This is a genomic window from Aeromicrobium sp. Root236 (genome assembly GCF_001428805.1).
In the GTDB taxonomy this organism is placed as follows: domain Bacteria; phylum Actinomycetota; class Actinomycetes; order Propionibacteriales; family Nocardioidaceae; genus Aeromicrobium.
In genome coordinates this window covers 392,849-836,372 of the sequence record NZ_LMIS01000001.1, presented here as the reverse complement: position 1 = coordinate 836,372, position 443,524 = coordinate 392,849, and the positions used below count along the sequence as shown (strand labels likewise).

Annotated in this window: 472 protein-coding genes, 7 tRNA genes, 3 rRNA genes and 3 riboswitches (2 of these 485 cut by a window edge); of the genes, 284 read left to right on the top strand and 198 right to left on the bottom strand. The window is 68.8% G+C overall.

Annotated features, from left to right (window positions below; genetic code table 11):
- The 6 genes from ASE12_RS04295 to ASE12_RS04270 all read left to right on the top strand — a co-directional run.
- On the top strand, positions 1-90 hold the 3' portion of the coding sequence (locus ASE12_RS04295; RefSeq protein WP_056397360.1) for an ABC transporter permease. 1,026 nt of this gene lie to the left of the window's left edge; 90 of the gene's 1,116 nt are visible here — the last part of the coding sequence; the start codon falls outside the window, past its left edge; the stop codon is at positions 88-90.
- Positions 87-872, top strand: a complete 786-nt coding sequence (locus tag ASE12_RS04290; RefSeq protein WP_056397357.1) for an ATP-binding cassette domain-containing protein — start codon at positions 87-89, stop codon at positions 870-872. Before ASE12_RS04295 ends, ASE12_RS04290 begins: the two co-directional genes overlap by 4 nt.
- Positions 873-1,042: 170 nt before the next feature.
- Positions 1,043-2,521 (top strand): hypothetical protein, encoded by a 1,479-nt coding sequence (locus tag ASE12_RS04285; RefSeq protein WP_157412809.1) that lies wholly within the window; start codon positions 1,043-1,045, stop codon positions 2,519-2,521.
- Between the two features lie 47 nt (positions 2,522-2,568).
- The gene (locus ASE12_RS04280) at positions 2,569-3,501 is read left to right on the top strand and encodes an NADP-dependent oxidoreductase (RefSeq protein ID WP_056397352.1); all 933 of its coding nucleotides are present in this window, start codon (positions 2,569-2,571) and stop codon (positions 3,499-3,501) included.
- A 117-nt stretch (positions 3,502-3,618) separates the two neighbouring features.
- Entirely contained in the window at positions 3,619-5,301 is a 1,683-nt protein-coding gene (locus ASE12_RS04275) for an AAA family ATPase (protein WP_056397349.1), read from the top strand.
- Between the two features lie 181 nt (positions 5,302-5,482).
- The gene (locus ASE12_RS04270) at positions 5,483-6,796 is read left to right on the top strand and encodes an HNH endonuclease signature motif containing protein (protein WP_056397346.1); all 1,314 of its coding nucleotides are present in this window, start codon (positions 5,483-5,485) and stop codon (positions 6,794-6,796) included.
- Positions 6,797-6,842: 46 nt separating this feature from the next.
- On the opposite strand, the gene ASE12_RS04265 is transcribed toward ASE12_RS04270, so the two are convergent.
- On the bottom strand, positions 6,843-7,472 hold the full coding sequence (locus tag ASE12_RS04265; RefSeq protein WP_056397344.1) for a hypothetical protein: 630 nt from the start codon (positions 7,470-7,472) through the stop codon (positions 6,843-6,845).
- Positions 7,473-7,535: 63 nt separating this feature from the next.
- Between ASE12_RS04265 and ASE12_RS04260 the strand changes: the two genes are divergently transcribed.
- Positions 7,536-7,901, top strand: a complete 366-nt coding sequence (locus tag ASE12_RS04260) for a hypothetical protein (RefSeq protein ID WP_056397341.1) — start codon at positions 7,536-7,538, stop codon at positions 7,899-7,901.
- Positions 7,902-8,059: 158 nt separating this feature from the next.
- On the top strand, positions 8,060-8,716 hold the full coding sequence (locus tag ASE12_RS04255) for a protein NO VEIN domain-containing protein (protein ID WP_056397338.1): 657 nt from the start codon (positions 8,060-8,062) through the stop codon (positions 8,714-8,716).
- Here ASE12_RS04255 and ASE12_RS04250 read toward each other — a convergent pair.
- Entirely contained in the window at positions 8,713-9,456 is a 744-nt protein-coding gene (locus tag ASE12_RS04250; protein WP_056397336.1) for a hypothetical protein, read from the bottom strand. The two genes, ASE12_RS04255 and ASE12_RS04250, sit on opposite strands and share 4 nt — an antisense overlap.
- 70 nt (positions 9,457-9,526) lie before the next feature.
- Between ASE12_RS04250 and ASE12_RS04245 the strand changes: the two genes are divergently transcribed.
- The 7 genes from ASE12_RS04245 to ASE12_RS04215 all read left to right on the top strand — a co-directional run bounded on the left by ASE12_RS04245 (position 9,527) and on the right by ASE12_RS04215 (position 16,393).
- Entirely contained in the window at positions 9,527-10,474 is a 948-nt protein-coding gene (locus ASE12_RS04245) for an FHA domain-containing protein (RefSeq protein WP_056397333.1), read from the top strand.
- 71 nt (positions 10,475-10,545) lie between these two features.
- Positions 10,546-12,072, top strand: a complete 1,527-nt coding sequence (locus tag ASE12_RS04240) for a serine/threonine-protein kinase (RefSeq protein WP_056397330.1) — start codon at positions 10,546-10,548, stop codon at positions 12,070-12,072.
- Positions 12,073-12,155: 83 nt separating this feature from the next.
- Positions 12,156-12,425 (top strand): hypothetical protein, encoded by a 270-nt coding sequence (locus ASE12_RS04235; RefSeq protein ID WP_056397327.1) that lies wholly within the window; start codon positions 12,156-12,158, stop codon positions 12,423-12,425.
- Positions 12,426-12,511: 86 nt separating this feature from the next.
- Positions 12,512-12,703: a hypothetical protein gene (locus tag ASE12_RS04230; protein WP_056397324.1), complete on the top strand. Its 192-nt coding sequence runs from the start codon at positions 12,512-12,514 to the stop codon at positions 12,701-12,703.
- 50 nt (positions 12,704-12,753) lie between these two features.
- The gene (locus ASE12_RS04225) at positions 12,754-14,010 is read left to right on the top strand and encodes a histidine-type phosphatase (protein WP_056397321.1); all 1,257 of its coding nucleotides are present in this window, start codon (positions 12,754-12,756) and stop codon (positions 14,008-14,010) included.
- Positions 14,011-14,015: 5 nt separating this feature from the next.
- A complete protein-coding gene (locus tag ASE12_RS04220) occupies positions 14,016-14,348 on the top strand; it encodes a WYL domain-containing protein (protein ID WP_056397318.1) in 333 nt (110 codons plus the stop codon).
- A gap of 98 nt (positions 14,349-14,446) precedes the next feature.
- A complete protein-coding gene (locus ASE12_RS04215; protein WP_056397314.1) occupies positions 14,447-16,393 on the top strand; it encodes an Ig-like domain-containing protein in 1,947 nt (648 codons plus the stop codon).
- Between the two features lie 57 nt (positions 16,394-16,450).
- Here the strand turns inward: ASE12_RS04215 and ASE12_RS04210 are convergent, their stop codons facing one another.
- The gene (locus ASE12_RS04210) at positions 16,451-19,042 is read right to left on the bottom strand and encodes a DEAD/DEAH box helicase (protein WP_056397311.1); all 2,592 of its coding nucleotides are present in this window, start codon (positions 19,040-19,042) and stop codon (positions 16,451-16,453) included.
- Between the two features lie 101 nt (positions 19,043-19,143).
- The gene (locus ASE12_RS04205) at positions 19,144-20,424 is read right to left on the bottom strand and encodes a phytase (RefSeq protein ID WP_235508838.1); all 1,281 of its coding nucleotides are present in this window, start codon (positions 20,422-20,424) and stop codon (positions 19,144-19,146) included.
- 126 nt (positions 20,425-20,550) lie between these two features.
- On the opposite strand from ASE12_RS04205, the gene bluB reads away from it, so the two are divergent.
- From bluB to ASE12_RS04180, 5 genes are all read left to right on the top strand, one after another.
- The gene (bluB, locus tag ASE12_RS04200) at positions 20,551-21,201 is read left to right on the top strand and encodes a 5,6-dimethylbenzimidazole synthase (protein WP_056397308.1); all 651 of its coding nucleotides are present in this window, start codon (positions 20,551-20,553) and stop codon (positions 21,199-21,201) included.
- A gap of 29 nt (positions 21,202-21,230) precedes the next feature.
- Positions 21,231-21,743 (top strand): hypothetical protein, encoded by a 513-nt coding sequence (locus ASE12_RS04195; protein WP_056397306.1) that lies wholly within the window; start codon positions 21,231-21,233, stop codon positions 21,741-21,743.
- 39 nt (positions 21,744-21,782) lie between these two features.
- Positions 21,783-22,601, top strand: a complete 819-nt coding sequence (locus ASE12_RS04190) for a dioxygenase (protein WP_056397302.1) — start codon at positions 21,783-21,785, stop codon at positions 22,599-22,601.
- Positions 22,602-22,645: 44 nt separating this feature from the next.
- Positions 22,646-23,434: an MBL fold metallo-hydrolase gene (locus ASE12_RS04185; RefSeq protein ID WP_056397300.1), complete on the top strand. Its 789-nt coding sequence runs from the start codon at positions 22,646-22,648 to the stop codon at positions 23,432-23,434.
- A gap of 96 nt (positions 23,435-23,530) precedes the next feature.
- Complete coding sequence (locus ASE12_RS04180) at positions 23,531-23,803, top strand: excalibur calcium-binding domain-containing protein (protein WP_056397297.1); 273 nt, start codon at positions 23,531-23,533, stop codon at positions 23,801-23,803.
- 11 nt (positions 23,804-23,814) lie between these two features.
- Here the strand turns inward: ASE12_RS04180 and ASE12_RS04175 are convergent, their stop codons facing one another.
- Together ASE12_RS04175 and ASE12_RS04170 are read right to left on the bottom strand one after the other, a co-directional pair.
- A complete protein-coding gene (locus tag ASE12_RS04175; protein WP_056397296.1) occupies positions 23,815-24,201 on the bottom strand; it encodes a co-chaperone YbbN in 387 nt (128 codons plus the stop codon).
- Positions 24,202-24,272: 71 nt separating this feature from the next.
- Positions 24,273-25,928 carry a protein kinase gene (locus ASE12_RS04170; protein WP_056397295.1) on the bottom strand — a complete coding sequence of 552 codons (1,656 nt, stop codon included), beginning with the start codon at positions 25,926-25,928 and terminating at the stop codon, positions 24,273-24,275.
- A gap of 91 nt (positions 25,929-26,019) precedes the next feature.
- Here ASE12_RS04170 and ASE12_RS04165 point away from each other — a divergent pair, with 91 nt between their 5' ends.
- Together ASE12_RS04165 and ASE12_RS19975 are read left to right on the top strand one after the other, a co-directional pair.
- Positions 26,020-27,129, top strand: coding sequence for a sorbosone dehydrogenase family protein (locus ASE12_RS04165; RefSeq protein ID WP_056397294.1), 1,110 nt, complete (start codon positions 26,020-26,022; stop codon positions 27,127-27,129).
- A gap of 81 nt (positions 27,130-27,210) precedes the next feature.
- Positions 27,211-27,387, top strand: a complete 177-nt coding sequence (locus ASE12_RS19975; protein ID WP_157412807.1) for a hypothetical protein — start codon at positions 27,211-27,213, stop codon at positions 27,385-27,387.
- A 163-nt stretch (positions 27,388-27,550) separates the two neighbouring features.
- Here ASE12_RS19975 and ASE12_RS04160 read toward each other — a convergent pair whose 3' ends face one another.
- Both ASE12_RS04160 and ASE12_RS04155 read right to left on the bottom strand, forming a co-directional pair.
- Positions 27,551-27,754, bottom strand: a complete 204-nt coding sequence (locus ASE12_RS04160; protein WP_056214575.1) for a cold-shock protein — start codon at positions 27,752-27,754, stop codon at positions 27,551-27,553.
- A gap of 213 nt (positions 27,755-27,967) precedes the next feature.
- A complete protein-coding gene (locus tag ASE12_RS04155; protein WP_082582070.1) occupies positions 27,968-28,423 on the bottom strand; it encodes a CAP domain-containing protein in 456 nt (151 codons plus the stop codon).
- Between the two features lie 261 nt (positions 28,424-28,684).
- On the opposite strand from ASE12_RS04155, the gene ASE12_RS04150 reads away from it, so the two are divergent.
- Entirely contained in the window at positions 28,685-31,063 is a 2,379-nt protein-coding gene (locus ASE12_RS04150) for an immune inhibitor A domain-containing protein (protein WP_235508837.1), read from the top strand.
- Positions 31,064-31,176: 113 nt separating this feature from the next.
- Here the strand turns inward: ASE12_RS04150 and ASE12_RS04145 are convergent, their stop codons facing one another.
- Together ASE12_RS04145 and ASE12_RS04140 are read right to left on the bottom strand one after the other, a co-directional pair.
- A complete protein-coding gene (locus ASE12_RS04145) occupies positions 31,177-32,439 on the bottom strand; it encodes an MFS transporter (protein ID WP_056397289.1) in 1,263 nt (420 codons plus the stop codon).
- Positions 32,429-32,854 carry a MarR family winged helix-turn-helix transcriptional regulator gene (locus ASE12_RS04140; RefSeq protein WP_056397288.1) on the bottom strand — a complete coding sequence of 142 codons (426 nt, stop codon included), beginning with the start codon at positions 32,852-32,854 and terminating at the stop codon, positions 32,429-32,431. The genes ASE12_RS04145 and ASE12_RS04140 overlap by 11 nt, the downstream gene beginning before the upstream one ends.
- Before the next feature lie 110 nt (positions 32,855-32,964).
- Here ASE12_RS04140 and ASE12_RS19670 point away from each other — a divergent pair, with 110 nt between their 5' ends.
- Positions 32,965-33,669, top strand: coding sequence for a YkvA family protein (locus tag ASE12_RS19670; protein WP_082582069.1), 705 nt, complete (start codon positions 32,965-32,967; stop codon positions 33,667-33,669).
- Between the two features lie 15 nt (positions 33,670-33,684).
- Here the strand turns inward: ASE12_RS19670 and ASE12_RS04130 are convergent, their stop codons facing one another.
- The 5 genes from ASE12_RS04130 to ASE12_RS04110 form a co-directional block, all read right to left on the bottom strand.
- Positions 33,685-34,896 (bottom strand): APC family permease, encoded by a 1,212-nt coding sequence (locus ASE12_RS04130; RefSeq protein WP_056397286.1) that lies wholly within the window; start codon positions 34,894-34,896, stop codon positions 33,685-33,687.
- A 1-nt stretch (position 34,897) separates the two neighbouring features.
- Positions 34,898-35,713 carry an exodeoxyribonuclease III gene (locus ASE12_RS04125; protein ID WP_056397285.1) on the bottom strand — a complete coding sequence of 272 codons (816 nt, stop codon included), beginning with the start codon at positions 35,711-35,713 and terminating at the stop codon, positions 34,898-34,900.
- Between the two features lie 42 nt (positions 35,714-35,755).
- Entirely contained in the window at positions 35,756-36,151 is a 396-nt protein-coding gene (locus ASE12_RS04120) for a DUF1304 domain-containing protein (RefSeq protein ID WP_056397284.1), read from the bottom strand.
- Positions 36,152-36,249: 98 nt separating this feature from the next.
- On the bottom strand, positions 36,250-37,074 hold the full coding sequence (locus tag ASE12_RS04115) for an aldo/keto reductase (RefSeq protein WP_056397283.1): 825 nt from the start codon (positions 37,072-37,074) through the stop codon (positions 36,250-36,252).
- A 51-nt stretch (positions 37,075-37,125) separates the two neighbouring features.
- Positions 37,126-38,778 (bottom strand): FAD-binding dehydrogenase, encoded by a 1,653-nt coding sequence (locus ASE12_RS04110; RefSeq protein ID WP_056397282.1) that lies wholly within the window; start codon positions 38,776-38,778, stop codon positions 37,126-37,128.
- A 66-nt stretch (positions 38,779-38,844) separates the two neighbouring features.
- On the opposite strand from ASE12_RS04110, the gene ASE12_RS04105 reads away from it, so the two are divergent.
- Positions 38,845-39,333, top strand: a complete 489-nt coding sequence (locus tag ASE12_RS04105) for a hypothetical protein (RefSeq protein ID WP_157412806.1) — start codon at positions 38,845-38,847, stop codon at positions 39,331-39,333.
- A 130-nt stretch (positions 39,334-39,463) separates the two neighbouring features.
- Positions 39,464-39,943: a hypothetical protein gene (locus ASE12_RS04100; RefSeq protein ID WP_056397279.1), complete on the top strand. Its 480-nt coding sequence runs from the start codon at positions 39,464-39,466 to the stop codon at positions 39,941-39,943.
- Between the two features lie 62 nt (positions 39,944-40,005).
- On the opposite strand, the gene ASE12_RS04095 is transcribed toward ASE12_RS04100, so the two are convergent.
- Entirely contained in the window at positions 40,006-40,818 is an 813-nt protein-coding gene (locus tag ASE12_RS04095; protein ID WP_056397276.1) for a hypothetical protein, read from the bottom strand.
- A 44-nt stretch (positions 40,819-40,862) separates the two neighbouring features.
- On the bottom strand, positions 40,863-42,116 hold the full coding sequence (locus tag ASE12_RS04090; RefSeq protein WP_056397273.1) for a geranylgeranyl reductase family protein: 1,254 nt from the start codon (positions 42,114-42,116) through the stop codon (positions 40,863-40,865).
- A gap of 43 nt (positions 42,117-42,159) precedes the next feature.
- Here ASE12_RS04090 and ASE12_RS04085 point away from each other — a divergent pair, with 43 nt between their 5' ends.
- Positions 42,160-42,888: a queuosine precursor transporter gene (locus ASE12_RS04085; protein WP_056397272.1), complete on the top strand. Its 729-nt coding sequence runs from the start codon at positions 42,160-42,162 to the stop codon at positions 42,886-42,888.
- A 119-nt stretch (positions 42,889-43,007) separates the two neighbouring features.
- Here the strand turns inward: ASE12_RS04085 and tgt are convergent, their stop codons facing one another.
- Genes tgt through ASE12_RS04060 form a run of 5 tightly spaced genes read right to left on the bottom strand, consistent with a single transcriptional unit; the run spans position 43,008 to position 46,597 of the window.
- Positions 43,008-44,207 carry a tRNA guanosine(34) transglycosylase Tgt gene (gene tgt / locus ASE12_RS04080; RefSeq protein ID WP_056397271.1) on the bottom strand — a complete coding sequence of 400 codons (1,200 nt, stop codon included), beginning with the start codon at positions 44,205-44,207 and terminating at the stop codon, positions 43,008-43,010.
- A gap of 4 nt (positions 44,208-44,211) precedes the next feature.
- Positions 44,212-44,844 carry a M50 family metallopeptidase gene (locus tag ASE12_RS04075; RefSeq protein ID WP_235508836.1) on the bottom strand — a complete coding sequence of 211 codons (633 nt, stop codon included), beginning with the start codon at positions 44,842-44,844 and terminating at the stop codon, positions 44,212-44,214.
- Between the two features lie 26 nt (positions 44,845-44,870).
- Positions 44,871-45,275 (bottom strand): M48 family metallopeptidase, encoded by a 405-nt coding sequence (locus tag ASE12_RS04070; RefSeq protein ID WP_157412805.1) that lies wholly within the window; start codon positions 45,273-45,275, stop codon positions 44,871-44,873.
- A gap of 49 nt (positions 45,276-45,324) precedes the next feature.
- A complete protein-coding gene (locus tag ASE12_RS20315) occupies positions 45,325-45,966 on the bottom strand; it encodes a hypothetical protein (RefSeq protein ID WP_056397270.1) in 642 nt (213 codons plus the stop codon).
- 10 nt (positions 45,967-45,976) lie between these two features.
- Positions 45,977-46,597: an NAD(P)H-dependent oxidoreductase gene (locus ASE12_RS04060; protein ID WP_056397269.1), complete on the bottom strand. Its 621-nt coding sequence runs from the start codon at positions 46,595-46,597 to the stop codon at positions 45,977-45,979.
- A gap of 102 nt (positions 46,598-46,699) precedes the next feature.
- On the opposite strand from ASE12_RS04060, the gene rmuC reads away from it, so the two are divergent.
- The gene (rmuC, locus tag ASE12_RS04055; RefSeq protein ID WP_082582068.1) at positions 46,700-48,043 is read left to right on the top strand and encodes a DNA recombination protein RmuC; all 1,344 of its coding nucleotides are present in this window, start codon (positions 46,700-46,702) and stop codon (positions 48,041-48,043) included.
- A gap of 8 nt (positions 48,044-48,051) precedes the next feature.
- Here rmuC and ASE12_RS19665 read toward each other — a convergent pair whose 3' ends face one another.
- From ASE12_RS19665 to ASE12_RS04015, 8 genes are all read right to left on the bottom strand, one after another.
- Positions 48,052-48,627 (bottom strand): DUF998 domain-containing protein, encoded by a 576-nt coding sequence (locus ASE12_RS19665; protein ID WP_255355476.1) that lies wholly within the window; start codon positions 48,625-48,627, stop codon positions 48,052-48,054.
- A gap of 62 nt (positions 48,628-48,689) precedes the next feature.
- The gene (locus ASE12_RS04045; RefSeq protein ID WP_056397265.1) at positions 48,690-49,865 is read right to left on the bottom strand and encodes a cystathionine gamma-synthase; all 1,176 of its coding nucleotides are present in this window, start codon (positions 49,863-49,865) and stop codon (positions 48,690-48,692) included.
- Complete coding sequence (locus tag ASE12_RS04040; protein WP_056397262.1) at positions 49,862-51,238, bottom strand: cystathionine beta-synthase; 1,377 nt, start codon at positions 51,236-51,238, stop codon at positions 49,862-49,864. The genes ASE12_RS04045 and ASE12_RS04040 overlap by 4 nt, the downstream gene beginning before the upstream one ends.
- Before the next feature lie 44 nt (positions 51,239-51,282).
- Positions 51,283-51,693: a hypothetical protein gene (locus ASE12_RS04035; RefSeq protein ID WP_056397261.1), complete on the bottom strand. Its 411-nt coding sequence runs from the start codon at positions 51,691-51,693 to the stop codon at positions 51,283-51,285.
- 299 nt (positions 51,694-51,992) lie between these two features.
- Entirely contained in the window at positions 51,993-52,526 is a 534-nt protein-coding gene (locus tag ASE12_RS04030) for a DUF6318 family protein (RefSeq protein ID WP_157412804.1), read from the bottom strand.
- Positions 52,527-52,593: 67 nt separating this feature from the next.
- Positions 52,594-53,088 carry a TM2 domain-containing protein gene (locus ASE12_RS04025; protein WP_056397259.1) on the bottom strand — a complete coding sequence of 165 codons (495 nt, stop codon included), beginning with the start codon at positions 53,086-53,088 and terminating at the stop codon, positions 52,594-52,596.
- A gap of 16 nt (positions 53,089-53,104) precedes the next feature.
- Positions 53,105-55,405: a protein translocase subunit SecD gene (secD, locus tag ASE12_RS04020; protein ID WP_082582066.1), complete on the bottom strand. Its 2,301-nt coding sequence runs from the start codon at positions 55,403-55,405 to the stop codon at positions 53,105-53,107.
- Positions 55,406-55,466: 61 nt separating this feature from the next.
- A complete protein-coding gene (locus ASE12_RS04015; protein WP_157412803.1) occupies positions 55,467-55,811 on the bottom strand; it encodes a hypothetical protein in 345 nt (114 codons plus the stop codon).
- Positions 55,812-55,875: 64 nt separating this feature from the next.
- On the opposite strand from ASE12_RS04015, the gene ASE12_RS04010 reads away from it, so the two are divergent.
- Complete coding sequence (locus ASE12_RS04010) at positions 55,876-56,847, top strand: aldo/keto reductase (protein WP_056397249.1); 972 nt, start codon at positions 55,876-55,878, stop codon at positions 56,845-56,847.
- Between the two features lie 158 nt (positions 56,848-57,005).
- Here ASE12_RS04010 and ASE12_RS04005 read toward each other — a convergent pair whose 3' ends face one another.
- Together ASE12_RS04005 and ASE12_RS04000 are read right to left on the bottom strand one after the other, a co-directional pair.
- Positions 57,006-57,596 carry a hypothetical protein gene (locus ASE12_RS04005; RefSeq protein ID WP_056397242.1) on the bottom strand — a complete coding sequence of 197 codons (591 nt, stop codon included), beginning with the start codon at positions 57,594-57,596 and terminating at the stop codon, positions 57,006-57,008.
- 100 nt (positions 57,597-57,696) lie between these two features.
- A complete protein-coding gene (locus tag ASE12_RS04000) occupies positions 57,697-58,743 on the bottom strand; it encodes an NADP-dependent oxidoreductase (protein ID WP_056397241.1) in 1,047 nt (348 codons plus the stop codon).
- Positions 58,744-58,834: 91 nt separating this feature from the next.
- Here ASE12_RS04000 and ASE12_RS03995 point away from each other — a divergent pair, with 91 nt between their 5' ends.
- A complete protein-coding gene (locus ASE12_RS03995; protein ID WP_056397240.1) occupies positions 58,835-59,785 on the top strand; it encodes an AraC family transcriptional regulator in 951 nt (316 codons plus the stop codon).
- Here ASE12_RS03995 and efeU read toward each other — a convergent pair.
- From efeU to ASE12_RS03980, 3 genes are read right to left on the bottom strand one after another with little or no spacing between them, the layout of a single operon-like run.
- On the bottom strand, positions 59,755-60,627 hold the full coding sequence (gene efeU, locus ASE12_RS03990; RefSeq protein ID WP_056397239.1) for an iron uptake transporter permease EfeU: 873 nt from the start codon (positions 60,625-60,627) through the stop codon (positions 59,755-59,757). The genes ASE12_RS03995 and efeU overlap by 31 nt on opposite strands.
- Positions 60,628-60,685: 58 nt before the next feature.
- Positions 60,686-61,963, bottom strand: coding sequence for a ribonuclease D (locus tag ASE12_RS03985; RefSeq protein ID WP_056397238.1), 1,278 nt, complete (start codon positions 61,961-61,963; stop codon positions 60,686-60,688).
- Positions 61,960-62,553 carry a DUF3000 domain-containing protein gene (locus ASE12_RS03980; protein WP_056397237.1) on the bottom strand — a complete coding sequence of 198 codons (594 nt, stop codon included), beginning with the start codon at positions 62,551-62,553 and terminating at the stop codon, positions 61,960-61,962. Before ASE12_RS03980 ends, ASE12_RS03985 begins: the two co-directional genes overlap by 4 nt.
- A 104-nt stretch (positions 62,554-62,657) precedes the next feature.
- On the opposite strand from ASE12_RS03980, the gene hemE reads away from it, so the two are divergent.
- From hemE to hemQ, 3 genes are read left to right on the top strand one after another with little or no spacing between them, the layout of a single operon-like run.
- Positions 62,658-63,698 (top strand): uroporphyrinogen decarboxylase, encoded by a 1,041-nt coding sequence (gene hemE / locus ASE12_RS03975; protein ID WP_082582065.1) that lies wholly within the window; start codon positions 62,658-62,660, stop codon positions 63,696-63,698.
- A 1-nt stretch (position 63,699) separates the two neighbouring features.
- Positions 63,700-65,028: a protoporphyrinogen oxidase gene (gene hemG, locus ASE12_RS03970; protein WP_056397232.1), complete on the top strand. Its 1,329-nt coding sequence runs from the start codon at positions 63,700-63,702 to the stop codon at positions 65,026-65,028.
- Positions 65,025-65,735 carry a hydrogen peroxide-dependent heme synthase gene (hemQ, locus tag ASE12_RS03965; RefSeq protein ID WP_056397231.1) on the top strand — a complete coding sequence of 237 codons (711 nt, stop codon included), beginning with the start codon at positions 65,025-65,027 and terminating at the stop codon, positions 65,733-65,735. The genes hemG and hemQ overlap by 4 nt, the downstream gene beginning before the upstream one ends.
- Before the next feature lie 38 nt (positions 65,736-65,773).
- On the opposite strand, the gene msrB is transcribed toward hemQ, so the two are convergent.
- Together msrB and ASE12_RS03955 are read right to left on the bottom strand one after the other, a co-directional pair.
- Complete coding sequence (msrB, locus tag ASE12_RS03960) at positions 65,774-66,181, bottom strand: peptide-methionine (R)-S-oxide reductase MsrB (protein WP_056397230.1); 408 nt, start codon at positions 66,179-66,181, stop codon at positions 65,774-65,776.
- Positions 66,182-66,283: 102 nt separating this feature from the next.
- A complete protein-coding gene (locus ASE12_RS03955) occupies positions 66,284-66,775 on the bottom strand; it encodes a hypothetical protein (RefSeq protein ID WP_056397216.1) in 492 nt (163 codons plus the stop codon).
- Positions 66,776-66,861: 86 nt separating this feature from the next.
- Between ASE12_RS03955 and ASE12_RS03950 the strand changes: the two genes are divergently transcribed.
- Entirely contained in the window at positions 66,862-67,701 is an 840-nt protein-coding gene (locus ASE12_RS03950) for a PPK2 family polyphosphate kinase (protein WP_200954957.1), read from the top strand.
- A gap of 181 nt (positions 67,702-67,882) precedes the next feature.
- On the opposite strand, the gene ASE12_RS03945 is transcribed toward ASE12_RS03950, so the two are convergent.
- The 5 genes from ASE12_RS03945 to ASE12_RS03930 all read right to left on the bottom strand — a co-directional run bounded on the left by ASE12_RS03945 (position 67,883) and on the right by ASE12_RS03930 (position 73,106).
- Positions 67,883-68,641 (bottom strand): sirohydrochlorin chelatase, encoded by a 759-nt coding sequence (locus ASE12_RS03945; RefSeq protein ID WP_056397207.1) that lies wholly within the window; start codon positions 68,639-68,641, stop codon positions 67,883-67,885.
- Positions 68,638-68,838, bottom strand: coding sequence for a hypothetical protein (locus ASE12_RS19660; RefSeq protein ID WP_082582064.1), 201 nt, complete (start codon positions 68,836-68,838; stop codon positions 68,638-68,640). Before ASE12_RS19660 ends, ASE12_RS03945 begins: the two co-directional genes overlap by 4 nt.
- A complete protein-coding gene (locus tag ASE12_RS03940) occupies positions 68,835-70,520 on the bottom strand; it encodes a nitrite/sulfite reductase (protein ID WP_056397203.1) in 1,686 nt (561 codons plus the stop codon). Before ASE12_RS03940 ends, ASE12_RS19660 begins: the two co-directional genes overlap by 4 nt.
- Before the next feature lie 312 nt (positions 70,521-70,832).
- Positions 70,833-71,456 (bottom strand): hypothetical protein, encoded by a 624-nt coding sequence (locus ASE12_RS03935; protein ID WP_056397200.1) that lies wholly within the window; start codon positions 71,454-71,456, stop codon positions 70,833-70,835.
- The gene (locus ASE12_RS03930) at positions 71,457-73,106 is read right to left on the bottom strand and encodes an acyl-CoA dehydrogenase family protein (protein WP_056397195.1); all 1,650 of its coding nucleotides are present in this window, start codon (positions 73,104-73,106) and stop codon (positions 71,457-71,459) included.
- Between the two features lie 17 nt (positions 73,107-73,123).
- On the opposite strand from ASE12_RS03930, the gene ASE12_RS03925 reads away from it, so the two are divergent.
- The 3 genes from ASE12_RS03925 (at position 73,124) to ASE12_RS03915 (ending at position 76,186) form a co-directional block, all read left to right on the top strand.
- Positions 73,124-74,038: a YihY/virulence factor BrkB family protein gene (locus tag ASE12_RS03925; protein WP_082582063.1), complete on the top strand. Its 915-nt coding sequence runs from the start codon at positions 73,124-73,126 to the stop codon at positions 74,036-74,038.
- A 112-nt stretch (positions 74,039-74,150) separates the two neighbouring features.
- Positions 74,151-75,587 carry an MFS transporter gene (locus tag ASE12_RS03920; protein WP_056397193.1) on the top strand — a complete coding sequence of 479 codons (1,437 nt, stop codon included), beginning with the start codon at positions 74,151-74,153 and terminating at the stop codon, positions 75,585-75,587.
- Complete coding sequence (locus tag ASE12_RS03915) at positions 75,584-76,186, top strand: TetR family transcriptional regulator (RefSeq protein WP_056404515.1); 603 nt, start codon at positions 75,584-75,586, stop codon at positions 76,184-76,186. Before ASE12_RS03920 ends, ASE12_RS03915 begins: the two co-directional genes overlap by 4 nt.
- A 6-nt stretch (positions 76,187-76,192) precedes the next feature.
- Here ASE12_RS03915 and ASE12_RS03910 read toward each other — a convergent pair whose 3' ends face one another.
- Positions 76,193-77,050, bottom strand: a complete 858-nt coding sequence (locus tag ASE12_RS03910) for a hypothetical protein (protein WP_056397190.1) — start codon at positions 77,048-77,050, stop codon at positions 76,193-76,195.
- Between the two features lie 54 nt (positions 77,051-77,104).
- Entirely contained in the window at positions 77,105-78,097 is a 993-nt protein-coding gene (locus ASE12_RS03905) for a LacI family DNA-binding transcriptional regulator (protein WP_056404511.1), read from the bottom strand.
- Positions 78,098-78,279: 182 nt separating this feature from the next.
- Here ASE12_RS03905 and ASE12_RS03900 point away from each other — a divergent pair, with 182 nt between their 5' ends.
- The 4 genes from ASE12_RS03900 (at position 78,280) to ASE12_RS03885 (ending at position 83,342) form a co-directional block, all read left to right on the top strand.
- Positions 78,280-79,203, top strand: a complete 924-nt coding sequence (locus ASE12_RS03900; RefSeq protein ID WP_056397188.1) for a carbohydrate ABC transporter permease — start codon at positions 78,280-78,282, stop codon at positions 79,201-79,203.
- Position 79,204: 1 nt separating this feature from the next.
- The gene (locus ASE12_RS03895; RefSeq protein WP_056397185.1) at positions 79,205-80,107 is read left to right on the top strand and encodes a carbohydrate ABC transporter permease; all 903 of its coding nucleotides are present in this window, start codon (positions 79,205-79,207) and stop codon (positions 80,105-80,107) included.
- Between the two features lie 48 nt (positions 80,108-80,155).
- On the top strand, positions 80,156-81,493 hold the full coding sequence (locus ASE12_RS03890; protein WP_056397182.1) for a sugar ABC transporter substrate-binding protein: 1,338 nt from the start codon (positions 80,156-80,158) through the stop codon (positions 81,491-81,493).
- A gap of 91 nt (positions 81,494-81,584) precedes the next feature.
- Positions 81,585-83,342 (top strand): beta-galactosidase family protein, encoded by a 1,758-nt coding sequence (locus ASE12_RS03885; RefSeq protein ID WP_056397179.1) that lies wholly within the window; start codon positions 81,585-81,587, stop codon positions 83,340-83,342.
- 5 nt (positions 83,343-83,347) lie between these two features.
- On the opposite strand, the gene ASE12_RS03880 is transcribed toward ASE12_RS03885, so the two are convergent.
- Positions 83,348-83,593 (bottom strand): hypothetical protein, encoded by a 246-nt coding sequence (locus ASE12_RS03880; RefSeq protein ID WP_056397177.1) that lies wholly within the window; start codon positions 83,591-83,593, stop codon positions 83,348-83,350.
- A 44-nt stretch (positions 83,594-83,637) separates the two neighbouring features.
- Entirely contained in the window at positions 83,638-83,802 is a 165-nt protein-coding gene (locus ASE12_RS19965) for a hypothetical protein (RefSeq protein ID WP_157412802.1), read from the bottom strand.
- 172 nt (positions 83,803-83,974) lie between these two features.
- On the opposite strand from ASE12_RS19965, the gene ASE12_RS19960 reads away from it, so the two are divergent.
- The gene (locus tag ASE12_RS19960; RefSeq protein WP_157412801.1) at positions 83,975-84,208 is read left to right on the top strand and encodes a hypothetical protein; all 234 of its coding nucleotides are present in this window, start codon (positions 83,975-83,977) and stop codon (positions 84,206-84,208) included.
- Between the two features lie 64 nt (positions 84,209-84,272).
- Positions 84,273-84,497: a DUF2188 domain-containing protein gene (locus ASE12_RS03875; RefSeq protein ID WP_056397174.1), complete on the top strand. Its 225-nt coding sequence runs from the start codon at positions 84,273-84,275 to the stop codon at positions 84,495-84,497.
- A 9-nt stretch (positions 84,498-84,506) separates the two neighbouring features.
- Here the strand turns inward: ASE12_RS03875 and ASE12_RS19655 are convergent, their stop codons facing one another.
- The 4 genes from ASE12_RS19655 to ASE12_RS03860 all read right to left on the bottom strand — a co-directional run bounded on the left by ASE12_RS19655 (position 84,507) and on the right by ASE12_RS03860 (position 85,111).
- Entirely contained in the window at positions 84,507-84,683 is a 177-nt protein-coding gene (locus ASE12_RS19655) for a YegP family protein (RefSeq protein ID WP_082582062.1), read from the bottom strand.
- A 150-nt stretch (positions 84,684-84,833) separates the two neighbouring features.
- Positions 84,834-84,907, bottom strand: a tRNA-Val gene (locus ASE12_RS03870).
- Positions 84,908-84,941: 34 nt separating this feature from the next.
- A tRNA-Cys gene (locus ASE12_RS03865) sits at positions 84,942-85,012 on the bottom strand.
- A gap of 27 nt (positions 85,013-85,039) precedes the next feature.
- Positions 85,040-85,111: transfer RNA gene (locus tag ASE12_RS03860), tRNA-Gly, on the bottom strand.
- A gap of 81 nt (positions 85,112-85,192) precedes the next feature.
- Here ASE12_RS03860 and ASE12_RS03855 point away from each other — a divergent pair.
- Entirely contained in the window at positions 85,193-86,026 is an 834-nt protein-coding gene (locus ASE12_RS03855) for an aminotransferase class IV (protein WP_056397171.1), read from the top strand.
- 53 nt (positions 86,027-86,079) lie between these two features.
- A tRNA-Val gene (locus tag ASE12_RS03850) sits at positions 86,080-86,151 on the top strand.
- Positions 86,152-86,494: 343 nt separating this feature from the next.
- Here ASE12_RS03850 and ASE12_RS03845 read toward each other — a convergent pair.
- The 3 genes from ASE12_RS03845 to ASE12_RS03835 form a co-directional block, all read right to left on the bottom strand.
- Positions 86,495-87,988, bottom strand: coding sequence for an ice-binding family protein (locus ASE12_RS03845; RefSeq protein WP_056397170.1), 1,494 nt, complete (start codon positions 87,986-87,988; stop codon positions 86,495-86,497).
- 361 nt (positions 87,989-88,349) lie between these two features.
- Positions 88,350-89,021 (bottom strand): DUF6766 family protein, encoded by a 672-nt coding sequence (locus ASE12_RS03840; protein ID WP_056397168.1) that lies wholly within the window; start codon positions 89,019-89,021, stop codon positions 88,350-88,352.
- A 257-nt stretch (positions 89,022-89,278) separates the two neighbouring features.
- The gene (locus tag ASE12_RS03835) at positions 89,279-89,665 is read right to left on the bottom strand and encodes a hypothetical protein (protein WP_056397163.1); all 387 of its coding nucleotides are present in this window, start codon (positions 89,663-89,665) and stop codon (positions 89,279-89,281) included.
- A 94-nt stretch (positions 89,666-89,759) separates the two neighbouring features.
- On the opposite strand from ASE12_RS03835, the gene ASE12_RS19955 reads away from it, so the two are divergent.
- Entirely contained in the window at positions 89,760-89,897 is a 138-nt protein-coding gene (locus ASE12_RS19955; protein ID WP_157412800.1) for a hypothetical protein, read from the top strand.
- A gap of 52 nt (positions 89,898-89,949) precedes the next feature.
- Here the strand turns inward: ASE12_RS19955 and ASE12_RS20645 are convergent, their stop codons facing one another.
- A complete protein-coding gene (locus tag ASE12_RS20645; RefSeq protein WP_255355458.1) occupies positions 89,950-90,078 on the bottom strand; it encodes a hypothetical protein in 129 nt (42 codons plus the stop codon).
- Complete coding sequence (locus tag ASE12_RS19950; RefSeq protein WP_157412799.1) at positions 90,075-90,233, bottom strand: hypothetical protein; 159 nt, start codon at positions 90,231-90,233, stop codon at positions 90,075-90,077. Before ASE12_RS19950 ends, ASE12_RS20645 begins: the two co-directional genes overlap by 4 nt.
- A 196-nt stretch (positions 90,234-90,429) precedes the next feature.
- Here ASE12_RS19950 and ASE12_RS03830 point away from each other — a divergent pair, with 196 nt between their 5' ends.
- A complete protein-coding gene (locus tag ASE12_RS03830; RefSeq protein ID WP_056397162.1) occupies positions 90,430-90,762 on the top strand; it encodes a cupin domain-containing protein in 333 nt (110 codons plus the stop codon).
- Positions 90,763-90,766: 4 nt separating this feature from the next.
- Here ASE12_RS03830 and ASE12_RS03825 read toward each other — a convergent pair whose 3' ends face one another.
- Genes ASE12_RS03825 through ASE12_RS03810 form a run of 4 tightly spaced genes read right to left on the bottom strand, consistent with a single transcriptional unit; the run spans position 90,767 to position 93,860 of the window.
- On the bottom strand, positions 90,767-91,144 hold the full coding sequence (locus tag ASE12_RS03825) for a hypothetical protein (RefSeq protein ID WP_056397159.1): 378 nt from the start codon (positions 91,142-91,144) through the stop codon (positions 90,767-90,769).
- Between the two features lie 19 nt (positions 91,145-91,163).
- A complete protein-coding gene (locus ASE12_RS03820; RefSeq protein WP_157412798.1) occupies positions 91,164-91,766 on the bottom strand; it encodes an acetoacetate decarboxylase family protein in 603 nt (200 codons plus the stop codon).
- Positions 91,763-93,265, bottom strand: a complete 1,503-nt coding sequence (locus tag ASE12_RS03815; RefSeq protein ID WP_056397152.1) for an NAD(P)/FAD-dependent oxidoreductase — start codon at positions 93,263-93,265, stop codon at positions 91,763-91,765. The genes ASE12_RS03820 and ASE12_RS03815 overlap by 4 nt, the downstream gene beginning before the upstream one ends.
- Positions 93,266-93,278: 13 nt before the next feature.
- Entirely contained in the window at positions 93,279-93,860 is a 582-nt protein-coding gene (locus ASE12_RS03810) for a TetR/AcrR family transcriptional regulator (protein WP_056397150.1), read from the bottom strand.
- A 57-nt stretch (positions 93,861-93,917) separates the two neighbouring features.
- Here ASE12_RS03810 and ASE12_RS03805 point away from each other — a divergent pair, with 57 nt between their 5' ends.
- Positions 93,918-95,609 (top strand): GMC family oxidoreductase, encoded by a 1,692-nt coding sequence (locus ASE12_RS03805; protein ID WP_056404509.1) that lies wholly within the window; start codon positions 93,918-93,920, stop codon positions 95,607-95,609.
- A gap of 55 nt (positions 95,610-95,664) precedes the next feature.
- Positions 95,665-97,149 (top strand): FAD-dependent oxidoreductase, encoded by a 1,485-nt coding sequence (locus tag ASE12_RS03800; RefSeq protein ID WP_082582061.1) that lies wholly within the window; start codon positions 95,665-95,667, stop codon positions 97,147-97,149.
- Here the strand turns inward: ASE12_RS03800 and ASE12_RS03795 are convergent.
- Entirely contained in the window at positions 97,146-99,494 is a 2,349-nt protein-coding gene (locus ASE12_RS03795) for a PAS domain S-box protein (protein ID WP_056397147.1), read from the bottom strand. The genes ASE12_RS03800 and ASE12_RS03795 overlap by 4 nt on opposite strands.
- 136 nt (positions 99,495-99,630) lie before the next feature.
- On the opposite strand from ASE12_RS03795, the gene thrS reads away from it, so the two are divergent.
- From thrS to ASE12_RS03640, 31 genes are all read left to right on the top strand, one after another.
- Positions 99,631-101,607 carry a threonine--tRNA ligase gene (gene thrS / locus ASE12_RS03790; protein ID WP_056397144.1) on the top strand — a complete coding sequence of 659 codons (1,977 nt, stop codon included), beginning with the start codon at positions 99,631-99,633 and terminating at the stop codon, positions 101,605-101,607.
- Positions 101,604-102,152 (top strand): HIT domain-containing protein, encoded by a 549-nt coding sequence (locus ASE12_RS03785; protein ID WP_056397143.1) that lies wholly within the window; start codon positions 101,604-101,606, stop codon positions 102,150-102,152. Before thrS ends, ASE12_RS03785 begins: the two co-directional genes overlap by 4 nt.
- A 3-nt stretch (positions 102,153-102,155) precedes the next feature.
- Complete coding sequence (pgsA, locus tag ASE12_RS03780; protein WP_056397142.1) at positions 102,156-102,794, top strand: phosphatidylinositol phosphate synthase; 639 nt, start codon at positions 102,156-102,158, stop codon at positions 102,792-102,794.
- A gap of 125 nt (positions 102,795-102,919) precedes the next feature.
- Positions 102,920-104,569, top strand: coding sequence for a sigma-70 family RNA polymerase sigma factor (locus ASE12_RS03775; protein WP_056397140.1), 1,650 nt, complete (start codon positions 102,920-102,922; stop codon positions 104,567-104,569).
- A gap of 83 nt (positions 104,570-104,652) precedes the next feature.
- Complete coding sequence (locus ASE12_RS03770; RefSeq protein WP_056397137.1) at positions 104,653-105,258, top strand: sortase domain-bontaining protein; 606 nt, start codon at positions 104,653-104,655, stop codon at positions 105,256-105,258.
- A 149-nt stretch (positions 105,259-105,407) separates the two neighbouring features.
- Entirely contained in the window at positions 105,408-106,022 is a 615-nt protein-coding gene (locus tag ASE12_RS03765) for a hypothetical protein (protein ID WP_056397133.1), read from the top strand.
- Positions 106,023-106,183: 161 nt separating this feature from the next.
- Positions 106,184-107,203, top strand: a complete 1,020-nt coding sequence (locus ASE12_RS03760; RefSeq protein ID WP_082582059.1) for a diiron oxygenase — start codon at positions 106,184-106,186, stop codon at positions 107,201-107,203.
- 4 nt (positions 107,204-107,207) lie between these two features.
- Positions 107,208-108,926 carry an FAD-dependent oxidoreductase gene (locus ASE12_RS03755; RefSeq protein ID WP_082582058.1) on the top strand — a complete coding sequence of 573 codons (1,719 nt, stop codon included), beginning with the start codon at positions 107,208-107,210 and terminating at the stop codon, positions 108,924-108,926.
- A gap of 34 nt (positions 108,927-108,960) precedes the next feature.
- Entirely contained in the window at positions 108,961-109,854 is an 894-nt protein-coding gene (gene pdxS / locus ASE12_RS03750) for a pyridoxal 5'-phosphate synthase lyase subunit PdxS (protein ID WP_056397131.1), read from the top strand.
- A gap of 356 nt (positions 109,855-110,210) precedes the next feature.
- Positions 110,211-110,744, top strand: a complete 534-nt coding sequence (locus ASE12_RS03745; RefSeq protein WP_082582057.1) for an alternate-type signal peptide domain-containing protein — start codon at positions 110,211-110,213, stop codon at positions 110,742-110,744.
- Between the two features lie 45 nt (positions 110,745-110,789).
- Entirely contained in the window at positions 110,790-111,350 is a 561-nt protein-coding gene (locus ASE12_RS03740) for a signal peptidase I (protein ID WP_056397127.1), read from the top strand.
- Positions 111,337-111,948, top strand: a complete 612-nt coding sequence (locus ASE12_RS03735) for a SipW-dependent-type signal peptide-containing protein (protein WP_082582056.1) — start codon at positions 111,337-111,339, stop codon at positions 111,946-111,948. Before ASE12_RS03740 ends, ASE12_RS03735 begins: the two co-directional genes overlap by 14 nt.
- Entirely contained in the window at positions 111,945-112,898 is a 954-nt protein-coding gene (locus ASE12_RS19650) for a signal peptidase I (protein ID WP_082582055.1), read from the top strand. The genes ASE12_RS03735 and ASE12_RS19650 overlap by 4 nt, the downstream gene beginning before the upstream one ends.
- Before the next feature lie 75 nt (positions 112,899-112,973).
- Complete coding sequence (locus ASE12_RS03725; protein WP_157412797.1) at positions 112,974-113,507, top strand: signal peptidase I; 534 nt, start codon at positions 112,974-112,976, stop codon at positions 113,505-113,507.
- A gap of 398 nt (positions 113,508-113,905) precedes the next feature.
- On the top strand, positions 113,906-114,427 hold the full coding sequence (locus tag ASE12_RS03720) for an alternate-type signal peptide domain-containing protein (RefSeq protein ID WP_056397118.1): 522 nt from the start codon (positions 113,906-113,908) through the stop codon (positions 114,425-114,427).
- Between the two features lie 93 nt (positions 114,428-114,520).
- Entirely contained in the window at positions 114,521-115,075 is a 555-nt protein-coding gene (locus ASE12_RS03715; protein WP_056397114.1) for a signal peptidase I, read from the top strand.
- The gene (locus tag ASE12_RS03710) at positions 115,072-115,707 is read left to right on the top strand and encodes an LPXTG cell wall anchor domain-containing protein (RefSeq protein ID WP_056397111.1); all 636 of its coding nucleotides are present in this window, start codon (positions 115,072-115,074) and stop codon (positions 115,705-115,707) included. Before ASE12_RS03715 ends, ASE12_RS03710 begins: the two co-directional genes overlap by 4 nt.
- A complete protein-coding gene (locus tag ASE12_RS03705) occupies positions 115,700-116,290 on the top strand; it encodes a TasA family protein (RefSeq protein WP_082582054.1) in 591 nt (196 codons plus the stop codon). The genes ASE12_RS03710 and ASE12_RS03705 overlap by 8 nt, the downstream gene beginning before the upstream one ends.
- A complete protein-coding gene (locus tag ASE12_RS03700; protein WP_082582053.1) occupies positions 116,290-117,303 on the top strand; it encodes a signal peptidase I in 1,014 nt (337 codons plus the stop codon). Before ASE12_RS03705 ends, ASE12_RS03700 begins: the two co-directional genes overlap by 1 nt.
- A gap of 31 nt (positions 117,304-117,334) precedes the next feature.
- Positions 117,335-117,934: a pyridoxal 5'-phosphate synthase glutaminase subunit PdxT gene (pdxT, locus tag ASE12_RS03695; RefSeq protein ID WP_056397101.1), complete on the top strand. Its 600-nt coding sequence runs from the start codon at positions 117,335-117,337 to the stop codon at positions 117,932-117,934.
- A gap of 15 nt (positions 117,935-117,949) precedes the next feature.
- On the top strand, positions 117,950-118,711 hold the full coding sequence (locus tag ASE12_RS03690) for a YebC/PmpR family DNA-binding transcriptional regulator (protein ID WP_056397098.1): 762 nt from the start codon (positions 117,950-117,952) through the stop codon (positions 118,709-118,711).
- 4 nt (positions 118,712-118,715) lie between these two features.
- Positions 118,716-119,138: a hypothetical protein gene (locus ASE12_RS03685; RefSeq protein WP_056397096.1), complete on the top strand. Its 423-nt coding sequence runs from the start codon at positions 118,716-118,718 to the stop codon at positions 119,136-119,138.
- A gap of 52 nt (positions 119,139-119,190) precedes the next feature.
- The gene (gene ruvC / locus ASE12_RS03680; RefSeq protein WP_056404504.1) at positions 119,191-119,709 is read left to right on the top strand and encodes a crossover junction endodeoxyribonuclease RuvC; all 519 of its coding nucleotides are present in this window, start codon (positions 119,191-119,193) and stop codon (positions 119,707-119,709) included.
- Positions 119,706-120,296, top strand: coding sequence for a Holliday junction branch migration protein RuvA (gene ruvA, locus ASE12_RS03675; protein ID WP_056397093.1), 591 nt, complete (start codon positions 119,706-119,708; stop codon positions 120,294-120,296). Before ruvC ends, ruvA begins: the two co-directional genes overlap by 4 nt.
- Positions 120,296-121,342, top strand: a complete 1,047-nt coding sequence (gene ruvB, locus ASE12_RS03670; RefSeq protein WP_056397090.1) for a Holliday junction branch migration DNA helicase RuvB — start codon at positions 120,296-120,298, stop codon at positions 121,340-121,342. The genes ruvA and ruvB overlap by 1 nt, the downstream gene beginning before the upstream one ends.
- Before the next feature lie 229 nt (positions 121,343-121,571).
- The gene (gene yajC, locus ASE12_RS03665) at positions 121,572-121,865 is read left to right on the top strand and encodes a preprotein translocase subunit YajC (RefSeq protein WP_056397087.1); all 294 of its coding nucleotides are present in this window, start codon (positions 121,572-121,574) and stop codon (positions 121,863-121,865) included.
- Entirely contained in the window at positions 121,865-123,538 is a 1,674-nt protein-coding gene (gene secD / locus ASE12_RS03660; RefSeq protein WP_056397084.1) for a protein translocase subunit SecD, read from the top strand. The genes yajC and secD (ASE12_RS03660) overlap by 1 nt, the downstream gene beginning before the upstream one ends.
- Positions 123,538-124,635, top strand: coding sequence for a protein translocase subunit SecF (gene secF / locus ASE12_RS03655; protein WP_056397081.1), 1,098 nt, complete (start codon positions 123,538-123,540; stop codon positions 124,633-124,635). Before secD (ASE12_RS03660) ends, secF begins: the two co-directional genes overlap by 1 nt.
- 29 nt (positions 124,636-124,664) lie before the next feature.
- Entirely contained in the window at positions 124,665-125,129 is a 465-nt protein-coding gene (locus ASE12_RS03650) for a hypothetical protein (RefSeq protein ID WP_056397078.1), read from the top strand.
- 24 nt (positions 125,130-125,153) lie between these two features.
- Positions 125,154-125,684, top strand: coding sequence for an adenine phosphoribosyltransferase (locus ASE12_RS03645; RefSeq protein WP_056397077.1), 531 nt, complete (start codon positions 125,154-125,156; stop codon positions 125,682-125,684).
- A 169-nt stretch (positions 125,685-125,853) separates the two neighbouring features.
- Complete coding sequence (locus ASE12_RS03640) at positions 125,854-128,154, top strand: bifunctional (p)ppGpp synthetase/guanosine-3',5'-bis(diphosphate) 3'-pyrophosphohydrolase (RefSeq protein WP_082582050.1); 2,301 nt, start codon at positions 125,854-125,856, stop codon at positions 128,152-128,154.
- 83 nt (positions 128,155-128,237) lie between these two features.
- Here the strand turns inward: ASE12_RS03640 and ASE12_RS03635 are convergent, their stop codons facing one another.
- Positions 128,238-129,473, bottom strand: coding sequence for a DUF349 domain-containing protein (locus ASE12_RS03635; RefSeq protein ID WP_056397074.1), 1,236 nt, complete (start codon positions 129,471-129,473; stop codon positions 128,238-128,240).
- A gap of 228 nt (positions 129,474-129,701) precedes the next feature.
- Between ASE12_RS03635 and ASE12_RS03630 the strand changes: the two genes are divergently transcribed.
- From ASE12_RS03630 to ASE12_RS03455, 36 genes are all read left to right on the top strand, one after another.
- The gene (locus tag ASE12_RS03630) at positions 129,702-130,397 is read left to right on the top strand and encodes an MBL fold metallo-hydrolase (RefSeq protein ID WP_056397072.1); all 696 of its coding nucleotides are present in this window, start codon (positions 129,702-129,704) and stop codon (positions 130,395-130,397) included.
- A gap of 76 nt (positions 130,398-130,473) precedes the next feature.
- Positions 130,474-131,802 (top strand): histidine--tRNA ligase, encoded by a 1,329-nt coding sequence (gene hisS, locus ASE12_RS03625; RefSeq protein ID WP_056397070.1) that lies wholly within the window; start codon positions 130,474-130,476, stop codon positions 131,800-131,802.
- Positions 131,799-133,571, top strand: a complete 1,773-nt coding sequence (gene aspS / locus ASE12_RS03620; protein WP_056397067.1) for an aspartate--tRNA ligase — start codon at positions 131,799-131,801, stop codon at positions 133,569-133,571. Before hisS ends, aspS begins: the two co-directional genes overlap by 4 nt.
- Positions 133,572-133,580: 9 nt before the next feature.
- On the top strand, positions 133,581-134,945 hold the full coding sequence (locus ASE12_RS03615) for a replication-associated recombination protein A (protein ID WP_056397064.1): 1,365 nt from the start codon (positions 133,581-133,583) through the stop codon (positions 134,943-134,945).
- Positions 134,946-134,963: 18 nt separating this feature from the next.
- The gene (locus ASE12_RS03610) at positions 134,964-135,452 is read left to right on the top strand and encodes a hypothetical protein (protein ID WP_056397061.1); all 489 of its coding nucleotides are present in this window, start codon (positions 134,964-134,966) and stop codon (positions 135,450-135,452) included.
- A 109-nt stretch (positions 135,453-135,561) separates the two neighbouring features.
- Positions 135,562-135,834, top strand: a complete 273-nt coding sequence (locus ASE12_RS03605; protein WP_056397060.1) for a DUF6167 family protein — start codon at positions 135,562-135,564, stop codon at positions 135,832-135,834.
- The gene (gene alaS / locus ASE12_RS03600) at positions 135,834-138,491 is read left to right on the top strand and encodes an alanine--tRNA ligase (protein WP_056397058.1); all 2,658 of its coding nucleotides are present in this window, start codon (positions 135,834-135,836) and stop codon (positions 138,489-138,491) included. The genes ASE12_RS03605 and alaS overlap by 1 nt, the downstream gene beginning before the upstream one ends.
- Positions 138,492-138,493: 2 nt before the next feature.
- The gene (ruvX, locus tag ASE12_RS03595; RefSeq protein WP_056397055.1) at positions 138,494-138,940 is read left to right on the top strand and encodes a Holliday junction resolvase RuvX; all 447 of its coding nucleotides are present in this window, start codon (positions 138,494-138,496) and stop codon (positions 138,938-138,940) included.
- A 7-nt stretch (positions 138,941-138,947) separates the two neighbouring features.
- Positions 138,948-140,093: an endolytic transglycosylase MltG gene (gene mltG / locus ASE12_RS03590; protein WP_056397052.1), complete on the top strand. Its 1,146-nt coding sequence runs from the start codon at positions 138,948-138,950 to the stop codon at positions 140,091-140,093.
- On the top strand, positions 140,093-140,896 hold the full coding sequence (locus tag ASE12_RS03585) for a shikimate dehydrogenase (RefSeq protein WP_056397049.1): 804 nt from the start codon (positions 140,093-140,095) through the stop codon (positions 140,894-140,896). The genes mltG and ASE12_RS03585 overlap by 1 nt, the downstream gene beginning before the upstream one ends.
- Positions 140,897-140,906: 10 nt before the next feature.
- Positions 140,907-141,575, top strand: a complete 669-nt coding sequence (locus ASE12_RS03580) for an A24 family peptidase (RefSeq protein ID WP_056397047.1) — start codon at positions 140,907-140,909, stop codon at positions 141,573-141,575.
- Between the two features lie 40 nt (positions 141,576-141,615).
- Positions 141,616-142,023, top strand: coding sequence for a MerR family DNA-binding transcriptional regulator (locus ASE12_RS03575; protein ID WP_056404502.1), 408 nt, complete (start codon positions 141,616-141,618; stop codon positions 142,021-142,023).
- Positions 142,020-142,346 (top strand): thioredoxin, encoded by a 327-nt coding sequence (gene trxA / locus ASE12_RS03570; RefSeq protein WP_056397044.1) that lies wholly within the window; start codon positions 142,020-142,022, stop codon positions 142,344-142,346. The genes ASE12_RS03575 and trxA overlap by 4 nt, the downstream gene beginning before the upstream one ends.
- 48 nt (positions 142,347-142,394) lie before the next feature.
- Complete coding sequence (aroC, locus tag ASE12_RS03565) at positions 142,395-143,573, top strand: chorismate synthase (protein ID WP_056397041.1); 1,179 nt, start codon at positions 142,395-142,397, stop codon at positions 143,571-143,573.
- Positions 143,570-144,082, top strand: coding sequence for a shikimate kinase (locus tag ASE12_RS03560; RefSeq protein WP_056397038.1), 513 nt, complete (start codon positions 143,570-143,572; stop codon positions 144,080-144,082). The genes aroC and ASE12_RS03560 overlap by 4 nt, the downstream gene beginning before the upstream one ends.
- Complete coding sequence (aroB, locus tag ASE12_RS03555; RefSeq protein WP_056397034.1) at positions 144,079-145,170, top strand: 3-dehydroquinate synthase; 1,092 nt, start codon at positions 144,079-144,081, stop codon at positions 145,168-145,170. The genes ASE12_RS03560 and aroB overlap by 4 nt, the downstream gene beginning before the upstream one ends.
- Entirely contained in the window at positions 145,167-146,234 is a 1,068-nt protein-coding gene (locus tag ASE12_RS03550) for a Xaa-Pro peptidase family protein (protein ID WP_056397031.1), read from the top strand. Before aroB ends, ASE12_RS03550 begins: the two co-directional genes overlap by 4 nt.
- Positions 146,231-146,797, top strand: coding sequence for an elongation factor P (gene efp / locus ASE12_RS03545; protein ID WP_056397028.1), 567 nt, complete (start codon positions 146,231-146,233; stop codon positions 146,795-146,797). The genes ASE12_RS03550 and efp overlap by 4 nt, the downstream gene beginning before the upstream one ends.
- The gene (gene nusB, locus ASE12_RS03540) at positions 146,797-147,207 is read left to right on the top strand and encodes a transcription antitermination factor NusB (protein WP_056397025.1); all 411 of its coding nucleotides are present in this window, start codon (positions 146,797-146,799) and stop codon (positions 147,205-147,207) included. Before efp ends, nusB begins: the two co-directional genes overlap by 1 nt.
- Before the next feature lie 106 nt (positions 147,208-147,313).
- On the top strand, positions 147,314-148,264 hold the full coding sequence (locus ASE12_RS03535) for a hypothetical protein (RefSeq protein WP_157412796.1): 951 nt from the start codon (positions 147,314-147,316) through the stop codon (positions 148,262-148,264).
- A 17-nt stretch (positions 148,265-148,281) separates the two neighbouring features.
- On the top strand, positions 148,282-148,884 hold the full coding sequence (locus tag ASE12_RS03530; RefSeq protein ID WP_157412795.1) for a hypothetical protein: 603 nt from the start codon (positions 148,282-148,284) through the stop codon (positions 148,882-148,884).
- Between the two features lie 74 nt (positions 148,885-148,958).
- Positions 148,959-149,537 (top strand): bifunctional pyr operon transcriptional regulator/uracil phosphoribosyltransferase PyrR, encoded by a 579-nt coding sequence (gene pyrR, locus ASE12_RS03525; RefSeq protein ID WP_056397014.1) that lies wholly within the window; start codon positions 148,959-148,961, stop codon positions 149,535-149,537.
- Positions 149,534-150,487 carry an aspartate carbamoyltransferase catalytic subunit gene (locus ASE12_RS03520; RefSeq protein WP_056397012.1) on the top strand — a complete coding sequence of 318 codons (954 nt, stop codon included), beginning with the start codon at positions 149,534-149,536 and terminating at the stop codon, positions 150,485-150,487. Before pyrR ends, ASE12_RS03520 begins: the two co-directional genes overlap by 4 nt.
- Positions 150,484-151,779, top strand: a complete 1,296-nt coding sequence (locus ASE12_RS03515) for a dihydroorotase (RefSeq protein ID WP_056397010.1) — start codon at positions 150,484-150,486, stop codon at positions 151,777-151,779. Before ASE12_RS03520 ends, ASE12_RS03515 begins: the two co-directional genes overlap by 4 nt.
- Positions 151,776-152,927 (top strand): glutamine-hydrolyzing carbamoyl-phosphate synthase small subunit, encoded by a 1,152-nt coding sequence (gene carA / locus ASE12_RS03510; protein WP_056397007.1) that lies wholly within the window; start codon positions 151,776-151,778, stop codon positions 152,925-152,927. Before ASE12_RS03515 ends, carA begins: the two co-directional genes overlap by 4 nt.
- Positions 152,927-156,256, top strand: a complete 3,330-nt coding sequence (gene carB, locus ASE12_RS03505) for a carbamoyl-phosphate synthase large subunit (protein WP_056397005.1) — start codon at positions 152,927-152,929, stop codon at positions 156,254-156,256. The genes carA and carB overlap by 1 nt, the downstream gene beginning before the upstream one ends.
- The gene (gene pyrF, locus ASE12_RS03500) at positions 156,253-157,068 is read left to right on the top strand and encodes an orotidine-5'-phosphate decarboxylase (protein ID WP_056397004.1); all 816 of its coding nucleotides are present in this window, start codon (positions 156,253-156,255) and stop codon (positions 157,066-157,068) included. The genes carB and pyrF overlap by 4 nt, the downstream gene beginning before the upstream one ends.
- Before the next feature lie 36 nt (positions 157,069-157,104).
- Positions 157,105-157,539, top strand: coding sequence for a hypothetical protein (locus ASE12_RS03495; RefSeq protein WP_056397002.1), 435 nt, complete (start codon positions 157,105-157,107; stop codon positions 157,537-157,539).
- 31 nt (positions 157,540-157,570) lie between these two features.
- Positions 157,571-157,909, top strand: a complete 339-nt coding sequence (mihF, locus tag ASE12_RS03490) for an integration host factor, actinobacterial type (RefSeq protein ID WP_056397000.1) — start codon at positions 157,571-157,573, stop codon at positions 157,907-157,909.
- Entirely contained in the window at positions 157,902-158,504 is a 603-nt protein-coding gene (gene gmk / locus ASE12_RS03485) for a guanylate kinase (RefSeq protein ID WP_157412794.1), read from the top strand. Before mihF ends, gmk begins: the two co-directional genes overlap by 8 nt.
- A gap of 19 nt (positions 158,505-158,523) precedes the next feature.
- The gene (rpoZ, locus tag ASE12_RS03480) at positions 158,524-158,814 is read left to right on the top strand and encodes a DNA-directed RNA polymerase subunit omega (protein ID WP_056396994.1); all 291 of its coding nucleotides are present in this window, start codon (positions 158,524-158,526) and stop codon (positions 158,812-158,814) included.
- Between the two features lie 42 nt (positions 158,815-158,856).
- Complete coding sequence (gene coaBC / locus ASE12_RS03475; protein WP_056396991.1) at positions 158,857-160,059, top strand: bifunctional phosphopantothenoylcysteine decarboxylase/phosphopantothenate--cysteine ligase CoaBC; 1,203 nt, start codon at positions 158,857-158,859, stop codon at positions 160,057-160,059.
- Positions 160,060-160,121: 62 nt separating this feature from the next.
- Positions 160,122-161,309: a methionine adenosyltransferase gene (gene metK, locus ASE12_RS03470; protein WP_056396987.1), complete on the top strand. Its 1,188-nt coding sequence runs from the start codon at positions 160,122-160,124 to the stop codon at positions 161,307-161,309.
- Positions 161,310-161,404: 95 nt separating this feature from the next.
- Positions 161,405-163,396, top strand: a complete 1,992-nt coding sequence (locus tag ASE12_RS03465; RefSeq protein ID WP_162255529.1) for a primosomal protein N' — start codon at positions 161,405-161,407, stop codon at positions 163,394-163,396.
- 44 nt (positions 163,397-163,440) lie between these two features.
- Positions 163,441-164,364: a methionyl-tRNA formyltransferase gene (gene fmt / locus ASE12_RS03460; RefSeq protein WP_056396984.1), complete on the top strand. Its 924-nt coding sequence runs from the start codon at positions 163,441-163,443 to the stop codon at positions 164,362-164,364.
- Complete coding sequence (locus ASE12_RS03455; RefSeq protein ID WP_056396981.1) at positions 164,361-165,644, top strand: RsmB/NOP family class I SAM-dependent RNA methyltransferase; 1,284 nt, start codon at positions 164,361-164,363, stop codon at positions 165,642-165,644. Before fmt ends, ASE12_RS03455 begins: the two co-directional genes overlap by 4 nt.
- On the opposite strand, the gene ASE12_RS03450 is transcribed toward ASE12_RS03455, so the two are convergent.
- Complete coding sequence (locus ASE12_RS03450) at positions 165,630-167,042, bottom strand: MFS transporter (RefSeq protein ID WP_056396978.1); 1,413 nt, start codon at positions 167,040-167,042, stop codon at positions 165,630-165,632. The genes ASE12_RS03455 and ASE12_RS03450 overlap by 15 nt on opposite strands.
- A gap of 115 nt (positions 167,043-167,157) precedes the next feature.
- Here ASE12_RS03450 and ASE12_RS03445 point away from each other — a divergent pair, with 115 nt between their 5' ends.
- The 11 genes from ASE12_RS03445 (at position 167,158) to ASE12_RS03395 (ending at position 174,730) form a co-directional block, all read left to right on the top strand.
- A complete protein-coding gene (locus ASE12_RS03445) occupies positions 167,158-167,769 on the top strand; it encodes a TetR/AcrR family transcriptional regulator (RefSeq protein ID WP_235508835.1) in 612 nt (203 codons plus the stop codon).
- Positions 167,770-167,800: 31 nt separating this feature from the next.
- A complete protein-coding gene (gene rpe, locus ASE12_RS03440; RefSeq protein ID WP_056396975.1) occupies positions 167,801-168,463 on the top strand; it encodes a ribulose-phosphate 3-epimerase in 663 nt (220 codons plus the stop codon).
- Positions 168,464-168,509: 46 nt separating this feature from the next.
- Positions 168,510-168,648: riboswitch (FMN riboswitch) on the top strand.
- 107 nt (positions 168,649-168,755) lie between these two features.
- Positions 168,756-169,793 (top strand): bifunctional diaminohydroxyphosphoribosylaminopyrimidine deaminase/5-amino-6-(5-phosphoribosylamino)uracil reductase RibD, encoded by a 1,038-nt coding sequence (gene ribD, locus ASE12_RS03435; protein ID WP_056396972.1) that lies wholly within the window; start codon positions 168,756-168,758, stop codon positions 169,791-169,793.
- Positions 169,793-170,410 carry a riboflavin synthase gene (locus ASE12_RS03430; RefSeq protein WP_056396969.1) on the top strand — a complete coding sequence of 206 codons (618 nt, stop codon included), beginning with the start codon at positions 169,793-169,795 and terminating at the stop codon, positions 170,408-170,410. The genes ribD and ASE12_RS03430 overlap by 1 nt, the downstream gene beginning before the upstream one ends.
- Positions 170,407-171,639 carry a bifunctional 3,4-dihydroxy-2-butanone-4-phosphate synthase/GTP cyclohydrolase II gene (locus tag ASE12_RS03425; RefSeq protein WP_056396968.1) on the top strand — a complete coding sequence of 411 codons (1,233 nt, stop codon included), beginning with the start codon at positions 170,407-170,409 and terminating at the stop codon, positions 171,637-171,639. The genes ASE12_RS03430 and ASE12_RS03425 overlap by 4 nt, the downstream gene beginning before the upstream one ends.
- A complete protein-coding gene (gene ribH, locus ASE12_RS03420; RefSeq protein WP_056396965.1) occupies positions 171,636-172,115 on the top strand; it encodes a 6,7-dimethyl-8-ribityllumazine synthase in 480 nt (159 codons plus the stop codon). Before ASE12_RS03425 ends, ribH begins: the two co-directional genes overlap by 4 nt.
- On the top strand, positions 172,112-172,666 hold the full coding sequence (locus tag ASE12_RS03415) for a hypothetical protein (protein WP_056396962.1): 555 nt from the start codon (positions 172,112-172,114) through the stop codon (positions 172,664-172,666). Before ribH ends, ASE12_RS03415 begins: the two co-directional genes overlap by 4 nt.
- Before the next feature lie 24 nt (positions 172,667-172,690).
- The gene (locus ASE12_RS03410) at positions 172,691-172,954 is read left to right on the top strand and encodes a phosphoribosyl-ATP diphosphatase (RefSeq protein ID WP_056396960.1); all 264 of its coding nucleotides are present in this window, start codon (positions 172,691-172,693) and stop codon (positions 172,952-172,954) included.
- Positions 172,955-173,025: 71 nt separating this feature from the next.
- Positions 173,026-173,871 (top strand): ATP phosphoribosyltransferase, encoded by an 846-nt coding sequence (gene hisG / locus ASE12_RS03405; RefSeq protein ID WP_056396958.1) that lies wholly within the window; start codon positions 173,026-173,028, stop codon positions 173,869-173,871.
- Positions 173,859-174,275 carry a PH domain-containing protein gene (locus ASE12_RS03400; protein WP_056396955.1) on the top strand — a complete coding sequence of 139 codons (417 nt, stop codon included), beginning with the start codon at positions 173,859-173,861 and terminating at the stop codon, positions 174,273-174,275. The genes hisG and ASE12_RS03400 overlap by 13 nt, the downstream gene beginning before the upstream one ends.
- Positions 174,272-174,730, top strand: a complete 459-nt coding sequence (locus ASE12_RS03395; RefSeq protein ID WP_056396952.1) for an SseB family protein — start codon at positions 174,272-174,274, stop codon at positions 174,728-174,730. Before ASE12_RS03400 ends, ASE12_RS03395 begins: the two co-directional genes overlap by 4 nt.
- A 72-nt stretch (positions 174,731-174,802) precedes the next feature.
- Here ASE12_RS03395 and ASE12_RS03390 read toward each other — a convergent pair whose 3' ends face one another.
- Positions 174,803-175,807, bottom strand: a complete 1,005-nt coding sequence (locus tag ASE12_RS03390; RefSeq protein WP_056396949.1) for a GNAT family N-acetyltransferase — start codon at positions 175,805-175,807, stop codon at positions 174,803-174,805.
- Positions 175,808-176,022: 215 nt separating this feature from the next.
- Between ASE12_RS03390 and infC the strand changes: the two genes are divergently transcribed.
- The 7 genes from infC to pheT all read left to right on the top strand — a co-directional run bounded on the left by infC (position 176,023) and on the right by pheT (position 182,994).
- Positions 176,023-176,775 carry a translation initiation factor IF-3 gene (gene infC, locus ASE12_RS03385; protein WP_235508959.1) on the top strand — a complete coding sequence of 251 codons (753 nt, stop codon included), beginning with the start codon at positions 176,023-176,025 and terminating at the stop codon, positions 176,773-176,775.
- Positions 176,776-176,970 carry a 50S ribosomal protein L35 gene (rpmI, locus tag ASE12_RS03380; RefSeq protein WP_056396946.1) on the top strand — a complete coding sequence of 65 codons (195 nt, stop codon included), beginning with the start codon at positions 176,776-176,778 and terminating at the stop codon, positions 176,968-176,970.
- A gap of 42 nt (positions 176,971-177,012) precedes the next feature.
- The gene (rplT, locus tag ASE12_RS03375) at positions 177,013-177,405 is read left to right on the top strand and encodes a 50S ribosomal protein L20 (RefSeq protein ID WP_056214223.1); all 393 of its coding nucleotides are present in this window, start codon (positions 177,013-177,015) and stop codon (positions 177,403-177,405) included.
- A gap of 73 nt (positions 177,406-177,478) precedes the next feature.
- Positions 177,479-178,249 carry an RNA methyltransferase gene (locus ASE12_RS03370; RefSeq protein ID WP_235508834.1) on the top strand — a complete coding sequence of 257 codons (771 nt, stop codon included), beginning with the start codon at positions 177,479-177,481 and terminating at the stop codon, positions 178,247-178,249.
- A gap of 54 nt (positions 178,250-178,303) precedes the next feature.
- Entirely contained in the window at positions 178,304-179,344 is a 1,041-nt protein-coding gene (locus ASE12_RS03365) for an ATP-binding protein (protein WP_056396941.1), read from the top strand.
- A gap of 72 nt (positions 179,345-179,416) precedes the next feature.
- Positions 179,417-180,520 (top strand): phenylalanine--tRNA ligase subunit alpha, encoded by a 1,104-nt coding sequence (gene pheS / locus ASE12_RS03360; RefSeq protein ID WP_056396938.1) that lies wholly within the window; start codon positions 179,417-179,419, stop codon positions 180,518-180,520.
- Positions 180,517-182,994, top strand: coding sequence for a phenylalanine--tRNA ligase subunit beta (pheT, locus tag ASE12_RS03355; protein WP_056396935.1), 2,478 nt, complete (start codon positions 180,517-180,519; stop codon positions 182,992-182,994). The genes pheS and pheT overlap by 4 nt, the downstream gene beginning before the upstream one ends.
- A 4-nt stretch (positions 182,995-182,998) precedes the next feature.
- Here pheT and ASE12_RS03350 read toward each other — a convergent pair whose 3' ends face one another.
- Entirely contained in the window at positions 182,999-183,556 is a 558-nt protein-coding gene (locus tag ASE12_RS03350) for a LemA family protein (RefSeq protein WP_056396932.1), read from the bottom strand.
- A 36-nt stretch (positions 183,557-183,592) separates the two neighbouring features.
- Positions 183,593-185,395 carry a DUF2207 domain-containing protein gene (locus tag ASE12_RS03345; protein ID WP_056396929.1) on the bottom strand — a complete coding sequence of 601 codons (1,803 nt, stop codon included), beginning with the start codon at positions 185,393-185,395 and terminating at the stop codon, positions 183,593-183,595.
- Between the two features lie 97 nt (positions 185,396-185,492).
- On the opposite strand from ASE12_RS03345, the gene argG reads away from it, so the two are divergent.
- From argG to ASE12_RS03295, 10 genes are read left to right on the top strand one after another with little or no spacing between them, the layout of a single operon-like run.
- Positions 185,493-186,926 carry an argininosuccinate synthase gene (gene argG / locus ASE12_RS03340; RefSeq protein WP_056396926.1) on the top strand — a complete coding sequence of 478 codons (1,434 nt, stop codon included), beginning with the start codon at positions 185,493-185,495 and terminating at the stop codon, positions 186,924-186,926.
- Positions 186,927-186,975: 49 nt separating this feature from the next.
- The gene (gene argC / locus ASE12_RS03335; RefSeq protein ID WP_056396923.1) at positions 186,976-188,007 is read left to right on the top strand and encodes an N-acetyl-gamma-glutamyl-phosphate reductase; all 1,032 of its coding nucleotides are present in this window, start codon (positions 186,976-186,978) and stop codon (positions 188,005-188,007) included.
- A complete protein-coding gene (gene argJ / locus ASE12_RS03330; protein WP_056396920.1) occupies positions 188,004-189,155 on the top strand; it encodes a bifunctional glutamate N-acetyltransferase/amino-acid acetyltransferase ArgJ in 1,152 nt (383 codons plus the stop codon). Before argC ends, argJ begins: the two co-directional genes overlap by 4 nt.
- Complete coding sequence (gene argB, locus ASE12_RS03325; RefSeq protein WP_056396917.1) at positions 189,152-190,159, top strand: acetylglutamate kinase; 1,008 nt, start codon at positions 189,152-189,154, stop codon at positions 190,157-190,159. Before argJ ends, argB begins: the two co-directional genes overlap by 4 nt.
- Positions 190,156-191,325, top strand: a complete 1,170-nt coding sequence (locus tag ASE12_RS03320; RefSeq protein WP_056396914.1) for an acetylornithine transaminase — start codon at positions 190,156-190,158, stop codon at positions 191,323-191,325. Before argB ends, ASE12_RS03320 begins: the two co-directional genes overlap by 4 nt.
- 29 nt (positions 191,326-191,354) lie before the next feature.
- Complete coding sequence (argF, locus tag ASE12_RS03315) at positions 191,355-192,281, top strand: ornithine carbamoyltransferase (RefSeq protein ID WP_056396912.1); 927 nt, start codon at positions 191,355-191,357, stop codon at positions 192,279-192,281.
- Positions 192,278-192,793, top strand: coding sequence for an arginine repressor (locus ASE12_RS03310; RefSeq protein WP_056396909.1), 516 nt, complete (start codon positions 192,278-192,280; stop codon positions 192,791-192,793). Before argF ends, ASE12_RS03310 begins: the two co-directional genes overlap by 4 nt.
- A complete protein-coding gene (gene argH, locus ASE12_RS03305) occupies positions 192,790-194,193 on the top strand; it encodes an argininosuccinate lyase (RefSeq protein WP_056396906.1) in 1,404 nt (467 codons plus the stop codon). The genes ASE12_RS03310 and argH overlap by 4 nt, the downstream gene beginning before the upstream one ends.
- A gap of 46 nt (positions 194,194-194,239) precedes the next feature.
- Positions 194,240-195,175, top strand: coding sequence for a class I SAM-dependent methyltransferase (locus ASE12_RS03300; protein ID WP_082582048.1), 936 nt, complete (start codon positions 194,240-194,242; stop codon positions 195,173-195,175).
- Complete coding sequence (locus ASE12_RS03295; RefSeq protein ID WP_056396903.1) at positions 195,172-195,732, top strand: DNA-3-methyladenine glycosylase; 561 nt, start codon at positions 195,172-195,174, stop codon at positions 195,730-195,732. The genes ASE12_RS03300 and ASE12_RS03295 overlap by 4 nt, the downstream gene beginning before the upstream one ends.
- A gap of 30 nt (positions 195,733-195,762) precedes the next feature.
- Here the strand turns inward: ASE12_RS03295 and ASE12_RS03290 are convergent, their stop codons facing one another.
- Positions 195,763-196,434 carry a response regulator gene (locus ASE12_RS03290; protein ID WP_056396899.1) on the bottom strand — a complete coding sequence of 224 codons (672 nt, stop codon included), beginning with the start codon at positions 196,432-196,434 and terminating at the stop codon, positions 195,763-195,765.
- On the bottom strand, positions 196,431-198,023 hold the full coding sequence (locus ASE12_RS03285; protein WP_200954955.1) for a sensor histidine kinase: 1,593 nt from the start codon (positions 198,021-198,023) through the stop codon (positions 196,431-196,433). Before ASE12_RS03285 ends, ASE12_RS03290 begins: the two co-directional genes overlap by 4 nt.
- Before the next feature lie 82 nt (positions 198,024-198,105).
- On the opposite strand from ASE12_RS03285, the gene ASE12_RS03280 reads away from it, so the two are divergent.
- From ASE12_RS03280 to ASE12_RS03265, 4 genes are read left to right on the top strand one after another with little or no spacing between them, the layout of a single operon-like run.
- Entirely contained in the window at positions 198,106-199,101 is a 996-nt protein-coding gene (locus tag ASE12_RS03280) for a tripartite tricarboxylate transporter substrate binding protein (protein ID WP_056396892.1), read from the top strand.
- Complete coding sequence (locus ASE12_RS03275; RefSeq protein ID WP_056396889.1) at positions 199,098-199,616, top strand: tripartite tricarboxylate transporter TctB family protein; 519 nt, start codon at positions 199,098-199,100, stop codon at positions 199,614-199,616. The genes ASE12_RS03280 and ASE12_RS03275 overlap by 4 nt, the downstream gene beginning before the upstream one ends.
- The gene (locus ASE12_RS03270; protein ID WP_056396886.1) at positions 199,616-201,118 is read left to right on the top strand and encodes a tripartite tricarboxylate transporter permease; all 1,503 of its coding nucleotides are present in this window, start codon (positions 199,616-199,618) and stop codon (positions 201,116-201,118) included. The genes ASE12_RS03275 and ASE12_RS03270 overlap by 1 nt, the downstream gene beginning before the upstream one ends.
- The gene (locus ASE12_RS03265) at positions 201,115-201,510 is read left to right on the top strand and encodes a universal stress protein (RefSeq protein WP_056396882.1); all 396 of its coding nucleotides are present in this window, start codon (positions 201,115-201,117) and stop codon (positions 201,508-201,510) included. Before ASE12_RS03270 ends, ASE12_RS03265 begins: the two co-directional genes overlap by 4 nt.
- Positions 201,511-201,598: 88 nt before the next feature.
- On the opposite strand, the gene ASE12_RS03260 is transcribed toward ASE12_RS03265, so the two are convergent.
- Complete coding sequence (locus tag ASE12_RS03260; protein WP_056396879.1) at positions 201,599-202,249, bottom strand: DsbA family protein; 651 nt, start codon at positions 202,247-202,249, stop codon at positions 201,599-201,601.
- A 74-nt stretch (positions 202,250-202,323) separates the two neighbouring features.
- On the opposite strand from ASE12_RS03260, the gene ASE12_RS03255 reads away from it, so the two are divergent.
- The 28 genes from ASE12_RS03255 (at position 202,324) to ASE12_RS03120 (ending at position 230,354) form a co-directional block, all read left to right on the top strand.
- Positions 202,324-202,710: a universal stress protein gene (locus ASE12_RS03255; protein WP_056396877.1), complete on the top strand. Its 387-nt coding sequence runs from the start codon at positions 202,324-202,326 to the stop codon at positions 202,708-202,710.
- Positions 202,711-202,767: 57 nt separating this feature from the next.
- On the top strand, positions 202,768-204,027 hold the full coding sequence (gene tyrS / locus ASE12_RS03250; protein WP_056396875.1) for a tyrosine--tRNA ligase: 1,260 nt from the start codon (positions 202,768-202,770) through the stop codon (positions 204,025-204,027).
- A gap of 494 nt (positions 204,028-204,521) precedes the next feature.
- Positions 204,522-206,039: ribosomal RNA gene (locus ASE12_RS03245) — 16S ribosomal RNA — on the top strand.
- Positions 206,040-206,389: 350 nt separating this feature from the next.
- A 23S ribosomal RNA gene (locus ASE12_RS03240) occupies positions 206,390-209,491 on the top strand.
- 101 nt (positions 209,492-209,592) lie between these two features.
- Positions 209,593-209,709: ribosomal RNA gene (rrf, locus tag ASE12_RS03235) — 5S ribosomal RNA — on the top strand.
- Together the 16S, 23S and 5S rRNA genes form the textbook arrangement of a ribosomal RNA operon.
- A gap of 75 nt (positions 209,710-209,784) precedes the next feature.
- Complete coding sequence (locus ASE12_RS03230) at positions 209,785-210,744, top strand: hypothetical protein (protein ID WP_056396872.1); 960 nt, start codon at positions 209,785-209,787, stop codon at positions 210,742-210,744.
- A 73-nt stretch (positions 210,745-210,817) separates the two neighbouring features.
- Positions 210,818-211,156 carry a single-stranded DNA-binding protein gene (locus ASE12_RS03225; RefSeq protein WP_056396869.1) on the top strand — a complete coding sequence of 113 codons (339 nt, stop codon included), beginning with the start codon at positions 210,818-210,820 and terminating at the stop codon, positions 211,154-211,156.
- A complete protein-coding gene (locus ASE12_RS03220) occupies positions 211,153-212,172 on the top strand; it encodes an HAD-IIA family hydrolase (protein WP_056396865.1) in 1,020 nt (339 codons plus the stop codon). The genes ASE12_RS03225 and ASE12_RS03220 overlap by 4 nt, the downstream gene beginning before the upstream one ends.
- Complete coding sequence (locus ASE12_RS03215; protein ID WP_056396862.1) at positions 212,169-212,414, top strand: hypothetical protein; 246 nt, start codon at positions 212,169-212,171, stop codon at positions 212,412-212,414. The genes ASE12_RS03220 and ASE12_RS03215 overlap by 4 nt, the downstream gene beginning before the upstream one ends.
- 90 nt (positions 212,415-212,504) lie before the next feature.
- Positions 212,505-213,347: a TlyA family RNA methyltransferase gene (locus ASE12_RS03210; protein ID WP_056396860.1), complete on the top strand. Its 843-nt coding sequence runs from the start codon at positions 212,505-212,507 to the stop codon at positions 213,345-213,347.
- On the top strand, positions 213,344-214,258 hold the full coding sequence (locus ASE12_RS03205; RefSeq protein WP_056396857.1) for an NAD kinase: 915 nt from the start codon (positions 213,344-213,346) through the stop codon (positions 214,256-214,258). Before ASE12_RS03210 ends, ASE12_RS03205 begins: the two co-directional genes overlap by 4 nt.
- Entirely contained in the window at positions 214,258-215,943 is a 1,686-nt protein-coding gene (recN, locus tag ASE12_RS03200) for a DNA repair protein RecN (protein ID WP_056396854.1), read from the top strand. The genes ASE12_RS03205 and recN overlap by 1 nt, the downstream gene beginning before the upstream one ends.
- Positions 215,944-216,070: 127 nt before the next feature.
- Positions 216,071-217,207: a putative cytokinetic ring protein SteA gene (gene steA, locus ASE12_RS03195; protein WP_157412793.1), complete on the top strand. Its 1,137-nt coding sequence runs from the start codon at positions 216,071-216,073 to the stop codon at positions 217,205-217,207.
- On the top strand, positions 217,204-218,088 hold the full coding sequence (locus ASE12_RS03190; RefSeq protein WP_056396847.1) for a copper transporter: 885 nt from the start codon (positions 217,204-217,206) through the stop codon (positions 218,086-218,088). The genes steA and ASE12_RS03190 overlap by 4 nt, the downstream gene beginning before the upstream one ends.
- 139 nt (positions 218,089-218,227) lie before the next feature.
- Entirely contained in the window at positions 218,228-219,904 is a 1,677-nt protein-coding gene (locus tag ASE12_RS03185; RefSeq protein ID WP_056396844.1) for a CTP synthase, read from the top strand.
- Between the two features lie 109 nt (positions 219,905-220,013).
- Positions 220,014-220,625: an NUDIX hydrolase gene (locus ASE12_RS03180; protein WP_056396841.1), complete on the top strand. Its 612-nt coding sequence runs from the start codon at positions 220,014-220,016 to the stop codon at positions 220,623-220,625.
- Positions 220,622-221,548 (top strand): site-specific tyrosine recombinase XerD, encoded by a 927-nt coding sequence (gene xerD, locus ASE12_RS03175; RefSeq protein WP_056396838.1) that lies wholly within the window; start codon positions 220,622-220,624, stop codon positions 221,546-221,548. Before ASE12_RS03180 ends, xerD begins: the two co-directional genes overlap by 4 nt.
- A gap of 118 nt (positions 221,549-221,666) precedes the next feature.
- Complete coding sequence (locus ASE12_RS03170) at positions 221,667-222,515, top strand: ParA family protein (protein ID WP_056396836.1); 849 nt, start codon at positions 221,667-221,669, stop codon at positions 222,513-222,515.
- Positions 222,500-222,847 (top strand): hypothetical protein, encoded by a 348-nt coding sequence (locus tag ASE12_RS03165; RefSeq protein ID WP_056396835.1) that lies wholly within the window; start codon positions 222,500-222,502, stop codon positions 222,845-222,847. The genes ASE12_RS03170 and ASE12_RS03165 overlap by 16 nt, the downstream gene beginning before the upstream one ends.
- Positions 222,844-223,746 (top strand): ScpA family protein, encoded by a 903-nt coding sequence (locus tag ASE12_RS03160; RefSeq protein ID WP_056396833.1) that lies wholly within the window; start codon positions 222,844-222,846, stop codon positions 223,744-223,746. The genes ASE12_RS03165 and ASE12_RS03160 overlap by 4 nt, the downstream gene beginning before the upstream one ends.
- The gene (scpB, locus tag ASE12_RS03155; RefSeq protein ID WP_200954954.1) at positions 223,739-224,482 is read left to right on the top strand and encodes an SMC-Scp complex subunit ScpB; all 744 of its coding nucleotides are present in this window, start codon (positions 223,739-223,741) and stop codon (positions 224,480-224,482) included. The genes ASE12_RS03160 and scpB overlap by 8 nt, the downstream gene beginning before the upstream one ends.
- A complete protein-coding gene (locus ASE12_RS03150; RefSeq protein ID WP_056396832.1) occupies positions 224,475-225,200 on the top strand; it encodes a pseudouridine synthase in 726 nt (241 codons plus the stop codon). Before scpB ends, ASE12_RS03150 begins: the two co-directional genes overlap by 8 nt.
- Positions 225,197-226,267, top strand: a complete 1,071-nt coding sequence (locus tag ASE12_RS03145) for a prephenate dehydrogenase (protein WP_056396831.1) — start codon at positions 225,197-225,199, stop codon at positions 226,265-226,267. The genes ASE12_RS03150 and ASE12_RS03145 overlap by 4 nt, the downstream gene beginning before the upstream one ends.
- A 14-nt stretch (positions 226,268-226,281) precedes the next feature.
- A complete protein-coding gene (gene cmk, locus ASE12_RS03140; RefSeq protein ID WP_082582045.1) occupies positions 226,282-226,944 on the top strand; it encodes a (d)CMP kinase in 663 nt (220 codons plus the stop codon).
- Positions 226,941-227,627: a 1-acyl-sn-glycerol-3-phosphate acyltransferase gene (locus tag ASE12_RS03135; protein ID WP_056396827.1), complete on the top strand. Its 687-nt coding sequence runs from the start codon at positions 226,941-226,943 to the stop codon at positions 227,625-227,627. Before cmk ends, ASE12_RS03135 begins: the two co-directional genes overlap by 4 nt.
- The gene (gene der, locus ASE12_RS03130; RefSeq protein WP_056214093.1) at positions 227,620-228,945 is read left to right on the top strand and encodes a ribosome biogenesis GTPase Der; all 1,326 of its coding nucleotides are present in this window, start codon (positions 227,620-227,622) and stop codon (positions 228,943-228,945) included. The genes ASE12_RS03135 and der overlap by 8 nt, the downstream gene beginning before the upstream one ends.
- Before the next feature lie 54 nt (positions 228,946-228,999).
- A tRNA-Pro gene (locus tag ASE12_RS03125) sits at positions 229,000-229,073 on the top strand.
- A 216-nt stretch (positions 229,074-229,289) separates the two neighbouring features.
- Complete coding sequence (locus ASE12_RS03120) at positions 229,290-230,354, top strand: DMT family transporter (RefSeq protein ID WP_056404494.1); 1,065 nt, start codon at positions 229,290-229,292, stop codon at positions 230,352-230,354.
- A 124-nt stretch (positions 230,355-230,478) separates the two neighbouring features.
- On the opposite strand, the gene ASE12_RS03115 is transcribed toward ASE12_RS03120, so the two are convergent.
- From ASE12_RS03115 to ASE12_RS03100, 4 genes are all read right to left on the bottom strand, one after another.
- Positions 230,479-231,642, bottom strand: a complete 1,164-nt coding sequence (locus ASE12_RS03115) for a CHAP domain-containing protein (protein WP_056396825.1) — start codon at positions 231,640-231,642, stop codon at positions 230,479-230,481.
- 160 nt (positions 231,643-231,802) lie between these two features.
- Positions 231,803-232,714, bottom strand: a complete 912-nt coding sequence (locus ASE12_RS03110; RefSeq protein ID WP_056396822.1) for a sucrase ferredoxin — start codon at positions 232,712-232,714, stop codon at positions 231,803-231,805.
- Positions 232,711-233,841, bottom strand: a complete 1,131-nt coding sequence (locus ASE12_RS03105; RefSeq protein WP_235508833.1) for a cupin domain-containing protein — start codon at positions 233,839-233,841, stop codon at positions 232,711-232,713. Before ASE12_RS03105 ends, ASE12_RS03110 begins: the two co-directional genes overlap by 4 nt.
- Before the next feature lie 2 nt (positions 233,842-233,843).
- A complete protein-coding gene (locus ASE12_RS03100) occupies positions 233,844-234,089 on the bottom strand; it encodes a hypothetical protein (RefSeq protein ID WP_056396819.1) in 246 nt (81 codons plus the stop codon).
- A 123-nt stretch (positions 234,090-234,212) separates the two neighbouring features.
- Between ASE12_RS03100 and ASE12_RS03095 the strand changes: the two genes are divergently transcribed.
- From ASE12_RS03095 to ASE12_RS03080, 4 genes are all read left to right on the top strand, one after another.
- Entirely contained in the window at positions 234,213-234,572 is a 360-nt protein-coding gene (locus tag ASE12_RS03095; RefSeq protein ID WP_056396815.1) for a hypothetical protein, read from the top strand.
- Between the two features lie 130 nt (positions 234,573-234,702).
- On the top strand, positions 234,703-238,875 hold the full coding sequence (locus ASE12_RS03090; RefSeq protein WP_056396814.1) for a putative Ig domain-containing protein: 4,173 nt from the start codon (positions 234,703-234,705) through the stop codon (positions 238,873-238,875).
- Positions 238,876-238,980: 105 nt separating this feature from the next.
- A complete protein-coding gene (locus ASE12_RS03085; protein WP_157412792.1) occupies positions 238,981-239,577 on the top strand; it encodes a TIGR00730 family Rossman fold protein in 597 nt (198 codons plus the stop codon).
- Complete coding sequence (locus ASE12_RS03080; RefSeq protein WP_056396813.1) at positions 239,574-239,972, top strand: NUDIX domain-containing protein; 399 nt, start codon at positions 239,574-239,576, stop codon at positions 239,970-239,972. The genes ASE12_RS03085 and ASE12_RS03080 overlap by 4 nt, the downstream gene beginning before the upstream one ends.
- On the opposite strand, the gene ASE12_RS03075 is transcribed toward ASE12_RS03080, so the two are convergent.
- The gene (locus tag ASE12_RS03075; protein ID WP_157412791.1) at positions 239,969-240,334 is read right to left on the bottom strand and encodes an RNA-binding S4 domain-containing protein; all 366 of its coding nucleotides are present in this window, start codon (positions 240,332-240,334) and stop codon (positions 239,969-239,971) included. The two genes, ASE12_RS03080 and ASE12_RS03075, sit on opposite strands and share 4 nt — an antisense overlap.
- Positions 240,331-240,984 (bottom strand): HAD-IA family hydrolase, encoded by a 654-nt coding sequence (locus ASE12_RS03070; protein WP_056396806.1) that lies wholly within the window; start codon positions 240,982-240,984, stop codon positions 240,331-240,333. Before ASE12_RS03070 ends, ASE12_RS03075 begins: the two co-directional genes overlap by 4 nt.
- 50 nt (positions 240,985-241,034) lie before the next feature.
- On the opposite strand from ASE12_RS03070, the gene ASE12_RS03065 reads away from it, so the two are divergent.
- From ASE12_RS03065 to ASE12_RS03050, 4 genes are read left to right on the top strand one after another with little or no spacing between them, the layout of a single operon-like run.
- Positions 241,035-241,268 (top strand): RNA-binding S4 domain-containing protein, encoded by a 234-nt coding sequence (locus ASE12_RS03065; RefSeq protein WP_056396802.1) that lies wholly within the window; start codon positions 241,035-241,037, stop codon positions 241,266-241,268.
- Positions 241,265-242,407 (top strand): hypothetical protein, encoded by a 1,143-nt coding sequence (locus tag ASE12_RS03060; RefSeq protein WP_056396799.1) that lies wholly within the window; start codon positions 241,265-241,267, stop codon positions 242,405-242,407. The genes ASE12_RS03065 and ASE12_RS03060 overlap by 4 nt, the downstream gene beginning before the upstream one ends.
- A 59-nt stretch (positions 242,408-242,466) precedes the next feature.
- The gene (locus ASE12_RS03055; protein ID WP_056396795.1) at positions 242,467-243,495 is read left to right on the top strand and encodes an LLM class flavin-dependent oxidoreductase; all 1,029 of its coding nucleotides are present in this window, start codon (positions 242,467-242,469) and stop codon (positions 243,493-243,495) included.
- Between the two features lie 10 nt (positions 243,496-243,505).
- Positions 243,506-244,543 carry a Gfo/Idh/MocA family protein gene (locus tag ASE12_RS03050; RefSeq protein WP_056396792.1) on the top strand — a complete coding sequence of 346 codons (1,038 nt, stop codon included), beginning with the start codon at positions 243,506-243,508 and terminating at the stop codon, positions 244,541-244,543.
- A gap of 3 nt (positions 244,544-244,546) precedes the next feature.
- On the opposite strand, the gene ASE12_RS03045 is transcribed toward ASE12_RS03050, so the two are convergent.
- Positions 244,547-245,335 carry an ABC transporter ATP-binding protein gene (locus ASE12_RS03045; protein ID WP_056396790.1) on the bottom strand — a complete coding sequence of 263 codons (789 nt, stop codon included), beginning with the start codon at positions 245,333-245,335 and terminating at the stop codon, positions 244,547-244,549.
- 45 nt (positions 245,336-245,380) lie between these two features.
- On the opposite strand from ASE12_RS03045, the gene ASE12_RS03040 reads away from it, so the two are divergent.
- Positions 245,381-246,184, top strand: coding sequence for a spermidine synthase (locus ASE12_RS03040; protein WP_056396787.1), 804 nt, complete (start codon positions 245,381-245,383; stop codon positions 246,182-246,184).
- 27 nt (positions 246,185-246,211) lie between these two features.
- Here the strand turns inward: ASE12_RS03040 and ASE12_RS03035 are convergent, their stop codons facing one another.
- Both ASE12_RS03035 and rocD read right to left on the bottom strand, forming a co-directional pair.
- The gene (locus tag ASE12_RS03035) at positions 246,212-247,003 is read right to left on the bottom strand and encodes a hypothetical protein (protein WP_056396783.1); all 792 of its coding nucleotides are present in this window, start codon (positions 247,001-247,003) and stop codon (positions 246,212-246,214) included.
- Positions 247,004-247,136: 133 nt separating this feature from the next.
- The gene (rocD, locus tag ASE12_RS03030; protein WP_056396780.1) at positions 247,137-248,351 is read right to left on the bottom strand and encodes an ornithine--oxo-acid transaminase; all 1,215 of its coding nucleotides are present in this window, start codon (positions 248,349-248,351) and stop codon (positions 247,137-247,139) included.
- A 118-nt stretch (positions 248,352-248,469) separates the two neighbouring features.
- On the opposite strand from rocD, the gene ASE12_RS03025 reads away from it, so the two are divergent.
- The 4 genes from ASE12_RS03025 to ASE12_RS03010 are packed head-to-tail and all read left to right on the top strand — an operon-like array spanning position 248,470 to position 252,148.
- A complete protein-coding gene (locus ASE12_RS03025) occupies positions 248,470-248,997 on the top strand; it encodes a hypothetical protein (RefSeq protein WP_056396777.1) in 528 nt (175 codons plus the stop codon).
- 38 nt (positions 248,998-249,035) lie between these two features.
- Complete coding sequence (locus tag ASE12_RS03020) at positions 249,036-249,704, top strand: YcnI family protein (protein ID WP_056396774.1); 669 nt, start codon at positions 249,036-249,038, stop codon at positions 249,702-249,704.
- Positions 249,697-250,209, top strand: coding sequence for a copper resistance CopC family protein (locus ASE12_RS03015; RefSeq protein WP_056396771.1), 513 nt, complete (start codon positions 249,697-249,699; stop codon positions 250,207-250,209). Before ASE12_RS03020 ends, ASE12_RS03015 begins: the two co-directional genes overlap by 8 nt.
- Positions 250,190-252,148, top strand: coding sequence for a bifunctional copper resistance protein CopD/cytochrome c oxidase assembly protein (locus tag ASE12_RS03010; RefSeq protein WP_056396767.1), 1,959 nt, complete (start codon positions 250,190-250,192; stop codon positions 252,146-252,148). The genes ASE12_RS03015 and ASE12_RS03010 overlap by 20 nt, the downstream gene beginning before the upstream one ends.
- 25 nt (positions 252,149-252,173) lie before the next feature.
- Here the strand turns inward: ASE12_RS03010 and ASE12_RS03005 are convergent, their stop codons facing one another.
- Complete coding sequence (locus ASE12_RS03005) at positions 252,174-252,791, bottom strand: superoxide dismutase (RefSeq protein ID WP_056396764.1); 618 nt, start codon at positions 252,789-252,791, stop codon at positions 252,174-252,176.
- Between the two features lie 210 nt (positions 252,792-253,001).
- Between ASE12_RS03005 and ASE12_RS03000 the strand changes: the two genes are divergently transcribed.
- From ASE12_RS03000 to gcvP, 10 genes are all read left to right on the top strand, one after another.
- A complete protein-coding gene (locus tag ASE12_RS03000) occupies positions 253,002-253,577 on the top strand; it encodes a CDP-alcohol phosphatidyltransferase family protein (RefSeq protein ID WP_056396761.1) in 576 nt (191 codons plus the stop codon).
- Between the two features lies 1 nt (position 253,578).
- On the top strand, positions 253,579-254,376 hold the full coding sequence (locus tag ASE12_RS02995) for a DUF881 domain-containing protein (RefSeq protein ID WP_056396758.1): 798 nt from the start codon (positions 253,579-253,581) through the stop codon (positions 254,374-254,376).
- Positions 254,373-254,705, top strand: a complete 333-nt coding sequence (locus ASE12_RS02990; protein WP_056396755.1) for a small basic family protein — start codon at positions 254,373-254,375, stop codon at positions 254,703-254,705. The genes ASE12_RS02995 and ASE12_RS02990 overlap by 4 nt, the downstream gene beginning before the upstream one ends.
- Positions 254,698-255,402 (top strand): DUF881 domain-containing protein, encoded by a 705-nt coding sequence (locus ASE12_RS02985; RefSeq protein ID WP_056396752.1) that lies wholly within the window; start codon positions 254,698-254,700, stop codon positions 255,400-255,402. Before ASE12_RS02990 ends, ASE12_RS02985 begins: the two co-directional genes overlap by 8 nt.
- A gap of 17 nt (positions 255,403-255,419) precedes the next feature.
- The gene (gene gcvH / locus ASE12_RS02980) at positions 255,420-255,797 is read left to right on the top strand and encodes a glycine cleavage system protein GcvH (RefSeq protein WP_056396749.1); all 378 of its coding nucleotides are present in this window, start codon (positions 255,420-255,422) and stop codon (positions 255,795-255,797) included.
- 91 nt (positions 255,798-255,888) lie between these two features.
- On the top strand, positions 255,889-256,341 hold the full coding sequence (locus ASE12_RS02975; RefSeq protein WP_056404491.1) for an FHA domain-containing protein: 453 nt from the start codon (positions 255,889-255,891) through the stop codon (positions 256,339-256,341).
- Positions 256,338-257,057, top strand: coding sequence for a MerR family transcriptional regulator (locus ASE12_RS02970; RefSeq protein ID WP_200954953.1), 720 nt, complete (start codon positions 256,338-256,340; stop codon positions 257,055-257,057). The genes ASE12_RS02975 and ASE12_RS02970 overlap by 4 nt, the downstream gene beginning before the upstream one ends.
- Before the next feature lie 4 nt (positions 257,058-257,061).
- On the top strand, positions 257,062-257,538 hold the full coding sequence (locus ASE12_RS02965; protein ID WP_056396747.1) for a bifunctional nuclease family protein: 477 nt from the start codon (positions 257,062-257,064) through the stop codon (positions 257,536-257,538).
- Between the two features lie 166 nt (positions 257,539-257,704).
- Positions 257,705-258,289 (top strand): MerR family transcriptional regulator, encoded by a 585-nt coding sequence (locus ASE12_RS02960; protein ID WP_056214021.1) that lies wholly within the window; start codon positions 257,705-257,707, stop codon positions 258,287-258,289.
- Positions 258,290-258,331: 42 nt separating this feature from the next.
- A riboswitch (glycine riboswitch) is annotated at positions 258,332-258,420 on the top strand.
- 84 nt (positions 258,421-258,504) lie between these two features.
- Positions 258,505-261,324 (top strand): aminomethyl-transferring glycine dehydrogenase, encoded by a 2,820-nt coding sequence (gene gcvP, locus ASE12_RS02955; RefSeq protein ID WP_056396744.1) that lies wholly within the window; start codon positions 258,505-258,507, stop codon positions 261,322-261,324.
- Between the two features lie 49 nt (positions 261,325-261,373).
- Here gcvP and ASE12_RS02950 read toward each other — a convergent pair whose 3' ends face one another.
- The gene (locus ASE12_RS02950; RefSeq protein WP_056396740.1) at positions 261,374-262,123 is read right to left on the bottom strand and encodes an alpha/beta fold hydrolase; all 750 of its coding nucleotides are present in this window, start codon (positions 262,121-262,123) and stop codon (positions 261,374-261,376) included.
- A gap of 83 nt (positions 262,124-262,206) precedes the next feature.
- Between ASE12_RS02950 and ASE12_RS02945 the strand changes: the two genes are divergently transcribed.
- The gene (locus ASE12_RS02945) at positions 262,207-262,788 is read left to right on the top strand and encodes a maleylpyruvate isomerase family mycothiol-dependent enzyme (protein ID WP_056396737.1); all 582 of its coding nucleotides are present in this window, start codon (positions 262,207-262,209) and stop codon (positions 262,786-262,788) included.
- Positions 262,789-262,810: 22 nt separating this feature from the next.
- Here the strand turns inward: ASE12_RS02945 and ASE12_RS02940 are convergent, their stop codons facing one another.
- The gene (locus ASE12_RS02940; RefSeq protein ID WP_056396730.1) at positions 262,811-263,224 is read right to left on the bottom strand and encodes a hypothetical protein; all 414 of its coding nucleotides are present in this window, start codon (positions 263,222-263,224) and stop codon (positions 262,811-262,813) included.
- A gap of 229 nt (positions 263,225-263,453) precedes the next feature.
- Here ASE12_RS02940 and ASE12_RS02935 point away from each other — a divergent pair, with 229 nt between their 5' ends.
- The 4 genes from ASE12_RS02935 to ASE12_RS02920 all read left to right on the top strand — a co-directional run bounded on the left by ASE12_RS02935 (position 263,454) and on the right by ASE12_RS02920 (position 265,399).
- Positions 263,454-264,113, top strand: coding sequence for an alpha/beta hydrolase (locus ASE12_RS02935; protein WP_082582041.1), 660 nt, complete (start codon positions 263,454-263,456; stop codon positions 264,111-264,113).
- A complete protein-coding gene (locus tag ASE12_RS02930) occupies positions 264,110-264,475 on the top strand; it encodes a hypothetical protein (RefSeq protein WP_056396728.1) in 366 nt (121 codons plus the stop codon). Before ASE12_RS02935 ends, ASE12_RS02930 begins: the two co-directional genes overlap by 4 nt.
- Positions 264,468-264,857, top strand: coding sequence for a hypothetical protein (locus ASE12_RS02925; RefSeq protein ID WP_056396725.1), 390 nt, complete (start codon positions 264,468-264,470; stop codon positions 264,855-264,857). Before ASE12_RS02930 ends, ASE12_RS02925 begins: the two co-directional genes overlap by 8 nt.
- Positions 264,858-264,943: 86 nt before the next feature.
- On the top strand, positions 264,944-265,399 hold the full coding sequence (locus ASE12_RS02920; protein WP_056396723.1) for a hypothetical protein: 456 nt from the start codon (positions 264,944-264,946) through the stop codon (positions 265,397-265,399).
- Between the two features lie 22 nt (positions 265,400-265,421).
- On the opposite strand, the gene ASE12_RS02915 is transcribed toward ASE12_RS02920, so the two are convergent.
- A complete protein-coding gene (locus tag ASE12_RS02915) occupies positions 265,422-265,880 on the bottom strand; it encodes a 6,7-dimethyl-8-ribityllumazine synthase (protein ID WP_056396720.1) in 459 nt (152 codons plus the stop codon).
- A 60-nt stretch (positions 265,881-265,940) separates the two neighbouring features.
- Positions 265,941-266,091: riboswitch (FMN riboswitch) on the bottom strand.
- Positions 266,092-266,407: 316 nt separating this feature from the next.
- Here ASE12_RS02915 and ASE12_RS02910 point away from each other — a divergent pair.
- Entirely contained in the window at positions 266,408-267,580 is a 1,173-nt protein-coding gene (locus ASE12_RS02910) for an RtcB family protein (protein ID WP_056396717.1), read from the top strand.
- Positions 267,581-267,672: 92 nt separating this feature from the next.
- Here ASE12_RS02910 and cobA read toward each other — a convergent pair whose 3' ends face one another.
- The 4 genes from cobA to ASE12_RS02890 are packed head-to-tail and all read right to left on the bottom strand — an operon-like array spanning position 267,673 to position 271,835.
- Positions 267,673-268,881, bottom strand: a complete 1,209-nt coding sequence (gene cobA, locus ASE12_RS02905; protein WP_056396714.1) for a uroporphyrinogen-III C-methyltransferase — start codon at positions 268,879-268,881, stop codon at positions 267,673-267,675.
- Positions 268,878-270,188, bottom strand: a complete 1,311-nt coding sequence (locus tag ASE12_RS02900; RefSeq protein ID WP_056396711.1) for a sulfate adenylyltransferase subunit 1 — start codon at positions 270,186-270,188, stop codon at positions 268,878-268,880. The genes cobA and ASE12_RS02900 overlap by 4 nt, the downstream gene beginning before the upstream one ends.
- A complete protein-coding gene (gene cysD / locus ASE12_RS02895) occupies positions 270,188-271,099 on the bottom strand; it encodes a sulfate adenylyltransferase subunit CysD (protein WP_056396707.1) in 912 nt (303 codons plus the stop codon). Before cysD ends, ASE12_RS02900 begins: the two co-directional genes overlap by 1 nt.
- A 31-nt stretch (positions 271,100-271,130) precedes the next feature.
- Complete coding sequence (locus tag ASE12_RS02890; RefSeq protein WP_056404488.1) at positions 271,131-271,835, bottom strand: phosphoadenylyl-sulfate reductase; 705 nt, start codon at positions 271,833-271,835, stop codon at positions 271,131-271,133.
- Positions 271,836-272,135: 300 nt separating this feature from the next.
- Between ASE12_RS02890 and ASE12_RS20310 the strand changes: the two genes are divergently transcribed.
- Both ASE12_RS20310 and ASE12_RS02885 read left to right on the top strand, forming a co-directional pair.
- On the top strand, positions 272,136-272,279 hold the full coding sequence (locus ASE12_RS20310) for a GPGG-motif small membrane protein (protein WP_200935476.1): 144 nt from the start codon (positions 272,136-272,138) through the stop codon (positions 272,277-272,279).
- A gap of 72 nt (positions 272,280-272,351) precedes the next feature.
- Positions 272,352-272,975, top strand: a complete 624-nt coding sequence (locus tag ASE12_RS02885; protein WP_056396703.1) for an L-threonylcarbamoyladenylate synthase — start codon at positions 272,352-272,354, stop codon at positions 272,973-272,975.
- A gap of 3 nt (positions 272,976-272,978) precedes the next feature.
- Here ASE12_RS02885 and ASE12_RS02880 read toward each other — a convergent pair whose 3' ends face one another.
- Together ASE12_RS02880 and ASE12_RS02875 are read right to left on the bottom strand one after the other, a co-directional pair.
- Positions 272,979-274,214, bottom strand: a complete 1,236-nt coding sequence (locus ASE12_RS02880) for a HAMP domain-containing sensor histidine kinase (RefSeq protein ID WP_235508831.1) — start codon at positions 274,212-274,214, stop codon at positions 272,979-272,981.
- Positions 274,211-274,867 (bottom strand): response regulator transcription factor, encoded by a 657-nt coding sequence (locus ASE12_RS02875; protein WP_056396700.1) that lies wholly within the window; start codon positions 274,865-274,867, stop codon positions 274,211-274,213. The genes ASE12_RS02880 and ASE12_RS02875 overlap by 4 nt, the downstream gene beginning before the upstream one ends.
- 173 nt (positions 274,868-275,040) lie before the next feature.
- On the opposite strand from ASE12_RS02875, the gene ASE12_RS20480 reads away from it, so the two are divergent.
- From ASE12_RS20480 to ASE12_RS02845, 6 genes are all read left to right on the top strand, one after another.
- Positions 275,041-275,568, top strand: coding sequence for a hypothetical protein (locus tag ASE12_RS20480; protein WP_056396697.1), 528 nt, complete (start codon positions 275,041-275,043; stop codon positions 275,566-275,568).
- A 92-nt stretch (positions 275,569-275,660) separates the two neighbouring features.
- Positions 275,661-276,692, top strand: a complete 1,032-nt coding sequence (locus ASE12_RS02865; RefSeq protein ID WP_235508830.1) for an efflux RND transporter periplasmic adaptor subunit — start codon at positions 275,661-275,663, stop codon at positions 276,690-276,692.
- Complete coding sequence (locus tag ASE12_RS02860) at positions 276,689-277,375, top strand: ABC transporter ATP-binding protein (RefSeq protein ID WP_056396695.1); 687 nt, start codon at positions 276,689-276,691, stop codon at positions 277,373-277,375. Before ASE12_RS02865 ends, ASE12_RS02860 begins: the two co-directional genes overlap by 4 nt.
- Positions 277,372-278,577 (top strand): ABC transporter permease, encoded by a 1,206-nt coding sequence (locus ASE12_RS02855; RefSeq protein ID WP_056396691.1) that lies wholly within the window; start codon positions 277,372-277,374, stop codon positions 278,575-278,577. Before ASE12_RS02860 ends, ASE12_RS02855 begins: the two co-directional genes overlap by 4 nt.
- Before the next feature lie 28 nt (positions 278,578-278,605).
- On the top strand, positions 278,606-279,289 hold the full coding sequence (locus ASE12_RS02850) for an alpha/beta fold hydrolase (protein ID WP_056396689.1): 684 nt from the start codon (positions 278,606-278,608) through the stop codon (positions 279,287-279,289).
- Positions 279,290-279,309: 20 nt separating this feature from the next.
- On the top strand, positions 279,310-279,696 hold the full coding sequence (locus ASE12_RS02845; protein WP_056396686.1) for a VOC family protein: 387 nt from the start codon (positions 279,310-279,312) through the stop codon (positions 279,694-279,696).
- Here ASE12_RS02845 and ASE12_RS02840 read toward each other — a convergent pair.
- From ASE12_RS02840 to ASE12_RS02825, 4 genes are read right to left on the bottom strand one after another with little or no spacing between them, the layout of a single operon-like run.
- Positions 279,668-280,864 (bottom strand): MFS transporter, encoded by a 1,197-nt coding sequence (locus tag ASE12_RS02840; RefSeq protein WP_157412789.1) that lies wholly within the window; start codon positions 280,862-280,864, stop codon positions 279,668-279,670. The genes ASE12_RS02845 and ASE12_RS02840 overlap by 29 nt on opposite strands.
- A 28-nt stretch (positions 280,865-280,892) precedes the next feature.
- Positions 280,893-281,438, bottom strand: coding sequence for an N-acetyltransferase (locus ASE12_RS02835; protein WP_056396680.1), 546 nt, complete (start codon positions 281,436-281,438; stop codon positions 280,893-280,895).
- A 43-nt stretch (positions 281,439-281,481) separates the two neighbouring features.
- Complete coding sequence (locus tag ASE12_RS02830; RefSeq protein WP_056396677.1) at positions 281,482-282,417, bottom strand: DNA-3-methyladenine glycosylase; 936 nt, start codon at positions 282,415-282,417, stop codon at positions 281,482-281,484.
- Between the two features lie 31 nt (positions 282,418-282,448).
- A complete protein-coding gene (locus tag ASE12_RS02825; RefSeq protein ID WP_056396674.1) occupies positions 282,449-283,066 on the bottom strand; it encodes a DUF1992 domain-containing protein in 618 nt (205 codons plus the stop codon).
- Between the two features lie 140 nt (positions 283,067-283,206).
- Between ASE12_RS02825 and ASE12_RS02820 the strand changes: the two genes are divergently transcribed.
- Positions 283,207-283,470 carry a hypothetical protein gene (locus ASE12_RS02820; protein WP_056396671.1) on the top strand — a complete coding sequence of 88 codons (264 nt, stop codon included), beginning with the start codon at positions 283,207-283,209 and terminating at the stop codon, positions 283,468-283,470.
- A 138-nt stretch (positions 283,471-283,608) separates the two neighbouring features.
- Here ASE12_RS02820 and ASE12_RS02815 read toward each other — a convergent pair whose 3' ends face one another.
- Positions 283,609-284,535 (bottom strand): NAD(P)-dependent oxidoreductase, encoded by a 927-nt coding sequence (locus ASE12_RS02815; RefSeq protein WP_235508829.1) that lies wholly within the window; start codon positions 284,533-284,535, stop codon positions 283,609-283,611.
- A 150-nt stretch (positions 284,536-284,685) separates the two neighbouring features.
- On the opposite strand from ASE12_RS02815, the gene ASE12_RS02810 reads away from it, so the two are divergent.
- Genes ASE12_RS02810 through ASE12_RS02800 form a run of 3 tightly spaced genes read left to right on the top strand, consistent with a single transcriptional unit; the run spans position 284,686 to position 285,988 of the window.
- Entirely contained in the window at positions 284,686-285,147 is a 462-nt protein-coding gene (locus ASE12_RS02810; protein WP_056396667.1) for an SRPBCC domain-containing protein, read from the top strand.
- Entirely contained in the window at positions 285,144-285,485 is a 342-nt protein-coding gene (locus ASE12_RS02805) for a winged helix-turn-helix domain-containing protein (RefSeq protein WP_056396665.1), read from the top strand. The genes ASE12_RS02810 and ASE12_RS02805 overlap by 4 nt, the downstream gene beginning before the upstream one ends.
- A gap of 50 nt (positions 285,486-285,535) precedes the next feature.
- Positions 285,536-285,988 (top strand): SRPBCC domain-containing protein, encoded by a 453-nt coding sequence (locus ASE12_RS02800; protein WP_056396663.1) that lies wholly within the window; start codon positions 285,536-285,538, stop codon positions 285,986-285,988.
- 6 nt (positions 285,989-285,994) lie between these two features.
- Here ASE12_RS02800 and ASE12_RS02795 read toward each other — a convergent pair whose 3' ends face one another.
- Genes ASE12_RS02795 through ASE12_RS02780 form a run of 4 tightly spaced genes read right to left on the bottom strand, consistent with a single transcriptional unit; the run spans position 285,995 to position 289,217 of the window.
- Positions 285,995-286,636 (bottom strand): class F sortase, encoded by a 642-nt coding sequence (locus tag ASE12_RS02795; RefSeq protein WP_056396660.1) that lies wholly within the window; start codon positions 286,634-286,636, stop codon positions 285,995-285,997.
- A gap of 54 nt (positions 286,637-286,690) precedes the next feature.
- Positions 286,691-287,413 carry a VOC family protein gene (locus ASE12_RS02790; RefSeq protein ID WP_056396658.1) on the bottom strand — a complete coding sequence of 241 codons (723 nt, stop codon included), beginning with the start codon at positions 287,411-287,413 and terminating at the stop codon, positions 286,691-286,693.
- A 33-nt stretch (positions 287,414-287,446) separates the two neighbouring features.
- A complete protein-coding gene (locus tag ASE12_RS02785; protein WP_056396655.1) occupies positions 287,447-288,538 on the bottom strand; it encodes a HAMP domain-containing sensor histidine kinase in 1,092 nt (363 codons plus the stop codon).
- Positions 288,531-289,217, bottom strand: a complete 687-nt coding sequence (locus ASE12_RS02780; RefSeq protein ID WP_056396654.1) for a response regulator transcription factor — start codon at positions 289,215-289,217, stop codon at positions 288,531-288,533. The genes ASE12_RS02785 and ASE12_RS02780 overlap by 8 nt, the downstream gene beginning before the upstream one ends.
- Positions 289,218-289,342: 125 nt before the next feature.
- Between ASE12_RS02780 and ASE12_RS02775 the strand changes: the two genes are divergently transcribed.
- Both ASE12_RS02775 and ASE12_RS02770 read left to right on the top strand, forming a co-directional pair.
- Positions 289,343-289,924 carry a M15 family metallopeptidase gene (locus ASE12_RS02775; RefSeq protein WP_235508828.1) on the top strand — a complete coding sequence of 194 codons (582 nt, stop codon included), beginning with the start codon at positions 289,343-289,345 and terminating at the stop codon, positions 289,922-289,924.
- Positions 289,921-291,036, top strand: a complete 1,116-nt coding sequence (locus ASE12_RS02770) for a peptidoglycan bridge formation glycyltransferase FemA/FemB family protein (RefSeq protein WP_082582039.1) — start codon at positions 289,921-289,923, stop codon at positions 291,034-291,036. Before ASE12_RS02775 ends, ASE12_RS02770 begins: the two co-directional genes overlap by 4 nt.
- Before the next feature lie 106 nt (positions 291,037-291,142).
- Here the strand turns inward: ASE12_RS02770 and vanA are convergent, their stop codons facing one another.
- Together vanA and ASE12_RS02760 are read right to left on the bottom strand one after the other, a co-directional pair.
- A complete protein-coding gene (vanA, locus tag ASE12_RS02765) occupies positions 291,143-292,180 on the bottom strand; it encodes a D-alanine--(R)-lactate ligase (protein WP_056396645.1) in 1,038 nt (345 codons plus the stop codon).
- A complete protein-coding gene (locus ASE12_RS02760) occupies positions 292,177-293,190 on the bottom strand; it encodes an NAD(P)-dependent oxidoreductase (RefSeq protein ID WP_082582038.1) in 1,014 nt (337 codons plus the stop codon). Before ASE12_RS02760 ends, vanA begins: the two co-directional genes overlap by 4 nt.
- Positions 293,191-293,327: 137 nt before the next feature.
- Here ASE12_RS02760 and vanX point away from each other — a divergent pair, with 137 nt between their 5' ends.
- The 6 genes from vanX (at position 293,328) to ASE12_RS02730 (ending at position 297,505) form a co-directional block, all read left to right on the top strand.
- Complete coding sequence (vanX, locus tag ASE12_RS02755; RefSeq protein WP_056396642.1) at positions 293,328-293,942, top strand: D-Ala-D-Ala dipeptidase VanX; 615 nt, start codon at positions 293,328-293,330, stop codon at positions 293,940-293,942.
- A 55-nt stretch (positions 293,943-293,997) separates the two neighbouring features.
- Positions 293,998-294,408, top strand: coding sequence for a YciI family protein (locus ASE12_RS02750; protein WP_056396639.1), 411 nt, complete (start codon positions 293,998-294,000; stop codon positions 294,406-294,408).
- A complete protein-coding gene (locus ASE12_RS02745; RefSeq protein WP_200954952.1) occupies positions 294,380-295,561 on the top strand; it encodes a DUF6596 domain-containing protein in 1,182 nt (393 codons plus the stop codon). The genes ASE12_RS02750 and ASE12_RS02745 overlap by 29 nt, the downstream gene beginning before the upstream one ends.
- Positions 295,562-295,653: 92 nt before the next feature.
- A complete protein-coding gene (locus ASE12_RS02740; protein ID WP_056396632.1) occupies positions 295,654-296,229 on the top strand; it encodes a dihydrofolate reductase family protein in 576 nt (191 codons plus the stop codon).
- A gap of 10 nt (positions 296,230-296,239) precedes the next feature.
- Complete coding sequence (locus ASE12_RS02735; RefSeq protein WP_056396629.1) at positions 296,240-296,737, top strand: pyridoxamine 5'-phosphate oxidase family protein; 498 nt, start codon at positions 296,240-296,242, stop codon at positions 296,735-296,737.
- 102 nt (positions 296,738-296,839) lie between these two features.
- Positions 296,840-297,505: a hypothetical protein gene (locus ASE12_RS02730; RefSeq protein ID WP_056396626.1), complete on the top strand. Its 666-nt coding sequence runs from the start codon at positions 296,840-296,842 to the stop codon at positions 297,503-297,505.
- A 12-nt stretch (positions 297,506-297,517) separates the two neighbouring features.
- Here ASE12_RS02730 and ASE12_RS02725 read toward each other — a convergent pair whose 3' ends face one another.
- The 4 genes from ASE12_RS02725 to ASE12_RS02710 all read right to left on the bottom strand — a co-directional run bounded on the left by ASE12_RS02725 (position 297,518) and on the right by ASE12_RS02710 (position 299,895).
- On the bottom strand, positions 297,518-298,063 hold the full coding sequence (locus tag ASE12_RS02725) for a hypothetical protein (protein WP_056396623.1): 546 nt from the start codon (positions 298,061-298,063) through the stop codon (positions 297,518-297,520).
- A 57-nt stretch (positions 298,064-298,120) separates the two neighbouring features.
- Positions 298,121-298,645 carry a GNAT family N-acetyltransferase gene (locus ASE12_RS02720; protein ID WP_200954951.1) on the bottom strand — a complete coding sequence of 175 codons (525 nt, stop codon included), beginning with the start codon at positions 298,643-298,645 and terminating at the stop codon, positions 298,121-298,123.
- A gap of 80 nt (positions 298,646-298,725) precedes the next feature.
- Positions 298,726-299,097: a hypothetical protein gene (locus ASE12_RS02715; RefSeq protein ID WP_056396619.1), complete on the bottom strand. Its 372-nt coding sequence runs from the start codon at positions 299,095-299,097 to the stop codon at positions 298,726-298,728.
- A gap of 159 nt (positions 299,098-299,256) precedes the next feature.
- Entirely contained in the window at positions 299,257-299,895 is a 639-nt protein-coding gene (locus tag ASE12_RS02710; RefSeq protein WP_235508827.1) for a LysE family translocator, read from the bottom strand.
- Positions 299,896-299,957: 62 nt separating this feature from the next.
- Here ASE12_RS02710 and ASE12_RS02705 point away from each other — a divergent pair, with 62 nt between their 5' ends.
- From ASE12_RS02705 to ASE12_RS02695, 3 genes are read left to right on the top strand one after another with little or no spacing between them, the layout of a single operon-like run.
- Positions 299,958-300,440, top strand: coding sequence for a GNAT family N-acetyltransferase (locus ASE12_RS02705; protein WP_082582037.1), 483 nt, complete (start codon positions 299,958-299,960; stop codon positions 300,438-300,440).
- Positions 300,441-300,495: 55 nt separating this feature from the next.
- Complete coding sequence (locus ASE12_RS02700; protein WP_056396614.1) at positions 300,496-301,362, top strand: metalloregulator ArsR/SmtB family transcription factor; 867 nt, start codon at positions 300,496-300,498, stop codon at positions 301,360-301,362.
- A complete protein-coding gene (locus ASE12_RS02695) occupies positions 301,359-301,961 on the top strand; it encodes a dihydrofolate reductase family protein (protein WP_056396611.1) in 603 nt (200 codons plus the stop codon). Before ASE12_RS02700 ends, ASE12_RS02695 begins: the two co-directional genes overlap by 4 nt.
- A gap of 56 nt (positions 301,962-302,017) precedes the next feature.
- Here ASE12_RS02695 and ASE12_RS02690 read toward each other — a convergent pair whose 3' ends face one another.
- The 4 genes from ASE12_RS02690 to ASE12_RS19945 all read right to left on the bottom strand — a co-directional run bounded on the left by ASE12_RS02690 (position 302,018) and on the right by ASE12_RS19945 (position 305,409).
- On the bottom strand, positions 302,018-304,399 hold the full coding sequence (locus tag ASE12_RS02690) for an excinuclease ABC subunit UvrA (protein ID WP_056396608.1): 2,382 nt from the start codon (positions 304,397-304,399) through the stop codon (positions 302,018-302,020).
- 6 nt (positions 304,400-304,405) lie between these two features.
- The gene (locus ASE12_RS02685) at positions 304,406-304,816 is read right to left on the bottom strand and encodes a VOC family protein (RefSeq protein WP_056396605.1); all 411 of its coding nucleotides are present in this window, start codon (positions 304,814-304,816) and stop codon (positions 304,406-304,408) included.
- 58 nt (positions 304,817-304,874) lie between these two features.
- Positions 304,875-305,135: a hypothetical protein gene (locus tag ASE12_RS02680; protein ID WP_056396602.1), complete on the bottom strand. Its 261-nt coding sequence runs from the start codon at positions 305,133-305,135 to the stop codon at positions 304,875-304,877.
- Between the two features lie 85 nt (positions 305,136-305,220).
- A complete protein-coding gene (locus ASE12_RS19945; RefSeq protein WP_157412788.1) occupies positions 305,221-305,409 on the bottom strand; it encodes a hypothetical protein in 189 nt (62 codons plus the stop codon).
- A 111-nt stretch (positions 305,410-305,520) separates the two neighbouring features.
- Between ASE12_RS19945 and ASE12_RS02675 the strand changes: the two genes are divergently transcribed.
- The 4 genes from ASE12_RS02675 to ASE12_RS02660 all read left to right on the top strand — a co-directional run bounded on the left by ASE12_RS02675 (position 305,521) and on the right by ASE12_RS02660 (position 308,424).
- Positions 305,521-306,159, top strand: a complete 639-nt coding sequence (locus ASE12_RS02675; RefSeq protein ID WP_056396600.1) for a hypothetical protein — start codon at positions 305,521-305,523, stop codon at positions 306,157-306,159.
- 92 nt (positions 306,160-306,251) lie between these two features.
- Entirely contained in the window at positions 306,252-307,319 is a 1,068-nt protein-coding gene (locus ASE12_RS02670) for an acyl-CoA desaturase (protein WP_056396597.1), read from the top strand.
- Between the two features lie 57 nt (positions 307,320-307,376).
- The gene (locus tag ASE12_RS02665; protein WP_056396595.1) at positions 307,377-307,793 is read left to right on the top strand and encodes a hypothetical protein; all 417 of its coding nucleotides are present in this window, start codon (positions 307,377-307,379) and stop codon (positions 307,791-307,793) included.
- A gap of 19 nt (positions 307,794-307,812) precedes the next feature.
- Positions 307,813-308,424, top strand: a complete 612-nt coding sequence (locus ASE12_RS02660) for a LysE family translocator (RefSeq protein WP_056396592.1) — start codon at positions 307,813-307,815, stop codon at positions 308,422-308,424.
- A 13-nt stretch (positions 308,425-308,437) separates the two neighbouring features.
- Here the strand turns inward: ASE12_RS02660 and ASE12_RS02655 are convergent, their stop codons facing one another.
- Complete coding sequence (locus ASE12_RS02655) at positions 308,438-308,890, bottom strand: YdeI/OmpD-associated family protein (protein WP_056396589.1); 453 nt, start codon at positions 308,888-308,890, stop codon at positions 308,438-308,440.
- A gap of 51 nt (positions 308,891-308,941) precedes the next feature.
- Between ASE12_RS02655 and ASE12_RS02650 the strand changes: the two genes are divergently transcribed.
- From ASE12_RS02650 to ASE12_RS02640, 3 genes are all read left to right on the top strand, one after another.
- Positions 308,942-309,190 (top strand): DUF2630 family protein, encoded by a 249-nt coding sequence (locus ASE12_RS02650; RefSeq protein ID WP_056396587.1) that lies wholly within the window; start codon positions 308,942-308,944, stop codon positions 309,188-309,190.
- Positions 309,191-309,240: 50 nt separating this feature from the next.
- Positions 309,241-309,885 carry an MBL fold metallo-hydrolase gene (locus tag ASE12_RS02645; protein ID WP_056396584.1) on the top strand — a complete coding sequence of 215 codons (645 nt, stop codon included), beginning with the start codon at positions 309,241-309,243 and terminating at the stop codon, positions 309,883-309,885.
- 67 nt (positions 309,886-309,952) lie between these two features.
- A complete protein-coding gene (locus ASE12_RS02640) occupies positions 309,953-311,488 on the top strand; it encodes a UDP-N-acetylglucosamine 1-carboxyvinyltransferase (protein WP_056213873.1) in 1,536 nt (511 codons plus the stop codon).
- Positions 311,489-311,501: 13 nt separating this feature from the next.
- Here the strand turns inward: ASE12_RS02640 and ASE12_RS02635 are convergent, their stop codons facing one another.
- Entirely contained in the window at positions 311,502-311,957 is a 456-nt protein-coding gene (locus ASE12_RS02635) for a carboxymuconolactone decarboxylase family protein (RefSeq protein WP_056396582.1), read from the bottom strand.
- Positions 311,958-312,040: 83 nt separating this feature from the next.
- On the opposite strand from ASE12_RS02635, the gene ASE12_RS02630 reads away from it, so the two are divergent.
- The 6 genes from ASE12_RS02630 (at position 312,041) to ASE12_RS02605 (ending at position 317,778) form a co-directional block, all read left to right on the top strand.
- Complete coding sequence (locus ASE12_RS02630; protein WP_056396579.1) at positions 312,041-312,913, top strand: sigma-70 family RNA polymerase sigma factor; 873 nt, start codon at positions 312,041-312,043, stop codon at positions 312,911-312,913.
- Positions 312,914-312,981: 68 nt separating this feature from the next.
- Positions 312,982-313,740: a glycerophosphodiester phosphodiesterase gene (locus tag ASE12_RS02625; RefSeq protein ID WP_056396576.1), complete on the top strand. Its 759-nt coding sequence runs from the start codon at positions 312,982-312,984 to the stop codon at positions 313,738-313,740.
- Complete coding sequence (locus tag ASE12_RS02620; RefSeq protein WP_056396573.1) at positions 313,737-315,101, top strand: MFS transporter; 1,365 nt, start codon at positions 313,737-313,739, stop codon at positions 315,099-315,101. Before ASE12_RS02625 ends, ASE12_RS02620 begins: the two co-directional genes overlap by 4 nt.
- A gap of 89 nt (positions 315,102-315,190) precedes the next feature.
- The gene (locus tag ASE12_RS02615) at positions 315,191-315,595 is read left to right on the top strand and encodes an RNA polymerase-binding protein RbpA (RefSeq protein WP_056213854.1); all 405 of its coding nucleotides are present in this window, start codon (positions 315,191-315,193) and stop codon (positions 315,593-315,595) included.
- A 144-nt stretch (positions 315,596-315,739) separates the two neighbouring features.
- Complete coding sequence (locus ASE12_RS02610) at positions 315,740-316,405, top strand: LpqN/LpqT family lipoprotein (protein WP_056396570.1); 666 nt, start codon at positions 315,740-315,742, stop codon at positions 316,403-316,405.
- Positions 316,405-317,778, top strand: coding sequence for a neutral zinc metallopeptidase (locus ASE12_RS02605; RefSeq protein WP_056396568.1), 1,374 nt, complete (start codon positions 316,405-316,407; stop codon positions 317,776-317,778). The genes ASE12_RS02610 and ASE12_RS02605 overlap by 1 nt, the downstream gene beginning before the upstream one ends.
- Here the strand turns inward: ASE12_RS02605 and ASE12_RS02600 are convergent.
- The 4 genes from ASE12_RS02600 to ASE12_RS02585 form a co-directional block, all read right to left on the bottom strand.
- On the bottom strand, positions 317,762-320,731 hold the full coding sequence (locus ASE12_RS02600) for a BTAD domain-containing putative transcriptional regulator (protein WP_200954950.1): 2,970 nt from the start codon (positions 320,729-320,731) through the stop codon (positions 317,762-317,764). The genes ASE12_RS02605 and ASE12_RS02600 overlap by 17 nt on opposite strands.
- Before the next feature lie 207 nt (positions 320,732-320,938).
- Positions 320,939-321,475, bottom strand: coding sequence for a dihydrofolate reductase family protein (locus ASE12_RS02595; RefSeq protein ID WP_056396564.1), 537 nt, complete (start codon positions 321,473-321,475; stop codon positions 320,939-320,941).
- A 37-nt stretch (positions 321,476-321,512) separates the two neighbouring features.
- Entirely contained in the window at positions 321,513-322,007 is a 495-nt protein-coding gene (locus ASE12_RS02590; RefSeq protein ID WP_056396562.1) for a GNAT family N-acetyltransferase, read from the bottom strand.
- Between the two features lie 5 nt (positions 322,008-322,012).
- Positions 322,013-322,579: a GNAT family N-acetyltransferase gene (locus ASE12_RS02585; protein ID WP_056396559.1), complete on the bottom strand. Its 567-nt coding sequence runs from the start codon at positions 322,577-322,579 to the stop codon at positions 322,013-322,015.
- A 122-nt stretch (positions 322,580-322,701) separates the two neighbouring features.
- Between ASE12_RS02585 and ASE12_RS02580 the strand changes: the two genes are divergently transcribed.
- A tRNA-Gly gene (locus ASE12_RS02580) sits at positions 322,702-322,775 on the top strand.
- Here ASE12_RS02580 and ASE12_RS19645 read toward each other — a convergent pair.
- Genes ASE12_RS19645 through ASE12_RS02565 form a run of 3 tightly spaced genes read right to left on the bottom strand, consistent with a single transcriptional unit; the run spans position 322,754 to position 324,893 of the window.
- Positions 322,754-323,341: a sugar O-acetyltransferase gene (locus ASE12_RS19645; protein ID WP_082582034.1), complete on the bottom strand. Its 588-nt coding sequence runs from the start codon at positions 323,339-323,341 to the stop codon at positions 322,754-322,756. The two genes, ASE12_RS02580 and ASE12_RS19645, sit on opposite strands and share 22 nt — an antisense overlap.
- Before the next feature lie 5 nt (positions 323,342-323,346).
- A complete protein-coding gene (locus ASE12_RS02570) occupies positions 323,347-323,865 on the bottom strand; it encodes a cyclophilin-like fold protein (protein ID WP_056404475.1) in 519 nt (172 codons plus the stop codon).
- Positions 323,866-323,873: 8 nt separating this feature from the next.
- The gene (locus tag ASE12_RS02565) at positions 323,874-324,893 is read right to left on the bottom strand and encodes a zinc-dependent alcohol dehydrogenase family protein (RefSeq protein ID WP_082582033.1); all 1,020 of its coding nucleotides are present in this window, start codon (positions 324,891-324,893) and stop codon (positions 323,874-323,876) included.
- A 158-nt stretch (positions 324,894-325,051) separates the two neighbouring features.
- Between ASE12_RS02565 and ASE12_RS02560 the strand changes: the two genes are divergently transcribed.
- A complete protein-coding gene (locus ASE12_RS02560) occupies positions 325,052-325,945 on the top strand; it encodes a helix-turn-helix transcriptional regulator (RefSeq protein ID WP_056396550.1) in 894 nt (297 codons plus the stop codon).
- A 9-nt stretch (positions 325,946-325,954) separates the two neighbouring features.
- Positions 325,955-326,365, top strand: a complete 411-nt coding sequence (locus ASE12_RS02555; RefSeq protein ID WP_056396548.1) for a cupin domain-containing protein — start codon at positions 325,955-325,957, stop codon at positions 326,363-326,365.
- A gap of 18 nt (positions 326,366-326,383) precedes the next feature.
- Here the strand turns inward: ASE12_RS02555 and ASE12_RS02550 are convergent, their stop codons facing one another.
- Genes ASE12_RS02550 through ASE12_RS02540 form a run of 3 tightly spaced genes read right to left on the bottom strand, consistent with a single transcriptional unit; the run spans position 326,384 to position 329,792 of the window.
- On the bottom strand, positions 326,384-327,121 hold the full coding sequence (locus ASE12_RS02550) for a polyprenol monophosphomannose synthase (protein WP_056396546.1): 738 nt from the start codon (positions 327,119-327,121) through the stop codon (positions 326,384-326,386).
- Positions 327,118-328,716, bottom strand: a complete 1,599-nt coding sequence (lnt, locus tag ASE12_RS02545; RefSeq protein ID WP_056396543.1) for an apolipoprotein N-acyltransferase — start codon at positions 328,714-328,716, stop codon at positions 327,118-327,120. The genes ASE12_RS02550 and lnt overlap by 4 nt, the downstream gene beginning before the upstream one ends.
- Positions 328,713-329,792, bottom strand: coding sequence for a Xaa-Pro peptidase family protein (locus tag ASE12_RS02540; RefSeq protein WP_056396541.1), 1,080 nt, complete (start codon positions 329,790-329,792; stop codon positions 328,713-328,715). Before ASE12_RS02540 ends, lnt begins: the two co-directional genes overlap by 4 nt.
- Positions 329,793-329,910: 118 nt before the next feature.
- Between ASE12_RS02540 and ASE12_RS02535 the strand changes: the two genes are divergently transcribed.
- The 3 genes from ASE12_RS02535 (at position 329,911) to ASE12_RS02525 (ending at position 332,914) form a co-directional block, all read left to right on the top strand.
- Entirely contained in the window at positions 329,911-331,449 is a 1,539-nt protein-coding gene (locus tag ASE12_RS02535; protein WP_056396538.1) for a M28 family peptidase, read from the top strand.
- Positions 331,450-331,552: 103 nt separating this feature from the next.
- On the top strand, positions 331,553-331,981 hold the full coding sequence (locus tag ASE12_RS02530) for a PLD nuclease N-terminal domain-containing protein (RefSeq protein WP_200954949.1): 429 nt from the start codon (positions 331,553-331,555) through the stop codon (positions 331,979-331,981).
- 27 nt (positions 331,982-332,008) lie between these two features.
- The gene (locus tag ASE12_RS02525; protein WP_056396536.1) at positions 332,009-332,914 is read left to right on the top strand and encodes a 5'-3' exonuclease; all 906 of its coding nucleotides are present in this window, start codon (positions 332,009-332,011) and stop codon (positions 332,912-332,914) included.
- A gap of 61 nt (positions 332,915-332,975) precedes the next feature.
- Here ASE12_RS02525 and ASE12_RS02520 read toward each other — a convergent pair whose 3' ends face one another.
- From ASE12_RS02520 to ASE12_RS02445, 16 genes are all read right to left on the bottom strand, one after another.
- Positions 332,976-335,702 (bottom strand): RNA helicase, encoded by a 2,727-nt coding sequence (locus ASE12_RS02520; protein ID WP_056396533.1) that lies wholly within the window; start codon positions 335,700-335,702, stop codon positions 332,976-332,978.
- 35 nt (positions 335,703-335,737) lie between these two features.
- The gene (locus ASE12_RS02515; protein WP_056396530.1) at positions 335,738-336,616 is read right to left on the bottom strand and encodes a diacylglycerol kinase; all 879 of its coding nucleotides are present in this window, start codon (positions 336,614-336,616) and stop codon (positions 335,738-335,740) included.
- 16 nt (positions 336,617-336,632) lie between these two features.
- Positions 336,633-337,418, bottom strand: coding sequence for a twin-arginine translocase subunit TatC (tatC, locus tag ASE12_RS02510; RefSeq protein WP_056396527.1), 786 nt, complete (start codon positions 337,416-337,418; stop codon positions 336,633-336,635).
- 45 nt (positions 337,419-337,463) lie between these two features.
- A complete protein-coding gene (gene tatA, locus ASE12_RS20475; protein WP_056396524.1) occupies positions 337,464-337,691 on the bottom strand; it encodes a Sec-independent protein translocase subunit TatA in 228 nt (75 codons plus the stop codon).
- A gap of 21 nt (positions 337,692-337,712) precedes the next feature.
- Positions 337,713-338,669 (bottom strand): YafY family protein, encoded by a 957-nt coding sequence (locus tag ASE12_RS02500; RefSeq protein WP_056396523.1) that lies wholly within the window; start codon positions 338,667-338,669, stop codon positions 337,713-337,715.
- Positions 338,666-339,637 (bottom strand): YafY family protein, encoded by a 972-nt coding sequence (locus ASE12_RS02495; protein ID WP_056396521.1) that lies wholly within the window; start codon positions 339,635-339,637, stop codon positions 338,666-338,668. The genes ASE12_RS02500 and ASE12_RS02495 overlap by 4 nt, the downstream gene beginning before the upstream one ends.
- A gap of 12 nt (positions 339,638-339,649) precedes the next feature.
- Positions 339,650-340,570, bottom strand: a complete 921-nt coding sequence (locus ASE12_RS02490) for an FKBP-type peptidyl-prolyl cis-trans isomerase (protein ID WP_056396518.1) — start codon at positions 340,568-340,570, stop codon at positions 339,650-339,652.
- Positions 340,571-340,639: 69 nt separating this feature from the next.
- Entirely contained in the window at positions 340,640-342,001 is a 1,362-nt protein-coding gene (pafA, locus tag ASE12_RS02485; protein WP_056396516.1) for a Pup--protein ligase, read from the bottom strand.
- A 61-nt stretch (positions 342,002-342,062) separates the two neighbouring features.
- Positions 342,063-342,686 (bottom strand): DedA family protein, encoded by a 624-nt coding sequence (locus ASE12_RS02480; protein ID WP_056396514.1) that lies wholly within the window; start codon positions 342,684-342,686, stop codon positions 342,063-342,065.
- Complete coding sequence (locus ASE12_RS02475; protein ID WP_162255460.1) at positions 342,680-343,423, bottom strand: phosphatase PAP2 family protein; 744 nt, start codon at positions 343,421-343,423, stop codon at positions 342,680-342,682. Before ASE12_RS02475 ends, ASE12_RS02480 begins: the two co-directional genes overlap by 7 nt.
- Positions 343,424-343,681: 258 nt before the next feature.
- Positions 343,682-344,377, bottom strand: a complete 696-nt coding sequence (gene prcA / locus ASE12_RS02470) for a proteasome subunit alpha (protein ID WP_056396506.1) — start codon at positions 344,375-344,377, stop codon at positions 343,682-343,684.
- A 13-nt stretch (positions 344,378-344,390) separates the two neighbouring features.
- Positions 344,391-345,206 (bottom strand): proteasome subunit beta, encoded by an 816-nt coding sequence (gene prcB, locus ASE12_RS02465; RefSeq protein WP_056404470.1) that lies wholly within the window; start codon positions 345,204-345,206, stop codon positions 344,391-344,393.
- Positions 345,206-345,400, bottom strand: a complete 195-nt coding sequence (locus ASE12_RS02460; protein WP_056396504.1) for a ubiquitin-like protein Pup — start codon at positions 345,398-345,400, stop codon at positions 345,206-345,208. Before ASE12_RS02460 ends, prcB begins: the two co-directional genes overlap by 1 nt.
- Before the next feature lie 182 nt (positions 345,401-345,582).
- Positions 345,583-346,356 carry a lytic transglycosylase domain-containing protein gene (locus ASE12_RS02455; RefSeq protein ID WP_056396500.1) on the bottom strand — a complete coding sequence of 258 codons (774 nt, stop codon included), beginning with the start codon at positions 346,354-346,356 and terminating at the stop codon, positions 345,583-345,585.
- 4 nt (positions 346,357-346,360) lie between these two features.
- Positions 346,361-347,863 carry a depupylase/deamidase Dop gene (gene dop / locus ASE12_RS02450; protein ID WP_056396497.1) on the bottom strand — a complete coding sequence of 501 codons (1,503 nt, stop codon included), beginning with the start codon at positions 347,861-347,863 and terminating at the stop codon, positions 346,361-346,363.
- Between the two features lie 4 nt (positions 347,864-347,867).
- Positions 347,868-348,482, bottom strand: a complete 615-nt coding sequence (locus ASE12_RS02445) for a TetR/AcrR family transcriptional regulator (protein WP_056396494.1) — start codon at positions 348,480-348,482, stop codon at positions 347,868-347,870.
- A gap of 58 nt (positions 348,483-348,540) precedes the next feature.
- On the opposite strand from ASE12_RS02445, the gene ASE12_RS02440 reads away from it, so the two are divergent.
- Positions 348,541-349,458, top strand: a complete 918-nt coding sequence (locus ASE12_RS02440) for a DMT family transporter (protein ID WP_056396492.1) — start codon at positions 348,541-348,543, stop codon at positions 349,456-349,458.
- Here ASE12_RS02440 and ASE12_RS02435 read toward each other — a convergent pair.
- The 4 genes from ASE12_RS02435 to ASE12_RS02420 form a co-directional block, all read right to left on the bottom strand.
- Entirely contained in the window at positions 349,453-349,959 is a 507-nt protein-coding gene (locus tag ASE12_RS02435) for a GNAT family N-acetyltransferase (RefSeq protein WP_235508826.1), read from the bottom strand. The genes ASE12_RS02440 and ASE12_RS02435 overlap by 6 nt on opposite strands.
- Before the next feature lie 5 nt (positions 349,960-349,964).
- Positions 349,965-351,689 (bottom strand): proteasome ATPase, encoded by a 1,725-nt coding sequence (gene arc, locus ASE12_RS02430; protein ID WP_056396488.1) that lies wholly within the window; start codon positions 351,687-351,689, stop codon positions 349,965-349,967.
- Between the two features lie 106 nt (positions 351,690-351,795).
- Positions 351,796-352,686, bottom strand: a complete 891-nt coding sequence (locus ASE12_RS02425; protein WP_056396486.1) for a tRNA (adenine-N1)-methyltransferase — start codon at positions 352,684-352,686, stop codon at positions 351,796-351,798.
- A complete protein-coding gene (locus tag ASE12_RS02420) occupies positions 352,683-353,612 on the bottom strand; it encodes a site-2 protease family protein (RefSeq protein WP_056396483.1) in 930 nt (309 codons plus the stop codon). Before ASE12_RS02420 ends, ASE12_RS02425 begins: the two co-directional genes overlap by 4 nt.
- A gap of 65 nt (positions 353,613-353,677) precedes the next feature.
- Between ASE12_RS02420 and ASE12_RS02415 the strand changes: the two genes are divergently transcribed.
- Positions 353,678-354,523 carry a PD-(D/E)XK nuclease family protein gene (locus tag ASE12_RS02415; protein ID WP_056396480.1) on the top strand — a complete coding sequence of 282 codons (846 nt, stop codon included), beginning with the start codon at positions 353,678-353,680 and terminating at the stop codon, positions 354,521-354,523.
- Between the two features lie 20 nt (positions 354,524-354,543).
- The gene (locus ASE12_RS02410) at positions 354,544-355,014 is read left to right on the top strand and encodes a hypothetical protein (RefSeq protein ID WP_056396477.1); all 471 of its coding nucleotides are present in this window, start codon (positions 354,544-354,546) and stop codon (positions 355,012-355,014) included.
- Here the strand turns inward: ASE12_RS02410 and ASE12_RS02405 are convergent.
- Positions 355,011-355,652 carry an HAD family phosphatase gene (locus ASE12_RS02405; protein WP_056396473.1) on the bottom strand — a complete coding sequence of 214 codons (642 nt, stop codon included), beginning with the start codon at positions 355,650-355,652 and terminating at the stop codon, positions 355,011-355,013. The genes ASE12_RS02410 and ASE12_RS02405 overlap by 4 nt on opposite strands.
- Before the next feature lie 239 nt (positions 355,653-355,891).
- Between ASE12_RS02405 and metH the strand changes: the two genes are divergently transcribed.
- Positions 355,892-359,686 carry a methionine synthase gene (gene metH / locus ASE12_RS02400; protein WP_082582031.1) on the top strand — a complete coding sequence of 1,265 codons (3,795 nt, stop codon included), beginning with the start codon at positions 355,892-355,894 and terminating at the stop codon, positions 359,684-359,686.
- Between the two features lie 25 nt (positions 359,687-359,711).
- Positions 359,712-360,563, top strand: coding sequence for a PAC2 family protein (locus tag ASE12_RS02395; protein ID WP_235508825.1), 852 nt, complete (start codon positions 359,712-359,714; stop codon positions 360,561-360,563).
- A gap of 6 nt (positions 360,564-360,569) precedes the next feature.
- On the opposite strand, the gene ASE12_RS02390 is transcribed toward ASE12_RS02395, so the two are convergent.
- Complete coding sequence (locus ASE12_RS02390; RefSeq protein ID WP_056396465.1) at positions 360,570-361,244, bottom strand: hypothetical protein; 675 nt, start codon at positions 361,242-361,244, stop codon at positions 360,570-360,572.
- Between the two features lie 125 nt (positions 361,245-361,369).
- On the opposite strand from ASE12_RS02390, the gene ASE12_RS20195 reads away from it, so the two are divergent.
- The gene (locus tag ASE12_RS20195; protein ID WP_056396462.1) at positions 361,370-361,798 is read left to right on the top strand and encodes a glyoxalase/bleomycin resistance/extradiol dioxygenase family protein; all 429 of its coding nucleotides are present in this window, start codon (positions 361,370-361,372) and stop codon (positions 361,796-361,798) included.
- Positions 361,799-361,802: 4 nt separating this feature from the next.
- Here ASE12_RS20195 and ASE12_RS02380 read toward each other — a convergent pair whose 3' ends face one another.
- Positions 361,803-361,985, bottom strand: a complete 183-nt coding sequence (locus ASE12_RS02380; RefSeq protein WP_056396459.1) for a hypothetical protein — start codon at positions 361,983-361,985, stop codon at positions 361,803-361,805.
- Entirely contained in the window at positions 361,985-363,211 is a 1,227-nt protein-coding gene (gene mshC, locus ASE12_RS02375; protein WP_056396454.1) for a cysteine--1-D-myo-inosityl 2-amino-2-deoxy-alpha-D-glucopyranoside ligase, read from the bottom strand. The genes ASE12_RS02380 and mshC overlap by 1 nt, the downstream gene beginning before the upstream one ends.
- Before the next feature lie 75 nt (positions 363,212-363,286).
- Here mshC and corA point away from each other — a divergent pair, with 75 nt between their 5' ends.
- On the top strand, positions 363,287-364,246 hold the full coding sequence (gene corA, locus ASE12_RS02370; RefSeq protein WP_056396453.1) for a magnesium/cobalt transporter CorA: 960 nt from the start codon (positions 363,287-363,289) through the stop codon (positions 364,244-364,246).
- Positions 364,247-364,321: 75 nt separating this feature from the next.
- Here corA and ASE12_RS02365 read toward each other — a convergent pair whose 3' ends face one another.
- The gene (locus ASE12_RS02365; RefSeq protein WP_056396450.1) at positions 364,322-365,158 is read right to left on the bottom strand and encodes an undecaprenyl-diphosphate phosphatase; all 837 of its coding nucleotides are present in this window, start codon (positions 365,156-365,158) and stop codon (positions 364,322-364,324) included.
- Between the two features lie 48 nt (positions 365,159-365,206).
- On the opposite strand from ASE12_RS02365, the gene ASE12_RS02360 reads away from it, so the two are divergent.
- Positions 365,207-366,160, top strand: a complete 954-nt coding sequence (locus ASE12_RS02360) for an aldo/keto reductase (RefSeq protein WP_056396447.1) — start codon at positions 365,207-365,209, stop codon at positions 366,158-366,160.
- Between the two features lie 11 nt (positions 366,161-366,171).
- Positions 366,172-366,357 (top strand): DUF5703 family protein, encoded by a 186-nt coding sequence (locus tag ASE12_RS02355; protein WP_056396444.1) that lies wholly within the window; start codon positions 366,172-366,174, stop codon positions 366,355-366,357.
- Between the two features lie 4 nt (positions 366,358-366,361).
- Here ASE12_RS02355 and ASE12_RS02350 read toward each other — a convergent pair whose 3' ends face one another.
- Complete coding sequence (locus ASE12_RS02350) at positions 366,362-367,654, bottom strand: M20/M25/M40 family metallo-hydrolase (protein ID WP_056396441.1); 1,293 nt, start codon at positions 367,652-367,654, stop codon at positions 366,362-366,364.
- Between the two features lie 42 nt (positions 367,655-367,696).
- Between ASE12_RS02350 and ASE12_RS02345 the strand changes: the two genes are divergently transcribed.
- Positions 367,697-368,266: a dihydrofolate reductase family protein gene (locus ASE12_RS02345; RefSeq protein ID WP_056396438.1), complete on the top strand. Its 570-nt coding sequence runs from the start codon at positions 367,697-367,699 to the stop codon at positions 368,264-368,266.
- Here the strand turns inward: ASE12_RS02345 and ASE12_RS02340 are convergent.
- The gene (locus tag ASE12_RS02340; RefSeq protein ID WP_056396435.1) at positions 368,263-368,658 is read right to left on the bottom strand and encodes an SRPBCC family protein; all 396 of its coding nucleotides are present in this window, start codon (positions 368,656-368,658) and stop codon (positions 368,263-368,265) included. The two genes, ASE12_RS02345 and ASE12_RS02340, sit on opposite strands and share 4 nt — an antisense overlap.
- A gap of 15 nt (positions 368,659-368,673) precedes the next feature.
- Between ASE12_RS02340 and ASE12_RS02335 the strand changes: the two genes are divergently transcribed.
- Positions 368,674-369,555 (top strand): MoxR family ATPase, encoded by an 882-nt coding sequence (locus tag ASE12_RS02335; RefSeq protein WP_056404467.1) that lies wholly within the window; start codon positions 368,674-368,676, stop codon positions 369,553-369,555.
- Positions 369,552-370,976, top strand: a complete 1,425-nt coding sequence (locus tag ASE12_RS02330) for a VWA domain-containing protein (RefSeq protein WP_056396432.1) — start codon at positions 369,552-369,554, stop codon at positions 370,974-370,976. Before ASE12_RS02335 ends, ASE12_RS02330 begins: the two co-directional genes overlap by 4 nt.
- Here ASE12_RS02330 and ASE12_RS02325 read toward each other — a convergent pair.
- Complete coding sequence (locus ASE12_RS02325) at positions 370,954-371,547, bottom strand: hypothetical protein (RefSeq protein WP_056396430.1); 594 nt, start codon at positions 371,545-371,547, stop codon at positions 370,954-370,956. The genes ASE12_RS02330 and ASE12_RS02325 overlap by 23 nt on opposite strands.
- 60 nt (positions 371,548-371,607) lie before the next feature.
- Entirely contained in the window at positions 371,608-372,369 is a 762-nt protein-coding gene (locus tag ASE12_RS02320) for a 3-hydroxyacyl-CoA dehydrogenase (protein WP_056396428.1), read from the bottom strand.
- Positions 372,370-372,480: 111 nt separating this feature from the next.
- Here ASE12_RS02320 and ASE12_RS02315 point away from each other — a divergent pair, with 111 nt between their 5' ends.
- The gene (locus ASE12_RS02315) at positions 372,481-373,296 is read left to right on the top strand and encodes a phosphatase PAP2 family protein (protein ID WP_056396425.1); all 816 of its coding nucleotides are present in this window, start codon (positions 372,481-372,483) and stop codon (positions 373,294-373,296) included.
- Positions 373,297-373,306: 10 nt separating this feature from the next.
- Here ASE12_RS02315 and ASE12_RS02310 read toward each other — a convergent pair whose 3' ends face one another.
- Positions 373,307-374,821: an MFS transporter gene (locus ASE12_RS02310; RefSeq protein WP_056396421.1), complete on the bottom strand. Its 1,515-nt coding sequence runs from the start codon at positions 374,819-374,821 to the stop codon at positions 373,307-373,309.
- A 145-nt stretch (positions 374,822-374,966) separates the two neighbouring features.
- On the opposite strand from ASE12_RS02310, the gene ASE12_RS02305 reads away from it, so the two are divergent.
- Positions 374,967-375,785, top strand: a complete 819-nt coding sequence (locus ASE12_RS02305) for an MBL fold metallo-hydrolase (protein WP_056396420.1) — start codon at positions 374,967-374,969, stop codon at positions 375,783-375,785.
- A gap of 9 nt (positions 375,786-375,794) precedes the next feature.
- On the opposite strand, the gene ASE12_RS02300 is transcribed toward ASE12_RS02305, so the two are convergent.
- From ASE12_RS02300 to ASE12_RS20305, 3 genes are read right to left on the bottom strand one after another with little or no spacing between them, the layout of a single operon-like run.
- Positions 375,795-376,664, bottom strand: a complete 870-nt coding sequence (locus ASE12_RS02300) for an NAD(P)H-hydrate dehydratase (protein ID WP_056396417.1) — start codon at positions 376,662-376,664, stop codon at positions 375,795-375,797.
- Positions 376,648-377,379: a histidine phosphatase family protein gene (locus ASE12_RS02295; protein ID WP_056396416.1), complete on the bottom strand. Its 732-nt coding sequence runs from the start codon at positions 377,377-377,379 to the stop codon at positions 376,648-376,650. The genes ASE12_RS02300 and ASE12_RS02295 overlap by 17 nt, the downstream gene beginning before the upstream one ends.
- A gap of 40 nt (positions 377,380-377,419) precedes the next feature.
- Positions 377,420-377,824, bottom strand: a complete 405-nt coding sequence (locus tag ASE12_RS20305) for a hypothetical protein (RefSeq protein WP_056396412.1) — start codon at positions 377,822-377,824, stop codon at positions 377,420-377,422.
- A 132-nt stretch (positions 377,825-377,956) separates the two neighbouring features.
- On the opposite strand from ASE12_RS20305, the gene ASE12_RS02285 reads away from it, so the two are divergent.
- Complete coding sequence (locus tag ASE12_RS02285) at positions 377,957-378,529, top strand: 1-acyl-sn-glycerol-3-phosphate acyltransferase (RefSeq protein ID WP_056396411.1); 573 nt, start codon at positions 377,957-377,959, stop codon at positions 378,527-378,529.
- Positions 378,529-378,873, top strand: coding sequence for a hypothetical protein (locus tag ASE12_RS02280; protein ID WP_056396408.1), 345 nt, complete (start codon positions 378,529-378,531; stop codon positions 378,871-378,873). The genes ASE12_RS02285 and ASE12_RS02280 overlap by 1 nt, the downstream gene beginning before the upstream one ends.
- 2 nt (positions 378,874-378,875) lie before the next feature.
- On the opposite strand, the gene ASE12_RS02275 is transcribed toward ASE12_RS02280, so the two are convergent.
- Entirely contained in the window at positions 378,876-380,276 is a 1,401-nt protein-coding gene (locus ASE12_RS02275; protein WP_056396405.1) for a hypothetical protein, read from the bottom strand.
- A 101-nt stretch (positions 380,277-380,377) separates the two neighbouring features.
- Positions 380,378-382,504 (bottom strand): DEAD/DEAH box helicase, encoded by a 2,127-nt coding sequence (locus ASE12_RS02270; RefSeq protein WP_056396401.1) that lies wholly within the window; start codon positions 382,502-382,504, stop codon positions 380,378-380,380.
- 365 nt (positions 382,505-382,869) lie between these two features.
- Between ASE12_RS02270 and ASE12_RS02265 the strand changes: the two genes are divergently transcribed.
- Entirely contained in the window at positions 382,870-383,931 is a 1,062-nt protein-coding gene (locus ASE12_RS02265; RefSeq protein WP_056404465.1) for a DNA polymerase IV, read from the top strand.
- Here the strand turns inward: ASE12_RS02265 and ASE12_RS02260 are convergent.
- From ASE12_RS02260 to ASE12_RS02195, 14 genes are all read right to left on the bottom strand, one after another.
- Entirely contained in the window at positions 383,928-384,491 is a 564-nt protein-coding gene (locus ASE12_RS02260) for a dihydrofolate reductase family protein (RefSeq protein ID WP_056396398.1), read from the bottom strand. The two genes, ASE12_RS02265 and ASE12_RS02260, sit on opposite strands and share 4 nt — an antisense overlap.
- Before the next feature lie 93 nt (positions 384,492-384,584).
- Complete coding sequence (locus tag ASE12_RS02255) at positions 384,585-384,998, bottom strand: DUF1003 domain-containing protein (protein WP_056396396.1); 414 nt, start codon at positions 384,996-384,998, stop codon at positions 384,585-384,587.
- 55 nt (positions 384,999-385,053) lie between these two features.
- Positions 385,054-385,749: a hypothetical protein gene (locus ASE12_RS02250; protein ID WP_157412785.1), complete on the bottom strand. Its 696-nt coding sequence runs from the start codon at positions 385,747-385,749 to the stop codon at positions 385,054-385,056.
- Position 385,750: 1 nt separating this feature from the next.
- Entirely contained in the window at positions 385,751-386,473 is a 723-nt protein-coding gene (locus ASE12_RS02245; protein ID WP_056396390.1) for a hypothetical protein, read from the bottom strand.
- A complete protein-coding gene (locus ASE12_RS02240; RefSeq protein ID WP_056396387.1) occupies positions 386,463-387,185 on the bottom strand; it encodes a TIGR03943 family protein in 723 nt (240 codons plus the stop codon). The genes ASE12_RS02245 and ASE12_RS02240 overlap by 11 nt, the downstream gene beginning before the upstream one ends.
- On the bottom strand, positions 387,178-388,200 hold the full coding sequence (locus ASE12_RS02235) for a permease (protein WP_056396384.1): 1,023 nt from the start codon (positions 388,198-388,200) through the stop codon (positions 387,178-387,180). The genes ASE12_RS02240 and ASE12_RS02235 overlap by 8 nt, the downstream gene beginning before the upstream one ends.
- A 37-nt stretch (positions 388,201-388,237) precedes the next feature.
- Complete coding sequence (locus tag ASE12_RS02230) at positions 388,238-390,298, bottom strand: VWA domain-containing protein (RefSeq protein WP_056396381.1); 2,061 nt, start codon at positions 390,296-390,298, stop codon at positions 388,238-388,240.
- Entirely contained in the window at positions 390,291-391,676 is a 1,386-nt protein-coding gene (locus tag ASE12_RS02225; RefSeq protein ID WP_056396378.1) for a hypothetical protein, read from the bottom strand. Before ASE12_RS02225 ends, ASE12_RS02230 begins: the two co-directional genes overlap by 8 nt.
- A gap of 72 nt (positions 391,677-391,748) precedes the next feature.
- Positions 391,749-392,261 (bottom strand): hypothetical protein, encoded by a 513-nt coding sequence (locus tag ASE12_RS02220; protein ID WP_157412784.1) that lies wholly within the window; start codon positions 392,259-392,261, stop codon positions 391,749-391,751.
- A 44-nt stretch (positions 392,262-392,305) separates the two neighbouring features.
- Positions 392,306-394,225: an alpha/beta hydrolase gene (locus ASE12_RS02215; protein WP_056396373.1), complete on the bottom strand. Its 1,920-nt coding sequence runs from the start codon at positions 394,223-394,225 to the stop codon at positions 392,306-392,308.
- Positions 394,222-394,653: a hypothetical protein gene (locus ASE12_RS02210; protein WP_056396371.1), complete on the bottom strand. Its 432-nt coding sequence runs from the start codon at positions 394,651-394,653 to the stop codon at positions 394,222-394,224. Before ASE12_RS02210 ends, ASE12_RS02215 begins: the two co-directional genes overlap by 4 nt.
- Positions 394,650-395,141, bottom strand: coding sequence for a hypothetical protein (locus ASE12_RS02205; protein WP_056396369.1), 492 nt, complete (start codon positions 395,139-395,141; stop codon positions 394,650-394,652). The genes ASE12_RS02210 and ASE12_RS02205 overlap by 4 nt, the downstream gene beginning before the upstream one ends.
- A gap of 124 nt (positions 395,142-395,265) precedes the next feature.
- Positions 395,266-395,350: transfer RNA gene (locus ASE12_RS02200), tRNA-Leu, on the bottom strand.
- 485 nt (positions 395,351-395,835) lie between these two features.
- Entirely contained in the window at positions 395,836-397,113 is a 1,278-nt protein-coding gene (locus tag ASE12_RS02195; protein WP_235508824.1) for a DUF445 domain-containing protein, read from the bottom strand.
- 52 nt (positions 397,114-397,165) lie between these two features.
- Between ASE12_RS02195 and ASE12_RS02190 the strand changes: the two genes are divergently transcribed.
- From ASE12_RS02190 to hrpA, 3 genes are read left to right on the top strand one after another with little or no spacing between them, the layout of a single operon-like run.
- The gene (locus ASE12_RS02190; protein ID WP_056396362.1) at positions 397,166-398,065 is read left to right on the top strand and encodes a neutral zinc metallopeptidase; all 900 of its coding nucleotides are present in this window, start codon (positions 397,166-397,168) and stop codon (positions 398,063-398,065) included.
- 2 nt (positions 398,066-398,067) lie between these two features.
- Complete coding sequence (locus tag ASE12_RS02185) at positions 398,068-398,832, top strand: CPBP family intramembrane glutamic endopeptidase (RefSeq protein WP_235508823.1); 765 nt, start codon at positions 398,068-398,070, stop codon at positions 398,830-398,832.
- Positions 398,833-398,836: 4 nt separating this feature from the next.
- A complete protein-coding gene (gene hrpA, locus ASE12_RS02180; RefSeq protein WP_056396359.1) occupies positions 398,837-402,436 on the top strand; it encodes an ATP-dependent RNA helicase HrpA in 3,600 nt (1,199 codons plus the stop codon).
- Positions 402,437-402,569: 133 nt separating this feature from the next.
- Here the strand turns inward: hrpA and ASE12_RS02175 are convergent, their stop codons facing one another.
- The gene (locus ASE12_RS02175) at positions 402,570-402,929 is read right to left on the bottom strand and encodes an FKBP-type peptidyl-prolyl cis-trans isomerase (RefSeq protein WP_056396355.1); all 360 of its coding nucleotides are present in this window, start codon (positions 402,927-402,929) and stop codon (positions 402,570-402,572) included.
- Positions 402,930-402,971: 42 nt separating this feature from the next.
- Between ASE12_RS02175 and ASE12_RS02170 the strand changes: the two genes are divergently transcribed.
- Positions 402,972-404,015, top strand: a complete 1,044-nt coding sequence (locus tag ASE12_RS02170; protein ID WP_056396353.1) for a zinc-dependent alcohol dehydrogenase family protein — start codon at positions 402,972-402,974, stop codon at positions 404,013-404,015.
- On the opposite strand, the gene ASE12_RS02165 is transcribed toward ASE12_RS02170, so the two are convergent.
- The 4 genes from ASE12_RS02165 to ASE12_RS02150 are packed head-to-tail and all read right to left on the bottom strand — an operon-like array spanning position 403,993 to position 407,350.
- Positions 403,993-404,322, bottom strand: coding sequence for a DUF952 domain-containing protein (locus ASE12_RS02165; RefSeq protein WP_056396352.1), 330 nt, complete (start codon positions 404,320-404,322; stop codon positions 403,993-403,995). The two genes, ASE12_RS02170 and ASE12_RS02165, sit on opposite strands and share 23 nt — an antisense overlap.
- Positions 404,319-404,768 (bottom strand): MarR family winged helix-turn-helix transcriptional regulator, encoded by a 450-nt coding sequence (locus ASE12_RS02160; protein WP_056396351.1) that lies wholly within the window; start codon positions 404,766-404,768, stop codon positions 404,319-404,321. The genes ASE12_RS02165 and ASE12_RS02160 overlap by 4 nt, the downstream gene beginning before the upstream one ends.
- Positions 404,769-404,798: 30 nt before the next feature.
- Complete coding sequence (locus tag ASE12_RS02155) at positions 404,799-406,019, bottom strand: acyl-CoA dehydrogenase family protein (RefSeq protein WP_056396349.1); 1,221 nt, start codon at positions 406,017-406,019, stop codon at positions 404,799-404,801.
- Between the two features lie 14 nt (positions 406,020-406,033).
- Positions 406,034-407,350 (bottom strand): acyl-CoA dehydrogenase family protein, encoded by a 1,317-nt coding sequence (locus tag ASE12_RS02150; RefSeq protein ID WP_235508822.1) that lies wholly within the window; start codon positions 407,348-407,350, stop codon positions 406,034-406,036.
- 190 nt (positions 407,351-407,540) lie between these two features.
- Between ASE12_RS02150 and def the strand changes: the two genes are divergently transcribed.
- The gene (gene def / locus ASE12_RS02145; RefSeq protein WP_056396347.1) at positions 407,541-408,146 is read left to right on the top strand and encodes a peptide deformylase; all 606 of its coding nucleotides are present in this window, start codon (positions 407,541-407,543) and stop codon (positions 408,144-408,146) included.
- 20 nt (positions 408,147-408,166) lie between these two features.
- On the opposite strand, the gene ASE12_RS02140 is transcribed toward def, so the two are convergent.
- Entirely contained in the window at positions 408,167-408,970 is an 804-nt protein-coding gene (locus tag ASE12_RS02140) for an RNA methyltransferase (RefSeq protein ID WP_056396346.1), read from the bottom strand.
- A gap of 18 nt (positions 408,971-408,988) precedes the next feature.
- Here ASE12_RS02140 and ASE12_RS02135 point away from each other — a divergent pair, with 18 nt between their 5' ends.
- Positions 408,989-409,516, top strand: coding sequence for a YbhB/YbcL family Raf kinase inhibitor-like protein (locus ASE12_RS02135; RefSeq protein WP_056396343.1), 528 nt, complete (start codon positions 408,989-408,991; stop codon positions 409,514-409,516).
- A 51-nt stretch (positions 409,517-409,567) separates the two neighbouring features.
- Here ASE12_RS02135 and ASE12_RS02130 read toward each other — a convergent pair whose 3' ends face one another.
- Genes ASE12_RS02130 through ASE12_RS02120 form a run of 3 tightly spaced genes read right to left on the bottom strand, consistent with a single transcriptional unit; the run spans position 409,568 to position 411,963 of the window.
- Complete coding sequence (locus ASE12_RS02130) at positions 409,568-410,683, bottom strand: SPFH domain-containing protein (RefSeq protein WP_056396339.1); 1,116 nt, start codon at positions 410,681-410,683, stop codon at positions 409,568-409,570.
- Positions 410,684-411,136 (bottom strand): NfeD family protein, encoded by a 453-nt coding sequence (locus ASE12_RS02125; protein ID WP_056396336.1) that lies wholly within the window; start codon positions 411,134-411,136, stop codon positions 410,684-410,686.
- Positions 411,133-411,963 (bottom strand): ABC transporter ATP-binding protein, encoded by an 831-nt coding sequence (locus ASE12_RS02120; protein ID WP_056396332.1) that lies wholly within the window; start codon positions 411,961-411,963, stop codon positions 411,133-411,135. The genes ASE12_RS02125 and ASE12_RS02120 overlap by 4 nt, the downstream gene beginning before the upstream one ends.
- An 80-nt stretch (positions 411,964-412,043) precedes the next feature.
- Here ASE12_RS02120 and serB point away from each other — a divergent pair, with 80 nt between their 5' ends.
- Positions 412,044-413,249, top strand: coding sequence for a phosphoserine phosphatase SerB (gene serB / locus ASE12_RS02115; protein ID WP_056396328.1), 1,206 nt, complete (start codon positions 412,044-412,046; stop codon positions 413,247-413,249).
- Here serB and ASE12_RS02110 read toward each other — a convergent pair.
- Positions 413,246-413,554 carry a transcriptional regulator gene (locus ASE12_RS02110; protein WP_056396325.1) on the bottom strand — a complete coding sequence of 103 codons (309 nt, stop codon included), beginning with the start codon at positions 413,552-413,554 and terminating at the stop codon, positions 413,246-413,248. The genes serB and ASE12_RS02110 overlap by 4 nt on opposite strands.
- A gap of 85 nt (positions 413,555-413,639) precedes the next feature.
- Here ASE12_RS02110 and ASE12_RS02105 point away from each other — a divergent pair, with 85 nt between their 5' ends.
- A complete protein-coding gene (locus ASE12_RS02105; RefSeq protein ID WP_056396322.1) occupies positions 413,640-414,842 on the top strand; it encodes an MFS transporter in 1,203 nt (400 codons plus the stop codon).
- Positions 414,843-414,903: 61 nt separating this feature from the next.
- Here ASE12_RS02105 and ASE12_RS02100 read toward each other — a convergent pair whose 3' ends face one another.
- Positions 414,904-415,119: a dodecin gene (locus tag ASE12_RS02100; RefSeq protein ID WP_056213679.1), complete on the bottom strand. Its 216-nt coding sequence runs from the start codon at positions 415,117-415,119 to the stop codon at positions 414,904-414,906.
- A gap of 82 nt (positions 415,120-415,201) precedes the next feature.
- Between ASE12_RS02100 and ASE12_RS02095 the strand changes: the two genes are divergently transcribed.
- Entirely contained in the window at positions 415,202-415,537 is a 336-nt protein-coding gene (locus tag ASE12_RS02095) for a DUF3099 domain-containing protein (protein ID WP_056396319.1), read from the top strand.
- Entirely contained in the window at positions 415,530-415,718 is a 189-nt protein-coding gene (locus ASE12_RS02090) for an acetone carboxylase (RefSeq protein WP_369797159.1), read from the top strand. Before ASE12_RS02095 ends, ASE12_RS02090 begins: the two co-directional genes overlap by 8 nt.
- Here ASE12_RS02090 and moaA read toward each other — a convergent pair.
- Positions 415,715-416,701 (bottom strand): GTP 3',8-cyclase MoaA, encoded by a 987-nt coding sequence (moaA, locus tag ASE12_RS02085; RefSeq protein ID WP_056396316.1) that lies wholly within the window; start codon positions 416,699-416,701, stop codon positions 415,715-415,717. The two genes, ASE12_RS02090 and moaA, sit on opposite strands and share 4 nt — an antisense overlap.
- Before the next feature lie 69 nt (positions 416,702-416,770).
- Between moaA and ASE12_RS02080 the strand changes: the two genes are divergently transcribed.
- Positions 416,771-417,541, top strand: coding sequence for an SURF1 family protein (locus tag ASE12_RS02080; protein WP_056396313.1), 771 nt, complete (start codon positions 416,771-416,773; stop codon positions 417,539-417,541).
- Positions 417,538-418,194 (top strand): hypothetical protein, encoded by a 657-nt coding sequence (locus tag ASE12_RS02075; RefSeq protein WP_056396309.1) that lies wholly within the window; start codon positions 417,538-417,540, stop codon positions 418,192-418,194. Before ASE12_RS02080 ends, ASE12_RS02075 begins: the two co-directional genes overlap by 4 nt.
- A gap of 26 nt (positions 418,195-418,220) precedes the next feature.
- Here ASE12_RS02075 and ASE12_RS02070 read toward each other — a convergent pair whose 3' ends face one another.
- The 12 genes from ASE12_RS02070 to ASE12_RS02015 all read right to left on the bottom strand — a co-directional run bounded on the left by ASE12_RS02070 (position 418,221) and on the right by ASE12_RS02015 (position 430,180).
- Positions 418,221-418,958: a peptidase E gene (locus ASE12_RS02070; RefSeq protein WP_056396306.1), complete on the bottom strand. Its 738-nt coding sequence runs from the start codon at positions 418,956-418,958 to the stop codon at positions 418,221-418,223.
- A 24-nt stretch (positions 418,959-418,982) separates the two neighbouring features.
- Complete coding sequence (locus tag ASE12_RS02065; protein WP_056213666.1) at positions 418,983-420,581, bottom strand: ABC-F family ATP-binding cassette domain-containing protein; 1,599 nt, start codon at positions 420,579-420,581, stop codon at positions 418,983-418,985.
- 200 nt (positions 420,582-420,781) lie between these two features.
- Entirely contained in the window at positions 420,782-421,408 is a 627-nt protein-coding gene (locus ASE12_RS02060; protein ID WP_056396303.1) for a TerB family tellurite resistance protein, read from the bottom strand.
- A 118-nt stretch (positions 421,409-421,526) separates the two neighbouring features.
- Positions 421,527-421,889 carry a metal-sulfur cluster assembly factor gene (locus ASE12_RS02055; protein ID WP_056213664.1) on the bottom strand — a complete coding sequence of 121 codons (363 nt, stop codon included), beginning with the start codon at positions 421,887-421,889 and terminating at the stop codon, positions 421,527-421,529.
- Positions 421,886-422,350 (bottom strand): Fe-S cluster assembly sulfur transfer protein SufU, encoded by a 465-nt coding sequence (gene sufU, locus ASE12_RS02050; RefSeq protein ID WP_056396300.1) that lies wholly within the window; start codon positions 422,348-422,350, stop codon positions 421,886-421,888. The genes ASE12_RS02055 and sufU overlap by 4 nt, the downstream gene beginning before the upstream one ends.
- A 15-nt stretch (positions 422,351-422,365) precedes the next feature.
- Positions 422,366-423,622, bottom strand: a complete 1,257-nt coding sequence (locus ASE12_RS02045; RefSeq protein WP_056396297.1) for a cysteine desulfurase — start codon at positions 423,620-423,622, stop codon at positions 422,366-422,368.
- Entirely contained in the window at positions 423,619-424,383 is a 765-nt protein-coding gene (sufC, locus tag ASE12_RS02040) for a Fe-S cluster assembly ATPase SufC (RefSeq protein WP_056396293.1), read from the bottom strand. Before sufC ends, ASE12_RS02045 begins: the two co-directional genes overlap by 4 nt.
- Before the next feature lie 5 nt (positions 424,384-424,388).
- On the bottom strand, positions 424,389-424,706 hold the full coding sequence (locus tag ASE12_RS02035; protein WP_056396291.1) for a non-heme iron oxygenase ferredoxin subunit: 318 nt from the start codon (positions 424,704-424,706) through the stop codon (positions 424,389-424,391).
- On the bottom strand, positions 424,703-425,818 hold the full coding sequence (gene sufD, locus ASE12_RS02030) for a Fe-S cluster assembly protein SufD (protein ID WP_235508821.1): 1,116 nt from the start codon (positions 425,816-425,818) through the stop codon (positions 424,703-424,705). Before sufD ends, ASE12_RS02035 begins: the two co-directional genes overlap by 4 nt.
- Before the next feature lie 80 nt (positions 425,819-425,898).
- A complete protein-coding gene (gene sufB, locus ASE12_RS02025) occupies positions 425,899-427,344 on the bottom strand; it encodes a Fe-S cluster assembly protein SufB (protein ID WP_056396281.1) in 1,446 nt (481 codons plus the stop codon).
- Entirely contained in the window at positions 427,341-427,997 is a 657-nt protein-coding gene (locus ASE12_RS02020) for a metalloregulator ArsR/SmtB family transcription factor (protein WP_235508820.1), read from the bottom strand. The genes sufB and ASE12_RS02020 overlap by 4 nt, the downstream gene beginning before the upstream one ends.
- A gap of 77 nt (positions 427,998-428,074) precedes the next feature.
- Positions 428,075-430,180, bottom strand: coding sequence for an MMPL family transporter (locus ASE12_RS02015; protein ID WP_235508819.1), 2,106 nt, complete (start codon positions 430,178-430,180; stop codon positions 428,075-428,077).
- An 86-nt stretch (positions 430,181-430,266) separates the two neighbouring features.
- Here ASE12_RS02015 and ASE12_RS02010 point away from each other — a divergent pair, with 86 nt between their 5' ends.
- Together ASE12_RS02010 and ASE12_RS02005 are read left to right on the top strand one after the other, a co-directional pair.
- Positions 430,267-430,752, top strand: a complete 486-nt coding sequence (locus ASE12_RS02010; protein WP_056396271.1) for a YbaK/EbsC family protein — start codon at positions 430,267-430,269, stop codon at positions 430,750-430,752.
- Between the two features lie 76 nt (positions 430,753-430,828).
- Positions 430,829-431,386: a hypothetical protein gene (locus ASE12_RS02005; RefSeq protein ID WP_200954947.1), complete on the top strand. Its 558-nt coding sequence runs from the start codon at positions 430,829-430,831 to the stop codon at positions 431,384-431,386.
- Between the two features lie 4 nt (positions 431,387-431,390).
- Here ASE12_RS02005 and ASE12_RS02000 read toward each other — a convergent pair whose 3' ends face one another.
- Positions 431,391-432,689, bottom strand: coding sequence for a DUF2786 domain-containing protein (locus ASE12_RS02000; protein ID WP_056396267.1), 1,299 nt, complete (start codon positions 432,687-432,689; stop codon positions 431,391-431,393).
- A 124-nt stretch (positions 432,690-432,813) separates the two neighbouring features.
- Between ASE12_RS02000 and ASE12_RS01995 the strand changes: the two genes are divergently transcribed.
- Positions 432,814-433,869: a DNA polymerase domain-containing protein gene (locus ASE12_RS01995; protein ID WP_056396264.1), complete on the top strand. Its 1,056-nt coding sequence runs from the start codon at positions 432,814-432,816 to the stop codon at positions 433,867-433,869.
- Positions 433,870-433,879: 10 nt separating this feature from the next.
- Here the strand turns inward: ASE12_RS01995 and ASE12_RS01990 are convergent, their stop codons facing one another.
- Positions 433,880-434,122 (bottom strand): hypothetical protein, encoded by a 243-nt coding sequence (locus tag ASE12_RS01990; RefSeq protein ID WP_056396261.1) that lies wholly within the window; start codon positions 434,120-434,122, stop codon positions 433,880-433,882.
- A gap of 84 nt (positions 434,123-434,206) precedes the next feature.
- Here ASE12_RS01990 and ASE12_RS01985 point away from each other — a divergent pair, with 84 nt between their 5' ends.
- The gene (locus ASE12_RS01985; RefSeq protein ID WP_235508818.1) at positions 434,207-434,986 is read left to right on the top strand and encodes a GTP pyrophosphokinase family protein; all 780 of its coding nucleotides are present in this window, start codon (positions 434,207-434,209) and stop codon (positions 434,984-434,986) included.
- Positions 434,987-435,063: 77 nt separating this feature from the next.
- On the opposite strand, the gene ASE12_RS01980 is transcribed toward ASE12_RS01985, so the two are convergent.
- The gene (locus ASE12_RS01980) at positions 435,064-436,161 is read right to left on the bottom strand and encodes an ATP-dependent DNA ligase (protein WP_056396255.1); all 1,098 of its coding nucleotides are present in this window, start codon (positions 436,159-436,161) and stop codon (positions 435,064-435,066) included.
- Positions 436,162-436,211: 50 nt separating this feature from the next.
- Between ASE12_RS01980 and ASE12_RS01975 the strand changes: the two genes are divergently transcribed.
- Genes ASE12_RS01975 through ASE12_RS01965 form a run of 3 tightly spaced genes read left to right on the top strand, consistent with a single transcriptional unit; the run spans position 436,212 to position 438,822 of the window.
- Entirely contained in the window at positions 436,212-437,132 is a 921-nt protein-coding gene (locus ASE12_RS01975) for an ABC transporter ATP-binding protein (RefSeq protein ID WP_235508817.1), read from the top strand.
- Positions 437,129-437,905: an ABC transporter permease gene (locus ASE12_RS01970; RefSeq protein WP_056396251.1), complete on the top strand. Its 777-nt coding sequence runs from the start codon at positions 437,129-437,131 to the stop codon at positions 437,903-437,905. The genes ASE12_RS01975 and ASE12_RS01970 overlap by 4 nt, the downstream gene beginning before the upstream one ends.
- A complete protein-coding gene (locus tag ASE12_RS01965) occupies positions 437,896-438,822 on the top strand; it encodes a heme A synthase (protein WP_056396250.1) in 927 nt (308 codons plus the stop codon). Before ASE12_RS01970 ends, ASE12_RS01965 begins: the two co-directional genes overlap by 10 nt.
- Here the strand turns inward: ASE12_RS01965 and ASE12_RS01960 are convergent.
- Genes ASE12_RS01960 through ASE12_RS01945 form a run of 4 tightly spaced genes read right to left on the bottom strand, consistent with a single transcriptional unit; the run spans position 438,746 to position 442,065 of the window.
- Entirely contained in the window at positions 438,746-439,561 is an 816-nt protein-coding gene (locus ASE12_RS01960) for a hypothetical protein (RefSeq protein WP_157412781.1), read from the bottom strand. The genes ASE12_RS01965 and ASE12_RS01960 overlap by 77 nt on opposite strands.
- Positions 439,562-439,588: 27 nt before the next feature.
- Entirely contained in the window at positions 439,589-440,659 is a 1,071-nt protein-coding gene (locus ASE12_RS01955; RefSeq protein ID WP_056396248.1) for a hypothetical protein, read from the bottom strand.
- 17 nt (positions 440,660-440,676) lie between these two features.
- The gene (locus ASE12_RS01950) at positions 440,677-441,132 is read right to left on the bottom strand and encodes a GNAT family N-acetyltransferase (RefSeq protein WP_056396247.1); all 456 of its coding nucleotides are present in this window, start codon (positions 441,130-441,132) and stop codon (positions 440,677-440,679) included.
- Positions 441,133-441,135: 3 nt separating this feature from the next.
- Complete coding sequence (locus ASE12_RS01945) at positions 441,136-442,065, bottom strand: heme o synthase (protein ID WP_235508955.1); 930 nt, start codon at positions 442,063-442,065, stop codon at positions 441,136-441,138.
- 102 nt (positions 442,066-442,167) lie between these two features.
- On the opposite strand from ASE12_RS01945, the gene tkt reads away from it, so the two are divergent.
- Positions 442,168-443,524, top strand: the 5' portion of a protein-coding gene (gene tkt, locus ASE12_RS01940) for a transketolase (protein WP_056396240.1). The gene runs 818 nt beyond the window's last position; the window shows 1,357 of its 2,175 coding nt (coding positions 1-1,357); its start codon is at positions 442,168-442,170; the stop codon falls past the right edge of the window.

Below are 443,524 nucleotides of genomic sequence, written 5' to 3'. Positions count from 1 at the left end.
GACTTCGTACGGAAGGCCGCGCTGCGGCAAGCGTCCTCGATCCCCGCAAAGGGCCGGACGACGCGCAGCATCGGGAAGGTGAACGCATGAGCACGCCAGATCGTCAGCCGACCATGGAGCTGGAGGACGTCAGCAAGGCGTTCGGGAGCACCCACGCCCTCCAGCATGCGTCGATGGAGCTGTACGCCGGCGAGGTCCACTGCCTGCTCGGCGACAACGGTGCGGGCAAGTCGACCCTGATCAAGGTCATGTCGGGTGTGTACGTGCCCAGCAGCGGCCGCATCCTGGTCGACGGCGCTCCGGTGACACTGAGCAGCCCGCGCCAGGCGCAGGACCTGGGGATCGCCACCGTCCACCAGGACGTCGGGATGATCCCGCTGATGAGCGTCGCGCGGAACTTCTACCTGGGGCGCGAGCCCAACAAGGGTTGGGGTCCCCTGCGCCGGTTCGACGCGTCGCGCGCGAGGGCGACAGCGCTGGCCGAAGTGCACGCGATGGGAATCACGCGGGTGACCAACGCCAACCAGCTCGTCGGCACGCTGTCCGGAGGGGAGCGACAGGCCTTGGGAATCGCGCGCGCGATCCACTTCGGGGCGAAGGTGCTGATCCTCGACGAGCCGACGTCAGCGCTCGGCGTGAAGGAGGCCAGCGTCGTGCTCAAGCAGATCGACTCCGCTCGCCGACGCGGACTTGCGGTCGTGCTGATCACCCACAACGCCAGTCACGCCCTGTCCATCGGCGACCGCTTCACTGTCCTGATCCAGGGACAGGTTGCCGATCAATGGGCCCGCGGGGAGAGAACCAGGGACGAGGTTCTCGACCTCATGGCCGGAGGAGAGTCCGTGGAGGATCTCTTCGAAAAGCTCGGCTGACGCCGGGTCTTCCGGCACGCGGGCCACGAGTGCGTACGTCCGCCGATTCCTCCAGGTCGGCGGGCGTACGCCGGCGAACCCTGGGCCGCGGTAGTCGCGGCGCCCCACCATTTCCTGACAGCAGCACCCCTGACGAGAGGTAGACCACCATGACGATGTCGAGAACACCTATGAGGCGCGGGCGAGCGGCCGCCGTGGGTGCCGTCGTCTCCCTGGCATTCCTCGGAGCCCAGGCGGCCCCGGCCGCGGCGTCGGACAACAGTGTCGTGCCGATCGGGTCGACGATCGTGACCACGGTTCCGACCGATGACCTGACCTTGCAGCTCAAGCACATCCTCACCAACACCAACACGTACGGCGTCACGACGTGGTGGAACACCACCAAGAACTTCGACGCGCAGTCGGGGGACCCCTACCTGAGCTTCGGCGGCACCGACGAACCCAGCATCCGGCCATCGGCAGCCGAGGCCGTCGGGCTGGCCACCGCGCTCCGGTTCGGCGCGTACGACCCGGTCGCGACCGGCGTCCCGACCGCGACCGCGACGGCGCAGGTCGTCAGGCTCGTGAGCTCACTCGCCTTTCGGCACCACTCCAACTCGACCGGCGGCTGGGGCGTCAGCTATGCGCCGGGCACGCCCGGCTCTGCTGGCTGGCAGACCGCGCTGTGGGCGAGCGCGGCGGGAACCGCAGGTTGGCTGATGTGGGGGTCGCTCTCGGCGACCGACCGGGCCTATGTCCAGCACATGGTCGAGTCCGAGGCCAACCGGTTCATCAACTGGACTCCGCCCTACTACCGGAATGCCGCGGGCACGGTGCTCATCCCCGGCGACACCAAGGCCGAGGAGCTGGCCTGGGACGCCAACATCCTGCAGCTGGCGACCGCGATGATGCCCAACCACGCCAACTACGCCGCCTGGATGGATGAACGGCTGAAGCTGTCGCTGGCCGCGGTCGCCAGGCCGGATGACCGCAGCGCGACCAACGGCGCGAAGGTGATCAACGGCAAGCGACTCGATGTCTGGGTGACCGGCAGCAACGCGTTCGACGACGGCACGGTGGTCAACCACGGGATCGTCCATCCGGAATATCAGACGTTCCCGGCCGTCATCGCGTTCGGTGCGATCGACCAGGCGCTGGCGGGCAAGCAGACGCCGTACGCCGATCTGCGGGGCTTCCCCGCGTTCTACAAGTCGTTGGTGACGCAGATCTGGACACCGGGTCCCAAGCCGAGCCAGTACAACGTCGACTCGAGCGTGACGCACAAGGTCGACGGGCCCGGCGGTCCGACGTACGCGGGCACGGCCACGGGTGCGACCGACACGGCCGACATCTACTACCCGATGGGCAACGACTGGGGTCCGGGCAACCGGGCGAACTTCATGTTCATGGACGTGGTGGCGACCACCATCCCGTCCATGTATGGAGCGCTGGATGCCGGCCTCACCCAGGGTGGCAGCTACTGGGCACCCATCCACGCCGAGAAGGTGCTCAACCAGCAGGCCCGCTTCGCCGACGGTCACACGTACGCGCCCGGCGAGAACACCTATGACGGTCGTGAGGAGATGGTCGCGCAATATGCGGGCTACGCCTATCTCTCACGACTGCTGAAGGCGAACGGGAGATTCTCGGTGACCAACGGCACCCTCTGACCCTCGGCCGGACGCTTCTTCTTGCCGTCGGCGGGTAGGCATGACACATGAAGGCCATCACCTACACGACATACGGCGACGCCCCCCAGATCCTCGAGCTCACGGAGGTCGACGAGCCCAAGATCGGACCTGACTGGGTCAAGGTCCAGGTCAAGGCGACCTTGGTCAACCCGGTCGACTGGAAGATGGCGACGGGCGGGATGGACGGCATGCTCGACACGTTCTTCCCGGTCACGCCCGGCTGGGACGTGGCGGGCGTCGTCGAGTCGGTCGGCCCCGCGGTCACCACACTGTCGCCGGGCGACGAGGTCTTCGGGTACGTCCGCAAGGACGCGGTGCACGGTGGAACGTACGCCGAGAAGGTCTCCGCCCCCATTCGTACGCTCGCGAAGAAGCCGGCCGACGCCAGCTTCGCTGAGGCGGCCGCCATCCCGCTCGCGGGGCTGACCGCGTTCCAGTGCCTCGTGCACGCTCTCGACGTCAGCGCCGACGACACCGTGCTGATCCACGGCGCCTCCGGGGGAGTCGGCTCGTTCGCGGTGCAGATCGCCCGCTCGTTGGGCGCCCGGGTGCTGGGCACGGCGTCGGAAGCCAACCACGACTACCTCCGCGAGCTGGGCGCCGAGCCGTTCACGTACGGCGAAGGGCTTGTCGAGCGGGTGCGGGAGGCGATCCCCGAAGGTGTCACCGCGGTGCTGGACCTCAACGGGGGAGACCTCGAGGTCAGCCCCGACCTGCTGGCCGACTCGTCCAAGGCCCGGCTCGTCTCGATCATCGACCCGGTCGTGAACGACATGGGCGGCCAGTACGTCTTCGTGACGCCAGATGCCGATGACCTCGGCGAGCTCGCGACGATGTTCGACGACGGGTCGCTGAAGGTCGAGATCGCCGCGACGTACGCGCTGGCCGACACCCGCAAGGCGTGGGAGCAGAGCCAGGACGGTCACACCCGCGGCAAGATCGTGATCACCGTCGACTGAGGCTCGGCGGAGTCGCGAAAGCGCAGTCCCGGCGGCAACACGTACGTGCCCGGCTGTGGAACGCCGCGCGCAGATGCGAGAGGCTGTTCGCAGGAAGCAACTCGAGGGGGTCGAGCGGTGCGGGAGCAGAAGCGAGCGCGTGAGGCGTTCGACCGCGGGATCCGCTTGCTGACCGCCGACTACAGCAGCGGCCCCGTCGTCGCCAAGCCGCACTTCGAACGAGCGTTGAGCATCGACCCCACGATGGCCGACGCGTGGCTGGGGCTACACGCCTGCGGCGGCGACGCCAAGGTCTGCGCGCGGCAGATGCTGATCAACGTCAGTACGTTCGGGAGCGAGCGTGCCCGGACGGGCCTGACGCTCCGGTCGCGCGACTCGATCGGCAGCTATGTGACCCACAGCCTCGAGACCCTCGACGAGCTGTGCGCGGTCAACGCGGCGTACGACATCTCCGATGGCGATTACGCCCGCGCCGAGATGCGGATCGACCAGATCGGCGACCTCCCACGCGTGCAGACGTTCCTGCGGGCCCGCGTCGCGCACACCCAGCACCAGTTCGAGCTCGCGATCGAGCGCTTCACTGAGTGCCTCGGCGGCGACGTCTACATCGACGTCGAGGCCCACCTGACCATCGGCCAGTCGCTCGCACGACTCGGCAGGTGGCACCCCGCGGCGATCGAGCTCGACACGACGATCGAGCAGCAGACCAATCCGGCGGCGCACGCCGAGGCGAAGTACTGGCGCGGCCTGATCCACCGCGCGATGGGCGAGGAGGCGAGGGCCATGGAGCTGATCCGCGAGGCGTACGCCGAACGGCCGAAGCTCTCCGGCATCTCGCGAGCCATCTCGGACCCGACGTACGGGATCGAGGTCGTCCAGACCGCCACGGCCGGCGTCGCCGAAGCCGTACCGACATCGTCGGCGGCGCCGTCTGAAAACGAGCCCCTGGACGTTGATGCGATCCTGGCGAACATCGACCGCCGCATCGGTCACGAGGACATCAAGCACCAGGTGCTGAGCCTGGCTGCCCAGGTACGCGCGAAGCAGGCCCGCGAGCGTGCCGGGCTGCAGGCGCAGCGCCTGACGGAGCACCTCGTCTTCACCGGACCGCCGGGCACGGGCAAGACCTCGGTTGCGCGCGACATCGCCCAGCTCTATCGCGCCCTCGGGGTGCTGCGCCGGGACGACGTCATCGAGGTCGACCGCTCCAAGCTCGTCGGTCAGGTGCTCGGCGCCACGGCGCTCAAGACCGCCGCGGTCGTCGAGTCGGCGCTGGGCGGGGTGCTGTTCATCGACGAGGCGTACTCGCTGCAGCAGTCCGGGCTGATGGGCGGCGATGCGTTCGGCAGCGAGGCCCTCGAGACGCTGATCAAGCTCATCGAGGACCATCGCGGTGACCTGGTGGTGATCATCGCCGGCTATCCGCGCGAGATGCAGGAGCTGCTGTCGTCCAACCCGGGGTTGCGGTCGCGCTTCACCACGACGATCGCGTTCAGGGCGTACACGCCCGACGAGCTCGTGGCGATCTCGGGGATGATCGCCGCGGACAACGGCGATGTCGTCGATCGCGACGCTGCGCTGTCGTTCCTCGACATCTACATCGACGTGGAGCGACGCGAGCTCACCGACACGCTCGGCAACGGGCGTCTGGCCCGCAACCTGGTCGAGCGTGCGGCGCGCTACCGCGACCTGCGGCTGTTCGGCAACGGCGACCCGGGGGAGCTGAGCGCGGAGGAGCTGTCGCGGCTGACCCGTGACGACATCGATGCGGCCTGGCGGACGTACGCGCTGCCGGAGTGACTGTTTCTGGGCTGTGTGGAGTCACTGTCCACAGGCTCTACGGGCGGTTTGCCGGGGTGTCGCAGGCGTTCTGTAGGCTGGGACTGGGCAGAGTCTGACGCCTGATCTGGACTGCAATTGCAGTGAAAAAGTATGGCTGAAGGTCTTGCCAGACCGTTCGGATTCTGGTTGACTAGAACACATGTTCGAGAAGTCGTCTCCCACCGTCGCGGATGTCGCGCGGCTGCTGGATGCGATCAGTCTCGACACCTACGACCACATGAGCCCGCGCGAGCAGATTGCTGCGTGCGAGGCTCTCGGCCGGCTGGAGTCGCGGGTCAAGGCGCACCAGCTGGCTGCGGCCGCGGCGGCCGACCGCTCGGAGGCGGCGTCGACGATCGGCGCGGCGTCGACGGGCGCGATGATCGCCAACGGCTTCGGTGGCGATCCCGCGGCAGCGGCCAGGCTGCTCAAGCAGGCCAAGAAGCTCGAGGACGTGTCCGCGACGCAGGAGGCGCTGGCCCGCGGCGAGGTGTCCCTCGCGCAGGCTGAGCTGATCGCCGACAAGCTCAAGGATCTGCCCGGCGATCCGACCGAGGCGCAGCGCGAAGGGTGCGAGACCCAGCTGCTCGACGACGCCAAGAAGCTCAGCCTCAAGGACCTCAGCCGCAGGGCCGACCGCATCACCGAGACCTTCGCGCCCCACGATGTCGATGCACATGAGAACGAGACGCTCGCGCAGCGCGAGGCCAGGGCTCGCAAGAACTCCTATTTCTGGATGGCTGACCGCAAGGACGGCACCTACAAGGGAGAGTTCGTCATCCCCGAGGCGCAGGGCGAAATGCTCAAGAACGCCCTCGAGGCACTCAACGCGCCGCAGATCAAGACGGCCGAGGACGACCCGGCGCTCGCGGTCCTTGACGACAAGCCGACCTATGGCCAGCAGATGGCGAGTGCGTTCTGCACATTGATCGAGCACCTGCCGGCTGACAAGCTTCCCGACACTGCCGGTGTCGGCGTGACGGTGACGGTCAACATCGACCTCAAGAGCCTGATCGACGGTCTCAAGGCAGGCACCCTCTCGACGGGCTGCCGGATCTCGGTCTTGGAGGCTCGACGGATGGCGTGCGAGCACGGCCTGCTGCCGATGGTCTTCAACGGCAAGCCGCTCCCGCTCGACTGCGGTCGGGAGCAGCGCCTGTTCAACCGTGCGCAGCGTCGCGCAGCCGAGAAGCGTGACCGCGGCTGCAGCTTCCCCGGCTGCGACCGGCCGCCTTCATGGTGCGTCGGGCATCACGCCCGCAAGCACTGGGCCAAGGGCGGCGCGACCGATCTCGGCGACCTCGTCCTGATCTGCGCCCACCATCACCGGGTGGTTCACGCTGACGAATGGGAGATCCGGTTCGCCGACGACGGCTATCCCGAATACAGCCCACCACCATCGATCGACCCGAGACGAAGGCCATTGCGGAACTCACGATTCCGCGCCGACGTCTCCACCCCCGCTGCCGCCTGAGCCCGTCCCTCCGGGCCCATTCGGCATGCCCTGACGTGTGTCGCGGTCAGACGACGGAGGCGATGTCCTCGACCTGCTCGTCCGCCTTGTGCTTGCGGCCGACGATCAGTGCGGCAAGTAGCGCACCGAGGGTGCCGAGCAGCTCGTCGCTGAGCGTGTCCTCGTACGCCCCGTCGAGCTCGGTGCCGCGCCGGATGAAGGTGTACCACTCGCCGAGCTCCCAGCCCACAGCCAGGATCGCGCCGAGGCCGGTGATCGTGAGGATGAGTCCCCACGTCGGCCCGGTCCAGACGAGGCGCAGCAGCAGGCCGCAGCCCCAGAGGAGCAGCATCCAGTTGAAGAAATGATTGGCGTTGTCCCACCAGTCCACCGAGTCGTACAGGTCGACGGTGTTGCCGGAGACGTCCACCAGGAACGGCGCCATGATCAGGGCGAACGCACCCCAGGGGAGGTCGTCACCTCGGCGTCCTTTCGACAGGCTCAAGGACCGGTTCCTGCGCCAGATCCACATGGCCGGGACGATCAGCATCAGCAGGGGATAGGCGAGCAGTCGATAGCCGAATCCCTTCCCCTCGAACTGGTCGAGCCCGGCGAACGTGCCCACGGCGAGCTGGACGAACGTGAGCGCGAAGATGACGACCGCCGCATAGAAGCCGCGTGTCCTGGGGATCCGCATGGCGAACAGACTCCCACACGAACTCACCGTGCAAGCCCCGTTCCGCTCGCCTAGCGTCGAGGCATGAAGAAGCCGAGCTACAGCGCCCTGATCTCCGTCGCCACTGCCGCGTACTCCGTGTTCGCCCTCGCCAAGCCCCGCCACCTCGGCAACGCGATCACCGCGAGCCCGCTGAAGCAGCCGGACTACGACATCGCGGCGCGTACGTTCGGCGTACGCGACCTGGTCGCCAGCGGACTGGCACTGGCGGCACCGACCACGAAAGCGCGTGAGCAGGCGATGCTGGGCCGCGTCGTGTTCGACCTCACCGACTCGGCACTGTTCACGAACGAGGCGACCACCACGGGCCGCAAGGCCAAGGTCCTCGCGGTCACCGTCGGCTGGGCCGCGCTCAACGTCGCCGCGATCGTCGCCGACCGCAAGCGTTAACGGCAGATTTCCACCGGCATGACGGGCATGCCGGGGTGACGGGTTGTTCGTGAGGGCCCTATCCTGACCCGATGCTGCACATTCGCTTGGGGGAGCTCCGCGCAGTCGACCCGATGAGTGACGATCTCGGTCGCACGCACGTCGGTTATCGAGAAGGCATGACCGAGTCACAGGTCTACGAGGCCAACCGCGGATGCTGGCGGTTGGGACCGCAGGCGCAGGACGAGCGCTACGCGATCTTCAGCTACGACGGCATCGTGCGGCAGGCGCTGGAGATCTCCAGCATCGAGCCGGCACCGAAGCGATCGATGCGCAGCGTCGTGTACGGACGCGTCCTCACCGCCGGGCACCCGATCCACGACCGGTTCGTCGGCCAGCACGCACCGGAGTCGCTCGGCCGCAACCCCATCTCGTACCTCCCCGACGAGGCGCCCGCCGAAGATGCGCTGAAGGTGCGGTTCTCCGGCGTCACCGAGAGCCGTGCGGTCGAGATCATCGCGATGAGCTTCGTGTGTGGTCAGTACGCCGTCGACGGCTGGATCGTCGAGGACGTCAGCGCACTCGGCCTCGGGTGGGACATCACCGCGACCAAGGGGCCGCGCGTGCGCCACATCGAGGTCAAGGGCGTCTCTGGGCCGATCCCCAAGGTTCTGATCACTCAGGCCGAGCTGCAGGCCGCCGGCCACGACCTCGACTGGGTGCTGTCGGTGGTCACGAATGCGTTGACCAGTCCGACCGCCCGCGAGTACCACCCGGGCGACATCCGAAAGTTCGCCGTGCCGCTGGCGTACGAGGCGGACCTCCGCGGCGCTTAGGCGACGTCCATGCCGACGGCGCGCAGCCTTGTGCGTACGTCCTCCAGCAGGCGCTTGGGGAACTCCGACGTACGCCGGCAGCGCTCGACGAGGTAGACGATCTTGTTGAGCCGCGGCCCAGGCATCTCGAGGCCGCGCGACGCCAGCGCCGGGCGCAGCACGTTGCGGTCGAAGGCGCCGTCGCTGTGCTCCTCGGCGCCACGCCACAGTGCGAACGCTCGCTTGAGATCGCCGTGCGCGACAACGCCGTGCTCCGGCGACAGTGCGACGGCGATGGCCGCGACGAGCCAGGCGTCGTCGTGCTGCAGCGAGTCGACGCCGAGCTGCACCGTGCCCGAACCCGCGGGCTGCTGCGCCGACAGGTCGAACTCGACGACGGCGGCAAAGGTGAGGTCGGGGTAGCGCAGCTCGATGCGCGTGCCGCTGTGCGTCAGCGAGATCTTCTGGCCCGGCGCCGGGGTCGTGGACTCGCCGTTGGGGCCGGTGAGCTGGACGACCGCGCCGTTGGCGCGTTGACCACGGTGCACGACGGGCTGCCCGGCCGTCGCGGTGATGACGAGTGCGGGGTCGCTGACGTACGGGAGCCGCACGAAGACGTACGCGGAGCCGTCGATGGTCTCGGCGACGAAGGGCTGCTGCTCCGGCAGGTTCATCCGTCGCGCCAGCACGAACGCCGAACCGGCGTCGAGCCGCGCCTCGCCCGCATACTGCTCGCCGGCCGACCAGGCGATGTGCAGCACCGGAGCTCCTTCGTGGAATGCGTTCCGCCGCGGCTCGACCTCAGCGGCGCGCGACCCTGAAGATGATGCCATGTATGGAACTCTGTCGGGCCTGGCCTCCAACCTGTTGATCCTCGTCGTCTTCGTTGCGGTGGTCTGGGTGGGCTTGCGGATCGCGCAGAGCATCTTCGGCGTGGAGTCCAAGCGCGCAGCGGCCGGAGAGGTCGCGGCCAAGCTCGTGTCCTATCCGACGGGCTCTGCCGCGGTGCTGCGGCGCCGGTTCGTACGCGCGCTGACCGGCCAGCACGTCGTGATGCCGAGCGGTGAGCGTCTGGCGTTCGCCGAGCTGACCGTACGCGTGGCGCCGGAGGACCTGGAGAAGCTCGACCCCGACGGTGACCTGGAGCGGCTCGGCGACGACGGGGCGAAGCTCTACCTCGCGCACGCCGAGCGGTCCGGCTGGGCGGTGCCCGACGAGGTCGTGGTCGTCGTTGAGGTCGACCCCGGACTGCGGTCCGGCTGGATCCCGCCGGCACGGGGGAGCGGCCGCGCCGAACCTGCCGCTGCGGCGCCGTTGCGTACGCCGGTGGGCTGGGACGTCGTGCCGGACGACCTGCCGGTGGTGTCGAGGCAGCCCGTCGTCAGGGACCCCGAGGCGACGATGAACTTCCCGGCACTCGTGCCCGACCTCGAGGACACCGCGCCGACCATGAACGTCGCCGCGGGCCTGACCCTGGAGCGCGACGGCCGGGCGACGCCGATCCCGCTCGGCGGGACGGTGCTGGGCCGGCTGCCCGACAGCCCGGTGCGTTTCGAGGAGCCCGAGGTGTCCTATCGCCACGCCGCGATCCGGCGCAACGGCACCCAGTGGCAGGTCAAGGACCTGGGCAGCACCAACGGCACGACAGTCGACGGCCAGCGCATCGACGACTGGACCGACGTGCGTACCGGATCGGTCATCGCACTCGCCGGGGTACGCCTGACGGCCGTCGCCGACACGTCGGGAACCGTGCATCTCCGGGGCCTGACCAGTCACTAGGGACAATGGACCTGCACGTCGTACCGTCATGGGACATCTCTCGTCGACCCGGAGCAGGAGGATCAGCCCTGATGCCAGATCCTCTCGCCACGTCGCCGAACCCGCCCAGCGTCGTCCCGGTCGAGCAGCGCTTCGAGCTGCTGGGTCGCATCGGCGCGGGCAACCACGGCGTCGTGTTCCGCGCCCGCGACAGCCAGCTGCAGCGCGAGGTCGCGATCAAGCGGTTCTCGCACTTCCTCGCCGACGACCCGCGCGCGATGCGCCGCATCACCCGTGAGGTCGCGACGCTGGCGCGGGTGTCGCACCCCAACGTCGTGACGGTGCACGACCTGGTGCACATGACCGACGGCGACGGCGAGGTCACGCCGCACCTCGTCATGGAGCTCGTCGAGGGCACCTCGCTGCGTGAGCTGCTGGCCACCAGCGGTCCCAGCCTGCGCTCGGTGCTCGTGGTCCGTGGCGTGCTCGATGGGCTCGCCGCCTGCCACCAGGCCGACATCCTGCACCTCGACATCAAGCCCGCCAACGTCCTGGTGACGCAGCGCGGGGGAGTCAAGATCGTGGACTTCGGCATCGCCCGTGCCGCCTCCGACACCACGGCGACGGTCGCCGGCACGCCGCACTACATGGCGCCGGAGCAGTTCGACGGCAAGGCCGACGAGCGCAGCGACATCTACTCCGTCGGCTGCCTGCTGTACGAGTGCCTCACCGGCACACCGCCCTTCGAGGGCACGATGGCGGCGCAGCTGTTGGCGCACCGCAACCACCCTCGTCCCGATCCTCGTGCGCGCGTGCCGCAGGTGCCGGCCGCGCTCGCTGCCGTGGTCATGCGGGCGATGGCGATCGACCCGTCCGCCCGCTACCAGAGCGTCACGGAGATGCTGTCGGCGCTGGCCACGGTGGACCTCGGCGAGCTGGACGCCCTTGCGACAAGCTCAGCGCCCGATGTCCTTTCGACAAGCTCAAGGATCAATTCGGTCCTTGAGCCTGTCGAAAGGACACCATCGGGACCCCTCGTCACCCGGGTGACACGGCTCAAGGCGTACGTCGTCGGGCTCGCGCTCAGTGCCTTCATCGTCGCGCTGATGCCCGGCCTGGCCTGGTTGCTCAGCGAGCTGGTGGCGTCGGACTACCGCCCACCGGCGATGCAGAACAGCGCGGCGACCGCCTGGTGGACGTTGGCCGTGGCAATCGCCGGCCTCTATCTCTTCGTACGCCGCCGTGCCTTCCTCGCGTCGATCGGCGGACCGGCCGTCGGCCAGCCGCAGCCGGGTCGCGTCGTCGACCGGTCGATGCGTTCGGGCCTGAGGACCGCCGCCGGTGCCGCCCTGCGTGGCTCGCTGCCGATCCTGTTCCCTTGGTACGTCCTCCTGATCGCCCAGCTCGCGAAGGGTGTCGGCGTGGAGTGGCCCAACGACCTCTTCAGCTCCGGCTGGGACGTCGCGTGGGTGCTCATGCCGGCCGCGGCGGTGGCGCTGGTGCTGCGCGGCGTCTCGCGGCTCAGGCTCCGATTCGGATCGCTGCTGATGGCGATGGTGCACCTCGGCGGTGCCGGCGCTGCAGCCGTGTTGTTCGTCTCGTACCCGCTCGCGCTCTGACCGCGCATCATCCGTGGGTCGCTGGGTATCCATGTCCTGCGGCGCACCCGCCGCGACACCAGCAACACGAAAGAGGAACCCTCATGGAGATCATCGGCGTCATCATTGCGGGCATCATCATCGGTGCGCTCGGCAAGCTGGTCGCTCCCGGTGACAAGGACAACATCCCGATCTGGCTGACCGTCTTGTGCGGCATCGGCGGTGTGCTCATCGGTTGGGGGATCTACAGCGCCTTCGGCGGCGACGGCAGCGACGGCATCGACTGGGTGCGATGGATCGTCGCGGTGGCGGTCTCCGCGGTGCTCGTGATGATCGCCTCGGCAGTGACCGGGCGACGCACGACCCGCGTCTGACCCAGGTATGAGCGAGAGGGACCCCGGCCGCCGGTCGGGGTCGCTCTCGTCCGGTTGCGGCGTGCCTCGTTGGGTAAGCCGGGGCCATGAGCAAGCTGATGGTGGCAGGAGCGTTCGCGGCGGGATATGTGCTGGGCGCCAAGGCGGGGCGGGAACGCTACGAGGAGATCCGTCGGGCGTACGAGAAGTACGCCGGCAGCCCTCAGGTACGCGAGGCGGTCTCCAAGGTCGAGGAGAAGGTCATGAACATGTACAACGACCCGCCGAAGCCCGCCTGAGCGGACCGAACGCCGCCTAGACTGAGCAGCGCCACCGACCCTGGGGGACCATGCTCAAGCTCATCAGCGTCATCGTGTCGCTGGCTGCCCTGATCGGGCCGGCCGAGGCTGACATCGTCAGCAACGCGCACTACTACGCCAACCAGACGCCGTACGGCGACCCGGCGACCACGTCGGTCAAGGCCCCGCCGGCGGGCTACGAGCTCGTGTTCCTCGAGAACGTCGGACGGCACGGATCGCGCAGCCAGACGACCGCCGACAGCGAGAACCGCGCCCTCGCGGTGTGGAACGCGGCGGCGCGCCAGGGCAAGCTGACGACACCCGGCAAGCTGTTCGACGACGACCTCAGGAAGTTCCGGGCCGCCGAGATCACGATCGGCTACGGCAACCTCAGCGCGATCGGCCGCAAGGAGTGGATCGGGATCGGCCGGCGCACGGCGGCGAGCTATCACGCGTTCCTCACCAAGGCCGCTGCCGACGGCGACGACATCGTGTTCCGGACCACCAGCGTCTATCGCACCAAGCAGAGCGCCTCGTCGTTGCTCAGCGGCCTGCGGGCGGGCGTCCCGGGCCTCGACTTCCAGCCGCGCACCGTCGACGACCACATGCGCATCGAGGACGGCGCGACACGCACGGGCAACGCCGCGATCGCCAGCGTGCTGCGACGGTCGGACGTACGTGCGGCCGCCAAGCACGTCCTCAGCCGGCTCTACAGGTCGTCGTACGTCAACAGCCTCAGCGACCCGGTGGGCAAGGCGCTCGACATCTACGGGATGTACGCGCTCGCGCCGGGCATGCAAGACGACACCACGGTGACGTTCAGCCGCTACGTGCCGCTGGCCGACGCACGGCTGCTCGGCTACGCCAAGGACGCGCAGAACTTCTACCGCTACGGCCCCGGGGTCAAGGGCGAGACCAGCTCGTACCGGCAGGCGCGACCGGTGCTCACGGACTTCTTCAGCGAGCTCGACAAGCGCCTCGCCGGGGGCAAGAACGCCGCGGTGTTCCGCCTGGCGCACGGCGAGACGACGATGCCGTTCGCCGCGCTGACCCGCCTGCCGGGCAGCACCAAGCAGGCGTCGGCGAGCAGCCCGTACTCGTACGCCAACAACTCGTGGCGCGGCTACGTCGCCGGCCGCATGGCGGGCAACGTCGAGTGGGCGGCCTATCGCAACCCCGCGAACGGCGGCGTGCTGGTCACGCTGCGCTACAACGAGCAGCCGGTACGCCTCGCCGCCTCCTGCAAGCCGTCGAGCCTCGACCCGTACTTCTACGGCGTCCACATGCTCAAGACCTGCCTCGGCTGATCATCGTGTCCGACGTGATCATCGACGAGCGGCTCGCGTACGCGATCGAGCACCGCAGGCAGCTGGAGATCCGGTACGTCATGGGGCCCCAGTCGCGTGGGCCGCGAGTCATCAACCCGCACGTCGTGTTCACGGCGTCGACCGGCGCGCTGTCGCTCCATGCCGTCCAGGTGTCGGGCTTCTCGTCGTCGGGCCTCGACGTTCCGGCCTGGCGATCGTTCGACCTGTCACGGGTGTGGGTGATCAAGCTGTTGGACACCACGTTCGAGGTCGACGACGACCTCAACCTGGCCAACGACCTCTACGCCGAGGTCCACCTGGCGGTCGGGCAGGGATGAAGACAGTCGATCAGACATCTTGTGGCGAATCGCTCACACCTCGCGCGATTCGCCCGTAGGGTGGCTGCCGGGAGGGGGTCCCGGAGGAAAGTCACACCATGCGCGCAGCTCGGGGGCTACTCGCCCTGCTCCTTGCAGTCATCCTGTCCCTCACGTTCGCGGCGGCTCACGCCGACGACGACACCGGTGGCGGGACGCCCGAGACACCGACCTCGGCCCAGACGCCCGAACCCACGGAGCAGCCGACCGATCCGGCACCAACTCCCACCGAGACGACGCCCACGCCGGAACCCACCGAGACGACGCCCACGCCGGAGTCACCCGAGCCGAGCGACGATCCCACCGACGGGCCGACGCCGAGCGACGGCCCGACGGCCGAGCCGAGTGACCCGGCGACGGATGTGCCCGCCCCGCGGCCCGACGCGCCGGCCAAGGGCATGGTCGCCAAGCTCGCAGCGCTGCTGGCCGCTCCGGTAGCCAACGACGACCTGTTCGCCGTCGTCACCAACACCGGCGCATTCCCCAGCAATGTCGGCCTCATCAGGCCAGGGCCGTTCGGGGTCTACCGCAACGACGTGCCGACCGCCGGTGGCGACCAGACCCCCAACTCGATCGTGCTCATGAACAACGTCGACCACGGAACGCTCGATCTCAACGGTGACGGCGGCTTCCAGTACGTGCCGGAGGTCGGCTACACCGGCAACGACACGTTCGAGTACCGGTATGCCACCGATGACGGCGAGAGCAACACCGCGACCGTCACGATCGTCGTCGGCAACGGCAGCTACATCGCCACCAACGACGACTACGTCACGGCGCCGGACACCCCGCTCGTCGTGAGCATCCCTGGCGTGTCGTCGAACGACAGCGACGTCGCGTACTTCGGGTTCGCGGTGACCAACGACGTCGACCACGGCACCCTGGCCCAGCCGGGCCTGCTGCCGTCCGGTGGATTCACCTACACCCCCGATCCCGGCTTCGTCGGAATCGACACGTTCACCTACCGGTTCCGACCGCTGCCGTTCGGTCCCTACAGCAACACGGCCACGGTCACGATCATCGTCGGCGACCCGCCGGTGGCCGAGGACAACGACTACTGGGTCAACGCGAACACCCATCTCCACGCCGCAGCTCCGGGCGTCATGGGCAACGACACCGGGACCGGCACGCTCGCCGTGGTCAACGACGTCGCACACGGCACGCTCGACCTGCACGCGGACGGCTCGTTCGACTACAACCCCACGACGGACTTCGTCGGCATCGACTCGTTCACGTACCGCCTCACCGATCCGGTGACGACGCTCAGCGACGTCGCGACGGTGACGATCCAGGTCAGGCCGGTCGCGAGCAACGATGCGTACGAGACCCCCGCGGAGACGTTGCTGACCGTCGACGCGCCCGGCATCTTCGGCGACGACACCCCGAGTGACGGTGCGAACCCGAACCTGACGGACGACGTCGACAACGGGACGCTGACTCTGAGCTCGGACGGCAGCTTCACCTACCTGCCCGACGCCGGGTTCGTCGGGGTCGACACGTTCTCCTACTCGTTCGAGAGCGCCGAGCTCGACAGCAACGAGGCGACCGTGACGATCACCGTCACACCCGTCGCGGTGGACGACGAGCTCACCGTGCCGCAGTGCGAGGACGTCCAGCTCCTCACGCTCGGCAACGATGTCGGCGTGGATCCAGCACTGTCGGTGCCGTCGATCGTCGCGCCCACCGGGCACGGGACGCTCACCGCGGCCGACGACCCCGTCGGTTCGCTCGTCTATGACCCGGACGACGACTTCGTCGGCGACGACACCTTCACCTACACCTTCGAGAGCGCAGGTCTGGTGTCGAACGTCGCCACCGTCACGATCCACGTGACCGCCTGTGACGACGGTGGCGGGGACGAAGGCGACGGCGACACCTCCGACGACGGTGACCAGGCGCTGCCCGACACCGGCTCGCCGGTCTCGCCGTGGATGCTGCTGATCGCCGGCGCCACGAGCGCCGCGGGGATCGCCCTGATCCGCCGCCGAGGAGATGCGCGGGCCTGACCCGGACCCGCTTTCGACGGGCTCAAGGGGCGATCCTCCTTGAGCCCGTCGAAAGTCCTACTTGCGCAGGCGTACGAGGTCGGCCAGCGCGGCGTCGGAGAGCTCGGTGAGCGCACCCTCGCCGCCGTTGACGACGGCATCGGCGAGTGAGCGCTTGGACCGGATGAGCTCGGCGATCGACTCCTCGATCGTGCCTTCGCTGATCAGGCGGTGCACCTGGACGTTCTTGGTCTGCCCGATGCGGTGCGCGCGGTCGGTGGCCTGGTCCTCGACCGCGGGGTTCCACCAGCGGTCGTAGTGAATGACGTGGTCGGCCTTGGTGAGGTTGAGGCCGACACCGGCCGCCTTGAGCGACAGCACGAACACCGGGATCTCGCCGCCCTGGAACCGGTGCACCATCTTCTCCCGCGCGCGTACGGTCGTGGCGCCGTGCAGGAACTGGTGGCCGATCTTCTTCTCCTCGAGGTGGCGCGTCAACAGCCGGCCCATCTGGGCGTACTGCGTGAACACCAGCGTCGCGCCGTCCTCGGCGACGATCTCCTCGACCAGCTCGTCGAACACGCCGAGCTTGCCAGAACGCCCGGTGATGCGGCCGTCGGGCTCGCGGAGGAACTGCGCGGGGTGGTTGCAGATCTGCTTGAGCTGGGTCAGCAGCTTGACCACGAGGCCGCGGCGCTGGATGCCCTGGGCGTTCTCGATCTGCGCCATCGTGCTGCGGACGACCGCCTCGTAGAGCCCGACCTGCTCACGCGTGAGGTTGATGCGGTGGTCGGTCTCGATCTTGGGCGGCAGCTCGGGCGCGATGCCGGGATCGGACTTGCGGCGGCGCAGCACGAACGGCCGGATGAGCTGCGACAGCCCGGTCGCCTTGCCGGAGTCGCGGCGCGACTCGATGGCGCGCGACCAGGTGTTGCGGAACTGTTGGTAGGTGCCCAGGAGCCCCGGCGTGGTCCAGTCGAGGATCGCCCAGAGCTCGCCGAGGTTGTTCTCGACCGGGGTGCCGGTCAGCGCCAGACGCGCCTTGGCCGGGATGCCGCGGATGGCCTGGGCGGTGCGCGCGTGCGGGTTCTTGATGTTCTGCGCCTCGTCGGCGACGACCAGGCCCCAGCCCGGCTGGTGCTCGGACAGCTCGATCGCGTCGGAGCGCATCGTGGCGTACGTCGTGACGAGGAAGCCGTCGGTCACGCCGTCGAGTCGCCGCTTGGGCCCATGATAGCGGCGGACGTTGACGCCCGGCGCGAAGCGCTTGATCTCGCGCTCCCAGTTGCCGAGCACGGAGGCGGGGCACACGACGAGCGTCGGGGACGACGAGATCGCGGTGCGCTGCAGGTGCAGGGCGATCAACATGACGGTCTTGCCGAGGCCCATGTCGTCGGCCAGGATGCCGCCGAGCCCCAGGTCGACGAGCTGCGTCATCCACCGCAGGCCCTGCAGCTGGTAGTCGCGCAGCGTGCCCTCGAGCCCGTCCGGCTGCACCGCCGGCGCGATGTCGCGGTCCTGCACGGCGAGCCGCTTGCGTACGTCCTCGAGCCAGCCGACCGTGTCGACCTCGGTCATCCGGCCGTCGATCTCGAGCTCGCCGGTCACGGTGGCCCTCAAGGCCTCGAGCGGAGAGATCTCGCGCGTGCGCCGCTCCAGCACGCGCTGCAGGCGCGACTTGTCGACGAAGACCCAGCGATCGCGCAGGCGCAGCAAGCCGGTCTGCGACTGGGCGAGCTGGTCGAGCTCGGCCGCCGACAGCACGTCGTCGCCGAGCGCGACCTGCCAGTCGAACGAGAACAGCTGACCCTGCGTGAACGCCGACGGACGATCCGATCGCGGCGTCTCGTCACGGCGTACGACAGCAGACGTCGACAGCTCGCGTACGAGCTCGGGTGGCCAGCGGATCTCGATGCGGTTGGCCATCAGGGTGGGTGCCAGCGCACGGTCGCCGAGGCGGGCCAGCTCGTCGGGGCTGACAGTCGCGGCGCCCCGGGTGTGCGGGTCGCGCAACCGTTCGGCCGGGGACCACCACGGCTCGAGCCGGCGCAGCATCGCCGCGGTCGGCTCCTTGGCGTCCTGCGCGAGCGGGTGGGACGCGGTGCCGCCGAACATGTCGCCGGCGTCGAACGCGGCCCACGAGCCCGATCGCGGCTGCACCCGCAGGCGTACGACAGCGGCCTGGGTCGGCGTGGGCTGCTCGAGGAACGACACCATGAGCGTCCACGAGAACGTGGTCTCGCGCTGGCGCGGCTGCTTGGCGTGCGGTGACACGTACGGCTGACGCTGGGGCGTCGATGCGGCAGCGGGCGCGTCGACGGCGAGGGCCTTGAGGAACGCGTTGATCGTCGTCTGGCCGGCGCCGGCGTTGGGCCCGATGGCCGAGGCCGCGCTCTGGAGCTGGTTGAGCTCGGTGGCGTCCGGAGATCCGAGAGCGCCGCGGGCCATGATGCGCAGGGCCAGGATCGCCGGCGTCGCCCAGGCACGTACGGACGGATCCGCCGACATGACACGGATGCCCTGGCTCAGCGCGCCGATCGACTCGTTGGCCGTGGCCTCGTGGTCACCGTCCGGGGCGTGGAACACGAAGCGCGAATCGGCCGGATCCTCACGTGCCACGAACTCCACGGGGAAGCGCAGGAGCCGGCGCAGATCCGTGGACGTGGGCATCCCTCCATTGTCGCTCACCCCTCCAACTTGCGGTCATGGGGCCACCCGTCCACGGACCCTCGGCGTATGCCCTCGGACCGGCATTTGAGCGTGGCGAGGCGTCAGTGCGTCAGGATCTTCGCGTCGAGGAGCTTGAAGTTGGTGTTGACCCGCGGCTCACCGTCGCTGCCGAGCTCGACCGGCGTGTTGTCGCCGTCCTGCACGACGAGCAGGCCGTGGGGATAGCCGGGCAGGGGAGTGCTGACCGTGTCGGCGCCGTCGCAGTCCTGCGAGCCATCGGCGGCGGGCCCGTCGACGATCGCGAAGTGCTTGAGCGGCCGGAGGGTCCGCCGATCGTACGAGTAGAAGGTGTTGTCGCCCTGGCTCGACACCAGCAGCGTGCCGCTCCGCCTGCCGGTCTCGTAGATCGTGAGCCCCTCGGTGTCGGCGGCGATCCGCCCGCCGAAGCCTGGATCGGCACCCGACGGCGCGCACTCCTCGCTCTGCTCGTCGTACGTCGCCGGGACGCCGAACTCCTTCGTACGCTCGACGCTGCGCGGCTTGCCCTGGAACCGGCCGTGCCCGACCTTGACCCGCCACAGGCCGACGTCCTCCTGCGCGGCATACAGCGTGTTGGCTGCCGCATCGACCACGAGGCCCTCGAGCTGCGGGCCCTCGCCGGGCTCCTCGCACGGTGACCAGGTGCTGCCGTTCGGCAGCCGGAACGTCGATGGGAAGTCGAGCGTGTCGACCTTGGTGTACGTGACCTTGCGGCCGACCGCGGAGAGCTTGAAGAGGCCGACGTCCGTGGCGTGCCGACGTGTGCCGACGACGTACGCGGTGCCGCGCTGCGTGAACGTGGTCAGGCCATAGACCGTGGACTGCTCGTTGACCTCGGCCTGATCGGCGGAGAAGGCCAGGGGCACGGTCGAGGCTGTGACGTCGGTGAGATGGCCGGTGCGCTGGTCGATGAGGTACGAACGGATCTGGTCGCGGCCGCGGTCGCTCGTCACCGCGAGGTCGACCTTCCGTCCGCCGAGCCGAAAGTCGTGCACGATGTCGACGTTGTTGAACCGGCCCGCCTCGTCGTCGGGCCCGGGCGCTGCGGGTGCCTGGATGCTCTGCAGCAGCTTGCCCTTGAGGTCGTACACGTTGAGGCCGGCGTTCTTGGCGGTGCCGATCACGATGCTGCGGGCCTTGTCGTGATGGTTGACCCAGATCGCGGGGTCGTCGGCATCGCCGTTGTTGCCCGTGTCGTCGTCGTACACGCCGGGGGTCTCGGCCGCGGCGGTGACGTTGATGAGGTGATCGGTGGGCCGCGGGTGTGCGAACGCCGGTGTGGCGACGAGGGAGGGGACGAGGACGAGCGTGAGCGCCGCGACGGCGCGTACAGGTGAGGTCACGCGCGAGACGCTAACCAGCGATGCCGACCATGAGGTGTCCCCTAGGTGTGCGCCCGGGAAACAGAGACCCACCGATGGTCGGATCCATGCGTACGACCCTTCGGAGGCCTCTGACATCGTGGGGGAGTGCCGACCCCAGATCACGCGTACGCCAAGGAGGACCGCGAGGCGGTCTATCGCGTCATCGCCGAGCGGCGCGACATGCGGCACTTCGCCGGAGGCGTGGTCGACGAGGGCGTCCTCGCCCGCCTGCTCGGCGCCGCGCACCAGGCCCCGAGCGTCGGACTGATGCAGCCGTGGCGCATCGTCCGTGTCACCGATCCTGCGTTGCGTCAGGCGCTCCACGACCACGTCGAGGTCGAGCGCCGGCACACCGCCGAGGCGATGGGGGAGCGCGCGGACGAGTTCATGCGCCTCAAGGTGCAAGGCATCCTCGACTGCGCCGAGGTGCTGGTCGTCGCTCTGGCCGACGACCGCGAGCGACACGTCTTCGGCCGGCGCACGATGCCGCACATGGACCTGGCTTCGGTGTCGTGCGCGATCCAGAACCTGTGGCTCGCCGCCCGTGCCGAAGGTCTCGGCATGGGGTGGGTGTCGCTGTTCGTACCGGCCGACGTGGCCGAGCTGATCGGTGCGCCGGCCGGGGCGGAGCCGGTCGCGATCCTGTGCCTCGGCCCGGTCACCGAGTTCTATCCGCGGCCGATGCTGGAGCAGGAGAGCTGGACGTCCGTGCGGCCGTTGAGCGAGCTGCTGGCCGCCGACGTCTGGCCCGGCTGACTGTCAGACCTCGGTGGTTGAGTCGAGGCATGGATCCAGACGAACCCGGTTGGCCCCTGCTCGACGACTTCTTCGCGCAGGAGGCGTCAGGTCGCGCCGAGCCGACCGTGCGCCGCTACGTGCGCGTGCGCGATCGGCTCACCCACTACCTCGACACCGCAGACATGGGTCGATGGCTCGGCACCGACCCGGGCACGGTGTTGTCGGCGGAGCGTGAGTTCCACGAGCACGGCGCGTTCTGGCACCTCTACGGTCCCGACGAGCTCGTCTGCGTGCTGCCGGGCTTCCTCCAGGAGCCCTGGCTGCCTGAGGGCCTGGGCGAGGCGCGTACGCAGATCAGTCTCGTGTCGCGGCTGCTCAGCCTCCTGACACGGCAGGGACTGCTCGACATGTCGCTGTTCGCCCACACCTACGAGGACGCCGAGGCCGCGGTCAAGCAGGCCCGCATCGACCTCGAGGCGCGCTCGGCGGCCAGCGCACCCGATGAATGGGCGCAGGACGTCCCGAGCCGCTTCAAGCAGGAGCCGGGACCCCAGTGGTGATGCTATAGTTGAAGCATCAACTACCGGAGGAACGGCACCATGGCGACCTACTCGATCTCGGACCTGGACAACCGGCTGCAGCCCAGCCCGTTGATGCCGGTGCTCTTCGTGGGTCACGGCAACCCCATGTACGCCATCACCGACAACTCGTTCACGCAGAAGTGGTCCGAGGTCGGCCGTGGGCTGCCCGAGGCTCAGGCCATCGTCGTGATCAGCGCGCACTGGCTGACTCCCGGTCAGACCCACATCACCGATGCGCCCAAGAACAAGATCATCTACGACTTCGGCGGGTTCCCCGACGAGCTCTACCGGGTCCAGTACGACACCGTCGGTGACACCGACGTCGCGAGGCTCCTTGCCAAGCAGCTCGTCGACTACGAGGCCGAGCTCGACAAGCAGTGGGGCCTCGATCACGGCACCTGGAGCGTGCTCAAGCACCTCGCACCCGCGCCCGAGGTCCCGATCCTGCAGATCAGCATCGACTACGCCATGCCGCTGCCCGAGCTCTACCAGCTCTACGGCCGGCTGCGGGCGATGCGACGCCGCGGCGTCGTGTTCATCGGCAGCGGCAACATCGTGCACGCCCTCGGCCGGGTCAAGTGGGACGGCGGCACCGCCTGGGACTGGGCCGCGCAGTTCGACGCCGACACCGCCGACGCGCTCCGCAACCGCGAGGTGAGCAAGCTCGTCAATCCCTATGCCACCTGGTCCGAGGCCCGCATCGCGGTGCCCACCGATGATCACTACCGGCCGATGGTCGCCGCGCTGAGCCTGCTCGAGGACGGCGAGGAGATCGAGTTCTTCAACGAGGAGATCGACATGGGCTCGGTCGGCATGAGGTCGTTCATCTCCGCCTGACGGCGCCCGGCTCGTATGCTGTGCGGCACCCCGAAGGAGCCGACATGACAGCAGTCACCATCACCCACATCGGCGGTCCGACCGCTCTCCTCGAGTTCGGCGGTTGGCGCATCCTCACGGACCCGACCTTCGACCCGCCCGGCCGGCGCTACTTCTTCGGCTGGGGCACCATGTCCAGCAAGCTCGTGGGCCCGTCGGTGACGCCCGATGATCTCGGCCCGATCGATGCTGTGCTGATCAGCCACCACCATCACGCGGACAACCTCGACCCCACCGGCGTCTCGATGCTGCCGCGGCTCGGCACCGTCCTGACCACCACGAAGGCGGCGGCGAAGCTCGGCGGCGGGGCGATCGGTCTGGCGGCGTGGGACACCTGGACGTTGGAGGCGTCCGGCAAGGAGACGATCACCGTCACCGCGACGCCATGCCAGCACGGTCCCGTGGGCCTCAATCCGATCACCGGCCCGGTCATCGGGTTCGCGCTCGAGTGGGCGGGGCAGGAGCACGGGGCGTTGTGGATGACCGGTGACACCGTGCTGTTCCGAGGGCTGCGCGACGTCGCCTCGCGCCTCGACATCGGCACGATCCTGATGCATCTGGGCTCCGTGCGCTTTCGCTACCTCACCGGCTGGTTCCGCTACACGATGGACGCCCGCCAGGGCGCCGAGCTGCTGGACCTGGTCAAGCCGTCCGCGGTCGTCCCCGTGCACTACGAAGGCTGGTCGCACTTCCAGCAGGGCCGCGGCGAGGCCGAAGCGGTGCTGGCTGCGTCGCCGTACGCGGACCGCATCACGTGGGTGGACCCCGGCGCCTCGACGGCAGTCGTCGCCTGAGCATGGCTCGTTGGAGCCATCTTTGACCGAACCGGCCCGTTCCGCGTCCACGTGACCGAGGATTCGAGAGTCATTGTCTTCACGGGAGGGAACCCCATGATCATCAAGAAGCTCGTCGTCGCGTGTTGCACCACTGCCCTTGGCTTGGGCATGGTCGCCGCGACGTCATTGCCGGCCGAAGCCGCTGCCAAGTCCTACAGCAGCTGCAAGAAGCTCAACAAGGACTACAAGCACGGGGTTGGCAAGCCCGGGGCCCACGACCACACGTCGGGAACCCCGGTCACCAACTTCACCCGCAACAAGGCGGTCTACAAGAAGAACACCAAGCGCGATCGCGACAAGGACGGGATCGCGTGCGAGAAGAAGTAGCCGCCTAGGCGTCAGGCCTGGCGCGCCTCGGGGGCTTCGGCCTCCTGGGCCGCGATCTGACGACGCACGTCGTCCATGTCGAGGTCCTTGACCGCGGTGATGACCTGCTCGAGGCCGGCGGCCGGAAGGGCGCCGGGCTGCGAGAAGACGAGGATGCCGTCGCGGAACGCCATCAGCGTCGGGATCGAGGTGATCTGGGCGGCGGCGGCCAGCTCGCGCTGGTCCTCGGTGTCGATCTTGCCGAAGACGACGTCGCTGTGCTGCTCGCTGGCGGCTTCGAAGACCGGGCCGAACTGCTTGCACGGACCACACCACTCGGCCCACCAGTCGACGAGGGTGATGCCCTCAGCGCCGATGACGTCGTCGATGGTGTCCTTGGTCAGGGTGACGGTGCTCATGACTGCCTCTCATAGGAAAACTCCGTACGCACTGTTCAACGGTACGTCCGTGGTGGGCATTCCCGGAGTCGTCAGGAGCCGTCCGTCGGCGTGGTCGACGTGTCCGTCGGTGTCGGTTGCGAGGGATCGGGCTGGTCCTTGGGCTTCGGGTCCTTCTTGCCGGCGGGCTTCTTCTCCTCCTTCGGGTCCTTCTTGCCCTTGCCCTTGCCTTCATTCGAGGAGTCCCGCGGCACGACGCCGTTGGAGACGGTCAGCGTCACGGTGGCGCCGGACTTCGCCGTGGTGCTGGGATCGACGTCGATCACGGTCCCCGCAGGCTTGTCGGACTGCGCGAACAAGGGGGTGGCCTTGAGCCCGTAGCGGTCGAGGAGCGCGGCGGCCTCGTCGTACGTCGACCCGACGAGCTTGTCGACCGGGATGCGTACGCGCCCGGTGGCGACCGACAGCGTGACGGTCGAGCCCTCGTCGACATCGGTGCCGGCCCTGGGGGACTGGCGCACGACCTCGCCGGCCTTGATGTGCGCCACGTCGACCTTGCGGATCTCGACCTCGAGCCCGGCCTTCTCTAGCGCGGCCGTGGCGGCACTCTGTGACTTGCCGTCGACGTTGGGCACCGTCACGGTGTCCGCGCCTCCGCCCAGGAGCATCCAGCCGAGCGCTGCAGCGATCAGCACGACCAGCGCCGAGCTGAGGAGCACCATGCGCCGGGGTCGCCCGCGGCGTTCGTGCTCGGCAGCCACCGTGCTCCCGCCAGTCGGGGCGGCGACGAGGGTTGCGGGGTCGTCTCCGGGAGCGCCCACGCTGACGGGCCGCTCCACGATGCCCGGGAGGGTGTCGTCGGGTCGTGCGGCGGCATCGGGCATGGTCGGCTCGCCGCTCATCTCCGGCGCGTGGCCCGGCGGCGCGGGGATCGATGTCGCGAGCGCCGCGGCCTCCACGGACACCGCCGTCGCGGACGACGGTCGTGCGCTGGGCTCCTTGGCCAGCAGCGCGCCGACAAGGGTCGTCGCCTCGTCGGGCACGGTCTCCGGCAGTGCCGGAGCAGCATCGTTCAGGTGGGCCAGGGCTGTGGCGATGTCGCTGTCACGGTGGAACGGCAGGGCGCCGCTGAGACAGGTGTAGGCGACCACGCCCAAGGAGTAGAGGTCCGAGGCGGGGGTGGCCGTACGTCCCGCGGCCTGCTCCGGGCTGAGGTAGTCCGCGGTGCCGACCAGAGCGCCGGTCTGGGTGAGCGGCTCGCCGCCTGCCGCGTGCGCGATCCCGAAGTCCACCAGCATGACCCGGCCGTCGGGGGTCACCAGGATGTTGCCGGGCTTGAGGTCGCGGTGCACGATGCCGGCCTCGTGCGCGACCTCCAGTGCCGCGGCGATCTCGGAGACAATGGCCATCGTCTCGCCGGTCGACAGTGTGCCCCGCTCGGCCAGCAGCGCCGACAACGGCGCGCCGTCGATCAGCGGCATGACCAGGAACGGCACCGGCTTGCCGTCCTCCTCGTCCTCGCCGTAGTCGAACACGTCGACGATGCCGGGATGATGCAGCTTGCCGGCCAGCTGGGCCTCGACCCGCAGTCGCGCCCGGATGTTCTCGTCGTCGGCGAGGTGTGGGCGGATGATCTTGATCGCGACCGTGCGGTCGAGGACCTCGTCGTGGCCCTGCCAGACCTCGCCCATGCCGCCACCACCGATGAGCTTGTCGAGGCGGTATCGACCGCCGAGCAGGGGAGGCATTCCTCAAGATTAATGGCGGATCCGGCACGTCACACGTCGAGGAGACGCTGACGCACTGTCGCAGTTGGGTCGGGACCGGCATGATCGATCCATGGAACGCCGAAGCCTGCTGACCGGCCTCGCCGCGATCGGTGCCGCGACCCTCGTGGGCTGCGGCAGCGACGGGGAGAAGCCCAGCCCGACGCGTACGCCGTCCGGGAGTCCCGCCACGACCACGGCCACGGCCACCCCCACCAGCGTCGACCCCACGATCGCCTCGACGATCGCCACCGGTCTCAACGTGCCATGGGACATCGTGTTCCTCGAGAGCGGCGACGCGTTCGTGTCGCAGCGCGACAAGGGCTCGATCGTCCGCATCACGCCCGGCGGCAAGGTCACCAAGGTCGGCGACGTCGACGGTGCATCAGGTGCCCCCGGGGGAGAAGGTGGCCTGCTCGGGCTGGCGCTGGCACCGGACGACGAGTCGACGCTGTTCGCGTTCGTCACGACCGACTCGGACAACCGGGTCGTCCGCCTGACGCTCAAGGGTGGCGTGATCGCCTCGCAGAAGCCGATCCTGACCGGCATCGGGATCGGCGGCCGGCACCACGGCGGACGCCTCTTGTTCGACGGCGAGGGCAACCTGTTCGTCTCGACCGGGGACGCCGGCGACGGCCCGCTGGCGCAGGACAAGAATTCTCTCAACGGCAAGGTCCTGCGGATCACCCACGACGGCAAGGCGGCCGCCGACAACCCGTTCGGCAACCGCACCTGGTCGTACGGGCACCGCAACATCGAGGGCCTCGCGTACGACGCGGACGGCCGGCTGTGGGCCACGGAGTTCGGTGACAAGGCCAAGGACGAGCTCAACCTCATCGCGCGTGGGGGCAACTACGGCTGGCCGATGGTCGAGGGCCTGTCCGAGGACGACGACCTGGTCAACCCGAAGGTCACGTGGCCCACGGACGACTGCTCACCGGCCGGCCTGGCGATCACCCGGTCGACGGCGTTCCTCGGAGCGCTGCAGGGCGAGTGCCTCTTCGCGGTACCTCTTGACGGCGACCACGCCGGGAAGCCCAAGGCGTACTTCGCCGGCGACCACGGGCGCATCCGCACGGTCGTCACGGCCCCGGACGGTGCGCTGTGGGTCACCACCAGCAACACCGACGGCCGGGGCGACCCGCGGGACCGCGACGACCGGATCCTCCGCGTGACGCTCTGAAGCTACCGGGGCGTAAGGGTTACCCGGCGGGCAAACATGAGGATATCCTCAGGTCAACGCCCGTGAGCAGAGGAGAGCCCCATGGACGAGTCCACCTTCGAGATCGATTCGCAGCAGGTTGCCGAGGCGTCGGCCAGGTTCCCCGCTCATCGCCTCGCTCCCCGGCACGCCAAGCCCGACACCGACATCAGCTATCTCGAGAGCGCTCCGAGTGCCGAGTACGGCCGCCACGCGTGGGACGAGTGCGGGCACCTCTGAGCCACGCCTGACACGCGAAAGCCCCCGGAGCAATGCTCCGGGGGCTTTCGCAGTCCGAATCAGAGGGGCCGGCAAGCCGGCCCCCAAGCTCTCGCGAGCTTGTCGTCCTGCTTAGAGGGGCCGGCAAGCCGGCCCCCAAGCTCTCGCGAGCCTGTCGTCCTACCTAAAGGGGCCGGATGTTGGCGGCCTGCAGGCCCTTCTGGCCCTGCTCGACGTCGAACTCGACCTTCTGGTTCTCGTTCAGCGAGCGGTAGCCGCTGGACTGGATGGCGCTGAAGTGCGCGAAGACGTCTTCGCTGCCGTCGTCGGGGGCGATGAATCCGAAGCCCTTGTCAGCGTTGAACCACTTGACGGTTCCTGTTGCCATGTCTAACTCCTCTTGGCGAGATGTCCCTCACGACCTTCGCGAGTGACTGTCGCGACGTACATCCAACCTTCGAGAAGAACTAGACACCCCGAGAGGAACTCATTCATTCTTACGGCCCAACGTCGTGCAACTGCCGACAAGCCTAGGGCACAGCGAACCCCAAAGGGAAAGCCTTCCGGGTGGTGAATTCCAAAATTCACCACCCGGAAACGCTCACTGCTTTCGACCGAACACCTGCGACACCCACCACACTCCGTCGTCGTCCTGCACGGCCCCGACGCCGATCAAGCGGACCTTGCCGTTGAGCAGGTTGGCCCGGTGGCCGGACGACTTCATCCACGCGCCGACGACTCGGTAACCGCTGCCGAATCCGTACGCGATGTTCTCCGACACCAAGGACAATCCGCAGGCGTCCATGATCGGCTGCATCCTCTGGTGCTTGAGCTCCTTGTGACTGGCCATCCACGCTGCCTGCCGTTCGGCGTAGCGGTCGACGCACGACTGGGCCTTGACCTTGGTCTTGTCGTGATCGACCCGCTTGATGTTGGTCCACCTGATGACGTCGTACTCGTAGGTGTAGGGCGTCATCGCCGAGGCCGGCATAGCCGTCAGGACCAGAACTGCGAACAAAGCTCCCGCAAGAGCGCGCGGGTTCAGTATTTTTTTCATGGGTTCTCCCTCCCACCCACACCATAAATCAGGCGGGGTGGACGGGAGCCGAGAACGTGGAAGTTGGGCTGTCTCATTGCCCTAGTCCGAAGGGACTAGTCCTTATAGTCATCCTGAGCCAAAAGTCAAGACTGCCGTTCTTCCTGAAAATTACCTAAGTTGACCCCGTTGTGCAGGGCGCCTCACGAGGGCGTACGCACCGCAGGCCGGGCAAACCACCCGGCTGCTCCATCAAAGGGAACGAGGGGAACAGTGAAGCGTGTGACGTCAGGCCTAGTCGGCCTCGCACTCGCGGCAGCATTCGGGACGGCCTATACGGCTCCCAGCTCCGCGTCAGCAGCACCGCCGGTCGCCGGTAGCGATCGAGTCACCCACAAGCAGGACGAGCTGCGCAGCCCGATGGAGGACAAGCGCCGCGAGCTGCGTGAGTCCGCCATCACCGGTGTGCTCAACGGTGACCTGAAGCCCGTCGAGAAGGACGGCAGCACCGTCGTCAAGGTCGGTCGCGGCACCAGCCCCGCCGATGCCGCCCGCGCAGGCAACAAGAAGTTCCGCAAGAACTTCAAGGCCCGCGCCGGCGCCAAGCAGCAGGACCAGTACGTCGAGCTCTCGCAGGAGCGCGCCGACAAGATCTTCGTGATCCTCGCTGAGTTCGGCAACCAGCGTCACCCCGACTACCCGGACGTCGACACCGACCCTGACACCCCCGGACCCACGACGTTCGAGGGCCCGCTGCACAACAAGATCCCCGCGCCCGACCGCACCAAGGACAACTCCACGGTCTGGCAGGCGGACTTCAACCGCCAGCACTACCAGGACATGTACTTCAAGACCAACGGCGAGTCGCTCAAGACGTACTACAAGACGCAGTCGTCGGGCCGCTACTCCGTTGACGGCACGGTCTCGGACTGGGTCAAGGTTCCCTACAACGAGGCCCGCTACGGCCGCGAGGACTCCGGCACCTGGTACCTCATCCAGGACGCCGTGACGGCGTGGATCGCGGAGCAGAAGGCCGCCGGCAAGACCGACGCCGAGATCAAGACGGCGCTGCAGGCGTACGACCAGTACGACCGCTACGACTACGACGGCGACGGCGACTTCAACGAGCCCGACGGCTACATCGATCACTTCCAGATCGTGCACGCCGGCGGCGACGAGGCCGACGGTGACCCGCAGCAGGGAGAGGACGCCATCTGGTCGCACCGCTGGAACGCCTTCCTGACCGACGCCGGCATCACCGGCCCGGACTACAACCGCCTCGGCGGCACCGAGATCGGCGACACCGGCATCTGGATCTCCGACTACACGGTGCAGCCCGAGAACGGCGGCCTCTCGGTCTTCGTCCACGAGTACGGACACGACCTCGGCCTGCCGGACGCCTACGCGATCGCCGGTGGCGGCGACAACTCCAACGAGTACTGGACCCTTATGGCCCAGAGCCGCCTCAACGCCAAGGGCGAGCCGCTCGGCACGCGACCGGGTGACATCGGTGCGTGGGAGAAGCTGCAGCTCGGCTGGCTCGACTACGAGGCGATCGGCGCCAAGGAGAAGCGCACGTTGGCGATGGGACCGCAGGAGTACAACACCAAGAAGGCCCAGGGCGCAGTCGTGGTCCTGCCGAAGAAGACCGTCGTCAAGGACAACGGCGCTCCGGCTTCGGGTGCCAAGCAGTTCTACTCGGGCTCCGGTGACAACCTGGCCAACTCGATGACGACTGACATCGATCTGACCGGCAAGACGACGGCGTCGGTGACGGCCAAGATCCGCTACTCGATCGAGGAAGGCTACGACTACGCGTACTTCCAGGCGTCGACGGACGGCGGAGCCAACTGGACCGCGCTGAACGGCTCGTTCAACGGGGCCGCGCTCCCGCCGGACACCAGCGGCAACCCGTCGCTCACCGGTGACCACGCTCCATGGGACGAAGTGCTGATCCCGCTGGACACGTACGCCGGACAGAAGATCAAGTTCCGGGTCTACTACAAGACCGACGGCGGTCTCGCCAAGCCCGGACTGTTCCTCGATGACGTCAAGCTGACGGTCGACGGCGCGACAGTGCTGGACGACGGCGCAGAAGACGGTGGACCGGCGTGGACGTTCAACGGATTCTCGATCGTGGGAGCCACCACGTCGAGCCTCGCCGACAACTACTACGTCATGGGTCACCGCTCCTACGTGTCCTACGACAAGTACCTGTTGACCGGCCCGTACAACTTCGGCTTCACCAACACGAAGCCGGACTGGGTCGAGCACTACAAGTACGGTCACGGCCTGCTGATCTCGTACTGGGACACCTCGATGAAGGACAACAACACGAGCCTTCACCCGGGGTCGGGCCGCAACCTGCCGATCGACGCCAACCCGAGGCCGATCATCAACCTCGCAACGGGTGCACCGTGGCGGCCTCGCATCCAGGTGTACGACGCACCGTTCTCGCTGCACAAGGCGGACTCGATGACGTTGCACACCAACGGCGTCCCGAGCTACATCCGTGGACAGGCTGCCCAGCCGTTGTTCGACGACACCAAGAAGTACTGGTACGCCGAGCTCCCCAGCCACGGGGTCAAGCTGCCTGCGGTGGGCGTCAAGGTGAAGGTCCTCGACGAGGACGGCACCTCGCTGAAGGTCAGGTTCAACTGACCTGAGTGGCCAAGGACTGAGGGGCGCGCATCAGGGGGTGCGCGCCCCTCACTTGTGCCCGGAGGCTGAGCCGCGGCGCCCGCTATGACCTGGGAAGCGGACGCCGCGGCGGTCTAGGAGGTGCGTACGACCTGGTCGATCGCACCGGAGGCGCCGCCGAACTCGTCGGCGACCTCACCGCTGACCTCGTCGTCGTGACCCGCGAGGCTGCGGTCGGCGTCTGCCAACAGGTGGCGGCCGGAGGCGAGCACGCCGATCGCGACGAGCACCGTGATCGCGCCGATCGCGAACGGCACGTGCACGTCGAAGTGCTCGACGAGCTTGCCGGCCGCGAACGGGGCCAGGCCGCCGCCGATGAACCGCACGAATCCGTACGCGGCAGAGGCCACCGGACGCTCGACCGGCGAGACCGTCATGACGGCCTGCGTCATCAGCGTGTTGTTGATGCCGATGAAGATGCCCGCGGCGATGACACAGCCGATCATGAGCACCTGGTTGGTCGGGCTGATCGCCATGACTGCGAGGTCGACGGCGAACAGGCCCAGCGAGCCGTAGAGCGAGGCGGCCGTGCCGAATCGCTGCTGCAGCCACGGAGCTCCGATGACCGAGAAGAAGGCGACCAGGACACCCCAGCAGAAGAAGACCCAGCCGAGCGCCGTGATCGACAGGCCCATCGGGAACGGCGCGTAGCCGAGCATCGTGAAGAAGCCCCAGTTGTAGAGCAGCGCCGTGACGCTCATCGTGAGGAGCCCGCGATGCCCGAGGGCGCGCAACGGCGCGCTGAGGGACGTGCGGTGCTCGGGCTTCGGCGTGGCGGGCAGCAGGAACACGGTGGCGACGAGGGCGATCGCCATGAGCGCCGAGACACCGTAGAACGGGCCGCGCCAGCTGATGTTGCCGAGCACGCTGCCGACGAGGGGGCCGGCGGCGATGCCCAGGCCCAGCGCGGCTTCGTACAGGATGATCGCCCCGGCGAACCCACCACGGGCGCTGGCGACGATCGCCGCCAGCGAGGTGGCGATGAACAGGGCGTTGCCCAGGCCCCAGCCGGCACGGAACGCGACGATGCCCGAGATCGTGTCGGTCGATCCGGCGAGCGCGGCGAACACGACGATGATGACGAGCCCCGTCAGCAGCGTCCGCTTGGCGCCCAGGCGGCTCGAGACCCAGTTGGTGACGAGCATCGCGACGGCGGTGACGACGAGATAGCTCGTGAAGAGCAGGGTCACCTGGCTCTCGGTGGCATCGAGCTGGGTCTTGAGGGCCGGCAGGATCGGGTCCACGAGGCCGATGCCCATGAACGAGATCACGCAGGCGAACGCGACGGCGTAGACCGCCTTGGGCTGCTTGAACAGGGTGGTGGTGTCAGACGACATGAAGCTCCGTGACGTTGTAGAGGGCAGGAAGTGCTGCCTCGACGGCAGCGAGCTCGTCGGGGGAGAGCCCCGCGAGTCGGTCGATGATGACGGCGTCCTGGGCGGCCCGGCGGCGCTCGAGCATCTCGCGGCCGCGCGGCGTGATGTCGATCAGGGCGGCGCGGCCGTCGCGGGCGTCGGCCTTGCGGCTGACCAGGCCGGCGGCCTCGAGGCGCTGCACGAGACCGGTCATGGCCGGCTGGGTGACCGCTTCGCGTTCGGCGAGCGTCGTGATCCGCATGGCCCCCTCGCGTGAGAGCCACGACAGGGTCGAGGCAGCGGTGCGGCTCAGCAGGTCGGTGCGGGTCGAGCGAAGCAGGCCACCGGCGAACTCGCGGAGTGCCTGGGCGAGATGTTCAAGATCAGGTTGCGCCATGCAACCAAGTGTATGACGCAGTTATGCAACATTCAACTTGTGATCGTTGCGTATTCGGACGTGTTGTCGGTCACGCGGGTCTACTCTGCTCGTGACAGGGGAAGGATCACATGAGCGATACCAGCGGCATACCGGCCAAGAAGAGTTCCGCGAAGAAGGCTGCGGCCAAGAAGAGTCCGGCGAAGAAGGCTGCGGCCAAGAAGAGTCCGGCGAAGAAGGCTGCGGCCAAGAAGAGTCCGGCGAAGAAGACGGCCGCCAAGAAGAGTCCCGCGACGAAGACGGCCGCCAAGAAGAGTCCGGCGAAGAAGGCTGCGGCCAAGAAGAGCCCGGCGAAAAAGGCGGCCGCCAAGAAGACGGCGTCGGCGCGGTTGAAGACCACACGACGCGCAGCGACCACAAGGTTGCGGAAGTCTTCCTCCGCCCTGGCGAAGAGTGCCCCCAGCTCGAAGTTCTTCAAGAATGCGCGCAAGAGGGCAGGTTCGATCATCCAAAACCCCGAGAAGCTGAAGAAGCTCGCTGCGGACTCCGCTTCACGGGCCGGCGACAGATCGGGGCCGTTCGAAGAGGTGCTGGGGGATCTGAAGGCGATGATCCGGATGGTCACGTCGTACGCCAAAGGCGACTATCGACAGATCTCGACGGACACATTGTTGCTGGTCGTAGCTGCTCTGGTCTACGTCGTCTCACCGATCGATCTGATCCCTGATGCAATTCCAGGAGTGGGACTGCTGGACGATGTGACGGTTGTCGTTTGGGTTGTCGGCCGAGTCAAGAATGAGCTGGATGCATTTCGCTCGTGGGAGGAAACCCGGTAGGAATCCGTAAGTCTTTCAGTGGCGACGCAGGGCGTAAAGTGCGCCGCCGGTAGCGAGGACGATTGCGCCGACGAGGATCGTCGAGGGCGGCAGGCTCAGGGCCAGCGCCGTGCAACCCGCGAGACCGAGGGCCGACACCAACCGTGGCAGCGTGGCGCGGTTGAGGGTCCACGCCGAGGCGTTGGCGATGGCGTAGTAGATCAGCACGCAGAACGACGAGAACGCCACGCTGGTCACGAGGTCGCCGAAGCAGATCAGCCCAGCGACCACCACCGCGACGGCGATCTCGGCGGCGTGAGGCACCCTCGTGCGTACGCTCACAGCGGCGAGGCCGCGCGGCAGATGGCCGTCGCGAGCCATCGCCAGGGTGGTGCGGGAGACCCCGAGCATGAGCGACAGGAGCGCGCCACCGGCCGCGAGAGCCGCGGCAACCAGGACGAACGGCACGAATCCGTCGGCATCGGCCGCCTTGACTCCCGCGACGAACGGGCGAGCCGAGCCCGCGAGACCGGCGGCGCCGAGCACGTGCAGGAGTGCTACTGCGGCCGTCGCGTAGAGCGCGAGCACGAGGACGAACGTGATGGCGATCGCGCGCGGGATGGTGCGGGCGGGTTCGCGCACCTCCTCGCCGAGGGTGGCCAGGCGGGCATAGCCGGCGAAGGCGAAGAACAGCAGCCCCGCGGCCTCGAGCACGCCGCCGGACGACGTCGGCAGATCCGGGCTCGACGCGGACGATCCCGTGAGCATGACCACGGTGGCGGCGACCACGATGGCGACGACACCCGCGACGAGCGGGATGCTGATGGCGGCCGACTTCTCGACGCCCGCGAGGTTGACCGCGGTGAACACGGCGACAGCAGCCGAGGCGCCGAACCGGGCGTGGTCGGGCCACAGGTAGTGGCCCAGTGCGAACGCCATCGCGGCGCACGAGGCGACCTTGCCCGCGACGAACGACCATCCGGCGAGGTAACCCCACAACGGCCCGAGCTGTTCGCGGCCGTAGACGTACGTGCCGCCGGCGACCGGGTGCCGACGAGCCAGGCGGGCCGACGAGATCGCGTTGCACGCTGCGACCACGGCGGCGAGGGCGAGCGCGACGAGGACCCCGTCTCCGGCTGCGGACACCGCTGGCGGGAACACCACGAACAACCCGGCGCCGATCATGGCGCTCATGCCCACTGCGACCGACCCGACGAGCCCCAGGCGCCGATCGAGCGGTGTGGTCATGTCAGAGGTCGTAGTCGATGACCAGAGGGGCGTGGTCGGACCAGCGTTCGGCCCAGCTCGAGGCCCGGTCGACCACCGCCTCGCGAGCCGCGGCGGCCAGCTCGGGTGTCGCGATCTGGTAGTCGATGCGCCAGCCCGTGTCGGTGTCGTAGGCCTGGCCGCGCATGGACCACCACGTGTAGGGCCCGTCGACGTCGCCGGCGAGGGTGCGGTGCACGTCGACCCAGCCGAGCTCGCCGAAGTAGCGGTCGAAGTAGGCGCGCTCCTCGGGCAGGAAGCCGGCCTTCTTGACGTTGCCCTTCCAGTTCTTGATGTCGCGCTCGGTGTGGCCGACGTTGAGGTCGCCCGTGACGATGCCGTGGTTGCCGGTGGCGCGGATCTCGGCGAGGCGTACGGCCATCTGCTCGAGGAATCGGTACTTGTCGTCCTGGCGGGGCGTGCCGGCCTCGCCGGAGTGCACGTAGGCCGACACGGTCGTCAGGGTCGACCCGTCGGCCAGCGGCACGTCGGCCTCGATCCAGCGGCCCGAGTCGTGGAAGTAGTCGTCACCGTTGCCGACCCGGAACTCCGTGGGCTCGGTGCGGCTGAGCACGGCGACACCCGCCCGGCCCTTGGCGGCGGCCTCGGCGTGGACGACGTGGTAACCGGCGTCGGCGGTCAGCTCACGCACGATCTCGTCGGGCGCGCGGACCTCTTGCAGGGTCACGATGTCGGCACCCCGGTCGGCGAGCCAGTCGCCGAATCCGAGGGTCTGGCCCCTGGTCTTGTTGTGGGCGGCGCGGATGCCGTTGACGTTGACGGTGGCGATACGAAGCACGGGCTCACAGTAGTCGGCGGCGCCGACGGTTCTGACCCCGTGTCAGCTGGCGGCGACGAGCGCCGTGGCGACCGCCAGCAGCGCCGGTACGCCCTGGATCGCGGCGGCGCGGGCGAAGGCCTTGCCCCCGCTGGAGATCAGCACGACGGCGGCGGCCAGCATGCTGCCGCAGGCGAACACGATCAACGTCCAGCCGATGGTGTCGTGGTCGTCGGAGAACGCGACGTACCCGATGCCGACGAACGTGCCGACGGCGAGGAAGAGGTTGTAGAAGCCCTGGTTGTACGCCAGCGACGCCATCGTGTCGGCGTCCTCCTGCGACGCCAGCCCGAACGTCTTCCACGTCTTCGGCTTGCGCCAGTCGAGCGACTCGAGCTTGAAGAACAGCACGTGCAGCAACCCGGCGATGCCGGCGAGGATCAGGGCGAGAGCGGTCATGCCCTGCAACCTAGCGGGTCTGCGAGGTTTTGAAGCGTTGCGCAGGCTCAGGACGCCCGGAACGTGCGCAACGCTTCACAACCTGGCCGCCGCGCGGCCTAGAACTCCTCGTGCGTACGAGGGTCGCCGCCGATGCGTTGCCCGGTGTCGAGCCCGGCGATGCGCTCGAGGTCGTCGTGGTCGAGCTCGAAGTCGAAGATGTCGAGGTTGCTGCGGAACCGTTCCGGCGTGGCCGACTTCGGGATCGGTGCCGCACCGATCTGGGTGTGCCAGCGCAGCACGACCTGGGCCACGGACTTGCCGTGCCGCGCGCCGATCTCGGCCAGCACCGGGTTGTCGAGCAGGTCGCTGCCTCGGCCGATCGGGCTCCAGCTCTGCGTGATGATGCGATAGCCCTCGTCGGCCGCGCGCTGCTCAACCTGCGGGAAGTAGGGGTGCAGCTCGACCTGGTTGACCGCCGGCGCCACCCCGGTCTCAGCCACGATCCGGCTGAGGTGCTCGGGCAGGAAGTTGGACACGCCGATCGACCGGGTCAGCCCCTCGTCGCGCAGCTCGATCATGGCCTGCCACGTCTCGACGTACTTGTCGATGCGCGGGAGCGGCCAGTGGATCAGGTAGAGGTCGACGTGGTCGAGGCCCAGGCGTTCGAGGGATGCGCTCAGCTCGATGCGCGGACCTTGCGAGCCGTGCGCGTTGCCGGGCAGCTTGGTCGTGACGAACAGCTCGTCGCGGGAGACCGGTGAGTCGGCGATGCCGCGGCCCACCTCGGTCTCGTTCTCGTAGCGGGTCGCGGTGTCGAGCAGGCGGTAGCCCGTGTCGATCGCCTCGACGAAGATCTGCGGGTCCTTGATCGAGTACGTCCCGAAGCCGAGCAGCGGCATCTGGCGTCCGTCGTTGAGCTCCACGAGAGGTGCGGTGTCCATGCGTCAAACCTAACCGGGGATGTCCTTTCGACAAGCTCAAGGACCGTGGGCTCAACCGACCTGTTGGGCGGCGGCCCGGCCCGCGGCGCGGCCGCTGAAGATGCAGCCGCCGAGGAACGTGCCCTCGAGCGAGTTGTAGCCGTGCACGCCGCCGCCGCCGAAGCCGGCCACCTCGCCCGCGGCGTACAGGCCGTCGACCGGCGAGCCGTCGGTGCCCAGCACCTGGGAGTCGAGGTTGGTCTCGAGCCCGCCGAGCGACTTGCGGGTCAGGACGTGCAGGCGTACGGCGATCAGCGGGCCCTTCTTGGGATCGAGGATCTTGTGCGGGGAGGCGACGCGGATGAGCTTGTCGCCGCGGTAGCTGCGCGCCTGCTTGAGCGCGGCGATCTGCAGGTCCTTGGTGAACGCGTTGTCGAGCTCGCGGTCGCGCTCGGCGACCTGACGACGTACGTCCTCGACGTCGACGGGCGCGTCGGGCGTCAGGGCGTTCATGCCGGCGACGAGCTCCTCGATCGTGTCGGCGACGATGAAGTCCTCGCCCTTGGACTTGAACGCCTCGACGGGCCCGGTCGCACCCTTGGCCAGGCGCTGCTTGACGAGCTCGCGCACGCTCTTGCCGGTCAGGTCGGGGTTCTGCTCCTGGCCGGAGAGGGCGAACTCCTTCTCGATGATCGCCTGGGTCAGCACGAACCACGAGTGGTCGTGGCCGCTCTGCCGCAGCAGCTTGAGCGTGCCGAGCGTGTCGAACCCGGGAAGCCCTGGGATCGGCAGCCGCTTGCCGGCGCCGTCGAGCCAGATCGACGATGGACCGGGAAGGATGCGGATGCCGTGCAGGGGCCAGATCGGGTCCCAGTTCTTGATGCCCTCGACGTAGTGCCACATGCGGTCGCGGTTGATGTGGCTCGCCCCGGCCTTCTCCGCGATGCCGAGCATGCGGCCGTCGACGTGCGCCGGGACGCCGGAGATCATGTGCTCCGGGGGAGTGCCGAGGCGTTCGGGCCAGTTGGCGCGGACGAGCTCGTGGTTGCCGCCGATGCCGCCCGACGTGACGATGACGGCCTGCGCGGTCATCGTGAACTCACCGATGGACGTACGCGATGTGGGTGCGGCGCGTTCGGCGTCCGTCGGCTCGAGGACCTGTCCGCGTACGCCGGTGACGGCTCCGTCGGTGACGATCAGCTCGTCGACCTGGTGGCGGAAAGCGAACTGCACGAGGCCCTGGTCGTGGCCGCCGCGGACCAGCTTCTCGAACGGCTCGACGATGCCGGGGCCGGTGCCCCAGGTGATGTGGAACCGGGGGACCGAGTTGCCGTGGCCGCTGGCCAGCCCGCCGCCGCGCTCCGCCCAGCCGACGACCGGGAACACGCTGTGGCCGCGCTCCTTCAGCCAGGCACGCTTCTCACCGGCGGCGAAGTTGACGTACGCCTCGGCCCATTGCCGCGGCCAGTGGTCCTCGTCGCGGTCGAACTGGGCGCTGCCCATCCAGTCCTGCATCGCGAGCTCGACCGAGTCCTTGATGCCCATGCGGCGTTGCTGAGGGGAGTCGACGAAGAACAGGCCGCCGAACGACCAGAACGCCTGGCCGCCGATGCCCTGCTCGCCCTCCTGGTCGACGAGGATGACCTTGCGGCCGGCTTCGACAAGCTCTGCGGTGGCGACCAGGCCGGCGAGGCCCGCTCCGACGACGATGACATCAGCATCCATGACGCAGATTGTGTCGTACGTGGGTGTCCCCGCCCGCGTCGGCCGACCCGCAGATAGTCTTCGGCGATGAACCCTCTCGGACTGGTTGCTCGGATTGTGGCAGCAGTGGCGATGGGCGCGGCCGTCGTGTTCTCGTTCGTTCCGCACTTCCTGACGGTGTCGTTCGACTTCGATGGCCCGGGCGGCGGCGGGTACTCCACGGGATTCTCCGCTTGGCATCGCCTGGGCGGTTTGGGCGGCCTGGCTCTGCTCTGTGGCGTGGTCCTCGCGATCGTCGCCGCGTCGCTGCCCACGTCGCAGACGCTGGCACGCCGCCTCCTGGCCGGGATGTCCGGTGCCATCTCTCTCGTGGCGGGTGGGCTGTTCGTCCTGTACCTGCTCGTCGAGCAGCACGATTCGGCCGACGGCATCCGCGGCATGGACTTCGGCCTCGGCTGGTCGGGCTTCGTCGTCCTCGGGCTGACGGCCGTCGCCACGGCGGTGGCCGTGGTCGCGGCACTCCTCGCTGACGAGGTGACCCCGGGCCCCGCTCATCCGCCGCCGCCCTGGGCGTGAAGATCCAGACCTTTTACCACGGCGCGGTTCCTCGCGACACGTTGTACGTGTGGCAGTGAGATGTCTGTCGTATAGGGCCGTTATGGGTCTAGATTCAGCCCTAACATTCATCGTTGGGAGAAGATTTCTTATGGCCACCGACTTCAAGTCTCTGGGCAAGTTCGAACAAGGCGCACTGATAGCTGGTGGCCTGTCCATCATCCTGTCGTTCTTCGGAGCGTACGTACGTGTCAGTGGCGGCGGGGTGTCCAAGAACGTGTCGAATGCGTGGGATAGCTACGCGACGCTCGGCATACTTCTGGTGATCGTCGCCACCGTGATCATCGCGATCAAGGCGTTCGCGGCTGAAAACCTGCCGGACGGTGTTCCGTGGAACTTGGTCGCCCTTGCAGCAGCTGGTCTCGGCACCCTCCTGCTGATCCTGCGTGCTTTCACCTACAGCGACGGAGGATTCACCGGAATCGACGTCGGGCCGGGCTGGTCGGGGTGGGTGCTGTTCATCACGACGATCGCCCTCACGGTCTTCGCGTTCCTGCTCTTCAAGGCCTCGGGCGAGAAGATCCCGGAGATCAACAAGAAGGACACGCCGCCGGCACCGCCTGCTGCGTGATCATCTGAGCTGAACGACGAAGGGCCCGGCTCCGGCCGGGCCCTTCGTCATGTTCTGGAGCGTCAGGGTTCGATCCGGCCACCGCTGAGGAACCGGTAGGTGTAGACGTGCACCAGGATCCCGAAGGGCAGTGTGAAGATCACCCCGACACCACACGCGATCAACCCCGCACCGGTCACCAGTCCCGCAAGGAGCAACGCGACGAGAGCGTTGCCGAAGTTGTTCTTGACCAGCGTGAAGCTCGACTCGATCGCGGCTATCGGCTTCTGATCGCGGTCGAGCAGGAAGTACATGCTGAACCCGGCGAACAGGCCGAACGCGAGGCCGGGCAGGTAGCACAGGATCGTGCCGACGATGCCGCCCAAGGTCGTCAGAAGGGCGAGCAGCAGGATGCGCGGTGCGTTCCGGTACGAGAAGATCGCGCCGACCCCCGGGGTCTCGCCGTCCGCGATCCGCAAGCAGGTCCGGATCATGCCGGCCATGACGACCGAGTAGAAGATCAGCAGCACGAACAACGCCGCGTAGCCCACGCCGAGGGTCGCGAAGTAGTCGCCAGCCCCGTCGAGCTCGCCGGACGAGTCCGTGATGGAGAGCCGGGGGTGATCCACCACTGCGAAGACGGCGCCAATGGCAACGGCATACAGGACGAGTGTCGCGAGCAGCAGCACGAGACCACCCGTGAGCAGCGTCGCCTTGTTGGCGCCGAACTTCTTCCACGCCCAGCTGAAGGCCGCGCCGACCTCGTAGCGCGGGGGTCCGTAGTAGTAGCCCGGAGGCGGCGGACCGTAACCCGGGGGCGGATAACCGGGAGGCGGTGTGCCGTAGCCCGGCGGAGGAGGCTCGTACGGCGGCTGGCCCGCAGGCGGCTCGGTCATGGCGAGAGATTAGCCGTTGCCGGCGGCAACCACATGTGAACGCGCTAAGACGTGAACGGCGGCCGGTCGTCGAGGCGTACGGACTGGCGGCCGGCCCAGCGCCAGAGGCGTGCGGTGAAGTCCCGGTCCTCGTCGGTGACGAAGTTCCCCATCACGCGCAGGGCGAACGTCATGAGCCGGTGCGAGCGCATGCCGACCGGTCCGGCGGTGGGCAGGAGGCGCGGCACCGTGATGAGCCCCGCGAGGCGACGGGCGATCGAGAACGCTTCGCCGTAGTGCGTGGTCAGCAGTGCGGGCCAGGCGTCCTGGAGGTCGGTGTGTGTACGCATGAGCTCGGCGCCGACCCGTCCGGTCTCGAGGCCGTAGTCGATGCCCTCGCCGTTGAGCGGGTTGACGCAGCCGGCCGCGTCGCCGACCAGGATCCAGTTGGGCCCGGCGACGCCGGAGACCGCGCCGCCCATCGGCAGCAACGCGCTCGTGGGCATGCGGAGCTCGCCGCTCAGGTCCCACTCCTCGCGGCGGAGCGTGGCGTAGTACTCCATCAGCGGGCGGATCTGCAGCTCGGCAGGCCGCTTGGCGGTGGCGAGCGCGCCGACGCCGAGGTTCACCTCGCCGTCGCTGAGCGGGAAGATCCAGCCGTATCCGGGGAGCAGCTCGTCGTCCTCGCCGCGCAGCTCGAGGTGTGAGGAGATCCAAGGGTCGTCGCTGCGGCCCGACTTCACGTACGACCGGCCGGCGACGCCGTATGCGGTGTCACGGTGCCACTCGCGGCCGAGCACGCGGCCCAGCGGCGAACGTACGCCATCGGCCACGACGAGGCGGTCGCACTGGATCGTGTGGGGCGTGCGGTCCTTGCCGAGCTGGAAGGTCACCGCGGTGACCTTGCCGGAGGCGTCCCGCTCCGCGTCGACGGCGCGGGCGCCTTCGAGCGGTGTGGCGCCGGACTCGACCGCTACCCGGAAGATCTTGTCGTCGAGCTCGGTGCGCGGCACGGCCGAGCCCCAGTCGGGCAGCGATCCGCCGGGCCAGGGGAGGAGCAGCTCCTGGCCGAAGCCGGCTGCGCGGAGACCGCGGTTGGTGCCGTGTCCGCGTACCCAGTCCTCGAGTCCGAGTCGCTGCAGCTCCGCGATCGCGCGGGGCGTGAGGCCGTCGCCGCAGGTCTTGTCGCGGGGGAACGTCGCGGCGTCGGCGAGCACGGTGTCCATGCCGAATCGCGCCGCCCAGGCCGCTGCCGCCGCTCCAGCGGGACCGGCGCCGACGACGAGCACGTCGGTCCGGGTCGGCAGCTCAGCGGTCATGCATCGATTCTCCCAGAGGTGCCCAGACTGGCAGGATGGGCCCATGACTTCTGCTGCCACCACGGCCGAGCCGGACCGCGAGATCCACTACGCGTCGCGCGGCTCGTCGTACTTCGACGTGATCCTCGCGCTGTTCTGCGTCGTCCTCGTCGTCTCCAACATCGCGGCGACGAAGTCGACCGAGTTCATCTCGGGCCACGACGTGTCGCTCGGGCCGGTGCAGGTGCTGCCGATCATCTCCGACGGCGGCGCGATCCTGTTCCCGCTGGCCTACATCCTCGGCGACGTGATCTCCGAGGTCTACGGGTTCAAGGCGGCGCGGCGGGCGATCCTCGTCGGCTTCGGCACGGCGATCCTCGCGTTCGCCACGTTCCTGGTCGCGATGAAGCTGCCCGGTGCGAGCTTCTACGAGAACCAGGACGCGTTCGAGAGCGTCGTCTGGTCCGGTGTGCAGATCGTCGCGGCCTCGCTCATCGCGTACCTGACCGGCCAGTTCCTCAACTCGTACGTGCTGGTGCGCATGAAGGCCCGCAGCGCCGAACCCGGGCTCTGGCGCCGGCTGATCGGCTCGACCGGGGTCGGCGAGGCTGCGGACACGTTCATCTTCTGCGCGATCGCGGCATCGGCGATCGGCATCTCGACGGGCGGCCAGTTCGTCAACTACTTCGTGGTCGGGTTCGTCTTCAAGTGCGCCGTCGAGATCGTCGTGAGCCCCGTGACGATGCTGGTGATCAACGCGTTGAAGCGCCGCGAGCCCACCTACTGGGTGTGACGGTTTACCAAGAGGTCAGGGCAATCTTCACTCCTCACGGCATACCGCCGCTCCTCATGGTGCGCGCGCCCTGGTGAGTGGCTGTTTGCCCTGACCTCTTGGTAAACCGCCGACGAGGGTCAGCCGTAGAACCGGGCGAGGAACTTCGTCTTGAACTCGGTGAACGTGCCGGCCTCGATGTGGGTACGCATGTCGTCGACGAGGCGCACCGTGAACCGTTCGTTGTGGATGGTCGCGAGGGTCGCCGCGACGTACTCCTTGGTCTTGAACATGTGGTGCAGGTACGCCTTGGAGTAGTGCGCGCACGTGTAGCAGTCGCACTCCGGGTCGATCGGGCCGAAGTCGCGCCGTGACGCCGCGACGTTGAGGTTGTAGCGACCGGTCATCGCGTACACCCGCGACGAGCGGGCCACCCGTGACGGCGAGACGCAGTCGAACGTGTCGCAGCCGTTCTCGACGGCGGTGAACAGGTCGTCGGGCTCGCTGATGCCGAGCAGGTGCCGGGGCTTGTCATCGGGCAGCTCCTCGTTGACCCAGCGCACGATCGTGCCGAGGTTCTCCTTCTCGATCGCGCCGCCGACGCCGTAGCCGTCGAAGTCCAGAGCCACGAGCCCGCGGGCCGCCGCGCGACGCAGGTCCTCGTGCTGAGCGCCCTGCACGACGCCGAACAAGGCCTGCGCGGGCTTGTGGGACCGCTCGTCGGCGAGCCTCTGGTGCTCGACGACGCAGCGCTCAGCCCACGCCTGCGTACGTCTGATCGACTCCTCCTGGTAGCCGCGGGAGTTCATCAACGTCGTCAGCTCGTCGAAGGCGAACATGATGTCGGCGCCGAGCTGGTGCTGGATCTGCATCGACACCTCGGGGGTGAACCGGTGCTTGGAGCCGTCGAGGTGCGAGGTGAAGGTCACGCCGTCGTCGTCGACGAGCGCGAGGCGGTCCTTGCCCTCGGCGATGACGTCGTCGGCCTCGACACCCTTGGCGTCCATCGACAGCGTCTTCTTGAACCCGGCGCCGAGCGACAGCACCTGGAAGCCACCGGAGTCGGTGAACGTCGGCCCGCGCCAGTTCATGAACGTACCGAGGCCGCCCGCCTCGTCGATGATGTCGGCCCCGGGCTGCAGGTAGAGGTGGTACGCGTTGGCGAGCAGCGCCTGGGCGCCGAGGTCGGCCATGGCCTCGGGCAGCACGGCCTTGACCGTGGCACGGGTCCCGACCGGGATGAAGGCAGGCGTTCGGATGTCGCCGTGCGGGGTCGAGATCGTGCCGGTACGCCCGAGGGCGCCTTCGAGCTCCTTGCCGACGGTGAACACGTCCGCCATCCAATCAGGTGAACAGATCGGTGACGCGAACCGCTCCGGCCAGGGCGGCGAGCGTGAGCAGCAGGAAGATCGTGTTCCACACAGCTGCGGGCAGGATCGTGAGACGAGCGAGGATGTCCGCGTCGGTCGTACGCGTCCGCACTCGCCGGCGATGCGCCCAGAGGTCGAGCGTCATGCGGGGTGCGGCGACGAGCAGGAACCAGGCGAACGCCAGGGCGGCGAAGTCCTGCACGCGTTCGGGCGCCTTCCAGATCAGCAGGCCGACGGCTAGCGCGCTGAGCGCGACGACGACGAGGCCGAACCAGTTGCGGATGTACAGCAGCATGAGCGCCAGCGTGGCCAGCCCGGCGTACAGCGCCCACGGGGTGTGACCGGCGTCGATGAGCAGCACCGAGCCGAGTCCCAGGGCCGCAGGAGCGAGGTATCCGGCCGCGGTGGTCGCGATCATGCCGGCACCCCGGGGCTTCCCGCTGGAGACGGTCAGCCCCGAGGTGTCGCTGTGCAGCCGGATGCCGTTGAGGCGCCGGCCGGTGAGCACCGCGACCACGGCGTGCCCTGCCTCGTGCACGAGCGTCACGAGGTGCCGGGTCGTACGCCACACGGGTGGCAGCACGACCAGCACCAGGGCTGTGGCCACGGCGGCCCACTGGGTGTCCAGGTCCGTCAGCCGGTCTGTCGGTCCACGAGCTCGACCCGCGTCGCGTCGCGCTCCGACGCACCCATCGCGGCGGCGACGCGGTGGTGCACCGCGCCCTCGCTGTGACGGCTCTGCCGGTCGAGGGTCAGGCCGAGCGCGGTCTGCGCCCACATGCTCGTGGGCTCCAGCTCGACGAGCTTGCGGAACGCCTCCTCGGCGAGCGGGAGGTGCGCCGCCGCGAAGTGGGCACGGCCCAGCAGCTCCCAGGCGGCCGGGTTGCCCGGTTCGGCTTCGACGACCTTGCGGAGCACCCGAGCGGCATCGCGCGGGAAGCGCGAGTCGAGCAGGTCCTCGCCGTAGCGGAACGCGTCGAAGAGCTCGAGCGACTCGATCTTCTCGTCGCTGAGGTTCGGGGTCATGTAGATGGTCATGAAGCCTCCTTCCAGGGCGTCGGCCGGGTCAACGCCGCCATGACGGGGTTCATTCCGTGGGCTCGGTCGTCTCGGTGGGCGTCGGGGTCGGAGTCGTCGCGCTCGGGTCGGGGGTGGGCGTGGTGGTGCCCGGAGTCGGGGTCGTGGTGGGCGCTGTCGTCGTGGGCGTCGTGGTCGGTGTCTTCGTCGGATCGCTGGGCTTGGGCTTGCCCTTGTGGCCGCCGAGCGAGTCTCCGATCGTGGTGCCCTTGGAGCCGTCGAGGGTCTCGCCGGTCACCAGCTCGTACGTGGAGATGGCGGCGAGCGCCAGGGCCAGCACGACGACGGTCGTCACGATGATGGTCTTCCAGTGCAGGCGCGGCGCCGGCTCGTCGGGCACGAACTCGGCGCGCTCGACCGGTGCGTCCTCGCCGGCCTGCTCGATGGTCTCGGCGATCTCGCCGTCCTCGTCGACGCGACGCTGGATCACGGTGCCCGTCGCTGTGGTGACGAGCAGGGTGCGGCCCTTGTCGAGCGTACGGGCGTAGAGCGCCGACGTGATCGTGACGACGGCGCTGCCCAGTGCCGCACCCACGAGGGTGCCGGCGACACCCAGGCGCGAGGCGATCCAGGCAGCCGTGACGGCGGCCAGCACGCTCGCAGCGAGCTGGAACCAGGAGACCTCACCCAGGAACCCGCGACGCTCAGACATACCGGCCAGCCTAGGGGGCTGACCCGAATACCTCTGATGCCAGCGTTTCTACCTCGTCGAGCCACGCACCGCGCTGCTCGTCGGTCGAGTCGGTGACTGGGCGCAGCACGCGGCGGGTGACCCGCGGACCGCCGAGGTAGGGCGCGACGCAGCGACCCCAGATCGACGCCAGGGGATCGTGGTAGAGCTCGCGCTCCCGTTCATCCGTGGTGTCGGACGTGTTGACGACGAACAGCTCGGCGAGCGGCGCGAGGGGTTCGGGGTATCCGGTGGCCTCGGCGAGGCGGTAGGCCACGCCGGGCACCACCACGCGGTCGATCCATCCGGTGAGGATCGCCGGCGGCATGCCCCACCAGTTGGGGTGCACGACGACGAGGCCCTCGGCGAGGCGGAGCTCTTCGCGGTGCAGCGCGACCATCGGGTCGTTCTCACGGGCGAGGACGGACTCGATCGTCTCGCCGCTGGTGTGTGACTCCTCGGCGGTGAGCACGGGATCGAACAGCTCGGCGTAGAGGTCGTGCGAACGTACCTCGTGGCCGAGATCGAGCAATCGCTCGCCGATCCGTTCCGCCAATGCGTGGCAGTAGCTCGTGGTTCGCGGATGGGCCAGCAGGAGCATCACGGTCGCCATGGTTGACGATTCTGGCAGCCCGCGCGGCGCAGCGTCGCGCGATCGGGCGTGTCATCGGCCTGTCTCCACGATTGTGTCGGTCCCGGTTGCGACACTGACGGCATGGAACTCGTCATCGTGCTTCTCGTGGGACTCGGACTCGGCCTCGTCGGGGGTTGGTTGTTCGGTCGTGCGTCCCGTCCCGGAGAGACCGGCGTCGACGCGCAGGTGCTCGAGGCACGTCACGCGGCACTGATCTCGCAGGTCCGTCATGACGAGGCCGTCGTACGTGCCGAGGTCGAGCAGCAGCTCGCCGCCGCGCAGGCATCGGTCCAGGGGCTCCGCGAGCAGCTCGTCCTGGCCCAGGATCAGCACCGCCAGACAGTCGAGGCGCACCGCCAGGAGACCCGCCAGCGCGAAGCGGCGACGCAGACCGAGAGCAAGGTGCTCGAGAAGCTCGCCCCCGTGGCCGCACAGCTCAAGGACATGCAGCAGAAGGTGCTCGACCTCGAGAAGCAGCGCAGCGAGCAGCACGGCGACCTCGCCGCCCAGATCCGGGCGACGCGGCAGAGCGCCGAGCAGTCCAAGATGGCCGCCGAGACGCTGTCGGCCGCCCTGCGCAACAACTCCGTACGCGGTGCCTACGGCGAGCTCCAGCTCAAGACGCTGGTTGAGTCGGCGGGGCTGCTCAACCGGATCGACTACTCCGTGCAGGAGTCGATCTCCGCGGACTCGGGTGCACGCCGTCCCGACATGGTGATCAAGCTGCCCGGCCGCAAGCAGGTCGCGATCGACTCCAAGGTGCCGTTCAGCGCGTTCATCGACTCGTTCCGCGAGGACATCAGCGAGGCGGAGCGCAAGACGCTCCAGACCCAGCACGCCAAGCAGGTCCGCGGCCACGTCGATGCCCTGGCCGGCAAGGAGTACTGGACCGGCCTGCCGGTCAGCCCCGAGTACACGATCGCGTTCATCCCGAGCGAGGCGATCCTCAACACCGCGCTCGACGCCGATCCGACGCTGCTCGAGTACGCCTTCAGCCGCGGCATCGTGCTGGCCACGCCGGTCAACCTGTGGGCGACGCTCAAGACCGTGGCGCTGACGTGGAAGCAGGAGGACCTCGCCGAGAACGCCCAGGAGCTGGTCGACCTCGGCCGCGAGCTCTACAAGCGCCTCGGCAAGCTCTCCGACCACGTCTCCAAGCTGGGCCGTTCGATCGAGACCACGGTGCGCGCCTACAACGACTTCGCCGGCTCGCTCGAGGGTCGCGTGCTCGTGACGGCTCGCAAGCTCGACGGCATCGACGAGGCGCGCATGCTCGGCGAGGTCAAGCAGATCGAGGGTGACACCCGCCGGCTCACGGCCAGCGAGTTCACCGCGCTCGAGGAGACCGGCATCGCCCGGCCCGAGATCGACTTCGAGCAGGTTGGCCTGCCCGGCGTCGCCGACGACGACGAACGCACCGCCTGAGCTCAGCGCTAGTTCTCAGCGCGTGCGGTGAGCGCTGCGATGACCGCGACCCACACGTAGCCAGGCCACAGGGCCAGGCGTTCGAAGCCGCCGAGTGCGGTCGAACCGTCACCGGCCAGCAACGCCCCGAAGCCGGCGGCCCCTACCGCAGACAGCGCGGCAACAGCCAGCGTGCCCCTTGCGAGACCGGGGCGAGTGCCCCGCAGGCTGAGCGCGGTGAGGAGCAGCGCCGTCGGCTGGGCCAGGAAGACCGGCAGCGCCACGAGACCGTGCAGGGCCCCGTGCTCGTTGACTGGCACGAGCCCCACCCCGACGGACCCGAGACCGGAGACGCACCAGACCAGCACCGCGGCCGCGCCCGTGCGCCCGGGCAGGACGCGAGAACCGAGCAGGAGCGCACCGAGTGCGAGGGTGATGCCGAACCAGACGAAGCCGGCGTTCATTGCGGCGTGCCATGGGGAGCACAGCACGTCGCCGCGAACCGTCCGGCACGAGGTGTTGCCGAGATCGCTGATCGTGGAATCGGCGAACCTGTAGTCATTCGAGGCCCGCAGCCCGACGACGACCTCGGTGACGACGTACAGCGGTTGCAGCGTCCACGCCGCCCTGCCCAGGCCCGTGCCTGGTGGGCGTAACCGTGAGGGGCTTACGGGCGCAATGCTTGCTCCAGGTCGCCGATCAGGTCGCCGATGTCCTCGATGCCGACCGACAGGCGTACGAGGTCGTCGGGCACCTCGAGGAGCGATCCCTCGGTCGAGGCGTGCGTCATCGCACCGGGATGCTCGATGAGCGACTCGATGCCGCCGAGGCTCTCGGCAAGGGTGAACAGCTCGGTGCGGGCGCAGAAGTCGAGCGCCGCCTGCTTGCCGCCGGCAAGGCGTACGGAGACCATGCCGCCGAACCGACGCATCTGCTTCGCGGCGACCTCGTGGCCGGGGTGCTCGGGCAGGCCCGGATAGAGGATCGACGCAATGCTCGAGTGCCCCTGCAGGAAGTCGACGATCGCCTCGGCGTTGTCGCAGTGCTTGTCCATACGCACGGCCAGCGTCTTGGCCCCGCGCATCGTCAGGTAGGCGTCGAACGGGCCCGGCACGCCACCGGCGCCGTTCTGGAGGAACGCGAACGCGGTGTCGAGCTCGTCGTCATCCGTGATCAAGGCACCGCCGACGACGTCGGAATGGCCGCCGAGGTACTTCGTCGTCGAGTGCAGCACGATGTCGGCGCCCAGCTCGAGCGGCTGCTGGAGGTAGGGCGACGCGAACGTGTTGTCGACGACCAGCTTGGCGCCCGCGGCGTGCGAGATCTCGCTGATCCCGGCGATGTCACCGACGTTGAGCAGGGGATTGGTGGGCGTCTCGATCCAGACGGCCTTGGTCTCGGGCCGGATCGCCGCACGGATCGCGTCGAGGTCGTTGACCGCAGCGACCGTGTAGGTGATGCCCCACTGGCTGAACACCTTGTCGATCAGCCGGAACGTGCCGCCGTAGGCGTCGTCGGGGATGACCATGTGGTCGCCGGGCCGCAGCAGCGAGCGGATCGCGCAGTCGGTGGCCGCCATGCCCGAGCTGAACGCCCGGCCGTGCGCGCCACCCTCGAGGGCGGCGAGGTTGGCCTCGAGCGCGGTGCGCGTCGGGTTGCCGGTGCGGGCGTACTCGTAGCCGCTGCGCATGCCGCCGACGCCGTCCTGTGCGAACGTCGAGGAGGCATAGATCGGCACGTTGACCGCGCCGTTCTCAGCGTTGGGCTCGTAGCCGGCGTGGATCGCGCGGGTCGCGAAGCCCTGCCACGCACCCTCGTCCTGGCTGCTCTTCTTCTCGCTCATACGTGAACTCCCAGGAGGTCGTGGCGGGTGAGAACACCGAGCGGCTTGCCGTCCTCGATGACCATGACGGCATCGCTGGTGTGCAGCGCCTCGAGGGCGTCGTCGATGCTCTCGCCGGAGCCGAGCAGCGGAAGTGGCGGCTCCATGTGCTGCGAGACGGCGTCGGTCAGCAGGGCACGTCCCTCGAACACGGCGCTGATCAGCGCGCGCTCGTTGACGCTGCCCGCGACCTCACCGATCACGACTGGCGGCTCGGGGCCGACGACGGGCATCTGGGAGACGTTGTACTCGCGGAGGATCTCGATCGCGTCGCGGATCGTCTCGGACGGGTGCGTGTGCACGAGCGCCGGCATGCCGCCGGACTTCGTACGCAGCAGGTCGCCCACGGTCATCTCGTGCACCGTGCCGTCGAGCGGCTCGCGCAGGAACCCGTAGGACGACATCCAGTCGTCGTTGAAGATCTTGGAGAGGTAGCCTCGGCCGCCGTCCGGGAGCAGCACGACGACGAGGGCGTCCGGGCCGGCCTCTGCGGCGACCTTGAGCGCGGCAACCGTGGCCATGCCGCACGAGCCGCCGACCAAAAGGCCCTCTTCGCGGGCGAGCCGGCGGGTCATCTCGAATGAGTCGGCGTCGCTGACCGCGATGATCTGGTCGGGGATGTCCGGGTCGTACGCACTGGGCCAGAAGTCCTCGCCGACGCCTTCGACGAGATAGGGGCGACCCGTGCCGCCGGAGTAGACGGACCCCTCGGGATCGGCCCCGATGACCTTGACCTTGCCGCCGGAGACCTCCTTGAGGTAGCGGCCGACGCCGGTGATCGTGCCGCCGGTGCCCACGCCGGCGACGAAGTGCGTGACCTTGCCGTCGGTGTCGGCCCAGATCTCGGGGCCGGTGGTCTCGTAGTGGCTCTCGGGGCCGGCCGGGTTGGAGTACTGGTCCGGCTTCCAGGCGCCCTCGGTCTCGCGCACGAGCCGGTCGGAGACGTTGTAGTAGCTGTCGGGGTGGTCAGGCGGCACCGCGGTCGGGCACACCACGACCTGGGCTCCGTAGGCGCGCATGGTGTTGCGCTTGTCCTCGCTGACCTTGTCGGGGCACACGAAGATGCACTTGTAGCCGCGCTGCTGGGCGACCAGTGCGAGTCCGACGCCGGTGTTGCCGGAGGTCGGCTCGACGATCGTCCCGCCGGGCTTCAGGGCCCCCGAGGCCTCGGCGGCGTCGACCATCTTGACCGCGATGCGGTCCTTGGCGCTGCCGCCGGGGTTGAGGTACTCGATCTTGGCGGCCACGGTCGCGGATCCCGCGGAGGTGACCGAGTTGAGGCGGACCAGCGGGGTGTTGCCGATCAGCTCAACGATGTGGTTTGCAATGGGCATGTCGCCATTCTTGCACTCGGCAGCTCAGCGGGATCGGGCCGTCGTCAGGGCTTCGTGAGGACCGGCGCGGCCTCGCGGACGTCGAGCTCGGCGGCCGGGCCGGAGGCCTGCAAGGTCTGCCCGATCGTCTGCCACGCGCCGCCGTCGACGCGGTAGCGGACCCGGTAGGTCACGTCGACGCGTGGGTGCACGTCATCGGCCGGTTCACGGTAGCGATGGGTCACGTCCATCGCCGGGTAGGGCCTGCCCGGTCGGCTCGTCGTGGAGACCGTGCCGTCGTCGTGGACCCAGGTGTAGCGGACGGGCGTGGCGACGAGGTCGACGTCGAAGCCGAGCAACGTGACGCTGCGCTCGAAGGGCCGTGGCCGCGTGTAGAAGATGGTCTCGACGTTGACGAGCGTCTCCTCGCCGGGCTGGATCTGCACCGTCAGGCTCGGCAACCCGATCTCCCGCACCGCCCGGACGATGTCGCCCTCAGTGAGCTCAGCCGCGTCTGGGGCTTCCTCGGGAGGGACATTCCGACAGCCGTAGTTCGGAGTCTCAGGATCGACCCTGCAAAGCAGCGGTGGGCGCCACGCAGGCTTCTTGGCTGCCGCTGCTTTGGGTTTGGAACCGTTCGAACGGCCGTCTCCCGCTGTGACTCGCTGAGACCCCAGCAACACCTGTGCCTCGTTGGGCGCCGGCTTCACGTACGCGTTGTCGCCATCGTCTGCTCCGAAGACGCCAGCAACTATCATGATCGCCACAGCTATGTTCATCGAACGTCACCCAGTCCAATTTGAGTCAGTCGCCAGCCCGCCTGTCCGCGGCTGACAGCGAAACTCACCTTGTTGTCTTTGCCGGTGCTCCGATGTTCAGGTTTGCCTGCGGCTTCCTTGTACGGACCTGGCTCAGTGCTTGCCACGGTCGTGACATACGTGGTCTTCCCAGCCTGCTGAAGTCTCAAGTCGCCGAGCTTCCAGTCGCTGCCTTTGAAGTAGCCGCCGGCTTTGTACGTGTCGCGGTAGAGCTTGATGTAGCTCTGACACCCCTTGCATTCGGGAGATGACAGCCTCGAAAGCTCGCCGACATCACCCGTGTTGGAGGCGTAGTTGAAGACGTCGATGTAGTGCTTGACGAATGCTGCCGCGCCTTCGGGGGTGTCTTCCTTCGCCTGGGCCGGCATCGTCGGCGGGGTCGACGTCGGCGCCACCGAGGTGGCCGAGCGCTTCGGCTCCTTGGGCTCTGGATCCGACGAGCAGGCGCCAAGGGTCAGCAGGACCACCAGAACAATTCCCCCGAATCGCATGCCCGAGAAACTACCGAAACGCGTCCGGTTCTGTCAGCCCCTCAGCAGCGGCTGTGGACAACCGCCGTCACGGTCGCAGCGGACGACCCTGGGAGTCGTTCGGCTCACCGGTGAGCATGAGGACGCCGTCGATCAACGACCACAGTGACCCGATGCCGCACGTGAAGATCGCCACGAGCAGCTGCGCCACGCCGGTGCCGGTGTCGCCGGTGTAGAACCGACCGATGCCGAAGGGCAGCAGGATGTTGAGGAGCCCGGCGATGAGCTTCTGCTTGTCGGAGTACGGCACACCCGTCACCGGGTGCACACCCCACGGAGCGCCGGCGTGGGCGCCGTACGCGTATCCGGGCGGCGGGTAGCCACCGGGCGGCGGCTGATAGCCCGGCGGGGGACCGTAGCCCGGCGGAGGCGTGCCGTAGCCCGGAGGTGGCGGCGGTGTGCCATACCCGGGCGGCGGGGGTGGCGGCTGGTTGACCCGGCCGTAGTCGGGCTCACCATCCTCCAGTGGGACGGTCGGCTCGTTGCTGTCGGACTCGGGCGGTTCCGGCGGTGTCGACGTCATCCCCACACGCTAGCGGCTACACGACCGCGCCCGACGTCGACCGGCCGTCGTCGACGTTCGCGTACGGATCGATGACCCGCTTCGCCGGGTCGGAGGGGTCGTACGGCCAGCGCTCCTCCAGCACCACGGCGAGCGCGGATGCCGTGAAGATGGTCGACAGGATGCCGACCGACAGCCCGAGCAGCAGTGCGATCGCGAAGTCCGTCAAGGAGTCGCCACCCAGCACCGCGAGCGCAGCCAGGATGAACATCGCGCCGAGCCCCGTGTTGATCGTGCGGGGGATGGTCTGCAGGATCGCCTCGTTGACGACTTCACGTAGCGGCCGCTTGCGGTTCTCGCGCGTGTGCTCGCGGATGCGGTCGAACACGACGATCGTGTCGTTGACCGCGAGGCCGATGATCGACAGGACTGCGGCGAGGAAGACGCCGTCGATCGGCTTGCCCCACCACGCGAACACGCCGACCACGGTGAGCACGACCGACGACATCGAGAGCACCGCCGCCGCCGCGTACGTCCACCGGAACCGCCATGCGAGATAGATCATCTGCGCCGCGATCGCGATGCCGAACGCGATCAATGCCTTGTCGCGCAGCTCCTTGCCCAGGCTCGGGCCGACGAGCTCGTCACGCTCCTTCTCCACGCCGCCGGCGATCCCGGACAGCGCCTCCTCGATCTCGAACGCCTGGTCGTTGGAGATGTCGTCGACGCGGACGGTGATGTTCTCCTTGCCGTCCTCGCCCGACGACGACTGCACGACGGCCTTGGGGAACCCGGCCGCGCCGACGGCGTCACGGGCCTCGTCGACGTCGACCTCCTTCGAGGACGAGTACTCCAGCAGCCGCCCGCCGGTGAACTCGACGCCGAGGTTGAGCCCACGCGCCACGATCCCGCCGATCGAGAGCACCGCCACGACGGCGGTCACCGCGATCCACGTGCCGCTGCGCTTCATGAGGTCGGGGCCGTTCTCGGTCAACCACTTCCGGATACGGCCGGTGCCGGCGAGCCCGCTGATCCCTGGCCGCTTGCGCACGTACGCCCGGCGCACCGCCCACTCGCTCAGCACCCGGGCGACGACGAGCGCGGAGACCATCGACGCGACGACGCCGATCGACAGCGTGACGCCGAAGCCCTTGACCGGGCCCGACGCGAAGAAGAACAGCAGGGCTGCCGCGAGCAACGTCGTGACGTTGGAGTCGATGATCGCGGACCAGGCCTTGTTGAACCCGGTGCTCAGCGCGGGAGACAAGCCCGCGGCCGTACGTTCGGCGTACTCCTCCCGCGCTCGCTCGAAGACGAGCACGTTGGCGTCGATCGCCAGGCCGATCGCCAGCACGAACCCGGCGAGTCCGGGCAGGGTCAGCGTCGCGCCGAGCCACACCAGCAGCCCGTACGAGATCAGGGCGTACGCGCCGAGGGCGACCGTCGCCAGCAGACCGACGAGCCGGTAGACGAACATGATGAACAGTCCCGTGAGGATGATGCCGATGATCGCGGCCTCGATCGAGGCGTCGATCGCCACCTTGCCGAGCGTGGGGCCGACGGTCCTCTGCTCGACGATCTCCACCTCGACGGGGAGCGCGCCGCCCTTGATCAGCACCGCCAGGTCCTTGGCCGACTCCTGCGAGAAGCTGCCCTGGATCTGCGTGCTGCTGCCGCCGCCGGAGCTGCACAGCTGGGACACGACGCCGGGGGAGGAGATGACCTTGTCGTCCAGCACGATCGCGACCCGGTTGCCCGCCGCGGTGTTGGCGCAGGCGTCGGCCACGAGCTGCTTCCAGCCGCCGCTTCCGGCGCCGTTGAACTGCACACCGACGACCCACTCGCCGAGCCCCTGCTGCTCCGTCTCCGCCGTCGCGTCCTTGACCCCGGTGCCGTCCAGCAACGGCTTGCCGATGATGACGGGGGCGCCGCTCTCGTCCGGCAGGAGCTGCTCGCCCTTGGCAGCCTTCTCGCCCTCCGCAGGCACACGGAGGACCTCGTGGAACGAGAGCTGCGCGGTCTGCCCGATGACCTTGGCGGCCTCACGCGGGTCCTGCGCGCCGGGCAGCTCGATGATGATGCGCGTGTCGCCGGAACGGGCGAGCGTCGGTTCGGCGACGCCGAGCGCGTCGACGCGACCGCGCAGCACGCCGAGGGCGCGATCGGTCGACTCGGCGTCGGCCTTGGCGCGGTCGGAGTCCTTGGCCTGAAGGACGATCTGGGTGCCGCCCTTGAGGTCGAGGCCGAGCTTGGCCGAGCTCGTCAGGGCGAGGGCTAGGGAGATGGCGACGACGGCGAACGCGGCGACGGCGCGCCACAAGGGTGCACGGGATGACATGGGACAGCTTTCGTGGAACACGCCGATGACGGCGTGGAGGGACGGGTGGGTTGGCGCGGGCTCAGAGAGCCGGCGGCGCCCGTCCGGTGGGCGTGACGAGGTCACGTCCCGTGCGTACGACCAAGGTGTCGGCGGCCGCCAGGGCAGCCGCCGGGCGTACGTCTGAAGCGGTGCTCGGCAGCGTGGCTGCGAGGTCGAGGTGCAGCGGCGTCTGGTGGTGCGAGGCCGGCGGGACGACGTGCTGCGTGCGGGCGGCCTTGACCGCCGAACCGGCATGGCTCACACCCGACACCGTCGAGCGCTGGGCCGACGCGTGGGTCGGCCCGCCGAACGTCACGAGGAGCACGGCGACCAGCGCCGCCGTCAGGGCAGCGGCTGTCCTGCGCGCTGCGGGCCTCGGGAACATCTGGCGAGTGTACGTGAGGTGGGACGGCGGCCGGCCGCGTCCAGCGCCTGCCTAGGCTGGATGCATGAGCAGCCAGCGAACCCTTGGATCCAGCGACATCACCGTCTCGACCGTGGGTGTGGGGTGCAACGCGTTCGGCACCCGCATCGACGCGGAGCAGACCAGAGCGGTCGTCGACGCCGCGTTCGAGCACGGCATCACGTTCTTCGACACCGCTGACGTGTACGGCACCGGGCAGAGCGAGCAGCTGCTCGGCGAGGCACTCCAGGGTCGCCGCGACGAGGTCGTCATCGCGACCAAGTTCGGCATGGACATGCAGGGCGTCAACGGTGACGACAGCGGCCGGCGGGGCGCTCCCGCGTACGTGCGGACGGCCGTCGAGGCGAGCCTGAAGCGGCTCGGCACCGACCACATCGACCTCTACCAGCTGCACACGCCGGACCCGTCCACGCCGGTCGAGGAGACGCTCGGGGCCATGACCGAGCTGGTCAAGGAGGGCAAGGTCCGCGCGATCGGCAGTTCCAACCTGCAGGCCTGGCAGGCGGTCGACGCCGACTGGGTGTCCCGCACCAAGGGGCTCGAGCGGTTCGTGACGGCGCAGAACGAGTACTCGCTCTACAACCGCACGGCCGAGACCGAGCTCGTCCCCGCCTGCCTCGAGCTGGGCGTCGGGGTGCTGCCCTACTTCCCGCTCGCGTACGGCTTGCTGACCGGCAAGTACCAGCGCGAGCAGCAGGCTCCGGAGGGCACGCGGCTGGCAGTCCAGTCCGAACGCCTTGCGACGGCCGACTGGGACCGCATCGAGGCGCTCGAGGCCTTCGCGAAGGCACGCGGCATCTCGATCCTCGAGCTCGCGATCGGCGGGCTCGCGGCGCAGCCTGCGGTGTCCAGCGTCATCGCCGGTGCCACGAAGCCTGAGCAGATCGCGGCCAACGCGGCTGCCGGCGAGTGGACCCCGACCGCCGAGGACCTCGACGAGCTGTCGGAGATCGGGCGTCCCGCCCAGTCCTACACGACGTTCGCGCCGCGGCGCTGACTCGGTGGAGGGTCGCGCCGGGCTGGGAAGCGCCTCACGGCGCGTGGCCGCTCGAAGCGGCTAATGTTGGGACCCGGGGCTACCACAGCCCGACGCGTGCACCAGCCTAACCGAGCAGCGGCGCAACTCAAGTCACCTCGGCAGGCGTGTGATTCAGATCAATGCAGGCGGGCGGAGCGCTCGAGCTCGGCGGCGCGGCGCAGGTGCACCGCGGTGTCGACCAGCTTCGCCGCGCTCTGTGGATCGCCGCTGTCGAGCTGCGCCCGGCCCACGCCGACGATGTGTGCGAATGCCGCCGCCCGGTCGAGCGTCACGTCGAAGTCGTCGCCGACGATGCCGCGTACGACCGTGTCGACCAGCGCGATGACCTCCTCAGGACCCGGGGGATCGACGACCCCCGCGAGCACCTCGTGCACGGGGGCGTACGCCTTGCCGGCGCCGAACTCGCGTGCCGCCTGCTCAGGCTGGCGGTAGACCCAGGTCCGCAACAGGTAGAGCCGCCAGAGCGCGCCCGCGAGACTGTCGGCGGCCGCGTGCGACCAGAGGTCGGCGATGACGCCGAGTCCCTCCTCGTCGGCGAGGTGCAGCACGCGGTCGACGAGGCCCTGGTCGTCACCGGTCCGCGGCCCACGGACCAGCAACGTGGCGATGCGGTGACCGGCGGCTGCCATCTCGGCGGGATCGGCGCCGTCGGCCTGGGCCTCGAACAGGGCAGAGCCCGGCAACGACGGTCGCTTGAACTCGTTCACGTCGGCATCGCCCCCCGCGGAATCCCTCCGGTCATGCGTCAACCGTAACCGCCCGGCCAACCCCTGGCGGATGACGAGCAAGAGTCTTTTCGGGCGTGTCTCAGCTGATGCGGACGAGCATCTTGCCGACGTTCGTCCCGTCGAGGACGCCGAGCAGTGCCTCCGGCGCGCGCTCGAGCCCCTCGACCACCGTCTCGGCGGTGCGCAGCTGTCCCGATGCGAGCCAGGGGACAGCGTGCTCGAGGTACTCCGGGAACGCGTCGAAGTGGTCGGAGACGATCATTCCTCGGAGGGTGATGCGCTTCTTGACCGCCTCGTAGAGGTTGCGGGGCCCTGGAACCTGGTCGTCGGAGTTGTAGCCGCTGATCGCACCCACGAGCGCGATGCGCCCGTGGTCGCGCATGGCTCCGATCGCCGCCTCGAGGTGGTCGCCGCCGACGCTGTCGAGGTAGACGTCGATGCCGCCCGGCGCCGCGGCCGCGAGCTGTCCCGGCAGGTCTCCGGCCCGGTGGTCGATGGCGGCGTCGAAACCGAAGTCGTCGACCAGCCGGCGGGCCTTCTCGGCACCGCCGGCCGAGCCGACGACTCTCCCCGCACCGAGGAGCCGGGCGATCTGCCCGGCCACGCTGCCCACGGCTCCGGCCGCTGCGGACACGAAGACCGTCTCGCCGGCCTCGACCGGCGCGAAGCGCGTCAGGGCGAGGTAGGCCGTCAGGCCGGTCGTGCCGAGCGGGCCGAGGTAGGCGCTCGCCGGGGCCGACGAGGTGTCGATGACGGTGGCCGCGCCGCGGTCGAGCACCGACAGCTCACGCCACCCGGCGAAGTGCACGACCTCGGCGCCGACCGGGATGTCGGCATCCGCGGAGGCGACGACCTGGCCGGCAGCGCTGCCCTCGAGGGGCTCGCCGACCGCGAACGGCGCGATGTAGGACGGTCCTTCGTTCATGCGGCCCCGCATGTAGGGATCGACGGACATGAGGGTGTTGCGCACGAGGACCTGGCCGGGTCGAAGGGCCGGCACCTCGGCCTCGACGAGCTCGTACGTCTCGGCCGTCGGCGGTCCCTCGGGACGGGAGGCCAGCCGGATCTCACGCGACGTGGCGGGGATGGTGGACGGGTTAGCGGATCTGGCGATGTCGTTGGTCATGTCTCCATTGGACCGGCCGACCGTGACGCGGAGAATGGCACGGACGCGCGAATGGATGTTTCTGCGTCTCACGACCAGCTACGCTGGGGCAGTGGACGTGATCACCCGACTGCTGCTGGAGATGCGGTCCAACGGTGCGTTGTTCGACCGGGACGTGCTGTCCGGCCCGTGGTCGGTGCGTTTCGAGGACACCTCCGGCCTGACCCTGGTGACCTTGCTGCACGGCAGCGGGTGGGTGCATGTCGGCGCCGAGCCGCCGGTGCCGATCGCGGCCAAGGACTTCGTGGTCCTGGTCGGCGCCGAGGACGTCGTCGTGAGCGACCAGGAGCTCTGCGGCGGCGATCCGACCGTCATGGTGACGGGCGTCCACGAGTGCCGCGACCACCGAGGGATCGACGTCGCGGACGACGTGAGACTCGGGTCGCACGTGCTGGACGAGCCGGGAGCGGGGACCGCAGCGATGCTCACTGGGCGCTACCAGGTGCGTGGCCGGCTGTCCGACCGGCTGCTGTCGGCGCTCCCGACGGTGCTCGTCGTGCCCGGCGACGGCCGCCCGTGCCCCATCCTCGACCTCACGGTGGACGAGCTGCGTCGTGCTGGTCCCGGCAGCCAGGCGATTCTCGACCGGCTGCTCGACGTCCTCATGCTGACCGCGCTGCGCGACTGGCTCGAGCTCAACGAAAGCCCGGCGCCTGCGTGGTACCAGGCGCTGGCCGATCCGGTCGTCGGGCCGCCGATGAAGGCGATGCACGACCAGCCGGCGGCGGCATGGACGGTCGAGCAGATGGCCCGCATCGCCGGAGTCTCGCGGGCGACCTTCTCCCGACGGTTCAGCGAGCTGGTGGGGGAGACGCCGATGGCCTACCTCAACGGTTGGCGGCTCGCCGTCGCTGCGGATCTGCTGGCGCGGGGCGGATCGACCGTCGACGCGGTGGCCCGCGAGGTCGGATATGCCAACGGCTACGCGTTGAGCGTCGCGTTCAAGCGGGTCTACGGCCTGCGGCCGTCGGACTACAGGCGCGCGGACGTGCTCGTCGGCTGAGCCGCCGGGGCGGGCGACGCTGCGGGCTTGCGCAGGTAGAGCGGCAGGATGACACCGAGATACGCCGCCCAGCAGATGCCCTGCAGCCACGACGGATCGGGCTGGAAGTTGACGGTGCCCTTGAGCAGCGTGCCGTACCAGCTGTCCTTGGGGATCGTCGACGAGATGTCGAAGATCGCGTTGCCCAGGTGGCTGATGCTGCCGACGTCGCCGGTCAGGCGGGGCAGGAAGCCGGCCTCCTGGAGGTCGTACACGCCGTACGCCAGCACGCCCGCTGCCACGATGATCAGCAGGAAGCCGGTGATCGTGAAGAACTTGCCGAGGTTGACCTTGATCGCGCCGCGGTAGATGCCGATGCCGAGCAGGATCGCGATGATGAAGCCGAGCGTGGCGCCGATGAACGGCTGCGGCGAGTAGGCGTTGGCGATCGTGCTCCACATGATCGCCGCGGTCTCCAGCCCTTCGCGGCCGACGGTGAGGAACGCGACGAGCGCGATGGCACCGTTGCCGAGCGCGACGGCCGAGGCCATCTCGCCCTCGAGCTCCTTCTTGAGGCCGCGAGCCGTGCGACGCATCCAGAAGATCATCCAGGTCACCAGGCCCGCGGCGAGGATCGACAGCGTGCCACCCACGCCCTCCTGCGCGCGGAACGACAGCGACTCGAACGCGATCGTGACGAACGTGAAGACCGCGACGACGAGGACGATCGCGGCGGCGACTCCGAGCCACACGTAGCGGATCTCGTGACGACGCTTGGTCTTGACGAGGTACGCGATCAGGATGCTGACGATCAGGCTGGCTTCGAGGCCCTCGCGGAGACCGATCAGGAGGTTGGCGAACACATCCTCGATCGTAACTTAGGTCGCGCTTACCTAAGCCACCGAGAACCTAAGAACTACGTCACACGCTCTCAGCGCGGAGGGCGTGCGTCAGCGGGTCGACGATGAGGCCGATCTGCCAGGCGCGTGCGCCGTCAGCGGCCAACGCCTCGGTCACGGTGTCGACCGTGATCGGCGTCGGCGGCTCCCACGCGAGGTTGCGTACGAGCTGGGGGCTGATGAGGTTCTCGGTCGGCAGGTCGTGCTTCTCGGCCAGCTCGACGACGACCTCACGGCTGCGGGCGAGCCGGTCGGCGGCGTCGGGATTCTTGTCGGCCCAGGCGCGCGGCGGCGGCGGGCCGTCCGTGCGTTGTCCGGTCGTCGGGAGCTCGGACTCGTCGAGCGTCAGGCCGCGTTCGACCGCGTCGTACCACTCGCTCAGGAACCGACGCGGGCCGCGATTCTTCATGATGCGCATCGACTTGAGCGCGTTGGCGTCCTGCGGGGGATTGACCGCGATCTCGAGGATCGAGGTGTCCGGCAGGATGCGTCCCGGTGTGGTGTCGCGGGCCTCGGCGATCGCGTCGCGGGTCTCCCAGATCTCACGGACCAGGCCCAGCGCCCGGCGGCCGCGTGCCTTGTGGATGCCCGACGTACGACGCCAGGGCTCCTTGCGCTCGGGCGGGCCCTGGAACGACAGCAGCGCCTCGAACTCCTCGGCCGCCCACTCACGCTTGCCGGCCTTCTGGAGGTCGGCGTCGATCAGGTCGCGGAGCTCGATCAGCACCTCGACGTCGAGGGCGGCGTAGACGAGCCACGGCTCGGGAAGGGGACGGGTCGACCAGTCCGCCGCGGAGAACTCCTTGGCCAGGCTCAGGCCTAGGTAGTGCTCCACGAGGGCGGCGAGGCCCACGCGCGGCAGGTTGAGCAGCCGCCCGGCGAGCTCGGTGTCGAACAGCGACTCGGGATAGAGCCCGACCTCGGCGAGGCACATGAGGTCCTGCGTCGCCGCGTGCAGGATCCACTCGTTGCCGTCGAAGGCGGTGTCGAGGGGCACGAGGCTGTCGAACGCCGTGGGGTCGATGAGGTGCGTGCCCGAGCCCTCGCGGCGTACCTGCACGAGGTAGGCGCGCTGCGAGTAGCGGTAGCCGGACGCGCGCTCGGCATCGAGGGCGATCGGGCCGGTGCCGGCCGCGATGCGCTCGCAGGTGTCGCGGAGCAGCTCGGGGGTGTCGACGACCGGCGGCAGCGGGTCGCGGAGCTCGAGGCGCGGTGCTTGTGGTGTGACCGGCTCCGGCGTCTCGTCTGCGATGGCGTCGGTCGGGATCTCGTCGGGGGTGGTCTGGTCAGCAGGAGTCAACGGACACCACGCCTGCGCGGTAGGGGGATGACGCCGGGGGCCAGCGGGGGCAGCCCGGCGATGGCGCACAACAGGTTGGACCACGCAGCGGCGTGCGAGTCCATGCCCGGCGTCGGGGCCTCGGTCAGCGGCGTCCACGACGCGCGGACCTCGATCTGTGCGTCGGACCCGTCGGCCTCCATCTCGCCGAAGCCCTCGGAGCGTACGACCGTGACGCTCCCGCTGCCGGCCGTGTAGCCGCTGCCGTAGGCCTCGAGCGCCTCGGTCAGCCAGCTCCAGCCGACGCTGGGCAGCACGGGATCGGCTGCCATGTCGGCGTCGATGTCAGCACGGGCGAACGTCACACAACGGAACGTACCGCCCCAGGCGTCGTTTCCGGCAGGGTCGTGCAACAGGATGAAGCGTCCGGTGGCCAGCTCGTCGTCGCCCACCAGCACGTCACCGCTGATCGCGAACGCGTGCGGGGCGATGCGTTGGGGCGCGGGCATCTCGTCGACCACGACCTCGGGTCGAAGGACGGCTTGGCGTATGAGCTCCACCGCAGCGGTGAACTGCGCGGGGGTGCGGTCGATGTCGCTTCGGGCTCCCACACTGTGATCGTAGGCGTGCCGGGGTCAGCCCGGGCCTCGACACTCCGCACGAGCGAGGTCGCTGCCCGTCTCGGGCGGTCACCGCCCACCTGAGAGAATGCAGTGTGACTGCAACCCTGACTGACAGCGACTTCCTGCGGGCCGCCCGTCGCGACCAACCCGCCCGCACGCCGGTGTGGTTCATGCGCCAGGCCGGGCGCGCGCTGCCGGAGTACCTCGCGATCCGCGAAGGCGTCCCGATGCTCGAGTCGTGCTTCCGCACCGACATGGTCGTCGAGATCACGATGCAGCCCGTACGCCGCTACGGCGTCGACGCCGCGGTCTTCTACTCCGACATCGTCGTGCCCCTCAAGGCGATCGGCGTCGACCTCGACATCGTGCCCGGCACCGGACCGGTCGTCGCCGATCCGATCCGTTCGAAGGCCCAGCTCGACCAGTTCCGCGATCTCGAGGCCGACGACGTCACGCCGATCACCGACGCCGTCACCGCGCTCGTCGGAGAGCTGGGAGCCACGCCTCTGATCGGCTTCGCCGGTGCGCCGTTCACCCTCGCGTCCTACCTCGTCGAGGGCGGTCCCTCGCGTGACCACCGGCTGACCAAGCAGCTCATGTACTCCGACCCGGAGCTGTGGCACGCGCTCCTGAGCCGCGTCGCGGCGATCGCCGGGCAGTTCCTGCGGCTGCAGGTCCAGGCCGGCGCCTCGGCGATCCAGCTGTTCGACTCGTGGGCCGGCGCGCTCTCACTCGCCGACTACGAGACGTACGTGAAGCCGCACTCGGCCGCGGTGCTCGCAGCGGTCGCCGACCTCGACGTCCCCCGCATCCACTTCGGCGTCGGCACGGGTGAGCTGCTGCACGCCATGGGCGACGCCGGCGCTGACGTCGTCGGCGTCGACTGGCGGGTCCCGCTCGACGAGGCCGTGCGCCGCATCGGTCCCGGCAAGGCGGTGCAGGGCAACCTCGATCCGGCGGCGGTGTTCGCGCCGACAGAGTTCCTGCACGCTCGCGCAGCCGAGGTCATCGAGGCTGGACACGCGGCCGAGGGTCACATCTTCAACCTCGGGCACGGCGTGACGCCGGCGATGGACCCCGACGCGCTCACCCGGCTCGTCGACTTCGTCCACGCCTACGAGCCCCAGAGCTGACATGCGCGTAGCGGTCGTCGGCGGTGGCATGTCCGGTCTCGCCGCCGCGTACGAGCTCGTCGACGGCGGCGCCGAGGTCGTCGTGCTGGAGGGGTCCGACCGCCTGGGCGGCAAGCTCAAGCTCGGCTCCGTCGGCGACCTGACGCTCGACCTCGGTGCCGAGTCGATGCTCGCGCGGCGGCCTGAGGCGCTCGACCTGGTGCACGCCGTCGGCCTCGACGAGCGAGTCGTCAACCCGCGTACGATCACGGCGTCGATCTGGACTCATGGGGCGCTCCGGGCCATGCCGCCGACGGTCATGGGCATTCCGGCCGACCTCGATGCCCTCGCCGCATCGGGCATCGCTGGAGTCGACCCTCATGTCGTGCCGGTGCCCGACGAGGACGTCTCCGTCGCGTCGTTCGTCAGCGAGCGCCTCGGCCGCGACGTGCTCGACCGGCTCGTCGAGCCGCTGCTCGGTGGGGTCTACGCCGGGCACACCGATGCGCTGTCGCTGCGGGCGACCACGCCGCAGATCGCCGCGCTGGGTCCGGACCTGCTGGCCGGCGCCACGACGGCGCGAGCAGCCGCAAACGCGACGGGCCCGGTCTTCGCGGGTCTCGTCGGGGGAGTCGGCCAGCTGCCGGCCGCCATCTCTGCGACGCCCGGCATCGAGGTATGCCTCAACGCCACGGTGCGTGCCGTCACGCGTACGTCCGAGGGTTGGCGGCTCTCGGTCGGGCCGACCACCGACGTCGAGCACCTCGACGTCGACGCGGTCGTGGTCGCTGCCCCGGCGCCGGCCGCCGCTCGCCTGATCGCGGAGGACGCGCCCGACGCCGCGTTCGCGCTCGCCGCGATCGAGTACGCCAGCATGGCGATCGTCACGTACGTCTTCGACGAGCCCCCCGCGTTCGGCGGCTCGGGCTTCCTGGTCCCGCCGGTCGACCACACGTTCATCAAGGCCGCCACGGTTTCGTCCAACAAGTGGGAGTGGGTCGCCGACACCGGTCGCACGGTCATCCGCGCCTCGGTCGGCCGGGCCGGCGAGGCGACGCTGCTGCAGCACGACGACGGCGACATCGCCGCCCGCGCTCTGGCCGACCTGCGCACGGCGTTCGGCGGCCTGCCGGATCCACTCGACCAGGTCGTCCAGCGCTGGGGCGGTGGCCTCCCGCAGTACGACGTCGGGCACCTCGACCGCGTCGCCATCGTCGAGCGCTCCATCGCCGCTGTGCCGGGGCTCGAGGTCTGCGGCGCCGCCTACAACGGCGTCGGCATCCCGGCCGTCATCGCCTCGGGCCGGGCGGCTGCGCGACGCATCCTCGACGCTGGGACAATTGGGTCATGAGCGAGCGCGTGGAGAACAAGGGCAAGCTGGCCAAGGAGATCAACGACACGATCCGCTACACGATGTGGTCGGTGTTCCGCCTCGAGCGTCCGCTCGGCGACGCTCCTCGTGCCGCGTTCGCTGCCGAGGTCGACGAGCTCATCGGCAAGCTCGCCGGCGACGACGTCGTGGTCCGCGGGACGTACGACGTCAGCGGTCTGCGCGCGGACGCCGACCTGATGATCTGGTGGCACGCGCCGACGAGCGACGCCCTGCAGGCGGCCTACAACGCGTTCCGGCGCACCGAGCTCGGCTCGCACATGGCGCCGGTCTGGTCGCAGCTGGCCCTGCACCGGCCCGCGGAGTTCAACCGGTCGCACATCCCGGCGTTCATGGCCGAGGAGGAGACGCACCCCTACGTCTGCGTCTATCCGTTCGTCCGCTCGTACGAGTGGTACCTCCTGCCTGACGAGGAGCGCCGCGACATGCTGCGCGAGCACGGCATGCAGGCGCGCGACTACCCGGACGTACGCGCCAACACCGTCGCGTCGTTCGCCCTCGGCGACTACGAGTGGATCCTTGCGTTCGAGGCCGACGAGCTGCACCGCATCGTCGACCTCATGCGTGAGTTGCGGGCCAGCCGCGCCCGGCGCCACGTACGCGAGGAAGTCCCGTTCTACACCGGCCGGGCCCACACCGTCAGCGAGCTCACCGACCTCTGGCCGTGACCCGCTGAGCCTGACGCTTCTGCAGAGAGGCTTTCGGTTCAGGCGTCGGGCTGCAACGACAACGCCACACCATTGATGCAGAACCGCTGGTCCGTGGGCGTCGGGAATCCTTCGCCCTCGAACACGTGGCCCAGGTGCGAGCCACAACGGGCGCACCTGACCTCGGTGCGTACGCCACCGAAGACCGAGCGGTCCTCGATGTACTCGACGCGGTCCTCGGCGAGCGGCGCGTAGAACGCGGGCCAGCCGCAGTGCGCGTCGAACTTGGTCTCGCTGCGGAACAGCTCCGACCCACAGGCCCGGCAGGAATAGACCCCGACGGTCGGGTCAGTCTCGTAGGACGAGCTGAAGGGGCGCTCGGTGCCCTGCTTGCGCAGGACCTGGTACTCCTCGGGGCTGAGCTCGGCCTTCCACTCTTCCTCGGTCTTCTCCACGTCGTACGTCATGTGTCCAGCCTACGACGCGGGGCACGCTCAGCGCTGGGCGTCCTTCGCTCGCAGAGCTCGCTCCCGGTCGGCCGCGGCCGGCCTCCCTAGGAACCGGCGCACTTAGCGCTGAGCATCAAAGGGGACGTGCTCGAGGAGGTGCACGCTCGGGACCTCGAGCTTGCGCTGTGCCCGGGCGGTCCAGTCGATGCGGAGGAACTCCTGCACGATGTGCGGCTCGGTGAGGATGATCGCCTCGGAAGAGCCGGTGTCCTTGACCAGCTGCACGAGGGCGTCGATCGGGTCGTCCTCGGTGAGCAGCGCGGTGACCTGCTGGCCACGTTCGCTGAGGAGCGCGGCGCTGGCGTCGAGCTCGGACTGGCCGGCCTTGACGATCTCCTCCTGCACGTCCTCGATCGCGTCGGACTCGCCGATCGGCACGATCTGCCCGGAGCCGAGGGCGCTCATCGACGATGTCAGGATCGCGTTCGAGCTCTCGACCGGCAGCAGCAGGTGGTAGCGGACGGTGTCTTCGAGCCCTTCGTGCAGGGCGATGATCTGGTCGGCATCGAGGTCGTTGAGCTGGCGCTCGATGAGCAGAGCAACGTCATACATGTGCGGTAGTCCCTTCGTCGCCTTCACCTTACGGTGAGCCGCCGCGCGCGCCCGCGACTGCATCCATGTTCGGGCATACTGCGGCCATGGCCAAGACCCTCGACTCCCTGCTCACGGTGACCGGCGAGGTCGACCTCTCGGCGTACGACTCGCGCGCCACGACCGGGTTCGACGGCAAGAAGGCCGACGCGCTCAAGCAGCTGGCGGCGCTGGGCGAGGAGCTCAGTGACCTGCAGGAGAAGCTGTTCGCCGGAGGACGCGCCGGCACGAGCCCGGCACGGGTGCTCGTCGTGCTGCAGGGCATGGACACGTCGGGCAAGGGCGGCATCATCCGCCACGTCGCAGGCCTCGTCGATCCCCAGGGGCTGGCCATCACGTCGTTCAAGAAGCCCACGCCGGAGGAGCTCGAGCACGACTTCCTGTGGCGCGTCGAGAGCCGGCTGCCCGAGCCCGGCATGATCGGCGTCTTCGACCGCTCGCACTACGAGGACGTCCTGATCGGGCGCGTTCGCCGGCTTGCCGGGCCTGAGGAGATCGAGCGCCGCTACGGCGCGATCAACGACTTCGAGAAGGCGTTCACCGACTCCGGCGGGATCCTCGTCAAGTGCTTCCTGCACATCACCAAGGACGACCAGAAGGAACGGCTCGCCGCCCGCCTCGACGACCCGACGAAGCACTGGAAGTACAACCCCGGCGACCTCGACGAGCGGATGCTCTGGGACGACTACCAGCACGCGTACGCCCTGGCGCTGCAGCGTTGCTCGACCGATCACGCCCCGTGGCACCTCGTGCCGAGCGGTCGCAAGTGGTACCGCAACTGGGCGGTCGCTCAGCTGCTGATGGACCAGCTGCGCGGGCTCGACCTCACGTGGCCCGACGCCGACTACGACGTCGAGGCCGAGAAGACCCGGCTCGCAGAGATGTGAGGCCCGTTCCTCGAGCTCGCACCGTCCCTTGAGCTTGTCGAAAGGATCCTTCCGACAAGCTCAAGGAGCGGGTGGTCGCTCGACCCGTTCGGGGTCACGGGGTTTCGAGGCTACGGCCGCAGGCGGCCTTCGCACCTCAACCAGCGCGACCGGTCGCGCGCTGAGCGCGCTCGGGCATCCCTCAGGCGAACAGGGCTTCGAACGGGACCAGGTCGACGGCACCGACGGCGTAGCGCGCCAGGATGACCCGGGCGACCTCGACGTCGACGCCCAGAGGCTCGGCCACGGCGACAGCGCCGGCCTCGTACGCCAGCTCGGCGACGCGGTCGGGCAGGACGCCCGGCGCGAGGAAGAGCTGACCGACGGCGATGTGCCGCCGCCCGTCGGCACGGTGCGTGCGCACGGCCTCGCCCGCAGCGGGCGGGACCGCGGACGCGAACGCCGCGATCGTGGGCAGCTTGTGGTGAGCACCCCACGCGCGGGCTGCGCGCGAGATCGCCGCGTTGGCGATCGGGTCCGACGAACCGGCACCGGCCAGGACGAGGGCATCGAGCTCACGCACACGGTTCTTCGACAGCGCCTCGCGGAGCCGCTTGTCGAGGACGTGGAAGAACGCGTTCTCGATGCCGAGGACCTTGGTGGCCTCGATCTTGATGCCGTCGTGGCGGGCCAGTGCGCCCTTGATGACCTGCGGCACGTCGACGTTGGCGTGGAACGCCTCGGTCAGCAGCAGCGGCACGACGACGATCTCTTGGAACCCCTCAGCCACGAGCTGGTCGACGACGCGGTCGAAGTCGGGCTCGGCGAGGTCGAGGAACGCAGGCTCCACCCGGAGGTCAGGACGCATGCATGCGACCAACTCCGTAAGGGCTGTGATGGTCTGGGCAGAACGCGGGTCGCGGCTGCCGTGCGCAAGAGCAATGAGTGCTGGTGCGGTCATGATGCATCCTCCTTTCGAGATGGTGCTGTCGGTGATTCGTGGGTGGTCAGGTTGCTGGGGGAGAGCTGGCCGATGAAGCCGAGGCGGAACGCCCGCAGACACGATCGGCACTCCCACTCGCCGTGCGTGTCGCCGTGGGGACGCAGGTCCTCCTCGGCGCAGTAGGGGCAGTGGAACGGGACGGCGCGGGCGGTCATCGGAGGACCTCCTCGTCGGCACGGGCGACCCAGCGCGCGAAGGACTCGGCGTCCGCGCGCTGCTCGAGATACGTACGCGAGAGCTTCTCGATGTAGTCGGGCAGGTGATCGCCGATGACCTTGTGCGCGCGCAGCTTGCGACCGAACCCGGCCTCGAGCCCGAGCGCGCCACCGAGGTGCACCTGGAAGCCCTCGACCTGGTTGCCGTCCTCGTCCATCACGAGCATGCCCTTGAGGCCGATGTCGGCGGTCTGGATGCGGGCGCACGAGTTGGGGCAGCCGTTGACGTTGACGGTGATCGGAGTGTCGAGCTCGGGCACGCGCTGCTCCAGCTCACCGATCAGGTCCTTGGCGCGGTCCTTGGTGTTGACGATCGCCAGCTTGCAGTACTCGATGCCGGTGCACGCCATGGTGTTGCGGCGCCACTGCGACGGCCGCGCGTCGAGGCCGATCCCGGCGAGCGCGGCGACCAGCGACTCGACCTTGTCCTCCTCGACGTCGAGCACCAGCAGCTTCTGCATCGGGGTCGTGCGTACGCGGTCGCTGCCATGGGCCTCGACGATGTCGGCGACCTGGTGCAGCAACGTGCCGGAGATGCGGCCGACGGTAGGCGCTGCGCCGACGAAGAACTTGCCGTCCTTCTGGCGGAACACGCCCACGTGGTCGGCCGGGGTCTCGGGTGCCTCCGGCGCGTCGAGGTCGACGAGCGTACGTCCGAGGTACTCCGTCTCGAGCACCTCGCGGAACTTCTCGACGCCCCAGTCGGCGATCAGGAACTTGAGCCTGGCGCGGGTGCGCAGGCGGCGGTAGCCGTAGTCACGGAAGACGCTGGTGACGGCCTTCCAGACCTCGGGCACCTCGTCGAGCGGCACCCAGGCGCCGAGGCGCTGCGCGAGCATGGGGTTGGTCGACAGCCCGCCACCGACCCACAGGTCGAAGCCTGGCCCGTGCTCGGGGTGGACCGCGCCGGCGAACGCGATGTCGTTGATCTGCGGCACGACGTCGTGCCCCGGGTGGCCGCTGATCGCCGTCTTGTACTTGCGGGGGAGGTTGGAGAACTCCTTGTCGCCGATGAACTGGCTCTCGATCGCCTCGACGGCGGGCGTGCCGTCGATGATCTCGTCCTCGGAGACGCCGGCGACCGGGCTGCCGAGGATGACGCGCGGGCAGTCGCCGCACGCTTCCTGCGTCGACAGACCGACGGCCTCGAGGCGGTTCCAGATCGTCGGGACGTCGCGGATGTCGATCCAGTGGTACTGCACGTTCTGGCGGTCCGTGAGGTCCGCCGAGTCACGGCCGTACTCGACCGACAGGTCGGCGACCGTGCGCAGCTGCTCGAGGTTGAGCTGGCCACCGTCGATGCGTACGCGGAGCATGAAGTACTTGTCGTCGAGCTCTTCGGGCTCGAGGGTCGCGGTCTTGCCGCCGTCGATGCCGGGCTTGCGCTGCGTGTAGAGGCCCCACCAGCGGAACCGGCCGCGCATGTCGCCAGGATCGATCGACTCGAAGCCTCGCACGGAGTAGATGTTCTCGATGCGGGCGCGGACGTTGAGTGGGTTGTCGTCCTTCTTGGACTGCTCGTTGGCGTTCAGAGGCTCGCGGTAGCCCAACGCCCACTGGCCCTCGCCGCGCTTGGGGCGCGGCCGACGGGCTGGTGTGTCGGTGCCGGGTGCTGAAGCCATGAACTTCCCTTGGAGGCAGGGCACACGGCGATCAGGACGATTGCGTCAGGATGATGGTCGCCGCACGCCTGGATTGATCGAAATCAGTGCAGAGGTCGCGCGTTGATCAACGACACATCATGTTGCGGGCGCGACCGAGGTCGACGTGGAGTCGTCCCACGAGCCAGAGGGTCTGCGCAGCAAGCATGGAAACAGTGTGGATGCGCGCCGTGCGCGGCGACAAGCACCGGTCTTAGTATGTGGGACGCGTATCCAAATGTTGAGATCAGACCCGGCGGCTGAGCGTGAAAACGGGTGTGGTTGTGGGCTGGGTCACTCGTGCGGCACGAGGGCAGTCACGGCGTACGCACCGACGATCGACGCCAGGAGAGTCGTCCCGGCGGCGACGAGGGCGACGTCCCACGGCACCAGATCGGCGGTGGCGAGGCCGATCACTGCGGCGGGCTGGAACACCGCGAGCAACCCCAACGGGAGGACGGCGCCGCCCACGATCGCCGGTATGCCGGACAGGGCCTCGGGCCCACCTCCGTCGACGCTGAGCGTCGTCCACGCCCCGATGAGCCCGACGACGGCGGCGCCGACGGCTGCGACGACGAGACCGGGCTGGGTGAAGACTAGGGTGTCGCCGAGCCGGTCGTCGAGTCCGAGCGCCGCGAGGCCACCGAGCACCGCGCCGACCGTGTGGGCCGCGAGAGCAGGCAGGATCGTCGCCCACGGGCGCCGGCCGACGACCGCCAGGGTGAGGACGGCAGCCGGGTTCGCGAGGCCGAGGGCCGATCTCTCGTCGGTGGAGTGCAGTTGGGCGTACCAGGTGAACAGGACCGCCACCGCGGCGACTGCGGCGACCGCGAGCGTGGCGTCGGCGGCTCGCAGGGCCAGTGCGGAGACAAGCGTGATCAGGGCGGACAGCACGGCCGCCATCGTCAGAAGACGCATTCAGTTCTCCAGGTGAGGGGTCGCACGGGCGACGATGCCCGCAAGGTCGAGTCCGCGGGGGAGCGTGCCGAACGTGCCGCCCCAGTCGCCGGCGAGGCGCGAGGCGCAGAACGCGTCGGCGACGGACGGGTCGCCGTGCTTGATGAGGACCGTGCCCTGGAGGGCGACCGCCATGCGCCCGGCGATGCGCCGGGCCCGTACCTCGACGTCACTCAGGTCGGCGAGCTCGGTCAGCACCTCGTCGACGACGGCGTCGAGGCGCGCGTCCTCACCGCGTACGGAGCCGACCTCGGTGATCCACGCGTCGAGGCTCTCGGGCTCGCGGCCGAGCGCACGCAGGACGTCGAGCGCGTTGACGTTGCCGCTGCCCTCCCAGATCGAGTTGAGGGGCGACTCGCGGAACAGGAGCGGCATGCCGGACTCCTCGACGTAGCCGTTGCCGCCGAGGCACTCGAGCGCCTCGGCGACCATGAACGGCGTGCGCTTGCAGACCCAGAACTTCTCGAGGGCCAGGCCGATGCGGCGCAGCGCCTGCTCGTGCGGGTCGTTGAGGTGGTCGACCGCACTGGCGAGCCGCAGCGCGACGAGGGTCGCGGCCTCGCTCTCGACCGCGAGGTCGGCGAGGACGTTGGTCATGGCGGGCTGGTCCGCGAGGGTGGCGCCGAACGCCGCGCGCTGCGACGTGTGCCACGCGGCCTCGGCGAGTGCCTTGCGCATGATGCCGGCCGAGCCGAGGATGCAGTCCATGCGCGTCGCCGACACCATCTCGATGATCGTGCGGATGCCACGGCCCTCGTCGCCCAGGCGCACGGCGAACGCGTCGTTGAACTCCAGCTCGCTCGAGGCGTTCGACCGGTTGCCGAGCTTGTCCTTGAGCCGCACGATCGACAGCGCGTTGCGGCTGCCGTCAGGGCGTACGCGGGGCACCACGAAGCACGTCATGCCGTCGGGTGCCTGGGCCAGCACGAGGAACACGTCGTTCATCGGCGCCGACGTGAACCACTTGTGGCCCGTGATGAGGTACTCGCCGTGCGTCTCCGTCGGCACCGCGACCGTCGTGTTGGTGCGCAGGTCCGAGCCACCCTGCTTCTCGGTCATGCCCATCCCGGCCAGAAGCCCGGCCTTCTGCTCCGGCGGGCGGAGCCCGAAGTCGTACGTCCTGGAGGCCAGCCCCGTCGTCCACTGCTTGGCGAGCGCGTCGTCGGCTCGCAGCGCGGGCACGACGGCGTACGTCATGGTGATGGGGCACATGTGGCCCTGCTCCGTCTGGCCCCACGCGAAGAACCGGGCGGCACGCTGGAGGTGCGCGACGGGGCTCTGGGAGACCCACGGCTCGGCGGTGAGGCCGAACCCGACGCCCTGCGTCATCAGCCAGTGCCACGACGGGTGGAACTCGATCTCGTCGATGCGGTTGCCGTAGCGGTCGGCCGTACGCAGCACAGGCTCGTTCTCGTTGGCGAGGTGCCAGTGCTCGCGGGCCTCCGCGGATCCGGCCAGGCTGCCCAGCGGGGTCAGCGTCTCGACGATCTCGGCACCGTGGTCGCCGCCGAATGCCGCCACGGCGTCGAGCAGGGCGTTGTCGGCGGTCGCGACGTTGTATCCGACGAGTGGGGTCGCCTGGTTCGAAGGTGCACGCTGCAGGGGATCCATGTCGCTACGGTAGAGCCATGGCGGTTGAACCGGTAGGCCGACCGGCGATCCCCGAAGCAGGCAAGAAGCTCGTCGCCCGCACGGTCAGCAGCTGCTTCCGCTACCGCGTCACCGGGCTCGCCGCCGAGGCCGCGTTCTTCGCGATCCTGTCGCTCCCGCCGCTGGTTTTCGGTCTCGCCGGCACGATCGGGTTCATCGCCGAGCGCTACGAGGTCGCCAAGGTCGAGGTGCTCAAGGACCGGGTCATCGACCTCGCGTCCCAGGCGCTGACGCCCGGCACGGTCGACGCGGTCATCACGCCGACCCTCAACGACGTGCTCGGGGGTGGTCGCATCGACGTGATCTCGATCGGCTTCGTGCTGGCCCTCTGGTCGGGGTCGCGCGCGCTCAACGTCTTCATCGACACGATCTCGATCATCTACGGCCTCGGCGGTCACCGCGGCATCGTCAAGACCCGCGCGTTGTCGTTCGTGCTCTACATCGTCGCGCTGCTCGTGGGGATCATCCTGGTGCCCCTGGTGCTGGCCGGCCCCCAGGTCGCCGCAGACCTCCTGTCGGACCGTTGGTCGTTCCTGCGGTTCATCTACTGGCCCGCCGTCCTGCTGCTGTCCGTCGGCTTCCTCACGACGCTCTACCACCTCGCGGTGCCGGTCAAGAAGCGCTGGCGACATGGTCTGCCCGGTGCGGTGTTCACGCTGTTCCTGTGGGTCTTCGGCAGCTACTTCGTCCGGTGGGCGTTGGGCTTCTCGACGGGCGGCACGTCGATCTACGGTCCGCTGGCCGCGCCCATCGCCGTGCTGCTGTGGCTGTACGTCCTGTCGATCGCGGTCCTGATCGGCGCAGCGATCAACGCCGCCGTCGAGGAAGGTCTCGAGGAGATGGGCTGGTGGGGCCACCCACGCAAGGTCCGCCTCCCACCCGAGCCCGCCTGACCTGACTGAGTAGGTGGCGCTCGAAGGCGAGCGCAGGATTCGATCTTCCCAAAGAAAGTGACAGTACGCTATGATTTGATAGTCAACTGTCAGATTCACCTCAGGAGGAGACATGAAGGACTCGCCTCGCCGTTGGTTCGCCCTCGGCGCTCTCACGCTCAGCGTCTTGGTCATCGGCCTCGACGGCACCGTGGTCAATGTCGCGATGCCCACGTTGGCCCGCGATCTGGGCGCATCGTCAGCTCAGCTCCAATGGATCGGTGGCGGCTACCTGCTGGCACTCAGTGTCGCGATGCTGCCGGTCGGCCTCCTTGGTGACCGCTATGGCCACAAGCGCCTGCTTGTTGCGGGGCTGGCGCTGTTCGGCGCGGCGTCGGTGCTGGGCTCGATCGTCCAGACTCCCGCAGGAGTCATCGCGGCGCGGACGGCACTGGGCCTGGCCGCCGCGATGATCATGCCGCTTTCCATGGCCATCCTCCCGCGGGTGTTCGGCAAGGATGAGCTGCCGCGGGCGATCGCTGTCTGGACGGCCGCCACTGCTGTTGGCATGCCGATCGGTCCGATCGTCGGCGGCTGGCTCCTCGACCACTTCGCCTGGCCTTCGGTCTTCCTGTTCAACGTCCCGGTCGTTGTCGTGGCGCTGATTGCCGTGCTGGCGCTGCTCCCCGTCGACGAGCAACTGACTGTGGAGAGGCGACCGTTCGACTTCCTGGGCACGCTCCAGAGCGCCCTTGGCATCACCGCGATCGTCTACTCCACGATCCGGGTTCCAGACCACGGCTGGTTCGATCCTTCAGTGCTGGTCCCCATGGCTGTGGGTCTCGCTCTGATGGTGTTGTTCGTGCGTCGGCAGGCGAACTTCTCAGATCCGCTCGTCGATCTGGCGCTGTTCAGGATCCCGGCGTTCCGCTGGGGCTCGACGCTGGCGGTCTTCGTCAACTTCGCCGTCATGGGCACGCTGTTCGTCGTCCCGCAGTACCTCGCCGGAGGACTCGGACTCGGCGCGCTCGGCACGGGTCTGGGACTGCTTCCGTTGATCGGCGGCCTGATGGTTGCCGCTACCGCGGCCGAGCCGCTCGTCGCGCGTGCCGGCGAGAGGCTGGTCATCCCCGTCGGACTCGCGCTTCTGGGTGTCGGGGCACTCATCGGGGCCTCCACTGACGTGAGCAACGGCTACGGCTTCGCCGCGGTCTGGCTGTCGATCGTCGGCCTCGGTTTCGGTCTGGCTGTGGTGCCCGCGACAGGGCTGGTGTTCACCGTTCTGCCAGCAGAAGGGACCGGGCGTGGAACCAGTCTCCTCGAGTCGATCCAGCAGCTCGGCGCCGTGCTCGGCGTCGCCGGACTCGGCAGTCTGTTCAGCAGCGGGTACGCCAGCCGCCTGCCTGACGTGGCCGACGGTTTCGCGCATGGCATGTCGCTCGTGCTGCTGGTCGTCGCCGTGGTGGCTCTCGCCGGGGCTGCATTGGCCGCCCTCCGGCTGCCAATGCCCGTCGCCTGCGGCGTGGTCACGGCCCTGCCGACAGTCGAGCAGGAAGAATGGGCGGCATGAGCACCTCCCGCGACGCCGCGCCCGGACTGCGCGAGCGCAAGAAGCAGAAGGTGCGACTGGCCATCCGGCAGGAGGCGTACCGACTCTTTGCGCAACAGGGCTATCAGGCGACGACCGTCGACCAGATCGCCGAAGCTGCCGACGTGTCCCCTAGTACGTTCTTTCGCTACTACCGGACCAAGGAGCAGCTGATCCTGTCCGACGACTATGACCCGGTGCTCGCCGAAGCGCTGGCCCGCCGGCCCAAGGGTGAGCCGATCGTGGCGGCGATCCGGGCAGCACTCGCCGAGTCGCTTCTCGAGGTGCTGGCGGCTGACCGAGAAGAGCTGCTCAGTCGGATCCGGCTCACGTTCGACGATCCCGACATCCGCGCTCATGCCATGGAAGAGCAGCTGCGCAACCAGGACGAGGTTGCCCGGGTGCTCGGCCTTCACCTTGACCGGCCCGCAGAAGACCTCGACATCCGATGCGCCGCCGCCATGATCATCGCGATCTCCATGACCGTGATGCGAACCTGGGTCGCCTCTGGCGGTTCAGCGGATCTTGGGGCGCTCTACGAGAAACAGCTGGGTCTGCTCGAGAACGGTCTGCCGTTCTAGCTGAGGTCAGAGCTTGTCGAGCGGGTTGACGGCGGCCCAGGCCACGACGGTCGGGACGATGATCCACACGAGGACCAGCAGGATCGACGCGATGGTCGCGAACAGCTTCGCCCGGTCGTGGGGCGGGTTGCCGGCATCGCCGATGACCTCCCAGAGCGCCTTGAAGGACGCGTCGAGCGCGATGCGCGTACGACTGCGGGCGATCCCGGCCGCGCGGAGGATGCACCAGAACATGCCCAGCCCGATGACGAAGAACGCGCCGGCGAACGTGTACTGCGCCCACGCCTCGCCCGTCAGGCTGTTCTTGATCACCGAGAGCAACCCGGAGATCGCCGCGCCACCGACGAGGAACGCAGGCAGGGGGAGCGAGGACTTGTTGAGGTCGTTCATGATCGCGTCGACCTGGATCCGTGCGGTGGCCAGCAGCTGGTAGTCGTCGGAGCCGATCGGGCTGTTGGCCTCGCGCAGGGCATACAGCTGCCGGAGGTCCTTGACGAGTCGCTTCTGGTGGCTGCGGACGATCGCGGTGATCAGGAGCTGGACGACCTTGTTGGCAACCGGCTTGATCACGCCTGGCACCTTGAGGGCCGATGGCTGGCGAGCACCGTTGCGGTCGAAGACCTCGAGCGCCCGCATGGCCCGGCGGTGCGCCTCGTCGAACCGCGCCGGGTGCTTCAGCGGCTGGCGGCTGCTGAGCTCCTTGAGCATCTGGTCCTCGATGACGCCGGAGCTGCCGAACTTCTCGAGGACCGCGTTGACCTCGGCGTCGTCGTGCTCGCGGAACAGCCGCAACGAGTCGAGCCGGGAGCTCAGCTCGTCCAGGAGGAGGCTCTCCTCCTCGCGGATCGGTTCCTCGATGGCCATACGGCGAACGCTAGACCTCCAAGAGGTCCGCTGTCCCCAGTATGCCCTCGCGTTTCAGTCGCGGCGCGGAGGTGCCGCGGTGCTCTTGCGGACGACGAGACGGGTCGGCACGAGCGTCACGCCGGGCTCGCTGATCCCGTTCTCGACCTGGTCGAGCGCATTGGCCACACAGAGCCGGCCGACCTCGGCGAAGTCCTGGTGCACCGTCGTCAGCGGAGGCAGGTAGGCAGCCGAGTCGGGCAGGTCGTCGAAGCCCACGACCGAGACGTCCTCGGGGACGCGGCGACCACCCTCGTGGAGGGCGTTCATGAGCCCGAGCGCCATCTGGTCGTTCGCGACGAACACCGCGGTGACCGAGTCCTCCTGGAGCAGCCGTTGGCCGGCGGCGTAGCCGCTCTCGGCCGACCAGTCTCCGCGCAGGATCTCCGGGACCGGCCTGCCCGCTTCAGCGAGCGCCTCCCGCCAGGCGGCCAGGCGGCGCTCGCTGGCGAACGACTCCTCGGGGCCTGCGACGTGCCACACAGTCTCGTGGCCGAGCGACAGCAGGTGCTCGACGGCGAGCCGGCCGCCCGTGGACTGGTCGGTGTCGACGACGGGGTAGCGGTCGCCGGCGTTGGAGTCCGCGACCACGACGGGCGCGCCGGGAGGCAGGCCGACGGTCGCGGCGTCGAGGAGGTGGATCTCCATGATCACGATGACCGCGTCGACGGCGAGCTCCTCGAGCCGGCCGAACGCGCCGATGACGGCGGCCTCGGTGGGCATCGCCACAGGGATCAGCGTGATGCCGTAGCCGCGCGCGGTGGCCTCGGCGGCGATGCCCTCCAGGGTCTTGCTGTTGCCGACGTTGGCGAGCGAGAACAGGATCACGCCGATCGTGTGGAAGCTGCCCCACTTGAGGGCGCGTGCGGCGCTGTTGGGCCGGTAGCCCAGCTCCCGCATCGCGGCCTGCACGAGCTCGCGCGTGGCGGGGATGACACCCGGGTGGCCGTTGGAGACGCGTGACACCGTTTGTGACGAGACGCCGGCGAGCTTGGCGACGTCCGCCATCGACACACGCCGGGGTCGGGATGTGCCATTCGAGACGGGTTCTAACTCGCTCACAGGTCTTGACGTTCCTTCCTAGGGGTGTAACGTAACGCGCGTCACAACGATGTTTACGTAAACATATGCGGTTTCGCGCCTCATGTGAAGCACAACGGGCCGAAGGGCCGACGAAAGGACCGGATCTGATGGTTGCCACGGGATCGGTGGTCGCACCTGCGAACAAGGTTGCGGCGTCGCCCCGTCACTTCCGCCGGTCGTGGGCGGGATGGGGCTTCCTAGGCCCGTTCGCCGCCGTGTTCGCCCTGGTGTTCCTCGCGCCGATCGCGTACTCGATCTACCTCAGTCTGTTCCAGGACCGGCTCATCGGCGGCAACAGCTTCGTCGGGGTCGACAACTACAAGCAGGCCCTCCAGGACCCGTTGTTCTGGGAGTCCGTCCGCCGGGTCGGGCTGTTCCTCGTGGTGCAGGTCCCGATCATGCTCTTCATCGCGCTGCTGGCGGCCCTGGCGATCGACGGCGGCCGTCTCTACGGCGCCTCGCTGTTCCGCATCTCGATCTTCCTCCCGTACGCCGTGCCGGCCGTCGTCGCCACGTTGATGTGGGGCTTCATGTACGGCAGCCAGTTCGGCCTGATCGGCAGCATCAACGACTCGTTCGGGGTCTCGCTGCCGGATCCGTTGGGCCCCAAGTGGGTGCTCGCGTCGATCGGCAACATCGTCACCTGGGAGTTCGTCGGCTACAACATGCTGATCTTCTACGCCGCCCTGCGGGTCATACCGGCGTCGCTCTACGAGGCGGCCGCGATCGACGGCGCGAGCGAGTACCGCGTCATCCGGTCGATCAAGCTCCCCGCGATCCGCGGGGCCCTGGTGATCGCGACGATCTTCTCGATCATCGGCAGCTTCCAGCTCTTCAACGAGCCCAACATCCTCCACTACGTCGCGAAGAACGCGATCAACACCCAGTACACGCCCAACATGTACGCGTACTCGCTGTCGTTCTCGGGCCAGCAGTACAACTACTCGGCGACCATCGCCATCATCATGGGCGTCCTCACGATGGTCATCGCGTACACGGTCCAGCTCCGCGGCATGCGAAAGGCCCTCTGACATGGCGACGACCACTGCCCTCCGGCCCAAGCAGCGAGAGCGCGCCGCGAACTCGTTCGCGAAGCCCCGCCGCAGCCCGCTGCTGACCGCGCTGACCGGCCTGATCCTGCTCTACAGCCTGGTCCCGCTCGCGTGGCTCGTGATCAACGCGACCAAGTCGCAGGAGGACCTGCTGTCGTCGTTCGGCCTGTGGTTCGGCGACGGGTTCTCGTTGTTCTCCAACATCAAGGACACGTTCACCTACAACGACGGCATCTTCCTGCGCTGGTTCGCCAACACCTTGCTGTACGTCGTGGTGGGCGCCGGCGGCGCGACGATCCTGGCCGTGATGGGCGGCTACGCGCTCGCGAAGTTCGGCTTCCCGGGCAAGAAGGCCGTGTTCGCCGTGGTGCTCGGCGCTGTCGCGGTGCCTGGAACGGCGCTGGCCGTCCCCACGTTCCTGATGTTCAGCAAGATGGGCCTCACCGACACGCCGTGGGCCGTCATCATCCCGTCGCTGATCTCGCCGTTCGGGCTCTATCTCATGTGGACGTTCGCCACGGACGCCATCCCGACCGAGCTCATGGAGGCGGCCAAGGTCGACGGCGCGTCCGAGCTGCGCACGTTCTTCCAGGTGTGCCTGCCGATGCTCGCGCCGGGGATCGTCACCGTGCTGCTGTTCTCTATGGTCGCGACGTGGAACAACTACTTCCTGCCGCTGATCATGCTCAAGGATCCCGATTGGTACCCCCTCACCGTGGGCCTCAACTCGTGGAGCCAGCAGGCCCTGACCGCAGGTGGAGACGTCATCTTCAACCTGGTCATCACCGGATCGCTCCTGACGATCCTGCCGCTGATCGCGGCCTTCCTTCTTCTGCAGCGCTTCTGGCAGTCCGGGTTGTCGGCAGGAAGCGTCAAGGAGTAACGCCAGCTCGGGCTGGCCACCAAGTTTCGAACCAACGAGAGGAAACACATGAACACCAAGCACGGGAGACTGCTTCGTGCAGTCACCGTCTCCGTCGTCGCGGCGCTCGCCCTTGCGGCGTGCGGCGGCTCCGACGGTGACAAGTCGAGCTCGAGCGCCGGGGGAGCGGCCGACGTCAAGGCGGCGCTCAAGAAGGGCGGGACGATCACGGTCTGGGCCTGGGAGCCCACGCTGACCAAGGTCGTCAAGGACTTCGAGGCCGAGCACAAGAACGTCACGGTCAAGCTCGTCAACGCCGGGACCGGCAACGACCAGTACACCGCGCTGCAGAACGCGATCAAGGCCGGCAAGGGTGTTCCCGACGTCGCGCAGATCGAGTACTACGCCCTGCCGCAGTTCTCCCTCGCCAAGTCCGTCGCCGACGTCAGCTCGTACGGCGCCAGCGGCCTCGACAAGACGTTCACGCCCGGCCCGTGGGCCTCGGTGCAGCAGTCGGGCGGCATCTACGGCCTCCCGATGGACTCCGGACCGATGGCGCTGTTCTACAACAAGACGGTCTTCGACAAGTACAAGGTCGCCGTCCCCAAGACGTGGGACGAGTACGTCGACGCGGCTCGCAAGATCCACGCGGCCGACCCCAAGGCGTACATCGCGAACGATGCGGGTGACGCGGGCTTCACCACCAGCCTCATCTGGCAGGCCGGCGGACAGCCGTTCAAGGTCGACGGCGACAAGGTCAAGATCGACCTCGCCGACGCCGGTTCCAAGCGCTTCGCCGACACGTGGCAGAAGCTGCTCGACGAGAAGCTGCTCGCGCCGACCCCGTCGTGGAGCGACGGTTGGTACAAGGGCCTGGCTGAGGGCAACATCGCGACGCTGACGATCGGCGCATGGATGCCGGCCAACCTCGAGTCCGGCGTCAAGGCCGGCGCGGGCAAGTGGCGCGTCGCACCGATGCCGCAGTGGGAAGCCGGCGCCAACGCCACCTCCGAGAACGGCGGAAGCTCGCTCGCCATCCCGACGGCCAGCAAGAACAAGGCGCTGGCGTACGCGTTCATGGACTACGCCACCGCAGGCCAGGGCGCCCAGACACGCGTCGACGCCGGTGCGTTCCCGGCGACGACCAAGCAGATCAGCGACCCGGCGTTCGTCGACAAGAAGTCGGCCTACTTCGGTGGCCAGGAGATCAACAAGGTGCTGGCCGCGTCGGCCGACGACGTCGTCAAGGGCTGGTCCTACCTGCCGTTCCAGGTCTACGCCAACAGCATCTTCAACGACACGGTCGGCAAGGCCTACGTGTCGAAGACGAAGCTCGCCGATGGCCTGGCCGACTGGCAGAAGAAGTCGGCCTCGTACGGAGACCAGCAGGGCTTCAAGGTCAACTGACCGCTGTACGCCACGCGGGCTGTGAGGGCCTCTCGATCAGGGGCCCTCACAGCCGGTGGGCGGCACCCCTCACTACCCCCGAAGGACCGGCATGACATTCGCGATCGGCGAGCACGACTTCCTGCTGCACGGGAAGCCGTTCCAGATCCTGTCCGGCTCGATCCACTACTTCCGGGTCCACCAGGACCAGTGGTCCGACCGGATCCGCAAGGCCCGTCAGATGGGCCTCAACACCATCGAGACGTACGTCGCCTGGAACGCGCACGCACCCCGGGAAGGCGAGTTCGACCTCTCGGGCAACCTCGACCTCGGGGCGTTCCTCGACGCCGTCGCCGCGGAAGGCATGTACGCCATCGTCCGGCCGGGGCCGTACATCTGCGCCGAGTGGACCAACGGCGGCCTGCCGGCCTGGCTGTTCGCCGACGCGGCGACCGGCGTGCGGCAGGACGAGCCGCGCTACATGGCACACGTCGACCGCTACCTCCAACAGCTCGCGCCGGTCCTCGTGCCGCGGCAGATCGATCGCGGCGGGCCGATCATCCTGGTGCAGATCGAGAACGAGTACGGCGCCTACGGGGCCGAGAAGTCGTACCTGCGCAAGCTCGTGGCGATCAACCGGCGCATCGGCATCACGGTGCCGCTGACGTCGGTCGACCAGCCCGTGGACGACATGCTCGAGAACGGCAGCCTGCCGGAGCTGCACCGCACCGGCTCGTTCGGCTCCCGCTCGCGCGAGCGCCTCGACACGCTGCGGCGGCACCAGCCCACGGGCCCTCTGATGTGCTCGGAGTTCTGGGACGGCTGGTTCGACGACTGGGGCAGCCACCACCACCTGACGTCGGTGGAGGACACCGCCCGGAGCCTCGACGAGCTCCTGGAACGCGGCGCGTCCGTCAACATCTACATGTTTCACGGCGGCACGAACTTCGGCTTCACCAACGGCGCCAACGACAAGGGCACCTATCTGCCGATCGTGACGAGCTACGACTACGACGCACCCCTCGACGAGGCGGGCAACCCGACGGAGAAGTACTGGGCGATGCGCGACGTGATCGCCAAGTACGCCCCGGTCGGCGACGAGAAGCCCCAAGCTGCCCCGGAGCCGCCGGCGTTCACCACCCCGATCCGCAGCGTCCTGCCACTCTGGGACGTGCTCGACGTGCTCGGGGAGTGGACGAGCCACGACACCCCGCCGACCCTCGACTCCCTGGGTCATTACGACGGATTCGCCCTCTATCGCACCACGATCGACGTCACCGGTCCGGCGATCTTCCGGGTCGAGGAGGTCCGAGATCGCGCTCAGGTCTTCCTCGAGGAGGACGGCATCGGGGTGCTGGCTCGCGACCACCACGACACCGCGATCCCGCTGCCGGCGGCCGCGAAGGGAACCCTGGACCTGCTGGTCGAGGACCAGGGCCGGGTCGACTACGGACCTCGCATCGGTGAGCCGAAGGGCCTGATCGGCGAGGCGAGCATCAACGGTCAGCCGGTGCGTGGCTGGTCCGTGCTGCCGCTGGACCTGTCGGCCATCGATCGCGTCGCGCACGCATTGGAGAGCGGCGGTCCGCCGTCGGTCATCGCGGGTCCTGCGTTCGCCGGTGCGACGTTCGACCACCCGGGCTCGGGCGACCTCTACCTCGACACCTCGTCGTGGGGCAAGGGCGTCGTGTGGATCAACGGCTTCTGCCTGGGCCGCTACTGGTCACGCGGTCCTCAGCGCACCTTGTACGTCCCGGGACCGGTGCTGCGCGACAGCGGCAACGAGCTCGTCGTGCTCGAGCTCCAGGCGGCATCCGGCAGCGACGTGTCGTTCGTGTCAGCTCCGGACCTCGGGCACACCGAGGCCTGATCGGCTCAGCGCTGGTCGCGCGGGCCCTGCCGCTTGCTCTCGGCAGCGGCCTTGAAGATCGTCAACACCCTGGTCGAGGCGGCGGCCACGATCGCGACGGGCACGACGGCGTACGCCCAGCCCTTCGACAGCTCGCCTCGGTCCACCAGCACGAGCACGACGATGACCGCGACGACGACGGCTGCGATGACCGACATGGCGATCCACCAGCTGCCGCGAGTCGTGCCCAGGTCGTTCGATGGCGAGTTCACGCCCCGTGAGTACCCCTGCGGCGAGGGGCTCACACGCGTGCGGCTCAGGCTTCGTCGGCGACCGGGTCCTGCGGATGATGACCGTCGGTCCAGCCCATGTCCTGGAGACGCTTCTCGAGCTTGCGACCCGCTGAGGAGCTCATGCGCGACGAGAGCTCGTCCTCAGGAATCGGCGATTCGTACTCGAAGTTCTTGCGCTGTCGTGCCACGGCCCTACCTCCCCATAATCGTCACATCACAGAGATTTCGAAGCCGAGACTAGGGCGGCTTGGTGCGACATTCAAGTCCTACTCCGGAGTCACGTTCCTGCAGGTCATACGCGGTTCGGGTCGGGCTGGGTGGGTACGTCGCACAGCACGCAGAACGAGAGGGGAAACCGTCATGACCGAATCACCGATGCCACCCGCTGACCCCAACTCCACGCCGGAGGATCCCGACGCCGCTCCGGCACCCAATCCGGGTGAGGACCCGGGAGGAGCCCAGCCGCCGGCCGACCCGTACACCGGCTCGGAGCCCGCTCCGGGGGCGGACTCAGGACAGGGCGATCCCGTCGACCCGGTCCAGGAGGGCGCACCGGCCACCGGCCCGGAAGCACCGCAACCGCCGACCGGCTGAGGCATCGTTTCGCCAGGCCTGCGCCGGGTACGCCGATGACGACAGCTACCAGAGGAGGACGCTCATGGCACAGGGCAACGTCGAGACGTACTTCGAGGGGACGGAGTGGCACTGCCGGGTCCAGGGGGACCGACAGCCCTTCCACACCTCCGACACGAAGGAGCGGGCCATCGAGGCCGGGCGCGACGAGGCTCGGGCGCGCAAGGTCGAGCACATCATCAAGGACAGGGACGGCACGATCGAGTCGAAGCACTCCTACGGCAACGACCCGCGCAACGTACCCGGGTAGGGGTGACGGTCAGACCTCGACGGTCGGGGCTCCCGGCGCGTTGTTCTTGACCGACTCGATGCCGCCCAGCGCGCTGGCCTTGGACGAGTAGCCCTCGGACACCGCGATGGTCTCGCCGTTGCCGGCCTTGAGGCGGAATCGGTGCTCGCCGGCCTTGTCCACGTACAGCTCGAACTTGCCTGCCATGTCGTCACGACCTCTCAGAGGCCCTCAGCCGGACGCTGGGGTGCAGCCACAACGTAGTCCTCGCAATGAGGGCGCCGCTGCCAATCGCCCGAATAGCGAGCGAACACCGGCTGAACGAAGAAATCCCTCCGCGAGGGAGGGATTGTCTTGTGGGCGATACAGGACTTGAACCTGTGACCTCTTCCGTGTCAGGGAAGCGCGCTACCAGACTGCGCCAATCGCCCGTGCAGAATTCAGTTGTGATGATGGTGCTGCTCGAGGTGGGTACGGGATTTGAACCCGTGTAAACGGATTTGCAGTCCGTTGCCTCGCCTCTCGGCCAACCCACCGCTGGATGGGTATGGAGACCCGCTCCGAGCGGACGACGGGATTCGAACCCGCGACCCTCACCTTGGCAAGGTGATGCTCTACCACTGAGCCACGTCCGCGCTGCCTCAAATTGAGGCGACACGAGACTTTAGCCGATTCGGGCAGCCGAACCCAAACCGGGGTCGGGGTAGCGTGGCCGCATGAAGACATGGTTGAACGGCGACCTCCTGCAATCACCGGAAGCACCGTCGATTAGTGCCCTCGATCACGGCATCATCGTCGGCGACGGTGTGTTCGAGACCATCAAGATCGAGGACGGCCAGCCGTTCGCACTGACACGTCACCTCGACCGGTTGGTGCGGTCCGCCGAGGGCCTCGGGATCGGCAAGCCGGACGTCAGCGCGATCCGCGAAGGTGTCGCGGCAACCATGGAGAGCCAGGACCTGCCCTTCGGTCGCATCCGGGTGACCGTGACGTCGGGGCCCGGGCCCTTGGGGTCGCCGCGGGGGAGTGCGGGGCTTACCCAGGTCGTCATCACGGAGCCGTGTGAGCGCCCGCCGTCGGTCAGTGCCATCGCGACGGTGCCGTGGCCCAGGAACGAGCGTGGAGCGCTTGCCGGCCTCAAGACGACCTCGTACGCCGAGAACGCCCTGATGGTCGAGCACGCGCTCGCTCGCGGCGCCTCAGAGGCGGTCATGCCCAACACGGCCGGCATGCTGTGCGAGGGCACCGGCTCCAACATCTTCTACGTCGTCGGTGAGCAGCTCATCACTCCGACGCTGCAGGCCGGGCCTCTCGCGGGAGTCACGCGGGCCCTCGTGCTCGAGTGGTGCGCGGCCGAGCTCGACGTCGTCGAGCGCGACGCGCCGATCGACGTGCTGCAGACCGCTGACGAGGTGATCCTCGTCGGCACCACTAGGGACGTACAGGCGATCTCGCGCGTCGACGACCGCGAGGTCGCGGCGCCGGGTCCGATCACCCGCAAGGCGCAGGAGATCTGGGCGCGGGAGTCGGTCAAGGACGTCGACCCCTGATCGGCCTCGTTGGGAAGGCGCGTGGTCGATGGGTTAAGGTTTCTGACGCACGCGGGCGATTGGCGCAGTGGTAGCGCGCTTCGTTCACACCGAAGAGGTCACTGGTTCGAACCCAGTATCGCCCACCCGCGCATAAGGCCCCTGACCAGCGGAAACGTGGTCGGGGGCCTTTCCCATGCCGTCCCGGGCCGCCCACCGCGTGATCTCGTTCACTTCGGTCCGGCGGCGACTGGTGCGAGAATTGGCAGCGGAAACCCGCCTCCTTGTTTGGGGCGGGTTTCCTTGTGCCGGCTGTTCGCTCAACCGGTACGACCACAGGTTACCCAAGCGATCGCAGCCAAAAAGTGATCTGCGCCGCAATGGTGGAAACAGTTCAGCGCCTGATGCGACGTGCGTGCGTGCGCGCGTGCGTGACCGTGTGGTCGTCGGTCACTCCGCGGCGCACCTCAGTGCCGCCTGCGGCGCCTCTCACCGGCGGCTCGGCGCGGAGGTGACGATGAGCACGAGTCCGGCCACGACCGTCGCCATCCCCAGGAGCAACGTCAGCGGATCGGAACCGCCCGTGTCAGGGAGCCCGGTCGTGGTGTCGGCAGCCGTTGCAGCCTCGACGTCGGTGCTCGAGTCGAGAGCCGCCTCGGTCGACGCGCTGTCCACCGTCTCGGCACTGGTTCCCACCGCCTCCGTGTCTGTCTGAGTGTTGACGGAGTCCGTGTCGAATCCCGCGCTGGTCGAGTCGAGGGCGTTGGTGTCGGTTCCCACGTCGAGCGCTGTGATGTCCGTGCCCACCTGAGTTGCTTGCGTGTCGGTCCCGGCCTCGAGCCCGCTGACGTCGGTCCCGGTGTCCGTGGCCTCGGTCGCCTCGAGCGCAGAGATGTCGGTGCCGGCGTCGGTCGCGTTGGTGGATTCAATGGCCGAGATGTCAGTGCCGGCATCTGTGGCATCTGTGGCGTCCGTGGACTCGATGGCGGTGACGTCGGTACCGGCGTCGGTGGACTCGACAGCGGTCACATCGGTGCCTGCGTTGGTCGACTCGACAGCCGTGACGTCGGTGCCGGCGTCGGTGGCGTCGGTGGACTGTACAGCGGCAACGTCGGTGCCGGCATTCGTCGCGTCCGTGGCATCAGTCGCGTCTGCGTCCGTGCCTGCGTCCGTGGCATCAGTCGCGTTCGTGGCCGTGCCGTCAGCGTCGACACCGCCACTGGGTCCGGTGGCGCACCCAGGATTCGTGATCGTGTTCGAGTCGAGGGTGACCGCCCCGAAGTTGGCGAGCAGCCGTCCTTCGAACGTCGCGCCGGTCGTCGCGGTGATCGAGGTGTACGCGAGGACGTTCCCGACGAGGTGGGTCCCCGTCCCGAACGTCGCGGAGCTGCCGACCTGCCAGTAGACGTTGCACGCCTGGGCGCCGTTGGTCAGGATGACCGCGGCGTTCGACGACGTGATCAAGGTCGACGGTGACTTGAAGATGAAGACGCTGTCGTTGCTTCCGGCACCGTCGAGGGTGATCGTTCCGCTCAACGCCATGCTCGTCTCGGCGGAGTAGACGCCGGGCAGGTACGGATCCTCCCGATAGAGGTCTGCCGGGACGGCTGCGCTGGACGGGGCACCCGCCACCAGGTTGTACGCCGTGAGCAGGTTCGCCTTCGCGCCCTGCGTGACGGCGTCACCGGCGTGGTTCGTGGCCGAACCGTTGAAGACGAACGGCGTGTCGGTCGCGACAGTGGGCGTCTCGTACGAGCCGAGGCTGCCGTCCATCGTGGTCACCCCCGTGTTGGTGACGCCTGAGCCGGCGAGCACGGAGAACGACGCGGCCGTGCCGAGGTTCGGTGCGGTGGCCGCTTGCGCGGTGTTCGCGGCGGCTATCAGGAATGGAACGAGAGCGAACAGGCCGATGCCGGCTGACAGTCGAGCGGCTCGTCGGCCACGACTCGGTGTGGTGGTCGTGCGAAGGATGGTGGTGGACATGCGATACCTCAACCATGGCCACGGAAATAGAGAAGGACCACGCTCCTCGTCGTCCGTGCGAGACCAGCGAGGTCGCTGGGGCTGACGGACCGTTCACGGCAGGCGACCCAGGGAGTGAGATCAGCGGGCGCCGCTCAATCAGTGGGAACTGGCCACCCTTCCGGTGTCGTGTCCCACGAAGTAGTCCTGGCACCACGTCCACTCGCGTGGCGCATGGGTGCCAGACTCACTCCTTCACAGTTGCACGGAAGCTCGCATCCCGCTGGAGATTGCCACAGGCTGACACCCCGGTGAGCGGGAGCGCACGCTCAAAGAAAAATGCGGGCATCTCCGCAATTCTGCCTTCAAGCCGAGGGAACGTTCAGCCGCCCTCGGCGCCGGTCGAGGAGTGCGGCTCGCCGACGGCCTTGCTCTCGGCGCTGCCGCGCTGGCGCAGGTAGATCGCCAGGGCCGCCATCGAGCCGACGGCGAGGAACTCCGACTGCCAGTTCTGCAGCGTGCGGGCCCAGAAGTCGGGGTTGGTCAGGTAGGAGCCCCACGAGATCGCGTCGAGACGATCCTGCAGCCGGGTCTCGTTGATCGCCGCCCACCCAGCGATCGACTGCGCGAGCCACGACACCAGGAAGATCGTGCCCATCACGATCGTCAGCGACCACGAGAAGATCGAGGTGCGCACGCCTCCGGCCTTCGCCCACGCGGGGGAGTCGTCCTGCGTGTAGCGCCCGAGCTTCTGCTCCTTGTCGGTGCCCAACCCGCCGTGAGCCGGAGACTCCGGGGAGCCCTTCTGGATGAAGAACACCGTGGCGAGGATGTAGAGCAGGAACTGGAGGTACTCGCTCTGCCAGTTCTCGGTCACGTCGACCGCGAAGTCGGCAGACCGCAGGTAGCGGCCCAGGCTGATCTCCGCCATGCCCGACGCGCTCTGCGAGTCGTTGAACTGCGCCCAGCCGGCGAACGCCTGACCGATCAGCGCAGCGAGGAAGATGAGGAGGAAGAACAGGCTGAGGGAATTGTTGCGGAGGAACGTACGCATCAGGCCTCCTAGGCGTGGACCAGGCCGGTCGTGAGGAAGTAGGCCAACCCCACCCAGATGATCAGCAGGTACACCACGAACAGAGTGCGCATTTAGGGCATCCCTTCCAACTCGATGGCCGGCTCGCGCGGCCCCACATCCCGCCTGGCGGCGTTCTCCTTCTTCGCCGCACAACCCCGGTGCGCCTCGGTCGTCGGCCTTGCCAGCCGGGCGCGGATGCCACGCTCGCTGATCGACCACCAATTGAAAGGCACGCCCTAACCTCCTTGGACCTGGCAGTCGTACGGCGCGCCGGCCTTCGCGGAGCAGCCGGCAGCGGTCACCTTCCAGCCGTCGGGGAACTCGCCGAGGAACACGACGTCGTCGTCGTAGCGGACCTGGGCGGCGGTCCCATAGACCTTGACCTCGACGACGCGGCCGGTGTCGGGGAGCCCGGCGTCCATGACCGCGGTCTCGCACAAGTCGCCGGACTCGGTGAGCTGCTCCTGCGCGTCGTCGCTGAGCAGGTCGCACGCGGCGGCGCCGTCCTCCTGCTGCAAGGTGGCGTGCAGGCGTTCAGCCGTACGCGTGGCGGCGTCGTCGTTGCCTGAGGAGCACCCCGAGGGCAACGCTGCGGCGACGAGGAGTGCAACGGTGATCGACATTCTCACGACCCTCGGCGTACCCACGACGTCGCGTGCCGAATCGCATGGGCCGAGCACCGGCGGGTACGGAAGGCGTCCAACGAGAGGAGCGATCATGACGACTGCACCCGACGAACCGTTGTCGACGCCCGAGCAGCCCGACGCCGAGCCGCAGGAGGCGCCCCAGGTATCCGAGCCGGACGTCGAGGGCGACCCGGACCTCGTCGCGCCGGACCCGGTCGAGGACGCCTGACATACGGAACGCCCCGCGGCTCACGTGAGTCGCGGGGCGTTTCGGTCGTCTCTCAGTCAGGCTCGGCCGGGCGGTCGCCCTCGGGCGGGTTCTCCTCGACCTCGTGCTCGGGATCGGGCGCGAGCCCGGGGTCCATGTCAGGCTCCTGGCGGCGGACGGGATCGCTCGGGTCGATGCTCATCCGTCACCTCCCGTCCCGTCGGCGTCCGGGTTGGTCACGCCGGGCTCGGGGATCACGGTGGATCCGCCGTCGGGGTTGGACGAGGGGGTGATCTCGGGATCCTCGGTCGGCCGGGCCTCGGGATCTGCGCCCGGTTCGATGGGTGACTCGCTCATGCTGTGCTCCCTTCGGTCGCCGGCCTGGAACGAGATCGGCGGGCTGGAGAGTCTGCGTAAGCCTCCAGCCCGCCCGATATCTCGACTGCCGGTCGAGTGACGGGCATGTACCCCAAAGGTCTGGAAGCAAACATCACATCTGGACCATTTCCCGAGATTTCTTGACCATGGTCGTCGCTGGTAACACACTCGACGAATGCCAGACCCGGTCGAGTCCAATCCGTCGCTCTACTCCGTCGTGTTCGAGAACGAGCGCGTACGCGTGCTGGAGTATCGCGACGTCCCCGGCGACCGCACGACCCCGCACACCCACCCCGACAGCGTCATGATCACGCTGAGCGGATTCGACCGCCGGCTCAGCGTCGGCGACCAGGTGCGCGAGGTCTCGCTCGAACCGGGCCACGCCGCCTGGCTCCCGGCGCAGACGCACGCGGGTGAGAACATCGGCAGCTCCGAGACGCACGTGATGTTCGTGGAGCTCAAGGAGCCGGGAGCGCCGTCCAAGGACGCGGCGCTCGGTCCGGCCTGAGTCGTTACTCGCCGGTGCAGGCCGTGTAGGCCTTGCCGTACTCCGGGGTGTCCTGCATCGGTGCGACCTTGGGCTTGCTGATGCGGCCGCCGGTGACGGCGAAGTACGTGTCGGAGTAGGCCACGAGCTTGGTGCCGTCCTGGCACTTCGTGACGTCCTGCAGGCCGTACGCTCCGTCGTCGACGCACCGCGTGTAGTCGGCCGGGAGCGTGGTGCCGTCCTTCCAGATGCTGGCGCAGGCGGGTCCGGTGGGCGCCGGGGTCGTCTTCGTCGCCGACGGCTTCGACGTCTCCTTGTCGTCATCGCCCTTGCCCCCGTCGGACGAGGTGCAGCCCGCAAGCAACAGGACGGCGGTCACGGTCAGGAGGGCGAGGCGAGACATGCTTCGACCCTAACCGGGCCTAGATCCGCCGCCCGAACAGCAGGTGGAACGGCCGGAGGACGAGCGTCAGCAACGGCTTGCGGCCGACGAGGAATCCCAGCGGTCCGTCGGCGGCCAACGACCACCTGGCGGTGGCGAGCCCGAGCCGTGTCCGCCCGGAGACCGGGGAGACCAGCAGCGTGCCGGCCCGGTCCTGCGCGATGCGGAACCCGACCGGGAGGCGGCCCGGCAGGCGGCGTGCGCGGGTCACCGCGAGCGAGCCGATGCCCTGCGCGGCGTACGACGCGTGGGGGGCGACCTCGAACTCGGCGAGATCCTTGGGGATCGACCACAGGCGGCGGCCGCCGTCGCGCGAGGCGACGCTGTTGACCCAGATGTGGGTGATCGACACCCGCGGTCGCCAGCCCTCACGGACCAGCACCGTGGCCATGATCTCGTCGTACGTCAGCGGGCTGGGCTCCTCGTAGACGAAGAACGCGGCGCACACGATGGCGCGACCGAGGACCGTGATCGTCCTGGTCGCCGGCGAGCTCGGCGGCGGCGCGTCGCCCTTGGGCAGCAGCCACACCGCGACGTACGCATGACCGTGCAGGTCCCAGGGCTCCGCTGGGTAGTCAGTCATGCCCACCGGAACGCCGTCGGGTCGAGGACCTTGGTCGCCTGGGCGAACGGTCGGGTCGAGCCGGGCCAGTTCGACGTGATGCGGCCCGAGCGGTGGCGGTACCAGTTGTCGCAGTGCGCCCACGCCGAGTGCTCGAGCTTCTCGGAGAGCTCTCGGTCGTATGCCAGCTCGGCGGCCTCGGTGACCTCGACCGTCCGGTAGTTGCCGGCCTGCATCCGGTCGAGCGTCTGGCGCATGTGCCGGGCCTGCGCCTCGAGCATGAAGATGATCGAGCCGCCGCCCAGGTTGGTGTTGGGTCCGTAGGTGACGAACAGGTTGGGGAAGTTCGGGACGTACATGCCGAGGTAGGCGTGCGCGCCATCGGCCCACTGGGTCGCGAGCTTCTGGCCCTGCGTGCCGGTGATGTCGATCGACTGGAGGAAGTCCTGGGTGTCGAAGCCGGTGGCATAGATGATCGCGTCGACCTCGTGCTCGACGCCCTCGCTGTCCACCACGCCCTTGGGGGTGACCTTCGTGATCGCGTGGGTGACGACGTCGACGTTGTCCTGGGCCAGGGCTGGATAGAACTCGTTGGAGAACAGGATGCGCTTGCACCCGATCGGATAGTCGGGCGTCAGCTTGGCCCGCAGCTGGGGGTCCTTGACCTGCTTGCGGAGGTGCCACATCGCGATCGCCTTGTTGATGCGGCCGACTCGCGACTCGTCGTCGAGGCCGCGGGCGAACTGCTCGGTGAAGACCCACACGCCGCCGCGCTCGAGCCGCTGGGTCATCGGCACGCGCTCGAACAGCTTCTTGTGGAACGGCTTGTAGGGCTTGTCGGGCTTGGGCAGCAGGTAGTTGGGGGTGCGCTGGAACACCAGGAGCTTGCGGGCGTCGCGCGCCAGGTGGGGGATGAGCTGCACGGCGCTGGCACCGGCCCCGACGACCGCGACAGACTTGCCCGTCGCGTCGAACGAATGGTCCCACTCCGCCGAGTGGAACGACGTGCCCGTGAACGAGTCGATGCCCTCGATGCGCGGCGGCACCGGGCGGGACAGCTGGCCGACGGCGCTGACGAGGATGTCGACGGTCTCCTCCGTCCCGCTCCCTGAGTGGCCCCTCCCGCTCCCAGAGGCGCCCGCCACGCTCCCTGAGCCTGTCGAAGGGTTGACCCTCACCGTCCAGTTCGCCGAGTCCTCGTTCCAGTGGGCCGCGACGACCTCGCTGCCGAAGCGTACGAGCGGCGTGATGCCGTACGAGTCCGCGACCGAGCGGATGTAGGCGTGGATCTCGTCCTGCAACGCGTAGCGCCGGCTCCAGTGAGGGTTGGGCTCGAACGAGAACGAGTAGAGCGGCGAAGGGACGTCGCAGCCGGCTCCGGGATAGGTGTTGTCGCGCCATACGCCACCGAGGTCGTCGGACCGCTCCCACAGCCGCAGGTCGGTGTGACCGGCGCGCTTGAGCTCGATCGCGACCGCGAGCGCGCCGAAGCCCGAGCCGATGATGCCGACGGAGGTCATGGGCGACCCTTCTTCACGGGAGCTCCTTCTGGACGAACAACAGGACGGATGCGGTGAGCAGGTCGAGCGCCTCGTCCCGGGTGAACGTACCGCGTTGGAGCCACTCCCGGCAGACCGATTTGGTCAATGCCGCCGTCGGCCGCAGTCGCGCCCGCAGGCGCGGATCGTCCGGCAGTCCCAGGGCGTCGAGCACGAGGCGGGCGGCACGGTCGTCGGCCTCGTCGACGATCGCCTGGATGTCGGAGCTGCCGTGCAGGTTGGCCGCGCCGCTCGCGGCGACCCACGCCTGGCCGTACGTCGTGGCGGCGTCGAGGATCCAGTCCATCGTCAGTCGGGCCCGGTCCTCGATCGGCCGTCCCTCGAGTCCGGTCAGCGGGCGCTCCGGCATCAGGATCGACTCGCGCATGACCGCCAGGAACAGCTCACGCTTGTCACCGAAGTAGTGGTTGATCAGGCCCCGGGCGACCCCGGCCGCCTCGGCGAGCTCGCTCGTGGACACGTCGTCGTACGGCCGGTCGGAGTAGAGGACCCGGGCGGCGTCGATGATCTGCTGCCGCCGCTGGGCGGGCGCGAGGCGTTGCCGGGTCGCGGTCATGGGGGACAGTCTCACCGGCTATTGGCAGAGTGTCAACAAGCCCGTATGCTGCCCGCCATGACTCGGTATGACTATGACGTCGTGGTGGTGGGCTCCGGCTTCGGGGGCAGCGTCGCCGCGCTCCGGCTGACCGAGAAGGGCTATCGCGTGGGCGTGCTCGAGATGGGCCGCCGGTTCGCCGACGACGAGCTGCCGAAGACCTCCTGGCGTACGCGCCGCTACCTGTGGGCGCCGTGGGCGCGATGCTTCGGCATCATGCGGCTGACGCTCCTGCGCGACGTGCTCATCGCGAGCGGCACCGGCGTCGGCGGCGGGTCGCTCGTGTACGCCAACACGCTCTACGAGCCGCTCGACGCGTTCTACCGCGATCCGCAGTGGGCCCACATCACCGACTGGAAGTCCGAGCTGGCCCCCCACTACGCGCAGGCCAAGAAGATGCTCGGCGTCGTGACGTATCCCGGTCGTACGCCAGCGGACGACCTGATGGAGGCGCTGGCGAAGGACTACGGCGTCGGTGAGACGTTCCATGCCGCCGATGTCGGCGTGCTGTTCGGTGACGAGCCGGGCGTCGAGGTCGAGGACCCGTTCTTCGGCGGCGCCGGGCCACGCCGGCGTACGTGCACCGACTGCGGCGCCTGCATGACCGGGTGCCGGCACAACGCCAAGAACACCCTCGTGAAGAACTACCTCCACCTCGCCGAGGCCGCGGGCGCCGAGGTCCTCCCGCTCACCACGGTGACGGACGTACGACCGAAGGACGGCGGCGGCTACGAGGTCCGCACGCGGCGCACGGGCAACCGCCTCCGCCGGCGTACGTTCACCGCCGAGCAGGTCGTCTTCGCCGGCAACGCCCTCAACACGCAGCACCTGCTGCACCGGCTCCGGGCCGGCTCGTTGCCCGGGCTCTCACCGCGCGTCGGCGAGCTGAGCCGCACCAACTCCGAGGCGGTGCTGAGCGCGCGGGCCAGCGACAAACGGGCCGACTACACGCCGGGCGTCTCCATCACGTCCTCGTTCCACCCCGACGAGCACACGCACGTGGAGCCGGTCCGCTACGGCCGCGGGTCGAGCGCGCTGTCGCTGCTCAACGCACCGCTGGTCGACAAGGACCAACCGGGGTCGACGATCCGCAGCATCTGGTCGGTCTATCGCGAGCTCGGGCTCAAGGGCGCGTTCCGGCTGCACAACCCGCGGCGCTGGGCCGAGCAGTCGATCGTCGTGCTGGTCATGCAGTCGCTGGACAACTCGATCACGACATACCTCAAGCGAGGCGTGCTCGGCCGGCGGATGACGAGCAAGCAGGGCGTCGGTGAGCCCAATCCGACGTGGATCCCGGTGGCCAACCGGGTCGCCCGCGACCTGGCCAGGCGCATCGGCGGGTACGCCGGAGGGTCGACCACGGACATGGCCGGCATCCCGCTGACGGCGCACTTCATCGGTGGCTGCGCGATCGGCGAGACGGCCGAGACCGGCGTCATCGACCCCTACCAGCGGGTCCACGGTCACGCCGGGTTGCACGTGTCCGACGGGTCGGCGGTCACCGCCAACCTGGGCGTGAACCCGTCGCTCACGATCACGGCGCAGTCCGAGCGGGCCATGGCGTTGTGGCCCAACAGGGGCGAGCCGGATCCGCGCCCGGCACTCGGCTCTCCGTACGTACGCGTGCCGGTCGTGGCCCCGCGATCGCCTGCGGTCCCGGCCCACGCCCCGGCCGCGCTCCTGCCGGTGCCCGAGGTGCCGGCGAGGTAGAACCCGTTCCCTTTCGGCGCATCTCTCGTTGACTCAGCAAACGAGAGGGCATCCCATGGCTGAGCACGGACTGTCACGACGCGGACTCCTGAGCGGCGCTGCCGCGGGCGGAGCGATCCTCGCGATCGGGGGACTCGGCGAGGCCGCCGAGGCGGCGACGACCTCCGGAAGCCTGCCGACGAGCGTCGACGTCGTGGTTGTGGGCGGCGGCCTGTCGGGCCTCGTCGCGGCGCGCAAGCTGGTCAAGAGCGGCAAGAAGGTCCTGGTGCTCGAGGCGCGCAACCGCGTCGGCGGCCGGCTGCTCAACCACACGCTCACGAACGGCTCTGTCATCGAGTCCGGTGGCGCGTTCGTCGGCCCGACGCAGGACCACGTGCTCGCGCTCGCCAAGGAGCTGAACGTCGCGACGTTCAAGGAATACATCACCGGCAGGAACGTGTACGTCAGCGCCGGCGGCAACACCATGAAGTACACCGGCACGGTCCCGCCCGACCCGCTGATCCTCGCCGACGCCCTGCTGCTGCAGCTGCGGATCGACGAGATGTCGACGCAGGTCCCGGTCGACGCGCCCTGGACCGCCAAGCGGGCAGCCGAGTGGGACAACATGACGGTCGACACCTGGATCCGGCAGAACACCGTGGTGCCCACGGTCCGGGAGGTCCTCAAGGCGTACTTCCAGTCGGCCTTCGGCGTGGACGCGGAGGGCATCTCACTGCTGTTCCTGCTCTGGTACATCGCCACGGCCGGCAACGAGACCAACCCCGGCACGTTCGAGCGTTCGTCCGGAACGCCCGACGCGGCGCAGGACTCGAGGTTCGTCGGCGGCTCGGGCCTGCTGCCGCTGCGAGTCGCCTCGGCCCTGGGCTCGCGCGTGGCCCTGAACGCACCCGTCCGCAAGATCAAGCAGACCAGCACCGGCGTCACGGTCGTCAGCGATCGCGGCACGGTCACGGCCAAGCGGGTCATCGTGGCCGTCCCGCCGCCGCTCGTGCTGGGCATTGACTGGTCGCCGCTGCTCCCACCGCGACGCCTCCAGCTGATGCAGCGGATGCCGATGGGCACGCTGATGAAGGTCGACGCGGTGTATGCCACGCCGTTCTGGCGCGCCAAGGGCCTGTCGGGCTCTGGCGTGCTCAACAGCGGCGTGGTGCGCACGGTGTTCGACAACTGCCCGGCCGACGCCAAGGTCGGCGTGCTGCTCGCGTTCGTCGGTGGCTCGTCGTGGCAGCAGTGCGCCATGCTGCCGCTGGCCGAGCGCCGCAAGCTCGTGCTTGAGGGCTTCGCCAAGGTGGTCGGACCCGAGGCGCTCAACCCCATCGAGTACGTCGAGCACGACTGGACGCATGAGCGCTGGACGATGGGCAGCCCCGTCGCCACGGTCCAGCCCGGTGCCACTGTCGCGTACGGCTCGACGATCCGCGAACCGCACGGGCGCGTGCACTGGGCCGGCACGGAGACCTCGACGTACTGGGCGGGCTACATGGACGGTGCCGTACGAGCGGGGGAGCGCGCTGCGGCCGAGGTCGCCAAGCTCGTCTAGGCGATTGGCACGGTGAGCACGAACGTGCCGGCGGGGTTGTCCGACGTCGGCGCCTCGTAGAACGCGTCGCCGCCGGAGGCCCGGGCCAGCTCGCGGACGATGAACAGCCCCAGACCGGTGCCGCGTACGTTGTCGCCGGTCGCGAACCGTTCGAACAGCCGGGGCAGCACGTCGGTGTCCACCCCCGCGCCCGAGTCACTGACGCGGATGTGTGCCAGACCGTCCGACGCCGCCACCTCGAGGTGCACGGGGGCGGTGCCGTGCGAGATGGCGTTGCCGATCAGGTTGTCGATCGCCTGGCCGAAGCGGCTCGGGTCGACCATGACCTCCAGGTCGGGAAGCTCCCCGACGCGGATGTCGACGTCCTTGCGCGAAGCGCGGGCCCCGTCGACGGCGGTCTCGACAAGTGAGGCGATCGAGGCACGCTCAGGGCGCAGGTTGAGCGCGTCGGAGTCGAGCTTCGACGCGGTGAGGAGGTCGTTGAGGAGCCGGCCGAGGCGCTCGGCGCTCGACGACATGCCGGCCAGCAGGCCTATGCGTTCGTGCTCGCCGAGATCGGCCCAATGGCGTGAGAGCGTGTCGGCAGAGCCGCGCAGCACGGCTGCAGGAGTGCGCAGCTCGTGCGCCGTCACGGCGAGGAACTGGGTCTGGTCGGCGGCAGCCTGCCGGAGCCGTTCGTTGAGCGCCTCGAGGGACTCGTTGATCTGCTCGCGCTCCTTCTCGGCCATCCGCTGCTCGGTGCGATCGCGGGTGACCTTGGCGAAGCCGACGTGATCGCCGACGTCGTTGAAGACCGCCGTGATCACGACGTTGGACCAGTAGCGGGTGCCGTCCTTGCGAACCCGCCAGCCTTCTTCCTCGTAGCGTCCGGTGCTCAGCGCGATCTCGAGCTCGTTCTCGGGATGCCGCTCGGCCTGGCTCTCGGGCAGGTAGAAGATCCGGAAGTGCTGGCCGATGATCTCGCGGCTCGGGTAGCCGGTGCTGCGTTGCGCCCCTGTGTTCCAGCTCATGACGTGGCCCTCGGGGTCGAGCATGAAGATCGCGTAGTCGCTCACCGCTTCGACCAGCAGCCGGAAGCGCTCCTCACTCTGTCGCAGCGCCTCCTGCGACTCCCGAGTCGTCGTGATGTCGCGGGTGACCTTGGCGAAGCCCAGGTGCTGGCCGGAGTCGTCGAACACCGCGGTGATGACGACGTGCGCCCAGAACGTCGAGCCGTCCTTGCGGACGCGCCAGCCCTCCTCGGAGTAGTGGCCGTCGGCGAGCGCCCGCTCGAGCTCGTACTCCGGGTGCCTGGCCTCCTGCAGCTCGCGCGGGTAGAACGTACGGAAGTGCCGCCCGATGATCTCCTCGGCGCGATAGCCCTCGCTGCGCTGCGCCCCCGGGTTCCAGCTCACCACGAGGCCTTCGGGCGAGAGCATGAAGATCGCGTACTCCTCGACCGCGTCGACGAGGAGTCGGAAGCGCTCTTCGCTGAGCCGCAGGCGTTCCTCCGCGGCTCGCTGGGCCGTGACGTCCTGGACCTGGAGGAACAGGTAGAGCGGCGCGCCGGCCTCGTCGCGGATCGCGGCGATCGAGGCCTGGACGTGCCGCGGCTGGCTGGTCCCGCTCACCTCGTGCTCCAGGTGCACCAGGTCCGCGGCGCCGAGCACGATCTCGTCGAGCGCTGTGCTCAGGTGGTCGCCGCGGCCGGAGGTGAGGGTGGCGTAGTCGACTCCGACGAGATCCTCGTGCTTGCGGAGCAGGATCGTGCCGAGCGCGCGGTTGGCCCGCACGATGCTGCCGGTCAACGTCATCGTCGCCATGCCGATGGCGGCCTGCTCGAAGACCTCGCGGAACCGTTCGAGGTGCTCGTCGAGCACGCTCTGGTCGTCGTGGGCGTGGTCCTGGTCGGCACTCACCTGGTCGTCGACCGGGTCGGGTACGACCTCCAGCCGCCGCTCCGAGGGTGCCGAGGGTGCCGAGGCAGGGGTGCCGCTGAGGATCGCGTGCAGGCGGTGCGCCATCTGCTCGATCGGTACCGACTTCTCGAGGAACGCGGCCGCGCCCAGCTCCAGGGCACGATCGGCCAGACCGTTGCTCTCGAAGCCGGTGTAGATGACGACACGGGTCTGGGGAGACACCGTGAGGATGCCGTGCAGCGCGTCGAGCCCGTCCATCGACGGCATCGAGAGGTCGAGCAGCAGCAGGTCGGGCTGGTGGCGGTGCGCCAGCCCGATGGCCTCGACACCGTTGGCGCCGTCGCCGACCACCGTGAGCAGGCCGGAAAGCCTGAACTGGGTCTTGAGGAGCTCGCGTACCCCAGCAGAGTCGTCGATGAGAACGACTGTCGCAGTGGTGTTCCCCATGGTCGCAACTATGGCCCCCGCTGCCACATTTCGCGACCGCTGCGACCACCTCTCTCCACCGAGTCGCACTGCCATAGGGTGGGACCAAGCAGTACGCGCCATCCGTAGGGCGCGTCATACCGAACAGAGGTCACGCATGTCCGACATCCAGATCGTCCTGAACGGCGAGGCACGAGCTGTCGAGACGGGCACCAAGGCGTGGCAGCTGTTCGCCGATGCGCCCGACATCATCGCGGCCCGCGTCGGCGGTGACCTCAAGGACCTCGCCTACGAGCTGAGCGCCGGCGACGAGGTCGAAGGCGTCGCGATCGACACCGCGGACGGCCGCGACATTCTGCGCCACTCGACCGCGCACGTCATGGCGCAGGCGGTCCAGGAGCTCTTCCCCGAGGCCAAGCTCGGCATCGGCCCGCCGATCACCGACGGCTTCTACTACGACTTCGACGTGCCCGAGCCGTTCGTGCCCGAGGACCTCGACAAGATCGAGTCCCGCATGCGCAAGATCGTCAAGGAGGGGCAGAAGTTCGACCGCCGCGAGATCTCCGACGACGATGCCCGGGCCGAGCTCGCCGACGAGCCCTACAAGCTCGAGCTCATCGGCCTCAAGTCCAGCGCCGGTGACGCGGCCGAGGGCGCCAGCGTGGAGGTCGGCGCCGGCGGACTGACGATCTACGACAACCTGAAGCGTGACGGGTCGCTGGCGTGGAAGGACCTGTGCCGCGGCCCGCACCTGCCGACCACCAAGCGCATCCCCGCGTTCAAGCTCATGCGCAGCGCTGCTGCCTACTGGCGCGGCGACGAGAAGAACAAGCAGCTGCAGCGCATCTACGGCACCGCCTGGGAGACCAAGGAAGCCTTGGATGCCCATTTGCACCGCATCGAGGAGGCGCAGCGCCGCGACCACCGCCGGCTCGGCACCGAGCTCGACCTCTACAGCTTCCCCGACGAGATCGGCTCGGGCCTGCCGGTGTTCCACCCCAAGGGTGGTGTGATCAAGCGCGAGATGGAGGACTACGTCCGTCAGCGCCACATCGAGGAGGGCTTCGAGTACGTCGGCACGCCGCACCTCGCCAAGGAGGAGCTGTTCTACACCTCCGGCCACCTGCCCTACTACGGCGAGGGCATGTTCCCCGCGCTCGACGTCGACGGCAACGACTACCGGCTCAAGGCCATGAACTGCCCGATGCACAACCTGATCTTCCGCTCGCGCGGCCGGTCCTACCGTGAGCTGCCGCTGCGGCTGTTCGAGTTCGGGCACGTCTACCGCCACGAGAAGTCGGGCGTGATCCACGGGCTGACTCGCGTACGCGGCTTCGCCCAGGACGACTCGCACTCCTATGTCACTCCTGAGCAGGCGCCCGACGAGATCCGCCACCTGCTCGACTTCATGTTGAGCCTGCTGCGTGACTTCGGCATGCCCGACTACTACCTGGAGCTGTCGACCCGCGACGACTCCAAGCCCGACAAGTTCATCGGCTCCGACGAGGACTGGGCGATCGCGACCAAGGTCCTCGAGGACGTCTGCATCGACAGCGGTCTCGAGCTCGTGCCCGACCCCGGCGGTGCCGCCTACTACGGCCCCAAGGTCTCGGTGCAGGCCCGCGACGCGATCGGTCGCACCTGGCAGCTCGGCACGATCCAGTACGACTTCAACCAGCCGTCGCCGGAGCGCTTCAACCTCGAGTACGTCGCCGCCGACGGCTCGCGCCAGCAGCCCGTGATGATCCACTCGGCCAAGTTCGGCTCGATCGAGCGGTTCATGGGTGTCCTCGTCGAGCACTACGCCGGCGCGTTCCCTCCGTGGCTCGCGCCCGTGCAGGTCGTCGGCATCCCGGTCGCGGAGCGGCACGTCGACTACCTCTACGAGCTCGCGGCCACGCTCAAGGCCCAGGGCATCCGCGTCGAGGTCGACGACTCCGACGAGCGCATGCAGAAGAAGATCCGCAACGCGCAGACCCAGAAGGTCCCGTTCATGGTCATCGCCGGTGACAACGACATCGAGGCCGGTGCCGTGTCATTCCGTTACCGCAGCGGCGAGCAGGAGAACGGCATCGCGCTCGACGACGCCGTCGCCCGCATCGTCGAGGCGGTCAGCACGCGAGTGCAGGTGTGACCGAGGTGGACGAGGGCCAGCAGGACGGCGTGGGGGAGCCCGACGCGTTCGAACGGTTGTGGACGCCGCACCGGATCGTCTACATCAAGGGTGAGGGCAAGCCCACGACCGCCGACGAGGCCGACTGCCCGTTCTGCCGCATCCCGCAGATGGACGACGTCGAAGGGCTCATCGTGCATCGCGGCGAGCACGCGTACGCCGTGCTCAACCTCTACCCCTACAACGCCGGACACCTGCTGGTGTGCCCCTATCGCCATGTGGCGGACTACACCGACCTGACCGACGACGAGACGCTCGAGGTCGCCGAGCTGACCAAGACGGCGATGCGCACGATGCGCGAGGTCACCAGCCCGCAGGGCTTCAACCTCGGCATGAACCAGGGCAACATCGCCGGCGCCGGCATCGCGGCCCACCTGCACCAGCACGTCGTGCCCCGCTGGGGCGGCGACTCGAACTTCCTGCCCGTGATCGGCCAGACCAAGACCATGCCACAGCTGCTGGGCGACACCCGCGAGATGCTCGCGGCCGCCTGGCCCAAGGAGTAACCCATGCTCGAACGCTTCCGCCAGTTCTGGACCAACGTCTGGGCGCCGCTCGGCGACCTGTTGCTGCGCCTTGGCGTCAAGCCCGACTGGGTCACGTGGGTCGGCACGATCGGCGTCTGCTCCGGCGCGCTGATCTTCTTCCCGCGTGGCGAGTTCTTCATCGGCGTCCTGGTCGTCACGGCGTTCGTCTTCAGCGACATCATCGACGGCTACATGGCCCGCAAGTCCGGTCAGTCGTCGAAGTGGGGCGCGTTCCTCGACTCGACGCTCGACCGGTTCGGCGACGCCGCGGTCTTCGGCGGGCTCCTGCTCTACTACACGACCTCGGACGCCGAGGCCGACCTCGGTGATCCTCGGATCTACCTCTACCTCAGCCTCGCGTGCCTCGTCCTCGGGGCGGTGACCTCGTACGAGCGGGCCCGCGCCGAGAGCCTGGGTATGACCGCCAAGGTGGGCATCGCCGAGCGCTCGGACCGGCTCGTCGCGATCCTCGTGATGACGGGCTTCTCAGGCCTGTTCGACGCCCCGTTCCTGCGCGAGATCACGCTGTGGGCACTTGCGGCCGCGAGTGCGGTCACCGTCGTGCAGCGCATGGTGACCGTGCACCGGCAGGCCGTCGCCGATCCGGGCCTCGACAGCTGATCGCGCAAAAGTTGTAAGACCGGGGTCGCTCGCGACTCCTACTGGTGACCCGACCGCCAGGAGAAGAGAGTGACCGATGTCGCGCGTTCGCCGTACGGCCCTGCGATTCTTCGTAGGATGCCAGCGTGAGCGAGCCGATCAGTCCCACGGACGCCGAGCTCGTCGCGGGGGTGCTGGCTGCCGACCGCGACGCGTTCGCCGCGGTCTACGACCGCTACGGCACCAAGCTCTACGACTTCGCCTACTCGATGCTGCGGCACCGCGAGGACGCAGCGGACGCCGTGGCGGACTCCTTCGTCCTCGTCGCGGAACGGCTCAGCCAGCTGCGCGATCCGGAGCGACTGCGGCCGTGGTTGTACGCCATCGTGCGCAGCGAGTGCCTGCGCAAGCTGCGGGCGCGCAAGCGTGTCGCGTACGGCGGCGAGGAGCAGCTGGTTCAGATGGCTGACGACGCCCTCACCCCGGACCAGGAGGCGGAGCGCGCCGCGATGCAGAAGATCGTGTGGGACGCCTCCGCCGGCCTCGCCGACCGCGATCGCGCCCTCCTCGACCTGCACCTTCGGCAGGGCCTCGAGGGCGCTGAGCTCGGCGAGGCGATGGGCGTCTCGGCCTCCAACGCGTACGTCATGCTCAATCGCCTGCGCGCCCAGGTCGACCGCTCGCTCGGTGCGCTCCTGATCGCCCGCCTGGGCCGCGACGACTGCGAGGACCTCGACGACCTGCTGGCCGACTGGGACGGCACGTTCTCACCGCTGATCCGCAAGCGGGTCTCGCGTCACGTCGACGACTGCGACGTGTGCTCGCAGCGCCGCAAGAAGATCCTGAGCCCCTGGATGCTGCTGGCCTCCGTGCCGATCTTCGCGGCCCCACTGACGCTGCGTGACCGCGTCGTGAGCGATCCGCAGCTCGTGGCCTACACCACCCCGACCGGCGAGCCGCTCTCCGTCACTCCTGCGCTGGCCCCGCGTCGACGGCCCAAGGCCGCGGTCACGGCTGCCGCCGCAGCGATCGTCATCATCCTGACCGGCGTAGCCGCGCTGTTCTGGGCCGGCGATGATGACGACCCCTCGCCCAAGGGTGACATCGTGGCGACGTCTCCCACCGACACGCCCTCGGCCGCGCCGACGGCGGAGGCCGGGCCGACCACGACCCCCACGCCGAAGCCGACCAAGGCCACGCCCAAGGCGCCCGGCAACCTCACGGTGTCGACCACCTCGATCGCGCTCGGTCGCAGCGGCAGCAGCTCCACGATCACCCTCACGAACACCGGCGGGCTGCCGGTCGACTACCAGCTGTCGTCCAACGCCGCCTGGCTGTCGGCATCGCCGTCGACCGGACGCGTCGCCGCAGGCACGTCGACCCGCGTCGCCGTACGCGCCGACCGCGGCGACATCGGCGAGGGGAAGTCGTCGGGCCGCCTCAGCGTCTCGTGGGGCACGGGCACCGCGACCGTGAACGTGACGGTCGTCGAGGAGAACAAACCCGTCGTCGGGCGTCCCAGCCTCGGGTCCAGCTCGACCTGCACGAGCAATCCCGTACGGGTCAGCGTCTCCGACGAGAGCGGCATCTCCTCCGTCGTGCTGCGCTGGACCGGATCTGGCGGTGCGAAATCGGGCAGCACGTCGATGTCTCGCTCCGGATCCGTCTGGCGGGCCGACATGGGCGAGTTCTCGCCCGGCGGCAAGGTGACGATGCGGGTGACCGCCACCGACAAGCGTGGCAACACCGCTACGGGCTCGTCGCGCACGGTCACCGTCAACCCTTGCCCGGGCTGAGGCTCGACCGGCAAAAGTTGTAAGAACCGGGACCGCCCGGTGCTCCCACTCGTGTAGGCACACGAGACCCGGAGGCACCTGGCATGAACCGCATCGTCCGTACGACCCTTGTCACCGCAGTCGCAGCGGCGGCCCTTGGAGGGCTCGCCGGCTCCGGCCGCACCCAACCCGAGGCCCGCGCGCCTGAAACGGTGCCGACCCAGGCAGCGCCACCTCCGCCGCCGGTGTCCGTACGCCATGAAGCCCGGCCCGTCGGCCGACCGACGCACCTGACGATTCCCGCGATCAAGGTCGACGAACGCCTGCACGGCGTCGGCCTCAAGGCGAACGGGGCCATGGAGACGCCGGACTTCGGTGACGCCGGGTGGTACGACCTGGGTCCCCGGCCCGGCGCACCCGGTCCGGCCGTCCTCGTCGCCCACGTCCACGGGCCGGCCGGTGATGACGTGTTCGCGCGGCTGCACGAGCTTGCGCCGGGGGACCGGGTGACGGTCACGCGTACGGATGGCAGGTCGACGTTCGTCGTCGAGTCCGTGGAGCAGGCAGGCAAGGACCGGCTGCCGTACAAGCGCATCTGGAACGAGACGGACCGCCCCGTGCTGCGGCTCATCACGTGCGGCGGCACGCCTGATCCGGTGACCCGGATGTATCCCGACAACACCATCGTCTTCGCCCGACTCGCGCCCTGACCTGCGGATCTGTCCGCTGTCGGACACCCTACGAAAAAAACTTCCAGAAAAGTTGCAAGGACTCCCAGGGGGTCGTGCTCCTACATCCGAGCAAGCAACACCACTGACCACCACACATCAGCAGCACCACCAACCACCAGGAGAATGACATGAACAGCACCATCCGCAACCTGATCGTCGCCGCCCCGCTGGCCACCGCCGCACTCACGATGGTTCCGGCCGCCGCCATGGCGACCGAGCCCGGCCCGGTCATCATCGTCCCGCCCCACACGGACCCCCAGCCCGATCTCGACATCAAGGCCCCGGCGCCGAAGCCGACCCCGCCCAAGGGCCCGGCCGATCTCAGTGACGCGCCCAAGCCGGACAAGCCGAAGGGCCCGGGCGACTTCAGCGATGCGCCCAAGCCGGACAAGCCGAAGGGCCCGGGCGACTTCAGCGACGCGCCCAAGCCCCACGGCCCCAAGGGCCCCGGCGACTTCACCAACCCCGCGCCCTGCCCGACGCACGGTGTCGACTGCACGCCCGGCAAGGACGGCGACGAGCCGAACGACGGCGGCAACGGCGGCGGCGAGTCGAAGAACTCGGTCGACGACGTCGTGGACACCCGCGACACCGTCGAGCTGCCGAACCGCATCGACGCGGGCCTCGCGTCGGAGCAGCAGGACGGCGGCCTCGACCTCGCCTGGCTGTTCGCCGGCGGCCTCGCCGTGACCGCAACGGGTGCCGCGTTCGCGGTGCGCAAGCGTACGGGCGGCAACGCCTGACCCGCAGACCGAAGAGCCTCGCACCGTCCAGGGGTGCGGGGCTCTTCGCTGTCGTTCCAGACCCCGACGAGAGCGTGACACTCGCTATGTGACATCGTCGTTGACACATACCCTCGGTATGGCGCATGCTGGCGATAGAACCGACGACGAGGAGCTCCCAGATGTCCCAGACGCTCGACCACGTGGACGACCTGCCCGACATCCCGGTGGACGTGACGCCCGAGCAGTACGCCGACATCCTCGAGGGGCTGTCGCAGGCGTCGGTCGACCGGCACTTCGACGCATTCATCGACGTGCCGTGGAGCGACCCGGACTTCGAGGTGCATCACGACGACCCACGCTGGGTCCTGCCTGCCGACGTGGACCCGCTGGGCGCCCACCCGTGGTACCAGTCGCAGTCCCTGGCCCGGCAGATCGAGATCGGGCAGTGGCGCCAGGCCAACATCCTCAAGGTCGGCCTGCAGTTCGAGAACATCCTGATCCGCGGCATCATGCAGTACGTCTTCACGCTGCCCAACGGCTCCCCGGAGTACCGCTACCTCACGCACGAGGCGACGGAGGAGTGCCACCACACGCAGATGTTCCAGCAGACCGTCAACCGCATCGGCGTCGACGTCGCCGGCATGCCGTGGCTCATGCGCAAGGTCGCCGGCATCCTGCCCTGGGCCGGTTCCGCGGTGCCGTTCGCGTTCTTCATCGGCGTGCTGGCCGGCGAGGAGCCGATCGACCACACCCAGAAGGGCATCCTGCGCAGCGGCAAGGACCTGCCGCCCGTGCTCTCGCGCATCATGGAGATCCACATCGCCGAGGAGGCGCGGCACATCTCGTTCGCGCACCACTACATCCGCCGCAACGCCCCGCGGCTCGGCCGCATCGAGAAGTTCATCATCTCGCTGCTGTTCCCGGTCATCATGCGGGTCCTGTGCGACGTGATCATGGTGCCCTCCAAGGCGTTCCGCAAGGAGTTCGGCATCCCGCGTAAGGTCATGAAGGACCTCTACTGGAAGGCGCCGGAGTCCCGCGAGCGCCTCCAGGACCTGTTCGGCGACGTACGCATGCTGGCCGAGCAGTCGGGACTGCGCAAGAACCGCGTCGCCCGCTGGATGTGGAAGCTGTGCCGCATCGACGGCCGCCCGTCGCGCTACCGCAGCGAGCCGCCCGTCGCGTTCTCTCAGGGCTGACGACGTGGCACATGTCGTCACCCAGGCGTGCTGCGGCGACGCCTCGTGCGTCTTCGCCTGCCCGGTCAACGCGATCCATCCGACGCCCGACGAGGCCGACTTCGGCCTGGCCGAGATGCTGTACGTCGACCCGGTCTCCTGCGTCGACTGCGGCGCCTGCGTCAGCGCGTGCCCGGTCGGCGCGATCGTCCCGGACACCAAGCTGCTGGAGCCGCAGCTGCCGTTCGTCGACGTCAACGCGTTGTTCCACGCTGCCGAGCGGGACTACCCGGTGCAGGCGCCGGTGGCACCGGTCCTCGCCCAGGACCCGCAGCGTGGTCGCCTGCGGGTCGCGATCGTCGGGTCCGGGCCGGCAGCGCTCTACGCCGCCGACGAGCTGCTGAAGCGCCCAGACGTCGAGGTCAGGGTCATCGACCGGCTCCCCACGCCGTACGGTCTGGTCCGCGCGGGAGTCGCCCCCGACCACCAGCACACCAAGGCGATCGACGAGCTGTTCCGCCAGATCGAGGACCAGCCCGGATTCTCGTACGTCCTCGACGTCGAGGTCGGCGCCGACGTCACGCACGACGAGCTCCTCGAGCACCATCACGCCGTCCTCTACGCCACGGGCGCGTCGCAGGACCGGACGCTCGGCATCCCGGGGGAGCGGCTGCCCGGCAGCGGGACGGCCACCGACTTCGTCGCCTGGTACAACGGCCACCCGGACCACGCCGACGACGTCTTCGACCTGAGCAGCGATCGGGCCGTCATCGTCGGCAACGGCAACGTCGCCCTCGACGTCGCCCGCATCCTCGCCACGCACCCAGCCCGGCTGGCCTCCACGGACATCGCCGATCATGCCCTTGCGGCTCTGCGGAGCAGCGCGGTCCGGGAGGTCGTCCTGCTCGGCCGGCGAGGAGCCGCCGAGGCGGCGTTCACGCTGCCGGAGCTGCTGGGCCTGCTCAGCCGCGACGACATCGACATCGTCGTCGAGGGTGCCGACCTGACCCAGCCGGTCGAGGACGTGATGGTCGGCCAGAAGCTGTCTGCCCTGCGCGCCGCGGCGGCCCGCCCGCACCGCGACGGCAACCGTCGCATCGTGTTCCGCTTCACCAGCTCGCCCGTCGAGATCGTGGGCGACGAGCACGTCACGGGCGTACGCGTCTCCCGCAACGAGCTCGCGACCGACGGCGGTGTCGTACGCGCCGTGCCGACCTCCGACATCTCGACGATCACGACCGGGCTCGTGCTGCGCTCGATCGGCTACCGGGGCGTGCCGGTCGCCGGTGTCCCGTTCGACGAGGAGCAGGGGGTCATGCCCAACACCGGAGGGCGCGTGTCCGGGGCTCAGCGGACGTACGCGGTGGGGTGGATCAAGCGTGGGCCCACGGGCTTCATCGGCACCAACAAGACGTGCGCCCAGGAGACCGTCGAGCACGTGATCGCCGACTTCAACGCCGGGCTGCTCGACGAGTCGTTACGCGATGGGTTCGACGCCCTCGTACGGTCGCGCGTACCGGATCGGGTCGACGCCATGGGCTGGCGGGCCATCGATCGCGCCGAGCGGTTGGCCGGTGCGCGACAGGGTCGTCCGAGGCGCAAGCTCACCCACGTCGGCGACCTGCTGGAGGCCGCGGCCAGCGCGCCGACCGAACGGCGCAGGTGGCGTGATCTGGCCCGTCGTCGCAGCGCGCGTCCGACTGTTGTCCGCCGCGTGGGGGCGAGCTCGTCCCGAGTAGACTGAGGGTGATCATCCGGGCACATCAAAGGACACAGCAGTGAGCAACGAGGCAACCGTCGGTACGTCGCGGGTCAAGCGCGGCATGGCAGAGATGCTCAAGGGCGGCGTCATCATGGACGTCGTCAACGCCGAGCAGGCCAAGATCGCCGAGGACGCCGGTGCTGTCGCCGTGATGGCGCTCGAGCGCGTGCCCGCCGACATCCGTTCGCAGGGCGGCGTCGCCCGCATGAGCGACCCCGACCTGATCGACGGCATCATCGAGGCCGTCTCGATCCCGGTGATGGCCAAGGCCCGCATCGGCCACTTCGTCGAGGCGCAGGTGCTGCAGTCGCTCGGCGTCGACTACATCGATGAGTCCGAGGTGCTGACCCCGGCCGACTACGCCAACCACATCGACAAGTGGCAGTTCACCGTGCCGTTCGTGTGCGGCGCGACCAACCTTGGCGAGGCGCTGCGGCGCCTGACCGAGGGAGCGGCCATGATCCGTTCAAAGGGCGAGGCCGGCACGGGTGACGTGTCCAACGCGACGACGCACATGCGTCAGATCCGCGCGCAGATCCGTCGCCTCGGCTCACTGTCCGAGGACGAGCTCTACGTCGCGGCCAAGGAGCTGCAGGCGCCCTACGAGCTGGTCAAGGAAGTTGCCGAGAACGGCAAGCTCCCCGTCGTGCTGTTCACCGCCGGTGGCATCGCCACTCCGGCCGACGCGGCGATGATGATGCAGCTCGGCGCCGAAGGCGTGTTCGTGGGCTCGGGCATCTTCAAGTCCGGCAACCCGGCCCAGCGTGCCGAGGCGATCGTCAAGGCCACGACGTTCTTCGACGACCCCGACGTGATCGCCAAGGTCTCGCGCGGTCTCGGCGAGGCCATGGTCGGCATCAACGTCGACGACATCCCCGAGCCCCACCGACTGGCCGAGCGCGGTTGGTAGGAGCCGCGCGGCTCGCAAGCTCGCCGTTCCAGCGGCTCGTACCTCGCCGCTGCCGTGCTCCGCACGGGCGGCTCTCCTCGCTTCGCTCGTCGCTATGGTCGCGTAGGCCCTCTCCTCGCTTCGCTCGTCGCTATGGCCGGGTGAGTGGCTGACTCAGATTGACGCAACAATCCGCGAAGCATCGAAACGGTCAGGACCATGCGGTCCTGGCCGTTTCTGGTTGTGCTGGCCTCTAGTCAGTTCGAGTCATCTTTCGCCGATCGGCTGCCGGGTGGTGCCCCGACGAGGCACGCTCGTCGTGGGAGATCGACTGCGCGACCCCTCTGGTCGCGCAGTGATGAAAGAGGGAGCAACTCATGAAGAGGTCTACGAAGGGTGCCCTGGCGGCGTCCGCTGCTGGAATCTTGCTGGTCGGCGGGGCTGGATCGCTCGCTTTCTGGAACGACAACGTCAGCGTGCCGGGTGGCGCGATCGCCGCCGGCGAGCTGAAGCTGTCGACGCCTGACTGCGGCGCCGGATGGCTGCTGGACGACGGGGAAGACCCGCTGAACGATCCGTACCAGCCGGGCGACAAGGTCGTCCCGGGCGATGTCATCACCAAGGTCTGCACCTTCGACATCACGGCGACGGGCGATCACCTGCGCGCGACGCTCGGCGTCACCGGCGGAGGATTCGCAGCCACGAACGCCCTGACGGACGATCTCGACGTCGCCGCGACCTACCAGATCGACGGCGTCGACATCCCGGCCGAGATCACCGAGGCCAACGGGGGAGACACCGTCACCGCGACGATCTCCGTCACGTTCGACTCGGCGTCCCTCAACGCGACGCAGACGTTGTCGGCGACGCTCAACGCGGTGACGATCACGGCCCAGCAGGATCACAGCTGATCTGATCCGGTCCGCTCCAGGGGCGGGCCGGCTCGGGGATTCAAAATGTCGACACATCGCAACGAACGACGGGCGAGGGGATGGCTGATCCAGGCCATCTCCTGGTCCGTCATGTCCGCCTTCCTGCTGGTGCTGGTCGTCTCGGTGCTGGTGCCGCGACTCGCGGGCGCCACGCCGTACACGATCCTCACCAGCTCGATGGAGCCCGGCATGCCGCCTGGCACCTTGGTGGTGGTCAAGCCGATCGACGCCTCGGACGTCGCGATCGGCACGGTCGTCACCTATCAGCTGGAGTCCGGCGAGCGAGATGTCGTCACGCACCGGGTCGTCGGCATCGGCTTCGACGGACACGGTGAGCGCATCTTCCGCACCCAGGGCGACGCGAACGACTCGCCCGATCCCGAGGCGGTCAGGCCGGTGCAGGTCAAGGGCGCGCGGTGGTACGCCGTGCCGTACCTCGGCCGCATGACGAACGTGTTCACGACGGCCCAACGGCAGACCGCCGTGGTGATCGTCGCTGTCGGCCTGCTCGGGTACGCCGTCGCGATGTTCACGGCGGCGGCGCGGACGCGAGGCCGCAAGGAAGGCACCCATGTCCAGTCATAGAGGCACCACCCGTCGGCGTCTGCCGTCCGTGCGCGTCCGCGCACTGCTGAGCCTCGGCGTCGCCCTGGGCATCGGCTCGGTGGGCACGTTCGCGTCATGGACCGATGGCGTGCCGATCAGCGGGACCACGTTCACGGCGGGCACGCTCGACCTCCAGGTCAACGACGTCGACTCGTACGCCACGACGACGTTGAGCATGAGCGCCATGGTGCCGGGCACGACGTCGGCGGAGGTCCTGACGGTCAAGAACTTCGGGACCGCTCCGGCGAAGTACACGCTGACCGGCGGCCTCACCGGCACCTATGCGCCGGACTACAGCACCGCGGCCGCGAACGGGCTGCTGTTGACGGTGCGCCTCGGCGGCAGCAAGTCTGGTGCCACGTGCACCGGCGGCTCCGCGCTGGTGACCGACCAGCCGCTGACCAGCACCACGACGACCACGATCCTCGCCAAGCGGCCGAGCACGGCGCTGACCGCGTCGGGCGGCAACGAGGTCCTGTGCTTCCAGGTCAAGCTCTCGGACACCGCTCCGAGCAGCCTGCAGGGCAAGGCGGCCACGGCGACGTTCACCGCAACCGGCACCTCGGACATCTCATGACCCGGCGCCGACTCGTCCGTGGCGCCCGGGAGACCGCGTTGACGACTGGCGCGATCCTCGGAGTCGTGTGCCTCATTGCGACTCTCGCGGGGTGGGCGCTCGGCATCACCCCGCTGGTGTTCCGCTCGGGCTCGATGTCGCCGGCGATCCATACCGGCGACCTCGCCGTCGCGCGTACGGTCGACGCCGGCTCGTTGAAGGTCGGCGACGTCGTGTCGGTCCTCGACGCCGACGGCCACCGGGTGACCCATCGCCTGCGCGGCATGTCCGCCGACGGTGATGCCCGGCAGCTGACCCTGCAGGGCGATGCCAACGACTCCGCGGATGCCGAGGTCTACACGGTGACGCGCGCCGAACGGGTGCTCTTCGACATCCCGAAGGCTGGATATGTCGTCAGCGCCGCCTCGGGTCGGGGCGGACTGTTCGTGCTCGGCGCCTACGTCACCGGGATGCTGGTGCTGGCATTCCGTCGCCGCCCGCCTGACGATCGGCTCAGGCCGGACCGACCCGCGCGTGGGGGAGCGCGCAAGGCAGATCGCAGGACGAGGGTCGCGGCCCGTGCGGCCGTGGTCGCGGTCGCCGGTGCCACCTTGGCCGTGGCGGCTCCGGCGTCCGCGGCGTTCTGGACGAACCCGGCACCCGTCACGGGCACGACCCTGACGGCGTCCACCGTGCCCGCACCGGCAACGTTCACGTGCGGGGGACTCGGAGTGCTCTCGGTGACGTTCAACTGGGCCGCGGTCACCGGCGCGACCGACTACACCTTGCACTACGGAACGGGCGGGGTGACGACGAAGACCGTGGCCGGGACATCGACCAGCATCACCTCGGCGATCAGCGGGGGTACGGCGTGGGTCGTGGCCAACCGCAGCTTCGGCTCGACGACGTGGAGCTCGGTCGCCTCGAACACCCGGAGCTACACCGTCGCCGTCGTCAGCCTCTGCAGCTGACGGGGCGACAGGTCACGGACCGGCGCCGATAGAGTCTTCGGCGGGTGGGAGACCCGAAGGGACGCGATGCCGCACGTGGGACGACGCAGAGCCAGGTCCGGTCCACGGACCGGTGGCTTCTGGCGAACGACCCTGCTCAACGTGGGGGCGGCGCTCGGAGTGGTCTGCCTGCTCGCGGCCGGTCTCGGAGCCGTCCTGGGCGTCAAGCCCATCGCGTTCCGCTCCGACTCCATGGCACCGGCCATCTCCTCGGGCGATCTCGCGCTGGCCAGGAGCGTCTCGGCCGGTGACGTCGGCAAGGGGGACATCGTGAGCGTGTCCGACCGGCAGGGATCCCGGGTCACGCACCGCGTCGTCCAGGTCGAGCCGTACGGCAGCAGCATCCGGCTGACGCTCAAGGCGGACGACAGCGCCGCGCCCGACGCCGAGACCTACGACGTGACGCACGTCGATCGCGTCTTCGCCTCGGTTCCGCTCCTGGGACATGTCGCCGGGGCCGCCGGCGGACTCGTGGTGATCGGCATCGGTGGCGTGTTCGTGGCCTGCCTGGCCGTCGTCGTGTTCGTCCCGCGGCGAAGGATCGGCGGCACGCGCCGCGCGACCGAATGACGATGAAGTCGTGATTTTGCCCTGACACCGCGTATGATTCGTGGTGATCGTCGCGCTGAAGTATGGGAGTGCTTCGCATGGCGCGGCGATGAACAGAGGGAGCACGACCCCTGCACGGACGCTCTGCGTCCCAGACGTGCTTGCCTCCGTCGAACCCGATCGGGAGGGATATCCGAGAGGGAGCGGCGGCGGTGGCGTATCCCCTGGAGATTCGTCTCTCACGCCACCGCCGTCGTCCGACGGACGGTGAAGGTGGCCTGCCATCCCAACGAGCCGAATGTCTAGTCCTTAAGAGCCATTTCGGTTCCCGCGCAGTGTCCTGGTCGTCCACGTCTCGTTTGAGGGTCATAACAAACGCGTGACCGTTCGGGTCGCGCTGACCCGGATGGGACTCCCACATGAAGAAATCCACCAAGGGCGCACTTGCGGCCGCCGCCGCAGGGACGCTGCTTCTCGGCGGTGCCGGATCGCTGGCCTTCTGGAACGCCACGGCCACGGTCGACGGATCGTCCGTCAACTCCGGTTCGCTGTCGTTGACCGGCGCCGACTGCTCGAACTGGGTGCTGGACAGCGGCGAGGAGCCGCAAGGCGGCGACCTCGCCGTCGGCATCGTGCCGGGCGACCAGCTCACCAAGACCTGCACGTACACGATCACCGCGACGGGTGACCACCTCCACGCCACGCTCGGTGCGTCCGGAGGCGGCAAGAGCGGCGACCTCGCTGCTGCGGTCACCGTCACACCGTCGTTCGATGTCAACGGCAGCTCGGTCACCGAGATCACGGATGACAACGACGGCGACACGCTGACGGCCAAGATCGTGCTCGACTTCCCGTATGGCACGGGCGTCGACAACGACACGCAGGGCGACACCGTGAACCTGAGCGACTACGTCGTGACGGCCACCCAGGTCCACAACTGATCGACACGTAGGTATCCCTCCCTGGCAGGGGTGCCGGCCCGAGCCGGCACCCCAACGCCACGGACACCACGACACGATGCGAAGCGGGGAAGCATGAAGAGCGCAGCCGGATGGATCGGCCAGGTCGTCTCCTGGTTCGTCATCTTCGCGATGCTTGCTGTCCTCGCCGTGTGTGTCCTGATCCCGAGGCTCGGCGGTGCAACGCCGTACACGATCCTGACGGGCTCGATGAAATCGTCCTTGCCGCCCGGAACGCTCGTCGTCGTGAAGCCCACGTCGCCGGACGAGATCAACATCGGAGACGTCATCACCTTCCAGATCGAGACCGGCAAGCCGGCCGTCGCCTCGCACCGGGTCATCGGCAAGACCGTGGCTGCCGACGGCAGCGCGCGCCTGATCACCAAGGGCGACGACAATGACGCGGCCGACTCCGACCTCGTACGGCCCGAACAGATCCGCGGCAAGCTCTGGTACTCCGTCCCGGTCCTGGGCCGGGCCAACACGCTGCTCGACAAGTCCCAGCACCAGACCTTGGTCGTCTCGGCCGGTGGCGCACTGATCGTCTACGCCGCATTCATGCTGGTCTCGGCCGCCACTGAGACCCGCCCGCCCCGTGCCTCGCGCCGCAAGACGGAGGTCGCCGCATGAAGCGCCTCATGGCCCTAGCGCTCGCCATCGGCATCGTGCTCATCGGCGGTCCGGCCTCCGCCGCCAACGAGATCGGGCTCAGCCGCAACGGCGTCACGTTCACCTCCTCGCTCAGCGGCTCGTTGTTCGATCCCGCGTTCGTCTGGGTGCCGGGTGACGTCGAGTCCGAGACGTTCTACGTACGCAACCAGGGCGGCGACACGGCTCGACTGACGGTCGACATCCTCGGCAAGCAGGTCAGCGAGCTGATCGAGTCGGGCGACCTGCACGTGACCGCCACCAGCGGCAGCCAGGCCACGACCATCTCCAGCACCGGTGATCACCGGCTCCTGACCGTCCCGGACGTCCAGCCCGAACAGATCGTCCCGGTCAAGATCACCGTCGCGTTCGACGAGGCATCGACCAACGAGACGCAGCTGCTCTCGAGCGACCTCGCCTTCCGCATCAACCTCAAGCAGACCTCGGCCGTCCTGGGCGAGGGCGAAGGCGACCAGGACGGCAACGGCCTGCTGCCGAACACGGGGGCCGCCGCCCCGCTCTGGCTTGCCGGACTCGCCGCCATCTGCATCGGCACCGGTATCGCACTCATCTCACGACGACGCACTCACACAGAGGGAGCCTCCCATGGCTAAGCACTCCACATCCCGACTCCGCCGTGCCGCGAGGGGACTGCGCTCGACGCCGGTCCGCGCGGTGCTCAGCCTCGGCGTCGTGTTCGGGCTCGGCGCCGTCGGCACCTTGGCGTACTGGGAGGACGCCGCGACCCTGACCGGCGGCAACTTCAAGGCCGGCAACCTCGACATCAAGCTGTCGGGAGAGGACAACAACCCTGCCACGTTCACCACGGACTTCACGATGCTCAACATGCAGCCCGGTGACAGCAAGGCGGCAAGCATCTCGGTCCAGAACGCCGGCTCCCTGGCCTTCACCTACACCGCGACCGGCACGGCACCAGGCACACTGAACGCCACCTTGGTCTTCCGGGTCGTCCCGGGCGGCACGGTGTCGGGTGGCACCTGCACGGGTGGCACCGAGACGTTCAACAACAAGCTGGGCACAGGCACGCCGGTCATCACGGCCAACCGGCCCCTGGCCGCGGGCGCGAATGAGTCGTTCTGCGTCAGTGCCTCGATCCCGACCAGCGCGACGACCGGGCAGGGCTTGTCGACCACGGCGTCGTTCGCGTTCACCGCGAAGCAGGTCGGAGCCCCGTAATGAAAGAGCCCAACATGCGGCTCGTCTACGTGCAGAATTCGGAGACCCGAGCCGAGCGCCGTCAGCGCCGTCGTCGTGCGGTGTTCTCGCTGCGCGCCGTTCGCGAGGTCGTGCTGACCGTCGGAGCGGTTCTGGGGGTCCTGTGCCTCCTGAGCGGGGTCGCGGCCATCGCGTTCCACATCAAGCCGATCGTGTTCGAGTCCGGATCGATGTCGCCTGCTGTGGACACCGGCGCGCTGGGCATCTCGCGCACGGTGCCGGCCAGCGACATCAAGGTCGGCGACGTCGTCACGGTCCTCACCGACAAGGGCGTGCGGGTGACTCACCGGGTCACCGACGTCAGCCACAACGGCAGCAAGGCGTCACTGGTGCTCAAGGGCGACGCCAACAACGTGCCCGACGACGACGTCTACGTCGTGAAGTCCGCGCCGCGCCTGATGTTCGACATCCCCAAGGCCGGCTACGTCGTGTCGTTCATCTCCGGCCCGATCGGCATCTTCGCCGGCGGCCTCCTGGTGGGCGTCGTCCTGCTGACGATCGTCCGACCGCGTACGCCGGGCTCGAAGAGCAAGGGTGGCGGTTCGCGCAAGGCATTCTCGGCGGCTGCGGTGATGATCATCGGCACCAGCGTCACCGGCGTCTTCAGCGGAGCCCAGACACAGGCGTACTACACCGACAGCGCCTCGGCCCTGTCGGGGACGTTCAGCCGCGCGGCTGCCGTCGTGATCACGGGCTGCACCACGAGCGGCAACAGTCTCACGATCACGTGGACGGCTCCGGTCAGCCCGACGACCTGGGAGTTCCGCTACGCCTACACGACACCGGCCGGTCAGACCGAGGTCGACTCGTTCGCCGGCTCGTTGCGCACCAGGACGTCGACGACGAACCTCAACAACAAGGCCGGCACCGTGACGCTGGTCGGCATCTTCCCGTCGCCGACAGGGGAGAAGACGTCGTTCACGTACGCGTTCTCGGGCAACGGCAGCAACCGCAACTGCACCCTGGTCCCGTAGGCGCCGATCTGGCCGCCGGTAGGCTCGTACGGTGGCTTCCCCATCGATCGGCGTGTTCGCGCTGCAGGGCGACGTGCGCGAGCACCTGCGCGTCCTGGACGACCTCGGCGTGCCGGCGTTCACCGTGCGCCGCCCCGAGGAGCTCGAGCGCTGCGACGCCCTCGTGCTGCCGGGCGGGGAGTCGACCACGATGTACAAGCTCGCGCGATCGTTCGACCTGTTCGAACCGTTGGCCGAACGCGTCCGCGGTGGCATGCCGGCCTTCGGCACCTGCGCCGGCATGATCATGCTGGCGGACCGCATCGAGGACGGGATCGCCGGCCAGGAGACGCTCGGCGGGCTCGACATCACGGTGCGACGCAACGCGTTCGGACGCCAGGTCGACTCGTTCGAAGGCGACATCGCGTTCGACGGGTTCGGCGAGCCCGTGCACGCCGTGTTCATCCGCGCACCCTGGGTCGAGACGCTCGGCCCCGAGGTGCAGACCCTCGCGACGATCCCTTCCGGCGAGGCCGCCGGTAGAATCGTGGCCGTTCGGCAGGGCAACCTGATGGCGACGTCGTTCCACCCCGAAGTCGGGAGCGACGACCGCATCCACCGTTACTTCGTCGACCTCGTCAAGCAGTCGTAGAAAGAAGGCACCCTCATGTCAGGCCACTCCAAGTGGGCGACGACCAAGCACAAGAAGGCCATCGTCGACGCCAAGCGCGGCAAGATGTTCGCCAAGATGGTCAAGAACATCGAGGTGGCCGCCCGGGTCGGCGGGCCTGACCCCGATGGCAACCCGACGCTCTACGACGCGATCCAGAAGGCCAAGAAGTCCTCGGTCCCCAAGGACCACATCGACCGTGCGATCAAGCGCGGCGGCGGCGTCGGCGACGACGCGGTCGACTACATCACGATCATGTACGAGGGCTACGCCCCCGGCGGCGTCGCGCTGCTGGTCGAGTGCCTCACCGACAACCGCAACCGCGCCGCGATGGAAGTGCGTACCGCGATGACCCGCAACGGCGGCACGATGGCCGATCCGGGCTCGGTGTCCTACATGTTCCACCGCAAGGGCGTCATCATGGTGCCCCAGGAGCAGGAGGGCGGGCCGACCAACGAGGACGACGTCCTGATGGCCGTGCTCGACGCAGGCGCCGAGGAGGTCAACGACCTCGACGGCTCGTTCGAGGTCATCTGCGAGGCGACCGACCTGGTGGCCGTACGCACGGCGCTGCAGGAGGCCGGGCTCGACTACGACTCGGCCGACGCGTCGTTCGTGCCCACGGTGACCGTCGAGGTCGACGTCGACGCGGCGACCAAGGTCATGCGTCTGATCGACGCGCTCGAGGACAGCGACGACGTGCAGAACGTGTTCGCCAACTTCGACGCCTCCGACGAGGTCATGGCACAGGTCCAGTAGCCCCGTGAAGGTCCAGGACCCGGACGGGCAGACCTGGCGGGTACGCCGTCGGTGGCTGCCGTGGCGCCGCAAGGTGCGCGACGTGCCTGATGTGCCCGACTTCGGTTCGTTCCCCGGCGGCGACGGTCCGATCAGTGCGATCCTGACCGTCATCCTCCTGGTGGTGCTGCTTCCCCTGGTCATCATGTTCGCGGTGATGCTGGCGGAGATCCTGCTGCTCCTGCTCCTCCTGCCGCTGTGGCTCGTCGTCCGTGCGCTGCTCGGCGGCAGCTGGCCCATCGAGGTGCTGCGCGGCCGCACGTACGTCCGCACGGAGTCCGTCAAGGGCTGGACCCCGTCCGGCGTACGCATGCACGACATCGCCGAGGCGATCCGCCTCGGCCGTCCCGGCGCGGCTGAGCCCCTCGGCGCGTCGCCCACAGGCTGAAGGGCACGCCGTCTAGGCTGTCGAACATGCGTTCGGTATGCGTGGTGCGGCCATGAGGGTTCTCGGCATCGATCCCGGGCTCACCCGGTGCGGCGTGGGGGTCGTGGACGGCTCCGTCGGCCGTGCCCTGACGATGGTGCACGTGGGCGTCTACCGCACGCCGGCCGACCTCGACACCGCCCGGCGCCTCCACCAGCTCGAGCAGGCGATCGAGGCCGGCATCCTCGAGCACCGACCCGACGTGGTCGCCGTCGAGCGCGTCTTCAGCCAGCACAACGTCCGCACCGTCATGGGCACCGCGCAGGCCAGCGGCATCGCGATGGTCGTGGCGGCCCGGCACGGCATCCCCGTGCAGCTCCACACACCGAGTGAGGTCAAGGCCGCGGTGACCGGCAGCGGACGCGCCGACAAGGCGCAGGTCACCCAGATGGTGACCCGCCTGCTGCGGCTCACCTCGGCCCCGACGCCCGCCGACGCCGCCGACGCCCTGGCGCTGGCGATCTGCCACATCTGGCGTGGGGGAGCGCAGACCCGCCTCCAGGCCGCCGTCGACAAGGCTGCGGTCCGATGATCGCTCACGTACGCGGCCCGGTCGCCGCCGTCACCCTGACCTCGGCCGTGATCGACGTCGGTGGCGTCGGCATGCAGGTCATGTGCACGCCGAGCACCATCGCGTCGCTGCGCATCGGGCACGAGGTGCAGCTGTCGACCTCGATGGTCGTGCGTGAGGACTCGCTGACGATCTTCGGCTTCGCCAGCACCGACGAGCGCGACATGTTCGAGCTCGTGCAGACCGCGAGCGGCGTGGGCCCCAAGGTCGCGCAGGCGATGCTCGCGGTGCTCGACCCCGACCGGCTGCGACAGGCGATCGGCCAGGGCGACCTCGCCACGCTGACCTCGGTGCCCGGCATCGGCCGCAAGGGCGCTGAGCGCATCGTCGTCGAGCTCAAGGACCGGGTCGGCGTCACGACGATCGCGGCCAGCGGAGCGCCCGCGTGGCGCGACCAGGTGCACGAGGCGTTGCTGGGCCTCGGCTGGTCGGCCCGCGACGCCGACGGGGCGCTGGAGCGGGTCGCCGCTGAGCTCGAGCCCGGTGCGACCCCCGACGTCTCCACGGTGCTGCGTGACGCCCTGCGCACCCTCTCGAAGGCCCGCTGATGGACGAGCGCGAGGAGTTCGAGGCGATCGTCGCCGAGGCCGGTCCTGAGGACCGTGCCTTCGAGGCGGCACTGCGCCCCCGCACGCTCGACGAGCTGATCGGCCAGGAGCGCGTGCGAGAGCAGCTCTCGTTGATGCTCGAGGCGGCCGTGGCTCGCGGTCGTACGCCCGACCACGTGCTGCTCTCGGGCCCTCCGGGGCTCGGCAAGACCACGATCGCCATGATCATCGCCCACCAGCTCTCCGCGCCGCTGCGCATCACCAGCGGGCCCGCGATCCAGCACGCCGGCGACCTCGCCGCGATCCTGTCGGGCGTCAACGAGGGCGACGTCCTGTTCATCGACGAGATCCACCGCATGTCCCGGCCCGCCGAGGAGCTGCTCTACATGGCGATGGAGGACTTCCGCGTCGACGTCATCGTGGGCAAGGGCCCGGGTGCCACCGCGATCCCGCTCGAGATCCCGCCCTTCACCGTCGTCGGCGCGACGACCCGCGCGGGGCTGCTGCCGAGCCCGCTGCGCGACCGCTTCGGGTTCACCGCCCAGCTCGACTACTACGGCGCCGACGAGCTGCACCGCATCGTCGACCGTTCGTCCGGCCTCCTCGACCTCGAGGTCACCGATGAGGGCGGCCGCGAGATCGCCTCCAGGTCGCGGGGCACACCACGCATCGCCAACCGCCTGCTGCGACGCGTCCGCGACTTCGCCGAGGTGCGTGCCGGGGGAGTCGTCGACCACACCGTTGCCCGCGACGCGCTGGCGCTCTACGAGGTCGACGAGCTCGGGCTCGACCGGCTCGACCGTGCGGTGCTCGAGGCCCTGTGCCGCAGCTTCGGTGGGGGACCGGTCGGCGTCTCGACGCTCGCAGTCGCCGTCGGCGAGGAGCGCGAGACGGTCGAGGAGCTGGCCGAGCCGTTCCTCGTACGTCTGGGGTTCCTCGCCCGCACGCCACGGGGACGCGTCGCCACGCCCGGTGCCTGGCGGCATTTGGGACTCCCTGTCCCCGCCGCGCTCGACCAATTGCCGCTCGACGACGACCCTCGGTGACCCGCAAGAGCATGAGCGAGCGCAGCGAGTGAAACGCGGACACCTCATGCCCATGCCGCCTTACCTTTGCTTCTTCGAGGGGGCATTGGCATGAGCCACGTCACGGACGCTCCGGCGAGGGGTTAAACTTCCCGAGGCTCCGGCGCTAGACTGCGCGGCGGCCCATGGCACTCAGCCGAGCCGTCCACAGGCGGCGGGCATCTCCGATCTCGTACGGGAGCATCAAAGCGTGAAAGACCTGGGCGTACTCCTGCCCCTCATCCTCCTCATTGCCGGGTTCTACTTCCTGGTGCTCCGTCCGGCGCGGGCGCGCCAGCAGGGGTTTCTCAAGGTGCAGAGTGAGCTCGCCCCCGGCGCGCGCGTGATGATCGCCAGCGGCATCTTCGGTGACGTCGTGGCGGTCGGCGACGACACGATCGAGCTGCGGGTCGCGGTCAACACGGTCATCACCGTCAAGCGCCAGGCCGTCGCGCAGGTCATCCCGGCTGAGACTCCCGAGACCGAAACGAGCACTGAGGACTGATGGCGACCACTCCCAGGAACCGGGGCTCGAAGGCGGCCAGCAACCTGCCTCGCCCCAAGCGCACCCTTGCACTCTTCCTCGTCGCGATCGTCGCGCTCTACGGCCTCGTCGCGCTCCTCAACCTCGACAACAAGAAGAGCGACGACAGCGCCTGGAAGCCCAAGCTCGGCCTCGACCTCGAGGGCGGCACGCGCATCACGCTGCAGGCCAAGGCCACCTCGGGCAGCATCACCAAGCCCAAGCTCGAGCAGGCCCGCGACATCATCGACCAGCGCGTCAATGCGAGCGGCGTGACCGAGGCCGAGGTCACGACGCAGGGCAAAGACCAGATCATCATCGAGATCCCCGGCCAGAAGCGGGCCAACATCGTCGACCAGGTCGGCCGCACGGCCCAGCTCCGGTTCCGCCTCGTGTGGGCCGGCAACCTGACGAGCGCCGCCAAGCCGACCGATACCTCGAAGCAGCAGGACATCATCGACAAGCTCGACTGGTCGAAGCTGACCCTTGACCAGATGCTCAAGGCGGAGACGACCGGCGTCCAGAGCCTCCCCAAGGAGTTCCAGCCGGGCGTAGCGGCGTTGCAGGAGCAGGCCAAGGGATTCCAGTGCGTGTCCAAGGGTCTCAAGGTCGACGACGTGGCCGACCGGCCGCTCGTGACGTGTGATCCGACGAGCGGCGAGGTGCAGGTGCTCAGCCCCGCGATCATCCGCGGCACGGACGTCAAGACGGCTTCGCCCCAGCTGCAGCAGCAGCAGGTCAACTGGTCGGTCCAGCTCAAGTTCAAGAGCAGCGGCAAGGACATCTTCACCAAGGTCAACAAGGCGCTCGTCGAACAGACCAACAACGGCAACGAGCAGGCCAGCCGGTTCGCCATGGTGCTCGACGGCGAGATCATCAGCGCACCGACGACCAACGGACTCATCACCAACGGCAAGCCGGAGATCACCGGCAACTTCGACGCGAACTCGGCCAAGGCGCTCGCCAACCAGCTCAAGTACGGCGCGCTGCCCCTGACATTCGGCCTCAACGGCAGCGAGGAGATCGGCCCGTCGCTGGCCGGCACGCAGCTGCACGCGGGCCTGCTCGCCGGCGTCATCGGACTGATCCTCGTCGTGGTCTACTGCCTCTTCTACTACCGCGGCCTCGGGCTGGTGATCATCGGTTCGCTGCTCGTCGCCTCGGCACTGACGTTCGTGCTGGTCCTGCTGCTCGGTGAGGGCGTCGGGTTCACCCTGACGCTGCCCGGCATCGCCGGACTGATCGTCGCGATCGGCATCACGGCAGACTCGTTCATCGTGTTCTTCGAGCGCATCCGCGACGAGGTGCGCGACGGCAAGTCGCTGCGCCTCGCGGTGGAGGCCGGCTGGGCGCGCGCGAGGAGCACGATCCTGGCCGCCGACGCCGTGTCGATCATGGCCGCGCTGACCCTCTACTACTTCGGCATCGGCGTGGTGCGCGGGTTCGCATTCGCGCTCGGTCTGACGACCCTGATCGACATCGTCGTCGTGTTCTTGTTCACCAAGCCCTTGGTGTCGGTGCTCGCACGGACGAAGTTCTTCGGCCAGGGCCACAAGCTGTCGGGTCTCGACGCAGCGCACCTGGGCATCTCGGGCCGCAAGGTGTCCGAGATCGCTCGAACCGCCCGACCCAGCACCACTGGAGAGGTCAACTGATGGGCCGCATCAGCACATTCGGACAGCACCTCTACGAGGGACGCGTCTCGTTCGACTTCGTCGGACGCCGCAAGCTCTGGTACTCGATCTCGGTGATCATCGTGATCGTCGCCGCCTCGGCGTTCGTGCTTCGTGGTTTCAACTACGGCGTGGAGTTCAAGGGTGGCGTCGAGTTCACCGCCACGGTCAAGACCGCCAACTCCGCGACGTCGGACGACATGGTCCAGGCCGTCGAGGACGCCAACGTCCCCGAGGCGGGCGACCCGACGGTGCAGACCGCCGGCAACGACTCGATCACCATCCAGACTCGTGCTCTGAGTCAGGACCAGGCCACGAAGATCACCCAGTCGCTCGAGAAGGCCGGTGCGACCGACGTCAGCCAGAACCTGATCGGCCCGACGTACGGCAAGCAGGTGGCGACCAAGGCCTTGAAGGGCCTGATCGCGTTCCTGCTCCTCGTCGTGATCTTCATCTGGATCTACTTCCGCGAGTGGCGCATGTCCGTCGCGGGCATCGTCGCCCTGGCACACGACCTCGTCATCACGGGAGGGGTCTATGCGCTGTCGGGCTTCGAGGTGACGCCGGCGACGGTCACGGGCCTGCTGACGATCCTCGGCTACTCGCTCTACGACACCGTGGTGGTGTTCGACAAGGTGCGCGAGAACACGCGAGGCATCCTCAAGTCGACGTCCAAGACGTATGCCGAGCAGGCCAACCTGGCCCTCAACCAGACGCTCGTCCGCTCGATCAACACCTCGGTCACGGCCCTGCTGCCCGTGGGCGCGCTGCTGTTCGCCGGCGCTGCGATCCTCGGCACCGGACCGCTCAAGGACTTGGCGCTCGCCCTGTTCGTGGGCATGCTCGCCGGCACCTACTCCTCGATCTTCATCGCGACGCCGTTCGCGTCACAGCTCAAGGAGCGCGAGCCGGCCATCAAGGCCCAGGCCGCTCGCGTCATGGCCAAGCGCGCCAAGCAGGGTGACGCCCCGGTCGTGGAGACCGCCGCGCCCGTGGTGCACCGTCCTGTCGCCTCCTCGGGAGCCTCGAAGCGTACGCAACCGTCACGCCAGCCGAGGTCCAAGCGCGGCAAGCGATAACTCCGCTGCGGCGGCGACTAGGAGCACCGATGAAGAACTCGATCGCCTGGGTGGGCGCCCTTCTGCTCGTCGGCGTCCTGGCGGCCTGCAGCGGCGGTGACGGCGGCAACGAGGACGACTACTGCGCCGATGCCAAGAAGGCGGCGCCGACGTTCAAGAGCCTGAGCGCCGGCGACTTCGCGGGCGCCAAGGACACCTTCGCGCTGTCGCACCAGCTGGCCGACGAGGCTCCCGACGAGGTCGAGAAGGACTGGGCCAAGATCGACAAGGTCAACACGACCGTCGAGAAGGCGTTCAAGGAGGCCGGCCTGAAGTTCGAGGACCTCAGCCGCGTCGAGAAGGGCGACATCCCCAAGGGGGTCAACGCCTCGCGGCTCCAGAGCCTCGCCAAGGAGATGTCCGCGCTGTCGGGCACCGACTTCACCAGCGCCGCCAAGCGGATCGACGCGCATGCCAAGAAGGTCTGCGACGTGACGCTCCATGTCGGTTCCTAGCCCCCACGAATCGACGGAGAACGCGTGAACGACCTCACCCGGACGATCGACCGCCTCGTGCGCCCGATCGAGGACTGGCCCGAGCCCGGGGTGACGTTCCGTGACATCACACCCTTGCTCGCCGACCCGGCCGCACTGCCGGCCGTGATCGACGGGCTCGTCGAGCTGGCGGAGAAGGTCGGTCCGGTCGACGCGGTCATCGGCATCGAGGCGCGGGGGTTCCTGTTCGGACCCAGCATCGCGGTGCGCCTCGGCGCGGGGTTCGTACCGGTGCGCAAGGCCGGCAAGCTCCCGTCGCACTCGCTGTCCACGTCGTACGAGCTGGAGTACGGTGCGGCGGTGCTCGAGATGCACGTCGACGCGTTGGCGCCTGGGGCGCGGGTGCTGGTCGTCGACGACGTGCTCGCCACCGGCGGCACGATGCTGGCCGCCGCTGACCTCGTACGACAAGCCGGCGCGACCGTCGCCGGCAACCTCGTGCTCATCGAGCTGCTGGCGCTCGGGGGGCAGGATCGCCTCGCACCGGTCGGCTGTGCGAGTCTGCGTACGTACTGACCCCGTCCCAGGAACGAGATCCATGAATCCCCATCAGGTCCGTGTCGTCGCCCTCGTGCTCGTCGCCGTGCTGGTCCTCGCCGCTGGTGCCACCCTGATCGACGGTCTCCTGACCTGACCTGCGCGTTGACCGGCTGGCATACCATTGTCAGACACAGTGAGGAACGCGATGGCTGAACGGATCGAGGCGCCGCCGGCCGAGTCGAAGAACGCCGACTCGGCGCCGGCCTCTGCGCGCGTCCGCAACCGGCTGGCCCGCATCGGCGGCAAGTCCGGATCCGCCGACGTCGTCCTCGATCCGCTGCTCAAGGTCTATCGCACGACGCATCCCAAGGGCGACGTCTCGTCGATCCGCAAGGCGTACGAGATCGCCGAGCGCATGCACGAGGGGCAGACCCGCAAGAGCGGCGATCCCTACATCACCCACCCGTTGGCCGTGGCCACGATCCTCGCCGAGCTCGGCATGACGGCGCCGACGCTGTGCGCCGCCCTGCTCCACGACACTGTCGAGGACACCGACTACACGCTCGAGGAGCTGAGCGCCGACTTCGGCGACGAGGTGCGTCAGCTCGTCGACGGCGTCACCAAGCTCGACAAGGTCAAGTACGGCGACTCCGCGCAGTCCGAGACGATCCGCAAGATGGTCGTCGCGATGAGCCGCGACATCCGCGTGCTCGTCATCAAGCTCGCCGACCGCCTGCACAACATGCGTACGCTCCGCTACCTGCGGCAGGACAAGCAGGAGCGCATCGCCCGCGAGACGATCGAGATCTTCGCGCCGTTGGCCCACCGGCTCGGCATGAACACGATCAAGTGGGAGCTCGAGGACCTCGCGTTCGCGACGCTGCATCCCAAGGTCTACGACGAGATCGTGCGCCTGGTCGCCGACCGGGCCCCGTCGCGCGAGCAGTTCCTGGAGCGGGTCGTCAGCGACGTCGAGTCCGACCTGCGGCACGTCAAGCTCAAGGCCAAGGTGTCCAGCCGGCCCAAGCACTACTACTCGATCTACCAGAAGATGCTGGTGGGCGGCCGTGAGTTCTCCGACATCTTCGACCTGGTCGGCGTACGCATCCTGGTCGACACCGTCGCGGACTGTTACGGCGTCCTCGGCGTGCTGCACGCCCGGTGGAACCCGATCCCCGGGCGGTTCAAGGACTACATCTCGGTCCCGAAGTTCAACATGTACCAGTCGCTGCACACGACCGTGATCGGCCCGCAGGGCAAGCCGGTCGAGCTGCAGATCCGTACGTACGCCATGCACCGACGCGCCGAGTACGGTGTCGCGGCGCACTGGAAGTACAAGGAGGACGCGACCGCGGGCAAGGCCGGCAAGGGTCCCGACAAGGACGACATGCTGTGGCTGCGTGAGCTGCTCGACTGGCAGTCCGAGACCGCCGACTCGGTCGACTTCCTCGACTCGCTGCGGTTCGAGATCAACAACGCCGGTGTCTACGCCTACACGCCGCGGGGTGACCTCATCCAGCTGCCGGCCAAGGCCACGCCGGTCGACTTCGCCTACGCGGTGCACACCGAGGTCGGCCACGCCTGCATCGGGGCGCGCGTCAACGGCCGACTCGTGTCGCTGGAGTCCGAGCTCGAGAGCGGCGACGTCGTTGAAGTCTTCACGTCGAAGTCGCCCGACGCCGGGCCGAGTCGTGACTGGCTCGAGTTCGTCGCCAGCCCCCGTGCGCGCAACAAGATCCGCCAGTGGTTCACCAAGGAGCGACGCGAAGAGGCGATCGAGCGCGGCAAGGACCTCATCGCCAAGCAGATGCGCAAGGAGGGCCTGCCGCTCCACCGCCTGTTCCGCCACGAGACGCTCGACACGGTCGCCAAGGAGCTGCACCTCGCCGACGTGTCGACGCTCTACGCGTCGGTGGGCGAGGGCAACGTCGGTGCGCAGAACGTCGTCGAGCGGGTCATCGACCTCGCCGGTGGGCGTGAGGGAGCCGAGGAGGATCTCGCGGAGGCGACCTCGTTGCCCGGTGTCGGCGTACGCCGGCCGCGCACCGAGAGTCGTGATGCCGGCGTCGTCGTCGAAGGGCTCGAGGGCGACTTCATGATCAAGCTGGCCCGGTGCTGCACGCCGGTGCCGGGTGACACGATCGAGGGGTTCGTGACGCGTACGGCGGGGGTGTCGGTGCATCGCACCGACTGCGTCAACCTGATCGCACTGCGAAGCCAGCCCGAGCGCCTCGTGGCGGTGCACTGGGCGCCGACCGGCAAGAGCACGTTCCTCGTCGCGGTGCAGGTCGAGGGGCTCGATCGCCCCCGGCTGCTCAGCGACATCACGCGGGTCATCTCCGACCAGCACGTCAACATCTTGTCGGCCTCGCTGTCCACCGGCCGTGACCGGGTGGCCAAGTCGAAGTTCACGTTCGAGATGGCCGACCCCAAGCACCTGGGCCACGTGCTCTCAGCCGTACGCACGGTCGAGGGCGTCTTCGACGTCTACCGCCTCACCCAGTAGCCCCAGCCCCGCGATTCGTGAAGCTGCAGGCGCTTCACGGTCGCGGAAACGCCTCCAGCTTCACAAATCGCGGAGATGACGGGTCAGGAGAAGTCGGCCTGGGCCTTCTTGGCCATGTCGAGGAAGGCCTCCTTGGAGGCCTTGTCGGCCTCGAGGTCCTTGACCTTCTTCTTGTCGCCCTTGGCCTCGGCCGCGGCGATCTTCTCGCCGACCTCGTCGATCGCCCGCTGCAGCTTGCCGATCATGTCGTCGGCGCGCGCGGACTTCTCCGGGTCGGTCTTCTTCCACTTGCTCTCGGTCGCCTCGCGCACGGCCTGCTCGACCTTGCGGATGCGTGCCTCGAACTCACCGATCTTGGCCCGCGGGACCTTGCCGGCGGCCTCCCAGCGATCGGCGATGTCGAGCCAAGCCTTGCGGGCGGCGTCGATGTCCTTGATCGGGAGGAGCTTCTCGGCCTCGGCGAGGATCTCGAGCTTCTTCTCGGCGTTGACCTCGTACTCGGCGTCGAGCTTGGCGTTGGCCTCGTCGCGCGCCGTGAAGAACGCGTCCTGCGCGGCACGGAACCGCTTCCAGAGCTTGTCCTCGACGTTGCGGGGCGCCGAACCGGCCTTCTTCCACTCCGTCATGAGGTCGCGGTACTTGCCCGCCGTCGGTCCCCACTCCGTCGACGTCGAGAGCGCCTCGGCCTCGACGATCAGCTTCTCCTTGATCGTCTTGGCGTGCTCCCGCAGCGTCGACTGCTCGCCGAAGTGGGTCTTGCGACGTCGTGTGTACGCCGTGCGGGCCGTGCTGAAGCGGTGCCACAGCTCGTCGTCGGCGGACTTGCTGAGCCGGGGGAGCGCCTTCCACTCGTCGAGCAGGGCGCGGAGCTTGTCGGCGCCGGCCTTCCAGTCGCTGCCTGCGGCGATCTTCTCGGCCTCTTCGGCGATGCGCGTCTTCTCGGTCTGCGCCTCCGCGACCTTGGCGGCCCGCTCGACCTTGCGCTGCTCGCGCTGCTTGTCGATCGCCGGTTGCAGGGCGTCGAGCCGCTTCAGCAGCGAGTCGAGGTCGCCGAGCGCCTGGGCGTCGACGATCTGCGCGCGCACCTTGGTGACGGCCTTCGCCGCGTCGTCGGGGGAGAGTGCGCCACCTTCGAGGCGCTTCTCGAGCAGGTCGACCTCGACCTCGAGCCCCTCGAAGCGTCGTACGTACAACGACATCGCCTCAGCGGGATCACCGCCGGGCCACTGGCCGATCAGTCGTTCACCGTCAGTGGTCTTGACGTAGACATTGCCTTCGTCGTCGACACGACCCCAAGGGTTCGTGGGCGCAGAACTCATGGGCGACAGTCTAGGGTGTGTCCGCCAGTTCACGGTCGGCGCACGCGCCCCCGCATCCCGCCTGCCTGCGTTATCGTCGGTCGCCGCACAACCCCGGTGCGCCTCCCTCCTCTGCCTTGTCAGCCGGGCGCGGATGACGCGTGCCCTGATCGACCGCCAACTGGCGGACACACCCTGGGCGTCAGCCGGTCGCTGGGTGGTCAGTGCGTCTCGCGTACCCTGTCGCACGTGCTTCTCACGTCATTTTCGGCCGGTCCGCTGCAGGCGAACTGCTATTTCGTGTCCCGTGGTCCCGGGACTGGCTGCGCGATCGTCGACCCCGGAATGGACGCCATGAAAGGTGTCCATGCGGTCGTCGCCGAGCACAACCTGACTCCGTCGGCGGTGCTCATCACCCACGGCCACTTCGACCACATGTGGTGCGCCCAGGAGGTCGCGAGCGAGTACGGCTGCCCGGTCTGGATCCACCCGGCCGACAAGCACCTGCTCGCCGATCCCATGGCGGCGATCTCCAACGAGTCCGCGGCGATGCTGCGCGCCCAGCTCGGCATGACGGACATCCCTGACTTCACCGAGCCCGACGACGTACGCGATGCGGTCGACGGCGCGCGCATCGAGGTCGACGGCCTGACGTTCCTCGTCGACCATGTGCCCGGCCACACGCCCGGCACAGTGTTCTACCGCGTCGACTACGACGGCCCTGAGGACGTCTCGCAGGTCATGTTCTCCGGTGACTTCCTGTTCGCCGGGTCGATCGGGCGCACCGACCTCAACGGCGGCTCGCACCCGCAGATGCAGGACAGCCTGCGCGACCGCGTCCTGCCGCTCGACGACGACATCGTGGTGCTGCCCGGTCACGGCGGCCAGACGTCGATCGGCCGCGAGCGCGCCACCAACCCGTTCCTCGCGGAGCTGATCGCATGAGCGAGCGCAGCGAGCGAGTCATCAGGGCACTCATGCCGACGTCTCCGTATCGTGGGTTCTTGACGGGGGCGACGGCATGAGCAAGCTTTCGGGCTTCCCCGAGTTCCTGCCGGCGGAGCGCAACGTCGAGCTGATCGTGCTCGACCACCTCCGGGCGGTCTTCGAGCTGCACGGCTTCGCGTCGGTCGAGACCCGCGCGGTCGAGACGATGGACCAGCTGCTGCGCAAGGGCGAGATCGACAAAGAGGTCTACGTCCTGCGCCGTCTGCAGGCCGGCGAGGGCGACAGCGACTCCGGCATGGGCCTGCACTTCGACCTCACCGTGCCGTTCGCCCGGTACGTCCTGGAGAACGCCGGCAAGCTGGAGTTCCCGTTCCGCCGCTACCAGATCCAGAAGGTGTGGCGCGGCGAGCGCCCCCAGCAGGGCCGCTTCCGCGAGTTCACGCAGGCCGACATCGACATCGTCGCCAAGGACGCGCTGCCGTTCCACTTCGACGTCGAGATCGCCCAGGTCATGGCCGAGGCGTTGTCGGGCCTGCCGGTGCCGCACCTGACGCTCCAGGTCAGCAACCGCAAGGTCCTCGAGGGGTTCTACCTCGGCCTCGGCATCGCCGAGCCCACGACCGTCATGCCGATCGTCGACAAGCTCGACAAGGTGCCGGCCGACAAGATCACCGAGCTGCTGCAGACCGACGCCGGCCTCACCGCTGATCAGGCGGCCCAGTGCCTCGCCCTGGCCGACGTACGCACGACCGACGCGTCGTTCGTCGATGACGTACGCGCGCTCGGCGTCAGCCACCCGCTGCTCGACGAGGGGCTCGAGGAGCTCCGCCAGGTCCTGGTCGGCGCGGCCGGCGCCGAGGGCGTCGACATCGTGGCCGACCTCCGGATTGCCCGCGGGCTCGACTACTACACCGGCACGGTCTTCGAGACCCGCATGGCGGGTTACGAGCACCTCGGCTCGATCTGCTCCGGCGGCCGCTACGACCAGCTCGCCTCCGACGGCAGGAACACCTATCCCGGTGTCGGCATCTCCCTCGGCGTCTCACGGCTCCTCGTGCCGCTCGTCGCCGACGGCCTCACCGCCGATCGCTCGGTGCCCAGCGCCGTCCTCGTCGCACTCGTCGACGAGGAGTCCCGGCAGGCCAGCGTCGACGTCGCCGCGGCGCTCCGTGCACGCGGCATCCCCACGGAGGTCGCCGCGAACGCCCAGAAGTTCGGCAAGCAGATTCGCTACGCCGAACGCCGGGGCATACCGTTTGTGTGGTTCCCCGGCGAGACCCACCAGGTCAGGGACATCCGCGTCGGCGAGCAGAGCGACGCCGATCCCGCGACCTGGACGCCGTCCGCCGCAGACCTCAAGCCTCAGATCCTCAGAACACCTAGCAAGGAGCAGAACACGTGATCCGCACCCACGACGCCGGAAGCCTGCGCGCCGAACACATCGGCCAGCAGGTCACCCTCGCCGGATGGGTGGCGCACCGTCGAGATCACGGTGGTGTCGCGTTCATCGACCTGCGGGAGGCCTCCGGCGTCGTCCAGGTCGTCATCCGCGAGGAGGTCGCGCGTCAGCTGCGGGCCGAGTTCTGCCTCAAGGTCGTCGGCACGGTGCAGAAGCGGCCCGAGGGCAACGAGAACGACGGCCTGCCGACCGGCGAGATCGAGGTCATCGCCGATGACGTCGAGATCCTCAGCGCGGCCGCACCCCTGCCGTTCCCGATCGACGACCACGTCGACGTCGGCGAGGAGGCTCGCCTCAAGTACCGCTACCTCGACCTGCGCCGCAGCGGCCCGGCCGCCGCGATCCGCCTGCGCAGCAAGGTCAACGCCGCCGCGCGCGAGGTGCTCGCCGCCAAGGACTTCGTCGAGATCGAGACCCCGACGCTCACCCGATCGACGCCCGAGGGCGCTCGTGACTTCCTGGTGCCCGCCCGGCTCAAGCCCGGCAGCTGGTACGCCCTGCCGCAGAGCCCTCAGCTCTTCAAGCAGCTGTTGATGGTCGGCGGCATGGAGCGCTACTACCAGATCGCCCGCTGCTACCGCGACGAGGACTTCCGCGCCGACCGGCAGCCCGAGTTCACCCAGCTCGACATCGAGATGAGCTTCGTCGAGCAGGCCGACGTCCTCGAGCTCATGGAGCAGATCCTCGTCAAGATGTGGTCGCTCATCGGCTACGAGATCCCGACGCCGATCCCGCACATGACCTACGCCGAGGCGATGCGCCGGTTCGGCTCCGACAAGCCCGACCTGCGGATGGGCCAGGAGCTCGTCGAGTGCACGGAGTTCTTCAAGGACACCCCGTTCCGGGTGTTCCAGGCGGAGTACGTGGGCGCTGTGGTGATGCCCGGCGGCGCGTCGCAACCGCGCCGTCAGTTCGACGCCTGGCAGGAGTGGGCCAAGCAGCGCGGGGCGCGTGGCCTGGCGTACATCACCATCTCGGAGGACGGCGAGCTCGGTGGTCCCGTGGCGAAGAACCTCTCCGACGCCGAGCGCGCCGGCATCGCCGAGCACGTCGGCGCCAAGCCCGGTGACTGCGTCTTCTTCGGCGCCGGAGCCACCAAGTCGACGCGTGGCCTGCTCGGTGCTGCCCGACTCGAGATCGGTGAGCGCTGCGACCTGATCGACAAGGACGCCTGGGAGTTCGTCTGGGTGGTCGACGCGCCGCTGTTCGAGCCGTCGAGCGACGCCGTCGCCTCGGGCGACGTCGCGGTGGGTGCCGGAGCCTGGACGGCCGTGCACCACGCGTTCACCTCGCCGCAGGACCTCGACACGTTCGACACCGATCCCGGCAACGCGATCGCCTGGGCGTACGACATCGTGTGCAACGGCAACGAGCTCGGTGGCGGCTCGATCCGAATCCACCGCGAGGACATCCAGAAGCGCGTCTTCGCGATGATGGGCATCGGCGAGGAGGAGGCGCAGGAGAAGTTCGGCTTCCTGCTCGACGCCTTCAGCTTCGGCGCCCCGCCGCACGGCGGCATCGCCGTCGGCATGGACCGCATCTGCGCGCTGCTCGCCGGCGCCGACTCGATCCGTGAGGTCATCGCGTTCCCGAAGTCCGGTGGCGGGTTCGACCCGCTGACGGCAGCCCCTGCGCCGATCACGCCGGAGCAGCGCAAGGACGCGGGTGTCGATTGGAAGCCGGAAAAGGCAGACGTCGCACCCGGCAACTAGGCTCGATGCATGAGCGACGACGGGCTGTTCGACCTTCCTGAAGCGCCCCCGTCGACCGGCACCGGGGGCGGCAGCCTCTCGGGCAACACGCACTCGTCGGCACCGCTGGCCGTACGCATGCGGCCGCGGTCGCTCGACGAGCTCGTCGGCCAGCAGCACCTGCTGGCACCGGGATCGCCGCTGCGGCAGATGATCGAGGGCAACCAGCCGCTCACGATCCTGCTGTGGGGCCCTCCGGGCACCGGCAAGACCACGATCGCCAGCCTGCTCAGCGCGCACACGCAGCGCCGGTTCGTCGAGGTCTCTGCGGTCTCAGCCGGCGTCAAGGAGGTCCGCGAGACGATCGCGGGCGCCCGTCGCGCGCTGGCGCAGAGCGGCGTCGAGACCGTCCTGTTCGTCGACGAGGTGCACCGCTTCAGCAAGTCCCAGCAGGACGCGCTGCTGCCCGGCGTCGAGAACCGCTGGGTGTCCCTCGTGGCGGCGACGACCGAGAACCCGCACTTCAGCGTCATCTCGCCGCTGCTGAGCCGCAGCCTGCTGCTGACGCTCGAGTCGCTGACCGACGACGACATCGGCGTGCTCGTCGACCGCGCGCTCACCGACGAGCGCGGGCTCGGCGGCACCGTGACGCTGACCGACGAGGCCAAGAGCCACCTCGTACGCCTCGCCGGTGGCGACGGCCGCCGCGTGCTGACCTACCTCGAGGCCGCCGCCGGCGCGGCGACGAGCCAGGGCAAGACCGAGATCGACGTCGACGACGCCGCCCTGGCCGTCGACAAGGCTGCCGTCCGCTACGACCGGCAGGGCGACCAGCACTACGACGTCATCAGCGCGTTCATCAAGTCGATCCGTGGCTCCGACGTCGACGCGTCGCTGCACTATCTCGCTCGCATGATCGAGGCAGGGGAGGACCCGCGGTTCATCGCCCGGCGCTTGATGATCCATGCGAGCGAGGACATCGGCATGGCCGATCCCACGGCCCTCCCGCTGGCCACGGCGACGGCGCAGGCCGTTGCGATGATCGGTTTCCCCGAGGCGCGCATCCCGCTGGCCCAGGCCGTGATCCACCTGGCGTCGGCGCCGAAGTCCAATGCGGTCGTCGAGGCGATCAACCGGGCGCAGGCCGATGTGCACGCCGGCAAGGTCGGTGCCGTTCCGCCCGCGCTGCGCGACGCGCACTACTCCGGCGCCAAGCAGCTCGGCCATGGTCACGACTACAAGTACCCCCACAACGACGTCCGTGGGGTGGTCGGCCAGCAGTACGCTCCCGACGACGTCGACGGCGCGACTTACTACGAGCCCAGCGAGCACGGGTTCGAGGCGCGGTTGGGCGAACGTCTCGCCGTGATCCGGGCCATCCTGCGCGACCGCTGACGAGATAAGGTCGGGGGCATGTCGGCGGAGCTGTGGATCCTCGTCGCGACGGCGGTTCTCGCGGTCGTGGCGATCGGTGCTGCACTCATCGCCGTACGTGCCGCGCGGCGCGGCTCCCGGTTCGCGCCCGTCCCGCCGGAGCGCCTCGCGGTGCCCCAGACCAGGGAGCTCGCGCGACTCGACCCGTTGCCGGACATCGAGCCCGTCTCGCACGACGTCGACCCCATCCACAGCGAGCTCGAGCCCCGGGTCGTCGAGGGGCATCTCATCGTCCCGCCGTCGCAGCAGCAGGTCGTCAACACCGCGCTGGGCCGCCCCGGCGTACGCCTCTCGATCCTCGCCCACGGCCTCGCCCACGCGCTGCGCCCCGAGAGCCGCGACCGCATCACTTCGCTGATGCGCCGTGAGTATCGTCGCCGCCGTCGTGAACGACTGCAGGCGGGCCGCCGGGCCGTACGCGCCGGCCGTCCCACCCCGCCCTCCGAGGAATGGCTGGGGGGATCGTGAACGAGCGCCAGCTGAGGATCCCCCGGCGAGTTCTGCGAGCAGGGGGCGTGAACAATCAAGCGCCGATGCCGGCACGTCCGTACCGTTGCTTCTCATTGGAGGTGGCGGCATGAAGTCACGGGTCGTGTGGTTCGTCGCCGGCTCCGCCGCGGGGCTCTACGCCTCGGTCAAGGCGCGCCGAGCCGCCTACCGGCTCTCCACGCCGGGTCTCGTCGACCAGGCCGCAGCCCTCGGGCTCGGCTGGCGAGCGTTCAGCTCAGAACTTCGAGACGGCATGGAGGCCCGCCAGCGCGACATCGCGCTCGGGTTGTCCGGCGCCTCCGATGACCACACCGACCTGCTCCGCCTCGAGGCCGAGCACACCCAGAAGGACCAGACCTGATGCAGACCGCGGAGATCCGCCGCCGATTCCTCGCGCACTTCGAGAACGCCGGCCACACCGTCGTGCCCTCGGCGCCCTTGCTGTTCGACGACCCCAACCTGTTGTTCGTCAACGCCGGCATGGTGCCGTTCAAGCCCTACTTCCTGGGCCAGGAGACACCCCCGTGGAACACCGCCACGAGCGTCCAGAAGTGCGTCCGCACGCAGGACATCGAAGAGGTCGGCAAGACCACCCGCCACGGCACGTTCTTCCAGATGAACGGCAACTTCTCGTTCGGTGACTACTTCAAGGCCGGCGCCATCACGCACGCCTGGAGCCTCATCACGAGCTCCGTCGACGACGGCGGGCTCGGCTTCGACCCCGAGACGATCTGGGTCACCGTGCTGCACTCCGACGACGAGGCGCGCAGCCTCTGGAAGGAGATCGCCGGCCTGCCCGACGAGCGCATCCAGAGCCGCGGCCTGCTCGACAACTACTGGCACATGGGCGTCGCGGGCCCCGGCGGTCCGGCGAGCGAGATCTACGTCGACCGCGGCCCCGAGTTCGGCCCCGACGGCGGCCCGGTCGTCGACGAGGACCGCTTCCTCGAGATCTGGAACCTCGTGTTCATGCAGGAGGAGATCACCAACGTCCGCGCCAAGGACCAGTTCGACGTCCTCGGCGACCTGCCCAACAAGAACATCGACACCGGCATGGGCCTGGAGCGCGTCGCCTACCTGTTGCAGGGCAAGGGCAACCTCTACGAGATCGACGAGGTCTTCCCGGTCATCGAGAAGGCGTCGGAGATCTCCGGACGCACCTACGGCAAGGACCACGCCGACGACGTGCGCTTCCGCGTCGTCGCCGACCACGTCCGCAGCGGCCTGATGCTGATGGGCGACGGCGTCACGCCGGGCAACGAGGCACGCGGCTACGTCCTGCGCCGCCTGCTGCGCCGGGCCGTGCGCTCGATGCGCCTGCTGGGCTACGACGACCCGGCCCTGCCCGAGCTGCTCCCCGTGAGCCTCGACCGCATGAAGGCGTCCTATCCCGAGCTCGAGGCCGACTTCCCGCGCATCTCGCAGATCGCGTACGCCGAGGAGGACGCGTTCCGCCAGACCCTCGGCAAGGGCACGCAGATCTTCGAGAGCGCCGCGATCGCGGTCAAGGTCGGCGGCGGCACCACGCTGCCGGGCGAGCAGGCGTTCGCGCTGCACGACACCTACGGGTTCCCGATCGACCTGACGCTCGAGATGGCCTCCGAGCAGGGCCTCGCCGTCGACGAGGACGGCTTCCGGTCGCTCATGGCCGAGCAGCGCTCGCGCGCCAAGGCCGACGCGAAGTCCAAGAAGGGCGCCCACGCCGACACGACCGTCTACCGCGCTGCGCTCGACGCCAACGGCCCGACCGACTGGCTGGCCTACACCGACCTGACGACCGAGTCGCGGGTCATCGCGCTGATCGCCGGTGGCGACAGCGTCCCGGCGATCACGGCCGGCTCGATCGGTGAGGTCGTGCTCGACCGCACGCCGTTCTACGCCGAGTCCGGTGGTCAGAACGCCGACGCCGGCGTCCTGACCTGGGACGGCGGCCGCGCCGAGGTGCTCGACGTGCAGCGTCCCGTGCGCGGCCTCGTCGTGCACCAGGTGCGCGTGCTGGACGGTGAGCTGACGCTCGACCAGCAGCTCGAGGCAGCGGTCGACCCCGAGTGGCGTCTGGGTGCCCGCCAGGCGCACTCCGGCACCCACGTCGTGCACGCCGCGCTCCGCGAGGTGCTCGGCCCCACCGCGCTGCAGTCCGGCTCCTACAACCGCCCGGGCTACCTGCGTCTCGACTTCGGCTGGAACAGCGCGTTGTCGCCCGACCAGCTGCACGACGTCGAGGAGGTGTCCAACCGTGCCCTGCGTGCCGACCTGGCGGTCAGCGCACAGATCATGTCGCTGCCCGAGGCGCGCGAGTGGGGTGCGCTCGCGCTGTTCGGCGAGACGTACGGCGAGGACGTCCGCGTCGTCGAGATCGGCGGGCCGTGGTCGCGTGAGCTGTGCGGTGGCACGCACGTCGAACGCTCGTCGCAGATCGGCACGCTCGTGGTGACGTCCGACGGCTCGGTCGGTGCGGGCAACCGGCGCATCGAGGCGCTGACCGGCATCGAAGGGTTCGACTACCTCGCCCGCGAGCGTGACGTCGTGCGCCAGCTGACCGAGATCCTCAAGACGCAGCCCGACGAGGTGCCTGCACGCGTACGCGACCTGGTCGAGCGGCTCAAGACCGCCGAGAAGACCGCCGAGCGCATGAAGGCTGCACAGCTCCTCGGCGCTGCGGGCGACGTCGCGGCCTCGGCCAAGGACATCAACGGCGTCGCCTACGTCGGTCACCACGCGGCAGGCGCCGGCGGGGGAGACGTGCGCACGCTCGCGCTCGACATCCGTGGCCGCCTCCGTGATCGCCCGGCTGTCGTCGTCGTGATCGGTGACGCCGGCGACAAGCCGGCAGCAGTCGTCGCGCTCAACGACGCTGCCCAGGAGCGGGGCCTGTCGGCCAACCAGCTCATCGGCGTCGTCGGCGACAAGATCGGTGGCCGCGGTGGCGGCAAGGCCGACGTGGCCCAGGGCGGCGGCACGGACGTCTCGGCGATCCCGGCGGCGCTCGCAGCGGTCGAGGCGGCACTGTCAGCGTGACCATGCGTCGTGGCCGGCGGGTCGGCGTGGACGTCGGAGACGTACGCATCGGGGTCGCCGTGAGCGATCCCGACGGCATCCTCGCGACGCCCGTCGAGACGGTTGCGGCCGGTGCCGGCGCAATCGCCAGGCTGGCCGAGATCGTGCGCGAGTACGAGCCGATCGAGTGCGTCGTCGGCCTCCCCGTCGGCCTGTCCGGCCGCGAGGGCCCGGCGGCGACCAAGGTGCGTACGTTCTGCGCCGAGCTGCTGCCGGCCATCGCGCCGGTGCCGATCCGGCTGTTCGACGAGCGCATGTCGACCATGACGGCCGAGGGGCAGCTGCGACACAGCGGACGCTCCGGAGCATCCAGACGAACCGTGATCGACCAGGCTGCCGCTACGGTGATCCTGCAGACGGCACTGGACACAGAACGGACCCGCGGGTCCGCCCCCGGAGAGAGCTTGTGAGGGATCGATGAGTGACAGCGGACTGGACCTGATGACGGGCGGCTCCTCGGGCCCCGGACGCAGGCGTGCCGATTCGCCCCCGAGCAAGCCGTGGGGACGCCGGATCGTGACGCTGGTCGTGATCCTTGCGCTGGTGTTCGGCGGGGTCTTCGTGTGGAAGAAGGTGTCAGGCTTCATCAGCGGCCCGGCCGACTACTCCGGCAGCGGCACCGGCAGCGTCACCGTCGAGATCCCGCAGAACTCCAACGGCCAGCAGATCGCCGACATCCTCGCCGAGAAGGACGTCGTCAAGAGCGCCGAGGCGTTCTACCAGCTCGCGCTCAAGGATTCGCGGTTCCAGGCGATCCAGGCCGGCTACTACAAGGTCAAGAAGCAGATGTCCGCCGAAGCGGCGATGAAGGCCCTGTCCAACAAGGCCAACATCGTCGGGGCGCCGGGGGAGAGCCGCGTGACGATCCCCGAGGGCTCCCGCGTCAAGAACATCGTCAAGATCATCGCGGCCAAGACCAAGATCTCGGCTGCCGACCTCAACAAGGCGCTCAAGGATCCCGACGCGATCGGCCTGCCCGCGGTGGCCAAGGGCAACCCCGAGGGCTACCTGTTCCCGGCGACGTACGCCGTCGGCGCCAAGACGACCGCGACGCAGCTGCTCAAGCAGATGGTCGCCAAGACGTTGTCCGTCGCCAAGGACCTCGACATCGGCACCCGGGCGCGTGCGCTGGGCCTCGACGGTGAGCAGGTGCTCACCGTGGCCAGCATCCTGGAGTACGAGGCCAAGAAGGACTCGGACTATCCCAAGGTCGCGCGGGTGCTCTACAACCGGCTCAAGGACGGCATGCTGCTCCAGCTCGACTCGACCGTGTCCTACGCGAGCGGCCGTGAGGGCGACGTGTTCACGACCGAGGACGAGCGCAACTCCGACTCGCCCTACAACACCTACAAGGCCGCGGGGCTGCCGCCCGGACCCATCGGCTCGCCCGGTCAGAAGACCATCGAGGCGGCCCTCAACCCGGCCGACGGCGACTGGCTCTACTTCGTCGCGGTCAACCTCGAGACCGGTGAGACGGTGTTCTCCAACACCAAGGCCGAGCACGACGCCGCCGTCCAGAAGCTGCAGGACTACTGCCGGTCCGCGGACGCCAAGGGCTGCTGATGCACTGCGCAGTCCTGGGCTCGCCGATCGCCCATTCGCTCTCGCCGGCGATGCACCGCGCCGCGTACGCCGAGCTCGGCCTCGACTGGACCTACGAAGCCGTCGAGCTCGCGGAGGACGGACTCGAGCTGTTCCTGTCGTCGCTGGGTGACGACGTACGCGGGTTCTCCGTCACGGCACCGCTCAAGCGCCGGGTCGCCGCGTTGGTGCCCGAGGCGAGCGAGATCGTCGGCCGCCTCGGTGTGGCCAACACGATCCTCGTCGAGGACACCGGCCTGCGGTCCGACAACACCGACGTCCCGGGCGCTGTCGCGGCACTGCTCGAGCGTGGGGTCGAGCAGGCCCGCTCGGCCCGCATCCTCGGCGGCGGAGCGACCGCGGCGTCGATGGCCTACGCCGTCGCGTCGATCGGCGCCGAGCGCGTCGAGTTCGTCGTCCGAGAGCCGGCCCGCGCCACCGAGGCAGCACAGGCCGCCAAGGCGGCCGGACTCGCGGTGACGATCCACACGATCGACGAGCCGCTGATCGACAAGCTCGACCTGCTGATCTCGACGGTGCCCGGCGAGGTCGTCGGATCCCGTTCGCACGAGCTCGTCGACTCGTCCCGCGCGGTGTTCGACGTCGTCTACGACCCATGGCCCACGCCGATCGCCAAGGCCGCCGAGCAGGCCGGCGTACGCGTCGTGTCCGGCCTCGACCTGCTGGCGCACCAGGCGGCGCTCCAGATCGAGCTCATGACCGGCAGCCAGGTTTCTCCACAGGTGTTGCGCCGAGCCGCGTTGGCCGAGCTCTCGACCCGCTAGGTTCACACCCGTGACCATCGCCATCGCCGCTGTGATCGCGGCGCTGATCGGCGCGGCGGGACCCTACGTGCTGCGGCGGATGCCGGAGCCGCCCGAGCCCGACGACGACAAGGTGACCTACGCCGAGCTGTCGCGGACTCGCGGGCTGACGGCGGGACTGGCGATCGGCGCTGCGCTCATGGCCGGGATCGTCGCTTGGAAGATCGAGCACGCCGAGCTCCTGCCCGTGTGGGTGCTGGTCGCCGGGGTGGGCTCGTGGCTGGTGTTCATCGACTGGCGCACGCGGCTGCTGCCATACGTCGTGGTGGCGCCTACCTACCTGGCGACGTACGCGCTGGTAGGGCTCGGCGCCCTCCTGCTGCAGGACGTCCAGGTCTTCGTGCATGCGCTCGTCGCCAACGTCGTGGTCTACGTGATCTTCCGGGTGCTCTACTGGATCGCTCGCGGCGCGTTCGGCTTCGGAGACGTACGCCTCTCCGGCGTGCTCGCCACAGCCCTCGGAGCGCTGGGCACCGACGAGGTCCTCGTCGGGATGTACGCCGGGTTCATCCTCGGCGCGGTGTTCGGGATCGTGCTATCGCGCCTGAAGATCGTCGACTCCAAGTCGTACGCGTTCGGGCCCTACATGGTCGTCGGCGCGATCATCGGTGCGGCGTGGGGATCGGCGCTCTACGGCTGACTTGACCTTGCCCTCGGGGTCAACGTCTAGCGTGGTCGGCATGAGGATCGGCGAGGTTGCCCGGCAGGCCGGGGTCACCATCAAGGCAGTGCGCTACTACGAGTCGCTCGGGCTGGTCTCGGCGCAGCGGCTCGGCAACGGCTATCGCGACTACGACGACCGTGCGGTGCGCCTGGTCCGTGAGATCCATGCGCTCGGCGCTCTCGGCATCAAGGCCGAGCAGACCCGCCCGTTCCTCGACTGCCTGGTCTCGGGCAACGCGGAGGGCGACGACTGCCCCGCGTCCCTCGAGACGTACCGCTCGGCGATCACCGACATGAGCGCGCGGATCGCCGACCTGACGGAGCGTCGCGACGCGCTGATCGAGCTGCTGGCCAAGGCCTCCGACCGCGCCGAACCACTCTGCGACCTGACCCCCACCAACCTCGACCTCCAGGAGATCCGATGAGCAGCATTCCCGCCGTCACCGACGCGACGTTCGCCGAGGAGGTGCTCGCCTCGGAGACCCCCGTGCTCGTCGAGTACTGGGCCGAGTGGTGCGGCCCGTGCCGGCAGGTCTCGCCCGTGCTCGAGGAGCTCGCCGACGACTACGGTGACCGGCTCCGCATCGTCAAGATGAACTCCGACGAGAACGTCGTCACGGCCGCCGCCCAGCGGGTCATGGCCGTGCCGACGCTCCAGGTGTTCCAGCGGGGCGAGCTGGTCGCGTCGATCGTCGGCGCGAAGCCCAAGCGGGCGCTGGCCGCCGAGCTCGACCGCTTCGTCCAGTAGGGCGGACGCCGTCCCGGGCAACCGGTGGGGCGTGGGAGAATTGCTTCCATGCTTCGTTGGTTGACCGCAGGTGAGTCGCACGGCCCCGCCCTTGTCGCCGTCCTCGAGGGATTGCCGGCCGGAGTGCAGGTGACCAGCAAGGACATCCAGGCGGCGCTCGCGCGCCGGCGCCTCGGCTACGGCCGCGGCGCCCGCATGGCGTTCGAGCAGGACGAGCTCGAGATCGTCGGCGGCCTGCGCCACGGCTCGACGATAGGCAGCCCGATCGCCCTGCGCATCGGCAACAGCGAGTGGCCCAAGTGGGAGCAGGTGATGGCGGCCGATCCGGTCGACGCCGACGTCCTCGACGGTCTCAAGCGCAACGCGCCACTGACCCGCCCGCGTCCCGGTCACGCCGACCTCGCCGGCATGCAGAAGTACGGCTTCGACGAGGCCCGCCCGATCCTCGAGCGCGCGAGCGCCCGCGAGACCGCGGCTCGTGTCGCGCTGGGTGAGATCGCCGCGCAGTTCATCCAGCAGACGACTGGAGCAACGATCGTGTCCCACGTCGTCGAGCTCGGCACCGTTCGCGCGCCGGCCGGGGTCATCCCGAGCCACGGCGACGTCGAGGCGCTCGACGCCGACCCGGTCCGTTGCTTCGACCCCGAGACCAGTGCCGCGATGGTCGCCGAGATCGACCAGGCCCACAAGGACGGCGACACGCTCGGCGGTGTCGTCGAGGTCATCGTCGAAGGGCTGCCTCCGGGACTCGGGTCGCACACGCACTGGGACAAGCGGCTCGACGGGCGCCTCGCCGCGGCGCTGATGGGCATCCAGGCCATCAAGGGTGTCGAGCTGGGCGACGGCTTCGAGCTGGCCCGCACGCGTGGCTCGCTCGCGCACGACGAGATCGTGCCCACGGCCGACGGCATCCGTCGGGTGTCGGGTCGCTCCGGCGGCACCGAGGGTGGCATGACGACCGGCGAGATCCTGCGCGTACGCGCTGCGATGAAGCCCATCGCGACGGTGCCGCGCGCCCTGCGCACGGTCGACGTCGAGACCGGCGAGGAGGCCCGCGCCCACCACCAGCGCTCTGACGTCTGTGCCGTCCCGGCTGCGGGCATCGTCGCTGAGGCGATGGTCGCCCTGGTGGTCGCCGACGCGATCCTCGAGAAGTTCGCCGGCGACGCGGTCGAGGAGACCCGCCGCAACGTCGAGGGCTACCTCGCGAACCTGAGGCACCGTTGAGCCCCGTTGTCGTCCTCGTCGGTCCGCCCGGTGCGGGCAAGACCACCGTGGCTGAGACGCTGGCCCAGAGGTTGGGAGCAGCGTTCCGCGACACCGATCAGGATGTCGAGGCCACCGAGGGCGTGTCGGTGCAGGACATCTTCATCGACCACGGCGAGGCTCACTTCCGCGCCCTGGAGGAGAAGGCCGTCGCCGCGGCACTGAGCGACCACGACGGGGTGCTCGCCCTTGGCGGCGGTGCCGTGCTCAGCGCCACGACCCGTGAGCTGCTCAAGCAGCATCGCGTGATCTTCCTCGACGTGAGCCTCCCCGCCGCCGTTGCGCGCGTCGGCATGAACGCCAACCGGCCGCTGCTGCTCGGCAACGTCCGCGCCCAGATGAAGAACCTGATGGACCAGCGCCGCCCGCTCTACGCTGAGGTCGCGCGTTTCACGATCGTCACCGACGAGCTGGACGCCGACGAGGTCACCGACCGAGCCCTGACCCTGATCGCAGAGGATCCCGCATGACCACGCGCCTGACCGTGCCCACCGATCGCCCGTACGACGTGGTGATCGGCAACGGCGTGCACGAGCAGCTGCGCGGACTCATCGGCTTCGGCCTCGGCGTCCTGCGCGTCGCGATCATCCACTCGCCGACGATGGCCAAGCAGGCCGAGGTGCTGCGTGAGCCGCTGGTCTCCGACGCGCTCGAGGTGCACCTGATCGAGGTGCCCGACGGGGAGTCGGCCAAGACCGCCGACGTGCTGGCGTTCTGCTGGAAGGTGCTCGGCGAGGCGGGCTTCACCCGTTCGGACGTCATCGTCGGCCTGGGCGGCGGGTCCACCACGGACCTCGCCGGATTCGTCGCAGCCAGCTGGTTGCGGGGGGTCCGCTTCGTCAACGTCCCGACGACGGTGCTCGGCATGGTCGACGCCGCGGTCGGCGGCAAGACCGGCATCAACACCGGCGAGGGCAAGAACCTCGTCGGCGCGTTCCACGAGCCGGTCGGGGTGCTCTGCGACCTCGACGTGCTGCACAGCCTGCCTGCCGCCGAGCTGCGCAGCGGGTTGGCCGAGGTCGCCAAGTGCGGCTTCATCGCCGATCCCACGATCCTCGACCTGATCGAGGCCGCGCCCGAGTCGCTCGCAGACGCGTCGTCGCCGATCGTCGCCGAGCTGATCGCCAAGGGCATCACGGTCAAGGCCCGCACGGTCGCCGGCGACCTCCGCGAGACCGGTGAGGACGGGATCGGCCGCGAGGCGCTCAACTACGGTCACACGTTCGGCCACGCGGTCGAGCGGTTCGAGCACTACCGCATCCGTCACGGCGAGGCGGTGTCCATCGGCATGGTGTTCGTCGCCGAGGTGGCGCACCGCGCCGGCCGCATCGACCAGGACCTGCTGGACCGCCACCGCTCGATCCTCGGCGCGCTGGGGCTGCCCATGACCTACCGGCCGGGCATCTGGGAAGCGCTGTCGGCCACGATGCGGCTCGACAAGAAGACCCGCGGCGACCAGTTGCGCTTCGTGGTGCTCGACGGACTGGCGAGGCCGGCGATCCTTGCGGGACCTGACGAGCAGCTGATCCTCGACGCCTATCGGGCGATCTCCTCGTGAGCACGGCCGCGCGCCGCGAGCGCCTCGTCGCGGAGCTCGCCGGCCGGGGCCTCGATGGCATCGTGGTCACGACCCTGGTCAACGTCCGCTATCTCACCGGCTTCACCGGCTCCAACGGAGCCCTGGTCGTGCCGCGCGAGGGCGATGCGGTGTTCCTCACCGACGGCCGCTACCGCGACCAGGCGGACGCGGAGCTGCCCGACGTCACGCACCAGATCGGCCGTGACCTGCTCGGCGGTGCCGTCGAGCACATCGCCGGCGGGTCCTGGGCGGTCGAGACGCACACGCTCAGCGTCGACAGCCACAGGCGGCTCAGCGAGCTCGCGCCCGGCACTGCGTTAGTGCCGGCGGAGCGGGTCGTCGAGTCGTTGCGCGAGGTCAAGGACGACGTCGAGGTCGATGCCCTGCGCCGGGCGTGCGACATCTCGACCCGGGCGCTCGACTCGTTGCTGCAGGGCCCACTTGCAGGTCGTACGGAGCGGGCCGTAGCCCGCGACCTCGAGAACCGCATGCTCGACCTCGGCGCCGAGGCGATCGCGTTCGAGACGATCCTCGCCGCGGGAGAGAACTCGGCGATCCCGCACCACAGCCCCACGGATCGCCTCCTCGGCGACGGTGACCTGGTCAAGATCGACTTCGGTGCCCGCGTCGACGGCTACCACGCCGACTGCACGCGTACGTTCGTGCTCGGCCGCGCCGACGACTGGCAGCGCGAGATCCACGCGGCCGTACGTGAGTCGCAGGCGGCCGGGCTCGAGACCCTGCGCGAGGGCGTGGCGGTCGCCGATTCGTACGCTGCGGCGACCGCCAGCCTGGAGGCTGCAGGGTGGCTCCACGCGTTCACGACGGGGCTCGGACACGGCGTCGGGCTCGAGATCCACGAGGACCCGTTCATCGGGGCCTCACACACAGGTAAACTGGCTAGTCGCACTGTCCTCACGATGGAGCCGGGCATCTATGTCCCGGGTCGCGGGGGAGTGCGTATCGAAGACACCGTCCTCGTGACCACGGGCGCCCCCGAGGTGCTCACCACGATGACCAAAGACCTCCTGGAGATTGGCTGATGGCCACCACGAACGACATCAAGAACGGCATGGTCCTCGACCTCGACGGACAGCTCTGGTCCGTCGTGTGGTTCCAGCACCACAAGCCCGGCAAGGGCGGCGCGATGGTCAAGACGACCCTCAAGAACGTCATGAGTGGCAAGACCGTCGACAAGACGTTCAACGCGGGCCTCAAGATCGAGACCGCCAACGTCGACAAGCGCGACTTCCAGTACCTCTACCACGACGGCGACTCGTACGTCTTCATGGACAAGACGACGTACGACCAGATCAACATCCCCGAGGCCGTCGTCGGTGACGCCAAGGACTACATGCTCGACAACCAGGACGCGATGGTCGCGATGCACGAAGGCGTGCCGCTCTACATCGAGCTCCCGGCGTCGGTCGAGCTGCTCGTCGAGTACACCGAGCCGGGCCTCCAGGGCGACCGCTCGAGCGGCGGCACCAAGCCGGCCCGCCTCGAGACCGGCAAGGAGATCCAGGTCCCGCTGTTCATCGTCAACGGCGAGAAGATCAAGGTCGACACCCGCGACGGCAGCTACCTCGGTCGCGTGCAGGCCTGATGGCCGCTCGTACGAAGTCCCGCAAGCGCGCCCTCGACATCCTCTTCGAGTCCGAGGCGCAGAGCCTGCCGCCCGGCGGCACGCTGGCCGATCGTCGGGCCGACGCGGAGTACCCGGTCAACGACTACGCGGTGCTGCTGATCGAGGGCGTCGTCACGCATCGTGACCGGCTCGACGAGATCATCGCCGAGAACGCGAAGGACTGGACGCTCGAGCGCATGCCGGCTGTCGACCGCAACCTGCTGCGCATCGGGGCCTACGAGATCCTCTACGTCGACGACGTCCCCGACGCCGTCGCCGTCAGCGAAGCCGTGAGCCTCGCGAGCGACCTGTCGACCGACGAGTCGCCGTCGTTCGTCAACGGCCTGCTGAGCAAGATCGTCGAGCTCAAGCCCACCCTGGCCGTCTGACCAGCGCCTACGCCCGCGATTTTGTGGGGTTAGAGGCGCTTCAGCGTCTTGATGACGCCTTAAACTTCACACATCGCGGCGCTGGGCGATCGGACATACTCGCTGCATGACCGATGTGGACCGCGTCCCGAGCTGGCCCGAGCTGATCCTGCTGATGTGCTTCGGCGAGTCCGAGGAGCCCTCGTTCACGGGGGTCGTCGAGGTCGACGATCGGTACGAGGACGAGGACACCGGAGAGGGTGCCCCGCGGCGCCTGCTCCGCGTCCACAAGAGCGGGCCGCGCTATCGGGTCGAGACGCTCGACGGGGAGCTGGTCCACATCCAGGGTGCGGATCGCGGCTGGACATTCCACCCGGGCAGCGACACGCCGGGTCTCATCAAGATCGATGACGAGTACACCGGCCACTCGTACGACTACGCGATCGCCCGGCCCAACCCGACACGGTGGCGCGGGAACGACTTCACGACCCCGACCGGTCCGGCGGTCAGCACGACCTACCTCGGCCGAGCAGCGTGGCAGGTGGAGATCGCGCCGCCGCCTCACAAGCCCGTTTCGATCACGCTCGTGATCGATGCCGCCACGGGCATGCAGCTGCGATGGGGCAGCGACGAGTTCGGCGACGTGTTCCGCTGGACCGACATCGACCACGGCGTCGAGCTCGCCGACGACCTGTTCACGTGGGACGGGCCGTTCCACTTCGCCTACAGCGATCCTGACGAGCTCCCCGACGACATCCAGGAGATGGTCGAGCGCGGCGACGCGGAGCGGCGCGAGAAGGTGGCGGCCCTTCAGCTGCCGGACATCTCCGTACGGCTCAGCGCCAGCCCCGAGGTGTTCAACGTCGGGGACGACGGCTCGTTCCACGCCATGTTCGACCTCTCGGGCTACCTGGTCGTCGAGCGGCGACCCCACAGCACCGGTGCGTGGGAGGACGACGACCCTCGGGGGTACGAGATGTGGACCGACGGTCCATGGGACTGGCGCATGCGGCTGTCCGACGAGATCGATCCCGAACAGCTCGATGCAATCCGTGGTCAGCTTGCGAGGCTCTCGTGACACCCGATGCTTGAGCCATGACGTCGTCTTCGGGGGATTGGTCGGCACGAGCCAACTATTGGCGTGGCGACCGCGCACTCGGCGGCCATGTGCGGGTTGCCGAGGGGGTCCTGACTTTCGAACCGCACGGACTCGAGCGTGCGCTCGGTGGGGACACGGCGTTCAGCACGAAGCTGGTGGATGTCGTACGACTGTCCCGGGCGCCGCGATCGTTCAGGGTGCCGCGTCGACGGTTGGTCGTCACGACACGATCGGGTGACGAGGCGTACTTCCTCGTGTCCAAGCTGGACAGCGTCATACGCCGTCTCGCGGTCGCCATCGAGAGCGACGGCGGCCACGTGGACGTCGACCTCGACCCGTCTGCCCCGTTGGACGTGCCAGAAGATCACCCCGACAACTCCCGGCTGATGAACTGGGTCTTCTCCGCGTGGGGACACGTCGTCGGCCTGACCTTCTGGTCGCTGGCGCTCGTCGGCGTGCTCCAGGGATCCCGCAATCGCGTCGTGCTCATCGTGCTCGCGGCACTCATCCTGTTCTCCGGATGGCGGGCTTGGGCCGGCTTCAGACGTCGGGCCGCGATTCGCGCTCAGCTCGCCGAGCCGCGTCCGGATCACGAGTGACGCGCTGCTAGGCTGACCGTCGAACATCGACATCCTTTAACGGCCGTCCCGAGAGGCGGAGAAGGAGGTCAGACATGGTCGCGTCTGATGACGCCCCCCGTGCTGACGCCACGCACGCACCCGCTCGAACCGTCCTGGACGACAAGGACATCTCCCGCGCCTTGACGCGCATCACTCACGAGATCCTCGAGCGCAACCGAGACGCCTCCGACGTCGTGCTGCTCGGCATCCCGACCCGCGGTGTCCACCTCGCCCGGCGCATCGCGAAGCGGATGTCCGAGGTCGAGGGCCGCGAGATCACCGCCGGTGCGCTCGACATCACGATGTATCGCGACGACCTGCGGCTCAAGCCGGCCCGGGCGCTCGAGCACACCGAGATCCCCGACGACATCGACGGCAAGATCGTCGTGCTTGTGGACGACGTGTTGTTCTCAGGCCGGACGATCCGGGCCGCGCTCGATGCCCTCAACGAGCTGGGCCGGCCCAAGGCCGTGCAGCTCGCCGTGCTGATCGACCGCGGCCACCGCGAGCTGCCGATACGCGCCGACTTCGTGGGCAAGAACCTGCCGACCTCGCTCGTCGAGAAGGTCAAGGTCGCGTTGACCGAGTCGGACGAACGCGACGCCGTCGACATCCAGGGGGGAGCGGCATGACCTTCACGCACCTGCTCAGCGCGGGCGACCTCGACCGTACGGACGCGATCCGCATCCTCGACACCGCCGAGGAGCTCCTCGGCGTCGCCAGCAGGCCGATCAAGAAGCTGCCGACGCTGCGCGGCCGCACCGTCGTCAACCTGTTCTTCGAGGACTCGACCCGCACCCGCATCTCGTTCGAGGCCGCGGCCAAGCGGCTCAGCGCCGACGTCATCAACTTCTCGGCCAAGGGCTCGAGCGTGTCCAAGGGCGAGAGCCTCAAGGACACCGCCCTGACGTTGCAGGCCATGGGCGCCGACGCGGTCGTCATCCGCCATCAGCACTCCGGTGCCCCGCACCGCCTGGCCAACGCCAAGTGGACCAACGGTGCGGTCATCAACGCCGGCGACGGCACGCACGAGCACCCGACGCAGGCGCTGCTCGACGCGTTCACGATGCGCAGGCACCTCGGCGAGCTCGAGGGCAAGAACATCACGATCGTCGGCGATGTCCTGCACAGCCGCGTGGCCCGCTCCAACGCGCTGCTGCTCGACACCCTCGGCGCCAACGTCACGCTCGTCGCACCGCCGACGTTGCTGCCGGTCGGCGTCGAGAAGTGGCCGGTCGAGACCTCGTACGACCTCGACTCGTCGCTCGAGAAGGCCGACGCCGTCATGATGCTGCGGGTGCAGCAGGAGCGCATGAACGCCGCGTTCTTCCCCAGCGCGCGCGAGTACAGCCGCCGCTACGGGCTCGACACGCCCCGTCTCAACCGGCTGCCCGAGCACGCGATCGTCATGCACCCCGGCCCGATGAACCGCGGCATGGAGATCACCGCCGACGTCGCCGACCATGTCCGATCGGTCATCGTCGAGCAGGTCACCAACGGTGTGGCCGTACGCATGGCCGTCCTCTACCTCCTCCTCGGCGGCGCGGCCGGGGAATCCACCAGCGAAGAAGGCACTGAATGAGCTCGTACGTCATCCGGGGAGCGAGCATCCTCGGCGAGACCGTCAGCGACATCGCGATCGAGGACGGTGTCATCACCGCGATCGGCACCGGGCTCGACGGCGACGAGGTGATCGACGCGACCGGCCTGGTCGCGCTGCCCGGCCTCGTCGACCTGCACACGCACGTACGCGAGCCCGGCCGTGAGGACGCCGAGACCGTCCTGAGCGGCTCCAAGGCCGCCGCGCGTGGCGGGTTCACCTGCGTGCACGCCATGGCCAACACCGATCCCGTAGCCGACACCGCAGGTGTCGTCGAGCAGGTCTGGCGCCTCGGGCGCGAGGGTGGCTACTGCGACGTGCAGCCCGTCGGCGCCGTCACGATCGGCCTCGGCGGCTCGCGCCTGGCCGAGCTCGGCGCGATGGCCGACTCCGCTGCCGGCGTCCGGGTGTTCTCCGACGACGGCAAGTGCGTCTCCGACGCGGTGATCATGCGCAGGGCGCTGGAGTACGTCAAGGCGTTCGACGGCGTCATCGCCCAGCACGCGCAGGAGCCGCGCCTCACCGAGGGCGCGCAGATGAACGAGGGGCCGCTGTCCGGCGAGCTCGGCCTGACCGGCTGGCCCGCCGTCGCCGAAGAGGCGATCATCGCGCGGGACGTGCTGCTCGCCGAGCACGTGGGATCGCGGCTGCACGTGTGCCACCTGTCGACGCGGGGCTCGGTCGAGATCATCCGCTGGGCCAAGGGGCGCGGCATCGACGTCACCGCCGAGGTCACCCCGCACCACCTGCTGCTGAGCGACGACCTGGTCCGCAGCTACGACCCGATCTACAAGGTCAACCCACCGCTGCGGTCCAACGACGACGTCGCCGCCGTGCGCGAGGGCCTCGCCGACGGCACGATTGACATCGTGGCCACGGATCATGCTCCCCACCCCATGGAGGACAAGGAGTGCGAGTGGTCCGCTGCCGCCTTCGGCATGCTGGGTCTCGAGACCGCGCTGTCGGTCGTGCAGCAGACCATGGTCGACAGAGGCCTGCTGACCTGGGCGCAGGTCGCCGACAAGATGTCGGCGAAGCCTGCCGAGATCGGCCGGGTCGGCAACCAGGGTCGCCCGCTCGAGGTGGGGGAGCCGGCCAACATCGTGCTCGTCGATCCGGCTGCGACGCGGGTCATCGACGCGCGCGACACGGCGTCGCTGTCGCGCAACAACCCGTACGCCGGGCTCACGCTGCCCGGGGAGGTCGTCGCGACGTTCCTGCGCGGCAGACCGACCGTCCGCGACCGGGCGCTCGTGGAAGGGGCCATCGTATGACGACCGAGGCGATCCTCGTGCTCGAGGACGGACGCGTGTTCCGTGGCGAGTCGTTCGGCGCCGTGGGCGAGACGATCGGCGAGATCGTGTTCTCCACCGGCATGACGGGCTACCAGGAGACGCTGACCGATCCGTCCTACAAGGGGCAGATCGTCGCGATGACGGCACCGCACATCGGCAACACCGGCATCAACGACGAGGACTTCGAGTCGCGTCGCATCTGGGTCGACGGCTACATCGTCCGCGACCCGGCGCGAGTGCGCTCCAACTGGCGCTCCAACCGCTCGCTCGACGACGAGCTTGCGGCGCAGGACGTCGTGGGCATCTCCGGCATCGACACGCGCGCGCTGACGCGACACCTGCGCGAGCGCGGTGCGATGCGCGGTGGCATCAGCTCGGCGTCCACCGACGTCGACGCGCTGCTGGCCAAGGTCACCTCCGCGCCTGGCATGAAGGGCGCCAACTTCCTCGCCGACGTCACGACCGACACGACGTACGTCGTGCCTGCCGTCGGCGACAAGCGGCTCACCGTCGCGGCGATCGACCTCGGCATCAAGGGCATGACCCCGCGCCGCATGGCCGAGCGTGGCATCGAGGTGCACGTCATGCCGGCCACCACGACGTACGAGGAGATCGCCGCGATCAGCCCCGACGGCGTGTTCATGTCCAACGGTCCCGGTGACCCGGCGACGACCGATCACGTGACGGCGGTGCTCAAGCAGGTGCTCGAGGCGCGCATCCCGTACTTCGGCATCTGCCTCGGCAACCAGGTCTTCGGCCGTGCGCTCGACCTCGGCACCTACAAGCTGGTCTACGGTCATCGCGGCATCAACCAGCCCGTCCAGGACCTGACGACCGGCAAGGTCGAGATCACGGCGCACAACCACGGCTTCGCGGTCGATGCGCCGGTCGAGGGCACGTTCGAGACGCCCTACGGTCCCGGCCGGGTCACGCACGTGTGCCTCAACGACAACGTCGTCGAGGGCCTCGCACTGCTCGACCAGCCCGCGTTCAGCGTGCAGTACCACCCGGAGGCTGCGGCCGGACCGCACGATGCGGCCTACCTCTTCGACAGATTCGTGGACCTCATGGCTTCGACAGGCTCAACCAGCGAGGTTTCGACAAGCTCAACCGGCGGGGGTCGCTGATGCCGAAGCGCGAAGACATCAAGTCTGTCCTGGTCATCGGCTCCGGGCCGATCGTCATCGGCCAGGCGTGCGAGTTCGACTACTCCGGCACCCAGGCGTGCCGCGTCCTCCGCGAGGAGGGCATCCGCGTCATCCTGATCAACTCCAACCCGGCGACGATCATGACCGACCCGGAGTTCGCCGACGCCACCTACATCGAGCCGATCACGCCTGAGTTCGTCGAGAAGGTCATCGCCCAGGAGCGCCCCGACGCGCTGCTCGCGACCCTCGGCGGCCAGACCGCGCTCAACGCCGCGATCCAGATGCACGAGGCGGGCGTGCTCGAGAAGTACGGCGTCGAGCTCATCGGCGCGTCGATCGACGCGATCCAGAAGGGCGAGAACCGCGAGTCCTTCAAGGCCGTCGTCGAGACGCTGCCCAAGGAGTGGGGCGCCGAGTCGGCCCAGTCCGTCATCTGCCACACCATGCAGGAGTGCCTCGACGGCGTGGAGGGCCTCGGCGGCTATCCCGTCGTCGTACGCCCGTCGTTCACGATGGGCGGCTCGGGCTCCGGCCTGGCGTACGACGAGGCCGACCTGCACCGGATCGCCGGCTCCGGCCTCGCGCTGAGCCCGACGACCGAGGTGCTCCTCGAGGAGTCGATCCTCGGTTGGAAGGAGTACGAGCTCGAGGTCATGCGCGACACCGCCGACAACGTGGTGATCGTCTGCTCGATCGAGAACCTCGACCCCATGGGCGTGCACACGGGCGACTCGATCACCGTGGCGCCGGCGATGACGCTCACGGACGTGGAGTACCAGCGCCTGCGTGACATCTCGATCGGCATCATCCGCGAGGTCGGCGTCGACACCGGAGGCTGCAACATCCAGTTCGCGGTCAACCCCGAGGACGGCCGCATCGTCGTCATCGAGATGAACCCGCGCGTGTCCCGCTCGTCGGCGCTCGCCTCCAAGGCCACGGGCTTCCCGATCGCCAAGATCGCCGCCAAGGTCGCGATCGGCTACACCCTCGACGAGATCCCCAACGACGTCACGCAGGAGACCCCGGCCTCGTTCGAGCCGACGCTCGACTACGTCGTCGTCAAGGTGCCGCGGTTCGCGTTCGAGAAGTTCCCCGCAGCCGATGCCACGCTCACGACACACATGAAGTCGGTCGGCGAGGCCATGGCGATCGGCCGCAACTTCACCGAGGCGCTGCAGAAGGCGCTGCGCTCCCTGGAGCGGCCCGACGCGCAGTTCGACTGGCACAAGGAGTGGGTCGACCTCGACAAGGCCGCGCTCCTGCAGGAGATCAGCGTCCCGCACGACGGCCGGCTCAAGAAGGTCATGGACGCGATCCGCGCCGGCGCCACGCCCGAGGAGATCTTCGACGCGACCAAGATCGACCCGTGGTTCGTCGACCAGCTCGCGCTGATCAACGAGATCGCGGTCGAGCTGACCGGTGCCAAGGAGCTGTCGCCCGCGCTGCTGCGCCGTGCCAAGCGCCACGGCTTCTCCGACTCGCAGATCGGCAAGATCCGGGGCCTGAGCGAGGACGTCGTCAGGGGAGTGCGCCACGCCCTCGGCGTACGCCCGGTCTACAAGACCGTCGACACCTGCGCCGCGGAGTTCTCCGCCAAGACGCCCTACCACTACTCGTCGTACGACGAGGAGACCGAGGTGGAGCCGCGCACCAAGCCGGCCGTGCTGATCCTCGGCAGCGGCCCCAACCGCATCGGGCAGGGCATCGAGTTCGACTACTCGTGCGTCCACGCAGCCCTGGCGCTGTCCGAGGTCGGCTACGAGACCGTGATGGTCAACTGCAACCCCGAGACCGTCTCGACCGACTACGACACGTCCGACCGGCTCTACTTCGAGCCGCTGACGCTCGAGGACGTGCTCGAGATCGTGCACGCGGAGCAGCAGGCCGGCCCCGTCGTCGGCGTCATCGTGCAGCTCGGCGGCCAGACCCCGCTCGGCCTCGCCGCCGGCCTCGAGGCCGCCGACGTGCCGATCGTCGGCACCCAGCCGTCCGCGATCGAGCTGGCCGAGGAGCGTGGCGCGTTCGCCAAGGTCCTGGCCGACGCCGACCTGCCCGCACCCAAGCACGGCATGGCGACGTCATTCACCCGGGCACGTGAGATCGCCGAGGAGATCGGCTATCCGGTGCTGGTGCGCCCCTCGTACGTCCTGGGCGGCCGCGGCATGGAGATCGTCTACGACGAGGGCACCCTCAAGGACTACATCAGCCGCGCCACGGAGATCTCGTTCGAGCGGCCGGTGCTGGTCGACAGGTTCCTCGACGACGCGATCGAGATCGACGTCGACGCGCTCTACGACGGCACCGAGCTGTTCCTCGGCGGCGTCATGGAGCACATCGAGGAGGCCGGTGTGCACTCCGGCGACTCGGCGTGCGCCCTGCCCCCGATCACGCTCGGCGACGCGGAGGTCGACCGCATCCGCGCCTCGACGGAGGCCATCGCCAAGGGCGTGGGGGTCCGCGGGCTCATCAACATCCAGTTCGCGCTGTCGTCCGACATTTTGTACGTCATCGAGGCCAACCCGCGGGCGTCCCGTACCGTGCCGTTCGTCTCCAAGGCCACCGCGACACCGCTCGCCAAGGCCGCTGCCCGGCTCATGCTGGGGGAGTCGATCGCCGAGCTGCGCGCGGCCGGCATCCTGCCCGCGACGGGCGACGGCGGCAAGCTGCCCGACAACGCCCCCATCGCGGTCAAGGAGGCGGTCATGCCCTTCAACCGCTTCCGCACGTACGAGGGTCGCTACGTCGACACGCTGCTCGGCCCCGAGATGCGCTCGACGGGTGAGGTCATGGGGTTCGACTCCGGCTTCGGCACGGCGTTCGCCAAGTCACAGGCCGGCGCCCAGAACGGCCTGCCCACGTCGGGCAAGGTCTTCGTGTCGGTCGCCAACCGCGACAAGCGGCACATGATCTTCCCGGTCAAGCGGCTTGCCGACCTCGGCTTCGAGATCCTCGCGACGAGCGGCACCGCGGTCGTCCTCGCCCGCAACGGCGTGACCTCGACGGTCATCCGCAAGCTCAACGAGGAGCCGCTGCCGGGCCAGGCGCGCAGCACGATCGTCGACAAGATCCACGACCAGGACGTGCAGCTCATCATCAACACGCCGCACGGCGTGACCTCCGGCGGCAGCCCGCGCATCGACGGCTACGAGATCCGCACCGCGGCGGTCGCCGAGGGCATCCCGTGCATCACGACGGTGCAGGGCCTGGCCGCGGCGGTGCAGGGCATCGAGGCGCTGATCGAGGGCAAGATCGGGGTCAAGTCGCTGCAGGACTGGGGCCGCATCGTCACCGAGAGCCGCACGTCATGAGCTTTGGTTCGCGCGCTCGCGCGGCGATGGCGGCGTACGGGCCGGCATGCATCGGCATCGACCCGCACTCGTCCCTGCTCGCCGAGTGGGGCCTGCCGGACGATGTCGAGGGCCTCGACCGCTTCGCCACGATCTGCGTCGAGGCGTTCGCGGGCAAGGTTGCGTTCGTGAAGCCGCAGTCGGCGTTCTTCGAGCGCTTCGGCGCCCGGGGCGTCGTGGTCCTCGAGCGTACGATCCAGGATCTCCGGCACACCGGCTCCCTCGTGGTCCTCGACGTCAAGCGTGGCGACATCGGTTCGACCGCCGCTGCGTACGCCGATGCCTACCTCGACGAGGACGCCCCGATGGCGGCCGACGCGATCACGGTCAACCCGTTCCTCGGATTCGGCTCGTTGCAGCCGTTCTTCGACGTCGCGGCCAAGAACGACGCGGGAGTGTTCGTCCTCGCCTTGACCTCCAACAAGGAGGGCCCCGAGGTGCAGCACGCGGTCACCGGTGACCGCACGGTCGCCGGCAGCATGCTCGCCCAGCTGGCGGCCCTCAACGCCGATGCCTTCCCGATGGGATCGTTCGGGGCCGTCGTCGGCGCGACGATCGGGGACGCCGCCGAGGACCTGGCGATCAACGGGCCGCTCCTCGTGCCCGGATTCGGGGCGCAGGGCGGCACCGTCGACGACATCCGCCGGCTGTTCGGCTCGGTCATCGACAACGTCATCCCGTCGACCTCCCGCGGCGTGCTGTCCGCGGGCCCCGATGTCCAGGCGCTCCGCGATTCGGCCGCCCGCGTCAACGACGAACTTGTAGGGTCATAGCGTTCAGGGTTTGGCCGTTTCCCAAGGAGTCCATGCATGAAGAGAACCGCCGCGATCCTGGTCACGACGATGGTCGCGATCACGACGCTGTCGGGCTGCGGTGGAGGTGGCGACCCCTACTGCGACGCCGTCGACAAGCACAAGGCGGACCTCAACACGTTCGGGGAGACCCGGACCAACGCCGCGTACGCCAAGTACGCCAAGATGCTCGTCGACATCTCCAAGGACGCGCCGGCCTCGATCAAGCCCGACTGGAAGGCGCTGTCGGCCGCCACGACCGGGATCGTCGAGGCGCAGAAGAAGGCCGGCATCCCGCTCGAGGACATGAAGGACAAGGCCAAGCTCAAGAAGCTCGACCCCAACCAGCTCAAGCAGATCAACACGGCCTACGAGAAGTTCAACAGCACGACCAAGCAGCGCGACGCCGTGGTCAAGAACGTCAAGCAGCAATGCGACATCAAGCTCAAGTAGAACCGTTCGTACAACAGATGAGGTGAGGCAAGTGGCACTCCCGATATTGACGCCGGAGCAGCGCAAGGCTGCACTCGAGAAGGCAGCGGCCGCACGGCAGCTGCGAGCCGAGGTCAAGAACCGCCTCAAGAACTCCCGCGCCAGCCTGACCGAGGTCATCCAGGAGTCGCGCGCCAACGAGGTCATCGCCAAGCTCAAGGTCATCGACCTCCTGCAGTCGATGCCCGGGGTCGGCAAGGTCCGCGCGCAGGAGATCATGCAGCGCATCGGCATCGCCGACAGCCGCCGGCTCCGTGGCCTGGGTGCCAACCAGATCAAGGCATTGATCGCCGAGTTCGCGGATAGAACAGGCCGCTCTGGCCGTGCCTGACGGGTCTTCAGCACCCGTCACACGTCCGTCGCGGCTCGTCGTCCTCGCCGGTCCCACCGCGGTCGGCAAGGGGACGGTCGCGGCCTGCGTACGCCGCAGCCACCCGGAGATCTGGATCTCCGTCTCGGTGACGACCCGCCCGGCGAGGCCGGGCGAGATCGACGGCGTGCACTACCACTTCATCACCGACGAGGAGTTCGACCGGCTGATCGCCGAGGACGGCCTGCTCGAGTGGGCGGTCGTGCACCGGGCCGCCCGCTACGGCACGCCCCGCGCGCCCGTCGAGCAACGCCTCGCCGTCGGCACCCCGGCGCTGCTCGAGATCGACCTGCAGGGTGCGCGTCAGGTCCGCGAGCGCATGCCGGACGCCCTGATGTGCTTCCTGGCGCCGCCGAGCTGGGCCGAGCTCGAACGCCGCCTGGTCGGCCGGGGGACCGAGGGCCCGGAGGAGCGCGAACGTCGGCTCGCCACCGCCCGCACCGAGCTCGCGGCCGAGCCGGAGTTCGACGTGACGATCGTCAACACCGATGTCGAGACCGCTTGCCAAGAATTGGTAGACTTGTTCAGATCCGGCACGAGCCGGGTGCATTCCTAATCTTTCTGTGAGGCTCTCTGTGTCCACGACACGCTCGACTGCCATCGGCATCACCAACCCGCCGCTGGACGATCTTCTGGAGAAGGCGGACAGCAAGTACAAGCTCGTCCTCTACTCCGCCAAGCGTGCGCGCCAGATCAACGCCTACTACTCGCAGCTCGGCGAGGGCCTGCTCGAGTACGTCGGACCGCTCCTCGAGACCGGTGTGCAGGAGAAGCCGCTCTCGATCGCGCTGCGTGAGATCAACTCCGACCTCCTGACCGTCGAGGACGTCGACCCCGAGGCCGAAGCCGCGGCTGCCAAGGCCTGATCGCTCACATCCCGTGAGTCCCTCCCGAGTGAGGCGGTAGGTATGGCAGAGGTTGTGCTGGGTGTTTCCGGCGGCATCGCGTCCTACAAGGCCGCGGAGCTGCTGCGCCTGTTCACCGAGTCGGGCCACAGCGTCCGCGTCGTTCCGACGGCGTCCTCGCTGCACTTCGTCGGCGCCGCCACGTGGGAGGCGCTCAGTGGCAAGCCTGTGCAGACCGGCGTCTTCGAGCACGTCGACGAGGTCGCGCACGTACGCATCGGCCAGCACGCCGATCTCGTGCTCGTCGCGCCGGCCACCGCCAACATCCTCGCCAAGGCCGCGCACGGCCTCGCTGACGACCTGCTGACCAACACGCTGCTCACGGCGCACTGTCCGGTGGTCTTCGCCCCGGCGATGCACACCGAGATGTGGGAGCACCCCGCCACGCAGGCCAACGTCGCGTCGCTCCGGGAGCGGGGTGTCGTCGTGCTCGAGCCCGCAGTCGGCCGCCTGACCGGCGTCGACACCGGCAAGGGACGGCTGCCTGCGCCTGCCGAGATCTACGCCGCCGCGCTGCAGGTGCTTGAGGGCCGCCCGCAGGATCTCGCCGGCCTGCACGTCGTCGTCTCCGCCGGTGGCACGCGCGAGTACCTCGATCCCGTCCGCTTCCTCGGCAACCGGTCCTCCGGCCGCCAGGGCTATGCGCTCGCCGAGGCCGCGGTCGCCCGTGGCGCCCGGGTCACCGTCGTCGCGGCCAACGTGGCGCTGCCCGACCCCGCCGGCGTCGAGGTCGTACGCGTCGTCAGCACCGAGGACCTGCGCCAGCAGATGCACCTCGCCGCAGCCGACGCCGATGCCGTCGTGATGGCTGCGGCTCCGGCCGACTTCCGGCCCGCTGAGTTCGCCGAGGCCAAGATCAAGAAGTCCGGCGACGGCGTCGCCCCCGACATCCACCTCGTCGAGAACCCCGACATCCTGCTCGAGCTGGTGCGTGCGCGCACCAGCAAGCGTCCCGTCATCGTCGGTTTCGCCGCCGAGACCGGTGACGCGCGCGCCAGCGTCATCGAGCACGCCCGCGCCAAGCTGGCCCGCAAGGGCTGCGACCTCCTCGTCGTCAACGACGTCAGCGCCGGTAAGGTCTTCGGCCAGGAGGAGAGCGAAGCCGTGATCCTCGGCGCCGACGAGACCGTCGAGGAGATCTCGTACGGCCCCAAGATCAGGCTGGCACATGCGATCTGGGACGCCGTGGTCCAGCGCGTGGACTGACTGAAACTCTCGCCCGTCTCAATCGTTAGAATGCCGTACCGAACTTCAACCCAGGAGAAACTGTGAGCCGCTTGTTCACGTCCGAGTCCGTCACCGAGGGCCATCCGGACAAGATCGCCGACCAGATCAGCGACAGCGTCCTCGACGCCCTGCTGGCCGAGGACCCCAAGAGCCGCGTGGCGGCCGAGACGTTCGTGACGACCGGCATGGTGCTGGTCGGTGGCGAGGTCACAACCAAGGCGTACGTCGACATCGCCCGCATCGCGCGTGACCGGGTCCTCGAGATCGGCTACGACTCCTCCACCAAGGGCTTCGACGGCGAGTCCTGCGCCGTGCAGGTGACCCTCGACGCCCAGAGCCCCGACATCGCGCAGGGCGTCGACAAGGCCGAGGAGGCCCGCGTGGGCTCCTCGGTCGACCCGCTCGACGCGCAGGGCGCCGGCGACCAGGGCCTCATGTTCGGCTTCGCGTGCGACGAGACCCCCGAGCTCATGCCGCTGCCGATCACGATCGCGCACCGCCTGGCCGAGCAGCTGACCGCCGTGCGCAAGGACGGCACGCTGCCCTACCTGCGTCCGGACGGCAAGACCCAGGTCACCATCGAGTACGACGATGACGACAAGCCGGTCCGGGTCGAGGCGATCGTCATCTCGACCCAGCACGAAGAGGGCATCGACCTCGAGACCCAGCTCGCCGTCGACATCCAGAAGCACGTCATCGACGCGGTGCTCGCCCAGTACGACATCGACTCGTCGGACTACCGCGTGCACATCAACCCGACCGGCAAGTTCGTCATCGGCGGCCCGATGGGTGACGCCGGCCTGACCGGTCGCAAGATCATCGTCGACACCTACGGCGGCTACGCCCGCCACGGCGGCGGCGCGTTCTCCGGCAAGGACCCGAGCAAGGTCGACCGCTCAGCTGCTTACGCCATGCGTTGGGTCGCCAAGACCATCGTGGCCGCGGGCCTCGCCACCAAGGCCGAGGTCCAGGTGGCGTACGCCATCGGCGTCTCGCGCCCCGTGGGCTTCTACGTCGACACCTACGGCACCGAGACGGTCCCGGTCGACAAGATCCGCGACGCCGTCCTGGAGGTCTTCGACCTGCGTCCCGGCGCGATCGTGCGTGACCTCGACCTCCTGCGCCCGATCTACGCGCAGACGGCTGCCTACGGCCACTTCGGTCGCCCCGGCCTGCCGTGGGAGGACACCAGCCGCGCCGAGCAGCTCAAGGCTGCCGCCGGCGCCTGAGCCTCGCTCTCCAGAACGACCCCCGCCGCCCGGCGGGGGTCGTTCTGCGTTCCAGCGGGGTGCGTGTGGGTGGCGGCTGGTAGAACAGCACCGTGATGACACGCGAGGGACCTGAGCAGCTGGCTCTGGTTCCTCCTGCCCCCACGGCCCGCACGCGCAAGCCGGCAGCCAAGCCGGTGCTCGAGGCTGCGCCGATCCGCCCGGTCGCCAGGGTCGTGGTCGACAGCGGCCTGGCACACCTCGACCGGCTCTTCGACTATCTCGTGCCGACCACCCTTGACGCCAAGACGGTTGCCGGCTGCCGGGTCAAGGTCCGGTTCGCCGGCCGACTGGTCGACGGATTCGTCGTCGAACGGGTCGAGGCCACCGAGCACGTGGGGCGTCTGGCGTTCCTGGCCAAGGTCGTCTCCCCGGAGCCGGTGCTGCATCCGGAGATCCTGTCGCTCGCGCGGGCGGTTGCCGACCGTTACGCCGGCACGCTCGGCGACGTCCTGCGACTCGCGATCCCGCCGCGGCACGCGCGGGCCGAGTCCGCCCGCGCGGCATCGGTCGGCGGCGCCCTGCCGGTCGGCAGTGCGGCGGGCTGGCAGACGTACGCGCACGGTCTCGGCTTCGTCGCGGCGCTGCGGGCGGGGGAGCGGCCCAGGGCATGGTGGGGCGCGATCCCGGGCCAGGACCCGGCGCAGCTGGTCGCCGAGGCGGTGCTGGCGACGCTCGGCTCGGGGCGCGGGTCGGTCGTGTGCGTCCCGGACGTACGCGACGTCGCCCGTTGGGACGCGGTGTTCACCGAGGTGCTGGGCCAAGGTCGCCACGTGGCGCTCACTGCCGCGCAGGAGCCCGCCGACCGTTACGCGGCGTTCCTCGAGGCATCACGAGGAGATGTCCAGGTCGTGCTCGGCACCCGTGCGGCCGCGTTCGCACCGGTCGCCGATCTCGGCCTGGTCGCGATGTGGGACGACGGCGACGACCTGTTCGCGGAGCCGCGCTCGCCCTATCCGCACGCCCGCGAGGTGCTGCTGCTGCGGGCCACTGCACAGGACAGCGCGCTGTTGATGGGCGGCTACGCCCGCACCGCCGAGGGGCAGTCGCTGGTCGACAGGGGCTGGTGTGCTGAGCTCGTGGCCGATCAACGCGCCCGCCGCAAGGCCTGGCCCCGCATGACGGTCACCGATGGCTCGGTCGCGGGCGGGGCGCCGGTCAGGCTGCCGCAGGAGGCGTTCCGCGCGATCCGCGCCGCTGAGGGGGCCGCGCTGGTCCAGGTGCCGCGACGGGGTTATCGCGAGTCGCTGGCGTGCCAGACGTGTCGCCAGCCGGCGCGTTGCGAAGCCTGTCAGGGCCCGCTGGGACAGCCGTCGGCCTCGGCCCCGATCGCCTGCCGATGGTGCGGCCGTGGCGCCACGCCGTGGACGTGCCCGCACTGCGAGGGCACCGAGCTCCGCTCGCCCGTCGTGGGCGCGCTGCGCACCGCTGAGGAGTTCGCGCGAGCCTTCCCCGATCTCGAGGTCGTGACATCAGGCGGCCAGACGATCCTCGACCGGATCGAGCCCGGACGCCGGCTCGTGCTGGCCACGCCCGGCGCTGAGCCGCACGTCGCAGGCGGCTACGACGTCGTGATCCTGCTCGACACGTGGCTCATGCTGGCGCGCGAGGACGTACGCGTCGAGGAGGAGTCCCACCGGCGCTGGTTCAACGCCCTGGCCCTCGCTGGACCCGGGGCGACGGCGGTCGCCGTGGGCGACGCGCACACGCTGCAGGCGCTCGTACGCGCCGACCCGGCGGGGTTCGCCGCCCGTGAGCTCGCCAGTCGTGCCGAGACGCACCTCCCGCCGACGGCGCGGCTCGCCACTGTCGCGGGGCCCGACGACGTGCTGGCCGACCTGGCCAACCGCATCTGGACACCCAACACCGAGATCCTCGGACCGGTTCCGGTCGACGCGCGGTCGGCCGAGGCGGGGGAGCGGCTGATCCTGCGTGCCCCTCGCCGCGAAGGCGCCGACCTCGCCGCCGCGCTCTCGGCACTGGCCGCTGAGCGCAGCGCAGCGAAGCGGCCTGGACTCCGCATCCAGGTCGACCCGCTGTCGCTCTGACCGCGGCACCAACGCGTGCGGCGCACCCGCCTAGACTCGACGCCGTGAGAGTCGTCTTTGCTGGTACGCCCGAGACCGCCCTCCCGTCCCTCGAGGCGCTCGTCGCCAGCAGGCACGACGTCGCCGCAGTGATCACCCGTCCCGACGCGCCGGCCGGCCGCGGCCGCACCCTGAAGCCCTCGCCGGTCGCCGAGGCCGCCGCCGCTCATGGCATCGAGGTGCTCCGGCCCACGAAGCCCTCGGACCCCGACTTCATGGACCGCCTGCGCACGATCGCACCGGACTGCATCCCGATCGTCGCCTACGGCGCGCTCATCCGCCGCGAGGCGCTCGACATCCCACAGTACGGCTGGATCAACCTGCACTTCTCGGTGCTGCCGGCGTGGCGCGGCGCCGCGCCCGTACAGCGGGCCATCATGGCCGGCGACGAGGTCACCGGCGCGACGGTGTTCAGCCTGGTGGAGGAGCTCGATGCCGGACCCGTGCTCGGCTCCATCACCGAGCGCATCCGTGAGGACGACACGTCCGCAGAGCTCCTCGCGCGGTTGGCCGACTGGGGCAGCAACCTGCTCGTCGACGTCGTCGACCACATCGAGGACGGCGACATCGCCGCAGTGCCGCAGCCCGAGGACAACATCTCGTACGCACCGAAGCTCACGACGGACGAGGCCAGGATCGACTGGCAGCGGCCGGCGTTCGCGATCGATCGCCACATCCGGGGCTGCACTCCCGCTCCCGGCGCCTGGACCCTGCTCGCCGAGGACCGGGTCAAGATCGGGCCGGCGACCATCGCGGAGGACCGCACGTTGGTGCCGGGGCAGCTGTCTATCGGCAAGCAGGAGGTGCGCGTCGGCACGACGACCACGGATCTCGTGCTGGGCGAGGTCCAGGCCTTCGGCAAGAAGCGCATGCGTGCTGCCGACTGGGCCCGCGGCACGTCCTTCCCCGACGGCGCGGCGTTCGCATGACCGACCCGAGCAGGGCGGTCGCATTTCACGTGCTGCGCGCCGTGGCTGAGCGCGATGCGTACGTCAACCTGACCCTCCCGGCGATGCTCGCCGAGCACCAGATCGAGGGGCGCGACGCCGCCTTCGCGACCGAGCTCGTGCACGGCACCGTCCGCAGGCAGGGCACGTACGACGCGATCATCGGGCACGTGGCCAGCAAGGGTCTCGGCTCGATCGACGCCCCGGTGCTGGACGCCTTGCGGCTCGGCGCGCATCAGCTCCTGAGCATGCGGGTGCCCGCGCACGCCGCCGTCTCCGAGACGGTCGACCTCGTACGCCGCGAGATCGGCCACAAGCCCGTGCACTTCGCCAACGCGCTGCTGCGCAAGATCGGCCAGAAGGACCTGAACGGCTGGCTCGAGGTCGTCACGGCCGGGCTCGAGGGCGACGAAGCCCGATCCGTTCGCACCTCGCACCCCGTGTGGATCGTCACGGCGTTGCGCGAGGCGCTCGGTGGCCACGCGGCGCAGATCGACAAGCTGCTCGCCGCCGACAACGCACCCCCGCGAGTAACGCTGGTCGCTCGTCCGGGCCTCTGCGACCCGGAGGCGCTGCCCGGCACACCGGGCAAGCTCTCGCCGTACGCCCGCATCCTCGACGAGGGCGGCGACCCGGGCGCGATCCCGCAGGTGCGCGACGGGCGCGCGGGTGTGCAGGACGAGGGTTCCCAGCTGGTGGCGATCACGCTCGCCGAGGCCCAGGTCGACGGCAACGACACCCGTTGGCTCGACCTCTGCGCCGGGCCGGGCGGCAAGGCGGCGCTCCTCGGCGCACTGGCCAAGCAGCGTGGTGCTCAGCTCGTCGCCAACGAGGTGCTGGAGCACCGCGCGGACCTGGTCCGCCAAGGCGTACGCCTGCTCGACAACGTCGACGTCACGACCGCCGACGGGCGGCACGGCCCATGGGAGCCGGCGACCTTCGACCGGGTGCTGGTCGACGCACCGTGCACGGGTCTCGGAGCGCTGCGCCGCAGGCCGGAGTCGCGCTGGCGCCGGTCCGAGGCCGATCTCGACGACCTCGTGCCGCTCCAGGAAGCCTTGCTCACGCGCGCGCTGGAGCTCGTACGCCCTGGTGGTGTCGTCGTCTACGCGACGTGTTCGCCGCACCTCAGGGAGACGCACGGCGTGGTCGACGCGGTGATGTCCGGGCGCAGCGACGTCGATGTGGAGACCACCCACCAGTGGTGGCCCCACATCGACGGCACCGATGCGATGTTCTGTGCGCTGCTACGCCGGCACTGAGGCCGTCGCGAGCGACCTGCGCGGCGCCCTCATCACCACCATGGCGATGAGGAACGCCACCACCGCGAATCCCATCGAGGTGAGGAACGCGGCTTCGGCTCCGGGGACGACCTGCCCCGGAACAGCGCCTGAGGCGTACACCGACACGATCACCGCAAGGCCGACGGCCCCACCGAGCTGCTGCATCGTCTGGAGCAGGCCTGATGCCGCTCCGGCGTGCTCGGGCTCGACATCCGCCAGGATCGCGACCGTCGTGGGCATGAACGCCAGGCCCGCCGAGGCTCCGCTCAGCAGCATCGGGCCGAGGATCGCCGTGACGTAGTGGCTGCTGGTGCTGATCTGGCTGAGCCACAAGAAGCTGAGGGCCATGCCGACGGTGCCGATCGCGATGAGCCGCTGCGGACCGAATCGGCCCACGAGGCGCGCCGAGATCCGGGAGACCGCGAAGATCGCCAGGGTCAGCGGCAGGAACGCGAATCCCGAGGCGAGCGGGCCGAAGCCCAGCACGCGCTGGTCGTACTGCACCAGCAGGAAGAACATCGGGAACTGCGAGCCGACGAGCAGCGACATCACCACGAGTGCGCCCGCCCGGCGGGGACTGCGCAGCAGGCCGAGCCGCAGCAGAGGGTGCGGAGCGATGCGCTCGGTGCGGATGAACAGTGCCAGCAGCGCGGCGGCGACCGCGAAGCCGCCGATCGTGCCGATGGAGTCCCATCCGTGGTCGGGTGCGTTGATGAAGGCGTAGACCGCGGCGACCGAGCCGAGGGTGGCGGTCGCTGCGCCGACGACGTCGAACCTGCCGGGGCGGCGGGCCGTCTCGTCGACGAACCGACGGACCAGTGCGAGCACCGCGACGCCGATCGGCACGTTGATCATGAGCGTCCAGCGCCAGGAGCCCAAGTCCGTGAGCGCACCTCCGAGGATCAGGCCGATCGAGCCTCCCGCAGAGGAGACTGCGGTGAACAAGGCGAGGGCGCGGTTGCGCGAGGCCGCATCCGGCGTCGACGTCGTGAGCAGCGCCAGCACGCTGGGCGCCGCGACGGCTGCGCCGACACCCTGCAGGACTCGCGAGGTCACGAGGAACTCGGGGTTGGGCGCCAGTGCGCCCGCCAGCGAGGCAAGGGTGAACAGGCCGAGACCGATCTCGAACACCCGGAGGCGTCCGAACACGTCGCCGAGACGGCCGCCGAGAAGCAGCAGGCCACCGAAGGCCAGGGTGTAGCCGTTGAGCACCCACGAGAGGCCGGCGGGCGAGAAGTCGAGGTCGGTCTGGATGCGGGGGAGGGCGACGTTCACGACGGTGACGTCGAGGACGAGCATGAGTTGGGCGATCAGCACGATCGCGATTCCGTACGAGGCCTTGCGGCCGGTGTCCGGGGGAGCGGTGATGGAGGTCATGGCGAGGTTTCCTGTCCCACGAAATGAAGTGACGTACACTGGAACGGAGAAGGGCTCCGGTTCTTCATCAACTATACGGAGAGTGTCTCCGGTTAGCAAGGGAGGCTGGATCGTGGTGCCTGTCACGTCCACCACAGACGCGGTCGACGCAGCGGCCAAGCCGCTGCGCGCGGACGCCCAGCGCAACTACGACAAGCTCGTGGCCGCCGCCCGTGAGGTGTTCGCCGAACGCGGCGCGGAGGGCTCGCTCGACGAGATCGCCAAGCGCGCCGGCGTCGGACCGGGCACGCTCTACCGGCACTTCCCGACGCGCGACGACCTCATCGACGCGCTCATGCGTGACTGGACCGAACGGGTCGCCGCCGACAGCATCTCCGCAGTCGAGGCCGAGGTGCCGGCGCGCGAGACGCTGGAGCGCTGGCTTGCCGACCTCGTCAAGCACATGACGTTGCACCGCGGTGCCGCCGCCAAGCTCAGCGCCGCGATGGACGACCCGTCCTCCCCGATCTATCGCAAGTGCCAGATGCTGGGCGACGCCAACGACCGGGTCATCACCCACCTGGTCGACGCAGGTGCCTTGCGAGACGGCGTGGAGTCGCACCAGGTCATGCGCCTCGTCAGTGGTGTCGCGACCGTCGTGGACCAGGCCGGGCTCGAGCTCGACCAGGCCCTTCCGATGCTCGACATCGTGATCGACGGCATCCTGCGCGACCCCGCCACCGCCTGATCGGCGCGTCGCCCACCACTACGCTGGCCGCATGGGCATCCAGATCACCCCGAGCATGCTGGCGTCGGACTTTGCGAACCTCGAGGGCGAGGCCGCACGCATCTCGAGCGCCGACTGGCTGCACATGGACGTCATGGACAACCATTTCGTCCCCAACCTGACCCTGGGCGCCCCCGTCATCGAGGCGCTGGTCAAGGTGGCCAAGCAGCCGATCGACGCGCACCTGATGATCGAGGATCCCGACCGGTGGGCACCCGCCTACGTCGAGGCCGGCGCGCAGAGCGTCACCTTCCACGTCGAAGCAGCCAAGGCGCCAGTACGCCTGGCCCGTGAGATCCGCGCCAAGGGGGCCCGCGCGTCGATGGCGCTCAAGCCGGCGACGCCGATCGAGCCGTACGAGGACCTGCTCCCTGAGCTGGACATGGTGCTGATCATGACGGTCGAGCCTGGCTTCGGTGGCCAGAAGTTCCTCGACATCTGCCTGCCCAAGATCCAACGGGCCCGCACCCTGATCGACAAGCACGGCGGCGACATCTGGCTCCAGGTCGATGGCGGAGTCTCGCTTGACACGATCGAGCGGTGCGCCGAGGCGGGCGCCGACACGTTCGTCGCGGGCTCGGCGGTCTTCAGCGCTGACGACCCCGACGCGATGGTGGCGGAACTGCGCTCACATGCCGGACGTCACACCCGCTGACTGAGACCCGCGGGCTAGACTTGAGTCAACGAGCAGCAACATCGCTCGCGTGCTCCGGGGTCGGTGTAATTCCGAGCCGGCGGTGACAGTCCGCGACCCGCGGTCACATCATGCGTGATGAGGCAGCGGTTGAGCCGGTGAAATTCCGGCACCGACGGTGAAAGTCCGGATGGGAGGAGCACTGTGTCCCGAGAGGTCGGGACCGTGGTGGGCACTCCCCACGCAACGGTCACGTCGCGAAGGACGCCCAGAGACCCCGGATGCGTGAGCGAACCACTATCCGGAGGAACGCATGGCAACCGACACCGAGATCAGCGCGATGCACCGCGCGCTCGACGCGGCCCGCACGGCCAGACGTACGCTGCCCAATCCACGCGTCGGCTGCGTCCTGCTCGCGCCTGACGGCAGCGAGATCGCCGTGGGCGTCCACAGGGGCGCCGGCACGCCGCACGCCGAGGTCGACGCACTCACCCAGGCCGGTGAAGCCGCTCGTGGCGCGACGGCCGTCGTCACGCTCGAGCCGTGCAACCACACCGGTCGCACCGGACCCTGCGCCGAGGCGCTGATCCAGGCCGGTGTCGCCCGCGTCGTGTTCGGCCAGATCGACCCCGACCGGTCAGCAGCCGGCGGTGCCAAGACGCTGCGCGCAGCCGGCATCGAGGTGGAGCCCGGCGTCATGGCCGAGGAGGCCACCGACCTCAACGTCGAGTGGACGTTCGCGGTGACCTCCGGACGACCGTTCGTGACGTGGAAGTACGCCGCGACGCTCGACGGACTCAGCGCCGCCCCCGACGGCACGAGCAAGTGGATCACCAGCGACGAGGCACGCCGCGACGTGCAGAAGTTCCGCGCCGAGTCCGACGCGATCGTCGCCGGCACCGGCGCGGTCCTCGCCGACGACCCGCGGCTCTCGGTGCGCGACGAGAAGGACATCCCGCTCCCGTACGACCAGCAGCCGCTGCGCGTCGTGGTCGGCGAGACCAAGATCCCCAACTACTACCGGGTGTTCGACCGGGTGGCGCCGACCCTGCTGGTGCAGTCCCGCGATCCCGAGGTCGTGCTGCAGAAGCTCATCGACAACCAGATCCGGCACATCTGGCTCGAGGGCGGGCCGCGCCTCGCCGGAGCGTTCTGGAACGCCGGCGTGATCGACCGCGTCATCGGTTACATCGCACCCGCGATGCTCGGCTCCGGCCGCGCCGCGCTGGAGGGCGAGGCGACGACGCTCGCCGACCTGCGCCCGATCGACCTGCACGACCTGACGATGGTCGGCCCGGACATCCGCATCATCGGCACCCCGGGCCGCATGCAACGAGAGGACTTCGACTGATGTTCACCGGCCTCATCGAGGAGAAGGGCACGATCACCGCGGTCGAGGACCTGGGCGACTCCGTACGCCTGACGGTCCGCGGTCCGCTGGTGGTCTCCGACGCCCAGCACGGCGACTCGATCGCCGTCAGCGGCGTCTGCCTGACCGTCATGGAGCAGGACTCGGACTCGTTCGCGGCCGACGTCATGAAGGAGTCGCTCGACAAGACGTCGCTCGGCGACCTGCGGGTCGGTGACGAGGTCAACCTCGAGCGCGCGACCAGGGCCGGGGCGCGGCTCGGCGGCCACATCGTGCAGGGGCATGTCGACGGCACCGGCCGGATCCTCGACCGCACGCCGAGCGAGCACTGGGAGGTCGTCCGCATCGCACTGCCGGCCGAGCTGGCCCGGTACCTCGTCGACAAGGGCTCCGTCACGGTCGACGGCACGTCGCTCACGGTCGTCGAGGTCGTGGACGGCGACGAGCCGTGGTTCTCGGTGTCGCTCATCCCGACGACGCTGGCCGAGACGACGCTCGGCACCAAGGGCCCGGGGGACCGGGTCAACCTCGAGGTGGACATCCTCGCCAAGTACGTCGAGCGCCTCCTGGGCGCTCGAGCAGAAGGAGCATCAGCATGACCGAGCACGAATCGGTGAGGCTCGACAGCATCGAGCGGGCGATCGAGGACTTCCGCCAGGGCAAGGCGATCGTGGTCGTCGACGACGAGGACCGCGAGAACGAGGGCGACATCATCTTCGCCGCGAGCAAGGCGACGCCTGAGCTCATGGCATTCCTGGTCCGCTACTCCAGCGGTCTGGTGTGCGCGCCGATCACCGGCGAGATCCTCGACCGCCTCGCGATCCCGCTCATGACGCCGCACAACCGCGAGAAGATGCGCACGGCGTACACGATCTCGATCGACGCCCGCGACGGCATCACGACCGGCATCTCGGCCGCGGACCGCGCGCGTACGTGCCGGGTGCTCGCGGACTCGGCGACCGAGCCGTTCGAGCTCAACCAGCCGGGCCACATCATCCCGCTCCGCGCCAAGCCCGGGGGAGTGCTGGAGCGCGCGGGCCACACCGAGGCCGCGGTCGACTTCGCCCGCCTGGCCGGACTGACCCCCGCGGGCGTCATCGGCGAGGTGCTCAACGACGACGGCACGCTGATGCGCGCCCCGGAGCTGCGTGAGTTCGCCGACGAGCACGGCATCGCCCTGGTCTCGATCGAGGACCTGCAGGTCTACCGCCGGCTCCACGAGTCGCAGGTCGAGCGGCTCGCGACGACGCGGCTGCCCACCGAGTTCGGCACGTTCACGGCGCACGGCTACCGCGACATGATCGAGGGCTCGGAGCACATCGCGCTGGTCTACGGCGACCCCGGCACCGAGGACGTCCTGACCCGCATCCACTCCGAGTGCCTGACCGGCGACGTCTTCGGATCGCGCCGGTGCGACTGCGGGCCTCAGCTCGAGCTCTCGATGACCGAGATCACGACCGCTGGGGCAGGCATCGTGGTCTACCTCCGTGGCCACGAGGGTCGCGGCATCGGACTGCTGCACAAGCTGCAGGCGTACGCGCTGCAGGACGCCGGCACCGACACGGTCGACGCCAACCTGCAGCTGGGCTTCGGCGAGGACGAGCGTGACTACGCCGCCGGTGCGCAGATCCTCCGCGACCTCGGCGTCACGTCGGCACGATTGCTGACCAACAACCCCGACAAGACGATCGCCCTCGAGGCGTACGGGGTCAAGATCAGCGAACGGCTGCCCCTGCGCATCGCGCCCAACGAGGACAGCCTGCGCTACCTGCAGACCAAGGCCGAGCGCATGGGCCACGACCTCCCCGGACTAGGAGAGCTGGCATGAGTGGAGCTGGAGCACCCACGATCTTCGTCGACGGCACGGGCGCACGCGTCGCGATCGTCGCGTCACGCTGGCACACCGAGGTCATGGACGGCCTGATCGCCGGCGCCGAGCGCGCCCTCGCCGACGCCAAGGTCGAGGACGTCACGCTCGTACGAGCCCCGGGATCCTTCGAGCTGCCGATCCTCTGCCAGGCGTACGCCCGCGAGGGCTACGACGCGGTCATCGCCCTCGGCGTGATCATCCGCGGCGGCACCCCGCACTTCGAGTACGTCTCGGCGGCTGCGACCGACGGGCTCAACCGGGTCGCCCTCGACACCGGCGTCCCGATCGGCTTCGGGCTGCTGACCTGTGACGACGAGGCGCAGGCGCTCGATCGTGCGGGTCTGCCCGAGAGCCGTGAGGACAAGGGACGCGAGGCTGTCGAGGCTGCATTGTCCGCCTGGAACGTCCTGCGCACGCTCGGCACCCAGGCGTGACGAACGCCGCCGGTCGGCGGGCGAGCGTGCGCCCGAGCGACGCGATCATCGCCGCCGTCTGGTTCCTCGTCGTCGACCTGGTCGCTGCCCCGCCGTTGACGAGGTGGATCAACGGCGACCCCCCGCAGGTCAGGATCGACCCCGACGAGATCGGCATCGCCGCTTTGGTCCCACACCGCGCCATCCCTGTCCGGGTGCTCGACGGCACTGGGAGCGACCACGCGATCCTGTTCATCCCCGTTGCGGTCTCGATCATCCTGATCACGGTCGGTGCGGTCCTCGTGGCGTTGTTCGCGAGGACCCTCGCGGATGGCAACCTTGCGTCGAGACGCGCACGACGCATTGGCTGGTGGCTCAGCGGGCTGCTCTGCACCGCTGCGTTGGGACTGCCCGTCGTCCGAGGAATCGCCGGTGACCAGGTCAGCGAGTTCGGGTTCGTCTACGAGCCCGACCTCCGTCTGCTGGTGGCCGGGCTCCTGGTCGGCGCATGCGCCGTCGCGCTCCGGCGGGCCGATGGTCCACCGCCAGCACCGCCCGTCACCCCGAGCTAGCACGCGCCGATAGACTGCTCCGCGATGAAGACCTTCGATGAACTCTTCGCCGAGCTGTCCGACAAGGCAGCCACGCGCCCCGAGGGCTCGCGCACCGTCGCCGAGCTCGACGCCGGCGTGCACGCGATCGGCAAGAAGCTCGTCGAGGAAGCGGCCGAGTCGTGGATGGCAGCGGAGCACGAAGGTGCCGAGCGCGCCGCCGAGGAGCTCAGCCAGCTGCTCTACCACGCCCAGGTCATGATGATCGCCCGCGGCATCACGCTCGACGACGTCTACGCGCATCTGTGACGGATCGGCCCTTCGGCGCCTTTCCGTGCCTCCGACCCTCGCCGTCACAGAACTCCTGAGAAGAGAAGTCCATGCTCAAGATCGCCGTACCCAACAAGGGCGCCCTCGCCGAGTCCGCCGCACAGATGCTCACCGAGGCCGGCTACCACCAACGCCGCAACACCAAGGACCTCGTCACGCTCGACCCCGACAACGACGTCGAGTTCTTCTACCTCCGTCCCCGCGACATCGCGATCTACGTGGGGGAGGGCACGCTCGACGTCGGCATCACCGGCCGTGACCTGTTGCTCGACTCCGGTGCCAAGGCGGCGGAGAACATCTCGCTCGGCTTCGGCGCCTCGACGTTCCGTTTCGCCGCGCCGATCGGTGCGATGTCGGCCGTCGCCGACCTCGATGGCTCGCGGATCGCGACGTCCTATCCCGGCATCGTGCAGGCCTATCTCGCCGAGCGCGGCGTCAGCGCCGATGTCGTACGTCTTGACGGCGCGGTCGAGTCCTCCGTACGTCTCGGCGTCGCCGACGCGATCGCCGACGTCGTCGAGACCGGCAGCACGCTGAAGCAGGCCGACCTCGAGGTGTTCGGCGAGCCCATCCTGTCGTCCGAGGCGGTGCTGATCACCCGTCAGGACGCGCCGGAGCCGGACGGCTTCGCGGTCTTCAAGCGCCGCATCGACAGCGTCCTGGTCGCCCGGACCTACATCATGATGGACTACGACATCCGGGTCGACCAGGTCGATCGTGCTGTCGAGCTGACGCCCGGCATCGAGTCGCCGACCGTCTCGCCTCTTCATCGCGAAGGGTGGGTCGCGGTGCGCTCGATGGTGCCGCGCGACGCCGCCCAGAAGGTCATGGACTCGCTCTACGAGATCGGCGCCCGCGGGATCCTCGTGACGGACATCCTGGCGTGCCGGATCTGAGGACGTTCCGCCCCGGCGGTGCCCGCGTCGTCGCGTACGGCGTGGGCGTCATCATGCTCGTGATCACCGTCGTGATCGGTCTGGCGCTGCCCGACGACATCTACTTCACGGTCGCCGAGGACATCACGCTGTGGCTCATCATCATCGCCGTGCTGGCGCTGCTGCACGGCATCGGGCGCAGCTACGTCCGCGCCGATGACGACGGCGTCGAGGTGCTCAACGGCTATCGCCGGCACCGCGTCCCGTGGTCGGACATCCAGGGCTTCGCGATGGGCACCGGCGCACCGTGGCCGACGCTCGTGACCAAGGACGACGAGCGGGTCATGCTGTTCGCCATCCAGGGCTCCGACGGCGCGTACGCCCGCGAGGCCGTGGCCTACCTTCGCAGCCGGGTGCCGTCGTGAGCCACGACCGTACGCTCGCGAGTCCGCAGTTCCCCGGCGACGACGGATCCGTCGACCCGTTGCTGGCACAGGCGTTCGGCGACGACCTCGCGGTGCTCGCTGCGCTGGCCGACGCACGGGTTTTCGTACCGATCGTCGCGCTGCTGGGCGAGGTGCCGGCCGAGGGTGACAAGAACGCCGACATGGCGGCAGTCCTCATGACGGGCGCCGATGGCCGGCAGGCGCTGCTGGCGTTCAGCAGCGTGGCGTCGATGGCCGTGTGGGACCCCAACGCCCGACCGGTGCCGATCCTCGGCCGCGATGCCGCCCGGGCGACGCTCGACGAGGGCGCGACGGCGATCCTGCTCGACCTCGGCAACCCGACCTTCACCGTCGTCGAGACCGATGACGTCGGGCACCTCGCCGCCGGCCACCGGCTCGTGCAGAGCGACGCCGGCCCCGCCTGGCTCGCCTGACGCCCCGAGAGGTGGCCTCAGAACCACCTGGTCAGCCTCGTCCCGCGTGGATCTGCGGCCAGATCTCGGGGGTCAGCCGGTCGCGATGGAGCGTACGGCTGACAGCGGCACGGTGATGTGGACGTTGCCGTCGTGCCGCTCGACCCGGGCGACGAACCCGGCGTTGCCGACCGTGCGAAGGAGCTTGTCGTTCGAGCCCTCCGTGATGAACGTGAGGCGGGGCGCGCCGTGAGACTTGGCCCGGCCGGCGGCCTGCTTGACCAGCATCGTGCCGAGTCCCTGGCCCTGCCACGCGTCCTCGACGAGCAGCTGGAACGTCCACACCGTGTCGAGCGCCTCGAGCACGCCGTGGCCGACGACGTCGAGACCGACCTGCACGACGAGCGCGACACCCGACTCCGGCGAGACCAGGCGCCGGGCCATGCGGGTCGTCATCGGCATGCGCAGCGGCACCTGGTAGCGGTTGTAGAGCGTCTCGATGCTGCAGCGTGAGTGCAGGGCCGCGACCGCCTCGATGTCGGCGAGCGTCGCCTCGCGCACCATCGGCACCTGCTGCCGGGGGGACGGGGAGACCAGGGGAGCGGCATACGCGGAGTCGCTGACGAGCGACAACAAGGCCTGGGCGCGGGCCCGCTCGACCGAGGTGAACGGGATCGCCCGGCTGATGCGCAGCACGGTTCCGTTGCTGCGGGTCAGGTCGAGCACGTCATGGCCTCGGTAGTCGGCGACGTCGGGCGGCTCGGTCTCGAGCAGCTCGCGCAGCACCTCCTCGGCGTCCCGCCCCTCCTCGAGGACCTGGTGCACGCCGCGGAGATAGCGCGTCGGCGCATCGATCAACGAGTCGTCGCTGACGCGCGTGGCGGACACCTGGGCGCCGCCGGCCTCCTCGAACAGCTCCGCGAGCTGGACGTCCCCCCAGCCCTCGGGGGCACTGACGATGAACTCGTCGGTGACCCGCGGACTCGTCGGGAACACCTGCATCCCGAGGATGTTGACGCCGGACCTCCCGCAGGCCAGAGCGATCTCCGCCAGGATCCCCGGGCGGTCGGCAAGCGTCGTACGGATGCGCCACAGCATGGTGCCAGCGTGACCCCGGAAGTTTTCCACACCGCGTCGTGCATGTTTCGGGCAGGGAAAGTCCGGATTTTGTGGATAAACACGCTCGCTGATAGCCTTGAGGGCGAAGTGGAGGTCCACCTCCCACCTGCTTGGTCCTTGACCTTGGGGTTACGCCGGTTCACCGAGCTCGACGAACCGGCCGACGGCGTCATTCCTGCGGGAATACGCCACTGGTGGCTTCCGTTTTGTACGGGGGCCATTTTTTCTTGGCCTCCCACACGATCTCAGGAGGATCCATCACCACAGAGCTGCGCGTCAACGACCGAATCCGTGTTCCCGAAGTACGCCTCGTCGGTCCTGGCGGTGAACAGGTGGGCATCGTCCGTATTGAGGATGCCCTGCGACTGGCAGCGGAAGCTGATCTCGATCTTGTCGAGGTGGCTCCGACCGCTCGCCCGCCCGTCTGCCGTCTCATGGACTACGGCAAGTTCAAGTACGAGACCGCCCAGAAGGCACGCGAGTCACGCCGCAACCAGACCAACACCATCATCAAAGAGATGAAGTTGCGTCCGAAGATCGACCAGCACGACTACGACACCAAAAAGGGTCACGTCGTCCGATTCCTCAAGGCTGGCGACAAGGTCAAGATCACCATCATGTTCCGTGGACGCGAGCAGCACCGCCCCGAGCTGGGCTACCGGCTGCTCCAGCGTCTCGCCGCTGACGTCGAGGACCTCGGTTTCATCGAGTCCAACGCCCGTCAGGACGGCCGCAACATGACGATGGTGCTCGGCCCGCACAAGAAGAAGTCCGAAGCCCAGGCCGAGGTCAAGGCCGAGAAGGTCAAGACCACGGCAGCCAAGGCCGCTGAGAAGGACGCCGAGGCCGCCGAGGTCAAGGCCCACCGCGAAGCCGCCCAGAAGATCGCAACACCCAAGAAGCCACGTCGGCGTTCTGAGAACCTCGACCCAGACATGGAGGCATAAATGCCGAAGTTCAAGCCCCACTCGGGGATGAAGAAGCGCGTCAAGGTCACGGGCAGCGGCAAGCTGCGTCGCGAGCAGACCAACCGCCGCCACCTGCTCGAGGTCAAGTCCTCCTCGCGCAAGCGCCGTCTCGAAGGTACGACCGACGTCGCCAAGGCTGACGTCAAGCGCGTGAAGAAGATGCTCGGTCTCTGACCGCGCCCCCCGACATACCGAAAAACTTGAAGGAGAACTGAGATGGCACGCGTCAAGCGCTCTGTCAACGCACAGAAGAAGCGCCGCCAGACACTGGAGCGCGCTGCGGGCTACCGCGGTCAGCGTTCGCGGCTCTACCGCAAGGCCAAGGAGCAGGTCACCCACTCCCTGGTCTACAGCTACCGTGACCGCAAGGCCAAGAAGGGCGACTTCCGTCGTCTGTGGATCCAGCGCATCAACGCTGCCGTCCGCGCCGAGGGCATGACCTACAACCGCTTCATCCAGGGCCTCAAGGCCGCGGGTGTCGAGGTCGACCGCAAGATCCTCGCCGAGCTCGCGGTTCACGAGCCGGCGGCGTTCTCGGCGCTCGTCCAGACCGCGAAGGACAACCTTCCGGCTGACGTCAACGCACCCAAGGACGGCGCCGCGGCCTGACCGCGACACCGCCCGAGCTGAAATTCACGTAGTGGCGAGTACGCCCGGTGAGCTCACCGTCCGCTCAGGACGTGTGAAGCACACCCGGCGGCTCGCCACTCGTGCGTTCCGGGCCGAGACCGGCGAGTTCCTCGCCGAGGGCCCCCAGGCCGTACGCGAGGCGCTGACGGTGCCGGACGCGACCGTCGAGGTGTTCGCGACCGAGGGGGCCACCGCGCAGCACGTCGACCTCGTCGATGCCGCCGACGCTGCGGAGGTGCCGTGGCACGTCGTGACCGACGACGTCGTCGAGTCGATCGCCGACACCGTGCAGCCTCAGGGGGTCGTCGCCCGCTGCCGGATCCCCGGGGCCTCTCTCGACGCTCTGCTCGCGGCCGATCCGACGTTCCTCGTGGTCTGCGCCGATATCCGCGACCCCGGCAACGCCGGCGCGGTCATCAGGTGCGCCGACGCCGCCGGTGCGCAGGGCGTGGTGTTCGTCGGCGACAGCGTCGATCCCTACAACCCCAAGTCCGTACGCGCGACAGTCGGCAGCGTCTTCCACCTCCCGGTCGTGACGGAGCGTGACACCGCCGCGACGCTGGCGCGGTTGCAGGATCTCGGCCTGCAGGTGCTGGCCGCCGACGGCGGGGGAGACGTGACCCTCTTCGACGACGACCTCGACCTCGCCCGGCCCACTGCCTGGCTGATGGGCAACGAGGCATGGGGCCTGCCGGCGGCGACCCGGGACCTCGCGGACCTCGTCGTCTCGGTGCCGATCTACGGGCGGGCCGAGAGCCTCAACCTCGCGACGGCGGCCGCGGTCTGCCTCTACGCCTCGGCGCGGGCGCGCTCGACTGGTTGAAAGTCGTCGGGTTGAGTCGTCCGAAGTAGTCCGTTGGTACTACATTCAGGCCTCATGGACTTCGACGACTTCCCGGACGGCGTGATCATCGCCGGCCCGGACGGCCGGGTCCAGTACGTCAACGAACGCATTCGCGTGATGGCGCGCGCCGAGGGCGACGAGATGCTCGGGATGCACCTCAGCGAGGCCGTGCCGTTCGACGACCTCAACGGCAACTCCTGGTACGACACGACCAGGCCCTACGACGGCATCGCCACGCGCAAGCGCATCTCGGAGCAGGCGTGGTGGTCGCCCAAGGGCAGCGAGTACCTCATCACGGCGTCGCTCGTCCGCGAGCGCCCGGCGGGTCCGGTCAGCCGTGTCGTCGTGAGCGTCCGCAACGCCCGGATCCGCAACCAGCGCGACCGCGAGCGCTCCGACCTCGTCGCGACGGTGGCGCACGAGCTCCGCTCGCCGCTGACCGGCATCAAGGGCTTCACCTCGACGCTGCTCACCAAGTGGGACAAGTTCTCCGAGGAGCAGCGCCAGTTCATGCTCGAGACGGTCGATGCCGACGCCGACCGGCTCAGCCGTCTGATCACCGAGTTGCTCGACGCGGCCCGCATCGACGCCGGCCGACTGACGCTCAAGCGCGGACCCGTCAAGCTCGACGAGATCGTCCGTCACGTCCTGACGAACGTGTCCGGCGGCGCGGCCGAGCCCTTCGAGATCTGCATCGGCGACGACCTCGAGCTGATCTGGGGCGACAGCGACCGCATCATGCAGGTCGTCACCAACCTTGTCGAGAACGCGATGCGCCACGGGTTCGGGCTCAGGGAGCTCGCCGTGCAGAACGCGGCCGGAGCTGACGGCGAGGGTGGCGTCTCGGTCGAGGTGCACGACAACGGCCCCGGAATCCCCGAGGAGATGCGCCAGCGCGTCTTCAGCCGGTTCTGGCGCGCCGGGCCGGGCGCCGGCAGCGGCCTGGGCATGTACATCGTGCGCGGCATCGTCGAGGAGCACGGCGGCAAGATCGACATCCGCGAAGCGGAGGGCGGCGGCGCGCTGATCAGCGTCTGGTTCCCGATCAACGAGCCCGACACGATGACCGACTGATCAGCACCCTTCACTAGACTGGCCTCTGGTCCCGACGAGTCCGGGACCGCTCCGTCGAAAGTCAGGTCTGCTGTGTCCGCGCCCAATTCCTCGTACGACCCTGTGGAGGTCACTCCGTTGAACGCCGAAGAGGTCGAGCGCGTACGTGATGAGGCTCTTGCGGCGATCGCCGCGGCCGACACGCTGGACGCCCTGAAGCAGGTGCGCATCGATCACGCCGGCGACCGTTCGCCCCTGGCCCTGGCCAACCGTGAGATCGGCGCCCTGCCGCCGCAGGCCCGCAAGGATGCCGGCCAGCGCGTGGGTCAGGCGCGTGGCGCGATCAACCAGGCACTCGCCGCCAAGACCGCCGAGGTCGAGGCAGCGGAGGAGGAGCGCGCGCTCGTCACCGAGGCGGTCGACGTGACGCTGCCGTGGGACGTCGAGCCCGTCGGCGCCCGGCACCCCATCACGACGCTGTCCGAGCACATCGCCGACATCTTCGTCGCGATGGGCTGGGAGATCGCCGAGGGCCCCGAGGTCGAGGCCGAGTGGCTCAACTTCGACGCCCTCAACCTAGGCCCGGACCATCCGGCCCGCACGATGCAGGACACGTTCTGGGTGACGCCCGAGCGCGCCGCGATGGTGCTGCGCACCCACACGTCGCCGGTCCAGGCCCGCACGATGCTGACCCGCGAACCTCCCATCTACATCGCCTGCCCGGGCCGGGTGTTCCGCACCGACGAGCTGGACGCGACGCACTCGCCGGTGTTCCACCAGGTCGAGGGACTCGCGATCGACGAGGGCCTCTCGATGGGCCACCTCAAGGGCACGCTCGACCACTTCGCCCAGGCGATCTACGGCGATGGCATGACGACGCGGTTCCGGCCGTCCTACTTCCCGTTCACCGAGCCGAGCGCCGAGATGGACCTGCTCTGCTACGTCTGCCACAACGAGCCCGACGCCGTCGCCGACTGCCGTACGTGCAAGGGCGAGGGCTGGGTCGAGTGGGGCGGCTGCGGTGTGGTCAATCCCCGCGTGCTGATCGCCTGCGGTGTCGACCCGGAGCGCTACTCCGGGTTCGCGTTCGGCATCGGCATCGACCGTACGATCACCTCCCGCTACGACATCGCGGACCTGCGCGACCTGTTCGACGGCGACATCCGTTTCACCCAGCCGTTCGGAGTTGAGCTGTGAAGGTACCTGTCACCTGGCTGCGGGAGCTCGTGCAGCTGCCGGACGACGTCACGACCGAGCAGCTGGCTGCGCGCCTGACGCAGTTCGACCTCAAGCTCGAGGAGATCATCTCGTCCGGCATCAGCGGTCCGCTGGTCGTCGGCCGGGTGCTCTCGCTGGTCAAGGAGCCGCAGAAGAACGGCAAGACGATCAACTGGTGCCGCGTCGACGTCGGCCCTGAGCACAACGACGCCGAGGGCGCTCGCGGAATCGTCTGCGGCGCGCACAACTTCGTCGAGGGCGACCTCGTCGTCGTGTCGCTGCCCGGCACGGTGCTGCCTGCGCTCGGGTTCGAGATCACGGCGCGCAAGACGTACGGGCACGTGTCCGACGGCATGATCTGCTCGAGCGCCGAGCTCGGTCTCGCGGGGGATGCCAGCGGAATCATCGTGCTCGACGCCGACTCGGCCGCACCCGGCGACGACGCGATCGCGCTGCTCGGACTCGGCGACGAGATCCTCGACCTCGAGGTCAACCCCGACCGCGGCTACGCGCTCTCGATGCGCGGCGTCGGGCGTGACACCGCGCTGGCGTACGGGCTGGAGTTCTCCGACCCCGCCGACATCGAGGTCACCGGCGCAGGCGAGGGCTATCCCGTACGCGTCGAGGACGCGGAGGCCTGCCCGGTCTTCGCAGCCCGGGCGGTGACCGGATTCGACCCGACCCGACCCACACCCGCGTGGATGGCACAGCGCATCGAGCAGGCCGGGATGCGCTCGATCTCGCTGGCCGTCGACATCACCAACTACGTCATGCTCGAGATCGGTCATCCGATCCACGGCTTCGACCTCTCGAGCCTGCGGGGGCCCATCGTCGTCCGCCGGGCCACCGAGGGCGAGAAGCTCACGACGCTCGACGGTGTTGTGCGCACGCTGTCGGTCGACGACACCGTGGTCACCGACGACCGGGGCCCCATCAGCCTCGCCGGCGTCATGGGCGGCGTCGAGACCGAGCTGTCCGACACCACGACCGACATCCTCATCGAGGCGGCGCACTGGAAGGCGCCGATGATCGCCCGCACGGCGCGGCTCCACAAGCTGCCCTCGGAGGCGTCGAAGCGCTACGAGCGCGGCGTCGACCCCGAGCTGCCGGCCCGCGCGACGCAACGCGTGGCCGAGCTGCTGGCCGAGCTGGGTGGCGGCACGATCGAGGACGGGCTCACCGTCGTCGGTGCCGCGACGCCCCGCTCCGCGGTCGAGATGTCCGTGCACCTGCCGACCCGGGTCTCGGGCGTCGACATCGACGCCGCCGCCGTGGTGGAGGCGCTCGAGGGCAACGGGTGCGAGGTCGCGCTCGACCACGAGTCGCTGGCCGCGACCCCGCCGAGCTGGCGGTTCGACCTCAACGACCCCAACGACCTCGTCGAAGAGGTGCTGCGGGTCGTCGGCTACGACCAGGTGCCCTCGATCGTCCCCGTGGCCCCCGCCGGGCGCGGCCTGACGGCGGCACAGAAGCTGCGTCGGCGCGTCGGCAACGTGCTCGCGGGTGACGGGCTGATCGAGGTCAAGACGTTCCCGTTCGCGGGCGCGGCGGACTTCGACCGGCTTGGCCTGCCCGCGGACGACGTGCGTCGCCGCCAGGTGCTGCTGGAGAACCCGCTCTCGGCCGAGGAACCCGGCATGACCACGACCCTCCTCGTGGGTCTGCTGCGCAGCCTCGTGCTCAACCTGGGCCGCGGGCACGCCGACGTGCACATCACCGAGACCGGGCGGGTGTTCCTGCCCAAGTCGGACGACGCCGAGGCGCCGATCTACGGTGTCGACCGGCGGCCGACCGACGACGAGATCGCCGTCTTCGGTGCCGCGTTGCCGGACCAGCCGCACCACGTGGGACTCGTCATGAGCGGTGAGCGCGTCCGCACCGGGTGGGCCGGACCCGGGCGCGAAGCGACGTGGGCCGACGCGGTCGCGATCGTCCAGCACCTCGCCGACGAGCTCCACGTCGACATCGAGGTGCAGCAGGCGCACGTCATGCCGTGGCATCCCGGCCGGTGCGCCGCGATCCTGCTCGCCGGCCAGCCGATCGGACACGCCGGTGAGCTGCACCCGCGCGTCCTCAAGGCGTACGGACTGCCGGCTCGCGTCGTCGCGGCGGAGATCGACCTCGATGTGCTGATCGACGCGTCACCGGAGATCGGGCCACGCCCGAACTTCTCGTCGTTCCCGGTCGCCAAGGAGGACCTCGCGCTGATCGTCGCCGAAGACGTCCCTGCAGCGTCGGTGCAGAAGGCGCTCGTCGGCGCCAGCACGTTGATCGAGTCCGTCCGGCTCTTCGACGTCTACGCCGGCGACCAGGTGCCGGAGGGCAAGAAGTCGCTGGCCTTCGCGCTGCGTCTGCGTGCCCCCGACCGCACCCTCACCGACGAGGAGATCAAGGCCGCACGTGAGGCTGCGGTCGCGGCCGCCGGATCACTCGGCGCCACGCTCCGCACCTGACTGCTCAGAACGAGACGGCGGGTGGGGTCGCCTGGCCCTCGGGGGCCTCGTAGAACTCGCGCGCGTGGACGCCGGCGATGCCTGTGAACAGCAACCAGGGGATCGTGCGCACCAGGCCGTTGAGCTTGGCCACCGCGTCGTTGTAGTACTGGCGGGCGAACGAGATCTTGTTCTCGGTGTCGGCGAGCTCGGCCTGCAACGACTGGAAGTTGGCCGAGGCCTTGAGATCGGGGTACGCCTCGGCGACCGCGAGCACGTCGATGATGGCCTTGTCGAGCTTGGCCTGCGCCTCGGCCTTCTCCTGCACCGAACCACCCTTGGCCGCGGCGGCCGCGCCGGCACGTGCCTCGGTGACCGCCTCGAAGACGCCCTTCTCGTGCTGGGCGTAGCCCTTGACCGTGTTGACCAGGTTGGGGATGAGGTCGGCGCGCCGCGTCAGCTGCACGTCGATCCCGCCGAGCGCCTCCTGGGCGCCGATGTCGACGCGACGCAGCTTGTTGAACGCGTAGATCGTGAACAGCACGAGCACGGCGACGACGGCCACGATGATGATCCAGGTCATGAGTTCTCCTCGTGAGGTGAGATGAGTCGAGCGGGGCTACCAGGAACCTCCACCGCCGCCTCCACCGCCGCCCCCTCCGCCACCGCCTCCGCCGCCACCCGAGGATGACGACGACTGCGTGGCCGAGTAGGCGCTGATCGAGGAGGCCAGCGATGATTCAAATCCGGAGAAGGCGTCGTTGCTGCCGAAGAAGCCGTGGCTCGTGGAGGTCGAGCCGCCCCCGTACCAGGTCGGCACGGGCGGCTCGGAGCCCGTCGCGAGCTGGTACTTGCGAGCCCAGCGGTCGGCACAGTCGAACGCGACGGCGTACGGGATGAAGGCGGTGTAGAGGTCCTTCTTGCCGCTGAAGTCGAAGCGGTCCTGTGCCGAGTCGGTCGACAGCAGGCGCTTGAACCCGCCGGCACGTGACCACAGGTCGCGGCCCAAGGTCGTACGACGCCGTCCGACCCCGGGGCTCCAGAGGCCGATCCCGCCGATGACGAACCCGGCGATGGGCAGCAGGTACATCGACACCGGGGGATGGAAGAAGATCGCCACGACGAGGAAGAGCAGCGCCGCCGCGCCGACCGCGAGCCGGGCGAGCGTCTCCGAACCGACCCGACGTTGCGCGCCGACCCCGTCGGCCCACGCGCTGGTCTGGGCGGCGAGGGAGTTGCGCACGGACTGGAGCTTCTGACCGGACGTGACCGAGTCCGGGCTGGACTTGAAGTGCGAGCCCGCCTGGGTGACGCCCAGGGACTCGCCGACGAACCTGGTGACGTCGTCGGTCTTGGCCCACGCGTCCGCGTCGCCGACACCGGTGATCGTCCACGACTTGCCGCCGTTGTCCGTGAGCGTGGTCAGGCCCTGCTCAGCCTGGTAGAGCAGGGTCGCCACCAGACCGCGGCTGGGTACGGTCTCCGTCGTGACGTACGCCGTCTGCACCGGGCCGAGTCCCGGCGGCGGCTCGTACATCACCGGGGTGCCGGGGGCTTCCTCGCGCGAGCGCCGGTCCAGGACGTAGCCGACCGCCAACAGCGCGACGGTGATCGCGACCACGATGCCCAGCGACCTGGTGCTCGTGCCGAGTGCTCGATCGGCGGCGACCGGCCACGGCACGGTGACCCGATCGGGGGTCTTGACCGGCAGACCGATGCGTACGGTCACAGGAGTGCGAGGGGAGAGGTGGCCGGTCTTGATGGTCACCTGATCCGTTCCGGCGCCGGCGATGTCGCACGTGCCGGTGCCGTCGAAGCTCGACGTGCACTGCACCTTGCCCGAGCTCGCAGGGAGCGTGATGTGAATGGTGGACGCGTCGATGTCCATCTGCCAGCCCTGCGCGACGACGTTCCAGTAGAACACCGACTCCGCAGGTTGCTTGTCGGTCCAGCTCGACGACGCGAACGTGCCCGGGCCGGCCGTGTTGGGCGCCAGCGCGCCGGCGATGCGGTAGGTGATCGTGTAGACGTGCGAACCGGGGCTGACGAACGAGTCGGGGTCGCCGATCTTGGCGACCCGGAAGTGCCGCCCCTTCTGCCACTGCATGTCGAAGGGGACGCTGCCGCCGTCGAGCTGGACCTTGACGTCCTCCGGCTCGAGACGGACCTGCTTGTCCGAGGGATCCGTGACGTCCCAGAACCGGAAGATGCCGTGGCGTCCGCCGGGGAACTCGGTGGTGATCTGCTCCTTCGCCACGAGGTCGCCACCGGCGGTCACCACGTAGTTGGCCGTGTAGTCCGTGATGCGTACGGGATCCGGCCCTGCCGTGGTGGCATCCGTCGGGACGAGGGCCGCGAGCGCGGGGAAGAGCAACACGCCTGCGGTCACGACGAGTGCCAGCGCGCGCAGCAGGATCCGCATGGCTTGCATCCTAGGGGCGAAGTCACCCCGGCTCGGGAGAAACGGACGACCCACCCCCGAGTGCAAGAAATTGCAGAGGTGTGCAAGAATGTGAGACATGTCCAAAGTCCTCACCTCCCTTCCCGTCGGCGAGCGCGTCGGAATCGCGTTCTCCGGCGGCCTCGACACCTCCGTCGCCGTCGCCTGGATGCGCGACAAGGGTGCGATCCCGTGCACCTACACGGCCGACATCGGCCAGTACGACGAGCCCGACATCGCCGGGATCCCCGGTCGCGCGATGCAGTACGGCGCTGAGCTGGCGCGCTCGATCGACTGCAAGCGCCCGTTGGTGGAGGAGGGGCTCGCCGCGCTCGCGTGCGGTGCCTTCCACATCCGGTCGGGCGGTCGCACGTACTTCAACACCACGCCCCTCGGCCGCGCGGTCACCGGCACGCTGCTCGTACGCGCGATGCACGAGGACGGCGTCGACATCTGGGGCGACGGTTCGACGTTCAAGGGCAACGACATCGAGCGGTTCTACCGCTACGGCCTGCTGGCCAACCCCGAGCTGCGCATCTACAAGCCGTGGCTCGACGCCGACTTCGTGCACGAGCTGGGCGGCCGCAAGGAGATGAGCCAGTGGCTCACCGAGCGTGACCTGCCCTACCGGGACAGCCAGGAGAAGGCCTACTCGACCGACGCCAACATCTGGGGCGCGACGCACGAGGCCAAGACACTCGAGCACCTCGACACGTCGCTCGAGTCGGTCGAGCCGATCATGGGGGTCAAGTTCTGGGATCCCGAGGTCGACATCGCGACCGAGGACGTCACGGTGTCGTTCAAGGCGGGCCGCCCCGTCGCGATCAACGGCGACACGTTCGACGGTGACCCCGTCGCGCTGGTCCACGAGGCCAACACGATCGGTGGCCGCCACGGCCTCGGCATGTCCGACCAGATCGAGAACCGCATCATCGAAGCCAAGAGCCGCGGCATCTACGAGGCGCCGGGCATGGCGCTGCTGCACATCGCGTACGAGCGGCTCGTCAACGCGATCCACAACGAGGACACGATCGCCAACTTCCACCAGCACGGTCGCCGCCTCGGCCGGCTGATGTACGAGGGCCGTTGGCTCGACCCGCAGGCCATGATGCTGCGCGAGTCAGTGCAGCGCTGGATCGCGTCGGTCGTCGATGGTGACGTGACGCTGCGGCTGCGCAGGGGCGAGGACTACACGATCCTCGACACCCAGGGCTCGACGTTCTCCTACCACCCTGAGAAGCTCTCGATGGAGCGCACGGAGAACGCCGTCTTCGGACCGACCGACCGCATCGGCCAGCTGACGATGCGCAACCTCGACATCGCCGACTCACGCGCGATGCTCGAGCTCTACGCCGCCCAGCCGCTCGACCAGGGCCAGGTGCTCGTCGAGAACGGCACGCTCTTCGGCGACCTGCCCGCCGGTGGTGCGACCCGCATCGAGGCCAACCCCGCCGTCGACACCGACGAGGAGCTGGCGCTCGACGCCGCCGCCATGGAGCTCGGCGCCGACTGAGCGCCGGACGCCCCTGACCGTACGACCACAACTCTGCAAAGGTGGAGAGATGACCACGATCACCGCAGCCGTCGCCGGCGCCAGCGGATACGTCGGCGGCGAGGTCCTGCGCACGTTGCTCGCGCACCCCGACGTCGAGATCGGCGCCCTGACCGCGGCCTCGAGCGCCGGCAGCACGCTGGGGGAGCACCAGCCCCATCTGGTGCCGCTCGCCGACCGCGTGCTCGAGCCGACGACGGCCGAGGTCTTGGCCGGGCACGACGTCGTGTTCCTGGGCCTGCCGCACGGCACGTCGGCCGCGATCGCAGCACAGCTCGGCGACGACACGCTCGTCATCGACTGCGGTGCCGACTTCCGGCTGCAGAGCGCCGACGACTGGGAGACGTTCTACGGTGGCGACCACGCCGGCACCTGGCCCTACGGGCTGCCTGAGCTGCCCGGTCAGCGTGACGTGCTCGCCGGCGCCAAGCGGATCGCGGTGCCGGGCTGCTTCCCGACCGCGTCGACGCTCACGATCATGCCGGCGCTCGCCGCAGGGTTGATCGCGCCCGACATCACGGTCGTGGCACCCACCGGAGCGTCCGGAGCGGGCAAGTCGCTCAAGCCCCACCTGCTGGGCTCGGAGATGATGGGCCAGGCCAGCGCGTACGGCGTGGGCGGCGTGCACCGCCACACCCCGGAGATCGAGCAGAACCTCGAGCTGGTCTCCGGCACCCGGCCGACCGTCTCGTTCACGCCGATCCTGGCGCCGATGTCCCGCGGCATCCTCGCGACGGTGTCCGCGCCGGCACTCGACGGCGTGACCGCGGAGGACGTGCGCGCCGCGTACGTCAAGGCGTACGCCGACGAGCCGTTCGTCCACGTGCTCCCGGAAGGCCTGTGGCCGCAGACCAAGGCCGTGCTGGGCGCCAACATGCTGCACGTGCAGGCGACGCTCGACCCGCGTGCCCGCAAGGTCATCGCGATCGGTGCGATGGACAACCTCGCCAAGGGCACGGCCGGCGGCGCGATCCAGTCGATGAACATCGCCCTGGGACTGCCCGAGACCACGGGCCTCACACAGATCGGGGTGGCGCCATGAGTGTCACCGCTGCCAAGGGATTCACCGCCGCGGGCGTGCCTGCGGGCCTCAAGTCGACCGGTGCGCCCGACGTCGCCGTCGTGGTCAACGCCGGGCCGTCCAAGGCCGCTGCTGCGGTCTACACGAGCAACCGCTGCAAGGCCAACCCCGTCCTCTGGAGCGAGGAGGCCATCAAGGGTGGCTCGGCGGTCGCGGTGGCGATCAACTCCGGTGGGGCCAACTGCTACACCGGGCCCGAAGGGTTCGCGACGACGCACCAGACCGCCGAGACCGTCGCCGAGGCGCTCGGCGTGGGTGCGATCGACGTCCAGGTGTGCTCGACGGGCCTGATCGGCCTGCTCAACGACCGCGACGGGCTGCTCGCCGGCGTACGTTCGGCAGTCGAGGCCCAGAGCGCCGACGGCGGACATGCGGCCGCGACCGCGATCATGACGACCGACACCGTCGCCAAGGAGGCCGTCGCCCAAGGTGACGGGTGGACGGTCGGTGGCATGGCCAAGGGAGCCGGCATGCTGGCCCCCGCGCTCGCGACGATGCTCGTCGTCATCACGACCGACGCGGACGTGGACTCGGCGACCGCCGATGCCGCCTTGCGCGCCGCGACGGCTCAGACGTTCGACCGGCTCGACTCCGACGGCTGCCAGTCCACCAACGACACGGTGCTCCTGATGGCGAGCGGCGCCTCCGGCGTGACGCCCGATCCGGCGGCGTTCACCGAGGCCGTCACGACGGCGTGCAAGGACCTGGCGATGCAGCTCCTGGCTGACGCCGAGGGCGCGGACCACGAGATCGCGATCGAGGTCGTCAACGCGGCGTCCGTCGACGACGCGCTCGAGGTGGGCCGCTCGGTGGCGCGCAGCAACCTGTTCAAGTGCGCGATCTACGGCAAGGACCCCAACTGGGGACGCATCCTCGCCTCGGTCGGCACGACGCAGGCGGCGTTCGACCCCGCCGACCTCGACGTCGCGCTCAACGGCGTGTGGGTGTGCCGCAACAGCGGACCGGGGGAGTCGCCCGACGCGATCGACCTCGCCGAGCGCGCGGTCTCGGTCACGATCGACCTCAAGTCAGGCTCGGCGACGGGCACCATCTGGACCAACGACCTCACGCAGGCGTACGTCCACGAGAACTCGGCCTATTCATCATGAGCGAAACCGAAGACGCGACCACCCTCGACGAGTGGCAGCCCGAGGACTGGAAGAAGGCGACCGACAAGGCCGCGACGCTGGCCCAGGCCCTGCCGTGGCTGAAGAAGTACCACGGCAAGGTCGTGGTGGTGAAGTACGGCGGCAACGCCATGACCGACGATGCGCTCAAGCACGCTTTCGCCGAGGACATCGTGTTCCTGCGGCTCGCGGGCTTCAAGCCCGTCGTCGTGCACGGCGGCGGCCCGCAGATCAGCGCGATGCTCGACAAGCTCGGCATCGAGTCGGAGTTCCGTGGCGGCCTGCGGGTCACCACGCCGGAGACGATGGACGTCGTCCGCATGGTGCTCACGGGTCAGGTCGGCCGCGAGCTGGTCGGCCTGCTCAACCAGCACGGTGACCTGGCGGTCGGCCTGTCCGGCGAGGACGGCGGCCTGTTCACCGCCGAGAAGACCATGCCGGTCATCGACGGCGTCGAGACCGACATCGGTCTGGTCGGTGAGGTCGTGGGCGTACGCCCCGAGGCCGTGCTGGACCTGATCGAGGCCGGGCGCATCCCCGTCGTGTCGACCGTCGCGCCCGATGCCGATGGCCAGGTGCACAACGTCAACGCCGACACCGCCGCCGCGGCGCTCGCCGTCGCGCTCGACGCCGAGAAGCTGCTCGTGCTGACCGACGTCGAGGGCCTCTACGCCGACTGGCCCAACAGCTCCGACGTCATCGGCGAGATCAGTCCCGAGTCGCTTGCCGAGATCATCCCCGAACTGTCGACCGGCATGATCCCCAAGATGACGGCCTGCCTCAAGGCGGTGCAGGAGGGCGTACGCCGGGCCACGGTCATCGACGGCCGCGAGCCCCACGCCGTGCTGCTCGAGATCTTCACCGACGAGGGTGTCGGCACCCAGGTCGTGCCCGGCGCCGAGACCCGCATCCGCACGGCGCTCTACGCCACGAGCGTGACCACAGGCAAGGCTCAGAAGGACAAGGCCCAAGGAGACAAGGCATGACCGTCAGCGACTGGACCGAGCGCTACCAAGGCGCGGTCATGAACACGTTCGGCACCCCGCAGGGCGTCCTCGTCCGCGGTGAGGGTCCCTACGTGTGGGACGCCGACGGCACGAAGTACCTCGACCTGCTCGGCGGCATCGCCGTGAACGCGCTGGGCCACGGGCACCCGGCGATCCTCGACGCGGTGACGCAGCAGCTCGGCACGTTGGGCCACATCTCGAACTTCTTCACCTCCAAGCCCCAGATCGAGCTCGCCGAGAAGCTGCTCGACCTGATCGGCCAGGAGGGCCGGGTCTTCTTCACCAACTCCGGCACCGAGGCCAACGAAGCGGCGTTCAAGGCCACCCGCCGCACCGGGCGTACGCGCATCGTCGTCGCCGAGGGGTCGTTCCACGGCCGCACGATGGGGGCTCTTGCGCTGACCTCCAAGGAGGCATATCGCGCACCGTTCGAGCCACTGCCCGGAGACGTCAGCTGGGTCCCGTACGGCGACACCGCCGCGCTCGAGGCCGCTGTCGACGACACGGTCGCTGCGGTCCTCCTCGAGCCGATCCAGGGCGAGGCCGGTGTCGTGGTCCCGGCCGAGGGCTACCTGCAGGCCGCCCGCGAGATCACGTCGAGGCATGGCGCACTGCTGTGGCTTGACGAGGTCCAGACCGGCATCGGCCGCACCGGAGCATGGTTCGCGCACACCGAGTCAGGCATCGTGCCCGATCTCGTCACGGTGGCCAAGGGGCTCGGCGGCGGCATTCCGATCGGCGCGTGCATCGCGCTCGGCGACGCGGGCCACCTGTTGCAGCCCGGCAACCACGGCACGACGTTCGGGGGCAACCCTGTCGCCACCGCCGCCGCGCTCGCGGTGATCGCGACGATCGAGGCCGACGGGCTGCTGGACAACGCGCTCAAGGTGGGTGACGTCTTCCGCGACGGACTGGCGGATCACCCGCTCGTCACCCAGACCACCGGCCGCGGCCTGCTGGTGGGCATCGTGCTCGCCGAGCCGGTGACCGCCGACGTGCAGAAGGCAGCGCTGGCTGCCGGCATCATCCTCAACAACGCGACGCCCAACCGGCTGCGCCTTGCGCCGCCGTTGATCCTCACGGTCGAGCAGGCCGAAGGTGCCGTGGCGACGCTCAAGCAGATCCTGGACGAGGTGACACCGTGAGCGAGCGCCAGCGAGCGAACCATGAATCCGTGAGGCACTTCCTGCGTGACGACGACCTCAGCCCAGCGGAGCAGGCCGAGGTGCTGGCGCTCGCCGCCGAGATCAAGGCCGATCCGTATGCCCGCAAGCCCCTCGCGGGCCCGCAGACGGTTGCCGTGATGTTCGACAAGTCGTCGACGCGTACGCGCGTCTCGTTCGGCGTCGGCATCGCCGACCTCGGCGGCAACCCGCTGATCATCGACAAGGCCACGACGCAGGGTGCCCGCGGCGAGTCGATCGCCGACACCGCACGCGTCCTGGGCCGCATGACCAGCGCGATCGTCTGGCGGACGTACGCCCAGGCCGGGCTCGACGAGATGGCCGCCAACGCCGGCGTGCCGGTCGTCAACGCGCTCAGCGACGACTTCCACCCCTGCCAGATCCTCGCGGACTGGCAGACCGTGATCGAGCACAAGGGCACGCTGGCCGGCCTGACGGTCGTCTACCTCGGGGACGGCGCCAACAACATGGGCCACTCCTACCTGCTGGGTGGCGCGACGGCCGGCATGCACGTACGCATCGGTGGCCCTGCCGGCTATCAGCCTGATCCGAGGATCGTCGCCGACGCCGAGAAGATCGCCGCCACGACGGGCGGCTCCGTCTCGGTGACCGAGGACCCCACCGCGGCGATCTCGGACGCCGACGTCGTCATCACCGACACGTGGATCTCGATGGGGCAGGAGGCTGAGAAGGAAGAGCGCCTCGCGCTGTTCGGCGACTTCGCCATCAACGCCGAGACCCTCGCCAAGGCCGCGCCCGACGCGATCGTGCTGCACTGCCTGCCGGCCTACCGCGGACTGGAGATCTCGACCGAGGTGCTCGACGGCCCGCAGAGCGTCGTGTGGGACGAGGCCGAGAACCGTCTGCACGCCCAGAAGGCCCTGCTCGTCTGGCTGCTCGACAAGGCGCGGTCATGACCGTCCCGCCCACCAAGGCAGCGCGCCAGCAGCTGATCGTCGAGCTGCTCGGCCACCAGCTCGTACGCTCGCAGGGTGATCTCGCCGAGCTCCTCGAGTCGCACGGCATCAACGCGACACCGTCGACGATCTCCCGCGACCTGGTCGAGCTCGACGCCGTACGCGTGCGGCACCCCGACGGCGGCCTCGTCTACGCCGTTCCGGCAGAGGGCGGCGACCGTACGCCCCGGCCCGGCACCGGGAGCGCCTCGGGCCACGCCCGGCTCGCCAAGATCCTGCGCGAGCTGATGGTGACCGCCGAGGGATCGGCCAACCTCGTCGTCCTGCGCACCCCGCCGGGGGCCGCCCAGTACCTCGCCTCGGCGATCGACCACGCATCCCAGCACGACCTGCTCGGCACGATCGCCGGTGACGACACCGTCATGCTGATCTGCCGTGACCCCGACGGCGGCCAAGCCGTCGCCGAACGTTTCGCGGCGCTCGCCGCAGCCACCCCGAAGGAGCCGACGTGACCGAGACCCCGGACGAGAAGACGAGCCTCTGGGGCGGCCGTTTCGCCTCAGGTCCGTCGCCCGAGCTCGTCGAGCTGTCGCGGTCGACGCACTTCGACTGGCGGCTCGCCCCGTACGACCTGGCCGGGTCGCGCGCCCACGCGATGGTCCTGCAGGCCGCGGGCCTGTTGAGCCGTGACGACCTCACGGCCCTGATCGCCGGGATCGACGCGCTGGCAGCCGACGTCGAGTCCGGCGAGTTCACGGCGCAGCCCGACGACGAGGACGTCCACACGGCCCTCGAGCGCGGACTGCTGGAACGCCTCGGCCCCGAGCTGGGCGGTCGGCTCCGTGCGGGCCGCTCCCGCAACGACCAGGTCGCGACGCTGTTCAAGATGTACCTCCGCGACCACGCCAAGGCGATCAGCCGGCTCGTCCGCGAGCTCGCCGAGGCGCTGGCGACGCAGGCCGAGCGTCACATGGGTGTCGCGATGCCCGGGCGTACGCACCTGCAGCACGCCCAGCCCGTGCTGCTCGCGCACCACCTGCTGGCCCACGCCTGGCCCCTCGTGCGTGACCTCGACCGGCTCACCGACTGGGATGCGCGTGTCGGGTCCGACTCGCCCTACGGCTCGGGCGCCCTCGCCGGATCCTCGTTGGGCCTCGACCCCGAGAAGGTCGCCGCCGACCTCGGCTTCAGCGGCTCGACCGCCAACTCGATCGACGGCACCGCCGCGCGCGACTTCGTCGCCGAGTTCGCGTTCGTGACGGCGCAGATCGGCATCGACGTCTCGCGGCTGGCCGAGGAGATCATCCTCTGGAACACCAAGGAGTTCGGCTTCGTCACGCTCCATGACGGCTACTCCACGGGCTCGAGCATCATGCCGCAGAAGAAGAACCCCGACATCGCCGAGCTCGCCCGCGGCAAGTCCGGGCGACTGATCGGCAACCTCGCCGGGTTGCTCGCGACCCTCAAGGCGCTGCCGCTGGCCTACAACCGCGATCTCCAGGAGGACAAGGAGCCGGTGTTCGACTCGATCGACACGCTCGAGGTCCTGCTGCCGGCGTTCACCGGCATGATCGCGACGCTGACGTTCAACACCGAGCGCATGGAGTCTCTGGCGCCTCAGGGGTTCGCCCTTGCGACGGACATCGCCGAGTGGCTCGTTCGCCAAGGGGTCCCGTTCCGCGACGCGCACGAGATCTCCGGCGCCTGTGTCCAGGCCTGCGAGCAGCGCGGCATCGAGCTGTGGGACCTCACGGATGACGACTTCGCGGCGATCTCGCCGGCGCTGACCCCGCAGGTTCGCGAGGTGTTGACGGTCGAGGGATCGCTGGCATCGCGGGACTCCCGTGGCGGCACGGCGCCCGTGCGCGTCGCCGAGCAGCTGGCCGAGCTGCGGGCGCGGGTCGCCGACTGACGAACGCGCCGTGTTCCATGGCTACTGTGGTCCCACTGAGACCGACATGGGGGAGACCGTGGCACTTCGCACCAAGGCCGGCAGCACGCTGCGCAAGGTCATCGGACCGGAGCGCACCGACGCCGTGCGCCGATGGGAGCGCAAGGCCCGTCGCAGCGCCGCACGCCGGCTCAACCCGGAGGCGCCGCGCGCGGGCGGGAAGTCCACGCCCAGCTATGTGCCGTCCGACCCGTTCGCCGAGTTCCCGGAGCCCACGAGGTCGCGCCACCAGCTCCTGACCGCGTTGCACCGGCAGCTGCAGCCCCGTACGTACCTCGAGATCGGGGTATTCACGGGCTCGAGCCTCGGACTGTCCCGCACGAAGTCCATCGGCGTAGACCCGGGCTACTCGATCACCAAGGAGATCGAGTGCGAGGTGCAGCTGCACCGCACGACGAGCGACGAGTTCTTCTCCCGCCCCGACCCGGTCGCGTTCTTCGGCGGCGTCCCGCTCGACCTCGCCTTCATCGACGGCATGCACCTCGCCGAGTTCGCCCTGCGCGACTTCATGAACGTCGAGAAGCACATGTCGCCGGCCGGTGTGGTGCTGCTCGACGACATGCTGCCGCGCAACTCCCTCGAGGCGGCGCGCGACCGTCGGACGGCGGCCTGGGCCGGTGACGTGTTCAAGGTCGCCGACATCCTGCGGACCTACCGGCCGGACCTGACCCTCGTCCCGGTCAACACCTCGCCGACCGGCACGGTGCTCGTTCTCGGTCTCGACCCGACCTCGCGGGTGCTCGAGGACAACTACGACGCCGCCCTTGCCGCCTGCATGGCGCCGGACCCCCAGGTCGTCCCAGACGAGACCCTGCGGCGGACCTACGCGGCGGACCCGGTGACCTTGATGGAGTCGCCGGTGTGGGCCAAGCTTGTCGCGCTCCGCAAGAAGAACGTCAGCCGCGCCGCACTCGACAAGGCGCTCGGCACCCTCACGACGTGACCGAGAGCGCTGTCGTCACGCACGCGCGCGGTCTGCTGGGCCGCGTGCTGCACGGGCACGACGTCGCGGTGCGCATCACGGAGGTCGAGGCGTACGGCGGGATCAACGACCCGGCCTCGCACGCCTACACCCGGACGCCGCGGTCCGAGATCATGTACGGCTCACCGTGGCGGCTCTACGTCTATCGGTCGTACGGCATGCACTTCTGCGCCAATGTCGTGACCGGGCCGACGGAGGAGGCGTCCGCGGTGCTGATCCGGGCCGGTGAGGTCGTGGACGGGCTCGAGGTCGCGCGGAGTCGCCGCCCCGCCGTCAAGGACGTCGCCCTCGCGCGCGGTCCCGGCAACCTGGCGCGGACGCTCGGCCTGACGCTCGACGACCTCGGCACCGACCTGCTGACGCCTCATGGCGTACGGCTGGGCGACCCGCCGGCCGAGACGCCTGGGATCAGCGCCGGCCCTCGCGTGGGCGTGTCCAAGGCAGCCGACGTGCCGTGGCGGTTCTGGATCACCGGTGACCCGACGGTGTCGGCCTATCGCCGCAGCCCGCGCGCATAGGACCTGCCGCTTCAGCTGTACGAGCTGCCGTCACCGCTGGTCGGTCGACCAGCGATAGCGGCGCTCCGGGCGTCCGGCGCTGCCGTAGTTGAGGCGTACGACGGCGTGCCCCTCGTCGACGAAGTGCTCGAGGTAGCGGCGGGCACTGACCCGTGAGATCCCCACGCGCTCACCGCACTCGGTCGCCGACAGCTCGCCGGTGTCGCGAAGAGCGGCGCCCACCAGGTCGGCGGTCTCCTGGCTGAGACCCTTGGGCAGCGGCTGGCCAGCAGGCTGCGTCGTGCCGAACGCGCGGTCGATCGACTCCTGGTCGGCGTCGCCGCGCTCGAGCAGGGCAAGCGTGTCGCGCACGCGCACGAGCCGGGCGGCGAGGTCGGGATACTCGAACGGCTTGACGAGGTACTGCATGGCTCCGCCGTGGAGCGCAGCGCGTACGACCTCGGCGTCCCGGTCGGCCGTGACCATGACGACACCGGCGACGTTGCCCGCCGCCCGCAGCCGTTGCAGCACGTCGAGGCCGCTCATGTCGGGCAGGTGCACGTCGAGCAGGATCAGGTCGGGACCGAGCTCGTCGACGAGTCGCAGGGCCTCCTCGCCGTTGCGGGCCACTCCGAGGACGGTGAAGCCTTCGGTCTTCTCGACGAATCTGGCGTGGATCCCCGCGACCATGAAGTCGTCGTCGACCACGAGCACGCCGATCATGCCGGCACCGTGGCCAGCGGCAGCTCGACCCGGAACGTCGTGCCGTCCTCGTCGTCGACCGTGACGCTCCCGCCGCGCTGGGTGCAGATCAGCTGCACGAGAGGCAGCCCGATGCCCCGACCACCGAGGACGTCGGGCTTGGTCGAGAAGCCGCGGACGAAGATCGCGTCGCGCATGCCATCGGGGATGCCCGGCCCGTTGTCGTGGACCTCCAGGACGAGCCGACCGGCATCGACGCGGGTGCTGACCACGACCTGGGGCGAGGGTTCGGTCCGGCACGCGTCGATCGCGTTGTCGACGAGGTTGCCGACCACGGTCGTCAGGTCGGCCGACTCAGCTGAGGTCAGGCCCGGCAGGCGCGAGTCAGGGCTCAGCGTCAGGGACACGCCGGCCTCCGCCGCGACACTCGACTTCGCGATGAGCAGCGCCGCGACTGCGGGGTCGGCGATCCGGCTCGTGACCTCGTCGGTGATCTCCGCCCGCCGCCGGGTCAGCGTGCCGACGAGGGCGGTGACCTCGTCGTACTCCTGGAGCTGCACGAGGCCGGAGATCGTGTGGAGCTGGTTGGCGAACTCGTGGGTCTGGGCGCGCAACGTGTCGGTGATCGACAGGTTGGAGCTGAGCTGGCTCTGCATCGAGACGAGCTCGGTCCGGTCGCGCATGGTCGTGACGGTACCGATGCCCTCGCCGTGGCTCGACGCCGAGCGCTGGTTGAACACCAGCACCCGCGCACCGACGAGCACCACGGCGTCCTGGCTGTCGCTGCCAGCAGTCAGCAGCTCGGTGACCTGCGGGTCAAGGTCCAGCTCACCGACCGGGCGACCGACCACACCGGCGCCGAGGTCCAGCAGCTCGCGGGCGCTGTCGTTGACCATCGTGACCTTGCCGTCGGTGCCGACCGCGATGACGCCCTCGCGAATGCTGTGCAGCAGCGCCTCACGGTGGTCGGCCAGCGTGGCGATCTCGTGCGGCTCGAGCCCGCGCGTACGCCGCTTGATGAGCCGGGCCAGCAGGAGCGAACCGGCGACGCCCAGCAGGGCCCCGACACCGAGGAAGAGCGCGAGATCGGGAGCGGCATTCGTCAGACGCTGCCAGTTCGACGGATAGCGCTGCTGGGCGATCGACAGGCCGACGAGCTTCCCGTCGTCGTTGAGGATCGGCGCGTGACCGGCGACAGCCTGGTGGCCGTTGTCATCCACATCGCCGACCCAGCCCCGGCCTTCGCGTACGCGGCTGTCACCGAGATCGATCCTGCGACCCACCAGGCGCGGGTCGGACGACGACAGCACGACGCCCTTAGGGTCGGCGATCGTGACCTCGGTGGCCCCCGACAGGCTGAGGGCTCGGCTGATCGACGGTGCGAGAGCGCTGGCCGGTGTGGGGCCGTCGATCTCGGAGCGTACGACCGAGATGTTCGCGAGGTACTCCGCGACCGAGCGCATCTGCGATCCGCGTTCGCTGGAGAACGTCATGGTCGACTGCCGCACCGAGATGGCCGCCACGATCGCGAGCACGAGGGCGACGACGACCAGCTGCAGGCCGAGGAACTGCCCTGCGAGTGTCAGCCGTTGCCGGCGCGGTGACCACAAAGACCACAACCTCCTTTGGTTCCGCAATAGTGACTCACGCCACACCGGGAGGCCATGCTCGGGGTCGACCACAGGAGGTTCCATGACGTCGAGACGACGTGTCCAGGCAAGGCTCGCGGGTGTCATCCTCGCAGTCTCGGCCGCGATGGTGCTGTCGAGCTGCGGAGTGACCCGCGGATCGGACGACGAGGGCCATCGGCGGCTGCAGATGTGGATCCCCAACAGCCCGGGCGGCGGCTACGACCTCACGGGCCGCGCCGCGACCCACGTCATGGAGGACGAGGACCTCACGGGCCGCTTCGAGATCACCAACGTGCTCGGCGCCAGCGGCACCGTCGCGATGCAGCGGCTGCTCAACGCCAAGGGCTCCAACGACGTCGTGATGACGATGGGCCTGGGCGTCGTCGGCGCGGTCTACACCAACGAGTCGAACGCCCGGGTCTCCAAGGCGACGCCGATCGCCCGGCTGATCGAGGACCAGGAGGCGCTCATCGTGCCCAAGGACTCGCCCTTCAAGACCGTCCAGGACCTGGTCGACGCGTGGAAGAAGGATCCCAAGAGCGTCACGATCGGCGGCGGCTCGTCTCCGGGCGGCCCCGACCACATCTTCCCGATGCAGCTCGCCAAGACGATCGGCATCGCACCCAAGCACGTCAAGTACATCGCGTACGACGGCGGTGGCCCGCTGACCACGGCGCTCCTCGGCGAGAAGATCGACGTCGGCACCTCCGGCCCCAGCGAGTTCGAGGGCCAGATCAAGGACGGGTCGCTCCGGGTGCTCGCGGTCTCCGGCGCCGAGCGGCTCGACACCATCGACGCACCGACCCTCAAGGAGTCCGGCGTCGACATGGTCTTCGCCAACTGGCGCGGCGTGCTCGCGCCTCCCGGGATCTCGGACGAGACGAAGAAGTACCTCATCACGCTGTTCGAGGACATGCACAAGACCAAGGGCTGGCAGGCCGAGCTCAAGCGCAACGGCTGGATCGATGCCTTCATCACGGGTGACGAGTTCGGCACCTTCCTCAAGGAACAGGACGAGCGGGTCGCCACGACCCTGAAGGAGCTGGGACTCGCATGACCACGACACAGCACACCCCGCCCGGCGAGAGCCGGGTCGTCGACAAGGCCCAGTACGGGCTGGCGGCCGGCATCGGCATCGCCGGCGCGTACGTCATCTACGACGCGACCACCCTGCACAAGGGATTCGCGGACCAACCGGTCCAGCCATACACGTTCCCCTTCATCGTCGGAGCGGGCCTGATCGTCCTCGCGGTGCTGCTGGCGCTGGCCACGGCCCGAGGTGACGTGCCGGAGTCGGAGGAGGGCGAGGACGTGGACCTCACCACGGGCAGCGACTGGGTCACCGTCGGCAAGCTCGTCGTGGTGTTCGCGCTCAACTTCGCGCTGATCAGCTGGCTGGGCTGGGCGATCACCGGAGCGCTGCTGTTCGCCGGCACCGCTCACGTGCTCGGCGCGCGCTCGATCGTCCGGTCCCTCGCGATCGGCGTCGTGCTCTCGGTGCTGTCCTGGTACGGCTTCTACTCCGGCCTGGGTCTCGCGATCCCGGCCGGCGTCCTGGACGGAGTGCTCTGATGGGATCCTTCGACCTGTTGATGCAAGGCTTCGAGAACGCCTTCACCCCGACCAACCTGCTCTACGCGTGCATCGGCGTGCTGCTCGGCACCGCCGTCGGTGTCCTGCCCGGCATCGGTCCGGCCATGACCCTCGCTCTGCTGCTGCCGATCACCTACAGCGTCGAGCCCGCCAGCGCGTTGATCATGTTCGCCGGCATCTATTACGGCGGCATGTACGGCGGCTCGACGACCTCGATCCTGCTCAACACACCGGGGGAATCCTCCTCGGTCGTGACGGCGATCGAGGGCAACAAGATGGCCAAGGCGGGCCGCGCGGCCCAAGCCCTCGCCACCGCGGCGATCGGCTCGTTCGTCGCCGGCACGATCGGCACGCTCTTGCTCGTGCTGTTCGCCCCCAAGCTCGCCACCCAGGTCGTCAAGCTGGGTGCACCGTCGTACTTCGCGCTTCTTCTGCTGGCGCTCTTCGCGGTCACGGCCGTCCTCGGCAGCTCGCGACTCCGCGGCTTCACCGCGCTGTTCATCGGCCTGGCGATCGGCCTGGTCGGCACCTCGACGGGCCAGCCCCGGCTGACGTTCGGCAGCCCGCTGCTGGCGGACGGCATCGACATCGTGGTCGTGGCGGTCGCGATCTTCGCGATCGGCGAGGCGCTGTGGGTCGCGTCGCACCTGCGTCGCCGCCCGCTCGACATCATCCCCGTCGGCCAGCCGTGGATGAGCCGCGACGACTGGGGTCGTTCCTGGAAGCCGTGGCTGCGTGGCACTGCGTTCGGCTTCCCGTTCGGTGCGCTGCCGGCGGGCGGAGCGGAGCTCCCGACGTTCCTGTCGTACATCACCGAGCGCAAGCTCGCGAAGAACCCTGAGGAGTTCGGCCACGGCGCCATCGAGGGCGTCGCGGGTCCGGAGGCCGCCAACAACGCCTCCGCCGCCGGCACGCTCGTGCCGCTGCTCGCGATGGGCCTGCCCACCACCGCGACCGCCGCCGTCATCCTGCTCGCGTTCCAGAGCTACGGCATCGAGACCGGTCCGGGCCTGTTCGACAGCCAGCCGATCCTCGTGTGGACGCTGCTGGCCAGCCTGTTCATCGGCAACACGCTGCTCCTGGTGCTCAACCTGCCGCTGGCCCCGGTGTGGGCGAAGCTGCTGCAGATCCCGCGGCCCTACCTCTACGCGGGCATCCTGTTCTTCGCCTCGCTCGGCGCCTACAGCGTCAACTTCCAGTGGTTCGACCTGCTGATCCTGCTCGTCATCGGCCTCCTCGGCCTGGCGATGCGGCGCTTCGGCCTGCCGGTGCTCCCGTTGATCATCGGCGTGATCCTCGGCCCCCGGCTCGAGGCGCAGCTGACCGAGGCACTCGCGATCTCCTCCGGAGACGTCAGCACGCTGTGGAGCGAGCCGGTCGCGGTCATCGTCTACGTCATCATCGGCGCCACGCTGCTCTTCATCATCGGCAACGGCCTGCGCACGATGGCGGCCAACAACAAGAAGAAGGTGGCGGCATGAGCGTGGTGGTGGCATACAGCCCGGACGTCTACGGCAAGGCGGCGCTCGAGTACGGAGCGACCGAGGCGTCACGTCGCAACGAGAAGCTCATCGTCGTCAACGACACCAAGGGTGACGCCTACGTCGACAAGCGCCTGGCTGCCGAGAAGGACATCGACGCGCTGCGGGCCGAGCTCGAACGGCTCGACGTGCAGACCGAGGTGCGCCAGGACGTCGTGCCCGACGTCGCCGAGGCGGTCCTGCAGGTCAGCGCCGAGTCGGGCGCGACCCTGATCGTCGTGGGCGTACGCCCGAGGACGCCGGTCGGCAAGCTCCTGCTCGGCAGCGTGGCCCAGCGCATCATCCTCGATGCGACGTGCCCCGTGCTGGCGGTCAAGCCGGACGCGGGTTAGTCGTCCTGGGGCAGGTTCGCGCCGGGGATCTCGCAGACGCCGTCCTCGCACACGGGGGCGGCGTCGTCGCCGACGATCTCGAGCGGCGTCATTCGCCCGACGCCGCCTTCTGCAGCACCTCGACGAACACCGAGGGGTCCTGGGCTCCGGACACGCCGAACTTCTTGTCGATGACGAAGAACGGCACACCCGAGATCCCGTACGCGATGGCCTGGTCCTTGTCGGCCTGCACGTCGGCGACGTGCTGCCCGGACTTCAGTGCCTCGACGACCTCGGCCCGGTCGAGCCCGATCTCCGCCGCCAGGTCGGCCAGGTCGTCGATGCGACCCACGTGCCGGCCCTCCTCGAAGTACGCCGCCAGCAGCCGCTCCTTCATGTCGAGCTGGCGGCCCTGCGTCTTGGCGTAGTGCAGGAGCTCGTGCGCCTTGATCGTGTTGGTGTGCTGCAGCGCGGCGAAGTCGTACGACAGTCCCTCGGTCGTGGCCAGCTCCGTCATCTGCGCCAGCATCGACTCGACCTGCGCGGGAGCCATGCCCTTGTGGCCGACGAGGAAGTCGACCTCCGTGCCGTCGAAGTCGACCGGGGTGTCGGGCGCCAGCTCGAACGAGTGGTACTCGACCTCGAGGGCTCCACCGCCCTCGGCGAACTCGGCTGCCGCGGTCTCGAACCGTCGCTTGCCGATGAAGCACCACGGGCAGGCCACGTCGGACCAGATGTCGACCTTCACTGTTTCAGTCACGCCGTGTGCAACGTCATGGCTCCCAGCGCATATTCCGCTCGCCACGGGAGGAGTTCCGCCGGTACGCTTATGTCATGACAATTGCCGTCGCGTACCGTCCCGACGACTTCGGACGGGCCGCCCTCGACTGGGCCGCCGCCGAGGCGCGTGCCAAGGGTGAGTCGCTGCTCATCATCAACGTCCACCGGGTCGAGCCGCGCCTCGACACGGGTCACGCCAAGGGCCGTCACCTCCAGGACCTCACCGAGGGGCTCGCGAACGACAACGTGCCCTACGAGCTGCGCCAGGTCGAGGGCGAGAACATCGCCAGCACGGTGCTGTTCGAGGCCGAGCAGGCCAGCGCCTCGCTGATCGTGATCGGCGTACGACCGCGCAGTCCCGTCGGCAAGATCCTGATGGGCAGCGTCGCGCAGCAGATCCTGCTCGACTCCGCAGTGCCCGTCGTCGCCGTCAAGCCCTAGGGCGCCGGGGCGCCGCGCTAAAGTCGCGGTGCATCCCCGACCCCGAAGGACTGGCCAGTGACCCACGTACTCGACGACCTCGACGCGCGAGGACTCATCGCGCACTCGACGGACCGCGACGCCTTGCGCGCGGAGCTGTCTGAGGGGCCGATCACCTACTACGTGGGCTTCGACCCGACAGCGCCGTCCCTGCACATCGGCAACCTCCTGCAGATCCTGACGGCACGACGCCTGCAGCTCGCCGGGCACAAGCCCTTGATGCTGGTCGGCGGCTCGACCGGACTCATCGGCGATCCGAAGGAGGCCGGCGAGCGGGTCATGAACACCAAGGAGACCGTCGGCGAGTGGGTCGCCAACATCCGCGAGCAGGTCTCCCGCTTCGTCGAGTTCGGCGGTGACAACGGCGCGACGGTCGTCAACAACCTCGACTGGACCGCAGGCCTCAGCACGATCGACTACCTCCGCGACATCGGCAAGCACTTCCCGGTCAACCGCATGCTGGCCCGGGACGTGGTCAGCAGCCGGCTTGAGTCCGGCATCAGCTACACCGAGTTCAGCTACGTCCTCCTGCAGTCCCTCGACTACCTCGAGCTGCACCGTCGCCACGGCTGCGTCCTCCAGACGGGGGGCAGCGACCAGTGGGGCAACATCACCGCCGGCGTCGAGCTGATCCGGCGCGCTGACGGCGACAAGGTCCATGCACTGGCGACACCACTCATCACCAAGGCCGACGGCACGAAGTTCGGCAAGACCGAGTCCGGCACGGTGTGGCTCGATCCCGGGCTCACGAGTCCGTACGCCTTCTACCAGTCGTGGATCCAGGCCGAGGACTCCAAGGTCATCGAGTACCTCAGGCAGTTCACGTTCCTCGAGCTCGAGGAGATCAGCCAGATCGAGGCCGAGCACCTCGAGAAGCCCGGCCTGCGCGGTGCACAGCGGCGCCTGGCGGCCGAGGTCACGACGATCGTGCACGGCCAGGAGGAGACGGCAGCGGCCGAGCTGGCCTCACGCGCCCTGTTCGGGCGAGGAGAGCTCGCGGAGCTCACGGAGTCGACACTGGCCGCAGCGCTGCGCGAAGCCGGCGCCGTCGACCTGGCAGCGACCGACCGACCCAACGTCGTCGACGCCTTCGTGGCCACAGGACTGGCCGACAGCAGGTCGGCCGCACGCCGCGCGGTCGCCGACGGGGGAGCGTACGTCAACAACGAACGCGTCTCCGACCCCGATCTCGAGCTCACCACCGAGCACCTCCTGCACGGCAAATGGGCGGTCCTGCGCAAAGGCAAACGGTCGATCTCGGGCGTGTCGGTGTCCTGAACCCCGTCATTTCAGGGGCTCGGAACCATGTGACGTGGACCATACGGAGCCGATTTGACGAAGCGGGAAACGCCCCCGTAATGTTCTTCTTGTTGGACAGCACGGCGGAGCGAAAGGCCGAAAGGCCGGTCACTCGGAGCTTCCAACCAGCTCAACCGAAACGGTCGACGGCACGGCGCCTCAGGCGCCCGGAGACGGACCGCGGACAACGAAGCTGAACATGGTGACCGACCCGGTTTGACCGGTGAAAACGAGCCGTGTAAGTTAGACGAGTTGCCCCAAGGCAGAGACCGCGAGGTCGAAGCCGAGGTGAGCGTCTGATCCTTGAGAACTCAACAGTGTGCCAAAAGTCGACGAGATTAATTAGTAGTACCCCGTCGAGACCATCGGAGAGCTTCGGCTCGCCGACCTTGATGGAAATCAATTCCGACAATTTATTTGTCAGCAAATAGTTTGTCAGAGTCGAACTGAAGTTTGGCAGCGCTTTAGCTGCTTCAACGGAGAGTTTGATCCTGGCTCAGGACGAACGCTGGCGGCGTGCTTAACACATGCAAGTCGAGCGGTAAGGCTCCTTCGGGAGTACACGAGCGGCGAACGGGTGAGTAACACGTGAGCAATCTGCCCTTCTCATCGGAATAACCATTGGAAACGATGGCTAATGCCGAATATGACCTCGGATCACATGTTCTGAGGTGGAAAGCTCCGGCGGAGAAGGATGAGCTCGCGGCCTATCAGCTTGTTGGTGAGGTAATGGCTCACCAAGGCATTGACGGGTAGCCGGCCTGAGAGGGTGACCGGCCACACTGGGACTGAGACACGGCCCAGACTCCTACGGGAGGCAGCAGTGGGGAATATTGGACAATGGGCGAAAGCCTGATCCAGCAACGCCGCGTGAGGGATGACGGCCTTCGGGTTGTAAACCTCTTTCAGCAGGGACGAAGCGAAAGTGACGGTACCTGCAGAAGAAGGACCGGCCAACTACGTGCCAGCAGCCGCGGTAATACGTAGGGTCCGAGCGTTGTCCGGAATTATTGGGCGTAAAGGGCTCGTAGGCGGTTTGTCGCGTCGGGAGTGAAAACTCAGGGCTCAACCCTGAGCGTGCTTCCGATACGGGCAGACTAGAGGTATGCAGGGGAGAACGGAATTCCTGGTGTAGCGGTGGAATGCGCAGATATCAGGAGGAACACCGGTGGCGAAGGCGGTTCTCTGGGCATTACCTGACGCTGAGGAGCGAAAGCATGGGGAGCGAACAGGATTAGATACCCTGGTAGTCCATGCCGTAAACGTTGGGCGCTAGGTGTGGGGACCTTCCACGGTCTCCGTGCCGCAGCTAACGCATTAAGCGCCCCGCCTGGGGAGTACGGCCGCAAGGCTAAAACTCAAAGGAATTGACGGGGGCCCGCACAAGCGGCGGAGCATGCTGATTAATTCGATGCAACGCGAAGAACCTTACCTGGGTTTGACATATACCGGAAAGCTGCAGAGATGTAGCCCCCTTTTGGTCGGTATACAGGTGGTGCATGGCTGTCGTCAGCTCGTGTCGTGAGATGTTGGGTTAAGTCCCGCAACGAGCGCAACCCTCGTCCTATGTTGCCAGCACGTAATGGTGGGGACTCATAGGAGACTGCCGGGGTCAACTCGGAGGAAGGTGGGGATGACGTCAAGTCTTCATGCCCCTTATGTCCAGGGCTTCAAGCATGCTACAATGGCCGGTACAAAGGGCTGCGAAACCGCAAGGTGGAGCGAATCCCAAAAAGCCGGTCTCAGTTCGGATTGGGGTCTGCAACTCGACCCCATGAAGTCGGAGTCGCTAGTAATCGCAGATCAGCAACGCTGCGGTGAATACGTTCCCGGGCCTTGTACACACCGCCCGTCACGTCATGAAAGTCGGCAACACCCGAAGCCAGTGGCCCAACCGTTTACGGAGGGAGCTGTCGAAGGTGGGGCTGGCGATTGGGACGAAGTCGTAACAAGGTAGCCGTACCGGAAGGTGCGGCTGGATCACCTCCTTTCTAAGGAGCATTTGGCAGCCGGCGCAAGCCTGGTTGTCCATGAGCTGTTTGTACGGCGAATGTCTGTACGCAGCTCAGCTCACTAGTGGATCGTCGATTATTTGGCTTGATGGATGCCACAAGCGTCAGTACTTCTCTTCGGAGAGTGGAACCTCGCTTTGAAGAATCCATCAACTCAGGCACACTGTTGGGTCCTGAGGGATCAGCTCGTAGAGTTGAGACCTCGGACCACATACCCCCACGAACCACCAGGTTCAACCCGCAAGGGCGATCTGGCAGGCGCGGGATCTTTATGTGGGACCGATCGTATTTTGAGAACTTCACAGTGGACGCGAGCATCTTTGTAGTAACAACAAGCTACTAAGTGCACATGGTGGATGCCTTGGCATCGAGAGCCGATGAAGGACGTTGGAGTCTGCGAAAAGCCCCGGGAAGGTGACAACCGACCTGTGATCCGGGGATGTCCGAATGGGGAAACCCACCTGGAGTAAAGTCCAGGTACCTCTGTCTGAACACATAGGGCAGCAGGAGGGAACGTGGGGAAGTGAAACATCTCAGTACCCACAGGAAGAGAAAACAAAAGTGATTCCGGTAGTAGTGGCGAGCGAAACCGGATCAGGCTAAACCTCAGTGATGTGATAGCCGGCAGGCGTTGTCACTGGGGTGTTGTGGGACCACATGGTCTGTTCTGCCGAGCAGACAAAGAGTCATAAACCATGAGTGAAGTGAAAGCCAACTGGAAAGTTGCGCCATAGAGGGTGATAGCCCCGTACACGTAAGCTCATGGCTCTTTTGTGTCATCCCAAGTAACACCGAACCCCTGAAATTCGGTGTGAATCTAGCGGGACCACCCGTTAAGCCTAAATACTCCTCGATGACCGATAGCGGACTAGTACCGTGAGGGAAAGGTGAAAAGTACCCCGGGAGGGGAGTGAAATAGTACCTGAAACCATGTGCATACAATCCGTTGGAGCTCTTCCTTGTGAAGGGTGACAGCGTGCCTTTTGAAGAATGAGCCTGCGAGTTAGCGTTCTGTAGCGAGGTTAAGGCGTCGAGCCGTAGCCGTAGCGAAAGCGAGTCCGAATAGGGCGACCATAGTTGCAGGATCTAGACCCGAAGCGGAGTGATCTATCCATGGGCAGGTTGAAGCGCGGGTAAGACCGCGTGGAGGACCGAACCCACCTAGGTTAAAAACTGGGGGGATGACCTGTGGATAGGGGTGAAAGGCCAATCAAACTCCGTGATAGCTGGTTCTCCCCGAAATGCATTTAGGTGCAGCGTTGCGTGTTTCTTGCCGGAGGTAGAGCACTGGATGGGCTAGGGGGCCTACAAGCTTACTGAACTCAGCCAAACTCCGAATGCCGGTAAGTGAGAGCGCAGCAGTGAGACAGTGGGGGATAAGCTCCATTGTCGAGAGGGAAACAGCCCAGACCATCAGCTAAGGTCCCAAAGCGATAACTAAGTGGAAAAGGATGTGGAGTCGCAGAGACAACCAGGAGGTTGGCTTAGAAGCAGCCACCCTTGAAAGAGTGCGTAATAGCTCACTGGTCAAGTAATTCCGCGCCGACAATTTAGCGGGGCTCAAGTTATCCACCGAAGCTATGGGATTCATGCAATAGCCAGGCCTTCGTGGTCCAGGCGCATGGATCGGTAGGGGAGCGTCGTGTGGCCAGCGAAGCGGCGGAGTGATCCAGCCGTGGAGGCTACACGAGTGAGAATGCAGGCATGAGTAGCGAATGAGGAGTGAGAAACTCCTCCACCGAATGACCAAGGGTTCCAGGGTCAAGCTAATCTTCCCTGGGTAAGTCGGGACCTAAGGCGAGGCCGACAGGCGTAGTCGATGGACAACGGGCTGATATTCCCGTACCGGCATTAGATCGCCCATGCCGAACCCAGAAATGCTAAGTGCCCAAAACTGGCGGGACTCTTCGGAGCGAAGCCGGCGCTGCGCACGACCCGATCTGGTAGTAGGCAAGCAATGGTGTGACGCAGGAAGGTAGCTCATCCCGGGCGATGGTTGTCCCGGGCTAAGGACGTAGGGCGAATGGTAGGCAAATCCGCCATTCACATGCCTGAGATCTGATGGGGAGACGTTTTAGTCGAAGTGAGTGATCCTATGCTGCCGAGAAAAGCATCTAGCGAGATCTAGAGCCGCCCGTACCCCAAACCGACTCAGGTGGTCAGGTAGAGAATACTAAGGTGATCGAGTGAACCATGGTTAAGGAACTCGGCAAAATGCCCCCGTAACTTCGGGAGAAGGGGGGCCGGATGCGTTATCGGACTTGCTCCGAGAAGCGTTGAAGGCCGCAGAGACCAGGCCCAAGCGACTGTTTACTAAAAACACAGGTCCGTGCTAAGTCGAAAGACGCCGTATACGGACTGACTCCTGCCCGGTGCTGGAAGGTTAAGGGGACGTGTCAGCGCAAGCGAAGCACAGAACTTAAGCCCCAGTAAACGGCGGTGGTAACTATAACCATCCTAAGGTAGCGAAATTCCTTGTCGGGTAAGTTCCGACCTGCACGAATGGAGTAACGACTTGGGCGCTGTCTCAACCATGGACTCGGCGAAATTGCACTACGAGTAAAGATGCTCGTTACGCGCGGCAGGACGGAAAGACCCCGGGACCTTTACTATAGTTTGGTATTGGTGTTTGGTTCAGTTTGTGTAGGATAGGTGGGAGACTGTGAAGCTTGGACGCCAGTTCAGGTGGAGTCATCGTTGAAATACCACTCTGGCTGTACTAGACATCTAACCTAGGTCCATTATCTGGATCAGGGACAGTGCCTGATGGGTAGTTTAACTGGGGCGGTTGCCTCCTAAAATGTAACGGAGGCGCTCAAAGGTTCCCTCAGCCTGGTTGGCAATCAGGTTTCGAGTGTAAGTGCACAAGGGAGCTTGACTGTGAGAGTGACAGCTCGAGCAGGGACGAAAGTCGGAACTAGTGATCCGGCGCTGGCAAGTGGAAGCGGCGTCGCTCAACGGATAAAAGGTACCCCGGGGATAACAGGCTGATCTTCCCCAAGAGTCCATATCGACGGGATGGTTTGGCACCTCGATGTCGGCTCGTCGCATCCTGGGGCCGTAGCAGGTCCCAAGGGTTGGGCTGTTCGCCCATTAAAGCGGCACGCGAGCTGGGTTTAGAACGTCGTGAGACAGTTCGGTCCCTATCCGCCGCGCGCGTAGGAAACTTGAGAAAATCTGTCCCTAGTACGAGAGGACCGGGATGGACGAACCTCTGGTGTGCCAGTTGTTCCGCCAGGAGCACTGCTGGTTAGCTACGTTCGGAAGCGATAACCGCTGAAAGCATCTAAGCGGGAAGCGTGTTTCAAGATGAGGTTTCCCACTGGTTTACCAGGTAAGGCCCCCAGCAGACCACTGGGTTGATAGGCCGGAGGTGGAAGTGCAGCAATGCATGGAGCCGACCGGTACTAATAGGCCGAGGGCTTGTTTCTTACAAAGATCTACCGCGTCCACTGTGAGGTTCCCGAGATATGATCGGGAACCGCGAAGCTCCCTACGGGAGAGCTCCAAGGTTTTGATATCTCAATAGAGTTTCGGCGACCATGGCGAAAGGGAAACACCCGGTTACATTCCGAACCCGGAAGTTAAGCCTTTCAGCGCCGATGGTACTGCACGGGAGACTGTGTGGGAGAGTAGGACGTCGCCGGACAATCTTTAGCGCGAGGCCGCTCCTTCGGGAGCGGCCTTGCTGCATTTGTGCACAACTTGATGGAAGGAACGACTCATGGCTGAGTCGAGAAACCCCCGCCGTGACGGCGGGAAACCAGCTGGCCGAGGCGCCGGCAGTGGCAATGCCCGTGGTGGCAAGCCTGCGGGCCAGGGACGCGATCGCCGCGGCAGCGGAGATCCTTCGCGTCGCGACGGCAAGCCGTCCGACGCTCGGGGCAGCAAGCCCGCGGATCGCCGCGATGGCAGGCCGGCACACCCGCGCCGGGACGGCAAGCCCTACGAGGCACGTCGTGACCGTCGCCAGGAAGAGGGCGACCGGACGGCAGCGCAGAAGATCTACGACGGCCCGCCGATCCCTGACGACGTCAGTGCCAAGGACCTGGACAAGCATGCACGCCAGGCGTTGCAGAGCCTGCCCGAGAAGCTCGCCGACAAGGTCGCGCGGCACCTCGTGATGGCCGGCCTGCTGATCGCCGAGGACCCCGAGACCGCGCACCTGCACGCGCTGGCCGCCAAGGCTCGCGCGACCCGGACCGGTCTCGTACGTGAGGCGTGTGGCGAGACGGCTTACGCAGCAGGCAAGTTCGCTGAGGCGTTGTCGGAGTTCCGTGCAGCCCGCCGGATGACTGGCGGCTACCTGTACGCGCCGATGATGGCCGACTGCGAGCGCGCCCTGAAGCGCCCCGACAAGGCGATCGCGTACGACACCCCGGAGATCCGCGGTCAGCTGGACGATGCCGGCCAGATCGAGCTGTCGATCGTCGTTGCCGGTGCGCGCCGTGACCAGAAGCAGTACGACGCGGCCGTGCGGCTGCTCGAGACCGAGCCGCTGCACACCAAGGGCCGGTCGGACTGGGTGCCACGGCTGCGCTATGCGTACGCCGATGCGTTGCTCGATGCCGGGCGTCGCGACGAGGCGATCGAGTGGTTCCACCGCACGGTCGCCGTCGACGGCAACAAGCAGACGGACGCCGAGGAACGACTCGCGGAGCTGGAGAAGCGTCCACAGGGCTGAGCCGTGCGGCGGTTGTCCACAGCGCGTGACCTGATGAGTGCCCCCTGCCGTCGGCAGGGGGCATCGTCGTTTCATGACTGATGACAACAACCGGGTCCACCTTGCGGGCCGGGTCTCGGCAGACCCCGAGACCCGCGTCCTTCCCAGCGGCGACGAGGTCGTCTCGTTCCGCCTGATCGTCCGCCGCAGCGCGGCCGCCCGACGACGGTCCAAGCAGGTCGTCGACACGATCGAGTGCTCGGCGTGGAGCGCGACGATGCGTCGCGCCGTGAGCCGCCTCGAGGCAGGCGCCGAGGTCGAGGTGACGGGGGAGCTGCGGCGCCGATTCACTCGCGGCGCGATCAGCTTTGTGTCCGTCGACGTCGACTCCTGCCGGAAGGTCACGGCACCGGCGGTAGCCTCGGGAGCATGACTCTGAGCGCAACCGGTTTGGGCTCGTCGACGCAGTCGCTGAGCTCGGTCTACGACCTGGCGATGCTCGATCTTGACGGCGTCGTCTACGTCGGCGAGGACGCCGTGCCCGGTGCGGCGAAGGCGCTTGAGGTGGCCCGAGCGGGTGGCATGCGCCTGGCCTACATCACCAACAACGCGTCACGGACGTCGACCGAGGTGGCCGACCACCTGCGTGAGCTGGCGATGCCGGAGGTCTCCGCCGCTGACGTGGTCACTTCCGCGCAAGCCGTGGCGCACCTCGTGGCAGACGCCGTGCCGACCGGATCGCCCGTGCTGCTCGTCGGTGGTGAGGGTCTGCGCTCACCGCTCGAGGAACGCGGCCTGCGGTGCGTCGGGAGCCTGGACGACGGTCCTGTCGCGGTGGTGCAGGGGTTCCACCCCGATGTGGGGTGGCGTCAGCTCGCCGAGGCGTCCTTCGCGATCCAGGCCGGACTGCCGTGGTTCGTGAGCAACACCGACATGACGATCCCGACGGCTCGAGGCATCGCTCCGGGCAACGGCTCGCTGGTGCAGGCGATCCGCAACGCCACCGGAGTGACACCCACGGTCGCCGGCAAGCCCGAGAAGGCACTGTTCGACGAGACGGTGGAGCGGGTCGGCGGTGAACGTCCGCTGGTCGTGGGCGATCGCCTCGACACCGACATCGAGGGTGCCGTCAACGCCGGCACCGACAGTCTTGCGGTGCTGACCGGGGTCAGCACGCTGCAGGAGATCGTGGACGCCGGGCCGCGGAGCCGGCCCACGTACGTGTCGGCGGACCTCGCGGGGCTCAACGAGGCGCACCTGGAGATCGAGTACGACACGGACCGGGCTCGTTGCGGCGACGCCACGGCGCTGGTCCGCGACGACGTGGTGAGCGTGGAGGCGGGAGATCCGCGGAGCACCGATGCCTTGCGTGCGGTGATCGGACTCGCGTGGTCATTGCGTGATCGCTCCGACGTCACGGTGACCGTGGATGGGACACTGAGGACATGAGCGAGCACTCTGACACCGACTTTGCCGAGGCGATCGACCCTGAGGACTCGGTCGAGCAGGCTGCGCCGGAACCGGTCGAGACGACCGGTCACGCGGCGATCGACGAGGCACTCGAACGCCTGAACGGGCTCGACGACCTGGAGATCACCTCGCACCCCGAGGAGTTCGACGCGATCCACCGTGTCCTCCGTGAGTCTCTCGCCAACGCCGGTCGCGACGGGGATCTCCCGGAAAGCGCGTGACCGAGTGACCTCCTCCCCGCTCGATTGCTCGCCCGTTCCTTCAGGCGAGCGATACCCCGCGTGCGGCTCACAATCGAGCGGGGACCCCGAGTGACCAGACGGCTGCGGCTGGACGCCGAGCTCGTACGCCGTGGACTGGCTCGTTCGCGTGAGCATGCCGGCACGCTGATCGAGGACGGCCAGGTCAAGGTCGCCGGATCCGTCGCCACCAAGGCCGCCACCGGCGTCACGACCGACCAGGCGATCGTGGTCCGGGCGAGCAACGAGCCGACCTACGCCTCCCGCGGAGCGCACAAGCTGCTCGGCGCACTCGCGGTGTTCGAGCCGATGGGGCTCACGGTGGCCGGCAAGCGGTGCTTGGACGCGGGAGCCTCGACGGGTGGCTTCACCGACGTGCTGCTGCGCAAGGGCGCGCGACAGGTGTGTGCGGTCGACGTCGGCTACGGGCAGCTGGTCTGGGCGCTGCAGTCGGACGAACGTGTCGTGGTGTTCGATCGCACCAACGTCCGCAACCTCGAGCCGGGCGACATCGGTGGACCTGTCGAGCTCGTCGTCTCGGATCTGTCGTTCATCTCCCTTACGGTGGTCATGCCTGCCCTGACGAGGGTGTGCGAGCCGAGCAGCCCGGAAGGCGGAGGTGACATCGTGCTGATGATCAAGCCGCAGTTCGAGGTGGGCAAGAGCAACCTCGGCAAGAACGGCGTCGTGCGCGACCCCGTGCTGCACGCCGATGCCGTCCATCGCGTGTGCGAGTCCGCCTATGCGCTGGGCTGGGGCACCAAGGCACTGGCGCCGAGCCCGCTGCCCGGCCCGGCCGGCAACGTCGAGTACTTCTGCTGGCTGCGCAGCGACGCGGACGCTCCCAGCGAGGACGCGGCCCACGCGGTGGTCGCGGCCGGACCGTTGGAGACAGCCGCGGGGGAGGGCGCATGACGCGACGGGTCCTGTTGATCGTGCATGTCGCCCGCGAGGAGGCCAGCAAGGTCGCCACCGCGTTCGCCGCGGACCTGCGGGCCGAAGGCGTCGACGTCTGTGTGCTGGACGCCGAGCTCGAGACGCTTCGGGCCGCGGGTCTGGAGAATCCGGGCGTGGTCGAGGCCGAGCCCGGTGCGGCCGACGGCTGCGAGCTCGCCGTCGTGTTCGGCGGAGACGGCACGATCCTGCGCGCCGCCGAGATGTGCCGAGGCACCGACACCCCCGTGCTCGGGGTCAATCTCGGTCACGTCGGGTTCCTTGCCGAGGCCGACGTCGAGGACCTGCACGACGTGGTCCGCGGCGTCGTGGACGGCAGCTACACCGTGGAGGAGCGGCTCACGGTCGACGTGTCCGTCACCGTCGGTGGTGAGGTCGTGGCGACCAACTGGGCCCTCAACGAGGCGTCGGTCGAGAAGGCCGCGCGTGAGCGGATGCTCGAGATCGTCGTGGAGATCGACGATCGCCCGGTGTCGCGATGGGGCTGCGACGGTGTCGTGTGCGCGACTCCGACCGGTTCGACCGCCTACAACTTCAGCGCGGGCGGCCCGATCGTGTGGCCCGAGGTCCAGGCCCTGCTGATGGTGCCGATCAGCGCGCACGCCCTGTTCGCGCGGCCGCTCGTCGTCTCGCCGGACTCGACGCTGGCGATCGAGGTCGTGGGTGAGCTGTCCACCGGTGTCCTGTGGTGCGACGGTCGCCGAGCCGCCGACCTGCCCGTCGGCGCGCGGGTCGAGGTCGTCAAGGGCAGGACCCCGGTGCGTCTGGCTCGACTGCAGCCCGCATCGTTCGCTGATCGACTCGTCCGCAAGTTCGACCTGCCGGTGGCAGGTTGGCGTGGATCAGCTGAGCGTCGCAGAGGAGACTCCTGATGTGGCAGCATCTGCGACTCTCGTCGCTCGGGGTCATCGACTCCGCTGAGCTCGAGCTCTCGGACGGTTTCACGGTCATCACCGGGGAGACCGGCGCGGGCAAGACCATGGTCGTCACGGCGCTGGGACTGTTGCGCGGCGATCGCGCCGATCTCGGCCTGGTGCGCCGCGGCGCGGACCAGGCGCGGGTCGAGGCCAGCATCGGCGTCCCCGCTGGTGCAGCAGCGACAGCTGCCGTCGAGGACGCCGGAGGACGCATCGACGACGACGTGGTGATCCTCGCCCGAGTGCTGTCGGCGCAGGGCCGTTCGCGCGCGATCGCGGGGGGCGCCACGGTGCCCGCCGCGCTGCTGGCCGATGTCACGGACGAGCTTGTCGCGGTGCACGGCCAGTCCGACCAGCACCGGCTGCTCCGCGCCGCCGAGCAGCGAGCGGCGCTCGACCGGTTCGCCGGTGACGCGTTCGCGGCGGCGGCCGAGGCGTACGCACCGGCCTATGCCCGGTGGCGCACGGTCGAACGTACGTTGCGGGAGCTTCGCACCCATGCGCAGGAGCGCGCCCGTGAGCTGGACGTCCTGGAGTTCGGGCTCGACGAGATCAACGAGGTCGAGCCGCAAGCCGGCGAGGACGAGCAGCTCAAGGTCGAGGAGGGGCGTCTGGCGCACTCGGAGTCCCTCGCCCGCGCCGCCGACCAGGCGCACCGCTCGCTCGTCGGTGAGGGTGACCTCGACGCGGCCCGCACGCAGGTCGCCGAGGCGTCGGCTGCCTTGCGCGAGGCGGCGGGGCACGATCCGGCACTCGACGCGCTCGCCGAACGCGTGCTCGAGCTCGGCATCCTGCTCGACGACGTCGGTGCCGAGCTGGGTGCCTACTCCGCCGGCGTCGAGCTCGATCCGGAGCGGTTGGCCGCCCTGCAGGAGCGCCGGGCTGCCCTGGCCGGCCTGCAGCGCAAGTACGGCCCAACCCTCGACGACGTCCTGGCGTGGGCCGAGAAGAGCGCAGCGCGTCTCGGTGAGCTCGGCAACGACGACGAGTCCGTGGCCGCGCTCGAGGCCGAGCAGGCTGAGCTGATTCCCGAGGTGACCCGCCTGGCGCACGAGATGTCAGCGATCCGCAGCGAGGCCGCGGCCCGATTGTCGTCGCTGGTCGACGAGGAGATCGCCCAGCTGTCCATGCCTTCGGCGCGCCTCGAGGTGCAAGTGACAGCTGACGCCGACGGTGCGCCCGGCCTGCACGGCATCGACGAGGTCGAGTTCCTGTTCGCGGCCAACAGCGGCACCGGGATGCGCCCGTTGCACAAGGGTGCGAGCGGTGGTGAGCTGTCCCGCCTGATGCTGGCGCTCGAGGTGGTGCTGGCCGACCGCACCACCGTGCCGACCCTCGTGTTCGACGAGGTCGACGCAGGCATCGGCGGCAAGGCGGCCGTCGAGGTGGGCCGCAGGCTGTCGCGGCTGGCGGAGCACGCCCAGGTCATCGCGGTCACCCACCTCCCGCAGGTTGCGGCGTTCGCCGACCACCACTTCGTGGTGTCGAAGGACGACGACGGCACGGTCACGAGCAGTGCGGTCATCGAGCTCGACGAGCACAGCCGGGTCGACGAGCTGGCCCGCATGCTGGCCGGCCAGGAGGACTCGGCCACGGCCCAGGCCCACGCGCGGGAGCTGCTGGAGCTGGCCCGGGGTTGACCTGAGTTCTCGCTGAGACTCTGTCTTTTGGACGACACGCCGGGGCAGCGCGCAAATCGATCGGCCTCAGCGGGAAGCATGGTCGGCGATGGCCATCAGGAAGCACAAGAGACCCAGCACGCGCGACGTGGAAGGAATCGTCGGCACGGTCAGGTTCGCACAGCGTGAGAGCGATGTGGCGTCCCTCCGCGAAGGTGAGATCGCAGTCGTCGACCACCCTGAGCTCGACGCCCGGCAGGCGCAGGAACTCATCGATCATCGCGTTCGCGCGGTGCTCAACGCCGCCCGGTCCAGCAGCGGCCGCGTGCCGAACGTCGGGCCGCAGATGCTGTCGCGCGCCGGCATCCTGCTGATCGACCTCGCCGACGACACCGTGTGGTCGAAGCTCAAGAACGGTGAGCGCGTCCGCATCGAGGACGGCAAGGTGTTCCGCGACGAGATCCTCGTGATCGGCGGCACGGAGCTCGACGATGCGCGGACGACCGCGGCGCTGGCTGAGGCCGAGTCCGGGCTCGCCACCCGCCTGGACTCGCTGGCCGCCAACGCCAGCGACCACATCCAGCGCGAGCAGACGATGCTGCTGGACGGGGCGCACGTGCCCAGGCTCCGCACGAAGCTGCGAGGCCGACCTGTCGTCGTGGTCTCGCGGGCGTACGACGACGAAGCCGACCTGCGAGGTCTGCGTCGCTACATCCGCGACGACGACCCTGTGCTGATCGGCGCCGGTGCCGGCGCGGACGTGCTGCTCAAGGCTGGCTACGTCCCGACGCTCGTCATCGGCGCGCTCGACAACCTCTCAGACGCCGCGATCAGGGCTGCCGGCGAGGTCGTGGTGACGACGTCATCGGGCACGGTCGACACCCCAGAGCGGCTCGAACGGCACGGCAAGGAGATCGTGACGTTCGTGTCGACCGGTGCCGACGACGACCTGGCGATCGTGCTGGCGGACACCAACGAGGCGGCCGTCATCGTGCACGTCGGCGCACCGGCCACGCTCTCGAAGTTCCTCGAACGGCCGCCGTCGGAGGTCGCCCGCATGTTCGTCGCCAGGTTGCGGGCCGGCTCCAAGATCGTGGACGCCAAGGCCGTCAACCACTTCACCTCACGGCGGTTCGCGTTGTGGCCCGTGCTGCTCCTGCTGGCAGCCGGCGTCGCTGCGGTCGCTGTCTCGATCGCCGTCACCCCCGTCGGCAACGACTGGTTCGACTCGCTCGGTGATCAGCTCGCCGACCTCGGCACCTGGATCAAAGGACTCTTCACGTGATCAACTTCCGCTTCCACCTCGTCTCGATCGCCGCGATCCTGCTCGCGCTCGCGGCCGGCGTCGCCCTGGGGTCGGGCCCACTCGACGACACCGGGGACTCGCTGCGCGGCGACGAGGTCGCGACCCAGGACGCCGTCGATCCGGGACTTGCGGCGTTCGAGTCCGGCTATGCCGGGCGTACGTCCGCTGCGCTGTTGAAGGACAAGCTCAAGGGCCAGACGGTCGTGGTGCTGACCGTGCCCGGCACGAGCGCAGCCGAGGCCAAGGGCGTCACGACCAACCTCCAGGCGGCCGGCGCCGATGTCACCGGCGAGGTCAACCTGACGAGCAAGCTGCTCGACGCGTCGGGCCGCCAGTTCGCCGAGAGCGTGGCCCAGCAGGCGGCTTCGAACGTGCCGGGCGTCGACGCGGCGGGGGACAGCTACGGCCGAGTGGGTTCGGCCCTGGGCCGGGCGCTGCTGGCCGACAAGGCCACGGCACCGGACGAGACTGCCGCCACGATCCGCTCGGCGTTCTCCGAAGGCAAGCTCATCGCGCTCACCGCGGCACCCAAGAAGCTCGCCACCCTGGCCGTCCTCGTGACGGGCCCCGAGCGCGCGGGCGGCTCCGACCAGAGCACCGTCATCGCGGCGCTCGCCGGCTCGCTCAACAGCAGCGGCAAGGGCATCGTTGTCGCGGGACCGTCGTCGTCGAGCACTGACGGCGGTGCGGTCAAGGCCGTACGCGACAGTGACGTCGCCAACGAGGTCTCGACGGTGGACGTCACCGACACCGCCGCCGGACGAGTCGTCACGGCGCTCGTCGCGGCCGCTCAGGCGGGCGGACAGCCGGGAGCGTGGGGCACGTCGCGCAGCGGCAGCGGCGCAGTGCCGGCCAGCTGACCTTCGGTGTGTGGGGGAGCCGACACGTGTGTCGTTGGGCTCTACGCGTGTTCTGTTGGTAGGCTGGAATCCCGTGGAGGCCTGATGCAATTCCTGCATCGTGAGCGCTCGACATCGGTTTTCGACCACGGGAGTCACCTTGGCAGGTAGCGCGGTTACCAAACACGTTTTCGTCACCGGCGGGGTCGCTTCCTCGCTCGGCAAGGGTCTGACCGCCTCGTCCCTCGGACGACTGCTCAAGTCACGTGGACTCCGGGTCACGATGCAGAAGCTCGACCCCTATCTCAACGTCGACCCCGGCACGATGAACCCGTTCCAGCACGGTGAGGTCTTTGTGACCGACGACGGTGCCGAGACGGACCTCGACGTGGGCCACTACGAGCGGTTCCTCGACGTCGACCTGTCGGGCAAGGCCAACGTCACGACGGGTCAGGTCTACCAGGAGGTCATCGCCAAGGAGCGCCGCGGCGACTACCTCGGTGACACGGTCCAGGTCATCCCGCACATCACCAACGAGATCAAGGCCCGCATCCGCGCGATGGCCGGTCCCGACGTCGACGTCGTGATCACCGAGATCGGCGGCACGGTGGGCGACATCGAGTCCCTGCCGTTCCTCGAGGCCGCCCGCCAGGTGCGCCACGACGTCGGTCGCGGCAACGTCTTCTTCCTCCACGTGTCGCTCGTGCCCTACATCGGCCCGTCGGCCGAGCTCAAGACCAAGCCGACGCAGCACTCGGTCGCCGCCCTGCGCTCGATCGGCATCCAGCCCGACGCCATCGTCTGCCGGGCCGATCGGGACATCCCCGACAACATGAAGCGCAAGATCTCGCTGATGTGCGACGTCGACGAGGAAGCCGTCGTCACCGCGAGCGACGCGCCGTCGATCTACGACATCCCGAAGGTCCTGCACGGCCAGGGCCTCGACGCGTACGTCGTACGTCGCCTCGACCTGCCGTTCCGTGACGTCGACTGGACGCAGTGGGACGAGCTCCTCCGCCGCGTGCACCACCCGGCCGAGGAGATCACGATCGCGCTGGTCGGCAAGTACGTCGACCTGCCCGACGCCTACCTCTCGGTCGGCGAAGCGCTGCGGGCCGGCGGATTCGCCCACGACGCCAAGATCAACCTGCGCTGGGTCCCGTCCGACGACTGCGAGTCGCCGACCGGTGCCGCGCAGAACCTGCACGACGTCGACGGCATCTGCGTGCCCGGCGGCTTCGGCATCCGTGGCATCGAAGGCAAGCTCGGTGCGCTGACGTACGCCCGGGAGCGGGGCATCCCCGTGCTGGGGCTGTGCCTCGGCCTGCAGTGCATGGTCATCGAGTACGCCCGCAACGTCGCCGGCATCGAGGGTGCGAGCTCCTCGGAGTTCGACCCCCAGACGCCCAACCCGGTCATCGCGACGATGGCCGAGCAGCTGGCGATCGTCGACGGCGCCGGAGACCTCGGCGGCACGATGCGACTGGGTCTCTACCCGGCCAAGCTGCAGCCCGGCAGCATCATCGCGGAGGTCTACGGAGCCGACAAGGTCGAGGAGCGTCACCGGCACCGCTACGAGGTCAACAACTCGTACCGGACACAGCTGGAGGAGGCTGGCCTGGTGTTCAGCGGCACGTCGCCGGACGCCAACCTCGTCGAGTTCGTCGAGCTGCCGCGTGAGGTGCACCCCTACTACGTCGCGACGCAGGCCCACCCCGAGCTGCGCTCGCGTCCGACCCGGCCGCACCCGTTGTTCTCCGGGCTCATCGGCGCCGCCCTGGCCCGCCAGCTCGAGCTGCGGTTGCCGGTCGACGAGCAGGCGAGCGCGACGGCATGAGCGAGCGCCAGCTGGGGGTCCCCCCACGAGCTCTGCGAGTAAGGGGAGCGAACAATCGGGGTGTCATGCCGTTGTCTCCGTACTCTGGTTTTCTCACGGAGGCAATGGCATGACGATGCACCCGCGACTGCCGGGTGAGCTGGCGGACCCGGGGTCCTTGCGCGACTCCGACCAGTCGTGGCCGGTGAGCTCGAGCGACTCGAAGTACGAGAGCCCCTACGTCAGCCTGCGGATCGACACGATCGTCGATCCCTCAGGCGGTGAGCACGCCCGAGCGGTGGTGCAGCCCAACGGCGCGATCGGTGTGCTGGCCATCGACGAGCACGATCGTGTGCTGCTGGTCGAGCAGTACCGCCACCCCGTGGGCCGACGGCTGTTCGAGCTGCCGGCCGGCACCCTCGACGTACCGGGGGAGCTGCCGCTCGACGCAGCGGTCCGTGAGCTGGCGGAGGAGGCCGATGTCGTGGCCGAGCAGTGGGAGTCGATCCTGCACCTGCTCGCCACGCCGGGCTACTCGACCGAGGGGTGGGAGGTCTTCCAGGCCACCGACCTGAGTGCCGTGCCGCACGCCGACCGTACGCAGCGCGAGGCCGAGGAGGCCGACATGGCGCAGTGGTGGCTGCCGTTCGACGATGCCGTCGCCGCGGTGCTGTCCGGGCGCATCACCGACTCGCTCACGGTCGCGGGCATCCTCGCCGCGCAGGTGCTGCGCACCAGATGACGACCGACGTGGAGCGTGCGGTCCAGGACTACCTGAGCCACCTCAGCGTCGAGCGGGGCCTCGCCGACAACACGCTCCACTCCTACCGCCGCGACCTGAGGCGCTACCTCGAGTTCCTGCACGCCCGCGAGCTGAGTGACCCGTCGGCGATCACCGAGAACGACGTCGCCGCCTTCCTCGGCGCCCTTCGTACGGGCGATCCCGACCACGTGTCGCTCGGCACCGCCAGTGCCGCTCGTACGATCGTCGCCGTCCGCGGCCTGCACCGCTTCCTGCTGCGCGAGCAGATCGTGCCGACCGACGTCACAGCCGCGGTGAAGCCGCCTCGACCGGCGTCCAGGCTGCCCAAGGCCCTGCCGCTGTCGGACATCGAGGCGATCCTCGACGCCGCCGGCGCGCCCGGCACGACTCTCGCGTCGCGTGACCGGTCGCTGCTGGAGGTGCTCTACGGCACGGGCGCCAGGATCTCCGAGGCCGTCGGACTCGACCTCGACGACCTCGACCTCGAGGAGTCGACCGTCCTCCTGCGCGGCAAGGGCGGCAAGCAGCGCATCGTGCCCCTCGGCTCGTACGCCCGACAGTCGTTGCTCGACTACCTCGCGGCCTCGCGGCCGGCACTCGTGTCGGCCCGGACCAGCACGCCGGCGGTGTTCCTCAACGCCCGCGGCGGACGCCTGTCGCGGCAGAGCGCGTGGACTGTCCTGACCCGCGCGGCGCAACGGGCCGGCATCGCCGTCGACGTCTCTCCGCACACGTTGCGGCACTCGTTCGCGACCCATCTGCTGGACGGCGGAGCGGACGTCCGCGTGGTGCAGGAGCTACTCGGCCACGCCTCCGTGACCACAACGCAGATCTACACCCTGGTCACCGTCGAGAAGCTCCGGGAGATCTACGCGACGGCTCATCCGAGGGCGTCCAGATAGGTTCTGGCTGCGATCTCGGCACCCGTACGGATCCGGTGCTGGAGGGCGGTCGTCAAGTCGACTTTTCGCGGTAGAGTGGCGCTCGTCCGCCGGTCGAGGTCGAGTGCAGGGGTAGCTGATGAGCAAGGAACTGGGACCGACCGGACGGCCGATGCCGAACTTCCCGAAGCCCCAGCCACGCAAGCCAGGGCAGCCCGCGACGATCATCGCGATGTGCAACCAGAAGGGTGGCGTCGGCAAGACCACGACGACCATCAACCTCGGCGCCGCGCTCGTCGAGACCGGCCGCAAGGTGCTGCTCGTCGACTTCGACCCGCAGGGCTCGATGACCGTCGGCCTCGGCATCAGCGCCCATGAGCTCGAGCAGAGCATCTACCACGTCCTGATGGACCGGGAGATCTCGATCAAGGACCTGATCATGCCGACGGCGGTCGACGGGCTGGACCTCGTCCCGTCCAACATCGACCTGTCGGCAGCGGAGATGCGGCTCGTCACCGAGGTGGGCCGCGAGCAGGTGCTGGCCCGCGTCCTCAAGCCGATCCGCAAGGACTACGACGTCATCCTGATCGACTGCCAGCCGTCGCTCGGCCTGCTGACCGTCAACGCGCTCACGGCCGCCGACGGCGTGCTGGTGCCGCTGGAGTGCGAGTACTTCGCCCTGCGCGGCGTCGCGCTGCTCAAGGACACGATCGAGAAGGTGCGCGACCGCACCAATGACGACCTGCAGATCATCGGCCTGCTCGGCACGATGTACGACAGTCGCACCCTGCACGGCAAGGAAGTCCTCACGACCCTCGTCGAGGGCTGGGGCGACCTGGTGTTCCACACCGTCATCCGGCGCACCGTGAAGTTCTCCGACTCCACGGTCGCGGGCGAGCCGATCACCGAGTACGCCCCCACGTCGCCGGGCGCCGACTCCTACCGGCAGCTCGCGAGGGAGGTTCTCGTTCGATGCCCCGACGCGTGACACCGTCGTCGGGCGGTGCCGGCAAGCGACCCACGATGCCGGGCGTGGACGAGCTCTTCCGCGCGACCGCACCGGCTCCCGCCGCTGAGGAAGGCGATTCCGGTGCCGCGGTCGCAGCCAGCGGCCGGGTCAAGCACGACGAGAAGATGACGGTCTACGTCACGGCGGCCGAGCTGCTCGCCGTCGAGCAGGCCAGGCTCAAGCTCCGCAGCGAGCTGGGCCGCAGCGTCGACCGCGGACGCTTCGTCCGGGCGGCTCTGGCCGTCGCGCTCGCCGATCTCGAGGCCCGCGGCACCGACAGCGATGTCGCCCGGCGATTGAGCGAGTCGTGACGATCGCGGACGTCGACGAGTCCGCACCGTCCGGCTTCTCCGTCGGACTGACGAACTTCGAGGGTCCCTTCGACCTGCTGCTGCAGCTCATCTCCAAGCATCAGCTCGACATCACGGAGGTCGCGCTGTCCAAGGTGACCAGCGACTTCATCGCCTACATCAAGGAGCTCGGCGACGACCTCGAGCAGACCACGAGCTTCCTGCTCGTCGCGTCGACGCTGCTCGACCTCAAGACGGCGCGGCTGCTGCCGCAGGCCGAGGTCGAGGACGAGGAGGACCTCGCGTTGCTCGAGGCACGCGACCTGTTGTTCGCCCGGCTGATGCAGTACCGCGCGTTCAAGCAGGTCGCCGGGGTGATCGCAGCGCGGCTCGCCGAGGAGCAGAAGCGGTTCCCGCGGATCGTCACCCTCGAGCCGAGGTTCGCCGACCTGCTGCCTGAGGTGCTGATCTCGATCGGCCCTGAGGAGCTGGCGCAGCTGGCGGCCCAGGCGTTCGAGGCCAAGCCGGTCCCGATTCTTTCCTTGGCGCACCTGCACGCGCCGCAGGTCAGCGTGCGCGAGCAGGCGCACCTCGTGGTCGACCAGCTGCGCCGCAAGGGCGAGATGACGTTCCGCGCGCTCACCGCTGACGCGCCGGACCTGATGACCAAGGTCGCCCGCTTCCTCGCCGTGCTCGAGCTGTTCCGCGAAGGCGTGCTCGCCTTCGAGCAGGCGACGCCGCTGGGCGACCTGCACGTACGCTGGACCGGCACCGATGACGGTGACATCGACGTCGGCGACGAGTTCGACGAACCGATGACGGCGCCCGACGACACGACCGCGATGGACGTCGCCGAGGAGCAGCCGGACGACGACACGACCGACGAGACCCCTGAACCCCGCGAGAGCAGCGATGACTGACCAGCACGTACCCACCGGCCCCCACGAGCTCGAGCTGGAGATGCTCGACCTGAGGCCCGCCCTCGAGGCCGTGCTCATGGTCGCCGACCAGCCGCTCGACCACCTGACACTGGCCCAGGCCGTGGGTCACCCGCCGGTCGACGTCGAGCAGGCGCTCGGCGAGCTCGCCGCCGAGTACACCGAGCAGGGCCGCGGCTTCGAGCTGCGCAACATCGCCGGCGGCTGGCGATTCTTCACCCGGGAGGAGTTCGCAGGCGCCGTCGAGCGATTCATCCTCGACGGGCAGCAGGCCCGGCTGACCCAGGCTGCGCTCGAGACGATGGCCGTCGTGGCGTACCGGCAGCCCATCAGCCGTTCGCGGATCTCGGCGATCCGTGGCGTCAACGTCGACGGTGTCGTCCGGACCCTCGTGACGCGCGGTCTGATCGAGGAGGAGGGGGTCGACGCCGAGAGCGGGGCGATCCTCTACCGCACGACGAGCTACTTCCTGGAGCGCATGGGCCTCGGCAGCCTCGACGAGCTGCCCGACATCGCCGGTCACCTGCCCGAGCTCGAGGACATGGACGACGAAGGTCTCGCGGGTGCCGAGGAGGTGCTCGGCGGGCTCGCCGGCCAGGACTCGATCGGCGACGCCGAGGCGAGCGACGACACCGAGGCGCCCGACGACACCGACGCCGAGGCTGAGGTCGTTGTCGAACCCGAGACGACCGACGAGGACGACGACGCGCGTGGCTGAGATCCGCCTGCAGAAGGTCCTGGCGCAGGCCGGCCTCGGCAGCCGTCGGCGCTGCGACGACATGATCGCGAACGGCCGCGTGGAGGTGAACGGCGAGATCATCGACGTGATGGGCGCGCGGGTCGATCCGCTGACCGACGTCATCCGGGTCGACGGCAAGCGCATCCCGCCGCCCAACGATCACGCGTACGTCATGCTCAACAAGCCTCGCGGCGTCGTCACGTCGATGGCCGACGAGCGCGGCCGACCGGACCTGTCGACGATCGTCGCCGGCCGCGACGATCGCCTATTCCACGTGGGCCGCCTCGACACCGACACCTCGGGCCTGCTGATCCTGACGAACGACGGCGACCTGGCGCACAAGCTCGCGCACCCCTCGTTCGAGATCACCAAGACGTACGTGGCGCTGGTCGACGGCGCAGTGCCCGAAGGCCTCGGAGCGAGGCTCAAGGCCGGCATCGAGCTCGACGACGGTCCGGCGCAGGTCGACCGGTTCCTCGTCAAGGACACGTCGCGGGGCCGGTCCCTCGTCGAGCTCGACATCCACATGGGACGCAACCGCATCGTCCGTCGCCTGCTCGACGCGGCGGGCCATCCCGTGCGCGAGCTCAGTCGCACCGCGTTCGGGCCGTTGCACATCGGTGGCCTGGCGTCAGGCGCGATGCGTGACCTGACCCGCGACGAGCTCGGGGCCCTGTTCGATAGCGTTGACCAGTGACTTCTTCCCCCTCCGCGCTGCCAGGACCCGTCCTGGTCATCGGCTGCGGTCTCATCGGTACGTCCGCGGCACTCGCGCTGTCCGAGGCGGGCGTCGAGGTGCACCTGGAGGACATCCGTACGTCCAACCTCGAGCTCGCGGTCTCGCGGGGGGCCGGCAGCGCCGACCCGGTCGAGTCGCCGACGCTCGTCATCGTCGCGGTCCCGCCGGCTGACGTCGTCGCCACGGTGCGCCGGGTGCTGCACGACTGGCCCACAGCCGCCGTCACCGACGTCGCCAGCGTGAAGTCGGACCTGCAACGGCAGATCGGTCAGCTCGTCGGCAGCCAGAGGTACGTCGGCAGCCACCCCATGGCCGGGAGCGAGCGTTCCGGGCCGATGGCGGCGTCCGCGCGACTGTTCGAGGGCCGCCCCTGGGCGGTCACCACGGCCGACGGCACCGACCAGGACGCGGTCGACCTCGTGGTCCGGCTCGCCGAGCTCGTCGGGGGAGTGCCGCTCGTCATGGACGCTCCCGACCACGACCGCGCGGTGGCGCTCGTCTCACACGTGCCGCACATCCTCTCGGTGCTCACCGCCGCACAGCTCAACGGCGCGCCCGGTGAACACCTCGCCCTGGCCGGACCGGGGCTCCGCGACGTCACCCGCATCGCCGGCAGCGACATCGCGCTCTGGCAGGACATCCTCGGCGCCAACGCGGGCCAGGTCCGCGCGGTGCTGCAGCACGTACGCGAGGACCTCGATCGCGTCATCGACGCGATCGGCGCGGACACCGACCGCCTGGGCCGCGTGCTGCAGTCCGGACAGGACGGCACCCGGCTCATCCCCGGCAAGCACGGCGACAAGATCGCGGACCTGGCCACGGTGTTCGTCTCCGTGCCGGACCGTCCCGGCGAGCTGCCGCGCCTCATGGCGCACACGGGCGAGGCCGGGGTCAACATCGAGGACATCCGCATCGACCACGAGCTGGGCCGTCCCGTCGGCCAGGTCGAGATCGCCGTCGTGGCGACCTCTGCCGATACGCTCGTCGAGGCACTGACCGCACGCGGCTGGGCCGCATACCGCTAGAAGGAGTGGCACACGTGAGCAAGTCCCTGGTCGTGGCGATCGACGGGCCGTCGGGCTCGGGCAAGTCGAGCACGTCTCGAGGTGTCGCCGACCGGTTGTCCCTGGACTACCTCGACACCGGTGCGATGTACCGCGCGATGACCTGGGCGCTCCTCGAGCGCGGCGTCGACCTGCAGGACCCCGAGGCGATCGCCAAGGCCGCCGACGACGTACGCCTGACGTCCGGCACCGATCCGCTGGAGCCCACGATCCATGTCGACGGCGTCGACGTGGCCGGCCCGATCCGCAGCGATGACGTCACGGGTTCCGTCAGCCTCGTCGCGGCCGTGCCGCGCGTACGCGAGATGCTGGTCGACCTGCAGCGCGACACCATCGCGCGCAGCAACGGGATCGTCGTCGAGGGTCGCGACATCGGCTCGACCGTGGCCCCGGACGCCCCCGTCAAGATCTACCTCGTCGCCGACCCGGCCGCCCGCGCCGCGCGTCGTGCCGCCGAGACCGGAGCCAGCGACACCGCCGCGACCGAGCTGGCGCTGGCCAGGCGCGACGAGATCGACTCGACCCGTGCCGCGTCGCCGCTGGCCAAGGCCGACGACGCCGTCGTGGTCGACGGCACACACCTCACGCTCGAAGAGGTCATCGACACGATCGTCGGAATCGTCGACGCGTCACGATGAGCTCCGACGGGCTGCCCGAGCGCGGGCTGCGCCTCGTACGCCGTCTGGCGCGCGGGCACTTCCGGCGGCGCTGGGACATCCGCGAGCACGGCCTCGAGCACGTCGCGCGCACGGGCCCGGTCATCCTCGCGAGCAACCACATCGGCTGGCTTGACGGGCCGCTGTTGTTCATCACCGCCCCGCGACCGCCTCATGCGCTGGTCAAGGAGGAGGAGTTCCACGGTCGTACGGGCCGGCTGTTGACGTTCGTCGGCCAGATCAAGGTCAGTCGGACCCGCAACGACACCGGCGCGGTCCGCCGTTCGGTGCAGGCCCTGGCCGCCGGCCAGGTCGTGCTGATCTATCCCGAGGCGACGCGTGGCAACGGCGAGTTCGACGCGTTCAAGAACGGGGTGGCCTATCTGGCGCTGGTCTCCGGCGCACCTGTCGTGCCGATCGCGATCTTCGGGACCCGGCAGCCGGGTGAGACCGCGGACGTGCACCCGGCCAAGGGTGCGCGCCTCGACATCGTCTACGGAGAGCCGATCCAGCTGCCGATGCAGGTCTGGCCGCGAGATCGTGGGACAATGGCAGACGCCGGTGATCGGATCCACGATCACCTGCGTGCTCATGTCTCCCGGGCCAAGTCACTGCTCAAGCGTGGCCTTCCCGGCCCCCTCCCGACAGGATCCACCGATGGCTGACGTTGTACCCGTTCTCGCTGTGATCGGGCGCCCCAACGTCGGCAAGTCGACCCTGGTCAACCGCATCATCGGTCGCCGGGAGGCTGTCGTCGAGGACGTGCCCGGCGTGACCCGTGACCGCGTCTCGTACGACGCGCACTGGAACGGTCGCGCGTTCACGGTCGTCGACACCGGCGGCTGGGACCCCGACGCCCGCGGCCTGGCCGAGCGCATCGCGGCACAGGCCGAGATCGCGATCCAGGTCGCCGACGCCGTGCTGTTCGTCGTCGACGCGACGGTCGGCATCACGGACGTCGACGAGAAGGTCGTCCGCATCCTGCGCGCCGCCAAGAAGCCGGTCGTGCTGGCCGCCAACAAGGTCGACGACCAGCGCACCGAGGCCGAGGCCGCCGGGCTGTGGAACCTGGGGCTCGGTGAGCCCTATCCCGTCTCGGCGCTGCACGGCCGCGGGAGCGGCGACATGCTCGACGCCGTGCTCGAGGCTCTGCCCAGCCCGCCGCCCGAGGACTTCGACGCACCGCAGGGCCCTCGCCGGGTCGCGATCGTCGGCAAGCCCAACGTCGGCAAGTCGAGCCTGCTCAACCGGCTCGCGGGCGAGGAGCGGGTCGTCGTCGACGATGCCTCGGGCACCACGGTCGACCCGGTCGACGAGATCGTGACGCTGGGCGGCCGCACCTGGAACTTCATCGACACCGCGGGCATCCGCCGGCGTGTACGCGATGCGTCCGGCCACGAGTACTACGCCAGCCTCCGCACGAGCTCGGCGATCGACCGGGCCGAGGTCGCGGTCGTGATCATCGACGGCAGCCAGCCGCTCACCGAGCAGGACACCCGCATCATCAGCTCGGTCGCCGAGGCGGGCCGCGCGCTCATCGTCGCGTTCAACAAGTGGGACCTCGTCGACGAGGAGCGCCGCTACTACCTCGAGCGCGAGATCGAGCGAGAGCTCGTCCAGGTGCCGTGGGCGCCGACGATCAACATCACCGCGCGCACCGGCTGGCACATCGACCGGCTCGTACGCGCGCTGGACGCCGCGCTCGAGGGCTGGGAGACGCGCGTGACCACGGGCGCCCTCAACGCGTTCCTCGGTCGTCTCGTCGCGGAACACCCGCACCCGGTGCGCGGCGGCAAGCAGCCCAAGATCATGTTCGGCACGCAGGCGTCGACGGCTCCGCCGACGTTCGTGCTGTTCACCTCGGGCAAGCTCGAGGCGTCCTACATGCGGTTCATCGAGCGTCGGCTCCGCGAGGAGTTCGGCTTCGTGGGGTCGCCGATCCACCTGCAGCAGCGTCCGCGCAAGAAGCGTGAGCGCCGCTGATCGACCGCTGCAGGGACGCGCAGCACGCTGCGGTAAAGTTCCTCTTCGGTACAACGGGCTGTAGCGCAGCTTGGTAGCGCACCTGACTGGGGGTCAGGGGGTCGCAGGTTCAAATCCTGTCAGCCCGACGTTGTACGCTGCACGTTTGTGCAGGTCAGAACACACAGCGCCCCTCTCCGATCACCACCGGAGAGGGGCGCGCTGCGTTCGATGTCACGAGAATGTCTCGCCGTGCACTCGTCGAAGGGCACCAGCGGTCGCTGCTCCGCTGCTGTCACTCGGCGACGAGCCCCCCTCACCCTGGCTTCATGGGCTCGTGCTGCCGCGAGACGTACGCTTGGAGGATGCCGTCCCCACGCGATCACGGGTTCAGGAACGTCGGTGTGCAGGCGGCTCTGCTGTCAGCTGCTCTGTTCGGTGCGGGCACCCCGCTTGCCGGGGAACTGCTCGGCGGGGGCACGAGCCCGTGGCTGCTCGCTGGCCTGCTCTACTGCGGGTCCGGACTCGGACTGATGCTCTATCGGCTGGCCCGTCGTGCCCCGAGAGTCCGGCTGGCAGAGGGAGAGTGGGTGCCGCTGGCTGGTGCCGTGCTCTTCGGCGGCATGCTCGCCCCGGTGCTGCTCATGCTCGGGCTGACGAGCCTCCCTTCGTCGGCAGCCGCGCTGCTTCTGAATGCAGAAGGTGTCTTCACGGCGCTCATTGCCTGGTTCGTGTTCCGCGAGAACTTCGACCGCCGCATCGCTCTGGGGATGGTGGCCATCAGTGCGGGGGCCGTGGTGCTGAGCGCACGCGGGGGCACCGAGTCCGGTAGCGCGTGGGCATCCCTTGCGGTGCTCGGCGCGTGCCTGTGCTGGGGGCTGGACAACAACCTCACCCGCAAGGTCGCTCTGAACGACGCGATCTGGCTGGCCGCCGTGAAGGGTGGCGTGGCAGGGCCGGTGAACCTACTGCTCGCCCTCAGCATCGGCAGTCAATCTCTCCCCGGTGTCCCTGACGTCATCGGAGCGCTGACCGTCGGGTTCTTCGCCTACGGGGTGAGCCTGGCCCTGTTCATCTACGCCATGCGCCACGTCGGGACCGCGCGGGCTGGCGCGTACTTCACCGTCGCTCCGTTCTTCGGCGCTCTGCTCGCCATCGCGCTCGGGGATGCGATCACGTGGCCTCTTGTCGTCGCCGGACTGCTCATGGGGATCGGCGTCTCGATGCACCTGGCCGAACGCCACGAGCACACTCACACCCACGATGCGATTCAGCACGACCATGGGCACACGCACGACGATCTGCACCACGACCACGAGCATGACGGCCCTGTCACACCCGGGTTCCGGCACAAGCACTCTCATTCTCACGAGGCGACGACACACGCGCACGAGCACTACCCGGACGCGCACCACCGACACCAGCACTAGGACGGGACGGGCGGATTCCGTTCGTACGGGGTCGGCCCCCGCCCGCACCTTGCGCCCGGTCAATTGGCTGAACCGTGCTCTCGATGACGGGACGCTGTGTGCTCATGCACCGCTGGGTGTGGTCCTAGTGCACGGTGACGTACTTGTAGGCCGTCGAGGACTTGAACGCAGACGACGCCGGGACGAACGAGACCCGGATGGTGTGCTTGCCCTTGGACAGACTCGGCAGGCGGTACGAGGCCATGACGCCCTTGCTGGCTGCCGTGATCGTCTTGGTGGTCAGCACCTTGGTCCCGTCCTTGACCGTCACCGTGCCGACCGGGTAGACCTCGGTCGGGTCGGCGGTGTTGGCGACGGTGCCCTTGACGTACGGACGACCGCCGTAGCGGTAGTCGTAGTCGGTGACGCTCATCGTGGTCTTGGTCGGATCGCTGACCCGCACCGTCTTGGTTCCCAGGACGGTGTCGGAGCCGAGGTTCTCGTTCAGTGCCGTGTACGTCACGGTGTAGACGCCTTGGGGGACGGAGAAGGGCTGGTTCCAGTAGGCGTAGACGCTGTTCGCGTAGGTCTTGGACCACTGCAACGACGTGCCCTCGATGCCGATGATCTCCACGCGAAGGCTCTCGCGGGCGACGGTGGGGTCAGCGACCACCACGTCCGGGTCGGTGACGAAGCCGGAGGTCTTGATGGTCAGGTTGTCGTCGCCGGGGCGGTTGGTGGCGGTGGCCGAGAAGCGGCCCGTGGGCGAGCCATCGGCGGAGGGGTAGCGGATGAAGCCCTTGGGCCAGTAGGCGTTCCCACGATAGACGCGCTTGTAGTAGAAGGTGTCCTGGTACGAGTCCTCGCTGATGAGCACCGAGCCGTCCGAGTAGACCCTCTCGACGTACGCCACGTGACCGAGGGAGCCGACGCCGTGGTAGTTGCGAGGCCACCATGCGATGTCCCCGACCTTGGGTGTGGTGGCCACGGGGATGCCCACCTTGGCTGCCTGCGTGCCCCACGTCCCGCCGTCGTCGGTGCCCTCGGGACGCGAGGTCATCCGACCGTTGTGGGTCAGGCGATAGGCAACGTAGTTGGTGCAGTTGTGGCCGGTCAGCATGTACCAATAGCTCTGCTTGTAGACCGGCGCGTAGCCGTGGGTGGAGCGCCCCGCGCTCTCGCACGCGGAGAAGCCCTTGCAGATGGTCGAGGTCGGCTTGGGCGTGGCGGCGGAGGACGGAGCGGCCACCAGCAGGGAGCCGAACAGCACAGCAGCCAGCGCGAGCGTGACCTTGCGGACGGCGTTCATGGTTCCCCTCGATGCGTTCAGCGCTGGTGACCTACCACGTGTACGTGACCTTCACATGCGCCTGCTTCGCGATGCAGATGCAACGGTACGGCTTGTCCAGGGCAGCCGCGATGCGGCGTCGGCGTGACTCCTGGCGCGGTTCCGGCGGGGTCGGTCATCGTCAGCCGCCGAGACGGCTGATCGACACGATCTCGTGGGCAGGCACAGGATTGTCGCGGGTCGCCCGGCACGTGAGCTGGAGCAGCTCGGCGCCTGGCGCTGTGCGCACCTGCAACATCCACTGTTCGTCGTCGACGGCGAACGTCGCGTCGGTCAGATCACCGGATCGCTGGCGGGACACCAGCCGTACGGCGTCCTCACGGGTCTCACCCAGATGCCTGCGCAGGGCCAGCTCGGCGAACTGCACCGGCATCGCGTACGAGGAGCGGCCACGCAGGTGACCGAGGTCGAGGTCGCCGGCGGCGTGCGCCTCGGCGACCTGCACGGCCGAATCGGCGTCCAGACGCCCGTAGTAGAGGCCCTGGGGGAGCACCAGCATGTTGCCCGCGTAGCGGTCGCCGCCGATGTGCGAGACCTCCCAGGTCTCCTCGGGGAAGGCGGCACCCAGGGCCGCAGCCACCGGACGGCCGCGCTCGGCGCAGCAGGCGTCGTGGCGGCCGTGGGTGCACACGCACAGGAGCGTCCCGTCGTACGGCGTCAGGCCCATGGATCGGCCGGCACCCAGCGCCGCAAGGTCGAGGCCGAGCAGCTGGTGAGGATCGGTCAGTTGGGTCGTCTCGGTCCATGAGCGTGCGGGGTGAGCGAACGCCGCGAAGACCCTGATGGCCTCGGAGGTGTCGCGGCGATCAGGTCGGCGTATGAGCAGTGGGCGGACCTTGGCAGCCGCTGCGGCCCGCGTGAGCGACTCACCCAGCCCGTCGGGCAGGCGCGCGTCGCGCAGCGCGTTGACGCCCCAGGGACCGGCGTGCTCGACCAGCAGGAACGCGCGAACGGTCGAGGCCGTGCCGGTCATCGGCTCGTCGCGCTGCTCGCTGGCGACTGCGCAGCGGAAGGCCGGGTCGCGCGAGGTCACCGAGAGACCTCGAGGAGCCCTTCTCGGACCAGGCGGCGACAGAGCACCACGCGGCTCTGCGGGTCGAGGTGCGCGGCGAGGTCATGCGGGACCAGCTCGCGTCGTGCGCGCAGCTCCTCCATGGCCGGCTGCAACCACCCGGGCATGTCGATGGAGCGGTCACCGAGCAGCACGGTGATCCGGTCGTCCCGCGAGAGCAGCACGCACGGGTGCCCGGCGCGGCGCCGCAAGGGGGTGTGGTCGTCGATCGCGCCGAGAGCGAGGACGTCGTGCAGGCCGCCCTCGAGCCGCGGGCTGCGGCTGGTGAGGAAGCGACGCACCTCGGCCTCGACCGCTGCGGTCGTGTCGACAGCGCGGATCTGGTCGGCGAGCGACTCGAGTCGGCGAGCCAGTTCTTCGGAGAGCTCAGCCGGCTCGTCGAGGTAGCCGGCGGGCAGGTGCTCGTCAGGGGTCTGGCGCACGACGTCGGCGAGGCTGCGCTCGACCAGCCCTCGCCAGGTCAGCTGGTTGATGCCGATCGTGACGTGCAGGGAGACGGTGTCCTGCGCGCGGGCCGCGTGCGGTGTGCCGGTGGGCAGGTACATCGACAGCCCCGGCTCGAGGAGGACGTCATCGACGCCGTCGGGCCCGTGGACCTCCCACTGCTTCGAGCCGGCCGTCTGGAAGACGAAGACGTCGTGCGAGTCGCTGTGCACGGCGAAGCCTTGCGACCCCGGGGGAGTGAGATAGGCGTTGGCCTGGCACGGGTGGCCGAGATCGAGCTCGAGCTCGGCGACGAGCCGGGTGAGCGGCGGCCAGTAGCGGTGCAAGCCTTGGAAGACGATCGTGGCGCCGCCGTCGAACAGGGCCAAGGCCTTGCGGGCGTCGACCAGCCCGCTCAACGGTTTGCCGGCCAGGGTGGCGCTGCGGGTGTAGGCCGACTCGGGCAGGACGGAGCCGTCCTGGGCCAGCCGGATCGAGGGCGTGCGGATGGCGGAGGACGTGAGCAGGGTGTCGACGTCGTCCAGCGACAGCAGACCGATCAGCTCGGCCGGATCGGCTCGATGCAGGTGCACCTGCGACGCCCAGACCTTCGACACGAAGGTCTGGGCGTCACCGCTCAGCAGGTCGAGCGCGGGCGTGGGCACGGTCAGGACGCGTCGCCGTCCGTCGTGTCCGTGGCATCGCCATCGGTGCCATCGGAGTCGGTCCCGTCGCCGTCGGTGCCGTCCGAGTCGGTCGTGTCGCCGTCCGTGCCGTCGGTGCCGTCTCCGTCGGTGCCATCAGCATCGCCGCCATCGGTCCCGTCGGCGTCACCTCCGCCTCCGGTCGTGCCGCCGGCCGGGCTGGTGACGAGGTCGTCGTCGTTGAGTGGCTCTTCGGGGGTGTTCGTCATGTGTCCTCCTGTAGCGGGAAGGTTGCCGCCCAAGGGGCGGCACGTGACAGTCTGGTACCCCGGATCAACCTCGGACAACCCAAGAGTCGGGATTGCTCAGGTGCCAGCGTTTATGGTGGGCGCATGACCGACGAGCCCACCCCCATCGCGTACACCGCCCTCGAGCCCGGTACGCCTGTGCAGTCCAGCGACGGCCAGCAGTTCGGCACGGTCGCCGCAGTGCTGGTGGTCGAGGAGGTCAGCGTGTTCGACGGGATCGTCGTGGAGACCCCCAACGGCACCCGGTTCGTCGATGCCGATCACGTCGGCACGATCACGACGGCCTACGTACGCACGTCGTTGACGGCCGACGAGGCGGCGCAGCTGCCGGAGCCCGACGACTCGCCGGTGTTCCGCGCCGACGCACGAGACGACACCGGCAGCTCGATCGCCGACCGCTTCGGTCGCATGTTCGGCCGCGGGAAGTGGAAGCGCGAGGAGTAGTGCCGCGTAGGACGGTGATCTCGCGTGGTCGCACGGCAATTTCCGGCATTTCTCGTACATGTGACCCATTTCACGGCTAGCATCCGAGCAGTCCGAGGACCCCTCCCACCTCGGTCGCCCAGGAGCTCCCGTGTCCGCTTCCTCCCGTCGCGCCATCAAGCGCCCGCTCGCGGCGGTCACCGTCGCGCTCACCGCCCTGACCGCCTCCCTTCTCGTCGCCTCACCCGCGTCCGCGGCAGGGCCGTGGTACGTGGCGCCGAACGGCAGCAACCTCGCCAGCTGCACCTCGCCAGCCACCGCGTGCGCCAGCATCGCCGGCGTCCTCGGCAAGGGCGGGTTCGTCAGCGGTGACACGATCAACGTCGCCGCCGGTACGTACACCGGGATCACGACGTTCGCCGCCAAGGGCGCGAAGGTCGTGGGCACCGGCAGCGTCGTGCTCGACGGCAACAACGCCGGCTCCACGATCGCGGCCACCGGCGCCGCCCCGGTCACGCTGACCAACCTGACGATCAGGGGCGGCTTGAACAACTCGACGTTCGGCGGCGGCCTCCGGGTCCAGGCCGGCACGACGGTCACGACGAACGACGTGACGATCACCGCCAACAAGAGCTCGCTCGGTGCCGGGGCTGTCGTGTACGCCGGGGGATCGCTGACGATGAACGGTGGCGCGGTCACCAGCAACACCGGGGCATCCAGCGGTGGCGGTCTGTACGTCGCCGGGACGGCGAAGCTGACCGGCGTCGACGTGCGCTCCAACAGCGCGGTGTCCGGCGGCGGAGCGACAGTGGCCGGCGGCGGCGCATTGACCGTCACCAACGGCTCGATCAGCCAGAACACGGCAACGGCCGGAGCGCTGGCCCAGGGCTGGGGCGGCGGCGTCAACGTCGTTGGCAAGACCGCTTCCGCGGCCGCCGGCATCCTGGACATCACGGGCACGACGCTCGACGACAACACCGCGGCGGGCAGCGCCAACGGTGTCTCGGGCCTCGGCGGAGGCGTGTTCACCTCAGGCACCACGACGATCAAGAACGCGTCGATGACCGGCAACCGGGCGACCGGTACGGGCGCGTCCTCCGGGTACGGCGGCGGCATCTATCACGGCGGAGCGGCTCCGGCGGTTCCCTTGCTGACGTTGACCGGCACGACCATTGCCGGTGGAGGCGCGAGCAGCAACGCCGTGGCCGGAGGCGGCATCGCGGCGACATCAACCTTCCAGGCGACCGGTCTGACGTTGTCGCGCAACACGGCGCAGTTCGGTGGCGGTCTCTACACGACCGCCCCGGACACGACGCTCAACTCGAGCACCCTGAACCTCAACCAGGCGACGCACGCGAGCGCCGGCGTCGGTGGTGGCGTCTGGGCGGCCCGGCCGTCTGCCGCCACCACGAGCACACTGACCCTCGACGACACGGTCGTCTCCAACAACTCGTCGGCCGTCTACGGCGGCGGTCTCGCCCTCGGCGGTGGCGTGACGACCGAGGTACGACACGGCTCTTCCATCGAGAACAACACCGCGGTGGTCGGTGGCGGCGTCTACACCTCGGGCGACACCACGATCCGCTCGTCCGCTGTCCGGTCCAACTCGGCGTCGTTCCAGGGCGGCGGGCTCTACAACGGCTCGACTGCCGGAAGTGACACCCCGAAGCTGGGCCTTGCCGGCGCCGAGGTCACCAACAACACTGCAGCCAGCGGGGGAGGCGGCGTCGTCACGGTCAAGAACGCGACGCTGACGTCCAATGGGGGACACATCGACGGCAACACGGCGATCGGCGGCGGCGGCGTGCTGGTCGGCGACGGCGCACCTGCGACGTTCGACGGCACCGACTTCCGCGACAACACCGCCTCCAACCTCGGCGGCGGCGCGATGCTCAACAGCGGCGTGACCGCGATATCGCACGCCACGATCAGCGGCAACCACGCTGCGCACACGACCGGCACCACGGGGTTGGGCGCCGGCGTCTACAGCGGCTCCAACACCGCCAACGCATCGACCAAGCTGACGATCCGTTCGAGCACGATCTCGGGCAACGACGCGTACGGCGCATCGGCTCTGCTGACCTACTCACCCGGATCAGGAGCGACGAACACCGCCACGATCGACAACAGCACGATCACGGGCAACACCAGCACCACCGTGATCGGAGCGATCGAGCAGGCCCACCCGTTGACGATCACCCGCAGCACGATCACCGACAACACCGCGGCGAGCGGCGGCACCGGCTCGCTCTACCTGCTGGCACCGTCGCAGGTCGGCATCGCCGGAACGATCATCTCCGGCAACTCCGGGCCCGAGTGCTCGGGCGCGGTGACTGACGGCGGACGCAACCTGAGCGATCCCTCAGACGCGAGCTGTGGCTTCACCCCGGCCAAGAACGACGTCGCCGCAGCTCCGCAGCTGGGAGCGCTCGTCGACAACGGCGGACCGACTCGTACGCGTCTCCCGGCACCGGCGAGCCCGGCGCTCGACCGCATCCCGGCCGGCACGTCGACCGGTCTCACCGACGCGGTGTCCGGCAACCCCGTCACGCTCTGCGCATCCGGCGGCACGGACCAGCGCGACATTGCTCGCCCCCAGGGCGCCAAGTGCGACATCGGCGCGGTCGAGGTCCAGCAGGTCACCCCGACGGTCACCGGTCCTGAGAGCGCGGACTACACGATCGGCAGCGCTGGCGCGCCGGTCACGTTCACCTCGGCCGGCACGCCCCAGGCGACGCTCAGCCAGACCGGGGACCTACCTGCGGGTGTCACGTTCCACGACAACGGCGACGGCACCGCGACGCTGTCGGGCACACCGACGTCAGGGCCCGGCGGCATCTTCACGATCACCGTGTCGGCCACCAACGAGGCCGGCACCGGCACGACGACCTTCCACCTCAAGCTGCACGAGGCGCCGAAGCTGACCGGCCCCTCCGCCTCGACCTACACCGTCGGACAGGCAGGCGGTCCCGACCTGTTCGAGCAGATCTCGGGCTACCCGTCGGCGACGCTCGGCACCACGAGCCAGCTCCCGGCGGGCGTGCAGTTCACGCCGCAGGACGGCGGCAAGGGCACGATCAGCGGGACACCTCAGAACGGCACCGGCGGCGTCTACGACATCACCATCACCGGCGACAACGGCACTCCGCCGCCGGCGACCTGGCCGTTCACGCTGACCGTCAACGAGGCGCCGTCGCTCGACGGACCCGCCTCCGCGACCTTCACGGTCGGCACCGCCGGCACCTCGAGTGCGTTCACCACGACGGGCTTCCCGAAGCCGACGCTGACCGCGAGCGGCCTGCCGAGCGGCCTGTCGCTCAACGGCACCGGAACCGCGAAGATCACCGGCACCCCCGCCGACAGCACAGGCGGCGAGTACGACGTCACGGTCAAGGCCACGAACGGTGTCGGTGACGATGCCACGCGCGGCGTCCACGTCGTCGTCAAGGAGGCCCCGGAGCTCGACGGGCCGACCGACGCGCGACTCGTCGCCGGCTCCAGCGGCTCCGTCGTGTTCTCCAGCGACGGCTACCCGGTTGCTGAGCTGACGTCGACCGGCACGCTGCCGGACGGGCTCTCGTTCGTCGACCACGGCAACGGCACCGCCTCGATCACCGGCACCCCGACCGACGGCGCCGTCGGAACGTACGCGATCACGGTCCGGGCGAGCAACGGCGTCGCCCCGGACTCGGTCATCCACCTGACGCTCGAGATCGTGCCGCACGTCTCGATCAGCACCGGCTCGCTGCCCGACGCGGCGTACCACACGACGTACACGGGGACGATTGCCGCGACCGGTGGTCAGCCCCCGTACGACTTCTCGCTGGAGAGCGGTTCGCTGCCCGCCGGACTGACGTTGCACTCCGACGGCACGATCACCGGCTCGGCGACCGGACCGCTCGGCACCTCGACGTTCACGGTCAAGGTCACCGATGGGGAGAATCCGGCCAAGTCGGACACCCGTGAGCTCTCGATCAAGGTCGTGAAGGGTGCGACGACGCTGACCGTCGAGCCTGTGGTGCTCAGCACGAGCGCCTCGAGCTCGTCGGCGAACGTCAACCTCAACGTCGGCGTCGTCAAGGCGAAGCTCACGGGCGGCTGGCCGGCCGAGCCGATCGCCGGCCAGACGATCAACTTCAAGACCGTGCTGGCGAACGTCTGCACCGGCACGACGGGCAGCGACGGCAAGGTGACGTGCACGATGTCGGTCGTGGCGACGACGCTGGTCGTGCTCAACCTCGGCGCCACCGCGACGTACGACGGCAATGCGGTCTGGAACCCGTCGAGCCAGTTCGCCGTGCTGGCCGGCCCGGCGGTGCTGTGACGTCCCCCTGGCCGCGGTCCGAGCCGCGGCCAGGGGGCACTCCGCTGCCCGTACGATGACTCTCGGCCGGGTCACGCCGGTCCGGTCAGTCGAGGGGAGTCCTGCATGTCGTTGAGCGCGGTTGCGATCTTCTGTGGTTCGAGCTTCGGCAACGATCCCGCGTACGCGGAGGCGGCCCGGCTCACCGGTCGTACGCTCGGCGAACGCGGTATCACGGTCGTCTACGGCGGCGGGCACGTCGGGCTGATGGGCACCGTGGCGGATGCGGCGCTGGAGGCCGGCGGCCGGGTGATCGGGGTGATCCCGCGCCAGCTGGACGACCGCGAGCTCGCCCACGGCGGCCTCACGGAGCTGCACGTCGTGGAGTCGATGCACGAGCGCAAGGCGCTGATGGCCGAGCTGTCCGACGCCTTCATCGCGCTTCCCGGCGGCGCCGGCACGCTCGAGGAGATCGCCGAGCAGTGGACCTGGGCGCAGCTGACGATCCATGAGAAGCCGTCAGGGTTCCTCGACGTCGCGGGGTTCTGGGCGCCGATGCGGCAGTTGCTGGCCGGCATGGTCGACTCGGGCTTCGTACGTCAGGAGCAGTCCGGCATCGTCTCGTTCTCCGACGACCTCGACGAGCTGCTGGAGATGCTCGCCGCGCCGCCGTCCTGGACCGACAAGTGGGGGCAGGCGACCGACGAGGTGCCTCAGCCGTGACCGCTCCGGTCATCCACGTGGCCGCTGCGCTGACGGTCGACGCCGACGGTCGCGCCCTGATGGTCCGCAAGCACGACACGACGGTGTTCATGCAGCCCGGCGGCAAGATCGAGCCCGGCGAGAGCCCCTTGGACTGCCTGCGGCGTGAGCTGTTCGAGGAGCTCGGCCTCGAGCTCGCCGCGGAGGACTTCACCTGGCTGGGCACGTTCGAGGAGGATGCCGCCAACGAGCCGGGTCACCGGGTGCTCGCCGAGGTCTTCACGCTGACGATCGACGCGGCGGCACCCGTCGTCGCCGCCGAGATCGCAGAGAGCATCTGGGTCGATCCCGCGGCACCCGGCGACATCGACCTGGCGCCGCTCAGCAGCAGGGCGCTGCTGCCGCTGCTCGTCTAGCGCCGGCGCAGCCGGTCGAGCGCCCGGCGATCGCGTTTGGTCGGTCGACCGGCCCCGCGATCACGTCGCGGCATGATCGCGACCTCCTCCTTGGGCGGCGGCGGGGGAGTGTGGTCCTCGTAGCACTCGACCGCGACCGCGGCGCCGACTCGCTTGACGATGATCTTGGTGACCACGACGATCCGGAGACCGCCCTCGGTGAGCGCCTCGATGCGATCGCCGACCTTGACCGGCTGCGCGGGCTTGGCCTTGGCACCGTTGATGCGTACGTGACCGGCCTTGCACTCCGTCGACGCGAGGGAGCGCGTCTTGTAGAGGCGTACGGACGACACCCACACGTCGGCCCGCGCGGTGTCGGTCACGCCGACGCCCAGGTGATGACGATGTCGTCGCCCTCGGTCGTCGCGCGGACCGCGGTGAAGTCGCGTACGCCGGGCAGGCCTTCGGCCGCCTCGCCGTCGTACCCGCCGACGACCACGACCTGGGCACCTGCGGCGCGAGCGGACTCGATGCCGGCAGGAGCGTCCTCGAAGACGACGGCGTCCTCGGGTCGCAGTCCCAGCAGCTCGGCCGCGCGAACGTACCCTTCGGGATCGGGCTTGCCGTGGGTCACGTCCTCAGCCGGTACGACCACCGGCGGCATCGGCACGCCGGCCTCGCTCATGCGGGTCTTGGCGAGCAGGAGGGGCGCCGAGGTGACCAGTGCCGTGCGATCGGCCGGGATCGACGCGACGAACGCCGCGGCGCCGGCGACCTCGACGATGCCGTCGGGGGTCTCGACCTCGGTGCTGGCCAGCTCGGCGGCCAACGCCTCATGATCGGAGTCGGCCGGAGCGAACCGGCGGACCGTGTCGATCGTCTGCCGACCGTGCGAGAAACCCAGGACATCGGCGACCACCAGGCCGAAGCGCTCGGCAAACGAGCGCCAGATCGCTTCCACGACGGCGTTGGAGTCCACCAGCGTGCCGTCCATGTCGAAGATCACGGCTCGGGCGCGGACCGTCTGCTCCATGCCATCGATCCTTGCACGCAGCCGGGCGACCGTCGTGGCAGGCTGGGCGCATGGCCTCCGACGACATCGAGATCGTTCCCATCACGGGAGACATGATCCGGCTGGGACAGTTCCTCAAGTTCGCCAACTTCGCGGAGTCGGGCGCCGCAGCCGGTGAGCTGATCCAGGGCGGCGACGTCACCGTCGACGGCGAGGTGGAGACCCGTCGCGGGCGCCAGCTCGCCAAGGGCATGCTCGTCGAGGTGCAGCTGCCCGGCACGACCCTCGCGGCGCGCGTCGGGTGAACCGGTCGAGGAGCCTGCTCTCGGCCGTCGTCGTGCTGCTCGGCATCGGTCTCGCCGTCACCCTGTACGTCCGTGGGGACGGCGTCACCGACGACGTGTTCGACAGCGAAGTGCGGGCGGTGCAGCCGACCATCGCGCCTGCCGAGGCCGCAACCGTCGTCAGGGGCGGGATGCTGGTGACGTACGGCGGCGTGGGTCACCTCGTGCCGCACGCGGTGAGCGCAGTGTGGCTACCGAACGGACAGGTGTTACTGGCGATCGAGCGCAAGGAACCGGGCCACCTCTCCCAGACCTACCGGCTCTTCGACCCGCTCCGCGCCCGCTTCACCGGCTCGCCGATCAAGGACCAGCTCGACCTGCCCATCGACCCGACCACCGAGCTCGCCTTCCTCGATGGCCACCGGTTGCTGCGCTGGGACCTCGAGCTGACCTCGCGCCACGTCGTGAACCTGCCGACGCGGACGCACAGCAAGGGAAGTGGCGACGTCGTGCGTTCGTACGGTGGGCAGCCCGTCACGATCGACGGCGCCACCTTCGTGCGCTTCAGCGAGGTGGAGGACGAGGAGAAGACCTTGGAGTACGGGGTCACCCGGGTCGACGCTGACGGCTCCACCTCGGACGTGCTCAAGGGCGACCGGATCACCCGCCTGCGGGTCTCGGCGGACGGCCGGAGCCTGCTGGCCGTCCAGCAGCATAAGGGCGAGCCCTGCGGTGGCTGTGTCGTGCGGCAGGACGTCGTCGAGATCGATCCGGACGACGGGAAGATCGTGGGTGCCTACGGAGCGCCGGCCGGCTACACCAAGCAGTGGCGGATCACCCGGCTCGACAAGGTCGGCAGCACGGTGGCGGTCCGCTACGAAGGCATCTGCGTGACGGGCGACCTCACGTGCGTCCCCAAGCAGCACGGCACGTGGACCTACCGCGACGGCGAGTGGTCGAAGGTCGCGGGCAGCGAGCGGGTCGAGACCTGGTGGCAGAGCCGCGGCGACCGGATCGTGCGCCGTGCCGATCGCAACGTGCTGACGACGCCGTTGGAGTGGTGGCACGACGGTGAGCGGAGCCGTGTCGACGGGTTCCTGGCGGACGAGGACAACAACACCGGCGACGTCGCCGGTGGCCTGCTCCGACCCGCATCCTGACCGGGAACAGTCCTCGACGCCGCGGCGTTGAACGGGCGTACCTCAACCCGGGAGATGACATGGCACAGCTCGAGCTCGGTCTCGACACCTTCGGCGACGTGACGTTCGGCGACGACGGCACACCGCTGCCGTACGACCAGGTGATCCGCAACATCGTCGACCAGGCGGTGCTGGCCGACGAGCTGGGCCTCGCGTTCTTCGGCGTGGGGGAGCACCACCGCGAGGACTTCGCCGTCACGGCGCCGGAGGTCGTGCTCGCCGCGATCGCCGCGCGCACGACCAACATCCACCTCGGCACCGCAGTCACGGTGCTGAGCTCCGACGACCCGATCCGCGTCTACGAGCGGTTCGCGACGCTCGATGCGCTGTCCAACGGCCGCGCGGAGGTCATCCTGGGGCGCGGCTCGTTCACGGAGTCGTTCCCGCTGTTCGGCTTCGACCTCAGCCAGTACGAGGAGCTGTTCAGCGAGAAGCTCGACCTGTTCGCCGCTCTGCGCGAGGAAGGGCCGATCACGTGGTCCGGCAACCTGCGGCCCCCGCTGGAGGGGCAGGAGGTGTTCCCCAAGACCGCCGCCGGGAGCCTCACGACCTGGATCGGCGTGGGCGGCAGCCCCGAGTCGGTCATCCGCGCCGCCCGTTACGGCATCCCGCTGATGCTCGCGATCATCGGCGGCCCGCCCGCGCAGTTCAAGCCGTACGCGGACCTCTACCGGCAGGCGCTCGAGCAGCTCGGCAAGCCGCAGCTGCCGATCGGCGTCCACTCGCCGGGTCACGTCGCCGACACCGATGAGCAGGCGCTCGACGAGCTGTGGCCGCACTACGAGGTGCAGCGCACGAGGATCGGTCGTGAGCGCGGCTGGCCGCCGGCGACCCGCGCCGAGTTCGAGGCGTCTGCCGGACCCGAGGGTGCGCTGTACGTCGGCTCGCCCCAGACCGTCGCCGACAAGATCGTCCGGAACACCAAGATCCTGGGGATCGACCGGTTCGACCTGAAGTTCAGCAACGGCACGCTGTCGCACGACAAGCTGATGCGCAGCATCGAGCTGTACGGCCGGGAGGTCGTGCCGCTCGTACGGGCGGCGCTCTAGAGTCCTCAGCATGATGCTCGAGTCGCTGCCGGCCCCGCGTACGCCCGACCCCATGGAGGCGCCCACGTTGCGGTGGGGCGTGATGGGGCCGGGCTGGATCGCGGAGCAGTTCACGAAGTCGCTGCAGGCGTACACACGTCAGCAGGTCGTCGCGGTTGGCTCGCGGGCACTGCCCAGGGCGCAGGAGTTCGCCGCGGAGCACGACGTACGCACGGCGGTCGGCAGCTACGAGGAGCTGGCGGCACTCGACGACGTCGACATCGTCTACGTCGCGACCCCGCACCCGGCCCACCTCGAGCTCGCGGTGTTGAGCCTCGAGGCGGGCAAGCACGTGCTCGTGGAGAAGCCGATCGGGCTGAGCGCCGGACAGGCTCGCAAGATCGCCGCGGTGGCGGAGCGCACCGGGCTCTACTGCGCCGAGGCGTTGTGGACGATGTTCCTCCCCAAGTGGGACGTCGTCCGCCAGGTCGTCGAGCTCGGTGGCCTCGGCGAGCTCACCTCGGTCCACTCCGAGTACGGCGAGGCGTTCCCCGAGGGCCATCGGGTGTTCGACCCGGCCCTGGCCGGCGGGCCGTTGCTCGACCTCGGGATCTACCCGCTCGCGTTCGTCACCTCGTTGCTCGGACCGCACGAGTCGATCGCCGCACTCGGCCAGCAGGACCCGCACGGGGTCAACGGCCAGCTCGGCGCCACGATGACCCACGCCGGCGGCACGCTCTCGGTCGTCGCCACGACGCTGCACGGCTTGCTGGCCAACCAGGTCACGATCGTCGGCACCGAAGGCGTCCTGACGGTCGAGCCGACACACCACAGCCCGGGCCCGCTGACGCTGCGCTACGCGGACCGCACGCTGACGTACGACGAGCCGCACGGCGACCAGGTGTCGGGGCTGCACTTCCAGGCCGTCGAGGCGGCTCGCCGCATCGCCGCGGGGGAGACCCAGACGCCGTGGTGGACCCTGGGGGCGTCGATCACGGCCCTCGAGGCGTCCGACGAGATCCGGCGGCAGATCGGCGACGACCTGACCGCAGCGGGCCTGCGGGAGTGACGCTCAGGCGGTGGCGCTCCAGCGACCGTCGCGGTGCTGGATCCGGATCGGGTGGTCGAAGCACTCGCTGACCAGCTCGGTCGTCAGCACGTCGCCGACCGGCCCCGATGCGAGCACGCGCCCGGCACGCAGAAGGACTGCGTGCGTCGTCGAGCGGGGCAGCTCCTCGAAGTGGTGCGTCACCATCACGGTGGCCGTCTCCGGATGCTGGACGCGCAGCTCGTCGAGGGTCGTGAGCAGTTGTTCGCGGGCGGCGACGTCCAGGCCGGTCGACGGCTCGTCCAGCAGGAGCAGCGGCGGGTCGTGCATCAGGGCTCGGGCGATGAGCGTACGGCCGCGCTCGCCCTGCGACATCGTGAGCCAGTGCGGCGACGTCGGCACGTCCACGCCGAGGGTCTTCATGAGCAGCCGGGCCCGGTCGCGCTCCTCCTGCGAAGGGGTCCATCGAGGGACCAGCTCGATCGAGCCGGCGACGCCGGTCAGCACCACCTGCTCGACGGTCAGGTCGGACTCGAGCGGGTGGCGCGGGTTGACGTAGCCGATGTGCCCCCGGAGCTCGCGCATGTCGACCCGGCCCAGCTGCTTGCCGAGCACGCGAACGGTCCCGCGGGTCGGGTGGGTCACCGCTCCGCACAGGTTGAGCAGGGTCGTCTTGCCGGCGCCGTTGGGCCCGATGAGCGCCCAGTGCTCACCGCGACGCACCGTGAGGTCGATCCCGGACAGGAGCAGCTTGCCCTCGCGCACGAAGTCGACGCCGTCCACGCCCAGCACCACGTCGTCCGGTTGACTCACGCCACCAGCCTAGGCAACGCCTACAGTGGCCCGGTGACCGAGCGCGTGATCGAGATCGTCCAGGACCGCGACCGCCCGTCGGGTCACACGCTCCGCATCGACGGCACGGACCAGTCGCACGTCGACCTCGACGATCCCCGCCGGCTCGAGTTCGACTACATGCGGCGCATCGCCGACGTGATCGACGCCCACGCCACCCCAGGCGTGCCGCTGCGGTTCGTGCACGTCGGGGGAGCGGCGATGACGATCCCGCGGTACGTCTCGGCGACCCGGCCGACCTCGGCGCAGGTCGTGCTCGAGCCGGACGAGCGGGTCACGGCGCTCGTGCGCGAACAGCTGCCCTTGCCGCGCAACAGCGGCATCAAGGTGCGGCCGGTCGACGGTCGCGCCGGCGTCGCCGCCCTGCGCGCGGACTTCGCGGACGTCGTGATCCTCGATGCGTACGACGGCGCGCAGGTGCCCGCGGAGCTCGCCACGACGGAGTTCTTCGCCGATCTCGCGAGGGTCGTGGTGGACGGCGGTGTCGTGCTGCTCAACCTCGCCGACCGCGCGCCGTTCCCGTACGTGCGCCGGGTGGTCCGCGGTGTGCGCGACCACTTCGACCAGGTCATGATCAGCGCCGAGCCGGCGACGCTCAAGGGCCGCCGGTTCGGCAACGTGCTGGTCTCCGCCTCGCAGTCGGCGTTGCCCTGGGAGGCGCTGGCCAGGCGCGCGGCGAGCTCACCGTTCCCGTACCGGGTGCTGCCCTACCGCGATGTCGTCGAGAAGTTCGCCGGCAAGACGCCGTTCACCGACGCGGACAGCGAGCAGTCTCCGGCCCCGCCCGGAGGAGCGACGTTCTTCAGCTGAGGGGCGTGGCGCCTCCGCCCGTGGACATCATGAGGCGCAGTTGACCCGCGCTGATCCGAACACGACTGCGTCGACGACGTCAGGCACGCTGTCCGAGCGATACGTACTGAGGTTGATCGCCTCGACATCAGACGCCATCCGGATGTACGCGTCACGCGGGAACTGATCGGCCGCGACGCCCTTGTCGTAGTAGCCGTTCCCCGTCACGGGGTAGTAGATCGCATACTGCGCCGTGAAGACCGCGCTCGTCGACGGGTTCGTGGCGTCGACACCGGTCGAGGACTGGAACAGGCGACAGTGAAGGCCCACGAGGCTCCATTGTCCGAACCCACCGCTCAGCAGTCGCACCGACTTCGCGTACGACCGGGTGGTCGCGGTGTCGAAGGAATTGTTGAGGGTGAACGTGCCGGTCGTCATGCTGGTGGCCGACGCAGTCGGCAGGTCCGCAAGATAGCGCCAGCGGTAGACCGACACCGTGCGGGTCGAGCTGATTCCCGTCGCATGTGACCCGGACCTGGACTTGATCACCCGGTAGCCGACGACACCCGGTCCGGGCTTCACCGCGTACGAGTACCTGCTGGTCGAAGAGAGCGTCCGTGTCGTGATGCTCTTCCAGGACCCGGATCCGACTCTCCGCTGGATCGTCACTTTCGCGCCTGCTGCTTTCGGCGACACCGACCCGGACAGCGTCAGGGTCTTGCCGTAGTCGAGCGTCGTCGCGGAGACCGACAACGACACCTTGTAGGCGGTGCCGGCATGGGCGGGGGCGGCGACGAGCGCTGTCGCGACACCGACGGCGAGGGCTAGGAGCAGGCGCATGGCTCGGCAAGCTGGTCGCTCCAGGGAGAGTCGAGGCGGCCATGATATTCAGATTCGTGCACCTAAAACCGCGGAATCGCAGAGAATTCGGGTGAATTCCGAATCGAGGACGGACTGCGGGATCAGCTGAGGCCTAGGCGTGCAGGGCCTCGGCGAGCGAGTCGACGGCGCCGTCGATCTCCTCGCGGGTGATGACCAGCGGGGGAGCGATGCGGAGCGTACGTTCGTGGGTCTCCTTGCAGAGGACGCCGCGATCGCGCAGCGCCATCGAGACCTCGCGCCCGGTCTTGGCCAGCGGGTCGATGTCGATACCGGCCCACAGGCCACGACCACGTACGGCGACGAGGCCCTTGCCGACGAGCTCGTCGAGCCGGCCGTGCAGGTGCTCGCCCAGCTCCTGCGAGCGCTGCTGGAACTCACCGCTCTCGAGCAGCTCGACGACGGCGCGCCCGACGGCACAGGCGACGGGGTAGCCGCCGAACGTCGACCCGTGCTGCCCGGGCTTGAGGACACCGAGCACGTCGGCGCGACCCACGACCGCCGACACCGGGATGATGCCGCCGCCGAGGGCCTTGCCGAGCGTGTAGAGGTCGGCGCGCACGTCGTCGTGGTCGAGCGCGAACAGCTTGCCTGTGCGCGCGAGGCCGGACTGGATCTCGTCGGCGACGAGCAGCACGTCGTTCTCGTCGCACAGGGCGCGTACGCCGGCGAAGAAGCCGGCGGGCGGCACGATGACGCCGGCCTCGCCCTGGATCGGCTCCATCAGCACGGCGGCCGTGTTGGGCGTGATCGCGGCGCGCACGGCGTCGAGGTCGCCGTAGGGGACCGTGATGAACCCCGGCGTGAACGGGCCGTAGTTGTCGTGGGCAACGGGGTCGTCGGAGAACGACACGATCGTCGTCGTGCGGCCGTGGAAGTTGCCGGCGGCGACGATGATCTCGGCGCGGTCGAACTCGACGCCCTTGACCTCGTAGGCCCACTTGCGGGCGACCTTGATCGCCGACTCGACGGCCTCGGCGCCGGTGTTCATCGTCAGCACCATCTCGGTGCCGGTGAGCGCGGCGAGGTCACGGCAGAACGCGCCGAACTGGTCGTTGTGGAACGCGCGGGAGGTCAGCGTGAGGCGTTCGAGCTGGCTGCGGGCCGCGTCGAGCAGGGCGGGGTGGCGATGCCCGAAGTTGAGCGCCGAGTAGCCGGACAGGAAGTCGAGGTAGCGGTTGCCGTCGACGTCCGTGACCCACGCACCCTCGGCCTCGGAGATCACGACCGGGAGGGGGTGATAGTTATGCGCCCCCCACTGCTCGTCGAGGGTGATGAAGGACGCGGTGTCGTGTGCGGTTGCTGCCATGTGACACACGGTACATACGTACGAGGCTCACCCCGAACTCCGGTGATCCCGGCGCCGATCGCGTCGCCGGGCCACTGCCGGTGGCGGCGACGAAATGGCCGATCGATAGCCTGAGGGCGTGCCCGGGACCGCGTTCGACGTCGCGCTGCGACCCGCCGCCGGCCCGGTCCGGCTCGTACGCTCGACAGCCGCCGCGCTCGCCTGTGTCGCCGCGGCAGCCGCCGGTCACCTGACCGCCGGAGGGACGATCGGGACCGCTGCGGTCCTCACCACGTTTGCCGGCGCCACGGCGATCGCCTGGTTGCTCTCGGCGCGGCGGATCACGCCCGGCCAGCTGCTGGGGCTCCTCGTGCTGTGCCAGGTCTGGGTGCACCTGGGCTGCTCCACCGGTGAGATGCACATGTCGGCGTCGATGGTGGCCGCCCACGCGCTGGCCACCGGCGTCAGCGCGCTCGTGCTGGCGCGCGGCGAGGCGTTCGTGTGGCAGCTCGCAGAACGGCTCGGCCTCCGCGTCACGCCCAACGGGCTGCGCGTCGCCGCGATCCCGTCATGGCGCCCGCTCGCCCCGGTGGTCGCGACGCGATCACTCCATGACGTACGCCTGGCACACTCACGCGCCGAGAGGGGACCGCCGAGCGGGATCTGACCCCGCTTCGCACCTTCCCTCACAGAAAGCTCATCTTCATGAATCGCACCACCGCGCGGCTGTCTGCTGCGCTCATCACGGTTGCCCTCGTGGGCATCGCCGGCCCCGCCTTCGCCCACGTGTCGGTGTCCTCGACGGACGCTGCACCGGGCGGATTCGGCAAGGCGGTCTTCCGCGTGCCGACCGAGTCCGAGACGGCGTCGACGACCAAGCTCGTCATCACGCTGCCCGAGGACACACCCTTCGCGTTCCTCAACGCCCAGACGAAGCCGGGCTGGAAGGTCACGGTCACCGAGGCCAAGCTCGCCAAGCCGACCAAGGTCGGCGACTTCGAGCTGACCAAGGCCGTACGCACCGTCACCTGGACGTCGACCGGCGCGGGCATCCCGCCCTCACAGTTCGACGAGTTCGCGATCTCGGGCGGCCCGTTCCCCGAGGCCGGCAAGATCGCGTTCACCGCCGAGCAGACCTACAGCGACGGCAAGGTCGTCGCCTGGGACCAGGTGCAGAAGGGTGACACCGAGCCGGAGCACCCGGCGCCGACGCTCAGCCTGACGGCGCCGGTCGACGACGCCAAGGCCGCGCCCAGCCCTGCGAAGGAGACGGACGACTCCGACACCACGGGGCGTTGGCTCGGTGGTGGCGCGTTGGCGGTGGCGGCCGTCGCCCTGGTTGTGGCTCTGCGGGAGAATCGACGTCGTGCGTAACGTCGTTCTCCGTGCGGCTCTCCTGAGCCTCGTCCTGCTTCTGGTGGGGTCGGGCCCGGCGTCGGCGCATGCGTCGCTCGTCGGGTCCGACCCCAAGGACGGGACGACCCTCCAAACGGCACCGTCGTCGATCACGTTCACGTTCAACGAGAACGTCGGCAACCCGGCCTACATCTCGGTCACCGCGCCCAACGGCCGCAAGGTCGACGTCACGGGCGTCCGCGCCGTCGACAACCGGGTCACCGGGACGGTCGCCGACGTCGACCAGAAGGGGCGCTACACCGCGTCGTATCGCGTCGTCTCGGCCGACGGCCATCCCGTCGAGGGCACGATCCACTACTCCGCGACCACGGGTCGTACGGTCACGCAGGTCGACCCTCCCGAGGAGAAGACATTCCTTCACCGTCACAGCGCTCATCTGTTCTGGGGCATCCTGGCCGCGGCTGTGGCGATCGCCCTGCTCCTCGCGCCGTTGAGGAGGCGAGATGACACGCGCAACCCGTGACGTCCTGCTGGCGTTCCTGCTGGCGGTTGTCTCACTGGTCCTGCTGCTCGAGATCGGCGGTGGGGCGCCCCAGGAGGCCGTGGGCGACCTGCCCACCCCGGGCGACTTCATCGGCTGGGCGGTGCCCTTCACCAAGCTGCTGACGGATGCCTCGGCGGTGCTGGTGATCGGGTTCCTCGCCGGTGCGGTGTTCCTGCTGCCGTCCTCGGGCCCCGAGGTCGAGGGGCTGTCGGTGCGGGCCGTCCGCATCGCCGCCCGTTGGGCGACGGTGTGGGCCGTGGCCAGCATCTTCTACTTCTTCGTCAAGGTCGGTGACACGTTCGCCGCTCCGCTGACCGGACTCAAGTGGCCCTACGTCTCGGGCTATGCGCAGGCGTCCGAGGGCCGCGCCATCCTGCTCCAGGCGTTGCTGGCCGCCGTGGTTGCGGTCGGCGCACGCTGGACGCTCAGCACCCGCTCCTTGGCCGCGCTGCTCGGTCTCGCGCTGGCCGGTATGGCGCCGATCGCCCTCACCGGCCACGCGGCGTCGTCCGGATCGCACGACCTGGCCACGACGAGCCTGCTCCTGCACCTGCTCGGCGTGACGCTGTGGGTCGGTGGTCTTGCGGCACTCGGCTGGGTCGCGACGCACGGCAGCAAGCGGCTCGAACCTGCGGTCGCCCGGTTCTCGACGCTGGCCACCTGGGCGTTCGTCATCATCGGCGTCTCAGGCGTCGTCAACGCCTCCGTGCGGCTCGGCTCGTTCGACGAGGTCTTCGGATCGGCGTACGGCCGGCTGGTGCTGCTCAAGGTCGCTGCGATCGCAGCCCTCGGCTGGATGGGGTGGCAGCAGCGCCGCAGGATCCGGAGCAAGGGTGCCGGGTTCCTGCGTCTCGCCGTCACCGAGCTGTTCATCATGGCGGCCACGATGGGGCTGGCGGTGGCGCTGTCACGCACCCCGACCCCGGTGGGCAAGAACGTGTTCAACACCCCGATCGAGGAGCTGCTCGGCGGCCCGTTGCCCGCTGCACCGACCGTCATGCGCCTCTTGTGGGGCTGGTCCGGCAACGGTGTGGGGCTGGCCGTCGTGGGTCTCGGCACGGCGCTCTACCTGCGCGGCGTCTGGGCGATGCGCCAGCGCGGTGACGCGTGGCCGGTCGGCCGTACGATCTCGTGGCTGGTCGGCATGGTCGTCATCGCGTGGGCGACGTTCGGCGGCCTGGGGGTCTACTCGCACGTCCTGTTCAGCGCCCACATGGCGTCGCACATGCTCCTGTCGATGGTGGCGCCGATCTTCCTCGTGCTCGGCGCGCCGATGACACTGGCCCTGCGTACGCTCCCGGGACCGCGTCAGCCAGGCGAGGTGGCACCTCGCACGATGCTGCTGGCGTTCCTGCACTCGCGGTTCTCGCGGTTCTTCACCCACCCGCTCGTCGGTCCGGTGCTGTTCGTCGGCAGCCTCTACGGGCTCTACTTCAGCGGCGCCTTCGAGTCCCTGATGGGCAACCACTGGGGTCACGCGATCATGGAGCTGCACTTCCTGGCGGTCGGCACGTTGTTCTACTACGTGCTCATCGGCATCGATCCGGCACCGCGCGCCGTGGCCCCGCTCGTCCGCTTCGTGATGCTGCTCGTCACCGTGCCGTTCCACGCGTTCTTCGCGGTCGCGGTCATGTCGTCCAACACGGTGTTCGCCGGCGACTACTGGCGCTCGCTCGACCGGCCGTACCGCACGGACCTGCTCGCCGACCAGTACCTCGGCGGCGGCATGGCGTGGGCCATGGGGGAGATCCCGCTGATCCTCGTGATGATCGCGATCCTCGTGCAGTGGTTCCGGTCCGACGCCCGCGAGGCCAAGCGGTTCGACCGGTCCGAGAGCCGTACGGGCGACGAGCAGCTCGAGGCCTACAACGCCCGGCTCCGCGACCTCGCCGAGCACGGAAAACGGCGGGACCCCTGAGGGATCCCGCCGTCCGTGTCGCCGGTCAGAAGATGATCTGGCCGCCGGAGGTTGCTGCGGTGAACCGCGCCTGCGCGTCGGCCCAGTTCGCGATGTTCCACCACGCCTTGACGTAGTCGCCCTTGACGTTGAGGTAGTCGAGGTAGAACGCGTGCTCCCACATGTCCAGCTGGATGATCGGGATCAGCGTCGCCGGGATGTTGTTCTGCTGGTCGAACAGCTGCACGTTGATCAGCCGCTGGCCCAGCGTGTCCCAGGCCAGGATCGCCCAGCCGGAGCCCTGCAGGCCCAGCGCCGACGCCTCGAACTGCGCGCGGAACGCGTCGAACGAGCCGAAGTTGTCGTCGATCGCGGCGCCCAGCTCGCCGTCGGGCTTGTCGCCGCCCTCGGGGGAGAGGTTCTTCCAGAAGATCGAGTGGTTGATGTGACCGCCGAGGTTGAACGCGAGGTTCTTCTCCAGCAGGTTGATCGTGTCGTGGGCCTCGGTGCTGCGCGCCTCTTCGAGCTTCTCGAGCGCGGTGTTCAGGCCGTTGACGTAGTTCTGATGATGCTTCGAGTGGTGAAGCTCCATGATCTTGCCCGAAATGTGCGGATCCAGTGCGCCGTAGTCGTACGGCAGATCCGGAAGTGTGTAGTCAGCCACGATCCTCCTCGGGACGGGGCACCTCGTGTGCCCGGTGTGTAGTTGTATGCGTTTCAACTGCCAGTCTGTCAGTCCTGTTCCCGTACGCAACGGCGGTGCCCAACCCGTGGGCAGCGCGCCCGTGTCCGGCGCCTTCACACCAGTACGCATGTCCTAGTCTGTCTGTGGACATTCCGGGGGGAACGACCACGACGTACGAGGAGGATCGAGATGGAGGAGCGCATCCTCACGATCCCCAACGCCCTCAGCTTCGTACGCCTGCTGCTCGTCCCGGTGTTCCTGTGGCTCGTGCTCGGACCCAAGTGGGACGAGCTGGCGCTGGCCGTCCTGATGGTCTCCGGCATCACCGACTACCTCGACGGCAAGCTGGCCCGGCGGCTCAACCAGACGTCCAAGATCGGCGCGATCCTCGACCCCGTTGCTGACCGGTTCTTCATCCTCGCCGTCGTGATCGGCCTGGGCTACCGCGACATCATCCCGTGGTGGCTGGCCGTGATCCTGCCGTTGCGCGACGTCTTCCTGTTCAGCCTCGTGCCGTTCCTGCGCACGCGTGGCTACAGCTCGTTGCCCGTCCACTTCCTCGGCAAGGCCGCCACGGCGAGCCTGCTCTACGCCTTCCCGCTGCTGCTGCTGGGTGACGCGACCGGCACCGTGGCCGACCTCGCCAACGTCTTCGGCTGGGCGTTCACGATCTGGGGCGTGGCGCTCTACTGGTGGGGAGGCGTCCTGTACGCCTTCCAGGTGCGCCGGCTCATGACCTCGACGGCGCCCGTCGTCCGGAGCTGACGTGTCCGGGCCGGAGGCGCCGCAGCGGGCCGAGGGCCTGCTCGAGCAGATCGCTGACACTGCGCTCGACGACGACTACTACGTCGTCCGGGCCGGCGACTACGCCCAGTCGCGCGAGTTCAACACGCCGCTCACCGGGCTCGTCCTGGCGGCGTTCGCGCTGCTGGTGATGGTCGCCGCGGTGCAGACCCGCAACGACCGCCCCGCGACCGAGCGCGAGCGCAGCACGCTCATCAGTGACGTGGCGGCCCGCAAGAAGCTGCAGACCACCCGTGAGGCGACCGCCGAGCGGCTTCGCAAGCAGGTCGAGGACCTCTCGACCTCGGTCGACCGATTCGACCCGGCCTACCAGAACGTGCGCGTCGAGACCGGCGACCTGGCCGTCACGGGTCCCGGCATCACGGTCGTGGCCGGCCCCAGCACGCAGGACAACGACGACGGCGAGATCACGGACTCGGACCTCCAGATCCTCGTCAACGGTCTCTGGTACGCCGGCGCCGAGGCGGTGTCGATCAACGGCGAGCGCATCGGCTCGCTCACCGGCATCCACTACGCGAACGGCGCGATCAACGTCAACTACACCGACATCGCGCCGCCCTACTCCGTCGTGGCGATCGGCCCCAGCGACACGTTGCTCCAGCGGTTCCAGGACAATCCAGCAGGTCACTACTGGGCGGCGCGGCAAAAGTACGCTGACGTGCAGTTCGGCATGACACCATCGTCTGACCTCTCCGTTCCCGCAGTCCCGAAGAAGCGCATGACGACCCTGCATGCCAAAGCCATCAAGGGGGAAGAATGATCCCGGTCATCGGCCTGGTCGTCGGCGTCGTGGCCGGACTGCTGTTCAAGCCGACGGTGCCCACCGATCTGCAGCCCTACCTGCCGATCGCGATCGTCGCGGCGCTCGACGCCGTCATCGGCGCCCTGCGTGCGCTCGGCGAGCGCCGGTTCAACGACCGGGTGTTCGTGGTGTCGTTCATCTCCAACGTCGTCATTGCCGCGTTCATGGTCTACCTCGGCGACCAGCTGGGCGTGGGCTCACAGCTGTCGACGGGCGTGGTGGTCGTGCTCGGCATCCGTATCTTCGCCAACGCCGCGGCGATCCGACGGAGGATCTTCCATGCCTGAGTCGCGCTGGCGCTCGCTCCTGCGGCCGACCTTTCCGCTGGTCACGGTCGCGGTCCTGCTCGGCATCCTGGGCCTCGCGATCGTGGCGCAGATCAACGAGAAGGACACCGGCGACTACTCGAACGTCCGCGGCGACGACCTCGTCGAGCTGCTCAAGTCCCTCGACGCAGCCAACGAGCGACTCGGCACCCAAATCGACGAGCTCACGACGACACGCAACGACCTGCTCAGCAGCACCAAGCGGAGCGAGCAGGCCGAGAAGCAGGCCAAGCTCCGCGCCGAGCAGCTCGCGATCCTCGCCGGCACGTCCGGTGCGACAGGTCCCGGCGTCGAGGTCGTCATCCAGGACCCCAACAAGGACATCGACGCGTCCGCGCTGCTCGATGCGGTCGAGGAGCTGCGCAGCGCCGGGGCCGAGGCCATTGCGATCAACGGGGTGGCCCGGGTCATCGCGCAGACCTATCTCCTCGACGAGGACGACGCCATCCGGGTCGGCGGACGCGAGATCAAGCGGCCGTACGTCATCGAGGCGATAGGCGACCCATCGGTGCTCCTCGGGGCGGTACGCTTTCCCGGCGGACTCATCGACACCATCGCGACGCGAGGTGGCACGGCGACCGTGACCAAGAAGGACAAGGTCACGATCACGGCCCTGGCAGACGCCACGACCCCTGAGTACGCTCGACCATCATCTTGACCGATTAGGAGCACGCGGTGATCCCTGAGGACCTCTACTACAGCGAAGAGCACGAGTGGGTGCGCCTCGACGAGGACATTGCGACGATCGGCATCACCGACTTCGCCCAGGACCAGCTCGGCGACATCGTCTACGTCGAGCTGCCCGCCGTGGGGGACCGGGTCGAGGCCGGCGCCGTGATCGGCGAGCTGGAGTCCACCAAGTCGGTCTCCGACATCTTCTCGCCGCTGTCCGGCGAGGTCGTGTCCCGCAACGACGCGCTCGACGGAGGGCCCGAGGTCATCAACTCCGACCCCTACGGCGAGGGCTGGCTCATCAAGGTGCGCACGGCCGAGGAGGAGCCGACGGCGTCGCTGCTCGAGGCCGAGGCCTACTCCGCACTCGTCTCCGACTGACGATCACGGCGTGTCGTGAGCGCGCGGGTGCTAAGTTGGAGACGAAGTCTCAACCCGTACTCAAGACCACGACTTTTCAGGAGTGAACCCGATGTCAACGCCGGACCACGAGCCCGACGAAACCGCCGGACCAGTGCCTCCGAGCGATGACACGACGCACATCCCGATCCTCGATGCCGACACCGAGGAGATGTCCGCGTCCGACGTCTCGGCGGTCGAGAACCTGCCGGCCGGCAGCGCGATGCTGCTGGTGCAGCGCGGGCCCGACTCGGGAGCGCGGTTCCTGCTCGACAGCGACGTCGTCACGGTGGGCCGGCACCCCGACAGCGACATCTTCCTCGACGACATCAGCGTCTCGCGTCGCCACGCCACGTTCACGCGCAGCGAGGCGGGCTACGCGATCGCCGACCTGGGCAGCCTCAACGGCAGCTACGTCAACCGTGACCGCATCGACAACGAAGTGACCTTGTCGGGCGGCGATGAGGTGCAGATCGGCAAGTACCGCCTGATCTACTTCGCCGGAGCCCTGAAGGGCGGAGCGTGACGGAGCCGCTGCCGGAGCTGTCCCGCCTCGGCATCGGCAAGGTGCTCGATGAGCTCCTACCAGAGTTTCCCGACCTCACGATCACCAAGATCCGCTACCTCGAGTCCGAGGGTCTGCTGGAGCCGGAGCGTACGTCGTCGGGCTACCGCAAGTTCTCGTTCGGTGACGTCGAGCGCCTGCGGTTCATCCTGCGTCAGCAGCGCGACAAGTTCTGGCCGTTGAGCCACATCCGCCAGGTGCTCGACGACCTGGACCGGGGCGTCGTGCCCGACACCGAGCTCCGCGGTGCGACCCGCGTCCCTCGGTTGAGCCTGGCCGCCGACGGCCTCCCGACCGGTGAGACGTTCGCGGAGCCCAAGAGCCACGTACGCCTGTCGCGTGAGGAGCTGCTCGAATCCGCTGGCATCGACTCCGGCACCCTCGACGCGATCGAGGAGTTCGGCCTGATCGATCGCCGGCCCACCCAGACCTACTACGACGGCGAGGCGCTGCAGGTCGCGGCGCTGGTGGGGGAGTTCGTCGAGCTCGGCATCGAGCCGCGCCACCTCCGCATCTTCCGGACGGCGGCCGACCGCGAGGTCGCGCTGTTCGAGCAGGTCGTGACGCCCCGCGCGCGCCAGCTCGACAAGGAGGCCAGCGAGCAGACCGTGTCGGCGCTAGCGGCCTTGTCCGTGCGACTGCAGACGGTCCTGGTCAGAAGCCGATTGCGCGGTTAGTCCGGTGCGCGAGGTCGAGGTCGTGGGGGTACGGGTCGAGATGCCGACCAACCAGCCGCTGGTGCTCCTCCGGGAGCTCGACGGCGGCCGCTACCTGCCGATCTGGATCGGTGCCGTCGAGGCGTCAGCAATCGCGTACGCCCAACAGGGGACGGTCACGGCCCGGCCGCTGACGCACGAGCTGATGCAGCGGATCGTCGAGGCACTCGGCGACGAGCTCAACGAGGTGCAGATCATCGACGTTCGCGAGGGGATCTTCTACGCCAACTTAATCTTCGCCTCGGGCTCTGAGGTCGAGGCCCGGCCGTCGGACTCGATCGCCCTGGCCCTGCGGTCGGGGGCCCGGATCCTGTGCGCCGAGGACGTGCTCGACGAGGCCGGCATCCTCGCGACCACCGACGAGGACGAGGAGATCGAGAAGTTCCGTGAGTTCCTCGACGAGATCTCGCCCGAGGACTTCGAGAAGCCGCCCGAGGCGTGACCCTCAAGTCTTACGTGAGGGTTGAGGTCCGCGACACGCCCGGTTTTGCGCTCGGTCGTTGCTTTGGCAAAGTCTCACCCTTACCTTGAGAGAACTACCGAAGGTACACGGATGTAGTTCCGTGGAGGTAGTCTTCCCCAATACCAGCATTGGAAGGCATTTTCGGATGATCGAGTCACGCGACGACGACGTCACGGCCACCACGCAAGCCGTGGCAGAGGCCAGCGACCAAGGCCTCCTGTTCACCGATGATGTCTCCCCGCTCCCGGAGGACGCCGGATTCCGCGGTCCGACCGCGTGCAGCGCAGCCGGGATCACCTATCGCCAGCTCGACTACTGGGCCCGCACGGGGCTGGTCGAGCCGACCGTACGCTCGGCGACCGGTTCAGGCACGCAGCGCCTCTACTCGTTCAAGGACATCCTGCTGCTCAAGATCATCAAGCGTCTGCTCGACGCCGGGGTCTCGTTGCAGCAGATCCGCATCGCGATCGACCACCTTCGCGCCCGCGGCACCGACGACCTGACGCAGGTCACGCTCATGAGCGACGGCGCCAGCGTCTACGAGTGCCGCTCGGCCGACGAGGTCATCGACCTCCTGCAGGGCGGCCAGGGCGTGTTCGGCATCGCGATCGGCGGTGTGTGGAAGGAGATCGAGGGCTCGCTCCACGAGCTCCCGAGCGAGCGCGCGGTCGAGATCAGCCTCGCCGACGACGAGCTCGCCGCTCGCCGCCGCGCCCGCCTCAGCTCCTAGACGATACGTCTCGGCACCACCTTGGTAGGCTGGTGCTGCTGTCGACCGCGCGTGGGAGAGTTCGCCCAGGCGGCGCCGAAGGGGCAATTCCTCCCCGGAACCTCTCAGGCACCAAGGACCACGCGACCGAGGCAATTCTGGAGCACCTGACCTCGCGGTCGGGAGTGACAGAAGGGGAGGCGTAGTTCGACGCCTCTACCTTCGGGAGCTCCCTCGTGCCATCCGCATTCGCCAGTCGCCACATCGGTCCGACCCCGTCCGACCAGGACGCCATGGTCCGCCGCGTCGGCTACGACTCGCTCGACGCCCTGATGGCCGCTGCCGTCCCGTCCGGCATCCGCAGCGCCACCGCGCTCAACCTGCCCGCCGCACAGACCGAGTCGGAGGCGCTTGCGACGCTGCGTGGGCTCGCCGACCGCAACAACCCCGGTGTCGCGATGATCGGCCTGGGCTATCACCCGACCGTCACCCCGCCGGTGATCCGGCGCAACGTGCTCGAGGACCCGTCCTGGTACACGGCCTACACGCCATACCAGCCGGAGATCTCGCAGGGCCGGCTCGAGGCCCTGATCAACTTCCAGACCGTGATCGCCGACCTGACCGGTCTCACGACGGCCAACTCGTCGCTCCTCGACGAGGGCACCGCGGTCGCCGAGGCCATGACCCTGATCCGACGGGCCACCAAGGGCAAGGACGCGCTGCCGATCATCATCGACTCCGGGCTGCTCCCTCAGACGCTCGCCGTGACCCACACGCGCGCCGAGGCCCTGGGGATCGAGCTCGTCGAGGCCGACCTGGCTGCCGGTGTGCCCGATGTCGAGGCGGCCGGCACGATCATCGCCTACCCGCGCACCGATGGGCAGATCGTGGACCCGCGTCCGGCCATCGAGGCTGCGCACGCCTCGGGCGGCCTGGCCGTCGTCGTGGCGGACCCGCTGGCGCTCGTGCTGTTGGCCTCCCCGGGTTCGATGGGCGCGGACGTCGTCGTCGGCTCGAGCCAGCGGTTCGGCGTGCCGATGTTCTACGGCGGCCCGCACGCGGGCTTCATGGCCGTGCGCGAGGGACTCGAGCGACACCTGCCCGGCCGCCTGGTGGGTGTCTCGGTCGACAGCGCGGGCCGTCCGGCGTACCGGCTGGCCCTGCAGACTCGCGAGCAGCACATCCGCCGCGAGAAGGCCACGTCCAACATCTGCACCGCGCAGGTGCTGCTGGCCGTCGCCGCCTCGATGTACGCCGTCTATCACGGTCCCGACGGCCTCCGCGAGATCGCGCGTGAGGTCAACGGTTCGGCACGCCTGCTGGCTGCCGGCCTGCGCGCCGGTGGCATCGACGTGGCCGACGGCGGGTTCTTCGACACCGTCGTGGCGCAGGTTCCCGGCGAGGCGGCCGGCATCGTCGCCAAGGCGCGTGAGGCCGGCGTCCACCTGAGGCTGGTCGACGCCGATCACGTCGGCATCACGACCAACGAGACGACGACCAGCGCACACCTCGACGCGGTGTGGAACGCCTTCGGCGTGGCCGGCGTCGACGAGGCTCCGGACTCGCTCCCGGCCGACCTGCTGCGCACGGACGAGATCCTGACGCACCCGGTGTTCCACGAGCACCACAGCGAGACCCAGATGCTGCGCTACCTGCGCAAGCTCAGCGATCGCGACTACGCGCTCGACCGCGGCATGATCCCGCTGGGCTCGTGCACCATGAAGCTCAACGCGACGGCCGAGATGGAGCCCATCAGCTGGCCCGGCTTCGCCGACCTGCACCCGTTCGTGCCGGCCGAGGACGCCGCCGGGATGATCGAGCTCGTCGAGACGCTCGAGTCGTGGCTCGCCGAGGTCACCGGCTACGCCGCAGTGTCGATCCAGCCCAACGCCGGGTCGCAGGGCGAGTTCGCCGGCCTGCTGGCCATTCGGGCGTACCACCTGAGCCGTGGCGACGACCACCGCAACGTGTGCCTGATCCCGGCGTCCGCGCACGGCACCAACGCCGCCTCGGCCGTCATGGCCGGCATGCGGGTCGTGATCGTGAAGTCCACCGACCAGGGCGAGGTCGACCTCGCCGACCTGCGCGCGCAGTGCGAGGCGCACGCGGACGACCTCGCGGCGATCATGGTGACCTACCCGTCGACGCACGGCGTCTACGAGCACGGCATCACCGAGCTCTGCGACATCGTGCACAGTCACGGTGGTCAGGTGTACGTCGACGGCGCCAACCTCAACGCGCTGCTGGGGCATGCCGCACCCGGTCAGTTCGGCGGCGACGTCTCGCACCTCAACCTGCACAAGACGTTCTGCATCCCGCACGGCGGCGGAGGACCCGGAGTGGGTCCCGTCGCGGTCGCCGAGCACCTCGTCCCGTTCCTGCCGACGCACCCGCTGCACCCGGTGGAGAGCAAGCGCGAGGGCGTCGGAGCGATCAGCGCGGCCCCCTACGGCTCCGCCGGCATCCTGCCGATCCCGTACGCGTACATCGCGATGATGGGTGCTGACGGACTGACCGACGCCACGTCGGTCGCGGTGCTGTCGGCCAACTACATCGCCAAGCGCCTCGAGAGCGCGTTCCCGGTGCTCTACACGGGCGACAACGGCCTGGTGGCGCACGAGTGCATCCTCGACGTCAGGCCGCTCACGAAGGCGTCAGGGCTCAGCATCGACGACGTCGCGAAGCGGCTCATCGACTACGGCTTCCACGCCCCGACGATGAGCTTCCCGGTGCCCGGCACGTTGATGGTCGAGCCCACGGAGTCCGAGGACCTTGCCGAGCTCGACCGCTTCTGCGACGCGATGCTGGCGATCCGCGCCGAGATCGACGCGGTCGCGGCGGGGGAGTACGCCGACGGTGACAACCCGCTGGTGCACGCCCCGCACACGATGCGAGAGCTGCTCGACTGGAAGCACGCGTACTCGATCGAGACCGGTGCCTTCCCGGCCGGCTCCGTCGACGACAAGTACTGGCCGCCGGTGGGCCGGATCGACCAGGCGTACGGCGACCGCAACCTCGCCTGCTCCTGCCCCCCGATCGAAGCCTTCGCCGAGTGAACCTTGAGCTTGTCGACGAGGTCCTTTCGACAAGCTCAAGGAACGGGGGCTACTTCTCGACCTCGCGCCACCAGGCTGCGATGCGGTCGACCACCGGGGCGGGGGTCTTGACCCACATGACGTGGTGGGTCGTGCCGCCCTCGGGCACGGCGTCCTTGAGGTAGACCCAGCGGGTGGAGTGGTCGGGATCGAGGAACGTCTCGACGAAGATCTTGTTGGAGCGGGACACCGCATAGGTGTCGCCCTGCAGCTGCACGACCAGCGACGGGGTCGTGATGCGGTGGGGCACCGCGAAGGGCGGCTTGCCGGACCGGACGAACCGGGCCCACTCACGCATCAACGTACGGGCGCCAGGTGCCCCGAAGAACGGCTTGGGCACGAATCCGCGGAGCCGTGCCACGACCGGCACGCTGACACCGAGGAACAGCACCGGCAGCCCAGCCTTGGGGTACGACCGGAAGTGCGGCACCGAGGCGCCGACGGCCACGAAGCCGTCGCTCGGCTCGTGGTGCAGCTCGTGCCCTGCCGAGATCTGCGCGCCGAGGCTGTGTCCCAGCAGGATCACCGGGCGATCGGGTTGGTCGGCGCGTGCCTTGGCCACCTCGTCGGCGATGACGGCCATCTCGCTGGCGTAGCTCCAGTCATGCGTCCGCGACGCGATCGGCTCGCCACGTTCGAAGCCGCGAGTTGGCAGTGCCTTGGCCTCCCAGCCGCGTTGCTCGAACTCCTCGACGAGCGGCCGGTAGAAGCCGGACGGCACCGCCATCGCGGCGGAGATCAGGACCAGGGGTGCGGGCATGCGGCACATCATGACACGACCACTGTCAGCGTCGCCCGAGTCGGTGGGTTCGAGACGCCCGGTCGCGCCGATAGGTTTGTGCCATGAGCGATCCTCACGTCGACCTGCTCGAGAGGGTCCTGGTCACGACCCGGCGTACGGCCGAGGGGCTGACGCCGCAGGACCTGGACCGCCGGACGCCGTGCGAGGAGTTCGACGTACGGCGACTGCTCGAGCACGTCATCGGCTGGCAGCAGGTCACCGCGGCGTGTGCGGCCGACCGCGAGCCACCGTTGCTCGACGGGTCGCCGACCTACCGGGCGTCATCCGAGCCCGAGCGCGACCTGCGCGAGGCATCGGAGCGTCTGGTCACCAACCTGCGGGCGCGCACCGACGAGACGATCACGATGCCCTACCGCGGGCTGACCCCGATGCGGGTCATGCTCGACGAGCTCATCGCCGAGGCCGTGATCCACACGTGGGACCTGGCTGCCGCACGCGGGCTCGAGATCGCCTTCGACCCAGATGTCATGGATGTCGCCCATGACGGTCTGACCTTGCTGCTCGGCGAGTCGTTCGCCGAGATGGGTTTCCGGGCATCGGCAGCACCGCAGCACGGATCCTCGAACGACCTCCTCCGACTGCTCGTGCGCAGCGGACGGGTGCCCGCCGATTGGACGGCGTGACTTGTCTCTCCGGCGGCACGCCCTAGCAGTAGGTCGGGCAGATGTCGCCGTCCGAGTCGTAGTAGGCGTTGACGATCTTGCGGAGCACCTTGATCGTCGCATCGAGCTGGGCGATCCCCTTGGACCAGTGCTTCGCTCGGTAGTGGCCGAGGAAGGCGTCCAGGGACTGGAGCAGCAGCGTGTGCGCCGACCCGGTGAAGCAGCCTGCGACGTTGGTGTAGGTGTCGCTCACGCGAGGCACGTAGCGCTTCCAGCTCGAGGTGCTTCGGTGGGCGTTCAGGTAGGTACGGGAGCTCTGCAACGAGCTGGCCGCGCTGTCCACGGCACCGATGTTGCACTGGAGCCCTCCTGACGCCGTGGCGGCGGTTGGCGTGAGCGTGACGAGTCCGAGGGAGATGAGGAGCGCCGCGAGTGCGGCGGAGATCTGGAGACGCATGAAGAACCTTCCCGAGCAGATGTGAGTAGCGAGCATACACAGTCGTGACGGATTGTCTCATCGGCCCGTTCGAGCCATCGGTTGGCAGCACGCGGCCTCGGCCCGCGTGGCGAGCGCGAGCCCTTTCGCGGAGTGGTCGCCGACCTGGCCGGCTTCGCCGCCGACTGGTGAGTGTGAGGTGTCTCGCTCCGCTGTGCGGGCTCTTCGACCGCGTGACAGCATCGAAGGCATGCCAGACCCACGACTCGACCGCTACACGACGCCCGCATCACCAAGGGCGATCGTGCTGCTGCTGCACGGCGGACAGCAGCGCAACGTGGAGCCGGTCGAGAACAAGCACGCGAGCTGGTGGCGGATGGCACTCATGGCGCGTTCACTGCGGCGATTCGCGCGCCGCAACGAGATCGCCCTGAGCCTGCTGCAGTATCGCGTGCGCGGCTGGAACTCCGAGACCGATCCCGCTCCGGTCCGCGACGCTCGTTGGGCGCTCGAGCAGCTGACCGCGGAGCAGCCGGGCGTGCCCGTCGTGCTGGTCGGCCACTCGATGGGCGGTCGTACGGCCTGCCGCGCCGCGGGCGACCCGGCCGTGGTCGGCGTCGTCGGACTGGCGCCGTGGCTGCCGCCGGGGGAGCCCAACGGCGCGATCGCGGGTCGCTACCTGCGGGTCCTGCACGGCTCGGCTGACCGGTGGACCTCGCCGGCGGCCAGCAAGGCGTACGTGGAGCGGAGCCGGGGGCTCGCGACGAGCGCCACGTGGCAGTCGCTGGCGGGCGCCGGACACTTCATGGCCCGCCACCTGTCGGCCTGGCGACGCTTCGTGGAAGACTCGGTCACGGAGATCCTGACCGCCACCTCGCACGAGGAGGCCCCGAACGAAGGCATTGCGTGACCGACCTCGTGGCGTACGTCGTCGCCCTGGCTGCTGCCCTCGTCGGGGCGTTCGCCGGCTGGCACACGCTGAAGCAGCGGCCGTTCAGCAATCCGTTGTTCTACGCCGTGGCGGCGCTCGAGGTCATGCTCATCGCGCTGCTGGTCGGCGGCTCGATCGCGCTCGGCTCGACCGACCGTGACGTCGACGGCGTGTTGTTCGTGTCCTACCTCGTGACGATCGTGGTGATCCCGCCGGCCGCAGTGCTCTGGGGCATCGCCGAGAAGTCGCGTTGGGGCACCGGCGTGGTCGTGGTGGCGATGCTGACGGTTGCCGTCCTGTGCGTACGCCTGCTCGGCATCTGGAAGAACGCGTATGTCTGACACGTCCCACGGCTTCGGGCGGGTCCTCGTGGCGATCTACGCGGTGTTCGCCCTCGCCGCGTCCGCACGCTCGATCGTGCAGCTCGCCACCAAGGCCGACGAGGCCCCGTTCGCGTACTCGATGTCGGCGTTCGCCGGCCTGGTCTACATCGCGGCGACGATCGCGCTGGCCCGCAGCCTGCGGGGTCTTGCCCTGGTGACGATCAGCATCGAGCTCGTCGGGGTCCTCGTGACCGGCGTGCTGTCGCTGGCCGACGACTCGCTGTTCCCGGACCAGACGGTGTGGTCGGGATTCGGCGAGGGTTATGGCTTCGTGCCGCTCGTGCTGCCCCTCGTGGGACTGTGGTGGCTGCGGCGGACGGCCTCGTCAGGACAGAGCTAAGGCCCTACGCACTCATACCGCGTAGGGCCAGATCCATTCAATCCCGATGGCCACTCCAGCCTCGGTAGCGACACGGAGAAGTCTGGATGAATTCCGAGTACGTCCTGGTCTCGCGGTGGCGGGTCGACCGCGGCCGCGAGTCGCTCTGGGACGTCCTGGAGGCGCTGTTGGACACCCCGGACCCGTTGCCGTGGTGGCCATCGGTCCAGGTCATGGCGTACGACGGTGACAATCTCGACGTACGGGCCTCGAGCGGCCTCGGCTACTCCGTGACGTTCAGGCTCGCCAACCTGCAGGCTCACCGGCCGGACCGGTTGAGCTTCACCTCCGAGGGCGACCTGCGGGGGCGCGGCGTCGTCACGTTCGTGGAGCTCACGCCGGGGACCTCCGCCATGGACATCGACTGGCGCGTGGCGACCGATCGGCGGTGGATGCGGTGGACGTCGTGGCTCCTGCGGCCGGTCTTCGTCGTGGGGCACAACATCGTGATGCGTCAGGGCGAGAAGCACCTCAACGCGTGGCTGGCGGCCCAGGACGGCTGACCGTCACCGGGCCGCCGGCTCGTCAGCCCGCGACCAGCTCGCGGCGGGCGGCCAGCGTCGCCAGGCACGCCTGCGCGACCTCACGACCCTTGCCCACGAAGTGCTCGGCGAAGAAGCGATGATGCTCCTCGGTCTCGTGGAATGCGTGCGGCGTCAGCACGAGTGAGAACACCGGGACCTCGGTGCTGAGCTGCACGGACATCAGCCCGTCGAGCACGGCGGCCGCCACGAACTCGTGCCGGTAGATCCCGCCGTCGACGACGAGGGCGCACCCGACGATCGCATCGTGCTGTCCGGCCTGCGCGAGCGTCTTGACGTGCAGCGGGATCTCGAGCGCCCCCGGTACGTCGTACACGTCGACCTGGCCGGCGGCCGCGATCTCGTCGACGAACCCGTCATACGCCCGGTCGACGATCGCCGCGTGCCAGCGGGCACGGACGAACGCGATGCGCGGGGCTGCTGTGTGTGAACGGTCATTCATGAGTGATTCCTTCTGTCATGACGACCCAAGGCTGTGCGCCGAACCCGTACGGGCGTTCAGCGCCGCTCTCTTCCATCCGGACTGTGACCGTCGGCTCCGGAGTCTGACCGGATCTGCTGACCCACCGTCAGCTTCGACGATGGCGCTCGCGGGCTCGGGCGTTGCCGCCCCTACCGCCGGTGGGGAGTTCCACCCCGCCCTGAGAACGTGCTGTTGTGTGTGCCTGAACGATAGCGAATCGGGCTCGCCGGCGACGTCATGCGGTAGTGTCCTTCCTCGCACCGTCCCGCATCTCGCGGGCGACGACCGAAGGAAGGCGGGCCCCATGACGTACTCATGGCTCCACAGCTCCTCCTTCGGCATGCCCGGAACCTCGTCGCGGCGCGACGAGAGCCGCCATGCGGACGATGCCCCGTACCCCGGAACACCCCTGGCCTAGCCAGCTGCTCCGGAACCACGAGCCTCGACCGCATCCGCGGCCGGGGCTCATTTTTGTTGTATCCATCCACCCACAGGAAGAGAAGATCATGGAGAAGATCTCCCAGCGGCTGTTCAGCTGGGCATCCATCCTGGACGCGAAGGCTCGCGACCAGGCACAGGCGGCGAGCACGATGCCGTTCATCCACCCGCACCTCGCGCTGATGCCGGACGCGCACCTCGGCAAGGGAGCGACCGTCGGCTCGGTCATCCCGACCCTCGGAGCGATCATCCCGGCAGCCGTCGGCGTCGACATCGGTTGCGGCATGATCGCGGTCAAGACCGCGTACGCCGCCGACGACCTGCCGACCGATCGGCGCGCGCTGCGTGAGGCGATCGAGCGGGCGATCCCGCTGTCGGCGGGCAACGCGAACCAGGCCATCACGCGGGAGCACACCCGGGTACGGCTCGCTGAGCTGCGCGCTGACGCCGAGAAGGCGGGCTTCGACCCGGCTGACCGGGCGGCACGGTGGGAGAAGCAGCTGGGCACGCTCGGCTCGGGCAACCACTTCATCGAGGTCAGCCTCGACGAGGACGACCAGGTGTGGCTGTTCCTGCACTCGGGCTCGCGCGGCGTCGGCAACATGATCGCGCAGCGGCACATCAAGATCGCGCAGGACCTGTGCCAGAAGTGGTGGATCGATCTTCCCGATCGTGACCTCGCCTACCTCGTGGAGGGGACGGACGAGTTCTGGGCGTACATCCGCGAGCTGCGGTGGGCGCAGAGGTACGCGCTGCTCAACCGTGAGGAGATGATGGACCGGGTCGTCACGTGCTTCGCCGACTGGGTCGGTGTGGACGAGGTGGAGCGGGTCGAGGAGATCAACTGCCACCACAACTACACGACGCAGGAGAAGCACTTCGGCAAGGATGTGTGGCTGTCGCGCAAGGGTGCGATCGATGCGTCCCTCGGCACACCGGGACTCATCCCGGGGTCGATGGGCACGCGGTCGTACGTCGTGGTGGGCAAGGGCAACGCGCTCGCGCTCAACTCCTCGCCGCACGGCGCGGGCCGGGAGTACAGCCGCTCCCGGGCTCGGAAGACGTTCACCCAGGAGGACCTGCGGGTCGCCATGGGTGACATCGAGTACCGCGACACCGAGGCGTTCATCGACGAGATCCCGGCTGCGTACAAGGACATCGACGTGGTGATGGAGGACGCCAAGGACCTCGTCGAGGTGCGGCACACGCTGCGGCAGATCGTCAACGTCAAGGGCGACTGACAACCCCGCGATTTGTGACGAACGAGGCGTTTCCCACGACGGGACACGCCTCCAACGTCACAGATCGCGGGGGTCTGGCCGGGGGCTGGGTGTCAGGTGCCGGGCCAGGCGGGGGAGAGGGTCACGACGTCGCCGAGGATCGTGATGGCCGGCGGCTCGGCGCCGACGGCGGTGGCACGCTCGGCGATCGTCGACAGCGTGCCGACCGTCACCCGCTGGCCGTCGCTGTAGCCGCTCTCGACGAGCGCGGCCGGTGTCTCCGGGTCGTGACCTGCGGCGATGAGCTCGTCGGCGGTCTCGGCGAGCCGCTTGACGCCCATCAGCATGACGATGGTGTGGGCCCGATTGCGGGGGAGGTCGGCCAGCGACTCGTGGCCGGTGACGACGGTGAAGCCGCGCGAGACACCGCGATGCGTGACCGGTATGCCGGCCGCGGCCGCAACGGCGATCGCGCTGGTGACTCCCGGCACGACCTCCACCGGGATGCCGGCGTCGCGACACGCGATGAGCTCCTCACCGCCGCGGCCGAAGACGTACGGGTCGCCGCCCTTGAGCCGGACGACGATCTTGCCCTGCTTGGCGCGGTCGACCAGGATCGCGTTGATCTCGTCCTGGGGGATCGGGTGGTGATCCGGCTTCTTGCCGACGTCGATGACCTCGACGTCGGGCGACAGCTCCGCGAGCACACCGTGCGGGGCGAGGCGGTCGATCACGACGACGTCGGCCTCCGCCAGCAGCCGTCGGCCACGAGTCGTCAGCAAGCCGGCGTCACCGGGCCCGCCGCCGACGAGCGCGACGAAGCCGTCGGGGTGATGCGTGCGGTGCCGCAGCGGGAGATCACCCGACTGCAAGGCGGCAGCCACGCCGTCACGCAGCGCGGCAGCGCGTCCGGCGTCGCCGCCTCCGCTGACCGCGACCGTGACGTCGTCGACGCGGGCGACAGCGGGCGACCAGGCGGTCGCGTGGTCGGGGTCGCCGCCCTTGAGGCACCAGAGCTGGAGCGCCTCGGCGTCGTCGGCGACCTGCCCGTCGACAGCCGGGTCGGCGGTCGCCGTCTGCACGAGCCAGGCGCCGTCGAGGTCGCCGCTCTCGTACGTCCGGGCGACCCACTCGACCTCGCCCCGGTCGATCGACGAGGCGAGCGAGTCCGAGACGACCGGCGCGATCACGACGACGCGGGCGCCCGCGTCGAGCAGCGAGAGCGTACGGCGGGTGGCGACGTGCCCGCCACCGACGACGACGACCTTGCGGCCGGCCACACGAAGGGTGAGCGGAAAGCTTCCGTTCGAGCCCGAGGTCATACGAGAACTGTAGTCTCGCCGATCGCGTCCACGGCCGCCTTGGTGTCGAGCAGCGCATCGCCGACCATGCCGGCAGCCAGCGTGCCGCCGTCCTGCGCGTCGATCAGCAGGAACGCGCCGGTGCCGCGGGCGTGGATGTACTCCTCGGCCGGGATCGGCGCGGCCAGACGCAGCGTCACGTGGCCGATGTCGTTGAGGCCCAGCGACTCGGCGGGGAGCAGCTGCGCGTTGTCGAGATCGAGCTTGCCGCCGATGCCCTTGACCATGGCCTGGACGGTCTTGGTGCCGTGCTTGAGCAGCACCTTGGTGCCCGGCACCAGGGCGCCCTCCGCGAGCCAGGCGATCGTGCCGTCGATGTCCTGCGTGACGGGCGGGACGCTGCGGGACGTCACCAGCAGGTCGCCGCGCGAGATGTCGATGTCGTCCGCGAGCCGCAGCGTCACGGACTGGGGGGCGAACGCCTCGGTGAGCTCCTTGCCGGCGAAGTCGATGCCGGTGACGGTGCTCGTACGACCGCTCGGCTGCACCGTGACCGCGTCACCGACGCGGACGAGGCCTGAGGCGATCTGGCCGGCGTAGCCGCGGTAGTCGCGGAACTCGTCGCCGGCGGCCGACTGGGGCCGGATCACGAGCTGGACGGGGAACCGCAGCGGCTCGGACTGCGGCGAGCCGACGGGGGAGAGCTGCTCGAGGTACGACAGCAAGCTGGGCCCGTCGTACCACGGCGTACGGTCGGAGCGGTCCACGACGTTGTCGCCGTCGAGGGCGGAGACCGGGATCGTGGCGACGTCGTAGAGGCCGAGGCTGCGAGCCGACTCGAGGACCTCGTCGGAGACCCGGTTGTAGGTCGCCTCGTCGAACTCGACGAGGTCGATCTTGTTGACCACGACGATCACGTGCGGGACGCGCAGCAGCGACGCGACGGCGAGGTGGCGGCGGGTCTGCTCCTGGATGCCGTGGCGTACGTCCACCAGCAGCACGACCACGTCCGCGGTGCTCGCGCCCGTGACGGTGTTGCGGGTGTACTGCACGTGCCCGGGGCAGTCGGCCAGGATGAACGAGCGCTCGGCGGTCGCGAAGTAGCGGTAGGCCACGTCGATCGTGATGCCCTGCTCGCGCTCCGAGCGCAGCCCGTCGGTCAGCAGGGCCAGGTCGGCGGAGGCGAGGCCGCGGTCACGGCTGACCCGCTCGACCGCGTCGAACTGGTCGGCGAGCACGGACTTCGAGTCGTACAGGAGGCGCCCGACGAGGGTGGACTTGCCGTCGTCGACCGAGCCAGCGGTCGCCAGGCGGAGCAGCGTCCTCATCAGAAGTAGCCTTCCTTCTTGCGGTCTTCCATGGCTGCCTCGGAGGCGCGGTCGTCCGCCCGGGTCGCACCCCGCTCGGTGAGTCGCGTGGCGGCGACCTCGACGATCACGTCGTCCACGGTCACTGCGTCGCTCTCGACGGCTCCGGTGCAGGACATGTCACCGACCGTGCGGTAGCGCACCTGGCGCTTCTCGACGGTCTCGCCCTCGCGCGGCTGTGACACGTCGCTGACGCTGATCAGCATGCCGTCGCGCTCGAACACCTCGCGCTGGTGGGCGTAGTAGAGCTCGGGGAGCTGGATGTCCTCGGCGCCGATGTACTGCCAGACGTCGAGCTCGGTCCAGTTGCTGAGCGGGAACACGCGTACGTGCTCGCCGGGACGGTGCTTGCCGTTGTAGAGGTTCCACAGCTCGGGCCGCTGGTTGCGCGGGTCCCACTGGCCGAACTCGTCGCGCAGCGAGAACACCCGCTCCTTGGCGCGGGCCTTCTCCTCGTCACGCCGGCCGCCGCCGAACACCGCGTCGAACTTGTGCTGCGTGATGCCGTCGAGGAGCGGCTGGGTCTGCAGCTGGTTGCGGGTGCCGTCGCTGCGCTCGCGCAGCCGGCCGTCGTCGATGTAGTCCTGCACGCTGGCGACCTCGAGCCGCAGGCCAAGGCGCTCGACGGTGGCGTCGCGGAACGCGAGCACCTCGGGGAAGTTGTGGCCGGTGTCGACGTGCATGACCGGGAACGGCACAGGCGCAGGCCAGAACGCCTTGACCGCGAGGTGCAGCATCACGACCGAGTCCTTGCCGCCGGAGAACAGCAGCACGGGGCGCTCGAACTCGGCAGCGACCTCACGGATGATGTGGATCGCCTCGGACTCCAGCCACTCGAGCTGGGTGAGACGGCGTTCGTCGGTCAGGGTCATCGGTGCCTTTGCGTGAGTCTGGTGCAGGGGATCAGGCGTGCAGGCCGCACTCGGTCTTGTCGAGCCCCGCCCAGCGGCCGGCCCGCGGGTCCTCGCCGGGCGCGACCCGGCGGGTGCAGGTCGCGCACCCGATCGAGGGGTAGCCGTCGTTGACCAGCGGGTTGACGATGACGTCGTTGTCGTCGGCGTACGCCAGCAGGTCGTCGAACGACCATGCGGCCAGGGGGTTCACCTTGACCAGGCCGTTCTTGTCGTCCCAGGTGACGAACGGGGTGTTGGCGCGCGTCGGCGACTCGTCGCGGCGCACACCGGTGATCCACACCTCGTAGCCCTGCAACGTGTCGTGCAGCGGCTCGACCTTGCGCATCTGGCAGCACAGGGCGGGATCGCGCTCGTAGAGCTTCTCGCCGAACTCGGCATCCTGCTCGGCGACGCGGCGGCGCGGCTTGACGTCGACGATCGTCAGCTGCATGGACGACTCGACGGCGTCGCGCGTGCCGATCGTCTCGGCGAAGTGGTAGCCGGTCTCGAGGAACAGTGTGTCGACCCACGGGAGGTGGCTGGCCACGACGTGGGGGAGGACGGCATCGGCCATCGAGCACGCGACGGCCGTGCGGTAGCCGAACTCCTCGGCGACCCAGGCCAGGATCTCGGCGGTGTCGGACTCGGCGAACCGTGCCTGGGCGGCCTCGGCGACGGCCTTGAGCTCGTCGTTGCTGCGCCTCGGCGCGAGCATCGACTCGCGCGACGACAGGTGAGCCGTACGCTCCTCGTCGTGGGCGATCTGCTGCTGGCGCCGCTCGGCAAGGGTGAGCACCGTGGGGGCCATGCTGCTCACCTCTTCCGGTCGTCGAACGGTCATCGTCCGCGCTCCAGAATAGGTCGCCCCTGTGTGCCGTCCCAGCACGTGGCGAACTGTCCGCATGACGGAACGCAAACACGTGATCCAGGTCACATCACGCGTGATTGAGCAGACCGGGACTGGGGTAGTGCTTTCTGCGGTGGCCACCGTCACCACTGAAGAGAGGGAAAACCCATGGCGTTCATCTTGTGGATCATTGCGGCGATCATCGCGATCTACGGAGTCCTGCGTCTCGTCCGCGGAGACATTCTGATCGGCATCGTCCTGCTGGTCGTCGCGTGCCTCGTCGGGCCAGGGGGATACAGCATCTTCAAATAGCTGAGGCGAAGGGCCGCGCACCTCGTGCGCGGCCCTTCGTCATGTCCGGCCAGTGGGGTTAGCCTCACTTCTATGCCCCGCTTCATCGACATCCACCCCGACAACCCCCAGCAGCGATCGGTCGACCAGGCGGCGGCCGTGATCCAGGACGGTGGGCTCATCGCCTATCCGACCGACTCCGGCTATGCGCTCGGCGCCCAGCTCGGCAACAAGGACGCCCTCGACCGCATCCGCACGATCCGACAGCTCGACGACAAGCACCACTTCACGCTGGTGTGCAAGGACTTCGCCCAGCTCGGCCAGTTCGTCCACGTCGACAATGCGATCTTCCGTGCGGTCAAGGCGGCCACGCCCGGGCCCTACACGTTCATCCTGCCGGCGACCCGCGAGGTGCCCCGGCGGCTGCTCCACGAGAAGAAGAAGACCGTCGGCGTACGCATCCCTGACAGCAAGATCGTCACGGCGCTGCTGACCGCCCTCGGGGAGCCGATGCTCTCCACGACGCTGATCCTGCCGGGCAGCGCGGAGCCCATGACGACGGCGTGGGAGATCGCCGATGCACTCGACGGGCAGGTCGACGCGGTCATCGAGTCGGGCGCCGACGTCATCGCCGAGCCGACGACGGTCGTCGACTTCTCCGACGGGTTTGCCGAGGTCGTACGCGTCGGCGCCGGCGATCCCGCTCCGTTCGAGTAGCCGTCAGGCGTCGGTCGCGGCCGGCAGGGTGACCCTGACGACCAGCCCGCCGCCTTGCCGCGGCTCGGCGACCACGTCGCCCTGATGCGCGGCGGCCACCGACCGTACGATCGAGAGCCCGAGTCCGGCACCCTTGGCCGTCGCGAGCCGGTCGTTGTCGAGCCGGCGGAACGGTTCGAACAGCATCGGGATGTCGTACGGAGGCACGTCGGGTCCGGTGTTGCTGACCTCGAGGTGCACCGTGGCGTCGTTGCCCATGCGGGTCGTCACCCTGACCCACCCGTCAGCCGCGACGTTGTGCCGGATGCCGTTCTCGACGAGGTTCTGGACGAGGCGCTCGAGCAGCAGGGCATCGCCACTGACGACGGTCTCGTCGAGGTCCTCGGTGACCACCACCCCGGTCGCGTCCGCCTCGCGAGCGGTGTCGGCGACGACGTGCTCCACGACATCGGCGAGGTCGACGGGCGCCTGCTGGATGACCTCGTTCTCACTGCTGGCCAGCAGCAGGAGACCCGTGATGAGCCGCTCGTGCCTGCCGTTGATCTCCAGCAGGTCGTCACCGAGCTGAACGAGGTCCGGGGATGCGGACTTGCGGTGCATCGCGACCTCGACCATCGCGCGACTGAGCGTGAGCGGCGTACGGAGCTCGTGCGAGGCGTTGGCGACGAACCGGCGCTGCCCTGCGAACGACCGGTCGAGGCGTTCGACCATCGTGTCGAACGTGTCGGCCAGGTCCTTGACCTCGTCATCCGGCCCGCGCAGGGCGATCCGCTCGTGCAGGCCGCGCTCGGCCACCGGTGCGGCGGCGATACGTCGGGCGGTCTCGGTGACCTGGCGCAAGGGCGCAAGCGTGCGCCCGGCGATGAGCCAGCCGAACCCGACGGCCACGCCGCCGACGATCGCCAAGGCGATGCCGCCCTGGGTGATCAGCGAGGTCGTCGCCGCGTTCTCGATCCGGCTGCGTTCGCTCACGAGGAACTTCTCGGCGTCGCCACCCGTCAACGTGTCGCCGTTGGCCGTCACGGTGGTGCCCTTGCCGATCGTCGGCGGGGACTCGCCGGGGCCGAGTGAGGCGAACCTGACGCTCCCGCCGCTGCTGATCTGCTGGTGGAACAACGCGTACGTCGAGCCGAGCAGGACGATCCCGGCGGCGAAGAACAGGCCGCCGTAGATGAGCGTCAACCGGGCGCGGAGCGTGATGCGCTGGGGGAGCAGTCGGCGTACGTGCATGACCGTCATGAGATCCGGTACCCCACTCCCGTGATCGTGTCGACGAGTGAGGGCTCGCCGAGCTTGCGCCGGAGCTTGTGGATCGTGAGCCTGACTGCGCCGGTGAACGGATCGGCGTTCTCGTCCCATGCCTTCTCCAGGAGCTGCTCGGCGGAGACCGTGCCACCGTCGGCCCGCAGGAGCTCGGTGAGCACCGCGAACTCCTTCTTGGACAACGGGACGTAGCGGTCACCCCGGAACACCTCGCGACGCGAGGGGTCGAGCGTCACCTCGCCGCGGCGCAGCACCGGGGGAGCCGCGGGTCGTGAGCGGCGGCCGAGCGCGAGCACGCGGGCTGCCAGCTCCTGGAACGCGAACGGCTTGGTCAGGTAGTCGTCGGCGCCGATGCCGAGCCCCATCACCCGGTCGGTGATCTCGGCGGCCGCGGTGAGCATCAGCACGCGCGTCGGAGCGGGCGACGCGACGATCTGCCGGCAGACCTCGTCGCCGTGGATGACGGGGATGTCGCGATCGAGGACCAGGACGTCGTAGTCGTTGACGGTCAGCCGTTCGAGCGCCGCCGACCCGTCGTGCGCGATGTCGACGGCATGGGACTCGTCCCGCAACCACTCGGCGATCGCGTCGGCGAGCCTCGGCTCGTCCTCCACCACCAGTACGCGCATACCTGCTCCTTCGTCGGCTCCCGCCATCGTCCGGGAGCCCGCGTTTCCTCGACGTTAGCGACGGGGGAGCGCCGCACGACGCCGTTCGCGCGGAAACACAGAGGAAACTCAGGCCCGCGTTCGATGGGTTCGACAACGGTCGGATCCACCGGCCGGACGGCACGGAGGAACCCATGAAGCGAACACACACCTTGCTGGCGGCGTTGTTGCTCGGCCTGACCCTGATCCTCGCCGGGTGCGGCTCAGGCAGCGGGTCCGACGACGACGGCGTGGCCAGCGCGACCGGCAAGGACTCGAGCGACTCCAAGGACTCGAAGGACACGTCGAAGGAGGACCGCGACGCACAGGGCCTCAAGTTCGCGAAGTGCATGCGTGAGCACGGGGTCAAGATGGAGGACCCGAAGGGTGGCCGCATCACGATCAAGGGTGGCCCGGGCCAGGAGAGCACGATGAAGAAGGCTCAGGAGGCGTGCCAGAAGTTCCTCCCGCAGATCTCCGAGTCGGACCGCAAGAAGATGACCGAGCACGCCCTGAAGTTCTCGCAATGCATGCGCGAGCACGGGGTCGAGAAGTTCCCGGACCCCAAGGGCGGCGCGATGCGGATGGACGAGGGCATTGCCGAGGACCCGGACTTCGAGAAGGCGCAGGAGGCCTGCCAGAAGTACATGGGCGGGCCGTCGATGAAGGACGAGAAGAAGTGAGGCTCGCGATCCGGCGTCCGGCGAGATCGAGGCGTGATGAGCGACCACGACGACGCGGCCGGACACGTACGGTTGCCATCGCCGGAGCCGCGGTGGTCGTGCTCGGCGGGGTTGCCGCGACGGTCGTGGGGCTCGGCGGAGGTGACGGCAACAAGGCCAGCGCCGACACGGCGTTGCCGCCGAACACCACCACGGTGAAGCGGGAGACCCTGCTCGACACCAGCACGACCGCCGGTGAGCTCGGCTACGGGACGGCGACGACGGCCAGCAGCCGACTGTCCGGCACGGTCACGGACCTGCCGTCGGTGGGTGACACGGTCAAGCGCGGTGAGGCGCTGTACGAGGTCGACGACGTGCCGGTGACGCTGATGTACGGCTCGTTGCCGGCGTACCGCGAGCTCAAGGACGGGTTCGAGGGCGCCGACGTCGAGCAGCTCGAGAGAAACCTCGCGGCGCTGGGCTACGTGGGCTTCGACGTGGACGAGGACTTCACCTCCAACACCGCCGCCGCCGTCGAGCGCTGGCAGGAGGACCGTGGCCTCGAGGAGACCGGGGTCGTCGCCCTCGGCAGCGTGGTGTTCGCACCCGCCAAGGTCCGGATCGACGGCCTGACCGCGGAGGAGGGCTCGGCCACGGCGCCGGGCCAGGAGGTGCTGACGTTCACCGGGACGTCGAAGGCCGTGACGGTCGAGATCGACACCGAGGACCAGAGGCTCGCCAAGAAGGGCGGCAAGGTCACCGTCGAGCTGCCCAACGGCGAGACCCTCAAGGGGGTCATCTCGGACGTCACGACGGTCGTGAAGCCGTCGGACGATCCCAACGGGGAGGACGAGACCAAGGTCGAGGTCACGGTCGACATCCCGGGCAGGAAGGCGCAGAAGCTGTCTGCGCCGTTCGCCCTGGCGTCGGTCAACGTGACGTTCACGGTCGACCGGCGCAAGGACGTACTGACGGTCCCGGTCGCGGCGCTCCTCGCGCTGCAGGAGGGCGGGTTCGGTCTCGAGGTCGTCAAGGGCGGCACCTCGAGCTACGTCCCGGTCACCACCGGGCTGTTCGCGGACGGCAAGGTCGAGGTGTCCGGCGACGGCATCTCCCGCGGCACGGTCGTGGGGATGCCCAAGTGATCGCGCTCGAGGGGGTCACCAAGATCTATCCCGGCGGTGTCGCCGCACTGGCAGGTGTGTCGCTCCACATCCGGCGCGGAGAGCTGGCCGCGATCGTGGGACCGTCGGGATCCGGCAAGTCCACGATGCTGCACGTCGTCGGTACGCTCGACCGTCCGACGGCCGGGCGCGTACGGATCGACGGCCACGACGTCGCAGCGCTCAGCGACGCGAACCTGTCTGCTCTGAGGGCCGGACGCATCGGCTTCGTGTTCCAGCAGTTCCACCTCGCCGGGGGCACCTCGGCGGTGGACAACGTCGCTGACGGGCTGCTCTACACGGGGCTGCGCCAGTCGCAGCGCCGCAAGCGCGCCGCCGAGGCGCTGGAGCGCGTGGGCCTCGGCCATCGCCTTCATCACGAGCCGCACGAGCTCTCCGGCGGCGAGAAGCAACGAGTCGCGATCGCGCGAGCCGTAGCCGGTGAGCCGGCACTGGTGCTGGCGGACGAGCCGACCGGGGCGCTCGACTCGGTGTCCGGCGCGGGTGTCATGGACCTGCTGCGCGAGCTCAACGCGGAGGGGACGACGGTCGTCATCATCACCCACGACCACGCGATCGCCGACTCGCTCCCAAGACAGGTCCGGATGCTCGACGGCCGCATCGTCGAGGACTCGGCCCGTCCACGCACGGAGGTGGCGGTATGACCGCGACAGTCCTCACGCCCGCCCGGATGTGGCCACGGGACGTGCTCAAGGTCGGCGCGGTGGGGCTGCGTACGCGTCCGCTGCGGGCCTTCCTCTCGTCGCTGGGCATCGCGATCGGGATCGCCGCCATGGTCTCGGTCGTCGGCATCTCCTCGTCGTCCCAGGCCGAGCTCGATCGCAAGCTCGACGCGCTCGGCACCAACCTCTTGACGGTGACGCCGGGTCAGACGTTCGGCGGCGACGACGCCACCCTGCCCGACGAGTCCGAGTCGATGGTGGCGCGGATCGGCCCCATCGAGTCCGTGTCGGCCGTCGGTGAGCTGTCCGACCTGAACGTCTACCGGACCGACAAGATCGACGAGGCGGAGACCAGCGGCATCTCCGTGCTGGCCGCTCGCACGAGCCTGCGCTCCGCCATCGGCGTCGACGTGCGCAGCGGCACCTGGCTCAACGCCGCGACCAGCCGTTATCCCGCGACGGTGCTGGGCGCCAAGACGGCGGACCGCCTCGGGATCAGCCACGCGGGGCCGGACACCAAGGTCCTGATCGGTGGCGAGTGGTTCACGGTCGTCGGCATCCTCGAGCCGGCGCCGCTGGCACCCGAGCTCGACACCGCCGCACTCGTCGGCTGGTCGGTCGCGAAGGCGTTGCTCGGCTTCGACGGGCATCCCACGACGGTCTACACCCGCTCCGACCCCGACAAGGTCGAGCAGGTGCAGTCGGTGCTCGGCGCGACGGCCAACCCGGAGCAGCCCAACGAGGTCGAGGTCTCCCGGCCCTCTGACGCCCTCGCCGCGCAGAAGGCAGCCGGCGAGGCGTTCACCGGTCTGCTGCTCGGCCTGGGTGCCGTCGCACTGCTGGTCGGCGGCGTCGGCGTCGCCAACACGATGGTCATCTCGGTCCTCGAGCGCCGCGCTGAGATCGGCCTGCGCCGGTCGCTGGGCGCGACCCGCGGCCAGGTGCGTACGCAGTTCCTCGCCGAGTCGCTGTTGCTCTCGACGCTCGGCGGCTTGGGCGGCGCGGTGCTGGGTGCCGTGGTGACGGCGGGCTACGCGGCGTACCAGGACTGGCCGGTGGTGGTGCCGGCATGGGCCGTGGCGGGAGGCATCCTCGCGACGGTGGGGATCGGCAGCCTCGCCGGCCTCTACCCGGCGATCCGGGCGTCCCGGTTGTCCCCGACGGAGGCGTTGGCGACCCCATAGCGTCGGAGGCGGGGCATACGATCGGCACATGGCTGAGCCGACGTATGTCCTGGTCCCCGGCGCCGGAGGCCAGGCGGCCTACTGGGACCTCGTGCGCCGCGAGCTGAGCGAGCGTGGGCTGTCCAGCATCGCGGTCGACCTTCCCGGCGACGACCCCGCCAAGGGCCTGCCTGACTATGTCGACCTGATCGTGGCAGCGGCGGCAGGTCTCGACGACGTCGTGATCGTCGCCCAGTCGCTCGGCGGGTTCAGCGGCCCGTGGGCGGCCGCCCGGCTGCCGGCATCGCGGATCGTCCTGCTCAACGCCATGGTCCCGCTCCCGGGCGAGACCGCAGGCCAGTGGTGGGACGCCACCGGCTCGGCAGACGCCAGACGCGACAACGACATCCGTGAGGGTCGTGACCCCGACGCCAACTTCGACATCGAGACCTACTTCCTGCACGACGTACCGGCCGAGACGATCGCCGCGCTCGGTGACGAGGAGTACGGCGAGGCCGACGCGGTCTTCACCACACCGTGGGGGCTCGACGCCTGGCCCGACATCCCGACCACCGTGCTGGCCGGCCGCAGCGACCGGTTCTTCCCGTTCGCGTTCCAGCAGCGCGTGGCGCGCGAGCGACTGGGCATCGAGGTCACCGAGGTTCCGGGCGGTCACCTGGCCGCGCTGAGTCAACCCGCGGAAGTCGCCGAGGCGATCGTCTCGACGACCTGAGCACCGAAAGGACACACATCATGGTCAGTTACGGCACCCCGTTCAGCGGCTTCTCCGTCGCGGACATCCCGGCAGCCAAGGCGTTCTACAGCGACGTCGTCGGCCTCGACGTCGAGGAGTCCGATGGCATGCTCCATCTCGACCTGGGCGACGGTCACCGGGTCTTGGTCTATCCCAAGGGCGAGGCGCACTCGCCGGCGTCGTTCACGGTGCTCAACCTGCCGGTCGACGACGTCTCGGCCGCCGTGCGCGAGCTGGCGGGCCGACGCGTGACGTTCGAGCGCTACGACGGCATGCCGCAGGACGACGACGGCGTCATGAAGGGCAACGGCCCCGACATCGCGTGGTTCACCGATCCTTCGGGCAACGTCGTGTCGGTCATCGGCGCTGCTGGCCCGGGACGCTGACCGGCGTCCTGGCCCGGGACAGCACCACCAGCGGCAGGGTGATCGCGAGCATCAGCACCCCGCCGAGCATGAGCTGCTCGGGTGAGATCGCGTTGAGCGCCAACGTGCTGAGCAAGGGTGCGGCGAACCCGACGTACGTGAGGCTGTAGAACACGGCGTTGAGCGTGCCGAGGTCGTCAGGGTGGGCCAGGCTCTGGACCGCCGTCAGCCCGCCGACCAGGATCAGCCCGTACGCGGTGCCGAGCAGCATCGCCGCCGGCACCACGAGCCACGTGGCGTCCGACGACGCCAGCAGCAGCCCGACGAGCAGGCCCGCGGCGGCGGCAACGAGACCCGAGCCGATGATCAGGCGTGGATCGTGGAGCCGCTTGCCCACCGGCTGCACCGCAACCCCGGTCCACAGCGTGAGCCCGGTCAGCGCACCGGTGACGGCGACGGGGGCCACGCCGATGTCGACGAAGGTCGGGATCGTGGCGAAGCTCGTGGCGGCGGCGCCGAAGACCCACGGTGCCGTGAGGGTGATGCCGAGCACGAACGGACGCGAGCGCATCGCCTGCCAGACCTCCGACCTGCGGTGGGTCTCGTCCGCGGACCTGGGCACGAACGGCTCGGGAGCGTGCCAAGCGAGCACGATGACGCCGGCCATCAGCACGAGGTGAGGGACGTACGGCAGCACCGTCGGGCCGGGCAGCCACTGCCCGAGGAGGCCGGCGACGAGCGGTCCGGAGCCGAAGCCGGCCGACAGCGCGAGGGCGGCGCGCCGGGCTCCCGTGCCGGGCGGCCGGTCAGCCGACAGCTCCTTGACCCAGGCGCTGCCCGGCGCGAATGCCGCCCCCGACGCGATGCCCGCCACGAGACGGCCGAGGAGCAGCACCCCGAGGTGTCCTCCGCCGACCAGCAGGATGACCGTGCCGATGAACGACAGGACGAGCACGGGACGCATGACGCGGCGGCGACCGATCCGGTCGGAGATCGGCGCGACGATCAGGAGCGCCGGGACGAGCCCCAGCGCGTACGCCCCGAACAGCGCGGTCACGGCCTCGCTGGAGGCGCCGTCGTGCTCGCGATAGACCAGCAGCATCGCGGCGAACTGGTTGGCGCCCCAACCCACGGCAAACAGCGCCGCCGCCACCCGCAGCCACGCAGGGACACGGGACGTCAAGGGCACCGATCCACTCTAGGGCGGGCTCGGACGGTCAGGCCGTGCGGGCCGCGAGGTCGAGGCCGTAGAGCGCCTTGTCACCGTCGATCCCGGGGACGAGGACCTGCCACCCGCGGCCACCGTAGAGCCGTGCTGCTGCGCCGTCGTCAGGAGTGGTGGCGAGGAGAGCCTTCTGCTGCGGCAGTCCCTCGACGAGGTGGTCGTGCAGGAGGCCCGCAATGCCCTGACCTCGGTGCGCTGGGTCGACCACGATGTCGACGAGCTCGAAGTGGTCGCCGACCCAGGCCTCGACGATGTCGGCCGGGGCGGCACCGGAGAGCCAGTCGCTCCAGAACTGACCACGCTTGCCGGTGAACCCGTAGGCGTAGCCGGAGGCCGTGCCGTCCGTCGTCGCGAGCATGAGGCGGAAGCCCGCGCGCCGCGAGTGCCGGGGGATCGTCGAGCTGACGAAGTTGTCGGCGTCGAGCTGGCTCTCGGGGAGGCTCGGATCGCCGTAGGCGGCGAGGTAGATCGCGGAAAGGGCACTGCGGATCTCGGCGTCGATCTGCTTGCGCGTCACGGCCTGCACGGTCGTCGTCATGTCTGGATCAACCGGTTGCGACCTGCATTCATTCCGTGGCTCCTCAGATGTGTCGGTGGTCGACGCGTGGCATGCGCGGCCCGCGCCGCTCGCGTGTGGCGAACGGGCTCAGGCGGATGAGCTGCACGACCCGGAACCGGTGAGGGCGCCAGGGCTCGAGCACCTCGGCGAGCTCGGCGTCGTCGATCGTGTGGCCGAGCAGCGCGGAGCCGACGTCCTTGGCGACGTGGTAGTCGCCGAACGGCACGGCGTCGGCGTCGCCCAGAGCGCGGCTGCCCACTTCAGCAGCGGTCCACACGCCCACCCCCGGGATGCTGCGCAAGCCCCGGTAGACGGCGCCATGGTCGTCACGGTGCGTCGTGGCGAGCCGATCGACCTGCCGGCCCACCCGGGCGCACGCCTGGGCCGTGCGTGCGCGCTGGGGGTCGACGCCGGCACGGTGCCAGTCCCACGAGGGGATGGCAGCCCATTCCTCGGCGGTGGGGAAGACGCGCATGCCGGACGGTGCGGGACCGGGCGCCGGCTCGCCGAATCGCAGGTTGAGCCGGCGCCAGGCGGCGAACGCGTCGAGGCCGACGACCTTCTGCTCGATCACCGCGGCGATCAGCGCCTCGAGGACGCGGCCTGTGCGTGGCACGCGGAGCCCGGCATGGCGGCGGAACGCATCGGCCAGGACGGGGTGCTGGGGCCGGAATCCCGACGGGTCGTCCTCGGCACCGACCAGACCTCGCAGCCCGTCGAGCAGCTCCGCAGCACCGGGCCCCCAGGCCTCAGCGCGTACGAGCGAGGGCTCCGGCTGCTGCAGCACGTAGGTGACGGGTCCGGTCTCCATGCGGCTCGTGCGCCACAGACGTGCTCCGTCGCGCTGCGTCGTCGGGTCGCCCTTGCCCCGGCGGAGCAGGCCCAGGGTCTGTCGCACGTTGACGGCGGAGTCGAGCCGCAGCTCGCGGCTGAGGGAGACCTGGGACGCCGCGACCATGAGCCCAGTGTGCCTGTCGCCACCGACGGCGTCAGATGAGGCGGCGTCGTTGGGGCCGAAGCCAGGCGAGGAGCCGGCGCCACCACGGCGGGGGAGTCGCGGCGGCCTCGTCGCGACGGATCTGCTCGAGGACGGCCTTCTGCTGCGCCACCCGCGCGGCGCGACGCTCCCGCCACGCCGCGATCTCGACGTTCGCGTCACGCAGGGGCGTGATGACCGGTGGACCGCCTTGCAGCTGGCGGCGTGCGTCGACGATGCGGGCGTTGAAGTCCTCGATGGCCCGGCGCACGCCCTCAGGCGTCGTCTCGTGATCGAGGGTCTCGTCCATACGAGCGTCCTCGGTGCGCAGTGCGAGCGCCGGCGGGAGCACGCCGGTGATGCGCTCGCGCTCGATGAGCCGTTTGAGCCACCAGTCGGGGTCGTGCGGTGCGTCGAGGCCGGGGATCGGCTTGCCGGTGCCGGGCAGGTTGTCGAACTCGCCGCGCCGCATCGCCTGCTGGACCTGGAGCTCGACCCACTGAGCCTGGTTGGCGAGCCGCTTCTCGCGCGCCTCGGCCTCGTCCTGGTCGTCCTCGTGACCCTCTGACGCGGCAGCCTCGGCCTCCAGGCGCGACCGATATTCATGCCTCTTGCGGTCGCGGGCGCTCATCGGGATCACTCCTTCAGGTCGTACGTCCAGCATGCCACGGCGTCGTCGCGAAGACCGGCCGTGGGCGTACCGACGAGCTCATGCCATGTGGTTGACTCGGTAGCAGACATGTCGTCACTCCCACGTTCGCAGAGGCACCCATGACTGACCACCAGCTCATCGATCACATGGAGACGCTCAGGAGTCGGATCGAGGCATGGCTCCGCGACCTGCCGCCCAGGGAACGGCTCGACGAGCTCGGCACGGTCCACGAGACGCTGCGGACGATGAACCAGATGGTCAAGGCGTTGCGCCGCGACTCGCTCGTCGAGCTCGTCGACGAGTGGGGGATCGCGCGAGTCAGCGCTGCGCTGGGGGTCTCGGAGGAGCGCATCCTGCGGCTCATCGCGGAGCCGGTTTCCTGACGGCTTCGCGACGTCGGCCGACGCCAGGCGCGCAGGTCGACCGCGACTGAGGATCCGGGTCGCTGCGGCTGATCCGGGACGCCATGGCCCACAGCATCATCCGGAGCTCGGCTCGGCCGACGGCGTCCTCGGCGCAGCTCATGTCAGCTCTTCCTTGAAGCCCTGGCGCCACGACGGGTAGCGCAGCTCCCAGCCGAGCTCACGCTTGGCCTTGGCGTTGGAGAACGCGCGCCCCTCCGTCATCATCAGCACGGCGACGGGGCCGGCGAGCAGGCGTGCCAGCCACACCGGCACGCTCATGGGTCGCTTCGCGCCGGCGCACTCGGCCAGGTAGGGGAGCCACTCGCTGGCGGGCGCCGGGTCGTCATCGACGATGTTGAACACCCCTCGGGCCTTCTGCTCGATGGCCAGGACTGTCGCGCTGGCCGCATCGTCGAGATGCACCCACGAGCTGTGGCCGGCGCCGTAGCCGACCAGCGGGAACTGGCGCTTGCGGATCAGCTCGACCTGGTCGTCGGTGGCGCCGGGGCCGTACAGCCCGCCGTAGCGCAGGACCACGCCGTTCGCCTCGAGGACCGACTCCTCGAGGTGCTGGATGGCCTTCATGCCGGGGTTCGCCACGGTGCCCGGCATCAGGTTGAGCGGCTCCTCCTCGGTCTTGACCCAGCCGCCGGACTGCTCGCCGTTCCAGCTGGCATAGCTCTGCGCGACGACGTGGGAGACCCCGCTGGCCGCTGCGGCGGCCAGCAGGTGGTCGGTGCCCTCGGTTCGAAGCCGGTTGGTGGTGGCGAACCAGCGGTCCATGTGCTTGATGTCCGGCTTGCCGGCGATCGCCGTCATCTGGTGCACGACCACGTCGGGCTTGGCGTTGGCGACCGCCTCGGCGACCGAGGCCGCGTCCAGTCCGTCCATCACGACGCTGTCCGCACCGAGCTGGTCGAGGAACCCGAGCTTGGCGGCGCTCGTCGTCGTCGCGGTCACGTCGTGACCTCGCGCCACGAGCTGCGGCACCAGTCGCCTCCCGAGGACACCTGCTCCACCTGCCACGAACACTCGCATCGTCATCACCCTTCTTGTCGTCGAATCCTTCGTCTGAAGGTGTGACGACGCAGCGCCCCGGAATGTGACAGCACCCTTGTGCAACCGAGGGTTGCGCATGCGACAGGCCGGTGCTAGATTGATACGCAACCGATGGTTGCTATATCAGGAGGACGCATGGAGTACGCCAGCATCGACCGCGAGATCCACATCGACGCACCGCCGGAGGTGGTGTTCGAGGTGATCAGCACGCCCGAGCACGTACGGGAATGGTGGAGCGTGTCGACGGACTTCGAGCCGGCGCCGGGATCGACGAGCGAGCTGGTGTGGGCCGACGGGGAGAACCCTCGGGCGCATGTCGAGCAGCTGAGCGTCGTCGTCGCCGATCCGCCGCGGGTGTTCAGCTTCCGCTGGACGCATCCGGCGGGGGAGAGCGCCGTCGGAGGCAACTCCAACCTCGTGACGTTCGAGCTGGAGCCGGCCGGCGCCGGAACGCTGCTCAGGTTCAGCGAGACCGGGTTCCGGGAGCGTGGCTGGGAGGCCGCGGCGATCGAGGAGCGCTACCTGTCGCACAGCGAGGGCTGGGACCGCTTCGTGCCGATCATCAAGACGTACGCCGAAGGGCTGGAGGCGGCATGACGACTGCCGTGGACGACGACCTGTGGTCGGCGATCGGTGATCCGACGCGGCGACGCATGCTCGACCTGATGCTGCGCGGCGACGGCACGGCCACGTCGCTCAGTGAACAGCTTCCGGTGACCCGGCAGGCAGTGGCGAAGCACCTCGGTGTCCTCGACCGGGTCGGGCTGGTGCAGGCCACCGCAGCGGGCCGCGAGAAGCGCTACCGCATCGACCAGGCCCAGTTCACCCGCGCCGTGGCCCAGCTCAACGACGTCGGGCGTACGTGGGACGCACGCCTCGGCCGGATCAAGCAGATCTCCGAGGCCATCGCCAAGAACCGCAACCCCCAGGAGTGAACGACCAGTCGACCGCGACCGCGGCCGCACGACATCACAAGGAGAGAACCATGGTGGACATCCTGCATCGAGTGGGAATCACGGCCTCGCAGGAGGCCGTCTACGAAGCGCTGACCACGACCGAAGGGCTGGCCGGCTGGTGGACGAGGGACGTACGCGGCGACGGCGATGCCGGCGGCGTGCTCCAGTTCCGGTTCGAGGGCGCGCCGGAGCCGAACGGCTTCGACATGAGCGTGCTGGAGGCCAAGTCGGCCGAGCGGGTCCTGTGGGAGGTCGTCGCCGGACCGGAGGAGTGGATCGGCACGCACGTCAGCTGGGACCTGACGACCGAGGACGGCTACACGATCATCATGTTCGCGCACCGAGGATGGCAGGAGCCCGTCGACTTCATGTACCACTGCAGCACCAAGTGGGCGACGTTCCTGATGAGCCTGAAGGCGCTGCTGGAGACCGGCACCGGTGCGCCGGCCCCGGAGGACGAGCGCGTCAGCAACTGGCACTGAGCCGGCTCAGGCTGCCGGGTCGGCGAACCAGATCGTGCGGTGCGTCCACTCGCCGGGTCCGAGCCGCTTGCCGGAGCAGACGATCAGCGCGACCTGGGGAAGGCCGTCGCGGGCGTAGTAGGGCGCATAGCCCTTGCTCGCGAGCACCTCGATCCGCTTGCTCACGGTGTAGCAGAGCTCGGACCGGCCACCGCGCAGGATGATGCGGTCGCCCTCGTGCAGCTTGTCGAGCATGACGTTGCCGACCGCGGAGCCGTCGGGCCAGGTGTGGGCGTTCAGGAGCACGTTGCCGCGCTCCGAGCCGGGCTTGATGCCCGGCCGGTCCCACGCGAACGTGAACTTGGCCGACGTCGGCGGGACGCCCGGCACGTTGCGCGAGTCGCGAGGCAGGGCGAGCACCTGACCGTCCTTGACGACGTGCGGGATCGTGACGCTCGTCGGCGTGAACGGCGTGGTCGCCGGCCGGGCGCACGTGCCGCTCGGGACGGCCACGGGCTGGAGCACGGGGGAGCCCATCGCGAACGGCCGGCCGGTCGTGTCATCCGGCCTGAGCAGCCAGGCCACGCCGGCGGCGGCAACCAGCGCGACGACCACCAGGACGACGACGAGGCCCTTGGGCGAGGCGCTTCGGTGCTCGGCTGTCGTCATCCCTCAACGGTAGGCCGTGCCACCGCATGACCGCAGGGCAATGCCCCCACGGGGCTACCGAGGAGTCAGGACGCAGAACTCGTTGCCGTCGGGATCGGCCATGACGACCCAGCTGACGTCGTCGCCCTGGCCGATGTCGATGCGCTTGGCGCCGAGCCCGATGAGCCGCTCGACCTCGGCCTCCTGGTCGGTGCCGGCCGGGGGAGCGATGTCGAAGTGGATCCGGTTCTTGCCGGTCTTCGGGTTGACCGGCGGCCCGCCCCACGACATCTTCGAGCCGCCCGCGGGCGACTGGATCGCGGTCTCCTCGTCCTGGTCCCAGACGAGCGGCCAGCCCAGCGCCTCGCTCCAGAAGTAGCCGACCGCCTGGGTGCCGTCGCAGTTGATCGCCCCGATGAAGGCGGTGTCGGCGAGGAAGTTGTTGCCCGCGGGGATGACGCAGAACTCGTTGCCCTCGGGGTCGGCGAGCACGACGTGGCCCTCCTCGGGCGTCTGGCCGATGTCGAGGTGGGTGGCGCCGAGCTCGAGGGCCCTCGCGACGGTGCGTTGCTGCTCGTCGGGGGTCGCGCTCGTCAGGTCGAAGTGGGTCTGGTTGGGTCCGGTCTTCGGCTCCTGCGTCGGGTAGAACGCGACTCGGTACGCCGTGCCGTCCGTCGGCACGAGCTGGAAGCCGTCCTCGTCCGGCACGGTCTCCCAGCCCAGCAGCCCGGCCCAGAACCGAGCGAGGCGTTCGGGATCGTTGGCGTCGAACGTGACCGAGTCGAGGTTGGAGGTCATGCGTTCGAACGTATCAACCTCGCCGCCCGAGCGTCACTCGTCCGGCTGGGGCGGCGCTGCCGGAAGTCGTACGGTCACGGTGAGGCCACCGCCGGCGCGCGGGGCGAGGTCGAGGGTCCCGTCGTGCGCCTGGGTGATGCTCTTGACGATCGCCAGGCCGAGCCCGACGCCTGCGTGGTCGCTGCGTGCGCGCTCGGTGCCCCGTTGGAACGGCTCCGCGAGCGTCGGGACGACCTGCGCCGCGAGCGGCTGCCCGGTGTTCTCGACCGTCAGGACCACGCTGCGGCCCTCGACCGTGGTGCCCACCCACACCGTGCCCTGATCGGGCTGGTTGTGGACGATCGCGTTGTGCACCAGGTTGACCGTCATCTGGAGCAGCAGGGCGTGCGAGCCGATCGTGGGGGTGGTCTCGCCGGAGGTCTTGATCACGAGGCCGCGCTGCTCGGCCAGGGGGAGGAGCGTCTCGTTCGCTTCTTCCGCGACCAGCGACAGGTCCATCCGTTCCCGGGTGAAGGACCGACGATCGGCGCGACTCAGCAGCAACAGCGCCTCGGTGAGGTCGATCGCGCGGGCGTTGACGAAGTGGAGGCGGTCGACCAGTTCGCCGTTGTCGCGGTCGGGGTCGTTGCGGGCCACCTCCAGCAGGGTCTGCGTGATGGCCAGCGGGGTGCGCAGCTCGTGGGACGCGTTGGCGGCGAATCGTTGCTGCTCGGCGACCTGGGCCTCCAGGCGTGCCAGCATCGTGTCGAAGCTGTCGGCGAGCTCGCGGAACTCGTCGTTGCGCCCCTCGAGCCGGATCCGGTGGGACAGGGAACCTTCTGCCGCCAGCCGCGTGGCATGGGTGAGCCGGGTCATCGGGGCGAGCATGCGGCCGGCCAGGAGCCAGCCGCCCACCAGCCCGAACAGCAGCAGGAAGACCATGGCCCAGGCGGCCTTGGGCGCGAAGGCCTTGACGAGGTCGGAGCGGTTGGGCACGCGCTGAACGTCCGTGAAGATCACGTCGGGCACGTAGCGCAGCAGGAAGACCCACACGACGGCGAGCAGCATGCCGCCGGCCACCACGAGGAAGGCGGCATAGCTGAGCGTGAGCTTGAGCCGGACGCTCAGGCCCGGCGACCTATCCATGCTCGTCACGCCCGTCGGGGGCGGTGTCGATGCGATAGCCGACGCCCGGGACCGTGGCGATGACCCACGGCTCGCCGAGACGCTTGCGGAGCGCAGAGACGGTGATGCGTACGGCATTGGTGAACGGGTCGGCGTTCTCGTCCCACGCACGCTCGAGCAGGTTCTCGGCGCTGACGACGCCGCCCTCGGCCTCGACGAGGACCTCGAGCACGGCGAACTGCTTGCGGGTCAGCGCGACGTAGCGGCCGTCGCGGAAGACCTCGCGCCGGAACGGGTCGAGGCGCAGCCCGGCGATCTCGCGCACGGGCGGGCGGCTGTAGCCCCGCCGACGATCGAGGGCCCGGAGCCTGAGCACCAGCTCTTGCAGCTCGAACGGCTTGGTGAGGTAGTCGTCGGCGCCGAGCTCGAACCCGGACGCCTTCTCGTCGAGCCGGTCGGCGGCGGTCAGCATCAGGATCGGCATGCCGCTGCCGGAGGCGACGATGCTCTCGGCGACGGCATCACCGGACGGCCCCGGGATGTCCCGGTCGAGCACGGCGATGTCGTACGCGTTGATGCTCAACATCTCGAGCGCGGTGTCACCGTCGCCGGCGATGTCGGCGGCGATCGCCTCGAGTCGCAGACCGTCGCGAATCGCGTCGGCCATGTAGGGCTCGTCCTCGACGATCAAGACACGCATCCTCTGATGCTACGAGCCGGACCGTATCGTCCGCGTATCCAAATGCTCATACGCGCTGGCAACGCCGCCTTTCCTTGACTGGCGGCATGGCATTCACACGACGCACTCGGACACGATCGACGGTCATGATCGCGCTGGCAATGCTCAGCGCGGCCCTGCTCGTCGACCTCGGCTACCAGTCACTCACCGCCTCGTCCTCCTCGGCGAGCCCGACCCTCGACACCGTGCGACGCCTCACCGGCGGGCATCGTGCGCTGGGCGTCGCCGACGGGCGGGTGCCAGCCGGGACGACGGTCTTCGACGACGACGTCCCGGCGGTGGCCGACCTCGACGGCGATCTCCTGGACGCCCTGCGGCGCGCCGCATCCGACTCCGGGATTCGGTTCGAGGTCAGCAGCGGCTGGCGCTCCAAGGCGTACCAGGCGAAGCTGCTCCGTGATGCCGTCTCGAAGTACGGGTCGAAGGCCGAGGCCGCCCGGTGGGTGGCCACCCCGGACACGTCGCCGCACGTCACGGGCGACGCGATCGACATCGCCGGCACGGATGCCATGGTCTGGCTGTCCAACCGGGGCGCAGCGTACGGGCTCTGCCAGGTCTACGACAACGAGCCGTGGCACTACGAGCTGCGACCGGACGCCGCCCGGGACGGTTGCCCGCCCCGATACGCAGACCCGACGCAGGACCCGCGGATGCAGGGGCAGGGATGAGCCTGACGGTCGAGCCGATCGGCTCGGAGGAGCACCTCGCGCACGTGCAAGCGCAAGGATCGGGCAGCTTCCTGCAGACTCCTGCGTGGGGCCGGGTCAAGACCGAGTGGCGCAGCGAGTCCCTCGGCTGGTTCGACGGCCGGAAGCTGGTCGGCACCGCCCTGGTGCTGCACCGACCCGTGCCCCGGCTCGAGCGATTCACGCTCGCGTACGTCCCAGACGGCCCGCAGATCGAGTGGACCGGATCGCTGGCTCAGTGGCTCGACCCCTTGGCGGCGTACCTCAGGAGCCGCGGCGCGTTCGCGATCCGTCTCGGCCCGCCCGTGCGCACCAGGACGTGGAGCGCCGCGCAGGTCAAGCAGGGCCTTGCGGACCCGGGCGTCACGAGCCTCACGGACCTGGCCGGTGCCGAGACCTCACCGGTCGGCATGGCCGTGAACGGCCAGCTCAGGGCTGCCGGGTGGCTGCCGCAGAGCCCGGAGCACGGCTTCGGCGCCGGGCAGCCGCAGTTCACGTACGAGATCCCGCTGGCCGGCCGGACCGAGGACGACCTGCTCTCCGGCATGAACCAGCAGTGGCGCCGCAACATCAGGAGGGCGGCGAAGGCAGGAGTGGAGGTCACGGTCAGCGAGGACCTCGTGGTTTTCCACGAGCTGTACGTCCACACCGCCGAGCGCGACCGGTTCACCCCGCGGCCGTTGCGCTACTTCGAGACGATGTACGCCGCGCTGCGCTCCGAAGCCCCTGAACGCATCCGGCTGTACGTCGCCCACCACGAGGGCGTGTTGGTGGCGGCGACGATCATGGTGCAGGTGGGTGCGCAGGCGTGGTACTCCTATGGCGCTTCGTCGACCGCGAAGCGCGAGGTGCGCGGGTCCAACGCGTGCCAGTGGGCGATGATCCGCGACGCATTGGCCGACGGGTGCGAGGTCTACAACCTGCGCGGCATCACGCCGACCCTCGACGCCGACGATCCGCACGTGGGCCTGATCCAGTTCAAGGTGGGCACCGGAGGTCATGCGGTGCAGTACGTCGGGGAGTGGGACCTGCCGTTGCGGCCGGCGATCTATCGCGCGTTCGGCCGCTACATGAGGTGGCGCGGGCGCGGCTAGGAGCGTCGACAGAGTCGATCGACGAGGTCTCCCAGCACCGTGACGAGCGCGGTGGTCAGCACGACGCTGGCCACCGACACCGCAACGGTCAGCGCGGCGAGCCCGATCACCGTCTCGTGCCCTGCAACGTGCGGTCCACCAGGCGATCGATGACCTCGGTGAGCGGCAGCCCAGCGGCGGCCATCATCCGGGGATAGCGGCTGTACGACGTCAGTCCGGGCAGGGTGTTGACCTCGTTGAGCACGACGGTGCCGTCGTCCTTGAGGAACATGTCGACGCGGGCCAGGCCCTTGCACCCGAGGGCACGGTAGATCCGCTTCGCGGTCTCCTGCACGCGAGCGCGCGCGTCGTCGGAGATGTCTGCGGGGACGATCGGGGTCGAGTTGTCGGAGCCCTGTTCTGGCGTCGCCTCCTGGTGGATCCGGAAGAACCCGTGCGTCAGCGCGATGCGATCGACCTCGCCGGCGACCAGGCCGAATCGTTCGCTCAGGATCGCGCAGCCGACCTCACTGCCGACGACGGCCTCCTCGATGAGCACCTTGGAGTCGTACTGCTTGGCCGTCACGACCGCGCTCAGCAGCTCGGCCTTCGAGGACACCTTGCTGACGCCGAACGAGGAGCCCGAACGGGCCGGCTTGACGAAGACCGGATAGGTCAGCCCGTCGGGCTCGATGTTCTCGTTCGCGGCAACTACCCAGTGGTTCGGCGTGGCGATGCCGGCGCTGGCTGCCACGACGTACGCGAGGGACTTGTCCATGCACAGCGCCGAGCTCGGCACGTCGCACCCGACGTACGGGATGCCGGTCAGCTCCAGCAGTCCCTGGATCGCGCCGTCCTCGCCGCGCTTGCCGTGCAGGACGGGGAAGACCAGGTCCAGGGGAATCGTCCGGTACGAGTCGCCGTCCAGCGCGAGCAGGCCGCGGGTCGAGCTGTCGGGCGAGAGGATCACGGGGGTGCCGGCGCTCTCCCAGCCGGGTTGCGGCCCGTCGCACAACGTCCATGCACCGCTCGTCGTGATCCCGACGAAGAACGGCTCGTACCTCTCCGGGTCGAGGCTCTTGGCGACCTCCTGCGCGGACTTGACGGAGATGGGGTGCTCCTCGGAGGAGCCGCCGAACAGCACGGCGATCTTGAGTCTGGTCATGGGTGCTCGCTCTCGTAGGTCAGGCAGTGGGTCAGGGAGTCCTCGACGGCATCGGCGAGGGCGTGGTCGGTGAAGTACGCGGTGTGCGGGCTGATCAGCACGTTGGGCAGCTCCTGGAGCCGCGCCAGGGGAGTGCTCGCGATGGGCCGGTGGCGGCAGTCGGCGTAGAACACGCCCTCCTCGCCCTCGACGACGTCGAGGGCCGCCCCGCCGAGCCGGCCGCTCTCCAGCGCCGTCGCGAGCGCCGAGTTGTCGAGGAGCGGGCCGCGGCCGGTGTTGACGATGACGGCACCGGGTTTCATCTGCTCGAGCCGCCGGGCGTCGAGCAGGTGGTGGGTGGCGGGTGTCAGAGGCGTGTGCAGCGTGACGACGTCGCTCACCCGGAGCAGCTCGTCGAACGTGAGGTACTCGGCGCTCGTCGTGGAGCGCAGGTCGTGGGCGACGACCCGGCTGCCGAAGCCGTGCAGTCGGTCGATCACCGCGGCGCCGATGCGCCCGGTCCCCACGACGCCGACGGTCAGGTCGCGCAGCTCACGGCCAGGGGTCTCGTGCAGGCGGTAGTCGTGGAGATCGGCACGGCGTACGACCGAAGTGGCGTGCCGCAGCGCCATCAAGATCAGCATCAGCGTGTAGTCGGCGACGCTGTCGGGGGAGTACGCCACAGTGCCGACCGTGATGCCGATGCTCTCGGCGTACGCCACGTCGATGTGGTTGTCGCCGATGCTCCGGGTCGAGACGTACTCCACGCCCACTGCGCTGAGCGCGAGCAGTAACGAGTGGTCGATGCGTGACTTGTGGCCCACGCTGATGCACCGGTTGCCGGCCGCCAGGCCGAGGTTGTCGGCAGTCACTGGTTCGTCGGTGATCGTGGAGGTCACGCGCAAGCGTGGCGACAGGTCACGGAACAGCGCGGCTTCGTGCGGCCCGCAGCCGAAGGCCGTGACGCCCGTGGTCACACGGGCAGGGCGCAGGCGGCGTATCGCGGGGCGTACCGGTGGCCGGTGGATCATGCGTCAAGTCAAGGTGGCCGGCCGTTGCCCGTACGTATGCGGTTTTCGATACGCCGACGATATGTGGCCGGCACCTATCGTCGGCGTATCGATTTCCCGATACAGGCCGGCAACAGTGGGATTCCTTCACTGGAACCATGAACAGTCACGATGATTTCGCGTACGTCGACGAGCTGGTCCCGGGAATCCGCTGGGACGCGAAGTACGCGACGTGGGACAACTTCACCGGCAAGCCCGTCGACGGCTATCAGGCCAACCGCATCGTGGGCACGAGGGCGCTGTGCGCTGCCCTGGAAGCGGCCCGCGACAAGGCGGCCGCCCGTGGCTTCGGGCTGTTGATCTGGGACGGCTATCGCCCGCAGCGCGCCGTGGATGCCTTCCTGCGCTGGTCACGGGAGCCGGAGGACGGCCGGACCAAGGCACGGCACTTCCCGAACATCGCACGAGCCGAGATGTTCGACCGGGGATATGTCGCCGCGAGGTCGGGGCACAGCCGGGGGAGCACGGTCGACCTCACGCTCTTCGACCTCCGGACGGGAGAGCTGGCGGCCATGGGTGGCGACCACGACCTGATGGACCCGGTGTCACACCACAATGCGCCGGGCACCGCGCCGGTCGCAGCGGCCAACCGGCGGCACCTTCGTGCGGTCATGGAGACCTGCGGCTTCGCTTCATACGCCTACGAGTGGTGGCACTACACGCTGACGGATGAGCCGTACCCGGACACGTACTTCGACTTCCCGGTCACGTGAGATCACCTCCGCGTGGGGGATGATGTCGAGAAACCCTGACTCGCGGAGGAGACACATGGCGAAGTTCCTTGTGCTGAAGCACTATCGAGGCGGTCCGGCGCCGGTCGTCGACTATCCGCCGATGGAGCAATGGGAACCCGCCGACGTCGACGCGCACGTCCAGTGGATGCGCGACTTCGCGACGCGGCTCAAGGAGTCGGGGGAGTTCGTGAGCCATCAGGCGCTGTCGCCGGGTGGCGCGTTCGTGCGGCACGGCGGCGAGGGCCGGCCACCCGTCACCGACGGACCGTTCGCGGAGACCAAGGACCTGATCGCCGGCTGGCTCATGATCGACGTCGAGTCGTACGAGCGAGCGGTCGAGATCGCGGGGGAGTACTCGGCCGCGCCGGGACCGGGCGGGGTGCCGCTCTGCGAATGGCTCGAGGTGCGCCCGTCGTATGCTGCCGCGCCCAGCGACGCGGAGTGACCGAATCGCCGTGAACGAGAGTCTGCTGCGGGAGCTGATTCCCGCGGTCACGGGCGTCCTGGTCCGGCGCGGCGCTGACTTCGCGACCGCCGAGGATGCGGTGCAGGACGCACTGCTGAAGGCGCTGGCGACGTGGCCGGCCGACCCTCCGGATGACCCCAAGGGCTGGCTGATCACCGCTGCGTGGCGCAAGTTCCTCGACGCCACGCGGGCCGAGAGCTCACGGCTCGCCCGTGAGAACCGCCTGGCCGCCGAGCCTGCCCCGGGTCCCTCCGACTCGTCCGACACGTTGCAGCTGTACTTCCTGTGCGCGCACCCGTCGCTCACGCCGTCGTCCGCCGTCGCCCTGACGCTGCGCGCGGTCGGCGGGCTGACGACACGGCAGATCGCCGAGGCGTACCTCGTCCCCGAGGCGACCATGGCCCAGCGCATCAGCCGCGCCAAACGCACCGTCTCGGCGGTGAAGCTCGATGAGACGGGGGACGTGGCGACGGTCCTGCGGGTGCTCTACCTCGTGTTCAACGAGGGCTACAGCGGCGAGCTCGATCTCGCCCAGGAGGCGATCCGACTGACCCGCCAGGTCAGGGCGCTGACGCCCGACGAGGAGGTCTCCGGGCTGCTCGCGCTGATGCTGCTGCACCACGCCCGCCGCTCGGCGCGTACGACAGCTGATGGTGCTCTCGTGCCGCTCGCGGAGCAGGACCGGTCGCAGTGGGACACCGGCATGATCGCGGAGGGCGTGACCATCCTCCAGGACGCGCTTGCGCGAGACCGACTCGGCGAGTTCCAGGCGCAGGCCGCGATCGCCGCTCTCCACGCCGACGCCCGGACGGTCGAGGAGACCGACTGGGTGCAGATCGTCGAGTGGTACGACGAGCTCGACGGCCTGACCGACAACCCGGTCATCCGGCTCAACCGCGCCGTCGCGGTGGGGGAGGCGGACGGAGCGCAGGCCGGCTTGGCGGCGCTCGAGCAGGTCGATCGGGAGGTGCCAAGGCATCGGGCTGCCGAGGCGTACCTCCGCGAGCGAGCCGGCGACCTCGAAGGCGCGGCCCGCCTGTACGCCGATGCTGCCCGCGCTGCCAGCAACCTCGCCGAACGCGATCACCTGACCCGCCAGGCGGCCCGTCTCAACGGCCTGCTGCGCAGCTGAACCAACTTTTCCTTGCGGATCGATGTCGAGAACGCGTGGTCGGCGCCGTCCCTGATGTGAAGCGACCATCAAACGCAAGGAGACACAGGGAAATGACTGACCAGCGCAAGCTCATCGTCCAGCAGTGGGTCACCGTCGACAACATCGCCGCGGAGGAGGACGGGGGACTCAGCTTCGTGACGGTGGAGCCGTTCTCCGACAGGACCGAACCGGCGTACAAGGACAGCATCATGGGCCTCATCGACTCGGTGGACACGCTGATCCTCGGCGCCAACACATACGCCCAGTCGGTGGGCTACTGGCCCACGGCCAGCGACCAGGGGGAGTACGGCGAGAAGCTCAATCGACTCACGAAGGTCGTGGCGTCGTCCACGCTCGAGGAGGCGCCGTGGGGCGAGTTCCCTGCCGCGACCGTGACTCGCGACCCGGTCGCCACGGTCCGCGACCTCAAGCAGCAGAGCGGCAAGGATCTCTGGCTCTGGGGGAGCCTGACGCTCATGCGCTCGCTGCTGGCAGCCGGTGTCGTCGACGAGCTCCGGCTGATGGTCTGCCCGACGTCGCGAGGCAAGGGGACCCGCGTGTTCGAGGACCGTCAGGACCTCGCGCTCGTCGAAGCCACCGGTTTCGAGAACGGTGTGGCACTCATGCGATACGAGATCACGAAGTGAGGAGCTGACCATGGACCGCAACGATGTTCGTGATGTCCTGAACAAGCCGTACAGCCAGGAGCTGCTGGCTCGCGACGTGACCCGACTGGCCTACGTCGGCACGGACGGCACGCCCCGAGCCATCCCCATCGCGTTCGCGTGGAACGGTTCGACGATCGTGATGTCGACCGCGAAGAACTCGCAGAAGCTCGCGGCACTCCGCGCCAATCCGGCGGTCGCCCTGACAATCGACACCGAGGTGCATCCGCCCAAGATCCTGCTCGTACGAGGTGTGGCCGAGCTGGACTACGTCGACGGCATCCCCAAGGAGTACCTGCAGATGACGAGCACGTACGAGATGACTGCCGAGCAACGGGTCGAGTGGGAGGCCGAGGTGCGCTCGCTCTATCACGACGGCATGGTCAGGATCGTCGTCACGCCGACGTGGGCGAAGCTCATCGACTTCGAGTCGACGCTGCCCAGCGCGGTCGAGGAGCTGGTCCGCCGGCGCGAGGAACGGAGGGTGTGAGAGCCATCGAGCCAGCGTGTCGTCCACGTACGGATCTCAGATTCAGGTCGCATTGTCACAAACGGCCCAGTGCTGGACACTTCCAGGTATGCAGGGACTGCCATGAGCTCGAGCTCTCCGCGAGGCCGCGCCATTCTGGCGTCGGCGCCGGTTGTCGTCGCGACGGTCGCGGCCCTGCTCGCTGCGCCTTCGCCGGAAGCCCGCGTCGATCCTGGAGCCGACCTCCGGACGGTGAGTGCGCCGACGTCAGGTGGCACAGCAACGCTGGCGGACGCGGTGAGCCTCGTGGTCGCGCCTGAGTCCGGCGGAGCTTCGGCCACCGAGCCGACCGACACGGCGGCTGACCCCAAAGGCAGGGGAAACCTCGTCATCTCAGGGGTGGTGATGGTTGCCAACACCGACGGGTCCGCGACGCTGTCGGCGACGTTCGTGGGCGGCCGAGAGCCCATGGCGCTCAAGGCGGTGTCCCTCAGCACGGAGAGTGGCGATCTGGCTGTGGCAAGCACCGCCATGTGGCTGCCGATTGTCCCCGGCAAGGAGAGCCGGGCCGGAGATGCCTCGGACGCCGGGGGATTCGTCGTACCGCGAGGGTTGGCGCCGGACCAGGTCGTTCGCGTGCAGCTCCAGTTCGACAACGGCACGTGTGCGGTGCTCGACGCTCCCACGGTGCGCCGGACGCGAGCTCACGACGAGGTGTTCCCGACGAACGGCCAGAGGCTGGGGCCGGGGAAGCCGACAGCCTTCAAGCCGAGCTGCCCGAAGGCCTAGCCGTGGCCGGCTTCAGCCCTGAAGCCAGGTCACGCGCCCGAGGTCGGCCGTGAACACGACGGTGGCCCAGTAGCGCCGCGCCTTCGCGTTGTGCTCCAGGTCGTTCGAGCAGATGCTGAGAAAAGCTCCCGCGACGTGCCGCTCCAGGTGGAACTGGTCCGTCACAGCCCCGCACGGGTGGGATCCGGGTGCCTTCGGCCTTTGGAAGACCTCCACGGAGAACTCCGGCCCGAGCGCTTCGCTGCTGTAGCTCGAGACCCACACCCGACGCGCGGGCCTCTGAGCGGGATCGGAGGCGATGCTGTTGAACGTGAATCCGGGTTCGTCGTTCGTCCTGGCCCCGGCGGGAAGGCGGAGGGGCACCAGGACCGGGAACTCCTCCGTCTTGGCCCAGTCCGTACGAAGGTCGTGGCGTGTGAGCGAGCTGAACTCGCCCGGGTCCGCGGCATCGGCCTCGTGGACGTGCGCGAGGACAGTGAAGGCGAGCGTGCCGAAGAACACCAGCGCCACACAGATCGCCAGGAACCGCCGACCGGTCAGCTCGCCCTGAACGGTCATGACCTGGTCCGATCTGATGGGCTTGCGGAGTCAGCTGTGCTCGGGATTGAGCGTTTGCTAGAGCGCGTGGTCCTGCCATCTGCCCGCGATCTCAAGGTAGGCCGGGGCGAAACCGAAGCGTACGAAGCCATTCTTCTCCAGAACGCGCTGCGACCTGACGTTTTCGGCCAAGGTGCCTGCCTCGATCCGATGCAGGCCCAGCTGGCCGAACGCGTGCTCCTTGATCTCGCCCAGCGCCGCGGTGGCCAGCCCTCGGCCGTTCGCGTGCTCGCTGACCCAGTAGCCGACGCCGCAGGACTGGAACGGGCCACGCACGACGTTCCCGATGTTGATGCGACCAACGACCTGACCTGAGTCGTCGAGGATCACGTGCGGATAGGTGAGACCCTGTTCGTGCCGCTCGAGCGCCTCGTCGACGACGGCTCGTTGTCCCTCGACCGAGAAGTAGTCGATGCCGCGATCCGGCTCCCACGGCGCCAGGAAGTCGCGATTCATACGAAACAGCTCCACAAGGGCCGGGACGTCGTCGCGGGTGAGGAGGCGTGTGGCGTTCATCAACTCATGATCACCGATCCGGCTCATCTGTGCGCACGCGGCTCTCGCCGAGGCAGGGGAGCGGGCAGCCTGCGTTCACATCGCCACGGCGCTGAGCGTGCGTGGCGTCAGGGCGCCGCGGTACGAATTGCGGTCAGGGCCGCCGTGTACGGGTCGGCGGAGTCGCGGACCAGCTCACCGTCGCTCAGGAGCAGGAGAAGCATGTTGGCGCCGTCGCCGCCGTACACGCGGGCGGCCAGCATGGCCCGCTCCCAGCGGAGCACCAGCTCGACGCCAAGGGCGTAGCTCGGGGCGCCGCTACTGAAGAAGGCCTTCAAGCGCCCGAGCCCGGCCATGGCGGCCAGCTGTGTCTGGATCTTGCCGAAGTCGAGGGGATTCTGAGCGCCTTCGGTGAATGATGCGGCAAAGAGGCGCGCAGCCAGGACGTCCTTGTCCTCGCCAAGCAACGTGGCCACGTTGTCGTCGACAGGCTTGCTCATAGCCGAAACGCTACCAAGTCGCGCTCAGTCAGCTGATTCTCGAAGCAGAGCGCATCGCGCCCGGTGCGGGGAGTGGGAGCCGAGGCCCGGGCGCCTTCTACTCACCACAAATTGACATAATGTGCATTATCGGACAAACGGATACAGCGGGAATCACGCTCAGGCGGGCTTGCTGGTGACCATCCTGGCGGCGAAGAAGCCCAGCAGGCCCCCGGAGACGTAGCGCTGCGTCTGGAGTACGCGTGGATGCTGGGACAGGTATCTGGCGAGCGACGCGGCGACGAGAACGATCAGGGCGTTGACGCCGACGCCGACGATGATCTGTGCGCTGCCGAGCTGGAGGAACTGCCACCACGCCGCACCCAGCGCAGGATCGATGAACTGCGGGATCAAGGCTGCGTACAGCAGCGCGATCTTCGGATTCAGGAGGTTCGTGAGCAGCCCCATGCCGAACAGTCGTGCCGAGGAATGTGGATCCAGCTGGCGGGGCTCGAACGGCGAAACACCCCCAGGTCGCAGGATCTGCCAGGCGAGCCAGGCGAGGTAGGCAGCGCCCAGGACCTTCACGGCGTGATAGGCCTCTGGCACGGCCGCGAACAGCGCGGACAGGCCGGCGGCTGCGGCAAGCAAATAGGCGACGAACCCGAGAGCAACACCGGCGAGCGACACGAGCCCGGCGCGCCTACCCTGCGAGATCGCCCGTGATGTCAGGTAGACCATGTTCGGGCCTGGGATCAGCACCATCCCCAGCTCGAGCAGGGCAACGCCGAGGAATGAGGTGAGCGACACGAGTTCCACGGCCTCAAATTATCGGCCCGGCGGCGGCCTCGGTGCGCCGGGATGCGTGACATCGTCGACGTGTGACCTCCCCATACGCCGTACGCCCTGCAGGAGCTGACGATCTCACCTCGGTGCTCGCGGTCCTGGCCGAGAACCAGGCTGACGTTCCTCTACAGCAGGACGTGCCGGCGGAGCGACCCGTTGCATCGGCGCTGCAGGTCGCCACCTGGGACCGGGTGCAGGTCTCCCCTGACGTCACCGTCTATCTGGCCGCGGACTCTGCGGGTGTTCCGGTCGGTACCGCATGTCTGTCGATCCTCCCCAACATCACGTACGACTGCCGGCCCACCGCGTTCATCGAGGCCGTCGTCGTGGCGTACGCCCAGCGTCGCCGTGGTGTCGCGACGCTGCTCCTCGAGCGTGTGCTGGCGGACTCGCGAGCCGCCGGATGCCACAAGGTTCAGCTGCTCAGCCACAAGAGGCATGCACAAGATGGCGCCCACGCGCTCTACACGTCGGCCGGTTTCTCCCCGGAAGCAGAGGGCTTTCGCCTCTATCTCTAACCAACACGGAGATATTCCTTGACACGAATATGCGTTGCGGAGAATACTGCTTGCCATGGAAGCACTCTTCACCGCGTTGGCCGATCCGGCTCGCTGGCGCCTCGTCACCTTGCTGGCTGAGCGACCCCGCCCAGTCGGAGTCCTCGCCCAGCTCGCCGGCGCACGCCAGCCGCAGACGACCAAGCACCTCCAGACCTTGGAGCGCGCCGGAATCGTCACGTCGCAGCGCAGCGGCCAGCGCCGGATCTACGCCCTGCAGTCCACTCCCCTGCGTGACCTCGCCGCGGCCCTGCAGGAGCTCGCCGGTGCGTCCGAACAAGTCGGCTCGCGAGAGACCTTCGACCAGTACGGCCTCAGCCTGAAAGCCGAACGCCTCGCCGCGGACCAGGCCGGGTGGGCCGATGGTCGTACGTTCAGCTTCACCAGGGCTCTGGCGGCGAGCCCTCAAGACGCCTGGCCGTACCTCACCGAGACCGCGTTGCTGTCGCAATGGTGGACGCCCCAGGACCTCCGGGTCTCCGAGCTCGTCTTCGACGCGCAGCCGGGCGGCCGCATCGTCCAGGAGTACCGCGACGTCGAGGACACCAGCGGTGCGGACGTCATCGTCGGCCGTGCAGATGGCGTCGTCGACGACGTGCGGCCGTACGAGCAGCTCGCCTACCGGCTGTCGCCGCAACTGCCCGGCGGCGGCACCGCGTTCACCGCCCACGTGGGCATCACCCTTCGACCGACCGCGAGCGGCGCCGATCTCGACCTCGAGCTGCGCATCACCGACAGCGCGACCGAAGCAGCGGACTTCATCGCCGGGATCGAGATCGGATTCGGGCAGAGCCTCGACCGTCTCGTGTCCCTCATCGAGGACGAGCCACCCACGACCAACAGCGAAAACCCGCACGACAACGACACAAGGAGCACGACATGACACAGCAGACCGACGGCCGCAGGGTCGTCACCAACATGGCCCTCTCGCTCGACGGTCGCTACGCCACGACGGACCCGATGGACATGGGATGGGTGATGCCGTACGCGATCACCGACGTCGCACGTGACCACCTGACGAACCTCTGGGAGCCGGCGACCACCGCTCTCCTGGGCCGGGTCAACGCCGAGGGATTCCTCGGGTTCTGGCCCACCGTGATCGGCATGGAGGGCGCCGATCCGCGCGACGAGGGCTTCGCCAGGTGGCTCGTCGAGAGTGACAAGGTCGTGCTGTCCTCCACGCTCGAAGACGCACCCTGGGAGCGGACCGCGATCGTGGACAGGCCGACCGACGAGGTGGTCGCTGACCTCAAGGCGACCGAGGGCGGCGACATCCTGGTGCTCAGCAGCGCCAGCGTGATCAAGGCGCTGCTGGCTGCCGACCAGGTCGACCGCCTCGCCCTGACGGTCTTCCCGGTGTTCCTGGGCGGCGGTCCGCGTCTCTTCGACGACGGTCTGCCGGCCCGCAACGCGTGGTCCCTGGTCAGCCAGGCGGCCGGCGAGCACGGAACCCTGTCACTGGTCTACGACCGCGTCCGCTGACCCCGGCCGGTACGCAGGCCCGGCCCGGTCGAATCGACCGGGCCGGGCTTCGTGCGTCAGCCGCCGACGTAGGCCGCGAGGTGCTTGCCGGTGAGCGTCGACTGGCCGGCCACGAGATCGGCCGGCGTGCCCTCGAAGACGATCGTGCCGCCGTCATGGCCGGCACCGGGACCGAGGTCGATGATCCAGTCGGCGTGCGCCATGACCGCCTGGTGGTGCTCGATGACGATGACGGACTTGCCCGAGTCGACCAACCGGTCGAGCAGACCCAGGAGCTGTTCCACGTCGGCGAGGTGCAGGCCGGTCGTCGGCTCGTCGAGGACGAAGACGTCGCCCTTCTCCCCCATGTGCGTCGCCAGCTTGAGCCGCTGGCGCTCGCCTCCCGACAGTGTCGTGAGGGGCTGCCCGAGGCTGACGTAGCCGAGCCCGACGTCGGCGAGGCGCTCGAGGATCCTGTGAGCCGCGGGCGTGTGCGCGTCGCCGTCGGCGAAGAACGGCAGTGCCTCGCTGACCGGCATGGCCAGCACCTCGGCGATGTTGCGCCCGCCGAACGTGTACTCCAGCACCGACGCTTGGAACCGGCGTCCCTCGCACTCCTCGCACGTCGAGGCGACGGTCGCCATGACCCCGAGCTCGGTGTAGATGACGCCGGCACCGTTGCAGCCGGGGCAGGCGCCTTCGGAGTTGGAGCTGAACAGCGCAGGCTTGACGCCGTTGGCCTTGGCGAACGCCTTGCGGATCGGCTCGAGCAGGCCCGTGTAGGTCGCCGGGTTGCTGCGACGCGAGCCCCGGATCGCACCCTGGTCGATCAGCACGACGCCATCGCGTCCGGCGACCGACCCGTTGATCAGCGAGCTCTTGCCCGATCCCGCGACGCCCGTGAACACGCACAGCACCCCGAGCGGGATGTCGACGTCGACGTCGCGGAGGTTGTGGGCCGAGGCGCCACGCACCTCGAGCGCGCCCGACGCCGGACGCACGGACTCCCTGAGCGAGGCCCGGTCGTCGAGGTGCCGCCCGGTGATGGTGTCGCTCCCCCGCAGCCCGTCGAGCGTGCCCTCGAAGCAGACCGTGCCGCCGCTCGTGCCGGCTCCAGGTCCGAGGTCGACGACGTGATCGGCGATCGCGATGGTCTCGGGCTTGTGCTCCACGACGAGCACGGTGTTGCCCTTGTCGCGCAGCTGCAGCAGCAGCGTGTTCATCCGCTCGATGTCGTGCGGGTGCATGCCGATCGTCGGCTCGTCGAACACGTACGTGATGTCGGTGAGCGACGAGCCGAGGTGGCGGATCATCTTGGTGCGCTGCGCCTCTCCCCCGGACAACGTGCCCGACGGCCGGTCGAGCGAGAGGTAGCCGAGGCCGATCTGGGCGAAGGCGTCGAAGAGGTGCTGGAGTCCGGCGAGCAGTGGCGCGACCGACGAGTCGTCGATGGTGCGCACCCACTCGGCGACATCGCTGATCTGCATGGCGCAGACCTCGGCGATGTTCTTGCCCTTGACCTTGGAGGCCAGCACCTCCTTGGTGAGGCGCGTGCCGTCGCACTCCGGGCAGGTCTGGAACGTGACGGCACGCTCGACGAAGGCGCGGATGTGGGGCTGCATCGCGTCGAGGTCCTTGGACAGCATCGACTTCTGGATCTTGGGGATGATGCCCTCGTACGTGAGGTTGATGCCCTCGACCTTGATCTTGGTCGGCTCGCGATAGAGCAGGTCGTCGAGCTCCTTCTTGGTGAACTTGCTGATTGGCTTGTCCATGTCGAAGTAGCCCGAGCCGCTGAAGATGCGGCCGTACCAGCCGTCCATGCTGTAGCCCGGGATCGTCAGCGCTCCCCCGCTGAGCGACTTGGACTCGTCGTACAACGCGGTGAGGTCGAAGTCGCTGACCGCGCCCATGCCCTCGCACCGCGGGCACATGCCGCCGAGGTAGACGGCGTTGCGGACGACGCTCTTCTCCGTCCGGCCGGCCTTGTCGGTGCTCATGACGCCGCTCGCTGTGCGCGTCGGGACGTTGAACGAGTAGGCCGTCGGTGGACCGATGTGTGGCTCGCCGAGCCGGCTGTAGAGGATGCGCAGCATCGCGTTGGCATCCGTGACCGTGCCGACGGTCGAACGCGGGTTGGAGCCCAGGCGTTCCTGGTCGACGATGATCGCGGTCGTCAGCCCGTCCAAGAGGTCGACCTCCGGGCGCGACAGCGTCGGCATGAATCCCTGCACGAACGCGCTGTAGGTCTCGTTGATCATGCGCTGGGACTCCGCAGCGATCGTGCCGAAGACCAGGGAGCTCTTGCCCGAGCCCGAGACGCCGGTGAAGACCGTCAGGCGGCGCTTCGGGATCTCGATGCTGACGTCCTTGAGGTTGTTCTCCCGGGCGCCCTGGACGCGGATCAGGTCGTGGCTGTCCGCCGCGTGCACGTCGCTCGGGCTGCTCGTGGCGCTCATGTCGGGCTAGCTCACTTCCTGGATGCGGATCATGTTGCCGGCGGGGTCGCGGAAGGCGCAGTCGCGGACGCCGTAGGGCTGATCGGTCGGCTCCTGCACGACCTCGGCGTCGGTGGCCTGGACCTTCTCGAACGTCCCGTTGAGGTCCCTGGTCGCGAGGAGGATCCAGCCGTACGTGCCCTTGGCCATCATCTCGGAGATCGTGCGTCGCTCGTCGTCGGTGACTCCGGGATCGGCTGCCGGCGGGGCGAGCAGGATCGACGTCTCGGGCTGGTTGGGCGGTCCGACGGTGATCCAGCGCATCGTGCCCTGGCCGACGTCCTGGCGTACCTCGAAGCCGAGCGCGTCACGGAAGAACGCCACGGAGGCCTCGGGATCGGTGTGCGGGAGAACGGTGGTGTGAATCGTGATGTCCATGACTGTCACGGTAGCGGCGGCCCAGGACGCATCGCTTCTCGATTCCTGACCGACTGGCTCAGCGGGCTGCGTCCTGCTGTTCCTGGCGTTGCCTCAGCAGAGCGGCCTGTTTCTCGACCTTCTTCCGAAACTCCTGGCGCGCCTTCTCCATCTGCTTGGCCTGCTCATCGACCTGGCGGCTGATGTCGTCCCGCGCGCTCGGCCCGTGCGACGAAGGCTGCGCGTCGGGCGTCGACGTCTCCCCAGTGTGCGCCCGGGCGACACCGATCGCGGCGACCACGAGCCCGACACCTGCCACAGCCATCAGCACGCGTTTCATGTCATCCGCCCAGTCCTCGAAGGTGCTTCATTGTCGGGTTCAGGTGACAGGGTGTCAACGGTCCCCTCGCCGCCCGCGAGGTGGCTCAGGGCAGTGGCCGGACGTGCGGGACGCTCAGCGTCCCGTCCGCGGGGCGTACGGGACTGGGGTGGGTGGCGTTCTGGCCCACCACCGCGATCACGACGCACGTCACAGCGACGTGGACGCAGGTCCGCCACCAGCGAAGACCGCGCTCGAGGGCCCGGCGGGTCGGAGTCGCTGCGGAGACGTTCACACCTTGTATATGTCCAGAACGGTGAGAATGTGACACCAAACTGCAATGTATCTCTGCGCGGACGGCCTGAAATCGGTCAAAGTCGCCGGAATCGACCACTATTCTTGACCCATGACCGACCAGCAGGTGACGACGAGGCACGAAGCGCCACCCGTGGTGCGCAGCCTCGACATCACCGCCAAGGCCGGCCTGCTGGTCCTGCTGGCGATCGCGCTGATGTTCCCCGACCTCGGCCACATGCGCGGCAAGGCAGCCGGCCTGCGCGCCGTCACCTATCCCCTGCTCGCGTTCTCGGTGCCCGCGCTCTGGTACGTCTTCTGGCGTGATCGCGCGTCGTTCCCGTGGGTCGCTGACCTCCTCGTGACCGTCACCTGCTTCACCGACACCCTCGGCAACCGGATGAACATGTACGACACGATCGTGTGGTTCGACGACTGGATCCACTTCATGAACACCGGCCTGCTGACGGCCGGCGTGATCCTGTTGACGCTCCACCGCACGGCGACCCTGGGGGCGACCATCGAGCGTGCGCTGGCCTTCGGGGCCACAGTGGCCATCGGCTGGGAGATCGCCGAGTACTACGCGTTCATCAGCACGTCCTCGGAGCGCCGTGGCGCCTACACCGACACGCTCGGCGACCTGTTCCTCGGCACGAGCGGCTCGGTCGTCGCGGCGCTGGTGGTCCATCGCCTGTGGCAGATGGGTCGGCTCGCGTCTGCGGCTCCCCAGCTCGAGCCGCTGCGCGCCTGACGCCTGACTGAGCCCAGGGTGGGTCTGAACCCCCTGCGGACGGGGTCCCAGCGCCATCGTGCGTGCCGCTGAACCTCCATAGCGTCGAAGGCATGACCACGCAGCAGGACGTCCGCCCGCCCGACCGTTACGTCAGCCTGTTCGGCGACCTGATGCGCGACGTACGCGAGCAGGGCCTGCTCGAGCGCCGCTACCTCTACTACTGGACCCAGATCGGGCTCGCAGTTGCCGCGTTCGCGGGTGTCTGGGTGGCCTTCTTCATCATCGGCAACTCGTGGTGGCAGCTCGTCCCCGCCGCGCTGCTCGGCATCGTGGTGACCCAGTTCGGGTTCCTCGGCCACGACGCGGCACACCGGCAGATCTTCGCCTCGCCACGGTGGAACGCGTGGTCGGCGAGGATCTTCGCCGGAGCGTTCGCCGGCCTGAGCTTCGCGTGGTGGCGCACCAAGCACAACCTGCACCACAAGGCGCCCAACCAGGAAGGCATCGATCCGGACATCGCCGCCGGCGTCGTCGCGTTCACCCCTGCCATCGTCGCCGAGCGGACGGGCTTCGCGGGGTGGTTCGCCCGCCACCAGGGCTGGCTGTTCTTCCCGCTGCTGACCCTCGAGGGGCTCAACCTCCACGCGGCAAGCGTCCAGGCCGCCCGGGACAAGACCTCGAAACAGCCGTGGCGCCGCACGGAGCTCGCGATCGTCGTGACCCGCCTGGCGGCGTACGTCGCCGTGCTGCTCGCGTTCCTCCCGCTGGGCAAGGCTCTGGCGTTCTTCGCGGTGCAGATGGCGGTGTTCGGCGTGTGCCTCGGCGCGTCGTTCGCGCCCGCCCACAAGGGGATGCCGATCGTCCCTCCGGAGATGAAGCTCGACTTCCTGCGCAGGCAGGTCATGGTGTCACGCAACGTACGCGGCAACCCGCTGACCGATGTCGCGATGGGTGGCCTCAACTACCAGATCGAGCACCACCTGTTCCCGAGCATGCCGCGCTGCAACCTCAAGAGGGCCCGGCCGACCGTGCGCGCGTACTGCGAGCGCGAAGGGATCGACTACATGGAGGTCGGGCTGTTCGAGTCGTACGCGATCGTGGTCGGCTATCTCAACAACGTCGGCCTGCGTGCCCGCGACCCGTTCGACTGTCCGCTGGCCGCTCAGCTGCGTGGCTGATTGCGATGACCTCGCACGTACTTGTCACATCGGCGTCGACGGTGTCGTCTGAGGGGCATGGCTCCGACCCTCCAGCGCACGCTGCTCCTGGTGCTCGCCGCGACCGGTGCCTACACCGGCCCGTGGGCCTCGATCGCCCCACGCTCCTTCTACGACTCGTTCCCGGGTCTGGGGAGGGTCTGGATCGCGGTCGACGGGCCATACAACGAGCACCTGATCCGCGATGTCGGCACGACGTACACGGCGCTGCTGGTCCTCAGCCTTCTCGCGGCCATCAGCCTCAAACCTGGCGTGGTGGCGATCGCCGGCTGGACCTGGCTGACGTTCGGCACGTTGCACCTGTCGTACCACCTGCCGCACCTCGGCGACCTCGACCGCACCGACCAGGTCCTCAACGTCATTGCGCTCGTCGGCTCGTTCGTCCTCGCGGTGCTGCTGGTGATCCCGCGGCGGGATCCTGTGGCGCGCGCGTGATGCGGTTACGCTCTGCGCCATGACCGTCGCCTTCCTCGTCACGTCGCTCATCGTCGTGGCCTCCCCCGGCACCGGCGTGCTCTACACGATGGCGGCCGGCCTCACCCGCGGCGCACGGGCGAGCCTGGTCGCGGCGTTCGGCTGCACGCTCGGGACCCTGCCGCACATCGTCGCCGCGATCACCGGACTGGCGGCGCTCCTGCACACCAGCGCCGTGGCGTTCCAGACCCTGAAGTACGCGGGCGTCGCCTACCTGCTCTACATGGCTTGGAACACCGTGCGCGACAAGGGCGCGCTGAGCGTCGAGGCGGAGCACGAGCCCAAGACGGCTCGGCAGGTCATCACGTCGGGCGTGCTGGTCAACATCCTCAACCCGAAGCTGTCGATCTTCTTCGTCGCGTTCCTGCCGCAGTTCGTGAGCTCAGGCGAGCCGCACTATCTCCTGCGGATGCTCGAGCTGAGCGGGGTCTTCATGCTCATCACGTTCGTCGTCTTCGTCGCGTACGGCGTCTTCGCCGCGGTGATCCGTGATCGGGTGATCTCGCGGCCGTCGGTCCTGACCTGGATGCGGCGTACGTTCGCGGGCGCGTTCATCGCCCTGGGTGCCAAGCTGGCCTTCGCCGAGCGCTGAGGTCGTACGTGCGTCAGCGCTGCTTGCGCTTCGTGAGCAGCAGCTCGACCGCCTGCGTGACGCGGCGTTGCCGGGTCTCGTCCTTCTTGGCGGCGACGATCCAGTCGACGTAGCTGCGCTTGTGGCTGAACGAGAGCGACTCGAAGAACGCTTCTGCCTCGGGCGACGCGCGCAGCGCCTCGGCGAGGTCGTCGGGGGCCTTCATCTCCCGTGGCGCGGTGTCGAGGGCGATCTCGACATCGACCTCGTCGCCGGCGCCCACTCCGGCGGCCGACCGGTTCTCGGCGCTGAGCGGGATCATGAACCGGCCGCCCATCGGCGCGATGGTGGTGCGGTACGTGTGGCCGGCGATCGTCACCGTGACCGGCGGCCGCTTGCCGCCGCCGAGTGTCTCGACCACGTCAGCGGGCACCTCGATGCCTGTTGCGGTCTTGCCGCCGAGCTCGACCGTGCTGTGGAACTCCATGGGCAGATCCTGTCACTCCCGCGCCGCCCGCGTCAGTCGTAGACTCGCGCCATGACCACAGACCAGGGCATCCACGAGCACATCTCGGCACTCGTCGCCGAGGAGAAGGCGCTGCGTGAGCAGCTCAGCAAGCATGAGGTGACGCCGGCCGAGGAGCACGCCCGGCTGCAGAAGCTCGAGGTCGAGCTCGACCAGGCGTGGGACCTGCTCCGCCAGCGCAACGCCAAGCGCCAGTACGGCGAGTCGCCCGACGACGCTGCGGAGCGTTCGCCGGACGTCGTCGAGAAGTATCTCGGCTGAGCCTTCACCGGCCCTGAGCACCGCTTTGGGCTCAGGTGCAGGATGGCGGCATGCAGATCACTCGCTTTGGCCACGCGACCGTGCTCGTCGAGTCCGCGGACGCCCGCATCCTGATCGATCCGGGCGCGTTCAGCCCTGACACGCCCTTCGAGCTCGAGGGGCTCGACGCGATCGTCGTGACTCACCAGCATCTCGACCACATCGACCAGAACCGCGTCCCGGGTCTGATCGAGCGCAACCCCGATGCGCTGCTGCTCTGCGACCCGGAGACCGCCGCGGTGCTGGACTTCGGCGACTGGCGCCAGAACGGCGACGGTGTGCAGACCGAGGTCAAGGGTGTGACGGTCCGCGGTGTCGGCGCCCAGCACGCCGTGATCGTCCCTGAGCTCCCCCGCGTCGCGAACGTCGGCGTGACCGTCAGCGCCCCCGGCGAGCCCACCCTCTTCCATCCCGGCGACACCTATGCGTACGCGCCGGAGGGCGTGGACGTGCTGGCGGTGCCGTTGAGCGCGCCGTGGGCCAAGGTCAGCGAGACCGTCGACTTCGTCCAGCGGGTCTCCCCCACGACCCTCTTCCCGATCCACGACCTCACGATCTCCGAGCTCGCGTACGGGATCTACTGGGGCCACGTGGCGAACTTCGGCGGCGTCGAGGACGCCCGCAGGCTGGGTCAGAGCGATGCGACCACGGCGTGACGACGCCCTCGGCTCGCCGATTCTGGCAAGAATTGAAATATCTCATAACTGAGATATGGTGAAAGACATGACCGTTCGCGACGACTATCTCTCCCGCATCGGGGCACTCATCCGTGACGCACGGCAGCACAGCGGCCTGACGCAGGCTGAACTTGCGACCGAGCTCAAGACGAGCCAGAGTGCCGTGAACCGTATCGAGAAGGGGCAGCAGAACTTGACGCTCGACATGCTGGCCCGCATCGGCAGCGCGCTCGACTCCGAGCTCGTGACGGTCGGCACGTCGGGGCCCAGCCACCTTCGCGTCGCCGGCGGCACCACGCTGTCGGGCTCGATCGACGTCAAGTCCAGCAAGAACGCCGGCGTCGCGCTGCTGTGTGCGTCGCTGCTCAATGCCGGCACCACGGTGCTGCGCAAGGTCGCGCGCATCGAGGAGGTCAATCGCCTGCTCGAGGTGCTGACCTCGATCGGCGTCAAGGCCACCTGGCTCAACGAGCAGAACGACCTCGAGCTCATCGTGCCCGAGAACCTCAACCTCGCCGCGATGGATGCCGAGGCGGCCAGGCGTACGCGCAGCATCATCATGTTCCTCGGCCCGCTGATGCATCGTTACGACGACTTCGAGCTGCCGTACGCCGGTGGCTGCGACCTCGGCACCCGCACGGTCGAGCCGCACATGACGGCCCTGCGACCGTTCGGGCTCAAGGTCGTCGCGACCGAGGGCAGCTATCACGCGACCGCCGCCAAGGGCGTGGGCCCGGAGCGTCCCCTCGTGCTCACCGAGCGTGGCGACACCGTCACCGAGAACGCCCTGCTGGCCGCGGCGCGCTACGACGGCGTGACCGTGATCCGCAACGCGAGCCCCAACTACATGGTCCAGGACCTGTGCTTCTTCCTGGTCAAGCTCGGTGTCGGCATCGAGGGCATCGGCACGACGACCCTGCGGGTCACCGGCAAGCCGGTCATCAACTGCGACGTCGAGTACGCCCCCAGCGAGGACCCGATCGAGGCCATGAGCCTCATCGCAGCGGCCATCGTCACCAAGTCGAGCATCACGGTGCGGCGCGTGCCGATCGAGTTCATGGAGATCGAGCTCGCACTGCTCGAGGAGATGGGCTTCCAGTACGACCGCGGTGAGGAGTATCCCGCCGAGAACGGTGAGACCCGCCTCGTCGACATCACGACGCACCCGTCGGCGTTGCACGCACCGATCGACAAGATCCACCCGATGCCGTTCCCCGGCCTCAACATCGACAACCTGCCGTTCTTCGCGGTCATCGCGGCAACGGCCGAGGGTCAGACGATGCTGCACGACTGGGTCTACGAGAACCGCGCGATCTACCTCACCGAGCTCAACAAGCTCGGTGCCTCGGTCAAGCTGCTCGACCCGCACCGCGTGCTGATCGAAGGGCCGACGCACTGGAGCGGCACCGAGCTGGTCTGCCCTCCGGCGCTGCGGCCCGCCGTGGTGATCCTGCTGGCGATGCTCGCCGCCAAGGGCACCTCGGTGCTGCGCAGCGTCTACGTCATCAACCGCGGCTACGAGGACCTCGCGGAGCGCCTCAACGCCCTGGGCGCCCAGATCGAGACCTTCCGGGACATTTAGGCCCCGCCCGACCTCAGCCCCAGGCGCCGGCGACCTGACGCGTCGAGACGTTGACCCGGTTCCACACGTTGATCGCCGCGATCGACAGGATCAGGGCGCCGAGCTGCTGCTCGTCGAAGTGCGCCGCCGCCTCGTCGTACACGTCGTCCGGCACCGCGTCCGCCTGGTCGCTGAGGCGCGTGACGGCCTCGGCCAGCCCGAGGGCGGCCCGCTCGGCGTCGTCGAAGTACGGTGCGTCGCGCCAGCCCGCAACGGTGTCGATCTTCTCGTCGCTCTCCCCCGCCTTGCGCAGGTCACGGGCGTGCATCTGGAGGCAGACGCTGCATCCGTTGATCTGGCTCGCGCGCAGGTTGACGTACTCGAGCGTGGTCGGTGAGATGCCGGTCGCGAGCACGGCCTTGGTGAGCCCGTGAAGCGCCTCCATCGCGCCGGGGATCGCGATCGCGGGGTTGTCCATACGTGCCTGCATGATGGTGCTCCTTCGGTTCGTGTCACATCCTTGGCGTGTGATCCGTCAGGGCTATGACGCACCACGAGAGGGGAATGTGACCGATGTCAGACACCGAGTTCCTGGCGGAGCGCTTCGAGCAGAACCGGGATCACCTGCGTGCCGTGGCCTATCGCATGCTGGGGTCCCTGACGGATGCCGAGGACGCGGTCCAGGAGTCCTGGATCCGCCTGAGCCGCGTGGACGCCGACGAGATCGACAACCTCGGCGGCTGGCTGACGACCGTCGTCGGACGGGTCTGCCTCGACATGCTGCGGTCGCGCAAGACCCGCAGTGAGCAGCCGCTCGACGTACGCCCGAACGACCCGGCCGGCTCACCCGACACCCGCATCGACCCGGAGTACGAGGCAGAGCTCGTCGACTCGGTGGGCCTGGCGATGCTCGTGGTGCTGGAGAAGCTCACCCCCGCCGAACGGCTCGCGTTCGTCCTGCACGACATGTTCGCGGTGCCGTTCGACGACATCGCAGCCATGATCGGACGCACTCCCGACGCCGCTCGGCAACTGGCCAGCCGCGGCCGTCGCCGCGTGCAGGGATCCGATCCGCTGACCGGCACGCCGCTGCCTCAGCAGCGCGAGATCGTCGACGCGTTCCTCACGGCAGCTCGAGGTGGAGACTTCGAGGCACTGGTCACGGTCCTGGACCCAGACGTCATCCTGCGCGCCGACACGGGACACGGACCGCCGGTGCTCGTGCGCGGTGCGCGCAACGTCGCCAGCGGTGCGATCTCCTTCCGCACGCCGGGACGTCAGAGCCTCCCGGTGCTCATCGACGGTGTCGTGGGCATGGCCGGGGTCGAGGACGGACGGGTCATCTCGGTGCTCCGGCCGACCTTCGCCGACGGCCGGATCGCCACGATCGACATCACGGCAGACCCGGAGCAGGCGGCTGCGGTGGAGCTGGAGTTCCTCGACTGACGGCAGCGAGCGAACGACGCGTGGGAGTGGTCGACCCGCATGGACCCGGGAGGGCTTAGTTTGAGCGCGTGACCGGTTTTCTCGACGCCCCTCCCCTGGCGTTCGCACACCGCGGCGGCGCCGGGACCGCGGGCAACGTGGGCATCGAGAACTCGCTCGCCGCGTTCGCGCACGCGTACGAGCTGGGCTATCGCTATCTCGAGACGGATGTCCGCATGTCGTCCGACGGTGTCGTCTATGCGATCCACGACGCGGCCCTGGACCGGCTCACGGGCAGCGCCGACCCAGTCGCGACGCTCACCGCCGAGGCGCTCGACCTCCAGCGGCTCGACCAGCGTGAGCCGCTCGCGCGTCTCGATGCCCTCTTCGAGGCGTTCCCCGAAGCGCGGCTCAACATCGACGTGAAGTCCGACGACGTGGTGGAGGCGACCTGCGCGATCGTCGAGTCCCACGACGCTGTCGGCCGTACGTGCCTGTCGTCGTTCTCCCACGCTCGCCTGGTGCGCATCCGCCGCCGGCTCCCCAACGTCGCCACCTCCGCGTCGAGGCGCGAGGTCGCCGCCGTCAAGCTCCTGCCGCGCCGGCTGCTCAGACCCAAGGCCGTGTGCCTGCAGGTGCCCGCTGCGTATCGCGGGATCCGGGTCATCACGCCGCGACTCGTGCGCAAGGCGCACGCGCTGGGCCTGCAGGTGCACGCCTGGACGATCGACGACGCCGACGAGATGCACGCCCTGCTCGACCTCGGCGTCGACGGCATCATCACCGACCGCACCGACGTGCTCAAGGACGTACTCGTCGCCCGAGGAACCTGGAAGGACCCGTCATGACCCGAGGTGCCAAGGTCAAGGCCAATCCGGAGCAGAGGGCGTGGTTCTTCTACGACTGGGCCAACTCGGCGTACATCACGACGATCGGCACGGTGCTCTACGCGCCCTACCTGACGAGTGTCGCCGAGCGGGCGGCGTGCGGGTTCGTCGGCGACGACGACCGCAAGTGCGTCGAGAACCTCTCGGTCCTCGGCCTGTCGGTGTCGGCCGGCTCACTGGTGTTCTACGTCGTCACGCTGGCCACGGTCATCTCGGCGTTCGTGCTGCCGATCGTGGGGGCGATCGCCGACCGGGTGGAGTCCAAGAAGACGCTGATGGCCGGGCTCGCCTGGTCGGGTGCGGCCGTCGCGGCGCTGATGTTCTTCGTGACGGGCACGAACTGGCAGCTCGGCGCCGGTCTGCTCGTCGTGGCCAACCTGTTCTACGCCTCGTCGATCGTGGTCTACGACGCGATCCTGATCGAGATCGCCGAGCCGGACGAGCGTGATCGGATCTCCTCGCGCGGCTGGGCGCTGGGCTATCTCGGCGGCGGGCTCCTGCTGGCGGTCAACCTCGCCCTCGTGACGCTCACGCCGTTCGGCCTGTCGACGGAGCTGGCGGTGCGCATCAGCCTGCTGTCAGCGGCGATCTGGTGGGCGTACTTCACGCTGATCCCCTATCGCGGCATCAAGGACCGGGCGCCGCGTGGTGTGGTCCCGGTCGAGGGCACGTCGTTGATGCAACGCAGCTTCGGGCAGCTGTTCCGTACGCTGCGGGAGCTCCGCAACTATCCGCAGACGTTGCTGTTCCTCGTCGCGTACCTGTTCTACAACGACGGCATCCAGACCGTGATCTACTCGGCGTCGGTCTACGGCGACAAGCAGCTGGGGTTCGAGACCAGCACGCTCATCGCGACGATCCTGATCGTGCAGTTCGTCGGCGTGGTCGGCGCGCTCGTGTTCGGCCGCCTCGCGGCGCGGATCGGCAGCCATCGCACGATCCTGTACGGCCTCGGCATCTGGATCCTCGTCGTCTGCTTCGGCTACTTCCTGCCGGCGGACCGGATCGTCCCGTTCCTCGTGCTCGCGGTGGCGATCGGGCTCGTCCTGGGCGGCACCCAGGCGTTGTCGCGGGCGTTCTTCTCCCAGCTCATCCCCCGTGGCCGTGAGGCGGAGTACTTCAGCCTCTACCAGGCGTGCGAGCGCGGCACGAGCTGGCTCGGGACACTCGTCTTCGGTGTCGTGCACCAGCTGACCGACTCGTACCGGCCGGCCATCCTCGCCCTCATCATCTTCTTCGTGGTCGGCGGCGGGCTGCTGTGGAAGCTCGACGCCCGGCAAGGCATCGTCGAGGCCGGAAATCAGGCTCCTGCGATCGTGTGACCTCGCTGACGCGTACGCATACGCGTTTAGGGGAATCTCATGTGCGTCATTTACGTTGTAAGAGGTAAGCAACACGAGAGGGGACGCACATGGCTGAACGTGCATTGCGAGGTGCTCGGCTCGGGACACAGAGCTTCGAGGACGAGCGCGGCGTGGAAATGGCTCCCCGTCAGCAGGTCGAGTACGTATGCCCCGACGGGCACACGTTCACGGTGACGATGGCGGACGAGGCGGAGATCCCGTTCGAGTGGGAAGACCCCAAGACCGGCCAGATCGGTCAGCTCGCCAACGGAGTCAAGCCTGAGGGCAAGGCCGAGAAGCCGATCCGCACACACTGGGACATGCTGCTCGAGCGTCGTTCTGAGGCTGAGCTCGAGGAGATCCTCACGGAGCGGCTGGAGCTGCTGCGTGGTGGCGAGATCGGACCGCCTCACCTTCACCGGCCCGCCAAGAAGAGCGCGGCCAAGAAGAGCACCACGAAGAAGAGCGCCTGAGACCCAGTCTCCGGCACGACCAAGGACCCCGGCTTCGGCCGGGGTCTTTCCGGTTCTGGTGGGTGGCCGAGATCGACTCCAACGATTCTCCAATCGGCAGGGCCTAGCGTCCGTCGTGGTGTCGTCCCACTCCCAGGAGAAGCCATGAAGCCCACCCGCCGTCTCGCCGCCGCAGGCATCGCCCTCGCCGTCTCCCTCGCCCTCGCGGCTTGTGGCGGCAGCGATGAGCCCAAGAAGGATCCTGCGCCGACGAAGTCGAGCGCCAAGCCGTCGCCGAGCGCGACGGCGTCGGCGTTGACCCTCCCGGAGTACATCAAGCAGGTCGGCGCCACGGAGAAGGTCCTGACTCGCGAGGACAGCGACGGCGTCACGGTCGACCTGCCGGTGCCCGACGGCTGGGAGACGACCAAGGACTACGGGGACGCTGGTTCGTACGGCGCGATCGTCTACACGGACGCAGCCGACCCGGCGAACCCGCCACACGTGCTGGCGCTGTTCTCCAAGCTCGAGGGCGACGTCGAGGCCGACAAGATCCTGGAGTACGCCCCGCAGGAGCTGAGGAACCTCGACGGCTTCAAGGAGCTGTCGCCGGCCAGCCCCAGCAAGCTGGGTGGTTATGACGCCGTGCAGTACGGCGGGACGGTCGACGTCAAGGGCAAGGCGATGCTGATCGCTCAGAAGACCGTGGTGGTGCCGGCTGCGTCCGGCGGTCTCTACGTCCTGCAGCTCAACGCGTACGCGACGCAGGACGAGGCCGACGTCCTGACCGCCGTGATGAACGACATCGACAGCTCGACGAGCATCTCGTGATGGGCGCGAAGCGGCAGATCACCGCGATCCTTGTGGCAGCTGCACTGGTGCTGACGGCGTGCGGAGGTGGTTCGGACGAGAAGGGGACGTCCGGGCCGCCGAGGACCGCTGTGAGCTCGGTGAAGATCGACGGCGATCGTTCGGCGCCTGTGAACAAGCTCGCCATCAAGGCGATAGCCGACCTGCAGGACTACTGGACCGTCGAGTTCCCGAAGCTCTATGGCAAGAAGTACAAGCCGGTCAAGGGTGGGCTCTACGCCTCGACGGAGCAGTCCACGAAGGGTCCGAAGTGCGCGAACAGCTACTCGGACGTCCAGGGCAATGCGTTCTACTGCAAGCTGGACGACTCGGTGGCGTGGGACGCGCAGGACCTGCTGCCGTCGTTGCAGAAGAAGTATGGAGACTTCGTCATCCCGGTCGTGCTGGCACACGAGTGGGGGCACGCGATGCAGCAGCGGGCGGGGTTCTTCGACGCCAACAAGCTGACGGTGTCGTCAGAGCTCCAGGCCGACTGCTTCGCCGGCGCTTGGTCCGCCCATGCCGCCAAGGCGAAGATCTTCAAGATGACCGCCGGCGACCTCGACACGGCCCTCGCCGGAATCCTGGACCTGCGCGACAACCCGGGCACCGACGCCACCGACGCCTCGGCTCATGGCAGCGGTTTCGATCGGGTCAGCGCGTTCCAGGACGGTTTCGACAGCGGTCCGAAGAAGTGCAAGGCCTATCACGACGGTGAGCCCGTCGTGCTCGAGCTGCCGTTCAGCACCCAGGAGGACGCAGACCGCGGCGGCGACGCGCCGTACGACGAGATCGTCAACAAGGTCCCGTACGACATCGAGGACTTCTTCTCCCAGCTCTACCCGGGGATCTCCGGCGGCAAGGCCTGGAAGCCGTTGTCCGGCTACAAGCCGTACGACCCGGCGAACCCGCCGACGTGCAACGGCGAGTCGACCTCCGGGTTCTCGTTGTTCTACTGCGTGCCCGAGGACTACATCGGGTTCGACAACGTCGGCGTCATGCCCGAGGTCTACCGACAGGGCGGCGACTATGCGGTCGCGACGCTGTTGACGACCCAATGGGGCCTGGCGACCTTGGCGCGGCTCGGCGACAAGTCCGACGAGAAGACCGCAACCCTCAAGAGCGACTGCTTCGCCGGCGGCTACACCGCAAGCGTCATCCTGCACAACCGCGCCAAGACCAGCAGCTACAGCATCTCTCCCGGCGATCTCGATGAAGGCATCAAGGCGCTTCTGGTGTTCCGTGGCGACGGCGACAGCGAACGCCAGGGCGCCGGCTACGGCCGGGTCGAGGCGTTCCGCCAGGGCGTCATCGATGGTGCGAACAGCTGCCTGGACCTCAAGGCGAAGAAGTGAGCAGCTCGCGGCGGGCGGCGATCATGGGATCCCACACGCGCTCGCCGGTCACTTCGGCAACGCGTTCGGCACGGGCGAGGATCGAGAGCGCCGACTCGCTGCGACCATGATGACTCTCGATGTCGGCGAGCAGGCAACGCAGCATCGACGTCGCGGCGGTCGTACCGTCGATCGTGTACTCCTCGAACGCACGCGCGGCCTCGGGGCCGAGATCGATCGCGGTGTTCTGCAGGGTCTGGGCCCACAGCTCGATGATGCGGGCCACGGCAGCCCACTGGTCGCTGCCGGCGGCCCGGAACGCCTTGTCGACCTCGGCTGCGCGCTCGGCCGTGCCGTCGGTGATTCCCAGGATCGCGGCGATCTCGATCTCGGCCACGCTGTTGACCAGGGCGCTGAAGACGTCGCCACGGCTCTGCGTGAGCTCGATGGCCTCGGCCAGGTAGCGGCGTGAGGCCGCCTCGTCGCCGCGCGACGCCTCGCCGATGGCCATCCAGCACAACGCCCGCGGGTGGAAGAAGTGGAGCGGATCCGTCACCGTCTCCGGCGCCGGGAACGTCGTCATCATGTGTCGTCCTGCAGCGACGAGACGGTCGACGTCGCCGCGAAGCACCGAGATCATGATGTCGGCGAGGTCGCTCACCTCGCCGACGTCCCGTGCATCGGACGACTCGTACTCCTCGCGCAGACCACGCGCGATCGCCTCTGCCTCGTCGAGGCGCCCAGTCCCACACAGCATGAGGCAGTGCATCGCGGCCGCGCTGTAGTACCCGCGTCCCTTCGACGCCTCCCCGATCTCGAACGCCCGCCGGATCGCGACACCGGCCGCCTCGTCCGTCTGGCCGTGCAGGATCGTCCTGGCGCCGGCCAGGTGGAGCCACAGCATCGCCTCGCGGTCCAGTCCATCGGGTGTGGGCGTGAGACGCGCACAGATCTGGACCGCGCGCTCGGCGAGGTCTGCGACGTCGGCGTATCGCGATCGACCGAGGGCCCTCTGGACGACTGCATCGATGATCGTCACAGCGGTTTCGGCGTCGAGCTCGGGTCCAGCTCGCCAGGCGTGGTCAGCGAGCGCGACTGCACGCTCGTACGCCGCCGTCGTGACGGAGGACGCACCCAGTCTCGCAATCGTCGCGTGCACGACCGTACGAGCGGCGACGTCCTGCCGAGCGAGCAAGGCGTCACGCACCAACCCGTGGCTGAAGCGGTAGTCCCCCGGCCGGTCTCCGACCTCGTCGAGCAGACCTGCGAGATAGGCGGGTGCGAGGTCTTCGTGAACCCGCGAGACCGGTACGTCAAGGACGTCGGAGAGCCCGGCCACGTCGATCTCGACCCCCATCACGGCAGCCGTGCCCAGCAGCCGGCGGGTCCCTTCGGCGAGCTCGCCGAGCCGATGATCGAGGACGCCGAGGACGGTGTGCGACACAGGGGCGTCGTGCCCGGACTCGGCGATCGTCCGCGCGACCTCCTGCAGATACAAGGGGTTGCCGCCCGTCTCACGCCACACCTTGTCGGCGGCCTGTGGACCCATGCCGGAGCCGATGATCGACTCGACGAGCTCCGTGGCGGGCCCGCGGTCCAGCCCGGAGAGGTGCATCGATCCCGGGCTGGAGGAGCGGAGGGTCCGGTCGAACCCCTGACGATTCATGGGTCTGCCGTCGCCGTAGAACGTCCACGTGGCGATCACGGTCACCGGGAGCCTCGGGAACTGCGCGAGCAGCAGGATCAGGACGTCGTACGTCTCGTCGTCCGCGTGGTGCAGGTCATCGAGGACCAGCAGCACAGGAGCGCGCGATGCCAGCGATCGCAGTGCGGTGACCACCCCTTCGACCAGTGCGAAGCCGGTCGCACCGAGCCGACCGCTCGGGGGCGTCTCGTTCCATTCCGGCACGATGGCGTCGACAGCGCCAGGTGCGTCGCGGATCACGGCCCGACGGGCGTCCGGGCCGAGCTGCTCACCGAGCTGGCGCAGCACCTGGATCCAGGTCCACAACGCCGGCAGGCCGACCCCCGCAGGGTGAGCCGCCCAGGCAGCCGGGCGTCCCGTCTCCTGCGCGGACGTGAACGCCGCCTGCGCGAGGGCGGTCTTGCCGATGCCGCTCTCGCCGGTGATCATCGTCAGCCCGGCGCTCGTCTCGCGGAGCGAATCCAGCTCGCTGTCGCGACCCACGATGCGGTGAGCGTCTGACGCCTCTCGGGTCGTCCGGGCGGGTGTCACGCGTAGCTCCGGATCGTGGGCCTGGATCTTGGCCAGCAGGGCGCGGATTCCCTCGCCGGGCCGGCTGCCGATCTCACGATCCAGGACCTCTCGGGCTCGGTCATACGCGAGAAGAGCGTCAGCGTGACGACCGGAACGGTGCAGAGCCAGCATCAGGTGCCCCCACAAGCGCTCCTGCAACGGGCTCCTCGCGACGGCTGACTCGAGCTCGGGGACCAGGTCGGAGTCGCGACCGAGCTGGAGACAAGCGTCGAACCATGCCTCCTGAGCCGTGTCGTGCAGCGCCGCCAGGCGTACGACGTCAGGGCGGATGAAGTCGGCGTCGGCGAGCTCACCGTACGGAGGTCCTACCCACCGCGAGAGAGCTTCCGTGAGCTGATCGGAGGCCGTACGCACGTCCAGCCGCACGAGTGCTTCGCGACCCGATGTCGCGAGGTCCTCGAACTCCATGAGGTCGACGGAGTCTCCGTCCCGGAGCTCGAGCCGATATCCGAGGGGGCCGGAGTGGAGCCTCTCGACGCCGTCGGCGTGCAGCACCCGACGCAGGTTGGTGACGTACGAGCGCACCGAGACCGGCGCCTTGGCGGGCGGGGCGTCGCCCCATACCGCGTCCACGACCTGGCTGATCGTGACGACAGTGCCCACTCGCGACAGCAGCACGGCGAGCACGCGTCGCTGCTTGGGACCGCCGACCCCGACTGGCGTGCCGTCGATCAGGACCGTGACCCCTCCGGACACGCGGTAATGGACAGACCCGGGAGATGAGGTCACACGCTGCACGTGCCGATTGTGCCGCACCTGTCTGGTTTCCGAGTCGATTCCACAATGTCCATGCATACTCGGGTGGGCCCGGCCCGCCTCAGCGGGTGCCGTCGGTCAGTGGACCGTGGATGACGACGGCGCCGCCTTCACGCTGTGGGGCCTGCAGTCAGAGCTGATCTGGCGTCATTCGCCGTTCGCCTGTGGCCGGTAGAACGTCTCGATGACGCCGTCCGGGAAGGTTCGCGTCGACTGGAGCGTGAGGGACATCGGCTCGATGTCGGAAGGGGTGAGGCGTACGCCGCGGCCCTGGATCATCGGAACCAGCACCAGTCCGACCTCGTCGACGGTTCCGATGTCGTGGAACGCCTGGATCGTGCTCGGGCCGCCGATGAGATGGACGTCGCCGGTGACACCGGCAGCCTCCATCGCCTGGACCAGCTCGGCAGCGGTCGACGCGGTCTGCACATCCGCGGGCGCCTTGTCAGGCAGAGCAGATGACGTGAGCACGAAAACCGGCTGCGTCCACGGCCAATCGGGCGCGTCCAGCGCGGGCAGGAACGTCGTACGGCCCATGACCACGCCCTCGCAGGTCGACAGGAACTCTGGCAGCCCGTAGGCGGTACGCCCTGGAAACCCCGGGAGCAGGAGCTGCACCGGTCGGCCGTCCGGTGTCGAGACGAACCCGTCCAGGGTGACGAACGTATAGGTGCGTATGCGCACGAGAGTGTCTCCTCCGTGTCGAGTGCTGCTTCGGAATCTAGTGCTGCGAGTCAAGTACGTACACGAGCTCCTGGATGCCCTCCTCGGCCGAGGGCAGGTTGGCCTCCCCCTCGCGGTCACGCTGGAACCCGCACTTCTCCAGGACGCGGATCGAGCCGACGTTGTGCGCCACGACATGGGCATGCAGCGGGCGGATCGGCACGTCGTCGAGCAACAGAGTGAGTGCCTGCGTGGCGACGCCGCGGCCCCAGAACTCGCGTCCGATCCAGTAGCCGAGCAGCTGCTGTCCGTGGTCCGGCCAGCTGCCGATGTTGCCCGCCACCACTCCGTCAGCGACGATCGTCCGCACGTACAGGGTGTCGTCGCTGCGGAGCTTCGCCCAGTGCGCCGCGACCTGCTCCTTGTCGCGAGCGGGGAACGCCGCCATCTCGACGGCCAGCGGGTCGGCCTGGTGCTCGAAGAACACCTCGACGTCCGGGTCCTCGACCCGCCGGAGACGAACCGTGGGCCGTGCGTCGTTCGCTCCGGACATCCCGGTCACTCCCCAGCCTGGAGAGCCAGGTATGCGTCGCGGGTGATCTCGTACTCGACCTCGCCGTGCTCCGCCCCAGGGAACGACTCGCTCGAGTCGAACGCGCGAGCGTACGTCAGGCCGACGCTGGCCATGGTGGCTCGGGAGGGACGGTTGATGGTGAGGGTCTGCGCGAAGATCCGGTTCAGCCCCACTTCGTCGAATCCATAGCGCATGAGCTCGCGCGAGCCCTCGCTGGCATATCCGAGACGCCAGTGCTTCCGCAGGAGCCGGTAGCCCAGCTCCGCCTCGCCATCGACCGTTGGCTGGTCGGGCCCATTCGGCGGCTGAAGGATCCACCAGCCGACGAACTCGCCGTCGACGAAGCCCACCCAGAACCCCAGACCCGGGACCTCCTCGGCGGCACGCATCCTCCGCTGGTGCGCTGCCTCGGTCTCGCTGCGGGAACGAGCACCCCGGTCCAGGTAGCGCATCACCTCAGGATCCGAGTCCAGCTCGACCTCGAGATCCAGGTGCTCGTCGGCAAGGGGCACCAGGACGATCCGCGCCGTCTTGAGCGTCGGCTGAGTCATGGGCTCATTATGGCCAACGGAGCAGACGTAAACGGTCCTGGTGCTCCCGCGGTACACCCCGTCGGCGGCCACGGCCGAGATGGCATACTTCGAGGTCGTCGGTCTCGACAGAGGCCGGCCTCGCGGACGTGGTGTAGTTGCAGCACGCTTCCCTTCCAGGGAATGGGTCGAGGTTCAAATCCTCGCGTCCGCTCCAAAGCCTGTTGTGCGGATGAGCTTGGCAGGAACACCGGCGACGATGGTGTCGGCAGGCACATCCCGCGTGACCACGGACCCCGCTCCCACGACGGCGCCGTCTCCGATCGTCACGCCCGGGACGACCGTCACGGAGGCCCCTAGCCACACGTTGCGACCGATGACGATCGGCGCCGGCAGCATGTCGGAACGTCGACCGGGATCGACCGCATGGTTGAGCGTCGTGAGGGTGCTGCCGTGCCCGATCAGCGAGCCGTCGCCGATGGTGATGCCCCCGGTGTCCTGGAAGCGACAGCCGAGGTTGACGAACACGTTCTTGCCGAGGGTCAGGTTCTTGCCGAACTCGGTGTGGAAGGGCGGGAAGAGCGCGACCGACTCGTCCACAGCCTTTCCGGTGAGTTCGGCGAGCATCGCGCGTAGCTCATCAGGGCTGCGGTAGCCGGAGTTCAACGCGCTGGTGATGCGAAAGGCGGTCTGCGCCGCATCGTGCATGAAGCGGTGGTGCTCCGACCCACCCACGATGAGCGCGCCGCTGTTGACGTGGTCCAGGAAGTCCTGCAGCTCCATCCGACTCAGCCCGCCTCGATGGTGGCGGTGACGGCACCGTCCAGCTCCGCGATCCGCTCTGCGGCGTCGCCGTCGAGCGACCCCAGGACCACGATGCCGTCGAAGTAGGACTGGTCACCGTAGTACAGGACCAGGTCGCGGCCCGGCGCGTAGTAGCCGATGGCCCCCACGTCGGGGTCCGCTCCTTCGGGCTGGCCCTTCAACGACAGCGCCGACGGCAGCGGACCGGTCTTCTCGACGCCGTCGTGGTCCGTCATGTCGATCGTCAACGGGAGCTGCCCGAGCAGATCGTCAGCTGCCGCGCTGTCCTCGAGGGTGCCGGTGAGTCGCTGCTCGCCGATGGTGATGCGGATGCGCATGTTCTCCTCCGTGTCGCTGCCGCCGGGGGTGGCGGCTTTCGCGTGGGGCACGCCGGTGCGAGTCGTGTCGCTCGGGCGTGGTGAGGGGGCCCCGGTGCCGGGGCCTTCCGAATCGCCGCAGGCCACCGTGGTGGCGGCCAGCAGCACCACGATCAACGCAGCCATGGAGGCCTTCACAGCGTGAGCAGCACCTTGATGGCGGAGCGCTCGTCCATCGCCTGATAGCCCTCGGCAGCACGATCGAGCGGCAGGGTGAGGTCGAACACCTTGCCCGGATCGATTGCTCGGTTCCAGATGAGCTGGATCAGGTCGGGCAGGAACTGGCGTACGGGTGCGGGTCCCCCGTGAATGTGGACGCCCGCCATGAACAGCTCGTCGCCCGGGATGGCGACGTCGTGCGAGACGCCGACGAACCCGACGTGGCCACCAGGCCTGGTGGAGTGGATCGCCTGCATCATCGCTTCCTGGGTGCCGACCGCCTCGATGACCGAGTGCGCGCCGAGGCCGCCGGTGAGCTCCTTGACCTTGGCGACGCCCGCCTCGCCTCGCTCCACGACGATGTCGGTGGCACCGAACTCGCGGGCCAGTGCCTGCCGGTCGGCGTGCCGGCTGAACGCGATGATGCGTGCGGCGCCGAGCTGCTTGGCGGCGAGGACGCCCAGCAGGCCGACCGCGCCGTCGCCGACGACTGCCACCGTCTTGCCAGGACCGACCTCGGCCGCGACGGCGGCGAACCACCCGGTGCCGAGCACGTCTGAGGCGGCCATGAGCGACGGGATGAGATCCGGCTCGGGCATGCCGGGGGTCGCGACGAGTGTTCCGTCGGCAAGCGGGACGCGGGCAAGCTCGGACTGCGTGCCGAGGGTGCCCATCAGCACCCGGTGCGTGCAGTACGCCTGATAGCCGGCCCGGCAGACCTCACAGGTGTTGTCGGAGGCCCAGAACGATCCGACCACGAAGTCTCCCACCTTGATGGTGTGCACCTCGGAGCCGATCTCCTCGACGACTCCCACGTACTCATGTCCCATCACCTGGTGGTCGACGGGCTCCGCGCCCCGGTACGGCCACAGGTCGCTGCCGCAGATGCAGGTCGCCGACAGGCGGATGATCGCGTCTGTCGGTTCGATGATCGCCGGGTTCTCGCGGTCCTCGACCCGGACGTCACCGGGCCCATGCATGACTACCTGACGCATCGTGCTCCTCTTCGTCGATGGTTCGTTGCGACGCCGTTCGACGCCACACCATCAGTCAACGTGAAGGCGAGACGGGCAGGAAGTCACTGTCGATACGTGTACTGACAGGGCATCCCTCGCGGCTTCGGCCCTGCGTCCCCCGGGCCTAGGGTTGTCATGTGGACCAGCGCAAGGACGTACGCCAAGAGGTACGCGAGTTCCTCACCACCCGACGTGCGCGCATCACCCCGGACCAGGTCGGACTCCCGACCACCGGCAGCCGCCGGGTGCCCGGACTGCGTCGGAGTGAGGTCGCGTCCTTGGCCGGACTGAGCGTCGAGTACTACGCCCGCCTCGAGCGCGGCAACATCGCCGGTGCCTCGTCCGGGGTGCTCGACGGACTGGCGCGAGCCCTTCAGCTCGACGAGACCGAGCACGCCCATCTGCTCGACCTGGCCCGTGCTGCAGACGGCATCCCCACCTCGGGACGAGCCCGTCGGCGTACGCCCAGCAAGGCTGCGTCCCGTCTCAGCCTGCAGTGGGCGCTGGAGGCGATCACCGAGGGCGTCGCGTTCGTCCGCGATCCTCAGCAGAACCTGTTGGCCACCAACAAGCTGGGCCGCGCGTTCTACTCCCCCGTCATCGGCGAGGACGGCCGGCTCCCCAACCTGGCGCGGTTCCAGTTCCTCGATCCTGCCTCCCGTGACTTCTATCCGGACTGGGAGCTGTTCGCCCAGATGTGCGTCGGCATCATGCGCATCGAGGCCGGCCGCGATCCTCACGACCGTGGACTGCAGAATCTCGTCGGCGAGCTCTCGACGCAGAGCGAGACCTTCCGCCGCCTCTGGGCAGACCACAACGTTCGTATCCACGGCTCAGGCACCAAGCGGTTTCACCACCCCGTCGTCGGGGAGCTGACCTTGGCGTACGAGGAGCTGGCCATCACCGCCGAGCCCGGGCTCGTCCTGATGGTCTACACCGCCGAACCGGGCTCGCCCTCGGCCGAACGACTCCGTCTGCTCGCCTCGTGGACGGCGCCCTCCGCCCCGTCAACCACCCCTCCCAGAACCTAGGTAGGAATCATGCAGATCACCCGCAGCTCGACCGACACCATGAAGGGACCCAGCGACTGGTTCACCGGGGACGTCTACATCGACTCGGTTGCCGCTGCGCCGCCGCCGTCGCGTGTGACCGCGGCACTCGTGCACTTCATGCCGGGAGCCCGCACCCACTGGCACCGCCACCCGTTGAGCCAGACCGTCTTCGTGACCGAAGGCGTCGGCCTGTGCCAACGACGGGGCGGTCCCGTCGAGGTCATCCGGCCGGGAGATCGCGTCCTCTTCGAGGCCGACGAGGAGCACTGGCACGGCGCCGCACCCCACCGACTCATGGTTCACCTCGCGATCAACGAAGGCGATGACCAGCACGAGGTCGTCCACTGGCTGCAGCCGGTCACCGACGAGGAGTACTCCGCGGCCCCAGCCGTGAGCTGAAGGTGACCGCGCCCAGGGTTAGGAACGGCGCAGGCGTGACGGCTTGGAGATCAGCCGCTGGAGGCCCCACACCGTCACCCGCCACAGCGCTTCGCGCACGATCCCACCGCTCATCTTGGACTCGCCGCGCTCACGCTCGACGAACGTGATGGGCACCTCGACGATCGTCATGCCGGCGCCGAGCACGCGGCGCGCCATGTCGATCTGGAAGCAGTAGCCCTGCGAGGCCACCTCGTCGAGCGGCAGCTTCTCGAGCGTCTGGCGGTGGAACGCCCGGAATCCCCCGGTCGCGTCCTTGACCGGGATGCCGAGCATCAGGCGGGCGTAGAACGTGCCGCCGCGGGAGATGAATCGCCGGTGCCACGGCCAGTTGACGACTCCCCCGCCGTCGACCCACCGCGACCCGAGCACGAGGTCGGCGCCGGCGTCGCTCGCCTCGAGCAGCCTCCCGAGGTCCTCGGGACGGTGCGAGCCGTCGGCGTCCATCTCGACCAGCACGTCGTAGCCGCGTTCGATGCCCCAGGCGAAGCCTGCGCGGTACGCCGAGCCGAGCCCTTGCTTGCCGCTGCGGTGCATGACGTTGACCCGGGGATCGTCGGCTGCCAGGGAGTCGGCGATCTCTCCAGTGCCGTCAGGAGAGCCGTCGTCGGCGATCAGGACGTCGACACCCGGCTGCGCGAGGTGCAGCTGCTCGACGATCCACGCGACGTTGTCGGCCTCGTTGTAGGTCGGGATGACGACCAGGGTGCGGGTCATGCCTCCGCCTCGGTGGGTTCGCTCACGCCTTCAGGTGTCCTTCGTCGAGTGCCGAACCACCATGCTCCCAGACCCAGCACCACCAGGACGTACTCCAGGGGCGCCCCGATGACCAGCGCCGGAGTCTTGCCGGACGCCAGGGTGACCTTGGCACTCAGCGTGGCCGGCTCGTGCATGGGTGCGCGCGCGACACCGCGGCCGTCAGGGTCGACGAATCCGGTGATGCCGTTGGTCGAGGGCACGGCGACCCACCGACCGGTCTCGATGGCGCGCAACCTCGAGATGTCCCACTGCTGCTCGGGCTGCGAGGTGTTGGTGAACGCGGCGTTGCTGGTCTGCACGACGATCATCTGCGCGCCGCGGTCGACCGCCCCACGGGTCACGCTGTCGTATGCGATGTCGTAGCAGATCGAGTCGCCGATGAGCGTGTCGCCGATGTGCAGCGCGCCGGGCTCGTCCCCGGCGACCATGTCGCGCGGGATGTCGCGGGCGAGGCGGTTGACGAAGAACCCGGCCTGCTTGCGCCACGGGACGTACTCACCGAACGGCACTGGCTTGAGCTTGACGTAGCGCTCCCCCGGGCCGTCGGCTGTCCACACGACGCCCGCGTTGTAGGCCGTGGAGCTGGTCGGGCCGTCGAAGATGCCGCCGACCAGGATCGGTGCGCCAATGCGCCTGGAGAGCGCCTGGATGCGCTGCTTGACCGGCTCGTCGAAGTAGGGATCGGTGTCCGTCGAGTTCTCGGGCCACAGCACCATGTCGGGTCGGGGGACCTCGCCGGCGTCGATCTTGTCAGCCAGCTTGTCGGTCTCCGCGGCATGGAGCTTGAAGATCTCGCCGATCGGCCAGGTCAGGAACACCCCGGGGACGTTGCCCTGGACGAGCGCGACCTGTCGGGTCCCGTCAGCCCCGGCGATGCCCGTCGGCAGGACGGCGCCGACCCCGGCGATCGCCAGCACCCCGGCGACGGCCAGACCCCTGGTGCGCCACGCGGACGTCGTCACCAGCACCACCAGCAGGGCGGCGACGAGGAACAGCACTGCACTCGTCCCCGGCATCGCGACCAGCCGGGCGTACGCCTCGAAGGGCGTGTCGATCGACGTGTGCGCCAGCCGACCCCAGGGGAATCCCGTGAACGGGAAACGCCCGCGAGCCCACTCCCCGAGGACCCACACCGCAGCGCCCCAGAGCGGCCACCACCGCAGACGGGCGGAGGCGCGCAGCGCCAGCATGATGGGGACGTAGAACAGGGCTTCGGCGACGACCAGCCCGACGTACGCACCATGGCTGACCGCGTTCATCCACCAGATGAGCGGCCCCATGAACGCGAGCCCATAGAGCAGGCCGGTGACCATGACCGTACGTTTGCGGGCCGCTCGCAGGGCGTGGGCCAGCCACGTGAGGCCGCCGATCGCCACGACCATCGCGTACGGCAGGCCGACCGGGTCGAAGTTGAGCGACGAGAGCACGCCGAGTGCCACGGCAGCGGGCCAGGCGATGCGCGCGCCGACGTCAGGCGTGAGGTGCCGTGCCGACCCGAGTCCGGCTGGTCCTGCTCGACCGGTGCGCGTCAGGGTCGCCCAGCTGGGTGTCACAGGACGACGAGCTCGCGTGGCGTGTTGTTGAGCACCTCGAGACCGTCGGCCGTGCACACCGCGATGTCCTCGATGCGGGCGCCGAACTGCCCCTCGAAGTAGATGCCGGGCTCGATCGAGAACGCCATGCCTTCTTCGAGCACGAGGTCGCTGCCCTCCACGATGTAGGGCTCCTCGTGGGTCTCCTGGCCGATGCCGTGACCGGTGCGGTGGATGAACAGGTCGCCGAAGCCCGCGTCGGCGATCAGGGTGCGACCGATGGCGTCGACGGACTCAGCCGTGACACCCGGCCGCGCATGCTCGCGCTGGGCCTGCTGAGCCGCGTGCAGCACCGCGTACGCCTCGGCGTAAGCGGCCGGGACGCTGCCGCCGGCGAGGTAGTTGCGGGTCGAGTCCGAGCAGTAGCCGGCGTGGGTGGTGCCGCCGATGTCGATGACGACCGGATCGCCCTCCTCGATGACCCGGTCCGAGACCTCGTGGTGCGGCGACGCGCCGTTGGGACCGGAGCCCACGATGACGAAGTCGACCGTCTCGTGGCCCTCGTCGAGGATCGCGCGGGCGATGTCGGCGCCGACTTCGCGCTCGGTGCGGCCCGGCCGCAGCCACTCACCCATCCGTGAGTGCACGCGGTCGATCGCGAGACCGGCCTCGCGCAGCGCATCGATCTCGTCGGCGTCCTTGCGGATGCGCAGCTGCTGGACGAGCTCGCCGCCGAGCACCTGGCGCGCATGGGGGAACATCTCCCTGAACGCGAACACCCGTGAGGCCCACATGTGGTCGTCGACCGCGATCGTGGCGGCGTCGCCGACCAGCGTGGCGACCAGCGCGTACGGGTCATCGGTCTCGTCCCAAGACTCGACCTGCACGTCGACGCCCGAGGCGACCGCGGCCGGCTTCTCGAGCGTCGGGACGACGAGCGTCGGGTCGCCGTCAGCCGGCAGCACCAGGCACGTCAGCCGTTCGAGCGGCAGCGCGACATAGCCGGTCAGGTAGCGAAGATCCGCCCCCGGCGTGATGAGGAGGGCGTCGATGCCCTGCGATGCGGCCAGTGCCTGTGCTTTGCGCCATCTGCTCACGAGAAGACGATACCCGCGCCGACCTCAGCGACAGTCCGTGCAGGTCGCAACCACACGTGACAGGTCCCATGCCCCGACCTAGTGTGTGGAGACCAACTCACGATCGGGGGATCAACAGATGCGCAGACTCTTGCCATCCATCGCTGCCGTCACCATGACGGCAAGCCTTCTCGTCGCGGGTCCGGCCACAGCCACAAGCCATACGCCGAGACCTGTCGACACCAGCAAGCTCACCAAGGCCGTCACGGTCAGTGGCATCGTCCAGCACCTGCGACAGCTGCAGGTCATCGCCAACCGCAACGAGGGCACGCGGGCATCAGGCCTGCCGGGTCACACGGAGTCGGCTGACTACGTCGCCAAGAAGCTCAAGCAGGCCGGCTACACGGTCAAGCGGCAGAAGTTCACCTTTCCGTTCACCCGCGAGCTGGAGCCCGCCACGCTGACCCAGCTCACGCCGACCGAGCGCGAGGTCGAGACGCACACGATGGACTACTCCGGAACAGGCGACGTGACCGGGCCGGTCATCCCGACCAACGACGTCATGATTCCGCCCGCGGCCGAGCCGAGCAGCACCTCTGGTTGCGAGGCCTCCGACTTCGCTCCCGCACCGGCCGAGCCGGCGATCGCCCTGATCCAGCGGGGCACGTGCACGTTCGGCGAGAAGGCGGTCAACGCCGCCGCGGCCGGCTATGACGCCGTCATCATGTTCAACGAAGGTCAGCCGGGCCGTGACGAGCTGCTGACCGGCACGCTCGGCGATCCCGTCGGCATTCCCGTCGTCGGCGTCTCGTACGAGGACGGCGCAGCACTTGCCGCGGACGGCGTGACCGCGAGGGTGACGACCAAGACCGAGACCGATCTCAACCGCGAGACCGAGAACGTGATCGCCGACCTGCCGGCGAAGGCTCTGAAGCACACCAACACCGACCAGGTCGTCGTGGTGGGCGCGCACCTCGACAGCGTGGCCGCAGGACCGGGCATCAACGACAACGGGTCGGGCTCGGCGACGATCCTCGAGATCGCCGAGCAGATGTCGGCGCTCAAGCTCACCAAGAAGCTCGAACGCCCCGTGCGCTTCGCGTTCTGGGGTGCCGAGGAGGCCGGCCTGCTGGGCTCGGAGCACTACGTGACATCGCTGTCCGACTCCCAGCTGTCGAAGATCTACGCCAACCTCAACTTCGACATGCTCGGCTCGCCCAACTACGTCCGCTTCGTCTACGACGGTGACGGCTCGGCGGGCGGCGACGCCGGCCCGGCTGGATCCGACGCGATCGAGCGGATCTTCACCGACTACTTCGGTGCGAAGGGCCTCGCGTCCGAGCCGACAGACTTCGACGGCCGGTCCGACTACGGACCGTTCATCGAGGCCGGCATCCCTGCCGGCGGCCTGTTCAGCGGTGCTGAGGGCATCAAGACGCCCGAGGAGGCCGCCGTCTACGGCGGTGCCGCCGGTGAGCCGTACGACGCCTGCTATCACGCAGCCTGCGACGACATCTCCAACCTCAACACGACCGCGTTGCAGGAGCTCGGCGACGCCGCAGCCCACGCGACGGCCGTGCTGACGATGTCGAAGACCGGGCTGTTCCCGGACGGCAGCCTCAAGGGCAAGGCGAGCAAGTCCAAGGTTCCGGCGCGGGAGCCCCAGCTCGTACGCTGAGCCGCTCGACGATCGGCGCCATCACCTGATCGGGTGGTGGCGCCGATCTGTGCATTCCGCCCCGCCGCGCGGGTCGTGGCTGCCATGATGTGGCGACTGACGAATGGGAGACGACGACGTGCTGCTGATGGACGGAGCGCTTGGCCTGGTCATCCTGGGCCTGTGGATCTTCTGCCTGCTCGACGTCATCTCGACCGACGAGTACGCCTGCCGCAACCTGAGCAAGGTCTGGTGGCTCATCCTCGTGCTGTTCTTCCCGCTCGTCGGCTCGATCGCCTGGCTCGTTGCCGGGCGACCCGAGAGCAGTCCGACGGCGTCGATGCCCTACAAGGGCAACCACGGTCACCCCTCGTTCCCCGAGTACGACCGTCCCGGGCGCGCCGTCGCGACCAACCCCGAGGACGACGAGGCGTTCCTGCGCAGCCTGCGGGAGCGCGCGGAGGAACAGCGTCGGGCCTACCGGGAGACGCAGCGCGAGCTCACCGAGAAGCAACGGCGCGAGCTCGAAGAGGGCGACAGCACCGCCGGCTGAGCGTCGCATCGCACTAGGCTCGGCTGCATGGCACACGGTCGACTGCTGCTCCTCGACAGCGCGAGTCTGTACTTCCGGGCGTTCTTCGGCGTCCCCGACTCCCTGAAGTCCCCCGACGGGACGGTTGTCAACGCCCTGCGCGGCATCCTCGACTTCACGTCGACGTTGACGACCCAGTACAAGCCCGAGGCGGTCGTCGCCTGCTGGGACGACGACTGGCGGCCGCAGTGGCGTGTCGACCTGATCCCGTCCTACAAGACGCAGCGCCTCGACGAGGCGGGTGGCGAGGCCGACACGACCGGCGGCTTGCTCGGCCCGCAGGTGCCTCTGATCGCCGAGGCGTTCGCCCTGCTGGGCATCCCCGTCGTCGGCGCACCCGACGCCGAGGCCGACGACATCATCGGCACGTTCGCGTCGACCTGGGACGGACCTGTCGACATCGTGACCGGCGACCGCGACCTGTTCCAGCTCGTCGACGACGACCGCGGCGTACGCGTCCTCTACGTCGCCCGAGGGGTGTCCAAGCACGACGTCGTCGACAACGCGTGGATCCGCGCGAAGTACGGCATCGATGCCTCGCAGTACGTCGACTTCGCGGTGATGCGGGGGGATGCGTCCGACGGCCTCCCGGGTGTCGCCGGCATCGGCGACAAGACCGCTGCCGTGCTGCTCAAGGAGTTCGGCGACATCGACGGCATCCTCGCCGCGGCGCAGGACCGCTGGTCGTCGATCAAGCCGCGCGTACGCCAGTCGCTGCTCGACTCGGGCGACTACATCGCCGCCGCGCGCACGGTCGTCGCGGTCAAGCGGGACGCGTGCGACTTCGAGGTGCTGACGGCGCCCGTCCAGGAGGAGGCATTCCGGGCGTTCGGCGAGACCTGGGGCCTCGGTGGCGCCACCGACAGGGCCCTGGCGGCCCTCGCCAAGGAGTAACCAGCAGTAGGTCCTTGAGCTTGTCGAAAGGACGTCTTTCGACAAGCTCAAGGAGCCGGACTCAGCTCGTCACGCTGGTGTAGGCGACGACGCCGCGGCGGAGCAGGTCGAGCGACTCGCGAGCGGTGTCCCGCAGCGGCCCCGGGCCCGCCGCATCGGCGACCTGGGCCACGACGTCGATGAGCTGTTTCATGGCCCGCACGAAGTCACCCGCCGCGAGGTCCATCTGGCTCAGCACGTCATCGAGCGACGCGCCCATGCTCCACTGCCAGACCGCGTGCGCGAACCCGAAGTCGGGCTGGTGCAGGAACCTCACCCGGTGCTCGCGCTCCAGCTGCTGCAGGTCGGTGCACAGCTTGGTCATGGTGTCGGCGACCGTGCGCACCGTCTCGGTCGGGTAGCGCGGGGCGGGCGCCTCGTCGGCGTTGCGCGACTCGAACGTCAGACCGCTCACCACGGCAGCCAGGTCGGCTGCTTCGAGGCCGTCCCACACGCTGCTGCGCAGGCACTCGCTGACGAGCAGGTCGAGCTCACTGTAGAGCCGCTGGAGCCGCTTGCCGTCGGGGGTGACCTGATCGCCGTCGAGATAGCCGAGCACGTCGAGGACCTCGCACACGCGGTCGAACTGGCGCGCCACGGTGTTGGTCCGTGACTCGATGCGACCGCGCTGGTTGGCGGTGTCACGCTCGAGCTTGAAGTAGCGCTCGGCCCATCGGGCGTGCTTCTCGCGGTCGGGGCAGCTGTGGCACGGATGGTTGCGCAGCTTGTCGCGGATCGAGGCGATGCGCGGGTCCTCGCGCGAGATGTTCTCGCGGTACGGCTTGTCCTGGCGCCACGCTACGCCCTCCGCCCGGTTGCGCAGCTGCGACGCCAGGTCGCGCCGCGACTGCGGGTTGCGGGCGTTGAACGACTTGGGGATGCGCATCGTCGTGATGGGCGCCACCGGGGTGTTGAAGTCCACCATCGCCAGCCGACGGGCGTGCCGGTTGGCGGTCAGCACCATCGGGCGCGGACCGTCGGTGTCGGTCGTACGACCCGGGTCGAGCACGACGGCGATGCCGGCCCAACGGCCGACCGGGACGTTGATGACGTCACCGGGCTTGAGCTTGACGAGCGACTCGACGACGTCCTGCCGGTCGGCGGCCCTGCGTGCCTTGGAGCCGGAGGCCTCGATGTCGCTGAGCTCGCGACGCAGCGCGGCGTACTCCATGAAGTCGCCCTTGTCGCACTCCACCTGCTCGCGATAACCCTCGAGCGCCTCGTCGGCCCTGCGGATCTGCGTGGCGAGCCCGACCACGGCTCGATCGGCCTGGAACTGCGCGAACGACTGCTCGAGCAGCTCGCGGGCGATCGTGCGTCCGACCTGGCCCACCAGGTTGACCGCCATGTTGTAGGACGGCTGGAACGACGAGTTGAGCGGGTACGTTCGCGTGCTGGCGAGGCCGGCGACCTGCTTGGGATCGAGCCCCGGCTGCCAGAGCACGACACCGTGCCCCTCGACGTCGATGCCACGGCGACCGGCGCGACCCGTCAGCTGGGTGTACTCCCCCGGCGTGATGTTGGCGTGGGTCTCGCCGTTCCACTTCGACAGCTTCTCGATGACGACCGAGCGTGCCGGCATGTTGATGCCGAGCGCCAACGTCTCGGTGGCGAAGATGATCTTGACCAGACCGTCGCTGAACAGCAGCTCGACGCACTCCTTGAAGGTCGGCAGCATGCCCGCGTGGTGCGAGGCGATGCCGCGCACGAGCGCGTCGCGGAACTCGTAGTAGCCCAGCACGTGGAGGTCGTCCTCCGGCAGGTGCGAGCACGTGGCGTCGACCAGGGCGCCGATCTCGGCCTGCTCCTCCGGCGTCGTCAGGGTCAGCCGCGCGTCGAGGCACTGCTTGACCGCCGCGTCGCACCCGACCCGGCTGAAGATGAAGCAGATCGCGGGCAGGAGGCCTTCGGCGTCGAGCCGCTCGACGACCTCGACGCGACTCGCCGTGCGGTGCCGACTGCGCGGCCGCTTGCCACCCTTGCCGGGCCGGCCCTTGTGCATCCGGGTGAACTGCCAGTCGTCGCGCGCGATGCGGGTCAACGCCTGGTTGACCTCGACGCCCTGGTCGTCGGCGCTCGACTCGAACAGAGGGAACATCTTGCGGCCGACGAGCACGTGCTGGTGCAGCGGCACGGGACGGCGTTCCTCGACGATCGTCACGGTGTCGCCGCGCACCTCGGTGAGCCAGTCGCCGAACTCCTCGGCGTTGGACACCGTCGCCGACAGCGAGATCACCGACACCGACTCCGGCAGGTGGATGATGACTTCCTCCCACACCGCGCCACGCATGCGGTCGGCGAGGTAGTGCACCTCGTCCATCACGACGTAGCCGAGCGTGTCGAGCGTGCGCGACCCGGCGTAGAGCATGTTGCGCAGCACCTCGGTCGTCATGACGACGACGGGGGCCTCGCCGTTGATCGTGTTGTCGCCGGTCAGCAGGCCGACGTTCTCGGCTCCGTGGCGGGCGACCAGGTCGGCGTACTTCTGGTTGGACAGCGCCTTGATCGGTGTCGTGTAGAAGCACTTGCGGCCGGTCTCGAGGGCGACGTGCACTGCGAACTCGCCGACGATCGTCTTACCGGAGCCGGTCGGCGCCGCGACGAGCACGCCGTGGCCGTCCTCGACGACCTTGCACGCCTCGACCTGGAAGTCGTCGAGCTCGAAGGCGTAGTGGCCGCGGAACGCAGCCAGGTGCGGATAGGCCCGGGCGGCGCGGGAATGGGCGTACTTCTCGGCCGGCGTGGTCATACCTCCAGCCTACGCGCGAACGGGTGATCCACCCGTCACGGCGCGGGTGGCGCGAACACCCGCAACGCCGCAGGCTGCACGGTCGTCGTCATGGGCAACGGACCGAGGCGTTCACCGTCCCCGTACGCCACGATGCCGGGCGACGACAGGGTCACCTCGCGGACCAGGTGACGCTCGAACTCGGGCATCGTGATGTGCGTGCCCTTGTAGAGCTTGGGGAACACGCGGATGAGCTTGCCCTTGCTGACCGGGTTGATCACGACGACGTCGAGGAGCCCGTCGTCCATTAAGGCGCCCTCGCAGATGCGGATGCCGCCGCCGAACGAGGGGCCGTTGCCGACCGCCACGAGCATTGCCTCGCGCTCGATCGTCCGGCCGTCGAGCGTCAGGGTGAACGCCAGCGGCTCGAACTTGCGCAGCTCGGCGAGGATCGCGATGTTGTAGCGCATGTTGCCGCGCGGCCAGGTCATCGCGTTGGCCCGCTCGTTGACCTTGGAGTCGAAGCCCGACGCGATCACGGTCGCGACGTACGCCTCGCCGGTGCGCGCGAGGTCGACCGTACGCACGTGGCCCGCGACGATCAGGTCGACCGCTGCGTCGACGTCCTTCACGGGGATGCCGAGGGAGCGTGCGGTGTCGTTGCCCGTGCCCGCGGGGATCAGGCCGAAGGCCAGGTCGGAGTCGGCCACGTGGTCGAGCACTCCGTGCAGCGCTCCGTCTCCCCCGACGACGATGACCCCGTCGAGGCCGCTGTCGATGGCCTGCTTGAGCTGGTCGCGCGCGGTCGAGGCGTCCTCACCCTGGATGCGGGTCGTGACGTGTCCCGCGTGGCCCAGGCGTTCGGCAGCCTGCGCGGCGATCGCTTCACCACGGCGTTTGCCGGAGGTCGGGTTGACGACGAGCGCATAGTGCATGCGAGCAGCGTAGAGGCTAGTCCTCGTCCAGAGGTGAGACCTCGTCGTCGGCGAGCTCCTCGGGCCGGGTCTTGGCCCGCTTGCGGTCCGTGAGCTTCGCGATGACCTCGGAGATGAGGTAGAGGATCGTCATGGGGGCGGCGAGGAACAGCATCGTCAACGGGTCGGTGCTCGGCGTCGCGACCGCCGCGAAGATGAAGATGCCGATGATCGTCCACGGCCGGGCGCGCGAGAGCTGGCTGGCGCTGACCAGCCCGAGCCGGTTGAGCATCACGACGACCAGCGGAATCTCGGCGGCGACGCCGAAGACCAGGACCGTGCGTATGACGAAGTTGAGGTAGTCCTCGAGGGACAGCAGCACGTCGACGGACGAGGGGGCGAAGCTGATGAGGACCTGGATCCCCTTGGGCAGCACGAGGTAGCCGACCACGATGCCGCCGGCGAACAGTGGCGCGCCGGTGGCCGTCAGCAGGAACGCCCAGCGCTTCTCGTTGCGGTGCAGGGCCGGGAGGATGAATCCCCAGATCTGACCGATCCAGACCGGGCTCGAGATGACCAGCCCGATGCTCAGCGCGAGCTTGAGCCGGAAGCTGAAGGCGCTCCCGACCCCGCCGTTCAGGACGAGGTCGGCCTTGAACCCCTTGCGCTCGAGGAGCGGTTGGATGCCGTCGACGTAGGGCTGCTTGAGGAAGTCGAAGGCCTGCGGATAGATGATCCAGCCGACGATGGTGCCCACCAGGATGGAGAGCACCGCGATGATGAGTCGTCGGCGCAGCTCACGGAGATGGCCGACCAGCGGCATGGTGCCACCGGGTGGGGTGGCACTGCCGCGCCGAAGCGCCAAGCGTCAGGCCTGTTCGGGCTTCTTGTCCGGCTCGGTCGTCTGCACCGTCTCGAGCGACGCCGGCTTGATCTCGTCGTCATCGTCGTCGTGCAGGGCCTTGACCTCGGTCTTGAAGATGCGAAGCGCCTTGCCTGATCCGCGCGCGAGCTCTGGCAGCTTCTTGCCGCCGAACAGCAGCAGCACGACTCCGAGCACGATGAGGATCTCAGTGGGGCCGATCTGGCGGAACATGGCTACTCCTAGATGAGCGATTCACTGCTCATCGTACGCGCGAAGCGCAAGAGCAGCTTGCTCGGACACGTCTTGGGCAAGTTCGAGTGGCTCGATCACGGTGACCGAGCCGGCGTTGCGCAGCACGAGGCGCCGCAGCCAGGCCCAGTCGGCGCCGTAGAGCTTGGCCCGCCAGACACCGTCGGCGTTCTGCTCCAACAGGTCGACCTGGTAGTACTCGGTCAGCCAGTGGGCGCGCGGATGCAGGTCGACGAGGGCGTAGGGGGTCTCCTCTCCGACGGTGAAGATGCCGTCGGACAGGTCGCGCTCCTGGACGTCGTGGTCCTCGGCGTCGACGTCCGTGACCTGCGCGTCGATGACGCGGTCGAGGCGGAAGAACCGCAGGTCCTGCGCCCTCAGGCACCAGGCCTCGAGGTAGAGCTTGCCCTGCTCGGTGAACAGTCGCCGGGGGTCGACGGCGCGTACGGACTGCTCGTCGCGGGCGACCGTCGCGTAGGTCAGCTGGAGGCGCTTGCCGTTGGCCAGGCCGTGCACGATCGCGGTGTGGATCGCCGGGTCGACCTGGTCGACCACGACGTCGACGGGCGCCGAGGCGCTGTCGCCGACCGCACTCTCGAGCTTGGCCAGCGCGCTGTCGATCACCGTGAGCTCCGATCCGCTCGCCGAGGCGCGCAGCGTGCGGAGCGCGACGATCAGGGCCACGCCCTCGCGCGCACTGATGCGCAGCGGGCGGGTCATGAACTCGGCGTCGCGGATGTGCACGACGCCGTCCTCCTCCAGGGCCGTGAGGTCGAAGTCGATGAGCTCGCCGGCGTACTCCCCCGTGCCCGTGTACATCAGCAGGCGCAGGTCGTCGCGGATGACCCTGGGGCTGACGCCGAACTCGGCGGCCACCTCGTTGACCGGGATGCCGTCGTTGCCCTGCAGGTAGGGCACCAACGCCAACATCCGGACCACCTGCTGGCGCGATCTGCTCATGCGCCCACCTCGAGGCTGCCCCGTGCCGCAGCCTTGAGCCGCTCGATCACGGCGTCACGTACGTCCGGGGGTGACACGACGACGACGTCCGGGCCGTAGGACGCCACCTCGGAGGCGAGCTCCCACCGCGACGAGTAGCGGATCTCCACCTCGTCGAGGTCCTCGCTCAGCGGGGTGACCTTCTCGGCAAGGCGGCGCAACGACTGCCCGCGACCGGTGCGGATCCGCAGGACCGCCGCGACGTCGGAGGCGGGCGGGAACAGCTCGCGGGCGATGTCCTTCATGTCGACGTCCTCGGGCACCTCGTAGGACCCCGGTGCACCGATCGTCTCGACCTCACCGACCACGCGCGACAGGCGGAAGATGCGGACCTCGTCGCGATCGAGGTCGAATCCGCCGACGTACCAGCGGTCGTGCCACGAGATGATGCCCCAGGGTTGCAGGTGACGCTCCATGGGCTCACGACCAGGACGGGCGTAGACGAACGAGATCGGGATGCGCCGGGTCACCGCCTCCCACATGCTGTCGAACGACGGCTCGTCGGTCGACAGCTTGGGCTCGGCCATGCGCAGGACGCTCGTGTCGACATCGACGCCGATGGCCTTGAGCTTGACCAGTGCCGTCGTCGACTCGCTCGCCAGGCCGGCATGCTCCCAGACCTGTGTCGCGAGCCCGATGACCGCAGCCTCCTCGCGGGTCAGCTCGAGATCGGGCAGCTCCGCCTCGTCCCGGCGGATGCGGTAGCCGGGCTCGTCGTTGAAGTACTTGTCGTTCTGGCCCATCTCGACAGTGATGCCGAGCTCGCGCAGCTCCTCCTTGTCGCGCTCGAACTTGCGGTCGAACGCCTGAGGCGTCGAGTCGCGGTAGTCGGCGATCGACTCGCGAATCTGGTCCTTCGTGAGGTACTGGCGACTGACCAGCAACGCGAAGATGAGGTTCATCAACCTCTCGGTCTTGCGTTCGGCCATGTCAGGAGGATGTCAGGAAGCGTCGAGCAAGTCGACCGCGAAGATCAGCGTGTCGCCCTTGCCGATCTTGCTGCCCGCCGGCGGCTTGTCACCGTAGGCCTTGTCAGCCGGGCAGACGATGACGACACGGCTGCCGACCTTCTGGCCGATGAGCGTGTCGTTCCAGCACTTGATGAGGCCGTCGCCGCCGATCTGGAAGGAGGTGGGCTGCTTGGACCACGACTCGTCGAAGACGGTTCCGGTCGGGTAGACCTGGCCGACGTACTGGACCGTCAGGGTCTGGCCGGACTTGACCTCGGGGCCTTTGCCCTGGATCACGACGTCGGTGCTCTCCTTGGTCTTCTTCTTGTCCATCGTCTTGGTCTTGGTGAAGCTGACCGGGTGCTTGTTGGCGTCGAGCTTGAGCTGCGGAAGGTCGGAGGGCAGCTTCTTGCTGGTGCCGGTCACCTCGTCAGGGATCTTGGCGACGAGGTCGAAGAGGAACACCATGGTGTCGCCCTTCTTGATGTTGTAGGACGGCTGTCCCGCGTCGCCGAAGCCTTCCTTGGGCGGGATCGCGACGAGGATGCGGCTGCCGATCTTCTGGCCGACGAGTCCCTTGACGAATCCGGGCAGCATGCCGTCGGACACCGTGAACGTGACGGGCTTGCCGGTCGCGTACGTGCTGTCGAACTGCTTGCCGGTCGTGCCGTTGACGCCGGCCAGGCTGATCTTGAGCGAGTCGCCCGAGGCGACCTTCTCGCCGCCGCCCTTCTTGAGGACGCGGGTCTCGGTCTTGGTGACCTTGAAACCTTTGTCGACCGTGACCTTGGGAGTCTTGGCCGAGCTGACCTTGACGTCGTCGAGTCCTCCCCCGCCGGAGTCGCTGCTGCCGCCGCATCCAGCGAGAACGAGGCTGGTGGCAGCGACAGTTGCCAGGAGAATACGACGCACGGGAACGACCTTCGCGGTGGGAAAACAGATCGTCGGTCATCCTAACGACAACGGACAAGCCGTCGGTCGTCACATCCCGTCGATCAACCTCTGCACGCGTTCGTCATGGGACCGGAACGGGTCCTTGCACAAGACGGTGCGCTGGGCCTGGTCGTTGAGCTTGAGATGGACCCAGTCGACCGTGAAGTCACGGCGCCGTTCCTGGGCCCGTTTGATGAAGTCCCCACGCAGCCGCGCACGCGTGGTCTGCGGCGGAATGGACTTGGCCGCGAACACGTCGAGGTCGTTGGTCACGCGGGCGACGGCGCCCTTCTTCTCGAGCAGGTAGAAGATGCCGCGGTCCCGGCGGATGTCGTGATAGGCGAGGTCGAGCTGCGCGATGCGCGGGTCGCCCCAGCTCAGCCCGTGCACGCTGCGGTAGCGGTCGAGGAGCTTGTACTTGATGACCCAGTCGACCTCGCGCTCGACGAGCGACAGGTCCTCGGACTCGACGGCCTTGAGCGTACGTTCCCAGAGATCGAGCGCCCGGGTGATCGTCGGCGTGTGCAGCCCGTGCTTGTCGACGAACTCGGCGGCCTTGCCGAAGTACTCGGCCTGGATCTCCAGCGCCGAGAGCTCGCGGCCGTTGGCCAGCTGCACCTTGCGGCGACCGGTCATGTCGTGGGCGATCTCGCGGATCGCGCGGATCGGGTTGTCCAGTGTCATGTCGCGCATCGACACGCCGCCCTCGATCATGCGGAGCACCAGGTCGGTGGTCGCGACCTTGAGGAGCGTCGTGGTCTCGCTCATGTTGGAGTCACCGACGATGACGTGCAGGCGGCGGAACCGCTCGGCGTCGGCATGCGGCTCGTCACGGGTGTTGATGATGGGCCGCGAGCGGGTCGTGGCGCTGGAGACGCCCTCCCAGATGTGTTCGGCGCGTTGGCTGACCGAGAAGATCGTGCCGCGCGGGGTCTGCTGGATCTTGCCGGCGCCACAGATGATCTGGCGGGACACCAGGAACGGGATGAGGACGTCGGCCAGGCGGCTGAACTCGCCCTGCCGGCTGACGAGGTAGTTCTCGTGGCACCCGTAGGAGTTGCCGGCCGAGTCGGTGTTGTTCTTGAACAGGTAGATGTCGCCTTCGACACCGTCGTCCGCCAGGCGCTTCTGGGCGTCGATCATGAGGCCCTCGAGGATCCGCTCCCCTGCCCGGTCGTGGGTGACCAGGTCGACGAGGTCGTCGCACTCCGGTGTGGCGTACTCCGGGTGGCTGCCGACGTCGAGGTAGAGCCGGGCGCCGTTGCGCAGGAACACGTTGCTGCTGCGGCCCCACGAGACGACGCGGCGGAACAGGTAGCGGGCGACCTCGTCCGGCGACAACCGGCGCTGGCCCTTGAAGGAGCACGTGACGCCGTACTCGTTCTCGATACCGAAGATCCGCCGGTCCATGGCTTCAGCCTAGTCGCGCGCGCCAGTCGGTGTGGTGCGGCGCGCGAACGTCATCGACTTGTCATCGCACGCAGGTCGGCTCGGGCAGTCGCTCGTCGAGCAGCTCCAGGCTGCTGGGATCGGCCGGCAAGGTCGGGCGCCGGCGCTTGCGTACGACCCTGACCACGATCGCGGCGAGCACCACGCCTGCCACCACGGCCACGACGAGGGGTGTGTTGTCGAGCAGTCCGCTGGCGGCGAGACCGGCGCCTGCGCCGACCCAGACGGTCGACCAGACGGCGGCCCCCAGCACCGACGCCAGGGCAAACCGCGGGTAGCGCAGGTGAGCCGCACCCGCGACCGCCGGCATGACCGTGCGGACGAACGGCAGCAGCCGGCTGACCAGGATCGCCCAGAACCCGTGGGCCTGCATGAGCTCCGAGGCCCGGTCCCAACGGTCCGGACCGAGCCGGGCGATCAACCGCGAGCCACGCAGCCGGGGCCCGCTGACCCGCCCGATGACGTAGCCCAGGTGATCTCCGGCACTGGCGCCCAGTGCGACGGCGATGCCGAGGAACAGCAGCGGCACGACACCGTCGACGTTCGTGGCAAGGCTGGAGATCGCCACCTCGCCGGGCAGCACCGCACCGAGACCGAGGCCCGACTCCGCGAGCGCGAGGACGAATCCCAGCAGCAAGGTCACCATGAGGGCGTCGGCTCGGCCGGTTGCGGCGAGGATCCGACGGACAGCCTGGTCGCAATGGCGATGCCGATCCCGACCACAGCGGCACCGGCCATCGCGTCGAGCAGCCAGTGGTTGCCGGTCGCGACGACCACGAGTGTCGTGCCCGCGACGTAGAGCAGTGAGAGCACGTGCCCCGTGCGCTTGACGTAGCGCCACATGGCCCACGCGACCCAGACGGTCCAGCCGACGTGCAGCGACGGCATCGCGGCGAGCTCGTTGGTGAGACCGCCCAGGCCGGCGGGAGCCGAGGCGTGACCCGACCACCAGCCGTAGGAGGCCGACTGGGCCAGCGTGTCGACGTAGCCACCCATGAGGCGCGGCGGCGCCGTGGGGATCAGGACGTACGCGGCCAGCCCGATCGCCGAGCCGATGACGAGACCGTTGCGGGCCCGGCGATAGTCGCTGCGGTGCTTCCAGAAGATGAAGGCCAGCACGGCAGGCGTCACGAGGTAGTGCAGCGAGGCGTACCAGAACGACATCGGCACCGCGATCGACGGCACCGCCGAGAGGGCCGAGTTGACCGACGACTCGAGGTCGAGGTGCAGGAACCGCTCCACGTCCAGGATGTCGGCGGCGCGCCGGCGCGCCACGCCCAAGTCCTTGTCGGCGAGCATCCGGCTGGCGCTGTAGCCGAACCAGAGCGCCGCGAGCAGCAGGACCTCGCGCACTCCCGGATGGATGCGCAGGCGACTTCGCACCGCAGGACTTCGTTCCGCCGCGCCGCTCTGACGAGTGGGGTGCGGGGTCGTGAACGGTGAGTGCCAGGCGGTGATGGACATCGTCGGGCCTCAGTCGGCTTCGAGCATCGTCGAGGCGGTCATGAAGGGCTCCAGGATTATGCGGATAGTGTCTCCACTTATCCTATCCACAACCGGAGTCTGGTTTCCACTTCGACTCAGGTGACCTGGGTCACCTCGCTCGAAGCCCCAGCGGGAGGCGCGCGGCGCGCCTGCCGATCAGCTCTCGAGCGCCGCCGCGACGTCGGCGTCCTGGAGCCGGCGGAACTTGCGGGGCTGGGTGCGAGAACGCGTCAGCACGGCGATCTCCAGGGCAGAGGCCTCCACCGAACGAGGTGGCGTGGTGTCCTGGCCGAGTGCCGTGACCGCGACGCGGATCGCCTCGGCCAGGGACAGGCCGGGACGGTAGTGCTCACCGAGATAGGTCTCCACCAGCTCGCTCTGTCCGCCCATCACGCCATATCCCTGCACGTCGGCAACCGAGCCGTCGTACATCAGGCGGTAGACCTGATCCTGCGACGGCTCGTCACCGAGCTCACCGACGAAGATCTCGACCTCGTAGGGCTTCTCGCCTCCGGCGGAGAAGATCGTGCCGAGCGTCTGGGCGTACGCGTTGGCGAGCCCGCGAGCCGTGACGTCACGCCGGTCGTAGGAGTAGCCGCGCAGGTCGGCGAGGCGTACGCCGGCGATGCGGAGGTTCTCGAACTCGTTGTAACGCCCGACCGCGGCGAAGCCGATGCGGTCGTAGATCTCGCTGATCTTGTGCAGTGCCTGGGACGGGTTCTCCGCGACGAACAGGATGCCGTCGTCGTAGTGGACCACTGCGACGCTGCGGCCGCGGGAGATGCCCTTGCGGGCGAAGTCAGCCCGGTCCTTCATCAGCTGCTCGGGCGAGACGTAGAACGGTTGCGTCATCGGGTCGGTCCTCTCACGTCAGGGGGGCCGAGGGGCCGTCGGGACGGCCCATGCGGGCAGCGATGACCTGGTCGGCGATCGCTGCCGTCTCGTCCTCGGAATAGGCGCGGTAGCCGTTGGCCGTGATCGCACCGACCATCGGGAAGATGCGACGCGCGAGGTCGGGGCCGCCGGTGGCCGTGTCGTCGTCGGCGGCGTCGTAGAGCGCCTGGATCGCGGCGGTCACGGCGTCGGTCTCGCTCATGCCCTCGCTGTAGAGCTTCTTGAGCGAACCGCGGGCGAACGTGGAGCCCGAACCGACGGAGTGGAACGCCCGCTCCTCGTTGCGGTTGCCGGTGACGTCGAACGCGAAGATGCGGCCGACGCCGGCGTCGAGGTCGTACGCGGCGAACAGCGGGACGACGGCGAGGCCCTGCATCGCCATGCCGAGGTTGTTGCGGATCAGCGCGGCGAGGCGGTTGGCCTTGCCGTCGGTCGACAGCACCGTGCCCTCGATCTTCTCGTAGTGCTCGAGCTCGACCTGGAACAGCCGGGTCATCTCGACGGCAAGCCCGGCGGTGCCGGCGATGCCGACGCAGGAGTACTCGTCGGTCGGGAAGACCTTCTGGATGTCGCGCTGGGCGATGACGTTGCCCATCGTGGCGCGGCGGTCACCGGCCATCACGACACCGCCGTCGAACGTGGCGGCCACGATCGTCGTGCCGTGGGTGACGCCGGCGAGGCTGCCGGCCTCGGTCACCCGGGCAGACGGCAGCAGCTCGGGAGCTCTGACGGAGAGGTAGTCGGCGAAGGACGAGGTTTCGGACAGTCGAGTGCCGTCAGGCAGCATCACTGCCCGCCCTTCTGCACGAAGCTGCGGACGAACTCCTCGGCGTTCTCCTCGAGCACGTCGTCGATCTCGTCGAGGATCGAGTCGACGTCGTCGTCGAGCTTCTCCTTGCGCTCGGCGTCGACCTCGGTGGTGTCGACCTGCGCCTCGGGCTCGCTCGCCTTGCGGGTGCTCTTGTGCTGCTGTTCGGACATGTCACAACCCTATCCCGGTGAGGCCAGACGCGGAGTGACCTCGCCGTTTCGCATGCGCGGCAGGTTAGGTGTCGGCGTGTCGGGTACGGGACGCACGGACGCCTGGTTGAGCAGACAGCCACGGCGTCAGCGGGCGGGGACCGAGCACCATTCCAGGAGACGGCCCCCGCCCGCCTCCAACCTCAGCGCTTGACGTACGAGTTGGCGCGCGCGACGACGTTGCGTACGTACTCCTCGGAGTGGTTGTACGAGAAGATCGCCTGGGTCCAGCCCTCACTCGTACGCAGGTCCCTGCCGGAGGCGCAGAGATAGCGTCCGGCCGCGTAGGCGGCGTCGATGATGTTGTTGGGATCGGCCGTGCCGTCGTCGTTGCCGTCGGAGCCCCACCTGCGCCACGTCGACGGGATGAACTGCATCGGCCCGACGGCGTGGTCCCACTCGGTGTCACCGTGCCACCGCTCGGACTGCTTGTCAGAGGGGATGCGACCCGTGCCCGACGTTCCGTCGAGGGCCGGGCCGACGATCGGCCGGGTCGTCGTGCCGTCGGCGCGCACCCGGCTGCCACCGTTGGTGCCGTGGCCCGACTCGATCGCGCCGATGCCGGCCAGCGTCGTCCAGCCGACGTGGCAGGCCGGCTGCTCACGCCCCAGGCGCACGGACGCCAGCGCGTACGCCTCGAGCGCCACCGTGCCGATGCCGGTCTGGCGTGACGTCGTGGAGAGCCAGGGGCCCGCGATCCGCTCCCCCGACGGCTCCGGCGTCGGGGCAACCGGCTCGGAGACGGGCCTGACCGGCGTCATCGTCGTCGTGGGCGTCGGCTGCGCCCGCTGTGGGGTGTCAGACGGTGACTTGGCGAGCAGGGCGGCCGACACCACGAGGCCGGCGACTCCGCACACGGCCGCGAGGCCGATCATCGCGGTGATGCGTCGCTCCCGACGTGCTGACTGGTCCGACACTGCGTTATCGACCCGTGATCGCGGCAAACAGCTCGCTGGCGGTGTTGCTGGTCTCGAACAGCCGCCCGACGTGCTCGGCGGTCCCGCGCAGCGGTTCCATCGTCGGGATGCGTTGCAGGGAGTCCTGGCCGGGCAGGTCGAAGATCACCGAGTCCCATGACGCAGCCGCGATGTCCTTGGAGAACTTCGCGAGACACATGCCGCGAAAGTAGGCGCGGGTGTCGCGGGGCGGGTCGGTGACGGCGGCGGCGATCTGGTCCTCGGTCAGCAACCGGTCCATGCGATCGGTGCGGATGAGCTGGTGATAGAGCCCCTTGTGCAGCCGGATGTCGTGGTACTGGACGTCGACCAGGTGCAGCTTGGCGTGGTCCCAGTCGAGGTGGTCGCGTTCGCGGTAGCGCTCGAGCAGGGCGAGCTTGGCGACCCAGTCGAGCTCGCGTACGCACTCCATCGGGTCGCGGGCGAGGCGGTCCAGCACGCTCTCCCAGCGGCGCAGGACGTCGTCGGTCTGCTCGTCGGAACCCTCGCGGGCCACGAACTCCTTGGCGAGGCGGAGGTACTCCCCCTGCAGCTCCAGCGCCGTGACGGTGCGGCCGTCCTCGAGCTCGACCTTCTGCGTCAGCGTCGGGTCGTACGAGATGTCGTGCAGCGCCGTGACCGGGGCCGACAGGGCGAGGCTGCGGGTCAGGAACCCCGCCTCGATCATCGCGAGGACGATCGACGTCGTGCCGTGCTTGAGGTAGATCGCCGTCTCGGAGCAGTTGGCGTCTCCGATGATGACGTGCAGCCGGCGATACTTCTTGGGATCGGCGTGCGGCTCGTCGCGGGTGTTGATGATGGGGCGCTTGAGCGTCGTCTCCAGACCGACGCCGACCTCGAAGTAGTCGGCGCGCTGGCTGATCTGGAACGCGTGGACGCTGCCGTCCTGCTTCTGCCCGACGCGACCGGCACCCGTGAACACCTGGCGGGACACGAAGAACGGGGTGAGGTGCTCGACGATCTGGTCGAACGGCACGTCACGGCGCATGAGGTAGTTCTCGTGGGCACCGTAGGAGGCGCCCTTGTTGTCCACGTTGTTCTTGTAGAGCACGATCGGCGCGGTGCCCGGGATCTTGGCGGCGAGCTCGGCGCCGAGGCGCATGACGTTCTCGCCGGCCTTCTCCCACAGCACGACGTCGAGCGGGTTGGTGACCTCGGGGCTGGAGTACTCGGGGTGCGCGTGGTCGACGTAGAGGCGGGCGCCGTTGGTCAGGATGATGTTGGCGAGGCCCATGTCCTCGTCGGTGAGCTGCGAGGGGTCGGCGACCTCGCGGCTGAGGTCGAAGCCGCGCGCGTCCCGCAGCGGGTTCTCCTCCTCGAAGTCCCAGCGGGCCCTGCGGGTGAGGCCGTGCGCCGCCGCGTACGAGTTGACGACGTGGGTCGACGCGACCATCGGGTTGGCGTGCGGCTGTCCCTGCACCGCGATGCCGTACTCGACCTCGCTCCCCTGCACCCGCCGAACTGTCATGCGCTCAGCCTACGGTCCCCGCGTCTGCACCACGCGCGGTGACACCGTCGTCGACGAGTCTGCGGACCAGGGCGCGGGCATCTGCCATCGCCTCGGGCTGCGCCCCAGCCGTCAGCTGCACGATCGCGCCCTCGTGCACCAGGGCCACCTCGCGCCCACGCCGCGCAGCGTCCGGGACGCCCAGCTCGGTCAGCAGGCCGATGTAGTAGTCGCGCGTCCAGATCTTCTCCTCGGCGATGATCGGCAGGCCTTCGTGCCCGGTGCCGGCCAGCTCGGCGTACGCGTTGACGAATCCGCACCCTCGGGAGTTGACCGACATCCAGCTGTCGAGCGCGTCGAGCACCGCCAGGACCCGGTCGGGACCGGGCTGGGGAGCGTGCTCGTCCACGTATGCCGTCGCGTAGTCGTGCCACCGGTCGCAGCGTTGCCGCAGGTAGGCCGTGATGAGCCCGTCCTTGGACCCGAACCTGTCGTAGATCGTCTTCTTGGTCGTCTCCGCCTCTTCGGCGATGCGTTCCACGCCGACCGCTCGCAGGCCGTGCTCGTAGAACAGCCCGGCGGCGGTGTCCAGGATGCGGTGCGCCGTGGGCGTCATGGTCGGCTGCGTGACGGTCGTCATGGGAACTCCTTCGGGATCTACACTGCGAGTATACCGACCGGTATGTTTATGTGGCGTCATGTCTCCGGATCACCGCACCCGCGTCCTGCCGTCGATCGCCCTCGTCGTGCTCTGGAGCTCCGGCTTCATCGGCGCCGAGCTCGGTACGCGTCAGGCGCCGGCATCGACCCTGCTGGCCTGGCGCTATCTCGTCGCGGGGGCGATCCTCCTCGCCGTGTGCCTGTGGCGCCGCGAGCGCATCGATCGCTCCGGCATCCGCCGCCAGGTCGTCCTCGGGCTGCTGTGCCAGGCGGCCTACCTCGGCATGACGGTGAGCGGCGTCGGGCTGGGCGTGCCGTCGGGGACGACCGCGTTGGTCGCGTCGATGCAGCCGCTGGTGGTCATCGCGTTGGCTGCCGTCGTGCTCTCCGAGCGGGCACACGTCGCACAGCTGGTCGGGCTCGTCCTGGGCCTCGCCGGTGTGCTGCTGGTCGTCGGCGGTGACCTGCGGACGGGTGACGCGCCGTGGTGGGCGTACGTCCTGCCGTTCGTCGGGATGCTCTCGCTCTCGTCGGGCACGGTCCTGCAGCAGAGGTGGCGGCCCCAGGAGTCGGTGCTGGCCTGGATCACCGTCCAGACGATCACCGCCGCAGCGGCGTTCTGGCTGCTGGCGGTCGTCGAGGGGACGGCAGGCGCGCCCACTCCCCCGGCATTCTGGGTCGCGATCGCGTGGGTCGTCCTGCTGTCGAGCTTCGGCGGATACGGGACCTACCTGTTCGTCAGCCGTACGCAGGGCGCCACGCACGCGAGCACGCTGCTCTACCTGACCCCGCCGACCACGATGGTGTGGGCCGCGTTCATGTTCGGTGACCGGCTCTCGGTCGCCGGGCTGGCCGGCATGGGCGTCTCGGCCGTCGGCGTGGTGCTCGCCCTCAAGTACGCAGCCCGGCCGCGTCGCGTCGTGCCGCAGGAGTCACCCGTGCACGCGGACTCATGAACCGGTGTCGTCGAGCACCTTGCCGAGGTGCACGCTGAGCTCGTCGTCGGCGTAGTAGCCGAACGCGGGGATGTCGTCGTAGCCGGCCGAGCGGTACATCGCGATCGCCTCCGGCTGCTCGAGGCCGGTCTCGAGGATCAACCGGGTGATGCCGGCCTCGGCGGCGGTCCGCTCGAGCTCGGACAGGAGCAGGCGGGCCAGCCCACGCCGCTGGAACGCCGGGCGCACGTACATCCGCTTGATCTCGGCATCGCGCCACTCCGCGAGCGGCTCATGGCGGCGCCAACCACCCATGGCCGCCGGGACGTCGTCGACGTAGACCATGAAGAACCGGCCACCCTCGCCGTCGAACTCCGACGTGTCGACGGGTGCCGTGTCGCCCTCGCCGCCGTAGCGGCGTACGTACTCCTGCTGCACCTCGGCCGTGAGGAGCTGCGCGTCCGCGCTGTCGTAGGACGCGGCGCGCAGCTCCAGGCTCGCTGCAGGTGGTTCGACGGACAACGGCGTCAGAGGTACTGACCGGTGTTGGCCACCGTGTCGATCGACCGGCCCGGCTCGTTGCCGCTCTTGCCGGAGATGAGGGTGCGGATGAACACGATGCGCTCACCCTTCTTGCCCGAGATCCTCGCCCAGTCGTCGGGGTTGGTCGTGTTGGGCAGGTCCTCGTTCTCCTTGAACTCGTCGAGGCAGGCCTGCAGCAGGTGCTGCACCCGCAGGCCGCGCTGTCCGTGCTCGAGCAGGTCCTTGATCGCCATCTTCTTGGCCCGGTCGACGATGTTCTGGATCATCGCGCCGGAGTTGAAGTCCTTGAAGTAGAGGACTTCCTTGTCGCCGTTGGCGTAGGTGACCTCGAGGAACTGGTTGTCCTCGGACTCGGTGTACATACGCTCGACCGTGCGCTGGATCATGCCGCTGACGCAGGCCTGGCGGTCGCCACCCCACTCGGCGAGGTCGTCCGCGTGCAACGGCAGGCCGGCGGTGAGGTACTTGCTGAAGATGTCGGTCGCCGACTCCGCGTCGGGCCGCTCGATCTTGATCTTGACGTCGAGGCGGCCGGGTCGCAGGATCGCGGGGTCGATCATGTCCTCGCGGTTGGAGGCGCCGATGACCAGGACGTTCTCGAGTCCTTCGACGCCGTCGATCTCGCTCAGGAGCTGCGGGACGATCGTGTTCTCGACGTCGGAGGAGACGCCTGAGCCGCGGGTGCGGAACAGCGAGTCCATCTCGTCGAAGAACACGATGACGGGCGTGCCCTCGCTGGCCTTCTCACGAGCGCGCTGGAACACCAGGCGGATGTGCCGCTCGGTCTCGCCGACGTACTTGTTGAGCAGCTCGGGGCCCTTGATGTTGAGGAAGTAGGAACGTCCCTCCTCGCCCGTGCGCTCCGAGACCTTCTTGGCCAGCGATGCCGCGACCGCCTTGGCGATCATGGTCTTGCCGCAGCCGGGAGGGCCGTAGAGCAGCACGCCCTTGGGCGGCTTGAGCTCGTGCTCGATGAAGATCTCGGGGTGCAGGTAGGGCAGCTCGACGGCGTCGCGGATCGACTCGATCTGCTGGCGCAGGCCACCGATCGACTCGTAGTCGATGTCGGGCACCTCTTCGAGCACCAGGTCCTCGACCTCGCTCTTGGGGATGCGCTCGTAGACGTAGCCGGACCGGGAGTCGAGCAGCAGCGAGTCACCGGGGCGCAGCTTGATGCCCTCGAGCGACTCGGCGAGCCGCACGATGCGCTCCTCGTCGGCGTTGCCCATGACCAGCGCCCGCTCATTGTCGGCCAGGATCTCCTTGAGCGACACGACCTCGCCGACGAGCTCGAAGTCGAGCGCCGTGACGACGTTCATCGCCTCGTTGAGGATGACTTCCTGGCCCTTCTGCAGGGCGTCCTTGTCGACCGACGGGCTGACGTTGACGCGCAGCTTGCGGCCACCGGTGAACACGTCGACCGACTCGTCGTCGTTGCGCTGCAGGAACGTGCCGAAGCCCGTCGGCGGCTGGGCCAGCCGGTCGACCTCTTCCTTGAGCGTCACGATCTGGTCGCGGGCCTCACGCAGTGTCGACGTCAGGCGCTCGTTCTGCGAGCTGGTCGCGGCCAGCTTGGCCTCGAGCTCGGTGAGCCGCGAGTCGGTGGACCCCTCGGTGCCGAGCCGGCGCCTGAGGTGCTCGACCTCCGCGCGCAAGTAGGCGAGCTCCTGCTGTGATTCGCTCGACTGGATGGACTCGTTGTCGGTCATGGCCACCTCCTGCTCGTACCTCTGACCCTACCCGTCAACGCCACGTCTGCGGCTGTCATCTCAGACACAGGGAAAGTGTCTTTTGGATGACTTTGCGAGCGAGCCCCTATTCGGCGACGAAGCCGGCCGGCCGCGGCCCGTGGTAGTCGGGGCCGTACGCGCCCGGCGCGGGTCGTCGCGACTTCTCCAGCGACGTCTGTCCCGGCGCCATCTTGCGGGCTGTCACGAGGAACGCGGTGTGGCCGTTCATCTTGTGGTCGGGGCGGACCGCGAGGCCCTCGAGGTGCCAGTCACGCTCCAACGTCTCCCACGCACGCGGCTCGGTGAACCCGCCCTGCTCGCGCACGGTCTCGACGAAGCGCGAGAGCTGGGTCGTGGTCGCCACGTAGGCGCACAGGATGCCGCCGGGCACCAGGCGTTCGGCGGCGAGCGGGATGCACGTCCACGGGTCGACCATGTCGAGGATCAGCCGGTCGATCTCGGTCTCGCTGATGACCTCGCGCACATCGCCGACCGTGAGCGTCCAGCCCGGCGGGTTGGGGCCCGCGATCTGGTGCACGTTGCGCAGGACGTTCTCGGCGAAGTCCTCGCGGATCTCGTAGGAGCCGAGCGTGCCCTCGGGCCCGATCGCGCGAAGGAGGTAGGACGTCAGGCTGCCCGACCCGGCTCCGGCCTCGACGACGCGGGCGCCGGGATAGATGTCGGCCTGCGCGACGATCTGCGCGGCGTCCTTGGGGTAGATGATCGCGGCGCCTCGCGGCATCGACACGACGTACTCGAACAGCAGCGGGCGGAACACCTGGTAGGGCGCACCCATCGACGACTCGATGACGATGCCCTCGGGGTGGCCGATCATGTCGTCGTGACTGATCTGGCCCTTCTTGGTGGAGAACGCCGTGCCGGCTTCGAGCTGCACGTTGTGCTTGCGGCCCTTGGGGTCGGTCAGGCGTACCCACTCCCCGGGCTCGAGGGGTCCGCTGCGCATGAAGGAGGTCATCGTCGTCCTGCTCTGTAGGCCTCGTCGACGGCTCGGGCAGTGAGCACGCCGTAGATCGTCCCGTCGGCCTCGACCAGTGCGTACGCCTCGGCGGGGCGCGCGGCCATGGCCTTGAGCAGGTCCGCCCCGTGGAGGTCGACGGAGAGCTGTTCGGCGTGGGGCGGCGGTGTCGCACCTTCGAACCCGATCGTCCGGGCGTCAAGGGAGTTGATGCGGGCTGAGCGGCCGGCGTGGCTGAGGGCGTCGCCGGCGCCCTGCCAGAGGACCCAGCCGACGACCACGGCGATCACGAGATCGATCTCGAAGCTCGGCTCGTCGTGGCGGGTGATGACGTACGCGACCAGGGCGACTGCCGTGACGCGACCGATCCACGCGGCGACGCGGATGCCGGTCTCCTCGTTGCCGGTGACCTGCCAGATGATGGCGCGGAACACGCGGCCGCCGTCGAGGGGCAGGCCCGGCAGCATGTTGAAGAGCGCGACGAGGATGTTGACCTGGGCCACGGCGTACACGACGTCGGCCGTGGTGCCACTGAGTGCCGGCTCGACGGCGAAGCAGGCGAGGCCGACGGCGAAGGACGACAGCGGCCCGGCGATCGAGACCGCCAGCTCCTGCGACGGCCTGCGGCTCTCGCCCTCGATCAGCGTCTCGCCGCCGAGGAGCTGCAGCGTGACGGAGTGGACGCGCATGCGAAATCCACGGGCGACCGCGACGTGGGCGAGCTCATGGATCAGCACCGACACGTAGAGCGCCACCACGAACGCAGCAGCGAGCACGTACGGGTTGGAGTCGGTGCGATCGTCGAACCGCGGCGCGAAGACGAAGATGAGCAAACCGCCCATGAGCAGCAGCGACGGGCGGATCAGCACGTCGACGCCGGCGAGGCGTCCGAGGCGCCAGGTGCCGGGGTGCTGGGGTGAGCTCACCGAGACAACCTATCGGGTCGCGTGGCGTGATTCGATTCGTCGGTGGGCCGAACTAGTGTGCTGGCATGGACGACTCCGACACCCCGCTGACCGTGCGCCGGTCGCTGTCGCCGAGCCGTGCCGGCGACTTCCAGAACTGCCCCTTGCTCTACAGGTTCCGCACGATCGATCGACTGCCGGAGCCCGCCGACCCGGTCATGGTCCGGGGCACGTTGGTGCATGCCGTGCTCGAGGATCTCTTCGGCGAGCCCGCCCCCGGCCGTACGCTCGACCGCGCCGTCGAGCTGTTGCCCGGCGAGTGGGACAAGCTGCGCGCCGAGGAGCCCAGGCTGGCCGAGCTGTTCACCGCCGAGCAGGCTGCCGACGAGACGGCGTGGCTGGCGTCGGCCGTCGACCTGCTGCGCACCTACTTCGGCATGGAGGACCCGCGCTGGCTCGAGCCCGCGTCGCGCGAGGAGCGGGTCGGCTACGAGCTGGAGTCCGGTGTGACGTTCGGCGGCATCGTCGACCGCATCGACATCGCACCCGATGGCCGCATCAGGGTGGTGGACTACAAGACGGGACGCGGGCCCAATCCTCGCTTCGAGGACAAGGCGATGTTCCAGATGCGGTTCTACGCGCTGGTCATCTGGCGCACCCGTGGCGTGATCCCGACCCTGCTGCAGCTCATGTACTTCGGCGACGGGACGTTCCTGACCTACGAGCCCCAGGAGCACGAGCTGCTGGCGACCGAGCGCAAGCTCGTGGCGCTGTGGGACGCCATTGAGCGGGCCATCGAGCTCCGCGACTTCCCGCCGCGCAAGAGCGGGCTCTGCGGCTGGTGCGCGCACAAGGCACTGTGCCCCGAGTTCGGCGGCACTCCCCCGGAGATGCCGTTGTTCGAGATCGTGAACGTGCCCCAGGCGTCCTGATCTCCCACTACCGTTTGGCCATGACAACTCCCCTGGCCGATGTCCTTGCCGCTGTCCCGACCCTCAACGATCCGGGCGAGCCGTTCTCATTCGCTGCGGAGGGCGACACCATCGTCGGCACGTGGGACATCGTCAAGGCCACGTCGCTCTATCCCGACGAGATCACGTCGATCGACAAGGACTACCGCATCACGGTGTCCTTCGACGTCGACAAGGGCACGTTCGACTTCAACGAGCTGCACACCGAGACTGCCGGATCGGTCGACGCCGACGGGGCCGGTTTCGAGAAGAGCTTCTTCTCGGGCAAGAGCACGCGCAAGGAGTTCAGCTTCGAGCTCGGCGGCGTCAACAAGACCGACGACGGTGTGTCGATGGCGCCCGTGACCTACTCCTTCTCGACCAAGCGCATCAAGGAGCCGCTGTTCACCTACCTCGAGCAGCACGGCTGGCACCGCAAGAAGGGCTTCCTGAGCGGCCTGTTCAACCGCTAGACGAACAGCGGGTCGAGATCGTCCGGCTTGATGCCCTCGAGGGTCGGGATCTGGACTCTGCGCGCAGCCTCGTCGACGTTGACGAAGTGCGGCACCACGAGCACGTCGCAGCCCGCGGCATTGGCCGAGGCCGCGCCGGTGCCGGAGTCCTCGATCGCGAGGCAGTCCTCGGGGTCGACGCCCAGCAGCTCTGCCGCCAGGAGGTACGGATCGGCGTACGGCTTGGGCCGCGAGACGATGTCGCCGGTCACCACGGCCTTGAACGGCAGCGACGCGGCGACCGGCTCGGCGATGGGCGCGTACGACATCGTGACGAGCGCCTGCGGGACACCGGCCGAGTCGAGCGCCTCGATCAGGTCTCGGGCTCCGGGCCGCCAGTCGATGTGCTCGGACAGCGCCGTCGCGAGCTGGTTGACGAGGTAGTCGACCACCTCCTCGGCGGTCATCTCGAGCTCGAGCTTCTCGCGGATGTAGTGCCCCGACTTGATCAACGAGTTGCCGACCAGTGCGAGCCCGTCCTCCTCGGTCCAGATCTTGCCGTGCTCAGCGGCCAAGGCGTGCTCGGCGGCCATCCAGAGCGGCTCGGTGTCGGCGATGGTGCCGTCGAGATCCCACAGGACGGCTGCGTATTGAGTCACCCGACCACCGTAGAACAGGCCGATCGTCGAGGATCGCGCGCGTCCGGCGGCTCGAGCGCGGGCGTCGGTCGAACCTCGTCCGAGGACAGCATGTCCACGCCCGGCGAAGGTCCGGGCGCGACGTTGATCATCATGAGATACTGGTGGCACTAAGTTCGGGAGCTCCCGAGGCCCAGGCGAGCCCGCCGCCGGCTGGAGCGCCCCAGCATTCCTGCCGATCAACTCCTCGAGGATTGCTTGTGTCTCACACCCCCAACCTCCGTCCTGACGCCACGTCCGCCCTGACCGAGCTGCTGAAGAGCCGCATCATGGTGCTCGACGGCGCGATGGGTACGGCGATCCAGCGGGATCGCCCTGACGAGGCGGGCTACCGCGGTGAGCGGTTCGCCGACTGGCCGTCCGACGTCCAGGGCAACAACGACCTCCTGACGCTGACCCAGCCCGAGATCATCGCCGGCATCCACCGCGAGTACCTCGAGGCCGGCGCGGACATGATCGAGACCAACACGTTCAACGCGCAGGAGATCTCGCTCGGCGACTACGGCATGGAGGAGCTCTCCTACGAGCTCAACTACGAGTCAGCCCGGCTGGCGCGCCGTGAGTGCGACGCGATGACCGAGCGCACGCCCGACAAGCCGCGCTACGTGGCGGGCGCGCTCGGACCCACGACGCGTACGGCGTCGATCTCGCCCGACGTCAACGACCCGGGCGCCCGCAACGTGACCTATGACCAGCTCGTCGAGGCCTACAAGACCGCGGCCAAGGGCCTGGTCGACGGTGGCGCCGACGTCATCTTCATCGAGACGATCTTCGACACGCTCAACGCCAAGGCTGCGATCTTCGCCGTCGAGACGCTCTTCGAGGAGTACGACCGGCGCTGGCCCGTCATCATCTCCGGCACGATCACGGACGCCTCCGGGCGTACGTTGTCGGGCCAGGTCACCGAGGCGTTCTGGCACTCGGTTCGCCACGTCAACCCGCTGCTGGTCGGCCTCAACTGCGCGCTCGGCGCCAAGGAGATGCGGCCCTACATCGCCGAGATGGCTCGCATCGCCGACACGTTCGTCAGCTGCTACCCGAATGCCGGCCTGCCGAATGCGTTCGGCGAGTACGACGAGGAGCCCGACCAGACCGCGGCGATCATCGCCGAGTTCGCCGAGAGCGGCTTCGTCAACCTCGTCGGCGGCTGCTGCGGCACGACTCCGGCGCACATCGCCGCGATCGCGGACGCGGTCGAGGGCAAGGCCCCGCGGACACCCGTCGAGACGAGTCCGGCGCTCCGCCTGTCCGGTCTCGAGCCCGTGACGGTCGTGGAGGACACGCTCTTCGTCAACGTCGGTGAGCGCACCAACATCACCGGCTCCGCCCGCTTCCGCAACCTCATCAAGGCCGGCGACTACACCTCCGCGCTCGCGGTCGCCCGCCAGCAGGTCGAGGCCGGCGCGCAGGTCATCGACATCAACATGGACGAGGGCATGATCGACGGCGTCGCGGCGATGGACCGCTTCACCAAGCTCGTCGCCACCGAGCCCGACATCTGCCGGGTGCCGACCATGATCGACTCCTCCAAGTGGGAGGTCATCGAGGCCGGGCTCAAGTGCGTCCAGGGCAAGTCGATCGTCAACTCGATCTCGATGAAGGAGGGCGAGGAGAAGTTCGTCCGCGAGGCGCGGCTGTGTCGCAAGTACGGCGCCGCCGTCGTCGTCATGGCCTTCGACGAGGAAGGCCAGGCCGACAACCTCGAGCGCCGCAAGCAGATCTGCCAGCGCGCGTACGACATCCTGGTCAACGAGATCGGTTTTCCGCCCGAGGACATCATCTTCGATCCCAACGTGTTCGCCGTCGCGACCGGCATCGAGGAGCACGCCAACTACGGCGTCGACTTCATCGAGGCGACGCGCTGGATCAAGCAGAACCTGCCCGGTGCGCTGGTCTCCGGCGGTGTCTCCAACGTGTCGTTCTCGTTCCGGGGCAACAACCCCGTGCGCGAGGCGATCCACGCGGTGTTCCTCTACCACGCGATCAACGCCGGCATGGACATGGGAATCGTCAACGCCGGCGCCCTCGAGGTCTACGACGAGGTGCCCGAGCTGCTGCGCGACCGCATCGAGGACGTCATCCTCAACCGGCGTCCTGACTCGACGGAACGCCTGCTCGAGATCGCCGCTGACTTCGCTGGCGACGGCTCGGTCAAGGAGGTCGCGTCCGAGGAGTGGCGCTCGCTGCCGGTCGGCGAGCGGATCACCCACGCCCTGGTCAAGGGCATCGACGAGTTCGCCGAGTCCGACACCGAGGAGCTTCGCAAGCTGATCTCCGAGCGTGGCGGCCGGCCGATCGAGGTCATCGAGGGCCCGCTGATGGACGGCATGAACGTCGTCGGCGACCTGTTCGGCGAGGGCAAGATGTTCCTGCCCCAGGTCGTGAAGTCGGCACGCGTCATGAAGAAGGCCGTCGCCTACCTCATCCCGTTCATCGAGGCCGAGAAGCAGCCCGGTGACGTCGAGCGCAGCAACGGCAAGGTCGTCATGGCCACGGTCAAGGGCGACGTGCACGACATCGGCAAGAACATCGTCGGCGTCGTACTCCAGTGCAACAACTACGACGTCGTCGACCTCGGCGTCATGGTGCCCGCGCAGAAGATCCTCGACGCGGCCAAGGAGGAGGGCGCCGACGTCATCGGCCTCTCCGGCCTCATCACGCCGTCGCTCGACGAGATGGTCAACTTCGCCGCCGAGATGGAGCGGCAGGGGTTCGACATCCCGCTCATGATCGGTGGCGCCACGACGTCGCGGGCCCACACCGCCGTCAAGGTGGCGCAGAAGTATCACGGCCCGGTCATCTGGGTGAAGGACGCGTCGCGCTCGGTGCCCGTCGTCGCCGCGCTGCTCTCCGACGAGCAGCGGCCCAAGCTGCTGGCCGACACGGAGGCCGACTACGCCGAGCTGCGTGAGCGCCATGCCGCCCGTCAGGACACCCGCAAGCTGCTGCCGATCGCTGCTGCCCGCGCCAAGGCGACGCCGATCGACTGGAGCGACTACACCCCGCCGCGTCCGCGCATGCTGACGCAGCAGGCCAGGGACTCGCACACCGACGACTACCACCACTCGGGTGAGCCGACGCAGTTCGTCAAGACGTTCACGGACTACTCGCTCGACGAGCTGCGCAAGTACATCGACTGGCAGCCGTTCTTCAGCTCGTGGGAGATGAAGGGGCGCTACCCCGACATCCTCAACAACCCGGCGACCGGCGAGACCGCGCGCAAGCTCTTCGACGACGCGCAGGCGATGCTCGACCGGATCATCGACGAGAAGTGGATCCGCGCCAACGGCGTGTTCGGCCTGTTCCCGGCCAACCAGGTCGCCGGCGACGACATCGAGGTCTACACCGACGAGTCGCGGTCGGAGGTCAGGACCGTGCTGCACCAGCTGCGCCAGCAGACCGAGGGGCGTGAAGGTTCGGCCCGCAAGTCGCTGGCCGACTTCGTGGCGCCCAAGGACACGGGCCTTCGTGACTACGTCGGCGCGTTCGCGGTCACCGCGGGGCACGGGATCACCGACAAGATCATGGAGTTCAAGAAGGATCTCGACGACTACAACGCGATCCTGCTCGAGTCCCTCGCCGACCGCCTGGCCGAGGCCTTCGCCGAGCGTTTGCACGAGCGCGTACGCAAGGAGTTCTGGGCGCACGCTCCCAACGAGGCACTCAGCAACGAGGAGCTCATCAAGGAGAAGTACGCCGGCATTCGCCCGGCGCCGGGCTACCCCGCGTGCCCGGAGCACACCGAGAAGCAGACGATCTGGGAGCTGCTCGACGTGGAGGCCAACGCCGGCATCGAGCTGACCGAGAGCATGGCCATGTGGCCCGGTGCTGCCGTGAGCGGGCTCTACTTCTCCCACCCGGACTCGCAGTACTTCGTGCTCGGGCGGATCGGCCGCGACCAGGTCGAGGACTACGCCGAGCGCAAGGGCTGGAGCGTCGACGAGGCCGAGAAGTGGCTGTCGCCCAACCTCGGCTACCGCACGGAGAACGAGTGAGGCGTGCGCGGGCTAGGCTGAAGGAGTGACCTCCAGCCCCGACATCCCGCAGCTCCGAGACCCGTGGATGGTGGCTGCCTTCGAGGGGTGGAACGACGCCGCCGATGCCGCGTCGGGCACCGTCGACCACCTCATCGAGGAGTGGGACGCCGAGCTGCTGATCGAGCTGGACCCTGAGGACTACTACGACTTCCAGGTGCACCGGCCGCAGGTCCACAACGGTGACGACGGCGACCGGTTGATCACGTGGCCCGCGCCGATGATCTATCACGCCCGTCCCCGGCGTGGAGAGCGTGATGTGCTGCTGCTGCGCGCTCCCGAGCCCAACTTCCGCTGGAAGGCGTTCTGCTCGACCGTGCTCGGCGTGGCGAAGCTCGCCGGGGTCACCGAGCTGATCACCTTGGGCGCCCTGCTCGCGGACTCGCCGCACACCCGCCCGGTGCCGGTCAGCGGCTCGACGACGGATCCGGTGCTGATGGAGCGCATGTCGTTGCTCCCCTCGACGTATTCGGGACCCGTGGGCATCACGTCGGTCCTCAACGAGATGGCGTCCCAGGAAGGCATCGCCTCGGCGTCACTGTGGGCCGCGGTCCCGCACTACCTCGCAGAGCCGCCGTGCCCCAAGGCCACCCTGGCGCTGCTCGGCGCGATCGAGGACGCGATGGGCCTGCCGCTCCCCCAGGGCGTCCTTGTCGAGATGACCGACGCGTGGCAGCGGGGCGCCGAGGACCTGACGTCGCGTGACGAGGAGATCGCCGAGTACGTCGAGGCGCTCGAGAACGAGCGGGACACGAGCGACCTGCCCGAGGCCTCCGGCGACGCGATCGCCCGCGAGTTCGAGCGCTACCTGCGCCGTCGCAACGACGACCCGGAATAGGTCCCGCTAGTTCGATTGGTGGGCGCAGGCCTTCTGGATGTCTGAGAACGCACGCAGGACCGTGGACCCGACCTTGCCGTCGTCGTCGAGATAGGCAGCTGGATCGTCGAGGAAGTCGACGAGCTGACCGGCAGGGTCCGCGAGCTTTGGGTTGTTGGCGCCCACGACCGTGAACAGCTGGTCCTGGAGCCTGCCACGGGACGCCTTGTCGGCCGCTGACTCCTTCTTGCCGGTGAACCCCAGCGCCGCTTGCGCAACCTTGCCCTTGCCCATGAGGATCTCGCATCCGCCCGCCAGCGTCGCCGGGTCCGCGCTAGCCGCCTTCGAGCTGGCTTCGCGCGTCCACGCGCTGCAGGACCGACTGGTGAAGAACTCCCCGTCGTGCAGCTCGATGCGTTGGACGTCGCCGACCCGCATGGAGCCGCTGATGTAGGCGTCGTCGTCGGCGTTGTCGTCCATGATGTCGAAGTCCGCCGAGGAAGCCGTGTACGCCGCGCACTCGCCCTTGGCGGTGTATACGCCAGGCTTGATGTCCTTGCCGACGGCGTACACGCCATCCTGGGTGACGGTCGATGCGAGTCCGGCGGCCGGCTTCGTCTGAGCGTCGCTGCCGTTGTCGGACGATCCGCAGCCTGCGGCCAGGACGGCGATGCAGGCGATCACGCACGCGGTCCTCTTCATTCGGCGATCCTTGCAGACCAGCTGTCTCTCGTGTGCACGAACGACGCCTGGGCGAGGCTACGTTTTGGTGTCCGTCCGGGTCTGGGGCGGTGCAGGACGTCCGAGGCCCGTGCAAAACTGGCCGCATGGGTGACAACACGATCCGGCCCAAGCTCGTCGTGTCGGATGCTGCTGCGGCGATCGACTTCTATCGGGACGTCCTCGGCGCGGAGCTGATCAGCAGCTATCCGGTCGGAGATCGCATCGTGTTCGCTGAGCTGGAGGTCTTCGGCTGCAGCGTCACGCTCAAGGACGCCGACGACACCGACCCGGCAGCGACCGCCCAGACGCCCGGTTCGATCCTTGACGTCGTCACACCAGAGCCGGACGCCGTCGCAGCCGCGATGGTCGATGCAGGCGCCGAGATCATCTTCCCTGTCGCTGACCAGGCGTACGGGGCTCGCGGTGGGCGCGTACGCGATCCGTTCGGGGTGCAGTGGCTGCTGCAGACGCCGGTCACCGTCTCTCCCGAGGAATGGCCCGAGGTCCTCGAACGGATGCAGGCAGAAGGCTAGGGGCTCAGCGCGGTCCGCGGAGACCGTCGCGGAACGACGCCCCGACCTTGATCAGCCCGGGCAGCCAGAGCACGATGACGCCCACCACGAGGGCGGGCCAGAAGCCGGTGAACATGTAGACCACGGCCAGTGCGGCGGTCGTGACCCACCGCAGGATGTCGAGCTCCTCCTTCGACGGGCGACGCATCACAACGCCACGCCGAGCAAGGCGTCGACGGCGGTGCGTACGGTGCGACCGGCCTGCGGGTCGGCGGCCGCGTCGTCGGCAGCCCAGGCGTCGATCGCCGCAAGGGCCGTCGGCGCGTCGAGGTCGTCGGCGAGCGCAGCGCGTACGGCCTTCAGCACCTCGGTGCCTGACGGCGCGAGCGTACGACTGACCGCGTCACGCCAGGTCGCGAGGCGGGCCTCGGCCTTGGTGATCTCGTCGTCGAACCACTCCCAGTCGCTGCGGTAGTGGTGCGCCAGGAGAGCCAGCCGGATCGCCATGGGGTCGCGGCCGTCGGCACGGAGCTGCGAGACGAGCACGAGGTTGCCCTTGGACTTCGACATCTTCTCGCCCTCGAAGCCGACCATGCCGGCGTGGACGTACGCCTCGGCGAACGGCTCGTGCGTCACGACGGTGGCTTCTGACGCGGACATCTCGTGGTGCGGGAACACCAGGTCGGATCCTCCGCCCTGGACGTCGAACCTGACGCCGAGGTGCTTCAGCGCGATCGCGGCGCACTCGACGTGCCAGCCCGGCCGGCCCTTGCCGAGGCGGGTCTCCCAGGACGGCTCACCGGGTCGCTCGGCCTGCCAGAGCAGACAGTCCAGCGGGTGCTTCTTGCCCGGCCGGTCGGGGTCTCCCCCGCGCTCGGGGAAGATGCGGAGCATCTCGGCCTCGTCGAGTCCGGACACGCTGCCGAAGCCGGCGTCGGCATGCACATCGAAGTAGAGGTCGTCGTCGACCTGATAGACCGATCCCGCCCGGTGCAGCTTGTCGATGAGGTCCACGACCAGGTCGATCGTCTCCACCGCGCCGACATAGTTGGCCGGCGGGATGATCCTCAGCGCGGTCATGTCCTGACGGAACAGCTCGATCTCCTGTGCCGCGAGGTCGGACCACTCGACGCCGGTCGCCTGCGCCCGCTCGATCAGCGGATCGTCGACGTCCGTGACGTTCTGCGTGTAGTCGACGTCGATACCGTGGTCGAGCCACACCCGCTGGAGCAGGTCGAACGCCAGGTAGGTCGAGGCGTGACCCATGTGCGTCGCGTCGTACGGCGTGATGCCACAGACGTACATCCGGGCCGAACCCGCCGGGTCGCTCGGGCGTACCTCGCCCGATGCGGTGTCGTGGACGCGCACGACCGGCCCTTCACCGAGTCCGAGATCGCCGAGTGACGGGACGTCGGGACGTGACCAGCTGCGCATGAGGCGAGCGTATCGGCTGGCTGGCTGCGGCCTGTCGACGGCGTCACCCGTTGAGACCGGGGGCAGAATGACGTCGTGATCATCGACTGCGCGGTCTATCGCGACGGAATTCGTGAGTCGACCAAGGATGACAAGCACTCGCTCGACGCCGCCTTGGCCGGCCTCGGGGAGGACGACTTCCTCTGGATCGGCATCGGCAACCCGACGACCGACGAGATGCATCGCGTCGCGGAGTCGCTGCGGCTGCATCCGCTGGCCGTCGAGGACGCCCTCGAGGCGCACCAGCGGCCCAAGGTCGAGCGCTACGAGGACCACCTGTTCATGTCGATCCGCACGGTGGCCTACAGCGACGACGACATCCGGACGCACGAGGTCAACATCTTCCTCGGCTCGAACTTCCTGCTGACGGTGCGACACGGCGGGCCCACCCTCAAGGAGGCCCGGCGCGCTGCGGAGACCATGATCGAGCCGCTCTCGCACGGGCCGACGGCTGCGTTGTACGCCGTCGTCGACAACATCGTGGACCACTACGAGGCCGTCGCCAGGGAGCTCGAGATCGACGTGCAGGAGGTCGAGACCTCGGTGTTCTCCGCGGAGCGGTCCAACGACTCGACCCGCATCTACCGGCTCAAGCGCGAGACCCTGGAGTTCCGTCGCGCGGTGCTGCCGCTCAAGGAGCCGATCCTGCGGTTCGCGCAGGGCTCGATGCCCGAGAACGCGCGACCGTACTTCCGCGACATCGGCGACCACCTCGCGCGAGCCGCTGAAGCGATCGACTCGATCGACCACCTGCTCGACAACGCGCTGCAGGCTCACCTGGCGCAGCTGAGCGTCCAGCAGAACGAGGACATGCGCAAGCTCACCGCCGGTGCGACGATCTTCGCCGTACCGACCGCGATCGCCGGCATCTACGGCATGAACTTCGAGCACATGCCGGAGCTCACCTGGACGTACGGCTACCCGATCTGCGTCGGGGTGATCGGCGGGCTGTGCCTCTACATCTACCGCCGCTTCAAGAAGTCCGGCTGGCTCTGAGCGGACCCCCGCGATTCGTGAAGCTACAGGCGCTAAAAGGCGCGTGTACCGCCTTTAACTCCACGAATCGCGGGATCAGCTGACGGTCACGGTCGAGGTCATGACGCCGGTGACCACGAGGGCGAGCACCAGCACGCCGAGCGCGACGCGGTAGATGACGAACGGCGTGTACGACTTGCGGCTGACGTACTCCAGCAGCCAGTGGATCACGGCGAGGCCGACGACGAACGACACGACGGTCGCGACGATCGTGGGACCGGGGCCGTACGCGTTGGCCTGGTCCGGGATGTCCTTGAGGTTGTAGATGCCGGCGCCCAGCACCGCGGGGATCGCCAGCAGGAACGCGTAGCGGGTGGCCGCGCGGCGCTCGTAACCGAGCAGCAGTCCCATGCTGATCGTGCCGCCGGAGCGCGAGACACCCGGGAACAGCGCGCACGCCTGGGCGAGGCCGAACAGGACCGCGTCGCGGGTCGTGAGCTTCTCGATCGGGCGGTTCTTGAGGCCCCAGCGCTCGGCGAACCCGAGGATCAGGCCGAAGACGATCAGCGCGACGGCGATCAGGGCGACCCGACGGAACTCGTGCTTGATCGAGTCCTGGAACAACAGGCCGAGGATCACGATCGGCACGGAGCCGATGATGACGAACCAGCCCATGCGCCACTCGAGGGCTTCGCGGGCGCTCGCGCTGAACAGGCCGCGGATCCACCCGGAGGCGATCGTGACGATGTCACGCCAGAAGTAGATCACCACCGCGAGCTCGGTGCCGATCTGGATCACCGCCGTGAACGCGGCGCCCGGATCGTCCCACCCGAAGAACTTGGGGAAGATCGCGAGATGCGCGCTGCTGGAGATGGGCAGGAACTCGGTCAGGCCCTGAAGCAGACCCAGGACCACGGCACGGAGGAAATCCACTGTGCGAGCCTACCGGGCTGCCTTCACCCGTCCGACTAGCCTTGCGGCATGCAGTATCGCCGCGTTGGTGCATCGGGGCTGGAAGTGTCACGGCTCGCGCTCGGCACCATGACGTGGGGCACCGCCGTCGACGCGTACGACGCCGAGGAGCAGCTGTCGACGTTCCTCGACGCAGGCGGCACGTTGGTCGACACGGCACCGATCTACGGCGACGGTGCGTGCGAGGAGCTGCTCGGCACCCTCATCAACAAGGCCGACGTACGTGGCCGCATCGTGCTGGCCGGCAAGGCCGGGTTGATCAAGCGCGGCGACCGCATCGACCGCGACAGCTCGCGCCGCACGTTGCTCGACCAGCTCGACCTGTCGTTGCGCCAGCTCGGCACGGATCACCTCGACCTGTGGCAGATCCACACGTGGGACGCAGAGACACCGATCGAGGAGACGCTCGGCACGCTCGAGCACGCCGTACGGACGGGGCGCACGCGCTACGTCGGCATCTCCAACTACGCCGGCTGGCAGACCGCACTGGCGCACACCTGGCTCGCGGAGCGTGCCGACGCGCTTCCCCTGATCAGCACACAGGTCGAGTACTCCCTCGTACGCCGTGAGGCCGAGGACGAGGTCCTGCCGGCCGCACGGCATCTCGGGATGGGCGTGCTGGCCTGGTCACCGCTCGGCCGCGGCGTGCTGACCGGCAAGTATCGCGGTGGCGTGCCGTCGGACTCGCGTGCTGCCGACCCGGCGTGGGAGGCGTTCGTCGCCAAGTACCTCACTCCGCAGAAGTCGGCGGTCGTCGAGGCGCTCGCGCGCGCCTCCGAGGGTCTCGACGTCACGATCGCCCATGTGGCGCTCGCCTGGCTGCTGGCCCGTCCCGGGGTTGCGTCGGCGATCGTCGGGGCACGTACGACATCACAGCTGCAGGAGAACCTGGCGTCGGAAGACCTCGAGCTGCCGCCCGAGATCGTGCAGGCCCTCGACGACGTGTCGGACAGTGCAAGATGAGAGGTGAGTCAATGATCGAGTACGAGTTCTGGAACCTCACGATCGACCGCACCAAGTCGCGTACGGCGGTGTGCCGCATGCTGACCGACGCCGCGGAGTATCAGGGGTGGGAGCTCGACCGATTGCGCAAGGACGGCACCGGGCAGCGGACGGTCGTCCTGCGCCGCAAGATCATCCGCATGCGCAGCACGCTCTGACCCGCTAGACCAGGTTCAGGAACTCGTCGAAGACGCGGGAGCCGAACTCCAGCGCCTCGACCGGCACGCGCTCGTCGACGCCGTGGAACAGCGCCGTGAAGTCGAGGTCGGCCGGGAGCCGGAGCGGCGTGAAGCCGTACGACGTGATGCCCAGCTTGTGCCACGCCTTGGCGTCGGTGCCGCCGGACATGAGGAACGGTGCGATGTGCGCGTCGGGGTCCTGGCTGTGCAGCGCCACGGTCATCGCATCGACCAGGTCGCCCTTGAACGCGTACTCCAGCGCCGCGTCCGTGATGTGCGTCTCGACGGTCACGTTGGCGCCCACGATCTCCTGGACGGCCGGCACGAACGAGTCGGCATGGCCGGGCAGGTAGCGCCCGTCGACGTACGCGATCGCCTCGCCGGGCACCACGTTGTGCTTGTAGCCCGCTTCCAGCATCGTGGCGTTCGTCGTGTTGCGCATGCCGGCGCCGATCATGCGGATGGCGGGGCCGAACTGCTCGAGCAGCTCGTCGGCGGTGCCCTCCTTGCCGGTCAGCTCCCGCACCTTGGCCAGCAGCAGCTCCATCGAGGGACCGGGCTCGTCGGGCCACTGGTGCTCCCCCAGCGTCACGAGCGCCTGCGCGAGGTGCGTGACGGCGTTGTCGTCGTTGCGCATCGAGCCATGCCCTGCGGTCCCGCGGGCTCGCAGGCGCATCCACGCGATGCCCTTCTCGCCGGACTCGATGAGATAGAGGCGCTTGCCACCGACCTCGGTCGAGAACCCGCCGACCTCCCCGATCGCCTCGGTGCAGCCCTCGAACAGCTCAGGGTGGTGCTCGACCATCCAGTGCGCCCCGAGCACGCCGCCGGCCTCCTCGTCGGCGGTGAAGACCAGCGTGATGGGCCGGTCGGGGATCGCGCCGGCGCGCTGCCGGGCGCGTACGACCGACAGCAGCATCGCGTCGAAGTCCTTCATGTCGACCGCACCGCGGCCGAACAGGTAGCCGTCGACGACCTCTGCGGCGAACGGGTCGACCTGCCAGTCGCTCCCCCGCGCCGGTACGACGTCGAGGTGGCCGTGGATCAGCAGGCCGGGGCGCGGCGAGTCCTGGTTGCCCCAGCGGGCGACGACGCTCGCCCGACCCGACTCGGACTCGAAGATCTGCGACTCGATGCCGACCTCGGCGAGCGAGCCGGCGACGTACTCGGCGGCCTTGCGCTCCCCCGGACCCGAGTCGTCACCGTAGTTGGAGGTGTCGATCCTGATCAGGTCGCGGCAGATGTCGAGTGCTTCGGATTCCGGCGAGTACCCCATACGGTGATCCTACGCACGACGCCGTCGACCGGAGGCCCGCCCATGAGCTCGCTCGTCATGTTCATGACCATCTCGCTGGACGGGTACGCCACAGGCCCCGACGTGAGCATGGAGAACGCCATGGGAGTCGGCGGCGAAGCGCTGCACGAGTGGCTGTTCGAGGGCGACGACACCGACAAGGCCGTCGCCGAGAGCCTGTCGGGTGGCATCGGGGCGTGCCTCGTGGGCCGGGTGATGCACGATCTCGGGATCCCGCACTGGGGTGACGTGCCGTTCCCGCTGCCGACCGTCGTGCTGACCCACGAGGAGCTCCCGGACCGGCCGATGACCTCGGGCACCTTCACGTACGTCTCGGGCATCAAGCCCGCACTCGCCCGCGCGCGCGAGCTGGCCGGGGAGCGGGACGTGCTGCTGATGGGCGGGCCCGGCGTGATCCGCCAGTACCTCTCGACCGGGCTCGTCGACGAGATCCGGCTGAGCATCGCGCACCTGCTGCTGGGTGGCGGACTACGCCTGTTCGAGGGCATCGGGACCCCGCCGCCGACGTTCGAGACGGTGTCGTCGCGGTCGTCCTCGCTGGCGACCCACCTGGTCCTGCGCGCCGTCCGCTAGGCGAGCAGCCGGTCGACGACGCGCGAGAAGACGCGCGTGCTGACCGCCCGGGTCAGCCCGTCGAGCGCACGCGGCACGCCCCGCACGTGGAGGTCCTCACGCCAGGTCACCCGGCTGCCGGCCGGCACGGCCTCGACCTGCACCTCGGCCCACCCCGTCACGACCCGGCCGCGCTTCTCCAGGCGGCAGAACGACGGCTCGCGCCACTCCGTGATGTCCATCGGATCGTCGAACGTGAGCCGCCAGAAGCCCGTGCGGGCGATGAATCCCCGATCGGTCCGGACGATGCGGGTGAGCGGCACGTGGCGACCGTGCTGCTCCCAGTCGGTGAGGCGGCGCCACGCCTCATCGGGCGGCAGATGCACCTCGCGCACGATCTCGAAGAGGGCCACGGCATCATCGTAGGCATGCGCACCATGCCGTTCACCTCGATCGACGACGTCAAGGAGAAGCTCGCCGCTGCGGGCTATCTGGCCTCCGACGCCGTCGCCACCACCGTCTTCCTGGCCAGCGAGCTGGGCAAGCCGTTGCTCGTCGAGGGCCCGGCAGGTGTCGGCAAGACCGCCCTGTCGAGCGCGGTGGCGCAGGCCTGCGGAGCCGATCTCGTACGCCTGCAGTGCTACGAGGGCGTCGACGAGGCTCGCGCGATCTACGAGTGGAACCACGCCAAGCAGCTGCTGCGCATCACGGCGGGCAAGGACGAGACGTGGGACGAGGCGCGCAACGACATCTTCAGCGAGGAGTTCCTGCTCGCCCGCCCGTTGCTCACCGCGATCCGCAACGAGGGCCCGACCGTCCTGCTGATCGACGAGACCGACAAGGCGGACGTCGAGATCGAGGGGCTGTTGCTGGAGGTGCTCGGCGACTTCCAGATCACCGTGCCCGAGCTCGGCACGATCACGGCGACCAGCCGGCCGTTCGTCGTGCTGACCTCCAACGCCACCCGTGAGCTCTCCGAGGCGCTGCGCCGCCGGTGCCTGTTCCTGCACATCGACTTCCCCGATGCCGAGCTCGAGCAGGCGATCGTACGCCTGAAGGTGCCCGAGCTCGACGCGACGCTGGGCGACTCGCTGGTGCGGGTCATCAACGCGCTGAGGACGATGCCGCTGCGCAAGGCGCCGTCGGTCTCGGAGACGATCGACTGGGCCCGCACGCTCGTGGCCCTCGGCGCCGACATCCTCGACGACCAGGTCGTCAAGGAGAGCCTCGGAGTCATCCTCAAGCACCAGGACGACCTCGAGAAGGCCACCTCGCGGCTCGACCTCGACGAGGTGCTGGGCGCGTCATGAACGAGGCGCGAGTCGGCGAACCGGTGGCGCAGGACGTCGCCGGCCGACTCGTCGAGTTCGTCGCCGCGCTGCGCACCAAGGGCATCCCGGCCGGCACCAGCGAGACGGTCGACGCGGCAGCCGTGGTCGAGGTGCTGGGCATGAGCGATCGGTCGCAGCTGCGCGAGGGCCTCGCGTCGGCGCTCGTACGCCGTGGGGGTCAGCGCGACGTCTTCGACATGACGTTCGACCTGTTCTTCCCGGCCGGCGTCGGCGCACCACAGGCCGCTCGCGAGACCGACGAGGACTTCGATCTCGACGACCTCAGGGACCTGCTGGCCATGGCGCTCGCCGAGAACGACCTGCGGGCGCTCGAGCAGGTCGCCGAGATCGCGGTCGACCTGCTCGGAGGCGTCGGCACCGAGGGCACGCCGACGGGCGGGTGGTCCGCCTACCAGACGCTGGAGCGACTGAGGCCGCAGACGTTGCTGGTGCAGGCTCTGGGTCAGCGCGGCGAGGGCGGCGGTGGTCAGGGCCAGGGACAAGGTGGAGGCGAGGGACAGGGCGGCGGGTTCACCGACCGCCTCGAGCGCGACGAGGTGCGCAACAACATCGACCGCTTCCGCGCCATGGTCGCGAGCGAGGCACGACGGCGGACGGCGGAGCTGCGCGGCCGTGAGGTCGTCACGCGACACGCGGTGCGTACCGGCAGCGACCGCATCGACTTCCTCAGCGCCAACCAGCAGCAGCTCGAGGAGCTCGGCCGCATCGTGCGGTCGCTGTCGCGCAAGCTCGCCACCCGGTTGGCCGCACGCCGACGCAAGGCCAGCCGTGGCCGCATCGACATCCGTCGCACGTTGCGCCGCTCGATGTCGACCGGTGGCGTGCCGATCCGTCCCGTGTACGCCAAGCCGCACCCGTCGCGACCCGAGCTCGTCCTGCTGTGCGACGTGTCGGGCTCGGTCTCGGGTTTCTCGAGCTTCACGATGCACCTCGTGCAGGCACTCAGCGGCCAGTTCAGCAAGGTGCGGGTGTTCGCGTTCGTCAACGCGATGGCCGAGGTGACCGACCTCGTCAAGGACGGCGGTGACGACCTCGCGAGCCGGATCGCGCGCGAGGCCCGCATCACCAAGTGGCACACCAGCAGCGACTACGGCGAGGCGTTCGCCGACTTCCACGCCGATCACATGAGGGCGATCGGCCCGCGTACCGCCGTGCTGATCCTCGGTGATGCCCGCAACAACAACCAGGACCCCAACCTCGGCGCGCTGCACGAGATCAACCAGCGCGCCCGGCGTACGTTCTGGCTCAACCCCGAGCACTCGATGCGCTGGGGGCTCGGCGACTCGATCGCACCGATGTACGCCGACGTGGTCGAGATGCACGAGTGCTGCAACGTCGATCAGCTGACGAAGTTCATCACCCGGCTGCTGCCGGTCTGACCGTCAGCGCGTCCCGTCGCATCGCCCAGACGATCGTCCCCCAGCCCGCGGCGATCGCCAGCATCGAGAGCCCGCCGCCCGGCCAGTAGACATGCTCCTGCATGAACCCGAAGTCGCCGGCCAGGACGAGCACCGTCCCAGGAGCGGCGGCCCAGCCGGCAGCCCGAAGCGCGCAGCCGCAGGCGAGAGCTGACGCCCCGATGAGCGCGATCGACCCGATCTGGCCCAGGTCGGAGGCGAGCCGGAAGACCACGCCGAAGCCGCCACGGTCGTGTGCCAGCTTCAGTCCTCCGGCGCCGATGCCCGCCAGCACGTCGAGCGCGGTGTAGAAGCACGCGTAGACGTACCCGAGCGCCGCGGCCACCATGCCGTACGTCCGATCCACGCTGCGAGCCACGAGCCACGGCGCGAGACCGAGCAGCGGGAACAACGGCAGCAGGACGACGTGGAGGTCACGCCACCGTCGCGCGTCGTCGAGCGTCAGGTGAGCGGGATGCGTCAGACCGAGCAACGCGATCGCCAGCGGCACGCCGATCGCGACGCCGACGTTCCACCGGGTGAGCTGCGGCATGCCCCGACCGTACGCTCGACGCCCGGTGCACGCCGGGTGAAACCCACCACCCGGTGACCGTCAGCGCGGTGCCATGCGGATCGCACCGTCGAGCCGGATCGTCTCACCGTTGAGCATGGGGTTGGCCACGATGTGCGCGGCGAGGGCGCCGTACTCCGCAGGATCGCCGAGCCGGCTGGGGTGCGGCACCTGCTTGCCGAGCGACGCGCGGGCGTCCTCGGGCAGCGACGCGAGCAGCGGGGTGTCGAACAGGCCTGGTGCGATCGTCATGACGCGGATGCCGATCGACGCGAGGTCGCGGGCGATCGGGAGGGTCATGCCCACGACGCCACCCTTGGAGGCCGAATAGGCAGCCTGCCCCATCTGTCCGTCGAACGCGGCGACCGACGCGGTGTTGATGATGACCCCGCGCTCCTCGCCGATCGGCTCGAGCGCGGCCATGCGCGCGGCTGCCAGGCGCAGGACGTTGAACGTGCCGATCAGGTTGATCTCGATGATGCGCTGGAACTTGTCGAGCGGGTAGGGCCCCTGCTTGCCGACCGTCTTGATGGCATCGCCCGTGCCGGCGCAGTTGACCGCGACCCGCAGGTCGCCGAGCTCCGCAGCCACGTCGAGCGCCTCGTTGACGGCGGCCTCGTCGCGCACGTCGGCGGCGGCGAAGCGTACGGAGTCGCCGAGACGCTCTGCGACGTCGGCGCCGGGTGAGCCGGGGAGGTCGAGGATGACGGCCTTGGCGCCGGCATCGACGAGCGCCTCGACGGTCGCGAGGCCCAGCCCTGAGGCGCCCCCGGTGACGAGGGCGACGGAGTTCTTCACATCCATGAACGGTCCTTCTCCTGATTTCAGACGCAAGGTGATCCAGAGTCGGCACCTACGATCGCACAGGCGTCCGTAAGATCATCTCGTGATCCGTGCGACAACCCGTCAGCTCCCATGAGCTGGGCCACCTGGGACCAGGCAGCGATCGCCTCGGCGGCGAGCCTCGTCGCCTGGCTCATCCTCCGGGCGCTGCCCGCCAGCCGCGTGCGCAACGCGCTGATGCCGGCGTTCAGCGAGTTCGCCCTGATCTCGGCCCTCTACGCGGTGTGGCGGTTGGCGCGCGAGCTGCCCTTCACTCACCCCGAAGGCGCGATGGAACGCGCCGAGGCGATCGACGACCTGCAGAACTTCCTGCACCTGCCGACCGAGATCTCGATGCAGCACTTCGTCGTGCACTACGACTGGCTCGCCGCCGCGACCAACGACTACTACGCGACGGTGCACGTGCCGGCGCTGCTCGTCTTCCTGGTCTGGCTGTTCATCCGCCACCGCGACCAGTACCCGCACTGGCGCAACGGCCTCGCCGGGCTCACCGCGTTCTGCCTGATCATCCGGTTCATCCGCGTGGCACCGCCGCGGTTCGTGCAGGAGCTCGGCTTCGTCGACCTCTCCGACAAGCACGGCTTCGACGTCTACGGCGACGTCGGCACCGGGATCTCCGACCAGTTCGCCGCGATGCCGTCGATCCACGTCGGCTGGGCTGCTGTCGTCGCACTGGGTGTGTTCTCGGTGACCACGAGCAAGTGGCGCTGGCTCATCGTGCTGCACCTGCCGGTCACGATCTTCGTCGTCGCGGCCACCGGGCATCACTGGTGGCTCGACGGCATCGTCGCCATCGCCCTGCTCTGGGTGTCGTTGAAGGCCGACACGTACGTGCGAGCGCGGCTGGCCCGGCGCAGGGAACCCGTCCCCGCACCGGCGTCCGCCTAGCTGAGGCCGATCAGGCCGGCGCGACGACGTCGGCCGGCACGTCCTCCTTCTTGGCGTTCATCACGAACACCGCCACCAGCAACGAGACCGTCAGCAGCATCGCGCCCCAGAAGAACGCGACGTGGTAGCCGTGGACCAGCGCGTGGCCTCCGGCTGCCTTCGGGGACTCACCGAGGTGGTCCGCGAAATAGGCGGTGACGGCGCCCGCGTAGAGCGTGTTGAGCAGGGCGGTGCCGAGCGAGCCGCCGACCTGCTGGGACGTGTTGAGCAGCGCGCTCGCGACGCCGGCGTCATGCGTGCCGATCCCGACGAGCGAGGTGCTGGACGCGGTGATGAAGACGCCCGCCATGCCGATGCTCATCAGCAGCAGCGACGGCAGGACGTATCCCCAGTAGGACGTGTCGGCCGTGATCTGCGTCAGCATCAGCATGCCGGCGATCGCCAGCGCCAGGCCCGGGATCATGATCGGCATCGGACCGATGCGTGGCAACAGGTTGGAGACGAAGCCCGCAGCCCCGATGACGCCGAGGCTGAAGGGCAGGAACGCGAACCCGGACTCCAGCGGCGTGTAGCCCATCGTGATCTGGAAGTAGAACGTCATGAACAGGAACATGGCGAACAGTCCGGCACCGACGAAGAAGAACACGAGGTAGGAGCCGCCACGGTTGCGGTCGAGCGCGACCCACAACGGCAGCAGCGGTGTGGTGGTGCGCCGCTCCCAGACGATGAACGCGATCAGGAGCACGACGGCGACAGCCAGGAACGTGAGGGTGGACGGGTCGGTCCAGCCCTGGACCTCGTTGCTCTTGCCTGGATCCTTGTACTTGGCCGCCTGGGTGAAGCCGTAGACCAGCGACACCAGACCGAGGGACACCAGGACGGCGCCGGGGATGTCGTACTTGGTGTTGCCGTGGGCCTTGCTCTCCTTGACGACCCTCGTCGCGGCGACGGCCGTGGCAAGCGCGATGGGGACGTTGACGCCCAGGCACCAGCGCCACGAGGCGTACTCGGTCAGGACTCCGCCGACGATCAGGCCGATCGCGGCGCCACCACCGGAGATCGCCCCGAAGACACCGAACGCCGTGGCGCGCTCCTTGGGCAGGGAGAACGTGACCGAGATCAACGAGAGCGCGGCCGGCGCCAGGAGCGCGGCGAACGCGCCCTGCAGTCCTCTGGCGGCATAGAGCAGGCCGGCGGTCGAGGCGACTCCGCCCAACGCCGAGGCGCCCGCGAAGCCGATCAGCCCGATGATGAACGTGCGTTTGCGCCCGGTGTAGTCGGCGATGCGACCACCCAGCAGCAGGAGCCCGCCGAAGGCCAGCGTGTAGGCCGTGACGACCCACTGCCGGTCGGCGTCGGTGATGTGGAGGTCCTTCTGGGCCGATGGCAGCGCGATGTTGACGATCGACGCATCGAGGATGATCATCAGCTGCGCCACGGCGATCACGCCGAGTGCGAGCCAGCGTTTGGGATCGAGCGCCTCGGACGGCGTTCCCGACCCGGCGGTGGACGTGCTGTCGGACATGGGGTCTCCCTGTGGATGGAGTGGAATTCCAAGGAAAAAGCGGGACATTCAGGAGCGTAGTGCCGGACAAGGACAGAATTCGATGGTTCGTGCGGGCCAATTGCACGCCTGAACGGGTGTCCGGGTGGTGTCCTACGGTGGGTCCATGAGCGACTTCGTGATCTGTCAGACCTGCGCCGTCGAGCATGCCGCGAAGGTCGAGGTGTGCGCGATCTGCGCCGACGAGCGGCAGTGGGTGCCGGCCGAGGGACAGCTGTGGACCACCCTGGAAGAGCTGTCCGCCGACGGGCACCACGCCGTGATCGCCGATCTTGAGCCCGACCTCCACGCGATCACCACGACACCGTCGACCGGCATCGGGCAGCAGTCCAAGCTCCTGCGTACGCCTGCCGGCAACCTCCTGTGGGACCCGGTCGGCTACGTCGACGCCGACATCGCCGACCGCGTGCGCGCGCTCGGGGACGTACGCGCGATCGTGGCGAGCCACCCGCACATGTACGGCGTGCAGGTCGAGTGGAGCCGGATGCTCGGCGGCGCCCCGGTCCTGGTCGCCGAGGCCGACCGCGAATGGGTCGCGCGCCCTGACCCGGTGATCGAGACGTGGTCCGGCGATCTCGAGATCCTCCCCGGCGTCACGCTGAGCCAGCCCGGTGGGCACTTCCCGGGCAGCGCCGTCGCGCACTGGCAGGCCGGTGCCGACGGACGTGGGGTGCTCCTCACCGGAGACACGATCTTCGCCAACCCGGACCGTACGTCGGTCAGCTTCATGCGGAGCTATCCCAACCGGCTGCCGCTGTCAGGGGCTGTCGTCAAGCGGGTCGCCGAGCACGTCGACCGGTTCGACTACGACCGGCTCTACGGCAACTTCGACAACGCCATCGAGGCGGACGCCAAGGCGATCGTGCACCGCTCGGCGCAGCGGCACGCGGCCTGGGTCGACGGCGAGTACGACCACCTCACCTAGGGACACGCCCTAGACCATCGCGATGGTCGCCGCGACCTCGTCGACGAGCTCGCGCGCGAGGTAGCCCGTTCGCCCCATGCGGGTGACGAGCCGTTGGCCCGCCATGGCGTGCACGTACGTCCCCCAGCACGCCGCTTGGGCGGGTTCGGCGCCACGGGCCAGCAAGCCGGCCATGATGCCGGCGAGGACGTCCCCACTGCCGGACGTACCGAGGCCGACGTCGGCGTTCTCGTCGCGCCACGCTCCCCCGCCCGGCTCGGCCACGTGGCCGTAGAGCGACACCACAGCGCCGAACCGGTCGGTGACGGCCGCCGCCTCCGCGTCCAGGTCGTCGCCTGGTTCCCGGCCGAGCAGGCGTCCGGCCTCTCCCACGTTGGGCGTGAGGACCGTGTGCGCGGCGAGCTTGCCGAGCAGCTCCGGCTCCTCGCCGAGGGCACCCAGGGCATACGCGTCGATCACGAGCCTCGCGTCGCCGGAGACGGCCCCGACGAGGCGTTGCAGGAGCAACGCCGTCTGCTCCGGGTCGTCGAGGCCCGGGCCGATCGCCACCACGTCCGCGTGCTCCGCGAGCTCGAGCAGGTGGTCCGGCACGTCACCATCGACCGAACCACCCTCGGTGCTCGGCAGGCCGACGACCTTCGCCTCGGGAACCGCGATGCTCAGGGCCTGGGCGTTGTCGTCGGTCGTCGCGAGCTGCAGTCGCCCGGCGCCGGCACGCAGGGCTGCCGTGCCGGCGAGCAGCACCGCGCCCGGCGTGAAGCGGGAACCACCGACGACCAAGACGGTGCCGCGTGCCTCCTTGCCGCCGTCGGGGTCCGGCAGCGGCCAGTCACGCAGCAGCTGCGGCGTGATGACGCGGGCCTCAGACGGCCGGGGCATCGACACCCTCCTCCGCCGTCGGATGCGCTGACTCATCCTGCTCGAGGTGCCTGACGTCGTTGTAGAGCTCGTTGGCCCATCCCTTGTCGCTCCACCGCCAGCTGCTGATCGAGCAGTTGGCGATCGGCGACTCCTTGGCGCTCGACATGAGCTCCTCCTCGTCGAGGCCCTCCAGGACGTACCGGAACAGCGAGACGACGGCGTCGTGGGCGAAGAAGAGCACGCGCTGCTCGGGATGGTCCTCTGCCACGTCGCGCAGCAGGCTGCGGATCCGCAGCAGGACGTCCGCCCACGACTCACCGCCCGGCGGCCGGTAGTAGAACTTGCCCAGCCGTTGCCGCCGCTTCGACTCCTCGGGGAACTTCGACTGGATGCCGTGGACCGTGTGCAGGTCGAGCACCCCGAGCTCGCGGTCGCGCAGGCGTTCGTCCCGCACCGTCGGGATGTCGAGCCCCTTGAGCGCGATCTCCGCCGTCTGCTTCGTGCGTACGTACGGGGACACGACGACGACGTCCGGCCGCTCGTCGTCGGGCAGCGCCTCGAGCCAGCCGGCAACGGCCTCGGCCTGCTTCTCGCCGGTGTCGGACAGCGGTACGTCGGCGTCGCGCTCGGCGATGTCGATCAGGTCCGCGCCCTCCTCCTCCGCGGTCGCCGCGGCGACGTTGCCGACGCTCTCGCCGTGCCGGATGATGCCGATCCACTCGAGCTGGTGCATCGACCGGCCTACCCGTGGGCCCTGGGGACGGTCCGTGGGCTCATGGGCGCAGGTCGTCCTTGGTCACGTGAGTCGTCACGTCCGGCCCCGTGCTGTAGACGACGGGGTCGGCGTCGGTCGGCGCAGGATCCTCGTCGAGCGCCGCAGCCGGCTTCTTCGGCGCGGTCTTCTTGGCGGCGGCCTTCTTGGTCGCAGCGCGCTTGGCGCTCGCCTTCTTGGCCGGCATGGTGTTGGTCGTCGCCTTCTTGGTCGTGGTGGTCGGCGACGGCGGCTGCTGGACCGGCTCGGTCCTGACCTTGGGCGACGAGTCCTCCGCACGAGGCTCCTCACCGTCAGGGAGCACCTTCTTCACCACGGCGACGGCGCCGTGCAGGCCACCACGGGCGACACCGCCGACGAGGTGCTGGGCGATGGACACGGGCTTGTGCAGGATCTTGGTGATCACGGATGTGGCTCCGTTCGGTCGATGGGAGTGTCGCCCCCTGCGTACCCTTCCGACGAGCTGTCACACGTACGCCGTCGGTGGGGACTCGCCCTGGCGGTCCGTCGCCCGGTGACCCACCCATAGGATCGCGGGATGATCCGCCAGCGACTCGCCCGCTTCATCGTCCGCCGCGCCGGCTACGAGATGGTCGGCGAGGTGCCCGAGACCGGCATCCTCGTGGGCGCGCCTCACACATCCAACTGGGACTTCGTGACGATGCTCCTCGTGATGTGGCACGACGGAGCGCATCCTCGGGTCCTGGTCAAGAAGCAGCTGTTCCGTGGTCCCCTGGGTTGGTTGCTGCGCCGCTTCGGCGGCGTTCCGCTCGACCGCGACAACGCCGCAGGCGTCGTCAACGAGCTCGTCGAGGAGTCACGCAACGGCGAGCCGTTCCGCCTGATCATCGCCGCCGAGGGCACGCGCACCAAGGGCGACTACTGGAAGTCGGGTTTCCTCCGGATCTCGCGCGACACGGGCCTGCCGATCACCCTCGCGTTCTTCGACCCGCCGACCAGGACCATGGGCTTCGGGCCGACGTTCCACCCCTCCGAGGACGTCAAGGCCGACATGGACCTGGTCAGGGCGTTCTTCGCCGACAAGCACGGCATCAAGCCCGAGAACGCCACGGAGCCCCGCCTGCGCGACGAGACCGGGCCGCTGGGCTGATGACGGGCGGTCCCGAGGCGATTCCCGCGTCGCGCCGCCTCGAGACGTGGACGCTGCTGCTCCTCACGGTCGGCGCGTATGCCGGTCCGATCGCGTGGGTCGCCGGCTGGATCCTCACCGTGCGCTCGAGGCGGTGGAGCGTCGTGGACAAGGTCGTCGCGGCGCTCCTGCCGGTCGTCATGCTCGTCGGGACCGTGCCGGTCCTGTTCACCGTCGACCAGCTCACGTGCGACAGCGGATGCAACCACGCGCTCTCACCAGTGATGCTCACGCCCGTCCTGCTCGTGGCGCTCCTGCTGCTCGGGGGCATGCTGACGCGGTTGATCCGCGCCGCTCGCGCCTGACCTCAGGACGCCAGGTCCGCGGCGAGCGCCTCGGGGACGAACCCGTGGCGTATGCGCTGCGGGTGGTCACCGACCGGCAGGTAGGCGATCTCCTTCTTGGTGTTGGTGTCGATCACCGCGACCGAGTCCGCCTCGCTCAAGGAGATCCAGCACGTGTCGTTCAGGCCCTCGGTCGTCCAGTAGGGCTTGCCGTACGAGTGACCCGTGGTCGTGGTGTCGAAGATCGTGAAGTCGCCAGACGCCCGGTCGACGAGGGCCGCGTAGTCGTCCATCGTCCCGGCCGCGCAGAGCGTCGTGCCGGCGGCATTGATCGACAGTCCGTGGTGCGCCGAGTCGTTGACGTACTGCTCGCGTGGCATCGTCGGGACGCGGTTGGGCAACGGGATGACCCGCTTGACCGCGCCGACGCGAGGCTCGGCGATACCGCCCGCGGTGTAGCCGACCTTGCCGTCGATGTCGGGGGCCTGCGTGTCGAACTCCACCAGCCCGTGGAAGTAGGACACCTGGAAGTAGATGAACCGTTCGCCCGGCGCGATCGCCATCGGCCGCACGGCGGAGCTCATGCCGGGGTGGCCCGCCTCGGCGAGCTCCTTGCCGATGTCCCAGCGCTGCTTGACGGCGAAGCTGGCGTTGTCGACCACCTGGAACCACCGGTCACCCTTGAGCGTGTTGTGCACGAGGCTGAGGTCGAGCGAACCGAGGCTCGGGTAGTCGCCCGGCAGGTAGACCCGACCGATCGACGCGTGGAAGATCCGCGAGCCGTCCTTGCTGTACGTGTTCTCGTGCGGCGTCTCCCCCGACACGAAGGTCCGCATGCGCTGGCCCATCGCGACGGTCTTGCCGCCGACCACCTCGTCCACCATCGAGTACTCGATGACCTGACGGCTCGTCGAGTCGGAGACGACCAGCCGGCGGCCGTCTGGCGAGAGGCCCATGTGGTCCGTGCGATAGCCGTCCATCTGCTCCTCGTGGACGATGCTGTTGGGGTCACCGGCGACCGCCTTCGCGATGTCGATCCACACGACGTCGGCGAAGCTGGGACGGGACACCGCGAGGTACTTGCCGTCGTTCGTCGTGAACATGTCGTCGACGTACTGGTCGTGGCCCTCCCCCGGCCCGGCCTGCACGACGAGGTAGAACGCGAGCTTGACCGGGTTGAGCGCGATGTCCTTGAGCTCCTGGGCCTTGTCGGGGATCAGGTTGATGCCCGACTTCAGCATCTCGCGGGTGTTGGCGTCGACGATCGAGGCGGTGCCCTGCCAGTTGTTGCCCACGAACATGACGTCGCGCAGGCCAGGCGCCGCCGTGGCCGCCTGGGAGGTGGTCGCAGACGCCGGAGGCACGCTCAGCAGCGCGGCGGTGACCGCCAGGACGGCTGAACCGATGGACAGGACACGCTTCATGGCGGCTCCTTGCACGTGAGGCCCCGCGTACGGGGTATCGCGTCGTCGCCCGAGCTCCGACCTGGACTTCCAGTCGGTTCAACGATGCTGGGTGGCAGGCGTCACGTGCCCTGTTGCTGCTCCAGCGCGTCCGTGAGGAGTCCGACGAGGGCTTCGAGCTGCATGTCAGCCGAGGCTGAGACCTCGTCGTCCGAGCCGTCGAGCGCCCTGGCGGCGAGCCCGGCCTTGCTGTCGAGGAGCTCCACGATGCGGGTGTCGATCGTCTGCGAGGCGATGATGCGCCACGCGGTGACAGGCTCGTCCTGGCCGATGCGGTGCACCCGGTCGATCGCCTGGGTCTGCTCGGCGTCGGTCCACGACAGCTCGGCCAGCACCATGTTGGAGGCCACCTGGAGGTTGATGCCGACCCCGGCGGCCGACAGCGAGCACACCACGACAGCGACGTCGGGGTCGTCGACGAACGCGTCGATGTTGCGCTGGCGCACCTTGGGCGTCTGGTTGCCGCGGATCGACGAGTAGCGGATGCCGCGGCGCTCGAACGTCTCCTCCGCGAGGTCCATGACGTCGACGTGCTTGGCGAAGAACACGACCTTGCCGACGTTGCGCGCGAGCTGCGCCGTGTAGTCGGCGGCGAGTCCGGCCTTGGCCTGGCCGATCCGGCGCATCATCGTGAAGACGTTCTCGTCGGTCTTGCCCGAGCTCTCGTCGCGCTCCCAGCCGGCCACACGGCGTACGAGCTCGTGGTCGATGCCCTCGACCGTGATGCCGGACGTACGGTTGGCCAGCGCGCTCTCGTAGCGGGCGACGAGGCGCTGGGCGAGCACACGCTCCGCCTCGCGGATCGACCGGCCGGCCTCGTCGTCGAGCTCCACGGGCAGGTCGGCGATGCGACGCGCGGGGATGTCAGAGGCCACGTCGACCTTGCGACGACGCACGATGCCCATGTCGATGACGCGCGATCGTGCTGCGGCGTAGAAGCCGGGGTCGATCGGCGTGAGACCCGTCTCCTCGAGCGCACGCATGAGCTCGGGGCGCGGCTTCTTGTCGTCGATCCAGCCGAGGAACTGCCAGATCGCGCGGAAGTCGTCGATGTCGTTGATCAACGGCGTGCCGGTCAGGGCCATCATCAAGGGCCGGACGGTGCGGGCCCGGATGCGCTCCGACAGCTGCAGCACGTGCTGCGACCGCTGGGAGGACTTGTTCTTGATGAAGTGCGCCTCGTCGAGCACCATGCCGCGGAACCCGAGGTCGCCGAGCCAGCCGACGTGCCGGTCGAGGACCTCGTAGTTGACGATCACGATGTCGGCGAAGCCGTCGATCGTGTGACCGTCACCGTGGATCACGGTGGACGGACGGTTGGGCGTCCACAGCTCGGCCTCGCGGGCCCAGTTGGTCTTGACGACGTTGGGGACCACGACGAGCAACGGGTAGGCATTGGCGGCCTGCGCCGCGAGCAGCGCCTGTGCGGTCTTGCCGAGACCGGGCTCGTCGGCCAGCAGGAACGTCCGGTGTCCGTCCTCGGCCGCTGCGATGACCTCGGCCTGGTGACGCATCAGCTCAAGACCCAAGGGGACCTTGGTGTCAGACGGTTCGGGGAGCGCCATGCAGGCCTTGGACCCGCCGGCCGCCCGCTCGAACGCCGAGAACAGCGGTCCGAGGAGCTCCCACGTCGCGAGCCGCTGCGTCTGGGCCTTGGCAGCCTGGGCGGCCTCGAAGTCCGGTGGCAGGAACGGATTGGCGAGCTGGCGTGCGACGACCGACTGCGGCACGACGCGGCGCTCGACGGGCGCCGCGACCGGCTCCTCGTCGGCCTCGACGGCAGCCTCTTGGGTCTCCTCGACGCCGGCGGCCTTGAGCATGTCGTGCTTGAGCACGATGGCGGCGTCCGACACCTCGGCGTCCTCGGCGAGCAGCGAGAGGAGCGAGGTGTCGCGTGCGGCGGTCTGCGCCAGGATCGTGCCGATGCCGTCGAGCCGCTTGAGCTTCTCGGCGCGCTGCGCCTCGGTCAGCGCGGTGTCGGCCTTGGCGCGTGTGCGTTCCTCGCGTGCGAGGAGGGCGACGACCTGGAACTTGGTGCGCGTCGACGGCGAGACGCGACCGCGCTGGGCGCCGGCCTCGACCTCGCGTACGGCACGGGCGAGCACCGACATGATGCCGTCGTTGCCGACGCGGCGGCGCTGCGGTGCGGAACGGGTGGTGCCCGTCTGCCGCTGGCCTCTTCTGGCCAAGGTTCCTCCTCCGAAGGCCCGACACGGTCGCCGGGCGGTGCTGCAACGCCGGATCCGGGCGTCAACCCGGGACAGCGCCGACGAGCCCTGCTGGATCGGGGCCAAGGGCCCGATCACGTCGGGACTCGCTACAACCGATCGACAGGAGCGATCGGGTTGGTGCAACGCCCGCCTCGTGGAGTGATCCGGCCTTGAGCCGGTGCCACGGAACCGATCGTCGAGCGACGTACTCGTTCGACGAGCAGCGGTGCGGGGTTTGTTACGTCCACCACTTTACCCGTATGCCGCCCATGCGTGCAGGCGACTCGCCATTCGGACGCGCGGCGCGGCTCGACCCGCGCGACGTGTTCCGGCAGGGTGAGGACATGAGCTGGGTGTTGCACGTCGACATGGACCAGTTCATCGCTGCGGTCGAGATCCAGCGTCATCCCGAGCTGGCGGGCCTGCCGGTGGTGGTCGGCGGGCGTGGTGACCCGACCGAGCGAGGTGTGGTGTCGACCGCGTCGTACGAGGCCCGGGAGCTCGGCGTCGGCTCCGGCATGCCGCTCCGCGTCGCGAAGCGCAAGTGCCCTGACGCGGTGTTCCTGCCGGTCGACGCGCCGGCGTACGAGGCGGTGTCAGGGACGGTCATGGAGACCTTGCGGTCGCTGAGCTGGGGCGGTGTGCCCGTGCTCGTGCAGGTGCTGGGCTGGGACGAGGCCTTCGTCGGGCCGGGTCCCGGGCACGGTGACCTCGGTGACCCCGAGGACATGGCTGCGCTCGTCATGACGTCGGTGCTGGCGGCGACCGGGCTGCACTGCTCGGTCGGGATCGGCGACAACACGCTGCGGGCCAAGAACGCCACCGACTTCGGCAAGCCCCGCGGGACCTACACGCTCACCGCGGCGAACTGGCTCGACGTGATGGGTGACCGTCCCACCCAGGCCCTGTGGGGCATCGGCAGCAAGACCGCTGCCAAGCTGGCGGCGCTCGGGTTCGATACCGTCGCACAGCTCATGGCAAGCGATCCGGCGGTGGTGGCCGACGCGCTTGGGCCGACCATGGGCCCGTACTACCGCGGGCTGGCGACCGGCGCCTCCGCACAGCCGATCGACCCCCAGCCGTACGTCCCGCGCGCTCACGGACGCGAGACGACGTTCCAGGCCGACCTCGACGACTGGGACGTCATCGCCGACGAGGTGCGCACGCTGACCGCACGCGTCCTCGACGACATCGATGCCGAAGGACGGCCCGCCGCACGGGTCGGGCTCAAGATCCGCTTCGCACCGTTCATCACGGTCACGCGGAGCCTCACCCTGCCGGCCCCGACGAACGATCGTCAGACCCTCGGCGACGCCGCGGTCTCGTTGCTCGATCGCCTCCAGCCCGAGCAACGTGACCGACCCGTACGGCTGCTGGGCGTACGTCTCGAGATGACCCCGCCCTAGCGAACGACGTCGAACACCTGCTTCTGGATGCCGTTGGAGTACGCCTGCTGCTCGACGAGCTTCAGCATCGTCTTGTCGCGGTCGGCGTCGCTGAACAACCGCTTGCCGGCGCCGAGGAGCACCGGGAACACCAACAGGTGGTAGCGGTCGACGAGTCCGGCGTCGGCCAGGCTCCTGCCCAAGGTGGCACTGCCGTGGACGGCGATCGGGCCACCGTCGGTCTGCTTCAGCGCTGCGACGTCGTCGAGCGAGCGCAGGATCGTCGCCGGCCATCGCGAATCGTCCTGCTGCAGCGTCGTCGAGACGACGTAGCGCGGCATCGCGTTGTAGCCTGCGAACTCCTCCATCGTGGGCCAGACGGGTGCGAACGCCTCGTAGGACGTACGGCCCATGAGCAAGGCGGTGGTCTCCTCCTGCTCGCGGCCCTTCAGCTCGTACGCCGCAGGATCGAACTCGATGTCCTGGAACGTCCAGCCGGCGTTGCGGTATCCGGACTCGCCGCCGGGCGCCTCCATGACGCCGTCGAGGGACACGAATGCGGTGACGATGAGATCGCGCATGATTCAGACTCCTTTTGAGGATGAGGGACTTTCACCCTGTCCACGAACGGAGCTCGGCTCATACGACACCTTCGCGTGAACTTTTCTCGGCGATCAGCCCGGTTGCGGCGCCTCGTCGATGATCCGGCGGTGCAGCTCGGTCGTCAGCACGTGGATCTCGCGGGTCAGGTCGGTGTTGGTCTTGAGCTCGAGCTCCTGCTCGACGAAGTCGTGCTCGGCCTTGACCTTCTGGAACTCGGCCTGCCGGTTCTGGCCGATCATCACGAACGTCGACAGGAAGATCGCCTCGAGAGAGACGACGAGCGTGAGCGTGGGCCACGGATTCGACTCGACCCACAGCATCCAGGCGACGAACACCGCGGCGTGGAGGTAGACGAACGGCATCGATCCGGCGAAGGACGTGATGGCGTCGGCCACGCGGAGCTGCACGTGGTCGAGCCTGCTCTGGTGGAACGCGACAACGGCTGGGTGGCGGGGTCCTGCACTGGCGGGGGTCTGGTCGGTCATGTGTCTCTCCTGTGTCACCTCGAAGTATGTCCCCGGGGTGTCTGGCCGCGTCAGGTCACGGACCGTCGGCACTGACGGCGTTGGAGGTCGGGCCCGAGCTGCACCACTGCGGCTGGGCGCCACGCGCCTCGACGACCGAGCCGCCTGACGTGTCGGCGATGTAGGTCGTCATGTCACCGGCTGAGGGCTGCACCGGGTAGCCGTCAGCCTTGGCGTGCGCCGGCTGGACCACGACCGCGACGTGACCGCCGTCAGGGGCGAGGCAGATCGACGCGTTGTCGGCCTGCCCGGGCTTGGTCGCCAGCAGATAGCGCGGCTTGCCCCGCCCGATCACGGCGATCCGGTAGCTGCCGTCATCACCGCTGGGACTCCACTCCACGACCACGGCGCTGCCGGACTCGTCGAGCGACAGCTGCTGGAGGGCGTACGCCTCGCTGTCCTCGGCCGGCAGGTCCTTGCGTGGCACGGTCCGCGAGATGCCGTGGAGCGGGTCGAGCAGGCGGATGCCCGAGCTGTTGTTGTCCGGCAGGGTGAGCACCGAGGTGGTCGGCACGAACCCGTTGATGCGTCCGTACGTGCCCAGCGGCGTCGGAGCGGCCTCGGGCTTGTCCGGGTTGGTCATGAAGACCCGGCCGGAGCTGTCCTGGACGACGGCCTCCCGCGTGCCGGGTATCAGCATCCAGTCGATGGCCTCCATCGGCGTGCCGTCCGCCGCCTTGACCGGCTGGCGCCCGACCGACGGGTCGGCCACGTCACGCACGTAGAGGTGCTCCGTCTCGCTGCCATGGGGGGGGTGTGATGTAGCCGAAGAGCCCGGTCCGCGGGTCGGCGCGGAGCCCCGAGACCGGCTGCCCTCCTGCGGTGTCGAGCCGGTACGGCCGGTGCACCCGTCCGTCGTCGTCGACCCTGACGAGCTTGTTGACGCCGTGGTCGTACGTGCTGGCGATCAGCGACCGCCCGCCGTCGGCGTACTCGAGGATCACGTCATCGCTGAACACCGTGCGCTCGACGGACCCCTCGACCTGGACGATCCGGTCGGGCTTGCCGTCGTCGAGCTTCCCGCTGCGGATCAGGGTGAACACCGTCGGGCTCGGCGTGCGGAAGCGGTAGTGCAGCGAACCGCGTGCGCCGGTGTAGCGTCCGGTCACCGGGCCCACCGTCACGTCGTACGTCGTGTCGTAGTGCAGGGCCGAGGCGAACGTGACCACGACCTCGCCGTCATGCCGCCTCGCGGAGGCCTTGACCGCCGGGCGAGTGGTGACTCGCAGGGTGCCCGCACGCGTCGGCTGGTTGGGTGCCAGCACGAGCTGTCCCCCTGCGTTCTCGGTGGCGTACGCCGCGTCGAGCTGTGCGGCTCTGACCCGCGGCGGCTGCCGGGAGCCCGCCACACCGAGGACCACGGCGACGAGCACGAGCACGACGACCGTCACGGTGACGATCCGCCCGTACGACCAACGGCCCGGCTCAGTGCTCATACGGCTGGCTCGGCTCGGAGATGGGATCTACGGTCTTCGGGATCACGAGAGAGGCGCTGGCGTCGCCCGGATCGGCACCCAGAGCGCCGGTGACGTGGACCCACGAGCCCTTCTTGTGGTGGGCGCGCCAGTCGGGCTCGTACACCGGCACGCCCACCGGCTGCGCGTCGACGGCGCAGCACGTCACGACGAACCTGGTCAGGTAGAACACGTCGGGATGCTTGCCGTCCACGGGCGACACGAATCCGGTGCCGTCGAACGGCCGGCCCTTGAGGACACCCGGATCGGCCGCCAGCTGGATCGCGGCCGCCCAGTCGCGCAGCCTGAAGTGCGCGAAGTCCGTGCCGTCAGGGCTGGTCATCGGCGTGGAGCTCAGGGTCTGGTTGACCTTGCGCTGCTGCGCCGTGGCCTCCGAGAGCGTCGAGGGTGGTGCGACGAGCAGGGCCACGACCGCCGCCACCACGAGGGCTGCGCCTGCGATCGCCGAGCGCCGGCCGCGCGGACGCTCCTCCTCGTGGCTGTCGGCGGGCCGGACGGCGAAGCTCGCCACGATCAACGCGAGGGCGACGACGCTCATGATCGCGGTGAACACGACGTACCGAGGATGGATGTAGAGCGCCAGCCGGTCGGTCAGCGCGAGCCAGCACGTGGCCGACGCCCCGACCAGGCTCAGCAGGACGCCGTGGAGACGGCGCCAGGGCAGGTCACGCAACGAGGTTCACCCCCAGCCCGAGCACGAGTGTCGACAACATCACCAGGACGGTCAGGTCGAGGACGGCGCGGGTCGTGAACGTCGTACGAAGCAGCGCCACCATCTTGACGTCGACCATCGCGCCGAACACCAGGAACGCGACGATCGCGCCCGGCATGAAGCTCGACCCCAGCGCCAGGGCGAAGAACGCATCCACGTTGGAGCAGATCGCCACGACGAACGCCAGCAGCATCAGCACGAGCACCGACCACAAGGGGTTGGCACCGATCGCGACGAGGACGGACCTCGGCACGCCGACCTGGATCGCACCGGCCACCGCGGACCCGATGAACAGTGCCGGCAGCACGGCGGTGGTCTCGCGGCTGAACACATCGACAGAGCGCACCCATCGCGGCTCGTCGTCGTGGCCGCCATGCGTACGACACGACTCGTTGAACGCCGGTGTCAGCAGCTCGGTCGGTGCGGCGTGCCGGCTGAAGATCCAGCCGACGACGTTCGCGATCAGGAACCCGCCGAGGATACGCCCCACGAGGATGTCGTTGCCCCAGCCGAACGCCTGGTAGGTCGTCACGATCGTCACCGGGTTGAGCAGGGGCGCCGCCAACAGGAACGTGATCGTCTCCGGGACGCCCATCCCGCCGAGCACGAATCCCCGGGCCAGCGGCACGTTCCCGCACTCGCACACCGGCATCACGACACCGAGGCCGGACACCGACGCCCGCCGCAGAACGCCGCGACGCGGCAGCAGCCTGAGCAGCAGCCCCGGCGGCAGCCACACCTGGACCAGGGCGGAGAACAGGATCCCCAGGATCACGAACGGCAGGGACTCGACCACCACGCTGATCGACAGGGTCAGGAAGTCCCGCAGGGCGGCAGGCAGCAGGTTCGCGCTCAACCGGGCGGTCGTCACGCGCAGCAGCAGGGCTGCCGCCAGGAATCCGGCGGCGAGTGCCGCGCCTCGCCTCGAGAACGCCGGACGCGCCGGGACCACGCTCCTCGTCGCGCCGATTGTCACGGTCGAAGCGTATGCCGCAGCGTGAAAACGGCGGGCGTCAGTCGACCCAGTAGCCCCGTCCGCCGCCGAACATGTCGCCGTAGCCGCCACCGAACGCTCCGCGAGGACTGCGCGAGCCGAGGTAGGACCCGACGACCGCCGCGCCGAGGTCGTCCAGCTCGGGCGCCACCACGGTGCCGCCGGCGCGCTTCGCCATCGAGTCGATGAACCGGGCCAGGCCGGGGTCCTCCCCCAGCCGGAAGAACGTCGTCTGCGCGCCGAGACGCATCGACGTGTCGAGCTCACGCACGGCGTACGCGACGGTCACCGGGTGGGGCGGATAGCTGAAGAACACCTCACCGCTGGACTCCAGGTGCGAGGTCGGCTCGCCATCCGTCACGATGAGCAGCACCGGCTGCGCGTTGGGGTGCTTGCGGAAGTGGCGGTTGGCCAGCAGCAGCGCATGGTGCAGGTTGGTGCCCTTGTCGTACATCGCGTCGAGGCCGGTGAGCTCCTCGATCTCCATGACCTCGGCATGCCGCCCGAACCCGATGAGCTGCAGGTCGTCGCCGCGGAACCGGCTGGTGATGAGCGTGTGCAGGGCGAGCGCTGTGCGCTTCATCGGCACCCAGCGACCGTCCATCGCCATCGAGAACGACGTGTCGACGAGCAGCGCGACGCACGCCTGCGTACGGGCCTCGGTCTCCTGGACCTCGACGTCGCCGATCTCGATCCGGACCGGTCCGATTCCTGAGCCTGTCGAAGGGGCACCTTCACCGGCGAGGCGGGTGATCGCGTTGGTGATCGTGCGGGTGACGTCCCACGGCTCGGTGTCACCGAAGGCCCACTCCCGCGTCGCTCCCGACCGCTCCCCTGCGGCGCCGGCCTGCCGGATGTCACGGTTGCCCTGACGCCCCGACATCGTGTTGGCGACGTCCCGCAGGAGCGCCTTGCCGAGCTGGCGCATGGCCTTCGGGGTCAGCTTGAGCTGCCCATCGGTGCCGCGCTTCATGGTGCCGGAGTCGCGGAGCGCCTGCTCGAGCTGCTGGAGCGTACGGGCGTCGACCACGGCCTCGTCGCCCAGCTGACGCGCGAGCTTGTCGAGATCGAGGTCGTCCATCCGCGAGCCGTTGTAGGACTGCGAGAGCTGCTCGGACAGCTCGTCGAGGTCCGCAATGTCCTGGAAGACGCCCGTCCCGTCGCCCAGGCCGAGGCCCTCCTCGCCGTCCATCTGCTCGGAGCTGCCCCAGTCCTCGCCGGGCCGCGCCGACTGCAGGTTGCCGTCGAGCCTCGCGAGCGACGACATCAGCTCCGGTGAGCCGAACGCCTGCTGAGCCAGCGCATCGAGCTCGTCGCGCTGTTCCTGGGTCATCGAGTTGCGCATCCGCTGCGCCGCGGCGGCACGCTGGGCGAGCGAGTCCAGCAGCTCGTCGATGTTCGCCGGGTTCTCCGGGAAGAAGTCACCGTGCTTGGCCATGAACTGGTCGAACTGCTCCTGGCTGTCCTCGCCGCGGTTGTGGGCCTCGAGCAGCTCGTTGAGGTCCTCGAGCATCGCGTTGATCGCAGCCCGGTCCTCGTCGGTGGCGTTCTCGAGCGCGTTCTTCATGCCGGCGAAGCGCTGGTCGAGCATCTCGCGGCCCAGGAGGTCCTTGATCTTCTCGTAGTCCTCGCGCGCCGACGTGCTCTGCCAGTCGTAGTCGCTCAGCTGGTTGACGGCCGCGGCCGGCGAGGGCGGCAGGTTGTCGAGCTGCATCTCGGCGAACGCCCGCTCGCTGTCGTCCATCTCCACGTCGCGGGCCAGCTGCTTGCGCTCCTCGAGCACCGCACGCTCAAGCAGCTCCTTGACCTCCTGCAACGTGCCGTCGAGGTTGTGGCGCTGGGTGAGCTCGCGTCGACGCTCTGCCACGCGTCGAGCGATGTCGTCGAGCCCCGCCTGGTCCTTGCCGCCACGGCGCAGGAACTCCCGCATCGCGCGCTCCGGCGAGTAGCCCGCCATCACGTCCTCACCGATCGCGTCGAGAGCCTCAGCCAGGTCGACGGGCGGTGCCAGCGGATCGGGCCCGTCGACGTACTTGCCGTAGCGGGCGTCGCGGGTGAGCCGGCGGTTGGCCCTAGCCATATATCGTCTCGCCTCCGCCGGTCTCCTTGCTGACCTTGCGGGCGAGGTAGAGCCCCTCGAGGGCCAGCTCGATCGCACCGGCTCGTTGACCGTCGTTCGTGGCGCCGAGGCGCTCGCAGACGTCGTCGTACAGCTCGGACTCCCCGAGGACAGGCAGGCCGGTGAGGAAGTCGCGCGCCGTGACCTGCTCGCCGGTCGTGACGATCGTGCCGTTCTCGATCGCGTCGACCAGCACCGTGAAGTCGATGCCCCGGAAGTGCGCTCGTACGGTCTCAGCCGTCGCGGAGCGCAGCAGGTGGTCGAGGATCTGGTCCTCGCGCCCCTCCTCCCCCGACTCGAACTCGATCTTGCCGCCCAGCACGTCGACGGCGGTCTCCAGGTCGACCGGCCGGGCGACAGCCTCGTCCTCGCCCTGACGGGTGGCGCGGTGGATCGCCGCGGCGGCGATCGTCTCGGCACCTGCGATGGCGAACCGGGCGCTGACGCCACTCCGCTGGTCGACGGCGGTCGACTCGCGGAGCGCGCGCGTGAACCGGGCCAGGATCTCGACGAGGTAGTCCGGCACGTCGGCGACCAGCTCGGCCTCCTGCCGGATCACGGCGATCTCGTCGTCGAGCTCGGTCGGGTAGTGCGTGCGGATCTCTGCGCCGAACCGGTCCTTCAGCGGTGTGATGATCCGGCCGCGGTTCGTGTAGTCCTCCGGGTTGGCGCTCGCCACCACGAGCACGTCGAGCGGCAGCCGCAGGACGTACCCACGGATCTGGATGTCGCGCTCCTCCATGACGTTGAGCATCGCGACCTGGATGCGCTCGGCGAGGTCCGGCAGCTCGTTGATCGCGACGATGCCGCGGTGGCTCCGCGGGATGAGGCCGAAGTGGATGGTCTCCGGATCGCCGAGGCTACGTCCTTCGGCGACCTTCATCGGGTCGACGTCGCCGATGAGGTCGGCGACGCTGGTGTCCGGGGTGGCGAGCTTCTCGGCGTACCGCTCATCTCTGTGCCGCCACACGATCGGCAGCTCGTCGCCGAGCTCGGCGGCGCGTCGCAGGCTGCCCGTCGTGATCGGCTCGTACGGGTGCTCGCCGAGCTCCGAACCCTCGATGACGGGCGACCACTCGTCGAGCAGCCCGACCATCGTGCGCAGCAGCCGGGTCTTGCCCTGGCCGCGCTCACCGAGCAGCACGATGTCGTGCCCGGCGATGAGCGCGCGTTCGAGCTGCGGGATCACGGTGGACTCGAAGCCGTGCAGGCCCGGCCACGGGTCTCGGCCCTCGCGGAGGGCGGAGAGAAGGTTGTCGCGGATCTCGGTGCGCAGTGTCTTCTGGACGTGGCCAGAAGCTCGCAGTTCGCCGACGGTTGCCAGGGTGGGAGCGGTCACGCGTACAACGCTACTGCGGCACGCAACGCTGGAGGCCGGTTCAGGAGCCGACTCCGGGCGCGACGACAGCCCTCAGCTCTTCTCGGCGATGTCCTTGGGGATTCTCATGCACGTGCTCTCGAATGACATGTTCACGGCCGTCTGCCCTGGCTCGTCAGCATCTGGCTCGGGGGTGATGAACAGCCTCATCGTCGCCCCGCCGGTGATGCCGTGCTCGAAGAAGTACCTCTCGTTCTCACCCTGCTTCTTCTTCCAGCCCTGCTTCACCAAGCCATCTGCGACAGAATCGATGATCTGGGTCTCGGTCTTGCTGCCCTCGAAACGAAAGCTCGAGCCCAGCCCGAGGGTGCGGAGGTTGTCGGCGTACGGCTCGCCACAGCGACTGCTGAGCACCGCGCTGATGTCGCCGTCCGTTCCTTCGGAGGTCTCTCGAATCAGATCTGTTGCCTTCTTGCCGAGGGACTCGGTCTCGTTCACCGCCTTGGCGTACTCATCGCCATCCACCTTGACGGTGCCCCGCGGGCTCAGACCACAACCAGCCATCATCACCCCTATCAGCACCATCACACCCACCCGACGGATCATGACGCCACGGTATCGGGACGGTGCGCCGCGATGCGGGTGGCCGGTCATCCGATGCCAGGGATACGTGGCGGGGCAATCCGTGACACCAGCCGCGCAACGTCCTCGGCTCGATCGACGGCCCCTTCCTTGACATCGTCTGCGGTGTCGCGAACGCGCCGTATGGCGCCGTCGATCATGCGACGCTGCTGCTCGGCCAGGTCGTCGGCGGCATCGCGAGCGTGATCCATGGCCGAGTCGATGTAGGGCTCCGAGAGCTGGTGAGCCGCGGTCGCCGGGAACAGCACCTGGTCCAGCGGGGCGCCGGCGTTGTTGCGGAGCCACCAACCCGGGTCGCTTGCTGCACCTCGGCCCCCGACTTCGTGAATCCGGTCGGGCACGCCGCCAGCGACCTTGCTGATGTCACTCAGTGAGTCGCTCTCTGGGTCGAAGTAGGCGGTGTGGTTGTCCAATCCGTTCTTGAGACCGAGCGGTGTCCACGCGAAGTCGTGCCCCTCGTCCACTCCGAATCGATGCGCGCCGAAGGCGGAGGTCGCAGGGTCCACCCCCAACCCGAAAGGTGTGAGGTTCCCAAGCCGAGAGACCGGGTCCTCGTCGGCCGATCCGACATAGACGTTGCCAGCGAGATCCGACGCATGCCGGTTGCCGTCCCCAGCTCCGGGGCTGCCGACGAGCACGATGTCGTCCGCCTGCATCCCGTCTCCTGCGGCGATGGCGACGGTCGTCGATCCGTACGAATGGCCGATCACCGTGAGGTGCATGTCCTTGGCGCCGCCGTCCCGTGTCGCGTTCAAACCTTCGACGAACAGGGAGAGGTTCCGAGCTCCGGCATTCGCCTTGGCCTCGCTGGTCACTCCCACGAAGTCGATGGCATCGCTGACATATCCCGATGGTGCGTCATAACCCAGCCAGGCGATGGAGGCGACGCTCCCGTTTGCCTGTCGGACAGTCCCATCCCTGACCGCCAACGCCTGACCGGCCACCGTGTTGAAGTTGTTCATCTCACTCGTCAGGCCTGGGACGTTGACCGTGACGTGATCGGCGGTCTCCGGGTTGCCGAAGGCCACGGCTGCGTGACCGTCGCCGTTCGCAGCATCAGGGTCGAACACCAGGAGATAGGTGGGGAAGGTCTTGCCATCGCCGCGGGCCAGTCCGTTCTCGACGCCCGTGATCTTGGCGAGCAGGTCCTTGTCGTCGCTGGTGAAGTCGTCCGTGCCCTCGCGTTCGCGGATCGATTCGCGCAGGGCGGTCAGGTTGGCCCGGTTGGCCTCGTCCCGGTCGGTGATCGGGATCCCGTCGAGATTGCCGATGAACTCCGGGCGCACGGCCTTCAACGCCTCGCGCTCGGCGCGCGACAACGACGCCCACCAGGCGAAGACCTTCCTCGGGTCGTTCTTGAGCTCCTCGGCGCGGTGCACCAGGGCCGGCACGTTGGGCAGCTGGGACACGAGGTCGGAGCCCTCGCTGACCGTGTCGGCCTTCTTGAGTGCGGCGATCACCGTGTCCTCGGCGTCCGTGAGGTCCTTGGTCCACGAGGCGACGTCGCGGTTGAACGCAGCCACCGTGGCGTTGTGGCTGCGGACATCGGCCTCGATCGTGGGGTCGTCGGCGTTCGCCAGCCGAGGTTCCAGCTCACCCTCCTTGTGGCCCAAGGCCGTACGGGTGCGAGTCAGCGCCACGTGACGTTGCTTGAGGGGGCCGCCCACCAGCTCGCTGAACCGGTCCAGCGCGGCGATGCCCACCTCCAAGGCCGCGACCGGGGCGTCCAGCTTCTTGGCCGTCATGGTCATCACGTGGTTGGCCAACGTGGCCTCGTCGCCCTCCCACTCGGGCGGGGCGGCGTTCTTGTGCATGACCTCGGCAGACTCGGAGATCGCGACGGCCGCCGCCCGGGTGGCCGGCAGCACCTCGTCCCCGATTGTCGGGCACTCCGGCAACGAGTCGATGCCCGTCAGGACGAGCGTCATGGCTGGGGACCCCGCACCGGAGGCTCAGGCAGGTTCGGCTGCGCAAGGTCGGTGAAGCCGAGCGGGCCACCGAGAGGGCCGCTGACGTAGACGGGAAAGACCGGCGACGGCTTCACCGACGAGCCCATGTCCCACGGCACCAGGGCTCTCAGGCGATTCGCTGATTCCTCGTCGAGCAGGCTGTAGGACGACGCGGCCTTCGACAACGCCTTCGCGTGCCCCTGTGCCGCTGTCGCCTGGGACCCTGCCTCGGCACCCCAGGTCTCGAAGTACGCCTTGGCGACTGGCCCGATCCGATCACCCAAGGTGTCCGACTGCTCCCCTGCTGCAGTCAGACGCTTGCGGGCCGCCCGCAGGTTGTCGGCCTGCTCCTCCCACGTGGTGGCGACGAGGTTCAGGATCCAGAGATTGACGCTGAAGCCGTTCACGTCGGATCGACCTCCAGCCGCAGGCCCGCCGTCGCCACCTCGACGAACAACGACTCGCCGTCGAGCGATACGTCGGCCCGCCACAGTCCCTCGCCGGTCTCAGCCACGAACCACGGCACGGGTGTGTCCATCGCCTTGGCCCGCCAGCCTGCCGCGACGAGGAAGTCCCGGACGCGGATCAGGTCGTCGAGGGCCGCGCCGCCGGTCGCCCGGTCGACCCGGATCCGCGTCAGGTGCTCGTAGGCCGCCTCACTGACCTGCTCCCACCGGTCGAACCGGAAGTCGACCGACAGCCCGCAGGCTGCGATCACGTCATCGGCGACCTGCACGGCCACGGCTGCCAGACGGTCGGCTTCCGCCGCGGGCGTGACGGGCACGTCGCCCGGCTGCTCGGGCGGCAGCAGCACGACGTCGACGTCGGGCTGGAGGCGCCGGAACTCGTCGAAGAACGGTTCGGCTGGCGGTCCGCCTGCTCGCGCGTCGTCCATCTGTGGATCCCCCGATCACTGACTGTGTGTCACATACTAGGCCGCAACGGGGACGTACGCCGACCATGAACAGGGACACGAAAACGCCCACCTCCCGAAGGAGATGGGCGTCGCGATCTGGTTGTGTCCGAGGGGGGACTTGAACCCCCACGCCCCTTACAGGGCACTAGCACCTCAAGCTAGCGCGTCTACCATTCCGCCACCCGGACAAGCGCCTGTTTGACGGGCGCGGTGCAGCACTGAACTCTAGCAAAGAGCCGACGGCGTTCCGAATCGGGTCGGTCGCCTGGTGCGCCGTCTCGACGCGCTCGCTGGCATCGCGCGGAAAACCTTGGCACAATTAGTCGAGGCCCCGGAAAGTATGAGTTTCCGGGGCCTCATTGTGATCGAGCGTGATGATCTCTCTCATCCAGAATCCTTCGTCTTTCCCGCCTGTCACATCACTGACCGGCTGCCATTGACTTGCGTCGCTGGCCATGGGATCGAATCTGGATTCCTTCCCGCTTTCCCGAAGGATTGCGTAGGTCATTTGTATGCCCCGGGCGACTCGGCGCGCAAGGGATTTTCCGAACTTTCTGGGGTATTTCTGGAGAATGTGTCACTTACCCACAGAGTGACCCAGGTCACCCACAAGCCACGCGTTGTTATGCACATCTTTTCCACATTCTGTGGCTTTCGGGTCGGCCGGACACCGTCAGAGCAACGACGAGATGGCGTGGATCGCGACGCCGACGAGCCCGCCGACGACGGTTCCGTTGATCCGGATGAACTGCAGGTCCCGCCCGACGTGCAGCTCGATGCGGTCCGCGGTCTCCTTGCCGTCCCACCGGTTGACCGTCGCCGAGATGATCGTGGCGACCTCACTGCCGTAGTGGTTGACGGCATACGCCGCGACGTCAGAGATCGTGGCGTCGAGACGGCGGTTCAGCTCGGCGTCGTCGATGAGTCGCTGCCCGAACGCCTCGATCTCCTCGAGGGCGCGGCGACGCAGCAGACCGTTCTCGTCGGCGAGCGACCCGATCAGCGCACGACGAAGCGCGTCCCACAGGCGTACCGAGGTGACGCCGACGCGGGGCTGCGACAAGACCCTCTCCTTGAGGTTCTCGAACCGCGTACGCGTCTCGGCATCGTGCTGGAGCCCATCGGCGAGATCGGCGAGCCACCGGTTGAGCGCGATGCGTGCGTTGTGGTCGGGCGTGCGACCGATCTCGGCGACCCACTCCACGACCTGCTCGTGCACCCATCCGGCGACGCGCTTGTCGAGCCACTGTGGCGTCCAGGACGGTGCGCGGTTCTCGATGAGCGCGGCGACCTCGTCCTCGTTGATCGCCAGCCACCGTCCGAGCTCGTCGAGCGCCAGGTCGACCAGGCCCCGGTGCGCGTCGTCCCGCAGGATCTCCTCGAGCAGCTGTCCCACGACGGGGCTGAGCTCCTCCTCCTTAAGGCGCGGGATCAGCGCTTCCTGGATGACGGCGGCGACATCGGTCTCCTTGACGTGCTGGAGCGCGTCGGAGAGCACCCGGGAGCCCTCCGCGACGAGGCGCTCGCTGTGACCGTCGGTGACGAGCCACTCCCCGACGCGTCGACTGACGCCGGCTGACTGGATGCGCTCGCGCACGACGTCCTCGCGCAGGAAGTTGTCGGCGACGAACTCCTGGAGGCTCTCGCCGAGCGACTCCTTGCGGTTGGGGATGATTGCGGTGTGCGGGATCGGCAGGCCGAGCGGATGGCGGAACAGGGCGGTGACGGCGAACCAGTCGGCGATCGCGCCGACCATCGCGGCCTCGGCGCCGGCGTTGACGTAGCCCAGCCAGCCGTCCTGGTTGCGGGTGATCAGGTAGATCACGGCGGCCAGCACCAGCAACGACAGCGCCAGCGCGCGCATGCGCCGCAGGCCCCTCAGACGTACCGTGTCGCCGGCCGACAGGCCTTCTGGCACCTGGAAGCTCGTACCCGCATCTGTCGAGGTCACGCCACGACACTATCCGCGAGCGATCCCCTGCGCTCTGCGTAGACTTCCCGGCATGACGTTCAACGAGGGCGCCGATCTGGACACGAGCCAGGTGACGGGCGGTGGCGGCGGAGTTCGCGGTGGCGCGGTGATTGGTGGCGGTGCCGGCGGCATCATCCTGCTGATCCTCGGCCTGATCTTCCAGAACGTGACCGGCGGCACCGGCACCAACCCGTTCGACACCTCGCAGATCCAGCCGGGCGGCGACACCACGACGACGGACTTCTCGCAGTGCAAGACCGGTGCGGACGCCAACCGCGACGACACCTGCCGGATCATCGGCACGGTCAACAGCGTCCAGGCCTACTGGCGTGAGGCGCTCCCGGCCGACGTCCAGCGGCAGTACCAGGACGCCATGACCGTCATCTACTCCGGCACGGCGCAGTCGGCGTGCGGCGTCGCCTCCAACGCGACCGGGCCGTTCTACTGCCCGTCCGACCAACGCGTCTACATCGATGCGAGCTTCTTCGACGAGCTGACCAGCCGGTTCGGCGCCGATGGGGGCGCGTTGGCGCAGGAGTACGTCGTGGCGCACGAGTACGGCCACCACGTCGAGAACCTGCTGGGCATCCTTGCCAAGGGCCAGGACGGCCGGACCGGACCGCTGAGCGGAGGCGTACGCATCGAGCTGATGGCCGACTGCATGGCCGGCGTGTGGGCGAAGCACGCCTCGACGACCAAGGACAAGGACGGCACGACCCTCCTCAAGGCGATCACGGATGCTGACGTCAAGTCCGCACTGTCGGCCGCAGCCGCCGTCGGCGACGACCACATCCAGGAAGCCTCGACCGGCCGGGTCAACCAGGAGTCCTGGACGCACGGCTCGAGCGAGTCGCGGCAGAAGTGGTTCATGACCGGCTACAACGGCGGCACCGTCAACCAGTGCGACACGTTCGCCACCGACGACCTCTGACGGTGCCCGACCGTTCGGTGTCCGACCGCAAGCTGAAGCTCGAGATCTGGATCGTCCTCGGGCTGTCCTTGGGCGCGTCCGCGGTGTACGCCGTCGTCAGCCTCACAGCCAAGCTGACGCAGCCAGGTGGGCTGAGGGACTCCACCGCGTCTCTCAACGGCAACCAGGACACCCGCGAGTGGCTCGACCTGACCTACCAGCTGCTGGGCATCGGGTTCGCGATCGTCCCGGTGGCCCTCGCCCTCTACCTGATGACGCTCGACAATGACCAGCCGCCGGTGCGCGAGCGGCTGGGGCTCCACAAGGGCAGCATCTGGGACAACGTCATGTGGGGTGCCCTGCTGGCGGCGGTCATCGGCCTTCCGGGCATCGGCGTCTACTTCGCGGGCCGCGCCCTGGGCGTCACCGCAGAGATCGTGACGAGCCCGCTCGACACCTACTGGTGGACCGTCCCGGTCCTGATCCTCGCTGCGGTCAAGAACGCCGTCATCGAGGAGTTCATCGTCGTCGGCTACCTGACCACCCGGCTGCGCCAGCTCGACTGGGCCTGGCCCCGGACGATTGTGGCGAGCGCCCTGCTGCGGGGCAGCTACCACCTCTACCAAGGCTTCGGCCAGGCCTTCGGCAACTTCGTGATGGGGCTGGTCTTCGGCTACTGGTTCCGCCGGACGCGTCGGGTGCTGCCCCTCGTCATCGCCCACACGATCCTCGACGTCATCTCGTTCGTCGGCTACGGATTCCTCCGCGACCACGTCGGCTGGCTGTGACCTCATGAAGATCGCGTACGACGAGGCGCTGCCGATCACGGCGCGCCATGACGACATCGCCGCGGCGATCCGCGACCACCAGGTCGTCGTGGTCGCCGGCGAGACCGGCTCGGGCAAGACGACGCAGCTGCCCAAGATCGCGTACGAGCTGGGGCGCCGCAGCATCGCGCACACCCAGCCACGCCGCATCGCTGCGCGTTCGGTGGCCAAGCGCATCGCCGACGAGTGCGAGGTGGAGCTCGGTGCCGAGGTGGGCTACGCCGTGCGGTTCGACGATCGTACGAGCACCGACACCGCGATCCGGCTCGTCACCGACGGGCTGCTGCTCGCCGAGGTGCACGGCGATCGACGGCTCGAGCGGTACGACACGATCATCATCGACGAGGCGCACGAGCGGTCGCTGTCGATCGACTTCCTGCTCGGCTACCTCAAGCAGCTGCTGCCCCGTCGTCCCGACCTCAAGGTCGTCATCACGTCGGCGACGATCGACGTCGAGCGGTTCGCGGAGATGTTCGACGCCCCGGTCATCGAGGTCAGCGGGCGCACGTACCCCGTCGAGATCCGCTATCGGCCGCTCGCGGAGTCCGATGCGGCTGACATGCTCGACGGCATCGCCGACGCCATCGGCGAGCTTCCGCGCGACGGCGACATCCTGGTGTTCCTGTCGGGTGAGCGAGAGATCCGCGACGCCGCCGAGTTCCTCGCGGGCAAGAAGCTTCCTCGTACGGAGATCCTGCCTCTGTACGGACGGCTGGCCGCGGGCGACCAGCAGAAGATCTTCAGCGACCACGCCGGCCGGCGCATCGTGCTGGCCACCAACGTGGCCGAGACGTCCCTGACTGTGCCCGGCATCCGCTTCGTCATCGACCCGGGATTCGCCCGCATCTCCCGCTTCAGCCAGCGGCTCAAGGTGCAGCGGCTGCCGATCGAGCCCATCTCGCAGGCCAGCGCCGCTCAGCGCGCGGGGCGGTGCGGTCGCGTCGCGGACGGCATCTGCATCCGCCTCTACTCCGAGGAGGACTTCGACGGGCGCCCGGAGTTCACCGACCCCGAGATCCAGCGCACCAACCTGGCATCCGTGCTGCTGCAGATGGCGTCGCTCGACCTCGGCGCGATCAAGGACTTCCCGTTCCTCGACCCGCCTGACTCGCGAGCCGTGACCGACGGCCTCAACCTGCTGTACGAGCTGGGCGCCCTCGGCACGCAGCCTTCCGGCGGTCACAGGCTGACCACGATCGGCCGGTCGATGGCGACGCTGCCGACCGATCCCCGTCTCGGCCGCATGCTCCTGGCCGCCGACCGGCTCGGCTGCCTCGCCGACGTCCTGGTGATCGTCTCTGCGATGTCGATCCAGGACCCACGCGAGCGGCCGCTCGACCACCAGCAGGCGGCGGACGAGAAGCACCGTCGTTTCGTCGAGCCGGACTCGGACTTCCTCTCGTGGCTGACCCTCTGGAAGTACATCCGCGAGCAGCGGGACAACCTCTCGAGCTCGGCCTTCCGCCGGATGTGCCGCGACGAGTACCTGCACTACCTCCGGATCCGTGAGTGGCACGACGTGCACTCGCAGCTGCGCCGCACCGCGAAAGACCTCAAGCTCAGGCCCGGGAACCCCGGCGCCGACCCGGACCTCGTGCACCAGGCGCTCCTCACCGGCCTGCTGTCGCACGTCGGACTCCGCGACCTGGACGGCCGGGAGTACCTCGGCGCGCGGCAGGCCAAGTTCATGATCTTCCCCGGCTCCGGGCTCGCCAAGAAGCCCCCGCGGATGGTCATGGTGGGCGAGCTCGTCGAGACGAGCCGGCTCTGGGGGCGTACCGCAGCCAAGATCCACCCGGAGTGGGTCGAGGAGGCCGGACAGCACCTCGTCAACCGGTCCTACAGCGAGCCGCACTGGTCGCGGAAGCGCGGCTCGGTCATGGCGCGCGAACGGGTGCTGCTCTACGGCATCCCGATCATCGTCGACCGGTTGGTCCAGTACGGGCGTGTCGACCCCGTCGTCTCGAGGGAGCTGTTCATCCGGCACGCGCTCGTGCAGGGCGAGTGGCGTACGCACCACAAGTTCTGGGCCAGGAACCAGGCCATGATCCACGACGTCGAGGAGCTCGAGGAGCGCCTGCGCCGCCGCGACCTGCGGGTCGACGACGAGACGCTGTACGCGTTCTACGACGAACGGGTGCCTGACCACGTCGTGTCGACGCGGCACTTCGATGCCTGGTGGAAGAAGACGCGCGTCGACCAGCCGGACCTGCTGACGTTCGACCCCGCGATGCTCGGCCGCGACGCGGACAGTGCCGAGGAGGAGTTCCCGCGCGAGTGGCACTCCGACGGCGAGGCCTACCCGCTGACGTACGCCTTCGAGCCCGGCATGGAGGACGACGGCGTCACGGTGGACCTGCCGGTCGACCGGCTGCTGACCGTCGACGACCGGGCCTTCGACTGGCACGTGCCGGGGCACCGCGTCGAGCTCGTCACCGAGCTGATCCGATCGCTGCCCAAGGCGCTGCGCCGGGAGTTCGTCCCGGCCGGCCAGTTCGCTCCCCGCCTCGTCGAGGCGATGGACGCCGACGCGCCGGACCTGAGCGAGGAGCTGGCCCGCCAGATGCGGCTACTCAACGGCACGGTCGTACGCCCTGAGGACTTCGACTTCAGCTCACTGCCGGGACACCTGCGGGTGACGTTCCGCGTTGTGGAGAACGGCGTCGAGCTGTCGCGCGGCAAGGACCTCGGCGCCCTGCGCACCGAGCTGGCGAGCCACGTGCGCGCTGACCTGACAGCGGTGGCCCGCCAGGAGGAGCGATCCGGCCTGCTCGCCTGGACGGTCGGCGACATCGACCGCACGATCTCCGCCAGTCAGGTCACCGGCTATCCCGCGTTGGTCGACGAGGGTGGATCGGTGGCGCTGCGGGTGCTGGACTCCGCTGCCGAGCAGGCTGCGGCGATGCGACGGGGCCAGGCCCGGCTGCTGTCGTTCGCACTGGCGACGCCGGTCCCGCAGATGGGCCGTGCGCTCGACCTGCGGGCCAAGCTGCTGTTGTCGACCGGTCCGCACAAGGACGCCGCCGCCGTCATCGAGGAGTGCTGGCTCGCCGCCCTGGAGGAGCTGCTCGTACGCCACGGCGGTCCAGCGTGGACCGAGGAGGCGTTCGACGCGCTCCGCGAGAAGGTGCGCGCCGAGGCGTACGACGAGACCGAGCGAGCCGTCCGCACCGTTCTCGACGTGCTGCGGGCCCTCGGCGAGGTCGTCCCCACCCCGGCGACCGAGGCCGGCGAGGACGTACGCGTGCAGCTGTCGTGGCTCGTCTATCCCGGATTCATCCGTGACGCCGGGGTCACCCAGCTGCGCCGACTGCCGCTCTACCTTGAGGCCGCGCGCCGACGGTTGACGGCACCGCTCACGGACGACCTGCTGGCGGCGCAAGAGCTCGAGGCCCGGTTCCACGAACGTACGGCCGCAATGTCGCCATGGGCTCGCCTCTCCCCCGACGTCCAGCACGTCCGCTGGGCCCTGGAGGAGCTGCGCCTGAGCCTGCTGGCCCAGAACCTCAGGACGGCGTTCCCGGTCTCGGTGAAGCGTGTGACGGCGCTGGTCGACCGGCTCTGACGGTTTACCAAGAGGGCAGGGCAAACTTTCGCCCCGCGGGACACCCCGCACGGCAAACAGCCACCCCACAAGGCGCACGCGCCCTGAGGAGTGGCTGTTTGCCGTGGCCTCTTGGTAAACCGCCGACCAGGAGTCAGACGCCGAGCAGGTCGATCACGAAGACGAGGGTCTTGCCGGAGAGGCGGTGACCGCCGCCGGCGGGGCCGTACGCGAGCTCCGGCGGGCAGACGAGCTGACGGCGACCGCCGACCTTCATGCCCGGGATGCCCTGCTGCCACGCGGCGATGAGCTGCGGGAGCGGGAACTTCGCGGACTGGCCGCGGTCCCAGGACGAGTCGAACTGCTCGCCGGTCTCGAACTCGACGCCGACGTAGTGCACGTCGACGAGTCCGCCGGGCACGGCCTCGGGTCCGTCGCCGACGATGAGGTCCTTGATCTGGAGCTCGGTGGGCGGAGGGCCCTCGATGAAGTCAACTTCAGGCTTGTCAGTCATGCGCACGATCCTGTCACACGGCCGCGCTGCCACAATGGCCAGATGCGCGCCACCGTTCTCCACGCTCCTCATGACATCCGCCTCGACGACGTCCCCGCCCCGCAGCTGCACGACGACGGCGACGCCATCGTGCGCGTCGTCGCGGCCTGCGTCTGCGGTTCCGACCTGTGGCCCTATCGCGGCATCAACGAGGTCACCGAGCCCATGCGCATCGGTCACGAGTTCGTGGGCGTCGTGGAGCAGGTCGGCGCCGGTGTCTCGACGCTGAACGAGGGAGACTTCGTCATCGCGCCTTTCATGTACTCCGACAACACCTGCAAGCTCTGCGAGCGCGGCATCCACACCTCGTGCGTCAGCGGCGGGTTCTGGGGCGTCGACGATCGCCAGGGACAGCCGGTCGACGGTGGGCAGGGCGAGCTCGTGCGCGTGCCGCTGGCCGACGGCACCTTGGTGGCGACGGCCCAGCCTGACGAGGCGATGGTGCCGCACCTCCTGACGTTGTCCGACGTCTTCCCGACCGGCCACCATGCTGCGATGCTCGCCGGGGTCCAGCCCGGCAGCACGGTCGCGGTCGTCGGTGACGGCGCGGTCGGCCTCTCCGCCGTCCTGGCGGCCAAGCGGCTCGGCGCAGGCAAGGTCGTCGCGATGTCCCGCCACGAGGACCGTCAGCAGCTGGCCCGCGAGTTCGGCGCTGACGAGATCGTCGCGACTCGTGGCAAGGAGGGTGCTGCCGAGGTCCGCGAGATGCTCGACGGCATCGGCGCCGACCACGTCCTCGAGTGCGTCGGCACCGAGCAGAGCATGGCGCAGGCGATGCAGTGCGCCCGTCCCGGCGGACGCATCGGCTTCGTCGGCGTGCCGCACGGTGTCGAGGTCGACGTCCGCGGGATGTTCTACCGCAACCTCGGCATCGCCGGCGGCGTGGCGCCGGCACGCGCGTACATCGAGGAGCTCCTGCCTGACGTGCTGTCCGGCGCGGTGTCACCGGGCCGTGTGTTCGACCAGACGCTGCCGCTGGACCAGGTCGCCGACGGCTATCGCGCGATGGACGAGCGTACGGCCATCAAGTCGATGCTGACGCTCTGAACGGTTCCGCGGACACCACGGCATCGACATTGAGCGGCCCGTAGATGTGCGGGAACGGCAGCGGCTCGCCCTCCACGGGATCGAGCTGCCACCGGGACGTCAGCAGGTCGGTGTCGATCGTCAGCAGGCGCAGCGGTTCGGTGACGTCGCGGTAGAACCGCTCGTGCACACCGGCGACCTGTTCAGCCTGGGAGCAGTGGATGAAGCCCACCTCGGACAGCTGCAGGCCCAGGGTCGACACCGTGTACGTACCGGCCGCCAGCGCAGACGCCCAGGCCTCTTCGGTGGCGAGGTGGAAGATCCTCACGGGATCTGTTCGGCAGCGTCGTTGAGGCGCGCCAGGTGGCGGGCGAACGTGCTGACCTCTTCGGGATCCCAGGCCGAGAGGATCGCGGAGAACCGCTGGTGGCTGCGCTTGCGGTAGGCATCGAGCTTGGCCCGCGCCTCGGGCTCGGCGACGAGCAGCTGGGCGCGCCCGTCGTCGGGGTCGGGCACGCGGGAGACCAGGCCGAGCTTCTCCAGCGACGCGATCGCCCGGCTCGCCGTCGACTTGTGCACCCCGAGTCCCTCGGCCAGCTCGGAGCCGCGGATGCCGTCGGGCGCATCGCAGATCGCGATGAGGAACAGGAACATCCCGTAGTCGAGCGACGGGTGGATCTCCGGAAGCTGCCGGAGCGAGCGCGCACGCACCCGCCGCACGAACCTGGTCAGCTCGAACTCGACGTCCAGGTCGTTGGGGAGATCGTTGCTCATGGCGTCAGCCTATAGAACAACGCAGGTCCGTCAGCGAAGCTCCGACGAGGTGAGGTTGAGCAGGCGCCGAGCCACGATGAGCTGCTGGATCTGCTGCGTGCCTTCGAAGATGTCGAGGATCTTGGAGTCCCTCGCCCACTTCTCCACCAGCTCGGTCTCGCTGTAGCCCAGCGTCCCGGCGAGCTCGACGCAACGCAGCGTGATCTGGTTGCCCACGCGGCCGGCCTTGGCCTTGGCCATGGAGGCCTCCATCGAGTTGGGCTTGCGGTTGTCCGCCAGCCACGCGGCCTCGAGGGTCAGCAGCAGGGCGGCCTCCCAGTCGGCCTCCATCGCGATGAACGTCGCCGCGGCGTACGACTGCGACTGCACGGGGCGGTCGTAGTCGATGACGACTCCGGCGTCCTCCAGCAGGCGGCGGGTGTCCTCCAACGCTGCTCTGGCGCAGCCCACGGCCATGCCGGCCACGAGGGGACGAGTGTTGTCGAACGTCGCCATGGCGCCGGCGAAGCCCTGCTTGGTGTCGATCTCCGGGTTGCCGAGGAGGTTCTCCGCGGGCACTCGGCAGTTGTCGAGCACGATGACGGCGGTGTCGGACGAACGGATGCCGAGCTTGTGCTCCAGCCGCTCGACCCTGATGCCGGGCAGGCTCTTGGGCACGAGGAACGACTTGATCGCGGCCCGGCCGAGGTTCTTGTCGAGCGTCGCCCAGACCACGACCGAGTCGGCGCGGTCACCGGCCGTCACGAAGATCTTCTCGCCGTTGAGGATGTAGGCGTCGCCGTCCTTGACCGCGGTCGTGGTGATCGCCGCCGAGTCGGAGCCGAAGCTCGGCTCGGTGATGGCCATCGCCGCCCAGGTGCCCTTGAAGCGCTCGAGCTGCTCCTCGTTGGCCACCGACGCGATCGCGGAGTTGCCGAGGCCCTGACGGGGCATCGAGAGCAGGAGGCCGACATCGGCCCAGCACATCTCGATGATCGAGAGCACGGACGACATGTTGGTGCCGTTCTTGACCTTGCTGCCCTTGTCCTCGTCGTCGGTCTCGTCACGGCGTACGCCGGCAGCGCCGGCACCCTGGCCCTGTCCGGAGTCGCCCATGCCGTCGACCAGCGAGGCGAGCAGGTCCAGCTCCTTGGGGTACGCGTGCTCGGCGAGGTCGTACTTGCGCGAGTTGGCGCGCAGGAACTCCTCGGCGACCTGGTGGGCCTGCTTGATGAACGGGCGGAACTTGCGGGGAGTCTCGAGATTGATCATGAGTGATTCCGTCCTCAGACGAGGACTGCTCCTTCCATCAGGCCGATGGCTCGCAGGTCGCGGTACCACCGTTCGACCGGGTGCTCCTTGACGAATCCGTGGCCGCCGAGCAGCTGGACGCCGTCGGTGCCGATCTTCATGCCGTACTCGGCGGTCAGTCGTCGCGCGAGCGCGACCTCGCGGGCGTGGTCCGCACCCTGCTCGGCCCGTGAAGCGGCTCGCAGCGTGGTGAGGCGCATGCCTTCGAGCTCGATCGCGATGTCGGCGACCATGAACGCCACCGCCTGGCGATGCGCGATCGGCTCGCCGAACGCGGTGCGGGTCTTGACGTAGTCCGAGACGTAGTCGAGGACGGCTCGAGCCGCACCGAGTGCGAGGCCGGCCCAGGCGAGGCGCGAGAGGCGTACGCACTCGCGGTAGTCGTCAGCCGAACCGTCGCCGAGGATGGCGTCGGCGGGGATGTCGACGTCCGTCAGGACGAGGCGACTCAGGCCGGCCGCACGCAGGCCCATGCCGGGGTCCGCCTCGATCGTCACGCCATCGGTGCTCGACTCGAGCAGCACGAGCGTCGGCCCGCGACCCTCGAGATCGACGGCCACGACGAACAGCTCGGCCTCGGCGCCGCGTACGACCGCGGACTTCACGCCATTGAGCCGGAAGCCGGTGTCGGTCGTGACGCCCTTGGTCTGCAGCTCGAACGGGTCGAAGAGGGGCCGTGGCTCGGCGACCGCGAGCGCCGCGGTCGGGATGTCGTCGCCCGCGAAGGCAGGGAGATAAGTCTGCTGCTGCGCGTCGGAGCCCCACAGCGAGATGGCAGTCGCGACCGCAGCCGGCGCGAGGCATGCGACGGCCTGCCCCATGTCACCCTCGGCGAGCGCCTCGGCGACCAGCACGCCGGTGACGGCCGACCGGTCCTCCGACAACCCGCCGAGGCTCTCGGGGATGTTGAGGAGGGTCAGTCCGAACTCGCTCGTCTGGGCGAGGACCTCCTTGGACGTGTCGTTGGCGGACTCGGCGGCCTCGGCTCCGGGACGGAGCACCTCGGCGGCGAACTCCTTGATGATGCCGACGATCATCTGCTGGTCCTCGGTCGGCTCCAGGTCGAACACACCGCTGTCGGACGTACGTGCCAGGCGCTTGGGCTTGCCCGAGCTCTTGACCCGCTTGAACGTACGCGTCGTGGCTCCGGCGACACGGAAGCCGCTCTTGGCGCCCTGGTAGACGGCCTTCTCGGTCGTCTTGCGCAGCTTGAGCTTGTCGATGGTCGGCGAGCTGGCGATGCGGTTGAGCACCGCCAGACCGATGCCCATGGGATCTCGGCGACTGGCCACAGGAACTCCTCGGACTGGATGAGTGAAGGGGCGAGGTTGGACTGAGGTGCCCACCCGCTCCGCCAACTGTAACTGCGAGTTGCAGTTTGACATACCCATGGTATCCGAACTCACATCGCAGGACCAGAAGTTGCCGCCACCTGATGGCTCGGTAGCCTTGTCCAGTCCTGAGCGAAGGAGCCCAGAGCCCGTGCCTGCTTCACAGTCCCGACCGCTGCCCGGAGGCGGTTCCGTACGTCCCATCACCCGCTGGGGCACGCCCGTCATGCACCGCGAGCTCAAGGACGTCACGGTGTTCGACGACGACCTCGAGACGCTCGTCAAGGACATGGTCGCGACGATGTACGCCGCCAAGGGTGTGGGCCTCGCAGCCAACCAGGTCGGCGTCGACCTCAAGGTGTTCGTCTTCGACTGCCCTGACGACGACAACAACCAGGTGACCGGCGTCGTGTGCAACCCGGTCCTGCACCTTCCGGAAGGCAAGGACCGCAACCTCGAGGACGAGGACGAGGGCTGCCTGTCGCTGCCCGGAGCCTTCACCTCGTGCGCCCGGCCCGATCGTGCACACGTCACGGGCGTCGACCACACCGGCGCCCCCGTCGAGTTCGTCGGCGACGGCTTGCTGGCGCGGTGCCTGCAGCACGAGACCGACCACCTGTTCGGCACCGTGTTCGGCGACCGGCTGCCCGAGCGTTCGCGCAAGAAGCTCTACAAGCAGCATCAGGAGCTGGCCGACAACTACCCCGAGGACTGGCCCATCACGGTGCTCGTCGACGACCCGGTCATCGAGCGCTAGGTCCCGCCACCGCCAAGGGCTCAGCGCGCCCGCAGCTCCCAGCAGGCCACGGCGACCGACGAGGCGACGTTGAGCGAGTCGATGCCGGCTGCCATCGGGATCGTCACCCGATGATCGGCCGACTTCTCCCAGTGCGAGCTGAGTCCGTGCCCCTCGGAGCCGACGATGAGGGCGAGGCGATCGACGTCGTGCGGCACCGAGTCGATCGGCACCGAGTCCGCGGCCAGCGTCATCGCGTACGTCGTGAAGCCCGCGTCACGGAGCACGTCCGGTGCGGTGTACCAGTCCTCGATCCGCGCGTAGGGCAGCCAGAACACCGAGCCCATCGACACCTTGATCGCGCGGCGGTAGAGCGGGTCGGCGCAGCGCGGTGACAACAGGACCGCGTCGAAGCCCAACGCCGCCGCGGCCCGGAAGGCGCCACCGACGTTCGTGTGGTCCGCGAGATCCTCCATCACGATGACGCGACGCGCGTCGGCCAGCACCTCCTGGGGCGAGGCGAGCTCCGGGCGTTCGAGCGCTGCGAGCGCCCCGCGGTGCACGTGGAACCCGGTGAGCTTCTCGATCGACACGTCGTCGAGCACGAAACAGGGCACGTCGCTGGCGTCGAGCAGGTCGGCGAGTCCGTCGAGCCAGCGCGGCGACATGAGGAACGAGCGCGGCCGGTGGCCTGACTCGAGGGCTCGACGGACGACCTTCTCACCCTCGGCGAGGAACAGTCCCCGGTCAGCCTCGAGCCGCAGCCTCAGCTGGACGTCACGCAGGTCGACGTAGTCGCGGAGTCGGGGATCCTCGAGGTCGTCCAGTCGTACGATCTCGGCCACCGGGCTAGCCTAACGAGCATGAGCCTTGACCGTCCTGTGACACCCGATCCCTATCCGCTCCTGCCCTCCGCGGCGTCGTTCTCGGTGACGAGCTCTGACGTCACCGACGGCCAGCCCCTCAAGGACGACCAGGTCAACGAGTTCGGCGACACGTCGCCGCAGCTGTCCTGGTCCGGCGCACCGGAGGGCACCAAGTCGTACGTCGTCACGTGCTTCGACCCCGACGCGCCGATCGTGTCCGGCTTCTGGCACTGGGTCGCCGTCGACATCCCCGCCGACGTCACCGAGCTGGCCACCGGGGCGGGCGCCTCGGACGACTCGCTGCCCGGCAGCGCATTCCACGTACGCAATGACGGCGGCGGCTTCGGCTACATGGGCGCCGCTCCCCCAGCCGGCGACCAGGTGCACCGCTACTTCTACGTGGTGCACGCCGTGGGCGAGGACAGCCTCGGCGTCGACTCCTCCGTGTCGCCCGCGGTCGTCGGCTTCAACCTCGCGTTCAAGACGCTGGGCCGCGCGATCATCCACGGCACCTACCAGCACTGAGACGACAGAACGCCCCTCGACCGTGATGGTCGAGGGGCGTTCTGCATCGTCCTAGGCCGTGGGCGGCTCGGGAGCCGCAGGCGGCTCAGGGGTGCCGGACTCGGGCTGGGCCGGCGGCGCGCCCGCACTCGGACCCACCGGACTCTCGGCGGCCTTGGCGGCGTCGAGGGCCTCCTGCACGGCGTCGGCGGTGGCCTGTTCGTCGGGAGCGTCGTCGACGATCGGCGCGTCGAAGTCGACCCGCGTCTTGCTGCCGCCGCCGTCGACCGGGATCTTGCCGAGCGTGCCGCCCAGCGTGCCCAGCGCCTTGGTCAGCTCGGCCGGGATGATCCACGTCGTGGCGTTGTCGCCCTCGGCGATCTTCGGCAGCATCTGGAGGTACTGGTAGGACAGCAGCTTCTGGTCGGGGTTGCCGTCGTGGATGGCCTGGAAGACCGTCTGGATGGCCTGGGCCTCACCCTGCGCCCGAAGGATCTGTGCCTGGCGGTCGGCCTGCGCCGTGAGGATCTGCGCCTGGCGCTCACCCTCAGCCGTCAGGATCGCGGACTGCTTCTGGCCCTCGGCGGTGAGGATCGCCGACTGGCGCTCGCCCTCGGCGGTGAGGATCGCCGCGCGCTTGTTGCGCTCGGCGCGCATCTGCTGCTCCATCGCGTCGATGATCGACGGCGGCGGATCGATGCCCTTGAGCTCGACGCGGTTGACGCGGATGCCCCACTTGCCGGTCGCGCTGTCGAGCTCGCCGCGGAGGCCGGAGTTGATCTGGTCGCGGCTGGTCAGCGCGTGCTCGAGGCTCATGCCACCGGTGATGTTGCGCAGCGTCGTCATCGTGAGCTGCTCGATCGCCTGGATGTAGTTGGCGATCTCGTAGGTCGCCGCGATCGGGTCGGTGACCTGGAAGTAGATCACGGTGTCGATCGACACGACGAGGTTGTCCTCGGTGATGACCGGCTGCGGCGGGAACGAGACGACCTGCTCACGGAGGTCGATGACGTAGCGGACCTTGTCGATGAACGGCACGACGATGTTGAGGCCGGCCGACAAGGTCGTACGGTACTTGCCGAACCGCTCGACGATCCCGGCTCGCGCCTGGGGCACGATCTTGACCGTCATCGAGACGAAGACGATCGCCAGGACGGCGATCAGGATGAGCACGATCAGTGCTGTCATTCAGGACTCCTTGATGGTGACGACGGCAGTGGCGCCGTCAATCCGGGTGACGAGGACTTCGGTGCCGGTCTCGTACGTCTGACGGTCCTCGGCCGCGCGGGCGGACCAGACCTCACCGGCGAGCTGGATGCGGCCGTGCGTGCCGCCGACGGGCTCCAGGACGATGGCCGAGCGGCCGACGAGGGCGTCATGGCCCGTCGTCAGCGTCGGACCGGCGTGCAGGCGCTCGACCAGCGGAGGGCGTACGAGGAGCAGCATGGCCACCGCCACCAGCGCGAACACCACGATGGCGAGATAGACATTGACCCCGAGGGCCGTGGCGACCGCAGCGGCGAGCGCTCCGACGCCGAACATCAGCAGGACGAGGTCGAGGCTCAGCAGCTCGATGATGACCAGCAGGAGCGCGATGGCGAGCCACACGGCCCAGCCGTTGTCGGTCAGCCAGTCGTTCATGATGCCTCCCCTGTGCCATCGCCGCGATCAGCGCGATGTCCGTATGCTGCCCGGCGGGCGTTGTAGCGTCCACCTTCGTGCTGGAGCTGGATGCGCGACCCGAAGGTCGTGCTGAGCGTCTCGCCCGTGAGCGTCGACTCGATCGGCCCCTGGGCCACCACCCTGCCATCTCGAAGCATGAGTACGTGGGTGAATCCGACGGGAATCTCCTCGACGTGGTGCGACACCATCACGAGCACCGGCGCGTCCTTGGCGTGCGACAGCACCTCGAGGCTGGCCATGAGGTCCTCGCGGGCACCGAGGTCGAGGCCTGCGGCGGGCTCGTCGAGGAGCAGGAGCTCGGGGTCGGTCATGAGCGCGCGGGCGATCAGGACTCGCTTGCGCTCGCCCTCCGACAGCGTGCCGAACGTGCGGTTGGCCAGGCGCGTGATGCCCATCTCGCCCATCATCTGGGTGGCCCGACGGTAGTCCTCCTCGTCGTACTGCTCCTGCCAGCGGCCGAGAACGGCGTGCGCGGCCGAGACGATCGTGTTGCCGACGGACTCCGTGGGCGGGATCAGGTCGGCGACGGCGGTGCTCGTGTGTCCGATGCGGGTGCGCAGGTCGAAGATGTCGACCTTGCCGAGCTTGCTGCCGAGGATGCGGACCTTGCCCTTGGTCGGGTGCATCGCCGCGCTGATGATCTGCAGCAGCGTCGTCTTGCCGGCTCCGTTGGGCCCGAGGACGACCCACCGCTCGCCCTCCTCCACGGTCCAGCTGACGTCTTCGAGCAGGACCTTGCCGGGCCGTACGACACTCACCTTCGAGAGCTCGAAAGCGGCAGGCATACACACTCCTGGTCGTAGTTGGTGGCGGTGGAGTCAACCTATCGCGGCGACGCTCGGCGTCAGCGATAGCCTCGGGTGCGATGACTGATCCCGTGCCCACTCTGCACTTCAACGATCCGACCGTCCTGGTCACCCTCACGGGGCCCGACCAGAGCGGTGTGACGACGCGCCTGTTCGCCGACATCGAGCCGTACGGCGTGGAGGTCATCGACGTCGAGCAGCTCGTCGTACGAGGCCGCCTGATCCTCAGCGCCCTGCTCACCGTCCCCGACGACACCTCGCGCCTCGAGACCACGGTGCACGCCGTTGGCGCGGCGTTCGGCCTCGAGGTCACGGTCGAGTACGGAACCGGCGACAACCGGGCTCGCCGGGTCGGCCGGGCGCAGGTCGTGATCCTCGGCGCTCCCCTGCGCCCCGCCGCCATGGCAGCCCTGGCCCAGCAGATCAAGGACGACGGCGGCAACATCGACCGCATCGTCCGCATGGCCCGCTATCCAGTGACGGCGATCCGCATGGAGGTGTCGGGTGCGGACCCCGACCAGCTGCAGGCCGATCTCGCCGCCGTCGCGTTCGAGCAGGGCGTCGACGTCGCGGTCCAGGAGAACGGCATCCTGCGGCACGCGCAACGGCTCGTCGTGATGGACGTCGACTCGACCCTGATCCAGGGCGAGGTCATCGAGATGATCGCCGCCCACGCGGGGTGCGAGGCCGAGGTCGCCGCCGTGACCGAGTCCGCCATGCGAGGCGACCTGGACTTCACGGAGTCCCTGCGCGCGCGGGTTGCCTTGCTCGAGGGTGTTCCCGAGTCGGCGCTCGACGAGGTCTACGACTCGCTGACGTACGCTCCCGGCGCCCGCACGATGATCCGTACGCTCAAGCGTCTCGGCTATCGGTTCGCGCTGGTCAGCGGCGGTTTCACCCGCATCATCGAGAAGATCGCCGCCGAGCTCGACATCGACTACTTCGCGGCCAACGAGCTCGAGGTGGTCGACGGCCGCCTCACCGGCAAGATCGTCGGGGACGTCGTCGACCGGGCCGGCAAGGCGGAGGCGCTGCGGCACTTCGCCGATCAGGCACGCATCTCGGTCAAGAACACCGTGGCGATCGGCGACGGCGCCAACGACCTCGACATGCTCGCGGCTGCGGGCCTCGGCATCGCGTTCAACGCCAAGCCCCTCGTACGCGACCAGGCGCGGACCTCGGTCAACGTGCCGTACCTCGACGCGATCGTCTACCTCCTCGGCATCACCCGCGAGGAGGTCGAGGCCGCCGACGCGGCTGACTAGCTGCCGAGCACCGAGTCGAGCAGGCCGGGGAACCTCGCGTCGAGCTCGTCCTTGCGGAGGCTGACGAGCCGGCCGCGACCGTTGGGCACGTTGCGGACGATGCCGGCCTCACGGAGCACCTTCATGAGGTGCGACTTCGTCGACTTGGGCAGGTCGGGATTGGTCGCGCCGCAGGCCGCCATGTCGAGCGGGCCGCCGGCGACCTCCCGCACGATCTCGAGCCGGGCCGGGTCGCTCAGCGCGAACAGCACGTCGGTCAACGCGATGTCCTCGATCGCGGGGTGTTCCAGCTCATAGGTCGCCATGGTTCGATAATACTTGAACAGTGGTGATGATCGGCGTACCGTGATGGTTCCAATCTTTTCGAACTGATCGTTCCGAGGAACCACCATGACCATCACCCTGGACGCCCCTCAGGTCGCCCGACGCACCACCAACGCGTTCGCGCTGGGCCTCTTCGCCTTCGTGGCGATGATGATCGGCGCGAGCGCGCCGTCGCCGTTCTATCCCGTCCTGCAGCAGGAGCTGGGATTCTCGTCGGCGACCTTGACCGGCATCTTCGCCGTGTACGCCATCGCACTCCTGGCGACGTTGCTCGTGACCGGATCGCTCTCCGATCACGTCGGTCGCCGCCCGATGATCTCGGTGGGCTTCGCGATGCTCGCGCTCAGCATGGTCGTGTTCTGGCACGCGGACTCGGTCGGAGCCCTGTTCCTGGCGCGCACGGGGCAGGGTGCGGCCAGTGGCCTGCTGATGTCGTCCCTGAGCGCAGCGGTCGTCGACCTCGAGCCGGAGCACCGTCCCGGTGCAGCCGCGACGTTCAACAGCGTGAGCCCGCTCGCGGGTCTGGCCGCCGGCGCCCTGTTCGGCGGCATCGTGCTCGACCAGTCGTCGCAGCCGCTCGTGGCGGTGTTCGGCACCCTGACGGCCGTGTACGTCCTGCTGGCAGCGGTCGTCTGGCTGCTGCCGGAGACGTCACCGCGGCGTGAAGGCCTGCTGCACTCGCTGCGCCCCCGCGTCGGCGTACCGGTGCCGGCCCGTCCGGCATTCCTCCGGAGCACACCTGCTCTCGTCGCGGGCTGGGCCACCGGCGGTCTCTACCTCTCGCTCGGAGCGCCCATCGTGGCCACTCAGCTGGGCGGCCACGACCACGTCGAGCAGGGCCTCGTCGTCACGGTGCTCACCGGAGTCGGTGCGCTCGCCTGCTACGTCGCACGGGGAGCGGCCTCACGAAGCATCACGATCTTCGGGACGACGGCGCTCGCGCTCGGCACGGCGCTGACCCTGGTCGCCCTCGCCGCCGGGTCGCTGTGGGGATTCCTCGCCGCAGCAGTCGTCGGCGGAGCGGGCTTCGGCACGGCGTTCCTCGGCATCATGCGGTCGATCACCCCGACGGTGGGACCGCACGAACGGGGCGAGCTCTTCGCGGCGGTCTTCGTCGTCAGCTACCTGGCGTTCGGCATCCCCGCGGTCGCGGCGGGCATCGCAGCGCCGCACATCGGCCTGGCCACCACGACGTACGTCTACGGCGGCCTCGTGGTCGTCCTGTCAGCCGCTGCTGCCGGTCTGCGCCGGTTCGGGTCGACGGACTGATCTCGATACACCGCCTCGTCCCTCGGCGGCACTCGATCACCGGTGGAAAGGGCTGCTTGGCCTATTCATCGTCCTCGAGGCGGAAGCCGAGCTTCATCGTCACCTGGTAGTGGGACACCTCGGTGTCGGTGACCTGGCCGCGGATGTCCGTGACCTCGAACCAGTCGAGGTGGCGCAGGGTCTTGCCGGCCCGCTTGATGCCGTTGTCGACGGCTTCGGTGATGCCGTCGGGCGAGGTGCCGACGATCTCGGTGACGCGGTATGTGCGATCAGTCATGTCCCGAGCGTACGACCCGTGTGGCCCCGTGCGACTCCGGACTCCATCCGGTGGACACGCGTGCGCGACGTAGAGTGGAGGTGTGCCCACAGAACCGCGGAAGCAGCAGGTCTTCTCGATCACGACTGCGGCCGAGTCCCAGAGCGCCGACCGAGGCCGGCGCGAGCGGCGCTACGCGATCTCGATGGGCATCCGGACGCTCTGCTTCATCGGCGGAGTCATCGTCCTGACCACCGTCCCGTCGCCGTGGTCGCGCCTGGGCTGGATCCTGTTCGTCGGAGCGGTGTTCCTGCCCTACACGTCGGTGGTCCTGGCCAATGCGGGCGTACGCAAGAAGGGCTCCGGCCCGTCGCCGTTCGGTCCCGAGGCCAAGGGCGAGATCGAGCCGCCCGCTGCTCCGCCCCTCGACCGTGAGTGACGTCCTGACCTGCTCGGCCAAGGGCTGCACCGCCGAGGCACAGCACCAGCTGCTGTGGAACAACCCCAAGATCCACACGCCCGACCGGCGCAAGATCTGGCTCGCCTGCGACGAGCACGAGGAGTCGCTGCGGTCGTTCCTGTCGGCGCGAGGCTTCTGGAAAGAGACCCAGCCGGTCTAGCCGCCGATCGACGACATCGGGCGTGACGACTGCAGGAAGCTCGGGTCGTCGATGCCGTGACCCGGCAGCTTGGTCATCATCGCCGCGGTCCAGCGACGCGCGATCTCCTCGTCCGACGCACCACCGCGCAGCGCAGTCCGCAGGTCGGACTCCTCGCGGGCGAACAGGCAGTTGAGGATCTGGCCGTCGGCGGTCAGGCGTACGCGGTTGCAGTCGCCGCAGAACGGGCGGGTGACCGAGCCGATGATGCCGACGGTGTGCGGTCCGTCGTCGACGAGGAACTTCTCGGCCGGTGCCGAGCCGCGGCCGTCGAGGCCGGTCAGCCTGAAGTGCTCGCCCAGCAGCGTGAGCGTCTCGTCGGCAGTGACCATGGCCTCGCGGTTCCAGCCGTGCTGGGCGTCGAGCGGCATCTGCTCGATGAACCGCAGCTCGTAGTCGTGCTTCATGCACCAGCGCAACAGGTCCGGCGCCTCGGCGTCGTTGATGCCGCGCAGCAGCACGGCGTTGACCTTGACCGGTGCCAGTCCGGCTTCGCGGGCCGCGGCGAGGCCGTCGATGACGTCGTGCAGGCGGTTGCGGCGGGTGATCTGCTCGAACGTTGCGGGGTCCGTCGTGTCGAGGCTGATGTTGACCCGGTCGAGACCGGCGGCAGCCAGGGCCTTGGCCGTGTGCTTGAGGCCGAGGCCGTTGGACGTCATCGCCGTGCGGGGCTTTGACGGAAGTGCCTTGGTCGCGGCCACCAGCTCGGGCAGGCTGCGGCGGAGCAACGGCTCTCCCCCGGTGAACCGGACGTCGCGGACGCCGAGCAGCTCGACGCCGATGCCGATCAGGCGCATCAGCTCGGCGTCGGTCAAGGTGTCCTCGCTGGGCATCCAGTCGAGGCCCTCGGCCGGCATGCAGTACTGACACCTGAGGTTGCAGCGATCGGTCAGCGACACGCGGAGGTCGGTGGCGACCCGGCCATGTGTGTCGATGAGCTGCATGGACCCAGTCTAGGTGGCCTGACGCCACCCGAGGGACGAGACGTTGGCCCGCACAACTACCGTCGACATGTGTACCGCTTCCTGCTGAGCGTGCGGTGGATCGGATTCGCGGTCTTCGTCATCGTGCTCGCCGCCGTCTGCACCCGCCTGGGGTTCTGGCAGATCCACCGGCTCGAGCACCGGCTCGACCAGAACAAGATCATCACGTCCCACCTCAAGGCCGATCCGGTCGACCTGACGCAGGTGCTCGAGCCCGGCGACGAGGTCGACGACCAGACCGAGTTCACCCGTGTCCGGGCCACGGGGACGTACGACGTCGAGCACCAGGTGACGGTCAAGTTCTCGACGCGCGACGGTGCGCCCGGCGTCGACGTCGTCACGCCGTTCGTGCTGTCATCAGGCGAGGCGATCCTGGTCGACCGAGGCTGGCAGGAGTCGGAGAACACCGTCGCTCGTCCCGTCGTCCCGGCTCCCCCGTCCGGCGAGGTGACCATCACGGGCTGGCTGCGTCCCGACAACGGTGCCGGCAGCGACGCGATACGCCCGGTCGACGGGCAGATCAGGGCGATCTCGAGCGTCGGCTTCGCGAAGTCGGTGCCCTACAAGCTCCTCGGCGGCTATCTCAACCTGCGGTCGGAGGACCCTCCGGCGGCCAAGAAGCTCGCTGCCGAGCCCGAGCCGGAGCGGGGCCAGGGCCCGCACTTCTTCTACGCGCTGCAGTGGTGGTTCTTCGCCCTGCTGGCCGTCGTCGGCTACTTCTGGTTTGCGAGGTCGGAGGCCAAGGAGCGCCGCAACCCGACCCGGATCGACGGATTCGCCGACAGCAGTCCGCCCCGATGAAACACCCGCTGGCCGACGTGATCCATGACGCCGCCAACGGTCGATTTCCCCCTGTCGATGGCGGCTGGCACCGCGTTGAGCCGTGGAAGCAGGGCGTCGAGGCAGTCGTCGCCTTCACCGGGCACGCCGTCTTCGCGGTCGATGCGGCGACGACCGACGAGTCGTTGGCTGGTCTTGGCGCGGACGGATTCGGTGGAGCACACGACCCGCGCCTGATCACCGAGCTGGCCGGTCCGCGCGGGTGGATCGACAGCCTGGACGCGCTGCTGGTCGGCCGCGGACTCGGAGCGGAGACCGCGAGCTCACGACTCGTGCCGCGGCCAGACCTCGCAACACATTCCCGCGTGCACTTCGCAGCCACCAACCGTGATGACGTGCGAGTCTTCGGCTTCGAGGACCCGGACCAGTCGACTGTCGTCGTGCTGGCCCGCGGTGTGGCGGGGCTGCCGGAGATCAGCTTCGAGCTCGATCCTGAGGACCGCGGCGGCGCGGGCGCGGCGCTGGTCCACGACGGGCTCAAGCTCGTCCCGGAGGGAGAGCTCGTGTGTGCGGCCGCCGCACCGGGCAACGCCGCAAGTCTGCGCGCCCTCCTGTCCGCCGGGTTCGTCCCGTTGGGATCGCTGCAGCTCTTCCGCCGCGGCCCTGCCTCCTGACCGCGCCCGGAGTGATCCCGCCCCCATCACCCGAGGAGCCGAACCTCCAACGGATGCTCAGTGGCGAGCCCGAGGGCCGACTGCCTGACTTCGTACGCGCCTGCGTCCGGGCGCGTCGCGACCGCCTCGGCCAGCTCGGTGCCGTGGTAGATCAGGGCGGCCCCATCATCAGTGGCGAATCCCTGCGGCAGGATGCCGTCGCCGATCAGCGAGCGGAACAGAGGACGACGCTGCGCTTCGCTGTCGTGATGCACGCCGTTGCTGTACGGAAGCCAGCCCAGACCGTTCGTGACGGCCTGAAGGCTCTGCCCGAAGCTGTCGGTCGTACCTCCCGCGTGCCAGCAGATCGAGCCGGCTGAGACGCCACCGAGGACGACCCCTGCCTGCCACGCCTCGTGCAGGATCTCGTCGAGCCCGTGGGCGCGCCAGACGGCCAGCAGGTTCACGACGCTGCCGCCCATCACCCAGATGACGTCCTGGGCCAACAGGTGGGCGCGGATGTCGGCGATGTTGGGCATGGGGAACAGCGCCAGGTGGCTGACCCGGAACTCGGTGGGCCCGAACGCGCCATGGATCGCCGCGATGCCCTCAGCGCGGTCACCGAAGGCGGTGTTGAGGAAGCAGAGCTTCGGCGCCGACCCGGCGTTCGCGAGCTGCGCGGCGTACCGGTGGATCGGGTCGATGTCCCAGTCCCAGGGACCGCCGGGCTCGCGCGTACGGAAACCGATGCTGGAGGCGACGATCGTGGGGACGGACGCGGTCATGCGTCCATCCTGCCTCGGGCGTGCCTAGGCCAAGGTGACGAGGTCGGCGTAGTCCTCGGACCAGTGGTCCTCGTCGCCGTCAGGCAGCAGGAGGACGCGGTCGGGCTCGAGGGCCAGCACGGCACCCTCGTCGTGCGAGACGAGCACGATGGCGCCCTCGTACGTGCGAATGGCCCGCAGGACCTCTTCGCGCGACGCCGGGTCGAGGTTGTTGGTCGGCTCGTCGAGCAGCAGCACGTTGGCACTGGAGACGATGAGGCTCGCGAGCGCCAGACGCGTCTTCTCGCCGCCTGACAGCACGCCGGCGGGCTTGGAGGTGTCGTCGCCGCTGAACAGGAACGAGCCGAGCACGCTGCGCGCCTCGGTGTCCGTCAGCTGCGGCGCCTGCGCCTGCATGTTCTCCAGCACCGTCCGCGAGGTGTCGAGCGTCTCGTGCTCCTGGGCGAAGTAGCCGATCTTGAGCCCGTGCCCCGGGATGATCTCACCGGTGTCGGGGGTCAGGGTGCCGGCCAGCATGCGAAGCAGCGTGGTCTTGCCGGCGCCGTTGAGGCCCAGCACGACGACGCGGCTGCCCTTGTCGATCGCCAGGTCGACGTCGGTGAAGATCTCCAGGGAGCCGTACGACTTGGACAGCCCCTCGGCCATCAACGGCGTCTTGCCGCACGGTGCGGGCTTGGGGAACTTGATGTTCGCGACCTTGTCCTGCACCCGCTCGCCCTCGAGCCCGGCGACGAGCTGCTCGGCGCGGCGCAGCATCTGCTGCGCCGTCGCGGCCTTGGAGGCCTTGGCGCGGAACTTGTTGGCCTGGCTCGTCAGCTGGTCGGCCTTCTTGACCGCGATCGCGCGCTCGCGCTTGCGACGGTGCTCGTCGGCCTCGCGCTGCTTGACGTACGACTTCCAGCCCATGTTGTAGATGTCGATCGTCGCGCGGTTGGCGTCGAGGTAGAGGACCTTGTTGACGGTCTCCTCGATCAGCTCGACGTCGTGGCTGATGATCACGAGTCCGCCGCTGAAGTTCTTGAGGAACCCGCGCAGCCACACGACGGAGTCGGCGTCGAGGTGGTTGGTCGGCTCGTCGAGCAGCAACGTCTCGGCGTCGGAGAACAGGATGCGGGCGAGCTCGATGCGGCGGCGCTGACCACCGGACAGCGTCGACAACGGCTGCTCGAGCACCCGGTCGGGCAACCCCAGGGCGTGCGCGATCGTCGCAGCCTCGGACTCAGCGGCATATCCGCCGCCGGCGCCGAACACCGTGTCGGCACGCGTGTAGGCCTTCATCGCCTTCTCGGCGGTCGCCGGGTCGGGCGAGCCCATGTCGATCTCGGCCTTGCGCATCGCCGTCAGGGCCTCGTCGAGTCCGCGCGCACCGAGGATGCGGTCGCGCGCGGTGGTCGCCAGGTCACCGGACTTGGGGTCCTGCGGGAGGTAGCCGATCTTGCCGGTCGACGTGATGGATCCCTCGGCGGGCTGGCCGTCACCCGACAGCATGCGGGTCAGGGTGGTCTTGCCGGCGCCGTTGCGGCCGACGAGGCCGATCTTGTCGCCCTTGTCGACGCGGAAGGAGACGTCGGACATCAGGACGCGCGCGCCGAAGCGCAGCTCCACATTGGAGACGGTGAGCATGGGATGACTTTCAGATCAGGGTGTGCGAAAGGGCGGCGTCAGTGCGCCGCACTCATTCCCGCTGATGAAAGGTCACCCATCCAGTCTACGGGGCTCGCCGGCCTGCCGAGTCGCTCAGCATGGTGTGACCAGTCACATGGCACAACCGGACGCCACGCACGCCGTCGTTCTCGACGGCGACCGAGGGGGTGCCTCCGGCATCACGCCGAGTACGTCTCCCGTGCCTGGTCGATCGTGCCTCGAAGGTGGGCGGGAGTCATGCCGAGACCACGCCCGGCCCGCTCGATGAGCGCCAGCTCGCCGTCGTTGATCGCACCATCGGCTGCCGCGATCGCGACGCAGGCATCGAGGAGACTCTCCTTGCCCTGCTCGCTCAGCATGTCAGCCACATCGGCCAGCGCGCCGTCGAGATCGGCAGCTGTCAGCTGCTGCAGGTCGGCGTCCAGGTGCTGCGCTGCGTATGGCGTGTCGGAGTACTTCGCCATGATCTCCAGAGCCACGTTCTTCTCCTGCTCGCTGACCTGGCCGTCTGCGTTGATGATCGCGACCGCAGCGGCGCGCACAGCGTTGGCCAGCTTGTCGGCCATCCCGGCAGCGGTCGGTTGCGACAGGACTTTGGGGTCATAGCCGCTCTTGCACGTGTTGCACTCGACGAACTCCCCCAGGACCTTGAGGGGAATCAGAGGGATGAAGAAGAACGTGAACCACTTGCGGCCCTGCTTGAGCGTGTACTCACGATCGCCCCCGTCGTGTGGGCAGTAGAAGACCCCGCTCGAAAGTGACTTGTAGAGAACCTTGAATCCCCAGATCAACAGCACCGTCGTCATCCCCGTCCGCGTCGCACCAATGTGCGTTGCACCTTTCCACACGGACTGCGTCAAGGTGACTGGAATTGAGGATTCTCTGCCCGAGAGCGCGTGGCGCCTCAGCAGAGGCCGCTCGGGTTCAGCCGATGTTGAAGCCGAGGGCCCGCAGCATCTCGCGGCCGTCGTCGGTGATCTTGTCGGGGCCCCACGGCGGCATCCAGACCCACTCGATCCGGAAGTCGTTGACGATGCCGTCCAGGGCAGCGCGCGTCTGGTCCTCGATGACGTCGGTCAGCGGGCAGGCCGCCGAGGTCAGCGTCATGGACAGCACGGTGTTGCTGTGCTCGTCGACGTCGGCACCGTAGACGAGGCCGAGGTCGACGACGTTGATGCCGAGCTCAGGGTCGACCACGTCCTTCATGGCCTCGAGGACGTCTTCCTTGGTCGTGCCGCCCTGCGGGGCCAGCTCGACCTCGGGCAGATCGCTGTGATCGGTGGTCATGTGGGGTCTCCCGTGGTTGACGATGTGGTGACGAGCGCCTGCGAGACGGCGTCCTTCCAGGCCATCCAGCCCAGCAGCGCGCACTTGATGCGGCCGGGGAACTGGGCGACGCCGGCGAACGCGATGCCGTCCTCGAGGACGTCCTCGTCGGGCTCGATCTTGCCCTTGCCGTGCATGAGGGTGTTGAACTCGTCGAGGATCGCCATGCCCTCCTCGACGTTCTTGCCGACGATCAGGTCGTTGAGCACCGACGTGGACGCCTGGCTGATCGAGCAGCCCTGAGCGGCGTACGAGATGTCGGAGACGGTGTTGCCGTCGAGGTGGACCCGCAGCGTGATCTCGTCGCCGCAGGTCGGGTTGACGTGGTGGACCTCGGCCTCGAAGGGCTCGCGCAGTCCTGCGCCGTGGGGTCGCTTGTAGTGGTCCAGGATGATCTCCTGGTAGAGCGAATCCACATTCATCGCGTCAGTCATGGCTCAGCCTCCGAAGTACTTCTTCGTGTAGTGCAACGCCTCGACCAGCAGATCAATTTCCGCGGTGGTCGTGTAGAGGTAGAACGACGCACGCGTCGTCGACTGCACACCGAAGCGCTGGTGGGCCGGCTTGGCGCAGTGGTGTCCGGCGCGTACGGCGATGCCGCGCGAGTCGAGCAGCTGCGACACGTCGTGCGGGTGGATGTCGCCGAGCGTGAAGCTGATCGCTCCTCCGCGGTCGACGGCTTCCTTGGGACCGACGATCCGCAGGCCGTCGATCTCCTGCAGGGCACCCAGTGCGTACGCCGTGATGGCCTGCTCGTGCGCGGCGATGTTGTCCATGCCGATCGCCGAGAGGTAGTCGACCGCTGCGCCGAGCCCGACCGACTGCGCGATCGGCGGCGTCCCGGCCTCGAAGCGCGCCGGCGGCGGAGCGTACGTCGACTGCGCCATCGTGACGGTCTCGATCATCTCGCCGCCGCCGAGGAACGGCGGCAGCTCCGCGAGCAGGTCGTAGCGGCCCCAGAGCACGCCGATGCCGGTCGGGCCGACCATCTTGTGACCCGTGAACGCGACGAAATCGGCACCGAGGGCGGCGACGTCGACGGGCAGCTGCGGGACCGCCTGCGAGGCGTCCACGACGACCAGGGCGCCGACCGAGTGCGCCTTGGCGATGATCGTCTCGAGCGGGTTGATCGTGCCGAGCATGTTGGACACCCAGGCGACGGAGACGACAGCGGTCTGCTCAGTGATGAGCTCGTCGATGCCGTCGAGGTCGAGCCGGCCTTCGTCGGTCACCCCGAACCACCGCAGGCTCGCGCCCGTGCGCTGCGACAGCTGCTGCCACGGCACGATGTTGGAGTGGTGCTCCATCTCGGTGATCACGATCTCGTGGTCCTGGCCGATGCGGCCGGAGTCGCCGAGCACGCGAGCCACCAGGTTGAGCGCCTCAGAGGCGTTCTTGGCGAACACCACCTCGTCGCGGCTCGGAGCGCCGATGAACGCGGCGACCTTGTCGCGGCCGAGCTCGAACGCGGCACTGGCCTCCGCACCCAGCTGGTGCATCGCCCGGGCGACGTTGGCGTTGTGCTGCCGGTAGTGGTCGTCGATCGCGTCGATGACCTGGACCGGTTTCTGCGAGGTGTTGGCGCTGTCGAGGTAGACCAGCGGGAAGTCGCCGGCCAGGCGACGACCCAGGATCGGGAAGTCCTCCCTGATCCTGGCGACGTCGTACGTCTGGGTTCCCTCGACGACGGTCATGCCTGCGCCGCAGCCTTCACGTACTTGTCGTAGCCCTCGGCCTCGAGCTGGTCGGCGAGCTCACGGCCGCCGCTCTCGGCGAGACGTCCCGCGACGAACACGTGGACATAGTCGGGCTTGATGTACTGCAGGATGCGCGTGTAGTGCGTGATCAGCAGGACGCCACGGTCACCCTGGGTGCTGTAGCGGTTGACGCCGTCGGAGACGACCCGCAGTGCGTCGATGTCGAGGCCCGAGTCGGTCTCGTCGAGCACCGCGAACTTGGGGTTGAGCAGCTCGAGCTGCGCGATCTCGTGGCGCTTCTTCTCGCCACCGGAGAAGCCCTCGTTGACGCTGCGCTGGGCGAACTCCTTGTCGAGCGTGACCCGCTCGAGCGCCTCGTTGACGTCCTTGACCCACGTGCGGAGCTTGGGCGCCTCGCCGTCGATCGCGGTCTTGGCGGTGCGGAGGAAGTTGGCGACCGAGACGCCGGGTACCTCGACGGGGTACTGCATCGCAAGGAACAGGCCGGCGCGGGCGCGCTGGTCGACGGTCATCGAGAGGATGTCGACGCCGTCAAGCGTCACCGAGCCGCTCGTGACGTCGTACTTCGGGTGGCCGGCGATCGAGTAGGCCAGCGTCGACTTGCCGGAGCCGTTGGGGCCCATGATGGCGTGGACCTCGCCGGAGTTGACCGTGAGGTCGACGCCTTTGAGGATCTCCTTGTCGCCTTCCTCGGTCTTGACCGAGACGTGGAGGTCCTTGATCTCAAGGGTGGACATGTGCTTCAGCTCCTGGGTGAGAGGTCGACCATGACGGTGTCGCCCTCGATCTGGGTGGGGTAGGTGGGTACGGGTTCGGTGGCGGGGAGGTTGACCGGCTTGCCGGTGCGGGCGTCGAAGCGCGAGCCGTGCAGCCAGCACTCGATCTCGCAGCCCTCGACCTCACCCTCCGACAGCGGGATCGACGCGTGCGAGCACTCGTCGCGCAGCGCGTAGACGTCGTCGCCGTCACGCAGCAGCGCAATCTCCTCGCCGTCGACCTCGACGGCGAGCACTCCCCCCTGGGGTACGTCCGCCAGTGCGGCGGCGGCCACGAAGGTCATGAGATGCGTCCTACGTGCTCGGCCAGCTCCTCCTCGATGGAGGCGACCAGGCGCTCCTGCAGGGACGGCACGCCGATGCGGCGGATGATGTCGTTGAAGAAGCCGTGCACGACGAGTCGGCGGGCCTCTTCCTCGGCGATGCCGCGGCTCTGCAGGTAGAACAGGTGCTCGTCGTCGAAGCGGCCGGTCGTGGACGCGTGACCCGCACCCTCGATGTCGCCGGTCTCGATCTCGAGGTTGGGCACGGAGTCGGCGGTCGCACCGTCGGTCAGCACGAGGTTGTCGTTGCTCTCGTACGTCAGGATGCCCTGGGCCTCCTTGCGGATCAGGACGTTGCCGATCCAGACCGTGTGGGCGTCCTTGCCCTGGAGCGCGCCCTTGTACTCGACGTTGCTCTTGGTGCGCGGCGCCGTGTGGTCGACGAACAGGCGGTGCTCGATGTGCTGGCCGGCGTCGGCGAAGTAGACGCCGAGCATCTCGACGCTGCCGCCGGTGCCGAGGTAGTCGGCCGAGGTGCTGGCGCGTACGACGTCGCCGCCGAGCGAGACCGCGATGTGGCGGAGCTCGGCGTCGCGTCCGACCCGGGCGTGCTGGGTGACCACGTGGACGCTGTCGTCGTTCCAGTCCTGGATCGTGACGAACGTCAGCTGGGCACCGTCCTCGAGCACGACCTCGATGTTCTCGGCCCACGTCGCCGAGCCGTCGTAGTCGACGACGACGACGGCCTTGGAGAACTGGCCGGCGCGTACGAGCAGGTGCCCGGCCGCGGCCTTGTCGAGGCTCTCGCCGTGCAGGCGGATCGTGGTGGGTTCCTCGACGACCGTGTTGGCGGGGATCGTCACCTCGAAGACCGACTGCGCGGCCTCCCAGGCGCGGGCCGACACGCGGTCGACGGGCACGTAGCCCGATGCGCCACGGGCGGAGTCGCCGACGGGCACGGAGACCGCGGTGACGCCTTCAGCGGCGTCGACCTCGACCTTGAAGGCGGAGCCGTCGAGCGGGGTGTCCTGGTGCAGGCCACGGAGGCGCTTGAGCGGGGTGAATCGCCAGATCTCCTCCATGCCGGTCGGGACCGGGTGGTCGGCGACGTCGAAGGACCCCTCGGGGTGCAAGTGCGATTCGACCGGACTCAATTCGAGACTGGTGGACAAGTCTTGGATTGCCTCTCCGGTAGCAGATTCGAGTGAGGTCGTCATCCGACAGCACCCTCCATCTGGAGTTCGATCAGGCGGTTGAGCTCGAGCGCGTACTCCATCGGCAGCTCACGCGCGATGGGCTCGACGAAGCCGCGGACGATCATCGCCATGGCCTCGTCCTCCTCCATGCCGCGGGACATGAAGTAGAAGAGCTGGTCGTCGCTGAGCTTGGAGACGGTCGCCTCGTGGCCGAGGGTCACGTCGTCCTCGCGCACGTCGACGTACGGGTAGGTGTCCGAGCGGCTGATCTGGTCGACCAGCAGCGCGTCGCACTTGACCGTGCTGGCCGAGCCCTCGGCGCCCTCGAGCACCTGGAGCAGGCCACGGTAGGACGTACGTCCGCCGCCACGGGCGACCGACTTGCTCAGGATCGAGCTCGACGTGTTGGGCGCGGCGTGGACCATCTTGGCGCCGGCGTCCTGGTGCTGGCCCTCGCCGGCGAACGCGATCGACAGCGTCTCGCCGCGCGCGTGCTCACCCATGAGGTAGACGGCCGGGTACTTCATCGTGACCTTGGAGCCGATGTTGCCGTCGACCCACTCCATCGTGGCGCCCTCTTCGCAGACAGCGCGCTTGGTCACGAGGTTGTAGACATTGTTGGACCAGTTCTGGATCGTCGTGTAGCGGACGCGGGCGCCCTTCTTGACGATGATCTCGACGACCGCGGAGTGCAGCGAGTCGCTGGAGTAGATCGGCGCCGTGCAGCCCTCGACGTAGTGCACGTACGAGTCCTCGTCGGCGATGATCAGCGTGCGCTCGAACTGGCCCATGTTCTCGGTGTTGATGCGGAAGTAGGCCTGCAGCGGGATGTCGACGTGGACGCCCTTGGGCACGTAGATGAACGAGCCGCCGGACCACACCGCGGAGTTGAGCGCGGAGAACTTGTTGTCGCCGACCGGGATGACGGTGGCGAAGTACTCCTGGAAGATCTCCGGGTGCTCCTTGAGCGCCGTGTCGGTGTCGAGGAACAGGACGCCCTGGGCCTCGAGATCCTCACGGATCGAGTGGTAGACGACCTCGGACTCGTACTGGGCGGCGACGCCGGACACGAGGCGCTGCTTCTCGGCCTCGGGGATGCCCAGGCGGTCGTAGGTGTTCTTGATGTCCTCGGGCAGGTCGTCCCACGTGGCGGCCTGCTTCTCGGTGGACCGCACGAAGTACTTGATGTTGTCGAAGTCGATGCCGCCGAGGTCGGCGCCCCAGGTCGGCATGGGCTTGCGACCGAACAGCTTGAGGCCCTTGAGGCGCAGGTCGAGCATCCACTGCGGCTCGGACTTGAGCGCAGAGATGTTGCGCACGACGTCCTCGCTCAGGCCGCGCTGGACCGTGGCGCCGGCGTCGGTCTTGTCGGACCATCCGAACTCGTAGCGGCCGACATCCTTGAGGCCCGGGTTGGCCTCCTCGATGGCATTGGGTGCGTTGGTCTCTGACGTGGTCGTCATGAGGGCAACCTCTCTGCTGGGTTGTTCTTGGGCAGGTGGGTCGTGCAGACACCGTCGCCGTGGGCGATCGTGGCGAGCCGCTGCACGTGGGTGCCGAGGAGACGCGCGAACATCTCGGTCTCGGCCTCGCACATCTGGGGGAACTCCTCGGCCACGTGGGCGACCGGGCAGTGGTGCTGGCACATCTGGGTGCCGGCAGGGGTGGAGCCGACCGACGCGGCGTAGCCGTCGGCGCTCAAGGCCTCGGCGAGCACCTGGGGGCGCTGGTCGGGGTCGGCCATGGCGAGCAGCGGGCGGTAGCGCGCCTCGATGTCGGTGAGCCGGTGCCGGGCGAACTCCATGACGGCGTCGTCTCCCCCGGTCTCGGCGAGGTAGCGGAGCGCCCCCGCGGCGAGCACGTCGTACGCATGACCGAAGTGGTCACGGCCCGCGTCGGTGATGACGAAGACCTTGGCGGGACGGCCGCGGCCGCGCTGCCCGGTGACACGCTGGTCGCGCGCCTCGAGGACGCCGTCGGCCAGGAGCTGGTCGAGGTGACGGCGCACCGCGGCCGGCGTCAGGTGCAGCTGGACCGCGAGGTCTGCTGCTGTCGACGGGCCGTTCTGGAGGATCGTGGTGGCGACTCGCTCGCGGGTCGGAGCGTCGTCTACCACCGACGCGTCATCCGAACCGGTGTATTTCACAAGACAAGTGTGCCTTTATTCACCAAGCGTAATCAACGAAGGTGAACCTAACCCCGTACGTCGACGCGAACCGCCTTCTCCTCCGCCGTCTCGTCACCGTGACCGGGCCACCACGCCGCGTGGCCGATAAGGGCCGTGAGCGCGGGCGTGAAGAACATCGCCATGACGAATGCGGCGACGAAGATGCCGAACGACAGCGCGAATCCCATCGACGTGATGAGCGCGTTGCCTCCCAGCATGAACGTCGCGAACGAGCCGGCGAGGATCACGCCGGCTGCGGCGATGGTCGGCCCGGCATGGCGTACGGCCTCAGCCGCCGCGTCGCGCGGACTCCGACCCTCGCGCGCCTCCTCGCGCAGGCGGGCGATCATCAAGATGTTGTAGTCCGTGCCCAGAGCCACGACGAACAGGTAGATGTAGATCGGGAGCAGGAAGATCAGCCCGTTCTCGTTCTGGATGTGCTGGAACAGGATCACCGCGGCACCGAGCGTCGCGCCGAAGCCGAGACCGACGGATGCCATCAGGTAGAGCGGTGCCACCAGGCTGCGCAGCAGCAACGCGAGGATCAACAGAATCACGAGTGCGGCGACGGGGAAGACGATCGAGTAGTCCCGCGCCATCGCGTTGTCCATGTCAACGGTCACCGACGTGCTGCCGCCGACGAGTGCTTCCGTGCCGGACGGGGCGGACGTGTGCACGAGGTCGCGGATCGGGCCACGTACGTTCGAGATGGCCTTGTCGGAGCCGGGATCGTCCTTGAGGACGGCGTTGAACATCGCTGCCGTGCCGTCAGAGGAGATCTGTGGTTCCGAGACGACGGCGACGCCCTTGGCCTTGGCGAGCTCCGAGCCGAACGCGGTGATGTCGCTCGTGTCGATCGTGGAGCCGTCCTTGGAGTGGACGAGCACCTGGATCGGATCGGTCGAGCCCGCGGGCAGGCTCTTCTGCAGCGTCTTGAGCGCGACTGTGGACTCGGCGTCGGTCGGCAGGCTCGACGAGAAGTCGAAGGAGGGCTTGAAGCCGAGGGAGAACACCGCGAGAGCGGCCAGGACAGCGCCCGACACCAGCGCGAAGCGCAACGGGTGCGCGCCGAGGGCCTTGCCCACCGCAGTGAAGCGGGCACCCTCGCGCTCGGTCTTCCACGACTTGGACGGCCAGAACAGGGCACGGCCGAGGAGCGACACCACCGCCGGTACCAGTGTCAGGGCGGCGACGAGCGTGACCGCGACGGCGATCGCCAGGGCCGGACCGATCGACCGGAAGATGCTCAGGCTGGACAGCACGAGCGCCATGAACGACACGATGACGGCACCGCCGGCGGAGGCGATCGCCTCACCGGCACGTTCCATCGCGTTGACCATCGCGACCTTGGGCTCCTCGCCGGAGCGGAGTCGTTCGCGGTAGCGGAACAGCAGGAACAGGATGTAGTCCGTACCGATGCCGAACAGCACGACCACCAGGATCGCCTGGATCGAGTTGTCGGCCTTGAGGTCGAAGATCTTGTTCGCGGTGCCGATCAGGCCGGTCGCGACGGTCGACACGACGGCAACGGTGACGATCGGGAGCAGGCAGATGATGACGCTCCGGAACACCAGCGCCAGGAAGATCACGATGAGCAGGATCGTGGCGATCAGCACCAGGCTGAGGGTCTTCTCCGACGCGTCCTGCGAGTCGAGGCTCTGCGCGGCGTTGCCGGTCACACCGGCACGCAGGTCGGTGTCCTTGAGCAGCGTCTTCACGTCGGACCGGAGGTCCTTGACCGCGTCCATCGACTGCGAGTCGAACCCACTGGCCGACTTGTCGAGCCCGACGGCCGCGATCTGGACGAGCTTGTTGTCCGACGGCGGCTGCACGGCAACGCCGGTGAACGCCTTGTCGAGCTTGCCGTCCAACGCCTTCGACACCGACTCGACGTCGGCGCTGTCGGCGGCGGTGAGCTTGCCGCCGTCCTCACGCTCGAAGACCAGGATCGCACCGGTCGATGTCTGCGACGGGAACGCCTTGTCCTGCAGGTTGAGCGCCTTGATCGACTCGTAGTGACCGGGGAGGAACTCGGAGTTGTCCGTGGTCGAGGTCAGCTTCGGTGAGAAGACGGCCACGACAACGGCGAACACGATCCATCCGAGGACGACCCACCATGCGTTGCGGGTCACGAAACGACCAAGAGCTGAGAACATGTCGCAAAAACTATCGTTCGGGGCGTCGCGCCCGCGAGCGGGGTCAGGATACGTTTCGCATCGTGACCGAACATCCCTCCATCGCCCGCTTCCGGGCTGAGCTCGACCAGCGCGGCGGCACCGGGCGGGTCGTCGTCCTGCCTGACTCGGTGCACACCGCCGCGCTGGCGGCAGAGGCCCTCGGGTGCGAGGTCGGAGCGATCGCCAACAGCCTGTTGTTCGCCGCCACGACGCCTGCCGGCGAGAGCGAGCCGGTGCTGGTGCTCACGTCGGGTGCGCATCGCGTCGACACCGAGAAGGTGGCCGGCGCCATCGGGGTGCTGGCGCTGAAGCGCGCGAAGCCGGAGTTCGTGCGCGAGCACACGGGGCAGGTCATCGGAGGCGTGTCCCCCATCGCGCACCCGGCGCCGATCCGGACGTTCCTCGACCCGGCGTTGCGGGCGTACGAGGAGATCTGGGCTGCGGCCGGGCATCCCACTGCGGTGTTCTCGACGACGTACGACGAACTGCTCCGGATGACCGGCGCGCAGGAGATCGCGGTCAACTGACGCTCAGGGTGCGATGAGGGACGATCCCGGGCGAATCCCGATGGTCCGCTGGAGCTGCCCGCAGCACGCTGGACGTATGAGCTCCCCCAGCCGGTTCGCTGCCCTCGCCGCGCCGCTCTTCCTCCTGACCTACGGCATCTTCCGGTACGTCGACGGGCGCGACGGCGAGCACGGCCCGGGCGTGGCCTGGAACGTCGGGCACACGTTCATGCTCGCCGCCCTCCTCTGCTTCGCCGCCGTCATCGTCGGCCTCCGGCGCGCGGTTCGCGAGCCATCGGTCCGCCGCGCATCGGCCACCACGACGATGACCGTCCTGGGCCTCGTCGGCGCGGCGGCGTTCGTACGCGTGGCGCTGGGCGACCTGTTCCCGGGCGCCGACGGGTTCCTGCCGCTGCCCGGTCCCTTGCACGACGCCGGTCCCTTGCTGCTCCTCCTCGGACTGGTCGGGCTGATGATCGACGTGGCGATCCACGAACCTCATCGGTTGCCTGCGTGGTCTCCGATGGCCGTTGTCGCCGGCTTCGCCGCGGTCGGAGCGAACCTCGACCTGCTCCCCCTGGCGGCCGGACTGCTGCTCGCCGGCCTGATGCCTCTCGCCGGAGCGCCGAGGCTCGAACGGGTCCCCGTCTCCTAGCGAGTCAACCCTCGATGGATCCCGCGGGGAGCACCGCGGCATCAGCGGCTCGCATGCCCGCGTCCCACCCACGGGCATCGAACGTCGCACGCCGGGAGCCGCTCGTGACGTGGGGGAACAGGCGCTCGAACTCCTCGTCGATCGCCTCGGCCTGCCGCTGGAACACGGGCACGAGGTCGCTGCCGTAGGCGGTGGCGGCCTCGGCGGACGACTCGGTGAGCCGCTCCCCGATGCGCGTCGCATAGGCGCTGAGGAAGGCCTTGCGGAACGACGACGATCGCTCACCGGCGCTCGGCCTGGCCTCCTGGCCGGCCTGGGTCATCGCCCGCGTGGCCTGCACCAGCGCCGAGGTGAACAGCATCTCGACCTGTTCGAGGTCGGTGGGAACTCCCAGGAGCGTCATGGACGAGGCGAAGTCGTTCCACACCGCTCGGGTCCTGTTGGCGCGAGAGACGACGTCGAGCAGCCGGGCCTTCTCCAGCGCGTACGGGTGATCGATCAGCACCCTGATGCCCTGCACGTCGACGGGATCGCCCGCGTCGTCGGCCAGCAGGGCCTCGTCGATCGCGTGCCGGGTCATGATGTCCTGCGCCTTTGCGGTCAGCGCCTCGGCCTCGGGCGCGAACTCGGTCGACTCGGCCTTGGCCAGCAGCGCGCGCACCCGGACGATCGTCTTGGCGTGCTCCTCGCTCGTACGCATCGAGGCCGGCCGTCGAGCTCGTCCCCACTGCGAGGGCGGCGGGACGAGCATCTGGGAACGCGGAAGTCCTCGGAGGAAGTCGAGCCCGACCAGGGCGACCACCCACTGCGCCTCCGACGCGTCACCGTCAGGGCTGAGCAAGGTGGTCGAGCCGTCATGACGGTCGGCGAGGAGGCTGAGCTGGGCACGCCAGACGCCCGGAGCCTGCTGCATCGCGTCGGACCTCCTGGCATCGACGAGGACGGCTCGAGCCGCCCATCCCGCCACGGACGCGGACGTGTGCCGGCGTACCGCGTGGACGAGCTCCTGAGGCTGCCAGCCGTGCTCCCACGCCCGGCTGATGCGGGACAGCACCTCGCCGACGACCAGGCTGGCCGGATTGAGCTGGACGCTCTCGGCGGTGGCCGCCAGGTCGTTGAGGTGCCGGATGCGGGGTCCCGCGGCCCTCGGCGCCGCTGAGGCGTAGCGGGCGGCCCTCGAGATCAGCTCGACCAGATCGGCCTCGGTGACCGTGCCGGCGTCGGGCGCACCGGCCGAGGGACGCGGCGCGGTTCCGTGAGCTCGCCGACGGGCGTCACGACGCTGGCGACTGTTCTTCCCCATGCCTCCATCCTTGCCGGGTCCGCGGCCATACGAAAATCCGTGGACCCTGCGGTGGAGATCGAACCGTCCCGACGCGCGGTGTGGACGGGCGCCGGCCGACTCGCTGCGCCCATAGAGTGGCTCCATGGCGAGCGATGCGGTCGAGATCGAGGCCGGCGGGCGTGCGGTCCGCGTCTCGAGTCCGACCAGGGTGATCTACGAGGCGACCGACTTCTCCCCCGAGGTCACCAAGGTGATGGTCGCGGAGTACTACGTCGCGGTGGAGGACGGGCTCATGCGGGCGCTCCGCAACCGGCCCGTCGCGCTCGAGCGCTGGCCCAAGGGCGTCCGCGAGGGCATGGTCATGTCCACGCGCGCCGACAGCCACGGCGACGCGTTCTACCAGAAGCGCATGATGCGCGGCGCTCCTCCGTACGTCGAGAGCACCCGCATCCTGTTCCCGTCGGGCCGCGTCGCCGACGAGATCTGCATGACCGAGATCGCGACCGCGGCATGGGCGGCCCACATGGGCGCCATCACGTTCCACCCCTGGCCGACCAGGCGCGACGACAACGACCGACCCGATGAGCTGCGGATCGACCTCGACCCGTTCGGCTCGGCGTCGTTCGGGGATGCCGTACGCATCGCCGGTGTCGCGCGTGAGCTGTTCGAGGAGCTCGGCATCCGCGCGTTCCCCAAGACCAGCGGCAAGCGCGGCATCCACGTGTACGTACGCATCGAGCCGAGGTGGACCTTCACCGACGTACGCCATGGCGCGATCGCCTTCGCCCGCGAGCTCGAGAAGCGTACGCACGGCGTCACGACCGCGTGGTGGAAGGAGGAGCGCGAGGACAACGTGTTCGTCGACTTCAACCAGAACTGCCGCGACCGCACGATCGCGTCGGCTTACAGCCTGAGGCCGGCTCCCGGAGCGACCGTGTCGACGCCGGTGACCTGGGACGAGCTCGCAACGCTCGACGATCCCCGTGTCTTCACGCTGCACACGGTTCCGGCGCGCCTGGCGTCCGACGGCGACGCGTGGGCGGAGATCGACGACGTCCACCACTCCTTGCAGCCGTTGCTCGACCTGTGGGACGCGAACCCCGTCGAGATGCCGTACCCGCCGGAGTACCCGAAGATGCCGGGCGAGCCCAAGCGGGTGCAGCCCAGCAAGGACACCCGGAACCGCCCACCGAAGTAGCCGACGGGATTCATCGCAGGACGAGCTCGTGGTCCGTGCGGTCCGAGATGTGCTGCGCCCAGGCACGGACCTCGGCGGGCGGAATCTCCACGCCGATCTCGTCGAGGGAGCGCTCGACCTCCGGGACGATCTCCTCGAGCGGCAGACCGGCGAAGCTCTTGCGGAGGGACTCGTCAGCCGCCTGGAGCTTGCGGTCGAGCTCAGCCGACGCCGCCCGCAGCGCCTCGCTCTCGATCCTCACGGTGGTTCGCATCCCCAGACCGTACGACGACTCGCGTCGCCGGGCGACTCGAGGCCGAGGCGGGCGCTTTCGGCGTCATCTGCCTACAGTGGGCTGGTGGACCCGACGCCTGCCCGGATGGACCTGGGGCGACTCATCGACAGGGCCGACGGCGACTTCGCCTCCCAGGATGCGCAGCAGCTCCGCCAGGACTTCACCCGCTTCATGATGCGCTACAAGTTCGGCATGGAGGAGATCGTCACCAAGCTGTCGATCCTCCGCGACGAGTTCGCCCACCTGCACGACACCAATCCCATCGAGCACGTCTCGTCGCGGCTCAAGAACCCTGAGTCGATCGTCGAGAAGATGGGCCGCAAGCAGTGCGAGCCGACATTCGAGTCGATCGCCGAGCGCATCACGGACATCGCCGGCGTACGTGTGACCTGCAGCTTCGTGTCCGACGTCTACACGATCTTCGACCTGCTCACGGGCCAGTCGGACGTCAGCGTCGTCGAGGTGCGCGACTACATCAAGACGCCGAAGCCCAACGGCTATCGCAGCCTGCACGCCCTCGTGGAGGTGCCGGTCTTCCTGAGCGACGGCGAGGTGCCGGTGCTCGTCGAGGTGCAGCTGCGCACGATCGCGATGGACTTCTGGGCAAGCCTCGAGCACAAGATCCACTACAAGTACCGCGAGGACGTTCCGCAGTCACTCCTCGACGGTCTCAAGGAAGCTGCCGAGACCGCCGGCGAGCTCGACGCGACGATGGAGCGGCTGCACACCGAGGTCAAGACCTCCGGAGAGCTGCCCAAGGCGCTCAAGGACGAGCTGACCGAGAGCACCAACGCTGTGCCCGACGAACAGCTGATCGAGCGACTACGCCGCCTCAGCGGCTGACCCACCGAGATCTGGCCCGGAATCCCCGTCGGCCGGGCCCTGCCAGGTGGACAAGAGGCCAGATCTCGGGGACTGGGTCAGGTCAGGATCTTGCTGAGGTCGTACTTGGCGACCTCTTCGAGCTGCTCGTACGTGCAGGAGCCCGGCTCGCGATCGGGACGCCAGCGCTTGAACTGCGCCGTGTGACGGAAGCGGGCCCCGTCGCCGACCCCCTCCATGTGCTCGTAGCCGACCTCGGCGACCCGGGTCGGCGAGAGCGTCACGAAGGACAGGTCCTTGGTGCCGGTCCATCGGCTCTGACCGCCGGGCAGCCGTGAGCCGGCCTGGGCGTCGGCGTCCTGCCACTTGCCCCACGGGTGCTCGGACGTGTCGACGATCAGCGGCTCGAGCTCGGTGATCAGCTCGGCGCGGCGGGCTTCGGTGAACGACGCGGCGACACCGACGTGCTGCAGCTGTCCGTCGTCGGCGTAGAGCCCGAGCAGCATCGACCCCAGGAGCGGGCGATCGGGCGTGGACGTCTTGTGCAGCCGGTAGCCCGCGACGACCACGTCGGCCGTCCGTGAGTGCTTGACCTTGAGCATCGTGCGGCCGTTGGGCGCGTAAGGCTTGGCCAGCGCCTTGGCGACGACGCCGTCGAGCCCGGCGCCCTCGAAGATGCCGAACCACTCCTCGGCCTCCGCCGCGTCGGTCGTGGTGCGGGTGACGTGGATCGGGTCGGCGGCCGACGCCAGGGCCTGCTCGAGCCGGGCACGGCGTACGGAGAACGGCTCGGCGAGGAAGGACTCACCGTCGAGCGCCAGCAGGTCGAACGCCACGAACGACGCCGGGGTGCGCTCGGCCAGCGTCGCGACGCGGGAGGCCGCGGGGTGGATGCGCTGCGACAGCGCATCGAAGTCGAGCCGGCCGTCGATCGCGATGAAGATCTCGCCGTCGAGCACGCAGCGATCAGGCGTCTCGGCCTTGATCGCGTCGACGATGTCGGGGAAGTAGCGCGTCAAGGGCTTGGTGGAACGACTCGCCAGCTCGACCTCGTCGCCGTCGCGGAACACGATGCAGCGGAAGCCGTCCCACTTGGGCTCGTAGGACAGGCCACCCTCGACCGAGTCGGCAGCCGGAACGCCCTTGACCGACTTGGCCAGCATGGGTTGGAGCGGAGGCATGACGGGGAGATCCATGAGCGACAGCCTAAGGCTGGGGCCCGACAGCCGACACCTACACTGAACAGGTGAATCAGCCCGCCGTCGAGGTCGTCGATCTCGTCATGCGATACGGCTCGGTGACCGCAGTGGACGGGCTCAGCCTCACCGTCGAGCCGGGCACCGTGACCGCGATCCTCGGACCCAACGGCGCGGGCAAGACCACGACGATCGAGACGTGCGAGGGCTTCCGGACCCCGCAGAGCGGCACCGTGCGCGTGCTGGGCCTCGACCCCGTCGCCGACGGCCGCAAGCTGAAGCCCCGCGTGGGAGTGATGCTCCAGTCCGGCGGCGCCTGGTCGGGCGCGCGGGCGTACGAGATGCTGCGACACATCGCGTCGCTGCACGCCAACCCGCTGGACGTCGACGCGCTGATCGAGCGGCTCGGCATGCAGGGCTACGGCTCGACGCCGTTCCGCCGGCTGTCCGGTGGGCAGCAGCAGCGGCTCAGCCTGGCGATGGCGATCGTCGGCCGTCCGGAGCTGCTCTTCCTCGACGAGCCGACCGCAGGGCTCGATCCCCAGGCTCGCCGCGCCACGTGGGACCTGGTCGCCGAGCTGCGCGACAGCGGGGTGACCACTGTCCTGACGACGCACTTCATGGACGAGGCCGAGACGCTCTCCGACCTCGTGCACATCGTCGACGCCGGTCAGGTCATCGCCTCCGGCACACCCCAGGCGCTCGCCTCCTCGGGGGCCAAGAACACCGTACGTTTCACCGCCCGCCCCGGCCTCGACGTCGAGAACCTCATGCACGCCCTCCCCCACGACACCAAGGTCGACGAGGTGGCCCCCGGCGCCTACGTCATCGCCGGCGACGTCGACCCGGCGCTGCTGGCAACCCTGTCGGCCTGGTGCGCCGGCGAGGGCGTGCTGACCGAGTCCGTGCTCGTGGAGCGGCAGACCCTCGAGGACCGATTCCTCGAGCTCACCGGCAAGGCGTTGCGATGACGAACCTCGACCTCTCCCCCAGCCCGGGCGCGGCGGCGACCCCGGCGATGCTGCGCTCGCAGGTCGCGATGGAGCTGCGGCTGCTGTCGCGCAACGGCGAGCAGCTGCTCCTCACGCTCGTCATCCCGTTGATGCTGCTCGTGCTCGGCACGCATTCCAACGACGTCGTCGACCTCGGCAAGGGCCGGTCGATCGACATCATCACGCCGGGCATCCTCGCCCTCGCGGTGCTGTCGACGTCGTTCACGTCCCTCGCGATCGCGACGGGCTTCGAGCGCCGCTACGGCGTCATCAAGCGCCTCGGCGCCTCGCCGCTCCCGCGTTGGGGCCTGATGCTCGGCAAGATCGGCGCGATCGCCGCGGTCGAGATCGCCCAGCTGACCCTGCTGTCGGTCGTCGGTCTGCTGCTCGGTTGGCAACCGCACGGCGGCGTGACGGCGTTCGCCCAGATGGTCGTGCTCGCCGTGCTGGGCACCGCGGCGTTCGGGTCGCTCGGCCTGCTGATCGCCGGCACGCTGCGGGCTGAAGCCACGCTCGCCGTCGCCAACCTGGTGTACGTCGTGCTGCTCGTCGGCGGCGGCCTCCTCGTGCCATTGAGCCGTTATCCCGAGGCGGCGCGCCACGTCCTCGAGCTGCTGCCGTCAGGCGCTCTTGGTCAGGGCTTGCGCGACACGTTCGCCGGCAACGGGCCCGGCGCCTTCTCCATCGTGGTGCTGATCGTGTGGGCCGTGTGCTGCGGCCTCGGAGTCTCGAGGACGTTCAAGTGGGAGTGACACAGAGCCTTCGTACGCCTCAGCGCGCCGACGTCGAGCGCTGGGCCTGGGCGGCGGTGGTCGCCAACATCGTGATCGTCCTCACCGGCGGCCTCGTACGCCTGACCGACTCGGGCCTCGGCTGCCCCACGTGGCCGCGGTGTACGGACAGCTCGTTCGTGCCCCATCGTGCGCTCGGTGTGCACGGTGTCATCGAGTTCGGCAACCGCATGCTGACGTACGTGCTGATCGCGGTCGTCATCGCCACGTTCGTGGCGGTGTGGCGCTGGGCCGGCACGACGCGCGACCTGCGTCGTCTCGCCGCCCTCATCGCGCTCGGTGTGCCGTTCCAGGGCGTCATCGGCGGCATCACGGTGCTGACCGACCTCAACCCCTGGGTCGTGTCGCTGCACATGATCCTGTCGATGCTGCTCGTGGCGGCGTCGATGCTGCTCGTCGTACGCGTTCGGGGCACCAACCACCTGGCCTGGCCGGCGTACGCCAAGCAGGTCGTCCTCGCCACGTACGTCGTCCTGTGGGCCGCCGTCTACCTCGGCACGATGGTCACCGGCGCCGGACCCCACGCCGGTGATGCCGAAGCGCCACGCAACGGGCTGGACCCGCACGTCATGAGCCACGTGCACGCCGCCAGCGTCTACCTGCTGGTAGCCCTCACTGTTGCCGCCTGCGTGATCCTCAGGCGTACGCCTGCTGCGCGCATCGCCGGCATCCTGCTGCTCGTCGAGCTGGCGCAGGGCACGATCGGGTTCGTGCAGTACCTCACCGACCTGCCGATCGCACTGGTGGCGATCCACCTCGTGGGCGCCGCGGCCTTGATCGCTGGCGGCACGCGGCTGCTGGTCACCGTGGTGTCGTCGAGCTCACCCCTGGGAACCGCGGCTGCTTCTCGGCCGGTGCGACCGACCCGATCTCGCTGAGGTCGATCGCCTCGAGCTGGTAGCCGAACGTGTAGCGGTTGGTCGGGTCGAGCTCGCGGATCAGGTCGACCAGCGCGCGCTGGATCTCGATGAGCCGGCGGTTGTCGCCCTCGGAGACCTTGCTCATGCCGGCATCGACCGGGGCGAACCAAGCCCTGAAGTCCTCGTCGCTGCGATAGCGCTTGACGAACGCCGCATAGCCGTCGACGTGTGGCAGCCGGGTCGTCGTGTCGGGGATGAACTCCCACGACACCATGAGCTCGCCGATGGCCCGTTGCTCCGCCGCGAAGAACAGGAATCCGTCGCCTGACTCGCTACGCCGCAACGTCGCGGTCACGCCGTCGATCAGCTGCTGCACGGACTCGTCGCGCCGGCCCTTGCCGCTCGACGACAGCACCGCCTCGCGCCGCGCCTCGATCCAGCCGAAGTAGTGCGCGAACAGGAACGCCGTGCTCGTGACGGCGTAGTCGCCGTGGCTCTCGTAGCGCTTCACCAGTGGGACCCAGCCGGTCTCGACGATGTTGTAGATCCGCGACTGGAGCTCCGCGGCAGCCTGGGCGAGCGGCTCATAGACCTTCTCGGCCGCCTTGATCGCGGTCTCCTCGTCCTTGCGCCGCTCGGCCTCGATGCGCAGGCGGTGGCCCATCTTGGCGGTGCGTACAGAGAACCAGCCCGAGAGCACGACGCTCACGAGGCTGAACAGCAAGCCGATCAGGGCAACCGTCTGTTGGCTGGTCATGCCCGGCATCCTAGGGCGAATCGGTTGTCAGGACGGGTCGTTTGGCGCAGGCCGCCAGCGGTCGGCATCGATCGCGTACACCCAGCGCCGGCCCGGCCACTCGGTCAACGACCAGAGCCAGCGGCGCTGCGGCAGGTAGGTGATGTCCTCCGGCCCAGTCGGCAGGATGCCGGCGTGCCGCGTGTAGTCGCCCGGCGACCCGACCCACAGGTCGCCGGGATTGCCCTCGCCGTTGCTGGACGTGATGGCCCACAAGCCGTCGAACACCACGGCGCCCTGCATCCGGGCGATCTGCCGGTCGTGCAGCTCGGTCGCGACGGCCCAGCCCCGGTCGTCGCTCCGCAAGAGCTGCGTGTCCCGGTCGATCGCATAACGGATCAGGCGGTGGCTGCCGCCCTTGCGGCCGTACTCCCCCGCCACGAGATGGTCCTCGTCGCCGGCGCGGTCGAGCGACATGAACGAGTACGTCATGCGGTCGCCGTCGGCGTCGTGCTCGGCTGCGTAGAACGAGTACTGCGGGAGCACGTAGCGATAGCCCTTGGTACGCAGCCGGTTGCGCACCCGCACGATGTCGTCGAGCCGGAACACGCGCACGCCCGATGAGCTGCCGGCGACGAACAGGTGGTCGCCGTACCAGACGATGCCGCCGGCGTGCACCCGCACGGGACGCAGCCGATGGAAGAAGCCGAGCCGCTTCGGCGCCGTCAGCAGGACGTGCCGGTAGCGCGGCGGGTCGTCGTCGCTCCAGTCGATGACCGAGATCCGCGAGCCGAGCTGCAGCCAGCCGCGCCACCCGTGGGCGTACCAGCTGGCGATGACGACGTCGTGGCCCTCGTACATGCCGCCGCTGGGATCGGCGCCGTACGCGTCGGCGGAGGTCGTGATGCCCTGCGGATACCAGCGTTCGGTGTCGCGGTCGTCGTCCTGCCAGGTCATGCCCGCGATCGCCGCCTCGCCCGGCACGTCCGCATGGGCGCCCGTCCGGTTGAGGTCCGCGAGAACGCCGCGGAGACCGACGCGCCTGAACCGGCGGAAGAAGCGGTCCGACAGGTTGAGCTCGCGCGCCGCCGCGACGAGACGGTACCCCGGTGAGCTCACCCGGCCAGCGTACGCATTCAGGCCGGGCGCAGCATCCGGCGGCAACCTTCGTGGTCGACGCCGTCCTGCAGCACGAAGCCCTGTCGTTCGTACGCTGTGACGGCGGGGACGTTGCCGTCCATGACGCGCAGGCCCAGCGGCCGTCCGCCGGCCCACTCGACGACGCGCTGGATCAACGCGTGCCCGATCCCGCGACGGCGCGCCTCCGGGGCCACCCACATCGAGATCAGCTCCGCGTCGCCGTCGACGAGCCGCCCCGCGACCATGCCGACGGCACGCTCGCCGACGTACGCGATGAAGCATGGACCGTCCGCGAGCCTGGCCCGCCAGCGCTCCTCGGTGTCGTTGGCACCGGTCCACATCGCGGTCGACGACGAGAACGCGTCGGGGTCCTCGCTCAGCGAGCGTTGCCGCAGCTCACGCCAGTCCGCCCAGTCGTCGGGCTCCGTGAGGCGGACCGAGGCACCGGCCACGGGCTAGCGCAGGAAGGGGTCGACCGCAGCGGCCACGAACAGCAGCGCCAGATAGGCGTTGGAGTAGTGGAACAGCCGCATGGGCTTGAGGATCGCGAGGTCCTCGGTGTCCACCGCGCGGGACTTGAGGTCGTAGGCCTCGACGAGGAAGACGATGCCCAGGGTGATCGCGACGGCCGGGTAGAACCATCCGGTCGGCGTGATGGGCCACAGGAGCAGCGACGTGCCGACCATGACCCAGGAGTAGGTGACGATCTGCTTGGCGACCTCGGCCGACGTGGCGACCGACGGGAGCATCGGCACGCTGGCAGCGGCGTAGTCCTCGCGGTAGCGCATCGCGAGCGACCAGAAGTGCGGCGGCGTCCAGAAGAACACGACCATGAACAGCACGACCGGCGCCCAGGCCAGCTCGTTGGTGATGGCGGTCCAGCCGATGAGGGCGGGGAAGCAGCCGGCGGCGCCGCCCCAGACGATGTTCTGGGTCGTGCGGCGCTTGAGGATCATGGTGTAGCCGACGACGTAGAACACGTTGGCGGCCAGCGCCAGCATCGACGAGAGCGGGTTGACGAGCGTCCACAGCCAGACCGTCGAGACGACGCCGAGGGCCAGGCCGAACCAGAGAGCGCCACGCGTGCCGACCTGGTGCCGCGGCAGCGGTCTGCGCGACGTGCGGCGCATGAGCTGGTCGATGTCGGCGTCGACGACGCAGTTGAGCGCGTTGGCGCTGCCCGCGGACAGCGTTCCGCCGACGACGGTGGCCACGACGAGCCACGCCGACGGCACGCCCTGCTCGGCCAGGAACATGACCGGAACGGTCGTGAGCAGCAGCAATTCGATGATGCGCGGCTTGGTCAGCGCGACGTACGACTTCAGGACGTCGGTGAAACGCGGCGTTGTGGGTACGTCAGCGCCATTGGCTCGTCTCACGTCCACGGCGGTCACGTGCAGCAGTCTAAAGGACGCGAGTAGGCTCGTTGTGACGGCCTACGAAGCCGCTCGACCCAGACCCTCGTTCGAACAACAGGAGCCAGAGCTGTGACGTCCGGAACCCCCTCCCTGGAGTGGACAGACCTCGACAAGAAGGCCGTGGACACCGTCCGTCTCCTGGCCGCCGACGCGGTGCAGAAGGTCGGCAACGGCCATCCCGGCACCGCGATGAGCCTGGCCCCGGTGGCCTACCTGCACTACCAGCGCCTGCTGCGCCACGACCCCACGGATCCGCACTGGGCGGGCCGTGACCGCTTCATCCTGTCGTGCGGCCACTCGAGCCTCACGCAGTACATCCAGCTCTATCTCGCGGGCTACCCGATGACGCTCGACGACCTCAAGAGCCTGCGCACCTGGGGCAGCCAGACCCCCGGTCACCCCGAGTACAACCACACGCCCGGCGTCGAGGTCACCACAGGCCCCCTGGGCCAGGGCGTCGCCAACGCCGTGGGCATGGCGATGGCCGCCCGTCGCGAGCGCGGACTGCTGGACCCCAGCACCGCCGCCGGCGAGAGCCCCTTCGACCACCGCGTCTACGCCATTGCCTCCGACGGTGACCTGCAGGAGGGCGTCTCCGCCGAGGCGTCGTCGCTCGCGGGCGTCCAGAAGCTCGGCAACCTGACGCTGCTGTGGGACGACAACCGCATCTCGATCGAGGACGACACCAACGTGGCGTTCACCGAGGACGTCGCAGCACGCTACGAGGCCTACGGCTGGCACGTGCAGACGGTCGACTGGACCAACGGCGGCACCGAGTACGTCGAGGACGTCCAGGCCCTCTGGGAGGCCTACCAGGCCGCCGAGGCGGTCACCGACAAGCCGAGCTTCATCCGGCTGCGCACGATCATCGCCTGGCCCGCCCCCAACGCCCAGAACACGGGCGGCTCGCACGGCTCGGCTCTCGGCGAGGACGAGATCAAGGCGACCAAGCAGCTTCTCGGCTTCGACCCCGACAGGTCGTTCATCGTCGACGACGACGTCATCGAGCACACCCGCAAGGCCCGCGACCGCGGTGTCGCGGAGCACGAGTCGTGGCAGAAGAGGTTCGACGCCTGGGCGACCGGCTCCCCCGACGGCGCCGCACTGCTCGAGCGCCTCTCCAAGCGCCAGCTGCCTGACGGCTGGGACGCGGACCTTCCGACGTACGAGGCGGACGCCAAGGGCGTCGCGACCCGCGTGGCCTCGGGTGAGTTCCTGTCGGCCGCGGTGTCCCAGCTCCCCGAGCTGTGGGGTGGCTCGGCCGACCTCGCCGGCTCCAACAACACGACGCCCAAGGGTGAGCCGTCGTTCCTGCCGCCGGAGCACTCCACCGCCAAGTTCCAGGGCGACTGGTACGGCCGGGTGCTGCACTTCGGCATCCGTGAGCACGCCATGGGCGCGATCATGAACGGGATGGTCCAGCACG

Coding starts and splice junctions, on each gene's coding strand:
- hemQ (WP_056397231.1), top strand. CDS start 65,025: ATGAGCGAGCGCGTGGAGAACAAGGGCAAGCTGGCCAAGGAGATCAAC.
- ASE12_RS02785 (WP_056396655.1), bottom strand. CDS start 288,538: ATGGATAGGTCGCCGGGCCTGAGCGTCCGGCTCAAGCTCACGCTCAGC.
- ASE12_RS03010 (WP_056396767.1), top strand. CDS start 250,190: ATGACACGCGCAACCCGTGACGTCCTGCTGGCGTTCCTGCTGGCGGTT.
- hrpA (WP_056396359.1), top strand. CDS start 398,837: ATGAAGATCGCGTACGACGAGGCGCTGCCGATCACGGCGCGCCATGAC.
- carA (WP_056397007.1), top strand. CDS start 151,776: ATGACGACCGAGGCGATCCTCGTGCTCGAGGACGGACGCGTGTTCCGT.
- ASE12_RS03280 (WP_056396892.1), top strand. CDS start 198,106: ATGACGTCGAGACGACGTGTCCAGGCAAGGCTCGCGGGTGTCATCCTC.
- ASE12_RS02415 (WP_056396480.1), top strand. CDS start 353,678: ATGGACGACTCCGACACCCCGCTGACCGTGCGCCGGTCGCTGTCGCCG.
- ASE12_RS03955 (WP_056397216.1), bottom strand. CDS start 66,775: ATGTATGACGTTGCTCTGCTCATCGAGCGCCAGCTCAACGACCTCGAT.
- ASE12_RS02845 (WP_056396686.1), top strand. CDS start 279,310: ATGGTCAGTTACGGCACCCCGTTCAGCGGCTTCTCCGTCGCGGACATC.
- ASE12_RS02610 (WP_056396570.1), top strand. CDS start 315,740: ATGAAGCCCACCCGCCGTCTCGCCGCCGCAGGCATCGCCCTCGCCGTC.
- ASE12_RS01995 (WP_056396264.1), top strand. CDS start 432,814: ATGGCGAGCGATGCGGTCGAGATCGAGGCCGGCGGGCGTGCGGTCCGC.
- ASE12_RS02135 (WP_056396343.1), top strand. CDS start 408,989: ATGAGCCTTGACCGTCCTGTGACACCCGATCCCTATCCGCTCCTGCCC.
- ASE12_RS02285 (WP_056396411.1), top strand. CDS start 377,957: ATGATCCGCCAGCGACTCGCCCGCTTCATCGTCCGCCGCGCCGGCTAC.
- sufB (WP_056396281.1), bottom strand. CDS start 427,344: ATGACGACCACGTCAGAGACCAACGCACCCAATGCCATCGAGGAGGCC.
- ASE12_RS04045 (WP_056397265.1), bottom strand. CDS start 49,865: ATGAGCGAGAAGAAGAGCAGCCAGGACGAGGGTGCGTGGCAGGGCTTC.
- ASE12_RS03615 (WP_056397064.1), top strand. CDS start 133,581: ATGAGCGACGACGGGCTGTTCGACCTTCCTGAAGCGCCCCCGTCGACC.
- ASE12_RS03410 (WP_056396960.1), top strand. CDS start 172,691: ATGAAGACCTTCGATGAACTCTTCGCCGAGCTGTCCGACAAGGCAGCC.
- ASE12_RS02360 (WP_056396447.1), top strand. CDS start 365,207: ATGCAGTATCGCCGCGTTGGTGCATCGGGGCTGGAAGTGTCACGGCTC.
- ASE12_RS02220 (WP_157412784.1), bottom strand. CDS start 392,261: ATGATCCGTCGGGTGGGTGTGATGGTGCTGATAGGGGTGATGATGGCT.
- ASE12_RS02915 (WP_056396720.1), bottom strand. CDS start 265,880: ATGAATGACCGTTCACACACAGCAGCCCCGCGCATCGCGTTCGTCCGT.
- ASE12_RS03465 (WP_162255529.1), top strand. CDS start 161,405: ATGACACGCGAGGGACCTGAGCAGCTGGCTCTGGTTCCTCCTGCCCCC.
- ASE12_RS02550 (WP_056396546.1), bottom strand. CDS start 327,121: ATGACCCGCACCCTGGTCGTCATCCCGACCTACAACGAGGCCGACAAC.
- ASE12_RS04100 (WP_056397279.1), top strand. CDS start 39,464: ATGGCCACCGACTTCAAGTCTCTGGGCAAGTTCGAACAAGGCGCACTG.
- ASE12_RS02835 (WP_056396680.1), bottom strand. CDS start 281,438: ATGACGACGACCGTGCAGGCCGTGACGCGCAAGCAGATCGACGCCGAG.
- argG (WP_056396926.1), top strand. CDS start 185,493: ATGTCCAAAGTCCTCACCTCCCTTCCCGTCGGCGAGCGCGTCGGAATC.
- ASE12_RS02680 (WP_056396602.1), bottom strand. CDS start 305,135: ATGAAACGCGTGCTGATGGCTGTGGCAGGTGTCGGGCTCGTGGTCGCC.
- ASE12_RS19975 (WP_157412807.1), top strand. CDS start 27,211: ATGGACGAGTCCACCTTCGAGATCGATTCGCAGCAGGTTGCCGAGGCG.
- ASE12_RS03835 (WP_056397163.1), bottom strand. CDS start 89,665: ATGTCGATCACCGTTGCACTCCTCGTCGCCGCAGCGTTGCCCTCGGGG.
- ASE12_RS03815 (WP_056397152.1), bottom strand. CDS start 93,265: ATGACCTCCGTCGGCATCATCGGCTCGGGCTTCGGCGCGCTCGCGGTC.
- ASE12_RS04265 (WP_056397344.1), bottom strand. CDS start 7,472: ATGCGGATCCCCAGGACACGCGGCTTCTATGCGGCGGTCGTCATCTTC.
- ASE12_RS02245 (WP_056396390.1), bottom strand. CDS start 386,473: ATGAGCACTGAGCCGGGCCGTTGGTCGTACGGGCGGATCGTCACCGTG.
- tatC (WP_056396527.1), bottom strand. CDS start 337,418: ATGCCGCTGGTCGGCCATCTCCGTGAGCTGCGCCGACGACTCATCATC.
- ASE12_RS03450 (WP_056396978.1), bottom strand. CDS start 167,042: ATGACCTCCATCACCGCTCCCCCGGACACCGGCCGCAAGGCCTCGTAC.
- ASE12_RS02640 (WP_056213873.1), top strand. CDS start 309,953: ATGACCGTTCGCGACGACTATCTCTCCCGCATCGGGGCACTCATCCGT.
- ASE12_RS04105 (WP_157412806.1), top strand. CDS start 38,845: ATGAACCCTCTCGGACTGGTTGCTCGGATTGTGGCAGCAGTGGCGATG.
- ASE12_RS04225 (WP_056397321.1), top strand. CDS start 12,754: ATGCTCAAGCTCATCAGCGTCATCGTGTCGCTGGCTGCCCTGATCGGG.
- ASE12_RS03795 (WP_056397147.1), bottom strand. CDS start 99,494: ATGGGGAACACCACTGCGACAGTCGTTCTCATCGACGACTCTGCTGGG.
- ASE12_RS02305 (WP_056396420.1), top strand. CDS start 374,967: ATGAGCGACTTCGTGATCTGTCAGACCTGCGCCGTCGAGCATGCCGCG.
- ASE12_RS02660 (WP_056396592.1), top strand. CDS start 307,813: ATGACCGTCGCCTTCCTCGTCACGTCGCTCATCGTCGTGGCCTCCCCC.
- ASE12_RS03715 (WP_056397114.1), top strand. CDS start 114,521: ATGAAGAGCGCAGCCGGATGGATCGGCCAGGTCGTCTCCTGGTTCGTC.
- ASE12_RS02570 (WP_056404475.1), bottom strand. CDS start 323,865: ATGGCTGCGTTGATCGTGGTGCTGCTGGCCGCCACCACGGTGGCCTGC.
- sufC (WP_056396293.1), bottom strand. CDS start 424,383: ATGTCCACCCTTGAGATCAAGGACCTCCACGTCTCGGTCAAGACCGAG.
- ASE12_RS04240 (WP_056397330.1), top strand. CDS start 10,546: ATGCCAGATCCTCTCGCCACGTCGCCGAACCCGCCCAGCGTCGTCCCG.
- ASE12_RS02555 (WP_056396548.1), top strand. CDS start 325,955: ATGCAGATCACCCGCAGCTCGACCGACACCATGAAGGGACCCAGCGAC.
- ASE12_RS19960 (WP_157412801.1), top strand. CDS start 83,975: ATGACCGAATCACCGATGCCACCCGCTGACCCCAACTCCACGCCGGAG.
- ASE12_RS04090 (WP_056397273.1), bottom strand. CDS start 42,116: ATGACCGCTGAGCTGCCGACCCGGACCGACGTGCTCGTCGTCGGCGCC.
- ASE12_RS02500 (WP_056396523.1), bottom strand. CDS start 338,669: ATGAGCAGATCGCGCCAGCAGGTGGTCCGGATGTTGGCGTTGGTGCCC.
- ASE12_RS02715 (WP_056396619.1), bottom strand. CDS start 299,097: ATGAGCAAGCCTGTCGACGACAACGTGGCCACGTTGCTTGGCGAGGAC.
- ASE12_RS03180 (WP_056396841.1), top strand. CDS start 220,014: ATGACGATGCACCCGCGACTGCCGGGTGAGCTGGCGGACCCGGGGTCC.
- ASE12_RS03690 (WP_056397098.1), top strand. CDS start 117,950: ATGTCAGGCCACTCCAAGTGGGCGACGACCAAGCACAAGAAGGCCATC.
- ASE12_RS04040 (WP_056397262.1), bottom strand. CDS start 51,238: ATGCCCATTGCAAACCACATCGTTGAGCTGATCGGCAACACCCCGCTG.
- ASE12_RS04110 (WP_056397282.1), bottom strand. CDS start 38,778: ATGGATGCTGATGTCATCGTCGTCGGAGCGGGCCTCGCCGGCCTGGTC.
- ASE12_RS03055 (WP_056396795.1), top strand. CDS start 242,467: ATGGCACAGCTCGAGCTCGGTCTCGACACCTTCGGCGACGTGACGTTC.
- ASE12_RS02005 (WP_200954947.1), top strand. CDS start 430,829: ATGAGCTCCCCCAGCCGGTTCGCTGCCCTCGCCGCGCCGCTCTTCCTC.
- prcA (WP_056396506.1), bottom strand. CDS start 344,377: ATGACGCAACCGTTCTACGTCTCGCCCGAGCAGCTGATGAAGGACCGG.
- ASE12_RS03100 (WP_056396819.1), bottom strand. CDS start 234,089: ATGACGAACACCCCCGAAGAGCCACTCAACGACGACGACCTCGTCACC.
- ASE12_RS02890 (WP_056404488.1), bottom strand. CDS start 271,835: ATGCTCGCGCCGAGGCGCAGCAACGACGAGCTCAAGGCCGTCGCCGAG.
- ASE12_RS03765 (WP_056397133.1), top strand. CDS start 105,408: ATGAACAGCACCATCCGCAACCTGATCGTCGCCGCCCCGCTGGCCACC.
- ASE12_RS03800 (WP_082582061.1), top strand. CDS start 95,665: ATGGCTGAGCACGGACTGTCACGACGCGGACTCCTGAGCGGCGCTGCC.
- ASE12_RS02075 (WP_056396309.1), top strand. CDS start 417,538: ATGAAACACCCGCTGGCCGACGTGATCCATGACGCCGCCAACGGTCGA.
- ASE12_RS03605 (WP_056397060.1), top strand. CDS start 135,562: ATGAAGTCACGGGTCGTGTGGTTCGTCGCCGGCTCCGCCGCGGGGCTC.
- ASE12_RS03000 (WP_056396761.1), top strand. CDS start 253,002: ATGGAGGAGCGCATCCTCACGATCCCCAACGCCCTCAGCTTCGTACGC.
- ASE12_RS03855 (WP_056397171.1), top strand. CDS start 85,193: ATGAAGACATGGTTGAACGGCGACCTCCTGCAATCACCGGAAGCACCG.
- ASE12_RS03720 (WP_056397118.1), top strand. CDS start 113,906: ATGAAGAAATCCACCAAGGGCGCACTTGCGGCCGCCGCCGCAGGGACG.
- ASE12_RS04280 (WP_056397352.1), top strand. CDS start 2,569: ATGAAGGCCATCACCTACACGACATACGGCGACGCCCCCCAGATCCTC.
- ASE12_RS02615 (WP_056213854.1), top strand. CDS start 315,191: ATGGCTGAACGTGCATTGCGAGGTGCTCGGCTCGGGACACAGAGCTTC.
- ASE12_RS02800 (WP_056396663.1), top strand. CDS start 285,536: ATGGTGGACATCCTGCATCGAGTGGGAATCACGGCCTCGCAGGAGGCC.
- ASE12_RS03225 (WP_056396869.1), top strand. CDS start 210,818: ATGACTGATGACAACAACCGGGTCCACCTTGCGGGCCGGGTCTCGGCA.
- ASE12_RS02315 (WP_056396425.1), top strand. CDS start 372,481: ATGAGCTGGGCCACCTGGGACCAGGCAGCGATCGCCTCGGCGGCGAGC.
- tatA (WP_056396524.1), bottom strand. CDS start 337,691: ATGTTCCGCCAGATCGGCCCCACTGAGATCCTCATCGTGCTCGGAGTC.
- ASE12_RS03905 (WP_056404511.1), bottom strand. CDS start 78,097: ATGGCGGACGTCGCCAAGCTCGCCGGCGTCTCGTCACAAACGGTGTCA.
- ASE12_RS02990 (WP_056396755.1), top strand. CDS start 254,373: ATGATCCCGGTCATCGGCCTGGTCGTCGGCGTCGTGGCCGGACTGCTG.
- ASE12_RS04010 (WP_056397249.1), top strand. CDS start 55,876: ATGAGCAGCCAGCGAACCCTTGGATCCAGCGACATCACCGTCTCGACC.
- ASE12_RS02975 (WP_056404491.1), top strand. CDS start 255,889: ATGTCAACGCCGGACCACGAGCCCGACGAAACCGCCGGACCAGTGCCT.
- ribH (WP_056396965.1), top strand. CDS start 171,636: ATGAGTGGAGCTGGAGCACCCACGATCTTCGTCGACGGCACGGGCGCA.
- ASE12_RS03120 (WP_056404494.1), top strand. CDS start 229,290: ATGCCGTCCCCACGCGATCACGGGTTCAGGAACGTCGGTGTGCAGGCG.
- cobA (WP_056396714.1), bottom strand. CDS start 268,881: ATGACCTCGGGCTCGAACGGAAGCTTTCCGCTCACCCTTCGTGTGGCC.
- ASE12_RS02515 (WP_056396530.1), bottom strand. CDS start 336,616: ATGCACTATGCGCTCGTCGTCAACCCGACCTCCGGCAAACGCCGTGGT.
- ASE12_RS02320 (WP_056396428.1), bottom strand. CDS start 372,369: ATGGATGTGAAGAACTCCGTCGCCCTCGTCACCGGGGGCGCCTCAGGG.
- ASE12_RS02175 (WP_056396355.1), bottom strand. CDS start 402,929: ATGACTGACAAGCCTGAAGTTGACTTCATCGAGGGCCCTCCGCCCACC.
- ASE12_RS04165 (WP_056397294.1), top strand. CDS start 26,020: ATGGAACGCCGAAGCCTGCTGACCGGCCTCGCCGCGATCGGTGCCGCG.
- ASE12_RS02355 (WP_056396444.1), top strand. CDS start 366,172: ATGATCGAGTACGAGTTCTGGAACCTCACGATCGACCGCACCAAGTCG.
- alaS (WP_056397058.1), top strand. CDS start 135,834: ATGCAGACCGCGGAGATCCGCCGCCGATTCCTCGCGCACTTCGAGAAC.
- ASE12_RS03035 (WP_056396783.1), bottom strand. CDS start 247,003: ATGCGCCTGCTCCTAGCCCTCGCCGTCGGTGTCGCGACAGCGCTCGTC.
- hisG (WP_056396958.1), top strand. CDS start 173,026: ATGCTCAAGATCGCCGTACCCAACAAGGGCGCCCTCGCCGAGTCCGCC.
- ASE12_RS02065 (WP_056213666.1), bottom strand. CDS start 420,581: ATGCTCACCGTCTCCAATGTGGAGCTGCGCTTCGGCGCGCGCGTCCTG.
- ASE12_RS02495 (WP_056396521.1), bottom strand. CDS start 339,637: ATGGCCGAACGCAAGACCGAGAGGTTGATGAACCTCATCTTCGCGTTG.
- ASE12_RS03530 (WP_157412795.1), top strand. CDS start 148,282: ATGACGTCGTCTTCGGGGGATTGGTCGGCACGAGCCAACTATTGGCGT.
- ASE12_RS02645 (WP_056396584.1), top strand. CDS start 309,241: ATGCAGATCACTCGCTTTGGCCACGCGACCGTGCTCGTCGAGTCCGCG.
- ASE12_RS03935 (WP_056397200.1), bottom strand. CDS start 71,456: ATGCGTCTTCTGACGATGGCGGCCGTGCTGTCCGCCCTGATCACGCTT.
- mshC (WP_056396454.1), bottom strand. CDS start 363,211: ATGCGCAGCTGGTCACGTCCCGACGTCCCGTCACTCGGCGATCTCGGA.
- ASE12_RS04160 (WP_056214575.1), bottom strand. CDS start 27,754: ATGGCAACAGGAACCGTCAAGTGGTTCAACGCTGACAAGGGCTTCGGA.
- ASE12_RS03640 (WP_082582050.1), top strand. CDS start 125,854: ATGGCTGAACGGATCGAGGCGCCGCCGGCCGAGTCGAAGAACGCCGAC.
- ASE12_RS04260 (WP_056397341.1), top strand. CDS start 7,536: ATGAAGAAGCCGAGCTACAGCGCCCTGATCTCCGTCGCCACTGCCGCG.
- ASE12_RS03020 (WP_056396774.1), top strand. CDS start 249,036: ATGAATCGCACCACCGCGCGGCTGTCTGCTGCGCTCATCACGGTTGCC.
- ASE12_RS02605 (WP_056396568.1), top strand. CDS start 316,405: ATGGGCGCGAAGCGGCAGATCACCGCGATCCTTGTGGCAGCTGCACTG.
- ruvX (WP_056397055.1), top strand. CDS start 138,494: ATGCGTCGTGGCCGGCGGGTCGGCGTGGACGTCGGAGACGTACGCATC.
- ASE12_RS03495 (WP_056397002.1), top strand. CDS start 157,105: ATGAAGAGAACCGCCGCGATCCTGGTCACGACGATGGTCGCGATCACG.
- ASE12_RS02275 (WP_056396405.1), bottom strand. CDS start 380,276: ATGAAGCGTGTCCTGTCCATCGGTTCAGCCGTCCTGGCGGTCACCGCC.
- trxA (WP_056397044.1), top strand. CDS start 142,020: ATGAGCAGCATTCCCGCCGTCACCGACGCGACGTTCGCCGAGGAGGTG.
- hisS (WP_056397070.1), top strand. CDS start 130,474: ATGAGCAAGCTTTCGGGCTTCCCCGAGTTCCTGCCGGCGGAGCGCAAC.
- ASE12_RS04230 (WP_056397324.1), top strand. CDS start 12,512: ATGAGCAAGCTGATGGTGGCAGGAGCGTTCGCGGCGGGATATGTGCTG.
- ASE12_RS03925 (WP_082582063.1), top strand. CDS start 73,124: ATGGCGGTTGAACCGGTAGGCCGACCGGCGATCCCCGAAGCAGGCAAG.
- ASE12_RS03910 (WP_056397190.1), bottom strand. CDS start 77,050: ATGGCCATCGAGGAACCGATCCGCGAGGAGGAGAGCCTCCTCCTGGAC.
- sufU (WP_056396300.1), bottom strand. CDS start 422,350: ATGAATGTGGATTCGCTCTACCAGGAGATCATCCTGGACCACTACAAG.
- argJ (WP_056396920.1), top strand. CDS start 188,004: ATGAGTGTCACCGCTGCCAAGGGATTCACCGCCGCGGGCGTGCCTGCG.
- ASE12_RS04285 (WP_157412809.1), top strand. CDS start 1,043: ATGAGGCGCGGGCGAGCGGCCGCCGTGGGTGCCGTCGTCTCCCTGGCA.
- ASE12_RS02480 (WP_056396514.1), bottom strand. CDS start 342,686: ATGGTGACCTTGCTGCTGGGATTCGTCCTCGCGCTCGCGGAGTCGGGC.
- ASE12_RS02630 (WP_056396579.1), top strand. CDS start 312,041: ATGTCAGACACCGAGTTCCTGGCGGAGCGCTTCGAGCAGAACCGGGAT.
- ASE12_RS03920 (WP_056397193.1), top strand. CDS start 74,151: ATGAAGGACTCGCCTCGCCGTTGGTTCGCCCTCGGCGCTCTCACGCTC.
- ASE12_RS02125 (WP_056396336.1), bottom strand. CDS start 411,136: ATGAACGACTGGCTGACCGACAACGGCTGGGCCGTGTGGCTCGCCATC.
- ASE12_RS02260 (WP_056396398.1), bottom strand. CDS start 384,491: ATGCGCGATCTCATCGTCACCGCATTCGTGTCCCTCGACGGCGTCATG.
- ASE12_RS04215 (WP_056397314.1), top strand. CDS start 14,447: ATGCGCGCAGCTCGGGGGCTACTCGCCCTGCTCCTTGCAGTCATCCTG.
- ASE12_RS03215 (WP_056396862.1), top strand. CDS start 212,169: ATGAGCGAGCACTCTGACACCGACTTTGCCGAGGCGATCGACCCTGAG.
- aroB (WP_056397034.1), top strand. CDS start 144,079: ATGACCACGCGCCTGACCGTGCCCACCGATCGCCCGTACGACGTGGTG.
- ASE12_RS02740 (WP_056396632.1), top strand. CDS start 295,654: ATGACTGACCAGCGCAAGCTCATCGTCCAGCAGTGGGTCACCGTCGAC.
- rpe (WP_056396975.1), top strand. CDS start 167,801: ATGGGCATCCAGATCACCCCGAGCATGCTGGCGTCGGACTTTGCGAAC.
- ASE12_RS02720 (WP_200954951.1), bottom strand. CDS start 298,645: ATGAGCCGGATCGGTGATCATGAGTTGATGAACGCCACACGCCTCCTC.
- ASE12_RS02985 (WP_056396752.1), top strand. CDS start 254,698: ATGCCTGAGTCGCGCTGGCGCTCGCTCCTGCGGCCGACCTTTCCGCTG.
- ASE12_RS03275 (WP_056396889.1), top strand. CDS start 199,098: ATGACCACGACACAGCACACCCCGCCCGGCGAGAGCCGGGTCGTCGAC.
- ASE12_RS02590 (WP_056396562.1), bottom strand. CDS start 322,007: ATGTCCGGAGCGAACGACGCACGGCCCACGGTTCGTCTCCGGCGGGTC.
- ASE12_RS02215 (WP_056396373.1), bottom strand. CDS start 394,225: ATGACGCTCGTCCTGACGGGCATCGACTCGTTGCCGGAGTGCCCGACA.
- msrB (WP_056397230.1), bottom strand. CDS start 66,181: ATGACGTACGACGTGGAGAAGACCGAGGAAGAGTGGAAGGCCGAGCTC.
- ASE12_RS02155 (WP_056396349.1), bottom strand. CDS start 406,019: ATGATCAATCTCGAGACTCCCCGCAAGTTCCGCCCGTTCATCAAGCAG.
- ASE12_RS02310 (WP_056396421.1), bottom strand. CDS start 374,821: ATGTCCGACAGCACGTCCACCGCCGGGTCGGGAACGCCGTCCGAGGCG.
- ASE12_RS03255 (WP_056396877.1), top strand. CDS start 202,324: ATGACAATTGCCGTCGCGTACCGTCCCGACGACTTCGGACGGGCCGCC.
- cysD (WP_056396707.1), bottom strand. CDS start 271,099: ATGACCCTGACCGACGAACGCCGTCTCACCCAGCTCGAGTGGCTGGAG.
- ASE12_RS02850 (WP_056396689.1), top strand. CDS start 278,606: ATGGCTGAGCCGACGTATGTCCTGGTCCCCGGCGCCGGAGGCCAGGCG.
- ASE12_RS03310 (WP_056396909.1), top strand. CDS start 192,278: ATGACCGTCCCGCCCACCAAGGCAGCGCGCCAGCAGCTGATCGTCGAG.
- argC (WP_056396923.1), top strand. CDS start 186,976: ATGACCACGATCACCGCAGCCGTCGCCGGCGCCAGCGGATACGTCGGC.
- ASE12_RS02925 (WP_056396725.1), top strand. CDS start 264,468: ATGTCTGACACGTCCCACGGCTTCGGGCGGGTCCTCGTGGCGATCTAC.
- ruvA (WP_056397093.1), top strand. CDS start 119,706: ATGATCGCTCACGTACGCGGCCCGGTCGCCGCCGTCACCCTGACCTCG.
- ASE12_RS02100 (WP_056213679.1), bottom strand. CDS start 415,119: ATGACTGATCGCACATACCGCGTCACCGAGATCGTCGGCACCTCGCCC.
- ASE12_RS03520 (WP_056397012.1), top strand. CDS start 149,534: ATGACCTTCACGCACCTGCTCAGCGCGGGCGACCTCGACCGTACGGAC.
- ASE12_RS03635 (WP_056397074.1), bottom strand. CDS start 129,473: ATGAGTTCTGCGCCCACGAACCCTTGGGGTCGTGTCGACGACGAAGGC.
- ASE12_RS03575 (WP_056404502.1), top strand. CDS start 141,616: ATGAGGATCGGCGAGGTTGCCCGGCAGGCCGGGGTCACCATCAAGGCA.
- ASE12_RS04140 (WP_056397288.1), bottom strand. CDS start 32,854: ATGGCGCAACCTGATCTTGAACATCTCGCCCAGGCACTCCGCGAGTTC.
- ASE12_RS02815 (WP_235508829.1), bottom strand. CDS start 284,535: ATGACGATGCGAGTGTTCGTGGCAGGTGGAGCAGGTGTCCTCGGGAGG.
- ASE12_RS02775 (WP_235508828.1), top strand. CDS start 289,343: ATGATCGCGCTGGCAATGCTCAGCGCGGCCCTGCTCGTCGACCTCGGC.
- moaA (WP_056396316.1), bottom strand. CDS start 416,701: ATGCAGCTCATCGACACACATGGCCGGGTCGCCACCGACCTCCGCGTG.
- ASE12_RS02690 (WP_056396608.1), bottom strand. CDS start 304,399: ATGAGCGCCACGAGCAGCCCGAGCGACGTGCACGCGGCGGACAGCCAC.
- ASE12_RS03900 (WP_056397188.1), top strand. CDS start 78,280: ATGGTTGCCACGGGATCGGTGGTCGCACCTGCGAACAAGGTTGCGGCG.
- ASE12_RS02700 (WP_056396614.1), top strand. CDS start 300,496: ATGGAAGCACTCTTCACCGCGTTGGCCGATCCGGCTCGCTGGCGCCTC.
- ruvB (WP_056397090.1), top strand. CDS start 120,296: ATGGACGAGCGCGAGGAGTTCGAGGCGATCGTCGCCGAGGCCGGTCCT.
- ASE12_RS03095 (WP_056396815.1), top strand. CDS start 234,213: ATGACCGACGAGCCCACCCCCATCGCGTACACCGCCCTCGAGCCCGGT.
- ASE12_RS20310 (WP_200935476.1), top strand. CDS start 272,136: ATGGCGTTCATCTTGTGGATCATTGCGGCGATCATCGCGATCTACGGA.
- ASE12_RS04000 (WP_056397241.1), bottom strand. CDS start 58,743: ATGACCAACGACATCGCCAGATCCGCTAACCCGTCCACCATCCCCGCC.
- ASE12_RS04170 (WP_056397295.1), bottom strand. CDS start 25,928: ATGCCTCCCCTGCTCGGCGGTCGATACCGCCTCGACAAGCTCATCGGT.
- ASE12_RS02770 (WP_082582039.1), top strand. CDS start 289,921: ATGAGCCTGACGGTCGAGCCGATCGGCTCGGAGGAGCACCTCGCGCAC.
- ASE12_RS03895 (WP_056397185.1), top strand. CDS start 79,205: ATGGCGACGACCACTGCCCTCCGGCCCAAGCAGCGAGAGCGCGCCGCG.
- dop (WP_056396497.1), bottom strand. CDS start 347,863: ATGACAGTTCGGCGGGTGCAGGGGAGCGAGGTCGAGTACGGCATCGCG.
- ASE12_RS03115 (WP_056396825.1), bottom strand. CDS start 231,642: ATGAACGCCGTCCGCAAGGTCACGCTCGCGCTGGCTGCTGTGCTGTTC.
- arc (WP_056396488.1), bottom strand. CDS start 351,689: ATGACCGACAACGAGTCCATCCAGTCGAGCGAATCACAGCAGGAGCTC.
- ASE12_RS02735 (WP_056396629.1), top strand. CDS start 296,240: ATGGACCGCAACGATGTTCGTGATGTCCTGAACAAGCCGTACAGCCAG.
- ASE12_RS03230 (WP_056396872.1), top strand. CDS start 209,785: ATGGCTGAGTCGAGAAACCCCCGCCGTGACGGCGGGAAACCAGCTGGC.
- ASE12_RS03740 (WP_056397127.1), top strand. CDS start 110,790: ATGTCGACACATCGCAACGAACGACGGGCGAGGGGATGGCTGATCCAG.
- ASE12_RS02110 (WP_056396325.1), bottom strand. CDS start 413,554: ATGGCGACCTATGAGCTGGAACACCCCGCGATCGAGGACATCGCGTTG.
- ASE12_RS02855 (WP_056396691.1), top strand. CDS start 277,372: ATGACCGCGACAGTCCTCACGCCCGCCCGGATGTGGCCACGGGACGTG.
- ASE12_RS19670 (WP_082582069.1), top strand. CDS start 32,965: ATGAGCGATACCAGCGGCATACCGGCCAAGAAGAGTTCCGCGAAGAAG.
- ASE12_RS02460 (WP_056396504.1), bottom strand. CDS start 345,400: ATGTCCGAACAGCAGCACAAGAGCACCCGCAAGGCGAGCGAGCCCGAG.
- ASE12_RS02060 (WP_056396303.1), bottom strand. CDS start 421,408: ATGACGACGGTGCTGTTGATCTGGGGATTCAAGGTTCTCTACAAGTCA.
- ASE12_RS02330 (WP_056396432.1), top strand. CDS start 369,552: ATGAACGAGGCGCGAGTCGGCGAACCGGTGGCGCAGGACGTCGCCGGC.
- ASE12_RS02565 (WP_082582033.1), bottom strand. CDS start 324,893: ATGCGTCAGGTAGTCATGCATGGGCCCGGTGACGTCCGGGTCGAGGAC.
- ASE12_RS03350 (WP_056396932.1), bottom strand. CDS start 183,556: ATGACCTGGATCATCATCGTGGCCGTCGTCGCCGTGCTCGTGCTGTTC.
- ASE12_RS02295 (WP_056396416.1), bottom strand. CDS start 377,379: ATGCACCAGCTCGAGTGGATCGGCATCATCCGGCACGGCGAGAGCGTC.
- ASE12_RS03810 (WP_056397150.1), bottom strand. CDS start 93,860: ATGACCGCGACCCGGCAACGCCTCGCGCCCGCCCAGCGGCGGCAGCAG.
- ASE12_RS02265 (WP_056404465.1), top strand. CDS start 382,870: ATGAGCTGGGTGTTGCACGTCGACATGGACCAGTTCATCGCTGCGGTC.
- ASE12_RS02945 (WP_056396737.1), top strand. CDS start 262,207: ATGAGCGATCCTCACGTCGACCTGCTCGAGAGGGTCCTGGTCACGACC.
- ASE12_RS03390 (WP_056396949.1), bottom strand. CDS start 175,807: ATGCTGTGGCGCATCCGTACGACGCTTGCCGACCGCCCGGGGATCCTG.
- ASE12_RS02280 (WP_056396408.1), top strand. CDS start 378,529: ATGACGGGCGGTCCCGAGGCGATTCCCGCGTCGCGCCGCCTCGAGACG.
- ASE12_RS02170 (WP_056396353.1), top strand. CDS start 402,972: ATGCGCGCCACCGTTCTCCACGCTCCTCATGACATCCGCCTCGACGAC.
- ASE12_RS03170 (WP_056396836.1), top strand. CDS start 221,667: ATGAGCAAGGAACTGGGACCGACCGGACGGCCGATGCCGAACTTCCCG.
- ASE12_RS03830 (WP_056397162.1), top strand. CDS start 90,430: ATGCCAGACCCGGTCGAGTCCAATCCGTCGCTCTACTCCGTCGTGTTC.
- ASE12_RS02940 (WP_056396730.1), bottom strand. CDS start 263,224: ATGCGTCTCCAGATCTCCGCCGCACTCGCGGCGCTCCTCATCTCCCTC.
- ASE12_RS02535 (WP_056396538.1), top strand. CDS start 329,911: ATGCGCAGACTCTTGCCATCCATCGCTGCCGTCACCATGACGGCAAGC.
- ASE12_RS02875 (WP_056396700.1), bottom strand. CDS start 274,867: ATGCGCGTACTGGTGGTGGAGGACGAGCCGAGGCTCGCCGACGCGATC.
- ASE12_RS02725 (WP_056396623.1), bottom strand. CDS start 298,063: ATGACCGTTCAGGGCGAGCTGACCGGTCGGCGGTTCCTGGCGATCTGT.
- ASE12_RS02120 (WP_056396332.1), bottom strand. CDS start 411,963: ATGCCTGCCGCTTTCGAGCTCTCGAAGGTGAGTGTCGTACGGCCCGGC.
- ASE12_RS02130 (WP_056396339.1), bottom strand. CDS start 410,683: ATGACAGCACTGATCGTGCTCATCCTGATCGCCGTCCTGGCGATCGTC.
- ASE12_RS02805 (WP_056396665.1), top strand. CDS start 285,144: ATGACGACTGCCGTGGACGACGACCTGTGGTCGGCGATCGGTGATCCG.
- ASE12_RS02790 (WP_056396658.1), bottom strand. CDS start 287,413: ATGACCTCCAACCTCGACTCGGTCACGTTCGACGCCAACGATCCCGAA.
- ASE12_RS01980 (WP_056396255.1), bottom strand. CDS start 436,161: ATGGATCTCCCCGTCATGCCTCCGCTCCAACCCATGCTGGCCAAGTCG.
- secF (WP_056397081.1), top strand. CDS start 123,538: ATGGGCCGCATCAGCACATTCGGACAGCACCTCTACGAGGGACGCGTC.
- ASE12_RS04185 (WP_056397300.1), top strand. CDS start 22,646: ATGACAGCAGTCACCATCACCCACATCGGCGGTCCGACCGCTCTCCTC.
- vanA (WP_056396645.1), bottom strand. CDS start 292,180: ATGACCAGACTCAAGATCGCCGTGCTGTTCGGCGGCTCCTCCGAGGAG.
- ASE12_RS04290 (WP_056397357.1), top strand. CDS start 87: ATGAGCACGCCAGATCGTCAGCCGACCATGGAGCTGGAGGACGTCAGC.
- aroC (WP_056397041.1), top strand. CDS start 142,395: ATGCTTCGTTGGTTGACCGCAGGTGAGTCGCACGGCCCCGCCCTTGTC.
- ASE12_RS03650 (WP_056397078.1), top strand. CDS start 124,665: ATGAAGAACTCGATCGCCTGGGTGGGCGCCCTTCTGCTCGTCGGCGTC.
- ASE12_RS03290 (WP_056396899.1), bottom strand. CDS start 196,434: ATGATCGGCGTGCTCGTGGTCGACGACGACTTCATGGTCGCGGGGATC.
- ASE12_RS02920 (WP_056396723.1), top strand. CDS start 264,944: ATGAATTCCGAGTACGTCCTGGTCTCGCGGTGGCGGGTCGACCGCGGC.
- ASE12_RS04015 (WP_157412803.1), bottom strand. CDS start 55,811: ATGTTCCCGAGGCCCGCAGCGCGCAGGACAGCCGCTGCCCTGACGGCG.
- thrS (WP_056397144.1), top strand. CDS start 99,631: ATGTCCGACATCCAGATCGTCCTGAACGGCGAGGCACGAGCTGTCGAG.
- mltG (WP_056397052.1), top strand. CDS start 138,948: ATGAGTGACAGCGGACTGGACCTGATGACGGGCGGCTCCTCGGGCCCC.
- pgsA (WP_056397142.1), top strand. CDS start 102,156: ATGCTCGAACGCTTCCGCCAGTTCTGGACCAACGTCTGGGCGCCGCTC.
- argB (WP_056396917.1), top strand. CDS start 189,152: ATGAGCGAAACCGAAGACGCGACCACCCTCGACGAGTGGCAGCCCGAG.
- ASE12_RS02410 (WP_056396477.1), top strand. CDS start 354,544: ATGACAACTCCCCTGGCCGATGTCCTTGCCGCTGTCCCGACCCTCAAC.
- ASE12_RS02350 (WP_056396441.1), bottom strand. CDS start 367,654: ATGGGGTACTCGCCGGAATCCGAAGCACTCGACATCTGCCGCGACCTG.
- rplT (WP_056214223.1), top strand. CDS start 177,013: ATGGCACGCGTCAAGCGCTCTGTCAACGCACAGAAGAAGCGCCGCCAG.
- ASE12_RS02820 (WP_056396671.1), top strand. CDS start 283,207: ATGACTGACCACCAGCTCATCGATCACATGGAGACGCTCAGGAGTCGG.
- ASE12_RS04245 (WP_056397333.1), top strand. CDS start 9,527: ATGTATGGAACTCTGTCGGGCCTGGCCTCCAACCTGTTGATCCTCGTC.
- ASE12_RS04190 (WP_056397302.1), top strand. CDS start 21,783: ATGGCGACCTACTCGATCTCGGACCTGGACAACCGGCTGCAGCCCAGC.
- secD (WP_056397084.1), top strand. CDS start 121,865: ATGGCGACCACTCCCAGGAACCGGGGCTCGAAGGCGGCCAGCAACCTG.
- tgt (WP_056397271.1), bottom strand. CDS start 44,207: ATGGCGGACGTGTTCACCGTCGGCAAGGAGCTCGAAGGCGCCCTCGGG.
- ASE12_RS19650 (WP_082582055.1), top strand. CDS start 111,945: ATGACCCGGCGCCGACTCGTCCGTGGCGCCCGGGAGACCGCGTTGACG.
- ASE12_RS02390 (WP_056396465.1), bottom strand. CDS start 361,244: ATGAAGAGGACCGCGTGCGTGATCGCCTGCATCGCCGTCCTGGCCGCA.
- secD (WP_082582066.1), bottom strand. CDS start 55,405: ATGTCATCCCGTGCACCCTTGTGGCGCGCCGTCGCCGCGTTCGCCGTC.
- recN (WP_056396854.1), top strand. CDS start 214,258: ATGTGGCAGCATCTGCGACTCTCGTCGCTCGGGGTCATCGACTCCGCT.
- pyrF (WP_056397004.1), top strand. CDS start 156,253: ATGAGCTTTGGTTCGCGCGCTCGCGCGGCGATGGCGGCGTACGGGCCG.
- ASE12_RS04030 (WP_157412804.1), bottom strand. CDS start 52,526: ATGCGATTCGGGGGAATTGTTCTGGTGGTCCTGCTGACCCTTGGCGCC.
- ASE12_RS02635 (WP_056396582.1), bottom strand. CDS start 311,957: ATGCAGGCACGTATGGACAACCCCGCGATCGCGATCCCCGGCGCGATG.
- ASE12_RS03805 (WP_056404509.1), top strand. CDS start 93,918: ATGACTCGGTATGACTATGACGTCGTGGTGGTGGGCTCCGGCTTCGGG.
- ASE12_RS02045 (WP_056396297.1), bottom strand. CDS start 423,622: ATGACCGTCGTCGAGGGAACCCAGACGTACGACGTCGCCAGGATCAGG.
- ASE12_RS02650 (WP_056396587.1), top strand. CDS start 308,942: ATGACCACAGACCAGGGCATCCACGAGCACATCTCGGCACTCGTCGCC.
- ASE12_RS03300 (WP_082582048.1), top strand. CDS start 194,240: ATGGGGGAGACCGTGGCACTTCGCACCAAGGCCGGCAGCACGCTGCGC.
- ASE12_RS02795 (WP_056396660.1), bottom strand. CDS start 286,636: ATGACGACAGCCGAGCACCGAAGCGCCTCGCCCAAGGGCCTCGTCGTC.
- ASE12_RS03365 (WP_056396941.1), top strand. CDS start 178,304: ATGGACTTCGACGACTTCCCGGACGGCGTGATCATCGCCGGCCCGGAC.
- ASE12_RS02425 (WP_056396486.1), bottom strand. CDS start 352,686: ATGACCTCCTTCATGCGCAGCGGACCCCTCGAGCCCGGGGAGTGGGTA.
- ASE12_RS03770 (WP_056397137.1), top strand. CDS start 104,653: ATGAACCGCATCGTCCGTACGACCCTTGTCACCGCAGTCGCAGCGGCG.
- ASE12_RS03070 (WP_056396806.1), bottom strand. CDS start 240,984: ATGGAGCAGACGGTCCGCGCCCGAGCCGTGATCTTCGACATGGACGGC.
- rocD (WP_056396780.1), bottom strand. CDS start 248,351: ATGGCAGCAACCGCACACGACACCGCGTCCTTCATCACCCTCGACGAG.
- ASE12_RS03875 (WP_056397174.1), top strand. CDS start 84,273: ATGGCACAGGGCAACGTCGAGACGTACTTCGAGGGGACGGAGTGGCAC.
- ASE12_RS02055 (WP_056213664.1), bottom strand. CDS start 421,889: ATGACCACCGATCACAGCGATCTGCCCGAGGTCGAGCTGGCCCCGCAG.
- ASE12_RS04085 (WP_056397272.1), top strand. CDS start 42,160: ATGACTTCTGCTGCCACCACGGCCGAGCCGGACCGCGAGATCCACTAC.
- ASE12_RS19645 (WP_082582034.1), bottom strand. CDS start 323,341: ATGGAGCTGCAGGACTTCCTGGACCACGTCAACAGCGGCGCGCTCATC.
- ASE12_RS03165 (WP_056396835.1), top strand. CDS start 222,500: ATGCCCCGACGCGTGACACCGTCGTCGGGCGGTGCCGGCAAGCGACCC.
- ASE12_RS20315 (WP_056397270.1), bottom strand. CDS start 45,966: ATGTCTGAGCGTCGCGGGTTCCTGGGTGAGGTCTCCTGGTTCCAGCTC.
- ASE12_RS01990 (WP_056396261.1), bottom strand. CDS start 434,122: ATGCGAACCACCGTGAGGATCGAGAGCGAGGCGCTGCGGGCGGCGTCG.
- ASE12_RS19955 (WP_157412800.1), top strand. CDS start 89,760: ATGACGACTGCACCCGACGAACCGTTGTCGACGCCCGAGCAGCCCGAC.
- ASE12_RS02000 (WP_056396267.1), bottom strand. CDS start 432,689: ATGGGGAAGAACAGTCGCCAGCGTCGTGACGCCCGTCGGCGAGCTCAC.
- ASE12_RS02960 (WP_056214021.1), top strand. CDS start 257,705: ATGATCGAGTCACGCGACGACGACGTCACGGCCACCACGCAAGCCGTG.
- ASE12_RS02380 (WP_056396459.1), bottom strand. CDS start 361,985: ATGCGTCGCCCGTCGAAGGAGGAGCTCGACATCCTGCGGTGGGTCACG.
- serB (WP_056396328.1), top strand. CDS start 412,044: ATGACTGATCCCGTGCCCACTCTGCACTTCAACGATCCGACCGTCCTG.
- ASE12_RS02345 (WP_056396438.1), top strand. CDS start 367,697: ATGAGCTCGCTCGTCATGTTCATGACCATCTCGCTGGACGGGTACGCC.
- ASE12_RS02665 (WP_056396595.1), top strand. CDS start 307,377: ATGGCTCCGACCCTCCAGCGCACGCTGCTCCTGGTGCTCGCCGCGACC.
- ASE12_RS03820 (WP_157412798.1), bottom strand. CDS start 91,766: ATGACTGACTACCCAGCGGAGCCCTGGGACCTGCACGGTCATGCGTAC.
- ASE12_RS03885 (WP_056397179.1), top strand. CDS start 81,585: ATGACATTCGCGATCGGCGAGCACGACTTCCTGCTGCACGGGAAGCCG.
- ASE12_RS20645 (WP_255355458.1), bottom strand. CDS start 90,078: ATGAGCATCGACCCGAGCGATCCCGTCCGCCGCCAGGAGCCTGACATG.
- coaBC (WP_056396991.1), top strand. CDS start 158,857: ATGGCAGAGGTTGTGCTGGGTGTTTCCGGCGGCATCGCGTCCTACAAG.
- ASE12_RS03535 (WP_157412796.1), top strand. CDS start 147,314: ATGACCGATGTGGACCGCGTCCCGAGCTGGCCCGAGCTGATCCTGCTG.
- ASE12_RS02685 (WP_056396605.1), bottom strand. CDS start 304,816: ATGGACATCACGATTCACACCACCGTTCTCCCGCACACCGATCCCGAG.
- ASE12_RS19655 (WP_082582062.1), bottom strand. CDS start 84,683: ATGGCAGGCAAGTTCGAGCTGTACGTGGACAAGGCCGGCGAGCACCGA.
- ASE12_RS02760 (WP_082582038.1), bottom strand. CDS start 293,190: ATGATCCACCGGCCACCGGTACGCCCCGCGATACGCCGCCTGCGCCCT.
- ASE12_RS03270 (WP_056396886.1), top strand. CDS start 199,616: ATGGGATCCTTCGACCTGTTGATGCAAGGCTTCGAGAACGCCTTCACC.
- ASE12_RS02655 (WP_056396589.1), bottom strand. CDS start 308,890: ATGGAGTTCCACAGCACGGTCGAGCTCGGCGGCAAGACCGCAACAGGC.
- ASE12_RS04070 (WP_157412805.1), bottom strand. CDS start 45,275: ATGACCATCTACATGACCCCGAACCTCAGCGACGAGAAGATCGAGTCG.
- ASE12_RS04270 (WP_056397346.1), top strand. CDS start 5,483: ATGTTCGAGAAGTCGTCTCCCACCGTCGCGGATGTCGCGCGGCTGCTG.
- ASE12_RS02105 (WP_056396322.1), top strand. CDS start 413,640: ATGACCATCACCCTGGACGCCCCTCAGGTCGCCCGACGCACCACCAAC.
- ASE12_RS04255 (WP_056397338.1), top strand. CDS start 8,060: ATGACCGAGTCACAGGTCTACGAGGCCAACCGCGGATGCTGGCGGTTG.
- ASE12_RS03840 (WP_056397168.1), bottom strand. CDS start 89,021: ATGCGTACGTTCCTCCGCAACAATTCCCTCAGCCTGTTCTTCCTCCTC.
- der (WP_056214093.1), top strand. CDS start 227,620: ATGGCTGACGTTGTACCCGTTCTCGCTGTGATCGGGCGCCCCAACGTC.
- ASE12_RS02745 (WP_200954952.1), top strand. CDS start 294,380: ATGCTGCCGCGCCCAGCGACGCGGAGTGACCGAATCGCCGTGAACGAG.
- ASE12_RS03585 (WP_056397049.1), top strand. CDS start 140,093: ATGCACTGCGCAGTCCTGGGCTCGCCGATCGCCCATTCGCTCTCGCCG.
- ASE12_RS04120 (WP_056397284.1), bottom strand. CDS start 36,151: ATGACCGCTCTCGCCCTGATCCTCGCCGGCATCGCCGGGTTGCTGCAC.
- vanX (WP_056396642.1), top strand. CDS start 293,328: ATGAACAGTCACGATGATTTCGCGTACGTCGACGAGCTGGTCCCGGGA.
- prcB (WP_056404470.1), bottom strand. CDS start 345,206: ATGCTGCCTGACGGCACTCGACTGTCCGAAACCTCGTCCTTCGCCGAC.
- ASE12_RS04175 (WP_056397296.1), bottom strand. CDS start 24,201: ATGAGCACCGTCACCCTGACCAAGGACACCATCGACGACGTCATCGGC.
- ASE12_RS03710 (WP_056397111.1), top strand. CDS start 115,072: ATGAAGCGCCTCATGGCCCTAGCGCTCGCCATCGGCATCGTGCTCATC.
- rpmI (WP_056396946.1), top strand. CDS start 176,776: ATGCCGAAGTTCAAGCCCCACTCGGGGATGAAGAAGCGCGTCAAGGTC.
- ASE12_RS02585 (WP_056396559.1), bottom strand. CDS start 322,579: ATGACTCAGCCGACGCTCAAGACGGCGCGGATCGTCCTGGTGCCCCTT.
- ASE12_RS02885 (WP_056396703.1), top strand. CDS start 272,352: ATGCCCCGCTTCATCGACATCCACCCCGACAACCCCCAGCAGCGATCG.
- carB (WP_056397005.1), top strand. CDS start 152,927: ATGCCGAAGCGCGAAGACATCAAGTCTGTCCTGGTCATCGGCTCCGGG.
- ASE12_RS02035 (WP_056396291.1), bottom strand. CDS start 424,706: ATGACCTTCGTGGCCGCCGCCGCACTGGCGGACGTACCCCAGGGGGGA.
- ASE12_RS02910 (WP_056396717.1), top strand. CDS start 266,408: ATGGAGAAGATCTCCCAGCGGCTGTTCAGCTGGGCATCCATCCTGGAC.
- ASE12_RS04115 (WP_056397283.1), bottom strand. CDS start 37,074: ATGGACACCGCACCTCTCGTGGAGCTCAACGACGGACGCCAGATGCCG.
- ASE12_RS03265 (WP_056396882.1), top strand. CDS start 201,115: ATGAGCGTGGTGGTGGCATACAGCCCGGACGTCTACGGCAAGGCGGCG.
- ASE12_RS03915 (WP_056404515.1), top strand. CDS start 75,584: ATGAGCACCTCCCGCGACGCCGCGCCCGGACTGCGCGAGCGCAAGAAG.
- ASE12_RS03945 (WP_056397207.1), bottom strand. CDS start 68,641: ATGACCGCACCAGCACTCATTGCTCTTGCGCACGGCAGCCGCGACCCG.
- pafA (WP_056396516.1), bottom strand. CDS start 342,001: ATGGACCGGCGGATCTTCGGTATCGAGAACGAGTACGGCGTCACGTGC.
- rmuC (WP_082582068.1), top strand. CDS start 46,700: ATGGAACTCGTCATCGTGCTTCTCGTGGGACTCGGACTCGGCCTCGTC.
- pyrR (WP_056397014.1), top strand. CDS start 148,959: ATGGTCGCGTCTGATGACGCCCCCCGTGCTGACGCCACGCACGCACCC.
- ASE12_RS02445 (WP_056396494.1), bottom strand. CDS start 348,482: ATGACGACCGTCACGCAGCCGACCATGACGCCCACGGCGCACCGCATC.
- ASE12_RS03735 (WP_082582056.1), top strand. CDS start 111,337: ATGTCCAGTCATAGAGGCACCACCCGTCGGCGTCTGCCGTCCGTGCGC.
- ASE12_RS03515 (WP_056397010.1), top strand. CDS start 150,484: ATGAGCTCGTACGTCATCCGGGGAGCGAGCATCCTCGGCGAGACCGTC.
- ASE12_RS20480 (WP_056396697.1), top strand. CDS start 275,041: ATGAAGCGAACACACACCTTGCTGGCGGCGTTGTTGCTCGGCCTGACC.
- ASE12_RS03085 (WP_157412792.1), top strand. CDS start 238,981: ATGTCGTTGAGCGCGGTTGCGATCTTCTGTGGTTCGAGCTTCGGCAAC.
- ASE12_RS04060 (WP_056397269.1), bottom strand. CDS start 46,597: ATGGCGACCGTGATGCTCCTGCTGGCCCATCCGCGAACCACGAGCTAC.
- ASE12_RS19950 (WP_157412799.1), bottom strand. CDS start 90,233: ATGAGCGAGTCACCCATCGAACCGGGCGCAGATCCCGAGGCCCGGCCG.
- ASE12_RS03890 (WP_056397182.1), top strand. CDS start 80,156: ATGAACACCAAGCACGGGAGACTGCTTCGTGCAGTCACCGTCTCCGTC.
- ASE12_RS20195 (WP_056396462.1), top strand. CDS start 361,370: ATGGGTGACAACACGATCCGGCCCAAGCTCGTCGTGTCGGATGCTGCT.
- ASE12_RS01970 (WP_056396251.1), top strand. CDS start 437,129: ATGACGAACCTCGACCTCTCCCCCAGCCCGGGCGCGGCGGCGACCCCG.
- ASE12_RS04195 (WP_056397306.1), top strand. CDS start 21,231: ATGGATCCAGACGAACCCGGTTGGCCCCTGCTCGACGACTTCTTCGCG.
- ASE12_RS02620 (WP_056396573.1), top strand. CDS start 313,737: ATGACCCGAGGTGCCAAGGTCAAGGCCAATCCGGAGCAGAGGGCGTGG.
- ASE12_RS03845 (WP_056397170.1), bottom strand. CDS start 87,988: ATGTCCACCACCATCCTTCGCACGACCACCACACCGAGTCGTGGCCGA.
- ASE12_RS04095 (WP_056397276.1), bottom strand. CDS start 40,818: ATGACCGAGCCGCCTGCGGGCCAGCCGCCGTACGAGCCTCCTCCGCCG.
- ASE12_RS02300 (WP_056396417.1), bottom strand. CDS start 376,664: ATGCCCCGGCCGTCTGAGGCCCGCGTCATCACGCCGCAGCTGCTGCGT.
- ASE12_RS02205 (WP_056396369.1), bottom strand. CDS start 395,141: ATGGACGACGCGCGAGCAGGCGGACCGCCAGCCGAACCGTTCTTCGAC.
- ruvC (WP_056404504.1), top strand. CDS start 119,191: ATGAGGGTTCTCGGCATCGATCCCGGGCTCACCCGGTGCGGCGTGGGG.
- ASE12_RS02880 (WP_235508831.1), bottom strand. CDS start 274,214: ATGACGGTCATGCACGTACGCCGACTGCTCCCCCAGCGCATCACGCTC.
- ASE12_RS03220 (WP_056396865.1), top strand. CDS start 211,153: ATGACTCTGAGCGCAACCGGTTTGGGCTCGTCGACGCAGTCGCTGAGC.
- ASE12_RS02670 (WP_056396597.1), top strand. CDS start 306,252: ATGACCACGCAGCAGGACGTCCGCCCGCCCGACCGTTACGTCAGCCTG.
- ASE12_RS02830 (WP_056396677.1), bottom strand. CDS start 282,417: ATGGTCGCGGCGTCCCAGGTCTCCCTCAGCCGCGAGCTGCGGCTCGAC.
- ASE12_RS02675 (WP_056396600.1), top strand. CDS start 305,521: ATGACCGACCAGCAGGTGACGACGAGGCACGAAGCGCCACCCGTGGTG.
- ASE12_RS04025 (WP_056397259.1), bottom strand. CDS start 53,088: ATGACGTCGACACCGCCGGAACCGCCCGAGTCCGACAGCAACGAGCCG.
- ASE12_RS03065 (WP_056396802.1), top strand. CDS start 241,035: ATGGCCTCCGACGACATCGAGATCGTTCCCATCACGGGAGACATGATC.
- ASE12_RS04180 (WP_056397297.1), top strand. CDS start 23,531: ATGATCATCAAGAAGCTCGTCGTCGCGTGTTGCACCACTGCCCTTGGC.
- ASE12_RS03320 (WP_056396914.1), top strand. CDS start 190,156: ATGACCGTCAGCGACTGGACCGAGCGCTACCAAGGCGCGGTCATGAAC.
- ASE12_RS03825 (WP_056397159.1), bottom strand. CDS start 91,144: ATGTCTCGCCTCGCCCTCCTGACCGTGACCGCCGTCCTGTTGCTTGCG.
- ASE12_RS03950 (WP_200954957.1), top strand. CDS start 66,862: ATGGCCAAGACCCTCGACTCCCTGCTCACGGTGACCGGCGAGGTCGAC.
- ASE12_RS02695 (WP_056396611.1), top strand. CDS start 301,359: ATGACACAGCAGACCGACGGCCGCAGGGTCGTCACCAACATGGCCCTC.
- ASE12_RS02070 (WP_056396306.1), bottom strand. CDS start 418,958: ATGACCGCGTCCGTCCCCACGATCGTCGCCTCCAGCATCGGTTTCCGT.
- ASE12_RS03930 (WP_056397195.1), bottom strand. CDS start 73,106: ATGGATCCCCTGCAGCGTGCACCTTCGAACCAGGCGACCCCACTCGTC.
- ASE12_RS02950 (WP_056396740.1), bottom strand. CDS start 262,123: ATGCCCGCACCCCTGGTCCTGATCTCCGCCGCGATGGCGGTGCCGTCC.
- ASE12_RS02825 (WP_056396674.1), bottom strand. CDS start 283,066: ATGAGCGCCCGCGACCGCAAGAGGCATGAATATCGGTCGCGCCTGGAG.
- ASE12_RS03940 (WP_056397203.1), bottom strand. CDS start 70,520: ATGGCTTCAGCACCCGGCACCGACACACCAGCCCGTCGGCCGCGCCCC.
- ASE12_RS03700 (WP_082582053.1), top strand. CDS start 116,290: ATGAAAGAGCCCAACATGCGGCTCGTCTACGTGCAGAATTCGGAGACC.
- ASE12_RS02160 (WP_056396351.1), bottom strand. CDS start 404,768: ATGAGCAACGATCTCCCCAACGACCTGGACGTCGAGTTCGAGCTGACC.
- ASE12_RS02230 (WP_056396381.1), bottom strand. CDS start 390,298: ATGGCTAGGGCCAACCGCCGGCTCACCCGCGACGCCCGCTACGGCAAG.
- ASE12_RS03135 (WP_056396827.1), top strand. CDS start 226,941: ATGAGCTCCGACGGGCTGCCCGAGCGCGGGCTGCGCCTCGTACGCCGT.
- ribD (WP_056396972.1), top strand. CDS start 168,756: ATGGCAACCGACACCGAGATCAGCGCGATGCACCGCGCGCTCGACGCG.
- ASE12_RS04155 (WP_082582070.1), bottom strand. CDS start 28,423: ATGAAAAAAATACTGAACCCGCGCGCTCTTGCGGGAGCTTTGTTCGCA.
- ASE12_RS02520 (WP_056396533.1), bottom strand. CDS start 335,702: ATGACCACGCCGGCCGAGAAGTACGCCCATTCCCGCGCCGCCCGGGCC.
- ASE12_RS02190 (WP_056396362.1), top strand. CDS start 397,166: ATGACGTTCAACGAGGGCGCCGATCTGGACACGAGCCAGGTGACGGGC.
- ASE12_RS03760 (WP_082582059.1), top strand. CDS start 106,184: ATGTCCCAGACGCTCGACCACGTGGACGACCTGCCCGACATCCCGGTG.
- xerD (WP_056396838.1), top strand. CDS start 220,622: ATGACGACCGACGTGGAGCGTGCGGTCCAGGACTACCTGAGCCACCTC.
- scpB (WP_200954954.1), top strand. CDS start 223,739: ATGACTGACCAGCACGTACCCACCGGCCCCCACGAGCTCGAGCTGGAG.
- ASE12_RS03050 (WP_056396792.1), top strand. CDS start 243,506: ATGATGCTCGAGTCGCTGCCGGCCCCGCGTACGCCCGACCCCATGGAG.
- ASE12_RS03345 (WP_056396929.1), bottom strand. CDS start 185,395: ATGCGGATCCTGCTGCGCGCGCTGGCACTCGTCGTGACCGCAGGCGTG.
- ASE12_RS03430 (WP_056396969.1), top strand. CDS start 169,793: ATGTTCACCGGCCTCATCGAGGAGAAGGGCACGATCACCGCGGTCGAG.
- ASE12_RS04145 (WP_056397289.1), bottom strand. CDS start 32,439: ATGTCGTCTGACACCACCACCCTGTTCAAGCAGCCCAAGGCGGTCTAC.
- ASE12_RS04210 (WP_056397311.1), bottom strand. CDS start 19,042: ATGCCCACGTCCACGGATCTGCGCCGGCTCCTGCGCTTCCCCGTGGAG.
- ASE12_RS02810 (WP_056396667.1), top strand. CDS start 284,686: ATGGAGTACGCCAGCATCGACCGCGAGATCCACATCGACGCACCGCCG.
- ASE12_RS04130 (WP_056397286.1), bottom strand. CDS start 34,896: ATGACCACACCGCTCGATCGGCGCCTGGGGCTCGTCGGGTCGGTCGCA.
- ASE12_RS01960 (WP_157412781.1), bottom strand. CDS start 439,561: ATGACCAGCCAACAGACGGTTGCCCTGATCGGCTTGCTGTTCAGCCTC.
- ASE12_RS02325 (WP_056396430.1), bottom strand. CDS start 371,547: ATGCCGCAGCTCACCCGGTGGAACGTCGGCGTCGCGATCGGCGTGCCG.
- ASE12_RS02900 (WP_056396711.1), bottom strand. CDS start 270,188: ATGAGGACGCTGCTCCGCCTGGCGACCGCTGGCTCGGTCGACGACGGC.
- ASE12_RS02780 (WP_056396654.1), bottom strand. CDS start 289,217: ATGCGTGTCTTGATCGTCGAGGACGAGCCCTACATGGCCGACGCGATT.
- ASE12_RS19660 (WP_082582064.1), bottom strand. CDS start 68,838: ATGACCGCCCGCGCCGTCCCGTTCCACTGCCCCTACTGCGCCGAGGAG.
- ASE12_RS02750 (WP_056396639.1), top strand. CDS start 293,998: ATGGCGAAGTTCCTTGTGCTGAAGCACTATCGAGGCGGTCCGGCGCCG.
- hemG (WP_056397232.1), top strand. CDS start 63,700: ATGCGCGTAGCGGTCGTCGGCGGTGGCATGTCCGGTCTCGCCGCCGCG.
- ASE12_RS03745 (WP_082582057.1), top strand. CDS start 110,211: ATGAAGAGGTCTACGAAGGGTGCCCTGGCGGCGTCCGCTGCTGGAATC.
- nusB (WP_056397025.1), top strand. CDS start 146,797: ATGGCCGCTCGTACGAAGTCCCGCAAGCGCGCCCTCGACATCCTCTTC.
- ASE12_RS02255 (WP_056396396.1), bottom strand. CDS start 384,998: ATGACCGACCAGACCCCCGCCAGTGCAGGACCCCGCCACCCAGCCGTT.
- ASE12_RS02440 (WP_056396492.1), top strand. CDS start 348,541: ATGTCTCCGGATCACCGCACCCGCGTCCTGCCGTCGATCGCCCTCGTC.
- ASE12_RS02335 (WP_056404467.1), top strand. CDS start 368,674: ATGCGCACCATGCCGTTCACCTCGATCGACGACGTCAAGGAGAAGCTC.
- ASE12_RS02730 (WP_056396626.1), top strand. CDS start 296,840: ATGAGCTCGAGCTCTCCGCGAGGCCGCGCCATTCTGGCGTCGGCGCCG.
- ASE12_RS03205 (WP_056396857.1), top strand. CDS start 213,344: ATGACGCGACGGGTCCTGTTGATCGTGCATGTCGCCCGCGAGGAGGCC.
- ASE12_RS03455 (WP_056396981.1), top strand. CDS start 164,361: ATGACCGACCCGAGCAGGGCGGTCGCATTTCACGTGCTGCGCGCCGTG.
- ASE12_RS02530 (WP_200954949.1), top strand. CDS start 331,553: ATGGGAGACGACGACGTGCTGCTGATGGACGGAGCGCTTGGCCTGGTC.
- ASE12_RS03610 (WP_056397061.1), top strand. CDS start 134,964: ATGTCGGCGGAGCTGTGGATCCTCGTCGCGACGGCGGTTCTCGCGGTC.
- ASE12_RS04235 (WP_056397327.1), top strand. CDS start 12,156: ATGGAGATCATCGGCGTCATCATTGCGGGCATCATCATCGGTGCGCTC.
- ASE12_RS03425 (WP_056396968.1), top strand. CDS start 170,407: ATGACCGAGCACGAATCGGTGAGGCTCGACAGCATCGAGCGGGCGATC.
- ASE12_RS02525 (WP_056396536.1), top strand. CDS start 332,009: ATGGCACACGGTCGACTGCTGCTCCTCGACAGCGCGAGTCTGTACTTC.
- ASE12_RS03705 (WP_082582054.1), top strand. CDS start 115,700: ATGGCTAAGCACTCCACATCCCGACTCCGCCGTGCCGCGAGGGGACTG.
- ASE12_RS02935 (WP_082582041.1), top strand. CDS start 263,454: ATGCCAGACCCACGACTCGACCGCTACACGACGCCCGCATCACCAAGG.